Annotated in this window: 381 protein-coding genes, 3 tRNA genes, 3 rRNA genes, 10 pseudogenes and 1 riboswitch (2 of these 398 only partly in view); of the genes and pseudogenes, 159 read left to right on the top strand and 238 right to left on the bottom strand. The window is 66.6% G+C overall.

What is annotated here, in order from left to right; all coding sequences use genetic code 11:
• The 8 genes from JYG37_RS28320 to JYG37_RS28285 all read left to right on the top strand — a co-directional run.
• Nucleotides 1–850 carry the final stretch of an SDR family oxidoreductase gene (locus JYG37_RS28320; RefSeq protein ID WP_089489595.1) on the top strand. The gene continues 938 nt to the left of window position 1, outside the view, so only the last 850 of its 1,788 coding nucleotides appear in the window; the start codon falls outside the window, past its left edge; the stop codon is at nt 848–850.
• A gap of 35 nt (nt 851–885) precedes the next feature.
• The gene (locus JYG37_RS28315) at nt 886–1,791 is read left to right on the top strand and encodes a metal-dependent hydrolase (RefSeq protein WP_089489596.1); all 906 of its coding nucleotides are present in this window, start codon (nt 886–888) and stop codon (nt 1,789–1,791) included.
• A 78-nt stretch (nt 1,792–1,869) separates the two neighbouring features.
• Complete coding sequence (locus tag JYG37_RS28310) at nt 1,870–2,157, top strand: hypothetical protein (RefSeq protein ID WP_050012383.1); 288 nt, start codon at nt 1,870–1,872, stop codon at nt 2,155–2,157.
• 25 nt (nt 2,158–2,182) lie between these two features.
• The gene (locus tag JYG37_RS28305; RefSeq protein WP_050012382.1) at nt 2,183–2,419 is read left to right on the top strand and encodes a hypothetical protein; all 237 of its coding nucleotides are present in this window, start codon (nt 2,183–2,185) and stop codon (nt 2,417–2,419) included.
• Nucleotides 2,420–2,531: 112 nt separating this feature from the next.
• Entirely contained in the window at nt 2,532–2,681 is a 150-nt protein-coding gene (locus tag JYG37_RS28300; RefSeq protein ID WP_160300503.1) for a hypothetical protein, read from the top strand.
• Between the two features lie 146 nt (nt 2,682–2,827).
• Nucleotides 2,828–3,418, top strand: a complete 591-nt coding sequence (locus tag JYG37_RS28295; protein ID WP_080334175.1) for a DsbC family protein — start codon at nt 2,828–2,830, stop codon at nt 3,416–3,418.
• Between the two features lie 493 nt (nt 3,419–3,911).
• A complete protein-coding gene (locus JYG37_RS28290; RefSeq protein ID WP_050012380.1) occupies nt 3,912–4,280 on the top strand; it encodes a DUF2917 domain-containing protein in 369 nt (122 codons plus the stop codon).
• Between the two features lie 341 nt (nt 4,281–4,621).
• Complete coding sequence (locus JYG37_RS28285; protein WP_050012379.1) at nt 4,622–4,996, top strand: DUF2917 domain-containing protein; 375 nt, start codon at nt 4,622–4,624, stop codon at nt 4,994–4,996.
• 160 nt (nt 4,997–5,156) lie between these two features.
• On the opposite strand, the gene JYG37_RS28280 is transcribed toward JYG37_RS28285, so the two are convergent.
• Nucleotides 5,157–5,435 carry a hypothetical protein gene (locus JYG37_RS28280; protein ID WP_006480752.1) on the bottom strand — a complete coding sequence of 93 codons (279 nt, stop codon included), beginning with the start codon at nt 5,433–5,435 and terminating at the stop codon, nt 5,157–5,159.
• Nucleotides 5,436–6,179: 744 nt separating this feature from the next.
• On the opposite strand from JYG37_RS28280, the gene JYG37_RS28275 reads away from it, so the two are divergent.
• Nucleotides 6,180–7,481 carry an NCS2 family permease gene (locus JYG37_RS28275; RefSeq protein WP_050012378.1) on the top strand — a complete coding sequence of 434 codons (1,302 nt, stop codon included), beginning with the start codon at nt 6,180–6,182 and terminating at the stop codon, nt 7,479–7,481.
• 242 nt (nt 7,482–7,723) lie between these two features.
• Here JYG37_RS28275 and JYG37_RS28270 read toward each other — a convergent pair whose 3' ends face one another.
• Both JYG37_RS28270 and JYG37_RS35100 read right to left on the bottom strand, forming a co-directional pair.
• Entirely contained in the window at nt 7,724–8,011 is a 288-nt protein-coding gene (locus tag JYG37_RS28270) for a DUF1488 family protein (RefSeq protein ID WP_006486743.1), read from the bottom strand.
• Between the two features lie 240 nt (nt 8,012–8,251).
• Nucleotides 8,252–8,527 (bottom strand): DUF2964 family protein, encoded by a 276-nt coding sequence (locus JYG37_RS35100; protein ID WP_235356163.1) that lies wholly within the window; start codon nt 8,525–8,527, stop codon nt 8,252–8,254.
• Nucleotides 8,528–8,713: 186 nt separating this feature from the next.
• Here JYG37_RS35100 and JYG37_RS28260 point away from each other — a divergent pair, with 186 nt between their 5' ends.
• The 8 genes from JYG37_RS28260 (at nt 8,714) to JYG37_RS28225 (ending at nt 14,169) form a co-directional block, all read left to right on the top strand.
• Nucleotides 8,714–10,627 (top strand): sigma-54-dependent Fis family transcriptional regulator, encoded by a 1,914-nt coding sequence (locus JYG37_RS28260; RefSeq protein ID WP_213346256.1) that lies wholly within the window; start codon nt 8,714–8,716, stop codon nt 10,625–10,627.
• 82 nt (nt 10,628–10,709) lie between these two features.
• Nucleotides 10,710–11,012: a 2Fe-2S iron-sulfur cluster-binding protein gene (locus JYG37_RS28255; RefSeq protein WP_050012376.1), complete on the top strand. Its 303-nt coding sequence runs from the start codon at nt 10,710–10,712 to the stop codon at nt 11,010–11,012.
• Nucleotides 11,013–11,070: 58 nt separating this feature from the next.
• A complete protein-coding gene (locus JYG37_RS28250; RefSeq protein WP_213346255.1) occupies nt 11,071–11,565 on the top strand; it encodes an SRPBCC family protein in 495 nt (164 codons plus the stop codon).
• Nucleotides 11,566–11,658: 93 nt separating this feature from the next.
• Entirely contained in the window at nt 11,659–12,036 is a 378-nt protein-coding gene (locus JYG37_RS28245) for a DUF2946 domain-containing protein (RefSeq protein WP_050012451.1), read from the top strand.
• Nucleotides 12,037–12,327: 291 nt separating this feature from the next.
• Nucleotides 12,328–12,693, top strand: a complete 366-nt coding sequence (locus tag JYG37_RS28240; RefSeq protein ID WP_050012375.1) for a copper resistance CopC family protein — start codon at nt 12,328–12,330, stop codon at nt 12,691–12,693.
• 92 nt (nt 12,694–12,785) lie between these two features.
• Nucleotides 12,786–13,229, top strand: a complete 444-nt coding sequence (locus JYG37_RS28235) for a copper chaperone PCu(A)C (RefSeq protein ID WP_213346254.1) — start codon at nt 12,786–12,788, stop codon at nt 13,227–13,229.
• A gap of 32 nt (nt 13,230–13,261) precedes the next feature.
• Entirely contained in the window at nt 13,262–13,435 is a 174-nt protein-coding gene (locus tag JYG37_RS28230; RefSeq protein WP_165948044.1) for a hypothetical protein, read from the top strand.
• A gap of 101 nt (nt 13,436–13,536) precedes the next feature.
• Entirely contained in the window at nt 13,537–14,169 is a 633-nt protein-coding gene (locus JYG37_RS28225) for a LysE family translocator (protein WP_213346253.1), read from the top strand.
• Nucleotides 14,170–14,179: 10 nt separating this feature from the next.
• On the opposite strand, the gene JYG37_RS28220 is transcribed toward JYG37_RS28225, so the two are convergent.
• Entirely contained in the window at nt 14,180–15,493 is a 1,314-nt protein-coding gene (locus JYG37_RS28220) for a leucine-rich repeat-containing protein kinase family protein (RefSeq protein WP_213346252.1), read from the bottom strand.
• A gap of 143 nt (nt 15,494–15,636) precedes the next feature.
• On the opposite strand from JYG37_RS28220, the gene JYG37_RS28215 reads away from it, so the two are divergent.
• Nucleotides 15,637–15,721 (top strand) — tRNA-Leu (locus JYG37_RS28215).
• A gap of 74 nt (nt 15,722–15,795) precedes the next feature.
• Here JYG37_RS28215 and JYG37_RS28210 read toward each other — a convergent pair.
• Entirely contained in the window at nt 15,796–16,668 is an 873-nt protein-coding gene (locus JYG37_RS28210; RefSeq protein ID WP_050012372.1) for a LysR family transcriptional regulator, read from the bottom strand.
• Between the two features lie 141 nt (nt 16,669–16,809).
• On the opposite strand from JYG37_RS28210, the gene JYG37_RS28205 reads away from it, so the two are divergent.
• The gene (locus JYG37_RS28205) at nt 16,810–18,051 is read left to right on the top strand and encodes an MFS transporter (protein ID WP_089489601.1); all 1,242 of its coding nucleotides are present in this window, start codon (nt 16,810–16,812) and stop codon (nt 18,049–18,051) included.
• 84 nt (nt 18,052–18,135) lie between these two features.
• Here the strand turns inward: JYG37_RS28205 and JYG37_RS28200 are convergent, their stop codons facing one another.
• From JYG37_RS28200 to JYG37_RS28155, 10 genes are all read right to left on the bottom strand, one after another.
• On the bottom strand, nt 18,136–19,383 hold the full coding sequence (locus JYG37_RS28200) for a RhtX/FptX family siderophore transporter (protein WP_050012370.1): 1,248 nt from the start codon (nt 19,381–19,383) through the stop codon (nt 18,136–18,138).
• Nucleotides 19,384–19,405: 22 nt separating this feature from the next.
• A complete protein-coding gene (locus JYG37_RS28195) occupies nt 19,406–20,917 on the bottom strand; it encodes a PepSY-associated TM helix domain-containing protein (RefSeq protein WP_050012369.1) in 1,512 nt (503 codons plus the stop codon).
• A gap of 1 nt (nt 20,918) precedes the next feature.
• Nucleotides 20,919–21,182 carry a hypothetical protein gene (locus tag JYG37_RS28190; protein WP_050012368.1) on the bottom strand — a complete coding sequence of 88 codons (264 nt, stop codon included), beginning with the start codon at nt 21,180–21,182 and terminating at the stop codon, nt 20,919–20,921.
• Nucleotides 21,182–23,365, bottom strand: a complete 2,184-nt coding sequence (locus JYG37_RS28185) for a TonB-dependent siderophore receptor (protein WP_239468991.1) — start codon at nt 23,363–23,365, stop codon at nt 21,182–21,184. The genes JYG37_RS28190 and JYG37_RS28185 overlap by 1 nt, the downstream gene beginning before the upstream one ends.
• A 146-nt stretch (nt 23,366–23,511) precedes the next feature.
• Nucleotides 23,512–25,284 (bottom strand): ABC transporter ATP-binding protein, encoded by a 1,773-nt coding sequence (locus JYG37_RS28180; RefSeq protein WP_213346251.1) that lies wholly within the window; start codon nt 25,282–25,284, stop codon nt 23,512–23,514.
• On the bottom strand, nt 25,281–27,005 hold the full coding sequence (locus JYG37_RS28175; protein WP_213346250.1) for an ABC transporter ATP-binding protein: 1,725 nt from the start codon (nt 27,003–27,005) through the stop codon (nt 25,281–25,283). The genes JYG37_RS28180 and JYG37_RS28175 overlap by 4 nt, the downstream gene beginning before the upstream one ends.
• Nucleotides 27,002–28,054, bottom strand: coding sequence for a Gfo/Idh/MocA family oxidoreductase (locus tag JYG37_RS28170; RefSeq protein WP_050012364.1), 1,053 nt, complete (start codon nt 28,052–28,054; stop codon nt 27,002–27,004). Before JYG37_RS28170 ends, JYG37_RS28175 begins: the two co-directional genes overlap by 4 nt.
• Nucleotides 28,051–33,528: a non-ribosomal peptide synthetase gene (locus JYG37_RS28165; RefSeq protein ID WP_213346249.1), complete on the bottom strand. Its 5,478-nt coding sequence runs from the start codon at nt 33,526–33,528 to the stop codon at nt 28,051–28,053. Before JYG37_RS28165 ends, JYG37_RS28170 begins: the two co-directional genes overlap by 4 nt.
• Nucleotides 33,525–37,898 carry a non-ribosomal peptide synthetase gene (locus tag JYG37_RS28160; RefSeq protein ID WP_213346248.1) on the bottom strand — a complete coding sequence of 1,458 codons (4,374 nt, stop codon included), beginning with the start codon at nt 37,896–37,898 and terminating at the stop codon, nt 33,525–33,527. The genes JYG37_RS28165 and JYG37_RS28160 overlap by 4 nt, the downstream gene beginning before the upstream one ends.
• Before the next feature lie 123 nt (nt 37,899–38,021).
• The gene (locus tag JYG37_RS28155) at nt 38,022–38,963 is read right to left on the bottom strand and encodes a helix-turn-helix transcriptional regulator (RefSeq protein ID WP_204384418.1); all 942 of its coding nucleotides are present in this window, start codon (nt 38,961–38,963) and stop codon (nt 38,022–38,024) included.
• Between the two features lie 217 nt (nt 38,964–39,180).
• Here JYG37_RS28155 and JYG37_RS28150 point away from each other — a divergent pair, with 217 nt between their 5' ends.
• From JYG37_RS28150 to JYG37_RS28135, 4 genes are read left to right on the top strand one after another with little or no spacing between them, the layout of a single operon-like run.
• Nucleotides 39,181–40,833, top strand: coding sequence for a (2,3-dihydroxybenzoyl)adenylate synthase (locus JYG37_RS28150; protein WP_089489610.1), 1,653 nt, complete (start codon nt 39,181–39,183; stop codon nt 40,831–40,833).
• Nucleotides 40,830–41,603: a thioesterase II family protein gene (locus tag JYG37_RS28145; RefSeq protein ID WP_050012359.1), complete on the top strand. Its 774-nt coding sequence runs from the start codon at nt 40,830–40,832 to the stop codon at nt 41,601–41,603. Before JYG37_RS28150 ends, JYG37_RS28145 begins: the two co-directional genes overlap by 4 nt.
• Nucleotides 41,600–41,905, top strand: a complete 306-nt coding sequence (locus JYG37_RS28140) for an isochorismate lyase (RefSeq protein WP_050012358.1) — start codon at nt 41,600–41,602, stop codon at nt 41,903–41,905. The genes JYG37_RS28145 and JYG37_RS28140 overlap by 4 nt, the downstream gene beginning before the upstream one ends.
• Complete coding sequence (locus JYG37_RS28135; protein ID WP_213346247.1) at nt 41,902–43,335, top strand: isochorismate synthase; 1,434 nt, start codon at nt 41,902–41,904, stop codon at nt 43,333–43,335. The genes JYG37_RS28140 and JYG37_RS28135 overlap by 4 nt, the downstream gene beginning before the upstream one ends.
• Before the next feature lie 13 nt (nt 43,336–43,348).
• On the opposite strand, the gene JYG37_RS28130 is transcribed toward JYG37_RS28135, so the two are convergent.
• The gene (locus JYG37_RS28130) at nt 43,349–44,233 is read right to left on the bottom strand and encodes a LysR family transcriptional regulator (RefSeq protein ID WP_050012356.1); all 885 of its coding nucleotides are present in this window, start codon (nt 44,231–44,233) and stop codon (nt 43,349–43,351) included.
• Between the two features lie 78 nt (nt 44,234–44,311).
• On the opposite strand from JYG37_RS28130, the gene JYG37_RS28125 reads away from it, so the two are divergent.
• Nucleotides 44,312–45,613 (top strand): aspartate aminotransferase family protein, encoded by a 1,302-nt coding sequence (locus JYG37_RS28125; protein ID WP_050012355.1) that lies wholly within the window; start codon nt 44,312–44,314, stop codon nt 45,611–45,613.
• A 67-nt stretch (nt 45,614–45,680) separates the two neighbouring features.
• On the opposite strand, the gene JYG37_RS28120 is transcribed toward JYG37_RS28125, so the two are convergent.
• Complete coding sequence (locus JYG37_RS28120) at nt 45,681–46,430, bottom strand: SDR family oxidoreductase (RefSeq protein ID WP_213346246.1); 750 nt, start codon at nt 46,428–46,430, stop codon at nt 45,681–45,683.
• A 101-nt stretch (nt 46,431–46,531) separates the two neighbouring features.
• Between JYG37_RS28120 and JYG37_RS28115 the strand changes: the two genes are divergently transcribed.
• The 3 genes from JYG37_RS28115 to JYG37_RS28105 all read left to right on the top strand — a co-directional run bounded on the left by JYG37_RS28115 (nt 46,532) and on the right by JYG37_RS28105 (nt 48,832).
• Entirely contained in the window at nt 46,532–47,449 is a 918-nt protein-coding gene (locus JYG37_RS28115) for an AraC family transcriptional regulator (RefSeq protein WP_050012353.1), read from the top strand.
• Nucleotides 47,450–47,522: 73 nt separating this feature from the next.
• On the top strand, nt 47,523–48,380 hold the full coding sequence (locus JYG37_RS35040; RefSeq protein ID WP_213346245.1) for an AraC family transcriptional regulator: 858 nt from the start codon (nt 47,523–47,525) through the stop codon (nt 48,378–48,380).
• A gap of 44 nt (nt 48,381–48,424) precedes the next feature.
• A complete protein-coding gene (locus JYG37_RS28105) occupies nt 48,425–48,832 on the top strand; it encodes a DUF2000 domain-containing protein (RefSeq protein WP_050012351.1) in 408 nt (135 codons plus the stop codon).
• 149 nt (nt 48,833–48,981) lie between these two features.
• Here the strand turns inward: JYG37_RS28105 and JYG37_RS28100 are convergent, their stop codons facing one another.
• The 20 genes from JYG37_RS28100 to JYG37_RS28000 form a co-directional block, all read right to left on the bottom strand.
• Nucleotides 48,982–49,683: an ABC transporter ATP-binding protein gene (locus tag JYG37_RS28100; protein WP_006484776.1), complete on the bottom strand. Its 702-nt coding sequence runs from the start codon at nt 49,681–49,683 to the stop codon at nt 48,982–48,984.
• A complete protein-coding gene (gene livG / locus JYG37_RS28095) occupies nt 49,683–50,456 on the bottom strand; it encodes a high-affinity branched-chain amino acid ABC transporter ATP-binding protein LivG (protein ID WP_089489613.1) in 774 nt (257 codons plus the stop codon). Before livG ends, JYG37_RS28100 begins: the two co-directional genes overlap by 1 nt.
• On the bottom strand, nt 50,453–51,724 hold the full coding sequence (locus JYG37_RS28090; protein WP_213346244.1) for a high-affinity branched-chain amino acid ABC transporter permease LivM: 1,272 nt from the start codon (nt 51,722–51,724) through the stop codon (nt 50,453–50,455). Before JYG37_RS28090 ends, livG begins: the two co-directional genes overlap by 4 nt.
• A gap of 11 nt (nt 51,725–51,735) precedes the next feature.
• Nucleotides 51,736–52,662: a high-affinity branched-chain amino acid ABC transporter permease LivH gene (gene livH, locus JYG37_RS28085; protein ID WP_006749488.1), complete on the bottom strand. Its 927-nt coding sequence runs from the start codon at nt 52,660–52,662 to the stop codon at nt 51,736–51,738.
• A gap of 182 nt (nt 52,663–52,844) precedes the next feature.
• Nucleotides 52,845–53,963, bottom strand: a complete 1,119-nt coding sequence (locus JYG37_RS28080) for a branched-chain amino acid ABC transporter substrate-binding protein (RefSeq protein ID WP_050012348.1) — start codon at nt 53,961–53,963, stop codon at nt 52,845–52,847.
• A 620-nt stretch (nt 53,964–54,583) separates the two neighbouring features.
• Entirely contained in the window at nt 54,584–54,772 is a 189-nt protein-coding gene (locus tag JYG37_RS28075) for a hypothetical protein (RefSeq protein ID WP_124631614.1), read from the bottom strand.
• A gap of 718 nt (nt 54,773–55,490) precedes the next feature.
• A complete protein-coding gene (locus tag JYG37_RS28070; RefSeq protein ID WP_050012347.1) occupies nt 55,491–55,712 on the bottom strand; it encodes a SymE family type I addiction module toxin in 222 nt (73 codons plus the stop codon).
• Between the two features lie 977 nt (nt 55,713–56,689).
• Nucleotides 56,690–57,067: an immunity 22 family protein gene (locus JYG37_RS28060; protein WP_050012346.1), complete on the bottom strand. Its 378-nt coding sequence runs from the start codon at nt 57,065–57,067 to the stop codon at nt 56,690–56,692.
• Between the two features lie 94 nt (nt 57,068–57,161).
• Nucleotides 57,162–57,563, bottom strand: a complete 402-nt coding sequence (locus tag JYG37_RS28055) for a barstar family protein (RefSeq protein ID WP_080334173.1) — start codon at nt 57,561–57,563, stop codon at nt 57,162–57,164.
• Between the two features lie 6 nt (nt 57,564–57,569).
• Nucleotides 57,570–57,920 carry a hypothetical protein gene (locus tag JYG37_RS28050; RefSeq protein ID WP_200891620.1) on the bottom strand — a complete coding sequence of 117 codons (351 nt, stop codon included), beginning with the start codon at nt 57,918–57,920 and terminating at the stop codon, nt 57,570–57,572.
• A gap of 180 nt (nt 57,921–58,100) precedes the next feature.
• Nucleotides 58,101–58,688, bottom strand: coding sequence for a hypothetical protein (locus JYG37_RS28045; protein WP_124638853.1), 588 nt, complete (start codon nt 58,686–58,688; stop codon nt 58,101–58,103).
• Between the two features lie 190 nt (nt 58,689–58,878).
• Nucleotides 58,879–59,208, bottom strand: a complete 330-nt coding sequence (locus JYG37_RS28040; protein ID WP_080334172.1) for a hypothetical protein — start codon at nt 59,206–59,208, stop codon at nt 58,879–58,881.
• Nucleotides 59,209–59,219: 11 nt separating this feature from the next.
• Entirely contained in the window at nt 59,220–63,545 is a 4,326-nt protein-coding gene (locus JYG37_RS28035; protein WP_176016337.1) for an RHS repeat-associated core domain-containing protein, read from the bottom strand.
• Complete coding sequence (locus JYG37_RS28030; RefSeq protein WP_176016338.1) at nt 63,542–64,006, bottom strand: DcrB-related protein; 465 nt, start codon at nt 64,004–64,006, stop codon at nt 63,542–63,544. The genes JYG37_RS28035 and JYG37_RS28030 overlap by 4 nt, the downstream gene beginning before the upstream one ends.
• A 17-nt stretch (nt 64,007–64,023) precedes the next feature.
• Nucleotides 64,024–66,162: a type VI secretion system Vgr family protein gene (locus tag JYG37_RS28025; RefSeq protein ID WP_050012344.1), complete on the bottom strand. Its 2,139-nt coding sequence runs from the start codon at nt 66,160–66,162 to the stop codon at nt 64,024–64,026.
• 133 nt (nt 66,163–66,295) lie between these two features.
• Nucleotides 66,296–68,110 (bottom strand): type VI secretion system baseplate subunit TssF, encoded by a 1,815-nt coding sequence (gene tssF / locus JYG37_RS28020; RefSeq protein ID WP_249746085.1) that lies wholly within the window; start codon nt 68,108–68,110, stop codon nt 66,296–66,298.
• Between the two features lie 343 nt (nt 68,111–68,453).
• Entirely contained in the window at nt 68,454–68,963 is a 510-nt protein-coding gene (gene yfiB, locus JYG37_RS28015) for an outer membrane lipoprotein YfiB (RefSeq protein ID WP_050012342.1), read from the bottom strand.
• Between the two features lie 86 nt (nt 68,964–69,049).
• On the bottom strand, nt 69,050–70,318 hold the full coding sequence (dgcN, locus tag JYG37_RS28010) for a diguanylate cyclase DgcN/YfiN (RefSeq protein ID WP_050012341.1): 1,269 nt from the start codon (nt 70,316–70,318) through the stop codon (nt 69,050–69,052).
• Complete coding sequence (gene yfiR / locus JYG37_RS28005) at nt 70,315–71,022, bottom strand: regulatory sequestration protein YfiR (RefSeq protein WP_089489623.1); 708 nt, start codon at nt 71,020–71,022, stop codon at nt 70,315–70,317. The genes dgcN and yfiR overlap by 4 nt, the downstream gene beginning before the upstream one ends.
• A 91-nt stretch (nt 71,023–71,113) precedes the next feature.
• Nucleotides 71,114–71,275, bottom strand: a complete 162-nt coding sequence (locus tag JYG37_RS28000; RefSeq protein ID WP_213346242.1) for a hypothetical protein — start codon at nt 71,273–71,275, stop codon at nt 71,114–71,116.
• Between the two features lie 142 nt (nt 71,276–71,417).
• Between JYG37_RS28000 and JYG37_RS27995 the strand changes: the two genes are divergently transcribed.
• The gene (locus JYG37_RS27995; protein WP_124594778.1) at nt 71,418–72,659 is read left to right on the top strand and encodes an NAD(P)/FAD-dependent oxidoreductase; all 1,242 of its coding nucleotides are present in this window, start codon (nt 71,418–71,420) and stop codon (nt 72,657–72,659) included.
• Between the two features lie 52 nt (nt 72,660–72,711).
• Here JYG37_RS27995 and JYG37_RS27990 read toward each other — a convergent pair whose 3' ends face one another.
• From JYG37_RS27990 to JYG37_RS27945, 10 genes are all read right to left on the bottom strand, one after another.
• Nucleotides 72,712–73,857 carry an alpha-hydroxy acid oxidase gene (locus JYG37_RS27990; protein WP_050012338.1) on the bottom strand — a complete coding sequence of 382 codons (1,146 nt, stop codon included), beginning with the start codon at nt 73,855–73,857 and terminating at the stop codon, nt 72,712–72,714.
• A 171-nt stretch (nt 73,858–74,028) separates the two neighbouring features.
• Nucleotides 74,029–74,796, bottom strand: a complete 768-nt coding sequence (locus JYG37_RS27985; protein WP_050012337.1) for a FadR/GntR family transcriptional regulator — start codon at nt 74,794–74,796, stop codon at nt 74,029–74,031.
• 67 nt (nt 74,797–74,863) lie between these two features.
• Nucleotides 74,864–75,754: an L-fucono-1,5-lactonase gene (locus JYG37_RS27980; RefSeq protein WP_089489787.1), complete on the bottom strand. Its 891-nt coding sequence runs from the start codon at nt 75,752–75,754 to the stop codon at nt 74,864–74,866.
• A 64-nt stretch (nt 75,755–75,818) separates the two neighbouring features.
• Nucleotides 75,819–76,760: an ABC transporter substrate-binding protein gene (locus tag JYG37_RS27975; protein WP_050012448.1), complete on the bottom strand. Its 942-nt coding sequence runs from the start codon at nt 76,758–76,760 to the stop codon at nt 75,819–75,821.
• Between the two features lie 71 nt (nt 76,761–76,831).
• Nucleotides 76,832–77,869: an ABC transporter permease gene (locus tag JYG37_RS27970; RefSeq protein ID WP_050012336.1), complete on the bottom strand. Its 1,038-nt coding sequence runs from the start codon at nt 77,867–77,869 to the stop codon at nt 76,832–76,834.
• Nucleotides 77,870–77,896: 27 nt separating this feature from the next.
• Complete coding sequence (locus tag JYG37_RS27965) at nt 77,897–79,435, bottom strand: sugar ABC transporter ATP-binding protein (protein WP_176016341.1); 1,539 nt, start codon at nt 79,433–79,435, stop codon at nt 77,897–77,899.
• 12 nt (nt 79,436–79,447) lie between these two features.
• Entirely contained in the window at nt 79,448–80,224 is a 777-nt protein-coding gene (locus JYG37_RS27960) for an SDR family oxidoreductase (RefSeq protein WP_176016342.1), read from the bottom strand.
• 88 nt (nt 80,225–80,312) lie between these two features.
• A complete protein-coding gene (locus JYG37_RS27955; protein WP_050012333.1) occupies nt 80,313–81,590 on the bottom strand; it encodes an L-fuconate dehydratase in 1,278 nt (425 codons plus the stop codon).
• Between the two features lie 23 nt (nt 81,591–81,613).
• Complete coding sequence (locus tag JYG37_RS27950) at nt 81,614–82,456, bottom strand: ureidoglycolate lyase (RefSeq protein ID WP_050012332.1); 843 nt, start codon at nt 82,454–82,456, stop codon at nt 81,614–81,616.
• Nucleotides 82,457–82,513: 57 nt separating this feature from the next.
• Nucleotides 82,514–83,278, bottom strand: a complete 765-nt coding sequence (locus tag JYG37_RS27945; RefSeq protein ID WP_124652927.1) for an SDR family oxidoreductase — start codon at nt 83,276–83,278, stop codon at nt 82,514–82,516.
• Nucleotides 83,279–83,939: 661 nt separating this feature from the next.
• On the opposite strand from JYG37_RS27945, the gene JYG37_RS27940 reads away from it, so the two are divergent.
• From JYG37_RS27940 to JYG37_RS27930, 3 genes are all read left to right on the top strand, one after another.
• The gene (locus JYG37_RS27940; RefSeq protein WP_048243381.1) at nt 83,940–84,230 is read left to right on the top strand and encodes a DUF3331 domain-containing protein; all 291 of its coding nucleotides are present in this window, start codon (nt 83,940–83,942) and stop codon (nt 84,228–84,230) included.
• A gap of 170 nt (nt 84,231–84,400) precedes the next feature.
• Complete coding sequence (locus tag JYG37_RS27935; RefSeq protein ID WP_089489788.1) at nt 84,401–85,387, top strand: oxidoreductase; 987 nt, start codon at nt 84,401–84,403, stop codon at nt 85,385–85,387.
• Between the two features lie 214 nt (nt 85,388–85,601).
• On the top strand, nt 85,602–85,901 hold the full coding sequence (locus JYG37_RS27930; RefSeq protein WP_050012329.1) for a DUF4148 domain-containing protein: 300 nt from the start codon (nt 85,602–85,604) through the stop codon (nt 85,899–85,901).
• A 194-nt stretch (nt 85,902–86,095) separates the two neighbouring features.
• On the opposite strand, the gene JYG37_RS27925 is transcribed toward JYG37_RS27930, so the two are convergent.
• From JYG37_RS27925 to JYG37_RS27900, 6 genes are all read right to left on the bottom strand, one after another.
• Nucleotides 86,096–87,292, bottom strand: coding sequence for a TauD/TfdA family dioxygenase (locus JYG37_RS27925; protein ID WP_213346241.1), 1,197 nt, complete (start codon nt 87,290–87,292; stop codon nt 86,096–86,098).
• Between the two features lie 23 nt (nt 87,293–87,315).
• The gene (locus JYG37_RS27920; protein ID WP_213346240.1) at nt 87,316–88,272 is read right to left on the bottom strand and encodes an alpha/beta hydrolase; all 957 of its coding nucleotides are present in this window, start codon (nt 88,270–88,272) and stop codon (nt 87,316–87,318) included.
• A gap of 57 nt (nt 88,273–88,329) precedes the next feature.
• On the bottom strand, nt 88,330–88,818 hold the full coding sequence (locus JYG37_RS27915) for a thioesterase family protein (protein WP_213346239.1): 489 nt from the start codon (nt 88,816–88,818) through the stop codon (nt 88,330–88,332).
• A 10-nt stretch (nt 88,819–88,828) separates the two neighbouring features.
• Entirely contained in the window at nt 88,829–89,794 is a 966-nt protein-coding gene (locus JYG37_RS27910) for an L-carnitine dehydrogenase (protein WP_213346238.1), read from the bottom strand.
• Between the two features lie 89 nt (nt 89,795–89,883).
• A complete protein-coding gene (gene cdhC / locus JYG37_RS27905; protein WP_213346237.1) occupies nt 89,884–90,813 on the bottom strand; it encodes a 3-dehydrocarnitine:acetyl-CoA trimethylamine transferase CdhC in 930 nt (309 codons plus the stop codon).
• Nucleotides 90,814–90,874: 61 nt separating this feature from the next.
• Nucleotides 90,875–91,828 carry a choline ABC transporter substrate-binding protein gene (locus JYG37_RS27900; RefSeq protein WP_069617412.1) on the bottom strand — a complete coding sequence of 318 codons (954 nt, stop codon included), beginning with the start codon at nt 91,826–91,828 and terminating at the stop codon, nt 90,875–90,877.
• 447 nt (nt 91,829–92,275) lie between these two features.
• Here JYG37_RS27900 and JYG37_RS27895 point away from each other — a divergent pair, with 447 nt between their 5' ends.
• Nucleotides 92,276–92,443: a hypothetical protein gene (locus JYG37_RS27895; protein ID WP_160300498.1), complete on the top strand. Its 168-nt coding sequence runs from the start codon at nt 92,276–92,278 to the stop codon at nt 92,441–92,443.
• Nucleotides 92,444–92,478: 35 nt separating this feature from the next.
• Here JYG37_RS27895 and JYG37_RS27890 read toward each other — a convergent pair whose 3' ends face one another.
• The gene (locus JYG37_RS27890) at nt 92,479–93,360 is read right to left on the bottom strand and encodes a LysR family transcriptional regulator (protein ID WP_089489626.1); all 882 of its coding nucleotides are present in this window, start codon (nt 93,358–93,360) and stop codon (nt 92,479–92,481) included.
• Nucleotides 93,361–93,481: 121 nt separating this feature from the next.
• Between JYG37_RS27890 and JYG37_RS27885 the strand changes: the two genes are divergently transcribed.
• Nucleotides 93,482–93,925 carry a DMT family transporter gene (locus JYG37_RS27885; RefSeq protein WP_089489789.1) on the top strand — a complete coding sequence of 148 codons (444 nt, stop codon included), beginning with the start codon at nt 93,482–93,484 and terminating at the stop codon, nt 93,923–93,925.
• 53 nt (nt 93,926–93,978) lie between these two features.
• Here JYG37_RS27885 and JYG37_RS27880 read toward each other — a convergent pair whose 3' ends face one another.
• Genes JYG37_RS27880 through JYG37_RS27850 form a run of 7 tightly spaced genes read right to left on the bottom strand, consistent with a single transcriptional unit; the run spans nt 93,979 to nt 99,496 of the window.
• The gene (locus JYG37_RS27880) at nt 93,979–95,484 is read right to left on the bottom strand and encodes an aldehyde dehydrogenase family protein (protein ID WP_213346236.1); all 1,506 of its coding nucleotides are present in this window, start codon (nt 95,482–95,484) and stop codon (nt 93,979–93,981) included.
• 33 nt (nt 95,485–95,517) lie between these two features.
• On the bottom strand, nt 95,518–96,057 hold the full coding sequence (locus tag JYG37_RS27875) for a c-type cytochrome (RefSeq protein ID WP_213346235.1): 540 nt from the start codon (nt 96,055–96,057) through the stop codon (nt 95,518–95,520).
• Nucleotides 96,054–96,554 (bottom strand): c-type cytochrome, encoded by a 501-nt coding sequence (locus JYG37_RS27870; protein ID WP_213346234.1) that lies wholly within the window; start codon nt 96,552–96,554, stop codon nt 96,054–96,056. Before JYG37_RS27870 ends, JYG37_RS27875 begins: the two co-directional genes overlap by 4 nt.
• Entirely contained in the window at nt 96,551–97,105 is a 555-nt protein-coding gene (locus JYG37_RS27865) for a methylamine dehydrogenase light chain (protein ID WP_050012318.1), read from the bottom strand. Before JYG37_RS27865 ends, JYG37_RS27870 begins: the two co-directional genes overlap by 4 nt.
• A gap of 39 nt (nt 97,106–97,144) precedes the next feature.
• Nucleotides 97,145–97,780: a methylamine dehydrogenase accessory protein MauD gene (gene mauD / locus JYG37_RS27860; protein ID WP_213346233.1), complete on the bottom strand. Its 636-nt coding sequence runs from the start codon at nt 97,778–97,780 to the stop codon at nt 97,145–97,147.
• Entirely contained in the window at nt 97,777–98,331 is a 555-nt protein-coding gene (locus JYG37_RS27855) for a MauE/DoxX family redox-associated membrane protein (RefSeq protein ID WP_050012316.1), read from the bottom strand. The genes mauD and JYG37_RS27855 overlap by 4 nt, the downstream gene beginning before the upstream one ends.
• Before the next feature lie 7 nt (nt 98,332–98,338).
• Nucleotides 98,339–99,496: an amine dehydrogenase large subunit gene (locus tag JYG37_RS27850; RefSeq protein ID WP_089489629.1), complete on the bottom strand. Its 1,158-nt coding sequence runs from the start codon at nt 99,494–99,496 to the stop codon at nt 98,339–98,341.
• A gap of 241 nt (nt 99,497–99,737) precedes the next feature.
• Here JYG37_RS27850 and JYG37_RS27845 point away from each other — a divergent pair, with 241 nt between their 5' ends.
• The 5 genes from JYG37_RS27845 (at nt 99,738) to JYG37_RS27825 (ending at nt 105,767) form a co-directional block, all read left to right on the top strand.
• Nucleotides 99,738–100,700 carry a helix-turn-helix domain-containing protein gene (locus JYG37_RS27845; protein ID WP_050012314.1) on the top strand — a complete coding sequence of 321 codons (963 nt, stop codon included), beginning with the start codon at nt 99,738–99,740 and terminating at the stop codon, nt 100,698–100,700.
• A 102-nt stretch (nt 100,701–100,802) separates the two neighbouring features.
• Nucleotides 100,803–101,747, top strand: a complete 945-nt coding sequence (locus JYG37_RS27840; protein WP_050012313.1) for a GlxA family transcriptional regulator — start codon at nt 100,803–100,805, stop codon at nt 101,745–101,747.
• 477 nt (nt 101,748–102,224) lie between these two features.
• The gene (locus tag JYG37_RS27835; RefSeq protein WP_213346232.1) at nt 102,225–103,937 is read left to right on the top strand and encodes a M36 family metallopeptidase; all 1,713 of its coding nucleotides are present in this window, start codon (nt 102,225–102,227) and stop codon (nt 103,935–103,937) included.
• Between the two features lie 79 nt (nt 103,938–104,016).
• Nucleotides 104,017–105,270, top strand: a complete 1,254-nt coding sequence (locus JYG37_RS27830) for a M20/M25/M40 family metallo-hydrolase (RefSeq protein ID WP_213346231.1) — start codon at nt 104,017–104,019, stop codon at nt 105,268–105,270.
• Nucleotides 105,271–105,404: 134 nt separating this feature from the next.
• On the top strand, nt 105,405–105,767 hold the full coding sequence (locus tag JYG37_RS27825) for a YbjQ family protein (RefSeq protein WP_050012310.1): 363 nt from the start codon (nt 105,405–105,407) through the stop codon (nt 105,765–105,767).
• A 13-nt stretch (nt 105,768–105,780) separates the two neighbouring features.
• On the opposite strand, the gene JYG37_RS27820 is transcribed toward JYG37_RS27825, so the two are convergent.
• From JYG37_RS27820 to betC, 4 genes are all read right to left on the bottom strand, one after another.
• Entirely contained in the window at nt 105,781–107,031 is a 1,251-nt protein-coding gene (locus tag JYG37_RS27820; protein ID WP_089489632.1) for an MFS transporter, read from the bottom strand.
• A gap of 243 nt (nt 107,032–107,274) precedes the next feature.
• Nucleotides 107,275–108,414, bottom strand: coding sequence for a porin (locus tag JYG37_RS27815; protein ID WP_050012308.1), 1,140 nt, complete (start codon nt 108,412–108,414; stop codon nt 107,275–107,277).
• A 259-nt stretch (nt 108,415–108,673) separates the two neighbouring features.
• Entirely contained in the window at nt 108,674–109,642 is a 969-nt protein-coding gene (choX, locus tag JYG37_RS27810) for a choline ABC transporter substrate-binding protein (protein WP_213346230.1), read from the bottom strand.
• A gap of 43 nt (nt 109,643–109,685) precedes the next feature.
• Nucleotides 109,686–111,221 carry a choline-sulfatase gene (gene betC / locus JYG37_RS27805; protein ID WP_050012306.1) on the bottom strand — a complete coding sequence of 512 codons (1,536 nt, stop codon included), beginning with the start codon at nt 111,219–111,221 and terminating at the stop codon, nt 109,686–109,688.
• A gap of 240 nt (nt 111,222–111,461) precedes the next feature.
• On the opposite strand from betC, the gene JYG37_RS27800 reads away from it, so the two are divergent.
• Nucleotides 111,462–112,367: a choline sulfate utilization transcriptional regulator gene (locus JYG37_RS27800; protein ID WP_050012305.1), complete on the top strand. Its 906-nt coding sequence runs from the start codon at nt 111,462–111,464 to the stop codon at nt 112,365–112,367.
• A gap of 202 nt (nt 112,368–112,569) precedes the next feature.
• Nucleotides 112,570–113,454, top strand: a complete 885-nt coding sequence (gene purU / locus JYG37_RS27795; protein ID WP_050012304.1) for a formyltetrahydrofolate deformylase — start codon at nt 112,570–112,572, stop codon at nt 113,452–113,454.
• A gap of 163 nt (nt 113,455–113,617) precedes the next feature.
• Here the strand turns inward: purU and JYG37_RS27790 are convergent, their stop codons facing one another.
• The 11 genes from JYG37_RS27790 to JYG37_RS27740 all read right to left on the bottom strand — a co-directional run bounded on the left by JYG37_RS27790 (nt 113,618) and on the right by JYG37_RS27740 (nt 127,955).
• Complete coding sequence (locus tag JYG37_RS27790; protein WP_050012303.1) at nt 113,618–115,273, bottom strand: trimethylamine N-oxide permease; 1,656 nt, start codon at nt 115,271–115,273, stop codon at nt 113,618–113,620.
• 225 nt (nt 115,274–115,498) lie between these two features.
• Nucleotides 115,499–116,362: a glycine betaine ABC transporter substrate-binding protein gene (locus JYG37_RS27785; RefSeq protein ID WP_124594758.1), complete on the bottom strand. Its 864-nt coding sequence runs from the start codon at nt 116,360–116,362 to the stop codon at nt 115,499–115,501.
• Between the two features lie 134 nt (nt 116,363–116,496).
• Nucleotides 116,497–117,645, bottom strand: coding sequence for an FAD-binding oxidoreductase (locus JYG37_RS27780; RefSeq protein WP_050012301.1), 1,149 nt, complete (start codon nt 117,643–117,645; stop codon nt 116,497–116,499).
• Between the two features lie 29 nt (nt 117,646–117,674).
• Entirely contained in the window at nt 117,675–118,916 is a 1,242-nt protein-coding gene (locus JYG37_RS27775; RefSeq protein ID WP_050012300.1) for an aromatic ring-hydroxylating oxygenase subunit alpha, read from the bottom strand.
• Nucleotides 118,917–118,969: 53 nt separating this feature from the next.
• Complete coding sequence (locus JYG37_RS27770; protein WP_124555534.1) at nt 118,970–119,755, bottom strand: electron transfer flavoprotein subunit beta/FixA family protein; 786 nt, start codon at nt 119,753–119,755, stop codon at nt 118,970–118,972.
• Nucleotides 119,752–120,921, bottom strand: a complete 1,170-nt coding sequence (locus tag JYG37_RS27765; RefSeq protein ID WP_089489635.1) for an electron transfer flavoprotein subunit alpha/FixB family protein — start codon at nt 120,919–120,921, stop codon at nt 119,752–119,754. The genes JYG37_RS27770 and JYG37_RS27765 overlap by 4 nt, the downstream gene beginning before the upstream one ends.
• Before the next feature lie 4 nt (nt 120,922–120,925).
• Nucleotides 120,926–122,851: a (Fe-S)-binding protein gene (locus tag JYG37_RS27760; RefSeq protein WP_213346229.1), complete on the bottom strand. Its 1,926-nt coding sequence runs from the start codon at nt 122,849–122,851 to the stop codon at nt 120,926–120,928.
• Nucleotides 122,852–122,854: 3 nt separating this feature from the next.
• Nucleotides 122,855–124,918, bottom strand: a complete 2,064-nt coding sequence (locus JYG37_RS27755) for an NADH:flavin oxidoreductase (protein WP_006488987.1) — start codon at nt 124,916–124,918, stop codon at nt 122,855–122,857.
• A 76-nt stretch (nt 124,919–124,994) separates the two neighbouring features.
• Nucleotides 124,995–125,528, bottom strand: a complete 534-nt coding sequence (locus JYG37_RS27750) for a DUF5943 domain-containing protein (RefSeq protein ID WP_050012296.1) — start codon at nt 125,526–125,528, stop codon at nt 124,995–124,997.
• Nucleotides 125,529–125,666: 138 nt separating this feature from the next.
• Nucleotides 125,667–126,638, bottom strand: coding sequence for a dipeptidase (locus JYG37_RS27745; protein ID WP_050012295.1), 972 nt, complete (start codon nt 126,636–126,638; stop codon nt 125,667–125,669).
• A 42-nt stretch (nt 126,639–126,680) separates the two neighbouring features.
• Nucleotides 126,681–127,955, bottom strand: coding sequence for a serine hydroxymethyltransferase (locus tag JYG37_RS27740; protein ID WP_050012294.1), 1,275 nt, complete (start codon nt 127,953–127,955; stop codon nt 126,681–126,683).
• Nucleotides 127,956–128,310: 355 nt separating this feature from the next.
• On the opposite strand from JYG37_RS27740, the gene JYG37_RS27735 reads away from it, so the two are divergent.
• The 5 genes from JYG37_RS27735 (at nt 128,311) to JYG37_RS27715 (ending at nt 132,245) form a co-directional block, all read left to right on the top strand.
• On the top strand, nt 128,311–129,426 hold the full coding sequence (locus JYG37_RS27735; RefSeq protein ID WP_124594757.1) for a GlxA family transcriptional regulator: 1,116 nt from the start codon (nt 128,311–128,313) through the stop codon (nt 129,424–129,426).
• A gap of 680 nt (nt 129,427–130,106) precedes the next feature.
• On the top strand, nt 130,107–130,601 hold the full coding sequence (locus JYG37_RS27730; RefSeq protein WP_235356161.1) for a hypothetical protein: 495 nt from the start codon (nt 130,107–130,109) through the stop codon (nt 130,599–130,601).
• Between the two features lie 10 nt (nt 130,602–130,611).
• A complete protein-coding gene (locus JYG37_RS27725; protein WP_213346228.1) occupies nt 130,612–131,148 on the top strand; it encodes a PAAR domain-containing protein in 537 nt (178 codons plus the stop codon).
• 4 nt (nt 131,149–131,152) lie between these two features.
• Nucleotides 131,153–131,800, top strand: coding sequence for a M35 family metalloendopeptidase (locus tag JYG37_RS27720; RefSeq protein WP_060734308.1), 648 nt, complete (start codon nt 131,153–131,155; stop codon nt 131,798–131,800).
• On the top strand, nt 131,787–132,245 hold the full coding sequence (locus JYG37_RS27715) for an OmpA family protein (protein WP_235356160.1): 459 nt from the start codon (nt 131,787–131,789) through the stop codon (nt 132,243–132,245). The genes JYG37_RS27720 and JYG37_RS27715 overlap by 14 nt, the downstream gene beginning before the upstream one ends.
• A gap of 74 nt (nt 132,246–132,319) precedes the next feature.
• On the opposite strand, the gene JYG37_RS27710 is transcribed toward JYG37_RS27715, so the two are convergent.
• A complete protein-coding gene (locus JYG37_RS27710; protein ID WP_050012292.1) occupies nt 132,320–133,729 on the bottom strand; it encodes a discoidin domain-containing protein in 1,410 nt (469 codons plus the stop codon).
• A gap of 266 nt (nt 133,730–133,995) precedes the next feature.
• Between JYG37_RS27710 and JYG37_RS27705 the strand changes: the two genes are divergently transcribed.
• Entirely contained in the window at nt 133,996–135,432 is a 1,437-nt protein-coding gene (locus JYG37_RS27705; protein ID WP_089489640.1) for an aminotransferase-like domain-containing protein, read from the top strand.
• Nucleotides 135,433–135,620: 188 nt separating this feature from the next.
• Nucleotides 135,621–136,379, top strand: coding sequence for a hypothetical protein (locus tag JYG37_RS27700; RefSeq protein ID WP_213346227.1), 759 nt, complete (start codon nt 135,621–135,623; stop codon nt 136,377–136,379).
• Nucleotides 136,380–136,508: 129 nt separating this feature from the next.
• On the opposite strand, the gene fdhA is transcribed toward JYG37_RS27700, so the two are convergent.
• The 8 genes from fdhA to JYG37_RS27660 form a co-directional block, all read right to left on the bottom strand.
• A complete protein-coding gene (gene fdhA, locus JYG37_RS27695) occupies nt 136,509–137,705 on the bottom strand; it encodes a formaldehyde dehydrogenase, glutathione-independent (RefSeq protein WP_213346226.1) in 1,197 nt (398 codons plus the stop codon).
• Nucleotides 137,706–137,947: 242 nt separating this feature from the next.
• Nucleotides 137,948–139,138 carry an HlyD family secretion protein gene (locus JYG37_RS27690; RefSeq protein WP_050012289.1) on the bottom strand — a complete coding sequence of 397 codons (1,191 nt, stop codon included), beginning with the start codon at nt 139,136–139,138 and terminating at the stop codon, nt 137,948–137,950.
• Nucleotides 139,138–140,988 (bottom strand): efflux transporter outer membrane subunit, encoded by a 1,851-nt coding sequence (locus JYG37_RS27685; RefSeq protein ID WP_050012288.1) that lies wholly within the window; start codon nt 140,986–140,988, stop codon nt 139,138–139,140. The genes JYG37_RS27690 and JYG37_RS27685 overlap by 1 nt, the downstream gene beginning before the upstream one ends.
• Nucleotides 140,989–140,990: 2 nt before the next feature.
• Nucleotides 140,991–141,929: a glycosyltransferase family 2 protein gene (locus tag JYG37_RS27680; protein WP_124631567.1), complete on the bottom strand. Its 939-nt coding sequence runs from the start codon at nt 141,927–141,929 to the stop codon at nt 140,991–140,993.
• 10 nt (nt 141,930–141,939) lie between these two features.
• Nucleotides 141,940–143,535: a DHA2 family efflux MFS transporter permease subunit gene (locus tag JYG37_RS27675; protein ID WP_213346225.1), complete on the bottom strand. Its 1,596-nt coding sequence runs from the start codon at nt 143,533–143,535 to the stop codon at nt 141,940–141,942.
• Complete coding sequence (locus JYG37_RS27670) at nt 143,532–144,815, bottom strand: glycosyltransferase (RefSeq protein ID WP_050012285.1); 1,284 nt, start codon at nt 144,813–144,815, stop codon at nt 143,532–143,534. Before JYG37_RS27670 ends, JYG37_RS27675 begins: the two co-directional genes overlap by 4 nt.
• A gap of 17 nt (nt 144,816–144,832) precedes the next feature.
• Nucleotides 144,833–145,402 carry a methyltransferase family protein gene (locus JYG37_RS27665; RefSeq protein WP_050012284.1) on the bottom strand — a complete coding sequence of 190 codons (570 nt, stop codon included), beginning with the start codon at nt 145,400–145,402 and terminating at the stop codon, nt 144,833–144,835.
• Nucleotides 145,403–145,469: 67 nt separating this feature from the next.
• A complete protein-coding gene (locus tag JYG37_RS27660) occupies nt 145,470–146,372 on the bottom strand; it encodes an alpha/beta fold hydrolase (protein WP_050012283.1) in 903 nt (300 codons plus the stop codon).
• A gap of 720 nt (nt 146,373–147,092) precedes the next feature.
• Between JYG37_RS27660 and betI the strand changes: the two genes are divergently transcribed.
• From betI to betA, 3 genes are read left to right on the top strand one after another with little or no spacing between them, the layout of a single operon-like run.
• Nucleotides 147,093–147,677 (top strand): transcriptional regulator BetI, encoded by a 585-nt coding sequence (gene betI, locus JYG37_RS27655; protein ID WP_050012282.1) that lies wholly within the window; start codon nt 147,093–147,095, stop codon nt 147,675–147,677.
• A gap of 32 nt (nt 147,678–147,709) precedes the next feature.
• The gene (gene betB, locus JYG37_RS27650; RefSeq protein ID WP_050012281.1) at nt 147,710–149,179 is read left to right on the top strand and encodes a betaine-aldehyde dehydrogenase; all 1,470 of its coding nucleotides are present in this window, start codon (nt 147,710–147,712) and stop codon (nt 149,177–149,179) included.
• Between the two features lie 16 nt (nt 149,180–149,195).
• Nucleotides 149,196–150,896: a choline dehydrogenase gene (betA, locus tag JYG37_RS27645; protein WP_124680256.1), complete on the top strand. Its 1,701-nt coding sequence runs from the start codon at nt 149,196–149,198 to the stop codon at nt 150,894–150,896.
• 74 nt (nt 150,897–150,970) lie between these two features.
• Here betA and JYG37_RS27640 read toward each other — a convergent pair whose 3' ends face one another.
• From JYG37_RS27640 to JYG37_RS27615, 6 genes are all read right to left on the bottom strand, one after another.
• On the bottom strand, nt 150,971–152,074 hold the full coding sequence (locus JYG37_RS27640; RefSeq protein ID WP_050012279.1) for a hypothetical protein: 1,104 nt from the start codon (nt 152,072–152,074) through the stop codon (nt 150,971–150,973).
• Nucleotides 152,075–152,314: 240 nt separating this feature from the next.
• A complete protein-coding gene (locus JYG37_RS27635) occupies nt 152,315–152,818 on the bottom strand; it encodes a PraA/PraB family alkane oxidation protein activator (RefSeq protein WP_050012278.1) in 504 nt (167 codons plus the stop codon).
• A 121-nt stretch (nt 152,819–152,939) separates the two neighbouring features.
• The gene (locus JYG37_RS27630) at nt 152,940–153,764 is read right to left on the bottom strand and encodes an OmpW/AlkL family protein (protein ID WP_050012277.1); all 825 of its coding nucleotides are present in this window, start codon (nt 153,762–153,764) and stop codon (nt 152,940–152,942) included.
• A gap of 73 nt (nt 153,765–153,837) precedes the next feature.
• The gene (locus JYG37_RS27625; RefSeq protein WP_124555524.1) at nt 153,838–155,091 is read right to left on the bottom strand and encodes a DUF2957 domain-containing protein; all 1,254 of its coding nucleotides are present in this window, start codon (nt 155,089–155,091) and stop codon (nt 153,838–153,840) included.
• 71 nt (nt 155,092–155,162) lie between these two features.
• Nucleotides 155,163–156,767, bottom strand: coding sequence for a DUF2957 domain-containing protein (locus JYG37_RS27620; RefSeq protein WP_050012275.1), 1,605 nt, complete (start codon nt 156,765–156,767; stop codon nt 155,163–155,165).
• Between the two features lie 639 nt (nt 156,768–157,406).
• On the bottom strand, nt 157,407–157,703 hold the full coding sequence (locus tag JYG37_RS27615) for a cupin domain-containing protein (RefSeq protein WP_050012274.1): 297 nt from the start codon (nt 157,701–157,703) through the stop codon (nt 157,407–157,409).
• A gap of 424 nt (nt 157,704–158,127) precedes the next feature.
• Here JYG37_RS27615 and JYG37_RS27610 point away from each other — a divergent pair, with 424 nt between their 5' ends.
• From JYG37_RS27610 to JYG37_RS27600, 3 genes are all read left to right on the top strand, one after another.
• Nucleotides 158,128–159,072, top strand: a complete 945-nt coding sequence (locus tag JYG37_RS27610; RefSeq protein ID WP_050012273.1) for an ABC transporter ATP-binding protein — start codon at nt 158,128–158,130, stop codon at nt 159,070–159,072.
• 3 nt (nt 159,073–159,075) lie between these two features.
• Nucleotides 159,076–159,837, top strand: coding sequence for an ABC transporter permease (locus JYG37_RS27605; RefSeq protein ID WP_050012272.1), 762 nt, complete (start codon nt 159,076–159,078; stop codon nt 159,835–159,837).
• Nucleotides 159,838–159,998: 161 nt separating this feature from the next.
• The gene (locus tag JYG37_RS27600) at nt 159,999–161,423 is read left to right on the top strand and encodes an MFS transporter (protein WP_124631572.1); all 1,425 of its coding nucleotides are present in this window, start codon (nt 159,999–160,001) and stop codon (nt 161,421–161,423) included.
• A gap of 191 nt (nt 161,424–161,614) precedes the next feature.
• Here the strand turns inward: JYG37_RS27600 and JYG37_RS27595 are convergent, their stop codons facing one another.
• Nucleotides 161,615–161,845 (bottom strand): hypothetical protein, encoded by a 231-nt coding sequence (locus JYG37_RS27595; protein ID WP_050012270.1) that lies wholly within the window; start codon nt 161,843–161,845, stop codon nt 161,615–161,617.
• 215 nt (nt 161,846–162,060) lie between these two features.
• On the opposite strand from JYG37_RS27595, the gene JYG37_RS27590 reads away from it, so the two are divergent.
• The 4 genes and pseudogenes from JYG37_RS27590 (at nt 162,061) to JYG37_RS27580 (ending at nt 164,525) form a co-directional block, all read left to right on the top strand.
• Nucleotides 162,061–162,492, top strand: a complete 432-nt coding sequence (locus JYG37_RS27590) for a YciI family protein (protein WP_089489645.1) — start codon at nt 162,061–162,063, stop codon at nt 162,490–162,492.
• Nucleotides 162,493–162,603: 111 nt separating this feature from the next.
• Nucleotides 162,604–163,410: a DinB family protein gene (locus tag JYG37_RS27585; RefSeq protein WP_089489646.1), complete on the top strand. Its 807-nt coding sequence runs from the start codon at nt 162,604–162,606 to the stop codon at nt 163,408–163,410.
• Nucleotides 163,407–163,517 (top strand): annotated as a pseudogene (locus tag JYG37_RS35095) (alpha/beta fold hydrolase); the annotation flags it as partial. The gene JYG37_RS27585 and the pseudogene JYG37_RS35095, both read left to right, overlap by 4 nt.
• A 132-nt stretch (nt 163,518–163,649) precedes the next feature.
• A complete protein-coding gene (locus tag JYG37_RS27580) occupies nt 163,650–164,525 on the top strand; it encodes an alpha/beta hydrolase (RefSeq protein WP_176016393.1) in 876 nt (291 codons plus the stop codon).
• 28 nt (nt 164,526–164,553) lie between these two features.
• Here JYG37_RS27580 and JYG37_RS27575 read toward each other — a convergent pair whose 3' ends face one another.
• A complete protein-coding gene (locus JYG37_RS27575) occupies nt 164,554–164,784 on the bottom strand; it encodes a hypothetical protein (RefSeq protein ID WP_050012266.1) in 231 nt (76 codons plus the stop codon).
• A gap of 207 nt (nt 164,785–164,991) precedes the next feature.
• Complete coding sequence (locus JYG37_RS27570; protein ID WP_050012265.1) at nt 164,992–165,891, bottom strand: hypothetical protein; 900 nt, start codon at nt 165,889–165,891, stop codon at nt 164,992–164,994.
• Between the two features lie 79 nt (nt 165,892–165,970).
• On the opposite strand from JYG37_RS27570, the gene JYG37_RS27565 reads away from it, so the two are divergent.
• The gene (locus JYG37_RS27565; protein WP_050012264.1) at nt 165,971–166,309 is read left to right on the top strand and encodes a helix-turn-helix domain-containing protein; all 339 of its coding nucleotides are present in this window, start codon (nt 165,971–165,973) and stop codon (nt 166,307–166,309) included.
• A gap of 260 nt (nt 166,310–166,569) precedes the next feature.
• Here JYG37_RS27565 and pqqE read toward each other — a convergent pair whose 3' ends face one another.
• The 6 genes from pqqE to JYG37_RS27535 form a co-directional block, all read right to left on the bottom strand.
• A complete protein-coding gene (pqqE, locus tag JYG37_RS27560) occupies nt 166,570–167,709 on the bottom strand; it encodes a pyrroloquinoline quinone biosynthesis protein PqqE (RefSeq protein WP_124638880.1) in 1,140 nt (379 codons plus the stop codon).
• 1 nt (nt 167,710) lies between these two features.
• Entirely contained in the window at nt 167,711–167,992 is a 282-nt protein-coding gene (gene pqqD, locus JYG37_RS27555; protein ID WP_006480620.1) for a pyrroloquinoline quinone biosynthesis peptide chaperone PqqD, read from the bottom strand.
• The gene (gene pqqC, locus JYG37_RS27550; RefSeq protein ID WP_213346224.1) at nt 167,989–168,708 is read right to left on the bottom strand and encodes a pyrroloquinoline-quinone synthase PqqC; all 720 of its coding nucleotides are present in this window, start codon (nt 168,706–168,708) and stop codon (nt 167,989–167,991) included. Before pqqC ends, pqqD begins: the two co-directional genes overlap by 4 nt.
• Nucleotides 168,709–168,710: 2 nt before the next feature.
• Nucleotides 168,711–169,634: a pyrroloquinoline quinone biosynthesis protein PqqB gene (gene pqqB / locus JYG37_RS27545; protein WP_050012261.1), complete on the bottom strand. Its 924-nt coding sequence runs from the start codon at nt 169,632–169,634 to the stop codon at nt 168,711–168,713.
• A gap of 60 nt (nt 169,635–169,694) precedes the next feature.
• A complete protein-coding gene (pqqA, locus tag JYG37_RS27540; RefSeq protein WP_006485436.1) occupies nt 169,695–169,769 on the bottom strand; it encodes a pyrroloquinoline quinone precursor peptide PqqA in 75 nt (24 codons plus the stop codon).
• Between the two features lie 321 nt (nt 169,770–170,090).
• Entirely contained in the window at nt 170,091–172,139 is a 2,049-nt protein-coding gene (locus JYG37_RS27535) for a sigma-54-dependent Fis family transcriptional regulator (protein WP_050012260.1), read from the bottom strand.
• A gap of 351 nt (nt 172,140–172,490) precedes the next feature.
• Between JYG37_RS27535 and JYG37_RS27530 the strand changes: the two genes are divergently transcribed.
• Nucleotides 172,491–173,468: an alpha/beta fold hydrolase gene (locus tag JYG37_RS27530; protein ID WP_050012259.1), complete on the top strand. Its 978-nt coding sequence runs from the start codon at nt 172,491–172,493 to the stop codon at nt 173,466–173,468.
• A gap of 54 nt (nt 173,469–173,522) precedes the next feature.
• Here JYG37_RS27530 and JYG37_RS27525 read toward each other — a convergent pair whose 3' ends face one another.
• The gene (locus JYG37_RS27525) at nt 173,523–175,853 is read right to left on the bottom strand and encodes a TonB-dependent receptor (protein WP_213346223.1); all 2,331 of its coding nucleotides are present in this window, start codon (nt 175,851–175,853) and stop codon (nt 173,523–173,525) included.
• 432 nt (nt 175,854–176,285) lie between these two features.
• On the opposite strand from JYG37_RS27525, the gene JYG37_RS27520 reads away from it, so the two are divergent.
• From JYG37_RS27520 to JYG37_RS27490, 7 genes are all read left to right on the top strand, one after another.
• On the top strand, nt 176,286–178,007 hold the full coding sequence (locus tag JYG37_RS27520) for a methanol/ethanol family PQQ-dependent dehydrogenase (protein WP_050012257.1): 1,722 nt from the start codon (nt 176,286–176,288) through the stop codon (nt 178,005–178,007).
• Between the two features lie 80 nt (nt 178,008–178,087).
• Nucleotides 178,088–179,293 (top strand): c-type cytochrome, encoded by a 1,206-nt coding sequence (locus tag JYG37_RS27515; protein WP_089489651.1) that lies wholly within the window; start codon nt 178,088–178,090, stop codon nt 179,291–179,293.
• 103 nt (nt 179,294–179,396) lie between these two features.
• Nucleotides 179,397–179,711 carry a high-potential iron-sulfur protein gene (locus tag JYG37_RS27510; protein ID WP_089489652.1) on the top strand — a complete coding sequence of 105 codons (315 nt, stop codon included), beginning with the start codon at nt 179,397–179,399 and terminating at the stop codon, nt 179,709–179,711.
• Complete coding sequence (locus tag JYG37_RS27505; RefSeq protein WP_213346222.1) at nt 179,695–181,587, top strand: sigma-70 family RNA polymerase sigma factor; 1,893 nt, start codon at nt 179,695–179,697, stop codon at nt 181,585–181,587. Before JYG37_RS27510 ends, JYG37_RS27505 begins: the two co-directional genes overlap by 17 nt.
• Nucleotides 181,588–181,837: 250 nt before the next feature.
• Complete coding sequence (gene acs / locus JYG37_RS27500; RefSeq protein ID WP_213346221.1) at nt 181,838–183,820, top strand: acetate--CoA ligase; 1,983 nt, start codon at nt 181,838–181,840, stop codon at nt 183,818–183,820.
• Nucleotides 183,821–184,035: 215 nt separating this feature from the next.
• Nucleotides 184,036–185,106, top strand: coding sequence for a porin (locus tag JYG37_RS27495; RefSeq protein ID WP_089489655.1), 1,071 nt, complete (start codon nt 184,036–184,038; stop codon nt 185,104–185,106).
• A gap of 213 nt (nt 185,107–185,319) precedes the next feature.
• Nucleotides 185,320–186,726, top strand: coding sequence for a methyl-accepting chemotaxis protein (locus tag JYG37_RS27490; protein ID WP_050012251.1), 1,407 nt, complete (start codon nt 185,320–185,322; stop codon nt 186,724–186,726).
• 7 nt (nt 186,727–186,733) lie between these two features.
• Here JYG37_RS27490 and pbpC read toward each other — a convergent pair whose 3' ends face one another.
• On the bottom strand, nt 186,734–189,157 hold the full coding sequence (pbpC, locus tag JYG37_RS27485; protein ID WP_213346220.1) for a penicillin-binding protein 1C: 2,424 nt from the start codon (nt 189,155–189,157) through the stop codon (nt 186,734–186,736).
• 54 nt (nt 189,158–189,211) lie between these two features.
• Nucleotides 189,212–195,208 (bottom strand): alpha-2-macroglobulin family protein, encoded by a 5,997-nt coding sequence (locus tag JYG37_RS27480; protein ID WP_213346219.1) that lies wholly within the window; start codon nt 195,206–195,208, stop codon nt 189,212–189,214.
• A gap of 356 nt (nt 195,209–195,564) precedes the next feature.
• Here JYG37_RS27480 and JYG37_RS27475 point away from each other — a divergent pair.
• Nucleotides 195,565–196,152: pseudogene (locus tag JYG37_RS27475) on the top strand (FtsX-like permease family protein); the annotation flags it as partial.
• Nucleotides 196,153–196,169: 17 nt separating this feature from the next.
• Here the strand turns inward: JYG37_RS27475 and JYG37_RS27470 are convergent.
• Nucleotides 196,170–196,982, bottom strand: a complete 813-nt coding sequence (locus JYG37_RS27470; protein WP_050012248.1) for a hypothetical protein — start codon at nt 196,980–196,982, stop codon at nt 196,170–196,172.
• Between the two features lie 552 nt (nt 196,983–197,534).
• Here JYG37_RS27470 and JYG37_RS27465 point away from each other — a divergent pair.
• Complete coding sequence (locus JYG37_RS27465; RefSeq protein WP_213346218.1) at nt 197,535–199,511, top strand: Xaa-Pro dipeptidyl-peptidase; 1,977 nt, start codon at nt 197,535–197,537, stop codon at nt 199,509–199,511.
• A gap of 236 nt (nt 199,512–199,747) precedes the next feature.
• Here JYG37_RS27465 and JYG37_RS27455 read toward each other — a convergent pair whose 3' ends face one another.
• Nucleotides 199,748–200,677 (bottom strand): 2-hydroxyacid dehydrogenase, encoded by a 930-nt coding sequence (locus JYG37_RS27455; protein WP_050012245.1) that lies wholly within the window; start codon nt 200,675–200,677, stop codon nt 199,748–199,750.
• A 165-nt stretch (nt 200,678–200,842) separates the two neighbouring features.
• Here JYG37_RS27455 and osmF point away from each other — a divergent pair, with 165 nt between their 5' ends.
• From osmF to JYG37_RS27420, 7 genes are all read left to right on the top strand, one after another.
• A complete protein-coding gene (gene osmF / locus JYG37_RS27450) occupies nt 200,843–201,766 on the top strand; it encodes a glycine betaine ABC transporter substrate-binding protein OsmF (protein WP_089489659.1) in 924 nt (307 codons plus the stop codon).
• The gene (locus JYG37_RS27445; protein ID WP_050012243.1) at nt 201,763–202,941 is read left to right on the top strand and encodes an ABC transporter permease; all 1,179 of its coding nucleotides are present in this window, start codon (nt 201,763–201,765) and stop codon (nt 202,939–202,941) included. The genes osmF and JYG37_RS27445 overlap by 4 nt, the downstream gene beginning before the upstream one ends.
• Nucleotides 202,938–203,891 (top strand): ABC transporter ATP-binding protein, encoded by a 954-nt coding sequence (locus JYG37_RS27440; protein ID WP_124595462.1) that lies wholly within the window; start codon nt 202,938–202,940, stop codon nt 203,889–203,891. The genes JYG37_RS27445 and JYG37_RS27440 overlap by 4 nt, the downstream gene beginning before the upstream one ends.
• Nucleotides 203,888–204,655 carry an ABC transporter permease gene (locus tag JYG37_RS27435; RefSeq protein ID WP_050012241.1) on the top strand — a complete coding sequence of 256 codons (768 nt, stop codon included), beginning with the start codon at nt 203,888–203,890 and terminating at the stop codon, nt 204,653–204,655. Before JYG37_RS27440 ends, JYG37_RS27435 begins: the two co-directional genes overlap by 4 nt.
• A gap of 32 nt (nt 204,656–204,687) precedes the next feature.
• Entirely contained in the window at nt 204,688–205,083 is a 396-nt protein-coding gene (gene arr / locus JYG37_RS27430) for an NAD(+)--rifampin ADP-ribosyltransferase (RefSeq protein WP_050012240.1), read from the top strand.
• Between the two features lie 157 nt (nt 205,084–205,240).
• Nucleotides 205,241–205,933, top strand: a complete 693-nt coding sequence (locus JYG37_RS27425) for a lytic transglycosylase domain-containing protein (RefSeq protein WP_050012239.1) — start codon at nt 205,241–205,243, stop codon at nt 205,931–205,933.
• A 129-nt stretch (nt 205,934–206,062) separates the two neighbouring features.
• Nucleotides 206,063–206,353: a lysozyme inhibitor LprI family protein gene (locus tag JYG37_RS27420; protein WP_249746053.1), complete on the top strand. Its 291-nt coding sequence runs from the start codon at nt 206,063–206,065 to the stop codon at nt 206,351–206,353.
• Between the two features lie 181 nt (nt 206,354–206,534).
• Here JYG37_RS27420 and JYG37_RS27415 read toward each other — a convergent pair whose 3' ends face one another.
• The 6 genes from JYG37_RS27415 to JYG37_RS27390 are packed head-to-tail and all read right to left on the bottom strand — an operon-like array spanning nt 206,535 to nt 213,579.
• The gene (locus JYG37_RS27415) at nt 206,535–206,975 is read right to left on the bottom strand and encodes a dihydroneopterin aldolase (RefSeq protein WP_034186032.1); all 441 of its coding nucleotides are present in this window, start codon (nt 206,973–206,975) and stop codon (nt 206,535–206,537) included.
• On the bottom strand, nt 206,972–207,604 hold the full coding sequence (locus tag JYG37_RS27410; protein ID WP_050012237.1) for a sarcosine oxidase subunit gamma: 633 nt from the start codon (nt 207,602–207,604) through the stop codon (nt 206,972–206,974). Before JYG37_RS27410 ends, JYG37_RS27415 begins: the two co-directional genes overlap by 4 nt.
• Nucleotides 207,594–210,605 (bottom strand): sarcosine oxidase subunit alpha family protein, encoded by a 3,012-nt coding sequence (locus JYG37_RS27405; RefSeq protein ID WP_213346217.1) that lies wholly within the window; start codon nt 210,603–210,605, stop codon nt 207,594–207,596. The genes JYG37_RS27410 and JYG37_RS27405 overlap by 11 nt, the downstream gene beginning before the upstream one ends.
• Complete coding sequence (locus tag JYG37_RS27400) at nt 210,602–210,913, bottom strand: sarcosine oxidase subunit delta (protein ID WP_204384456.1); 312 nt, start codon at nt 210,911–210,913, stop codon at nt 210,602–210,604. The genes JYG37_RS27405 and JYG37_RS27400 overlap by 4 nt, the downstream gene beginning before the upstream one ends.
• 21 nt (nt 210,914–210,934) lie before the next feature.
• Nucleotides 210,935–212,179, bottom strand: coding sequence for a sarcosine oxidase subunit beta family protein (locus JYG37_RS27395; RefSeq protein ID WP_006480591.1), 1,245 nt, complete (start codon nt 212,177–212,179; stop codon nt 210,935–210,937).
• A gap of 14 nt (nt 212,180–212,193) precedes the next feature.
• Entirely contained in the window at nt 212,194–213,579 is a 1,386-nt protein-coding gene (locus JYG37_RS27390) for an L-serine ammonia-lyase (protein WP_124556351.1), read from the bottom strand.
• A gap of 286 nt (nt 213,580–213,865) precedes the next feature.
• Between JYG37_RS27390 and JYG37_RS27385 the strand changes: the two genes are divergently transcribed.
• From JYG37_RS27385 to denD, 8 genes and pseudogenes are all read left to right on the top strand, one after another.
• A complete protein-coding gene (locus tag JYG37_RS27385; protein ID WP_050012446.1) occupies nt 213,866–214,939 on the top strand; it encodes a GlxA family transcriptional regulator in 1,074 nt (357 codons plus the stop codon).
• A gap of 189 nt (nt 214,940–215,128) precedes the next feature.
• A pseudogene (locus JYG37_RS27380) lies at nt 215,129–215,731 on the top strand (FadR/GntR family transcriptional regulator); the annotation flags it as partial.
• Nucleotides 215,694–216,794: an L-threonate dehydrogenase gene (gene ltnD, locus JYG37_RS27375; protein WP_311767857.1), complete on the top strand. Its 1,101-nt coding sequence runs from the start codon at nt 215,694–215,696 to the stop codon at nt 216,792–216,794. The pseudogene JYG37_RS27380 and the gene ltnD, both read left to right, overlap by 38 nt.
• Nucleotides 216,795–216,813: 19 nt before the next feature.
• Nucleotides 216,814–218,112: a 3-oxo-tetronate kinase gene (gene otnK / locus JYG37_RS27370; RefSeq protein ID WP_050012233.1), complete on the top strand. Its 1,299-nt coding sequence runs from the start codon at nt 216,814–216,816 to the stop codon at nt 218,110–218,112.
• Nucleotides 218,109–218,747: a 3-oxo-tetronate 4-phosphate decarboxylase gene (gene otnC / locus JYG37_RS27365; RefSeq protein ID WP_050012232.1), complete on the top strand. Its 639-nt coding sequence runs from the start codon at nt 218,109–218,111 to the stop codon at nt 218,745–218,747. The genes otnK and otnC overlap by 4 nt, the downstream gene beginning before the upstream one ends.
• A 128-nt stretch (nt 218,748–218,875) precedes the next feature.
• A complete protein-coding gene (locus JYG37_RS27360) occupies nt 218,876–220,201 on the top strand; it encodes an MFS transporter (RefSeq protein WP_050012231.1) in 1,326 nt (441 codons plus the stop codon).
• A gap of 75 nt (nt 220,202–220,276) precedes the next feature.
• A complete protein-coding gene (gene otnI, locus JYG37_RS27355; RefSeq protein ID WP_050012230.1) occupies nt 220,277–221,053 on the top strand; it encodes a 2-oxo-tetronate isomerase in 777 nt (258 codons plus the stop codon).
• A gap of 28 nt (nt 221,054–221,081) precedes the next feature.
• On the top strand, nt 221,082–222,053 hold the full coding sequence (denD, locus tag JYG37_RS27350; RefSeq protein ID WP_050012229.1) for a D-erythronate dehydrogenase: 972 nt from the start codon (nt 221,082–221,084) through the stop codon (nt 222,051–222,053).
• Nucleotides 222,054–222,269: 216 nt separating this feature from the next.
• Here denD and JYG37_RS27345 read toward each other — a convergent pair whose 3' ends face one another.
• Both JYG37_RS27345 and JYG37_RS27340 read right to left on the bottom strand, forming a co-directional pair.
• Nucleotides 222,270–222,545: a DUF4148 domain-containing protein gene (locus JYG37_RS27345; RefSeq protein ID WP_050012228.1), complete on the bottom strand. Its 276-nt coding sequence runs from the start codon at nt 222,543–222,545 to the stop codon at nt 222,270–222,272.
• Nucleotides 222,546–222,616: 71 nt separating this feature from the next.
• Nucleotides 222,617–222,961: a DUF4148 domain-containing protein gene (locus JYG37_RS27340; protein WP_124654749.1), complete on the bottom strand. Its 345-nt coding sequence runs from the start codon at nt 222,959–222,961 to the stop codon at nt 222,617–222,619.
• 209 nt (nt 222,962–223,170) lie between these two features.
• Between JYG37_RS27340 and JYG37_RS27335 the strand changes: the two genes are divergently transcribed.
• The 3 genes from JYG37_RS27335 to JYG37_RS27325 all read left to right on the top strand — a co-directional run bounded on the left by JYG37_RS27335 (nt 223,171) and on the right by JYG37_RS27325 (nt 225,469).
• On the top strand, nt 223,171–223,860 hold the full coding sequence (locus JYG37_RS27335; RefSeq protein WP_050012226.1) for an aspartyl/asparaginyl beta-hydroxylase domain-containing protein: 690 nt from the start codon (nt 223,171–223,173) through the stop codon (nt 223,858–223,860).
• A gap of 109 nt (nt 223,861–223,969) precedes the next feature.
• Nucleotides 223,970–224,239 (top strand): ubiquitin family protein, encoded by a 270-nt coding sequence (locus JYG37_RS27330; protein WP_213346216.1) that lies wholly within the window; start codon nt 223,970–223,972, stop codon nt 224,237–224,239.
• A gap of 75 nt (nt 224,240–224,314) precedes the next feature.
• Nucleotides 224,315–225,469, top strand: a complete 1,155-nt coding sequence (locus tag JYG37_RS27325; RefSeq protein ID WP_213346215.1) for a WD40/YVTN/BNR-like repeat-containing protein — start codon at nt 224,315–224,317, stop codon at nt 225,467–225,469.
• Here the strand turns inward: JYG37_RS27325 and JYG37_RS27320 are convergent.
• Entirely contained in the window at nt 225,456–226,400 is a 945-nt protein-coding gene (locus JYG37_RS27320) for a LysR substrate-binding domain-containing protein (protein ID WP_124631782.1), read from the bottom strand. The two genes, JYG37_RS27325 and JYG37_RS27320, sit on opposite strands and share 14 nt — an antisense overlap.
• A gap of 147 nt (nt 226,401–226,547) precedes the next feature.
• Between JYG37_RS27320 and JYG37_RS27315 the strand changes: the two genes are divergently transcribed.
• Complete coding sequence (locus JYG37_RS27315) at nt 226,548–226,973, top strand: PACE efflux transporter (RefSeq protein ID WP_050012222.1); 426 nt, start codon at nt 226,548–226,550, stop codon at nt 226,971–226,973.
• A gap of 61 nt (nt 226,974–227,034) precedes the next feature.
• Here JYG37_RS27315 and JYG37_RS27310 read toward each other — a convergent pair whose 3' ends face one another.
• The 11 genes and pseudogenes from JYG37_RS27310 to JYG37_RS34885 form a co-directional block, all read right to left on the bottom strand.
• Nucleotides 227,035–227,487 (bottom strand): OmpA family protein, encoded by a 453-nt coding sequence (locus JYG37_RS27310; protein WP_176016370.1) that lies wholly within the window; start codon nt 227,485–227,487, stop codon nt 227,035–227,037.
• Entirely contained in the window at nt 227,447–227,737 is a 291-nt protein-coding gene (locus JYG37_RS35180) for a M35 family metallo-endopeptidase (protein ID WP_213346214.1), read from the bottom strand. Before JYG37_RS35180 ends, JYG37_RS27310 begins: the two co-directional genes overlap by 41 nt.
• 53 nt (nt 227,738–227,790) lie before the next feature.
• Complete coding sequence (locus JYG37_RS27300; protein WP_176017029.1) at nt 227,791–228,882, bottom strand: IS630 family transposase; 1,092 nt, start codon at nt 228,880–228,882, stop codon at nt 227,791–227,793.
• Nucleotides 228,883–228,915: 33 nt separating this feature from the next.
• Nucleotides 228,916–229,230: a M35 family metalloendopeptidase gene (locus tag JYG37_RS27295; protein ID WP_213346213.1), complete on the bottom strand. Its 315-nt coding sequence runs from the start codon at nt 229,228–229,230 to the stop codon at nt 228,916–228,918.
• A 28-nt stretch (nt 229,231–229,258) separates the two neighbouring features.
• Nucleotides 229,259–229,810 (bottom strand): PAAR domain-containing protein, encoded by a 552-nt coding sequence (locus tag JYG37_RS27290; RefSeq protein ID WP_080334163.1) that lies wholly within the window; start codon nt 229,808–229,810, stop codon nt 229,259–229,261.
• Between the two features lie 375 nt (nt 229,811–230,185).
• Complete coding sequence (locus JYG37_RS27285) at nt 230,186–230,812, bottom strand: trimeric intracellular cation channel family protein (RefSeq protein WP_124680894.1); 627 nt, start codon at nt 230,810–230,812, stop codon at nt 230,186–230,188.
• 294 nt (nt 230,813–231,106) lie between these two features.
• Nucleotides 231,107–232,054 carry a choline ABC transporter substrate-binding protein gene (locus JYG37_RS27280; protein WP_050012220.1) on the bottom strand — a complete coding sequence of 316 codons (948 nt, stop codon included), beginning with the start codon at nt 232,052–232,054 and terminating at the stop codon, nt 231,107–231,109.
• Nucleotides 232,055–232,157: 103 nt separating this feature from the next.
• Nucleotides 232,158–233,156, bottom strand: coding sequence for a GlxA family transcriptional regulator (locus tag JYG37_RS27275; RefSeq protein WP_050012219.1), 999 nt, complete (start codon nt 233,154–233,156; stop codon nt 232,158–232,160).
• Between the two features lie 108 nt (nt 233,157–233,264).
• Nucleotides 233,265–234,161, bottom strand: a complete 897-nt coding sequence (gene choW, locus JYG37_RS27270) for a choline ABC transporter permease subunit (RefSeq protein WP_021163994.1) — start codon at nt 234,159–234,161, stop codon at nt 233,265–233,267.
• A pseudogene (locus JYG37_RS27265) lies at nt 234,154–235,445 on the bottom strand (quaternary amine ABC transporter ATP-binding protein); the annotation flags it as partial. The pseudogene JYG37_RS27265 and the gene choW, both read right to left, overlap by 8 nt.
• 188 nt (nt 235,446–235,633) lie before the next feature.
• Nucleotides 235,634–235,960: a hypothetical protein gene (locus tag JYG37_RS34885; RefSeq protein ID WP_124654743.1), complete on the bottom strand. Its 327-nt coding sequence runs from the start codon at nt 235,958–235,960 to the stop codon at nt 235,634–235,636.
• Between JYG37_RS34885 and JYG37_RS27255 the strand changes: the two genes are divergently transcribed.
• Both JYG37_RS27255 and JYG37_RS27250 read left to right on the top strand, forming a co-directional pair.
• A complete protein-coding gene (locus JYG37_RS27255) occupies nt 235,929–239,315 on the top strand; it encodes a DUF2339 domain-containing protein (protein WP_213346212.1) in 3,387 nt (1,128 codons plus the stop codon). The genes JYG37_RS34885 and JYG37_RS27255 overlap by 32 nt on opposite strands.
• Nucleotides 239,312–240,664, top strand: a complete 1,353-nt coding sequence (locus tag JYG37_RS27250) for a DUF3999 domain-containing protein (protein WP_176016372.1) — start codon at nt 239,312–239,314, stop codon at nt 240,662–240,664. Before JYG37_RS27255 ends, JYG37_RS27250 begins: the two co-directional genes overlap by 4 nt.
• Nucleotides 240,665–240,785: 121 nt before the next feature.
• Here JYG37_RS27250 and JYG37_RS27245 read toward each other — a convergent pair whose 3' ends face one another.
• Entirely contained in the window at nt 240,786–241,604 is an 819-nt protein-coding gene (locus JYG37_RS27245; RefSeq protein ID WP_050012214.1) for a GNAT family N-acetyltransferase, read from the bottom strand.
• Between the two features lie 281 nt (nt 241,605–241,885).
• Between JYG37_RS27245 and JYG37_RS27240 the strand changes: the two genes are divergently transcribed.
• The 11 genes and pseudogenes from JYG37_RS27240 to JYG37_RS27195 all read left to right on the top strand — a co-directional run bounded on the left by JYG37_RS27240 (nt 241,886) and on the right by JYG37_RS27195 (nt 257,560).
• Nucleotides 241,886–242,191: an NIPSNAP family protein gene (locus JYG37_RS27240; RefSeq protein ID WP_050012213.1), complete on the top strand. Its 306-nt coding sequence runs from the start codon at nt 241,886–241,888 to the stop codon at nt 242,189–242,191.
• Nucleotides 242,192–242,508: 317 nt separating this feature from the next.
• Complete coding sequence (locus JYG37_RS27235) at nt 242,509–243,159, top strand: NADPH-dependent FMN reductase (RefSeq protein WP_050012212.1); 651 nt, start codon at nt 242,509–242,511, stop codon at nt 243,157–243,159.
• A 235-nt stretch (nt 243,160–243,394) separates the two neighbouring features.
• Nucleotides 243,395–243,613, top strand: coding sequence for a hypothetical protein (locus JYG37_RS27230; RefSeq protein WP_006480563.1), 219 nt, complete (start codon nt 243,395–243,397; stop codon nt 243,611–243,613).
• Between the two features lie 93 nt (nt 243,614–243,706).
• Entirely contained in the window at nt 243,707–244,609 is a 903-nt protein-coding gene (locus JYG37_RS27225) for a hypothetical protein (protein ID WP_050012211.1), read from the top strand.
• Nucleotides 244,610–245,569: 960 nt separating this feature from the next.
• Nucleotides 245,570–246,559 (top strand): annotated as a pseudogene (locus tag JYG37_RS35175) (ESPR-type extended signal peptide-containing protein); the annotation flags it as partial.
• Nucleotides 246,560–246,574: 15 nt separating this feature from the next.
• A pseudogene (locus tag JYG37_RS35170) lies at nt 246,575–246,868 on the top strand (hypothetical protein); the annotation flags it as partial.
• Between the two features lie 63 nt (nt 246,869–246,931).
• Nucleotides 246,932–252,925 carry a YadA-like family protein gene (locus JYG37_RS27220; protein ID WP_502776030.1) on the top strand — a complete coding sequence of 1,998 codons (5,994 nt, stop codon included), beginning with the start codon at nt 246,932–246,934 and terminating at the stop codon, nt 252,923–252,925.
• A gap of 102 nt (nt 252,926–253,027) precedes the next feature.
• Nucleotides 253,028–253,693 carry an OmpA family protein gene (locus tag JYG37_RS34880; RefSeq protein ID WP_249746052.1) on the top strand — a complete coding sequence of 222 codons (666 nt, stop codon included), beginning with the start codon at nt 253,028–253,030 and terminating at the stop codon, nt 253,691–253,693.
• A 387-nt stretch (nt 253,694–254,080) separates the two neighbouring features.
• Nucleotides 254,081–255,226, top strand: a complete 1,146-nt coding sequence (locus tag JYG37_RS27205) for a DUF2827 domain-containing protein (RefSeq protein WP_089489672.1) — start codon at nt 254,081–254,083, stop codon at nt 255,224–255,226.
• A gap of 14 nt (nt 255,227–255,240) precedes the next feature.
• Nucleotides 255,241–256,395, top strand: coding sequence for a DUF2827 domain-containing protein (locus JYG37_RS27200; RefSeq protein WP_124556315.1), 1,155 nt, complete (start codon nt 255,241–255,243; stop codon nt 256,393–256,395).
• Nucleotides 256,396–256,423: 28 nt separating this feature from the next.
• Nucleotides 256,424–257,560, top strand: a complete 1,137-nt coding sequence (locus JYG37_RS27195) for a DUF2827 family protein (protein WP_124654822.1) — start codon at nt 256,424–256,426, stop codon at nt 257,558–257,560.
• Between the two features lie 24 nt (nt 257,561–257,584).
• On the opposite strand, the gene JYG37_RS27190 is transcribed toward JYG37_RS27195, so the two are convergent.
• A complete protein-coding gene (locus JYG37_RS27190) occupies nt 257,585–258,001 on the bottom strand; it encodes a hypothetical protein (RefSeq protein WP_050016199.1) in 417 nt (138 codons plus the stop codon).
• 70 nt (nt 258,002–258,071) lie between these two features.
• Complete coding sequence (locus tag JYG37_RS27185; protein ID WP_050016204.1) at nt 258,072–258,875, bottom strand: EAL domain-containing protein; 804 nt, start codon at nt 258,873–258,875, stop codon at nt 258,072–258,074.
• On the opposite strand from JYG37_RS27185, the gene JYG37_RS27180 reads away from it, so the two are divergent.
• The gene (locus JYG37_RS27180) at nt 258,789–259,220 is read left to right on the top strand and encodes a hypothetical protein (protein WP_162484456.1); all 432 of its coding nucleotides are present in this window, start codon (nt 258,789–258,791) and stop codon (nt 259,218–259,220) included. The genes JYG37_RS27185 and JYG37_RS27180 overlap by 87 nt on opposite strands.
• A 442-nt stretch (nt 259,221–259,662) precedes the next feature.
• Here the strand turns inward: JYG37_RS27180 and JYG37_RS27175 are convergent, their stop codons facing one another.
• The 10 genes and pseudogenes from JYG37_RS27175 to JYG37_RS27130 all read right to left on the bottom strand — a co-directional run bounded on the left by JYG37_RS27175 (nt 259,663) and on the right by JYG37_RS27130 (nt 270,620).
• Nucleotides 259,663–260,805 carry a DUF2827 domain-containing protein gene (locus tag JYG37_RS27175; RefSeq protein ID WP_124631651.1) on the bottom strand — a complete coding sequence of 381 codons (1,143 nt, stop codon included), beginning with the start codon at nt 260,803–260,805 and terminating at the stop codon, nt 259,663–259,665.
• A gap of 310 nt (nt 260,806–261,115) precedes the next feature.
• Entirely contained in the window at nt 261,116–263,230 is a 2,115-nt protein-coding gene (locus JYG37_RS27170) for a phosphocholine-specific phospholipase C (RefSeq protein WP_050016208.1), read from the bottom strand.
• 42 nt (nt 263,231–263,272) lie between these two features.
• The gene (locus JYG37_RS27165) at nt 263,273–263,431 is read right to left on the bottom strand and encodes a hypothetical protein (protein ID WP_235356265.1); all 159 of its coding nucleotides are present in this window, start codon (nt 263,429–263,431) and stop codon (nt 263,273–263,275) included.
• Between the two features lie 230 nt (nt 263,432–263,661).
• On the bottom strand, nt 263,662–264,003 hold the full coding sequence (locus tag JYG37_RS27160; protein ID WP_213346211.1) for a DUF1493 family protein: 342 nt from the start codon (nt 264,001–264,003) through the stop codon (nt 263,662–263,664).
• Nucleotides 264,003–264,433: pseudogene (locus tag JYG37_RS27155) on the bottom strand (STM2901 family protein). Before JYG37_RS27155 ends, JYG37_RS27160 begins: the two are co-directional and overlap by 1 nt.
• A gap of 60 nt (nt 264,434–264,493) precedes the next feature.
• Complete coding sequence (locus tag JYG37_RS27150) at nt 264,494–264,730, bottom strand: hypothetical protein (RefSeq protein WP_213346210.1); 237 nt, start codon at nt 264,728–264,730, stop codon at nt 264,494–264,496.
• A gap of 227 nt (nt 264,731–264,957) precedes the next feature.
• Nucleotides 264,958–266,958, bottom strand: a complete 2,001-nt coding sequence (locus JYG37_RS27145; protein ID WP_089489793.1) for an acetyl/propionyl/methylcrotonyl-CoA carboxylase subunit alpha — start codon at nt 266,956–266,958, stop codon at nt 264,958–264,960.
• Nucleotides 266,959–266,994: 36 nt separating this feature from the next.
• Nucleotides 266,995–267,780: an enoyl-CoA hydratase/isomerase family protein gene (locus JYG37_RS27140; protein ID WP_050016219.1), complete on the bottom strand. Its 786-nt coding sequence runs from the start codon at nt 267,778–267,780 to the stop codon at nt 266,995–266,997.
• A 19-nt stretch (nt 267,781–267,799) separates the two neighbouring features.
• A complete protein-coding gene (locus JYG37_RS27135) occupies nt 267,800–269,407 on the bottom strand; it encodes a carboxyl transferase domain-containing protein (protein ID WP_050016221.1) in 1,608 nt (535 codons plus the stop codon).
• 31 nt (nt 269,408–269,438) lie between these two features.
• On the bottom strand, nt 269,439–270,620 hold the full coding sequence (locus tag JYG37_RS27130; protein ID WP_124556307.1) for an isovaleryl-CoA dehydrogenase: 1,182 nt from the start codon (nt 270,618–270,620) through the stop codon (nt 269,439–269,441).
• 171 nt (nt 270,621–270,791) lie between these two features.
• Here JYG37_RS27130 and JYG37_RS27125 point away from each other — a divergent pair, with 171 nt between their 5' ends.
• Nucleotides 270,792–271,538, top strand: coding sequence for a TetR/AcrR family transcriptional regulator (locus JYG37_RS27125; RefSeq protein ID WP_050016225.1), 747 nt, complete (start codon nt 270,792–270,794; stop codon nt 271,536–271,538).
• Between the two features lie 66 nt (nt 271,539–271,604).
• Here JYG37_RS27125 and JYG37_RS27120 read toward each other — a convergent pair whose 3' ends face one another.
• Nucleotides 271,605–272,093, bottom strand: a complete 489-nt coding sequence (locus JYG37_RS27120; RefSeq protein WP_050016226.1) for a MarR family winged helix-turn-helix transcriptional regulator — start codon at nt 272,091–272,093, stop codon at nt 271,605–271,607.
• A 202-nt stretch (nt 272,094–272,295) separates the two neighbouring features.
• Here JYG37_RS27120 and JYG37_RS27115 point away from each other — a divergent pair, with 202 nt between their 5' ends.
• Both JYG37_RS27115 and JYG37_RS27110 read left to right on the top strand, forming a co-directional pair.
• On the top strand, nt 272,296–273,375 hold the full coding sequence (locus tag JYG37_RS27115) for an aromatic ring-hydroxylating dioxygenase subunit alpha (protein WP_213346209.1): 1,080 nt from the start codon (nt 272,296–272,298) through the stop codon (nt 273,373–273,375).
• The gene (locus JYG37_RS27110; RefSeq protein ID WP_050016229.1) at nt 273,372–274,337 is read left to right on the top strand and encodes a PDR/VanB family oxidoreductase; all 966 of its coding nucleotides are present in this window, start codon (nt 273,372–273,374) and stop codon (nt 274,335–274,337) included. Before JYG37_RS27115 ends, JYG37_RS27110 begins: the two co-directional genes overlap by 4 nt.
• A 122-nt stretch (nt 274,338–274,459) precedes the next feature.
• On the opposite strand, the gene JYG37_RS27105 is transcribed toward JYG37_RS27110, so the two are convergent.
• The gene (locus tag JYG37_RS27105; RefSeq protein WP_050016231.1) at nt 274,460–274,906 is read right to left on the bottom strand and encodes a hypothetical protein; all 447 of its coding nucleotides are present in this window, start codon (nt 274,904–274,906) and stop codon (nt 274,460–274,462) included.
• Nucleotides 274,907–275,302: 396 nt separating this feature from the next.
• On the opposite strand from JYG37_RS27105, the gene JYG37_RS27100 reads away from it, so the two are divergent.
• The gene (locus JYG37_RS27100; protein ID WP_213346208.1) at nt 275,303–277,471 is read left to right on the top strand and encodes a TonB-dependent siderophore receptor; all 2,169 of its coding nucleotides are present in this window, start codon (nt 275,303–275,305) and stop codon (nt 277,469–277,471) included.
• A 13-nt stretch (nt 277,472–277,484) separates the two neighbouring features.
• Here the strand turns inward: JYG37_RS27100 and JYG37_RS27095 are convergent, their stop codons facing one another.
• The 4 genes from JYG37_RS27095 to JYG37_RS27080 all read right to left on the bottom strand — a co-directional run bounded on the left by JYG37_RS27095 (nt 277,485) and on the right by JYG37_RS27080 (nt 281,576).
• Complete coding sequence (locus JYG37_RS27095; RefSeq protein ID WP_050016234.1) at nt 277,485–279,410, bottom strand: NHL repeat-containing protein; 1,926 nt, start codon at nt 279,408–279,410, stop codon at nt 277,485–277,487.
• Nucleotides 279,411–279,510: 100 nt separating this feature from the next.
• Nucleotides 279,511–279,684 (bottom strand): hypothetical protein, encoded by a 174-nt coding sequence (locus tag JYG37_RS27090; RefSeq protein ID WP_162838126.1) that lies wholly within the window; start codon nt 279,682–279,684, stop codon nt 279,511–279,513.
• 170 nt (nt 279,685–279,854) lie between these two features.
• Nucleotides 279,855–280,286, bottom strand: a complete 432-nt coding sequence (locus JYG37_RS27085; protein ID WP_006490053.1) for a GFA family protein — start codon at nt 280,284–280,286, stop codon at nt 279,855–279,857.
• 96 nt (nt 280,287–280,382) lie between these two features.
• Nucleotides 280,383–281,576, bottom strand: a complete 1,194-nt coding sequence (locus tag JYG37_RS27080; RefSeq protein WP_050016236.1) for a porin — start codon at nt 281,574–281,576, stop codon at nt 280,383–280,385.
• A gap of 304 nt (nt 281,577–281,880) precedes the next feature.
• Here JYG37_RS27080 and JYG37_RS27075 point away from each other — a divergent pair, with 304 nt between their 5' ends.
• The 3 genes from JYG37_RS27075 to JYG37_RS27065 all read left to right on the top strand — a co-directional run bounded on the left by JYG37_RS27075 (nt 281,881) and on the right by JYG37_RS27065 (nt 283,897).
• On the top strand, nt 281,881–282,513 hold the full coding sequence (locus JYG37_RS27075; RefSeq protein WP_050016238.1) for a LysE family translocator: 633 nt from the start codon (nt 281,881–281,883) through the stop codon (nt 282,511–282,513).
• Between the two features lie 12 nt (nt 282,514–282,525).
• Nucleotides 282,526–283,062 carry a GNAT family N-acetyltransferase gene (locus JYG37_RS27070; RefSeq protein WP_050016240.1) on the top strand — a complete coding sequence of 179 codons (537 nt, stop codon included), beginning with the start codon at nt 282,526–282,528 and terminating at the stop codon, nt 283,060–283,062.
• Between the two features lie 100 nt (nt 283,063–283,162).
• Complete coding sequence (locus JYG37_RS27065; RefSeq protein ID WP_050016242.1) at nt 283,163–283,897, top strand: metallophosphoesterase family protein; 735 nt, start codon at nt 283,163–283,165, stop codon at nt 283,895–283,897.
• Between the two features lie 62 nt (nt 283,898–283,959).
• Here JYG37_RS27065 and JYG37_RS27060 read toward each other — a convergent pair whose 3' ends face one another.
• On the bottom strand, nt 283,960–285,282 hold the full coding sequence (locus JYG37_RS27060; protein ID WP_050016244.1) for an ATP-binding protein: 1,323 nt from the start codon (nt 285,280–285,282) through the stop codon (nt 283,960–283,962).
• The gene (locus JYG37_RS27055) at nt 285,279–286,019 is read right to left on the bottom strand and encodes a response regulator (RefSeq protein ID WP_050016245.1); all 741 of its coding nucleotides are present in this window, start codon (nt 286,017–286,019) and stop codon (nt 285,279–285,281) included. The genes JYG37_RS27060 and JYG37_RS27055 overlap by 4 nt, the downstream gene beginning before the upstream one ends.
• A gap of 226 nt (nt 286,020–286,245) precedes the next feature.
• On the opposite strand from JYG37_RS27055, the gene JYG37_RS27050 reads away from it, so the two are divergent.
• Nucleotides 286,246–286,827: a thioredoxin family protein gene (locus JYG37_RS27050; protein ID WP_050016247.1), complete on the top strand. Its 582-nt coding sequence runs from the start codon at nt 286,246–286,248 to the stop codon at nt 286,825–286,827.
• Between the two features lie 53 nt (nt 286,828–286,880).
• On the opposite strand, the gene JYG37_RS27045 is transcribed toward JYG37_RS27050, so the two are convergent.
• A complete protein-coding gene (locus JYG37_RS27045) occupies nt 286,881–287,519 on the bottom strand; it encodes an FMN-binding negative transcriptional regulator (RefSeq protein ID WP_050016249.1) in 639 nt (212 codons plus the stop codon).
• A gap of 123 nt (nt 287,520–287,642) precedes the next feature.
• Here JYG37_RS27045 and pdxR (JYG37_RS27040) point away from each other — a divergent pair, with 123 nt between their 5' ends.
• Both pdxR (JYG37_RS27040) and JYG37_RS27035 read left to right on the top strand, forming a co-directional pair.
• Nucleotides 287,643–289,133: a MocR-like pyridoxine biosynthesis transcription factor PdxR gene (gene pdxR, locus JYG37_RS27040; protein WP_124595045.1), complete on the top strand. Its 1,491-nt coding sequence runs from the start codon at nt 287,643–287,645 to the stop codon at nt 289,131–289,133.
• A 142-nt stretch (nt 289,134–289,275) separates the two neighbouring features.
• Entirely contained in the window at nt 289,276–291,507 is a 2,232-nt protein-coding gene (locus JYG37_RS27035) for a penicillin-binding protein 1A (protein WP_050016254.1), read from the top strand.
• Nucleotides 291,508–291,528: 21 nt separating this feature from the next.
• On the opposite strand, the gene JYG37_RS27030 is transcribed toward JYG37_RS27035, so the two are convergent.
• The 3 genes from JYG37_RS27030 to JYG37_RS27020 all read right to left on the bottom strand — a co-directional run bounded on the left by JYG37_RS27030 (nt 291,529) and on the right by JYG37_RS27020 (nt 296,160).
• Nucleotides 291,529–293,490 carry a WG repeat-containing protein gene (locus tag JYG37_RS27030; protein ID WP_249746051.1) on the bottom strand — a complete coding sequence of 654 codons (1,962 nt, stop codon included), beginning with the start codon at nt 293,488–293,490 and terminating at the stop codon, nt 291,529–291,531.
• Between the two features lie 173 nt (nt 293,491–293,663).
• A complete protein-coding gene (add, locus tag JYG37_RS27025; RefSeq protein ID WP_213346207.1) occupies nt 293,664–294,764 on the bottom strand; it encodes an adenosine deaminase in 1,101 nt (366 codons plus the stop codon).
• A gap of 46 nt (nt 294,765–294,810) precedes the next feature.
• Entirely contained in the window at nt 294,811–296,160 is a 1,350-nt protein-coding gene (locus tag JYG37_RS27020; RefSeq protein ID WP_089489677.1) for an NCS2 family permease, read from the bottom strand.
• A gap of 94 nt (nt 296,161–296,254) precedes the next feature.
• Here JYG37_RS27020 and JYG37_RS27015 point away from each other — a divergent pair, with 94 nt between their 5' ends.
• Entirely contained in the window at nt 296,255–297,163 is a 909-nt protein-coding gene (locus JYG37_RS27015; protein ID WP_213346206.1) for a LysR family transcriptional regulator, read from the top strand.
• A 29-nt stretch (nt 297,164–297,192) separates the two neighbouring features.
• Here JYG37_RS27015 and JYG37_RS27010 read toward each other — a convergent pair whose 3' ends face one another.
• From JYG37_RS27010 to JYG37_RS26965, 10 genes and pseudogenes are all read right to left on the bottom strand, one after another.
• Complete coding sequence (locus JYG37_RS27010) at nt 297,193–298,245, bottom strand: nucleoside hydrolase (RefSeq protein ID WP_089489678.1); 1,053 nt, start codon at nt 298,243–298,245, stop codon at nt 297,193–297,195.
• Between the two features lie 10 nt (nt 298,246–298,255).
• Nucleotides 298,256–299,368: a porin gene (locus JYG37_RS27005; RefSeq protein WP_089489679.1), complete on the bottom strand. Its 1,113-nt coding sequence runs from the start codon at nt 299,366–299,368 to the stop codon at nt 298,256–298,258.
• Between the two features lie 161 nt (nt 299,369–299,529).
• Nucleotides 299,530–300,816, bottom strand: a complete 1,287-nt coding sequence (locus tag JYG37_RS27000; protein ID WP_080334347.1) for a L,D-transpeptidase — start codon at nt 300,814–300,816, stop codon at nt 299,530–299,532.
• Nucleotides 300,817–301,190: 374 nt separating this feature from the next.
• Nucleotides 301,191–302,618 (bottom strand): MFS transporter, encoded by a 1,428-nt coding sequence (locus tag JYG37_RS26995; RefSeq protein ID WP_089489680.1) that lies wholly within the window; start codon nt 302,616–302,618, stop codon nt 301,191–301,193.
• Between the two features lie 442 nt (nt 302,619–303,060).
• On the bottom strand, nt 303,061–303,504 hold the full coding sequence (locus tag JYG37_RS26990; RefSeq protein ID WP_160300525.1) for an Imm30 family immunity protein: 444 nt from the start codon (nt 303,502–303,504) through the stop codon (nt 303,061–303,063).
• A 398-nt stretch (nt 303,505–303,902) separates the two neighbouring features.
• Nucleotides 303,903–304,097, bottom strand: a pseudogene (locus JYG37_RS35165) (RHS repeat-associated core domain-containing protein); the annotation flags it as partial.
• Between the two features lie 68 nt (nt 304,098–304,165).
• Nucleotides 304,166–304,696 carry an imm11 family protein gene (locus tag JYG37_RS26980; RefSeq protein ID WP_235356268.1) on the bottom strand — a complete coding sequence of 177 codons (531 nt, stop codon included), beginning with the start codon at nt 304,694–304,696 and terminating at the stop codon, nt 304,166–304,168.
• Between the two features lie 147 nt (nt 304,697–304,843).
• Complete coding sequence (locus JYG37_RS26975) at nt 304,844–305,620, bottom strand: SMI1/KNR4 family protein (RefSeq protein WP_176016379.1); 777 nt, start codon at nt 305,618–305,620, stop codon at nt 304,844–304,846.
• A 574-nt stretch (nt 305,621–306,194) separates the two neighbouring features.
• Complete coding sequence (locus tag JYG37_RS26970) at nt 306,195–306,788, bottom strand: DUF1963 domain-containing protein (RefSeq protein ID WP_176016380.1); 594 nt, start codon at nt 306,786–306,788, stop codon at nt 306,195–306,197.
• Between the two features lie 11 nt (nt 306,789–306,799).
• The gene (locus tag JYG37_RS26965; protein ID WP_213346205.1) at nt 306,800–311,443 is read right to left on the bottom strand and encodes an RHS repeat-associated core domain-containing protein; all 4,644 of its coding nucleotides are present in this window, start codon (nt 311,441–311,443) and stop codon (nt 306,800–306,802) included.
• 466 nt (nt 311,444–311,909) lie between these two features.
• On the opposite strand from JYG37_RS26965, the gene JYG37_RS26960 reads away from it, so the two are divergent.
• Nucleotides 311,910–314,354 (top strand): DUF3772 domain-containing protein, encoded by a 2,445-nt coding sequence (locus JYG37_RS26960; protein WP_213346204.1) that lies wholly within the window; start codon nt 311,910–311,912, stop codon nt 314,352–314,354.
• 51 nt (nt 314,355–314,405) lie between these two features.
• Here the strand turns inward: JYG37_RS26960 and JYG37_RS26955 are convergent, their stop codons facing one another.
• The 8 genes from JYG37_RS26955 to amaB all read right to left on the bottom strand — a co-directional run bounded on the left by JYG37_RS26955 (nt 314,406) and on the right by amaB (nt 328,124).
• Nucleotides 314,406–315,794 (bottom strand): TolC family protein, encoded by a 1,389-nt coding sequence (locus tag JYG37_RS26955; protein ID WP_502775678.1) that lies wholly within the window; start codon nt 315,792–315,794, stop codon nt 314,406–314,408.
• A 40-nt stretch (nt 315,795–315,834) separates the two neighbouring features.
• The gene (locus tag JYG37_RS26950; RefSeq protein WP_213346202.1) at nt 315,835–317,178 is read right to left on the bottom strand and encodes an HlyD family type I secretion periplasmic adaptor subunit; all 1,344 of its coding nucleotides are present in this window, start codon (nt 317,176–317,178) and stop codon (nt 315,835–315,837) included.
• Complete coding sequence (locus tag JYG37_RS26945) at nt 317,175–319,361, bottom strand: type I secretion system permease/ATPase (RefSeq protein ID WP_213346201.1); 2,187 nt, start codon at nt 319,359–319,361, stop codon at nt 317,175–317,177. The genes JYG37_RS26950 and JYG37_RS26945 overlap by 4 nt, the downstream gene beginning before the upstream one ends.
• 102 nt (nt 319,362–319,463) lie before the next feature.
• On the bottom strand, nt 319,464–324,062 hold the full coding sequence (locus JYG37_RS26940) for a calcium-binding protein (protein ID WP_213346200.1): 4,599 nt from the start codon (nt 324,060–324,062) through the stop codon (nt 319,464–319,466).
• A gap of 8 nt (nt 324,063–324,070) precedes the next feature.
• Nucleotides 324,071–324,622: a hypothetical protein gene (locus JYG37_RS26935; protein ID WP_213346199.1), complete on the bottom strand. Its 552-nt coding sequence runs from the start codon at nt 324,620–324,622 to the stop codon at nt 324,071–324,073.
• A gap of 251 nt (nt 324,623–324,873) precedes the next feature.
• A complete protein-coding gene (locus JYG37_RS26930; protein ID WP_249746050.1) occupies nt 324,874–325,404 on the bottom strand; it encodes a hypothetical protein in 531 nt (176 codons plus the stop codon).
• 162 nt (nt 325,405–325,566) lie between these two features.
• A complete protein-coding gene (locus tag JYG37_RS26925; RefSeq protein WP_213346198.1) occupies nt 325,567–326,085 on the bottom strand; it encodes a hypothetical protein in 519 nt (172 codons plus the stop codon).
• Nucleotides 326,086–326,612: 527 nt separating this feature from the next.
• Nucleotides 326,613–328,124, bottom strand: coding sequence for an L-piperidine-6-carboxylate dehydrogenase (gene amaB, locus JYG37_RS26920; RefSeq protein ID WP_124638506.1), 1,512 nt, complete (start codon nt 328,122–328,124; stop codon nt 326,613–326,615).
• A gap of 635 nt (nt 328,125–328,759) precedes the next feature.
• On the opposite strand from amaB, the gene JYG37_RS26915 reads away from it, so the two are divergent.
• The 3 genes from JYG37_RS26915 (at nt 328,760) to JYG37_RS26905 (ending at nt 332,524) form a co-directional block, all read left to right on the top strand.
• A complete protein-coding gene (locus tag JYG37_RS26915; RefSeq protein WP_213346197.1) occupies nt 328,760–330,340 on the top strand; it encodes an amino acid permease in 1,581 nt (526 codons plus the stop codon).
• A gap of 135 nt (nt 330,341–330,475) precedes the next feature.
• Nucleotides 330,476–331,744, top strand: a complete 1,269-nt coding sequence (locus JYG37_RS26910) for an NAD(P)/FAD-dependent oxidoreductase (protein ID WP_050016295.1) — start codon at nt 330,476–330,478, stop codon at nt 331,742–331,744.
• Between the two features lie 105 nt (nt 331,745–331,849).
• Nucleotides 331,850–332,524 (top strand): TetR/AcrR family transcriptional regulator, encoded by a 675-nt coding sequence (locus JYG37_RS26905; RefSeq protein WP_012339399.1) that lies wholly within the window; start codon nt 331,850–331,852, stop codon nt 332,522–332,524.
• 69 nt (nt 332,525–332,593) lie between these two features.
• On the opposite strand, the gene JYG37_RS26900 is transcribed toward JYG37_RS26905, so the two are convergent.
• Together JYG37_RS26900 and JYG37_RS26895 are read right to left on the bottom strand one after the other, a co-directional pair.
• Complete coding sequence (locus JYG37_RS26900) at nt 332,594–334,378, bottom strand: phospholipase D-like domain-containing protein (protein ID WP_213346196.1); 1,785 nt, start codon at nt 334,376–334,378, stop codon at nt 332,594–332,596.
• 105 nt (nt 334,379–334,483) lie between these two features.
• Nucleotides 334,484–335,242 carry a DeoR/GlpR family DNA-binding transcription regulator gene (locus tag JYG37_RS26895; RefSeq protein ID WP_050016302.1) on the bottom strand — a complete coding sequence of 253 codons (759 nt, stop codon included), beginning with the start codon at nt 335,240–335,242 and terminating at the stop codon, nt 334,484–334,486.
• Nucleotides 335,243–335,483: 241 nt separating this feature from the next.
• On the opposite strand from JYG37_RS26895, the gene JYG37_RS26890 reads away from it, so the two are divergent.
• From JYG37_RS26890 to nadE, 3 genes are all read left to right on the top strand, one after another.
• Nucleotides 335,484–335,669, top strand: coding sequence for a hypothetical protein (locus JYG37_RS26890; RefSeq protein WP_006480515.1), 186 nt, complete (start codon nt 335,484–335,486; stop codon nt 335,667–335,669).
• Between the two features lie 192 nt (nt 335,670–335,861).
• Entirely contained in the window at nt 335,862–336,731 is an 870-nt protein-coding gene (locus JYG37_RS26885; protein WP_050016305.1) for a DMT family transporter, read from the top strand.
• Nucleotides 336,732–336,980: 249 nt separating this feature from the next.
• Nucleotides 336,981–337,829, top strand: coding sequence for an NAD(+) synthase (gene nadE, locus JYG37_RS26880; protein WP_089489686.1), 849 nt, complete (start codon nt 336,981–336,983; stop codon nt 337,827–337,829).
• 75 nt (nt 337,830–337,904) lie between these two features.
• On the opposite strand, the gene JYG37_RS26875 is transcribed toward nadE, so the two are convergent.
• From JYG37_RS26875 to JYG37_RS26865, 3 genes are all read right to left on the bottom strand, one after another.
• Complete coding sequence (locus JYG37_RS26875; RefSeq protein ID WP_213346195.1) at nt 337,905–339,581, bottom strand: S10 family peptidase; 1,677 nt, start codon at nt 339,579–339,581, stop codon at nt 337,905–337,907.
• Nucleotides 339,582–339,654: 73 nt separating this feature from the next.
• A complete protein-coding gene (locus JYG37_RS26870; protein WP_089489688.1) occupies nt 339,655–341,244 on the bottom strand; it encodes a S53 family peptidase in 1,590 nt (529 codons plus the stop codon).
• A gap of 304 nt (nt 341,245–341,548) precedes the next feature.
• Nucleotides 341,549–342,169: a LysE family translocator gene (locus tag JYG37_RS26865; RefSeq protein ID WP_089489689.1), complete on the bottom strand. Its 621-nt coding sequence runs from the start codon at nt 342,167–342,169 to the stop codon at nt 341,549–341,551.
• A gap of 134 nt (nt 342,170–342,303) precedes the next feature.
• Between JYG37_RS26865 and JYG37_RS26860 the strand changes: the two genes are divergently transcribed.
• Complete coding sequence (locus tag JYG37_RS26860; protein ID WP_050016315.1) at nt 342,304–342,768, top strand: Lrp/AsnC family transcriptional regulator; 465 nt, start codon at nt 342,304–342,306, stop codon at nt 342,766–342,768.
• Nucleotides 342,769–342,829: 61 nt separating this feature from the next.
• Here the strand turns inward: JYG37_RS26860 and JYG37_RS26855 are convergent, their stop codons facing one another.
• Nucleotides 342,830–343,747, bottom strand: a complete 918-nt coding sequence (locus JYG37_RS26855; RefSeq protein WP_179233179.1) for a LysR family transcriptional regulator — start codon at nt 343,745–343,747, stop codon at nt 342,830–342,832.
• Nucleotides 343,748–343,881: 134 nt separating this feature from the next.
• On the opposite strand from JYG37_RS26855, the gene speB reads away from it, so the two are divergent.
• Together speB and JYG37_RS26845 are read left to right on the top strand one after the other, a co-directional pair.
• Complete coding sequence (speB, locus tag JYG37_RS26850; RefSeq protein ID WP_176016387.1) at nt 343,882–344,838, top strand: agmatinase; 957 nt, start codon at nt 343,882–343,884, stop codon at nt 344,836–344,838.
• 54 nt (nt 344,839–344,892) lie between these two features.
• Nucleotides 344,893–346,218: an MFS transporter gene (locus JYG37_RS26845; RefSeq protein WP_176016388.1), complete on the top strand. Its 1,326-nt coding sequence runs from the start codon at nt 344,893–344,895 to the stop codon at nt 346,216–346,218.
• 130 nt (nt 346,219–346,348) lie between these two features.
• Here JYG37_RS26845 and metE read toward each other — a convergent pair whose 3' ends face one another.
• Nucleotides 346,349–348,643, bottom strand: coding sequence for a 5-methyltetrahydropteroyltriglutamate--homocysteine S-methyltransferase (gene metE, locus JYG37_RS26840; RefSeq protein ID WP_213346194.1), 2,295 nt, complete (start codon nt 348,641–348,643; stop codon nt 346,349–346,351).
• 127 nt (nt 348,644–348,770) lie between these two features.
• Between metE and JYG37_RS26835 the strand changes: the two genes are divergently transcribed.
• Nucleotides 348,771–349,679: a LysR family transcriptional regulator gene (locus JYG37_RS26835; protein ID WP_213346193.1), complete on the top strand. Its 909-nt coding sequence runs from the start codon at nt 348,771–348,773 to the stop codon at nt 349,677–349,679.
• A 22-nt stretch (nt 349,680–349,701) separates the two neighbouring features.
• On the opposite strand, the gene JYG37_RS26830 is transcribed toward JYG37_RS26835, so the two are convergent.
• Nucleotides 349,702–350,424, bottom strand: a complete 723-nt coding sequence (locus JYG37_RS26830; protein WP_213346192.1) for a CbtA family protein — start codon at nt 350,422–350,424, stop codon at nt 349,702–349,704.
• 13 nt (nt 350,425–350,437) lie between these two features.
• A complete protein-coding gene (locus JYG37_RS26825) occupies nt 350,438–350,647 on the bottom strand; it encodes a CbtB domain-containing protein (RefSeq protein WP_006488502.1) in 210 nt (69 codons plus the stop codon).
• Nucleotides 350,648–350,680: 33 nt separating this feature from the next.
• A riboswitch (cobalamin riboswitch) is annotated at nt 350,681–350,819 on the bottom strand.
• Between the two features lie 50 nt (nt 350,820–350,869).
• On the opposite strand from JYG37_RS26825, the gene JYG37_RS26820 reads away from it, so the two are divergent.
• From JYG37_RS26820 to JYG37_RS26810, 3 genes are all read left to right on the top strand, one after another.
• On the top strand, nt 350,870–351,460 hold the full coding sequence (locus JYG37_RS26820) for a histidine phosphatase family protein (protein WP_050016327.1): 591 nt from the start codon (nt 350,870–350,872) through the stop codon (nt 351,458–351,460).
• Between the two features lie 165 nt (nt 351,461–351,625).
• Complete coding sequence (locus JYG37_RS26815) at nt 351,626–353,218, top strand: inorganic phosphate transporter (protein WP_050016329.1); 1,593 nt, start codon at nt 351,626–351,628, stop codon at nt 353,216–353,218.
• Nucleotides 353,219–353,485: 267 nt separating this feature from the next.
• Entirely contained in the window at nt 353,486–354,247 is a 762-nt protein-coding gene (locus JYG37_RS26810; RefSeq protein WP_060733620.1) for a 2OG-Fe(II) oxygenase, read from the top strand.
• A gap of 257 nt (nt 354,248–354,504) precedes the next feature.
• Here JYG37_RS26810 and JYG37_RS26805 read toward each other — a convergent pair whose 3' ends face one another.
• The 14 genes from JYG37_RS26805 to phnS all read right to left on the bottom strand — a co-directional run bounded on the left by JYG37_RS26805 (nt 354,505) and on the right by phnS (nt 369,648).
• Entirely contained in the window at nt 354,505–355,929 is a 1,425-nt protein-coding gene (locus JYG37_RS26805) for a DHA2 family efflux MFS transporter permease subunit (RefSeq protein WP_213346191.1), read from the bottom strand.
• A complete protein-coding gene (locus JYG37_RS26800; protein WP_213346190.1) occupies nt 355,922–356,197 on the bottom strand; it encodes a hypothetical protein in 276 nt (91 codons plus the stop codon). Before JYG37_RS26800 ends, JYG37_RS26805 begins: the two co-directional genes overlap by 8 nt.
• 294 nt (nt 356,198–356,491) lie before the next feature.
• Nucleotides 356,492–356,604 (bottom strand): 5S ribosomal RNA (gene rrf, locus JYG37_RS26795).
• A gap of 226 nt (nt 356,605–356,830) precedes the next feature.
• Nucleotides 356,831–359,711, bottom strand: a 23S ribosomal RNA gene (locus JYG37_RS26790).
• A 288-nt stretch (nt 359,712–359,999) separates the two neighbouring features.
• A tRNA-Ala gene (locus JYG37_RS26785) sits at nt 360,000–360,075 on the bottom strand.
• A gap of 91 nt (nt 360,076–360,166) precedes the next feature.
• Nucleotides 360,167–360,243, bottom strand: a tRNA-Ile gene (locus tag JYG37_RS26780).
• Between the two features lie 63 nt (nt 360,244–360,306).
• A 16S ribosomal RNA gene (locus tag JYG37_RS26775) occupies nt 360,307–361,839 on the bottom strand.
• Together the 16S, 23S and 5S rRNA genes with 2 tRNA genes alongside form the textbook arrangement of a ribosomal RNA operon.
• Before the next feature lie 514 nt (nt 361,840–362,353).
• Nucleotides 362,354–362,908: a phosphonate degradation HD-domain oxygenase gene (locus tag JYG37_RS26770; protein ID WP_089489797.1), complete on the bottom strand. Its 555-nt coding sequence runs from the start codon at nt 362,906–362,908 to the stop codon at nt 362,354–362,356.
• Nucleotides 362,909–362,912: 4 nt separating this feature from the next.
• Nucleotides 362,913–364,367, bottom strand: a complete 1,455-nt coding sequence (phnY, locus tag JYG37_RS26765) for a phosphonoacetaldehyde dehydrogenase (RefSeq protein ID WP_213346189.1) — start codon at nt 364,365–364,367, stop codon at nt 362,913–362,915.
• Complete coding sequence (gene phnA / locus JYG37_RS26760; protein WP_213346188.1) at nt 364,364–365,674, bottom strand: phosphonoacetate hydrolase; 1,311 nt, start codon at nt 365,672–365,674, stop codon at nt 364,364–364,366. Before phnA ends, phnY begins: the two co-directional genes overlap by 4 nt.
• The gene (gene phnV / locus JYG37_RS26755; protein WP_050017294.1) at nt 365,671–366,531 is read right to left on the bottom strand and encodes a 2-aminoethylphosphonate ABC transport system, membrane component PhnV; all 861 of its coding nucleotides are present in this window, start codon (nt 366,529–366,531) and stop codon (nt 365,671–365,673) included. The genes phnA and phnV overlap by 4 nt, the downstream gene beginning before the upstream one ends.
• Nucleotides 366,521–367,441 (bottom strand): 2-aminoethylphosphonate ABC transporter permease subunit, encoded by a 921-nt coding sequence (gene phnU, locus JYG37_RS26750; protein ID WP_027806028.1) that lies wholly within the window; start codon nt 367,439–367,441, stop codon nt 366,521–366,523. Before phnU ends, phnV begins: the two co-directional genes overlap by 11 nt.
• Nucleotides 367,419–368,522: a 2-aminoethylphosphonate ABC transport system ATP-binding subunit PhnT gene (gene phnT / locus JYG37_RS26745; RefSeq protein WP_050017295.1), complete on the bottom strand. Its 1,104-nt coding sequence runs from the start codon at nt 368,520–368,522 to the stop codon at nt 367,419–367,421. The genes phnU and phnT overlap by 23 nt, the downstream gene beginning before the upstream one ends.
• Nucleotides 368,523–368,556: 34 nt before the next feature.
• Entirely contained in the window at nt 368,557–369,648 is a 1,092-nt protein-coding gene (phnS, locus tag JYG37_RS26740) for a 2-aminoethylphosphonate ABC transporter substrate-binding protein (protein WP_050017296.1), read from the bottom strand.
• A 260-nt stretch (nt 369,649–369,908) separates the two neighbouring features.
• Between phnS and JYG37_RS26735 the strand changes: the two genes are divergently transcribed.
• Complete coding sequence (locus tag JYG37_RS26735) at nt 369,909–371,018, top strand: 2-aminoethylphosphonate--pyruvate transaminase (protein WP_050017297.1); 1,110 nt, start codon at nt 369,909–369,911, stop codon at nt 371,016–371,018.
• 102 nt (nt 371,019–371,120) lie between these two features.
• Here JYG37_RS26735 and JYG37_RS26730 read toward each other — a convergent pair whose 3' ends face one another.
• From JYG37_RS26730 to aroQ, 3 genes are read right to left on the bottom strand one after another with little or no spacing between them, the layout of a single operon-like run.
• Nucleotides 371,121–372,464 carry an MFS transporter gene (locus tag JYG37_RS26730; protein WP_050017298.1) on the bottom strand — a complete coding sequence of 448 codons (1,344 nt, stop codon included), beginning with the start codon at nt 372,462–372,464 and terminating at the stop codon, nt 371,121–371,123.
• Between the two features lie 37 nt (nt 372,465–372,501).
• Complete coding sequence (locus JYG37_RS26725) at nt 372,502–373,356, bottom strand: shikimate dehydrogenase (protein ID WP_050017299.1); 855 nt, start codon at nt 373,354–373,356, stop codon at nt 372,502–372,504.
• On the bottom strand, nt 373,353–373,808 hold the full coding sequence (gene aroQ, locus JYG37_RS26720) for a type II 3-dehydroquinate dehydratase (RefSeq protein WP_050017300.1): 456 nt from the start codon (nt 373,806–373,808) through the stop codon (nt 373,353–373,355). The genes JYG37_RS26725 and aroQ overlap by 4 nt, the downstream gene beginning before the upstream one ends.
• 286 nt (nt 373,809–374,094) lie before the next feature.
• Between aroQ and JYG37_RS26715 the strand changes: the two genes are divergently transcribed.
• Nucleotides 374,095–375,993: a bifunctional sugar phosphate isomerase/epimerase/4-hydroxyphenylpyruvate dioxygenase family protein gene (locus tag JYG37_RS26715; RefSeq protein WP_213346187.1), complete on the top strand. Its 1,899-nt coding sequence runs from the start codon at nt 374,095–374,097 to the stop codon at nt 375,991–375,993.
• A gap of 280 nt (nt 375,994–376,273) precedes the next feature.
• Nucleotides 376,274–376,537 carry a hypothetical protein gene (locus JYG37_RS26710; RefSeq protein WP_050017302.1) on the top strand — a complete coding sequence of 88 codons (264 nt, stop codon included), beginning with the start codon at nt 376,274–376,276 and terminating at the stop codon, nt 376,535–376,537.
• Nucleotides 376,538–376,623: 86 nt separating this feature from the next.
• Here the strand turns inward: JYG37_RS26710 and JYG37_RS26705 are convergent, their stop codons facing one another.
• Nucleotides 376,624–377,418, bottom strand: a complete 795-nt coding sequence (locus JYG37_RS26705) for an AraC family transcriptional regulator (protein ID WP_050017303.1) — start codon at nt 377,416–377,418, stop codon at nt 376,624–376,626.
• A 300-nt stretch (nt 377,419–377,718) separates the two neighbouring features.
• Between JYG37_RS26705 and JYG37_RS26700 the strand changes: the two genes are divergently transcribed.
• The 3 genes from JYG37_RS26700 (at nt 377,719) to JYG37_RS26690 (ending at nt 380,810) form a co-directional block, all read left to right on the top strand.
• Nucleotides 377,719–378,039 (top strand): hypothetical protein, encoded by a 321-nt coding sequence (locus tag JYG37_RS26700; RefSeq protein WP_160300529.1) that lies wholly within the window; start codon nt 377,719–377,721, stop codon nt 378,037–378,039.
• 2 nt (nt 378,040–378,041) lie between these two features.
• Entirely contained in the window at nt 378,042–379,178 is a 1,137-nt protein-coding gene (locus JYG37_RS26695) for a branched-chain amino acid ABC transporter substrate-binding protein (protein ID WP_050017345.1), read from the top strand.
• Nucleotides 379,179–379,499: 321 nt separating this feature from the next.
• Nucleotides 379,500–380,810 carry an MFS transporter gene (locus tag JYG37_RS26690; protein WP_050017304.1) on the top strand — a complete coding sequence of 437 codons (1,311 nt, stop codon included), beginning with the start codon at nt 379,500–379,502 and terminating at the stop codon, nt 380,808–380,810.
• A 113-nt stretch (nt 380,811–380,923) separates the two neighbouring features.
• Here JYG37_RS26690 and JYG37_RS26685 read toward each other — a convergent pair whose 3' ends face one another.
• The 4 genes from JYG37_RS26685 to garD form a co-directional block, all read right to left on the bottom strand.
• Nucleotides 380,924–381,361 (bottom strand): DoxX family protein, encoded by a 438-nt coding sequence (locus tag JYG37_RS26685; RefSeq protein WP_050017305.1) that lies wholly within the window; start codon nt 381,359–381,361, stop codon nt 380,924–380,926.
• A 192-nt stretch (nt 381,362–381,553) separates the two neighbouring features.
• Entirely contained in the window at nt 381,554–382,009 is a 456-nt protein-coding gene (locus JYG37_RS26680; protein ID WP_050017306.1) for an RbsD/FucU family protein, read from the bottom strand.
• 79 nt (nt 382,010–382,088) lie between these two features.
• Nucleotides 382,089–382,481, bottom strand: coding sequence for a nuclear transport factor 2 family protein (locus JYG37_RS26675; protein WP_213346186.1), 393 nt, complete (start codon nt 382,479–382,481; stop codon nt 382,089–382,091).
• A 225-nt stretch (nt 382,482–382,706) separates the two neighbouring features.
• Nucleotides 382,707–384,260, bottom strand: coding sequence for a galactarate dehydratase (gene garD, locus JYG37_RS26670; protein WP_050017308.1), 1,554 nt, complete (start codon nt 384,258–384,260; stop codon nt 382,707–382,709).
• Nucleotides 384,261–384,489: 229 nt separating this feature from the next.
• Between garD and kdgD the strand changes: the two genes are divergently transcribed.
• Nucleotides 384,490–385,404 carry a 5-dehydro-4-deoxyglucarate dehydratase gene (kdgD, locus tag JYG37_RS26665; protein WP_089489801.1) on the top strand — a complete coding sequence of 305 codons (915 nt, stop codon included), beginning with the start codon at nt 384,490–384,492 and terminating at the stop codon, nt 385,402–385,404.
• Nucleotides 385,405–385,520: 116 nt separating this feature from the next.
• Here the strand turns inward: kdgD and JYG37_RS26660 are convergent, their stop codons facing one another.
• Nucleotides 385,521–386,075, bottom strand: coding sequence for a hypothetical protein (locus tag JYG37_RS26660; protein WP_050017310.1), 555 nt, complete (start codon nt 386,073–386,075; stop codon nt 385,521–385,523).
• Nucleotides 386,076–386,260: 185 nt separating this feature from the next.
• On the opposite strand from JYG37_RS26660, the gene JYG37_RS26655 reads away from it, so the two are divergent.
• Nucleotides 386,261–386,458, top strand: coding sequence for a type II toxin-antitoxin system VapB family antitoxin (locus JYG37_RS26655; RefSeq protein WP_050017311.1), 198 nt, complete (start codon nt 386,261–386,263; stop codon nt 386,456–386,458).
• A complete protein-coding gene (locus JYG37_RS26650) occupies nt 386,455–386,826 on the top strand; it encodes a type II toxin-antitoxin system VapC family toxin (protein WP_050017312.1) in 372 nt (123 codons plus the stop codon). The genes JYG37_RS26655 and JYG37_RS26650 overlap by 4 nt, the downstream gene beginning before the upstream one ends.
• Before the next feature lie 127 nt (nt 386,827–386,953).
• On the opposite strand, the gene JYG37_RS26645 is transcribed toward JYG37_RS26650, so the two are convergent.
• Entirely contained in the window at nt 386,954–388,531 is a 1,578-nt protein-coding gene (locus JYG37_RS26645; RefSeq protein ID WP_050017313.1) for an aldehyde dehydrogenase (NADP(+)), read from the bottom strand.
• Nucleotides 388,532–388,777: 246 nt separating this feature from the next.
• On the opposite strand from JYG37_RS26645, the gene JYG37_RS26640 reads away from it, so the two are divergent.
• Nucleotides 388,778–390,163 carry an MFS transporter gene (locus JYG37_RS26640; protein WP_050017314.1) on the top strand — a complete coding sequence of 462 codons (1,386 nt, stop codon included), beginning with the start codon at nt 388,778–388,780 and terminating at the stop codon, nt 390,161–390,163.
• Nucleotides 390,164–390,229: 66 nt separating this feature from the next.
• Here JYG37_RS26640 and JYG37_RS26635 read toward each other — a convergent pair whose 3' ends face one another.
• On the bottom strand, nt 390,230–390,955 hold the full coding sequence (locus JYG37_RS26635) for a site-2 protease family protein (RefSeq protein WP_050017315.1): 726 nt from the start codon (nt 390,953–390,955) through the stop codon (nt 390,230–390,232).
• Nucleotides 390,952–391,905 carry a DUF2167 domain-containing protein gene (locus tag JYG37_RS26630; protein WP_213346185.1) on the bottom strand — a complete coding sequence of 318 codons (954 nt, stop codon included), beginning with the start codon at nt 391,903–391,905 and terminating at the stop codon, nt 390,952–390,954. Before JYG37_RS26630 ends, JYG37_RS26635 begins: the two co-directional genes overlap by 4 nt.
• A gap of 254 nt (nt 391,906–392,159) precedes the next feature.
• On the opposite strand from JYG37_RS26630, the gene JYG37_RS26625 reads away from it, so the two are divergent.
• Nucleotides 392,160–393,005 (top strand): helix-turn-helix domain-containing protein, encoded by an 846-nt coding sequence (locus tag JYG37_RS26625; protein WP_050017317.1) that lies wholly within the window; start codon nt 392,160–392,162, stop codon nt 393,003–393,005.
• A 533-nt stretch (nt 393,006–393,538) separates the two neighbouring features.
• Nucleotides 393,539–395,266, top strand: coding sequence for a YadA family autotransporter adhesin (locus tag JYG37_RS26620; RefSeq protein WP_213346184.1), 1,728 nt, complete (start codon nt 393,539–393,541; stop codon nt 395,264–395,266).
• Nucleotides 395,267–395,353: 87 nt separating this feature from the next.
• On the opposite strand, the gene JYG37_RS26615 is transcribed toward JYG37_RS26620, so the two are convergent.
• From JYG37_RS26615 to JYG37_RS26590, 6 genes are read right to left on the bottom strand one after another with little or no spacing between them, the layout of a single operon-like run.
• Nucleotides 395,354–396,565 (bottom strand): acyl-CoA dehydrogenase family protein, encoded by a 1,212-nt coding sequence (locus JYG37_RS26615; protein WP_213346183.1) that lies wholly within the window; start codon nt 396,563–396,565, stop codon nt 395,354–395,356.
• Nucleotides 396,562–397,404 (bottom strand): hypothetical protein, encoded by an 843-nt coding sequence (locus JYG37_RS26610; RefSeq protein WP_124631293.1) that lies wholly within the window; start codon nt 397,402–397,404, stop codon nt 396,562–396,564. The genes JYG37_RS26615 and JYG37_RS26610 overlap by 4 nt, the downstream gene beginning before the upstream one ends.
• 51 nt (nt 397,405–397,455) lie before the next feature.
• Nucleotides 397,456–398,112: a methionine ABC transporter permease gene (locus JYG37_RS26605; RefSeq protein ID WP_124654716.1), complete on the bottom strand. Its 657-nt coding sequence runs from the start codon at nt 398,110–398,112 to the stop codon at nt 397,456–397,458.
• Nucleotides 398,105–399,289, bottom strand: a complete 1,185-nt coding sequence (locus JYG37_RS26600; protein WP_050017322.1) for a methionine ABC transporter ATP-binding protein — start codon at nt 399,287–399,289, stop codon at nt 398,105–398,107. Before JYG37_RS26600 ends, JYG37_RS26605 begins: the two co-directional genes overlap by 8 nt.
• Before the next feature lie 18 nt (nt 399,290–399,307).
• Nucleotides 399,308–400,726: an LLM class flavin-dependent oxidoreductase gene (locus JYG37_RS26595; RefSeq protein ID WP_050017323.1), complete on the bottom strand. Its 1,419-nt coding sequence runs from the start codon at nt 400,724–400,726 to the stop codon at nt 399,308–399,310.
• A gap of 10 nt (nt 400,727–400,736) precedes the next feature.
• Nucleotides 400,737–401,576, bottom strand: coding sequence for a MetQ/NlpA family ABC transporter substrate-binding protein (locus JYG37_RS26590; RefSeq protein ID WP_050017324.1), 840 nt, complete (start codon nt 401,574–401,576; stop codon nt 400,737–400,739).
• Between the two features lie 434 nt (nt 401,577–402,010).
• Here JYG37_RS26590 and JYG37_RS26585 point away from each other — a divergent pair, with 434 nt between their 5' ends.
• The 5 genes from JYG37_RS26585 (at nt 402,011) to JYG37_RS26565 (ending at nt 408,204) form a co-directional block, all read left to right on the top strand.
• Nucleotides 402,011–403,375 (top strand): 2-hydroxycarboxylate transporter family protein, encoded by a 1,365-nt coding sequence (locus JYG37_RS26585; RefSeq protein WP_050017325.1) that lies wholly within the window; start codon nt 402,011–402,013, stop codon nt 403,373–403,375.
• Nucleotides 403,376–403,520: 145 nt separating this feature from the next.
• The gene (locus tag JYG37_RS26580) at nt 403,521–405,407 is read left to right on the top strand and encodes a sensor histidine kinase (RefSeq protein WP_050017326.1); all 1,887 of its coding nucleotides are present in this window, start codon (nt 403,521–403,523) and stop codon (nt 405,405–405,407) included.
• Entirely contained in the window at nt 405,397–406,758 is a 1,362-nt protein-coding gene (locus JYG37_RS26575; protein ID WP_050017327.1) for a sigma-54-dependent transcriptional regulator, read from the top strand. Before JYG37_RS26580 ends, JYG37_RS26575 begins: the two co-directional genes overlap by 11 nt.
• Before the next feature lie 25 nt (nt 406,759–406,783).
• Entirely contained in the window at nt 406,784–407,113 is a 330-nt protein-coding gene (locus tag JYG37_RS26570; protein WP_050017328.1) for a DUF3579 domain-containing protein, read from the top strand.
• Nucleotides 407,114–407,352: 239 nt separating this feature from the next.
• Entirely contained in the window at nt 407,353–408,204 is an 852-nt protein-coding gene (locus JYG37_RS26565; protein WP_176016261.1) for an alpha/beta fold hydrolase, read from the top strand.
• Nucleotides 408,205–408,297: 93 nt separating this feature from the next.
• Here the strand turns inward: JYG37_RS26565 and JYG37_RS26560 are convergent, their stop codons facing one another.
• Nucleotides 408,298–408,738, bottom strand: coding sequence for a PACE efflux transporter (locus JYG37_RS26560; RefSeq protein ID WP_176016262.1), 441 nt, complete (start codon nt 408,736–408,738; stop codon nt 408,298–408,300).
• A gap of 101 nt (nt 408,739–408,839) precedes the next feature.
• Here JYG37_RS26560 and JYG37_RS26555 point away from each other — a divergent pair, with 101 nt between their 5' ends.
• Nucleotides 408,840–409,730, top strand: coding sequence for a LysR family transcriptional regulator (locus JYG37_RS26555; protein WP_213346182.1), 891 nt, complete (start codon nt 408,840–408,842; stop codon nt 409,728–409,730).
• A gap of 192 nt (nt 409,731–409,922) precedes the next feature.
• Here JYG37_RS26555 and opcM read toward each other — a convergent pair whose 3' ends face one another.
• From opcM to JYG37_RS26535, 4 genes are read right to left on the bottom strand one after another with little or no spacing between them, the layout of a single operon-like run.
• Nucleotides 409,923–411,464, bottom strand: coding sequence for a multidrug efflux transporter outer membrane subunit OpcM (gene opcM, locus JYG37_RS26550; RefSeq protein WP_124555320.1), 1,542 nt, complete (start codon nt 411,462–411,464; stop codon nt 409,923–409,925).
• A gap of 10 nt (nt 411,465–411,474) precedes the next feature.
• Entirely contained in the window at nt 411,475–414,660 is a 3,186-nt protein-coding gene (gene ceoB / locus JYG37_RS26545) for a multidrug efflux RND transporter permease subunit CeoB (RefSeq protein ID WP_011546851.1), read from the bottom strand.
• 45 nt (nt 414,661–414,705) lie between these two features.
• Nucleotides 414,706–415,923 (bottom strand): multidrug efflux RND transporter periplasmic adaptor subunit CeoA, encoded by a 1,218-nt coding sequence (gene ceoA / locus JYG37_RS26540; protein WP_050017333.1) that lies wholly within the window; start codon nt 415,921–415,923, stop codon nt 414,706–414,708.
• A gap of 32 nt (nt 415,924–415,955) precedes the next feature.
• Nucleotides 415,956–416,816, bottom strand: a complete 861-nt coding sequence (locus JYG37_RS26535; protein ID WP_050017334.1) for an alpha/beta hydrolase — start codon at nt 416,814–416,816, stop codon at nt 415,956–415,958.
• A 174-nt stretch (nt 416,817–416,990) separates the two neighbouring features.
• Here JYG37_RS26535 and ceoR point away from each other — a divergent pair, with 174 nt between their 5' ends.
• Nucleotides 416,991–417,995: a putative multidrug efflux transcriptional regulator CeoR gene (gene ceoR, locus JYG37_RS26530; RefSeq protein ID WP_089489807.1), complete on the top strand. Its 1,005-nt coding sequence runs from the start codon at nt 416,991–416,993 to the stop codon at nt 417,993–417,995.
• Nucleotides 417,996–418,013: 18 nt separating this feature from the next.
• Here the strand turns inward: ceoR and JYG37_RS26525 are convergent, their stop codons facing one another.
• Together JYG37_RS26525 and JYG37_RS26520 are read right to left on the bottom strand one after the other, a co-directional pair.
• Nucleotides 418,014–418,616 carry a hypothetical protein gene (locus tag JYG37_RS26525; protein WP_124631301.1) on the bottom strand — a complete coding sequence of 201 codons (603 nt, stop codon included), beginning with the start codon at nt 418,614–418,616 and terminating at the stop codon, nt 418,014–418,016.
• Nucleotides 418,617–418,987: 371 nt separating this feature from the next.
• Nucleotides 418,988–419,305 (bottom strand): H-NS histone family protein, encoded by a 318-nt coding sequence (locus JYG37_RS26520; protein ID WP_124631302.1) that lies wholly within the window; start codon nt 419,303–419,305, stop codon nt 418,988–418,990.
• A gap of 327 nt (nt 419,306–419,632) precedes the next feature.
• On the opposite strand from JYG37_RS26520, the gene JYG37_RS26515 reads away from it, so the two are divergent.
• Nucleotides 419,633–420,319, top strand: a complete 687-nt coding sequence (locus JYG37_RS26515) for a response regulator transcription factor (protein ID WP_050017338.1) — start codon at nt 419,633–419,635, stop codon at nt 420,317–420,319.
• 385 nt (nt 420,320–420,704) lie between these two features.
• Nucleotides 420,705–420,998, top strand: a complete 294-nt coding sequence (locus JYG37_RS26510; protein ID WP_124595390.1) for a DUF4148 domain-containing protein — start codon at nt 420,705–420,707, stop codon at nt 420,996–420,998.
• Nucleotides 420,999–421,221: 223 nt separating this feature from the next.
• On the opposite strand, the gene JYG37_RS26505 is transcribed toward JYG37_RS26510, so the two are convergent.
• From JYG37_RS26505 to pdxR (JYG37_RS26490), 4 genes and pseudogenes are all read right to left on the bottom strand, one after another.
• Entirely contained in the window at nt 421,222–422,301 is a 1,080-nt protein-coding gene (locus JYG37_RS26505) for a purine-nucleoside phosphorylase (protein ID WP_089489811.1), read from the bottom strand.
• 231 nt (nt 422,302–422,532) lie between these two features.
• A pseudogene (locus tag JYG37_RS26500) lies at nt 422,533–422,721 on the bottom strand (LysE family translocator); the annotation flags it as partial.
• A gap of 149 nt (nt 422,722–422,870) precedes the next feature.
• Nucleotides 422,871–423,935, bottom strand: coding sequence for a selenide, water dikinase SelD (gene selD, locus JYG37_RS26495; RefSeq protein ID WP_124595387.1), 1,065 nt, complete (start codon nt 423,933–423,935; stop codon nt 422,871–422,873).
• Nucleotides 423,936–424,080: 145 nt separating this feature from the next.
• Entirely contained in the window at nt 424,081–425,589 is a 1,509-nt protein-coding gene (gene pdxR, locus JYG37_RS26490; RefSeq protein WP_050017342.1) for a MocR-like pyridoxine biosynthesis transcription factor PdxR, read from the bottom strand.
• A gap of 126 nt (nt 425,590–425,715) precedes the next feature.
• Here pdxR (JYG37_RS26490) and JYG37_RS26485 point away from each other — a divergent pair, with 126 nt between their 5' ends.
• On the top strand, nt 425,716–426,999 hold the full coding sequence (locus JYG37_RS26485; RefSeq protein WP_124681046.1) for a 4-aminobutyrate--2-oxoglutarate transaminase: 1,284 nt from the start codon (nt 425,716–425,718) through the stop codon (nt 426,997–426,999).
• A gap of 90 nt (nt 427,000–427,089) precedes the next feature.
• Complete coding sequence (gene gabD, locus JYG37_RS26480) at nt 427,090–428,559, top strand: NADP-dependent succinate-semialdehyde dehydrogenase (RefSeq protein WP_213346181.1); 1,470 nt, start codon at nt 427,090–427,092, stop codon at nt 428,557–428,559.
• Between the two features lie 115 nt (nt 428,560–428,674).
• On the opposite strand, the gene JYG37_RS26475 is transcribed toward gabD, so the two are convergent.
• Entirely contained in the window at nt 428,675–430,219 is a 1,545-nt protein-coding gene (locus tag JYG37_RS26475) for a methyl-accepting chemotaxis protein (protein WP_060733346.1), read from the bottom strand.
• A gap of 411 nt (nt 430,220–430,630) precedes the next feature.
• On the bottom strand, nt 430,631–432,175 hold the full coding sequence (locus tag JYG37_RS26470; RefSeq protein ID WP_060733345.1) for a methyl-accepting chemotaxis protein: 1,545 nt from the start codon (nt 432,173–432,175) through the stop codon (nt 430,631–430,633).
• A gap of 254 nt (nt 432,176–432,429) precedes the next feature.
• Here JYG37_RS26470 and JYG37_RS35160 point away from each other — a divergent pair, with 254 nt between their 5' ends.
• Together JYG37_RS35160 and JYG37_RS26460 are read left to right on the top strand one after the other, a co-directional pair.
• Nucleotides 432,430–432,705, top strand: coding sequence for a hypothetical protein (locus JYG37_RS35160; RefSeq protein WP_502775647.1), 276 nt, complete (start codon nt 432,430–432,432; stop codon nt 432,703–432,705).
• Nucleotides 432,702–433,262, top strand: a complete 561-nt coding sequence (locus JYG37_RS26460) for a GNAT family N-acetyltransferase (protein WP_089489814.1) — start codon at nt 432,702–432,704, stop codon at nt 433,260–433,262. Before JYG37_RS35160 ends, JYG37_RS26460 begins: the two co-directional genes overlap by 4 nt.
• Nucleotides 433,263–433,420: 158 nt before the next feature.
• Here JYG37_RS26460 and pcaF read toward each other — a convergent pair whose 3' ends face one another.
• Nucleotides 433,421–434,623 carry a 3-oxoadipyl-CoA thiolase gene (gene pcaF / locus JYG37_RS26455; RefSeq protein WP_124555307.1) on the bottom strand — a complete coding sequence of 401 codons (1,203 nt, stop codon included), beginning with the start codon at nt 434,621–434,623 and terminating at the stop codon, nt 433,421–433,423.
• A 227-nt stretch (nt 434,624–434,850) separates the two neighbouring features.
• Between pcaF and JYG37_RS26450 the strand changes: the two genes are divergently transcribed.
• The gene (locus JYG37_RS26450) at nt 434,851–435,636 is read left to right on the top strand and encodes an IclR family transcriptional regulator (RefSeq protein WP_050012439.1); all 786 of its coding nucleotides are present in this window, start codon (nt 434,851–434,853) and stop codon (nt 435,634–435,636) included.
• A gap of 229 nt (nt 435,637–435,865) precedes the next feature.
• Here JYG37_RS26450 and JYG37_RS26445 read toward each other — a convergent pair whose 3' ends face one another.
• Complete coding sequence (locus JYG37_RS26445; protein WP_050012110.1) at nt 435,866–436,981, bottom strand: succinylglutamate desuccinylase/aspartoacylase family protein; 1,116 nt, start codon at nt 436,979–436,981, stop codon at nt 435,866–435,868.
• Between the two features lie 60 nt (nt 436,982–437,041).
• Nucleotides 437,042–437,815, bottom strand: a complete 774-nt coding sequence (locus tag JYG37_RS26440) for a transporter substrate-binding domain-containing protein (RefSeq protein WP_089489818.1) — start codon at nt 437,813–437,815, stop codon at nt 437,042–437,044.
• Nucleotides 437,816–437,951: 136 nt separating this feature from the next.
• Between JYG37_RS26440 and JYG37_RS26435 the strand changes: the two genes are divergently transcribed.
• The gene (locus JYG37_RS26435) at nt 437,952–438,872 is read left to right on the top strand and encodes a LysR family transcriptional regulator (RefSeq protein ID WP_124555303.1); all 921 of its coding nucleotides are present in this window, start codon (nt 437,952–437,954) and stop codon (nt 438,870–438,872) included.
• Nucleotides 438,873–439,256: 384 nt separating this feature from the next.
• Entirely contained in the window at nt 439,257–440,336 is a 1,080-nt protein-coding gene (locus tag JYG37_RS26430; RefSeq protein ID WP_143328921.1) for a lipid II-degrading bacteriocin, read from the top strand.
• A gap of 724 nt (nt 440,337–441,060) precedes the next feature.
• Here JYG37_RS26430 and JYG37_RS26425 read toward each other — a convergent pair.
• The 6 genes and pseudogenes from JYG37_RS26425 to JYG37_RS26400 form a co-directional block, all read right to left on the bottom strand.
• Nucleotides 441,061–442,354, bottom strand: a pseudogene (locus JYG37_RS26425) (IS701 family transposase).
• 77 nt (nt 442,355–442,431) lie between these two features.
• On the bottom strand, nt 442,432–442,596 hold the full coding sequence (locus JYG37_RS26420; RefSeq protein ID WP_160300496.1) for a hypothetical protein: 165 nt from the start codon (nt 442,594–442,596) through the stop codon (nt 442,432–442,434).
• Between the two features lie 47 nt (nt 442,597–442,643).
• Entirely contained in the window at nt 442,644–443,966 is a 1,323-nt protein-coding gene (locus JYG37_RS26415; RefSeq protein WP_050012114.1) for an MFS transporter, read from the bottom strand.
• Nucleotides 443,967–444,022: 56 nt separating this feature from the next.
• Nucleotides 444,023–445,216: a M20 aminoacylase family protein gene (locus JYG37_RS26410; RefSeq protein ID WP_050012115.1), complete on the bottom strand. Its 1,194-nt coding sequence runs from the start codon at nt 445,214–445,216 to the stop codon at nt 444,023–444,025.
• Nucleotides 445,217–445,412: 196 nt separating this feature from the next.
• On the bottom strand, nt 445,413–446,744 hold the full coding sequence (locus JYG37_RS26405; RefSeq protein ID WP_050012116.1) for an MFS transporter: 1,332 nt from the start codon (nt 446,742–446,744) through the stop codon (nt 445,413–445,415).
• Between the two features lie 67 nt (nt 446,745–446,811).
• Complete coding sequence (locus JYG37_RS26400; RefSeq protein ID WP_050012117.1) at nt 446,812–449,160, bottom strand: cytochrome P450/oxidoreductase; 2,349 nt, start codon at nt 449,158–449,160, stop codon at nt 446,812–446,814.
• Between the two features lie 113 nt (nt 449,161–449,273).
• Here JYG37_RS26400 and JYG37_RS26395 point away from each other — a divergent pair, with 113 nt between their 5' ends.
• Nucleotides 449,274–450,104, top strand: coding sequence for an IclR family transcriptional regulator (locus tag JYG37_RS26395; RefSeq protein ID WP_124594371.1), 831 nt, complete (start codon nt 449,274–449,276; stop codon nt 450,102–450,104).
• A 54-nt stretch (nt 450,105–450,158) separates the two neighbouring features.
• Here JYG37_RS26395 and JYG37_RS26390 read toward each other — a convergent pair whose 3' ends face one another.
• Nucleotides 450,159–450,695: a carboxymuconolactone decarboxylase family protein gene (locus JYG37_RS26390; protein ID WP_050012119.1), complete on the bottom strand. Its 537-nt coding sequence runs from the start codon at nt 450,693–450,695 to the stop codon at nt 450,159–450,161.
• A 122-nt stretch (nt 450,696–450,817) separates the two neighbouring features.
• Between JYG37_RS26390 and JYG37_RS26385 the strand changes: the two genes are divergently transcribed.
• Together JYG37_RS26385 and JYG37_RS26380 are read left to right on the top strand one after the other, a co-directional pair.
• Complete coding sequence (locus JYG37_RS26385; RefSeq protein ID WP_249746049.1) at nt 450,818–451,798, top strand: cupin domain-containing protein; 981 nt, start codon at nt 450,818–450,820, stop codon at nt 451,796–451,798.
• Nucleotides 451,799–451,848: 50 nt separating this feature from the next.
• On the top strand, nt 451,849–452,754 hold the full coding sequence (locus JYG37_RS26380; RefSeq protein WP_050012121.1) for a LysR family transcriptional regulator: 906 nt from the start codon (nt 451,849–451,851) through the stop codon (nt 452,752–452,754).
• Between the two features lie 75 nt (nt 452,755–452,829).
• On the opposite strand, the gene JYG37_RS26375 is transcribed toward JYG37_RS26380, so the two are convergent.
• From JYG37_RS26375 to JYG37_RS26355, 5 genes are all read right to left on the bottom strand, one after another.
• Entirely contained in the window at nt 452,830–453,309 is a 480-nt protein-coding gene (locus JYG37_RS26375) for a nuclear transport factor 2 family protein (protein ID WP_176016273.1), read from the bottom strand.
• A gap of 50 nt (nt 453,310–453,359) precedes the next feature.
• A complete protein-coding gene (locus JYG37_RS26370; RefSeq protein ID WP_213346180.1) occupies nt 453,360–455,429 on the bottom strand; it encodes a 2Fe-2S iron-sulfur cluster-binding protein in 2,070 nt (689 codons plus the stop codon).
• A gap of 99 nt (nt 455,430–455,528) precedes the next feature.
• Nucleotides 455,529–456,146 carry a glutathione S-transferase family protein gene (locus JYG37_RS26365; RefSeq protein WP_124638892.1) on the bottom strand — a complete coding sequence of 206 codons (618 nt, stop codon included), beginning with the start codon at nt 456,144–456,146 and terminating at the stop codon, nt 455,529–455,531.
• Nucleotides 456,147–456,422: 276 nt separating this feature from the next.
• The gene (locus JYG37_RS26360; RefSeq protein WP_213346179.1) at nt 456,423–457,298 is read right to left on the bottom strand and encodes an SDR family NAD(P)-dependent oxidoreductase; all 876 of its coding nucleotides are present in this window, start codon (nt 457,296–457,298) and stop codon (nt 456,423–456,425) included.
• A 152-nt stretch (nt 457,299–457,450) separates the two neighbouring features.
• Entirely contained in the window at nt 457,451–458,029 is a 579-nt protein-coding gene (locus tag JYG37_RS26355) for a TetR/AcrR family transcriptional regulator (RefSeq protein ID WP_050012126.1), read from the bottom strand.
• A 201-nt stretch (nt 458,030–458,230) separates the two neighbouring features.
• Here JYG37_RS26355 and zwf point away from each other — a divergent pair, with 201 nt between their 5' ends.
• Nucleotides 458,231–459,706: a glucose-6-phosphate dehydrogenase gene (gene zwf, locus JYG37_RS26350; protein WP_050012127.1), complete on the top strand. Its 1,476-nt coding sequence runs from the start codon at nt 458,231–458,233 to the stop codon at nt 459,704–459,706.
• 61 nt (nt 459,707–459,767) lie between these two features.
• Here the strand turns inward: zwf and JYG37_RS26345 are convergent, their stop codons facing one another.
• A complete protein-coding gene (locus JYG37_RS26345; protein ID WP_050012128.1) occupies nt 459,768–460,709 on the bottom strand; it encodes a LysR family transcriptional regulator in 942 nt (313 codons plus the stop codon).
• 101 nt (nt 460,710–460,810) lie between these two features.
• Here JYG37_RS26345 and JYG37_RS26340 point away from each other — a divergent pair, with 101 nt between their 5' ends.
• Nucleotides 460,811–461,373, top strand: the 5' portion of a protein-coding gene (locus tag JYG37_RS26340) for an MFS transporter (protein WP_050012129.1). The gene runs 640 nt beyond the window's last position; the window shows 563 of its 1,203 coding nt (coding positions 1–563); it begins with the start codon at nt 460,811–460,813; the stop codon falls past the right edge of the window.

The following is a 461,373-nucleotide window of genomic DNA, read 5'->3' as shown; positions in this document are numbered from 1 at the left end:
CGCGAACGCGCGCCGCCGCGCCACCAGCGGGCGCTTCGGCGGCGAGGTCGCGGTCGTCACCGGCGCGGGCAGCGGGATCGGCCGCTGCGCGGCGCTGGCCTTCGCCCGCGAAGGCGCGACGGTCGTCGCATGCGACATCGATTTCGCGAGCGCCGAACGCACCGCGCTGCTCATCGGGCTGACCGGCGCGCACGCGCATGCGAAGCGCGTCGACGTCGGGTCCGCCGACGAAATGGAAACGCTCGCGGCATGGGTCGGCAGCGAACTCGGCGGCGCGGACGTCGTGATCAACAACGCGGGCATCGGCATGGCCGGCGGCATCCTCGACACGAGCACGCGGCACTGGGAGCGCATCCTGCACGTGAATCTGTGGGGCGTGATCCACGGCTCGCGGTTGTTCGCGCAGCAGATGGCCGCGCGCGGCACCGGCGGGCACATCGTCAATACCGCATCGGCCGCCGCGTTCGGGCCGTCGCGCGACCTGCCCGCGTATGCGACGACGAAGGCCGCGGTGCTGATGCTCAGCGAATGCATGCGCGCGGAGCTCGCGGACAAAGGCATCGGCGTGACGGCCGTGTGCCCCGGTTTCGCGGAGACGGGAATCATGGCGTCGACGCACTACGCGGGCGCCGACGCGCAGGACGAAGCACGGCTGCGCAAGCGCGCGACCAGGCTGTACCAGATGCGCGGCCTGAAACCCGAAACCGTCGCGCAGGCGATCGTCGACGGCGTGCTGCGCAACCGCCCCGTCGTCGCGGTCGGCGGCGAAGCGCACGCGCTGCGCTTCGTCGGCCGCTTCATGCCGTGGCTGGGCCGGATGATCGCGCGCATCAGCATGGCGTCGCATTGACGGCGCACGACGCCGCACAAGGACAGGGGGACAACATGACCGATACCGCCGACTATCACAAGATCAGGGCCCGGCACGTGAAGTTCGACTTCAGCGACACGCCGGTCACCTGGGTGCCGAACGATCCGGGCAGCACGCACATCATCAACACGCTGAACCTGCTGTTCCCGGAAGGCGAGCTGTGGTTCTGCCGCGTGTACAACAAGGCGCTGCCGCTGATCGCCGATGCACGCCTGCGCGACGAAGCCGAAGGCTTCCTGCGGCAGGAAGCCGTGCATTCGCGCTCGCACGGCGGCGTACTGAAGCACTACTACGACCGCCACGGCATCGACACGAAGCCGTTCACGCAGAAGCTCAACCGGCTGTTCACGCGCGTGCTCGGCGAAGCCCCGCTCGGGCTGAAGATCGGCCATACGCGCTTCTGGCTGCGGCAACAACTCGCGGTGATCGCGTCGCTCGAGCATTTCTTCGGCTATCTCGGCAACTGGGTGCTGAACGCGCACGGGCTCGACGAAGGCCGTGCGGACCCGACGATGGTCGACCTGCTGCGCTGGCACGGCGCCGAGGAAGTCGAGCACCGCACCGTCGCGTTCGACATCTACCGGCACCTGGGCGGCACCTATCCGGAGCGCTGCGTGCACATGGCGTTCGTGATCCTGCTGCTGCTCTACTACATCACGACCGGGGCGAAGTTCATGTACCGGCGCGACCCGGACGCCGGCCGCTACCCGGGCTTCGTGCTCGCGTGGTGGCAGGGTTCGCGGCGCGGGCACCTGCCGTCGTTCTGGAAGGTGATCGGCGCGGCGCTGCGCTATTTCAAGCCGGGCTATACGCCGCACCGCGAAGGCTCGACCGAGCAGGCGCTCGCGTACCTCGCGCGCTCGCCGGCCGCGCAGGCGGCCGCGCACGGCGGCAACTGGGGCACGACGAAAGGCGCATAAGCGGGCTTCCGGCCGGTTCGGGGGCGGCGCCCGCCGAAATGCGTACAATCGCGGCTTCAATTTCCCGGAGGTGCCGCGATGGCCATGAAGAAAACCGATCTCGAAAAGAACAAGGCGCTCAAGCTGACGCATGCGATGAAACAGTCGAGCTCCGCGCGTTTCGGCAAGGGCGCCGACGAAGCGGCCAAGCTGGACCGTCGCGCGCAGCGCAAGCTCGACCAGGAACAGGGCCTCGTGCCGTTCGCGTGCAAGCTCAACGCCGAGCTGGTCGAACAACTGAAGGCCCGCGCGGCCACGCACCCGGCAGGGATGACGGGCCTGCTGTCCGAGCTGCTCGTGAACGGCCTCGCGCAACGCGACGCGTAACCCGCGCCCGCATCGAAAACTGTCGTTGACGCCGCCGCTGCGCGGCGACGCGCTCGCTCGCGTGCCGGTGTTCGCGCTCATCGCCATCGCGCTCCATCGCCGGGCACATGCACGAATCGGCGCGTCATCGGTGGCGCTGGTGCGTGAGCGCGCCGATCAGTACCGCCGCCCCTCACACAAGGCCTCGCCGGAAACGGTCGAGGCCTTTTTTTCGAGCTTGCGCGCCAGCGGGAACAAGGGACCGAAAGCACTCGCGTATTGAGATTCTTTTCAGGAAGTTGGTCGCATCGATGCCGCGTGGACACAATACGAATCCCGAACGCCTTGTGTCACCCCAAAAGGCGTTCCCACCCATCGAAACCGGAGATTATCTGATGAACGCATCCCGAGTGATACTTGCTCTCGCCGCAGCATTCGCCGTCAGCGGCAACGCCGTGGCCTGCGACGATCCTGACCACGACGCGCCCGCTGCCCAGCAACAGACCAGCGACCAGGCGAGCACGGAGGAAGCAGCCAGCCGCTGAGCGCCGCGCGCGTTGCCCGAGCAAGCCGGCACGATGCCCGGTCGCCCGGGCATCGCCGACTCGTTCACGGCATGCACTGAACCGGGCTCGCACTCGTTTTTCATCTGGTGTGCGGACCTTCCACATTATTCGCATACCGTATCAATATGACCAAACGAACACTGCTCCAGTTGACCGTGCTTGCGAGCCTGCTCGCGAGCCTCCCCTCCATCCTGAACGCGGCGCCCGCACCGGCAAGTCACGGCGCGCCTGCGGCGTCTTCCGGCGCGATCGCGCTGCCCTCCGGCACCCGCATTGCGGAGCGCGACACCGGCCGGGTTCTCGCGTCGATGGCGCGCGACCACGCGATCAAGACGGTTCGCGGCAACGGCAAGCGCACGCTCTATGTCTTCTCCGATCCGGATTGTTCCCATTGCAAAAGACTGGAGCGCACGCTTGAACGGATCGACAACGTCACCATTCACACCTTCCTCTATCCGCTCGAGGGACTCCATCCGCAGGCCGCCGTGCATGCGCGTGGCGTCTGGTGCGCGAATGACCGGAATGCGGCGTGGAAAGCGTGGATGATCGACAACGCGCAACCTGCCGCCGGCACGTGTGCCGCACCGCTCGCGCAGATCCGCTCGCTCGGCCTTGCGTTGGGCCTGCGCGGCACGCCGACGCTGTTCAACGCGAACGGCCGCATGATGTCCGGTGCGGTTTCCGCACCCGCCATCGAAACGTTGCTGAACGACTGAACCTGCTCGAAGAAATGCGCGCATCAGGTGCTGGCGGCGAGACGCGGGCCCGTGCTCCGAGGAGTGGAATCGAGGTCGGGGCGTTGCGCCGCCTGCGAGATCGCCCACGGGTCGATGCCTTGCTTTTGCACCTCCTCGAGAAATGACACCCGTGTGCGCCAGTAATCCGCCTGTAATTTCGCATCGATGACGGGCCTGCTGTCCGAGCTGCTCGTGAACGGCCTTGCACAACGCGACGCGTAACCGCCACGTATCTCGAAATTGCCGTTGACAGCGCCGCGCTGCCACGACACACTCGTTCGCATGCCTATGCTCAAGCCCAACGCCATCGCGCATAAAACACGAGTGAACGCCCATGCGTGGCGATCACCGGGGGCGCTTGTGCGTTAGCATCGAGATTCAGTTGCGCATGTCACGAGGCCTCGCCGGAAACGGATGAGGCCTTTTGTTTTGGTGCGCGTCATCCCGCCCGGCTCAACGGATGGAGATGACGATGGACCAAGCAAGCCGGCTGGTTGTTTGTCGCGATCGGCGCCGCACCGACGCAATCGCATTGCCGAGCGTCGAGCTGCATTTCACGGTCGCGCCGCGCAGGACGCTGGCGTGGCGTGCCCGGCACGACGCCGAGATCCGTGTGCACGATGCGACGCTGTGGATCACGCGGCTGGGCAGCGTCGACGATTACTGGATTCGAACCGGCGACGTGCTGCGCGTGCAGCGCGGCGATCGCATCTGGATCAGCACCGACGACGAGCGGCCCGCCGCAGCCTCGATCACGACCGTGTACGTGACGAAGCGCGACGCGTGGCTTGCGCGCGCGCTCGCGCAGTTGCGCACCATGCTGGGCGAACGACGTCGATGATGTCCCGAGCGACGCATCGTGCATCGCTGCGCGCTCGATCCGCGCGCGCAGCGACCTCGTGAAACGCAGCACGCGCGCGGCAACGTATCGCCTGCGCCTCTCCCGAAAATAGTCGTTGACAACACTGCGGCCCGACAACAAAATCGATCGCATGCCTACGTTCAAGCTCATCGCCGTCGCGATTCATTGCTCGATGAACATTCGAAAGAATGATTCACGGGAGGCGCTTGTGCGTTAGCAATCGAGCAGTACCGCATGTCACACAAGGCCTCGCCGGAAACGGATGAGGCCTTTTTGTTCTGGTGCGCGTCATCCGTCCGGCTCACTGAATGGAGAAGACGATGGACCAGGCAAGCCAGCTGTTTGATCGTCCCGATCGGCGCCGCACCGGCACGATCGCACTACCGACTGTCGTGATCCGTTTCGCGATCGCGCCGCGCACGACGATGACCTGGCGCGCGCCGCAGGATGCGGAGCTCCGCGCGCATGGCGCGGCGCTGTGGGTCACGCGCCCGCCGAGCGTCGACGACGACTGGGTGCGGCCCGGCGACGTGCTGCGCATCGCGCGCGGCGAGCGCATCTGGATCGGCACCGACGCCGACCGATCGGCCGAAGCGACGATCACGACCGCGTACGTGCGCCGCGGCGAGCGCTTCAGGCGCGCGCTCGCGCAAGTGCAACGTTTGCTCGTCGGGATAGGGAGAAGCAGCGGATGAGCGACGTGCCGTCAAGCACGCGAGACGCGGAACGGCCGCGACCGGAAACGGACGCACCCGCGGCGCAGCACGCCGCAGGTGCGCATCGAATGCCGCGGCACACCAGTGCGTGCCGCGAGCGATCGCACGCCGTGCGCAACGACCGGATGCAGTGTGCGCATCAGGTGCTGGCGGCGAGGCGCGGGCCCGTGCTCCGTGGAGTGGAATCGAGGTCGGGACGTTGCGCTGCCTGCGAGGTCACCCACGGATCGATGCCCTGCTTCTGCACCTCTTCGAGGAATGACACTCGTGTACGCCAGTAATCCGCTTGTAATTTCGCATCGATGACGCGCTGTTCGGCTGCGAACAGTTCCATGCGCGCCGTCACGAGCATCGATGCAGCGGTTTTTTCCGGCGTGGGGGCGTGTCGCATCGCCCAACGGCTGATCCAGTTCAACATGCTGACCTCCGTGATTTACGGACGAACCCGCATCGGGCAATCGCAATCTGCCGCGCCTGACCGGCCGTGCCTGCCCAAACGCGCAACGGCCTTGACCGCCATTCACCGCCTGGCCTGCACGGACTGCGACTCCCCCGCGTCGGCAATTACCGGCCGGCGTGTGCATGCGCGGTGTATCTATCCTAGAAAGACTTGCCGGTTTATGCGATGGGGTCTTGCAATCTTTTACACAGAAACCACAGTCGCGCCCGCATCGCGAAATGACAGTTGCGGACGGGACGGCTTCGGCGCAGGATAGCCCGATATCTGCAGCCGCCTGGGCTGATGAATGGCAGCTGCCGGGCATTCGTACCGGCCGCGCGCACGTGCGGGCGCGCGGTTTCAGTCGCAAGCCGTCGCACACTCGCCATGCGCGACGCGGCCGCCGTGCCGTTGCGCACGCATCGGCCGGTTTTCCGCATTCCTCCTGCTTCCGCTTCCTTCGTTTCGCCCGTTTCCGCCATTTCTGCCGGTCCGCGCCGCGCGAACCGGTAAAATGCGCGCCTTCGTCGCGCGGCCGGGCTGCCAGGCCGTTCGCGCGCAGGCAACCGATCGTGCCCTCCAACTATATCGTCCGAGCTATCCGCGCTATTACAATCCGCCGATAGCCGCGCAATAGTGGCTGGTTACATTAAGCCCGCCGCGCGCTGCCTGTAGAACAATTCGGCACAACAATCAACACGATCCGACCGGAGAAACGCCTTCATGGAATCCATCAAGCGGTATTTCGGCTTCGCTGAAGCCGGCACCGACTTCCGCACCGAGATACTCGCGGGCGTCACCACGTTCCTGACGATGGCCTACATCATCTTCGTCAACCCCGCGATCCTCGGCGATGCCGGCATGCCGAAGGAATCCGTGTTCGTCGCGACCTGCCTCGTCGCGGCGCTGGCGTCGATCATCATGGGGCTGTACGCGAACTACCCGATCGCCTGCGCGCCCGGCATGGGCCTGAACGCGTATTTCGCGTACACGGTCGTCAAGGGGATGGGCTTCACGTGGCAGGCCGCGCTCGGCGCGGTGTTCATCTCCGGCTGCCTGTTCCTGCTCGTCACGCTGTTCCGCGTGCGCGAGGCGATCGTCAACGGCATTCCGAAATCGCTGCGGATCTCGATCACCGCCGGTATCGGCCTGTTCCTCGGCATCATCTCGCTGAAGACGTCGGGCGTGATCGTCGGCAACCCGGCCACGCTCGTCACGCTCGGCGACCTGCACAAGCCCACGACGATCCTCGCGATCGTCGGCTTCTTCACGATCGTCACGCTCGACCACCTGCGCGTGCGCGGCGCGATCCTGATCGGCATCATCGGCGTCACGGTGCTGTCGTTCTTCTTCGGCGACAACCAGTTCCACGGCGTGTTCTCCGCGCCGCCGTCGATCGATGCAACGCTGTTCAAGCTCGACATCGGCGCCGCGCTGTCGACCGGCATCATCAACGTGATCCTCGTGTTCTTCCTCGTCGAGCTGTTCGATGCGACGGGTACGCTGATGGGCGTCGCGAACCGCGCGGGCCTGCTCGTCGAGGGCAAGATGAACCGCCTGAACAAGGCGCTGCTCGCCGACAGCACGGCAATCGTCGCGGGCTCGGTGCTCGGCACGTCGTCGACCACTGCGTATATCGAAAGCGCGTCGGGCGTGCAGGCCGGCGGCCGCACGGGCGTGACGGCGATCACCGTCGCGGTGCTGTTCCTCGCGTGCCTGTTCATCGCCCCGCTCGCCGGCGTCGTGCCGGCCTACGCAACGGCGCCGGCGCTGCTGTACGTGTCGTGCCTGATGCTGCGCGAGATGGTCGAAGTACCGTGGGACGATGCGACGGAAGCCGTGCCGGCCGCGCTGACCGCGCTGCTGATGCCGTTCACGTACTCGATCGCGAACGGCGTCGCGTTCGGCTTCATCGCATACGGCGGCCTCAAGCTGCTGACGGGCCAGGCGCGCACGGTCAAGCCGATCGTGTGGATCATCGCGGCCGTGTTCCTGTTCCGCTTCTTCTATCTCGGCAGCGAGTAAGCGAAGCGCATCGCAGCGCGGCATGATGAAAAAACGCCACCTCCGGGTGGCGTTTCTGTTTCCTCGCGATTTTTTCTGCGATCCCGAGAATCGCCGCGCCGCGCTGCGTCGTGCGTGCGCCCGGTCGACCGGTGCCGCCCGCATACGAAAATGCCGCCCGGCCCCACCGAACGGCATTGCGTGAAAGGCGGCGTCTTCGCGTGCGCCGCGCCCGGGCGCGCCGCGAGACGGGCGTCGTGCCGTCAGCGCCAGTTCGCCTCGTAGAAACGCACGTAGCCGCTGCGCAGCGTCACGCATTGCGCGCGCGTTTCCGACAGCAGGCGCCGTGCGGCCGCCTCGATACGCTCGCGGTGCTGGTCGAATGCGCCGACCATGTCCTCGAAGCGCGGCGATGCCGCGCCGAAGTGGTCTTCCAGCGCCTCGGCGGTGATCTGGCATTGGACCCGCTCGCCATTGACCAGCGCCGTGAACCCCAGCATCAGGTCACGCCCCGAATACTCCGGCTTCTCGTTCGTGAAATGGATCTGCATGGGAGCCGCCTCGACCGGTAGAAAACGAATGACCGCGTCCGTCGTCCGCTACCGGCCGGACGAAATGTACGCGGGCTCGCCGGCGGAGGCCCCGACCGCGGAGTGTGGCGCGGTCGCTGCATGCCGGTTGAATTCCACTTTAGACGGTTTCGCGCGGGACACAAAAATTTCGGTGTGCGTCGTTCCGACGCGCATTTCGTCTGATCTGCGCGGCATCCGGCACCGTTTCGGAAAACGGCGTCAGTGCGGATCGGTCGGCCAGATGTTGAGCGCGATCGCGGCGGTCGTGACGCCCACCGCAATCGCGGCCGCCCCGTATCTCACCGCATCGGTCAGATCGAACAGCAATCCGTGGATCGCCACGGCAATGCCGCCCAGCATGATGAAGGTGGCGATGGCCGCCAGCACGACTCTCAGTTCCGTCCGAACCATGATGCGTCTCCCGAACGGATGCATGTCGCGTCGCATGCATGTTGCAGTGCGGAACACGGCGCGTGCGTGCTCCATTTCCATCATTGCAGGCGGGCGCTTGAAAGCAAGGGGATTTTATCGGCAGTCGCGCATCGCACGTGGCGCTTGTATGATGATGCGTACCCGGACGAACGGCTGTCGCGCCCCATGGTGCGCCGCGAGCGGAGACGCACTCCGCCGCCGCTTCCGATCCGGTCGGCCCCGGCGGCTCCGGGGAACAGGAGACACATCATGCCGCAACCCTTCGTGCTGCCCGCCACCGCGGGGCGTACCGACCTGCTCGCGCAGGCGCATGCGCGTTCGACCGCGGTCGGCCTGCGCGCGCACGAGCGTCCCGATTTCGCGCCGCTGTCGCGCGTCGCGCTGCGCGAACTGCTCGACACGAACCACACGCTGTTCTCGCACGCCCGCCCGGTGATGGAGGATCTCCATGCGCAGATCGCCGAGACCCAAAGCCTCGTGCTGCTGACCGACGCCGACGGCGTGATCCTGCACAGCATCGGCGATGCCGACTTCATCGAGAAAGCCAACCGCGTCGCGCTGTGCAACGGCGTGTCGTGGGCCGAAGGCGCACGCGGCACCAACGCGATCGGCACCGCGCTCGCGTCGGGCCAGGCCGTCGTCGTGCACGGTGCCGAACACTTCCTGCGCGCGAACCACATCCTCACCTGCGCGTGCGCGCCGATCGTCGATCCGTTCGGCCGCACGCTCGGCACGCTGGACGTGAGCGGCGACCCGCGCGGCTCCAGCCCGCATACGCTCGCGCTCGTGCGGATGTCCGCGCAGCTGATCGAGAACCACCTGTTCGCGAACCAGTGCGGCGAAGCGCTGCGGCTGCGCTTTCACGCCCACGAGGATTGCGTCGATTCGCTGTTCGCCGGGCTCGTCGCGTTCGGCCCCGACGGCGGGCTGATCGCCGCGAACCGCAGCGCCCAATTCCAGCTCGGCGCGTCGTTCGACGCGCTGCAGCATCAGGCCAGCGACGCGTTGTTCGGCATGCGCTTCGCCCAGCTCGCGCAGCAGGCCGCGCGCGCGCCGGGCGCCACGTTCCGTCTCACGCTGTCGACCGGCGTGCGCGTGCTCGCCCGCTGCGAATTCCCTGAAGCGCAGAAAACGACCGTCGCCGTCACCCCGCCGGCACCGGCCGCACGCGTGCGGGCGCCGGACCCCGATGCGATCACGTTCGCGACGCTCGACACCGGCGACGCGCGCATGGCCGCCGTGCTCGAACGCGTCGCGAAGATCCGCGGGCGCGACCTGCCGCTGCTGATCCTCGGCCAGACCGGCACCGGCAAGGAATGGCTCGCCCGCGCGCTGCACCAGGCGTCGCCGCGCGCGGACGGCCCGTTCGTCGCGGTCAACTGCGCGGCGCTGCCCGATTCGCTGATCGAGGCCGAACTGTTCGGCTATGAGGACGGCGCGTTCACCGGCGCGCGCAAGCGCGGCAGCCCCGGCAAGATCGCGCAGGCCGACGGCGGCACGCTGTTTCTCGACGAAATCGGCGACATGCCGCTCGCGCAGCAGGTTCGGCTGATGCGCGTGCTGCAGGAACGCGCGGTGATGCCGCTCGGCGGCGCACGCGCGGTGCCGGTCGACGTGCGCGTGGTATGCGCGACCCACCGCGACCTGCGCGCGATGATCGCGGACGGCACGTTCCGCGAGGATCTGTTCTACCGGATCAACGGGCTCGCGGTCACGCTGCCGGCGCTCGCCGCACGCACCGACCTGCCGGCGCTCGTCGAGCGGATCCTCGCGCGGCTCGCGCGCAGCGAGCCGATGCCGCGCCGCCTCGCGGCCGACGTGCTCGACGCGTTCACGCGCCACCGCTGGCCCGGCAACCTGCGGCAGATGACCAACGTGCTGCGCACGGCCGGCATGCTCGCCGAAGACGAAGCCGAGATCACGCTCGCGCATTTGCCCGACGATTTCTGGCTCGACTGCGACGATGCGGCCACTACGTCGGCGGCAGCCATACCGGCCGCATCGATCCCATCGGCCGGCAAACGCGAAGGCACGACGTTGCACAGCCACCAGGCCGCGATGATCGATGCGGTGCTCGCGCGGCATGGCGGCAACGTATCGGCGGCCGCGCGCGAGCTCGGCCTCGCCCGCAACACCGTGTACCGGTATCTGCGGCGGCACTGACGCACGCGGCTGGCGGCCGTCGGCCGCCGGCGGCTTCGGGTATGCTTGGCGCGTTGCCGCCGAACCGCCGCCCGCTTCACTCATGACCGATCCAGAACACCCGCCCGTCGTGCGCATCGAGCCGCTCGGCGCAAGCTTCGACGCACCCGATACGCTGACCGTGCTCGAAGCCGCCGCGTTCGCACGCGTATCGCTGCCGCGCTCGTGCCGCAACGGCACGTGCCGAAGCTGCCTTTGCCGGATCGTCAGCGGCAGCGTACGCTACACGATCGAATGGCCGGGGCTCTCCCGCGACGAAAAGGCCGACGGCTATACGCTGCCGTGCGTGGCCGTCGCGACGTCGGACCTCGTGCTCGACGTGCCCGACGCAGCCATGCTCGACTAGACGCGGCGCGCGGCCGCGCGCGTCGTTCTGCAACGCTCGATCCTGCATGGAGAACATGATGGTCCAGCAAACCGATCGCATCGAAAAACAGACGCTGCTCGCCGCGTCGCCCGACCGCGTGTGGGCAGCCGTCAGCAACTCCGGCGAATTCGGCCAGTGGTTCGGCGTGTCGTTCGACGGCCCGTTCGAGGCCGGCCAGTCGCTGTTCGGTCGCATCACGCCGACCCGCGTCGACGACGACGTCGCCAAGGCGCAGGAGCCCTATGCGGGCACCGTGTTCGAAATCGTCGTCGACCGTATCGAACCCAAGCAACTGTTCTCGTTTCGCTGGCATCCGTTCGCGATCGATCCGAATGTCGATTACGCGTCGGAACCGATGACGCTCGTCACGTTCACGCTCGCGGCACAGGCCGGCGGCACGCTGCTCACGGTCACCGAAACGGGTTTCGACCAGTTGATCGAAGCGCGTCGCGCGACGGCGCTCGACATGAACGACCAGGGCTGGGCCGCGCAGATGACACTGCTCGCGAAGTATCTGGCGCTGCACGCATAGCGCGCCGCGATGCCGCAGGTGGGTGCCGACCGGCGAACCGACGTGCGTGGCATAATCGCCCGCATCGTCAGTCCACCCGCCGCCGTGCATCGCATGCTGAGTCGTCGCCTCCGGAAGATCGGCAGTCTGATCGGGATGTTCGCCATCCTGATGACGGCGCTCGCGCCGACAATCTCTCAGGCGCTGACCACGCAGGGGCGCGTCGACGCGCTGCTGGCCGGCTACTGTTCGGCCGCGCCGGCCGCCGGCGACCGCTCCGCCGATGCGTCGACGAAAAGCCTGCAGGCCCATCTGCAGGCATGCGGCTACTGCAGCCTGCTTGCCCATACGCCCGCGCTACCCGCTCCCGAACTGACGTTCGCGGCCCGCGTGCACGCGATCGAGCATCGCGCGGCAACCCGCTTCGAAAGCCTGCGCCGCGCGCTGCCGCTCACGGCCGCGCAACCGCGCGCGCCGCCGTTCACGTCCTGATCCGTCGCCATTGCGCGTGATGCCGTCGTGCATCGCGTCGCCCGCGCACGCCGCCCGCGTGCGCGACATGTCACGTTTCGAAGGACGATCATGTCTCACCCTGCTGCGCGCGGCGTCGTGCCGGGTGCGCGGTTGGCCGCCACCGGTTCGGATTGCCGTGCCTGCATTCGCCCGCATGCGAATGCGCGCCCTCGCACGTCCGCGCTAAGCGTCGCCGACATCGATGCCGCTCGCGCAGCCGTCCGTCGAATCCGTCTTTTTCCATCCGATTCGTTACTCGCACACCCCGCCATGAAAACCGCTACTTTCGTTCGCGGCGCACTCGCCGCACTCGGCTTCGTCGCCCTCCACGCCGCGCATGCGCACGCGCTCCCGAAAATGCAGGACCCGGCGCCCAACGCCACGCTGTCGAGCGCGCCGCACGCGGTCACGATCGATTTCGGCGAAGCGCTCGAGCCCGCGTTCAGCTCGATCGCCGTGACCGACAGCCAAGGGCAATCGGTCGTCGACGGGAAGTCGGCCGTCGACGCCGGCAACCGGAAGCGGATGCACGTCGCACTGGCGAGCCTGAAGCCCGGCGCCTATACCGTCGCGTGGATCGCGGTGGCCAGCGACGGCCATCGCACGCACGGCCGCTATGCATTCACGCTGAAGTAACGCACGTCACGCCGGGAATGCGCATCGGCGCCCCGTGCCGACCGCATTCGCATCGATGCCGTCGGCATCGCACCCGATAAGGAGAACAAATGATGAAACGCCCTCTTCCGACTGCCCTGCTCATCGCGCTGGCGCTGCACGCGTCCGCCACCTTCGCCGCGCCGGCCATCCAGGCCGATGCGTGCTGGATCCGCACGATGCCGGCGACGGTGCCGTCGTCCGGCTACTTCACGCTGAAGAACGGCGGCGACGCGCCCGCGACGCTGACCGGTATCGACACGCCCGCCTACGGGATGGCGATGGTGCATGAAACGCAGACGAGCGGCAGCACCGCGAAGATGGTGCACGTCGACTCGGTCGCCGTGCCGGCGCACGGCACGCTGACGTTCAAGCCGAAGAGCTATCACGTGATGCTGGAGGAACCGCGCCAGGCCGTCGCGCCCGGCACGAAGGTGCCGCTCCGGCTGCACTTCGCGGACGGCTCGACCGTGTCCGTGACCTGCGACGCGAAGGCGCCGACCTACGCCGGCCAGTAATGCCGCCGACCTCACGACCGAAGGAGAGGCACATGAAAAACCGCCTGCCGCTGGCCGACCTGATCGTCCGCTACCGGACCCCGCTGAACGTCGCGGTACTGATCGCCTGCGGATTATGGGCCGCGTGGATCGCGTGGATGACGCGGCCTGCCGCCATCGATACGCCGCCGTCGATTCCCGCGTACTGCATGCGCGACGCGCGCTGACGCGCCGCTACCGCACGGTTCCGGCGGTAGCGGTCCGCGCCATTATTGGCGTGCGATCATCGCTTCATCCCGACCGCCGGAACCGCCTTTCGGAGCGCCGCATGTCCATTCAGACCTGGATGCTGTTTGCCGCAGCCTATCTCGCCACGACGCTGTCGCCGGGCCCCAACGTGCTGCTCGTGATTCGCAACACGGTGCGCTACGGCGCGCACGGCACCGCCGCGACGATCGCCGGCAACCTCGTCGCGCAGGGCGTGGTCGTGCTGCTGGTCGCGCTCGGCGTCGGCGCGGTGCTGGCGGCGATACCGCCGCTGTTCGTCGCGATGAAGGTGATCGGCGCAGCGTACCTGATGGTTCTGGGGGTCCGGCAGTTGCGCGGCGACCGCCAGGCCGGCGTCGCATCGAGCGGCGCGGCGGAACTCGCCGTGCCCGATCGCCGGAAGCTGTTCCGCGAAGCGCTGTTCGTGTCGGGCAGCAATCCGAAGACGATGATCTTCCTGTCCGCGTTCATGCCGCAGTTCGTCGTGCACGATCGCCCGCTCGCGCTGCAGTTCGTCGTGATGTACGCGACGATCGCGTGCACGGTCGTGGTCGTTCACAGCGTCTATTCGGCCGGCGTGCGCCGCCTGCATCGCGGCGTCGGCATGAGCCGCGCGGTGCGCGCGCTCAAGCGTGCGAGCGGGTTGCTGTTCGTCGGGCTCGGTATCAAGCTGCTGACCGCGCGGCAGGCGTAAGCCGCCCCCATCAGCCCATGCGAGCGGCCAGCGCGGCCGTGATCTCGTCGAACGACGGCCGCGCGTCGACGTCCTCGTTCATGCACGCCGCCGCCAGCGCATCGAGCGCGCCGGCGTGCGGTTCGCAGCGCTCGAGCAATTCGCCGAGCAGATAGCCGAACGCGCGCACTTCGAGCCGCTCGAACCTCGCGCCGCGCGTGCGCTCGTTCACGTCGTACAGCGACGCCGCCCCGAAATCGCCGAGCAACGCGCCGCCTGCGCCGTCGTGCAGGATGTTGTGCGCATACAGGTCGCCATGCATGATGCCGCGCGCATGCAGATGGGCGGCGACCGACGCGATGCCGTGCGCGATCCGCAACGCGTGCGCCGGATCGAATTTGGTATCGGCGACATAGACGTCGCGCGTGCAGGACGCGAAGCTCGGTGGCCCGGCGAGGTTCGTCAGCGCAGGATCGACCTGCTCCATCACGAGGCCGTGCGTGCCGTCCGGATGCCCGCGCACCTTGCCGATCACCGGGATCAGGTACGGGTGGCGGCCGGCATGCAGGCATGCGGCCATTTCGCAATCGGGCAGGCCGTCGCTCGTCACCGCGCCCTTGAACAGCTTGAGCGCGACCGTCCGCGGCGGATGGCCGTCCGCCCGCCATTGCGCGCGATAAATGACACCCGACGCGCCCTCGCCCAGTTTCCGTTCACATGACAGCGCGGCCCAGTCGATCTCCGCGACGTCCGACCCGGCGGACGCCGCGGCCTCCGGCGCCGCGCCGAACGGATTGCCGGCAACGGCGAGCCACGCGAGACGCGGCAGACGCAGCAGCCAGTCCGGCAACGCGGGCAGCCGGTTCGCCGACAGGCGCACCAGCTCCAGCGCGCGGCATGCGGCCATTTCCGCGGGCAGCGCCCGCAGCCGATTGCCGGCCAGCATGAGCTTCTGCAACCGCGCGCAGTCGCCGATGTCGGCCGGCAGTTCGTCGATCGCATTGTCGGTCAGGATCAGCCAGCGCAGCGCACGCGGCAGCGCGCCGCGCGGCACCGTGCGGATCCGGTTCGCCTTGAAGCCGATCATGTCGAGTCGTTCGCACGCGCCGAGCACGTCGGGGAACGCGGTGAAGCGGTTGCCCGACGCGAACAGAATGCGCAAGCGATGCAGCCGCGGCAGGTCGTCGGGCAACGCGGACAGCGCATTGCCGGTCAGGTCGAGCACTTCGAGCGTGTCGGCCAGATCGAAGATCTCGCGCGGAAATTCGGTCAGTCCGCACGCGAGCTTCAGTTGCCGCGCGCCCGACAGTTGGCCGGCCTGCAGTTGTTCGAGGGTGTGGGTCACGGGGAGAAAACGGGAGGCGGTTGCGGGGACCCGTCGGGTCGATCGGACGAATTCTACCGGGATCGACGAGGTGCCCGTACACGACCTTGTCATCCCCCCTTCACAAATGCGAAATGTGACGTTAGAATTGCGCCCCTTGCAGTGCCGACGTGGTGAAATTGGTAGACACGCTATCTTGAGGGGGTAGTGGCGAAAGCTGTGCGAGTTCGAGTCTCGCCGTCGGCACCAGATGCGCTTTCCTCGCATTCCCGCATTTCAGAAACCCGCGACAGCAGATGGCTTCGCGGGTTTTTTGTTGCCCGCTACGCGAGCAGCAGAAAATTCCGCACCACCGCGGACGGCTCGTCGCAGCGCGACGCAATGGCCAGCCTCGCGCGAAACCGGTTGCCCGCGAACGGCCGGTATACGACCCCGGGAACCTGCACCTGCGTAATTGCCTTCGGCACGACCGACACGCCGAGGCCCGCCGCCACCAGCGTCACCGCGGACGCGATCTGCGGCGCCGGTTGCGCCATGCGCGGCTCGAACCCGGCGGCCTTGCACGCGGCGACGATATCGTCGAACAGCGCGCCGCCGGCCGCGCGCGGCACCTGCACGAACGACTCGTCGGCCAGCTCCGCCAGCTCGATGCGCCGGCGCTGCGCCAGCCGATGCGCGACGGGCAGCGCGACGAACATCGGCTCCTCGTCCCAGTCGGCTACCCGCAGCGTCGCGGCCACGCGGCGCTCGGGCCGCACGATCGCGACGTCGAGGCGCCCGGCCTCCAGCGCCTCCAGCAGCACACCCGACGTCGCTTCCTGCAACGTCAGTTCCGCATCCGGAAACGCCTCGCGAAAGCGGCGAATCAGATCCGACACCTTCGGATTGAACGCGGCCGTCCCGGTGAAGCCAACCCGCAAATGGCCGGTTTCCCCGCGCGCGGCGCGTCTCGCCGCCCGTGCCGCGCGCTCGGCATCGTCGAGCACGCGTCGCGCCTCTTCCGCGAAAACCTCGCCCGCCAGCGTCAGCTCGGCGCCGCGCGCGGTCCGCTTGAACAGCTCCACGCCGAGCTCGTTCTCCAGCGCCTTGATCTGCTGGCTCAATGGCGGCTGGCCGATGCCGAGCGTTTCGGCGGCCTTCGTGAAATTCGATGCGGCCGCGACGGCCAGAAAGTAGCGGAGATGCCGGAGTTCCATGCGTGACGTGACCTCGCGGGGTGAGTCGGGTTGGCGCGTGAGCCAGTGTTAAAACATATTGCTGCGGTTCATTTCATATATTGGACATATACATGACCGTGCGCAAGAATTCGTGTATTCCGTCGCACATCGAGTGCCCTCATGTCCTCCGCTTCGATTTCCCGCTCCATGCCCGGTACGCAACCGTCCGCGCCCGATGCGCTGCCGGCCGGCGTGTCCCCGCGCTCGGCCGCGTACAAGCGCATCGCGTTCGCGCTGTTCCTCGCCGGCTTTTCTACCTTCTCGCTGCTGTACTGCGTGCAGCCGCTGCTTCCCGCGTTCGCCCGCGAATTCAACGTCGGCGCGGCGTCGAGTTCGCTGTCGCTATCGCTGTCGACGGGCATGCTCGCGGTGTCGATCCTGTGCGCCGGCGCGCTGTCCGAACGGGTCGGGCGGCGCGGGCTGATGTTCGTGTCGATGACGCTGGCCGCGCTGTTCAATCTGCTCGCCGCGCTGTCGCCGAACTGGCACCTGCTGCTCGTCTGCCGTGCGCTCGAAGGCTTCGCGCTGGGCGGCGTGCCGGCGGTGGCGATGGCCTATCTCGCGGAAGAAATCGCCGCGGACGGGCTCGGCTTCTCGATGGGGCTCTATGTCGGCGGCACCGCGTTCGGCGGCATGATCGGACGGATCGGGATGAGCGCGCTCGAGGAGCACTTCTCGTGGCGCACGGCGATGCTGTCGATCGGCGTCGTCGATCTGCTCGCGGCGCTCGCGTTCGTGATGCTGCTGCCGGCGTCGCGACGCTTCGTGAAGCGCACCGACCTGACGCTGCGTCACCACCTGCGGCTGTGGCACGCGCAATTGCGTCACGCACGCCTGCCGTTCGTGTTCGCGATCGGCTTCCTCGTGATGGGCGCGTTCGTGACGATCTACAACTACGCCGGGTTCCGGCTCATGGCGGCGCCGTTCAACCTGAGCCCGACCGCCTGCGGGCTGATCTTCGGGGCCTATCTGTTCGGGATGGTGTCGTCGTCGAGCGCCGGCGCGCTCGCCGATCGTCTCGGGCGGGCGCCGGTCCTCGTCAGCGGCATCGTCGTGTTCGCGGCGGGCCTCGCGCTGACGCTGTCGCACTCGCTCGTCGCGATCGTCGTCGGCATCGTGCTCGTGACGATCGGCTTCTTCGTCGCGCACTCGGTCGCGAGCGGCTGGGTCGGCGCGCTCGCGGGCGCCGCGAAAGGGCATGCGGCGTCGCTGTATCTGCTCGCCTACTATGTCGGGTCGAGCGTGCTCGGCTCGGTCGGCGGCACATTCTGGCAACGCGGCGCGTGGACGAGCGTCGCCGCGTATGTCGCGGTGCTGCTCGCCGTCGCATTGCTGGCCGCGCGGCGGTTGAGCCGTGCTTGAGCGGCGCGTGAACCGTGCATGATGCGACGCGGTTCGGCGCGACGCGCGGCCCGCACCACGCACCGCGCGCCGGCCGCGCAACCATCACGACACCAGCGCATCGTCCCCCTTCACCGCATACGCCGCCTCGCGCCGCCGCAGCGTCATCGCGATCAGCGCCGCCAGCACCGCGAGCGCGACGCCCGTGAGAAACCCGCCGGTATAACCCACCTTCGCGGTCAGCGACAGAATCGTCGACGACGCAATCAGCTCGCCGAGATCGCGCGTGCTCTGCACGGCCGTCACGTCGGTGCCGGCCTGATCGCTGCCGCCCGCGAAGCGCATGCCGGCCGTCATGATCGACACCGACGTGATGCCGGTCGCCAGCGAGCCGAGCACCGTGCACAGCCACGCCCACGACGGCGACACCGGCAGCCACCCGCTCGCCTGCGCGAACCACAGCAGCGCCGCCGCGCCCGCGCAGCTCACGCCGGCCGTAAACGCGCGCCACAGGCCGAGCGCCCTCACGAGCCACGCGCCGCCGCCGCACCCGAGCACGACCGTCACGACGCCGCCCGCCATCCCGAGCGTGCCGATCGCATCGAGCGACCAGCCCGCGTCGTTGAGGAACAGCTTCGACAGGCCGAAGCCCGATACGGCGGTCATCGCCGACAGCAGCGCGAGCGACAGCAGCGACCACGAACGCGGCCGCTTCGCGAAACGCACGAGGCTCGCCTCATGTTCGGGCCGGGCGCGCGCGCGATCCGCGTCGCGCGGCAACACCCCCAGCACGCAGACGAGGCTCGCGAGCGGCACGGCCGCCAGCGCAAGAAACGCGGTGGGCTGGCCGAACATGCCGATCAGCGTCAACGTGCCGGCGCCGCCGCCGAAGAAGCCGATCATCACGCCCGCGATCTGGATCGCGTTGATCTTCGCGAGCGTGTCGCCGCTGAAATGCTCGGCGGCCATCCCGTCGTTCGCGATGTCCTGCGTCGCGCTCGCGAGCGACGCGACGGCCAGCAGCCCGACCGCCCAGCTCGCCGTCGCGACCGTCATCCCGATCTGCGCGAGGCAGACGAGACACAGCACGACGATCGTCTGCATCGGCAGCATCCAGCTGCGCCGCCGGCCGATGCGGGGCGACCAGCGATTGTCGACGACGGGCGCCCACAGGAATTTCACGACCCACGGCAACCCGACGAGCGGCAGGAACGCGAGCGCATGAAGCGGCGCGCCGTCGTGGCGCAGCAGCGTCGGCATCGCGTCCATCGCGATGCCGATCGGGATGCCCTGTGACAGGTAAAGCAGCGTGATCGTGACGACCAGGCGGCGATGTTCGAACAGATCGCGCATCGAAGTCTCCAGTTGAATGAGGTTAAAAAGGTTCGGCGCAGGCCGGCACGCGCGCGGCCAGCATCGCGTCGCGCCGCGGACGGCGCGCTGCCCGCAGCAGCAACGCGCCGAAGGCGACGAGCGCCGCGTCGATCGGCCAGTACACGGGTCTGCCCGCGCCCAGCAGCGCGATCGCGCAATGGGTCGCGCCGGCCAGCGCGTACGCGACGCCGGCCGCACGCATCAGCACGCGCAGCCATGCCGCGCGATCGGCGACACAGGCGGCGAGCGCAATCGCGCCGCCCCACACGACCCAGAACAGCAGCGCGAGCGCATGGTCGACGTGCACGCCATCGGGCAACGCACGACCGGCGAACAGCAGCACGCCGCCCGCGAGCACGAGCCCGCCGCACACGCCGACCGCGGCGGCGGCCAGCAGGTCCGCCGCACGATCGCGCTGCGCGCGCCGCCGCTCGATCCACAGATGCAGCCCCGTCGCGCACAACGCACAGGCGGCGAGCCCCATCAGGAAATGCAGCACGCGCAGCACGCCGCCGGCCGCGCCAACCCAGCCGTATTGCGCGAAATGCAGCGGCTGCACCGCGATGAACGCGCGCAGCCAGAAGCCGCGGCCGCGCGACGTCGCATCGGCGAGCCATTGCCCGTCCGCCGCGCGATACAGGTGGCGTTCGAACACGGCCGTGCTCGGCAGGCCCGCGGTCGTGCCGGCAATCTCGACGCGCGCGTTCACGTCGCCCCAGCGCTGCAACGCGACGGCTTCGGGCCGGAAATCCGGCCTGCGCGCCGCATCGCGCCGCAGCAGTGCATCGAGATCGGGCGCATGCCGCCACGGACCGCCGGCCTCGACGGGCAGCGACCCGCCGAGCAGTTCGGCGAACGCACGCTGCGGTTGCCCCGGATACGCGACGCCCGCGAGCGCCACCGTGCCGAGCGCACCGAGCCCCGACAACGCGCCGGTGAACGCGAACAGCACGAGCCACGGCGTACCCCACAGGCCGATCCACGCGTGCAGGTCGAACAGCGCGATGCGCAAGCCGTGGCCGCGCCGGATGCGCGCTGCGTCGGGCCAGCGCTTGCGATGCACGACGACGCCCGCGACGATGAGCACGAGCAGCACGATGCCCCACAGGCTGACGAAGATGCGCCCGGGGAAGCCGGCGAACAACGTCTTGTGCAGCGTGACGATCGACGTCGCCCGCGCGGCATCGGGCAGCGGCGCGCCGGTCGCCGGATCGAGCGCGAGCGTGCAGGTCTGGCGCGCATCGCAGAAACGGATGGCCGGATCGTCCGGCCTCGGCAGCACGATGCGCGCATCGCGCAACGCGACCCCGAGCGACGCCGCACGCGCGACGAGCGCATCGAGCGGCAACGTCGGTCGCGCGACGGCGAGCGCCGGCGGCCGCCACCAGCCCTGCATCGAATCGAACGCGAGACTCCACGCGCCGCTGAACAGCACGACGAACAGCACCACGCCGAACAGCGCGCCGGCGCCGCGATGCAGCGCGCGCCAGCGCGAACGCGACGATGCGTCCATGTCAGCGCCCTCCCCACAACATCGCGCACGGCACGAGCACCGCGAGCCACGCACCCGCGCGCCAGGCGGCCTGCCGACGGCCGGGCGCGACGAGCACCCACAGCAGCGCGGCGACACTCGCCGCGAGCGTCAGCAGCACGGCCGCATAGAGCCGGTTCAGGCCGTCGGCCGGGTAATGACGGGCCAGCGTGATCGCGAGCGCGACCGCCCCCGGCAGCACGCCGCCGATCGCGATCGCCGCTCGCGCACCCCAGCCGGACGCCATCAGAATTGGCCGCGCACGGTCAGCATCACGTTGCGCGGTTCCCCGTAACGGTTGTTCCAGCCCGGCTGGCCCAGGCTCAGGTAGTAATGGCGGTCGAACAGGTTGTTGACGTTGAGCGCGGCGCTCCAGTGCTTGTCGTAGCGGTAGCCGAGCCGCACGCTCGCGAGCGCGTAGCCGCCCTGAGTCATCGTGACGCCGTTCGCCTGCGCCGAGTAGCTGCTCTGCACCTGCACGCCGCCGCCGATGCTCCAGCGCCGCGCCTGCCACGGCAGGTCGTAGTTGGTCCACAGCCGGAACAGGTGGCGCGGGTTCAGCAGCGGCGCGAACGTGCCCGCGTTCGCGAGATTGTCCGCATAACGCATCGTGTCGTACGTGTAGCTCGCCCACACGCTCCACCACGGCGTGATGCGGCCGTTCGCCTCGAACTCGAAGCCCTGGCTGCGCACGCTGCCGCCGTTCACGTAGTAGCAGTTCGGCCCCGCGCACGGATGCGCGAGATCGACCTGCGGGTTGTTGTCGAGATCGATGCGAAACGCCGCGAGCGACACGTTCAGCTTGCCGCCCGCCAGTTCGCCCTTCACGCCGGTTTCATAGGTGCGCCCCTTCACCGGCGTCAGGATGCCGCCGCCCCACATCGACTTGGTCTGCGGCTGGAACACCTCCGCATAGCTCGCGTACCACGACCAGTCGCGCGCGAAATCCCAGATCAGCCCGCCGTACGGCGTGAACTGGTGGCCGGTGTTGTAGTGCGCGCCGAGGCTGTCCTGGTTCCACCAGCTCATCCGGCCGCCGAGCACGAGCGTCAGCGGCTCCGCAAGCTTGATGCGGCCGAGCCCGTATACGCCCTTCTGCGAAATGTCGTTCTGCTGCGACTGCTGGTACGGCCCGACGCCGGGCTCGGGCACGCTGCTCGGGTTCCAGCGGTACACGTTCACCGGCGTGCCGGCCACGTCGCCGAGCAGCGGCGCGGTCAGCTGTCCGCTGCTGCTGTTCGCGTAGGTGAGACCGAACAGCAGGTCGTGCGTGAGCCCGAACGCATGCACCGGACCCTGCACGTTCGCATCGACGCTGCGGCTGTAGCTGCTGAACTGATACGCGGCGCCGGTCAGTCGGCCGCCGGCGCCCGTCGCCGGATCGATCGCGCCGAACGAACCCGCGTACTTCAGGTCCGAGCGCACGCTCTGGTATTCGCCGCTGACCTTCGCCTTCCAGCCGGCGCCGAGCTTCTGCTCGACCGATGCGAACGCGCGCGTCGTATCCCAGTTGAAACGGCCCCACGCGGTGTCGAGGAACGTCGAGCGCGACAGGCCGAGGCTCGATCCGTCGCGCGCCATCGGCACGCCGGACATGTCGGGCACCGACGACGTCGTCTGGTACTGCGCGCCGAACGTGAGCAGCGTGTCGCGCGTCACGTCGACTTCCGTGACGCCGTAGATCGAACGCGTGTCCTGCTTCGCATGGTCGTAGAAGAAGTGGCGATCCTCGTACGCGGCGACGAGCCGGCTGCGCACCGTGCCGGCCGCATTGAGCGGGCCGCCGATGTCGGCTTCCGCGCGATAGCGGTCCCAGCTGCCCACGCTTGCGGTCGCATGCGCGGAGAACTGGTATTGCGGACGCTTGCGCACGAGGTTGACGGTCGCGGCCGGATTGCCCGAGCCGTGCAGCAGCCCGTTCGCACCGCGCAGGATTTCCACGCGTTCGTACACCGAGATGTCCTGCGGCGCGCTCGCCATGTCGCCGATCACGACCGGCACGCCGTCGAACTCGAACGAATCGACCTTGAAGCCGCGCACGAAGTACGCGGTGGTGAGCAGCACGTAAGGCTGCACGGTCACGCCGGCCGACTGCTGCATCACCTCGTCGAGCGAGAACAGGTTCTGCTGGTCGATCCGCTCGCGCGTCGTCACGCTGACCGACTGCGGAATTTCGCGCAGCGCGAGCGGCATCTTGCCGACCGTCGCCACCGACGGATCGTCGGCCACACCCCGCGACGCATTCACCGCAATCGCCTTCAACTCGCCTTCGGCAGGCTGCGCGGCGGCCGCCTCTTCCTTCCGGACTTCCGCGCCGCCCGCCCGCGCCGCATCGGCGAACGCCGCCGCCGGATGCGCGGCAATCAGCAGGCCGAGATACAGCGACGGACGCCAGCGCCCGAAACGGACGACGCGTGCGCCCCTCATCATCGATCTCTCTGGTTCTCGTACCGCGTACCGCATTCCCGCCCCCGTATTTGATAATCATTCTCATTATCAATTGGAATCGGCGGGCGAATTTTCGATCGACGGGCTTTTCCTATCGATTCCGGGCACGGCGGCCCGCATTGTTCACGTCAGTACTCGGATTCGGCCGGCCGGGTTTCCGCGTCCCGGCCGGCGGGCAACGCCCCGTCGGGCGGCCGCCCGGCGCGAGCGAACGTCGCGTACCACGCATCGGTCTCGATCAGATGGGCATGCGTGCCGGTCGCCCGCACACGGCCCGCATCGAGTACGACGATCGTGTCGGCGACCGCCGCGAGCGCCGGCTGGTGCGTGACGACGATGCGCGTGCGCTGCCCGCGCAGCGCGACGAGGGCATCGCGCACGCGCCGCGCGCTCAGCTCGTCGAGGCTCGCGGTCGGTTCGTCGAACATCAGCACCGGCGCCCGCGCCAGCAGCGCACGCGCCAGGCACGCCCGCTGGCGCTGCCCGCCCGACAGCAACTGGCCGCCCGGCCCCACGTCGGTGTCGAGGCCGTCCGGCAGGCGCTCGGCGTCGTGCAGCAGACCAACGGCATCCAGCGCGGCGCGCAATTCGGCATCGGTCGCGTCGGGTCGCCCCATCCGCACGTTCCACGCGAGGCTGCCGCGAAACAGCCCGTTGTCCTGGAACACGAGGTTGCGCGTCGCGGCAAGCGTCGCCTCGCTCAGGTGCCGCGCGTCGGCACGGCCGAGCAGCACGCGCCCCGCGCACGGATCGTCGAGTCGCGCGAGCAGGCCGAGCAGCGTGCTCTTGCCCGCCCCCGTGGGGCCGACGATCGCGACGAAGCCGCCCGCCGGGCAATGCAGGTCGATCCCGTCGAGCAGCGTCGCGCCGCTGGCCGATCGATAGCCGACGCGTACCGCGTCGACGCTCGCATCGTGCACCGGCGTGCCGCGCTCGGGGCTGTCGAAACGCGGCGCGTGCAGCACGGCGAGCACCGTGTCGAGCGCGCGCCAGCCGCCGCGCAACGCCTGGTCGAGCTGCGTGAGTTGCGCGAGCGGCTCGATGAAGCGCACGAGCAGCACGAGTACCGCCACGGCCGTCGCCGCGTCGAGCCGGCCAGCCGCGACCGTCCATGCGCCGCCGAGCAGCATCGCGACGAACACGCCCTGCACCGCGCCCGCGAACCCGAGCGCGATCGGCAGCGAGCGCCGCATCAGCGCCCGCGTGCGACGATGCTGTTCGTCGAACGCGCGCTGCAGCGCCGCGCGCGCATCGCCTTCGCGGCCCGCGAAGCGCAGCAACCCCTGATGCGCGGCGAAGGTCTGAAGCTGCACGGCCATGTCGCGATCGCCGGCGGCGCGCGCCTGTTCGAACGTGAGCGTGCGCGCACCGCCGCGCTCCAGCAGCGCGAACAGCAGCACGGCCGCCGCCGCGAGACACAACGCGATGCGCCAGTCGATCCATGCGAGCCCCGCGACCACCGCGAGCGGCGTGACGACCGCGCCGATCAACGGGCCGAGCAGGTGCGCGGGAATGCCCATCGCCCGCATCACCGGCCCGCGCAGCAACCCGGCCGGATGACTGTCGCGCAAGGCCTGCCACGATGCGATGCGCGGCAGGTGTTGCACGAGGCGTTCGACGAGACCGACGGCCAGCGCACCGCCCGCGCGATAACCGCGAAGTTGCGCGACGTAAAGCACGAGCGCATGGCCCAGCGTCAGCGCGCCTAGCACGGCCGTCCAGTGCAGCGCGGCAGCCTGCGCGCCGGCGAACCAGGCGCGGATCAGCGGCACGAGCAGCAGCCCGCACGCGCCGTCAAGCAACGCGGCGGCCACGGCCCAACTCACGCCGCGCCATAGCGCGCGGCGCGTGTCGCGCGGCAGGCACTGCAAACGTTTGAGTTTGAGCGATTGCGTCATCATGCGGCCTCCCCGCCTGCTGCGTCGCGTTCGCGCCAGAGCCGCGCATACAGCCCGTGCGCGGCCAGCAGCGCCGCATGCGTGCCGCGCTCGACGATGCGGCCGCGTGCCATCACGAGAATCTGGTCCGCATGCCGGATCGCGTCGAGATCGTGACTGACGATCACGCGCGTTCGCGTGTCGGCGCGCAATGCGTTGCGCAATGCGCGCCCGGTTTGCGGATCGAGCGCCGACGCCGGTTCGTCGAGCAGCAGCACCGGCGCGCGCGACAGCAGCGCACGTGCAATCGACAGCCGCTGCAGTTCGCCGCCGGACAGCCGCACGTCGCGACCGCACACGCAGTCGTAGCCGCCCGGCAATGCGTCGATGCGTGCGTCGAGACAGGCCGCGCGCGCGGCGGCGCAAATCGCGTCGCGATCGGCATCGGGGCGGTACAGCGCGATGTTCGCGGCAATCGACACATCGTCGAGCGCGGTCGCCTGCTGGAACACCATCGCGATCTGTTCGCGGCGCGTTGCCGACGCGAGCAGCCGCAGATCGGCGCCGCCGAGCCGCACCGTGCCGCGATCCGGATCCATGAAGCGCGCGAGCAGCATCAGCAGCGTGCTCTTGCCCGCGCCCGACGGCCCGACGATCGCGGTGGTCGTGCCGGCCGCGATCGTCGCGTCGATGTCGCGCAGGATCGGCTCGCCGTCGATGTCGACCTGCACGCCGCGCAGTTCGATCGATGCATCGCGCGGCGCCTGTGCCGCGCCGTCGACGGGTTCCTGCAAGCCCGGCTGCGCGAGCAACGCATCGAGCCGCGCGGCGGCGGCGCGTGCCTCGCGCAACGCATCGGCGCCGTGACCGAGCGCGCGCACCGGCGCCGCGACCGCCCAGATCAGCAGCGCGAACGCGCACAGCGTGCCGACCGGCAACTGCCCGGCCGTCAGCCACGTCGCGCCGGACACGACCCACGCAAGCAGGAACGGCGTGCCGAGCAGCACCTGCGTGCAGGCGCCGAGGCCGCCGATGCGGCCGACCCACGCCGAGAACGCGTGCGAGAAATTCCCGGCCGACGCCAGCGCGGCCGCCTCGATGCCGGCGCCCGGATATTGCCGCACGAGCGCCGGATTCTGCGCGAGCTGCGCGTAGTCGCCCATCAGCCGTTCGAGCGCCGCGTTGCGCGCCGCGAAGGCCGGCGCGAATCGGGCCGACCGCATCCAGCGGAACAGCGCCGCACCGGCGACGAGCGGCACGAGCGCGAACGCGAGCAGCGCCGGATTCAGGTAAAGCAGGCACGCGAGCGCCGCGCACGGCACCACGACGAGCTGCGTGAGATCGACCGGTGCATGCGCGACGAGCTGGTGCAGCGCGCGCACGTCCTGGTCGACATGGCGCGCGACGCGGTCGCTGCCCGCGCGCGCGAACCAGCCGAGCGGCAAACGCTGCAGATGATCGGCGAGGCGCTTGCGCAAGCGGTCGCCGAGATCGGCGTCGACGCGGTGCGTCAGGTGCAGCGCGACCGTCTGGCCGCCCAGCCAGCACGCGCCGGCCGCCGCGGCCGCGACGAGCCAGCCGCGCGCCGCCGCGTCGAGCTGCGCCATCGCGCGCCATGCGTCGGCGAGATGCGCGAGCGCAAGCCAGGGCACGAGCGACGCGACGCCGGCCAACGCCTGCAACGCCACCGCCGTGACGAGCGGCACCGCGAACGGCCGCAACATTGCAAACAACGCCCCCTTCATGCGGCAAGCTCCAGCAGCATGCCGAGCGTCGCGGCGCGCGCATCGCCCGGCGGCTGCTCCGGAAAACCGAGCTGCGCGGTCAACTGCTGCCAGACGCGCGCCACGTCGATGCTGCGCTGGTTGCACGCGTGCAGCCCGTCGCCGGCCACGAGCCGGTCGACCGCGCGCACGGCCGCCTGCGGCCAGCAGCGCGCATGAATGTCGCCCCACGTGTCCTGTGCGTCGTCGCAGATCTGGATGCTCGGCATGGCATCGCCGGCCGGCTCGCCGAAAATCGGGAACAGGCCGTTTTCATCCATCGCCGGCTCGCGCAGCGCGGGCGCCCACCACAGCGGGCCGTGCGGCGACGCGAGCGTCCACGTGCCGGCGTCGGTCGTCAGCGTGATGCCGAACAGCAGGCTCATCCGGCCGTCGTCGGCCGCCGCCATCTCGTTGTGCACGCGCAGCGACACCGGCGTTTCGGCGAGCACCATCGCGCATTCGCGCATCGACGACAGCGCCGGCCCGATCGGTTCGACCGACCACGGCCCGACGCCCTGCAACGCGGCCGCGAGCACGTCGAGCGCCGCGTAGCTCGCCTGCACCGAACACACGACATCCGCATGCACCGGCGCGCTCGTCTCGCGCAGCCGTCGCGCGACCGCGATGAAGCGCGCGACGACCGGCAGGTTCGGATAGAAGCTGTTGAGCAGGCAACGGCGCCCCTCGCGCGACGCGGTGCGCAACACGCTGTCCCATTCGTCGGGCAGCAGCGGATGCTCGATCACGACGTCGATCCCGCGTTCGAGCAGCCGGCACGCGAGCGCTGCGCCCTGCTCGCCACGCGCCGCGCCGCCGACGGCGACGCAGGCGACGCGTACGTCGTCCGGCAACGCGTCGACGCAATCGAACACCGGCGCGCCGACGCGCGCGGCCAACGCCGCCGTGCGCGCGCTGCCCTGCCCGAGGATGCCGGCGACGCGATACGAACCGGACGCCGCGAGGCCCGCCGCATAGAACTGACCGAAACGGGAGCCGGCCACGACGACCGGCAGCGGATGGACCTTCATCGTGCCTCCTTCAGGCGGGTATCGACGAACGCGGCGTTCAGGCAGTCGAAATGACCGCCGGGGATATCGACGGCGGTGATGCCGCCGAGCGCCTGCGCCGTCCAGTAGTCGGTGAGCGCCGCGCGCTGCTGCGGAATCAGCGGGTTGCAGCGCTCCGGCACGAACAGCCGCAACGCGCCCGCATACGGCGCATCGCCGGCCCAATGGCACGCCTGCACCGAATGCATGAAGAGCCGGTAGAGCCGCTCGCGCTCGTCGAGCAGCGGATGTGCGAGCGCGTCCTGCATCGACAGGCCGGCCGCCGCGCGCAACACACGGTCGCGCAGCACGTCGAGCGGCTCGCAGCGATCGCCGAAGATTTCGAGCTGCGCCTGCAAGCTGCCGGGCGCGAGCCGCGCGGGGGCCGCCTTCAACGCGTCGGCGAGCGCGTCGGCCAGCACGTACGTCTCCGGAAAACCGAGCGCGTCGAGCGGCAGTCCGAGCGTCGCCGCGAAGTTGAACAGCACGAGCCGTTCGTCCTCGATCAGGTAAGGAATCCGGTAGCTCGACACGATGTCGAGCGTGCGCACCGCGACGCCGAGCTGCACCAGCGACTTCGCCATTTCCAGCGCGACCAGCCCGCCCGAGCAATAGCCGAGCACGTCGACCTCGCGCGCGCCGCTGCGCCACAGCGCCTCCGCATAACGCCGGCCGAGCGTCGCGTTCAGGTGCTGCGCCGGCAGGTCGAGATAGTCCTGCGCGTCGCGCACCGCGAAGCCGAGCACCGGGCCGAGCCGCGCGAGCGCGGGAAGCACCGGACGATACGCATGCACGGTGCCGAGCCCTTCGTGCACGATCACGCGCGGCACGCCGTCGCCCGGCGCGAGCGGAATCGGCCGCACGCCGGCGCGCACGCGCGGCGCCGGCGCGTGGACGACCGTCGATGCACGCGGTGTGCGCAACGCGGCCCGCGCGGCCGTCGGCGGCGCGCTCGCCGGCTGTTCGCCTGCGTCGCGCAGGCATTGCGCGAACGCGGCCGGCGTCGGCTGCGCGAGCACCCAGCGCAGCAGCCGGTCGAACGGATGCGCATGTGCGAGCGGTTCCTCGCCGCGCAGCCGCGACACGAGCTGCGCGATCAACAGCGAATCGCCGCCCGCGGCGAAGAAGTCCTGATCCGGCGAGACGTCGCGCGTATCGAGCACGGTTTCCCACAAGCCGATCAGTCGCGCCAGCAGCGGATCGGCGGCCGGCGTCGCCACCGGTCGGACCACCGGCGGCGCCGGCTCGCGGATATCGGCGATGCCGGCCAGCATACGGCGGTCGATCTTGCCGTTCGCGGTTACCGGCAAACGTTCGAGCACGCGCAGTTGCGACGGCACCATGTAGCCCGGCACGCGCTCGGCGACGAACGCCAGCAGCGCATCCGGCGCGATGCGCGCCGCGCCGCGCTTCACGTGGGCCAGCAGGATGTCGTAGCCGAGCGCGGCGAGCGGCGTGTCGGGCGCGACGCACCCGAGCGCGCGATCGCCCGCTTCCGCCTGCAGCCAGTCGAGCCACTGCGCGTGCGGCACGAACAACCGTGCCGATGCGGCCCGCGCGTCGTCCGGCGTCTCCATCATCAGCGCCTGGCTGATGCTGATTTCCGGATGCTCGGCCGTCAGCTCCTGGATCACCCACCACGCATCGGCGGCCGATAGCGCGCGCAATCCGGCGATCAGCGCGACCGTATCGCGCGCATTGTTCAGCGCGCCGGAGCTGATCGTCAGGTCGACCGAATGCGGCGCAATGCCCTGCGCGTCGCAGCGCGCGTTCATGTCGAAGCGCACGAAGCGCATCCACGGATACGCGGCGAAACGCTCGCGCGCGGCCGCGAGGAAGTAGCTCGACACGTCGCTGAACAGGTAATCGATGCGCGTCCCGGCTTCGACCAGCGGCGCGAGCGCGTCGACGATCGCCCGCGTCGCGGCGGCCGTGCCCGCACCGATCTCGAGGATGCGCCACGCGCGCTGCGGCTCGCGCTCGATCACCGCGCGCACGGCCTGCGCCATCCCGCGATGCAGCGCGCGGGCATGTTCGCCGTCGCTGTACATCGCTTCGGCGATATGCGGAGCACCTTCCGGGAACATCAGGCCGGCCGGCGATACGCTGCCGTCGATCTGCGCGTCGAGACATCCGGCGCTATCGCGGAAGTAGTCGACGAGCACGGCCGGCCACAGCTCGGGCGACGCGTGTTGCGCGAATGCGTCCCAGCAGGCAAGCGCGTCGACGATGTGCGCGTCAGGCCGCATGCGCCAACCGTCTTCGGCGTCCGCATCCAGCACGCGATGCGCGACCAGCATCGCGAGCCAGTGGCGCAGCAGATACCGTCGCGCCGCCGGCACGCGCAGCCGCTCGCACAGCGTCGCGAAACCGGTCGAGCCGTCCGTCGTCAAGCCGCCGGCCGGCACGATCCACGCGGCGAGCGACGCCACGCATGCCGTTTCGAGCTGCGCGACCGAACGCGACACGTCCGCCTGCGTGGGCCAATGCGCGGCGTCGAATGCCGCACGCACCTGCGTCGCTACGTCATGCAGCGCATCGTCCTGCGCCGACGGCGGCGCTTCCGCGCCCTGCAGCGACACGAAGCTCGCGAGCCGGCGCTCCGCGCCGTCGCCCAGCACGATCGTCGCGGCCGCGCCGACGAGCGGATGCGCGGTCAGCGCCGCGTCGATCTCGGCCAGTTCGATCCGGTAGCCGCGGATCTTCACCTGATCGTCCTGCCGCCCGAGGAATTCGAGCGAGCCGTCGGCGCGCACGCGCCCGAGATCGCCGGTGCGATAAAGCCTGCGCCCGTCCGGATGACGGATGAAGCGTTCGGCCGTCCGCACGGGATCGTTCGCATAGCCCGTTGCGAGCCCGACGCCGCCGATATGGATCTCGCCGCGCACGCCGGGCGGGCACGGCCGACCGAGTGCGTCGAGCACCTCCATCGTCTGCCCTGTCAGCGCGCGGCCGTACGGAATGCTCGCGAGCTGCGTGTCTTCGGGGCGGATCGGATGCTCGATCGACCAGATCGACGCTTCGGTCGCGCCGCCCAGGCTGAACAGCGCGCTGTCGGGCCAGCGGCGCCACCAGCGGGCCGGCAGCGTCACCGGAATCCAGTCGCCCGACCACAGCACGCGGCGCGGGCCCGGCACGTCGAGCGCCGGTTCGCCTTCGAGGTAGTCGATCAGCATTTGCCCCTGCGCGGGCACCGAGTTCCATAGCGTCACGCGGTGGCGCGCCATCAGTTCGGCCCAGTGCGACGGATCGTTGCCGCGCGCCGGATCGGGCAGCACGATGCATGCGCCGCGCGCGGTTGCACCGAAGCAGTCGTAGACGGACAGGTCGAAGCTCAGTTCGGCCAGGCCCAGCACCACGTCGCCCGCGCCGACCGCATGCCGCGCGCTGATGTCGGCGAGCGTGTTGCACACCGCCGCGTGGCTCAGCATCACGCCCTTCGGCTCGCCGGTGGAACCCGACGTGTAGATCACGTAGGCCAACGCATCGCGGGCGACGTCGCACGCGGCGCGCGGCGGCCATTGCGGATCGATCGGCAACGCATCGATATCGATGCGCACGCAACCATCGTGTTCGAATGCGAGCGCCTGCACGCTGACGACCGCACGTACCCGCGCATTGCGCAGAATGGCCTGCTGCCGCAGCGCCGGCTGGCGGCTGTCGACCGGCACGTACGCGGCGCCCGTCTGAACGATCGCGAGCACGGCCGCGAGCTGGTGCGCGCACTTCGGCATCAGCACCGCGACGGTGTCGCCCACGCCGACGCCTGCGTGCTCCAGCGCCGTACGCAGCGCCGCCGCGTGTTGCGCGACGTCGCGATACGTGCGCGCCCCCTGTGCGTCGATCACGACCGGCGCATCGGGCGTGCGCAACGCCTGCGCGGCGAAACCGGCCGCGATATGCGTATCCGCATCCGGATGCACGTCGGCGACCGGCGCAGCGGACGGCAGCACGATGTCGCCCGCACGCGACCACCATGCGGCATCGTCGGCCAGCCGGCCCAGCAGCGCGACATACGCATCGAACATCGCGGCCGGCATGCCGTCCGGAAACAGGTCGTCGCGTACGTCCCAGCCGATTTCCAGCCCGCCGAACTGGTCGGTCACCTGGCAGTCGAGCCATACCTGCGGCGTCTGGCTGATCATGTAGCGCGGCGGTTCGGCGCGAGTCGCCTGCTCGCCGAGCAGGCGCCCGACGCTGCCGATCCCGCTCGTGAACACCACCGGCATCAGCGCCGCCTCCTTGCCGCGCCGCCGCGCGAGTTCGCGCATCACGTCGACGCCGGTGAACGCGCGATGGTCGAGATCGTCGAACATCCGCGCGCCGATCGTGCGGGCGCGCTCGACGAAATCGCGCCCGTGCGTCGCATCGACGGCGAGCAGACTCAGTGCGGTGAAATCGCCGAGCACCGCATCGATGCGCGGATGCACGGGCGGACGGTTCAGCACCGTCAGGTTCAGGCAGAACGCCGGCGCCTGGCTCCAGCGGCCGATGACTTCGGCGAACGCGGCCAGCGCGACGCTCGCCGCGCTCAGCCCGAAACGGCTCGCATGGCCGCTCAGCGCGGCCCATTGCGTGCGATCGAGCTGCGCATGCCGATGCGTGAAGCGCGGCGGCGCGCCGGTGTGCAGCACGGGCACGACCGGCAAATCGGGCCGCGCGGGCAGCGCGTCGATGCGAGCGAGCCACCACGCCTTGTCGCGCGCATGGTCGGCCCGCGTGCCGGCCTGTGCTTCATGCATCACATAGTCGCGAAACGTCGCGTCGAGCGGCGCGGGCCGCCATTGCGGATCGTCGTAACGACGCCGCCATTCGGCGAGCAGCAATTGCAGGCTCGCGTAGTCGATCAGCGTGAAATCCACGGACAGGTGCAGCACCGCGACGTCCGGCCCGACGCTCACTTCCGGCTGCAGCACCGGCCAGCGGTCGAGTGCATGCACCGCATGATCGAGGCGCTCGCGCACGCGGTTCAGGTGTGCGTCGAATGCGTTCGCGTCGGCGTCGCGCAGGTCGTGCACGGTGAGCGGCTGCCACGGCACGTCGGGCAGCACGCGCTGCCATGCGTTGTCCTCGACGATCGCGCGCAGCATCGGATGGCGCGCGACGCATGCATTCCAAGCGGCTTCGAAGCGCACGCAGTCGAGATCCTTCGGTTCGTCGTATTCGACGTATAGATGGCATGCGCTGCCGCCGAACTCGAACGATGCGTGGCGGCCCAGCACATACGCGGCCTGCACCGGCGTCAGGGCGAACCGTTCGTACTGGCGCGCCGGATCGCTGCGCCATGCGCCGTCCTGAAGGAAGCGGACGAACGCGTCGCGTTCGGCCTTGATGCGCGCGGCGAGATCCGCATCGAGCGCGCCGGCCGGTGCGCGATAGCGCAACTGGCCGCCGTCGTCGCACCATAGTTCGATCTGCCGTTCGCGGCAGAGATCGAGCACGTCGTCGAAGCTCACAGCACGCCCTCCTCGATCGTCGCGACCGATGCGTCGCTGTCGGCGGGCACCGCCGACGTCAGTTCGTCGAGCTGCGCCGCGAGACCGGCCAGCGTCGGCTGCCGGTAGAACGCGGCCATCCCGATCCGCACGCCGAGCCGCTCGCGCAGTTGCGCAAGCAGGCGCGTCGCGAGCAGGCTGTCGCCGCCGAGCGCGAAGAACGTCGCGTCGCGCGCGTTCGCCGCGCGGCCGAGCGCCTGTTCCCAGCAGGCCAGCAATATCGCGTGCCGTTCGTCGGTCGGCACGAACGCGTCGTGCGCGGCCGGTGCGTCGCCGAGTGCGCGCGCGAGCGCATCCCCGACTGCGCGGCGGTCGATCTTGCCGTTCGCGTTGAGCGGCCAGCGAGGCACGCACCACAGCGCATCGGGGCGCATCGCGTCGGGCAACCGGTCGCGCAGCCAGTCGGCCAGGGCCGCCGGTGCGATCGGCTCGCCGACCCGGCGCGCCGCGATGCAGACGAACGCCGCCGAGCGCCAGCTCCGCGCATCGAGCGCGAAACCGCAGGCGTGGGCGGCTGCCGCGAGCGCATCGCCGGCGAACGGCCGCGGCGGCGACGCATCGCCCGCGACGCTCGCGACGAGTTCGCGCAGCGGCGAATCGCGCAGCACGTCGGCGAGCAGCAGGCGGCCGTCGGGCGCAAGCAGCGCAGCCGCGATCCGGAACGTGTCGCGCGGATCGTCGCGCAGATGCGCGGCCGCGAAACTGATCACGCAATCGAATGCGCCGAGATGGCGTGCGGGCAGCAAGCCGTCCTGCATCGGCTGAAGCGCCGGCATCGTTCGGGCGAAGCGGGCCCGGGCGGTGTGCAGCAGGCCCGGCGACACGTCGAACAGCGTCACGTCGAAGCGTGGATCGTCAAGCACGCCGAGCCCGGCATCGAGCGGCTGCCCAGCGCGGACGTCGAGCACCGCGACGCGCAATGCGCGTTCGTTTGCCGCGGCCTGTGCGTCCAGCGCGCCCGCAAATTCGTGCAGTGCGCGCGCGCCGTCGGGCAAACGCGTCGCGAACGCGAGCGGCGCCACGCACGGGTCCAGCGGCACGCGCTGCGCGGCGGTGTCGGGCTCGGCGGCGAGCGCGCGCAGCGCTGCCGTCAGGTCGTCGAGATCGGGGGCCTGCCAGTCGAGTCGATCGAGCGCATCGTCGATGGCAATCGATGCGTCGCCCTTCGCGCGCCAGTGCGCACGCAGCGACGGCGGCAAGCCCGCGTCGCCGTCGCGCAACCGGCCGGCAACGGCATGCGCGACGGCCGCTTCCGCCGGCATCGTGTCGGCCGTGCCGGCTTCCGCGAGCGACGACGGCGCGGGGTCCGATGCTGCGCAATCGGCCGGCACGAACGCCGCGACGATGCGCGCGGCCTCGCCGTGGACGACGCTCGCGCACGCGCCGTCGATCCGCGGATGCGCGGCCAGCGCCGCCTCGATCTCGCCGAGTTCGATCCGGTGCCCGCGCACCTTCACTTGCCGATCCTCGCGCCCGAGGAATTCGAGCGTCCCGTCCGGCCAGTAGCGGCCGCGGTCACCGGTGCGATACCAGCGGCCCGACGCGTGCTGCACGAAACGCTGCGCGGTCAGCTCGGGATCGTTCCGGTAGCCGCGCGCAAGACTGTCGCCGCCGATCAGCAATTCGCCCGGCACGTAATCGGGCGCATCGCGCCCGTCGGCATCGACGACGCGATACGCCTGCCCCGGCAACGGCCGCCCATACGGAATCGAACGCCAGTGCGGCGGCACGTCGCGCACCGTCTGCACGTTCGACCAGATGCCGGCCTCGGTCGCGCCGCCGAGCGCGTGGAACGCACACGCGTCGCCGCAGCGCTCGCGCAGGCGCGCCGGCAGGTCGAGCGCGATCCAGTCGCCGGACAGCAGCGCCGCGCGCACGCTGCGGCACGCGTCGCGCGGCGCCGGCACGGCGAGCGCCATTTCCAGCAGCGCGGGCGCCGAGTTCCACAGCGTCACGCGGTGCTGCGCGATCAGGTCGATCCAGCGCGCCGCATCGCGCGCTTCGTCCTGCGTCGGCAGCACGAGTTCCGCGCCGGCGCCCAGCGCGCCGAACAGGTCGTACACCGACAGATCGAAATCGAGCGCCGACACCGCGAGCAGCCGATCGTCCGCGCGCACGCCGAGCAGCGCATCGATCGCGTCGATCGTGTTGAGCGCCGCCGCGTGCGTCATCTCGACACCCTTCGGCACGCCCGTCGACCCGGACGTGTAGATCACGTAGGCCGTCGCCTGCGGCGCGACTGCAAGCGGCGCGGCCAGCGGCGCATGTCGCAGCAGCGCGGCGACGCCGACGTGCGGCAGCGGCCCGTCCGCGCACGCGGTGTCGCCGATCACGGCCTTCACGCCCGCCGCACGCTCGATCAACGCCTTGCGCGCGACCGGCTGCGCGATGTCGAGCGGCACGTAGCACGCGCCGGCCGCCAGCACGCCGAACACGGCCGCGACCTGCGCGGGCCCGCGCGGCAGGCTGATCTCGACCGCATCGCCGTGGCCGATCCCGGCCACCCGCAACCCGCCCGCGATCGCGAGCGCCTGCGCGGCCAGTTCGCCGCGCGTCATCGTGCGGTCGCCGCATCGCACTGCGACGGCAGCCGGCTCGCGTGCGGCCAGCGCGAAGAAATCGTGATGCAGCGTGCGCACGCGGCCAGGGGCCGGCAACGCGTTGAGCGCATCGCGCACGCGCCGCTGCGCGGACGGCAGCCCGACCGCGATCGGCAGCCGCCAGTCGCGATCGCACAGCGCCTGCACGAACGCCACATACGCGCCGAACATCGCGTCGATCATCCCGTCCGGGAACAGGCCGTCGACGCTGTCCCACGCGAGCAGCGCGCCGCCCGGCACGCGATAGAGCTGATGGTCGAGCCACACCTGCGGCGTCTGCGAAATCATGTCGTGCAGATCGCCGAACACCCGCGCGAACGCATCGGGCACGAACGATTCGTCGCCGAGATTGCACGAAAACACGATCGGCGCCGCGCGCGGCGTGCCGTGCCGACGCGCATCGCGCAGCACGTCGAGCGCCGGATACGCGGCGTGCGCGATCGCACCGTGCAGCCGCTGCTGGAACGCGCGCACCGCGTCGGCCGTGCTCGCATCGGCGTGCACGTCGCATTCGACGAGCAACAGCGTCGTGAAATCGGCGATCACGCGGCCCAGATCGGGCGCATCGCCGTGCCGGTCGAACAGCGGCACGTTGAGCAGGAATGCGTGCCGGCCGCTCCAGCGCGCGAGCACGGCCGCGAACGCCGCGCCGAACACCGACGACAGCGTGACGCCATGCTGCGCGGCGCGCGCCTGCAGACGCGCGAGCTCGTCCGTGCTCAGCGTATGCGCCACGCGGCTGAAACGCGGCGCGCGAATCGTGTCCGGCGCACGGGCGAGCGGCAGCGCCGGCCCTTCCGGCAGCGTCGCGAGCCGCGCGTGCCATGCGTCGCGCGCCGCGGCCCGCGCAGCGCGCGGTTGGGCCGCGCGACGCGCGAGCCAGGCCGGGAACCATGTCGACGGCGCATCCGGCAGCGCCGACGGCTCGGCATACGCGACGCCGATCTCGTGCATCAGCAGCCGCACGCTGTCGACATCGGCCGCGAGCAGGTCGACGCTGAGCCACACGCGATCCTCGCCGCCGGGCATCTGCACGAGCCCGATCATGAACACTTGCGCGTGCTCGACGTCCAGACATTCGTGCGAGCGGAACGCGCGCAGCGACGCCCATTCGGTTTCCGCATCGGCCGCCGTCCGGTCGCGCCAGTCGGCGTGCGCGAACACCGGTGCGTCCGACTCGGCGAGGATCTGCTGGCGGCCGCCGTCGAAACGCGCGCGCAGCATCGGATGACGCTCGCGCACGCGCCGGCACGCGATGTCGAGACGAACGGGATCGATCGCGCGGCTGCGGAATTCGAGGAACGCGTGGCAGCTCACGTTGCCGAGCACCTCGCCGTCGCCGCGGCCGAGCCAGTACGCCTGCTGCACCGCGGACAACTCGAACGGCGCATGCACGTCGACTGCTTCGGAAGCAGCGGCGGCTTCCGCCCGCGCGATACGCGGCGCGTTCGTAAGCAACGCAGTCCACGCACCGAGCGTCGGCGTGCGTGCGAGCGCGTCGAACGTCAGCGCGTGGCCGAGCCGGTTCACGCGCGTTTGCAGATACATCAGCCGGATCGAATCGAGGCCGCAACTCAGCAGGTCCTCGTCGTCGTCGAGCGACGCGATCTCGTCGACGGATTCGTCGAGCAGCTCGGCGATCAGTGCGACGAGCCGTGCGCGAAAGTCAGGGGGAGCACAACAGGAAGGATCGGAATGGTCGGTAATGGAATCGACAACGGTCTGGCTCATGGGCACGCCTTGTATGGGTCGTTCGACGGCGGGTCCGCGCGGCGGCGGCCACCCGTGAATGAGAATCTATCTCATTAACACCCATGAGCCCGGTCGATTCCTTTAGGCTGCCGGTCAGTTGTTTTAGATCGCCGCGCCCACCCGTTCGTGGTCGTCGATCGCGTTCGACGACACGCGGATATCGCTCGGCGAAATGCCGTAGCGCTTGCGGAACGCGATCGAAAAATGCGCGGGGCTGTAGCCGACGCGGTACGCGACGGTCGACACGTTCGCATCCTCCGCGCACAGCATCGCGTGCGCGGTCCGCAGCCGGTATTCCTGCAGATACGCGTACACGCTCGTGCCGAATACCTTGCGGAAGCCGGCCGTCAGCTTGCGCGAATTCATCCCGACGCGGCTCGCGAGCGCGTCGAGCGTCGGCGGATGCTGAAGCTCGCGCGTCAGGATGTCGCTCGCCGCGTACACGCGCTCGACATCCGACGACGTGACGCGCACGTCGGCCGGCGCCGATTGCCGCTGCGTGGCCAGCAACTGCGCGCTCAGCGCGGTCAGCTCGAACGCCTTCGCCTTCAGGTAGTACTCGCGCACCGCGCCATCGAACGGGCAGGTGGCGATCTGCACGGCGAGCGCCTGCAGCGCCTTCGACGCCGGGCAACTGACGATGCGCGGATCGCCGCCCGTCGGCGCGAGCATCTTCTCCGGCAGCAGGCTCAGGTTGCGATCGAGCGCGTCGAGGCCGAGCTGCACGATCGTGTAGCGCAGCGGCACGTCGCGATCGTAGATCTGGTGCGTCGTGAATTCGCCGTCGTTGGCGATCACGCACAGGCCCGGCCCCTTGATGCATTGCTCGGGCTGGCCCGGCACGCGGCAGCGTAACTGCCCGCTCTGCACGAGGACGAGCTTCAGCCCTTTTTCGAGCGGCTCCTCGTACCAGTCGCGGCTGTCCGAGCACAGCGTGCCGCTCATGAGTTTCATGCCCGCGTCGATGTGCACCACGCCCGGATGATTGCCGGGCACGAGCACCGGCGGGTGACGTCGTGACGAAGCGAAGGAAGTCGATCTCATCGGAGGTCCGTTGGTGAGGCGGCACGCGCGGGCCGGCGCACGCCGGCGGCAACCGGCCGATTGTCCGGCCGGACCGGGCGGGCGCCGCGCGATCGACGCCCGATCGAACGAAATTGCCGCGATATCAAAAGAAACGGCGCTATCGCAGCACCTGTTCTAAATGATAATACCTCTCATTTACAATTTTTGACAACTTGCCGGAGCTCGAGGTCAGCGCATGCAATCCTCCCCTTCTTCCGTGGCGGCGGCCGTGCCGGCCGACGCGCCCGACTGGCCCGACGCGTTCGTGCGCCGCTACCGCGACGTCGGCTACTGGCAGGACACGACGTTCTTCGACGCGCTCGATGCCTGCGCGCAGCGCCATCCCGACGCGCTCGCGATCGTCGACGGCACGCTCCGGCTGTGCTATCGCGATCTGCTGGCGCGCATTCGCCGCGTCGCGGGCGGCCTCGCGCGGCTCGGCCTGACGCGCGGCGATACGGTCGTCGTCCAGTTGCCGAACGGCGCGCGCTTCATCGAGACGTGCTTCGCGCTGTTCCAGCTCGGCGTGCGGCCGGTGCTCGCGCTGCCCGCGCACCGTCACTACGAGATCGGCGCGTTCTGCCGCTTCGCCGGCGCGCGTGCGTACCTCGGCGCGTCGCCACTCGGCGATTTCGACTGCCGGCCGCTCGCGGCCGCGTTGCAAGCCGACTGCCCGACGCTCGAGCACGTCGTGATGGCCGGCGACGATCACGCGTTCACGCCGTTCGATACGCTGTACGGCGCGCCGCCCGTGCACGCCTGCGCGGCAAGCGCCGACGACATCGCGTGCTTCCAGTTGTCGGGGGGCACAACCGGCACGCCGAAGCTGATTCCGCGCCGCCATCGCGAATATCTGTACAACGTGCGCGCGTGCAGCGCCGCGAGCGGGTTCGACGCCGACACCGTCTATCTCGCCGCGCTGCCGATGGCGCACAACTTCACGCTGTGCTGCCCCGGCACGATCGGCGCATTGCTCGCGGGCGGCCGGGTCGTGACGACCGTACGGCCCGAGCCCGATCAAAGCTTCGCGCTGATCGCGCAGGAACGCGTCACGCATACCGCGCTCGTGCCGCCGCTCGCGTTGCTGTGGCTCGACGAGCAGCCGCAACGACAGGCCGACCTGTCGAGCCTGCGCGTGCTGCAGGTCGGCGGCGCACGGCTGATGGACCACGCGGCCGCGCGCGTGACGCCTGTGCTCGGCTGCCGGCTGCAGCAGGTGTTCGGCATGGCCGAAGGGCTCATCTGCTGCACGCGGCTCGACGATGCGCCCGAGCGCATCGCGCACACGCAGGGCCGCCCCGTGTCGGACGGCGACGAAGTGCGCATCGTCGATGAAACCGGCGCACCGGTCGCGCCCGGCGAAATCGGCGAACTGCAGGTACGCGGCCCGTACACGATCCGCGGCTACTACCGGCTCGCGGAGCACGACGCGACGGCATTCACGGCCGACGGCTTCTATCGCAGCGGCGACCGCGTGCGGCGCACCGCCGACGGCGACCTCGTCGTCGAAGGTCGCGACAAGGATCAGATCAACCGCGGCGGCGAGAAGATCTCCGCCGAGGAAGTGGAAAACCTGTTGCTCGCGCATCCGCAGGTGCACGACGCGGCGGTCGTCGCGATGCCCGACCCGATGCTCGGCGAACGGACCTGCGCGTTCGTCGTCGCACGCACGCCGGCCCCGTCCAGACTGGTGCTGAAACGTTATCTGCGCGACTGCGGGCTCGCGGCGTTCAAGATCCCCGACCGCATCGAATTCATGCCGCGTTTTCCGGAAACCGGCATCGGCAAGACCAGCAAGAAATCGCTGCGCGACCTGTTGCGCCGCCAGTTGCAGCCGGCGGCCGCATGAGCACGCGCGCGACCGATTCGCACTGGATTCGCGAGCTGCGGCTGTCGCCGTGCCCGCGCGCGCAACTCGTCTGCTTTCCGCATGCAGGCGGCACCGCGAATTTCTTTCGCGGCTGGCGCCGTGCGCTGCCGTGGGACGTCGATCTGCTCGCGCTGCAGTATCCGGGCCGCGAGGAACGCTTCGGCGAGCCGTGCCTGCACTCGATCGACGCGCTCGCCGGCCCGGCCGCCGACGCGCTGCAACGCTATGCGCACGCGCCGCTCGTGCTGTTCGGGCACAGCCTCGGCGCGGCGCTCGCGTACGAGGTCGCGGTGCGGCTCGAAGCGCGCGGCGCCGCGCCGCTTTACGTGGCCGTTTCCGCGCTGCCGCCGCCGCATCGCCAGCGCCCGTCGGATCTGCACCTGCAATCCGACGACGCGCTCGTCGGCGATGTCGCCCGGCTGTCCGGCGAGCACGCCGCGCTCCTCGCCGATCCTGAAATGCGCGCGATCTACCTGCCGATGATCCGCCACGACTACCGCGCGATCGAAACGTATCGGCGCGACCGCCCGCCGCGCATCGATGCGCCGCTCGGCGTGATGCTGCCGCTCGCCGATCCCGAGCTGGACAACGACGAGGCGCAGGCGTGGCAGGACGTCGCGACGCGGCCGATCCGCGTCCAGACGTTCAACGGCGACCACTTCTATCTGCGGCACCAATACCCGGCGGTGATCGCCCATCTGGTCGAACGGATCGACCAGTCCCTTCGTTACGGAAAGGAGTACACATGAAAACACCGGACGCCTGCATGGGGCTTCCCGACATTCGCGAAGCGATCGATCGCCTGGACGCCGACATCATCGACGCGCTCGGCCGGCGCATGCAGTACGTGTTGGCCGCGTCGCGCTTCAAGCCGGACGAAGCGAGCATCGCCGCGCCGGAGCGGGTGGCCGCGATGCTGCCCGACCGGCGCCGCTGGGCCGAACAGGCTGGCCTCGACGCCGACTACGTCGAGACGCTGTTCGTCCAGCTCATCGCGTGGTACATCGCGCAGCAGACGCAATACTGGCGACAACAGCGGGGGCTCGCATGAACGCCGGCCTTCCGCTGCTGCACGACACGTTCGCGCGGGCGGCCCGCCGCGCCGCCGCCACCGGCACGGCGACGCTCGCGTCGGTCTCGGTGCCGCTGCGCCCGCTCGACTTCTTCGACCTGATCGCCGCGTGGGACGACGGCGTCACGCCGTGGTGCTTCCACGAAGCCGGCGATGCGTCCGTCACGCTGTTCGGCTGGGACTGCGCCGTCGAACTGCGCGCCACCGGCGACACGCGCTTCGCGCAGATCGACGCGCGCTGGCGCACGCTCGTGCGCGACGCGGTCACGGCCGGCCCGCAGCCGCCGCGGCTGGTCGGCGGCTTCCGGTTCGATTCGCAGGGCCCGCGCAGCGCGCACTGGGCGCCGTTTCCCGATGCGAGCATGACGCTGGCGCGGCTGCTGATCGTGCGCGAAGGCGACGCGTACTGGGCCGTCTGCCAGCAGGTCGTCGCCGCCCACGACGATCCGGCCGCGCTCGCGCATGCGTGTCTCGCGCGGATCGAGTCGCTCGGTGCGCTTGCCGAGGCCGCGGAGGACGATCCGCCGCAACTGCTGCACACGCAGGCGCTGCGGGCGAGCGAATGGCAGCACGAAGTCCGTCGCGCAGTGGACGCGATCCGCGACGGCGCGTTCGGCAAGGTCGTGCTCGCCCGCGACGTGCTCGAACGGTACGCGCGGCCCGTCGCGATCGCGCCGCTGCTGCGCCGTCTGCGGCGGCGCGATGCGCATGCGCACCTGTTCGCCGTCCGTCGCGACGGGGCGTGCTTCGTCGGCGCCACGCCGGAACGGCTCGCGCGTGTCGCGGCCGGCGACGTGCGCACGCATGCGCTGGCCGGCACGATCCGGCGCGGCGCGACGCCCGACGACGATCGCGCGCTCGGCGCCGCGCTGATGGCTTCGGCGAAGGAACGGCTCGAACACGCGCTCGTCGTCGACGCGATCCGTGCCGCGCTCGCGCCGCTGTCGCGCACGCTCGACGTGCCCGATCAACCGTCGCTGCACCGGCTGCCGAAGCTGCAGCACCTGAGCACGCCGATCCGCGCGGCGCTGAATGCGGATGCGTCGCTGTTGCAGGTCGTCGCCGCGCTGCATCCGACGCCCGCGGTGGCCGGCCATCCGCGCGCACCGGCGCTCGACCACATCCGTGCGCACGAAGGCTTCGATCGCGGCTGGTATGCGGCGCCGATCGGCTGGATCGACGCGCACGGCAACGGCGATTTCATCGTCGCGCTGCGCTCGGCGCTGGTCGCGGGCGGCGCGTGCCGGCTGTTCGCGGGCTGCGGCATCGTCGCCGAGTCCGAGCCGGGCAACGAATATCAGGAAACCGAACTGAAGCTATCGGGCATGCAGGCGGCAATCCGCGTGCGCGATGCGGCCGCGCAGACGCGTGGCCGCACGCAGATGTCGGCCTCGTCGATGGTCGACTGATCCGCGTCGACCGTCAAAGCAATGGCAGCGTTTGCCGGATATGGTCGGCGAATGCGGCGGTCAGGTGCGACGGTCGCTTCCGGTCGAACCGCAGCGTAATGCCCACCGCCGGCAACGGCGGCAAATGCGGATCGCCGTTGACGATCGCGACGTCGGCCGGCACGGCCGTCTGCGTCATCACCGCGAACGCCTGCCCCGAACGCACCAGCGCGATCAGCCCGGCGAGGCTGCTGCTCGCATACGCGACGCGATAGTCGCGGCCGGCGCGGTTCAACGCGTCGCACGCGGCAACGTGATCGAGCGTATCGCGATCGGACAGCGCCAGCGGCAGCGGATCGAAATGCGCGGGATCGAGCCCCGGATAGCCGATCCAGACCAGTTGCTCGCGGCGAATGATGTCGCCGGTCGCACCGTCGTCCGGCACGGAAATCATCGCCAGATCGACCGCGCGCTTCTCCAGCTGTTCGACGAGCCGCGGCGTCGGCCCGCAGACCACTTCGACGATCGCCTGCGGATGCTGGCTCGAAAACTGCCGCAGCAGCGACGGCAGCCACACTTGCGCGTAATCGTCCGGGCAGCCGAACCGGATCGTCCCCGACAGCCCCGTGCCGCACAGATCGGCCATCGCCTCGTCGTGCAGCCGCAGGATGCGCTGCGCATGCACGAGCAGCCGCTCGCCCGGATGCGTGAGCACGACGCCGCGGCCGGTGCGCTGGAACAGCGGCTGGTCGACCGCCTCCTCGAGCCGCTTCATCTGCTGGCTGAGCGCGGATTGCGTGCGGCCGACGCGCGCGGCCGCGCGGCTCAACGCGCGCACCTCGGCGATCACGACGAACGAGCGCAGCAGGTCGATTTCGAGCGAAAGCGCCAAGGTATTAGCCCCTTTTCTAGCTTGCATTAGAACTATTCGTTTCCATCAAACCAGACGCGCGCCTAGACTGCAAGCGATCCCTGCCCCTTTTGCCCGGAGACGCCCATGTCCCTGAACGACGACGCAACCTTCTGGCGCAACGCCAGGCAGCATCTGGTCCGCTACGGCGGCACGTTCGAGCCGATGATCGTCGAGCGCGCGAAAGGCAGCTTCGTGTACGACGCCGACGGCCGCGCGATCCTCGATTTCACGTCGGGCCAGATGAGCGCGGTACTCGGCCACAGCCATCCGGAGATCGTGTCCGTGATCGGCGAATACGCGGGCAAGCTCGATCACCTGTTCAGCGGGATGCTGTCGCGGCCGGTCGTCGATCTCGCGACGCGCCTCGCCGATATCACGCCCGCCGGACTCGACCGCGCACTGCTGCTCAGCACCGGCGCGGAATCGAACGAGGCGGCGATCCGGATGGCGAAGCTCGTCACCGGCAAGTACGAGATCGTCGGCTTCGCGCAGTCGTGGCACGGGATGACGGGCGCCGCCGCGTCGGCCACGTACAGCGCCGGCCGCAAGGGCGTCGGACCGGCGTCGGTCGGCTCGTTCGCGATTCCGGCGCCGTTCGCGTACCGGCCGCGCTTCGAGCGCAACGGCGCGTACGACCCGCTCGCCGAACTCGACTACGCGTTCGACCTGATCGACCGTCAGTCGAGCGGCAACCTCGCCGCGTTCATCGCGGAGCCGATTCTCAGTTCGGGCGGGATCATCGAGTTGCCGGAAGGCTATATGGCCGCGCTCAAGCGCAAGTGCGACGCACGCGGGATGCTGCTGATCCTCGACGAAGCACAAACGGGCGTCGGCCGCACCGGCACGATGTTCGCGTGCCAGCGCGACGGCGTGACACCCGACATCCTGACGCTGTCGAAGACGCTCGGCGCCGGGCTGCCGCTCGCGGCGATGGTCACGTCCGCGGCCATCGAGGAACGCGCGCACGAGCTCGGCTACCTGTTCTACACGACGCACGTGTCCGACCCGCTGCCGGCCGCCGTCGGCCTGCGCGTGCTCGACGTCGTGCAGCGCGACGGTCTCGTCGCGCGCGCGAACACGATGGGCGAGCGGCTGCGGCGCGGGCTGCTCGACCTGATGGAGCGCTTCGACTGCATCGGCGACGTGCGCGGGCGCGGCCTGCTGCTCGGCGTCGAGATCGTCAAGGATCGCCGCACGAAGGAGCCGGCGGACGGCCTCGGCGCGAAGATCACGCGCGAGTGCATGAAGCTCGGGCTCAGCATGAACATCGTGCAGTTGCCCGGCATGGGCGGCGTGTTCCGGATCGCACCGCCGCTGACCGTCAGCGAAGACGAGATCGACCTCGGCCTGTCGCTGCTGGAGCAGGCGATCACGCGCGCGCTTTAACGTTCTTCACCGCCTCACTCGGTCCGTCGCACCGGCCCAACCTGCCGGTGCGACGGGTTCCGATCGTTCAACCCGCTTCCGCCGCCCACGCTTGTGCGTCGGCGCCAGCCGGAATGCGCATCGGGCTCGACGGATCGGTCGCCGCGCGCCACACGGCTTCGGCGACGTCCTGCGCATGGGTGATCGGCCCCGACGCATCGAGCATTCGCGCGACGGCCTTGCCGACGAAGTCCGCATACGCTTCGTGCTCGAAGCCGTGCATGTTGCCCCGTGCGTTGTCCGCGAAACGCGTATCGGGCGCGCGGCCCGGCAGCACGAGATGCGTGCGCACGCCGAATGGCTCGAGTTCGACCGCCATCGATTCGGTATAGGCGTTGACCGCCGCCTTGCTCGCCCGGTACGCGCTGACCAGCGGCAGCGCCTTCAGCGTCACGCTCGACGTGACGTTCACGACCACGCCGGCGCCGCGCGCGCGAAACTGCGGCAGCACGGCCTGCGTCACCGCGATCGTGCCGATCGTGTTGGTGTCGAACAGCGCGCGCACCGTATCGAGCGGCAAGAGTTCGGCCGGCGCGGCCGCGCCGAAGCCCGCGTTGTTGACGAGCACGTCGATCGGGCCGGCGGCGTCGACCGCGGCGCGAATGCTGTCCGCGTTCGTCACGTCGAGCGGCAGCACGCGCAGGCGCTCCGCCGGCGGCAGCACGTCGTCGCTCGGCGTGCGCATCGTCGCGACGACCTGCCAGTCGCGCGCGAGAAAATAGCGGGCGATTTCGAGGCCGAAGCCGGAAGAACAGCCGGTAATCAATACAGTTTTCATGCGAACTCCTCGGGTGTGTTGAGCATGTGTTCGTACGATAGAGGGCCGGCGCCGTATTCGCTACAATCGACAATCCGCTTTTCTTTTGCGAGAGTCCGGCGATGATCGACCCGCTGACCGAAGTCGTGACGCTGCTGCAACCGGGCGCGCGGTACGCGAAGTACGTGCGCGGCGCGAGCCCGTGGGCGATCAACCGCACGGTCGCCGGCGAGCCGTTCTATTGCGCGGTCCTCGACGGCGGCTGCCGGATCGCGATCGACGGGCACGCGCCGATCGAGTTGCTGGCCGGCGATTTCATGCTGATTCCGGCCGCCTACGGCGTCGCGATGTCGAGCCTCGAACCGCCGCCGCCGGGTGTCGAGACCGCGCCGCCCGTCATGATCGAGCCCGGCGAATACCGGATCGGCGACCCCGCGAACCCGGTCGACACGCGGATGATGGCCGGCAACTGCAGCTTCGGTTCGCCCGATGCGGCACTGCTGGTGTCGCTGCTGCCGCGCTTCGTGCACGTACGCGGCGAGCCGCGGCTGACTACCCTCGTGCAACTGGTGCGCGACGAATCGCGCGCGCAACGGCCGGCCCGCGAGATCGTGCTGGCGCGTCTGCTGGAAGTGCTGCTGATCGAGGCGATGCGGTTCACGACCGGCACGCACGCGTCGCCCGGGCTCGTGCGCGGGCTCGCCGACAGTCGCCTCGCCGCCGCGCTCCGGCGGATGCACGAATGCCCCGCGCACCCGTGGACGATCGTCGAACTCGCGAAGGAAGCCGCGCTGTCGCGCTCCACGTTCTTCGAACGCTTCAGCCGCGCGGTCGGCGTCGCGCCGATGGAATACCTGCTGACGTGGCGCATGGCGCTCGCGAAGGATCTGCTCCGCCGCAACGAAGGCCGCATCGCCGAAATCGCGGCGCGCGTCGGCTACAGCTCGGCAAGCACCTTCAGCGTCGCGTTCGCGCGGCACGTCGGCCGGCCGCCCGCGCAATATGCGCGCGACGAACAGGCGACGGTGAGCGAATCATGAACCGCACCCGCCCTCTCTGTTCCGCCACCTGCAACCCCGTTGCGTCACGCCGCGACGACGGTCGAGGCCCCCGATGACGACAGACGCCAAGGCCGCCGGCACGACCGACCACTGGCTCGTCGCGCGTCGCGACGCGGAGACCGGCATCGAAAACCTGCACGCGCATTTCAACGGCCATGCGTACGATGCGCACGATCACGACGACATGCTCGTCGGCTTCACCGAACAGGGCGTGCAGCGCTTCCAGTGCCATCGTTCGCTGCATACGAGCGTGCCGGGCCGCGCGATCCTGATCGAGCCGGGCGCGATGCACGACGGCCACGCGCCCGAAGCCGGCGGCTTCACGTACGGGATGCTGTACCTGCCGCAAGCGTGGGTCGAGCGCGCCGCGCGCCGGCTCGACCTGCCGGGCCTGGGCAGCGTCGAAGCCACGTTCGGCCATACGCTCGTCGACGATCGCGGCCTCGTCGACGCGATCCGGAATGCGTTCTTCGCGCTCCACGACAACGAAGGCCGGCTCGCGCGCGACCAGACGCTCGACCGCCTGCTGATGCGGCTCGGCAGCCAGCTAGGCCGCCCGCCCGCGCTGGAAAGCGGCGTCGTGCCGCCCGCGATCGTCCGCGTGCGCGACCTGCTGCACGAACACATGGACGACAACATCGGCCTCGACGAACTCGCGAGCGTCGCCGGCGTCGACCGGTTCCGGCTCACGCGGATGTTCCAGCGCGCGTTCGGCACGTCGCCGCACGCGTACCTCGTGCGCTTGCGGCTGCGCGCCGCGCGCAGGCTGCTGGCCGCCGGCCGCACGCCCGCGCAGGCGGCCGCCGACGTCGGTTTCGCGGACCAGAGCCACCTCGGCCGCTGGTTCCGCCGCGCGTACCGGATCACGCCGGCCGCATACCGGCAACTCTGCACAAACGTTCCAGACTGATCGCGCACGACGTCCGATCATGAGCGCTCCAACCAGGAGCAAGCATGTTCGATACCAAAGTAGCGCTGATCGTGCGCGACGATCTCGCCGCGTGGCAGAAACTCAACGTGGTCGCGTTTCTCGCGACGGGTGTCGCGGCCGGTGCGCCGGACGCACTCGGCGAGCCTTACGAGGATGCCGCGGGGCGCCGCTATGGCCGGATGCTCGGCCAGCCGATGATGGTGTTCGCGGCGGACCTGAACGGGTTGCAGGCCGCGCACCGGCAGGCGCTGTCGCGCGAGCTAATGATCGTGCCCTACGTGCGCGCGATGTTCTCGACCGGGCACGATACGGCCAACCGCGAAGCGTTTCGCGCCGAGGATGCGGACAATCCCGATCTGGTCGGCCTGGCGTTGCACGGGCCGAAGAAGGCCGTCGACAAGGCGGTGAAAGGGCTGGCGTTGCATGCGTAAGCGGGTCGGGCAACCCCGCCGCTTTCGTTCGATCCGCGTTTGGGCCCATGTAGCCGAATTTGCAGCGAACGAAGCCAATCCGGCCACATGTTCCCTGCAAGACGACGGCTGCGCCGCCGGCCCGTTGCAGGCCGGCGGCGTCCCGTCGATCAACCGCCGAGATACGCCTGCTTGATCCGGTCGTTCGCGAGCAGGTTCGCGCCCGTGTCGGCCAGCACCACGCGCCCCGTTTCGAGCACGTAGCCGCGATCGGCCACGCCGAGCGCCTTGTTCGCGTTCTGTTCGACGAGGAACACCGTGACGCCTTCGTCGCGGATCGTCCGGATGATGTCGAAGATCTGTGCGATCACGAGCGGCGCGAGGCCGAGCGTGGGTTCGTCGAGCAGCAGCAAGCGCGGCTTGCTCATCAGCGCACGGCCGATCGCCAGCATCTGCTGCTCGCCGCCCGACATCGTGCCGGCGCGCTGCGCCGCGCGTTCCTTCAGGCGCGGAAACAGCTTGAACACGTGCTCGATGCCGTCGTCGATCTCGTGACGGCTCGCGAAGAAGCCGCCCATCTTCAGGTTCTCGAGCACCGTGAGGCTCGGAAACACGCGCCGCCCTTCCGGCGAGATCGCCATCCCCTGCCGCATGATCTGGTGCGTCGACATCGCGGTGATGTCGTTGCCCTCGAACAGCACGCGGCCCGACGACGCGCGCGGCGTGCCGCATACCGTCATCATCAGCGTCGTCTTGCCCGCGCCGTTGCTTCCGATCAGCGTGACGATCTCGCCCTTGTTCACCTCGATCGACACGCCCGCGAGCGCCTCGACCGCGCCGTAGTGCGTATGGACCTGTTCCAGCTTCAGCATCACTCTTCCCCCAGATAGGCCTTGATCACGCGCGGGTCGTTGCGGACCGCCTCCGGTGTGCCGATCACGATCGGCCGGCCGTGCTCCATCACGAGGATGCGGTCGGACACGCCCATCACGAGGCTCATGTCGTGTTCGATCAGCAGCACCGATACGCCGAACTCGCGGCGAAGCGTGTCGATCAGGTGCTGCAGCTCGATCTTTTCCTGCGGGTTGAGGCCGGCCGCCGGCTCGTCGAGCATCAGCAGGCGCGGCTCGGTGATCATGCAGCGCGCGATCTCCAGACGCCGCTGATGCCCGTACGACAGCGTGCCGGCCGGCCGGTTGGCAACCGCCGTCAGCCCCATCCGGTCGAGCCACACGGCCGCGCGTTCGAGCGCTTCCTTCTCGGCATGACGATACGCAGGCGTCGCGAACAGGCCGTGCAGCAACCCGGCCTTCACCTTGCGATGCTGTGCGACGAGCAGGTTCTCGACGACGGTCAGCGACTTGAACAGGCGGATGTTCTGGAACGTGCGCACCAGGCCCTTCAACGCGATCTGATGGCTCGGCAGGCCCGCGATCGCGTGACCGTCGAGCACGACGTCGCCGCCGGTCGGCTTGTAGAAGCCGCCGACGCAGTTGAACACCGTGGTCTTGCCCGCGCCGTTCGGCCCGATGATCGCGAACACCTCGTCGCGGCGCACGTCGAAATCGATGCCGTCCACCGCGAGCAACCCGCCGAAGCGCATCTGCAGCCCGGCGACCTTCAACAGTTCCGTATTCGCGCTCATTGCGGCAGCTCCACGTGGGGACGGCTCGCGGGCAAGAGGCCCTGCGGACGCCACATCATCATCAACACCATCACGAGACCGAAGATCAGCATCCGGTATTCGGCGAACCCGCGCGCGACTTCCGGCAGCACGGTCAGCAGGATCGCCGCGAGAATCACGCCGAGCTGCGAGCCCATCCCGCCGAGCACGACGATCGCGAGGATCAGCGCCGATTCGATGAAGGTGAACGATTCGGGATTCACGAGGCCCTGACGCGCCGCGAAGAACGCGCCGCCGATCCCCGCGAACGCCGCGCCGAGCGTGAACGCCGACAGCTTGATCCGCGTCGGGTTCAGTCCCAGCGACCGGCATGCGATCTCGTCGTCGCGCAGCGCTTCCCACGCGCGGCCCATCGGCATGCGGATCAGGCGGCTCGTCACGAACAGCGTGAAGCCGACCAGCACCAGCGCGATCAGGTACAGGAAGATCACCATGTGCTCGCCGCTGTATTCCAGCCCGATCAGTTCATGGAAGGTCTTCGCGCCTTCGACGCTCGCCGAGCGCGCCATCTCGAAGCCGAACACCGTCGGCTTCGGAATGCTCGAGATGCCGTCCGGGCCGCCCGTGAGGCTCGTCAGGTTGTTCGCGAGCAGGCGGATGATTTCGCCGAAGCCGAGCGTGACGATCGCGAGATAGTCGCCGCGCAGGCGCAGCACCGGGAAGCCGAGCAGGAAGCCGAACGTCGCCGCGGCGATCGCCGCGATCGGCAGGCACGCCCAGAACGACAATCCGAAATACTGGTTCAGCATCGCGTACGTATAGCCACCGACCGCATAGAAGCCGACATAGCCGAGATCCAGCAGCCCCGCGAACCCGACCACGATGTTCAGCCCGAGGCCGAGGATCACGTAGATCAGCGCGAGCGTCGCGACGTCCACCGCGCCGCGCGAGCCGAAGAACGGCCACACGAGGCCAACGGCGAGCAGCACCCAGATGATCGCGCGCTGCTGCCGCGCGCCCATCGCGGGCATCGCCGGCAGCTTCACCGCCGATTTCGCGCGCACGAGCCACGGCTTGAACAACTGGAACAGGAACACGGCCGCGACCGCGATCCATACCGGGCGCCAGTGCGGCGTCAGCACCACCTGGTAACCATCGAGCTTCAGTTGCAGCCCGAGCACCGGAATCGTGAGGATCGCCGTCAGGGTCGCGGCGGCCACCGCATTTTTCAACGCCTGGCCGATCGATGCGTCGGCGGCCGGGCGGCGAACGGAAATGACTTGACTCATCTGCGTCTCCCTCAAACCTTTTCGATGTCCGACTTGCCGAGCAGGCCGGTCGGGCGGAAGAGCAGGATCAGCACGAGCAGGCCGAACGCAACCACGTCCTTGTACTCGGCCGGCATGTAGCCTGCGGCAAAGGTTTCGGCGAGGCCCAGCAGCACGCCGCCGAGCATCGCGCCCGGGATGCTGCCGATCCCGCCGAGCACCGCGGCGGTGAACGCCTTGATGCCCGCGACGAAGCCGATATACGGATTCAGCTTGCCGATCGTCAGCCCGATCAGCACGCCGCCGACGGCCGCCAGCATCGCGCCGAGCACGAACGTGAACGAGATCACGCGGTTCGTGTCGATGCCGAGCAGGTTCGCCATCTTCATGTCCTCGGCGCACGCGCGGCACGCCCGGCCCATCCGGGAATGCGAGATGAACAGCGTGAGCGCGATCATCAGCACCAGCGTCACGCAGACGATCAACAGGCGCGCATACGGAATCGTCACGTCGAAGTCGCCGCCAAGATGGATCTCGAACGCGCCGGAGATCAGCACGGGCACGGACACGTCGCGCGCGCCCTGGCCGATCTGCACGTAGTTCTGCAGGAAGATCGACATGCCGATCGCGGAGATCAGCGGCACGAGGCGCGGGCCGCCGCGCAGCGGACGATACGCGACGCGCTCGACCGCGAAGCCGTACAGGCCGGTGACGATCACCGACACGATCAGCGCGGCGCCGAGCACGAGCGGCAGCGGATAGCCGGCGGAGATGCCGATCGCCGTGAGGGTCACGAGGCCCACGTACGCGCCGATCATGTAGATCTCGCCGTGGGCGAAGTTGATCATGCCGATGATGCCGTAGACCATCGAATAGCCGATGGCGATCAACGCATAGATCGCACCCAGCGTCAGGCCGTTGACCAGCTGCTGGGCGAATTGAGGAAAGAAGTCAGTCATGTGCGGGAAGCTCCCGTTGGCATTGCGTCGCGTGCCGCCGCCGGATCACGGCGGTCGGCCGCGCGCAACGCACGGTGTCGTCTCGGGCCGCCCTTTGGCGCGCACGGGTCAGAGGCGCGACCAATACGCACCCGCCCCGTCCGGGTTTCGGACAGGGCGGGTGCGCGGGCGGGTACTCCGTATTACTTGGCGGCGGTCTTCGTCGCGTCCTTGTGCCACGTGTAGACGACGAACTTGAACGCCTTCAGGTCGCCCTGTGCGTCATACGCGACCTTGCCGATCGGCGTGTCGAACGTCGTCTTGTGCATGTACGCGGCGACCTTCGTCGGGTCGGTCGTCTTCGCGCCCGCGATCGAGTCGGCGATGATCTTCACCGCTGCGTACGCCGGCATCTGGAACGGGCCGTTCGCGTCGCGCTTCTTGTCCGCGAACGCCTTCACGAGCGCCGCGTTGGCCGGATCGGCCGAGAAGTCGGCCGGCAGCGTCACGAGCATGCCTTCCGAAGCCGGGCCGGCGATGGCCGTCACGTCCTTGTTGCCCACGCCTTCAGGCCCCATGAACGTCGCCTTCACGCCCTGCTCGCGCGCCTGGCGCATCAGCAGGCCCATTTCCGGGTGGTAGCCGCCGAAATAGACGAAATCGACGCCTTGCGACTTCAGCTTCGTGATGATCGCCGAGTAGTCCGAATCGCCGGCGTTGACGCCTTCGAACAGCACGACCGGGATCTTCGCGGCTTCGAGGTCCTTCTTCACCGACGACGCGATGCCCTGGCCGTACGACTGCTTGTCGTGCAGGACCGCGACCTTCTTCGGCTTCACGTTGTTGATGATGTAGTGCGCGGCGGCCGGGCCTTGCTGGTCGTCGCGGCCGATCGTGCGGAAGATGAAGTGACGCTTCTTGCCTTCCGTCAGCTGCGGCGCGGTGGCCGACGGCGTGACCATCACGATGCCTTCGTTCTCGTAGATGTCCGACGCCGGAATCGTCGAACCCGAGCACACGTGGCCGATCACGTACTTGATCTTCTGGCTGACGATCTTGTTGGCGACGGCGACGGCTTGCTTCGGTTCGCACGCGTCGTCCATCAGCACGACTTCGAACTTGTTGCCGCCCGCACCGCCGGCTGCATTGATCTGTTCGATCGCGGTCAGCGCGCCGGCCTTCACCATGTCGCCGTATTGGGCGACCGAGCCGCTCATCGGACCGGCGATGGCGATCTTCACGGTTTCCGCTTGCGCGGCGGCGGCGCCGGCGGCGAACAGCACGGCGGCGACGGAAATGGACGTAAGACGGGACAGCGTCATCTGGGAGCTCCTCGATGTTGTTTAGTCATACGGGCAAAGGCGGCATGACTTGCGCAATCGAACAGCACCCGGGGCGAGGACAGGGGACACGCCCGAGACACATAGAAGACGGAACTCCAGCGGAATGTTGCGTAGCGGGGCCCGGCTCTTGCAGTCCCCGAAGGGGACGTCTGGTTCGGAAAGACATCGTGATGCGTCTTGCATTGCGCAAGCGTTTCGCCTGCCCCGCTTGCCAAATCGCTGGTTCGGAGGGATGGTCCGACAGCCATTGGCAAGGCAGCCGAAATTATATGGGCGTTTTTCAATCGTCTGTCAAAAATGCCTGTCGATTGAGGGAAAACACGTAGGTTTTTGAGATGGGCGGGTGGCGATGGGGGTGCAACTTCCGGGAGGCTGGGGCGGTTGTTTTGGGTGCAATCGGGTTGCTATTCGGTAGGGGATCGGGGTTGGTTCCTTGCTGGGCTTGGGTTTTGCGATGGGCGGTTCTCGGTTTCGTATTTTTCGGGCTATCGAGGGCTCGGTCGCTGGAAATCAATCGTCTGATGATCGCGGGGGCGAGCACCAAGATGGGGCGGTCGGTGAGGCGGTAAATCTTTCTGTTTGCCAACAGAACCAACAAATCAGAAAGGTTTTTGATATTTTCGTGAAATAATGCGGGCTCGCTTCTGCAATCCAGCCAGCCTCCCCTGCCAGTCGCGCCCGCCGCGCCACGCAGTCCTCAGGGCCGCTTCGACGCCCCCTCGTCGCCCACCCGCCAGCCAGTGATCTGCCGTTTGTTCAATGCACATCACCTGCTTCTGATCGCCCATGAATTGCCCTATCCGCCTGTCTTCCGCCGCCGCGATCGCATGCGCGCTTTCTGTTTCTGCCTCCCATGCTTCGGGACGCGATGCGCTGACCGATCGGTCGGCCGGTGCCAATGTGTTTCGCTCAGAGCGGCATGCGGCCACTCGGGATAATGGACATGCGGCGCGGATGAGTCGCCGACGCGTGCAATTCGCTGCGCCTGGCGAACGGAGCCCGTTCGATACGCCGGATACGCGGCCGGTGCGGGTGACAAGCGATGCGCTCGTGGCATCGCCGCCTTCTTTTAAACACGAACCCGATTTCGTCTCGGCTCCGAACCGTGTCGCGCTTGGCGCGGGCGGGAGCGATAGTTTTGGGCGCGCAGTGCCCGGGTATGAGCAGCGCGAGCAGAACTGGAACGAATACCTGCGCGCGAACGGTTCCCGGCCGGCTGGAAGTGGCGGCTCGTATGCGCCGCAACGGCCGTACGATGCGCCGCGCGGTCCGCACGGGGCGCCGAATCCGTTCGATCCTTCGGTGCCGCAACCAGAGACGCGGACGTTCTACGACAACGGATCGGGGACGAAATGCACGGCTACCGGTGGTGCGGGGACGTCGCGGTCGTCTTGCGATATCGCTTGGTGATGTGCGGTTTTGGGCGGCTGCCGCTTGCGGCTGCTCTACCCTGTCCGGCGCGCTGCGCGGCGTCGCGCAGCGCGGCCGCATCCCGCGGCGTTGCGCTTACAGCTGCGTGATGATCAGCCTCCCCGGCTCAATCTCGATCCGCGCCTTGCGGCCCGGAACAAAATACGCATCGTTGATCAGCCACATTCCACCAATCTTCATGTACGGATAAAACGTCTCCGGCCTCGGATCCATGGTCTTCGGGGTACCCCACATTTCCTGGATCGTGACGAAACGTTCCGTCTTCGGTGGTCGTGCTTTATGATTCGGCTTAGCCATGGGCAACTCCTGTTCAGTTGGCTGTGGTTAGCGGGTCGTGAGTGTTGGTAGCACTTGCGGCCCGCGCTCGTTTACCGCGGCGTTTTTATGGTTCGGATTCCTCCTTTGTTGGTGAATCAATGGGAGCGATGCTTCGATAGAGGATCAGTGCGTGTGGCACTTCCGTTCGCGTGCGCTGCGGGCACACGATCACCATCGGTTGAACATCACCCATTAAACCATCATTGGTGTGCATTTGAGCGCACGTTAGCCATCGGGTATAGGTACGCGACTTGGTCAGCTTTCTGGTTATTGCGCGTGTTGACACCAACGGTAGGCAATTCGACGCCGGCCAGATTGCCTCGAAATACGATTGATCGGAACGTGACAATTTGAAACGATTCGACCGCGATTGTGCGTCGCGCATAGCCGCCGCGTGCGTGCGACAAGCCCGAACCCCTCTATCGCGAGACCAACGGAGCCATTGCCGTCATCTTTAAGATGGCATGCGTATTAGGAATTCGCGCAGACGCTTAATCAGCTCCGGGTTGCCAGCACAATCAATGGGGCGAAGATTGTCGAGTGCCGGAACATTCGAATTTATCCACTTTCTGGCAGAATTTGGGCCAGCGACCCAGTAAATTGCATAAGCAAGATCAAGTTGATAATTTAGATCTCTGGCAAGATCATGAACCTCTGGAAAATCCCTATATTTCCCAAATAGATCAGAGAAATTTTCCCAAACATCGCCACCAGAACAATACTGTTCGAGCCGGATCAACTTAGACCCCATCAAAAATTAGACCAGCATCGTCCGGGATACATGCCAGCGAAACAAGAAAACCATCATTGCCATTATATTTCCCTGCTTGTGAGTAGCAAAAAGACAATCACATAGCTCACCGAGCTCGAGCCGTTTTATCCACTATGCTGACGTCGAGATTCTTGCCAGCGGCAAGCTTACTTCGACCTCTCCGCTTTGAACTACACCACTAAGTCTACTTCTGAAAATCAAACGTCCCGACGAAGCGCATGCGGGAGGCAAGACGGGCATTTTCTGCGTCCTCGTACTCGAAGTTATAAAGTAGGATCAGACCATTATCATCAACACTGCGCATAGCTTCGAGCTCGGGAATCAGAACGTCCGCAAAACTATCGATCCAAGAAAATCCTACAAGATTATTTCGGAGGCTTAGATCCGGTTGCAGCATGCCCGCCTCACGGAAGTCATCGTCAATCCAATCAATTCCGGTATCGTCTCGAAACTGATTGGAAGAGTCACCGTTCTCGTCGTAGGCGTTCTCGATGTAGTCTGTAAGATCATCGTCGTCAGTGAACTTCCCGACCCAGACTGATACTTTATTAGCTTTTTCCATTCTCCCGTACTCCGTCGGCGGCCGAAGACCCACGGGCGGGTCGTCGACGCCATTAATGAGCTGATAATTTCCCCAGCTCCGCAAACGCCGCAAGTTAGTCTTTAATTTTAAAAATCAACAAAGTCTTCGCCCCAGATGCCGCCACATTCGAATCAGCCAACGAAACGCACAAATCTTCGAATATATCTGTCGCGATAACATAAGCATCTGGTTCCGCCGCGGCCATTCGATCCGAATCAGGCCAGAATATTACAATTCGTTCGTTATCCACCTCATCCAAACCAGACCAAAGTGAGTCAGCCAATGCGTCCCAGCTTCGATTACTCTGCAACGACGGATCTAGTGGGCAGTTGTCACGAATCGCATCGAAAAACTGATTTTTAGATGCTATTTTTTCGAGTAAAACAATAACCAACCAACCCCTGCGACGGCATTCTTCCGCAATGCCCCTCGCTTCGATCGCGTCGATCACGTAAATTCCAAGTTTATCGGGCATCACGAATCACTCAAAACTTCTCAACAAAGTTACACCAACACTAGCCCCTAGGGTTTTCCCAAACCTTAACCTTCTCCACCGCCCTCTCAATGTCGTCCATATCACCATCACCCAGCGAGGAGTCGAACTTTCCGATATCATTTTCCTCAATTTCGCAATCTTTTTGGTTACTTTATTTTCATCAATAAATTTCGTTGTTTCCGCACGGCATTCTAAATTCCTATCATCGAATTCCCTACCAGGTTCGTGATAATATGCCCCAATATTTCTTAAAGAAATTAGCAAATACTCAAGGTCACAAAGAATCGAGAGGGCTTCACTTTCTGAAAATTCAATTTTTTCGTTGCTTTCCAACATAGCAGCCTCCGCTGAACGATCTCTGGATTTTTGAGGGAGATAACTGCCACTGAGCTTCCGGATCCGCCGGCCGAATGCGTCGTACTCGAAATGCGTTGGTACGACCTCGACCGAACTACGATTTGACTACGGGAAATCAACACGCCAACCGTTTTTATGATTGCCCCTTGAATTTATGATTCAGGGAGAACCAAGATTGAATAACCACTCGTGATATTTCATCTTGTCACGATCTGTCAAGGTACCTGCAACGAGTTCACGAGCAAAATCCTTCTGCACGTTCATTTCATGATCGACTGGATTCGCAACATGTCCTCCAATCAACTCAAAACTCTCCAAGTAGTCGATTCGGTTTATCAGAATCTCGGCACATGCAACCAACCGTTCCACATTGTGTTCAGCACACCATTTCGCCAAAAAAGACAACCCTGCTAGCAAATCAGTCGCACCCTGGACAGCAGCATCGTCATCCATTTCGACTGCGTCAGGGTCCCAGTCAACTTGCTCTAGATCGGCTAGCGGATTGGAGCTTTCGTTTCCGTTCCACACTTGATCCAAGGAGTCATCCACGCGTTGCCGAATCTGCACATTTGTAGCCTCCGCGTGCTTTGCGAGGAACTCAAAAACCGACTCATCATGTGCAAGACCAACACAGCACCAAACGCCAAAGCGAGCAAGGCGATCCTGGCGCCCGACAGCAACGAGAGACGACCTGAGATCTTGTTTATGCGCCTCAACATTCGGCGTTTCGGATAGAACTCTACTCATTAGCAAATACCTCTTTGCAGCGTGGAAAATATCTACGACGCATCCTCCGACATGTGATAGCCAGCAACACCTCGCGCGCAGCCGATTAAGTTACGTTCCAGGCCGCAGCTCAATCAAAGTCTGGATATATTTCACGCAGATCATCGCAAAGACCATTACCCAACTGACTTCGAATTAAAGCATAGCCGCATCATTTTCCGGTCGCACCCGCCTCAAGCAAATACCTCCTCCACCCTTCCAAGTATGATCGAAAGGTTTTTATACCAATTATTCTCAACGACTCTTCAGTATATTCATTGAATATCTCCACCCCCCCCTTCTCAATGATCACTGTATGAGCATTCCCCGTACCCTCCCATTTTTCAACCTCTCCATTTTCAACAGACAAACAAGCATTTATGTATTCATCGGCTGCATAAACGCTCCCCTGAACATCGCCAGACAAAAAATCACCTACGATTTTCTGCCCCTCAGCCATCTCCGCATGTAAAAATCCACGCTCATCAACATAAATTTTCATTCGCACCCCTATCAATATATCGGATATGCAGTATTAATATCCCCACCACCATTCAACCAACCTTCAATCTTCACACCACTTCTTGAAACACCTTCCCATTTTCCGTTGGGGGTGACCACTCCGTTATCAAACGCACTTCTAATCTCAGACATGACTTGTTGACGATTCCACGATTTCGGGAAGAACGACGATTCTGGCCCCTTCGCCACCCATGTACCCGTACTCGGATCGAATATCTCAACCTTACCTCTATAAACCCCTTGGGCATTTGCTGGCGAGGTGACCCCAACCACTCGAGCTTTTCCAACATGACCGATGCTGCCTTCGTGGTGGAAGCCAACAGCACGTCCACGGCTGTTTATTTCCCCGTGGAAAACATGTTCAGAATTTATTTTCGGACTGGTCCTGCACAATCCCCACGGATCGATCCATGTGTTCGGATTGGGTGCGTACTGGTAGAGGTTCACTCCTCCGATTAATCCGATCGGGTCCGGGCTGATGAAACACCCGATATCCGGATCGTAGAACCGGAACGTGTTGTAGTGCAGCCCCGTCTCACGGTCCAGATACTGCCCTTGAAAGCGCAAGTTCTGCGGTCGCGGTGCGTGAGCCGGCACGGGCGCAGCCGCTTGAACGTTTCCCCACACCGCTGCCGGCCGATCCGGCACCGGCGCAACCCACTCCTCCTGCACCGCATTGCCCCACACCTTGTAGCGGGCCTGCCAAACCAGCTCGCCACCCGCGTCAGTCAGTTCCTCCGGCAATCCCGATACATCGTTGTGGAAGTAATAAACCGCATCCCGCACATCCGCATCATTGGCCGCCGCCTTCCCCTGATCGATCCGGGCAAGCGGCACATAACTATTGGACTCGTACAAGTACGTCAGCGCTTCCTCGCCCTGACGGTCGTGATACGTCTCCTGCACCAACCGCATGCCGTCCCACAGGAAATCCGTACTCGCATAACTGCCATTGAGCTTCCGGATCCGGCGGCCGAACGCGTCGTATTCGAAATGCGTCGTCGCAACCCCGAGCCGGTCCTTCGTCACCACGGTCTTGAGCTGGTTCCAGTCGTCGTATTCAAGCGTGAGCTCTTTAGCCGGCCCATGCCCGCTCACCTTACGAACGAGCCGCCCATACGTGTCGTACTCGAAGCGCTTGTCCTCGAACATCTTGAGCCGGTTGTGCTCGACATACCCGCCCGGGTGATCGCTCGACACCAGGTTCGCCGCCGCATCCCAGCGAAACACTTCCGACGGCAACCCCGGCCCCGCCGCCTGTTCGATGCGCCCCGTCGGGTCATACCGATAGCTCGTCGTGCCATAACGCTGATCGCGCTTCTGGATCACGTCGCCTGCGGCATCGTATTGCCACTGCTTCGCAAGCAACTCCCCGCCCGCCGTCCCTCGCTGCACAATTTGCCGCGCACGGCGCCCCACCGCGTCATATCCGAAGTGACTCGTCAGCTTGCCCTGCGTCCGTAGCACCTCGCGATGCAGATCGTCCCGTTCGATGTCAGCAACCGCCGCACCATCGAAACGAATCTGGTGCACATGCCCCGAGCCGTAATGCAGCCAATCGATCGTGCGCTCGCCGGAAATCGTCGTGCTGACGCGATTGCCAAGCTCGTCGTAGGTGTGTGCGAGCCAGCCGGTCGGCGTGTATTCCTCGACGACCTCACCACGCTTGTCGTACTTCAGGCCAACCCGATTCTTCAGCGATGGCCCACGAGCGGCGAGCGTGTACAACTCGGCCGATGTGATCCGGCCTGCCTCGTCATACAGGTATTCGCAACGCTCTTGCGCGGTTTGCTTCGCAGTCAACCGCCCGATCGCATCGCGCTCGTATCGCGTCTCGATCTGCCCATCACGTACCATCGTTCCTTGACCGCACACGTCGTACTCATACGTACGCTTGTGACCATCGAGACCGACCTGTACGGAAACGAGATCGCGACGGTCATACTGAAAGCGATACGTCTCACGGTTCTCGTTGGTCAAGCTCGCCAACCGGAACGCTTCGTCATAACCGAATCGCACGACACGATCAGCCGCATCCGTGCGTGCCAGCAACAACCCACGCGGATTGACTTCGTAACGCGTGCTGCGCTGATTCGCATCAATGACCTCGACGAGACGTCCCGCCGCGTCGTACCGAAACGTCTGACGCGCACCATCCGCCGTCCCGATTCCCGTGACCCGCCCCATCGCGTCCGTTTCGTACACGGTGGCATGGCCGGCGGCATCCGTCACCCGCGCGAGCGCACCGCGTGCGTCATACGCAAACCGCGTGACCTTGCCGGAACAATCGGTATACGCGATCAACTGCGCCCGGCCATTCCATTCGAGGAACTTGTACCCGCCACGCGCATCGCGAATCGTATGCACAAGGCCGCGATCGTCGCGGTAATACTCGGTCGCGAAGCCCGCCGGATCGCGCGTCATCGTCAGGTTGCCGCGCGCGTCGTAACGATAGGTCCATCGCGCGTTGGTCGGATCGATTTCCGCAACAGGCAGATCGTAGTGCCCGTTCCACTCGGTGCGCTCGACCTGGTCAAGCGCGTCGATGCGCTGCGTCTGCCGCCCGCGCTCGTCATATTCGAAGCGAGTGACATGGCCGGCCGGATCGGTCGTACTGACCAGTTGCCGCATCGCGTTCCATTCGAGCCGCCACACGTTGCCTTCGGCATCCGTATGGCTCGTCGGCTGCTGATCCTCGTTCCACTTCCATTGCGTCACCCGCCCGATCTGATCGGTGATCGTCACCGAACGCTGCACAAGGTCTGCGTCGAACGTGTACGCTTCGCCGTCGTCGGTCCAGTGGCGCACGACACGCGCGTCGCGGCCAACGCCGTTCCACGCGTAAAAGCACTGTAGTCCGCCGGGCAGCGTATGCCGTGTCATCAGGCCATGTTCGTAACCGAAATGCCGCCCGGTATGGCCGCTGCGATCGGTGACCGATGCGAGTTCGCCGGCGCGCGTATAGCCGTAGCGAACCAGGATCTCGGGCAACTCACCATCGACGCCACGTACCAGTTCGATCGATGCGACGCGTCGCGGATGCTCCGGATCGTAATGCAGCGTCAGCAAACGGCCGGCGCTATCGTGAAGCCGAACCGGCCGCACCCGTTCGCCGACACTCGCACGCTCGACCTCGATCCAGTTGCCATTTCGGTCCTCGAGCCGCCGAAGATCCAGTGTTTCAGCATCCGACGCCGGCGCCCCGGCCGGGCCGAAATCGCGATACAAACCATCGACCGTTTCGACCACATAGTGCCCGCCGGCGGTACAAATCAGGTAAATGCCTTCAGGCACGCTGAAATGACTCTCACCCGGCGGCACCGCCGGAAACTCGATGTCGCGCCCCTGTTCGTCCCAGTACGTGATCGACGTGACGACGCCGTTCTCCCGCGCCAACCGCAACTCGACACTGATCGGCACGCTCCAGCCGACCCCAAACAGGCCATCGGCGCGGTCGTCGTGGCTGCTGTAAAAACGCCGCCAGACGATCGGCAGCGGCCCAGGCAACACGAAGTCGGTGTCGTCGCTGCCGTCTAGAACCTTGCCGCCGGTGATCACGTTGACGGGATGGCCGGCCGACGGCTGCATCTTGCTGCCGAGCCATGTGCCGAATATGCCGGCCGCGAAGTTCATCGCGAGACACGGCAGCTTGCCCTTGACGAAATCGCCCCAGTTCCCCTTGCCTCGACCACATAACGCAAGCGCGATACCGATCGCCGCGCCGAGTCCGGCGACCCACGGCCGTGCCGCACTGATGTCGCGCACGGTCTTCGTGCCGCCGCCGAAGAAAACGTCCGGCGAGCCCTTCGAGATCGCGCCGTCACAGGTGGTCTTGTCGTCGACCCGTGCCGCAGGCAGGTCGTTGATGAACACCACGTCGGACCCTTGCGCAACGAATTGCGGACCAGGATGATCGCTGCAAAGAACCGGATCCATGTCCGCGCCGTCGGCCGCGCGCGCGGCCGGCTTCCCGTTGACGAACACATCGGGCGAACCGTTCTGGATCGTGCCTTTCTCCTCGGGCGGAGAAATGGCATTGCCGAGCCCCTTCGCGGCCTCGTCGATCTTGTCGTTGAGGCCGGAGCCCTGCATGTAGGCGGCCACGCCGACGCCGATCGCCAGCACGATCGGCGTCGCCAGCCCGCCGGTGCCAATTTCGAGCGCACCCAATGCACCGAACACGAGGCCTTCCGCTATCGTGGTCAGCGCCCATCCGATCCCCAAGCCGCCCAGCAGCGACCCGCCCATGCCGAGCAGGTCGCCCGCGAGCGTCGTGTGGGTAAAGGGATCGTCCTTGCGAGCGGCCGGCTGACTCATGGGCGGCCGGCATCCGAAACCAGCGTGGGCGCAACCGGGCGCGGCTGGAAGCTCTCCAGCATGCGCGCGGCCAGCGCACGTTGTTCGTCGTTAAGCGGCGCGGCATTGGTCAACGTCATCACGATGACCTGCCCGCCGGCATCGAGCCGAAACGCCGTCTGCATCTGATGAAAGATGCGGCCGTCCTGTTCATGCGTCGATTCCGTTTGCACGCCGGGACATTCCGCCCGCCCAACCGTCACCGGCCGTCGCGACTGCACGTTCAAATTCTGCGCGGTGCGCGACGCCTGCGCCCATTCACGCTCGACGAACGCATCGATCGACTCCTGCTCGCGCAACCGGCCGCGGGACACGACAAGACTCAGCCCGCCCGGGCCGACGGGAAGAATCAGCATGTTGACGGTGCGGTCAAGCGCCGCGTCCGGCAATTCGAAGGTGCCTTCATGGATTGCGTAGTGCATGGCTGGTGTCGTTCGAGTTATTTGTTGAGATCGATGCGCTTGCCGTTGACCGTCACGCCGTCGTCGGTCATCAGGATTACGGAGCCGTTGTGCTCCAGCCGAATACCTTCCGGCGCGAGCGAGATCGAGCTGTTTTGCACCTTCAGCAGGATGCCGCGCTCGGCCACGTACACCTGCGTACCGCCGCCGCCATCCTTGGCCGGCGTCGTGACCTCGACGGTCGTCGCCGTGGTGCTGCGCTTCTCGGCGATCGTCTCGGTCAGGTTACCCTGCGGAATCTGCTTTTCTTCGCTGCCCGTCGCCACGAGGACGGTGCGCATCGGCCCGAACACCTTGTGCGTCTCGTTGTTCTCGACGACGGTGTTCATATCCTTCTGCGCGTGCATGAAGAATTCCTGCATGCCGTTCGTGTCGGTCATGCGAATTTCGTTCGACCCCTGCCCCTTGTGCGTCTGACTCTTGATCCCCATCGTCTGCCCGGCCGCGCCGTGATACGGGTTGCCCTGCTCGCCGTTGAACACGCGGCCGACGATCACCGGGTTATCCGGATCGCCCTGATTGAACGCCACCAGCACTTCCTGCTTGATCCGCGGAATCGCGGCCGCGCCCCAGCCGTCGCCCGCCCACGGTTGCGACACGCGCACCCACATCGAATCGGAGCCGTCCTTCTTGCCGCGCCGGTCCCACGGGAAATGCACTTTCACCGCGCTGCCGTTCGTATAGATTTCCTCGCCCTTCGGCCCGACGACGATCGCCGACTGCGTGCCGTGAATCACCGGCTTCGGCGTCGCGCGCGGCGCACGGTACGGAACCTTCTTCGGCAGCAGCGCGAAGCTGTTGCGGTACGGCAGCTTCGCGCTGTGCTGCGTGTAGTCGTTCACGGCCTCGTGCCGCACGTGCAGGATCACGTATTCCTGGTTGTTTTCGAGGACGGGATGATTCGCGACGGCCACGGCGCCGGCCGTGGTCATGCGCCACGCGTAGCCGCCGCCGGTATAGCGATGGGCTTGCGCCTCCTCGGCCTCCATCGCGAAACGGGCGTAGCGGTTGCCGTCGTCGCCGTGGTCGTACAGCGACTGATGCTCGAACCGCTCGGTCGCATCGAGCCGCGCATGCTTGAGATTCTGCGGCCCGACCTCCACCAGCATCAGCGGCGACGACGGATTCTGGTGATTGAAGTCGCGGAACGTGACCTTGCCGACGCCGAAGCGCCGGCCTTCGTGCAACTGGTCGATGCCGCTGTCCTCGCTCGCCTCGGTCGCGGCGAACGGCACGGTGGCGAGCCCGTCGATCGGGCGGAACAGCAGGTTCGTGTCGCCGATCACGAGAAGGTGCTTGTCCTTCTCGTACCGATGCGTCCACACGAGCCCCTCCTGCTCCATCAGCCGCGCGCAGAAGTTGTAGTAGCTCTCCTGGTACATCACGACGTACTCGAGCGGCTTCTGGCTGGTCCGGATGTCGAACACGAAATCGGAAAAACCGTGTTCCTGGAAAATCTCGGTGAGGATGTCCTGCGCGGTCTTGTTCTGGAAGATCCGGCAGTCGGTCGAGCGCGTGAGGAACCAGAACCACGGCACGGCCGTCAGGTGATATTGCGTGACGTTCCCGGGGTTGCCGGCGCGGTCGAACGACGCGACGTAGCCGTCGAAATAGCGGTCGTTGTCGCCGGTGCCCGACGCCACCACGCGTTCGAGCGTAGACAGGCGCGCCTGCTGGTCGAAGCGGATCTTGACCTGCTGGCCGATCAGGTCCTCGGGCCTCAGGTCGTGGCGATGCGACAGCAGGTCGAGATGGATTTCCGGCAAGCGGTTCACGTGCTCGTCGACGACGGCCGCGCTGACCAGCAGCACATCCGGGCCGAGCGGCGTATCGAGCGTGACGTAACGGTTGAGCTGCGTCAGGCGCGCGGGGTTCGCGGCGCCGTTGATCGCTTCGGCGATGGCGCCGGGCGTCTTCTCCATTAGCGAGAAGCCGGTCTGCGCGAGTTGCAGCGCGCGCTGGACGGTGTCGACGTGCCCCGCGAGGCCGGCAAGCGGCCCGAGGCTGCCGGCCACACTCGACGCCACCGGGCCGGCGAGGCCCCCGAGCGCGCTCAACGAGCCGAGCGCACTGCCGCCCAATCCACTGGGAATACCCCCGTTCGGAGCGAAACTCATTCTTGTTCCTTGCGTGTGATCTCAGGTTCCATCGGCCGGCTCGCCGGTCCGCGGCTTCGATAATGTAGGGTAAAACCCGAGCGCTTGAAAGACGCCCGCAAACGTTTTCGTTCGAGCCCTGAAAAGCGAGAAACTAAACCAGCGGCTGGGTACCCGGACGCGGCGTCCCACGCCGAAGCAGCGCGCCGGTAGCGGCCGAAAACAGCACGACCTGCACGAAGCTCGTGACCGGCACGTATGGTGCGAACAACCGGTCCATCACCTGCGCGAATCCGCTCAGGCTGAACGCGGCGAAACGCTGCTCGTCGACGACCAGCCGCACCTCCAGCCCGTGCACGAACGCCGACGCCGGCTTGCCGGGCAGCCAGCACCGCACGCGCGCCGTCGACAGCGACACGAGCGCATCGAAGCGCCGGCCGGCGTCGACGGAGTCCTCCGCCCAGCGTGCGCAAAGCCGCCTGAGCTGGGTCAGGCCGCCCTTGTCCAGCCGGATCGCCTGCGGCACGAGGAGCGACAGCAGATCCCACAGCTCCCCGTAACGGAAAGCGGGCGGCTGGCTCCGTGTCGGCCGGTTCAGCAGCGAAATCGTTCCCACCGGGTCGCCGCTGGGCAACGCCAGCTCGCGCCCCCGCATCCCGGACAGATCGCCCTGCGTGCAGGACAGCCGTATCTCCAGCTTGCGATGACCGGGATCGGCAGGTCGTCCGTCCTGGTCGACCAGTTCCAGTTCGACGCCGCGGCGCGACTCGGCAGTGTCTGCCGGGACTGGCGGCGGAGTCGCCTCCGTCTCCTTGGACCGGGAATCGACAGGCTCCTTAGGCGCCCGCCGTGCCTCGTCGCGCAACGTCATCCAGAACAATCCGGGACGCATGCCCGCGCCATGTTGCAGCGACCGGAACGGCGCCAGCATCGACGCGCCCGAGTCGGAAACATGGCGAACGGTGTCGATCGACCAGATAGCCGTACGCGACGCGCCGGCCTGCGCAAGCGCCTTCACCGCGTAATGGGCGCAACCGGCGCGCGTCTCGATCGGCTGGGCGTCGTCCGGAAACAGGTTGATGACCGGCGCACAAAACAGCCGGACGTGGTCGGCGGTGGCGGCGGCCAGGCGTTGCGCGCGATGCGAATCCGGATGCACGCCCGCGATCGCGAGGTGGAGCGCGACGCGACGGTTGACGCTGGCGATTCGCTTGATCGCCCGCATGTCCAGGTCGACAAAGTCGAAACGCTCTGGCACCGCGCAATACGTCATCAGCAAGTGGAGCGGCCAGAGCGCATCGTCGGGCCGCACGTCCAGCAACGCATCGGCGGGATCGAAGCCGACGGCCGTGAACGTCGCGTCCGGCAGACGCTTCCAGCGCGTTGCATCGCCTGCTTCGACGAAGCTTCGGCCGGCAAGAAGCAACACGGCATCGGCGAGCGCCGCGACGATTTCCCGCGCACCGGTGAAATGCATGCGCAATGTGTCCGGCACGATGGCGAACGTCGCCTTCGGCGTCGTGAGTTCGAACGTGAAGGTCAGCAAACCGGTCGTTTCCGGGGGCAACGCGACGTCGCGCGGCGCGATCGACGAGGTCGTGTAGCGCACCGACGATACCGTCAGCGGCACGATCTCGACATCGTCGGCGATGCGGAATACTTCCTTGCCGACCGGTGCGATCAGCCGCTCGCCGCGACGAACGACGCGCGGCGCAGTCAGTTCGCTGCTGCCGTCGCCATGGAATTGCGCAATCGCGCACGATGGAAACGGGCGCAGAAAAGCGCCGTCGAGCGTATCGAGAAAACTGCCCGTGAACGCAGGCACGTCATCTTCGAGACGAATGTCGTGACACGCCGCCATCAACGCGAACGACTGCAACAGGCGTTCGACGTGCGGATCGTCCGAATGCTCGCCGGTGATCGCCAGCCGAGCGGCTATTTTGGGAAAGCGCTGAGCAAACGTCTGCATCGAATGGCGCAGCAGCGTCATCTCGCGTTCGAAGTGCGGCAGCAGATCCTTGGGTTCGATGGCCATACTCGTTCCGTCCGTCGCTGCATTCGCCTACGACGATGCAGCATTCATGAAAGCGGAACGATCTTATTCGGATAGGTCGCTTTTTATTTCCAATGAATTGAACGGCCACCATGTTGGCGGCGGCGAATTCGGTCGATGGCCATCCTGCCTTCGGCGAATATCAGGGCTCGCCGCGTGTGAATGGCCGCTCGCAAATTTTCGCGCCAATGGTGGCAAACCGTTAAAACAGACAGCACAGCGTGCTCGTCGACGCGGCGGCCACGCGCCATGCATCGCGTCACCGCGGCGAAACCACGATCGCCGCTCGCCGATTCTGCGCCCGCCCGCCCGGCGTCTTGTTATCCCCTACCGGATCGCGCTTCCCTTTCCCGACGATCGCGATCCGCTTCGCATCGAGTCCCGCGTCGACCAACTCGACAGCCACGACTTCAGCCCGCCGCCTCGACAGCTCGACGTCGTACTTCTCCGTCCCCTCGTTATCCGAATACCCGTACACCCGCACCCCGTTGATCCCCGCCGACTGCAACGTCCGCCCGATCCGCTCGACGATCCGCCGGACATCCGGCTTGAGGTTGTACCGGTCGAAATCGAACAGGATCGGCCCGGCCGCCCCGAACTCGAACCCCTGCCCAGTCTCCTGGAACCCGGCCGACTTCAGCGCCGTGACCTGCGTCTGCGTCAGCCCGCGATGAAGCGGCGGCGTCTGGCAGCCCCCCAGCAGCATGCCCAGCAGCAGCGCACTCCCGACGCACGTCCGCCTCATGCTCACAGGAAACGAGTGGTTCATTTCGCATCCCCTTCCATCGCGCCCGCTCCGCAAGCGCTTCTTTTAACCGCCGCCGCGGCCTCGTCCGCGGCGCGAGTCGATCGACATCACACCGGCCCTGCCACGCTCTCCGCCAACTGCCACGATCCCGGCCGCGCGCGCTTGGCGCGGTACATCGCGATATCCGCCGCGCGCAGCAGGCCGCTCGCGTCCGACGCGTGATCGGGATACAGCGCAACGCCGGCACTCATCATGGTGGCCACCACGCGGCCGTCGGACAGCTCGATCGACGGCGCCATGCCGGACAAAATCTCGTCGGCGATCCGGCACACGCTGCCCGCTTCGGGCACCGCCGCCAGCATCACCGCAAATTCGTCGCCGCCCAAGCGCGCGACGAGATCGGTCTCGCGCACCCGCGTGCGCAACCGCGATGCGATGCCGATCAGCACCGCGTCCCCGGCGTCGTGACCGAGACAATCGTTGATCTCCTTGAAGCGGTCGCAGTCGAGATAGAGCACCGCGACCCGATGACCCGTCAACGTGGCATCGCACAGCGCAAGCGCCAGGCGCGATTCGAACTGCATGCGGTTGGGCAACCCGGTGAGCGCATCGTGCGTCGCCTTGTGCTCGAGCGACGCGTTCTCGTCGCGCAGCGTGTTCTGCCAGTCTTCGAATTCGTCGAGCAACGCGTTGAAGTCGTCGCCGAGCTGATTCAGTTCGGCGATCGCCGTCGGCTCGACGCGCCGCGCGAACGCCCGCTCGCGCCGCACCGCGTGCGCGACGCCCGCCAGCGCGCGCAGCGGCGAAACGATGTTGCGCAGCAGGCGCTTCGAGCTCACATACGCGCCGAACACGCTGACGGCGAGGCAGCCGAGAATGCCGCCGACGCCGCCGAGCAGGAAGCCGAAGAACTGATGCCCGCGCCCGCGCACGACGACGTGGCCGACGATGATGCCGTCATGCATCACCGGCGCGGTGACCGGCCCGGGCAGCGCCACGTCGGCGACGGCGCGCTCGAGCCGGGCGACCCCGTTTCCGGCCGGCAACTGCCACGTCGCGAACAGTTGTCCCTTGCTGTCGGTGACGACCACCTGCGCGACGTCCTCGTCGCCGGCGATCATCCCAATCGCCTCGTTCGCCGCGACGCGATCGCCGAACACGAGCGCCGCCTCGACCGTATAACCGAGCGAGCGCGCCAGCAGATTCAGGTTGTTGCCGGCATACGCGCGCAACGCGATCACGGCGACGACGATCAACGACACGGCGGCCATCGTCACGGCGACGAACGCGAGGCGCAGATGCGCGCGGCGCAGCACGCTTTGCAGCGTCGGGCGCGGCGGGCGCGAAGCGGGAACGGGGGGCGCGGATCGTGTCATGGCGCCACCGGCCGTCGTGCAAGGTTGAGGACGTTCGGATGCACGCGCACGCCGCTGCGCGCGACGGCATCGAGATTGATGTCGAAGGTGACGCGTTCACCTTCGACCGTGACGCAGAACATCGCGCCCGCGGTGCAGGACATATCGTGTTCGGCAATGGTCAGCACCGGGCGGCCGGACAACACGGCCCTGACCCGTGCGCGCTCGTCGTTGCCGAGGGCGCCGAGATAGACGACGTCGCACGCGACGCCGAGCGCGGGGTCGTCGAAGCGGACGCGCTGCACGTCGAGCACGGTCGAGCCGGCCTGCAGCGTGTCGGTCAGGCCGCCCGCGTAGTCGGGCCTGCCGGTCACGCACAGATGCAGACGGACGGGCGTCGTCGGCCAGCGCGTGAAGCTGATGATGCCGAGCACCACCTGACGCACGGCGGAGTCGTGTGACGAAAAGGCGGGACCCGTTGGGCTGGCCGGCGTGGTGGTGGCGGCAACTTGCACCGCATCGATCGGATGCTCGTCCATCACGGCAGGCGCGCCGGCGACGACCGGTACGGCGCTCAGAACGCAAACGATTGCGGCAAACGCCTGGCGGACCGTGGCGACTCGGCCCCGCCGGCCGGACGCCTTTCGCGCGGCGATGGCCGCCGCGCACGCTGGCGTCGATGCGACTGCGAGACTCGCAGCCGCCGCGCACACACTTGCATCCATGATGGAAACATCTGCCGCAGTCGTTCCCGGCCCTGCCTCCTGCCTGCCATGCGCGTGCAGGCACCGTATCACGCGCACGATTCCTTCCATCTTAGGTAAAAATTCGGATGACCAAGCAGTGGGAAACACCCGCGAAAGCATCGGAAAGCAGGCGGATTCCGTGTGGCTGCCCGATGAGACGGACGGCCGCGTCGACCGATGTCGATTCGATCTCGGCGTCGGCGAATTGATCGGCGGATTGATCGTCGCGCACGGGCCAGCCGCCACGTATCGACCGCGTGCCCCCTCTTGGCCCCCCACGCCGGCGCGAGTATGCTTGCGGTTCGAACGATTCCCAACCCGGGCGCGCACACCGTACCGCGGCCACGCGCCCCGCCAACCGTCACTCACCATCGATGGATTTCGACGTCATCGTTCTCGGCGCCGGCATCGTCGGCGTTTCCGCCGCGCTGCACCTGCAGGATCGCGGCCGCAAGGTTGCCCTCGTCGATCGCGGCGCGCCCGGCGAAGGCACGAGCTTCGGCAATGCCGGGCTGATCGAGCGCTCGTCGGTCGAACCGTACCCGTTCCCGCGCAGCCCGTTCACACTGATGCGCTATGCGCTGAACCGCTCGACCGACCTCTACTGGCACAGCGCGTCGCTGCCCGCGTTCGCGCCGTGGCTCGCACGGTTCTGGTGGGAATCGGCGCCGCTGCGTCACGCGGCGGCGTCGCGCGACATGCTGCCGCTGATCGAACGCTGCATCGTCGAACACGATGCGCTGATCGCGCGGGCCGGCGCCGGCGAACTGATCCGCGCGAGCGGCTGGCTCGAAGCGTTCCGCACGCCGGCCGCCTTCGAACGGGGCGTGGCCGACGCCAGCCTCACCGCGCGCCGCCACGGGCTCGGCATCACGCCGCTCGACGCGGCCGCGCTGCGCGCGCACGAACCGAGCCTCGCCCCGGGCTTCTGCGGCGCGCTACACTGGCTCGACCCCAAAAGCGTCGTCGATCCGGCCGCGCTCGTCAAAGCGTATGCGCACCTGTTCGTGCGGGGCGGCGGCACGCTGCTGACCGGCGACGCCGCGAGCCTCGACGCGCTGTCGCCCGGCTGGCAGGTCCGGACCGACGACGGCCCGGCGGCCGCGCCGGCCGTCGTGGTCGCGCTCGGCCCGTGGTCCGACACGGTGTTCGGCAAGTTCGGCTACAAGATCCCGCTGCGCGAGAAACGCGGCTATCACATGCACTACGCGCCGTCCGCGCGCGGCGTGCCGTCGGCGCCGATCGTCGATCGCGAATACGGCTACGTGATCGCGCCGATGCGGCGCGGGCTGCGGCTGACGACCGGCGTCGAGATCGCGCGCCGCGGCCTTCCGCCAACGGGTGTGCAGCTCGAACGCGCGGAACGCGTCGCGCGGCCGGTGTTCGGGTTCGGCGAGCGGCTCGACCCGCATCCGTGGCTCGGCTTCCGCCCGTGCACGCCCGACATGCGCCCGGTGATCGGCCCCGCGCCCGCGCATCGCGGGCTGTGGTTCGCGTTCGGACACAACCATCACGGGCTGACGCTCGGCCCCGTCACCGGCCGCCTGCTGGCCGAGATGATGACCGGCGAAGCGCCGTTCACCGATCCGGCGCCGTATCGCGCGGATCGCTTCTGAGCGCGCGATACCGGCGCCGGCACGAAGGCTCGGCTGGCGCCGAAACCCGTCGTCAGCGAAAGCGCAGCTGATTCCGCCCGAGCTGCGCAACGGACGCGCAGCCCATTAGCCGCATGTCCCGTTCGATCTCCGTGCGCATCAGTTGCAGCGCACGTTCGACGCCGGGCTGCCCGGCGGCGGCGAGCGGAAACAGGTAATAACGCCCCAGGCCGACCGCCTTCGCACCGAGCGCCAGCGCCTTGAGCACGTGCGAACCCCGTTGCACGCCGCCGTCCATCATCACGTCGATCCGGTCGCCCACCGCGTCGACCACCTCGGCAAGCTGGTCGAACGCGGCGCGCGAACCGTCCAGTTGCCGTCCGCCGTGATTCGACAACACGATGCCGGTGCAACCGATGTCCACCGCCCGGCGCGCGTCGTCGACCGACATCACGCCTTTCAGGCAAAACTGCCCGTTCCACTCCCGCACCATCGCGGCGACGTCGTCCCATGTCATCGACGGATCCAGCATGTCCGTGAAGTAGCGGCTGATCGACATCGCGCCGCCGCCCATGTCGACATGCCGGTCGAGTTGCGGCAAACGGAATCGCTCGTGAGTCAGGTAGTTGATCGCCCAGGCCGGCTTCAACGCGAACTCGGTCATCCCCGCGAGCGTCAGCCGGAACGGAATCGAGAAACCGGTGCGCTTGTCGCGCTCGCGATTGCCGCCGGTGATGCTGTCCACCGTCAGCATCATCACGTTCACGCCGGCTTCCCGCGAGCGGTTCATCATCTCGCGGTTGAGACCGCGGTCCTTGTGGAAATAGAACTGGTACACCTGCGGGCCCGCGCTGATCGCACGGGCCTCTTCGAGGCTCACGGTGCCGAGCGACGACACGCCGAACATCGTGTCGAATTTCGCGGCCGCGGCGGCGACGGCGCGCTCGCCGTCGTGATGAAACAGGCGTTGCAGCGCGGTCGGCGAACAGTAAACCGGCATGCCGAGCCTTTGCCCCATGACCGTCACCGACAGATCGACATCGCGCACGCCACGCAACACGTTCGGCACCAGATCGCAGCTTTCGAACGCGCTCGTGTTGCGCCGATACGTGGTTTCATCGTCGGCCGCACCGTCGATGTAATTGAAGATCGGTCCCGGTAATCGCCGTCGCGCCAGCTCGCGGAAATCGTGGAAATTGTGGCAATCGTTCACGCGCATTCGTCACACTCCATTCCGCGCACGAGCGGCATGCCGGTGGGCCGGCACGCATCGCGGCGTTCGTTCTATGGCGACGGCCGGGTCATCACCCCGTACGAGGCCGCGTCGGCACCGGGGTGGGTGCGCATCGCGGACACCGCTGCCGACCATACAGGAAATCGATTCACACGCTCAATCGAGCGCGCGGCCGAAAATGCGGATCACTTCGTCGAGATGCTCGGCCATCGCACGGCGCGCGGCGTCCGGGTCGCGCGCGCGGATCGCATCGAGGATCGCGCGATGCTCGCGCTCCGACCGGTGCGGCATGTCGTTCGGCATGTACAGCGACTGCAGCCGCTGGAACATCAGGTCGTACTTGTGCGCAAGCAGCTGCTTGATCATCAGCGCATACGCGGCGTTGTCGCTCGCCTCCGCGATGCGGATATGGAACAGCCGGTCGCCCGGGTGCGTGAGCGAGCCGCTGCGGTTATCGTCCTGATTGCGCAGAAATGCTTCGTGAATCCCTTCGATCTGCGCATCCGAGCCATGCTTCGCGGCCAGCGACGCGGCCTCCGGCTCGATCAGCCGCCTCGCCTGCAGCAGCGCGAACGGCGGGATTTCGGTGTCGAGGTCGAGCGCGATGCCGAGCTCCGGATCGATCTCGACGATCGAGAACGGCGCGACCGTCGCGTCGGGTGCCGTCACGGGTTCGGGCGCGGCGGCCGTTTCGGGATGGCGCACCTTCACGCCGTCGCCGACGCGCACGCTGACGAGCCCGTTCACTTCGAGCGCGATCAGCGCCTCGCGCACCGACGTGCGCGACACGCCGAACCGTTCGGCAAGTTCGCGCTCGGGCGGCAGATAGCTGCCCGGCGGGAAATCGCCGGACTCGATCATCGCACTGAGCTTGTCGGCGATCTGCTGGTAGAGGCGGCGGTTCTGAATCGGCTGGATGGACATACGTTGACGCTGGTAATCGGTTTCGTTCCGGACGGCCCGAGCATCGCATGGACCGTTCGCGCCTATTTTATATGCCGCGCTTCACATCGCCCGGCACCGCGTAGCAGCGCGCGGCCGTGCCGCCCCACAACGCGGCGCGTTCGGCCGCCGACAGCCGCGCTTCGGCCCAGCGTTCGACGAGCGACGCGACCTCGTCATACGACGCCGCGAGCAGGCACACGGGCCAGTCCGACCCGAACATCAGCCGCCGCGGGCCGAACGCGTCGAGCGCCGCGTCGAGACACTGCTCGATATGCCGGATGTCCTGCGCGCGCAGGCCGCGCCGCCAGTCGGCTTCGGTCACGAGCCCCGACAGCTTGCACGCGACGTGCGGCAGCGCGCCGAGTTCACGCAGCGACGCGCGCCAGCGCGCGAGCGCCGTGTCGTCGCGTGCGAACTCGGCGAGCGCGGGCTTGCCGACGTGATCGAGCACGAGCCAGTGCGCATCGTGCCGCGCGCAGAACGCACGCACGTCGGGCAACTGGCGCTCGTACACGAGCACGTCGTACACATAGCCGTTCGCCTGCAGCCATGCGACGCCGCGATTGAAGCCGGGATCCGCGACGAACGCGCCGACGTCGGCTTCGTCCTGCACCTGATGACGGAAACCGCGCAGCTTCGGGCTGCGCCACTCGGCAACGTGGTCGGCCAGCGCCGGCGCACCGAGATCCTCCCAGCCGACCACGGCCGCGATGCGTGCGTCGTCGCGCGCCAGATCGAGCAGGAACGCCGTCTCGTCGCGCCCGGCGCGCGCCTGCACCGCGATCGACGCGCCGAGCGCCTGCGCATGCATTTGCGGCCACAGTGCGTCGGGCAGGTAGTCGCGCGCGAGCACGCCCATCCCGGGGCCGATCCACGGATAGTCGGCCGCGCGATAACGCCAGAAGTGCTGATGCGAATCGATACGCACTGCGCCCATGATGCCCTCGTGTTCGATCATCGCGGCGGCGACGGTCATCGCCGCCGCCGCACGTCCGCCACGTTCAGTCGTACAACACCGCCGCGATCTTCGGATCGTCGATATTGGTCTTGTCGTACCAGTAGAACCCGGTATCGATCACCTTCGGCAGCTTCTCGCCCTTGATCGCCTTCACGGCCGCCTCAACCGTCTTGTAGCCGATGCCGATCGGGTTCTGCGTGATCGCGCCGGCCATCAGCCCGCTGCGGATCGCGTCCTTCTGCTGCTTGCCGGAATCGTAGCCGACGATCACGACCTTGCGCTTCATCTCGCGCACGCCGTTGACCACGCCGATCGCCGACCCCTCGTTGGTGCCGAACAGCCCCTTGAGCTTCGGATATGCCTGCAGGATCGACTTCGTCACTTCGGTCGACTTCAGCTGATCGCCTTCGCCGTACTGCACGGTCACGACCTGCACCTTCGGGTGCGCCGACTTCATCCGGTCGAGGAAGCCGTCGCGGCGGTCGATGCCGGTGCGGCTCGTCTGGTCGTGCGCGACCACGGCCACCTGCCCTTCGTCGCCGATCAGCGCGGCGAGCTTGTCGGCGGCGAGCGCGGCGGCCGCCTTGTTGTTGGTCGCGGCCGTCGTCACCGGAATGTCGCTGTCCACGCCCGAGTCGAACGCGATCACCGGGATCTTCTCGGCCTGCGCCTTCTTCAGCAGCGGCAGCGCGGCCTTGCTGTCGAGCGCCGCGAAGCCGAGCGCGGCCGGCTTCTTCGCGATCGCGGCCGACAGCATGTCGATCTGCTTGTCGACCATCGCCTCGGTTTCGGGCCCTTCGAACGTCACCTTCACCTTGTAGTCCTTCGCGGCCTGCGTCGCGCCCGATTTCACGGCCTGCCAGAACTGATGCTGGAAGCCCTTCGAGATCAGCGGGATGTAGGTTTCCTGCGCGTGCGCGCCGGCCGTGACGCCGACGGCGAACGTCAGCCCGACGATCGCGTTCAACACCTTGCTCCTGATCACTTCGCGTCTCCTTTTTTCGTATCGAATGAAATGCCGGCCGAAACCGGCGGTGAAGCGCATGCCTGCGTGTGTCAACGGCGGCGCCGGCGCAGGATGTCCACGTAGACGGCGAGGATGATGATCACGCCCGTCACGACCGTCTGCCATTCCTGCGCGACCGACATGATGCGCAGGCCGTTGGTCAGCACGCTCATGATGAACGCGCCGATGATGGTGCCGACGATGCTGCCCGCGCCGCCCGACAGCGACGTGCCGCCGATCACGACGGCCGCGATCGCATCGAGCTCGTAGCCCTGCCCGAGCGCCGGCTGCGCGGAGTTCAGCCGCGACGCGATCAGCAGCCCGGCGATCCCGCACACCGCGCCGCTGAACGTGTAGACCGCGATCTTCCACGCATCGACGTTCACGCCGGATAGCCTGAGCGCCTCCTCGTTGCTGCCGAGCGCGAACGTGTAGCGGCCGAAGATCGTCCGGTTCAGCACGATCGACGCGCCGATCGCCACGAGGAACAGGATCAGCACCGCGTTCGGAATCGGCAGCGCGGGAATCAGGTTGCCGATCAGCGAATCCTGCGCGATCGACGTGAAGCCCGGCGTGTCGTTGAAGTAGATCGGCCGCGTGCCCGAGATCACGAGCGACAGCCCCTTGAGCAGCATCATCATGCCGAGCGTCGCGATGAACGGCGGCACCTTCATCTTCGCGATCACGAAGCCCGACACGCAGCCGGACAGCGCACCGAAGCACAACGCGGCCAGGATGCCGAGCGGCAGCGGCATCCCCCATTTCGTCAGCACGACGCCGGCCATCACCGCGCAGAACGTCATCAGCGTGCCGACCGACAGATCGATGCCGGACGTGATGATCACGTACGTGCAGGCGACGGCCAGCACGCCGTTCACGGCAGTCGCCTGCAGGATCGACACGAGGTTGTCGACGTCGAGGAAGTTCGACGACGCGAAGCTGAAGAACGCGATCAGCAGCACGAGGCTCGCGAACGCGAGCAGCTTCTGCCGCGCGGCCGGGTTGAAAAAGCGCGCTTTCAGGCTCGATGCGGCCGCCGGCGTGTCGCCGGTGGCAAGGGGCGGAACGGGATGCGTATCGTTGGACATGATCGTTAGGCGTCTGAATCGGGACAATCAGGACAACACGGTCGACTCGCGCTGCGTCGCGAGCTGCATGATCTTTTCCTGCGTGGCGTCGGCCGCGCGCAACTCGCCGGTCACGCGGCCTTCGCACATCACGAGAATCCGGTGGCTCATGCGCAGCACCTCGGGCAATTCCGACGAGATCATCACGATCGCCTTGCCGTCGGCGGCGAGCGCATCGAGCAGCTTGTAGATCTCGCTTTTCGCGCCGATGTCGATGCCGCGCGTCGGCTCGTCGAAGAACAGGATGTCGCAGTCGCGCAGCAGCCACTTCGCGATCACGATCTTCTGCTGGTTGCCGCCCGACAAGAGCCGCGCGGGCTGCGCGACCGACGGCGTGCGGATCGCGAGCTGGCGCACGTACGACTGCGCGGCGTCGCGCATCGCGCGCGCGTCGAGGAACAGGCCGCGGCGCACGAAGCGGCGCATGCTCGACAGCGCGATGTTGTTCTGCACGTCCATCCCGACCGCGAGCCCGAAGTGCTTGCGATCCTCGGACAGGTAGCCGATCCCGTATTTCACTGCGTCGGCCGGCGTGCGGATCGTCACGGCCCGGCCGTGCACGCGGATCTCGCCCGCATCGACCGGATCCGCGCCGAACACCGCGCGCGCGACCTCGGTGCGGCCCGCGCCCATCAGCCCGGCGAAGCCGAGGATCTCGCCGCGCCGCAGCGTGAAGCCGACGTCGCGGATCGCGCGGCCGCGCGACAGCCCGCGCACTTCGAGCGCAATCTCGTTCGCGGACGTATCGGGCGGCGTGCGGGTGTCCGCATCGAGCTGGCGGCCGACCATCATCGCGATGATCGTGTCCATCGACGTGCCCGCCATCGGCACGGTCGCGACGTACTTGCCGTCGCGCATCACGGTCACGCGATCGGCGATCTGGCGCAGCTCGTCCATCTTGTGCGAGATGTAGACGATGCCGACGCCGTGCGCGCGCAGGTCGCCGATGATGCGGAACAGCTCGGCGATCTCCGCGTTGTTCAGCGCGGCGGTCGGCTCGTCCATGATCAGCACGCGCGAGTCGAACGACAGCGCCTTCGCGATCTCGACCATCTGCTGCTTCGCGACCGTCAGCCGGCCCACGAGCGTGCGCGGGTCGAGATCGAGCCGCATCCGCTGGAAGATCGCGGCAGCGTCCCGATTCAGCCGGTCTTCGTCGACGAACACGCCGAAGCGGCCGCGCGGCTCGCGACCGATGAAGATGTTCTGCGCGACGCTCAGGTGGTTCATCAGGTTCAGCTCCTGATGGATGATGCCGATGCCGAGCGCCTGCGCGGCACGCGGGTCGACGATCTCCACCGGGCGGCCGTCCATCCGGATCTCGCCCGCGTCGCGCGGGTAGACGCCCGCGAGAATCTTCATCAGCGTCGACTTGCCGGCGCCGTTCTCGCCCATCAGCGCATGCACTTCGCCCGCACGCAGGTCGAAACGGCAATCGTCGAGCGCCTGCACGCCCGGAAAGCGCTTGCCGATGCCGGTCAGCGCGATCAACGGCGGCGCGGTGTTCGGGTTCAGGTCGGGTTGCATGGAACGCGGCCCTCAGCTGATCGCACGATCGAGATGCGTATATCCGCCGTCGACGAACAGCCACTGGCCCGTCGTGTGCGATGCGCGATCCGACAGCAGGAACACGGTCGTATCGGCGATCTCGCCGGCCGTGGTGAAACGCTGGCCGAGCGGCACCTTGCCGGCGATTGCCGCGACTTTCGCTTGCGGATCGTCGAAGCCGGCGATCCAGTTCTGGTAGAGCGGCGTCATCACCTCCGCGGGAATCACCGCGTTCACGCGCACGCCGTCGTTACGCAACGCGACCGCCCATTCGCGCGTCAGCGCGAGCTGCGCACCCTTCGACGCGCAATAGCCGCTCGTGTTGCCCTGCCCGGTCACGGCCGTCTTCGACGAGATGTTGACGATCGCGCCGCGCGTCGCCTTCAGGTGCGGCACGCAGTAATGCGCCATCACGTAGTAATGGATCAGGTTGCGTTCGAGCGACGCAACGAACGCGTCGCGCCCCGCGTCGAGCCCGATGCTGTCGTTGATGCCCGCGTTGTTGACGAGGCCGTCGATGCGGCCGAAGCGCGCGACGGTCTGCGCGACCGCGTCGCGGCACTGCGCGTCGTCCTGCAGTTCGACAGTGACGCACGCGGCGCGCGGCTGTTTCTGTGCAAGTGCACGCCAGAACGCATCGTCGGGCGCGTGGCGCGCGAACACCACGGGAATCGCGCCTTCGCCGGCCAGCCGCATCGAGATCGCGGCGCCGATGCCCGACGCGCCGCCGGTCACGATCACGACCTTGTCTTGCAGGTTCAAATCCACTTCGCGTCTCCGTCGTTCATGTTGTCGCCGCGCACGGTGCGCACCACGCGCACCACGCAAATGGCGCGCCGTCGTGCGTTGCCGTGCGTCAGCCGCGGAACCGGTACTGCTCCAGCGATTCGGGCTTCATCTCGATCGAGAAACCGGGCGCCGTCGGCGGCATGTACGCCGCGCCGCGCACCACGCACGGTTCGACGAAATGCTCGTGCAGGTGATCGACGTATTCGGTCACGCGCCCTTCCTTCGTGCCGGAAATGCACACGTAGTCGATCATCGACAGGTGCTGCACGTATTCGCACAGCCCGACGCCGCCCGCATGCGGGCACACCGGCAGCCCGTACTTCGCGGCCATCAGCATCACCGCGAGAATCTCGTTCACGCCGCCGAGCCGGCACGCGTCGATCTGCACGACGTCGATCGCGCCGCGCGCGATGAACTGCTTGAACAGCACGCGGTTCTGGCACATCTCGCCGGTCGCGACCTGCACCGGCGCGATCGCCTCGCGGATCTTGCGATGCCCTTCGACGTCGTCGGGGCTCGTCGGCTCCTCGATGAACCACGGCCGCGCGAACGCGAGCGCGCGCACCCAGTCGATCGCCTCGTCGACTTCCCACACCTGGTTCGCGTCGATCATCAGCTTGCGGTCGGGGCCGATCACCTCGCGCGCGATCGTCACGCGGCGGATGTCGTCGGCGAGGTTCGCGCCGACTTTCAGCTTCACGTACTCGAAACCTGCTTCCACCGCCTCGCGGCACAGCCGGCGCAGCTTGTCGTCGCTGTAGCCGAGCCAGCCGGCCGACGTCGTGTAGCACGGATAGCCGTCACGCTCCAGCGCGGCGATCCGCGCGGCCTTGCCGGGCGCCTGCCGGCGCAGCAGGTCGAGCGCTTCGTCCGGGCTCAGGCAGTCGGTCAGGTAGCGGAAGTCGATCGCCCGCACCAGCTCCTCCGGGCTCATGTCGGCAACGAGCCGCCACAGTGGCTTGCCGACGGCCTTCGCCCACAAATCCCACACCGCGTTGACGACGGCGCCCGTCGCCAGGTGGATCGCGCCCTTGTCGGGGCCGATCCAGCGCAACTGGCTGTCCGACGTGACGTGCCGCCAGAAACGGCCCATGTCCTCGCGAATCCAGTCGAGGTCGAGGCCGACGACGAGGTGGCGCATCGCGTCGATCGCCGCGCAGCAGATTTCGTTGCCGCGCCCGATGGTGAACGTGAGCCCGTGACCTGCGAGCCCGTCGCGATCGGTTTCGAGGATGACGTAGGCCGCCGAATAATCGGGGTCCGGATTCATCGCGTCGGAACCGTCGAGCTGGCGCGAGGTCGGAAAGCGCACGTCGAGGACGCGCATCGATCGAATGATAGGCATGACGAACCGTCCGTTGAAGGGAATCAGGCCTGCACGGTGCGCTGGCGCTGCTCGCCGAGCCCGTCGATGCCGAGCGTGATCACCTGTCCGGCGCGCAGGTAGACGGGCGGTTTCTGCCCGAGGCCGACGCCCGGCGGCGTGCCGGTCGAGATCACGTCGCCCGGCTGCAGGCTCATGAAGCGGCTCAGGTAGCTGATCAGGTGGGGCACGCGGAACACCATCGTCGCGGTCGTGCCGTTCTGGTAGCGGTGGCCGTCCACTTCCAGCCACAGTCGCAGCGCGTGCGGATCGGGCACTTCGTCGGCCGTCACGAGCCACGGGCCGATCGGGCCGAACGTGTCGTTGCCCTTGCCCTTGTCCCACGTACCGCCGCGTTCGAGCTGGTATTCGCGCTCCGACACGTCGTTCACCACGCAGTAGCCGGCGACGTGCGACAGCGCATCGGCTTCGTCGATATAGCGGCCGCCCTGGCCGATCACCACGCCGAGTTCGACTTCCCAGTCGGTCTTTTCCGAGCCGCGCGGAATTTCGACGTCGTCGTTCGGGCCCGAGATCGCGCTCGTCCACTTGCCGAACACGACGGGCTCCTTCGGCACCTCCATCCCGGATTCGGCTGCGTGATCCGAATAATTGAGCCCGATGCAGATGAACTTGCCGACGCGGCCGACGCACGCGCCGAGCCGCGGCATGCCTTCGACGAGCGGCAGCGACGACGGCGGAATGTCGCGCAGCCGCGCGAGCGATGCAGGGGTCAGCGCGTCGCCGGCGATATCGTCGATCACGCCGGACAGGTCGCGAATCTGGCCGTGCGCATCGAGCAGGCCCGGCTTTTCATGGTGTTTGTCGCCAAATCTCAGCAGTTTCATAGCGTTGTCTGAATGGAATCGGAAGGTAAATAGGAAGGCGCGGTCAGTTCGACACGGTCAGTTTGACCAGCCGCCATCGATCAGGTGAATCGTGCCGGTGGTAAACGACGCTTCGTCGGACGCCAGATAGAGCGCGAGCGCGGCCACTTCGTCCGCGCTGCCGATGCGGCCGATCGGCTGGCGCGCGACGAACGCCTGGCGCACCTCGTCGGCGGACACGTGGCGCGTGCGCGCCTGGTCGGCGATCCGCTGCGCCAGCGACGGCGATTCGATCGTGCCCGGGCAGATCGCATTGCAGCGGATACCGCGCTCGACGAAATCGGCGGCCACCGCCTTGGTCAGCCCGATCACGGCCGCCTTGGTGGTGCCGTACACGAAGCGGTTCGGCACGCCCTTCACGCTCGACGCGGCCGACGCCATGTTGACGATCGACGCGCCGCCGGCTTCGAGCATCGCCGGCAGCAGCGCGCGGATCAGCCGGTACATCGACGTGACGTTCAGGTTCAGCGAGAACGCCCACGCATCTTCGTCGCACTCGAGGATCGAGCCGTGATGCACGTAGCCCGCGCAGTTGAACAGCACGTCGAACGCGCGTTCGCTCGCGGCGAGCGCGGCCACCTCGTTCGCGTCGGTCACGTCGAGCCGCCGCGTGGCCAGCCGGCCGCCAGCGCGCTCGGCGTCGGCTTCGAGCCGCACCAGCGCGGCTTCGTTGATGTCGGTCGCCAGCACGTCGGCGCCCTCGCTCGCGAACCGCAGCGCGGTCGCGCGGCCGATGCCCTGCCCGGCCGCCGTCACCAGCGCGCGTTTGCCCTGCAATCTCATGAGCTTCTCTCCGAAAAAGCCGGCCGCCAGTCGGCCGATTGGCACAAAGGACTAAAGGTCCAACCAATCATAGGAACGGATCGCGCGTTTGTCACGAAATTGGGATTCAGTATTTACCCGGGGCGGGTCAATCCGTGCGGCGCACGAGAATGCGGCGCGCGACCGGCGTTGAAGTGCTGCCCCACTATCCGTTCAAACCCAATACCGGCGTTCCAGCCGATTCTTCAGGCGCGTCCCGTACCGCGCACGGGCGAAACTGACAAAAAAGTCATGTTCGCGTCAGGGTGCCAACGGGTGCCGCACGCCATCATGGCGTTGCCGGACCGCGCTTCCGGTACATCGCCCCCGCCCGCTCCGGATCCCGAGCGGGCACCTCCGTCCCCCGGCGATGTATCCCGTGACTGGGCGAGCAGACACGGTGTGCGGGCCGATTTTCCGCCCCGGGCTTCTTGTCCGGGGCTTTTTGTCTTTGGTTTTCCAAGAAAATAAGCGTCGATTGTTTCTAAATCGGCAAAAGGTAATTCGAGCCGGACAGGATGTTTTTTCCGGTCACAGACGCTTACATTTAGCGCACCACTCATGGAAACCCCTACGGATTCCCCCTTGGGTAGTGACACCCACTGCCATGGCCGAACCCGCACGGGCTTTAGGAAACGGCAAAATGAAGGCCTCCCAATCCCTGCCTGCGCTCGATCCCGCCGACGTCCACGTCGAAATCCTCGAACGTTCCGATACGCTGCTCGTCGTCCGCTGGGTCGAACCCGGCCGCTGTCATTACGGCGAACAACGCTGGCGCCGCCGCTTCGCGCAACGCACCGGCACCTGCGCGCTGTCGCGCCAGGTCATCCACCGCGGCGACGAAGTGTTCCGCCCGGCCGAGCGCCCGGCCCCCGCGAACGCCGCCGCCATGATCTCCGCCGCCGAGGTGCTCGCGCTGGCCGGCGGCAGGTAACACCCGCCGGTCCTGCGCCGGACTCGCGGCGCCACACCCTGAGCCCCGAATCCCTAGAAGCGCCGGTCTAATTCCTCCGCTTGTCTGCTCCGTCCGCCCGCACTATCGTTACACCATTCAATGTAACGATTAAGTGCCGCGGCCGACCGGCCGCGCCGATGGAGGCAGACATGCATGCATGGAGCGCGCGCCACGTCCCGGCGCAAGGCGGCAAGGTCGCGGTCGTAACCGGCGCCAACAGCGGCCTCGGCTGGCATCTCGCGGAAACGCTGGCCGCGAAAGGCGCGACGGTCGTGATGGGGTGCCGCGACGGCGCACGCGGCGCGCAGGCCGCCAACGCGATCCGCCGGCTTCATCCTCATGCACGCGTCGAAGTCGATCCGCTCGACCTCGCCGATCTCGCATCGATTGCACGCTTCGCGGCCGACGTCGGCGAACGCCACGGCCGCGTCGACATCCTCTGCAACAACGCCGGCGTGATGTTCCTGCCGCTGCGGCACACGCGCGACGGCTTCGAGATGCAGTTCGGCACCAACCACCTCGGCCATTTCGCGCTGACCGGCCATCTGCTGCCGGCGCTGCGCGCCGCGCACCGGGCGCGCGTCGTCACGATGTCGAGCGGCTTCAACCGCGGTGGCCGGATTCGCGTGGACGACCTGCGCGCCGCGCAGCGCTACAACCGTTATCTCGCCTATTGCGACAGCAAGCTCGCGAACCTCGTGTTCGCGATCGAGTTGCAGCGCCGCTTCGCGCGCGCGGCATTCGCGGGCATCAGCGTCGCCGCGCATCCCGGCTATGCGGCGACCAACCTGCAGTTCGCGGGCCCGGCGATGGACCGCTCGCCCGCCCGCGCCGCGTTGATGCGCGCCGCGAACCGTTATCTCGCGCAACCGGCCGACCAGGGCGCGCTGCCGGCGATTCATGCGGCCACGTCGCCCGATCTGGCCGGCGGCGCGTACATCGGCCCGTCCGGCTGGTTCGAATCGCGCGGGCTGCCGGCGCCGGCGAGCGTGCCGCGCGCGGCGCGCAGCGTGGCGGCGGCGGCGCTGCTGTGGGAAGCATCGGAAGCCGCGACCGGCGTGCGCTTCCTCAGCGCCGGGGCACCCGCCGGCCGCTCGCCGGGTCGGCCGCTCGATACGGCGGCCGAAGCGCGCTGAGTCGTGCGCCGGGGATCGCAACATTCCCCATACTTATTACGCTGACCGAAAAGACAGCCTGTTGAAAGACTGATGCGCCGCCGCACTGTTACCGGCCAGGAAACAATTTATCGTCAAAATCAGCGTTTACCCTGAACCCGCCGGTGACTAAGATTTGATCACTCGCTCAAGACATGGTGTCGGGAGCGAACCCAATAAAACACCGGAGGTCACCATGAAATCGCTCGTTTCCGCAGTCGTTGCCGCTGCCGCCCTGTCCGCTTCGTTCGGCGCATTCGCTCAAAGCACCGTGACGCGCGCTCAAGTGCGCAACGAACTGGTCCAGCTCGAACAAGCCGGCTACAAGCCGGGCGTGTCGAGCCCGTACTACCCGAACGACATCCAGAGCGCCGAAGCGCGCGTTCATGGCGCCGACACCAGCGGCTACGGCGCACAACCGGCTCCGCTCGTCCATTCGGGCGCGCCGGCAGCCGCTTCGTCGAACGCACGCGACTCGATCTTCTTCGGCCAGTAAGCCGATGCGCCCCCGGCGGGCGCCGCGCGTCGCGCGATGAAGTCACGCAGTCCGGACGAGCCCCCTTCGCGGGGCTCGTCTGTTTTGTGAAACGCATACCTCCGCCGCCCGGCAGCGGGTGGCTTCGCCCGGACGCTTGGCGTCCGGGTGCTTTTTCCCCAAGAGGTCGTGCGTGAAGACGCCGTGTGTGTCGATCAGCGCGCAGCGTCGGCCGGCACCGCCCGCGACAACACGCGCCACCGCGACAGCAATTCGTCGCGATCGACGTAACAGCCCTGCAAATGCCGGCGGCCCGTCGACGGATCGAACTCCGTGCGCGCATGCAGCACGCGCCGGTTGTCGAACGCCCACATGTCGCCGGCCCGCAGCCGGCGCTGCACGCGAAAGCGCGGCTCGCGCGCCAACGCGAGGAACCGCCGGTACGCGCGATAGACGGCCGCGACCGAGCCGGTCGGCGCATCGAGCGGCCCGCGCAGGAAGTTCGCGACGCGCACTTCCGTCACGTTGCCGCGCGCATCGCGCCCGATCACCGGCGCCGAACAGCGGTAGTCGCTGTTCGCGCTCTTGTTCCAGAACTCGAACGGCGTCGATGCGAGCTGCTCGAAATCGTCCGGATGTTCGCGCCGCAGCGCATCCGCGAGCGCGAAGCCGTCGAGGAAGATGCTGTCGCCGCCCGTCGCGTCGTTCGCGAGGCAATGCAGGAATTGCACGCCCGGCTGCAATTCGCGCGTCGGCAGGTCGGTGTGCGGCGGAAGATTCAGCGACGTATACGCATTGCTGTCCGGGCGCGGCTTCGATTCGACGTCGAACAGCACGCCGAAATTGCTTTCGCGGATCAGGCCGACGCGGCGCGCGACCTCGTCGACGCGGCCCCGCTCGGCCGGCACGCCTTCGACGAGCGTCAGCCCCGTGCGCTGCAATGCGCCGAGCCATGCGAGCAACGCGTGATCGTCCTCCATCACGTCGCGCCACGCGAACACGCCGATCGCCGTCGCATCGTCGCCGGTCCATATGTGCCGCCCGTGCGCGGCCGCGCGCTCCGCGCGCGACGCGTCGTCATATGCATGCGCACGCAACCAGCCCGGCGACCACGCGCTGCGGTGTCCGTCGTTCCATTCGACATGCAGCGCGCCGTCGGTTTCGACGTGCACGGTAAGCGCGGACAGATCCGCGCGCGCATCGGCGATCTCGAAGACCTGTTCGCGCGTGATCGCATGCACGCACGCGGAACACGCGCAATTGTCGCGCAGCCAGTCGAAATGGAACGGCGATCGTCGCGCGTCGCTCCATTCGACGTCCACCTTGCCGTCGCCAATCGTCGCCGCCGCGATCGCCGCGTCGGCCGAAAATGTCCGCCAGTCCTCGATACGGTGTTGCGCTGCCGCCTGCATCGTTGCCTCCCGGAAAACGCCCGCTACGCGTGTGGTGCGAGCAAGAACCTGCCGACCATCCGGTGCATCCGTGCGGCCTGCGGGCTCGTCCCGAGCGCGCGCCAGCAGCCGTGCACCAGCCCCTCTCCCATCCAGTAGTTCGCGACGCCGCCCGCCGCGCGAACCCGTTCGACGTACACGCGCGCATCGTCGCGCAGCGGATCGTGCTCCGCGCCGATCGCGAGCACCGGCGGCAAGCCGTCGAACCGCCCGGCTTCGAGCGGCACCGACGCGCGCAGCAACGGGTTGCCGTTTCGCAGCACGTCGGACAAGTCACCGCCCCAGTACAGCGCGCGATAGCGATGCACGTCGTCGAGCGTCAGCATCGGCGCGTGCGCTTCTGTTTCGCGCGCGGGCGACTGCGGTTCGAAACCGAGCATCGGATAAACGAGCGCGATGCCGTCCACGCTGCCTTCGCCCGCATCGCGCAGCGCGGTCGCCACCGCCGCCGCGAGCATCCCGCCCGCGCTGTCGCCCGCGAGCGTCAACGGATGCACGCACGGCCCGAACGACCAGCGTGCATTGCGCGCGGCACGCGTGACTGCCACGCAATCCTCGAGCGCGGCCGGCGCGCGGTGTTCGGGCGCGAGGCGATAGTCGACGGCAATCACGTCGAGGCCCGTATCGGCCGCCAGTTGCGCGGTGATCAGCGCATGGCTGTCGAGCGAGCCGACGACGAAACCGCCGCCATGAAAAAACAGCACCGTGCCGCGCGGCGTGCCGTGCGCGGACGTATAGCGCCGCAGCGCGATCGCGCGACCGTCCGGCGCGCGCCACACGGCGTCCTGCTGCACGATGCCGGCGGGCAGCGCGGCCGGCGTCCATTCTGCCGCGAAGCGGTCGTACAGGCGGCGCTGCTCGTCGGGCGAACGCGCCGCCGCATCGGCCGGATACCACGCGTCGACGGCCGCGACGAACGCCGCGATTTCCGGTTCGAGCATCGTGTGCGCTCCGCGGTCGAAGACCGAAGGTAGAAGATCGTGAAATGAAGCGCGCCGCTAGCGGCGCGGCGGCAGCCCGATCACGCGGCCCGCATAAGCGGGCGCCGCGCAATCGCGCTGCAACGCATGCAGTTCGGCCACGCGCGCGGCCACGTCGTCGTCGAACGGCGCCGATTTCGCACCGTCGCGCGTATCGACGTGCAACAGCATCTGCTCGCTCGCCGATACCGCGTCGTCATGCCCGTCGGCGAACAGTTCGAGATACAGGTGCATGCGCTTCGCGTCGTGCGCGAGCACACGCGCATCGACGCGCACCGGCGTACCCTCCTTGATCTCGCGCAGGTAGTTCACGTGCGCTTCGAGCGTGTAGACCGAGCGCCCTCGTTCGCGACGCGCGGCGTCGTCGAGGCCGATGCGATCCAGCAACGCATCGGTCGCGAAGCTGAAGATCAGCAGGTAGAACGCATCGCGCAGGTGGCCGTTGTAGTCGACCCATTCGGGCCGCACCACGTCGCGGTAAATCGTCAGCGGGGTATCGCCCGTCATCGCCTGTCCTTTATTCGTCGAATCGCATCCCGTGCCGCGCCTTCACCGCGGCGATCGATTTCAGCACCTCGGTGATGCACTCGTCGCGATAGCGTTCGAGCTCCTTGATGCTGCGCGTGCCCTGCTGTTCGGTCGTGCCTTCGACGACGCGGTCGATCAGTGCGTCGGTCAGCGTCGGCGCGACCAGCTTCGTCCACGGCAGTTCGAGCGCAGGGCCGAATTGCTGCATGAAGTGTCGCATGCCCGCATCGCCGCCGGCCAGCGTGTAGGTCAGGAACGTACCCATGAACGACCAGCGGATGCCCGCGCCGAAGCGGATCGCATCGTCGATCTCGCCGGTCGTCGCGACGCCTTCGTCGACCAGATGCAGCGCCTCGCGCCACAACGCTTCGAGCAGACGGTCCGCGATGAAGCCCGGCACTTCCTTGCGCACGTGCAGCGGCCGCATGCCGAGGGTGCGATAGACCTCCATCGCGCCTTCGACCGCTTCCGGCGACGTGCGCGCGCCGCCGAGCACCTCGACGAGCGGCAGCAGGTAGACGGGGTTGAACGGGTGGCCGACCACGCAGCGCTCCGGATGCGTCGCCCGCGCGTAGAAATCGGTCGGCAGCAGCCCCGACGTCGACGACGCGATGATCGCGTCGGGCTTCGCCGCGCGGCTGATCTGCTCGTGCAGCTCGAGCTTTAGCGCCTCGCGCTCGGGCGCGCTTTCCTGGATGAAATCGGCATCGGCGACGCATGCTTCGATCGTCGGCACGAACCGCAGCCGCGCGGGATCGGCGCCCGGCGCGAGGCCGACGCGTTCGAGCGCGGGCCACGCGTTCGCGACGCTCGCGCGCAACCGCGCTTCGGCGCCCGGCGCCGGGTCCCACACAACCACGTCGAGACCGTGTGCGAGCGCGCGGGCAATCCATCCGCTGCCGATCACGCCGGTGCCGATCGCGGCAAACGTGTTGATGTCGGTCTTCAATGCCATGTCAACGCATCCTTCGAATCAGGGGAAATCGGTGGGTGGTCTCGCGTGCGCGCAGGCCACCCTGTCATGTCAGTCAGTCGGCGAAAAACTCACGCGAATTCGGCGAGCGCGCGACGTTCGAGCGGACGTTCGCCGCGCGCCGGCAGGCCGAGCTTGCGGCGGCCTTCGGCCGGCGTCAGCACGCGGCCGCCGAGCCGTTCGACGATCTCGCGGGCGCGCTCGACGAGCGTGCCGTTGGTCGCATGCACGCCGCGGTCGAGCCAGATGTTGTCCTCGAGACCGACCCGCACGTGGCCGCCGAGCAGCATCGCCTGCGCGACCATTGGCATTTGCATGCGGCCGATCCCGAAGCCGGCCCAGTGCGCGCCCGGCGGCAGGTTGTCGACCATCGCCTTCATCGTGCCCGTGTCGGCCGGCGCGCCCCACGGAATGCCGAGGCACAGCTGGAACAGCGGCGGATCGTCGAGCAGCCCTTCCTTCAGCAACTGCTTCGCGAACCACAGATGGCCCGTATCGAAGATCTCCAGCTCCGGCTTCACGCCGAGTTCCTGGATGCGTTTCGCGCCGGCGCGCAACTGCGCGGGCGTCGACACGTAGATGTAGTCGCCGTCGCCGAAATTCAGCGTGCCGCAGTCGAGCGTGCAGATCTCGGGCAACAGCGCCTCGACGTGCGCGAGGCGCGTGAGGCCGCCGACGAGGTCGGTGCCCTTGCCGAAGCGCATCGGGTCCTCGCCCGGGCCGATCTCGAGATCGCCGCCCATGCCGGCCGTGAGGTTGATGATCACGTCGACGTCGGCCGAGCGGATGCGGTCGACCACTTCGCGATACAGGTTCGGGTCGCGGCTGCCGCGCCCCGTCTGCGGATCGCGCACGTGGCAGTGGGCGACCGTCGCGCCGGCCTTCGCGGCTTCGATCGCGGCGGCCGCGATCTCCTTCGGCGTGACCGGAATCGCTGGATGCTTGCCGACCGTATCGCCCGCGCCGGTGACCGCGCAGGTGATGATGACTTCGTGATTCATGATGGGTGCCTCGCTTGATTCGGGTTGTGTCGCATTGCTAATGGCATAGGGGCGCGGGCCGTTACAGCCCGAGATACGCCTTCACCGCAGGCAGGCCGTCCTTGCCGTCGAACGTCTTGACGCCCGCGAGCCACGGATCGAGCACCTGCGGGTTCTTCTTCAGGTACGCCTTCGCGGCATCGGCCGGCTTGGTCTTGTTCATCACCGTCTGCATCAGCTGGTTCTCGAGCTGCGTCGAGAAGCGCAGGTTCGTCACGAGCTTGCCTGCGTTCGGGCAGCGCGCGATGAAGTCGGGCGCGGTGAGCGTGTACACGCGCGCTTCGCCGTAGTTCGGGCCGAACGCCGCGTCGCCGCCGGATAGGTAGTTCATGCTGAGCTGGATGTTCATCGGATGCGGCTCCCAGCCAAGGAACACGACCCACTTCTTCTCGCGGGCCGCGCGCTCGACCGTCACGAGCATCCCGGCCTCGCTCGATTCGACGAGCTTGAAGCCGCCCAGCCCGTACTGGTTCGTGTCGATCATTTTCTGGATCGTCGCGTTCGCGCTGCTGCCCGGCTCGATCCCGTAGATCTTGCCGTCGAGTTCCGCACGGTGTTTCGCGATGTCGTCGAAGGTCTTCAGGCCGGCCTGGTACGCGTAGCTCGGCACCGCGAGCGTCGCCTTCGCACCGGACAGGTTCGGCGGCTCGACGACGTTGATCGACTTGCTGTCGAGGAACGGCTGCAGCTGCTTCTGCTGCACGGGCCACCAGTAGCCGAGCGACACGTCGAGCTGCTTGCTCTTGAGACCGGCGAACGAGATCGGCACCGACGCGATCGTCGTGGTCGGCTTGTAGCCGAGCGCCTCGAACACGGTCGACGCGAGCGCCGTGGTCGACGTGATGTCGGTCCAGCCGATATCCGCGAAGCGCACGGTGCGGCAGGTCGCGGCCTCCGTCTCGGCCAGCGCGGCTTGCGTGAACGCGCCGGTCGCCAGCACGGCCGCGGCAAGCGCGGCGATCTTCGTCGACTTCATGGTTCGGTTCCTCCCGATTGGTCTCGCGGCAGCCGGCACGCGGAGTGTGCGCCGGCCTGCATCGTGGGAGTAAAAGTAACGAGCCATATTCGCCGCGAGAAGACCGGCGGCGACCTGTTCTTGCCTGTTTGCGACTATGAGTGGAAACCACTATGTTTCGTCTGAGGCTTGACTGACGGGGGTTTCGGGTTTCTCCGGGGAGCGGCGGGATTGCCCGGATGCGGCGCGCACCTTTCGATTCTTCCATGGCCATGCTGACGGATTTCCGACAGGTCGCCGGAGGCCGTGGGCCGGCCCTATGCTGGCAGTCGCCGAGCGATCGCGCGCGGCCTGCCCGTTGCCGTGCCGACTCGTATCGTCCGGCCGTTGCGCGTCGCTCGAACGGATGCGGACGGACACGGCCGGCCGTCGCGATGTCCGTCTCCGGTCTTTCCGCCAAGGAACACCATGATGCTTGCCGCTTTCTTCGTCGTCGCCCTCGTCGCCCTCGTCGTGCCCATGCGCCGCCGCGTGATGCGCAGCGCCGATGCGAAACTTCGTGCGCAATTCGATGCGGAAGGCCCGCGCGGAGACGCGTCGCGCCGGTTGATGCACGATGCGGGGTACCGCGTCTGAATATCGACGTCGGGCCCGGTGGCGATGCGGCGCGTTCAGCCCGCCGTCACCACCCGCACGAACGCGTCCGCGAGCACCGTAGGCTCGATCGGCAACACCAGCGCGCACACCGATCTCGCATCCTCGTCCGAAATCGGCACGAACACGACGCCGTCGATCCCGATGCTCGCCATCCGCGCCGGCACGATCGCCACGCCGTGGCCGGCCGCGACGAGATTCAGCATCGACGTCTTCGGCGACACGATCCGCGCGGCCGACGGCACGAAGCCGCGCTTCAGGCACAGATCGATCACGACGCGCGCGAGGCCGCCCCGCTCCCGATACACGGCCGAGACGAACGGCTCGCGCCGCAACCGCGCGATCGCGACGCGCTTGCGGTGCGCGAGCGGATGATCGGCCGGCACCGCCACGCACAGGCGTTCGGCCGCCAGCTCGACGAAACGCACGCGTGCATCGCGCCGCAGCACCGGCAACCGAACGATCCCGACATCGGCCTGGCCGTTCGCGATGTCCGTCACCTGATCCTCGGACGACGCGCGGTCGAGATCGATGCGCGCGCCCGGACAATCGCGCATGAGGCGGTCGAGATCCGGCATCAGGCTGCTGACGGGCACGGTACTGGAATGCAGCAGCCGCAGCACGCCGGCCTCCCCGCGCGAGAACTGCGCGCCTTCGTCGGCGGCCGCCGTCAGCGTGGCCGGGATCGACGCCACGCGTTCGCGGTAGAGCGCGCCGGCCGGCGTGAGCCGCACGCCTCTCGGTTCGCGGTCGAACAGCAGGAACCCGAGTTCGTCCTCGAGCTGGCCGATCTGCCGGCTGAGCGCCGACTGCGCGACATGGAGCGCACCCGCGGCCGGCGTGAAGCCGCCGAGGTCCGCCACGGTCAGGAAATACTGGATTTGCCGGAGTGATGGCATGCCGAAACGAGATGGATGAGCGCCAGATTCGATATTTGTGTTATACCGGCGCGCTGCGCAGAATGAAAGCCTTCCGTGCCCGCACCACCGTGGCGGCCACGCTTTCGGCGCGTTCATCTTCGTGACTACCGTCCTCTCTTATTTGCTGGTCGCGGCGGCCGGCATCAGTGTTGCGTTGCAGCAGGTGCTCAACGCGAACCTGCGCACGCAGATCGGTTCACCGTGGTGGGCCGGGTCGGTCAGCTACGTCGTCGGCCTCGCCGCGATGCTGGCGGTCGCGCTGCTGTCGCCTCACCCGCGCGTGAGCGGCACGTTGTCCGGCGCCGGGTCGTGGTTCAGCTGGACGGGCGGATTCTTCGGCGCGGTATTCGTCGGCGTCGCGATCCTGATGGTGCCGCGATTGGGCGCGGCGACGACGCTCGCGCTGATCGTCGTCGGGCAGATGACCGGCGCGCTCGTGTTCGACCACTTCGGCGTGCTCGGCATCCCGCAGCATTCGGCGAGCGCGATCCGCATCGCCGGCGCGGCGTGCCTCATCGTCGGGGTCGTGCTGATCCGCGCGTGACGGCGGCGCGTGCGTGGCCTATATGCCGGCCGCGCACGCACGCGCCGCGACGCTCACGCGTAGTTCATCATCACCGACTTGCTCTCCGTGTACTGGTCGATCACCGCGCGGCCGAGTTCGCGGCCGAAGCCCGACTGCTTCATCCCGCCGAACGGCAACGCGTTGTCGAGCAGCGAATGGCAGTTGACCCACACGGTGCCCGCGGCAATACGCGGAATCAGCTTGTGGATCGCCGCAAGATCGTTCGACCAGATGCTTGCGCCGAGCCCGTACGGCGTGTCGTTCGCGAGCTGCACGGCCGTATCGACGTCGTCGAACGGCATCGCGACGAGCACCGGCCCGAAGATTTCCTCGCGCACCACGCGCATCGCCTGCGTCGTATCGACCAGCACCGTCGGTTCGACGAAGAAGCCGGGGCCGTCGAGCGCGCGGCCTCCCGCCGCCGCGCGCGCGCCCTCGCCGAACCCCGAGTCGATGTAACCGCACACGCGCTCGCGCTGCTTCGCCGACACGAGCGGGCCGATCTGCGTCGCCGGGTCCATCCCCGGGCCGATCTTCAGGCTCGCGGCGAGCTTCGCGACGCGCTCGATCACGCCGTCGAACACTTTCGCGTGGATGTACGCGCGCGAGCCGGCCGTGCACACCTGCCCCTGGTTGAAGAAGATCGCGTTCGCCACGCCCTGCGCGGCCTTGTCGAGATCGACGTCGGGCAGCACGATCACCGGCGACTTGCCGCCGAGTTCCAGCGACATCCGCGTCATGTTGTCGAGCGCCGCGTGGCCGATCGTCTTGCCCGTCTGCGTCGACCCGGTAAACGCGATCTTGTCGATGCGCGGATCGCGCGACAACGCCGCGCCGGCCGTGTGACCGTAGCCGGTGACGATATTGACGACGCCGTCCGGGAAGCCGGCCGCCTGGATCAGCTCGCCCAGCCGCAAGGCGCTCAGCGGCGTGTCTTCGGCAGGCTTCAGCACGACGGTACAGCCCGTCGCGAGCGCCGGCGCGATTTTCCACGCAGCCATCAGCAACGGAAAATTCCACGGGATGATCGCGCCGACCACGCCGACGGGTTCCTTGCGCGTATAAGCGAAAATTTCGCTGTCCGGCAGGTACGGCATGCCGGCGTCGATCACGCTGCCTTCGATCTTCGTCGCCCAGCCGGCCATGTAGCGGAAGCACTGCGCGGCCATCGCGACGTCGAGCCCCTGCGCGACCGTCACCGGCTTGCCGTTGTCGAGCGATTCGATCTCGGCCAGCTCGCGCGCGTTCGCTTCGATCAGGTCGGCGAGCACGAGCATCAGGCGCTCGCGGTCGGTGGTCTTCGCGGTGCGCCACGGGCCAGCATCGAATGCACGGCGCGCGGCGGCGACCGCCTGCTGCACGTCGCGCTCGTCGGCTTCGGGCACGTGCGCGATCACGGTGCCGTCGGCCGGGTTCACGACATCGAGCTGGCGGCCCGACGCGGCGTCGCTCCATTCGGCGCCGATCAGCATCTTCTTCGGCTTCGCGAGAAACGCACGCGTCGCGTCGAGCAGCGCAAAGGTTTCGTTCGTCTCCATGTTCCTGTTTCCCTGATTCGTTGAGTGAGTCGGTCAGTAGCGCTCCGTGACGCCGTCGATCCCGCGCGCCTGCAACGCGCGGACGAGCCCGGTGCGCACGGTCGCGACGTCGGACAGCGCGGGGCGGCGATGCGCGGCGACTTCGGCGGCCGTATACGGCTTGAAGTCGCGCGGCAGCGCGTCGCGGTTCATCGTCGTGAGCACCCAGTTCAGCACGTCGGCCAGCTCCCGATCCGACAGCGCCGAGTTAGACGCACCGGGCACGCGCATCACGTATTCGCGCCCGGCCGGCAGATGCGTGAAATAGCCGAGCGAATTCGCGAGCGGCGGCACCTTGCCGGGAATGCCGCCGCCCGTCGCCGTGTGGCAACCCATGCAGTTGAGGACCCAGTGCTGCCGTGCGAGCGCGGCATCGGCCGCGCCGTCGGCCTGTGCGGGTGCGGACACGATGAACGCGCAGGCCGCGGCGCCCGACAGCAGCAGCCAGCACGACAGGCGACGCGGCAGGCCGCCGAACCGCGATGACGACGACGCGCACCGCGTGCCGTGCACGGACGCGCGCACGCCGTTCACAGGCCGAGCCCCTTGATCACCACCGCGCGCTGCGCGTGCACGGCCGTGCCGTCCATCTGCTTCGCGCGCGCCGCGCGGATATCGGCCGCGGTGAACGGCTTCGCGTCGCCGTGCTGCGCGTTGAGGTCGAACACGACGTAGTTCAGCACGTGCGCGATGTCGTCGTCGCTCGCGCTCGCGAACGACGGCATCTTGAAGTTGTAGCGCTTGTCGTGCACCTCGATCTCGCCGAACATGCCGTGCAGCAGCGTCGCGATCAGCTGCGCCCGGCCGGCTTCCGCCGCCGCGTACTTGCCCGGGTACTCGGTCAGCGGCGGCGCCAGCCCGTCCTGCCCTTTTCCGCCCGCCTGGTGACACACCGCGCACTGTGCGTCGAACAGGCTTTTTCCGGCCGGGTGATGCACGGCTTCCTGTGCGCCGGCCGCGCCGGGTAATGCGAAGGTCCCCACGGCCGCCATGCATGCAACGACGGTCCTTCCTGCCTGCTTCACTTTCATTGCTTAGCCGCCCCTAGCAGAACCGAAACCGAACAGTGGTAATTCGAATTACCGTTCGCCATGCACCAGTTGATGTCGTTGTTCAGCGACAGCTTGTACAGCGGCTTCTCGCGCTCGTTGCGGTTGCAGAAGCACTTGCCGCACGAGGTCTTGCCGCAGCAGTCGTTGTACGACACGATGTAGTCCGAACCGTCGTGCGGATTGCGGCAGGTGCCGATCCACGTGATCGGCGACGGCGTCGTGCCCGGCGGGCAACTGCTCGACGTGCCGCCGCAGCAGCTGCAAAGCCAGCCGTCGATCGCGCAGTATTTCCAGTAGTCGCAGCTCGTCGGGTCGTCGCTCGCGCCCGCCGCGGCGGCACCGGATGCACCCGGCGCCGCCGATGCCCCGGATGCCGCATCGGCCGCATACGCGGTGCGATCGACGGGCAGCAGCGGCAGCAGCGCCGACCCCACCAGCACCTTGCCGAGCTTCGCCATCGCGCTGCGCCGCGAACTGTGCTGCGCGACGCCGCGCGCCGACCGCTCGAACCATGAATCAAACACGCCCATGTCGTCGTTCTCCAATGACGTTGAAAAAGGTCCGGCCGGTCATGCGTGTTGCGCGTGCGCGTCGTGCGCATCGTGGCTGTGATCGCCGTGCACGAACTGCTGCAGCGACGCGACGCCGCGCTCCTTCGCCTCGAACAGGCTCTCGAGGTGCTCGCGCGTGTTGACGAGCCCCTTCGCGCGCACGGCGCCCGTTTCGTCGAGCAGCACCGCATACGGCAGCTTGCCGATCTGGTACGCAAGGCCGAGCTCCTGCGACAGCACGTACGGGAAGCGCCCGAGGTCGTGCTTTCGCGCGAAGCGCGCATGTTCGTCGGCATCGCCGTCGCTCGCGAGCACGATGTTCGCCGGCGTCGCCTCGCTGGCCTGCAGCGACGGCAGCAGCGGCAGCAGCTTCTTGCAGACCGGGCACGTCGGCGACAGGAAGAACAGCAGCGTCGCCTTGCCCGCTGCATCGATGCCGCCGACTTTCACGTGCGAGCCGCGAAGGTCGGTCAGTTCGAACGTCGGCGCGATCGTGCCGACCGCCGGCCCCTTGTCGATCATCAGCGCGCCGGCCGGCATGATGCGTTCGTACAGGATGCCGATCTGGCGCACCAGCGCGAGGCAGATCGCGCCGAGCGCGAGGACGGCCACCCACAACAGGGCGGTGGAAGCGGTAAGAGCGGTTTGCATCATGAATTCCTCAGATGAGAAAGGCGCGGGACGTTGGCGAGCAGCACGTCGACGGTAAGCAGCGCGCAGACGATCAGCAGCACGGAGAAGAACAGCGTCAGGTAGTCGAACCACACGACGGCGCGCGTGCCCGGCTCGACGAACGCGGTCGCGGCCAGCGCGACGAGCAGCAGCACGCGGCCGACATGGAGCCAGCCGATGCCGCGCGGCGCGTCCGCACGGGCGGCGGTGAAGCCGGAACAGCCGCAGTCGATGTCGGTGTGGCCGCGCAGCAGGTTGATCGCGAGGCCGGCCGCGAACGCCAGGAGCAACGCGATCAGGCCGGTCGCGCCGGCCGCGCGCGTGTCGGGAAACAGCAGCGCCACGGCGGCGACGACTTCCGCGAGCGGAATCGCGAACGCGACGGGCGCGGTCAGCGCATCGGACAGCAGCCGGTAGCCGGCGAGCGCGTGGCGAAACGCGGCGGGGCGGCGCATCTTCGCGAAGGCGCCGAGCAGCACGACGGCGGCCGCGCCGGCCTGCGCGCTGGTGGCGAGTACGGGATCGACGGTCATCGCGGCCTCACGGGTTGACGAGCAGCGACGACGTATTGCCGATCTGCTTCTCGACGTGCCGCAGCGTGCCGGTACGCGCGTCCATCACGACGAGATCGGAGGTCGCCGTCAGCCCGTAGAACAGCGGCTTGTCGTCCTCGCTGATCTGGATCGACACGAGCGGCTCGACCTTCAGTTGCGCGAGATCCCAGCGCGCGACGCGCTGCTTCGTCTTCAGGTCGTACACCCACACCTGCGTGCCGGGATCCTTGTGCGAACCGTCGGCGCCCTTGTGCATCAGCACGTAGTAACGGTGCTGCTTCGCGTGCACGGCCGTCTGCTGCAGGCCGCCCGGACGCCAGCCTTCGGCGCGCTCGGCGTCCGTCAGCAGTGGCCACGGCGTGCCGAACGCCGGCTTGTCGCCGCTGAAATCGGCGCTGCGCACGGTGCCGCCGTACGTGGTGAACAGATAGCCGCCGTTGTACCGCGACGCGTTCACGAACGCCGGATCCTTGTCGACGTCGATGAACGCGTCCGACATCGTGCGCTTCGTTTCCTTGCCGTTCGCGTCGAGCGTGACGGTCAGCGCCTTGCCGCTTTCGCACAGCGCGGTGAAGCGGTCGTTGCCCGACGGATACGCGAGCACGCACGCAGCCATGTCGATCTCCGACAGCACCTGCTTCGAGACGGCGTCGATCACCGTCACCGACGCGGCCGGCGTGATGTTCGCGACGTACAGCCGCTTGCCGTCGGCGCTGAACGCGGTGTTGTACGGCGACGGCACATGCTGCCCGTGCTTCGCCGGAATCACGATCTCGCCCGCGTGATCGAGCGTCGTGTTGTCGATCATCTCGACGACGTCGGTGCGCGTGCCGTGCGAGCCGCGCGAGAAATAGGTCGTCGCGACGAAGCTCGTCTTGCGGTCGGGCGAGATCGCGAAGCCGGGGGCGAAGCCGCCGTCGATCTGGCCGAGCAGCTTCTTCGCATCCGCGTCGTACACGTGGATGCGCCCGTCGGTCATCGACGGCATCGAGATGTCGACGACATAGACCTCGTGCGGATGCCACGGCGGCATCTTCTGCACGACCAGCTCTTCGGGTTTTTCCGTCGCGTTCGCGCTGCCGGCCGATGCCGCCGCCAACGCCAGCGTCGCCGCGAGCGCCGCGGTTCGTCGCCTTGTCCTCATGCCGCCTCCAGTGGGGAATTCACGTTATGTGGGGCGACTGTAGTTCGACAATAAATCCCGTCAGCACCCGGACCGGCAACGCGTACGTGCCGATTCGGGATATTGGAAATGCGCGTGAAAGCCTCGCTGTACCGCCCCTTCCGACCCTCTGAAACATGCACACGGAATAGCGCTGCCCCGTATTGCGCCGACTATTCGGTCGGTTTAATCTTGCGCGGTTCGAACGATCGCCGGAGGGGCCGTGCTCGCGTTTCATCAGAGGTTCGACGACGCAGACCGACATGCCGAGGCGCTGCGCGGCTGGAATCAGCGTTACGACCAGATCGGGTCCGGCGCGTATCGCAGCGCGGTCAAAAACGCGGTGTTCGACGGCGCGCAACTGTTCCAGGAAGCGGCGAACGTGCGCATCATCCAGCGCGGATGTTTGCCGCACGGCCATACGGTGTTCGGCATGCCGCTCACCGGCTCGGGCACCTTCGCGTTCGGCGATGCGCGCCTCGAGCGCGGCACGATCGTGATGGCGCGCGGCGGCGCGCCGTTCGAACTCCATTCACCCGACGACATGTCGCTGATCGGCGTGGTTGTCGAACCCGAATTGATGCAGCAGATCGAGGATGCGGCCGACGTGCGGCTGGACGCACGCGCGCTGCGGCGCGGCGTCGTCGAGGTGCCGGTCGCCGCGCGCGACCGTGCGAGCATGCAGCTCGCGACGCTGCTCGAACGCGTGCTGTCGGCGCCCGATGCGTTCGACGCGGCGCCCGCGCAACACGCGCTGCGCGCCGACGTCGGCAACGTGCTCGTCGATCTCCTCACGTACCGGATGCCCGAGCCGTCGAACCGGCTCACGCATGCCTGTCACGCCGACATCGTGCGCCGCGTGCACGACTACGTGATCGAGCACCCGGAAGCGCCCGTCGACATCCTGAGCCTGTGCACGCAACTGCGCGTGAGCCGGCGCACGATGCAGAACAGCTTTCAGTCGGTCGTCCAGACGAGCCCGCTCAACTACACGCGCGCGCTGCGCCTCGCGCAGGTCCGACGCCTGCTGCTCGACACGCGGCAATCGGACCTGCCGATCAGCGAAGCGGCCGCACGCTGGGGCTTCATGCATCTCGGGCATTTCGCGAACGCGTACAAGGCGCAATTCGGCGAATTGCCGTCGACGACGGCGCGCCGGACGGTGCGTGGTGCAAAAACGCGCTGAGCGCCGGCAAAAAACCGCGATAATCCCGGCTTGAACGTTCGGCGCACTGCGCGCCGGCCCGCGCGGTGCGCGGCGCCCCCCCTGCTTCCACCCCACGCCCCGATGCCCGAGGATTTCCACTTCCTGCTGCTGCCCGGCTTCTCCGCGCTCGGCTTCATGTCCGCGGTCGAGCCGCTGCGCGTCGCGAACCGCTTTCGCACCGAGCTGTATCGCTGGCACGTCATCAGCGCGGACGGCGCGCCCGTCGCCGCGAGCAACGGCATTCCGGTCGCCGCCGAAGCCGCGTGCGCGGACGTCCCGCAGGTCGATACGGTGTTCGTCGTCGCCGGCTTCGATCCGCTCGTGTGCTACACGCGCACGCTCGGCGACTGGCTGCGCCGCCAGCACCGGCACGGCGCCACGCTCGGCGGCATCGATACGGGCAGCTTCGTGCTCGCGGAGGCCGGGCTGTTCGACGCGTCGCAATCGCTCACGCTGCACTGGGAAGCGCTGGCCGCGTTCCGCGAGCGCTATCCCGGCCTGAACGCGACGCAGGAGCTGTTCGAGATCGACGACCGGCGCATCACGTGCGCGGGCGGCACCGCGTCGATCGACATGATGCTCGACCTGATCGGCCGCCGGCACGGCGCCGATCTCGCGGCCGCAATCTCCGAGCAGTTCGTCGTCAGCCGCATCCGGCAGCGCTCGGACAGCCAGCGGCTCGAGATCGCCGCGCGCTACGGCGTGCACAACCGCAAGCTGATCCAGGTGATCGGCACGATGCAGCGGCACATGGAGAACCCGCTCGGCTCCGACGCGCTCGCGCAGGAGGTGTCGATCACGCGGCGCCAGCTCGAACGGCTGTTCAGCGCGACGCTGAACGACACGCCGACGCACTTCTACCTGAACCTGCGCCTCGATCGCGCACGCGAACTGCTGCAGCAGACCGACATGAGCATCACGTCGGTGTGCGTCGCGTGCGGCTTCGAATCGCCGTCGCATTTCTCGCGCACCTATCGCGCACGATTCGGAATGAGCCCGCGCAGCGACCGGCGGGCGACGCGCTGATCGTCTCGGCTTTTGATCACAATCCGGCGCGGTATTGCGCGTTCCGGCGGCGTTTCCGTCCGTTCGCTGAACAATGTCGGCAACTGGTCGACGAACCGAAGCGGTCGTCGAAAATAATCTGGAATGTCGTTGAAAATATTCTGTAACATACCAAAAAAAGTTAGATAGGCAGCCTAACGATACGCCTGCTTCATCTCGCGCGCGTCGTGCCACGCAGGCTGCCCACCGATATCACGATCGATCCGAGGGGTATGACATGACGATGCTCGATTCGCCGTCGCCGCACCTGCCTGCCGTTCGCTTCTTCTCCGCTTCGCCTGCCCGCTTCTTTTCGACCTGACATTTAGAGCTCCTTAGTCAGTCGACATTCCCACACCGCTTCGCCGCACCGGTCCCATCGAACCGGCGCGCGGGCCGTGTCGTGCCTGCTCGCCACGAGCGCGCGGGCGTGTCCAACCGTTGAGATGAGGATCACGTATGCAGACATCACGCAAAGCATTGCCGCTCGCCCTGGGTCTCGTGCTCGGTTTCGGCATCGTCGGCGGCACCCAGGCCGATACGAAAGTGTCGAATCCGCAGGCCGCGAGCCTGCGCGAAAGCCTGACGCGCGGCGTCGCGCCGCCGGCCGCGAAGGCCGACACGGCCGCCGGGCAATTCCGCGCGGACGGCGTCGCCGTCACGCTGTACAACCCGGCCTATCGCGTCAAGAAAGCTGCCGCGACGCCCGCCGCCACCGCGCGCGACTTCGTCGCGTCGCAGGCGGCGCAGCTCGGGCTCGACGCGGCCGCGCTCGCGAGCCTCGTCGTCACGTCGGAGCGCAACGACGCCGACTTCACCGTCGTGCGCCTGCAGCAGCAGGCCGCCGGGCTGCCCGTGTACGGCAGCGACATCGCGGTGACCGTCGCGAAGGACGGCCGCATCCTGTACGTCGCGAGCAACACGATCAACGGCGTGGTCGCGACGACGCGCAAGTCGCAGGCCGTCGACCAGCAGCAGGCGCTCGACCGCGCCCGCGCGTATCTCGGCGTGAGCGGCTTCACGCATCTCGACGCGCAGCTCGTCGCGTTCGTCGACAAGGCCGGCACGCACACCGCGTGGAAGGTGCGCGGCCGTCCGCAGGACGGCCCGAAAGGCGACTGGGAACTGCTGATCGACTCGGCAAGCGGCGAAGTGCTGCGCGCGGAGGACAAGGCGTTCTACGCGACCGACGGCACCGGCTTCGTGTTCCGCCCCGATCCGCTGTCGCCGACGAAAAGCAGCTACGGCAGCACCGGCTACAAGGACAGCAACGACGCCGATTCGACGCAGCTCGCGGCCGCGCGCGTGCGCGTGACGCTGAAGGATCTCGCGCAGTCGGGCACGCGCTACACGCTGACGGGCCCGTACGCGTCGTGCATCGATTTCGATGCGCCGCTCGACAAGGCCTGCCCGTCGCAGTCCACGCCCGCGTTCGAGTTCACGCGCGGCAACCTGTATTTCGAGGCCGTGAACGTGTACTACCACATCGACACGTTCCTGCGCTACGTGAACCAGACGCTCGGCATCAAGGCGCTGCCGTACCAGTACACGGGCGGCGTGCAGTACGACCCGCACGGCGAATCGGGCGACGACAACTCGTCGTATTCGTCGAGCAGCGGCCGGCTGACGTTCGGGCAAGGCGGCGTCGACGACGCGGAAGACGCGGACGTCGTGATCCACGAACTCGGCCACGGCATCCACGACTGGGTCACCAACGGCGGCCTGTCGCAACAGGAAGGCTTGTCGGAAGGCACCGGCGACTATCTCGCCGCCGCGTACAGCCGCGACTTCAACCAGTGGAGCCCGTCGGATGCGCAGTATCACTGGGTCTACAACTGGGACGGTCACAACGAGTTCTGGGGCGGCCGCGTGACCAACTGGAACGTCGGGCGCACCTACGCGCAGGCGCGCGGCGCGGAGATCCACACGGCCGGCCAGTACTGGGCGTCGTGCAACCTCGTCGCGCGCGACGCGATCGGCGCGCAGGCGATGGACAAGGCGTTCCTGAAGGGGCTGTCGATGACCAACAGCTCGACCAACCAGAAGGCCGCCGCGCAGGCCGTGCTGACGGCTGCCTCCGCGCTCGGCTACAGCAGCGCGCAGCTCACCGCGATCGGCAACGCGTACAACAAGAGCTGCACGTACGGCGTGACCGTTCCGCAGAAGTCGTAATACCGCAGCAGGCGGGAGCGCATCGCACGACCTGCGGCGCGCTCCCTTCATCGACATCGCCATCCTCACGAGATCGAACATGCCCACTCTGACACCAACCTGCCTGAGCGCCGCGCTGGGCGGCATGCTGCTGAGCGCCGCCGCGCACGCGACACCCGTCTGGATCACGCTCGGCGACACCGCGTTCCGCCAGCTTCAACGCATCGATGCGACCGCAACCGCGCAGTACAGCACGACCGTCGATGCCGGCAAGGCGGCCGACGGCGCCGCGCGCCGCGAAACCGTTCACGTCGTCGAGATCGACGATGCCCGGCTCGGCGAGCTGGCCCACGCCGTCCACCACACGCGCGGCCACGGGCCCGGCTACGTCGTGCACGATTCGTTCGACGACGCGCGGCAGGCGCTGCAGCCGTTACCGGCGACGCTCGCGAAACAGGCCGCCGCCCCCGCGTACACGGTGTCCAACGTGCCGCAGATCGGCACGTGGGTCCAGCAACTGCAAGCGAGCAACATCGTCGGCACGATCACGTCGCTGTCCGGCTTCACGAACCGCTACTACACGACGTCGCACGGCGTCGCCGCGTCCGACTGGCTCGCGCTGCAGTGGAAGCAGCTGGCGGGCTCACGCGCCGACATCACCGTCGAACAGTTCGCGCACACGGGCTTTCCGCAGAAATCCGTGATCCTGACGATCCGCGGCAGCGATCCGGCCGCGGGCACGGTCGTGCTCGGCGGCCACCTCGATTCGACCGTCGGCCGCACGACGGAGAACTCGCGCTCGCCCGGCGCCGACGACGACGCGTCGGGCATCGCCAGCCTGACCGAGGCGCTGCGCGTGCTGCTCGCGAACAACTACAGGCCGAAACGGACCATCAAGTTCGTCGGGTATGCGGCCGAGGAAGCCGGCCTGCTCGGCTCGAAGGCGATCGCGAAGCAGTTCCGCACGCAGAATGCGAACGTGGTCGGCGTGCTGCAGCTCGACATGACGAACTACAAGGGCGATCCGAAGGACATCTACCTGATCACCGACTACACGAACGCCGCGCAGAACACCTATGTGAAGAACCTGGCGGCGACCTACCTGCCGGAGCTCGCGATCGGCACGTCGCAGTGCGGCTATGCGTGCTCGGATCATGCGTCGTGGAATGCGCAGGGGTACCCGGCATCGTTCCCGTTCGAAGCCGACCAGAACGACAGCCCATACATCCACACGGTGAACGACACGCTGGAAAACTCGGATCGACAGGCGAACCATGCGCTGAAGTTCGGCAAGCTCGCGCTCGCCTATGCGGTCGATCTCGGCGGCATTGCCGGCGCGACGATCAAGCGCTGAGCGTGCGTTGCCGAGCGGCTCTCGCGTTCGGCAACGACACGGGCGCCCGTCTGCTTCTGGGGGCGCCCGTTCGAATGCGTTGTCTCGGTCCGGCTAGAATCGTCGTTCGACCACTCGCCACACGCTTGCCCACCATGACCGAACCCATCCGCTCCATCGACGACCTGTCGCCCGCCCGCGTCACGACCGCCTTCGACCTGCCTGGCCATACGACCGTCCGCTCGCTCGGCGTCGCCCAAGGCATCGTCGTGCGCTCGCGCTCGATCGTCGGCTCGTTCGGCGCGTCGCTGCAGACGATCTTCGGCGGCAACATCACACTCTATACGTCGCTGTGCGAGAAGGCGCGCGAGCAGGCGTTCGACAAGATGCTCGCCGACGCGCGCAAGCTCGGCGCGAACGCGATCGTCGCGATGCGCTACGACTCGACCGAGATCGGCGCGGGCGTGACCGAAGTCATCTGCTACGGCACGGCCGTGCGCGTGACGCAGGATGCATGACGCGTGATGCGCGTCATGCGTCGCGTTCGAGCGACTTCATGCTCGTGAGCTGCGGAAAGAGCCGCATCCATGCGAGCGCGACGGCGATCGTCGCCGCGCCGCCGACGACGATCGCGGCCGGCGCGCCCCACCACGCAGCCGTCACGCCCGATTCGAATTCGCCGAGCTGGTTCGACGTGCCGATGAACAGCGAGTTGACCGCGCTCACGCGGCCGAGCATGTCGTCCGGCGTGCGCAGTTGCACGAGCGACAGTCGCACGACGACGCTGATCACGTCCGATGCGCCGAGCGCGGCCAGCGCCACGAGCGACAACGCGAAGTGCCGCGACAATCCGAACACGATCGTCGCGATGCCGAACGCGATCACGCCGCCGAACATCGCGCGGCCCGGCCGCCCCTTCAACGGGAAACGCGTGAGCCACAGCGTGCCCGCGAGCGCGCCGACCGCCGGCGCCGCGCGCAATGCGCCGAGCCCCCACGGGCCGACCTGCAGGATGTCGCGCGCGTAGATCGGCAGCAGCGCGGTCGCGCCGCCGAACAGCACCGCGAACAGGTCGAGCGACAGCGCGCCGAGGATCGCCGGCTCGCGCCGGATGAACGCGATGCCCGAAAACACCGAGCGCAGCGTGACCGGCTCGCGCGCCGGCGGCGCGGTACGCAGCGGAATCGTGCCGCTCAGCATCGCCGCGATCGCGAAGGCCGCGACGCTCGTGCCGAACGCGACGGGCGCGCCGACACCGTAGAGCAGCCCGCCGAACGCGGGCCCGAGAATCTGCGCGGCCTGGTTCGCGGACGTCGACAGCGCGGTCGCGCGCGGCAGGTCGGTGCGCGGCACGACGGCCGGCAACAAAGACGACACCGACGGCGACTCGAACGCGCGCGCCGTGCCGACGATCGCCGCGAGCGCATACACGGCCGGCGCGGCCAGCCACCCTTGCACCCCGCCGATCAGGAACACGCCGGCGGCCAGCGCCTCGACGCTCTGGCAGATCGTCGCGATGCGCCGGCGGTCGTAGCGGTCGGCCACCTGCCCGACGACGAGCGTCAGCGCGAACATCGGCACGAACTGCGCGAGGCCGACGAGACCGAGCGCGAACGCGCTGTGCGTGAGCGCGTACACATACCAGCCGATTGCGACCGACAGGATCTGGAAAGCCAGGGAAGACATCACGCGCGTGCCCCAGAAACGCTGGAACGGTGCGTGGCGGAACAGATTGGCGGGTAACGGGGATAAAGGACGGGAATCGGGCACGGGGGTGGTCATCGGGATCTCGGCGGTTGGCGCTGCGCACCGCAACCGTTCGGGAAACGACGACACACGCGAGTGCGTGCGCGCGGCGACGGTGCGGACGCGGCCAAACCGCGATGATATGCCAACCACGAAAAACCGGCCGGCAGTCGGCCGCGCGCCCGATGAAGCCGGCGCATCGCACAAAAAAAAGCGCGAACCGTGGTTCGCGCCAAAGAGAGACCTCGCTGAAGACGTCACATCATCCTGCCACGCCGCTTAGAACGAATGCCGCATCCCGATCCGCACGTCGGCCTGCGTCTGCGTCGTCGACGGCGTGAAGCTGTAGCCGATCACCGCATCGACGCCCTGCGACGCACGCAGGTAATCGCCGGAGATGTAGATGTCGGTGCGCTTCGACAGCAGGTAGTGCAGGCCGGCCGTGCCCTGGTTCCAGTGATGGCCTTCGAAGCGCGTGTGCTGGTAGCCCGCGATGAAGCTCAGCGCCGGCGTGAACTGGTACAGGCCGCCGCCTTCGTACACCTGCATGTGCGACGACTGGCCGAAGCCCTTGATCGTCGTGTACGAGTAGTTCGCGTCGAGCGTCAGCTTGCCGATCGTGTAGCTGGTGCCGATGCCGAACGTGCCCTGGCTGTCGACGTCCATCGCGGTGTTCGAGAACAGGTCGGTGCGGGCGCCGGTCGCCGGATCGACGGTGACGGTCTGCTGGCCGAGGAACGTATGCGTGCCGATCATCGCGTACGGGTCGAACGCGTAGATGCCGTTCGGGTTGTTCAGGCGCGTGTACGCGGCGCCGATCGAGAAGTCGCCCTTCGTGAAGCTCGCGCCCGCGCTCCAGGCGCTGTTGCGATGGAAGTTGCCCGCGACGTTGCCGAACGAATACATCGCGCCGAACTTGAAGCCGCTCAGGTCGTTCGACAGGAACTTCACCGAGTTCGGCAGGCGGTCGCCGTTGAAGCGGTCGAAGTCGCCCTGGTGGATCGCATAGCCGCTGCCCCACGCCGAGATGTTGTAGATCGACACGAGTTCGTTCGTGATGTCGAGCTGGTTGCCGAACGACAGCGTGCCCCAGTCGTTCTGCAGGCCGACATACGCCTGCCGGCCGAATTCCGCGCCGCCGAAGCCGAGTTGCCCGTTGCCGAGGTGGAAGCCGCTCTCGAGCGTGAACACGGCCTTCAGGCCGCCGCCCAGGTCTTCGGTGCCCTTGAGGCCGAAGCGGTTTCCGTAGGCGATGCCGTCGTCGAACTTGACCACGTGCGAGCCGCCCGTGTTGTTCACGTACGTGATGCCCGCGTCGAGAATCCCGTACAGCGTCACGCTGCTCTGCGCATGCCCGATGGCGGGAATACAGGCCGCGCATGCAAGCGCGGCGGCTACGGCGACTTTCTTTTGCTTCATTGTCGACCACCCTCCCTGAACCGTTCGATGGAAAGAACCGTGGCCTGGCGCGTGCCGCAATACGCCGGCTGATTCGAATTCGGTACGTCTGCTGGCTCCGCTATTTCGTTTTCCGCAATAACGCAGCCATTGGCGAAAAATACAAACCCATATTTCCGGTCACCCGTCTGAAGGCGACACTAAATGGTCACGATGCGACGGGTCGGGAAAACACGTAGACGGGCGGCACGGCAAAAACCGGCCGCCAGGAGGAAGGCAATCAGCGGCCGTCGAGGGCCGCGCGCACGGCCGGCAGGCCCGGTGCGCCGGTCGCCGTCGTCACGCCGTCGAGCCAGCCGGCGAGCAGCGCGGGCTCGGCCTTCAGCGCATGCTGCGCCGCGAGCGCGGGAGACGTCTTGTGGTCGAGCATGTCGGCGATCATCCGGTTCTCGACGTCGACGGAGAACGTCATCTGCCGGAACAGCCGCGCGAGGTTCGTGCACTGGCCGGCGAACCCGGCACGCGTGACCGTGTTGACCGTCGCACCGCCGTAGTTCGGTCCAAAGTACGCATCGCCGCCCGACAGATACGTCAGATGAAACTTCGTGTTCATCAGATGCGGTTCCCACGCGAGAAACACGATCCAGCGCTTGTCGCGCACCGCGCGCTCGACCTGCGTGAGCATGCCCGTCTCGCTCGATTCGACGAGCGACCAGTTCGCGGACCCCAGCGCGTGGTCGGACAGCATCCGCTTGATGTTCTGGTTCGCGGGCGCGCCGGGCTCGATCCCGTAGATCTTGCCGCCGAGGCGGTCCGCGTAGCGCGCGAGATCGGCGAACGTGTGCACGCCGGCCGCGGCCACATAGTCGGGCACCGCGAGCGTGAACTTCGCGCCGCTCAGGTTCGCGTGCAGCACGTCGATCGATTTCTCGTCGACGAAGGGCTTCACGAGCGGCGCCTGCGCGGGCATCCAGTTGCCGAGGAACACGTCGACCTGCCCTTTCTTCAACCCCTGGTACGTGATCGGCACCGACAGGTTCGCGACGTCCTGCCGGTAGCCGAGCGCCTTCAGCACGACGCCCGCCATCGCGTTCGTCGCGTCGATGTCGGTCCAGCCGGGCGCCGCCATCTTCACGTCGCCGCAGGTCTGCGGATCGGCGGCGGACGCAGGCTGCGTCGCCGCCACGCACGCGGCGGCGGCGAACGCCGCGCCGATCCTTCGGAATGCTGCATTGCGTTGCCGTTTCATGGTTCGCTTCCTCCGTCGTTCTTCAATGATCGCTGCGGGACGTTCAACGCCCGACGCGCGGAAAACGCGCCATCGCTTCGAGCGTATCGAGTTCGATGTGATTGCGCATGTAGCGCTGGCTCGCGTCGGTGAACGGCTGCCAGTCCCACGCGTGGATGCGGCCCTGCGTCGTCGCCGCGTAATGGAAGCGCCGGCGTCGCTGGCTCGCGCGCACCTGCCGGTCCAGCTCGGGCAGGTTCCAGCGCTGCGCGGCCTCCGCGCGGAACGCGGCGAGCACGTCGGCGGCTTCCGGCTGCCCGGCCAGGTTCGTCAGCTCGCGCGGGTCGTCCGACAGGTGGTAGAGCTGGTCGGGATCGGCCGGGCAATGCACATATTTCCAGTCGCCGCGCCGAATCATCACCACCGGCGCGAGCGCGCCTTCCGCGAGGTATTCGCCGAGCGCGACGTCGTGCGCGGGCGTGCCCTGCAGGTGCGGCACGAGGCTCGCGCCATCGACCGGGTCCGGCCAGCCGCCGGCCGGCGCCGCGCCGGCCAGATCGACGAGCGTCGGCAGCAGGTCGACGTGCGACACGGGCCCGCGCACGCGCGCGGCGCCGAAGCGGCCCGGCGCATGCACGATCAGCGGCACGCGGCAGCCGCCCTCGAAAAACGTCATCTTGTACCAGAGCCCGCGCTCGCCGAGCATGTCGCCGTGGTCGGACGTGACGATCACGATCGTGTCGTCGGCGAACCCGCATTGCTCGAGCGCGGCCAGCACGCTGCCGAACTGCGTGTCCACGTACGACGTCGCGCCGTAATATGCGCGGCGCGCGGCGCGGATCTGCGCGTCGGTCGGCGGCGTGCGGTCGTTTTCGCAGACGAAGCGCAGCCGCTGCGAATGCGGATCGCTTTCGGCCGCATCGAGCCGCACGGCCGGCATGTCGATTTCTTCGTCGCCGTACAGATCCCAGTATTCGCGCGTGATCGCATACGGGTCGTGCGGATGGGTCAACGACACGACCATGCAGAACGGCCGCGCATCGTGCCCGGCCGCGCGTTCGCGCGCGACGTCGTACAGCTTCTGCTTCGCGGCGAACGTCACTTCGTCGTCGAAGTCGAGCTGATTCGTGCGCACGCAGGGGCCCGCATCGAGCACCGAGCTCATGTTGTGATACCAGCTCGGCCGCTCCGTCGGGCTGTCCCAGTTCGGCACCCAGCCGAAATCGGCCGGATAGATGTCGGTCGTGAGTCGCTCCTCGAAGCCGTGCAACTGATCGGGCCCGCAGAAATGCATCTTGCCGGACAGCATCGTCCGGTAGCCGCCCGCGCGCAGGTAATGCGCGAACGTCAGCGTTTGCGCCGGCAATTCGGCGGCGTTATCGTAGGCGCCGATGCCCGACGGCAGCTTGCCGGTCAGCAGCGAGAAGCGCGACGGCGCGCACAGCGGGCTCGCGCAGTACGCGGCGTCGAACACCACGCCTTCGGCGGCGAGCCGGTCGAGCGTCGGCGTGCGGGCGACGCGGTTGCCGTACGCGGGCAGCGCGAACGGCGTGAGCTGGTCGGCCATCAGGATCAGGATGTTGGGTGTCGGGTTCGTCATCGGCGATCGTGGGGAAAGCGGTGTTCGAATGGAACGGCGCGCCGCTTTGGCAGCGAGACGTCCGGCATGACGGAGGCGATCCGCAGAAACCGCCGCGCGCGGGGGCCGCGCTGGCTAGAATCGCGGAATGCGTGGCGCGCTGGCGCATGAAGCGCATCTGCCGCACCGTCCGCTGCACTATCGCCCGCCCGAATTCGCGCGGGTAGGCGTCCGGCCCTTATGGGGCCATTAGAGGGACTTATGTCGAAATCCGAACCGTTACCGTCGATGCAGGCGCTGCGCGCGTTCGAATCGGCCGCCCGGCTCGCGAGCTTCACGGCCGCCGCGCGCGAGCTCGGCTCGACGCAGCCGGCCGTGAGCCAGCAGGTGTTCCAGCTCGAAGCCGAACTCGGCGTGCCGCTGTTCGAACGCAGCCCGCGCGGCGTCACGCTGACGGCCGACGGCCAGTGCCTGTACGAAGCCGTGCGGCTGAGCCTCGACACGCTGCGCGGCGCGACCGCGACGCTGCGTGCGCGCCGCGAGCACGGCGCGCTCACGATCGTCACCGATTTCGGTTTCGCGACCTACTGGCTGATGCCGCGCCTGGCCGGGCTGAAGCACGTGATGCCGGACGTCGACGTGCGCGTCGTCACGTCACAGGATTACGACGCGCAGCGCGACCATGGCGACATCGCGATCCTGTTCGGCGACGGCCACTGGCCGTCGTGCACGGCCGCGCGGCTGTTTCCGGAATCCGTCACGCCGGTCTGCTCGCCCGCGTTCCGCGACGCGCACCCGGACGTCGCGCGGGCCGACCATTTGCTTGCGCTGCCGCTGCTGCACGTGCAGCCGACGCGCCCCGAGCGCTGGCTGTCGTGGTCGGGCTGGTTCGACGCGCACGGGCTCGAACCGCCGGCCGCCGCGCGCGGCGTGACCTTCAACAGCTATGCGCTCGTGATCCATGCGGCACTGCTCGGCGAAGGCGTCGCGCTCGGCTGGGCGCCGCTCGTCGACGAACTCGTCGCGTCCGGCCAGCTCGTGAAGCTGGTCGACGCGCCCGTCGTCACGTCGCGCGGCTACTTCCTGGTGCGCCCGCCGCAGCGGCCCGAGCCGGACGCGACCCACGTGTTCCGGCGCTGGCTGCTCGACGCGTGCGCGGCGGCCTGACGCGGCGCGCCCGCCCCGTTTCCGTCCCCCTTCCCCGCTCCCGGGCCCGCGCCCGCTGGCGCGCCGATACCAGCCACACGGCGCGTTGGTTCTATCCGCCCCGGAATCGTCCTGATTTACTTGAGCCTCCCGCTACCCGCGCGGCGCGGCGCTGTCGTGCGCCGTCGCGCGGCCGTGCGCCCCACGCCATCCGAGGAGTCTCATGACCGCCGAGCACCGCCCCGATCAATTCGTCCTGACACTGTCGTGCCCGAGCGCGGCCGGTCAGGTCGCCGCCGTCGTCGGCTTTCTCGATCGCCATCGCTGCTACGTCGATGCGCTGAACGTGTTCGACGACGATCTCAGCAACCGCTTCTTCGTGCGCTGCGTCTTTCATCCGACGGATGAGACGTTGCAGATCGACGCGCTGCGTCAGGAATTCGGGCCGATCGCGGCCGGACTCGGCGGCCGCGACGGCGACATCCAGTGGGCGATCCACGACGTCAATGCGCGGCCGAAGGTGCTGATCATGGTGTCGAAGCTCGAGCACTGCCTCGCGGATCTGCTGTTCCGCTGGCGGATGGGCGAGCTGAAGATGGACATCGTCGGCATCGTGTCGAACCACCCCGACTTCGAGCCGCTCGCCGTGCAGCACGGGCTGCCGTTCCGGCACTTCCCGATCACGGCCGACACCAAGGCGCAGCAGGAAGCGCAATGGCTCGACTTCTTCGAATCGAGCGGCGCCGAGCTCGTGATCCTCGCACGCTACATGCAGGTGCTGTCGCAGGAGACGAGCGCGAAGCTCGCGAACCGCGCGATCAACATCCATCACTCGTTCCTGCCCGGCTTCAAGGGCGCGAAGCCGTATCACCAGGCCCATGCGCGCGGCGTGAAGCTGATCGGCGCGACCGCGCACTTCGTCACCGACGATCTCGACGAAGGCCCGATCATCGAGCAGGTCGTCGAGCGCGTCGATCATGCGCTGCGACCGGAGCAACTGCTCGCGGTGGGGCGCGACGTCGAAAGCCTCACGCTCGCGCGCGCGGTGAAGGCGTTCATCGAGCGGCGGGTGTTTTTGAATGGCGACCGGACGGTGGTATTTCCGTAAGCGGATCGCAGCTGCGCTCGAACGCGGCGTCAACGAACAAGGCCCGACCGGCGTGTAACCGGTCGGGCCTTTTTTGTCGTCGCGCTGCGCCGGCGCTTCGCGCGATGGCCCCGTGTGCGGTTTCCGAAGCCATCGCGTGCCCCGACACGCACGCATTACCGCGTCACTTCACCCACGCGAAGTAATACGACAACCCGATCGTCAACCCCGCACCGATCAGCGCCGCATACGGCATCAGGCTCAGCCACAGCGCGCGCTTCGGCACTTCCAGCTCCATGTCGCGCTGCATCTGCGCGGGGAAGCGGCCGCGATCCTGCCAGTAGTGGCGATAGAGGAACACCGGCACGATCAGCAGCATCGCGATCAGCCCGTTGCGCAGCGTGCCTTCGCCTTGCAGGTTCGCACCCGCGCCGACGTAGACGAGGTTCGCGTACCCGCAAATCGCGCCGCCGACGAGCAGCCAGGTCGGACAACGGAACGGCCGATCCCAGTTGCCGCGATCCATCCGGTGGATCCAGCCGGACTGAAGATTCAGGAATACGAACAGCATGTAGCAGACGTTCGAAATCGACAGCACCGTCATGTAGTCCGACATCATCAGCAACACGAGGTTGAAGCCGAGGTCGGTCCACATCGCGCGCGTGGGCGAGCCGTGCTCGTTCACGTGCGACAGGTACTTCGGCAGCCAGCCGTCGACCGATGCCTGGTACAGCGTGCGCGACGAGCCCATCATCGACGTCATCACGATCAGCAGGATCGACAGCATCAGCATCACGACGACCGCATTCGCGACCCACGCGCCGCCGCCGACGATCTTCGCCATCGCGGCCGCGACGCCGGTGCCGTCGCCGATCGCCGGATCGAGCATCGCCTGCGTGCCGAGCGCGCCCTGGAACGCGAGCGGGACGAGCGTCATCACGACCAGACACAGCGCACCCGACCAGAAGATCGCCTTGGCCGTATCGCGCCGCGGATCGCGGAATTCACGCGTGTAGCAGACGGCCGTCTCGAAACCGTACGACGCCCAGCCGGCCATGAACATCGCGCCGAGCGCCATCGTCACGCCCTGCCCGTTCCACGAGCCGAACGTCGCGGCCGTGAGGTTGCCCTGCGCGTCGTGACCGAGCGGCAAGAGCGGCAGCAGGTTCGACATCGGCACGTCGCCGGTGACGAACGGCACGATGCCGACGATCAAGAGCGGCGTGAGCGACGCAATGCCGAGAATGCGCTGCGTACGTGCAGCCTTTGACGCACCGCTGTGCTGAAGCTTGAACGTGATGAGAAGCAGAATCGTCGCGATGATGAACGTCGCGTTGATTCGCAGGGAGAGACCGGGCTTGATGAACCCGAGATCCGCCACCTTGAGCTGCCAGTGCAGCACCGCCGCATTGGCGGGAAAGAGACTCGTGAGCGCATAGCTCGCCGCGAGGCCGCAGCCGAGCGCAAGCATCGGCGACCACGCGAGCCAGTTGCACCACACGGAAACCGGGGCAATCAGCTTGCTGTAACGGACCCAGCCAATCGCGCCGTACACCGACGCGCCGCCCGATTTATGGGGAAATAGCCCCGATATTTCCGCATAAGTCGCGCTTTGAATCAGCCCCATCGTGATCGCGGCGATCCAGATCGCCCACGCGGGCTGGCCGATCGTCGCGCATACGCCGCCGATCGTGAACAGCACGCCTGCCGGCACGCCGCTCGTCACCCAAAAAGCGTCTTTCCAGGTCAGGCCACGATGCAGCGTGTGGCCCGTCGAATCATGTGAGATCGTTGCCTCAACATCACTGGTGCGATTCGCACGCAGTCCTGCTTGACTCATCCAATTCCTCCTCTCGATCAGAGTTGGCGCTTCAGCGCTTACTCTGGTCCGATGCAAAGCAGATGATTCCGCACAAGGGCCGTAGTGTAACAATTTACGGGCTTTTTTGCAGAATCCGCAAAATAAAACCGGGATATGGCCGCATTGCATCCTGATTATTTCGGATTCCTGCGTGCCATTCCCGGCGTGTTTTTATAATGACTCGTACGACGTATGTCGCGATGCTTACTGCGCGCCTTCCGTCCACGAATTCACGCGGTCGGCATGCGCTGCAATCCACGCATCCGCAGCGGCTTCCGGCTTCGAGCCGTTCTGGATCGCCAGCATCACGCTGTCGATTTCACCGGGCTTCCACTGGAATTTCTTCAGGAACGCGACGACCGGCTTCGCCTTGGTTTCGAGCCCCGGATTCACGACGCTGTCGACATGCTCGGCGCCGCCGAACACCTTCTTCGGATCCTCGAGGAAGCGCAGCTTCCACTTCGCGAACATCCAGTGCGGCGCCCAGCCGGTCACGATCACCGGCTTGTTCGCGCCGACCGAACGCGACAACTCGGCCGTCATCGCGCTGCCCGAGCTCGGCATCAGCGTGTAGCTCAGCCCGTAGTTCTTGATCGCTTCGTCGGTCTTGCGCATCACGCCCGCACCGGCATCGATGCCGACGATGCGGCCGCCGAAGCTGGCCTTCTCCGCATTCAGGTCGTCGATGCTCTTCGCCTTCACGTAATCCGGGACGATCAGGCCGATCTTCGCGTCGGGGAAGTTCGCGCCGACGTCGACGACCTTGCTCTTGTATTCGCTCCAGTACGAACCGTGCGTGACCGGCAGCCACGCGGACAGCGTCGCATCGAGGTCGCCGCGCGCGACACCCTGCCACATGATCCCGGCAGCGACCGGCACGAGCTTCACCTCGTAGCCGAGCTTCTTCTCGATCACGCGGGCCGCGACGTTCGACGTCGCGACGCTGTCGTCCCAGCCTTCGACGTAGCCGATTTTCAGCGTCGGCTTCGTATCGGCGAGCGCCGATGCGCTCAATGCCACCATCGCCGACAGGGTGCCGGTCCAAAACAGTTTTCCGAACAATTTCATGGTCGATCTCCTTGGTCTGCGCACCGTGCGCGTTGTCTCTCTAGGTTCTTCAACCACAAATCCGCGGTATCGTTGTTTTCCGACAGATGCTTGTCCGGACGCGACGCGCCCGGACAGCCGATGACGCGTTTCGACTACTTGTCGATCACGAGATCCGACAGCGGCTTGCTGCAGCACAGCAGCACCATTCCCTGATCGATTTCGCGCTGGCGGATACCGCCGTTGTGTTTCATCTCGACCTGCCCCGACACGAGCTTCACCTTGCAGGTGCCGCACATGCCCTGCGTGCACGATGCGGGCAGCCGCACGCCCGACTGGCGCGCCGCGTCGAGCACGTGCTGCTCCGAGCCGCACGAAATCTCGCGGTTGCTCTTCGCGAAGCTGACCGTGTACTGCTTCGTCGCGGCGTCGCCGCCTTCCGCCGGCGGCACGAGTTCGGCGAGCACTTCATCGCTCGCGGTCTGCGCGAGCGTTTCGAACGAGAAGCTTTCCTCGTGATACTGCTTGCGATCGAAACCGGCTTCGTCGAGCAGGTCGCGCACGGCCTTCATGTACGGCGCGGGGCCGCACGTGAAGATCTCGCGTTCCATGAAATCCGGCGCAATCAGCTTCAGCAGCGGCAGCGTCAGGAAGCCCGTGACGCCCGGCCAGTTGGTGCGTGCGCCGACGCGCTCGACGACGAACGACGTGCGGAAATTCGTGTGGTTCGACGCGATCAGGTCGAGCTCGCGCGCGAAGATGATGTCGTCCGGCGTGCGTGCGCTGTGCACGAACAGGATGTCGCGGTCTTCCGCGAGATCATGGTGCGCGCGGCTCATCGACATCAGCGGCGTGATGCCCGAGCCGGCCGACAGGAACAGGTACTTGCGTGCCGGATGCCGCGCGCACGTGAATTCGCCGGCCGGGCCGAGCACGCGCACCGATGCGCCCGGCTGCAGGTTGTCGTGCAGCCAGTTCGACACCTTGCCGCCCGGCACGCGCTTCACCGTGATCGAGATCGTGTGCGGCCGCGCCGGCGACGACGAAATCGTGTAGCAGCGGTTGATCGTCTCGCCGTCGATGTCGAGCTCGAGCGTGATGAACTGCCCGGGCTCGAACGAGAACGTGCGGCCCTGCGGTGAACGGAAGAAGAAGCTCTTCACGTCGTGGGTTTCCTGCCGCACGTGGCAGCACACCAGCGTTTCCTCGACGTCGCTCGTCCAGCGCTCGGGCAGCGCGTTCCAGAAGGCCGGGTGCGTCACCCGGCTGTCCGCCGGCTCGAAATTGGCCGCATCTCGCATCATGTCTTGCTCCGCTTATACGCTGCTGGGTGCTACGCGCCGGTTTTTTCGGCGAGCCGGCCGATGTACCAGGCCGAGAATTTTTCGACGAGACCTTCCGTGTACGGCGAATACGGGCCCGGCTCGTACGCGCTGCTGGTCGCGCCGCGCTGCGAGAATTCGACGAGCGCGCGATCCTGGTCGTTGGTCGCGTTCCACACGGCCGTCAGGTTCTTCACGTCGTAGTCGATGCCTTCCTTCGCGTCCTTGTGCACGAGCCACTTCGTACGCACGAGCGTCTTGCCGGCCGACAGCGGAATCACCGAGAACGTCACGATGTGATCGCTCATGAAGTGGTGCCACGAGTTCGGCTGGGTCCAGAACGACAGCCCGCCGAGGTCGGCCTTGTCGAAGCCGCCGAGCAGCTTCTTCGACGCGATCTTCGCATCGAGCGTCTGCGATTCGCCGTGACGGTCGAGCGGCAGGCGCTGCGTGCGGAAACCCGTCACGTCGAGCAGCTTTTCGATTTCGGCGGACGGCAGGCCCATCTCGGCCCACTCCTTGCCGCGCCGCACGCACGTTTCAGCGAATGCGTCCATGCCTTCGGCGTTCGCGTCGGAGCGCTGGTAGCCGAAGCCGTATTCGTACAGCGAGATCGTCAGCTCCGGATGGTTCGCGACGCAGTGATAGCACTCGCGGTTGTTCTCCATCGTGAGCTTCCAGTTGCCTTCCTCGATGATGTCGATCTGCGCGGCGATCTTCGTGCTCGGCAGATCGTGCGGCAGCAGGTACGGCTCCATCTCCGCGCGCATCTGCGCGAAATCGACCGGCGGCTCGTCGGCGAGGCAGATGAAGATCAGGCCCGCGAGGTTCTCGACGTGCACCGACTTCAGGCTGTGCTTGCAACGGTCGAACTTCTCGCCCATGTGCTCGGCGAACATCAGTTGGCCCGTCAGGTTGTACGTCCAGCTGTGGTACGGGCACACGATGTTGCCGACCGAGCCCTTGTCTTCGTTGCACAGGCGCGCGCCGCGGTGACGGCACACGTTGTGGAACGCGCGGATCGCCATGTCGTCGTCACGCACGATCAGGATCGAATCGCTGCCCAGCTCCACGGTCACGTAATCGCCCGGCTCGGGAATGTCCGGTTCGATCGCCACCTGGATCCAGTGCTGGCGGAAAATCGCCTCCATGTCGAGCGCGAAGATGTCCTCGCTCGTGTAGAACGGCGCTTCGAGGCTGTGGCCTTCCTTGCGGCGTTCGATCAGTGCACGAATGTCTGCCGATACTTTCATCGTTTGCTCCGGATTCCTTGCATCCCTGGGTTGCTTGCCGACAGGCATCAAAATCAGTAGTCGATGAGCTGATGCTCGCGCAAATACGCGAGGATCACTTGTGCTTTTTCGACCGAACTCCCTTCATTTACGACGTTGCCGCCACGGCTTTCGGTCGTCGTCGCGGACAGCATCCGGGCATGCCCGGAGCGCTTCTCGGCGGCGACCAGTTTTACGGGTTTACGCTCGATCGGGCCGACCGTCCACGCGGCCGCATCGGCGTCCGCGCCGCTCGCCGCGAGCGCCGGACGGATCGCGCCCGCGCGCAGCCGCGCATACGCATAGCGCGGCTCGACACCGGCGAGCGGGTGGACGGCGACGACGGCCGGCAGCGCCGCGTCGACCCGCCGTCGCAGCCCTTTCGGCAAAAATTGCCGGACCGCCGCGCGGCCGCCTTCGACCGTCACGTCGACGGCCGAGCCGACGAGCGGATAGCCGAGCGCCGCGGCGACGCGGTACGGCAGCATCCCGGTGTCGTACGCGCCCTCGGCGCGCGTGCCGGTCAGCACGAGGTCGTAGCCTTCGACACGCGCGGCGAGCGCGTGCACGGCATCGTCGCCGTCGCGGCAGGCCAGCACCTCGACCTCCCGCGCGCCGAGCGCGAGATACTCGGCCAGCGCCGCGTTCGCGGGGTCGCCCGCGTGGATCACGTCGAGCGTCGCGCGATGCTTCTCGGCGAGCTGGCGGCCGGTTTCGAGCGCGGCCGCATCGTTGCGGCTGTAGCGCGCGATGCCGCTGACCGGATGCCGGCCGACGGACACGAGCACCGCGATGCGTTGCAAGGGGCGGGGGGCATTCATGCGGCGACTCCTTCGGGTTCACGGGTGCCGACCGCGGCCGGCGATTCGCCGCGCGCGGCCCGCGCGGCCTGGACCTGTTCGATCAGCGCGGCGATCGTCGCCTGCGCGTCGCCGACCACCGTCAGGTTCGCGCGCTTCGCGATCGGCGCGCTGCCGTCGAGGTTCACCGCGATCACGTGGCGGCAGTCCTTGATCCCCTGCAAATGCTGCACCGCGCCCGAGATGCCGAACGCGATGTACACGCTCGCCTCGACCGTCTTGCCGGTCGCGCCAACCTGCTTGTCGCGCGTGAAGTGGCCGTTGTCGACCGCGACGCGGCTCGCGCCGATCGCCGCGCCGAATACGCCGGCCAGCCGCTCGAACGCGCCGATGTCGGACACGCCGTTGCCGGCCGACACGATGAAATCGGCTTCCTCGAGCGCGACCTGGGCCGCGTCGATTTCGTCGAGACCGAGATCGCGGTACGGCTGCGCGGCGTCATGCGCCGGGCGGATGAAATCGGACGCCACGCGCTCGCCCGCGCCGACGAACGGCAGCTTCGCGTCCACCGCGTTCTGCGCGAGCAGGATCACGTCGGGCAGCGCGCGGGTCGCGAACGCCCGCCCGGCCTGCGCATACGTCCCCACGTGCTTCGCGTCGATTTCGACGACGTGCGTCGCGACGCTCGCGCCGGCGGCCGCCGCGTAACGCCGGCCGAGATCGCCGTCGCCCGTCGCGTTGTCGGGCACGAACACGTGTTTCGGGGCGAGCGCGGCAACACACGCCTGCAATGCTTGCAGCTCGCTTTCGGGATCGAACGCACGGCGATCGAAGCCGGTCAGCTCCAGCAGCTTGTCGACGCCGAGTTCGGCCACGTCGTCCTTCAATTCGCCGAACGCGAGCAGCGCGACTTCCGTCTGCGCATCGGCAAGCACCGCGGCGGCGGCGATCGCCTGACGCGAATGGTCGTCGAGCGCGCCGCGTTCGCTGTGAGCGACCACCAGCATCACGTGCTTCGGGTCCTGCAGCGCACGGCGCGGCTTCGCGGTCGCAGCGCCATGGCCGTGGGCGGACCACTGCGCGGCGTTCGCATCGGCGCTGCCTTCCTCGCCGAGCGTGATGCGCTTCAGGCCGGCGGCCGTGATGATGAACGGCCGGCGCGGATCGATTCGTTTGATCGTATTCATCGATTCACTCCAGCGAGGCGGCGACGAGTTCGGCGACGTCGAGCACGTCGGGGCGTGGGCCCACGACGCCTTCGAGCATGGCCGTGCAGTTCGGGCACGCAACCGCGACCACGTCCGCGCCGATCGTGCGCGCGTCGGCAATGCGGATGTCCGGGATGCGCTGCTTGCCGGGGATGTCGGTCAGCGGCGCACCGCCGCCACCGCCGCAGCAGCGGCCGCGCATACCGTTGCGCTCCATCTCGACGACCTGGATGCCGATCGTCTTCAACAGCTTGCGCGGCGCTTCGATCTCGCCGTTGTAGCGGCCGAGGTAGCACGGATCGTGATAGGTCGTGCGCTTCTCCTGCAGCGCCTCGACCGCCTTCGGCGCGATCTTGCCGCTGTCGGCCAGTTCGGCCAGATAGGTCGTGTGATGCTTGACCGTCACGCGCAGCCCCAGCGCGCGGTATTCGTTGCGCAGGCTGTGCATCACGTGCGGGTCGGCCGTCACGATCTGCTTGTACGACAGCGTGCCGAGCGTGCCGATCAGACGCTTCGCCATCTGCTGGAACGTCGCTTCGTCGCCGAGCCGGCGGGCAACGTCGCCTGTGTCGGTTTCCGTCGGGCCGAGCACCGCGTAGTCGACGCCCGCCTTGGTCAGCACCTTCACGAACGCGCGCAGCGTGCGCTGGTAGCGCATGTCGAACGCGCCTTCGCCCGCGACGAACAGCACGTCGACCGGCTTGCCGGGTTGCGCGACCGGCGCGCTCAGGTCGACCGACCAGTCGTAGCGCGCGGCCGTGTCGTAGCCGCCCATCGTGCCTGTCTCGCGCAGGTTCGCGAGCACTTCCTGGCCCTTGCCCGGCACCGTGCCGTGCACGAGCGTGCGGTTGCGGCGCATGTCGACGATCGCGTCGACGTGTTCGATCAGCATCGGGCATTCCTGCACGCACGCGCGGCAGGTCGTGCACGACCACAGCGTCTGTTCCTCGATCAGGCCCGACACGATCGGGCCGTTCGGCTCGCCGCGATGCTGGCCGACCGGGATGCCCGGCGACGGGCTGCCCGCGTACGCCGCATCGGTGCCGCCGGCCATCCCGACGACGAGATCCTGGATCAGCTTCTTCGGGTTCAGCGGCTGGCCCGACGCGAACGCGGGACACGCGGCTTCGCACTTGCCGCACTGCACGCACGCGTCGAAGCTCAGCAGCTGGTTCCAGCGGAATTCGACCGGCTTCGCGACGCCGTACTCCTGATGCTCGATGTCCGGCAGCTTCAGCGCGGTCGGCGGCGTGGCCGTGCCGTTGCCGGTGAACGATTCGCGCGTGGCCGCGAAACGCTCCTGGCGCGGGTGGAACGCGAGGTGCAGCAGGCCGGCGATCGCATGCTTCATCGGGCCGCCCTTCGCGGCGCCGACCGTCATCGTGAACGCACCGACGCCGATCAGCAGCGCGCAGAGCACCGCGAACGCACCTGACATCGCGCCGGTCGGCACCAGCATGAACAGCACGAGGCCGAGCGCGAACGAACCGAGCAGCCAGGGCAGCGTATTCCACGGGCCGCGCGACAGGCGCGCCGGCACGTCCTTCGCCGCGCGTCGGCGCCACACGAACACCGCGCCGACCAGCATCGCGAGCGCCGCGAGGAAGATCAGCTTGTCGAGCCACGGCGAGTAGATCGCGAGGCCGTAGTTGACGAACACCAGCGCGAGCGCGCCGATCGCGCCGCCAGCGGTCGCGACGTGGGTTTTCGCGATGTACGGATCGCGGGCGACCACGTGGTGCAGGTCGACGAAATAACGCTTCGGAATCGCGAACAGGTTCGCGACGCCGAACGAGCCGGGCGCCGTCGCGCGGCCCAGACGCCAGTAGGACGAGCGCTTCGCGACCGCGAACGCGAGCCCCGCCACCGACAGCCACAGCAGGGCGGTAATGAGGAAGGACGGGTTCATCTTTTAGAAATCCTTCACGAGACGCAGCGAGTCGTAGATCGCGCCGTGGACGTTGTGCATCGAGATGCAGTCGCCGACACGGAACAGCAGGAAACGGCCGTTGCCGAGTTCTTCCGACAGGCACGGCTGCGGCTCGGCCGCGAACAGCGTGTGCGGATCGATCTGGCCGCGGTTCACCGATTCCGGCTTGAGCTTCCAGTACAGCTCGTCGTTCGGCGACGAGCCGTTCTCGATCACCACCTGGTCGACCGCGCGCTCTTCCAGTTCTTCCGTGTACTCGTTGCGCAGCACGGCGATCATCTTGCCGTTCTCTTCATAGACGCGATCGAGCATCGTGTTCGGCGTCGGGATCACGCCGAATGCGTACAGGCGTCGATAGAAGATCGGGAACGTGGTGCCGCCGCAGTCGTCGGCGACCTTCACGTCCGGCGTGACGACCTCGACCTTCGAGCCGCGGCTCGCCATGAAATCGGCCACGCCGGCGCCCGCATGCGTGCTCACGCCGTCGAACAGCAGCACGTTCTGCTTTGGCTCGACCTTGCCGGTCAGGATGTCCCACGAGCTGACGGCGAGGCCTTCGGCCACACCCCACGCCGGCACCTGCCACGTGAAGCTCGAACCGCCGGTGGCGAGCACGACGATGTCCGGCTTCTCGGCCATGATCATCTTCTCGTCGGCGGCCACGCCGAGACGCCGGTCGACGCCCAGGCGCTTCGTTTCCATGTCGAACCAGCGGATGATCCCCGACATCTGCTCGCGCTGCGGCGCCTTCGCGGCAATCATCACCTGGCCGCCGACTTCCGCGTTCTTCTCGAACAGCACGACGTCGTGGCCGCGCAGCTTCGCGACACGCGCCGCCTCGAGGCCCGCGGGGCCGGCGCCGACCACCACGACCTTGCGCTTCGGGCCGCGCGACTTCTCGATGATGTGCGGCATCGTCGCTTCGCGCGACGTCGCCGCGTTCTGGATGCACAGCACGTCGAGGCCGTTGTACTGGCGGTCGATGCAGTAGTTCGCGCCGACGCACTGCTTGATTTCGTCCTCGCGGCCGTCGCGGATCTTGATCACCATGTGCGGATCGGCGATCTGCGCGCGCGTCATGCCGACCAGGTCGATCATGCCGTTCGCGAGCAGGCGCTCGGCCTGGCCCGCATCGCGGATGCTCTGCGCATGCATCACCGGAATCTTCACGACCGACTTGATGCCGGCTGCGAGGTGCACGAACGGCTCCGGCGGCAACGCCATCGGCGGCATGCAGTTGGCGATCGTGTTGTGCGTATCGCCCCCCGAGCCGACCACGCTCAGGTAGTCGATCAGGCCCGTCTCCGACATCGCCTGCGCGATTTCCTTCAACGCTTCGTGATCGAGGCCGTCCTCGTGGAATTCGTCGCCGCACATGCGCAGGCCGACGCAGAAATCCTTGCCGACCGCCTCGCGCACGGCCGTCAGCACTTCGATGCCGAAGCGCAGGCGGTTTTCGAGGCTGCCGCCCCATTCGTCGGTGCGGTGGTTCGAACGCTTGCTCCAGAACTGGTCGATCAGGTGCTGGTGCGCGGCGGAGATTTCGATGCCGTCCATGCCGGCCGCCTTCACGCGCTTCGCGGCCGCCGCGAAATCGCCGATGATGCGGCGGATTTCCTCGATCTCGATGATCTTCGCGTTGCCGCGGTGCACGGGTTCGCGCACGCCGGACGGCGACATCAGGTGCGGCCAGTGCTCGCCGTGGAACGACGAGCGGCGGCCCATGTGCGTCGCCTGGATCATGATCTTCGCGCCGTGCTTGTGCATCGTGTCGGCCAGGCGCGTGAGCGGATCGATGATCTTGTCGGTCGACAGGTTCACCGATTTCCACCAGCCTTGCGGGCTGTCGATCGATACCGGGCTCGACCCGCCGCAGATGGCCAGGCCGACGCCCCCCTTCGCCTTTTCTTCGTAGTAGCGGATATAGCGGTCGCCCGGCAGGCCGCCCGGCTCGGCATACACCTCCGCGTGCGCGGTGCTGACGATCCGGTTGCGCAGCGTCAGCTGGTTCAGCTGCATGGGTTTGAACAGGTGGGGATAACGCATCGCTGGCGACCTCTGGCGTTCGAATGTCTCGTGTTGCGGGTGTTGTTCTGCTTCAGTGAATCAATGCGTCAGTGCATCAGTGCGCGATCGGCGACACTTCGAAGATGCAGTGATCGTGATGCTCGGCCGCACATTGCACTTCCTTCGAGTATGCGCGCGGCGCGCCCTTGCCTTCCGGCGTCGTGTCGTTGACCCAGTCCATCGCGCCCGCGAACCAGCCCGCGAACATGTAGCAGAGCTTGCCTTCCTTGCCCGGCTGCTGGAGCACGAACGACGAGTGGCGCAGTTCGATCTTCGCGCGGGCGCTCGCCGGGTCGGCCTCGATGATCGAGAACAGGCCCCAGCCGCGTTGCGACAGGCGCTTCAGGTAGTGCTCGAACACGGCCATGCCGGTCAGGCCGTGCAGCTTGGCTTCCTTGTCGCACCAGTGGTAGGCGGATTTGTAGCCGGCCTTGTAGAGGATCTCGGCATACGCATCGACGCCGAGCGCTTCCTCGACGGCGACGTGGTTGTTCGTGAAGAAATGGCGCGGCACGTACAGCATCGGCAGCGCGTCGGTGGTCCAGACGCCGGTATCGGGATCGACGTTGATCGGCAGTTGCGGTTGCATCGTGGTGACTCCGTGAGGAAAGTGGCCGCGCGGCTCAGTGCGCAGGCGCGACATCGTCCGCGTGCCCGCGCGTCTTGCGCTGGCACGTCCCGATTTTTTTATGTTGAAACGACGAGTGCGGTTCGGCTCGGCGGGCGCTTACGCGCCCCACACGTCCTTGAACACGCGCACCCAGTTCTCGCCCATGATCTTGCGGATCCGCGACTCCTTCCAGCCGTGGCGTTCCATCGCAGCGGTCAGGTTCGGGAATTCGCCGATCGTGCGGATGCCGTCCGGGTTGATCACCTTGCCGAAGTTCGTCAGTTGGCGATAGCGGCCCTTGTCGTGCGTCAGCATGTCGAAGAATTCCTTCGCGAAATCCTGCGTGAAGTCCGTGCCGATGCCGACCGCGTCTTCGCCGATCAGGTTCACGACGTAGTCGATCGCCTCGATGTAGTCGTCGATGTTCGCCTCGATGCCGCGCTTCAGGAACGGCGCGAACATCGTCACGCCGACGAAGCCGCCCGCATCGGCGATCTCCTTCAACTGCGCGTCGCTCTTGTTGCGCGGATGTTCCTTCAGGCCCGACGGCAGGCAGTGCGAATAGCACACCGGCTTCTTCGAGAACGCGATCGCTTCCGACGACGTGTTGCCGCCCACGTGCGACAGGTCGACCATGATGCCGACGCGGTTCATCTCGGTGATCACTTCGCGGCCGAAGTCCGACAGGCCGCCGTCGCGTTCGTAGCAGCCGGTGCCGACCAGGTTCTGCGTGTTGTAGCAAAGCTGCACGACGCGCACGCCCATGTCGGCGAACGCCTCGATGTAGCCGAGGTTGTCCTCGAACGCATGCGCGTTCTGGAAGCCGAGGATGATCCCGGTCTTGCCTTCCTGCTTCGCGCGGAAGATGTCGTCCGTCGTGCGCACGAGCGTCAGCAGCTCGCCGTTGTCGCGGATCTTCTTCTTCATCACGCCGATGTTGTCGACGGTCTTCGTGAAGTTCTCCCACACCGACACCGTGCAGTTCGCGGCCGTGATGCCGCCCTTGCGCATGTCCTCGAACACCGGCTTCTCGAACTTCGAGATGTTCAGTCCGTCGATGATGATGCTGTCCTGATGCAGCGTGCTCATATCTGCTCTCGCTCGTGTGACTGTTCTTGTGGGGTGGGTCGATCAGTAGATCGGGAAGCGCTCGCAGAGCGCGAAGATCTCGCGGCGCACGCGCTGTTCGGTTGCCGGGTCGCCTTCCGGGTTCGCACGCAGCGCGTCGAACACTTCGAGGATCAGGCGGCCGATCTCGCGGAACTCCGCGACGCCGAAGCCGCGCGTCGTGCCGGCCGGCGTGCCGAGGCGAATGCCCGACGTGACCGTCGGCTTCTCGGTGTCGAACGGAATGCCATTCTTGTTGCAGGTGATGCCCGCGCGTTCCAGCGCCTGCTCGACCGGCGCGCCCTTCAGGCCCTTCGGGCGCAGGTCGACCAGCAGCAGGTGGTTGTCGGTGCCGCCCGTGACGAGATCGACGCCGCCGGCCTTCAGCACTTCGCCGAGCGCCTGCGCGTTCGCGAGCACGCTGTCGATGTAGGTCTTGAAGTCCGCATGCAGTACTTCGCCGAACGCGACGGCCTTGCCGGCGATCACGTGCATCAGCGGGCCGCCCTGCAGGCCGGGGAACACGGCCGAGTTGATCTTCTTTGCAATGTCCTCGTCGTTGGTCAGCACGAAGCCGCCGCGCGGGCCGCGCAGCGTCTTGTGCGTGGTCGACGTGACGACGTGCGCGTGCTCGACCGGGTTCGCGTGGCGACCCGCGGCGATCACGCCGGCGATGTGCGCCATGTCGACCATCAGCTTCGCGCCGACACTGTCGGCGATCGCGCGAAAGCGTGCGAAGTCGAGCGCGCGCGGGTACGCCGAGAAGCCGGCGATGATGAGATTCGGCTTGTGCTCGTGGGCGAGCGCCTCGACCTGGTCGTAGTCGATGCGCAGCGTGTCGCGGTTCACGCCGTACTGGACCGCGTTGAACCACTTGCCCGACAGCGCCGGCTTCGCGCCGTGCGTCAGGTGGCCGCCCGCGTCGAGCGACATGCCGAGCACCGTGTCGCCCGGCTTGGCGAGCGCGAGCATCACCGAGCCGTTCGCCTGCGCGCCCGAGTGCGGCTGCACGTTCGCATAGCCGGCGTTGAAGATCTGCTTCACGCGTTCGATCGCGAGCGCCTCGACTTCATCGGCGAATTCGCAGCCGCCGTAGTAGCGCTTGCCGGGATAGCCTTCCGCGTATTTGTTGGTCAGTACCGAGCCCTGCGCCTCGAGCACGGCGCGCGACACGATGTTTTCCGACGCGATCAGCTCGACTTGCGACTGCTGACGCTCGAGTTCCTTCAGGATGGCGCTGCGCACCGGCGCGTCGCGCTCGGCAAGGGGCTGCGAGAAGAAAGGCTGAGTGTTCGACATAGTGCGTCCGTGACGAAGAATAAAGGGCTGCAACCGAAGCTCAAGGCCCGCCATCACTGGGTTTCCCGCTCGTCCAGTGCAAGGCTGCCGACGGCTCTATTCTTGTCGTTCGGATTTTCGGCGGATTGATGAATTTAGACGCGTTCTTTGCCTTTTCCGCCATGCGCGTCCGTTTTGTACAAGTGACCGGTCGTGCTTTTCGGGACGAGCGCCCGAAACGGTATCGATGGTTCACCTATGGACACGCACACCGGCAGTGCGTTTGCCGCACGTTCGCGTGCGGCTTCTCCCGGATACGGTGCAGTGCAGCAACGGCCCGATGCCCAGACAACGCTTGGAGCTAGGGTTTAGCCGTATGGCACGCTTGTTGCACTCGCTCACACAATACCGCAGCCCGATTCGTGCCCCGGGCCAAAAGCTATTAGAGATTCAAGGAACGCTCCCCATGTCGCCCGACCGCACAGCGTCGCTGTCCCACTTCGCGTTCATGCCGTTACCGAACTTCACGATGATCGCGTTCACCAATGCGATCGAGGTGCTTCGGATGGCGAACTACCTGAGCGGCCAGCCGCTCTACCGCTGGTCGGTGATCAGCCCGGACGGCGGTCCGGTCACGGCGAGCAACGGCCTCACGGTCGACACGGGGCCGGCGGAATGCGTGGGGCAACCCGACATCGTATTCGTGTGCGGCGGCGTCGACGTGCAGCGCGCGACGACGTCCGCCCACCTGTCGACGCTGCGTCGCTTCGCACGCATGGGGCTCCCGCTCGGCAGCCTGTGCACGGGCACCTATGCACTCGCGAAGTCGGGGCTGCTCGCGGGCTACGCGTGCGCGATCCACTGGGAGAACATGTCGGCGCTGAAGGAAGAGTTTCCGGACACGCGCTTCCTGAAAGAACTGTTCGTGATCGACCGCGACCGCATCACGTGCACGGGCGGCGTCGCGCCGCTCGACATGATGCTGAACCTGATCGCCGCGCGCGTCGGCACCGCGCGCGTCACGCAGATCGCCGAGCAGTTCATCGTCGAACATGTGCGCGACACGAGCGCGCAGCAACGCATGCCGCTCGTCGCCCGCCTCGGCTCGGCGAACAAGTCGCTGTTCGAAGTGATCTCGCTGATGGAGAACAACATCGAGGAGCCGCTGTCGCGCGAGGAACTCGCGCGGCTCGCGAACATGTCGCAGCGGCAGTTGCAGCGCCTGTTCCGCGAGCATCTCGGGATGACGCCGACGCATTACTACCTGACGCTGCGGCTGCGCCGTGCGCGCGAGCTGCTGCTGCAGACCGACATGTCGATCATGCACATCACGATGGCGTGCGGTTTCCAGTCGGCATGCCACTTCAGCAAGAGCTATCGCGACGCGTTCGGCGTCGCGCCGACGCGTGAGCGACGCAAGCAGGTGGCGCCGCTCGCGCAGGGTGCGGCGAGTGCCGGGCCGGCGTTTCCGGCGCATGTGCTGCATGCGTGAGGCGGGCGCTGTGCGGCAGGAAACATGCCGAGCGACTGCGAAGGCATGATCAAAAAAGCCAGACGGACGTTTCAGCCTTTCGGCGCGATGCTTTCGCGCCGCTTCAACTGACGGCATTACCGTTGTAATCGCCGACTTTCCTCTTCCCGGTGCGCTCCTGCCACAAGAAGACGTTCGCCGGAAATCGGCGGAGGGCGCACTGAACACGCCGCCCGTCCGCGCTTGGGAATTCCCGCTAGCGGACATTCCGATTCCATCGCGCAATCGCGCCCGCTGTCGTCCGGCGCGACGATAAGCGCGATCACGCGTTCGAAGTTGGCGGGAAGCTTTCGCGAGTCGCTTATTCAAAGCACAGCACGCTTCGGAATCGAGTAATTGACGCCTACTCAATATTGCCGATTGTCACGGCGTCTCTTTTCAGTCGGAATCCAAACTAAAATCATACTTGTCCGATAGACACGGCAACAATTCCCGGCGAACGTTCATAGCTCGTTCATGCATGAGATATCCGAGCCCATGACAGAAAAAGAACAAGCCGATTGTCCATATTTTCTTCACTCGTCGATCCAACTTTACGCGATGGTTCAGCACCTGAGCACCACGCGGCCCTGCGCACCCGGCACGATCGATTCAGCATATAGCGGCAATATGCAAATGGTCTGCACGAGTGATCCGTTCATTTGCACCTACCTTTCACCGTTGATGCAGTCATAGGTTCGCGGACGCTTGCGCACGACGACGACTTCTGGCCAATCGATTTCCGGCAGGTCGATACCCGTCATTTCATGGAGCAGCATGGCCGGCTTTTGATCGCCGTGAACTATGCGTATGCGGCGACCGGAGGCCGTCTGGTGGTTTCCGATGCAGGCTATCCGCTGATGACCTACACGTTTGCATCCTTCGACGTGCCGGTCGAGCATCGCGACCACTTCACCATCCGCTTCCCTGACAGCGTGGTCGATCGGATTGAAACCGCCTATTCACGAGCCGGACTATCCGAGTTCGTCAAGACGCTCGACATGATGGATACATGGACCGCCGAGCAAATCGCCGATGCAGAGGCCGAAGCATTGGCACATATGCCACCGACCGTCGTCATTGAAGGCGCGGAGATCGATCAATACGCGATTTACGATCCCGATTCGGTCGACTGGATCTTTACCAACTTCGATTGAGGAAACGACCATGAGTCGACGAGCAGCAAGAAATGGGGATCCGACGACAACGGGCGGTGTCGTCATCGCGGTGACGTCCACGATGTTCAATCACGGCAAACAGGTAGCCTTGGATGGCGACAAGGCGACATGCGGAAATTGCGAAGGGGCGTTCCCGATAGTGGGCGGCGCACAGCGCATGATTCACCACGGGCGATGTGTTGCGCTGGAGGGTGACGCCGTATTGTGCCCATGCGGTCGAAACCGACTGATCGCGGGGAGCGACAGCACGATTTTCTATAGCGACAGCGGTAGCGGAAATGCAGCGAACCGGTTCGCTGCGGGTTCGGCAGTGGCGCCCACGCGGCACATGGCGGCACCCGGTATCCACGACGACCGATTCGTGATCCGCGACGTGCGGACAAAGCAGCGATTAAGCAACGTGCGCTATTGGATCAAGGATCGAGCCGGAAACGTACTTGCAACGGGCGTGAGCGATCGGCATGGTTGTACCGCACGCGTGCAAACCGAAGACGCGCAAATTTTGAAGCTGGTCATCGAGGACTGAGAAGATGGGAAACCAAACTACCGTTGCCGAGACAACGACAAACACCATTGAGGGCTCACAGCGATTCGCAGACGTCGACTTGCGTCCGATCTGCGAAAACATGACGAACTCGGAATTTCGCAAGATGTTTGCGGTAGCACAGGGGCGCGCAGTCGATCGATTGACGATTCGCATCGCCGACTTGAAAAAGTGGTCAAAGCAAGACAAAGATCGCGTGTTCAAGTGGTTCGGTCGAGACGACGACAAAACTCGAATGCATTTGCTCACGGGTTTAACGAAGGTACTTGGCGTAGTTCGGGCATTCAATGAAAACAACGTCGTTCGGAGCGGTAGCGCCGGCGATCTAGCGACGGGTTGCACTCCTCATCCGCGCGGAACGATTAACGAGGCCGCTCACGTGTGTGCGCCTGACACAACGACGCATACGATCGCGATTGGCGAGCGATTCTGCACGATGCGCCCGTGGACCGCGAATGCCGATTCGCACGTATCAACTATCATTCACGAAGCGACTCATTTCCACGACACTATGTCGTCAACCGATGACCAATACACGATTACCCCGTTGCTCCCTGGGTGGGGACGATCACATCCCAAGTTATCAATCAACAACGCCGACAGCATCGCGGGGTACGTCGTTGACATTGACTAAATTCCTTACAGCGCTCGCGTTGAGCTGCACACAATCGGTATTGGCATGTGAAGGTCCGTCGAACTTGCCGGGTTGGGATTTTGATGTTCGATTCAGCAAGGATTCGAGCGACCTATCCATCGCCGAACTGGCGAAACTGTCAGTATGGTCGACCGACATGCGCAACCGCTTTTCGATTATCGATGCGGTGTCGATTGTCGGACTGGCGGAATCGACGGAGCAAGATCCGAAGGCTCTAGCTCAACGACGTGCCGCGAACGTCAAGGCAGCATTGGATCAATTTTCGATTTATGGCGAACGAAATTCCATCATCGCGCGGATCTATAAGTTGCCGTTTCCCGCGAGCGAGTTCGACGATACGGGGCGTCGCGTCGAGATCACGTTCGGCCCGGGATGCCCTGACCACTGCTGCCCGAACCTGAACCCGATACCCAAGACACACTGACACGGCACGGTCCATTTACCGGCCCGCACAACGCGGGCCGTCCTCCCCTGCCTTTCACACCTTCCCGCTAGCGCTTACGATCCCCACACCTGCATTTCATCGAGCGAATACCCCCACTGCGTCGCCCGCTTCGTGCCAACCATCCGTACGTAACGGCCCTGCCCGTTCAGGTTCGGCAACGTCACGTGCCCATACGACACGCCATTGCTCGTCGAATAGATCGTCGTCCAGTTCGCGTTGTCGTTCGACGTCTGGATCTGGTAGACGAGTGCGCCCGCATCCCAATACAGATCGATGCTGCTGATGGTCTTCGTCGCGCCGAGATCGACGGAGATCCATTGCGGATCGACGCCAGTGCCTTCCGGCGAATCCCAGCGCGTGCTCGTCGTGTTGCCGTCGAATGCCTTGTCCGGCGTGAGCGAGGCGTTGTAGCTTGCCGACGCCGCGGCCGGCCGCCCCTGCGACAGCAGCGTGCGTGCCGCGGCCGCGCCGCCGTAGTAGTTCGCGCCGAGCTTCGCCTTCGTCGCATCGGCATTCACGCCGAACTGCGACAGGCTCCAGCGCTGGCCGGTCGTCACGTCGCCGACGTAGAGCTGATAACCACCGGCCGTCGTCGACGAGAAGAACAGGTAGTTCGTACCACTGACGGGCGCCGGGTCCGAGTTGTTGCTCATGCAGTCGTTGAGCGCCAGCGCGCTCGGCGTCGAGGCCGGGTCCGCCGTCTTCGCATAGATCTGGTCGGCCCCGCCGCTGTCCTTCCAGCGCGCGTAGTACACCATGCCGTCCGCGCGCACGGTCGGGTAGTACGTCTGCAGCCCGGCCGGACGATCGAACACGGCGGTCGCGCCGGTCGCGATCGTGCGCTTCATCAGCCCCATGTTCGAGCCGGTGCCGGTCGCGTAGTACACGGCGCTCGCGTCCGGCGCGAGGAACGGCATCGAGTATTCGGCGCCGGCCGGCGCGTTCGTCAGGCTCACGACCGACGTGAACACCGGGCCCGCGCTCGTGTACGACAGCGTCGCCTGCTTGACGTCGCCGTTCTGCTTGAACACGAGCGTCTTGCCGTCCGTGCTGAACTTCGGGTCTTCGTTGCGCGTGGCGCCCGTGCTGTTCGTCATGTTGACGGGCGGCGTGCCGGCGCCGAGCTGCAGCATGAACACGTTCCATGCGCCGTTGCGGATGCCCATGAACGCGAGCCACTTGCCGTCGGGGCTGAACACGCCGTTCATCGGATCGGTGATGCCCCACGCGCTCTTGCTGAGTTGCGTCAGCGTACGGGCCGAGAAATCGTAGAGGAACAACTGGCTCGTGCCGTCGCCGTACTTGACGTAGCTGTGATAGACGAGTTTGCCGGTCAGCGCGGCGGGGAACGTCGCGTTCGGCTGGGCGGCGGGATTGTTGACGCAGGCTGCGGCGGCCACGCCGCTGAACAGATTGAGGGCGATGCCGGCCGCGAGGCCCGCGACGAGGGTCTTCAATGTCACGCTGGATACTTCCGGGTAAGGTAAGGACGCCGCAGAAAATGACTCGCGCGACACGCGCGGGCGTCACGGATTCGCGGTCGGGCAGCGTGAATTCCGTATCGGTCGGACAGCGGGAACAAAGCTTGCGAGAGGATGCCCGTTTGTCAGACGAAAGAACAGGATCAGAGCGCCGATAAAACATACGGATCAGCGATGTGGGGCGCGCTTGCACGTGACGGCTGCCGTACTACTCTTTGTCATCGAGGTCGATGGCCGGGAGAACGCGCATGAAGCGCTATGCGGTGCTGGCACAGACGATCGCCGACGCGATCCGGCGCGGCGATCTGGTGCCCGGCGCGCGCATCCCCACCGTGCGAGCCGCATGCCGCGCGCATCGCGTGAGTCCTTCCACGGTGTTTCGTGCGTACTACGCGCTCGAAAGCGAGGGCCTGATCGTCGCGCGGGCGCGCTCCGGCTATTTCGTTGCGAACGTCGCGGACAAGCACGTGCGGTTCGCGCGCGATCCGCCGCGCAAGCCGGGCGCCGCGCAAAACGACGCCGCGCAACCCGGCGACGACGATGCGCTGTTCCGTCTGCTCGACTCGCTCAAATGCGACGACATCGTGCCGCTCGGCTCGGCATTCGCGAGCTATTCGCTGTTCCCGATGAGCAGCCTGTGGCGCCAGGTCGCGTCGGCCGCGCGCCACATGGACCGCACGAAACTGCTCGAAGGCTTGCCGCCCGGCAACGAAGCGCTGCGCCGTCAGATCGCGTTGCGCTACCTGAACGCGGGCGCGTCGCTGCCGCTCGAGGAAATCGTCATCACGACGGGCGCGACCGAAGCGCTGATGCTCAGCCTGCAGGCGCTGACGCGCCCGGGCGACATCGTCGCGATCGAACGGCCGGCCTTCCACGCGGTGCTGCAAGCCGTTCAGAGCCTGCATCTGAAAGCGGTCGAGATTCCGGTCGACCCGCGCACGGGCCTCGACCTCGACGCGCTCGCCGAGGCGCTCGACACGCATCCGGTGCGCGCGTGCTGGTTCATGACGTCGTTCCACAACCCGACCGGCGCGACGCTGACCGACGAGCGCAAGCGCGCGCTGATCGACCTGCTCGCGTCCCGCGGCGTGCCGCTGATCGAGGACGACGTGTATGGCGAATTGCAGTTCGGCACGGCGCCCACGCGCCCCGCGAAACTGTATGACGACAGCGGGCTCGTCCTGCATTGCGGGTCGTTCTCGAAATGTCTCGCGCCCGGATTCCGGATCGGCTGGGTCGCGGCCGGCCGCTTCGTCCGGCAGATCCGCAAGGCCAAAGGCGCGAGCGCGCCGGCCGCCGACGTACCCGCGCAGATGGCGATTTCGAGTTACCTGCGCGACGGCGCATACGACCGCTTCCTGCGCAAGCTGCGCCGCAATCTCGCCGCGCACCAGGCGCAGATGCTGTCGGCCGTACGCGCGTACTTTCCGGCTGACACCGAAGTGTTCGCGCCACGCGGCGGATATTTTCTATGGATTGAACTGCCACCGCACATGGATGCGATGCACCTGTTCGACGATGCGATGGAGAACGGCGTGAGCATTGCACCCGGACCGATCTTCTCCACGACCGGCGGCTTCCGCCGCTATTTGCGACTCAATTACGGGCGGCCGTGGACACCGGCGGTCGAGCGCGCGCTGGAGACGCTCGGCACGCTCGCGGCCCGACAGCGGCACGGCAGCTAGGACGAAACGTACGGAGCGGAATGCGCGACATGCGCCTTGCGTTTCGTGCGCGAACGACCAAGAATGAAGCAGCAGGCAGACGTGGACGAACGGGTTCCACCCGTCCGATGTTATGGAGAATCCCATGAGCACCGCATGCGAACGACCGCCGATCTCTAGCCCGACGATCGCGCCCGTCGGTCGCTGACATGCGTGTCCTGCCTAGCCGCAGCGTCCGCGCGCGCGATGCCTGGCGTGCCGTGCTGAATGCGCGCGCCGAATCGCGGCACGCGACGTGCTGCCGCTGCCGCGAATGCGGCTTCGTGGCGTTCCGTGCGCTCGAGCACTGCCCCGTCTGCGGTCAATGGAACGGGCCGTTCGAACCGATCCGACACACGTCGGCCGATGCGCACGCCGCCCATGCGCCGCGATCGTTTCACACGTGGTCGTCACGCATCGCCCGCGCGATGCGCAACGCGGCTTTCCAGCGGCCGCGCGCGTCGAGCGCGCCGATCCTGAGCATCCTTACGCTCGTGCTGCTGGTCGGCGGCTACGTGGCGGTCGACCAGACCTGCAAGGCCGATCCCGTTTGTCGCGGATCCGGTGCGCCGGCCGCCGTCGCGACCGAAACCATGCTGCCCGCGTCGAACGATCCGTTGCTGCCGGTCGTGCCGGCACCCGTCTACCCGTTTCATTCGCCCGATGAAACGCAAGTGGCGGCCAGTCTGCCACCAGGCGCCCGACTCGCAGCCCAACCTGCTCGCAAGATGGCCATTGCACAAGCCGCGCCATCGTTGCGCCCGCCTGACCGGACGCGCGCCGGCGCGGTCCGCGTGGCCGACTGGAAAGGCAGCCGCGACACCGCCCATCGCACGCGTGCGATCCGCCGCGTCAGCGTGCACACCGGGCGCACACGTCGCGCTGCGGCCAGCAACGCCGAACTCGCGAAGCTCTATCGCGGCCACTGAGCGTGACCCGGGCTCGGGCTCAGCGGTCGTCGCGTTGCACTGCCGTCACCGTCGCTCCCGCAACGAAAAAACGGGCGGCCCGTTTCCGGAACCGCCCGCTTCGTGTGGTGCGCGTCGAACGCTAGCGCATCACGTCGCCAGCAACCCGTGCGGGTCGATGACGAATTTGCGCGGCGCGCCGCCGTCGAACTTCTTGTAGCCTTCCGGCGCCTGGTCGAGCGAGATCACTTCGACGTTGACGATCTTCGCGATCGGCAGCCGGTCGAACAGGATCGCCTGCATCAGGTTGCGGTTGTACTTCAGCACCGGCGTCTGGCCCGTGAAGAACGAATGCGACTTCGCCCAGCCGAGGCCGAAGCGGATGCTCAGGCTGCCGTGCTGCGCGGCCTTGTCCTTCGCGCCCGGATCGTCCGTCACGTACAGGCCCGGGATGCCGATCGCGCCGGCCGGGCGCGTGATTTCCATCAGCGAGTTCAGTACCGTCGCGGGCGCTTCCTCCGAATGGCCCGACGAGCCGTGGCCGTGCGCCTCGAAGCCGACGCAGTCGACCGCGCAATCGATCTCGGGCACGCCGAGAATCTGCTCGATCTGCTCGCCGAGCGACGCGTCCTTCGACAGGTCGACCGTCTCGAAGCCCATCGCCCGCGCATGCGCGAGGCGTTCCGCGTTCATGTCGCCGACGATCGTCACGGCCGCGCCGAGCAGGCGCGCCGAGGCGGCCGCCGCCATCCCGACCGGGCCCGCGCCCGCGATGTAGACCGTCGAGCCGGGCTTCACGCCCGCGCTCACCGCACCGTGATAACCGGTCGGCAGAATGTCGGACAGGCAGGTCAGGTCGCGGATCTTCGCCATCGCCTGGTCGCGATCCGGGAATTTCAGCAGGTTGAAATCGGCATACGGCACGAGCACGTACTCGGCCTGGCCGCCGATCCAGCCGCCCATGTCGACATAGCCGTACGCGCCGCCCGCACGCGACGGATTCACGTTCAGGCACACGCCCGTATGCGTGTCCTTGCACATCGCGCAGCGGCCGCACGCAACGTTGAACGGCACCGACACGAGATCGCCGAGCTTCAGCGTCTCGACGTCGCGGCCCACTTCGACCACTTCGCCGGTGATCTCGTGACCGAGCACGAGGCCGACCGGCGCGGTCGTCCGGCCGCGCACCATGTGCTGGTCGGAGCCGCAGATGTTCGTGCTGACCACTTTCAGGATTACGCCGTGGCCGATCGCGCGGCCGCTCGGGTCGACCATCTTCGGATAATCGATTTTCTGGACTTCGACCTGGCCCGGCCCAAGATAGACGACACCTCGATTGCTGCTCATCGTATTGTCTCCATGTCTCGTTGGATGGCGCCGCGGCGCGCCGGCGCCATGCGGCGCACGCGCAACGTGCTGTTCGAGAGTAGTCCGGGAGGCAGGGGCGCCGATGTCTCAAACGCGACATGCGTTTGATCGGCGCCGACATCGATGGCGGAAATACGAAAGTCGGGCGGGAATCTACCGGGCGCGAGACACACAGGGGCCGGACCGGCCGTTGCTGCCGGCCGCGCCCCGACCGGCAGCCGCTACCCGCCCTGATTCTCGCGGATGATCGCGGCGGCGGCCGCTTCCGCGTCGCCCGCGACGCCGTCGTGCACGCGCGTGCTGACGGCGGGCGTCGGCGGCTCGCTGTCGAGCGCGTGGCCGTTGCGGTCGTGCGTGTCGACCGTCGCGCGCATCGACAGCCCGACGCGCAGCGGATGCGCGGCGAGATCGCGCGGATCGAGCGCGATCACGACCGGCACGCGCTGCACGACCTTGATCCAGTTGCCGGCCGCGTTCTGCGACGGCAGCATCGAGAACGCGCTGCCCGTGCCGGCCGAGAAGCCCTGCACGCGGCCGCGATAGGCGATGCGCGAGCCGTAGAGATCCGACACGACCTCGACCGGCTGCCCGACGCGCATGTGGCGGATCTGCCCTTCCTTGAAATTCGCGTCGACCCACAGCCGGTTGAGCTGCACGATCGACATCAGCGGCACGCCTGGCCCGACCTGCTGGCCGACCTGCACCGAGCGCTGCCCGATCGTGCCGTCGACGGGCGCGACGATCGTCGTGCGTTTCAGGTTCCGGTACGCAAGCTTGAACTGCGCGGCCGCCTGCATGACGGCCGGGCTTTCGTCGACAGGCAGCTTGCTGCCGAGCGCGCGCGCCGCGTCGAGCTGTGCCTGCGCGGCCGCGAGGTTCGCCTGCGCGCCGGCCACCGCCGCGCGCGCCCGCGCCAGTTCTTCCGGCGCGACGATCTCGACCGATGCGCCCGAACGCGCGGCGAGCGCGCGCTGCGCGAGCGACAGGTCGGCTCGCCGCGCATTCACGGCCTCGACGTACATCGTGTTCGAAATCCTCGCGTTCGCGACCTGGCGCACGGCCTGCGCGAGCTGCGCCTTCGCCTGCGCGAACGCGACGGACGCCTCGGTGTCGTCGAGCTTCACGAGCGTCTGCCCCGCGCGCACGGCCTGCGTGTCGGCAACCACCACGTCGGTCACCGCGCCCGGGATCTGCGCGGCGACCTGAACGATGCTGCCCGCGACGTATGCGTCGTCGGTGTCTTCGTAGTACCGGTCGCTCAACAGCCAGTACGCGATCCACGCAATCGCGGCCAGCAGCACGATCGCGAAGAACACGGTGAAGCGCTTGCGGCGCGTCGCGCGGCGCGCGTCGAGGGCCGGATCGTTCAGCGCGGCCGGCGGCGCGGCGGAATGAAGGTTGTCGTGGTGCATCAGTCGCTTTGCGTAACGATCAGACGATCGTGCTGGAAGACGGGAATCGCGGGCGTCGACGCCGAGCCCGGCATCGGGCTCGCCGAGGCCGTGCGCGCGAGAACGGGCGTGCTGCGCGGCATCGCGTCGGGGCGGGAGGCACCGACCGTGGACGGGCGCGCGGGGTCGTCGCGTCGGACGGATTCGGGCGCGGACGCGGCCCGCGTCGTGGCAGCGGCCGGCGACATTGCCGTGCGCCCCGCTTGCGAGTCGTTCGACGGGCCCGCCACCGCAGCCCGGTTCGCGGCCATGGCAACGGCCGCCCCGCGCCGGGCCGCCCCGCTACGCGCCCGCTGCACGGCCGACGCCTGCGCCTGCGCGACCGTTGCGCCCGCATCGAACCCGCCGCCCAGCGCGCCGATCAACCCGACGCGCAATGTCCGCTGCTTGCCGAGCAGCGCGATCATCTGCGCGCGCTCGTCGATCAGCGTGAGATCCGCGACATCGACGTCCTTCTGCATCAGCACGCCGCGTCGATGCCGATCGGTCGCGATCTGCACGATCTTCTGCGCGGCCGCGACCGCATCCTGCTGCTGCGCGACGAGCGTCTGCGACGTCTGCAGCGACGTGACGAGCTGCGCGACCTGCCCGAGCGCGTCGTCGACGGTCTTGTTGTACAGCCCGATCGCGACGTCGGCCTGCGCGACGTCCGCGCCGAGCTTCGCCTTCAGCCGGCCGCGGTCGAAGATCGGCAGCGAGATCGCGGGGCCGACGGAGCCCGCGAGCGAATCGCGCGAGAACAGCGACGCGGGCGTCAACGCGAACACGCCGCCGAGCGCGACGAGGTTCACGTCCGGATAGAACTGCGCACGCGTCGAGTCGGCATTCGCGAACGCGGCTTCGACCCGCAGCCGCGCGGCGACGATATCGGGCCGGCGGCCCAGCAGGTCGGCCGGCAGCCGGGCGGGCACCGCGCCGCCCGCGAACGCGCCGACGCGCGGCCGCTGCAGCGCGAGCCCGCGCTCCGGGCCACGGCCCGACAGCACGCCGAGTTGCAGTTGCGCGAGCTTGATCTGCTCGTCGTTCAACGCGATCTGCTCGAGCAGTCGACTGCGCTTGATCGACGCGTCGCTCGCATCGTACGCGTTGTCGAGGCCGCGCGCGGTACGCTCGCGCAGCACCGCCGTCACGCGCTGGCTGATCTTCAGCTTCTGCTGCAACAGGTCGCGCACCGCGTACGCCTGGTCGAGCTGGCAATACACGGTGACGATCGCGACGGCGAGCGTGAGCCGTACCTGTTCGGCCTCGACGCCGGCCGCGTCGCGCAGCGACATCAGGCTCTTCGTCGCCGCGCGGTTCTTGCCCCACAGGTCGAGCTGGTAGTTCAGCCCGACGAAGATCGACGACGGCGATACGTTCGGATCGCCGAAGATCTGCACCGGCACGCGATAGCCGCCGGCCGTGACGTCGGCGATGTCACCGGGTTTCGGCATCCGTGCCCGGCTGATCGTCGCGCCGGCCGTGCCGGTCAAACCGGTCAGCGAATCGAACTGCTGAAGCTGCGCCTGCGCGATCCGCAGCCGCGCCTGTGCGACCTGCAGATCGGGGCTGTGCTGCGACGCCTCCGCGACCAGGTCGTCGAGCTGCGGGTCCTGCAGCTGCTTCACCCAGTCGGGCGCCGGCCACGCGCCGTTCGCGCCGGGGCCGGCCGTCCGTGCGAGCGCATCGTCGGCCGGCGCGCGCAGCGACAGCGACGGCAGGAAGCCCGACGGCACACATCCGCCCAACGCGAACAGCATGGCCGCCGCCGCGACCATCGAGCCGCCCTTCGCGCCACGCGCCGAACCTGCCGCTTTCGTCGAACGCCGCATCGTCACCCCTGCCGAACGCGCTGCGCCCGCGCAGCCAGACGCGGCCGCGTGCGCTCGAGCGGGCCGAGCCGGCCGAACAGGCCGTCCGCGACGCCGAACAGGATGCCGGCCAGCTTCGCGCGCTTGTCGCGCTCGACCAGCGCGATCTGCACGACCTGCCACAGGGTCAGCAGGTTCGGCACGAGCGCCACCGGAAAACGCAGCCCGTACTGCATCCCGAGCTGCACCGCATTGCGCGCGCTGTAGTAGCGCCGTTGCCACGAGTGATTCATCGACGTCATTTCAAAAGGGCCGATCGCGTGCCGCTGCTTTGCGCCGATCCGATGCGTCAGCACCAGCGACGGCACGACATAGAGCGGCACGTTGCGCGACAGCGCGCGGAAGCTGTATTCGGTATCGACGTGATCGATGAACAACGTTTCGTCGAAACGGCCGAGCACGTCGAACGCGTCGCGCGACACGACGCAGCCCGACGAAATCAGGAACGCGCAGCGCTGCATCGGCGTGCCCGGGTCGATGTGCAGGCGGCGCACGCCGATGCCGTTCGTCGCGAGTTCGGGCAGGAAGCTGCGTGCGTTCTCGTCGAAGATGCGCGGGCCGGCCAGGAACGCACGCCCGGCAAGCCCCGCGCAGACGTCGCGCATCGTCGGAAAATAGGCAGCCGGCACCGACGAATCCTGGTCGAACAGCGCGACCGCGTCGATGCGGTCGCGAAACAGCGCCGCGAGCCCCGCGTTGTACGCGCCCGCGATGCCGCCGCGATTGCCGTGATGCAGCAGCGCGATGCCTTCGCGTGTGCACAGTTCACGGGCCCGCGCATCGGGCTGCGGCGTGTTGTCGACGACGAGCAGCACGTCGCACGCGTGCCGCCATCCGCGCAACGCGTCGAGCTGCGCGTCGCTCGGGTGATACAGGATCACGAGTGCGCCGAGTGTCGTCATGGTCTGCTCCTCAATGTCCGAACGATGCGGCCGCGCCGCGTTTCGGCCGCGTCAGCCACATCATCGCGGCGAGTGCGACACACGTCATGCTCGCCATCCAGAACATGTCGTTGGTCGCCATCATGTAGGCCTGCTGCATCACGACGTGATGCAGCGTCGTCAGCTCGCGCACGCCGTCCACGCCCATCGCGTTCAGCGCATGCACGAAGCGTTGCGTGTTCGCCGACGCGTGCGTGACCGATTGCGACACGACGTCGTAGTGATAGGTCGCGCGGTTGTCCCACAGCGTCACGCTCATCGCGGTGCCGAACGCGGCCGACAGCGTGCGCAGGAAATTCGACAGACTCGACGCGGCGGCGAGCCGGTCGTCCGGAATGCGCGACAGCGTCGCGGCGGTCAGCGGAATGAAGAAGCACGGCAGCCCGATCCCCTGGATCAGCCCGGGTGCGGCGATCTGCGCGAACGTCATCTTCAGCGTGAAATGGGCGTCCCAGGCGAGCACGGCCGCGAACACGAGGAAGCCGAACGTCGCGAGCACGCGCGCGTCGAAGCGGTGCGCATGCAGCCCGACGAGGATCGAGAACACGAGCGCGAGCACGCCGAGCGACGCGGTCGCGAGCCCCGCATGAAACGCGTTGTAGCCCATCACGGCCTGCATCCACAGCGGGAACACCACGCCGACCACGGAGAAGCTCATCATCCCGAGCGAGATGATCAGCACGCAGAACGAGAACGTGCGGTCGCGAAACAGGCTCAGATCGACCACCGGATGCGCTTCGCCTGCTTCCCAGATCAGCAGCGACACGATCGCGAGCGCCGCGACCACCGCGAGCGTGACGATCAGCGGCGAATCGAACCAGCCGCGGTCGTGGCCGAGATCGAGCATCGCCTGCAGCGAGCCGACGCCGATCACGAGCAGCACGATGCCCGGCACGTCGATCGGACCGGCCGCGCCGCGCTGCGCGTCGGGGCGCAGCATCGCGGTGCACACCGCGAACGAGAACAGCCCGATCGGCAAATTGATCAGGAAGATCCACGGCCACGAGAAGTTGTCGACGATCCACCCGCCGACCACCGGCCCGAAGATCGGCGCGAGCAGCACCGTCATCGCCCACAGCGCGAGCGCGATCGTGCGTTGGGTTGGAGGAAAGGTGCGCAGCAGGATCGTCTGCGACAGCGGCACCATCGGCCCCGAGCACAACCCCTGCAGCGCGCGGCAGATCACGAGCACGTGCAGGTCGCGCGCGAGCCCGCACAGCAGCGACGTCAGCGTAAACAGCAGCACCGCGCCGACGAACAGCCGCAACTCGCCGACGCGGCGCGCAAGCCAGCCGGTGAGCGGCACCGCGATCGCGGCCGCGACCGAATACGAGCTGATCACCCACGTGCCCTGGCTGTTCGACACGCCGAGACTGCCGGAGATCGCCGGCACCGCGACGTTGGTCACGGTCGAGTCGAGCACTTCGATGAAGGTCGCGAGCGACAGCGCGAACGTCAGCAGCGCGAGCCGGATGCCGCGCATCGGCTGCGCGGCGGGCACCGGCGCCGACACGTCGAGCGCGGACGGCGCGACGGGCCCGTCGTGCAGCGGCGATGCGGTGCTCATGTGCCGGCCACCGCGACATCGGCCCGCGCGGCCACCCGCCCGCGCTTCGGCACGAAGCGTTCGATGAAATCGGCGGCCGCGCCGCAGCCGTCCGGCGCGGCCGCGAGCAGCGCACGCGTACGCGCCGCATGCACCGCGAACGCGGGTTCGTCGAGCACGCGCGCGAGCGCCGCGCCGAGCCGCGCGCCGTCGAGCGGCCCGTCGACCCGCACGCCGCAACCGTTCGCGACGACGCGTTGCGCGTTGTCGAACTGATCGTGCGCGAACGGCGTGACGACCTGCACGATCCCGGCTTCGCACGCGAGCGCCGCCGTGCCGATGCCGCCGTGATGCACGAGCGCGCGGCAACGCGGCAGCAGCGTGCGCATCGGCACGAAGCGGCGCACGAGCAGCCGGTCGCCATCCTGCGCCGCATCGTGCGGCGTCAGCAGGATGCCGCGCGCGCCGGTCGCGCGCAGCGCGTCCGCCACCGCACGCGCATACGCCGCGTGATCGACGAGGGTCGAACCGGCCGTGAACACGACCGGGGCTTCGCCTGCCGCGAGAAACGCATCGAGTGCCCCATCATCGTCGGAGGTCGAAATATCGTTGAACAGCGGAAAACCGCTTTGCAGATGGTTCGACGGCCAGTCCGGCTGCGGCGGCGCGAACCACTGGGGAAACAGGCACAGCACGCCGTCGGTCGAATGCAGCCAGCGGCCGAGCACGCGCCGCGCGGGCGCGAGCCCGAGTTCGCGGCGCACCGCGTCGAGCGCCGGGCCGCACACGCGGTCAAGCACCTGCCGCTCGATCAGCGTCATCAGCGCCGACTTCACCGGCAACGGCCAGCGCGCCGGAATCGTCAGGCGCGGATGAGTCGGCGGCGCATGCGCGGACAGCAGCGTCGACGGCGATACCTGCACCGACACGTACGGCGTGCCGTGCAATTCCTGCATGAAGCGCGCGGAGAACGCCCATAGCGTGCCGACCAGCACCGTGTCGGCATCGGTCAGCGCGCGCAGCGCGTCGTAATGCGGGCGCAGCGTCGGCGCGATCACCTGCCACAGCGTGCGGAACGACGTACGCGGATCCCACAGCGCGGGGTTCGCCATCGCCGCGTCGTAGTCGGCCGCGGTGCCGACCGGCACGAACGCGAACCCGCAGCGGCGCACGGCCGCCTCGAACGGCGCGTGCGTGCAGAACACGACGTCGTGACCGCGCGCGGCGAGCGTGCGCGCGACGCCGAGCAACGGATGCACGTCGCCCGCCGAACCGATCGCGGTCACGATCATCTTCGCCATCGCGCGCCTCGCGGGGGTCAGTAGAAGCCGGGGATCAGCGCCGCGACCTCGCGGCGGTACTGCGCATAGGCCGGCCCGAAATACCCGGTCAGCCAGCTCTCCTCGACGCGCACCTTGTACGCGAGCGACGCGAACACGAGCAGCACGCCGAGCGCGCCGCGCCATTCGCCGCCGATCAGCGCGGCGCCGACCAGCGCGATCAGGCAGCCGGTGTAGATCGGGTGACGTACGAACGCATACGGCCCCGTGCGCACGAGTTCGTGGTCTTCCTTCAGCGTGACCGACACGCTCCAGTTCGTGCCGAGATGCAGCCGCGCCCATACCGAGAACAGCAGGCCGGCCACCAGCACCGCGAGCCCGCACTGCGCCTGCAGGCCGAAGCGCTGCCAGTCGGGCGCGAGCGCCTGCCACGACGGATCGGGCAGGATGATCAGCGCGCCGCCGACGATCAGCGGAATCGACTGGAGCGTGCGCGAGCGCGATGCCTCCTTGCGTACGGTCGTCTTGACGCGCTGCGACGTGGCGATCCAGTAAGCGAGCCACGCGGCCCACGGAACGACGATGGCGATGGTCTGAACGATATTCACGGCTGGCCTGCCTCGTTGGGATGGGAATTCGGATGCGCGGGACGTGCCCGCTGCTCGACGGACGGCGTCACGACGACAGCGCGTGCATCGGCGCGGGCACGCATGCGTGCGCGGCGGCACGTGCGATGCCGGCCGCGGCGGGCGCTTCGCCGCAGAAGAAATCGAGCAGCGCGGTACGGGTGGCTTCGCGCTGCGCGCGGCCTTCGATGTCGAGGAAATGGCCTGCGTCGGGCACCGTCGCGAACCGTGCGCGCGCCACATGCGCGCCAAGCTGCCGCACGTCGGCCGGCGTCGTGTATTCATCGCGCTCGCCGTTCAGGAACAGCAGTTCGCAGCCGATGTTCGAGAACTCGCTGAAGTAGCGCTCGGGCTGCAGCGACAGGATCTGGTCGACGTGGAACGCGACCTGGTCCTGCTCGTCGCGCGGCAGGCGCGTGAGATAGCGGTAGTTGTACAGCTTCATGATGCGCGGCAGATAGCGGCCGACCGTGTCGTTCAGCAGCTGCGCGGCCTTCAGGTTCTCGCCGGCCGCGATGTGGTCGCGGGCCCGCGTCACGTAGTCGATCATCGCGTCGTTCAGGAACGGCGAGAACGAACAGATCGCCGCGCGCCGCACGCTCGGGCAGCCGCGCGCGAGCGCGAACAGCGACGCGACGCCGCCCCACGACACCGACACGAGGAACGCCGGCGCGAAGTGTTCGACCAGGTACTGGAGGATCGCGGCTTCGTCGTCCTTGGTCAGGATCGAGCAGCCGGGGTTGTGCTGGCGCGACTGCCCCGCATACGGCAGGTCGAAGCAGATCGTGTTGATCCGCTCGCCGAGATACTGGACGGTCTGGCCGAACGACGCGGTCGTCGCGAGCGCGCCGTTGACGAGCATCGCCGTGTCGAAGGCCGGATCGAACACGTTCCGTTCGACATAAACCTTCAGACCATTCGGCAGCGGGACCACGTGTTTTTCGGTCGGCATCGTCGTTCTCCGGTGAATGCGGCGTCTCGACGTCGCGGCATGCTGCAGCTGCGCAATGGCTGACGTCGGGCCCGTGCGCGATCGATGGACGCGCCGATTGCCGACGCACCGCGGCAATTGCCGGCGGCGCCATTCATTCCTCGTGGTGCGGCGCCATACTAATACGGTCGATATTGCTCACTCAAGTCATTCCAAAAATCCCTCTACTCGGCCCGGAAATCCGCCAGATTCAAATTTATTTGTCGATTTCTATGGTATGCAGAATCTCAAAAAAGACGATGGCAATCGTTTGCGAGCAATCCTCCTCAGCGTTAAAAAAAAACATACTTATTCATTAATATCAATGAGTTATGAAGTTTAAATCGGCGGATTAAAACGGTTTCCGCAAAACCACCCACCTTCACCATCCGATTTTACGATTTCATATCGTGAATAATTTTTCAGATTTCGACATTCTTTCCATTTGTAATGAAATCGAGCATGGAAACGGTCCTCCGAATTGCATCATGTTTTCACGAATCGTTTTAAACAGATTCAAACTTAATTAACCTTCTTTCAACTCGTTTTTCCGCACCTGCACACGGCTCCGGCGGCGGCGATCCTTCCCGTTTGGAACGCAGCCCGCCGTTCGGCCCCGATTTTTTGTTGATTGAACGATCAATAAAAAACCGCTAAGCTCTCGACTTCCATGGACGGCCCGCCCGGGCGAAGGGAGTCGCGATGCCAAAAGTCGGAATGCGGGAGATACGCCGCGCGCAGTTGATCGACGCCACGCTGCGCTCGATCGACGAAGCGGGCCTGCCCGGCACGACGCTCGCATCGGTCGCGCAACGCGCGAACATCTCGACGGGCATCGTCAGCCATTACTTCGGCGACAAGGACGGCCTGCTCGAAGCGACGATGCGGCACGTACTGCGCGACCTGTGGTCGGCCACCACGCGCCGCCGCGTCGCCGCACGAAAAGACCCGCGTTCGCGGTTGCGCGCGGTCGTCGCCGCGAACTTCGACGTCACGCAGGTCAGCGCGCCCGTGATGAAGACGTGGCTCGCGTTCTGGTCGCAGAGCATGCACGACCCGATGCTCAAGCGCCTGCAGCACGTGAACACGCGGCGCCTGCATTCGAACCTGTGCGCCGAATTCGCGAAGGCGTTGCCGCTCGCGAAGGCGCGCGAAGCCGCCAGCGGCCTCGCCGCGCTGATCGACGGCCTGTGGCTGCGCGGCGCACTCGCCGGCGGCCCGATCGACACCCGAGCTGCTTTGAAGCTCGCCCACGATTACATCGACCTGCTGCTCGCGTCCGACTGACGCGCGATGCAGTCGCCCTCAAGGAGATCCTCATGTCCGTATACGGTTTGCAGCGCCTCTACATCGGCGGCGGTTACGTCGACGCCACCAGCGGCAAGACTTTCGACACCTTCGATCCGGCCACCGGCGAACTGCTTGCGCAGGTGCAGCAGGCGAGCGCGGCCGACGTCGACCGCGCCGTTGCGTCCGCGCAGGAAGGCCAGCGCGAATGGGCCGCGATGACCGCGATGCAGCGCTCGCGCATCCTGCGTCGCGCGGTCGACCTGCTGCGCGAGCGCAACGACGAACTCGCAGCGATCGAAACGCGCGACACCGGCAAGCCGATCGGCGAGACGCTCGCGGTCGACATCGTCACCGGCGCGGACGTGATCGAGTACTACGCGGGCCTCGCGACTGCGATCGAAGGGCTGCAGGTGCCGCTGCGTGCCGAGTCGTTCGTCTACACGCGCCGCGAGCCGCTCGGCGTGTGCGCGGGCATCGGCGCGTGGAACTACCCGATCCAGATCGCGTGCTGGAAGACCGCGCCCGCACTCGCGGCCGGCAACGCGATGGTGTTCAAGCCGAGCGAAGTCACGCCGCTGACCGCGCTCAAGCTCGCGGAAATCTATACGGAAGCCGGCGTGCCGGCCGGCGTGTTCAACGTCGTGCAGGGCGACGGCTCGGTCGGCGCGCTGCTCACCGGCCATCCGGACATCGCGAAGGTGTCGTTCACCGGCGGCGTCGAAACCGGCAAGAAGGTGATGTCGCTCGCCGGCGCGTCGTCGCTGAAGGAAGTGACGATGGAACTCGGCGGCAAGTCGCCGCTGATCGTGTTCGACGATGCGGATCTCGATCGCGCGGCCGACATCGCGGTCACCGCCAACTTCTTCAGCTCGGGCCAGGTCTGCACGAACGGCACGCGCGTGTTCGTGCACCGCTCGATCAAGGACATGTTCACGCAGAAGGTGCTCGAACGCGTGAAGCGCATCCGCGTCGGCAAGCCGACCGATGCCGACACCAACTTCGGCCCGCTCGTCTCCGCCGCGCAACTCGACAAGGTGCTCGGCTTCATCGAGAGCGGCAAGGCCGAAGGCGCGAAGCTGCTCGCGGGCGGCACGCGCCTGACCGACGGCCACTTCGCGAACGGTCAGTACGTCGCGCCGACCGTGTTCGGCGATTGCCGCGACGACATGAAGATCGTGCGCGAGGAAATCTTCGGGCCGGTGATGAGCATCCTCGATTTCGAATCGGAGGACGAAGTGATCGCGCGTGCGAACGACACGCACTACGGGCTCGCGGCCGGCGTCGTGACCGAGAACCTGTCGCGCGCGCACCGCACGATCCATCGCCTCGAAGCCGGCATCTGCTGGATCAACACGTGGGGCGAATCGCCGGCCGAAATGCCGGTTGGCGGATACAAGCAATCCGGTGTCGGGCGCGAGAACGGCATCACGACGCTCGAGCACTACACTCGAATCAAGTCGGTGCAGGTCGAGCTCGGCCGCTACAACCCGGTGTTCTAAGACAAGGAGATCCGTCATGACGACACGCGAATACGATTACATCATCTGCGGCGCGGGTTCCGCGGGCAACGTGCTCGCAACACGCCTGACGGAAGATCCGGACGTCACGGTGCTGCTGCTCGAAGCGGGCGGTCCCGACTACCGCTTCGACTTCCGCACGCAGATGCCGGCCGCCCTCGCCTATCCGCTGCAGGGCCGCCGCTACAACTGGGCGTACGAAACCGATCCCGAGCCGCACATGGACAACCGCCGGATGGAGTGCGGGCGCGGCAAGGGGCTCGGCGGCTCGTCGCTGATCAACGGGATGTGCTACATCCGCGGCAACGCGCTCGACTACGACAACTGGTCGACGCACAAGGGCCTCGAGAACTGGACGTATCTCGACTGCCTGCCGTACTTCAAGAAAGCCGAGACGCGCGACGTCGGCCCGAACGACTATCACGGCGGCAGCGGCCCCGTGTCGGTCACGACCAGCAAGCCGGGCGCGAACCCGCTGTTCGAGGCGATGGTCGACGCGGGCGTGCAGGCCGGCTATCCGCGCACCGACGACCTGAACGGCTATCAGCAGGAAGGCTTCGGCCCGATGGATCGCACCGTCACGCCGAAGGGCCGCCGTGCGAGCACCGCGCGCGGCTACCTCGACCAGGCGAAGGTGCGGCCGAACCTCGAGATCGTCACGCACGCGCTCGCCGATCGCATCCTGTTCGACGGCAAGCGCGCGTCGGGCGTCACGTACCTGCGCGGCAGCGAGCGCGCGACCGCGCATGCGCGCCGCGAAGTGCTCGTGTGCAGCGGCGCGATCGCGTCGCCGCAACTGCTGCAGCGCTCGGGCGTCGGCCCCGGCGCATGGCTGAAGACACTCGACATTCCGGTCGTGCTAGACCTGCCCGGCGTCGGCCAGAACCTGCAGGACCACCTGGAGATGTACATCCAGTACGAGTGCAAGGAGCCGGTGTCGCTGTACCCGGCGCTCAAGTGGTGGAACCAGCCGAAGATCGGCCTCGAATGGATGCTGAACGGCACGGGCCTCGGCGCGAGCAACCACTTCGAAGCGGGCGGCTTCATCCGCACGCGCGACGACGACCTGTGGCCGAACATCCAGTATCACTTCCTGCCGGTGGCGATCAACTACAACGGCTCGAACGCGATCGAGATGCACGGCTTCCAGGCGCACGTCGGCTCGATGCGCTCGCCGAGCCGCGGCCGCGTGAAGCTGCGCTCGCGCGACCCGAACGACCATCCGAGCATCCTGTTCAACTACATGGCCGAAGCGCTCGACTGGCGCGAGTTCCGCGATGCGATCCGCGCGACGCGCGAGATCATGCGGCAGCCGGCGCTCGATCGCTATCGCGGCCGCGAGCTGAATCCGGGCGCCGATTGCAAGAGCGACAAGGAACTCGACGCGTTCGTGCGCGCCCGCGCGGAAACCGCGTTCCATCCGTCGTGCTCGTGCAAGATGGGTTACGACGACATGGCGGTGGTCGACGAGGAAGGCCGCGTGCACGGGCTCGACGGGCTGCGTGTCGTCGATGCGTCGATCATGCCGATCATCACGACCGGCAACCTGAACGCGCCGACGATCATGATCGCCGAGAAGATCGCCGACAAGATCCGCGGCCGCACGCCGCTCGCGCGTGTCGACGTGCCGTACTTCGTCGCGAACGGCGCACCGGCGCGCAACGTCGCGAAGGCCGTGCGGCAGCCCGAGACGGTCTGACGAAGGCGGCCGCCCGCACCGGGCGCCGCGATACCACTCCTGCGGCGCGCGGCGTTCTCGCCGCGAGCCGCGTTTCATTGGGCCGGCTCGTTTGCGCTGCGCGGCCGGGCAGCCGACACGCTCCGCGTCCGCATCCGCTTGGCGCGGACGATCGGGTTCCAGCGCGACGTCAGGCTCATCGCGTCACGCAGGCGCTCGAACGCGGCATCCTCCGTCGGCCCGAAGCGGCTGACCGCCGGCCACGCGAGCACGTGGTCGACACACGTCTGCCAGATGTCGCCATGAAACCTGCGGCCGATTTCCCGCACCGTATCCGGTGCGGCGATCGCGATGCCCGCCAACAGGTAATAGGCCCAGAAGCTGCCCGCACCGACGAGCCGATCGAGCCGGCACACGGCGAGCGCGGCAAGCAGCCCGTCCGTCGATGCGAGATCGGCGCGATGCGCGCGGATCGCGCGCGCGACGAGATTGTGCTGACCGCCGTACGCCTGAACGGAAACGCCGTGGCCAGCCGCAAGCTCCGCGGAGAACGTCGCGAGCGCAGCCATCTCGTCGATACGCGCGGCGTCGTCGCGCGGGCCACAGGCGCGCAGCACGATCGCGTCGATCACGGCGCCGGGACGGGCCGGCGTTTCCGTGTCCGTTGTCGCGACCGCCGTCGGATTTTCTCTCAGGTTCTTCGCAGGCGGCGTCTCGCGCGGCCCGTCGTGTTCGTTCGCGATGCATGCGCCCGCGTCGTCGCCGCTGCGTTCGACGCCGCCGGCAATCCGTTCGAGCGCGGCCCAGCCGAGTTCGGGATCATCGAATGCGCACGCATCGATCACGCCGTGCGCGGTGTCGAATACGGCACGCGAGCCCGGACAGCAACGTTCGGCCTGCGCGAGTTGCTGCGCGGAAGGCACGTGCGAGCATGCGCCGGGCGAATCGGCCGGATCGCACGCGCAGCCGCTGCCGTCCGTCGCGATCCACGGGACCAGCCGGTGAAGCACGGCCCTCGCTTCGCGGGACAGGCTCGCGCCAGCGCCCACATGTATCGCGTGCGACGGGACGACAACCGGGTCGCCGGCGCAAGCCGCCCCGTCGAGATGTTCGATCAGGTACTGCAGCCACGCGGCCGTGCGCAGCCGGTCGGGCGTCGCGCCACGGGCGTCGCCATACTTTGCTGGATCGGTAAGCATGGGGCGTCCGGGATGGTTCTGGCTAATTGACCTGGTTTTGTTTCAATCGAATCGGGCGGCGCAGTACGCGACGCCGCCCTGCCACGCCGCCCGTGCCGGATCGCGACACGGGCGGTCAACCGGCCGCCGCGCCGATACGCGCGACGGCTCGACCCCGTCGAAGCATCGAAGCCGCGAAAACCCGCCGCGCTTGCCGCACGGCCCTCGCGCGCGGCGGGTTCCGCTTCGATCGCGCGACGCTTACTGCACGTGGAACTTCGGCGACGTCAGCACCGTGCCGCCCACCGTGCAGTCCGGCGTCAGCGTCGCGTTGTTGAATGTCAGCGACGAGTTCGCATCGCTCCACGCCGTCACGACCTTGCTTGGCCCGCACGCGCCGAGCAGCGTAACGTTCACCTTCACGTTGTTGATCGACAGCTGCGTCGTGCTGTCGGCCTGCCCGGTCCACGGCGACGTGCTGCTCGCGCTGCCGCTGATCAGCGAGCACGTCGCGCCGCCCGTGAACGTCGTCGACGTGATGTTGACGATGCCGGTCGACGTGATCGTGCCGTTGAAGGTCGCGGTACAGGCCGCCGTGATCGACCCCTTGCTCAGGTTCGTGAGACCCGATGCGGAGAACGGCTCGCCGTTCGGGTTCATCGGCTGACCGTCCGCGCGCGAAACGGTGACCGCGAAAGCAGGCGCGGCCGAAACCGCGGTGAAAGCCACTGCAGCAACAAGCGATACGATTTTGCGAATGCTCATTTGAACTGCCCCCTCTCTTCACAAATGGCGGCACGCCGCCAGGAACGCGATCTTCCGGCCGGAACCCTCCGGCCAGCCGGTCGCAGGAAGCCGCCGGCACGCGTCATGCGCGCCGGTCGGCTCAGAACTTGTAGGAAATCCCGACGAACGTGATCAACGGGTCGGCCTTCAGTCGCGTGCGCGTGGTCGCGAGCGTCGAACCGTCGGCCGCCTTGATCACCAGCGACGAGTAGGTCTTCAGCGGCATGTACGTCAGCGTCGCCGTGAGCCCCCAGTGCTTGTCGATCGCATAGCTCGCGCCGACGTTGTAGACCGGCGTGAACGACGACGACGCCTTGCCCTCGACCGACGTCGCGCCCGGCTTGCCGGCGCCCGCCGCGAGCACGCTGCCGAGGTTCTCGTTGATGTCCTTCGCGAAGTTGCCGTTCAGTTCGATGTTGCTGAACCAGCTGTAGGCCACGCCGATCCCGACGAACGGACGGAACTTCGCCGTCGGCGAATTGAAGTAGTACTGCAGAATGACCGTCGGGCTCCACTGCCGCGCGTTCTTCACGGCCGGCTGGTTCGCCGACTTGTCCATGTCGACGTTGCCGAGCGCGCCGGCCGGGCCGGGCGGCCTGATCACGCCGTGTCCGGTCAGCGTGAATTCCGGCGGCACGCCGAGCACCGACGTCACCGCGATGTGATCGGTGAAGAAGTGCGTGAGTGTGAGGCCGACCGTGTCGGCGTTGTTGACCGTCAGGCTCGTGCCCGGCGACGTGAACGAACCGGGCAGGCGCAGCGGCCCGTTGATCGGCATGCTTGCAAGATTCGTCGTCAGCCCGTTGGTCGAATCCTGCGGCATGATGTGCAGCCAGCCCAGCGTCGCGACGTTGTCGCCCGCCTGCTGGGCCGATGCGAGCGTCGACACGCCTGCGACGACACCCGCGACAATCAGCTTCTTCATGAAGTCTCCCCCTCATTCTGTCGGGGCGCCGCGCATTCGCGCGCGGCGCCGCCGTGTCTCCATCCACACGCGGTCACTGCACGAACGCGCCGACCGTGAAGTACGGATTGCTCGTATCGGCCATGTCGAGGAACCCGAACACGCCGCCGGTGAACACGAACTTGCCGGTCGCCGGCCCCGACGCCGCGTCCGCGTGCACGGTCGTCACGACGCCCGGCACTGTCTGCGTGTAGTCGAGGTTCAGCGCGCGCGTGAGCGCGGCCTGCGACGCATTGAACGGATCGAGCAGCGTGGCCTGCGCGCCGACGAGCGCGGTCGCGCGGTAGTTGAACGCGCTGTCGACGCCCGTGTACTCGCCGTTCTGCGAGCCCTGGGAGACCGCCGTCTGCGGGCTCAGGAACGAGATGCCCGATTCGTCGTCCGCGCTCGGCGCCCCTTGCGTGAGGTCCGCATTCGCGGCGCCGGTGCGGATGAAGATCGGCACGAGCTGGTTGCGCAGCTTGCCGACGATCAGGATCCCCTTGCCGGCCTTCGCCGGATCGAGCGCCGCGAGCGTCGGCGGAATCTGCGGCTGGTAGTTGAGCGACTGGAATGCCGGCGCATCCGGGCGCAGCGTGAACGGCTGGTTCACGGTCGCGCTCGACGCCAGCGGCTGCCCGCCGTTCTTCTTGCCGAAGTTGTCGGTTTCCGTATAGCTGCCGTCCGCGTTGATCGTCACCTTCTGGTCGAGCGCCACCGGCTGGAAGTTCTGCGACGGCACCTGGTGATAGCCGAGCTGGTTGTACGTGCCGGCGATCTTCGTCAGGTCGGTTTCGAGCGACGAGAAGCTGATGAACGGGTAGTACGGGAATGTCGTCTTCGGGATCTTGCCGACGCCGATCACGCCGTCGAACTGGATCGTCGCGCCGGGGATCGCGCCGCCCAGCACGCCTTCGCCGAGAAACAGCCGCGCGGGCCGGCTCGGGTCGAGGCTCGCGTTCTGCATCCGGAACGTGCACTGGTTCAGCTTCACCGTGGGCAGCCCCGTTTCGTCGGCCAGCGTGCCGTCGACCACGTTCGCGGGCGCGGTGTCGCGCGTCGGCTGCACGGTGCCCGCGGTGGTCGGCACCGGCGACGCGAGGTAGGTCATCCGGTACGTCATCTTCGTCGTGTCGAGCTGCACCTTCACGAGCTCGCCCGACCCGGAGCCTCCGACGAACACCGTGTTGTAGTCGATCGTCTGCGGGCACAGCCGGACCACCGGCGCGGGCGGCGGGTCGCCGTCGCCGCCGCATGCGGCCAGCACGGGTGCGACCGATGCCGCGGCCATCCAATGCTTAAAATTCATAGGAATCCTCTTGAAATTCGATTCACCGGCGGCAGCGCATGCGCCGCCGGTGTGACGTGTTCGATGCCGGGTTACTGGACGAACGCGCCGACTGTGAAGAACGGGTTGACCTGGCTGTTGTTGACGACCATCGCGTAGACATTCCCGGCCGTCACGATCCACCCCGTATCGCCCTTCTTGAAGATCGCCACGTTGCCGGCCGCGCCCTTCGCGTTGAAGTCGCTGTTGGCCGTGACCTTGACCTTGCCGGGCGATGCCTGCGTGTAGTCGAGCCCGAACTGCGCGGTCGGCGACGACGTTTGCGGATCGATGAACGCCGCGGTATTGCCCTGGAACAGCGTCGACGTGTAGTTCGCCGCGATGGTCGACACGGCGGTGCCGTCGCTGCAGTTGCCGGCAGACGGCGTGAAGTAATTGAAAGTCGTGTTGAACGTGCCGGGCAGGTCCGGATGCGGAACGAACGGATTGAAGCTCGGGCCCTGGCCTGCCGCGCTGCCCGACGGCCCGTTGTTGGTCACCACGCCGCATGCGGATGCGCTCGTCGCCCCGATGAACCCGCCCTTCAGCACGTTGGGCGCGACGGCTTTGGCGGGCGCGAGCATCGAGATGCCGACCTCCGCATCGGCCACCGAGCCCAGCGGATTGCCCGGTGCGGCAAACGCATACCCGACGCGGATCACGACCGGCACCAGCGCACCGTTCAGCTTGCCGACGATCATCACGCCGTGCGCCTGGCTCGGTACGAGGATCACGAGCGGCTGTCCCTGGCCTGCCGACGGATAGGCCTGCCCCGATTGCGCATGGCTGACGAATACGTTGTCAGGCGTACCGTCCGCATTCTTGCGCAAGGTCCACGGCGAACCGGTCGTCTGACACGAGTAGTCGCTGCCTTGCGTGATCGTGCAGGAGCCGTCCGCATTGAGCGTCTGGTTCCAGTTCACGACGTCCGGCTGCCAGCCTTGCGGCGTGGTGGTCTGATAGGTGGTGCCGGTCGGCGACAGATGAATGCCGACTTCGTTGTACACGCCGGCCACCTTCGTGAAGTCCGTTTCGGTGTCGGTAAAGCCGATGAACGGATAGAAGTCGAACGTGCGCGACGGCACCGAGCCGAGGAAGAAGCCCGGCGCGAGTTCGATGCCCTGGAACGCGATCGTCGCGCCCGGAATGCCGCCGCCGACCACGCCGTTGCCGACGAACAGCATCGGCGGATCGGCGCGATTGATCGTCACCGAATATGCGCCGTCGCTCGTCGCGCCGCTGTCGAGCACGAACGCGCAACGATTCTGCTCGGCCGTCGGGAGGTTGGTCGGATGATGGAACGCGCCGCTGATCGTCAGGCCCGCGCGCGTGTCGTTGATCTGCCCTGCCGAGGTCGGCACCGACGAGTCGATGAATTGCATCTGGTAAGTCAGCTTCGTCGTGTCGAACTTCACCTTCACGTATTCGCCGCTGCCGGCGCCGCCCGTATACGTCGTCGTGTAATCGAGCGCGTCCGGACACAGCTTCGTCACGACGGGCGGCGTCGTTTCGGCGCCGCTCGGCCCGCATGCGCTGCCCGAGCACTGCGGCACGGTGATCGGCCCCGGATCGTCGCCGCCGCCGCAACCGGCGACGAACGGCAGCACCAGCACCGCGCACGACAGGATCGCCTTCCGCCATTCAGGAATGCAAATCATCAACCCCTCCTTTTCAGGTACGACAAGTCTCGTCCGGCCGGGCTGCATGGCCTGCCGGTTGGTATCGCGCCGCCGCACGAATGCGCGGCGCATGACGCTGCACGCGGGACCGCCGCGAACCGGTCGGGCATAGGCGGCACACGCGGCGGCGGACAAACGCGCTCCCGCGGCGCCGTCATGCGGCACGGCGCCGTCGGAACGATCGAAACGGAAAGTGGCTTGCCTCTACGGCTCGCCGCTACGGCCTGCCGCTACACGGCGAGGTGACGGCGCAGGCATGCGACCTGCGTCGCGCCTGCATTCAGCGAAAAATCGGGAAGCGGCAGTCCCGCCGGCCCGGCGGATAGGCGTCTCATGATGTTGGTCTCCATACGTACGCTTGATTCGTTTTCGTGATGCGTCGTGTGTCGAGACTATGATCGGACCATTCCCGCAAGTAAATGGATGCAGAGTTCCAAACGACGGACGCCGCGCGATCCTAGCGTTTATACGGTATTTAACAGATTTTCAAACGGCCTTCATTTTATTTGCTCAGACAAATAAACGCCGCGTGGAACACGCGTTTGAACGGCCCTGCGAATCCGTGCCGGGCCAAGCCGGCCGGCCTTCCGCGGCCAGCACGCATGCTGCGGCGCACCCTCACACGTCGATGATCGCGAGCGTGCCGTGGCTGCCGGGCAGCACCGCGTGGCGCGTGCCGGCGCGCGCGAGATACATCTGCCCGGCGCCGACCACGACCGTTTCCGCTTCGACCTCGAGCATCAACGTGCCGTCGAGCACCAGCAGCCCCTCGTTGTAGTCGTGCACTTCCGCTTCGTAAGGCTGGGCATCCATGCGCAGCACCTTGATCCGGGCCGGACCCACTTCGCCGACGATCGTGGATTGCCATGCGCAGGCCTGCGCGTTTGCCACGGATTTCAAATCGATCAAAGACATGCGCGCCGCTCCGTATCGCCGGGAAAGGAACGCATTATCGCGAGCGCCACGCGTGTCGTCCCGGTACGGCGCGAGGGCCGGCGGGCGGCACAGTCGGCCAGCCGGCCGGGTGGCCACGCGAGCGCGGGCCGATTGACGGAAAACGACCGGAATTGTTCGCGCCACTCAAATAAAACACCGAATCATTGAGCAATATCACCGCAATCCACCCAAATTCGGCACCGGCACGACCCGGCCTTTCCATCAGAATGCATTTCGATCTGCCGATTGCTAATATGGCGGTCCCGCGATCCCGCACTACCCTGCCGTTCGACATGACGCCCGTTCGCCATGCCGTCCCCGGTCCCGGCCGCTTCGCAGCGGCGGCGGCGCCGGGCACGCGCGGCGCCGGCCGTCGCGCCGGCCGGCCGTGCCATCCGTGAGCATGCAACCGATCCTTTCCGTCTCCGACCTCTCCAAGACTTACGCGTCCGGCTTCCAGGCGCTGAAGCACGTGACCCTCGACATCCGCCCCGGCGAGATCTTCGCGCTGCTCGGGCCGAACGGCGCCGGCAAGACGACGCTGATCGGCTCGATCTGCGGCATCGTCACGCCGACCGAAGGCCGCGTGACGGTCGGCGGCCACGACATCCGCGATCAATACCGCGCGGCCCGCGAAATGATCGGCCTCGTGCCGCAGGAGCTGACCACCGACGCGTTCGAATCCGTCTGGGCCACCGTGTCGTTCAGCCGCGGCCTGTTCGGCAAGGCGCCCGATCCCGCGTACATCGAGAAGACGCTGAAGGCGCTGTCGCTGTGGGACAAGCGCGACAACAAGCTGATGACGCTGTCGGGTGGCATGAAGCGCCGCGTGATGATCGCGAAGGCGCTGTCGCACGAGCCGCGCATCCTGTTCCTCGACGAACCGACGGCCGGCGTCGACGTCGAGCTGCGCCGCGACATGTGGAAGCTCGTCGATTCGCTGCGCGAAAGCGGCGTGACGATCCTGCTGACCACGCACTACATCGAGGAAGCGGAGGAAATGGCCGACCGGATCGGCATCATCCTCGGCGGCGAGCTCGTGCTCGTCGAGGAAAAGCGCGAACTGATGCGCAAGCTCGGCAAGAAACAGCTCACCGTGCAGCTCGAGCAGCCGCTCGCGGACGTGCCGCCCGCGCTCGCGCCGTTCGGGCTCGAACGCGCGGAAGACGGCGCCGCGCTCGTCTATACGTACGACTCGCAGCGCGACGACGCGAGCATCGCGAAGCTGATCAACGCGCTCGGCTCGGCCGGCATCGGCTTTCGCGACCTGCACACGACGCAGAGCTCGCTCGAGGACATTTTCGTCAGCCTGATCGACAACCGCCGCAACGGCGTGCAAGGAGCCTGACGTATGAACTGGCATGGAATCCGCGCGATCTACCGCGCAGAAATGGCTCGCACGCGCCGCACGCTGATGCAGAGCATCATCGCGCCGGTGATCTCGACGTCGCTGTATTTCGTCGTGTTCGGCTCCGCGATCGGCTCACGCATCAGCGACGTGAACGGCATCGGCTACGGGTCGTTCATCGTGCCGGGCCTCGTGATGCTGTCGCTGCTGTCGCAGAGCATCTCGAATGCGTCGTTCGGCATCTACTTCCCGCGCTTCACCGGCACGATCTACGAGATCCTGTCCGCGCCCGTGTCGTATTGGGAGATCGTGATCGCGTACGTCGGCGCGGCCGCGTCGAAGTCGATCCTGCTCGGCGTGATCATCCTCGCCACGGCCGGCCTGTTCGTGCCGCTGCACATCCTGCATCCGGTCTGGATGGTGCTGTTCCTGGTGCTGACGGCTGTCACGTTCAGCCTGTTCGGCTTCGTGATCGGCATCTGGGCCGACAGCTTCGAGAAGCTGCAGCTCGTGCCGCTGCTGATCATCACGCCGCTCACGTTCCTCGGCGGCAGCTTCTACTCGGTCGACATGCTGCCGCCCGCATGGCGCGTCGTCACACTGTTCAATCCGATCGTCTACCTGATCAGCGGCTTTCGCTGGTCGTTCTACGGGATCGCCGACGTGCACGTGTGGATCAGCCTCGCCGCGACCGCGCTGTTCCTCGTGATCCTGCTCGCGATCGTCGCGTGGATGTTCCGCACCGGCTACAAACTGAAGAATTGACGCCGGCGAGCGTCGCGCGCGCCGCCCGACGATGACGCATTTGGGCAAGCAGGCGGCGCTTTTCCTCCGATGCGGCAGTTTGTGGTCGCGTCTACTGAATACGAAGCATCGGGGCCGTCGAGCATGCGCTGCGCGGCCCCTTTTTCATTTCAGAGGACGCCATGCCCACCGCCACCGCTCCCGCCTCCGCCGCCGCCCGGCTCGAACGCCTGCCGTTCTCCGGCTATCACAAGCGCATCTTCTTCATCATCGCGATCGCGTTCTTCTTCGACTCGGTCGATCTCGGCACGATGACGTTCGTGCTCGGCTCGATCCGCAAGGAGTTCGGGCTGTCGACGGCCGCCGCCGGCCTCGTCGCGAGCGCGAGCTTCTTCGGGATGGTGCTTGGCGCGGCCGTGGCCGGCCTGCTCGCCGACCGCTTCGGCCGCCGGCCCGTGTTCCAGTGGAGCATGGTGCTGTGGGGCGCCGCGTCGTACCTGTGCTCGACCGCGCAGAGCGTCGACGCGCTGATCGTCTACCGCGTGCTGCTCGGCATCGGGATGGGGATGGAGTTTCCGGTCGCGCAGACGCTGCTGTCCGAATTCGTGCCGACCGAGAAGCGCGGCCGCCTGATCGCGCTGATGGACGGCTTCTGGCCGCTCGGCTTCATCACGGCCGGCATCGTCGCGTATTTCGTGCTGCCGCAATTCGGCTGGCGCACCGTGTTCGCGCTGCTCGCGATTCCGGCCGTGTTCGTGCTGGTCGTGCGCCGCATCGTGCCGGAATCGCCGCGCTGGCTCGAACATGCGGGCCGGCACGCGCAAGCCGACACGGTGATGCAGACGATCGAGGCGAAGGTGATGCGCTCTGCCGGCGTCACGACGCTGCCGCCGCCGTCGCGGCTCGCCGAGCCGGCCGCCGCGCGCGGCCACGGCGCGCTGCGCGAGATCTGGAGCGGCGTGTACCGCCGCCGCACGGTGATGGTGTGGCTGCTGTGGTTCTTCGCGCTGCTCGGCTTCTACGGCCTCACGTCGTGGCTCGGCGCGCTGCTGCAGCAGGCCGGCTTCGAAGTCACGAAATCGGTGTTCTACACGGTGCTGATCTCGCTCGGCGGCGTGCCGGGCTTCCTGTGCGCCGCGTGGCTCGTCGAGCGTTGGGGCCGCAAGCCGACCTGCATCGCGTCGCTGATCGGCGGCGGCGCGATGGCGTACGCGTACGGCCAGAGCGCGCTGTACGGCGGCAGCACGACGCTGCTGATCGTCACGGGCCTCGCGATGCAGTTCTTCCTGTTCGGGATGTGGGCGGCGCTGTACACGTACACGCCCGAGCTGTACGGCACCGGCGCCCGCGCGACGGGTTCGGGCTTCGCGTCGGCGATCGGCCGGATCGGCTCGCTGATCGGGCCTTACGTGGTCGGCGTGGTGTTGCCGGTGTTCGGCCAGGGCGGCGTGTTCACGCTTGGCGCGCTGTCGTTCATCGCGGCGGCCATCGCCGTGTGGACGCTCGGGATCGAGACGAAGGGGCTCGCGCTGGAGCAACTGGCGGCAGGCGACGACGCGGGCGGCAGCGGCCGGTATCCGGCACCGGCGGCGGACGAGGCGTCCTGATCGCCGGGTGGGTTTTCAGGCCGTTTCGAGCCGAATCCAGGTGCTCCTCGATCTCGACCTCATCCTGCCGATGCACGGCGCGGCGATCGCGCATGACATTCCGCGCGTGCTCGCCGCGCGATCGTCCAGTGCGAGGCCGCCGCCGCGTAAGCCGCGGCGGCGGTCATCCGGCACGCGTACAGCGGCGCCCGTCAGGCGTCGGCGACGACGAACTCTTCGGCCGCCTTGCGCTGGACCGCGGCCATCACGGCCAACTCGCGCTTGCTGCGCGTGTCGCCGGACACGACGCCCGTCGCGTGCTTCGCCTTCGCGCCCAGCGGGAAAAAGACGAACGACGCGCCGGCCGGGGCCGCCGGCTCCGCGCGCAGGCGTTTGTTCAGGATTTTCAGATACTTCTTCTTCGAGACTTCCTTAGCAGCCATGGCGCCCTCCGCGTACACGTGATGCGGACCAGCATACCAGTTTTGCCGATGCGCTCCGTGACAGCGGCCGCGCGGCGCACCGACTCCATCGCGCGTGAAAATTTCTCGCCCGCGATGTCGATTCGCGTCGCCGTCGCGCGTCGTGTTGTCGTAACCGATCGTTTTGCCGTCGCACCGTCGGCAAGCGCCCTGTTCCTTTTCAAGGAGAGACGACAATGCGCGTCATGGTCATCGTCAAAGCCACCGCCGATTCCGAATCCGGTCGGCTGCCCGACACCGACATGCTGGCCGCGATGGGCCAGTTCAACGAGGCACTCGTGAAAGCCGGCATCCTGCTCGCCGCCGACGGGTTGCACCCGAGCAGCCGCGGCAAGCGCGTGCACTTTTCCGGCAAGAACCGCACGGTCGTCGACGGCCCGTTCTCCGAAACGAAGGAGCTCGTCGCCGGCTACTGGCTGTGGCAGGTGAAATCGATGGAGGAAGCCGTCGAATGGGTGAAGCGCTGCCCGAACCCGATGCCCGGCGACTCGGACATCGAGATCCGCCCGCTGTACGAACTCGAGGAATTCGGCGACGCGTTTACGCCCGAGCTTCAGGAGCAGGAAGCGCGCATCGTCGCGGAAATGGACGCGCGGCAGAAGCGCTGAGCGGGGCAAGCGGGCGGTGTGGGCGCAGCCCGCCTGTACCCAAATGAGCCGGTTGACGAAGCCCCGGTCATTAACGTATCGTTTTGACACGTTACTGACCGGGGCTTCGTCATGCATTCCCGTTTCGACCGTTTCCGCTTGACCGCGCTCGGCGCCCAGCTCGAAGCGCTGATCGAACAGCCCGAGCGCTATCTCGAGTTCGCGGCGCTGTCGCGCGTCGGCGTCGCCGCGATCGGCGCGATCCAGGACGAGATCGCGCACAAATTCCCCGAAATCGAAGCCGACACGACGGCCCGCCAATTCTGCGGCGCGATGGTCGCCGACGTCATGCGCCGCCACGGCCACGAGGTCGTGCAGGCGCGCGGGCGGCTCGGCGGTGCGCTGTTCAGCTATGGCGCGGTGTTCAGCGCATCCCCGCACCGGCTGCCGTTCGCCGACATCGTCGCCGCGCTGGCGCGCATGCCGGCCCGGCTCGCCGCTTACGCCGCGCACGTACCGGCCGCGCTGGCCACGCGCCGCCCGGCCGGCACCGGCTTCTCGCTGGTCGAACATGCGTGCCACCTGCGCGATCTCGATGCGGTGTTCGCCGCGCGCATCGACGCCGTGCGCACGGCCGAGCTTCCCGCGATCGAATCCGTCGACGGCACCGCGCTCGCCGCGCAACGCGACTATCTCGCGCAGCCGCTCGATCTCGCCGTCGCGGCATTCGGCAGTGGCCGCGCCGCGCTGTGCGCCACCGCGGCCGCGCTGGAGCCAGCGCAACTCCAACGGTGCGGGCTGCGCGACGGCATCCGCCGCATGTCGCTCGACGAACTCGTGCGCGAACTGCTCGATCACGACCGCACGCACGTGCTCGAACTCGACGAACTGCTCGCGGAACTCGAATTGCCGCCCCTGCCTGCAGCGGCGGCCGCATGATCGCGCCCGCGCCCGTCGTCTCCATTCACGGTTTCATCGGCACGTTCGACGTGCACGGCTGGCACGGCCCGCATCTTTGCTCCGACCTGCTCGGCTACGGCGCGCATCCTATGCAAATCGTCCGCCTGACAACCCGTAGGGTTCGCCGAAATATGGTTGAAAGGCGCGATTGCTAAAGTCGTCGCAACAGGGTTTTCCCGGCCTCCCGCCCCGGACTGGAACGACACATGCAAGGATCGATGAACCTGGCACGTACTTTCTGGCTGCTACTGCTGCTCGCCGTCACGAGCCCTGCGTTCGCCTTTCATGCGCGGGTCGTCGCGATTCCAAGCGCCGCGATGAGCGAAACGCTGAAGGCCACCATCGTGCTGCCCGACGATTACGCACGCGACAACCACGGCGAGCGCTACCCCGTCGTCTATCTGCTGCACGGCTCGGGCGGCGACCATACCGACTGGACGTCGAACACGCACATCGCCGCGCTGGCCGACCGCTATCGCGTGATCCTCGTGATGCCCGACGGCGGACATGAAAGCTGGTACATCGACAGCCCGTTCGATTCGGGCAGCCGCTACGAGACCTTCGTCGGCGATGAAGTCGTGTCCTATGTCGACCTGCATTTCCGCACGATCGCCGCCCAGCACGCGCGCGCGATCACCGGGCTCAGCATGGGCGGCTTCGGCGCCCTGCGCATCGCGCTCGACCGGCCCGACACGTTCGGCGCGGTGGGCAGCATCAGCGGCGCGGTCGATCCGCGCTGCTGCACGGACGAGCCGGGGATCGCACACGTGTTCGGCGATCCCGATCGCCATCCGTCGTTCTGGAACCGAAACGTGATCGTCGAAAACGCGCGGGCATTCGTGCGCGCCCATCTCGACCTGACGATCGATTGCGGCCGCGACGACGCATTCGTCGACTCGAACCGCACGCTGCACGAACGGCTCGTCGCGCTCGGCGTGCCGCACGACTATGCGGAGCGGCCGGGCGGCCATACGTGGGACTACTGGGCGAATGCGATCCGCTACCAGATGCGGTTCTTCGCGACGTCGTTCCAGCATCGCGGCTATGCGTACCGTGCCGCGCCGCCTGCACCGGGTATGACGCGCGCGGGCTGACGCACGAAAAAGAGAAACGACGAAGCCGTCAGTTGCCGTGCGTGGTGTCCGCGCCGACGACGCGATCGAAGAATTCCTGCGCACGCGCCAGCTCGTCGAGCGCGCGATCGAGACGCGACATCGCGCGTGCGTATTCGGCCGACGAGCCGTCGTCGTCGCTTTCGCCGCGCACCGCGCGAAACGCCTGATCGACGTTGCGCGTCGCTTCGACGAAGCGTTGTGCGGCCCGGGCTTCCGGCGAACAGATGTGGGTCGACATCGACACTCCTCCGTCAGGATTGCAGTGTGAAGCACGCCGACGCCCAGTGTGCGTGGTACGCATGTCGGCGACGTGAACCACGACCCGTCGCGTGTCGACGCATCGGCCGCCGCACCGCGCGCTTCGTGCCGATTGTCGCTCCGCGCTCGTCGATCCGCTACGGCGAGATTGCAACAAATTCTTGCGCGAACGGCGTCGCGCCCGGCGTCACGCGCGCCCGATGCGCGGATGCGCGAGCCCGGCGAACGCGGCCGCCTCGCCCGGCGACAGGTCGAACAGATCGCCGGTGAGATCGCGCGGATGCTCGGCCGCCGGCCGGTTGCGCAGGCGCGCGACATGCGTGGGCGCCACGTACGCGGCCGCCGTTTCGAGCGGCGGCACGTCGAACAGATCGCGCGTGACGCCGCGCACGGCGTCGGTCGGCGAACGGCCGCGCAAGCGCGCGACCAGCTCGACGAAGCGATCGAAATCGCCCGCGCGCGTGGCCTTGTTCACTTCCGCGAGATCGCGCGCCTTCAGCACGCATGGCTGCGCGAGCCGCACGAAATACGGTGCCTCGAGCTCGACCGACAGCGCGAGCGGATAGCTCTTGCCCGTCTGCTCCTTCGCACGCCCGATGCAGTCAACCACGGCCGCGCCCTGCGCGGCGCCCAGCGGCCTGCCCGTGCTCACGCTGCGCAGATGGTCGGGAAACACGCGCAACTGCGTACCGACCGTCAGCGCGGTGGACGACGCGCACACGAGCGCGTAATGCTGCTCGCGACGCCGGCCCGACGGCAACGTCGAGCGGCTGGCGATGAACGTGTGCGGCGGCAACGGCCGCACCTGACCGCTTGCGTCGACCCACGCATTCCACAGCAGCGCGTCCTTGCGCTCGCCCGCGCGCGGACGCGACGCGACCGGCGAAAACAATGCGAGCAGCGAACCCGTGCGATGCGCGGCGACTTGCGCGCTGCTGCCGAGCGGCTGGTTGATGCCCCACAGAAAACGCCCGCCGCCGAGCCGGCGCTCCCATTCCTTGCGGAGCACGACGGTCGGCAATTCCTCGCCGGACTCGGCGCCGATCTTGGTCCAGCAGAACGTGGGTGGGAGGTGTTTCAGTGTCATCAACTTTCTCGGGGATACAGCCTCGCTGCTGACAGCAAGCCCATTCAACAGCCGTAACTGTATAGGTATAATGCATCGCATGGAAGCCCCGGACCAAGATTTTCCCGTTCAAGACCTGTTGCGCCGCTTGATGGCAGACACACGCTCGTCCAGCGAAATTGCGCGACTTTCCGGGGTCAGCCAGCCAACCGTGTCGCGCCTTCGGCTGTCGAACGGGCGCCGGCTGCGCCGCAGCGCGCCATTCAACAAGCTATGCAGTTTCTATGGCGTCGATACCGAGCCGTCACGGCGCCGGTACAACGACCTGCTGCGCGACGCGATCGTCGACGCGTGGGACGGGTCGGACGAGCACGGGCGCGCGCTGCTGGTCGTGATTCAGGGGCTGAAGGGTTTGCAGGCGAAGGCGGACGACGGGTGATGTCGCCAACGTGCCCGGTCATTCATCGGGATTGAACGGGATCGGCGCGCGCGCCCGCATCGGCGCAGGCGCGCCGTTTTCTCCATGCGCAGCGCAGCGGCTCGCGAGCATCACATCGCGCGCCGCGGCATCGAGGCGCGGATAGCCGGTGCCAGTCATGACATGCGCGGCGACGATTCGGCCCGCGCATCGGTTTCCAGTTCGACGAGCGCGGTGCCGTGTTCGCCCCTGCCGTCGTCCTGGCGGCGCCGCGTCAGCCGTCAGCCGTCGCACGCCGCGCTGCATTGCGCGAGCGAATTCTCCTTGCTGCGAAAAACCAGCGGCTGCTCGTCACGCGGCGCGCGACGTCGCGCGAACTGCACGGCCTGTTCGATCTGACCGTGATGAGCCGACTTCGCACACACCGGATCGGCTTCCTTCGGATCGCCGGCCAGCAGGTACGCCTGACACCGGCAACCGCCGTGATCCGCATGCCGCTCGTCGCACGTGCGACACGGCTCGCGCATCCAGTCGTCGCCGCGAAATGCATTGAACGCATCGCTGTCGTACCAGATGTCCCGCAGCGAGCGATCGCGCACGTTCGGCAGCGCAAGCCCCGGCAGCGACCGCGCGGCATGGCACGGCAGCGCGGTGCCGTCCGGCGCGACGCCGAGGAACACCGAGCCCCAGCCGTTCATGCACGCCTTCGGGCGGCGCTCGAAATAGTCGGGCACGACGAACAGGATCTTGCAGCGCTCGCCGATCAGCTTCCGATAGCGGTTGACCGTGTCCTCGGCCTCGCGCACCTGCTCGACGGTCGGCATCAACTGGTCGCGATTGAGCATCGCCCAGCCGTAGTACTGCGTGTTCGCGAGTTCCAGGTAATCGGCGCCGAGATCGAGCGCCATCTCGATGATCTGCCCCACGTGCGGCAGGTTGTAGCGATGCAGCACGCAGTTGAGCACCATCGGGTAGCCGTGCGCCTTGATCAGCCGCGCGACGTCGCGCTTCAGTCCGAACGTGCGCGTGCTGGTCAGGAAATCGTTCAGCTCGCGCGTCGAATCCTGCAGCGACAACTGGATGTGGTCGAGCCCGGCGGCCTTGAGCCGCTCGATGCGCGCGACGTTCAGCCCGATGCCCGACGTGATCAGGTTCGTATAGAAGCCGAGCCCGCGCGCATGCGCGACGAGCGTCTCGAGGTCGCCGCGCTGCAGCGGCTCGCCGCCCGAGAAGCCGATTTGCGCGGCGCCGAGCGCGCGCGCATCGCTGATGACCGTGCGCCACGCGTCGGTGTCGAGTTCCGCGCCGTGCGTCGCGAAGTCGACCGGGTTGTAGCAGAACGCGCAGTGCAGCGGGCAGCGGTACGTGAGTTCCGCGAGCAGCCACAGCGGCGCGGACGGATGGGGCGTGTCGGGTGTCATGTCAGTCCAGCCAGCCGCGCAGTCGCGCATGATCGAGGAAACGGTAGACGTCGGTCGCGAGATCCGATTGCATGAACAGGCGCTCGAGCTCGCCGATGATGTCGTCCAGTTCGCGCGTGCCGTCGCAGCGCGCGAGAATCTCGCCGGCGCTCGGGTTGAGCTTGACCATACCCTCCGGATAGAGCAGCACGTACGCATCCTGGGCCGCCTCCCATTGCAGGCGGTACATGCCCCTGAGGCAGGGGCGCAGCGGCACGCCGCTGGCGGCTTCGATCGCGTTCATAGGGGGTAGGCCTTTTCGACGGCGTCGAGCATCGACCACAGGATGTCGAGCTTGAATTGCAGAATGCCGAGCGCGCGCTGCTGCGCGTCCGGTGTCGTGAAATGCTGCAGCGTGACCGCGAGCCCATGCTCGACGTCGCGCTGCGCGAGCGGCACGCGGCTGCGAAAGTAATGCAGCCCGGCCGGCTCGATCCACGGGTAATGCGACGGCCAGCCCGCGAGCCGGTCGAGATGGATCTGCGGCGCGAACATCTCGGTCAGCGACGAGCACACCGCTTCCTGCCACGGCGCGCGCCGCGCGAAGTTCACGTACGCGTCCACCGCGAAACGCACGCCGGGCAGCACGTGTTCGAGCGACCACAGCTCGTCACGCGTCAGACCGCATGCCTCGCCGAGCCGCACCCACGCCTCGATGCCGCCTTCGTTGTCGCCCTGCCCGTCGTGGTCGATCAGCCGCTGGATCCAGCGGCGCCGCGTTTCGCGGTCGGGGCAGTTCGACAGGATCGCCGCATCCTTGAGCGGGATGCAGATCTGGTAATAGAAGCGGTTCGCGACCCAGCCGCGGATCTGCGTGGGCGAACAGGCGCCGCTGTTGAGCCGCCGGTTGAACGGATGATGGATGTGATAGCGCGATTCGAGCGCACGCAGGCGCGCCTCGAATTCGGTCGAGGTCCAGGGCGTCGCGTGCAACGCCGTAGCGGGGATCGGTGCGTTCATCGTCAGACCTGGAATTGCATGCCGTCGTGCGCGACGTCGATGCCGTGCGCGCGCAGGTGCGCGTGCTCGACGGAATGCGGATCGAGAATCGGGTTCGTGTTGTTGATGTGCGTGAGCACCTTGCGCGTGCGCGCGGGCAGCGTATCGAGCCAGTCGATCATGCCGGGCCGCCCGGGTTCCGCGCACTGCGCGAGATGTCCCATGTCGGCCGCGTGCTTGCCCGACAGGCCGAGATCGATCATCTCGGTGCCGGTCCAGAACGTGCCGTCCACCAGCACGAGATCGACGCCGTCCATGGCCGCACGTACCTCGTCGGTGACCGACGCGAGCCCCGGCGCATAGAACGCGCGCCGCCCGCTCGCGACGTCTTCGATCGACAGCGCGATGTTGTCGCCGGGCGCGGCCGACGCGCGTCGCGGCGAATAAGGCGGCGGCTTGCTGTCGACGGCGAGCGCGGTGAAACGGATCCCGCTCGCGGCCGGCACCGCGAACGGCTCGCCGGGCACGATCGTGTGCGCGGCCACGCCGCAGTAATGGCCGAGCAGCGGCACGAGCGGCAAGCCGGTCGACAGGTCGTCGAGCACCGGCGCGCTCGCGTAAAGCGGCAGCGGCGTCGAACGCTCGCGCAGCATCAGCAGGCCCGTCACGTGATCGATCTGCGCGTCGCACAGCACCACGGCGGCAATGCCGCTGTCGCGAATCGCGCGCGCCGGTTGCAGGTCCGGATCCGCGCGCAACTGGGAAAGGATGTCGGGCGACGCGTTGACGAGGACCCAGTCGACGCCGTCGTCGCTGACCGCGATCGACGACTGCGTGCGCGGCAGCACATGGCCGCTTCCGCTGCGCGCACGGCGGCAGTTCGCGCAATTGCAGTTCCATTGCGGCAGCCCGCCGCCGGCTCCCGAGCCGAGTATCTTGATCTTCATGGCGTCAGCTCCCGAGGCCGCCCGCGCCGATCACGGCGAAACGGGCGGCACGCACGGCGATCAGCGGTTGGCGATGTACATCGTGATTTCGAAGCCGAAACGCAGGTCGGTGTAAGACGGTGTCGTCCACTGCATGGTGTGTCTCCTGTCTGAATTGATGAGTCGATGAGTCGATGCGTTGCTGGATGAATCGAACGACCGCGGCAATCGAGCGGTCGGTTTCTATTCAGCAAGGAGCGTGCCGAAGCCGCTTTTCGGCGGCCCGGCGGCGGTAGACGGCCATCATCCGGGCATCGCGGCGGAATCCTTACGAATAGCCGACACGATTCGCGCGAATGCGTTCCGCCACCCCGGCGGAACGCTGTCCGCGCGTGGTCACAGGTGTTGAATCGTTGAACACCGGTGTTGCAACTTGACACACCGGCTGTGACAGGTCGCGCGCAGCGCGACGGCGCGTCAGCTTTCGTCGGACGGCTGGCGCCCCGCGTCGGCGGCGGGCATCTTCCGGTAGATCGTGTTGCGCGAGACGCCGAGCGCGCGCGCCGCGGCGGACACGTTGCCGCCGTGACGGGCCAGCGCGGCGGCGATCGCGGACGCGGCGACGTCCTGCAGGCGCGCATCGACGGAAGGCAACGCGTCCGCGGCGCCCGGCCCGGCCGCGGTGCTCGCCGCGGCGGGCGAATCGGGCGTGGCCGGCACGGCCTGCCCGGTCTGCACGGCATCGCCGCGCCGCAGGTCATCGAAGAAGTCGTCCGGCAGGTGCTCGCGCCGGATTTCGCCATCGTCGTCGACCATGGCCGCCGCCGTACGCAGCAGGTTGCCGAGCTGGCGGAAGTTACCCGGCCACGTGCAGCGCACGAACAACTCCATGACGTCCGGCGCGACGGACAGCGGCGGCCCGCCCGGCCCCGCGAACGCCTCGCGTTGCAGCATCTTCTGCACGACGACCGCGAGATCCGTGCGGTCGCGCAACGGCGGCAGGCGCACCACGAGGCCGTTCAGCCGGTAGTAGAGATCCTCGCGGAAACGGTTCTGCGCGATCATCTCGCGCAAGTCGCGGTGCGTCGCGCAGATGATCGCGATGTCCACGGCAATCGTCTTCGTCGACCCGAGCGGGTTCACGAGGCGCTCCTGCAGCACGCGCAGCAGCCGCACCTGCAGCGGATACGGCATGTCGCCGATCTCGTCGAGGAACAGCGTGCCGCCGTTCGCCTGCAGCAGCTTGCCGATCGCCCCCTTGCGGCGCGCGCCGGTAAATGCGCCCTCCTCGTAGCCGAACAGCTCGGACTCGATCAGCGTCTCCGGAATCGACGCGCAGTTGACCGCGACGAACGGCGCGTCGCGCCGCGGCGAGTCGTTGTGGATCGCCTGCGCGAGCAGTTCCTTGCCGGTGCCGGTCTCGCCGGTGATCAGGATCGGGATGTCCTTGCCGATCACCTTGCGCACCTTCGCGATCACGCACGCGACCTGCGCATCGCCGGTGTCGAGATAGTTGAGCCGCGACAGGCCGGCCGACGTGCCGGCCGCCGGCGCGGGCGCCGCGTTCGCGCGTGCGGCCGGCGCGCCCGCGTCGTGGACGTCCGTCGGCCGGCTGCCTTCGGCGAGCGTCGCGCGGCGGAAGTGCACGCGCGCGCAGACCACCGCGCCGTTGCCGAGATTGAGCATCAGGTGCCGGTCGGTGCTCGCGCGCATGCGGTCGATCAGCTGCGCACTGGTGACGTCGAACAGCGACGACAGCGTGTGCGCGCGCAGCGCCGAGAGCGGCATGCCGAGCTGGAACTGCGCGCTGCGATTGGCCGACAGGAAGCGCCCGTCGGCGGTGAACGCGACGATCCCCTCCATCAGCGTGCCGAGGAACTCGGGGCGGCCATGAAACGACACCTGCAGCGTTTCCTGAAAGGTCGTCGTAAACAGGTGATTCTCGATCATCTGCACCGACATCTTCGCGAGCGCCATCGTATGCTGGTGATAGCTGCGGTGGTCGCCCGTCACGTCGAGCACGCCGATCGCGTCGCCGTACGGATCGAGGATCGGCACGCTCGAACAGGTCAGGAAGCGGTTCGCGGCCAGGAAGTGCTGGTCGCCGTGGACGACCATCGGGCACAGCTCTGCCAGCGCCGTGCCGATCGCGTTGGTGCCCTGCCGGCTCTCCGCCCAGTTCGCGCCCGGGCGCAGCGCGACCTTCTCCGCGCGGCGCAGGAAATCGTCGTCGCCGATCGAATGGAGGATCAGCCCTTCCGCATCGGTCAGCACGATCATGCTCTGCGTGTTGACGATCTGCTCGTGCAGCGTCTCCATCACCGGCATCGCGTGCACGCACAGCACCCGGCTCTGCTCGCGCTTGAGCACCAGCGCCGCGTTCGACAGCACGTCGTAGTCGGGTCGTGCCGATACCTGGAGGCCGAACGTCTCCGAGCGCTCGTGGGCCTTCTGGATCGACGGCGCGGGCCAGCCAGCGGGATGCGCGGCCCGTGACCCGGCCGCCTGCTCTACGTCATCGCGCATTGTCTCCTCCGGGGGATCCTTCCGGTCAACTGCCGGACTCTTTGCCGTCATTGCAAGCAAGCATCGGGCCACGCGAGCGCCGCGCGATAAATTGAAAGGACGATGTAATGAATCATCCGGGCGCGGCCGGGCGTGTCGTGTCGCGTCGCGCGACGGGCAGGCCTTCGTGATACCGCGAATTCCCGACGCGTGACTACCCGTGCGAATCCGGATCCTCGCGGCTGGCGCGTTTCTGGCTTCATCGCAGAACCCATCCGGCCGCTGCCCGGCCGCGTGACGGTTGCCTTCCGATTCCGCCCGAACCCTATCGACATGACGCGTCGCCCGATTCGATCCACGCCATCGCCTGCCATGCGGGCCTTGCCCGACGCATCGACGTCACCGCCCACGCCCGTTCGCCGACACCTGCACCGGGACGCGCAATCGATCGCGTTCGCCGTGGCCGGCGCCGCGCAAGGCCATCCGGTCGTCGTACTGCACGGCGGGCCCGGCAGCGGCAGCCAGGCCGGCATCCTGCGGCTGTTCGACCTTGCCCGCGTGCGCGTCGTGCTCGTCGACCAGCGCGGTGCGGGCGCGTCGACACCGCGCGGCGGCACGCGTCACAACGACACCGCGCGGCTGATCGCGGATCTCGAAGCGGTGCGCGATCAGCTCGGCATCGCACGCTGGGGCGTCGTCGGCGGATCGTGGGGCGCCGCGCTCGCGCTCGCATATGCAGGCACGCATCCGGAGCGGGTGACGGGCGTCGTGCTGCGCGGCCTGTTCCTGACGTCGCCACGCGAAGTCCGTGGACTCTTCGTGACGTCCCGCACGCGCGCGCCGCGCGAATGGCGGCGCCTGCATGCCGCGGCCGGCGGCGGCCGGCCGGAGCGACTGCTGTCGCGCTGCGCTGCGGGGCTGCGCCGCGGCGCGAGCACAACCCGGCAGCGCATAGTCGCGCTCGCGTGGCACGCATACGAAAACGCGATCCTCGCGTCAGTACGCACACGCCGCTCGCCCGTGCGCCCGATTCGGTCCCAGAAGACCGTCGGCCGGCTGATCGACAAATACCGGATCCAGGCGCACTACCTGCAACACGATTGCTGGCTCGGCGAGCGCCGCGTACTCGCGCTCGCGCGACGGGCCGCACTGGCCCACGTGCCGCTGTTCGCCGCGCACGGGATGGACGATCCCGTTTGCCCGGTCGGCAACGTCGAGCGCCTCGCGCGCGCCGTGCCCGACGCGACAATCGAACGCGTGAAGGCCGGGCATCTGGCAAGCGATCCCGCATTGGCGCGCAGCGTCGCCCGCGCCGTGAATGCGATGTTCGCGACGGTGCCGTTCACGTGACGACCCGGCGCTCGTTCGTGTCGCGACGGGACCGCACACGCAGCCGCATCACGCTCAATCCCACGCATAGCGCATGCCGACCCACGCGCCGCGCGGCGCGCCCGGCCCGACGAACTGCTCGTTCACCGGATTGGCGCCGTCGAACGTATGGTTCGCCCCGTTGAAGAAATTCTGGCCCAGTGCGCCGAAGCTCGCGTAGCGCTTGTCGAACAGGTTCGTCACGCTCGCGAACACCTCGAACCGCTTCGTGACCCGGTAACGCATGTCGAGATCGACCAGCACGTAGCCGGCGATCCGGCCGTTCACGTCGCCGTTGTTCTCGTCGCCGCGCGCGTACACGCCGCTACGCCACACGACGTTCGCGCCGATGTCCCACGCGGACGTCGCCGCATAGTCGAGCCGCAGTTTCACCGTATGCGCGGGAATGCCGGGGATGCGGTCGCCCGGCTTGACCGTCACGTTGCCGTTCGCGTCGGCCGCCGAATTGGCGGGGCTGTGTTCGGTCCACGACGATCGGTAGGTCGCATCGACATGGCTGTACGACAGCCCGACACCGAGCGGGCCGAACCGCGTGCGGCCGGCGAGCTCGATCCCCTGCCGCCGCGTATCGCCGACGTTGCGGAAGTAGCCCTGCGCGCTGGCCGGGCTGCTGATGAACTGGATGTCGCCGGTCAGCGTCGTGCGGTAGGCCGCGGCGCTCCAGGTCGTCGCCGCGCCGATGCGGCCGCGCACGCCGGCTTCGAACGTCTTCGAGATCACCGGCTTGAGCGCCGGGTCGGCGATGAAGTCGTTCGGCAGCGAACACGGCGCGGCCGGGTCCGCGCACGCGAGTTCGATCGCGGTCGGCGAACGCATGCCTTCGTTGTAGGCCGCATACGCGGTGAAGCCCGCGACCGGGTTCCAGTTGAGCCCGACCGCCGGGTTGAAGCGCGAGAACACGTGGGTGCCGTCGAGTAGCGGCTGCACGCCGCTCTCGTCGCCGATCTGCGCTTTCGACCAGTCGTAGCGGCCCGACAGCGTCAGCGTCCAGTGCGGCGTCAGCGACAGCGCGTCGCTCAAGTACACGCCGACATTCGCGTTGCGCGTCTTCGCGCTGGTCCGCGGGACGAAATCGCCGATGCCGATCGCCGCGCGCGCGTCGGTGAAAGACGCGTCCTGCGATGAGGCAACGTAGCTCGAGTTCGCGACATCGGCCGAGACGCCCGCGACCAGCCGGTTCGCCATCCCGCCGAGCTTGCCGAGCAGCGTGAGCTGCACGCTGCCGCCGTAGCTGTCGGTGACGATCGTCGATTGCGCGTTACTGCCCTGCATCGTGTCGACCGTGCCATCGTCGTCCACCGATCCGTAATCCGTATTGTTGTTGCTGCTCGTGTTGACGTTGCGCAGGTGCCGGTAGTACGCATTGCCGCTCAGCTCGACGTCTTCGCCGAAAAAGCGCTCGCCCGACAGCGTCAGGTAGCCCGCGCTGTTGCGGTTCCGGTCCGGATACGTATATGCCTGCTTCCGGTTGTCGAGGAACGAGCGCGGGATCGTCTGGGTGCCGGACAGCGTGTTGTCCGCGCCGCCTGCGGCGATCGACAGCGTCGTGTCCGCATCGGTGTAGCGCAGCTTGCCGAACGCCTGCCGCACGCGGCTCGCGTTATGGTCGGCCCAGCCACCGTCGTTCGCGACGTTTGCAGTCGCGTAATAGTCCAGATTCGAGCCGATCGTCCCGCCCTGCTCGACGCTGGCGGTCTTGCGGCCCCATGAGCCGCCCGACACCTCCGCTTCGCCGCCCGGGCTCGACCTGCCGTTCTTCGTCGTGATCGCGAGCGCACCGCCGAGCGTGTTGAGCCCGTACACCGGGTTGGAGCCCGGAATCAGCTGCACGCGGTCGATCGCCTGCGTGGGCAGGATGTCCCAGTTCACGACGTCGCCGAACGGCTCGTTCACGCGCACGCCGTCGACGAACACCGACAGCCCCTGCGGCGTGCCGAGCAGCGGCGACGCGGTGAAGCCGCGATAGTTGACGTCCGTCTGGTACGGGTTGCCCTGCGCATCCGAGATCGTCACGCTCTGCAGGTTCGCCGCGAAGAAATCGGCGAGCGTCGCGCGGTGCTGCGCGTCGAGTTCCGCCGCACGCACCGTCTGCACGTTCGCCGGCACCTCCGACAACGGCGTGCCGATCCCGAGCAGCGGCGTCGTGCCGACGACGACCACCGCGGGCAGCACGATGGCCGGCTCGGGCGGCGCGATCGCGCTGCCGTCGGCCTGCTGCTGCGCGCGCACGCTGCCGGGCGGCAGGCCGAACAGCGCCAGCGCGCCGACGGTCGTGCCGATGCATCGCGCACGCCGGCCGCGCCGCGTCGCGCCGGCGCGCACGGCGCCATTTGGTCTCCTGATCATTCCATTGTCTCCGCACTTGTTTTCCGCCGGGCCGCGCGATGCACCGCGCGGCGCCGGGTTGTCGCGAAACCCGCGTGCGAGAACCGTGCCAGCGCCGCGAGCGCAAGCGGTGCGCGCCGCGTCGCCCCTCGCTTTGCGAAACGCATGCGTTCGGCCGATGTCCCGCTGTTCTACGGACTGCGCCACCTGTCATGTTTGGCAACACTTCCCGCGCGACGGTGTACCTGAATGCAACACCTGCGCCGACGCCACGGCGCGGGTCGTCGATCGGCCCATCGCAAGCGATACGCCGGTGTGCCGCGCCACACCGGCTTCCTGCCGCGATGGCATGCGATTTGCGTGACGGGCAGTGCACTCGGCCCGGAAACCCCAACCGTGCCGGCGCGACGAATCGTTCGCGGCGGTGCGACCACAATGACCCAGGAGACAACCATGAAGAAACTCTCGGCTTCAGCGAGCCGGCTGGCGACGATCGGCATCGCGGTGGCAGCCGCCGTCGCGCTGAACCCCGGCCTCGTCGAAGCGGCCGCGGACTACCCGGCCGTGACCTACCAGCGCCTGACCGATGCACACGGCGATCCGGGCTGGCTGACCTACTACCGCACCTACGACGGCCGCTCGCATTCGCCGCTCAAGCAGATCGACCCGTCGAACGCGAAGGATCTCAAGCAGGTGTGGGCGTACAAGTTCCCCGCCGACCTGAAGCAGGGCTTCGAGGCCACGCCGATCGTCAACGGCAACTACCTGTTCGTGACGACGCCGAAGGACAACGTCTACGCATTCGATGCGAAGACCGGCAAGCAGCTGTGGAAATACGAGCCGAAACTCGGCGCGGCCTCGTTCAAGACCGCGTGCTGCGACGTCGTCAACCGCGGCGTCGCGCTGTACGGCAAGAACGTCTACATCGCGATGCTGAACGGCGAAATCGCGGCGCTCGACGCGCAGACCGGCAATCTCGTGTGGAAGAAGCAGATGTTCGAGCCGGGCCTCGGCTACGCGTTCTCGCTCGCGCCGCTCGCGATCGACGGCGCGATCGTCGTCGGCACGTCCGGCGGCGAATACGGGATTCGCGGCTACATCGCCGCGCTGAATCCGGAAGACGGCTCGCAGGTCTGGAAACGTTACACGATCCCCGCCGCCGGCGAAAAGGGCGCGGAAACCTGGCCCGACGGCATGCAGAGCCACGGCGGCGGCGCCGCGTGGCTGACCGGCACGTACGACGCCGCGTCGCGCACGCTGTACTGGGGCGTCGGCAACCCCGGCCCGTGGCTCGCGGCGCTGCGCCCCGGCGACAACCTGTATTCCGACTCGCTGCTCGCGCTCGATGCGAAGAGCGGCAACCTGAAGTGGCACTACCAGTACACGAACAACGACACGTGGGACTACGACGGCGTGAACGCGGCCGTCCTCGCGGACATCAAGTACAAGGGCAAGGACTACGACGCGATCATTCACGCGGATCGCAACGGCTTCTTCCATGCGATCGACCGCACGACCGGCAAGCTGATCTACGCGACGCCGTTCGTGAAAGCGTTGTCGGTCACCGGCTACACGGAAGACGGCAAGCCGATCCAGGACGCATCGAAGTTCCCGAAGGCCGGCACGACGATCGAGACGTGCCCGAGCTTCCTCGGCGGCAAGAACTGGTGGTCGATCTCGTACGACCAGGAACGCAACATCGCGGTCGTGCCCGCGCTGCATGCGTGCATGAGCCTGACCGGCAAGTCGGTCAGCTACATGGAAGGGCTGCCGTATCTCGGCGAAGGCTTCGAGATCAAGCCCGAACCGGGCAGCGAAGGCTACGGCGAACTGACGGCCATCGACGTGAACACCGGCAAGAAGCTGTGGAGCCACTGGTCGAAGAAGCCGTGGAACGGCGGCGTCGCGACCACGGCGAGCGGCCTCGCGTTCAGCGGCTCGCTCGACGGCCACCTGTACGCGTTCGATACGGCGACCGGCAAGGTTCTGTGGGAAAGCCCGCAACTGGCGAGCGGCATCATTTCGCAGCCGTCGGTGTACGAGGTCGACGGCAAGGAATATGTCGCCGTGCTCGCCGGCTATGGCGGCGCGAACCCGATCTGGGGTGGCCCGATGGCGGACATCGCGAAGGACGTTCCGCGCGGCGGCACGCTCTACGTGTTCGCGCTGAACTGACCCGGCGCCACGCCCGAGTCGCGCCCGCATGCGCCCGATGCGGGCGCGACGCCCCACCCGCTTCAACCGGACACACCACCATGAATACTCGCCTCACTTCCGTTACCGTCGCCAGTCTGCTCGCCGTGGGCGTGGCGCTGACACCGGCAGCCGCGTCGGCCGGCGTGCGCGTCTGCACGCTGCCCGGTAGCCCGACCACTGCGCTCGACCGCTCCGTTGCGCGCGAAGTGTTCCGCGCCGCGGGCATCGCCGCGACCTTCAACACACGCGGCGTAGACGACAACGGCGACGACGACGGCATCTCCGCCAGCGAGCTGACGAAATCGCTCGAACGCGACTGCGACGTGATCGCCGGTTTCCCGCGTTCGGCGATCGCCGATGCGTCGGGATCGAAAATGACGTTCTCGCAGGGCTATCTGCGCTCAGGCTACGTCAGCGTGTCGCTGCCCGATGCGCCAGCGCCGTCCGGCGCCAAGGAAACGATCGCGGCCACGTACGGCAGCCCGTCGCAACTGATCGCCGCGCAGCAGGCGAACGCACGCTTCGACCTCGAGAACACGAGCGAGAAAACGATCGGCGCGCTCGCCGCGGGCCGCGCGCAGCGCGCGATCGTCTGGTACCCGAGCGTCGTCGCGTACGAGCGTGCCCATCCGAAACAGCGGTTCAAGGTGGCGGCGACGTCGTCGCCGTACTCGGACTGGCAACTGTCGTTCGCATTCGGGCCGGGCAAGGACGCGCTGCAAAAGCGCATCGACGCGACGCTGTCGCAGATGAGCGGCAACGGCCGTCTCGCGTCGCTCACGCGCGGCTGGACGCTTCCCGCCGACATCGCGCAAGCCGCCGCCACGCACGCGCCCGGCCGGTTTCTCGACGGCGCGATCGCGTCCGCGCAGCGGCCGGCAAGGAGCGGCTTCATCAAGGTGTCGACGAGCGAAGGCAGCGGCGTCCCGTCGTTCGACCAGGCGCAGGTGCAGCACGGCAAGAAGCTCTACGGCGACGCGTGCGCGAAATGCCACGGCGACCAGCTCGAGGGCAATACCGCGCCCGCGCTGAGCGGGGAATCGTTCGCGCCCGAGGGCAAGTCGCACATCACGGTCGGCGGCATCTTCCTGTACATGTCGAGCAACATGCCGGCCGATCGCCCCGGCAAGATGAGCGCACAGGAATACGAGGACCTGATGGCGTTCCTGCTCTACTCGAACGGCTACGACGCGTCGCAGAGCAAGCTGACCGCCGATATCGCCAACGCGTCGAAGGCGCCGCTCATCGCCGGGCCGCGCAAGTAACTTTCCCGCCCGCTTTCGTTTCGGTCGACCGCCGCGCCGGGCAGCCTGCCCGGCGCGCGGGCCCGGCTTTTTCTTTTCATTTCATTTCGTTCAGGACGACATCATGATCTCCCGCCATCGCAGAACCTTCATCGTGCAGGCCGCCGGCCTGTGCGCCGCGCTCGCGGCCGGCACGCGCGCCTTCGCGGCCGCCCCGCCCGTCGACGAAAACGACGCGACAGCGAAGACGCTCGGCTACCGCGCAAAGGCGACGACCGTCGACGCAGGCAAGTTCCCGAAGTATCAGGCCGGCCAGACGTGTTCGAACTGCCGCTTCTACAAGGCTGCCGCGGGCGAAGCCGTCGGCACGTGCCCGATGTTCGCGGGCAAGACGGTTGCCGCCGAAGGCTGGTGCAACGTCTATGCGAAGCTCGCCTGATGCCGGGCCCGCCCGCGAGCGCGACGACGCGTCGCGTCGCGGCGCGGACGCCGAACGCGCGGTGCATCTGCATGCGCTGATCGCGCTGGGCATCGACCGCGGATACGTGACGCACGGCGAAATCGCCGATGCGTTGCCCGATGCGTTGCCGGATAACGCGACCGAACGCGCGGATGTCGACGCAGCCGCGTCGATGCTGCGCGAGTTCGGCATCGACGTACGCGAGCATGCCGGCGAGCACACTGGGTGGACGCTCGACCGTCATTTTGCGCAGGTGTCGGAGGTGGCGTCGCCGCTCGCCGACGCATCGACGCCGCTCGCGGCCGACGACCTGCTCGCGGGCCGGACCAACGATCCGGTCCGGCTCTATCTGCGGGAAATGAGCGCGACGCCGCTGCTCGAACGCGACGAAGAGATCGCGCTCGCGCTCCGTCTGGAAAGCGGACGCACCGCCTGCATGGACGCATTGAGCCGCGATCCGGCGGCGCTCGCGACCGTCGCGGCGATCGCGGACGACATCCGTGCCGGCAAGGCGGCGGCGTCGGTTTACGTGACGGGGCTTACCGGTGAGATCGAATCGCCTGCAAGTACGCCGTCGATGTTGCCCCACGATCCGGCCATGGCGTCGCCGGCGCCGGACGATGCGGCCGGCCCTTCCGTCGACAGCGACGCGTGGCGCGATACGGTCGTCGAAGCGCTCGAGCGCGCCGGTGCGCTGGCGCCGGCCATGCAGCATGCATCGCACACGGACGGTTTCGCGTCGGCCGCCAGCCGGGCGCTGCTGCGCGAAGCGGCCGCGTTGACCGGCGCCATCCGCTTCACGTCACGCGCGATCGAACGCATCGGACAGGCGAACCGCGAGCGCGCGACCCGAGCGCGCACGTTCGAAAAGCGGCTCGTCGACACGCTGGCCGCTGCGGGCATACATGCCGAATCCGCGCGCCACGACCTCTTCGCGCCGTGCGACGACGTATACGCATGGCTGCACGCATGCGGCACCGCGCATCCCGACTGCGCCGGCGCCCTCGCCCGCCATGCGCCGGCGCTAATCGACGCGCGCGGCGCGCTCGCGCGCGTCGCCGCTCAGTCGCCGTTGCCGCTCGACATCGCGATCGCGCTCGACGCGCGGTGCTCGCGTATCGAGCGGGCGATGCAACCCGCGAGAACGAAGCTGTTCCAGAGCAACCTGCGGCTCGTCGTATCGGTCGCCAAACGCTATGCCGATCGCGGCCTGCCGTTCTCCGACCTGATCCAGGAAGGCAATATCGGGCTGATGAAGGCCGTCGATCGCTACGATCACCGGCGCGGCTTCAAATTCTCGACCTATGCGACCTGGTGGATCCGGCAGGCGATCACCCATGCGCTCGCCGATCTGGGCCGCACGATACGCGTGCCCGCGCATACGGTCGATACGCTCAACAAGCTGTCGCGGCTCGCACGCATCCATCGGCAACGAACCGGCGACGTCGCCGACGCGCGCGCGCTTTCCGCGCAGATGCGGCTGCCGGTCGACAAGGTGCGCGAGCTGATGGGCATCGTGCGCGAACCGATCTCGGCCGACCTGCCGGTTTCGCCCGATCACGACCTCACGCTGTGCGACGTCACGATCGACCCCGACGCGCCGACGCCGGAAGAAGCCGCGAGCGCCGGCCAGTTGCGCACGGCGGTCGCGGCGCTGATCGATTGCCTCCCCGCGCGCGAAGCATGGATTCTTCGCCTGCGCTACGGGATCGACGTCGACAACGAGTATTCGCTGCGCGAGATCGGCCGGCAACTGAACCTGTCGGCCGAACGCGTTCGTCAGCTCGAGGTGGCGGCGCTCGAACGCATCCGGCAATTCCGGCACGCACCAGCGCTGCGCTCGCTGCTCGCCTGACGCGCCCGCGCCGGGCGAGCACGCGACGGCTCGCACACCGAACTGCTCAGGACTGCAACACGCCTGCTGCATTTGTGAACGCCGCACCGCATCGCGCGACCGTCCGCAAACCCGACGGTTTGGCTGGATCGGGCGTCACGCGCCCGGCTGTCGCGGCTTTCGCCGCAGCCGCGCACCGGTCGCGCAACTGGCACGCATGTTGCGTTTTCCCAGGCACCGTCAGGAATTACACGAACGCAGGGAGACTCGCTTGTCCAAGATCGAATCGGTTCTTCACGAAACCCGTCAGTTCGCGCCGCCCGCGGCGCTCGAGCAGACGGCGACCATTTCCGGCATGCCGGCCTATCGCGCGCTCGTCGCCGAGGCCGAGCAGGATTACGAAGGCTTCTGGGCGCGTCTCGCGCGCGAGGGCCTCACGTGGCACAAGCCGTTCACGACCGTGCTCGACGAGCGCAACGCGCCGTTCTACAAGTGGTTCGACGACGGCGAGCTGAACGCGTCGTACAACTGCCTCGACCGCCACGTCGAAGCCGGCCACGGCGAACGCGTCGCGGTGATCTTCGAGGCCGACGACGGCACCGTCACCCGCGTCACCTATGCGGATCTCCTCGCGCGCGTGTCGCGCTTCGCGAATGCGCTGAAGCAACGCGGCATCGGCAAGGGCGATCGGGTCGTCATCTATATTCCGATGTCGATCGAAGGCATCGTCGCGATGCAGGCCTGCGCGCGCATCGGCGCGACCCACTCGGTCGTGTTCGGCGGCTTCTCCGCGAAATCGCTGAACGAGCGGCTCGTCGACGTCGGCGCGGTCGCGCTGATCACCGCCGACGAGCAGGCGCGCGGCGGCAAGACGCTGCCGCTCAAGAGCATCGCCGACGAGGCGATCGCGATGGGCGGCTGCGAAGCGGTCAAGAGCGTGATCGTCTATCGCCGCACCGGCGGCCAGATCGACTGGCATGCGGATCGCGACCTGTGGATGCACGAGCTGACCGACGGCGAGTCCGACCGCTGCGAACCGACCTGGGTCGGCGCCGAGCATCCGCTGTTCATCCTGTACACGTCGGGCTCGACCGGCAAGCCGAAGGGCGTGCAGCACAGCACGGGCGGCTACCTGCTGTGGGCCGCGCAGACGATGAAGTGGACCTTCGACTGGAAACCCGACGACGTGTTCTGGTGCACGGCCGACATCGGCTGGGTCACGGGCCACACGTACATCACGTACGGGCCGCTCGCATGCGGCGGCACGCAGGTCGTGTTCGAGGGCGTGCCGACGTATCCGGACGCCGGCCGCTTCTGGAAGATGATCGACGATCACAAGGTCACCGTGTTCTACACCGCGCCGACCGCGATCCGTTCGCTGATCAAGGCGGCCGAAGCCGACGACAAGGTGCATCCGAAGAGCTATGACCTGTCGAGCCTGCGCATCATCGGCACGGTCGGCGAGCCGATCAATCCGGAAGCGTGGATGTGGTACCACAAGCACGTCGGCCACGAGCGCTGCCCGATCGTCGACACGTGGTGGCAGACCGAAACCGGCGGCCACATGATCACGCCGCTGCCGGGCGCCACGCCGACCGTGCCGGGCTCGTGCACGCTGCCGCTGCCGGGCATCATGGCCGCGGTGGTCGACGAGACGGGCCAGGACGTGCCGAACGGGCAAGGCGGGATTCTCGTCGTCAAGCGGCCGTGGCCCGCGATGATCCGCACGATCTGGGGCGACCCGGAGCGTTTCAAGAAGAGCTATTACCCGGAAGAGCTCGGCGGCACGCTCTATCTGGCCGGCGACGGCACCGTGCGCGACAAGGAGACCGGCTACTTCACGATCATGGGCCGGATCGACGACGTGCTGAACGTGTCGGGCCATCGGCTCGGCACGATGGAGATCGAGTCGGCGCTGGTATCGCATGAACTGGTTGCCGAAGCGGCGGTGGTCGGCCGTCCGGACGATACGACGGGCGAGGCGGTGGTCGCATTCGTCGTGCTGAAGCGTTCGCGCCCGGAAGGCGACGAAGCGGCGGCGCTCGCGAAGACGCTGCGCGACTGGGTCGGCAAGCAGATCGGGCCGATCGCGAAGCCGAAGGACATCCGCTTCGGCGACAACCTGCCGAAGACGCGCTCGGGCAAGATCATGCGGCGCCTGCTGCGCTCGCTCGCGAAGGGCGAGGCGATCACGCAGGATACGTCCACGCTCGAGAATCCGGCCATCCTCGAGCAGTTGAACCACGCGATGTGACATCGCCCGCCACGGCGGGCCTATCGCGTCACCGCGGCGCCGGAGCACGACCGCTTGCCCGTTCATCACGCCGGGCGCGCGGCCGCGCTCGCGCCGGCGACGAGCATCGCCGTGCGTTCCCCGACGGCACGGCATGCAGGCGGATCGCAGCACTTTCGCCACTGCATTTTTAATTAGTCGTACGTATTACAACACTCACAAAACGGAGACAGACGATGAAGGGAATGACACGGACGATGTGCGCGGCGCTGCTTGGCGCGGCCGCAAGCACCAGCAGCTTCGCGCAGAGCAGCGTCACGCTGTACGGCGATCTCGACGCCGCGTTGCTCTATACGAGCCGATCGCTCGATTCGGCAACCGGCGGCAACGCCGGGCGCCAGTTCGCGCTGACCGACACGGGCATGACGCCGACCAACTTCGGCATCACGGGCACCGAGGATCTCGGCGGCGGGCTGCACGCGCGATTCAAGCTGGAAAGCGGCTTCAACATCACGGACGGCGCGTTCGGCCATTCGAACGGCAACTTCTTCGGCCGTCAGGCGTGGGTCGGGATCGACGGCGGCTTCGGCGAGACGAAGGTCGGCCTGCAGTTCTCGCCGTTCGTGCTCGCGATCCTCGGATCGGATCCGCGCAACGTCTCGCACTTCGGGGCCGCGCTGGTGCCGTACGTCGACAACGTGCTCGTCACGGGCCTCTTCAACCCGAACGCGATTTCGTACACGAGCCCGACGATCGCCGGGCTGACGGCCAGCGCGATGTTCGGCTTCGGCGGCAAGGCCGGCGACTTCCAGGCGGGACGCCAGTATTCCGGCAGCCTTACCTATACGAACGGCGGCTTCATGCTCAACGCGGCGCTCTACGACGGCAACGGCGGCACGACGCCGACGCCGGTGCCGAGCACGGTCGCGTTCGTCGGCCGCACGATCGGCGCCGCCTATACGTTCGGGCCGGTAACCGGCAAGGCGTCGTTCACGAGCTACAAGGTCGCCGGCTCGTTCAGCAACAACGTGTATAGCGCCGGCCTCGACTATCGCGTCACGCCGGCCCTCGACCTGAACACGGGCGCGTGGTACACGACCGACCGCAACGATTCGCACAACCATTCGCTGCTCGCCGCGATCGGCGCCGACTACAGCCTGTCGAAACGAACGGGCCTGTATGCGCAGGTCGGCGTGGTCAACAACCACGGCGCGATGAATACGGGCCTCGGCATCACGGGCGGTGCGTTGTACGGGTTGCCGGGCACGACGGTCGGCGTCAACGCCGGCATCCATCACGTGTTCTGATATCCCCCGAGGACGGGCGGCCACCACGCGCTGCCCGTCCCGCCACGGAAACGTCGCGCAAACGCCCCGCCCGGCGCGGACCCGGTCATCCTGCGCACCGATCTCGATGTTTACCCGACCTCAAGTCCTCGGCCGCGCGGCCGTCAAGTCAGGAACGCATGCGCAACATCCGCCGGGAACCCGGCGCGCGTGCCCTCAAGGAGACCCACCAACGTGAACTTCTTCGGAATCGGCCGCGGCCGCCGTTCGTCGCGCGCGCTCGTCGGCGACATCGCCGAACAGGCCGGCAGGCTCGGCATCGAGATCTGCGACGTATCGGGCCACGTCGAGGAAGTCGCGGCACGCGTCGCCCGGCAGGCGGAGGTCTGCCATACGCTGCGCGAATCGGCCGCCGTCACGCTGCGCGGCAACCACCGGATCGCCGAAGCCGCGCAGCAGGTGCGCGACGTCAGCGCCAATGCGTCGAACGCGGTCCGGCAGTCGCAGCAGACGATCGAGGCGTCGCTCGCCGACATTCACGGCCTCGTCGAGGGCGTCACCACGATCAGCGACCAGATGGGCGCGCTGCGCGACGCGCTCGGTCACGTGCGGGCGGTGTCCGAGGAAATCTCCGTCATCGCGAGACAAACCCACCTGCTCGCGCTGAACGCCGCGATCGAGGCCGCGCGCGCCGGCGAGTCGGGCCGCAGCTTCGCGGTCGTCGCGGCCGAGGTCAAGAACCTGTCCGCGAAAACCGGGCAGGCGACGGCCCAGATCGAGACGACGCTCGCGCGGCTCGCCGAGCAGACCGAACACCTGCTCGCGGAAGGCACCGACAACGCCGCCCGCGCGCATCGCGTGCGCGAGGGCACGCGCACGATCGGCGAGGTCGTGCACGCGACCGGGCACGCGATCACCGAGCTCGCGGGCGAAGCCGAACAGATCGCGTCGTTGACGGACGAGATCGAGGCGCAGTGCCACCGTCTCGACGAGCAGGTGGGCGAGATGGCGTCCGGCGTCGAGAATTCGGCCGACAACTTCTCGCAGGCCAAGGACCGCCTCGGCAATCTGCTCTCCGTCTCCGAGACGCTGATCGAGCTCACCGCCGCGACCGGCATCGAATCGCCGGACACGCGCCTGATCGACACCGCACGGAGCACGGCCGCCAAGATCGGCAAGCTCTTCGAGGACGCGGTCGCCCGCGGCGATATCGCACTCGACGCGCTCTTCGACGCGCACTACGAACCGATTCCGGGCACCGACCCGCAACAGTTCATGACGCGCTTCACGGCGTTCACCGATCGCGTGCTGCCGGCGATCCAGGAGCCAGTGCTCGACGTCGACCCACGCGTCGTCTATTGCGCGAGCTTCGACCGGCAGTGCTACCTGCCGACCCACAACCGCAAGTTTTCCCTGCCGCAGCGTGCGGACGCCGCGTGGAATGCGGCAAATTGCCGAAACCGCCGGATCTACACGGACCGGACGGCGCGCATGTCCGTCGCGCATGACAAGCCGTTCCTGTTGCAGACCTATCGGCGCGACATGGGCAACGGCCAGTTCGTGCTGATGAAGGACGTGTCCGCGCCGATCGTCGTCGGCGGACGGCCGTGGGGTGTGCTGCGCATCGGCTACACGGTCTGAACCGGCGCTACTGCTCCAGTCCCACGCCCAGCGGCCGCTGGTCGCTGCGCCCGTGATCGTCGACCACCCGCACCGTATAGCTGCCGGCCGTGCGCGGCTGCCAGAACAGCGCGTCGCCCGGCCCGCTGCGGCCGACATACGCGTCGTTGACGAACCAGTACAGCGCATGCGCGCTCGCATCGGCGGTCGCGTTGAACGCGATGCGCGTGTCGTCGGTGCTTTTCACGCGCATCGCATACGTACTGCCGCGCAGCGGCGACGTGATGCGCGGCGGGTCGCCTTCGACCTGCCCGGCATCGCGACAATCCGCATTCTGCGGCGGCCGCCGGCGCGGAATGCCGGCCTGCGCGAACACCTGCTGCAAGTCCGACGGCCAGAACTCGAAGACCTCCGTATGCGTGCGCTTGCCGTCGTACGGCGGGCACGCGGCCTTCCCCGTCGCGTCGTCGATCACGACGGGCCGGTGCACGGTGCTCACCCGGATCGGCGACGTGCCGGGGATGAACCACGTCCAGCCTTGCTGCGGACACCACTCGTTCGGCAGATCGCCGCTCGCGAGGCAGATGCGCACGCGCTTCAGTTTCGGCGGCACCGCGCGCGGCGGCTCGACGACGGCCCGCTCGGCATTCAGCGCATCGACGACCTGAAAGAACAGCGGCGCGGCCGCATCGACACCGACGAACGCGGTATTGGTCGAATTGTCGAAATTGCCGACCCACACGACCAGCACGTACGGGCCGAACACGCCGGCCGTCCACGCGTCGCGGAACGACCATGACGTGCCGGTCTTCCAGTACACGGGCACGCTCGACGGCTGCGCGCCGCTCGTCTCGTCGGGGCGCAGGTGCTGGCGCAGCATGTCCATCGTCATGTAGCTCGCTTCGGCGCTGAGCAGGCGCCGGCCGGGCAATGCCGGCTCGTCCGCGCGCAGCCGCAGCGGCCGGAACTCGCCGCGGTTCGCGAGCATCGCGTACAGCGCCGCGAGATCCTGCATCGTCACTTCACCGCCGCCGAGCACGAGCGCGAGCCCGTAGTGCTGCGCGCTTGCGAGCCGGCGCACGCCGGCGTCCTGCAGGAACCGGTACAGGTCGGGCGACTTGAGCTGCGACGCGACCCATACGGCCGGCACGTTGCGGCTGCGGTTCAGCGCGTCGGTCGCCGTGATCGGCCCGAGGAAATGACCGTCGAAGTTCTCCGGCGCATACGGGCCGAACGACGTCGGCACGTCGCGCAGCACGGTCTGCGGATGCAGCACGCCCTGGTCGAAGCCGAGCGCATAGATGAACGGCTTGAGCGTCGAGCCCGGCGAGCGCCGCGCGAGCGTGCCGTTCACCTGCCCGTCGATCGTCCGGTCGAAGAAGTTCGCGGAGCCGACCAGCGCCTTCACGCCCATGTCGCGCGTATCGACGAGGATGGCCGCCGCGTTGCGCACGCCGCGCGTATCGTTGCGCGCGACGTAGCGTGAAATCTGCCGTTCGAGCGTGCGTTGCAGGTCGAGATCGAGCGTCATCGCAAGACGGGCGCCGCCATCGCCGTCGCGGTTGCCATCGTCCGCCGCGCCGCTCGACGTCGTACGCCACGCGCTGCGCGCGGCCAGCGCCTGGTCGACCGCATGCGGCGCGTCGAACGGCAACGCGGACAGCGGCCGCATCGCGAGCGGCAACGCGAACAACGGCTTGAGCGACGCATCGCCCGGGTGCTTCGTCAGCCAGCGCGCATAGAGTCGATTGCGCGACGCGGCCAGCGCACGGTTGATCTCGTCCTGCCCGCCGCGCACGCGTCGCGCCGGGTCCTGCGGAATCACCGCGAGCGCGAGCGCTTCGGGCAACGTCAGCGCGTCCGGCATCCGGTCGAAATAGACGACGCTCGCGGTGCCCGCGCCTTCGACGTTGCGGCCGTACGGCGCGTCGTTCAGATACGCTTCGAGAATCTGCCGCTTCGAGTAGAACAGTTCGAGCTGCACCGCGCGGGCAACCTGCTCGAGCTTGCCGGCCGGCGTGCGCGTGTTCAGCTTCCACAGCGAGCGCGCGAGCTGCATCGTCAGCGTGGAGCCGCCCTGCGGATTGCCGCCGCGCACGTACGTGATCCACGCACCGCGCGCGAGCCCGTACGGATTGAAACCCGGATGCCACCGGAACCAGCGGTCCTCGTGCAGCATCACCGCTTCGACGAGTTGCGGCGACATCCGGTCGAGCGGCACCCACAGCCGGTAGCGGTCGTCCTTCGCGAGCGTCAGGCGCAGCAGCCGGCCTTGAGCGTCCGTCACCGCGACCGACGACGGTTTCCAGTCGCGCAGCGGCGGATGCGGCCACAGCCGGCACGCGGCCAGCACGCCGAATCCGAGCAGCGCGCCGACGAGCCAGTTCTGCCAGCGATGCAGCCAGCGGCCGGCGCCGTGCAGCGCGCGCCGGAGCACGGATGCGTCAGCCACGCGCGGCCGCTCCTGGCGACGTGCGCGACCTGCAACGCGGATGAAACCGCCCCGTCATCGCACGCGCTCCACCGTCAGCGCCGTGCCGCCCGGCGCCTGCGCCTGCACGCGGCGGTCGTACATCGATTCGCCGTAAGCGGGCGGTGCAATGAAGCGGCCCGCGTTGCTCGCCTTGATCCGGTAGACGAACTCGCGCACGTCGGTCGTCGCGGTGCCGTAGATCACCACGCGATCCTCGCGGATATCGGCGAACTGCGGCTGCCACGTCGAGCCCTTCACGCCGATCGGCGAATGCCACGGTGCATCGGCCACCGGCGCCGACGCACTGCCGTCGCCGTTGCCGTCCTGCGTATCGGTCACCGGCGGCGGCGCGATCACCGGATCGAAGCCGCCCGGCAGCAGGTCGACGATCGCGACGTTGCCGACGTTCGCCGAACCGGTCGCGCGAATCTTCAGGTGTACGTCGATCTCCTGGCCGAGCGCGATCCTCGCGAGCGGCTTGCCATCGGTATCCGTGTAGTCGCGCACGATCTCCAGCCCGTTCCTGATCGCCTTCGTCGACGTGCCGCGGTCGTAGCCCGACTGGCTCGCGACCCACCACGCCGGCAGCGCGCTGCCGTTCACGAAGTCGACGCGCGACGCGCCGGCCGCCCACGTGCCCGAGCGCACGAGGTTCGCCTGAATCGACGACACGTCCTTCGGCGCTGCGCCCGCGCGCACCTCGTTGATCGCGAGCCGGTCGAGCTGGCCCGCGTTCGACGCCGCATACGCGTCGAGCGCGAGAATCGTCATCGCCGACGACAGCGTGTTGTAGCGGTTGTCGACGAGCGGCGCGGCGAGGTTGTCCATCGCGCGCGGCGACAGCTTGCGCACGCGCTCCGGGAAGTGCTTCGCGAGCAGGTACAGCACGCTCGCATCGCGCGTCAGCGGGTCGATGTAGTAGCCGGCCGCGTCACCGCCGTCGGACGCGCGCTTGCGTTCGAGCAACGCCTGCGGGCCGGCAATCAGCGCGGCGGCCTCCTTGTCCTGCTTCAGCAACTGATACGACGCGGCGAGCCACGCGGCCGCGAGATCGTTGTTCCAGTCGTTCGGATAGGCCGCCTGCAGCCGCTTCTGCACGGCCGCGAGGCTGTTGGTCGTCACGTTGCCCTGGCGCGTCAGCAGGTACACCGCGTACGCGCGCTGCCGCAACAGGTCGAGCGAGCCAAGCGAATCGTTCGCGGCGAGCCGCTGCAAATACGCGTTGCCCGCGTCGAGCATGTCCTTCGGCACCGCGATGCCGCGCTCGCGCGCATCCAGCAGCACGTGCATCGCATACGCGGACACGAACGGATCGGCATCGGGCGTCGCGCTCCACAAGCCGAAGCCGCCCTGCGCGTTCTGCCGGCCGCGCAACACGCCGAGGAACTGCGCGATCGCGCTCGCGTTCGCCGTGTCGGCGCCGGCTTCCGGCGCATGCATCGCGCTCGTCAGCGCGCGCACCGACAGCCATTTCGCCGCGAACACGCGCGGCACGGCCGCGCTCACCATCTGCTCGCTGCAGGAATGCTCGAAGTTGACGAGATACGACGACAACCCTTCGGTCAGCACCAGCGGCGCGGTGGAAATACTCGCGTCGCGCGACGCATACGCGTCGTACATCGACCGCAGGTTCGGCACGCCCGTCTTCTTGCCCGGGTCGAGCCGCGCGATGTCGAGCTGCGTGCGGAACGCGGCGGCCGGCCGCACCGACACGTCGACACGCTGCTGCGCACCCTTCGCGCCGTAGCGCGCGCCGAACGACAGTGCGCCGGAGCCGAGCGTATCGGTCGCCTTCACGCGGAACAGCGCGACGCCTTCGTGCTGTGGCGCGAGCGCGACGTTCTGCGTCGCCGGCCCGATCACCTGCAACTGCGGGCCCGTCTTCAGCGTGACCGCGACCGGCACCGGCTGGTTGCCGACGCCCGTCAGGTTGTTCGCGACACCGACGCTGACGTCGGCCTCGTCGCCCGGCGCGAGCGTCGTCGGCACGTTCGGCGACAGCACGAAATCGCCGCGCACCGTCGTCGCGCCTTCGAACGTGCCGACGAGATCCGGCGACACCGACACGGCCATCACGCGCAGCTTTCCGTTGAAGTAGTCGGGCACCGTGTAGCTCAGGCGCGTGTCGCCGTTCACGTCGACGATCCCCGACCAGTAGACCACCGGCTTGTCGCGCTTGCGCTTGAACGGGTTCAACTGGCGGCCGATCGCATCGTCGGCGTCGCCGCCGGGCGCGGCCATCGCCATCAGCTTCTCGAAGTCCGGCAGGATCAGGTCGAGGATCTGCGACGTGCCGACTTCGAGCATCCGCTTGCGGAAGAAGAACTTCAGCGGATCGCCGAGCTTGTAGCGCGCGACCTGCAGGATGCCCTCGTCGACCGCGAACACCACGACCTTCGCGGGCTTCGCCGAATGCACGGTGAAGTTGACGGTATCGCCCGGCTTCACGAGCGCCGGCGCATCGACGCTCACCGCGTTGCGGCGCGCATCGAGGTTCACCGAGAACGGCACGACGCCGTAGCTCAGCGGGCTCATGAAGATCTCGTCCGACGACGGATCGCGAATGTATTGGACGTTGATGTAGCCGTTGCCTTCGAAGCCGGCCGGCACCGTGATGTGCTGAATCGAGCTCGTCGTGTCCGCATGGAACCACGCATGTGCATACACCTTGTCGCGCTCGATCGTGATCAGGCCACTGCCCGCGTAAGGCGCGCGGATCGCGATTTCCACCTGTTCGCCCGGCTTGAAGTCGTGCTTCGCGAGGCTTACCTGAAGCTCCGCGTTGCGGTCGAGCGAACGCGTGACGTTCGCGGCACCCGTGACCGAATACTCGATCCGGTTCACCGCGGCGCCATCGACGCGGCGGATCACGAGCGCATAGCTGCCCGGCTTGTCGGTGCGCAGCGCGTAGTCGAGCCCGGCTGCCGGAATCGACAGCGGCTTCTCGTCGACCGGCACTTCCTTCAGCCGCGAATCGTATTTGTACGCGCCGGAATCCTGCTTCGTCAGCACCGACACGTAACGCTGCTCGACGAGCTGCGCGCGCAGGTCCTTCACGTCGATCGCCTTCGCGCCCGGATCGATCGCGACGAGCCGCACCGTGCGCGGGCTGCCGCGCTTCACGTAGCCGAGATCGTCGACCGACTTGTAGCCGACGAGCCAGTCGTTGTTCGACACGAGCGTCTGCGCGTTCGCGGCGACGTTGCGGCCGCCTTCCGCTTCATACGCCTTCGCCTGGAAGTAGAGCTGGTAGGTCGCGTCCGCGTACTTGTCGAGATCGAGATCGAATTCGGCATGGCCCTTGTCGTCGGTCGTGCCGTCCTGCAGCGCGGTCGTGTAGCCCTCCTTCGCGCGGCGTGCGTCGAAGAAGTGATACCCCTGCCAGCTGCGGAACGACGGCCACACGGGGCGCAGCGTCAGCGTCGCCGCGACGCGGCGTTTCTCGGCCGGCGTGCCGAACAGGTTCTGCGCATCGACGATGCCCTTCAGCCCCTTCGGCTTCACCCACCCTTCGACGACCTGCTGCGACAGCTTCGCGTCGACCTTCATCCGGTCGGGCAGGAATTCCTTCACCTGCACCGTCGTGCTGCCGATCGGCTCGGCGCCCGGCTGGCCGTCCTTCACGATGTACAGATTGACCGTCCACGTACCGGTCGGCGCCGTTTCGGCGGTCGTGTAGCCGATCTCGGTAAAACCGGTCGCGTCGACGGTCACCGGCTTGCGCTCGACGGTCATCCCGCGCGGGTCGACGATCTCCGCCTGCAGCGGCACGCCGGCCGGGCTGCGCGCCCAGTTGGCCGCACGCACGATCAGGCCGATATGGAATGGATCGCCGGGCCGGTACAGCCCGCGATCCGAGAACAGGTACGCGGACAATTGCCCCTGGCCCGTCGCGTTGCGTTCGCCGTCGACGTCGAAGCGCGAGAAGTCGAGCTGGCGGTCGCGGCCGGCCACCGGCAGGAACGACAGGTCGGTGTCCTTCTTCACGACGTAGAGCTGCGGACGCTTCTCGCGGTCGAGCCCCTTGAATGCCGGGAAATGCACGACGCCGTCGGCGCTGGTGGTCTGCGTGAACAGCGCCTGGCCGTTCACCGCGAGTACCGATACGGTTGCGCCCGCAACCGGCTTGCCCGAGCGGATCGACTGGATGAACACGTCCTGGCTGCCATCCAGCGCCTTCTTGACCAGCATCCCGAGATCGGTCACGACGATCAGCCGCGTGTCGCCGAGTGCGTTGTCGCCGTCGTCGCCGTTGCCGCTGCTGTCGCCCGAATCGGCGTTGTCGGACTGATCGTGGCTGCCGTCATCGGACGCCGCGTCGCCATCCTTCGCATCGTCGGCCTTCTTCTTCTCGGCCGCCGGATCGTACTTCGACAGGTGCAGCAGGAACACGCCGCGCTTGCCGTCCTTCAGATACTGGCCGAGGTCGACGCCTTCGTAATGGGCGCGGCCCGGGTCGCCGGCCGGGAACGCGCGAGTCTGCACGAAACGCTCGACGATGTGATCCTCGCTGAACGAATACGACAGTTCGGGCCGCGCGTACGTGCCGTTGTTGAAGCTCACGAGATGCTGGATCTGGTCGGGCAGCACGCGGCCGATCTCGACCTTCATCCCCGGCAGGTTGCGCGACACGACCGACAGCCGCTTGCTGCCGCTCATCGACAGCAGCGAGCCATCAGCCATGAAGCGCAGCAGCTTCGGATAGTCGGGCACCGTGAACGCGGTCGTCGCCGCCTCGGCGAGCAGGTAACCGCCGGCCGATTTAAGGTTGCCCTCGATTCGCACGACGATACGATCGCCCGGCGTCGCGTGATACTTGAAGCTTTGCAGCGTCGCGTAGTCGTTCTCGGTGGGCACCGCTTCGAGCGGCAGCGGCTTCGACTGCTTCAGCACCGCGTCGCTGACGTCGGCCAGGTTCCATTCGTACGGCGGATCGTCGGCCGACTGATCGACACCCGGCTTGCGCTTCGGCAACACCCACGCCTTCGCGCGCGCGGCCAGCTCCGCGCTGCGCACGCCGTCGGACGCTTCGGCGACGAGCACCTGCTCCGGCTCGTAACGCTCGTTGTCGACCAGCGTCGGCGCGATATTGCCGATCGACAGGCTGTACAGCCCCGGCACGTCGACCGACGCGTGCAGCACATCCGGCGTGCCGTTGCCGCCTCGCGCGCTCTTCACGCCCTTGTCGACGTCGAGCCGCACTGCCAGCGGATCGCGCGGAATGTCGAGCGGCTGCGAGTAGACCCACGCGCTCGTCTTCATCTTGTCGTAGTTGACCGTATAGCGCAGCGGCGACACGGTCTTGCCGTCGCGGCCGACCAGCGCGAGGCCGATGCGCTTCTCGAACTCGGCCGGATCGACCGGGTAGTTGAAGCGCAACTGCAGCAGCGCCTGCTTCTCCGCCGGATTGTCGGGGTTCTGGTAGAACTGGTTGTCGCCGAACGTCGCGGCGAACGCCGGCACGTCGAACGCGAAACGATCGTCGCGCATCGTCGCCTGCGGCGCGAACACGCGATGCACGGCGAAGCGCACCTCGACGTGCGCGCCGACCGGCCAGTCGGCCGCCGGCGTGAAGCGCAGCGTCTTGTCGTCGGCCCACTCCCACGCGCCCTTCAGCGCGGGTGTCATCTCGACGCCGTCGCCGGCCGGCTTGCCGACCTGTTCGATCGGCGCGGCCGATCGCGAGAACGCCACTTCCAGCGGATGCACGGTGATCTTCGGCTTGTCGGTGTCGTCGACCTCGTAGGTCGTGATCGCCGGCGCCTTCACGGTGAAGCCGACGGTTTCGGGCTCCGGCGGCTTCGGGCGATGCTTGAACCAGTAGCCGCCGTAACCGAGCGCGGCCGCGAGCAGCACGATGCCGCCGGCATGCCACGGGCGGCGGCGCACGGCCGCGGCGGTGACGCCCATCCATGCGGGCGCCGTCCACGACACGTCGCCGACCAGCGGCCGCAGCGCGCAGCCGAGCAGCCACCAGACGAAGCCCGCCGCGCGAATCGGCAGGAGCAGCAGGAAACGCAGCAAATCCATTTTGTTATTTCCTTGTCAAGGACATGCTGCCCAAGCGGCAACCTTCCCCGAATCGTTATGGGTCTGTGACGGCGCGGCCCGGTTGCGCCGTGATGATTGGGTATCTTCGACCGGATGCTGGGCGCCATTATCGATCAGACCCGAAACGATGGAAACAGCGGTGTGCCGGCGCGCAACGCCCGCCGGTGACCGGCCGGTCGGGCGGGTATCGGGCGGATGGCGGGCCGCCGATGTCCAGCCTCCGCACGCGGCCACGCCGCGTTCGCTAGAATGCGCGGCTCGGCAGGATCGAATCGAAACGAAAGGAAACCGCTTGAAACTCCCGTTCGAATGGCAGATCGGGCTGCGCTACGCGCGCGCCGACCGGCATCCGGCTGCGCGTCGACGATCTGCAGCGCGCGCCGGAGATCGCGCTGGCGCTGTCGCGCACGCTGTCGGGCAACCTGTATATCCGCGACTGGACGCGGCAGAACCGCACGTGGTTCGAAGCCGAGCGGCTGCAGAAGCGGATGCTGTCGCTGATCCTGATGCTGATCGTCGCGGTCGCCGCGTTCAACCTCGTGTCGTCGCTCGTGATGACGGTCACGCAGAAGCAGGGCGACATCGCGATCCTGCGCACGCTCGGCGCGCCGCCCCGCGCGATCATGAAGATCTTCGCGATCCAGGGAATGACGATCGGCCTCGCCGGCACGCTGGCGGGCGTCGCGCTCGGCTGCGCGATCGCGGTGAGCATCCCGGTGGTGCTGCCGGCGGTCGAACAGTTGCTCGACATCCGCTTCCTGACGCCGTCCGTGTATTTCCTCAGCGCGCTGCCGTCGAAGCTGTCGGCGCTCGACGTGATCGAGATTGCGTCGGCCGCGTTCCTGATGTCGTGCGTCGCGACGCTGTACCCGAGCTGGCGCGCCGCGCGGGTGCGGCCGGCCGAGGCGCTGCGCGACGAGTAGAGGCCATTGGCGCGGCGTTACGCGGTCTCGTGGAAACCGACGCTGCTGCCGCCGTCGGGCGTGTAGCCGGCGAGCACGTCGAAGCCGACGTTGACGAGTTCCATACGCATGCCGTAGGACGTGTTGCCGGATGCGTCGACGAAAATCGCCGCACCCGACGACAACTGGCGCGCGGTGCTCAGCAGCGCGAGCGTGCCGCGCGCCGTGCCGGCCGACGGCTCGATCGTCAGCGTCGTGCCGTCCTGCGTGGTGAAGTGCCCGCCGGGCGGCACGGGCGGCGGGTTGTCCGCGACCGACCGGTTGAGCAGGCTCATGAAGTGAAAGCGTGCGTCGGCGCCCTGGCTCGCCGCCGCGCGATCGCTGTCCGTGAACGCGTCGCCGCGCACGGCCGCACCTTGCGCGGCGATATCGACGGCCTGCTCGTGAAAATCGCGCGTCGCGAGCACGAGGCCGGCGTTCGAATTCAGCGTCGACTCGATCCACGCGCGATCGCTGTCCGTCATCGTCTTCGACACGACCTTGATCCGGCCGTCGTCGGTCATGAAGTCGAACGGCGCATCGGCCAAGTCCGGCCGCTTCGCGACGATGTCCTGCAGGCTCGTCGCGAGCATATCGGTCACGCCGCGCAGCTTCATCGTCAAATCGCCCACCATCGACAACTGTTTCGTCATCGCCGCCTGCAGCGCGTCCGGATCGATTGCCCGGACGCTGATCGGCGTGTCTTGCTGCGCGCCGGACGCCGTCGTGTCCGGCGTCTCGCGCCCGGCGAGCGCCGCCTGCGCCATTTGCGCGAGCGTAAGGCCGCCCGCCGCCGTAACCGGTATCGTCATTGCCCTCTTTCTCTCTCGTTTTCAGCCTGTTTTTCCCTGTTTACGGACGGATTGCCGGGAAGTTGAGCACACATGCGCACCCATATCGAAACTTTGTTTGATTCAAGCTAAAAAAGTTTGACACGAACATTTCACTGAGATAACTTTTGCGCAAGCTTCCGGAAAGCAATCCGGCCAGCGTGCCGACTCGCGTCGCGCTTTCCTGCCGTTGCAGCACCGTCGTTCGCAACACTCCCGCCTCATCGCATCGTGCCGTTCCGTTTCATCCGAAACCTGAAGGAAGCCAGGGCATGCCCGCATTTGATTCGCACTCCTGTATTCGTAGCGAACCGCCGCACTGACGATTCCCGTTCGGGGCGATGCGCTCGCCTCGACGCCGGCCGGATGCGCGCCGCCCGACGCACGCCGGCACCGGGCGAGATCCTTATCCATCTCGTCCGCCGTTTTTGATGGTGCAGTTCCGCTTCATCCGACGCAGCACCCGGCCAGGCCGCAGGGGGCGTATCGCGAGCCGGCCGGTTCCAGACAAACACAAGAGACGAGGTCGATTCCATGAACATTCATCGAACCGGAGTACGGCGCGCATGGCTGCCCGCGCTCGTGGCGGCCGCGACGCTCGCCGCGTGCGGCGGCGGCGGCGACGACGGCGGCAGCGTGGCGGGCGTGTCAGCGCTCGCGCAGGGCCAACAGGCGGGGGCCGCCGCCGCGGCCGATCAGTCCAATACGCAATCGCTCGCGTCGCGCTTTTCGCCGTCCGGCGTGCCTTACGCGAATCCGGCGAGCGGCGGCCGCTACAAGCCGGTGATCAGCAACGGCCAGGTGCAGCCGTCGCTGTCCGGCGGCACGATCGAAGAGAACGCGTGGGTCGACACGCCGGTCGATTCCGACGGCGACGGCACGCGCGACCGCATCCACGTGCGCATCGTGCGGCCGTCCGAAACGGCGAACGGCGCGCGCACGCCCGTCATCGTGCTCGCGAGCCCGTATTACGCGGGGCTCGCCGACAGCCCGAACCACGACGTCGACGTCGAACTCGACGGCACGCCGCATCCGGCCTCGACCGCCGGCGCCGCGGCATCGGCATCCACGCGCATCCTCGCCGCCGCACCGCAAACCCGGATGCTGCAGCAGCTCGAGGCGGCCGCCGCCGGCCGTTCATGGATCGAGAGCTACTTCGTGCCGCGCGGCTTCACGATCGTCTATGCGGATTCGCTCGGCACCGCCGGCTCGGATGGCTGCCCGACGATCCTGACGCGCGACGAATCGGTCGCGATGGCGTCGGTGATCCGCTGGCTCGGCCGCGACGCGACCGCGAAGGACGCGAACGGCAAGACGGTCGTCGCGAACTGGTCGACCGGCCACGTCGGCATGTACGGCGTGTCGTACGACGGCACGCTGCCGAAGATGGTCGCGAGCCTGCGCACGCGCGGGCTCGACGCGATCGTGCCGATCGCGGGGCTGTCGAACATGTACGGCTACTACCGCTCGGGCGGCCTCGTGCGCGCGCCGGAAGGCTATCAGGGCGAGGATGTCGACGTGTACATCAAGGCGCTGCTGACGAACGCGCATCCGGAGCGTTGCACGCACCTGATCGACGAAGCGCTGCAGCAGGAAGACCGCAAGACCGGCGACTATTCGCCGTTCTGGGCCGCGCGCGACATTCCGACCGCGTTCGCGGTCGCGCCGGCGCTCGTCGCGCAAGGGCTGACCGACGACAACGTGCGCGTCGACCAGTCGACGTCGTGGTATCTGGCGATGCGACGTCAGGGCGTGCCGACCCAGCTGTGGCTGCATCGCCTGAAGCACACCGATCCGACCCGCGTGCCGGCGATGGCCGACGCGTGGACGGCGGAGGTGAACCGGTGGTTCACGCGCTACCTGATCGGCTATGACAACGGCGTCGAGCAGGATCCGCGCGCGGTGGTCGCGCAAGCGGACGGCACGCTGCTGAAGGAAGCCGACTGGGCCGCGCGCCACGCGACGCCGGTCACGTACTTCGCCGGTGGCGACGGCGCGAGCACCGGCACGCTGCTGCGACTGCCGAGCGGCGGCCCGCTCGCGCGCTTCACCGACGATGCGCGCATTCCCGCGCTCACGCTGGCGAACACGCCGACCGGCGAAAACCGCAGCCGCTTCGAGACCGCACCGCTGACGGCCGCGGCACGCCTGTCCGGCACCGCGACCGCACGCGTCAGGCTGACGTTCACCGGCGTCGCGAACGTGACGGCGCTGCTGGTCGACCGTGCGCCGGACGGCACGGCGACGATCGTCACGCGCGCATGGACGGACCCGCGCAACCGGTTGTCCGAGTGGGTGTCGCAACCGGTGCTGCCCGGCATGCCGTACGACCTGAAGCTGACGTTCATGCCGCGCGACTACAAGCTGGAGGCCGGCCACCGGCTGGGGCTCGTCGTGCTCTCCAGCGACTATGAGGCGACGTTGCGGCCGACGCCGGGCACCGGGCTGACGCTCGATCCGGCCGGCACGTCGGTGACGGTGCCGCTGGCGTCGCCGTCGACGGGCGCGTAATCGTGCGCCGTCTGCCGGCGTAACGGCGCCGCGTCCCCCGCCCGCATGCCCGTCGATGCGGGCGGGGGATCGCTAGATGAAAGGAGTGTCAGGCCGATCGTCACGAAATCGTGCTGAGCGACGAGCACAACCAGTTCGGCTGGATCGATCTCGATGCCGACAAGCCGGCGAATCTGCCGGATTTCTACTGGGAATTCTGCAGGCAGGCGAACTGAGTAGACGCCGCCGCCCGGCGCTCACACCGGCGTCAACACCGGCTGCCCCGCGAAGTGCCGCGCCGCGTTGTCGAGAAACTGCCGCACCGAACGATCGAGCGCCTCGGGCGACCAGCCGCCCATGTGCGGTGTCAGCACGACGCTGTCGAGATCCGTCAGCGCGCGCGGCGGCTCGGGTTCGCCTTCGTACACGTCGAGCCCCGCGCCCGCGATGCGCCGCTCGCGCAGCGCGTCCGCCAAAGCAGCGGTATCGACAACGCTGCCGCGCGATACGTTGACGAGAAAACCGCCGGGGCCGAGTGCGTCGAGCACGGTCCGATCGATCAGATGCCGCGTGCCCGCGCCGCCCGGCGTCGCGACGATCAGGAAATCGGCCCACTGCGCGAGCGCGTCGACCCGGTCGAAATAGCGGTACGGCACGGGCTTCTCCGACCGGTTGTGATAACCGATCTCGATGTCGAAGCCGACCGCGCGACGCGCGCACTTCTCGCCGATCTTGCCGAGCCCGACGATGCCGAGCTTCTTGCCCGACACGTTCGGCGGCATCGACAGCCCGTCGCGCCACACGCCCGCGCGGGTCTTCGCATCGAGCTGCACGACGTTGCGCACCGCCGCGAGCAGCAGCGCGAACGCGTGATCGGCGACGCAATCGTCGTTGGTGCCGGCGCCCGTGACTACGACAATGCCGCGCGCCTTCGCGTGCGCGACGTCGATGTGCTCGTAGCCCGCGCCGAGCGCGCTGACGAACGTGAGCTGCGGCAGCCGGTCGATCTCGGCGGCGGTCAGCCCCGTGCTGCCGTTGGTCAGCACCGCGCGAATCGTGCTGCCGTGTTCGGCGATCGCGCGTTCGCGCGCGTCGGGGGTCGGGGCATAACGCACGTCGAACGACGCGACGATCTCGCGATGCGCGTCGCCGCGCAATGCGATGAGGACCAGCAGCTCGGGCTTCATGTCAGCAAGTGTCCGCAGGCGGGAGTGAATTCCAGTGTAACAAGCCCGTACGGCGGTTGCGGGTTATCCTCACATCGGCTGTGGACACGCCGCCGCACGCGGTTTGCCAAAGCCCGCTCAGTCAAGTAACTTTCGGCGTACGCCCCCTCCTGGAGATTGGCCCCGATGAAGCTCGCCCTGCCCGCCCGGATCCTGGGCCTCGCGTTCGCCGCCGCGATCGTGGCGCCCGGCGCGCACGCCGACACGCCCGTCGTGGTGTCGTCGAAGATCGACACCGAAGGCAACCTGCTCGGCAACCTCATTTCACAGGTGCTGAAGGCCCACGGCATTCCCGTCACCGAGAAGATCGCGCTCGGCACGACGCCGATCGTGCGCAAGGCGCTCACGAGCGGCGAGATCGACGTCTACCCCGAATACACGGGCAACGCCGCGTTCTTCTTCAACAAGGCCGACGATCCGGTGTGGAAGAACGCGAGCCAAGGCTACGACACCGCGAAGCAACTCGACTACGCGGCGAACCATCTCGTGTGGCTCGCACCGGCGCCCGCGAACAACACGTGGGGCGTCGCGCTGCTCGCGCCCGTGGCGCAGTCGCAGCACCTGAAGACCTTCTCCGACTTCGGCAAGTGGGTGGCCAGCGGCGGCAAGGTGAAGCTCGCGGCCTCGGCCGAATTCGTGAACAGCGCGTCCGCGCTGCCGTCGTTCGAGAAAGCGTACGGCTTCAAGCTGAAGCCCGAGCAGCTCGTCGTGCTGTCCGGCGGCGACACGGCCGCGACGATCAAGGCCGCCGCGAACCAGACCGACGGCGTGAACGCGGCGATGGTCTACGGCACCGACGGCGGCATCGCGTCGAGCGGCCTCGCGGTGCTCGACGACGACAAGCACGTGCAGCCCGTCTACGCGCCGGCGCCGGTGATCCGCGAAGCCGCGCTGAAAGCGCATCCGCAGATCGCCGACTTGCTGAAGCCCGTGTTCGCGAGCCTCGACCTGAAAACGCTGCAATCGCTGAACGCCCGCATCCAGCTCAACGGCGAGCCGGCGGCCGGCGTCGCGAAAAGCTACCTGAAAGCGAAGGGTTTCGTGAAATGACGGCGCGCGCGGCAGCGTCCGCGCGGCGCGTCACGCTCGACAAGGTCGGCATCCTGATCGGCATGCTGACGATCGTCGCGGTGTTCGGGCTGTCGTTCGCGGTGCTGCGGCCGAACCGGATCGCGGCCGGCACCGGGCTGTCGGTGTTCGCCGCGTTGCCGCCGATGCAGGGCGCCGTGCTCGCCGCGCTGTGGACCGTCGGCGCGCTGTGGGTGATGACGGCGAGCCGTCCCGCGTGGCGGCTCGCGGCCGGCTGTACGGGGCTCGCGACGCTCGCGTATGCGGTCGGCGCGGCCGCGGCGCATGTCGTCGCACCCGACGACATGCTGGCCCGCGTGTCGCCCGACGCCGGCGTCTGGCTGCTGCTGTTCGCATGGGCCGTGCTGATCGCCGACGCGCTCGCGCGCCTCGCGTTCGGCCCGTGGCGGCGCCTCGCCGCGCTCGCCGTCGCGATAGCAGCGGTTTCGGTGCCGCTTGCGAGCGGCTGGTGGGACGGCCTCTCCGTGATGCGCGAATACGCGGTGCGCAGCGACGATTTCTGGCGCGAAGCGATCCGTCACATGTCGCTCGCGGGCGGCTCGGTCGCCGCCGCGCTCGTCGCGGGCGTGCCGCTCGGCATCGCCTGCGCGCGCATCGCGACGGTGCGCACCGTCGCGATGCCTGCGCTCAATATCGTGCAGACGATCCCCAGCATCGCGATGTACGGGCTGATGATGGCGCCGCTCGGCCTGCTCGCCACGCACGTGCCGCTCGCGGCCGCGCTCGGCATCCGCGGCATCGGGGTCGCGCCGGCCGTGCTTGCGCTGTTCCTCTACTCGCTGCTGCCGATCGCATCGAGCGTCGTGGTCGGGCTCGAACAGGTGCCGCCGCACGTGACCGAAGCCGCGCGCGCGATGGGCATGACGCGTGCGCAGCGGCTGCTGCGCGTCGATCTCGTGCTCGCGCTGCCGGTGATCCTGAGCGGCGTGCGCATCGTGCTCGTGCAGAACATCGGGCTGACCGCGGTGGCCGCGCTGATCGGCGGCGGCGGGTTCGGCACCTTCATCTTCCAGGGGATCGGGCAATCGGCCGCCGATCTCGTGCTGCTCGGCGCGATCCCGACGATCGCGCTCGCACTGGCGGCCGCGGTCGTGTTCGAAGCCGCGACGTCGCTCGCGAAGGGGCGTGCAGGATGATCGAGATCGAACGAGTCGGCAAACGCTTCGGCGACGCGGTCGCCGTCGACGACGTATCGCTGACGATGCAACGCGGCACGATCACCGCGCTCGTCGGCGCATCGGGCAGCGGCAAGTCGACGCTCTTGCGCATGATCAACCGGCTGATCGCGCCGACCAGCGGCACGATTCGCATCGACGGCGTCGATACGGCGACCGTCGCACCCGAGCAACTACGCCGCGGCATCGGCTATGCGATCCAGGGGCACGGGCTGTTTCCGCACTGGAGCGTCGCGCGCAACATCGCGACCGTGCCGCGCCTGCTCGGCTGGCCGGCGGAGCGCATCGACGCCCGCGTGAACGAACTGCTCGACCTGTTCCATCTCGCGCCGGCCGAATTCGCGGGCAAGCTCCCGCACGAACTGTCGGGCGGCCAGCAGCAGCGCGTCGGCGTTGCGCGCGCCCTTGCGGCCGAGCCTGCGATGCTGCTGATGGACGAACCATTCGGCGCGCTCGATCCGATCATCCGCAACAAGGCGCAGGACGATCTGTTCGCGCTGCAGCGCCGCCTCGGCATCACGGTCGTGATCGTCACGCACGATATCGAGGAAGCGCTGAAGCTCGGCGACACGATCGCGGTGATGGACGGCGGCCGGCTGCTGCAGGTCGCGTCGCCGGCCGAGATTCTCGGCAAGCCGGCGGCGGGTGTCGTCGAACAGCTCGTCGCGGGCGTCGATCGGCCGCTGCGCCTGCTCGCGCTCACGCCGATCGACGCCGTGGCCGAAGCCGGCCACGCCGACGGCGAACCGATCGCGGCGACGCGCACGCTGCGCGATGCGGTGTCCGAATTGTTGTGGCGCGGCGTCGATGCGCTACCCGTCGACGATACGGCCGACGGCTACCGCCACGCACACGGCCCCCGCCGCATCACGCTCGACGCGATCCGTTCACACGCGAGGCAGCCCGCATGACGACGCGCGGCAGCATGGGCCCCAAGCGGTCGTCGCTTCCCGCGTACGTCGCCCGCGCGGCCGCGCTCGCGCTGCTGCTCGTGCTGCTGTTGCGCCCCGTGTGGCTGCAGGGTCTGTTCGCGCCGTTCGCGGACAACGGCGCGCCGGTGATCTACGATCGCGCGAGCCTGCTCGATCTCACGCTCGCGCATCTCGGCACGGTCGCGCTGTCGAGCCTGATCGGCACGATCGTCGCGGTCGCGGCCGGCATCGCGGTCACGCGACCGTTCGGTGCGGATTTCCTGCCGGTCGCGCGCAGCGTCGTCGATATCGGCCAGACCTTCCCGCCGGTCGCCGTGCTCGCGCTGGCCGTGCCGGCAGTCGGCTTCGGCCTGAAACCCGTGCTGATCGCGCTCGTTTTGTACGGGCTCCTGCCGGTTTTCGAAAGCACGATCGCGGGGATCGAGGACGTGCCGCGCGACGTCGTCGACGCCGCGCGCGGGATGGGGATGAGCGGCTGGCAGCAGCTGGTGTCCGTCGAGCTGCCGCTCGCGTTCCCGGTGATCGTCAACGGCATCCGCCTCGCGGTCGTGATCAATCTCGGCACCGCGACGATCGGCTCGACGGTCGCCGCGCGCGGGCTCGGCGACGTGATCATCGCGGGCCTGCAGACGTCGAACACCGCGTTCGTGCTGCAAGGCGGCGTGATCGTCGGCTTGCTCGCGGTGCTCGTCAGCGATGCGATCGGCGCGATCGCGCGGGTGGCGAGCGCGCGGCGCGCGTAGCAGCCGTCGCAAAATTTTTCGAAGGAGAAACCATGGCTGCCCTGGACACCGGCCCGTTTTTTCATGGCACGAAAGCGGATCTGCGGACCGGCGACTTGCTGACGGCAGGCTTCAGATCGAATTATCGGGATGACGTCGTGATGAATCACATTTATTTCACGGCCCTGCCCAAAGGCGCCGGCCTGGCTGCGGACATGGCCAAAGGCGATGGCCGGCCGCGGGTCTACATCGTCGAACCCACCGGCGAATTCGAAAACGACCCGAACGTCACGGACAAGAAATTCCCGGGCAATCCGACGCGATCGTATCGAAGCACATCGCCTTTGAAGATCGTTGGCGAACTCGATAGCTGGGAACCGTACGATCCGGCGTTCATCCAGCAGCTCAGAATCCGCATCGAAACCGGCATCGGCGAGATCATCAACTAGCGCGCGTCCGGACTCCGATGCGTGTCCGCGCAACGATCGGCACGTCGATGATCGCGAACGTGACAAGCCTACACGTCGCTTTCATTCGAGCCGGCGCTCGACCACGCGCCGCGATTGGTCGATATACTATGCGCCTCCCATTTCCCCGCACTCGACCATGCGACGACGGTTCTTCTGGCTGATCGTGCTTTCGCTCGGCATTGCGCAACAGGCCGCGGCGCAGCAGGCGCCCGCTTTGCCTGCTTCCGCGCCCGATGCACTGGCATCGGCGCCGGCTGCCGCGCCCGCGCCGCTCGCGAGCACCAACGATCAGCCTAACGAAGCAAACCGCCGCATCACGTCCTACCTGACGAAGAAATTCGGCGTCGCAAGAGAAAAGGCCGCGAAGCTCGCCGATATCGTGAGCGTCACTGCGACGAAATATTCGCTGCCGCCGGCACTCGTTTACGCGATTATTTCGATCGAATCGCGCTTCCAGGAAAAGGCGCGCGGCCAGCATGGCGCGACCGGATTGATGCAGGTCGTGCCGTCCGCGCACCGCGGCATGCTGCGCGACGTGAAGGACCTGACCGAGCCGAATGCGAACGTCGAGGTCGGCTCGCGCATTCTGTCGGGCTATGTGAAAGCGGCCGGCGGCAACGTGCAGGCCGGGTTGAGGAGCTACAGCGGCGGATCCAGTGCGTATGCGGCGAAAGTGATGCAGCGGGTCGATTCGTTCCGGTTCGTGCTCGAACCCGATGACGATGCGAAAAGTGCGAATACCGCGAACGATGCGAACAACGCGAAGGCGCACATGGTGCCGGTCAGCGATCCGTCAGCGGCGCCGGCCGCGAACCGCAACGCGAAGTAAGCAATGGGCCCCCCCGTTCGCACGGCCCCGGCCCGACGCCGCGCGGTCCGGCTGTTCGCCATTGTCGCGCTGTCGGCCGGCCCTGTATCGGCTTTCGCTGCCGTCGACTGCGAACAGGCAGGGCCGACGATGGAAGCCGTGCGGCGCTGCGCGCTCGATCAGCAGCAGCAGCAAGTGGACAGCGCGTACCGGTCGCTCGCTCGCAAGCTGCGCCAACGCAACCCCGACGCTGCCGCCCGACTCGCGAAATCGCAGACGAGTTGGGCCGCCTTTGCCGGCGATACTTGTGACTACGTGAAGACCGCCAATCCGCAGCAGACGATTCCGAGTGACGCCTGGCTCAACTGTTGGGTGGATTTCAGTCAGGCACGCGTGCGCATCCTGAAGAAGTGGGAAGCGCAACTGACGCAGCCGAACTGACCGCCGGCCGTGCCATATCGCCAATTGTTCCGATATTTCAGGAACAAAAACGCCAAAGGCCAGCGGTAGCCCATTCTTCTCATATTTCAGGAACTGTAAACGAGTACGGCGGCGCATTCGCGCCGCCGCCCCATGGCGTCACCGGATCACCTCCCTCGTGCCTTGATCCGGCCCCCTCTGATCAAAGCTGCCCCGCCGCCCCCGTCCACCGCAGGTAATCCCCGCGCGTCCAGTCCAGCGACACACCCACGCGCTTCGTCCCCGGCCGGATCTTCGGCTTGTACACCGACAGCGTCAGCGACTCCAGCGCCGGCCATTCGCGAAACGACAGCACCGCGATATCTGCAACGAGCGTCTCCAGCAACCGCGTATGCGGCTTGTGCGACAGAAACGACGCGACGCGCGCGCAGTAGCCGTCGTAATCGATCCACTCGCCCTGCTCGCTCGGCTCGCAGCGATACCCGAGCCGCGCATCGATCACGATCGGCTGCGGCGCCTCGTGTTCGTGCGCATGGATGCCGATCCGCGCGGGCACCTTCAGTTCGTCGACGAACACGCTCCAGCCGCGCCCGCGCAGGCGCGGCGCGTCGATCGCCACGAACGGTTCGTCGAACGGCTTCATGATGCGAGCGGCGCCGCGGCGTCGAGCATGATGCGCACGAAATAGTCGGCGAAGCTGCGGCGCAGGACGATCTCGAACGTGTCGTCGCCGGTCGGGATCAGCGTGATCGGCGACTTGAAGTAGTGCGACTGCGCGCACTGGCCCGGCTTGAACACGCGCGGATGCAGATCGAGCGGACAGCCGCGCGCGATCACGTCGCGCACGCGTTCGCCGGTGATCTCGACGACCGTGTAGCCGCTGCCGACGTCGACGGCCGCCGCGTACAAGCCCTGCACGGCCTCGGCCAGCTTCGCCTCGAGCACGCCGGCCTGCACCGGCCCGTTCGACCGCACGAGCCATTCGTCGGGGCCGAGCCACAGCACGTCGTACTCGGCGCCGCGCGCCACCGTGTTCGGCTCCGCGGGCGGCCGGCAGCCGACCACGCGCTCGAACGCGGCGACGAATGCCGGATCGCCCAACTCGCCGCGCACGTTGACGAGATCGAGGAACGGCCGCTCGCGCAGCGTGAACTTCTTCGAAGCGCGCGCCTGGTGCGGCTTCAGCACGTCGGCCGCGCCGACGAACGGCGATTCAAGCGTCACGCCGCCCGCGCCCGCCACCTGCGTCTGGTTTCTCGTTTCATTCCACATGCTGACGCACCCCTTCGGTATCGTAGAAAACCGGGCTCGAGATCTTCGCGGTGATGCGCTTGCCGTTGGCCAGCGGAATCACGACGCTCTCGCCCATCTTGTTCAGGCCGCCCTTCACCACCGCGAGCGCGATCGAGCGCTTCAGGATCGGGCTGTAGTAGCTCGACGTCACGTGGCCGATCATCGGCGTCGGATCGGTGGCCGACACCTGCGTGTCCTTCGCGATGATCTGCGCGCCTTCCGGCAGCACGAACTGTTCGTCTTCGGTCAGCAGGCCGACGAACTGCTTGCGGCCTTCCTTCGCGGTATCCGAACGCGACAGCGAGCGCTTGCCGAGGAAGTCCTTCGACTTCGCGACGACCCCGCCCATCCCGAGGTCGAACGGCGTGATCGAGCCGTCGGTATCCTGGCCGACGATGATGTAGCCCTTCTCCGCGCGCAGCACGTGCATCGTTTCGGTGCCGTACGGCGTGATGTCGAACTCGGCGCCGGCCGCCATCAGCGCTTCCCACACCGCGCGGCCCGCATTCGCCGGCACGTTCACTTCGTAGGCCAACTCGCCCGAGAAGCTGATCCGCATCACGCGCGCCTTCGCGCCGGCGACGGTGCCGTTGCGATAGCTCATGAACGGGAACGCTTCATTGCCGAAGTCGATGTCCTGGCACACCTTCTGCACGACCTTGCGGCTCTTCGGGCCGACCACCGCGAACGTCGCCCAGTGATCGGTGACGGACGCGAGCCGCACCTTCATGTCGGGCCATTCGGTCTGCAGCCAGCGCTCGAGCCACGTCAGCACGCGCGCCGCGCCGCCGGTGGTGGTCGTCATCATGAAATGCTGGTCGGCGAGGCGCACGGTCACACCGTCGTCGAACACCATCCCGTTTTCGTCGAGCATCAGCCCGTAGCGGCACTTGCCCACTTCGAGCTTGTTCCACGGGTTCGTGTACATCCAGTTCAGCAGCTTCACCGCGTCCGGGCCCTGGATGTCGATCTTGCCGAGCGTCGACGCGTCGAGGATGCCGACGCTGTTGCGCACCGCGAGACATTCGCGCTTCACGGCCGCATGGAGATCCTCGCCGTTCTTCGGGAAATACCACGGCCGCTTCCAGTTGCCGACGTCCTCGAACATCGCGCCGTGCTCGACGTGCCATTCGTGCACGGCCGTCTTGCGGATCGGGTCGAGGAAATCGCCCGTCTCGCGGCCCGCGAACGTACCGAACGACACGGGCGTGTAGTTCGGGCGGAACGTCGTCGTACCCGTTTCCGGAATCGTCTTGCCGAGCGCGCCCGCGAGAATCGCCATCCCGTTGATGTTGCCGAGCTTGCCCTGGTCGGTGCCGAAGCCCATCGCCGTGTAGCGCTTCACGTGCTCGACCGACTCGAAGCCTTCGCGCGCGGCGAGCAGGATGTCGGCGGCTGCGACGTCGTTCTGGAAGTCGACGAACTGCTTCGGCCCGCGCGCCGCCGCCTCGCGGCTACCGACGAGCCACAACGGCTGCAATGCGCCTTCGACGGCTTCGGCGACCTGCGGCGCGGCCGGGCGCTGCGCGGCCGTGAAGCCCGCGGCCTTCGCCGCTTCCACGCCCGCATCGACCGCGAGCCGCAGCGCACGGGCCAGCCCGAATTCGCCGGCCGCCGCACCGATGCTCGCTTCCGCCTGCACGGGCTTGCCCGGCAGGAAACACGCCTTGTCGTCGTTCCAGCACGCCTTGCCGCCCGACTGCGCGAACAGGTGCAGCACCGGGCTGAAGCCGCCCGACATCGCGACGAGGTCGCACGGCAGCGACTGCATCTTGCCGCCGGTCTGGCCGTTCGAGTAGGACGCGACGTCGACCGACGATACGCGCCACTTGCCCGAAGCGGCCGTGACGACCGCACCGCTCATCACCGTCACGCCCTGCCGCTTGGCCGCCGCCGGCAGCGCGCCGTTCGACGATGCGCGGGAATCGACGACCGTCACCTTCGCGCCGCACGCCTTCAGGTCGAGCGCGGTCTGGTATGCACGGTCGTTGTTCGTGAACACGACCACGTTGCGGCCCGGCATCACGCCGAAGCGATGCACGTAGGTCGACACCGCGCCCGCGAGCATCACGCCCGGCAGGTCGTTGTTGCCGAATACGATCGGCCGCTCGTGCGCGCCGGTCGCGAGAATCACGCGCTTCGCACGGACCTTCCACAGCAGTTCGCGCGTGCCCTTGCGCATCGACACCGGCAGGTGATCGGTCAGGCGCTGCGTGACCGTCACGAGGTTGTGGTCCTGATAGCCGAACGCGGTGCTGCGCGACAGGATCGTCACGTCGGGCAGCTTGCGCAGCTCGGCCTCGATCTTCTCGACCCATTGCAGCGCGGGCTTCGCGTCGATCTCCGCGCGGCACGACAGCAGGCTGCCGCCGAGCTCACGCTGGTCGTCGACGAGGATCACGCGTGCGCCGGCCGTGGCGGCCGCATGCGCGGCGGCGAGGCCCGACGGGCCACCGCCGACCACGAGCACGTCGCAGTGCGCGTAGCACTTGTCGTAGCGATCGGCGTCGAGCACCTCGGGCGCCTTGCCGAGGCCGGCCGCTTCGCGGATCTTCTCTTCGTACTTCGGCCACATGTTGCGCGGCCACATGAAGGTCTTGTAGTAGAACCCGGCCGGCATGAAGCGCGAGAACTTCTGGTTGATCGCGTACTTGTCGTTCTCGAGCGTCGGCTCCGCGTTCACGCTCGTCGCGACGAGCCCCTGGTACAGCTCGATCTCGGTCGCGCGCGCGTTAGGCACGGTGTACGGGCCGGTTTCGAGCTGCACGACGGCATTCGGTTCCGCGACGTCCGCCGTCACGATTCCGCGCGGACGGTGGTACTTGAAGCTGCGCGCGACGAAGTGCACGCCGTTCGCGAGCAGCGCGGACGCGAGCGTGTCGCCCTGGAAGCCCTGATACGTGCGGCCGTTGAACGTGAACGTCAACGGAATCGCGCGATTGATGCGGCCACCGGTGCCGAGGCGGTCTTTCTGGCTCATTTGCTGGTGCCCTCTTCGTGTGCGTTGCCGGCAGCGGCGCCATTGGCAGCCCCGCCGAACTTTTCGTAGCCCTTGATATCGTAGGTCACCGTGTCGCGCGTGACCTTGAACCAGCGGCGGCAGCCCTGCGCATGCAGCCATTGCTCCTTGTGCAGCCCGCGCTTGTTCTCGCGCATGAACACGTATTCGCCCCATTCGCGGTCGGTCATGGTCTCGTTCGCCACCGGGCGCACGATGTCGGCTTCACCGCCGCACGTAAACTCGGATTCGGCGCGCGGCCCGCACCACGGACATTCGATCAGCAACATGTTTCTTTCTCCTCAGTGCGGTTAGTGCGCGACGGCGGCAGCGCCGTGCTCGTCGATCAGGTGGCCCGTGTAGAAGCGGTCGAGCGCGAACGGCGCGTTCAGCGGATGCGGTTCGTCGCGGGCGATCGTGTGAGCGAACACCCAGCCCGAGCCCGGCGTCGCCTTGAAGCCGCCGGTACCCCAGCCGCAGTTGAAATACAGGCCCTTCACGTCGGTCTTGGTGATGATCGGGCACGCGTCCGGCGACACGTCGACGATGCCGCCCCACTGGCGGTTCATCCGCACGCGCGAGAACACCGGGAACATCTCGACGATCGCCTGCAGCGTACTTTCGATGATGTGGAAGCTGCCGCGCTGGCCGAAGCCCGTGTACTGGTCGATACCGGCGCCGATCACGAGGTCGCCCTTGTCGGACTGGCTGATGTATGCGTGCACCGCGTTCGACATGATCACCGAGTTGACGACCGGCTTGATCGGCTCGGACACCAGCGCCTGCAGCGGATGGCTTTCGATCGGCAGACGCACGCCGGCCATGTCGGCGAGCGTCGTCGTGTTGCCGGCCGCGACCACCGCGACCTTCTTCGCCTTGATGAAACCCTTCACCGTATCGACGCCGACCACCGCGCCGCCTTCGCGGCGAATGCCCGTCACCTGGCAGTTCTGGATGATGTCGACGCCGGCGCGATCCGCGCCGCGCGCGAAGCCCCAGGCCACCGCGTCGTGGCGTGCGACGCCCGCACGGCGCTGGATCGATGCGCCGAGCACCGGGTAGCGGCTGTTCAGGTTGATCGTCGGCTCGATTTCCTTGATCTGCGCGGGCGTCAGGAATTCGGCGTCGACGCCGTTCAGCCGGTTCGCGTTCACGCGGCGCTCGGTGTCGCGCACGTCCTGCAGCGTGTGCGCGAGGTTCATCACGCCGCGCTGGCTGAACATCACGTTGTAGTTGAGATCCTGCGACAGCCCTTCCCACAGCTTCATCGCCTTCTCGTACAGCGCGGCCGATTCGTCCCACAGATAGTTCGAGCGCACGATCGTCGTGTTGCGCGCGGTGTTGCCGCCGCCGATCCAGCCCTTCTCGAGGATCGCGACGTTCGTGATCCCGTGCTCCTTCGCGAGGTAGTACGCGGTCGCGAGGCCGTGGCCGCCGCCGCCGACGATCACGACGTCGTATTCCTTCTTCGGCTCCGGGCTCTTCCACTGCTTTTCCCAGTTCTCGTGATACGAGAGGCCGTTGCGGAACAGGCTGAATATCGAGTAGCGGCTCATGTTTGGATCCTTCGTTAGCATTCGATGACGTTCACGGCGAGGCCGCCGCGCGACGTTTCCTTGTATTTCGTCTTCATGTCGGCGCCGGTTTCGCGCATCGTCTTGATCACGGAATCGAGCGATACGTAGTGCTGGCCGTTGCCCTTGAGCGCCATGCGCGACGCGTTCAGCGCCTTGATCGCGCCCATCGCGTTGCGCTCGATGCACGGGATCTGCACGAGCCCGCCGACGGGGTCACAGGTCATCCCGAGGTTGTGCTCCATGCCGATCTCGGCCGCGTTCTCGACCTGGTCGGGCGTGCCGCCCATCACCGCGGCGAGCGCGGCGGCGGCCATCGAGCACGCGACGCCCACTTCGCCCTGGCAGCCGACTTCCGCGCCGGAGATCGACGCGGTTTCCTTGTAGATGATCCCGATCGCCGCGGCCGTCAGCAGGAATTCGACGATGCCGGCTTCGTTCGAGCCCGGCACGAACTTCACGTAGTAGTGCAGCACCGCGGGAATCACGCCGGCCGCGCCGTTGGTCGGCGCGGTGACGACACGGCCGCCGGCCGCGTTTTCCTCGTTCACGGCCATCGCATACAGGTTGACCCAGTCGAGCATCGACAGCGGGTCGCGCAGCGACTCTTCGGAACGCGAACGCAGGCGGCCGTTCAGTTCGGCCGCGCGGCGCTTCACGCGCATCGGTCCCGGCAGGTCGCCCTCGACCTTGCAGCCGCGCTCGACGCAGGCGGCCATCGTGCGCCAGATCGCGAGCAGCCCGGCGCGCACTTCGTCGGCGGGGCGCAGCGCGCTTTCGTTGCGCAGCATCAGTTCGGCGATCGACAGCCCGTGCTCGCGGCACTGGCGCATCAGGTCGTCGCCGGTGCGGAACGGATACGGCACCTCGACCGCCGCGCGCACGCCGTTCACGCGATCGCCGTCGCGGTTCACGACGAAGCCGCCGCCGACCGAGTAATACTCTTTCTCGACCAGCAGCTGGCCGTGCTCGTCGAATGCCTGGAAGCGCATCCCGTTCGGATGCACGATGCTCGTGCCGCTCATCAGCTTGCGATAAAAGCCGATGTGTTCCTTCTCGTCGAAGCGCACCGTCTGCTTGCCGAGCAGCGACAGCGACTTCTCCGCGCGGATCGCGGCCAGCCGCGGCTCGATCAGGTCCGGATCGATCGTGTCGGGCAGGTGGCCCTCGAGGCCGAGCAGCACGGCCTTGTCGGTGCCGTGGCCCTTGCCGGTCGCGCCGAGCGAGCCGTACAGCTCGACCCGCACGCGGCGCACGAAGCCGAGCAGGTTCGCGTCCTCGACGTGCGACGCGAAGCGGCACGCGGCGATCATCGGGCCGACCGTATGCGAACTGGACGGGCCGATGCCGATCTTGAACAGGTCGAACGCGCTGACGTTCATCTGGCTTCCTTTGGGTTGCATGCGTGAAATGTCGTTGGGCACCAGTACATCAAAGCGTAAAATCGGCCGATAGAACAAAAACGGCATCGGCGTGGGATACCGCCGCCAAGCGCCGTGCCGGCCGGCCCGAAAGTGCGTTTTGGCGATGGTTCGCGACGAAAAACCACAAGTCCGGCCGCGGCCGATCGGCGACGCTGGCTGCATCCGCGCCGCCTCCGGCAGCCGCAACCCGCAAACAGTGTGAAACGAGTGAGACCGCCTGCCCGGCGTGACGAGATTGGCCGCGATGACCCCCGACGTACCCGCTTCCCCCCTCGCAGAACCCGCGCCGCGGCGCATCCGCTTCGGCATCGTGCTGCTGCCGAACTTCACGCTGACGGCCTTCTCCGGCTTCGTCGACATGCTGCGGCTGTCGGCCGACGACGGCGACTACAGCAAGCCCGTGCGCTGCGCGTGGAGCGTGATCGGCGAGACGCTCGCGCCGGTGCGCGCGAGCTGCGGGATCCAGATCACGCCGTGGGAGACGTTCGACGCGGCCGAGCCGTTCGACTATGTGGTGGTGGTCGGCGGGCTGCTGCATTCGGGGCCGCAGGCCGGCCCTGAAACGCTCGAGTTCATCCGCCGCGCGGCGGCGGGCGGCGCGACGGTCGTCGGCATCTGCACCGGCGTGTTCACGCTGATGCGCGCCGGCGTGCTCGACGGCTACCGCACCTGCGTGAGCTGGTTCCATTACTGGGATTTCATCGAGCGCTTTCCGTCCGCCGATCCCGACCTGCTGATCGCAGACCGGCTGTTCGTGATCGACCGGCGCCGGATCACGTGCTCGGGCGGCCGCGCGTCGATCGACGTCGCCGCCGCGATCCTGCTGCGCCATTTCGATCACGCGACCGTGCAGAAGGCGCTGCGCATCCTGCTCGTCGGCGAGATGCAGAAAGGCAATGCGCCGCAGCCGCATCCGCCGGGGCTCGAGCCGGCGACGCACCCGAAGGTCAAGCGCGCGATTCTTCTGATGGAACAGCACGTCGGGCGTGCGCTGCCGCTCGAGGAACTCGCGTGCAAGCTCGACCTGTCGACGCGGCAGCTCGAACGGCTGTTCAAGGCCGAGACCGGCAGGAGCCCGCAGGCCTTCGCGAAGCAGGTGCGGCTGCGCACGGCCGCGTGGCTGCTGACGAGTTCGGACCGCACGGTCGCCGATATCGCGTCGAGCTGCGGATTCGCCGATGCGTCGCACCTGGGGCGCGAATTCCGCAAGCAGTTCGGCGTGCCGCCGGCGACCTATCGCGAGCGCGGCGGCGACGTGGCCGAAGTGGCCGCGATGCCCGACGCGTCGGCCGACCCCGTCGAGGACATCGCCGAGTGACGGGGCCGGGCAGCCAGCCCCTTCCCTGATCGATTGCAGAACGACGCATGTTCGCGTCGGTTTCCGTTCTTTTGGAACCGGTTCCAATCAATTTAGCCGACGTTACCTCTCTTGAACGAGGGTTATCCCGGATGCTGATGCTCGCTCAAATTTGTATGATGACCACATCACCTTACAAACCTGAGCATCATGTTCGAGAAAATTCCCGCCCGTGCGATGAGCGACCACGTCGCGCAGCAACTGCTCAAGCAGATCGAAGTGGGCAGCTTCTCGGCCACCGGCAAGCTGCCGACTGAAGCCGTGCTCGCGCAGGAATTCGGCGTGAGCCGCACCGTGATCCGCGAGGCGATCTCGCGGCTGAAGAACGAAGGCGTGGTCGAGCCGCGCCAGGGCAGCGGCGTATTCGTGAACCAGCACGGCGCGATCCGGCCGTTGCGGATCGACTACGCGGAAGCCGTCGAGGCGAGCTCGCTGCCGCATCTGCTCGCGGTGCGCCGCGCGATCGAGGCGGAAGTCGCGGCCGAGGCCGCGCTGCACCACACCGCCGACGACATGGCCGACATCGACGACGCGCTGCGCAAGATCGACGCAGCCGTTGCCGAAGGGCGCGACGGCGTCGCGGAAGACGTCGCATTCCACCGCACGATCGCGGCCGTCACCGGCAACCCGTATTTCCTGAAGACGCTGCAATTCCTGAACCAGTATCTCGAAGCCGGCGTGAAGGTCACGCGCAGCAACGAAGCGACGCGCGAGGATTTCTCGCGTCAGGTGCGCGAAGAGCACGCGGCGATCGCCGACGCGATCCGCGCGCGCGACCCGATGGCCGCCCGCAACGCGGCGCGCACGCACATGTACAACGCCGCCCGCCGTCTCGCGGAAGCCGGCATCTGCTGAAGCCGGCGGTCGCGGCCGTTCCTGGCAGCGCCGCCGTCACGAACCTCTCCCGAATCGATCAAGGTTGACCATGTCACGAAATGTTGGAGTCATCGGCCTCGGCGCGATGGGCCTCGGCGTCGCACGCTCGCTGCTGCGCGCCGGCCTGCGCGTCCACGCATGCGACGTGCGCGACACCGTGCTGCAGGCGTTCGCCGCCGAAGGCGGCATCGCGTGCGCGACGCCGGCCGAACTCGGCGCGCAGTGCGACGTCGTCGTCACGCTCGTCGTCAATGCCGCGCAAACGGAAACGGTGCTGTTCGGCGAACACGGTGCGGTCGCCGCGATGAAGCCGGGCGGCGTCGTGATCGCGAGCGCGACCGTCGCGCCCGAATTCGCGGTCGCGCTCGGCGCGCGCATCGAAGCGGCCGGCCTGCAGATGCTCGACGCGCCGGTATCCGGCGGCGCCGCGCGCGCGGCCTCCGGCGAGATGACGATGATGACGTCGGGCCCGGCCGCCGCCTATGCGGGCTGCGAGGACGTGCTCGCCGCGATCGCCGGCAAGGTGTACCGTCTCGGCGACGCGCACGGCATCGGCTCGAAAGTGAAGATCATCAACCAGTTGCTGGCCGGCGTGCATATCGCGGCCGCCGCCGAGGCGATGGCGCTCGGCCTGCGCGAAGGCGTCGACGCCGACGCGCTGTACGACGTGATCACGCACAGCGCGGGCAATTCGTGGATGTTCGAGAACCGCGTGCCGCACATCCTGAACGGCGACTACACGCCGCTGTCGGCCGTCGACATCTTCGTGAAGGATCTCGGCCTCGTGCTCGATACCGCGCGCCGCAGCAAATTCCCGCTGCCGCTCTCCGCCACCGCGCACCAGATGTTCATGAGCGCGTCGAGCGCCGGCCACGGCGGCGAGGACGATTCCGCCGTGATCAAGACTTTCCCCGGCATCACGCTGCCGCCCGCCCGCTGATTCGAACGACGTGCCTGCCATGACCGCTTCCGCTTCCCGTCCCCTGCTCGGCTGCATCGCCGACGATTTCACTGGCGCGACCGATCTCGCGAACATGCTCGTCAAGAGCGGCATGCGCACCGTGCAGACGATCGGCGTGCCCGCCGACGGCGCGACCGACACGATCGCCGACGCCGACGCGATCGTCGTCGCGCTGAAGTCGCGCACGATCCCCGCCGCCGACGCCGTCGCGCAATCGCTCGCCGCGTACGCATGGTTGCGCACGCAAGGATGCCGCCAGTTCTTCTTCAAGTACTGCTCGACGTTCGACTCGACCGACGCGGGCAACATCGGGCCGGTGGCCGACGCGCTGCTCGATGCGGCCGGCGGCGACTTCACGATCGCGTGCCCGGCGTTCCCCGAGAACGGCCGCACGATCTATCGCGGCCACCTGTTCGTCGGCGACGTGCTGCTGAACGAATCGGGGATGGAGCATCATCCGCTCACGCCGATGCAGGACGCGAACCTCGTACGCGTGCTGCAACGGCAGACGAAGTCGCCGGTCGGCCTGATCCGCTACGACACGATCGCGCTCGGCGCGGCCGCCGTGCGTGCGCGGATCGACCAGTTGCGCGCGGAAGGCGTGCGCTTCGCGATTGCCGACGCGCTGTCGGACCGCGACCTCTACGTCCTCGGCGAAGCATGCGCGGGCCTGCCGCTCGTCACCGGCGGCTCCGGCATCGCGCTCGGCCTGCCCGCGAATTTCCGCCGCGCGGAGCAATTGCCCGAGCGCGACAACGCGGCATCGCTGCCGCGCATCGACGGCCCGTCGGCCGTGCTCGCCGGCAGTGCATCGAAGGCCACCAACGCGCAGGTCGCCGCGTGGCGCGCGACGCGGCCGAGCTTCCGCATCGATCCGCTCGCGGCGTCGCGCGGCGAGTCCGTCGTCGAGCAAGCGCTCGCCTTTGCGCGCTCGCACCTGCCGCAGCCCGTGCTGATCTACGCAACCGCCACGCCCGACGAAGTGAAGGCCGTGCAGCAGGCGCTCGGCGTCGACGCGGCCGGCCGTCTCGTCGAAAGCACGCTCGCGGCGATCGCCCGCGGGCTGCGCGAGCTCGGCGTGCGCAAGTTCGTCGTCGCGGGCGGCGAGACGTCCGGCGCCGTCGTGCAGGCGCTCGACGTGAAGTCGCTGCAGATCGGCGCGCAAATCGATCCGGGCGTGCCGGCCACGGCCACCATCGACACGCAGCCGCTCGGCCTCGCGCTGAAATCCGGCAACTTCGGCACCACGGACTTTTTCGACAAGGCGCTGCGCGCGCTGGATGGAGCCGCACGATGAGCGACGAAGCAAAACTGCGCGAAGAGATCTGCGTGGTCGGCGCGAGCCTGTATGCGCGCGGCCATGCGGTCGGCAGCGCCGGCAACATCAGCGCGCGTCTGAACGACGGCTGGCTGATCACGCCGACCGACGCGTGCCTCGGCCGGCTCGACCCGAACGACATCGCGAAGGTCGGCGCCGACGGCCAGCCCGTATCGGGCGGCAAGCCGTCGAAGACGCTCGCGCTGCATCGCGGCATCTACGCACGCAACGCGGAGGCGCACGGCGTCGTCCACACGCATTCGACGCATCTCGTCGCGTTGACGCTCGCGGGCGTGTGGCGCGATACCGACGTGCTGCCGCCGATCACGCCGTACTACGTGATGAAGGTCGGCCACATTCCGCTGATCCGTTACCGCCGCCCCGGCGACCCGGCCGTCGCGGCCGAAGTCGCGGCGCTGGCCGACCGGGTGCGCGGCGTGCTGCTCGATCGCCTCGGCCCGGTGATGTGGGGGCCTTCGGTATCGCACGCGTCGTATGCACTCGAGGAACTCGAGGAAACCGCGCGGCTGTGGCTGATGACGAACCCGAAGCCCGAACCGCTGTCCGACGCCGCGCTCGACGAACTGCGCCAGAGCTTCGGCGCGCGCTGGTAACGCACCGCGACCCGATCATGCAGTAGTCCGTATCGATTTATCTACCCGCCGTGTGCGCGGGCCTTTCCGTCAGCACACACGACTGGCGGCGTACGCGCCGCCGGCACATAACATCATTGGAGACGACGATGACTGCTCTCGACGCGGCCGCAAGCCGCTCGCCCGCCGCGGCCGCCCAATCGGGCGAACTCGACCGCACCTACAAGAAAGTGTTCTGGCGCATCGTGCCGTTCCTGATGCTCTGCTACGTGGTCGCGTATCTCGACCGCGTGAACGTCGGCTTCGCCAAACTGCAGATGTCGCAGGATCTCGCGTTCAGCGAAACCGTATTCGGCCTCGGCGCGGGGATTTTCTTTCTTGGCTACTTTCTGTTCGAACTGCCAAGCAACCTGCTGATGCACCGCCTCGGCGCGCGCATCTGGATCGCACGGATCATGATCACGTGGGGGCTGCTGTCCGCGCTGTTCGCGTTCGTGCAGACGCCGACGCAGTTCTACGTGCTGCGGTTCCTGCTCGGGCTCGCGGAAGCCGGTTTCTATCCGGGCGTGATCCTGTACCTCACGTACTGGTTCCCGTCGCATCGCCGCGCGAAGATCATCGCGGTGTTCATGTCCGCGATTCCGGTGTCGGGCATCTTCGGCAACCCGCTGTCGGGCTGGATCATGGAGCGCTTCCACGGCGGCTCGGGCTTCCACGGCTGGCAATGGATGTTCATGATCGAGGCCGTGCCGGCCGTGCTTATCGGCATCGCGACGATCCTGTATCTCGACAACAGCATCCGCGGCGCGAAGTGGCTCGACGAGCGCGAGAAGCAGTTGCTCGAGGACGAAATCGCCGCGCAGCCGCAGGAACAGCAGCAGCACGGCCATTCGCTGAAGGCCGTGTTCTCGGACCCGCGCATGTGGTGGATGTCGCTGATCTACTTCGCATTCGTCACCGGCCAGTACGGGCTCACGTTCTGGATGCCGACGCTCGTCAAATCGACCGGCATCACCGATACGCTGCAGATCGGCCTGCTGTCGGCGATTCCGTTCGTCGTCGCGATCGTCGTGATGAACCTGTTCGGCCACAGCGCGGACAAGCGCCGCGAACGCCGCTGGCACCTGATCGTGCCGGCGCTGATGGGCGCGGTCGGGTTTGCGGTCGCCGCGTCGTACTCGCACAATACGGCAGTGTCGATCGTGTTCCTGTCGCTCGCGGCAGGCGGCGTGCTGACCTGCGCGCCGCTGTTCTGGTCGCTGCCGACCGCGTTCCTCGCGGGCTCCGCGGCTGCCGCCGGGATCGCGATCATCAACTCGGTCGGCAATCTCGCCGGTTTCGCGAGCCCGTATGTGATCGGCTACCTGAAGGACGCCACGCACAGCACTGCGTCCGGCATGTACGTGCTCGCGGCGATGCTCGTGATCGGCGCGATCGCCGTGTGGCTCACGCCGCCCAAGCTCGTGAACCGCTGATCCGCCGCCGGCCGATTCATCATTCGACGCGGGGCGCGCGGCGCCCCGCCCCATTCATTCACAGGACCCGCTGCCATGCCACGCTTCGCCGCCAACCTCTCGATGATGTACACCGAGCATGCGTTTCTCGACCGCTTCGGCGCTGCCGCCCGCGACGGCTTCAAGGCCGTCGAGTACCTGTTCCCGTACGACTTCGCCGCCGAGGACATCCGCGCGCGCCTCGACGCGCACGGCCTCGAACAGGCGCTGTTCAACGCGCCGCCGGGCGACTGGGCCGCGGGCGAACGCGGCATTGCATCGCTGCCGGGCCGCGAGGACGAATTTCGCCGCGGCATCGACCAAGCGCTCGACTATGCGCGCGTGATCGGCAACAAGAAGCTGCACGTGATGGCCGGCATGGTGCCGCCGGGCGCCGACCGCGCACGCCATCGCGATACGTATCTGACGAACCTGCGTCATGCGGCGCAGGCCGCCGCCGCGCACGGCGTCACGATCCTGATCGAGCCGATCAACCCGCGCGACATGCCCGGCTATTTCCTGAGCCGCCAGGACGACGCGCAGGCGATCCGCGCGGAAGTCGGCGCGCCGAACCTGAAGGTGCAGTTCGACTGCTACCACTGCCAGATCGTCGAAGGCGATCTCGCGATGAAGCTCAAGCGCGATTTCGCGGGCATCGGCCATATCCAGATCGCGGGCGTGCCCGAACGCCACGAGCCGGACGTCGGCGAACTCAACTACCCGTATCTGTTCGCGCTGATCGACGCGCTCGGCTACGACGGCTGGATCGGTTGCGAGTATCGGCCGAAGGCCGGCACGTCGGAAGGTCTCGGTTGGCTCGAGACATACCTGTAATTCCCGTATTTCCCAGAGGGTCAAGAACATGAAAGTACTGATCACCGGCGGCGCCGGCTTTCTCGGCCAGCGTCTCGCACGCAAGCTGCTCGAGCGCGGCGACCTCACCGGCCCCGACGGTCGCATCGAGAAGATCGACGAACTGGTGCTGCTCGACGTCGTCCAGGGCAGCGATTTCGGCGATGCGCGCGTGACGTCGATCGTCGGCAACATCGCCGATCGCGCGGTGCTCGAAAGCGCGATCGACACGCGGACGGGCGCAATCTTCCACCTCGCGGCGATCGTCAGCGGGCAGGCCGAAGCCGATTTCGATCTCGGCATGCGGATCAATCTCGATGCATCACGCACGTTGCTCGAAGTGTGCCGCGCGCGCGGCCACCAGCCGCGCGTCGTGTTCACGAGCTCCGTCGCGGTGTACGGCGGCGCGCTGCCCGACGTCGTGCAGGACGACACCGCGCTGAATCCGCAATCGTCGTACGGCGCCGAGAAGGCGATCGCAGAACTGCTGCTGTGCGACTACGCACGACGCGGCTTCGTCGACGGCCGCGTGCTGCGGCTGCCGACCATCAGCGTGCGGCCCGGCCGCCCGAACGCGGCCGCGTCGTCGTTCGCGAGCGGCATCATCCGCGAGCCGCTGAATGGCGAGGAAAGCGTGTGCCCGGTGCCCGGCTCGACGCGGCTGTGGCTGCTGTCGCCGCGCGGCGCGATCGAAGCGCTGGTCGCCGGGTGCGAGATCGACGGCGCGACGCTCGGCACCAAGCGCGTGATCAACCTGCCGGGGCTGTCGGTGTCGGTCGACGAGATGATCGCGGCGCTGCGCGACGTCGCGGGCGACGAGGTCGTGAAGCTGATCCGCCATGTGCCCGACGAACGCGTCGAGAAGATCGTCGGGAGCTGGCCGGGCCGTTGGGATACGTCGCGCGCGGAAGCGCTCGGGCTGAAGGGCGACACGTCGTTCGCGGACGTGATCCGCAGTCATATCGCGGACGAACGGCGCTGATTGACGCCGGGTCGGGCCGCATCGACGCGGCCTGACCGATTCCCCGACGCGCAACGACGCGCGTTGCATCCCCGCCCGCCTGCATGAAAGGCGCATCGGCGCCGCGTCGACACCGCACACCCCTCTCCACGATTCGTCTCCGCACGACACGCTGCGCACGTGCCGCGTTCCGCCGCGACGCCGACGGTCTCGCGCAACACGGGTACATGCCGGCACCTAGTTGGCGACCTGCGCCGGCATGCCGGGTCCGGCCTCCCGCGTGGCCGACACCGCCAGCCGCGCGCGGTCCTGTTCCGCGAGCTTCGCTTCCGCGGCCTGGATATCGGCCGGATACGCGCCGTCCTCGCCCTTCGCCGGGTCGTACCCGGCCGCTTCGACGCGGATCAGTTCGTCGCGAACCTGCGCACGCGTCAGCGGCGCGGCCGATTGCGCGAATGCCGACTGACCGACGATCGCTCCGATCATCATCAGTAGTGCGATATATGTTTTCATCATGGACTCCTTCAATGTGACGTATCGATCAACCACGGGACAGGCGTGACCTGCGGATGCAGGCGGGTGGATCAGCTTCCGAAATAGATCGTGCAGAAACTCGCGGGGCCGACGCATGCGGCGGCGCTTCGACGCGGCGACATCGTCGCCGGCTTGCCCGCTTCGGACGACATGGCCGGATCGCCGCCGACCGCCGTGCTCGCCTGCCGCTGCGGCATCCGATCGGCCTGGTGCTGGAACAGCGGGCTCACGTCCGGATACGACGTATCGGTCACGAAGCGCAGCCCGTTGTTTTCCGCGTCGACGAGTTCCTGCCGGACCTGTTCGCGCGTGAGCGCCTGTGCCGACGCTTGCGTCGCGACACCTGCGAGAGAAATCGCCGCTACCGTGGCGGCCACCAGCCAGTGCGTGTTCATGTTCACTCCTTCATCAGTCAACGAAACGATGTGCTACACCCGTATGACGACGGAGAGGCGCGGTTTATTCCCGGCTTTCCATTCGCGCCGACCCAACATTCATGAAACTGTCATTCATTCGTCAGCCGGCGTAACCTGACGTAACGCAGTGCCCGTCGTGCTTCGGGCAGACTGACCACCACTTCATCCGGACCGCCCCTCGATCGACCATGTCCGCCGCTTACGACCATGCAGCCGCCCTGCTGCGCAGGCTGTACGACCGCCATATCGACAGCGGCGCGGTGCTCGACGCGGCCGCGTTCCCGGATGCCGAGCGCTTCGTGCGCGCGTGGCCCTCGATCCGTGCGGAGGCGCTCGACGTCGCACGCGACATGCCGCGCATCCCGCGCTTTCACGAAATCATGCGCGAGCAGTACGACATCTCGGCCAACGACGCGCGCGACTGGCGCATGTTCATCATGCAGGCGTACGGCCAACCGTTTGCACGCAACCTGTCGCGCTGCCCGACCGTCGCGTCGCTCGTCGCGGCGTCGCCGGACGTGCTGTCCGCGTCGCTGTCGTTCCTCGCGCCCGGCAAGCACATCCCGCCGCATCGCGGGCCGTTTCGCGGCATCCTGCGCGGGTATCTCGTGCTGTCGATGCCGACCCGCGCGGACGGCACGCCGGCCGCCGTGCTGAAGGTCGACGGGCGCGAATACCGGCTCGACGAAGGCCGCTTCCTGCTGTGGGACGACACGTTCACGCATGAGGTGTGGAACGACAGCGACGCGGTGCGGATCGTGCTGCTGCTCGATATCCGCCGGCGCGGGATGCCGCGCTGGCTCATGTGGCTGTCGAATGCGGTGATCGGCGTCGTGCGGCTCGGGATCCGGATCAGGGGGCGGTCGATTCCGGTTTAGCGAGGACGCCACCCACGCCGCGCACGGCGGCTGCGTTCCGCCTTTCGGCGCCCGCCGGATCGCCTAAACTACAAGCCGTCCCCTCGTGCGGCTCCTGCCAGCTACCGCCATGGCGCACCTCTTCTTCGCCGCGTCGATCCAGCGGCATGTCGAAACGCCCGAGCGCGACATCGACGCGCATACGGTCGGCGAAGCATTCGACACCATTTTCAGCGAGCAGCCGCGGCTGCGCGGCTACATCGTCGACGACCAGGGCGCGCTGCGAAAGCACCTGTCGGTATTCATCGACGGCCAGCCGATCCGCGACCGGCAATACCTGTCCGATGCGCTCGGTGCCGCCAGCCGCGTGTATGTCGTGCAGGCGCTGACCGGCGGATAAAGGGACGGATGCACGGGCGCATTCCCCGATACCAAGCGCCGTCGCGCCAAGGCTGACCATCCGGAGACATCCGACATGAACGATCGACTGCTCGTCGCCACCCGCAAGGGCCTGTTCGTCTTGCAACCGGACGGTCATGACGGCTGGACGCCCGGCGAACCGCATTTCATCGGCGAGCCCGTCAGCATGGCGCTTGCCGACCCGCGCGACGGCACGCTGTATGCGGCGCTCAATCTCGGCCATTTCGGCGTGAAGGTGCATCGGCTGCGCGCAGGCGCCCGCGATTGGGAGGAATGTGCAGCCCCGGTTTATCCGCCGCAGCCCGCCGACGCGTCGCCTACCCGTGCCGATCCGCACGCAGGCAGCGGCGATTCCGACGATGAAGCCGCCGCTGCCGGGTCGCCGCAGCCAACGTGGACGCTTCAGCAAATCTGGTCGCTCGAAGCCGGCGGCACGGACGAACCCGGCGTGCTGTGGGCCGGCACGATTCCCGGCGGCCTGTTCCGCTCCGACGACCATGGCGATTCGTGGGCACTCAACCGCCCGCTGTGGGATCGCCCCGAACGCGCCGAATGGGGCGGCGGCGGGTACGACGCGCCGGGCATCCATTCGGTGATGGTCGATCCGCGCGACAGCCGGCACGTCATCGTCGGCATCTCGTGCGGCGGCGTCTGGCAAACCGCGGACGGCGGCGCGACATGGCGCGTGACCGCCGAAGGCATGGAAGCCGACTACATGCCGCCCGAGCGGCGCGGCGAGCCGAACATGCAGGACCCGCACCGCGTCGTGCAGTGCGCGGCCAATCCGGACGTGCTGTGGACGCAGCATCACTGCGCGATCTTCCGCTCGACCGACGGCGGCGAACGCTGGCGCCGGATCGAAGCGCAGCCGTCGAGCTTCGGTTTCGCGGTGGCCGTGCATCCGCACGAACCGGATACCGCGTGGTTCGTGCCGGCCGTGAAGGACGCGTGCCGGATTCCGGTGAATGGCCGGCTCGTCGTCACGCGGACGCGCGACGGCGGCCGCAGTTTCGAGAGCCTGTCGAACGGGTTGCCGGCCGCACCAGCGTACGACCTCGTGTATCGGCACGGGCTCGCGGTGGACGATTCCGGCACGCGCCTCGCGATGGCGTCGACGACCGGCGGGTTATGGACGTCCGATGATGGCGGCGAGCACTGGCAACAGGTATCGGCGCATTTGCCGCCGGTGTATTGCGTCAGGTTCGGGTAGCGGCGCGAGCATCATCCGGCGCCATCCGAGCCACCGCCTCGCGCGTCGTTGCGATTTCCGTTTCGAGCCAGTCGAGAAACCGCCTGACCTGCGGCTCGCGCTCGCGCCCCGGCCGGCACAGTGCGACGAAGCGCGCACCGTCGAGCCGCACCGTGGGCTCGATCGGCATCAACGCGCCGCGCTCGACATGCTCGGCGGCCAGCACCGAGCTGAGCAGCGCGATACCCTGCCCGTGCAGCACGGCCTGCAACGCGTAATGCTCGTCGTCGTAATGGCGAAACACCGCGCGTTCGAGCCATGCTTCGCGGCCCGCCGCACGACACCACGACGCCCAGTCGACCGACACCGGTAGCGGCGTATCCCACACGGTTTCGATCAGGTCGAGCGGCGCGTCGGCGCGATGCGCGTCGAACCCGGCGGCCGCATACGCGCCGAAATACTCGTCGATCAACGCAATCTCGTGCAGTGCGGGAAACCTGCGCGACGTCGCGCGAATCGCGAGATCGACGCGTGCATCGCGTTCGAGATCGACGAGCGTGTTCCCCGTTTCGACCTTGATGTGCAGGTGCGGATCGACGCGGCGAAACGCACCGAGCCGCGGAATCAGCCACATCGCCGCAAACGCGGGCGTGGTGGTCAGCACGAGCGGGCGCGCATCGGCCGCGTCCGGACGCAGCGCGTCGAGCCCGCGGCTCAGTGCCAGCAACGCATCGTGACTCGCACGAAACAGTTGCTCGCCTTCCTCCGTCAGCCGCACGCCGCCCGCGCCGCGCTCGAACAGCAGCACGCCGACGCGGCTTTCGAGCGACTTGATCTGGTGCGACACGGCGGCCGGCGTCACGGACAGTTCTTCCGCGGCGGCCTTGAACGTGCCGAGCCGCGCCGACGATTCGAACACACGCAATGCGGTCAGGGGAATTTTCGAGAACACGGGGCCTCGCGGGCCGGATGCGGCCGGGTTGAATTCGATTCAATCCGGGTGAGATTAGGTGAATTGAAGCGGCTGCGCAACGCGGCTAGCCTTCCGGAACGTCGCGGCACGTCGCCGCGGCGGTTGCCGTCGAACCGGAGGAACCCCGTGCAAGGCCTATCGCGCAGGATCACGCAGGCGGTGCTCTACGAAGCGATCGCCATTTCCTGCATCTCGCCCGCGATCGCGGCGATCTTCAAGCAGGACCTCGTCTACTCGGGCGCGCTGTCGGCGACGATGTCGGCGATCGCGATGCTGTGGAACATGATCTTCAATGCGCTGTTCGAGCGCTGGGAAGCATCGCGCCGGCAGCCGGCGCGTACGCTCGGGCGGCGGATCCTCCACGCGACCGGATTCGAGGGCGGGCTGATCTTCATCCTCGTGCCGGTCGTGTCGTGGTGGCTCGACATCTCGTGGTTCGATGCGTTCGTCGTCGATATCGCGCTGTTCGCGTTCTTCTTCTGCTACGCGTTCGTGTTCCAGTGGGCGTTCGATCGCGTGTTCGACGTGCCGGCGGCGACGAAGGGGAAATGAGCGACGCGGCTCATATTGCAAGGAAAAGACCTGGATATGCGCCGTCGCGCCACGAAATGCATTACCTATTGATACAACAGTGGTCGGAACAGCCGGGGAGCAATGTTATCTCCGCACGTTTTGCGTTCTCATTGTCCTGAATACTCATGCGTTGATAGACATAACTGTGAACAGCGTAGCGCTCCTGTTTCAGCCCGAAATGCATCAACAACCGTTGAGCGGACTCGGCTCTTCTGACAGACAGTTCATCGGGTTCGATTTCTGCAGACTCGGCTACACCACTCACGGCTACACCTTCTCGAACAGGAAACTGCGACAGCATTTTCGATACCCAGGCTTCCAGTCTCTTCGCTTGCTCCACACTCACCGCTGCAGAATTCTGCGCGAACATAAGATCGAAATTTTGTCCTGGCAAGCTCTCGACACTGTCGCAAGCATACAAAGGTCCAGTCACAAACAATAAGACTACGCCGCTAATCAAGCCAGATAACATATGCCGAAATGCTGTCTGCATTTTTAATAGCCATATCTGGGTTATTTTGGCCCCACTCGGGCAGAAAGCGTGTGATTCCATACTTTGGATCGCCGGCTCCGAACGTATCTGTGAAGTGAGTACACTCGTGGATGATTGTCGACAACTTGGAAGTCGCTGCCCGGCTTCTGTCACGAATCGTGCAAAATTCTTCGTGGATGCTGATTGTGCGCGTTGCAGTGTCTGGACCACATACGTGCGCAACAGTGCCAACATTTTTGTTGGTCGGCAAGCATCCAAGCGATCGATCCAGATCGGGGTGAGCTCTCAGAAAGTTCGCCGGACCTAGTGTCCTGTTCCGCTGATTCGCGAGCAAAGTCGATGCAGCTTTTCGAGGATCGAATCGGCTGACGCGGTCCAGACGAAGGGTTTGCAGTTTTCGTTGTAGTGGGAGACGAATTGATCGATTCGCTTGACCAGTTGTTTGACCGAGCCGAACGAGCCTCTACGGATCGCTTTGTCGGTGATCAGCGCAAAGAAGCGTTCGACCTGGTTGAGCCACGAACTGTAGGTGGGAATGAAATGCATATGCCAGCGGGGGCGTGCCGCCAGCCACGCCTTGACCTTCGGATGCTTGTGACTGCCGTAGTTGTCGACGATGCAGTGCACGTCGAGTTCGGCTGGCACGGCCTTGTCGATTTCGCGCAGAAACGACAGGAATTCCTGATGTCGATGACGCGGCTTGCAGGTAGCGAGCACGGCGCCATTGAGCACATTCAGGGCGGCAAACAGCGTCGTGGTGCCATGACGGACGTAATCGTGAGTGACGCCTTCAACGTAGCCGAAACCCATCGGCAGCATGGGTTGCGTGCGCTCGAGCGCCTGACATTGGCTCTTCTCGTCCACGCACAGCACCAGAGCGTTCTCCGGCGGACTGAGGTACAAGCCGACCACATCGCGCAGTTTCTCGATGAAGAACTGATCGGTCGAGAGCTTGAAGCTTTCACTTCGGTGCGGCTGCAGACCCAGCAGTTTGAAGTAGCGGTGCACGCTCGTCGGCGAGATGGCGGTTTCGGCGGCAATCGTGCGCACGCTCCAGTGAGTGGATCCATCTGCCGGCTTCGTGTGCAGGGTCTTGTGAATCAGTTGGGCCAGCCGTTCGTCGTCGATGGTGCGTGGCTTGCCGGGACGTACTTCGTCGTAGAGTCCGTTGATTCGCTGCTCCAGAAACCGCAGACGCCACTTGCCCACCGTGGTACGTGTGAGTTGCAGGCGTTGCGCGATCGCGCTGTTGGGCTCGCCGTCAGCCGCCGCCAGCACGATGCGCGCCCGCGAGACCAGCGCAGCCGAAATCGAGCGAGAACGCGCTATCGATGTCAGTTGCGAACGCTCGTCTTCGCTCAGCACCAGTTCCGCCTTCGGTCGTCCCATCGCCATGCTGACGTCTCCCGTTCCGTTGACGTCAACATGCTACGTGAACATAGACCGGTTAACAACGGAACAGGACACTAGCGACCGCATAACTGCAAGGGTGGCCGTCAACCCCGTGACAAGACGGTGGCGAATCTCGTGGTCGCTCGCGCCGAACCACGTCCAGACACGCCTACGCTCTTCTGGCGACCACTCGGCCAATCTCTCAAGCCGCTCCTTCACCAGGTCGGCGCCCTCATCGCGTAGTTGCATCATCAGCTTTCTGAATTCCGCGTCGGTCATGGCCGGGCAGATTGGCGGACCGTTGAGTGTCAGGAATACCTTAAGCTTCGAACCCTGCACGGTGTTCGTCACGGCAGAATCGTGAACGCAAACGTATTCGTTACAGGGCATTGTCATCATTCTCCATGATCTCGAGCCTCAGTTTTTCGGCGCCACGTGTGGCTACACGCTGGGTGTTTCCTTCGAAATCCGTGACACCGCTGAAGACCCGCCCCGAAGTTGTGTATATGCGGTACTGAACATGTACAAGCGGCCTACCGCTTCGCTCATCACACAAGACATATTGCTCGTCGTTGGCCGCGAACGCTGATTCAGGGTGATTTCGGATCGGTTCAGTCAATGCAGCTGCTTGCTCGGTCGTGAATATCATCTTCATGCCACGCTCGGCATAAAAGACGGGCGGCGGATTGCATCCACAAACGTTGACGTCACCGCTCAACGCCCAGGGTTTGCCGTTCGGCCCGGTTCCGGGCCATCGCGGCCCTTTCGGCGCGATAAATCCGTTCTTCCCGCAAGCAGTACAGTAGGTTTTCATGCCGAGCGTAGCGATATGCACGCGCGGCGGCGGGTTGGAACAAGTGACGGTCGGCAGGCCTTCCGTGATCGTCGCACTGCCGCCTCGGTCACCTTCGGCGAGGAAGTAGCGGATCATGCGCCATCCTCCCGTTCAACGCATGCGATTGCAGGCACTACGACCGTCTGGCAGTTGACGGTCTCGTTGCCCCGCCCGCCGCGCTGGGCAGATGAGCCGACGACAGTCGATGAATACGCAAGTATTCTCTGCTTGTGCTGCATCCGAATTCTCCTTCGTGAAATTGATGCAATTGACTCCCACCAAAATTCACGATCCGGAAGCAGCTTTCAATCATACGAGTTCGAAATTCGTATAACTAACTTTTATGTACTTCTATTACTCAAATTCTGGATCGTTCGAACAGAGCACGATCCAGCACACGAATAGCCCTGAACACGAGAAAAAGGCGTGTTCGACGTGCCGGCGGCGACGAAGGGGTCGTGAGCCGGAGGCCTACGCCCCGCCGGCAATTTTCGGCAACTGCCAGCCGAACCGCACCGCCGCCATCCGCAGCGCAAAACAGGCGATGCCGCCGAGCACGGCCGCGACGACCGACGGGCAACCGAGTCGCCGGCACAGCACGACGACGACCGCGCCGAGCAGCGCCGCGCTCGCATAGATGTCGGTGACCAGTACGACCGGTATCCGCGCGAGCAGCAGATCGCGCACGACGCCGCCGCCGCAGCCGGTCACGGCGCCCATCAGCGTTGCAATGAACGGGTGGACGCGGAATTCGAGCGCCTTCACCGCGCCCGCGACCGCGAACAGCGCGAGGCCGGCCGCATCGAGCGTCGTGAGCAGCGACGGCGAAAACGACGCGACCCGCGCATGAAACACGAAGGCGAACAGCCCGGCGGCGAACGCGAGCGCCGGATAACGCCAGTCGCTCACGGCGCTCGGCGGCCGCGCGCCGATCAGCAGGTCGCGAATCACGCCGCCACCGAGCGCGACGACGAGCGACAGCACCATCACCCCGAACAGGTCGAGGCCGGCGCCGATCGCCGCATTGGCGCCCTCGATCGCGAACACCCCCGTGCCCGCGAGATCGGCGGCCAGCACGACTTGCTCGATGCGCCTCATGCGAATGAATGGTCGAAGCACCGGACGGTCCGGTTGCAGCCTGCGTCGACCGAAGCGGTCGCGTGATTCGGCCACGTGCCGGCTGCGTGTTGCCGTCCGGATGCATCCAGCGGGTTGCGGGCCATGGCCGTCTCCTCGATCGGGGATCGAGCAGTCTAGCGCATCGCCCGCCCGCCGTCGGCGCGAGCACGAAGTACGTAGCAAGAAACCGGCGCAAGCAGGTCACCCCGCTTACCCCGGCTCAACATTCACGTCAGGCTTCGGGCCGCAGCCGCAAAGCCCGACGCGTCATGCTCAATGCGCGCCGAGATACGCCTTCACTGCCGGCAGGCCCGGCTTGCCGTCGATCGTCGTCACGCCGGCCAGCCACTTGTCGAGTGCGTCCGGGTTCGCCTTCAGCCACGCGGCGGCAGCCTTGTTCGGGTCCTGCTTGTTCATGATCGGCACCATCACGTGGTTCTCGATCGCCGTCGTGAACTGCAGGTTCGACACGAACTTCGCGACGTTCGGGCAGCGCTGCGCGTAGTCGGGCGGCGTCGCCGTCAGCACCTTCGCTTCGCCGTAGTTCGGGCCGAACACGTCGTCGCCGCCGGTCAGGTAGTCGATCTTCATCTGCACGTTCATCGGATGCGGCTCCCAGCCGAGGAACACGATCCACTGCTTGTCGCGGATCGCGCGATTCACCTCGACCAGCATCCCGGCCTCGCTCGACTCGACCAGCTTGAACTTGCCGAGGCCGAACTGGTTGCCGTCGATCATCTTCTTGATCAGCGCGTTGCCATCGTTGCCGGGCTCGATCCCGTAGATCTTGCCGTTGAGCTTGTCCGCGTATTTCTGGATGTCCGCGAACGACTTCAGGCCGCCCTGGTACACGTAGTCGGGCACCGCGAGCGTGTATTTCGCGCCGGTCAGGTTCGGCGTCGCGAGCACCTTGATCGTGCCGGCCTTCGTGAACGGCTGGATGATCGGGTCCATCGTCGGCGACCAGTAGCCGAGGAACACGTCGATCTGCTTGCTCTTGATCCCCGCGAACGTGATCGGCACCGACGCGATCGTCTTCGTCGGGTTGTAGCCGAGCCCCTGCAGCATCGTCGATGCGAGGCCCGTGGTCGCCGCGATGTCGGACCAGCCGACATCGGCGAAGCGCACGTTCTTGCACACGGGCGGATCGGCCGCATAGACGGCCGACATCGGTGCGGTCATCCCGATCCCGCACACCGCTGCGATCAATAGGCGCTTCATCTTGCTTCTCCTCAAAGTGATGTCGTTTGCTTGAATCCGGGATCGTTTATTGAAGCCGCGCGCCGCGATCCCGGCGACGTCGCGGACCGAATGATTGCCCCGTTCAGCGCCCCGGCAGCCGGCGCTCGTAGCTCGGCGCATGGCCGAACTGCGCGCGGTATGCCTTGCTGAAATGACACGGCGAATGAAAGCCGCAGACCGTCGTCACGCGCGCGATCGATGCGTCGGTCGTGCGCAGCAGGTCGCGTGCGCGTTTCAGGCGCAGCGTCAGGTAATAGTGGGTCGGCGATACGTTCAGGTACACCTTGAACATGCGCTGCAGATGCCGCTGCGACAGCCGCACGAGCCGCGCGAGTTCCTCGAGCGACAGCGGCTCCTCGATGTTCGCCTCCATCAGCCGCACGACCTCGATCAGCTCCGCGCGCGAGAAGCCGACGCGCGCGTCGACCGGAATCGGCTGCGTATCGGTCGAACTGCGGATGCGCTCCAGGATGAACTGCTCGGAGACCTGCGCGGCGAGCTGCTGGCCGAACCGCATGCCGACGAGGTTCAGCATCAGGTCGAGCGGCGCGGTGCCGCCCGTGCAGGTCAGCCGGTCGCGATCGACGACGAACAGCTCGTCGGCGAAGCCCACCTGCGGAAATTCGGAATGCAGCGCGGACAGGTTCTCCCAGTGCACGGTGCAGCGATAGCCGTCGAGCAGGCCGCTCGACATCAGCGCGTACGCGCCCGTGCAGATGCCGCCGAGCGGCAGCCCGCGTTCGGCGAGCGCCGCGAGCGTATCGCGCGCGCCCGCGTCGACCACGTCGCGGATGCGGATGCCGCCGCACACGATCATCACGTCGGGCAGGTTGTCGTAGTCGAGCGCCTGCGTGGGCCGCACCGCGATGCCGTTGCTGGCATGCGCGGGCGCGCCGTCGAGCGAGTAGATCGACCACTTGTAGTGATCCGCCCGCCCGACGTAGTTCGCCATCCGAAGCACTTCGACCGCGCTCGAGAACGCGATCATCGAGAAATTCGGCAGCGTGAGGAAGCCGAAATGGGCGAGGGACGAAACCGGTGAAACGCAGGCGGCGGGCGCGACGGCGACGGCGGACGTCACATCGGTCTCCTGGCGAGGAGGTTGTAGAGGGCCAGCCCCGCGGCCGAAGCCGCGGGAGCCGTTATCCATTCAGGGTGAGCGGCAGGAGCGTGGTCCGGCCGCCGGAGATCAGGCCTGCGCGGGCGAAGCCTTCACGCGAAAGAGCTGCTTGAGGCCCGAGAACAGCGGCGCCTTCACGGTGCCCGGCGCGCGGCCGAAGCTCTCGGTGATGCGGTCGAGAATGATCGCGAGCAGCACGACCGACAGGCCGCTTTCGAAGCCGAGGCCGATGTCGAGACGCTGGATACTCGCGAGCACGTCGTTGCCGAGGCCGCCGGCGCCGACCATCGACGCGATGATCACCATCGACAGCGCCATCATGATCGTCTGGTTCACGCCCTGCATGATCGACGGCAGCGCGTTCGGGAACTGCACCTTGTACAGCAGTTGCCACGGCGTGCAGCCGAACGCCTGGCCGGCTTCGACGATCTCGCGGTTCACGTGGCGGATGCCGAGGCTCGTGAGACGCACCGCGGGCGGCATCGCAAAGATCACCGTCGACAGGATCCCCGGCACGCGGCCGAGACCGAACAGCATCGCGGCCGGAATCAGGTAGACGAAGGCCGGCATCGTCTGCATCAGGTCGAGGATCGGGCGAACGATCGCGGCGACCCACTTGCTCTTCGCGGCCCAGATGCCGAGCGGGATGCCGAGCACGAGGCTGATGATCGTCGACGACAGCGTGAGGCCGAGCGTGATGACCGTCTGGTCCCAGAAGCCGGTCGCGAAGATCAGCAGCAGCGATGCGGTGGTGAACAGCGCGAAGCGCCAGCCCACCCGCCACAGCCCGACGCCGATGAAGATCGCCATCATCAGCCACATCGGGATCGCCTGCAGGCCATGCTCGACGAATGCCGCGAGCCCCTCGATCGCTTGACCGATCGCGTCGAACGTCTTCGCGTCGTGGTCGAGCAGGTAGTGAACGGACTGGTCGACCCAGGTACCGAGCGGAATCATTTCAGACATGGGAACCTCGCGAACGCGTGATGGCCTTCAGGATGAGCGCACGATCGACCGAGCCGCAGTAGCAGCCGTCGTCGTCGACGACAGGCAGTGCATTCGGGCTCGCGACCACGCGCGCGACGACATGTTCGAGCGACGCATCGCGCCGGATGCTTTCGATCGGCCGCACGGACGGCGTGTCCTGACCGAGCGCCTCGCGCGTGACGAAGCCGCGAATCTTGCGTGCGGCATCGAGTACGAACGCGTAGTCGGCGCTGCCGTTCAGCGAAGCGGCGACGTTCGCGGCATCGCACTTCGACATGGTCGGCACGGCGCCCGTCTGCATCAGGTCGCCCGCCGTCAGATAGCGGCTCGTGTCGATGCCGTCGAAGAACGCGCGCACGTAATCGTCGGCCGGGTTCGCGATGATGTCCTGCGGCGTGCCGACCTGCACGAGGCGGCCGCCTTCCATGATCGCGATGCGGTTGCCGATGCGCAGCGCTTCCTCGAGATCGTGCGACACGAACATGATCGTGCGGCGCTGCTCCTTCTGCAGTTGCAGCAGCACGTCCTGCATTTCGCGGCGCTTGAGCGGATCGAGCGCGGAGAACGCCTCGTCCATGATCATCAGCGACGGGTTCACGGCCAGCGCGCGGGCGAGGCCGACGCGCTGCTGCATGCCGCCCGACAGCTCGGACGGCAGCTTGTGCGAGAACGGCGCGAGACCCACTTGCTCGAGCACTTCCATCGCCCGGCGCTCGCGCTCCTTCTTGCCCATGCCGCCCACTTCGAGCCCGAACGCGGCATTCGACACGACGGTGCGATGCGGCATCAGCGCGAACGACTGGAACACCATGCTCATGTCCTTGCGGCGCAGCGCGGTCAGCGCCGAGCGGCGCGCCGACGCGACGTCGAGCCCGTCGATCAGCACCTTGCCGGCGCTCGGATCGACCAGCCGGTTCACGAGGCGGATCAGCGTGGACTTGCCGGAGCCGGACAGGCCCATCAGCACGAAAATTTCGCCTTCCTGCACATCGAAGGAGACGTTGTGCACGCCGACGACCTGGCCGGTGCGCTTGAGCACATCGTCCTTCGTCGCGCCGGCGGCGAGCATGTCGAGCGCCTGCTGCGGGTTACTTCCAAATACCTTGCACAGACCTTCGACCACAACCTTGGGGGCATCCATCGAAACCTTCTCCTCGTGTAGCGGGGACTCGCGCTTGTCATAGCGTGCCTACATAGTTGCCAGAAAAAACCCCGGCCTGCCGACGAATTACGACAAACGCTTGCGCAAATACGACACACCCGCCAGCCCCGCCCGGCGGGCCGCGCCGCCGATTGCGGCGGCGCAATACGCGCACGGCCAGCAATGACGGGCATCCCCCGCCGGACTTGTGCGCAGCAGCGCGGCGAATGGCGCATGAGGTTTTGCGCCAGACCGTATCGGGCACGCGTCGCTTTGCGACAAGTTGACGTCCGTTCCGGCGTCGATCTATTCAGACGAAAGCGACCACCGCATGCGTCAGTAAAAAGCATGACCGTGCAAAAAGCCGGATGGCGACACCGGACGGCGCACGCCGCGATACCGCGCCAACCCCGGAAATAGGAGCATGCGCGCTGTGATACATTCCCGCAAACACGCCGATCGCGACGTTGCCGCGGGCCTTGCGCACGAGGGCCCGGCCGCACGGCGCGCGCATGCCGGTTCGCCTGCCGGCCGTGCTGAAACTGCCTCGATCCGGTGTGATCCGCGATCGAAGGACGATAACGATAGTGAGAGGGAGCAAGGCGTTGAACTGGGCATTCGCCGTAATCGGCTTCATCGTGGGCGGCATCGCCGCGTTGATCGGGGATTTCTCTGCCGCGAGCGGCTCGCTGCTCGGGGCCGCCGGCGGGTTCTGGCTTGGACACGCGCTGCGGCAACGCAAGCTGCAGAAGCCGCGCGCCGCACCCGACGCATTCGCGATCGCCGCGACGACGTCGCCTACTCCGTTACCGCTCGCCGAGCGTGTCGCGCGCCTCGAAGCAACCGTCGACACACTCACACGCGAACTCGACGCGCTGCGCGCTCAACTGGCGGGCGCGAAGGCCGGTGGGGCGACCTCCGGCGGCATCGCGCAAACGGCTTCGGCCGACGCTGCGTCCGCGCCGCTGCCGGGACACTTCCCGACACCGCCCGCGCAACAACCTGTCGCCGTGCGCGCCGACACACCGGCATCCATTTCGACGACGACGCCCGCGACACCGCCCGCACCGGCCACCGCAGCATGCACCTCGGCTGCGTCCGCTCACGCTAACGCTCACGCCGCAGCCACCGCACAAGCCACCCCGATCCGCCCTGCCCCACCGCAACCGCCCGCGCCGCGCGAACCCGGCCTCGCCGAACGCGCGTTCGGCGCCGCGCGCGACTGGCTGCTCGGCGGCAACACGGTCGTGCGTGTCGGGATCATCGTGCTGTTCTTCGGCGTCGCGTTCCTGCTCAAGTACGCGGCCGACAACGCGATGCTGCCGATCGAATTCCGCCTCGCGGGCACGGCGCTCGCCGCGGCCGCGCTGCTCGCGATCGGCTGGCGCGTGCGGCCGCGCCGCGCCGCATACGGCCTCGTGCTGCAAGGCGGCGGCGTCGGCATCCTGTACCTGACCATCTTCGCCGCGACCAAGCTTTACGCACTACTGCCCATCGGCGCCGCGTTCCCGCTGATGGTCGCGGTCTGCGCGCTGAGCGCGTTCCTCGCGGTGCGGCAGAACGCGCTGCCGCTCGCGTTCATGGGCAGTGCGGGCGGCTTTCTCGCGCCGATCCTGCTGTCGACCGGCCAGGGCAACCACGTCGCGCTGTTCAGCTATTACGCACTGCTGAACGCGGGCATCTTCGCGATCGCGTGGTTCAAGGCCTGGCGCCCGCTGAACCTGCTCGGCTTCGTGTTCACGTTCACGATCGGCTCCGCGTGGGGCGTGACCGCCTATCGCCCCGCGCTGTTCGCGAGCACCGAGCCGTTCCTGATCCTGTTCTTCCTGATGTACGTCGGCATCGCGCTGCTGTATGCGGTGAAACGCGAACTCGCGCTGCGACACTACGTGGACGGCACGCTCGTGTTCGGCACGCCGATCGTCGCGACCGCGCTGCAGGCGGCGCTCGTGAAAGGCATGCCGTTCGCGCTCGCGTGGAGTGCGGTCGCGCTGTCGGCGTTCTACGTCGCGATCGCCGCATGGCTCGCGCGGCGCCGCGACCGCCTCGGGCTGCTGTTCGAATCGATGCTCGCGCTCGCGGTCATCTTCGCGACGCTCGCGGTGCCGCTCGCGTTCTCGGGGCCGACGACCAGCGCCGCGTGGGCCATCGAAGGCGCGGCCGTCGTATGGCTCGGCGTGCGCCAGAAACGCCTGCTCGCGTTCGGCTTCGGGCTGCTGATGCAGGTCGCCGCGGCCGGCGCGTTCTTCACGAGCCTGCTGAGTCCGGCCGACGCGACCGCGCTGCCCGTGCTCAACGGCCCGACCATCGCGATGCTGCTGATCGCGCTCGCCGGCCTGTTCACCGGCTGGTGGCTGCACGGGCGCGGCGAAGCGCGCGCATGGCACGCGTGGATGCCCGAGATCGGCGTCGCGGCTGCCGCGTGGGGGCTGCTGTGGTGGGTCAGCGGCGGGCTGCACGAGATCCTCGTCCATGCGAGCCGTCACGTCGATCTGCATGCCGATCGCTTCGTCGTCGATACGACCGCGCTGTTCGCGGCCGGTACCGCGTGGCTCGCGCACGTCGCACGCCGCGGGCTCGCGTGGCCGCTCGCCGAATGGCCCGCACTCGCGCTCACGCCGGTGCTGGCGCTGCTCGCGCTGCGCGCGTTCGATGCGCACGAAGCGCCACTGTCGGGCATGGGCGCGTTCGCGTGGCCGGTGGCCGTCGGCGCGGGGCTTGGGCTGCTGTGGCGCCAGTCGCGCGGCACGACCGGCGCCGCTGCCGCGAACGGCGCGACGCCGTCCGTTGCAACGCGCATCCTCGCGCCGCTGCATACGCTGACGTTCTGGACCGTGTGCGGGCTGCTGTCGCTCGAAGGTTTCTGGCGCCTGCGCGCGTTCGTCCCGGAAGGCGCATGGAGCTGGAGCGCATGGGCGTATGGCTTCGGCACACTGCTCCTGCTCGTGTCGGGCCCCGGCTCCCGGCTGCGCTGGCCGGTCGCGGCGTTCCCGCGCGCATACCAGGTGTGGGGTGCGGCGCCGCTCGCCGCGCTGCTGTGGCTGTGGAGCCTCGCCAGCACGGTCAGCGACGGCGACGCAGCGCCGCTCTTCTGGCTGCCGCTGCTCAATCCGCTCGACATCGCGCAAGGTCTCGTGTTCGTCGCCTTCGCCGCGTGGCTACGTCGCCTCAAGACGCTCGGCATCGCGTGGCATCCGCGCGTCGTCGACTATCTCGCGATCGCGACCGTGTTCCTGTGGTTCAACGCGCTGATGCTGCGCACGCTGCATCACCGCTTCCACTTCGGCTACGACGTCGACACCGTGCTGTCGTCGTTCGGCATCCAGCAGGTGTTCATGGTCGGCTGGAGCCTGTTCGCATTCGCCGGGATGTGGCTCACGCGCCGCGACGGCATCGCCCGCCTCTGCGCGCTCGCGTCGCTGCCGCTGATCGTCGTGATGTGGGCGTGGACCTTCTACGCGAACTTCACGCAGGACGGCGGAAGCTGGGCGCGCGTGCCGCTGTTCAACCCGCTCGATCTCGTGCTCGCGGTCGTCTATGCGCTCGCCGCGTCGTGGTTCGTGCGCGCGCGCAAGCTCGGCTGGTCGTTCGGCGCGTATCGCGTCGAGCTGCTCAGTGCGGCCGGCGCGACCGGCTTCCTGTGGCTGAACGCGATCCTGCTGCGCACGCTGCATCACTGGGCCGGCGTGCCGTACGCATTCGGCGCGATGGCCGAATCGACGCTCGTGCAGGCATCGGTGTCCGTGTACTGGACGGTCTGCGCGCTCGCGATCACGATCTGGGCCACGCGCCGCGGGCTGCGCCCGCTGTGGTTCGTCGGCGCCGCGCTGCTCGCGCTGACGGTCGTCAAGCTGTTCCTGTTCGACCTGTCGCACGTCACCGGCATCGAGCGCATCGTGTCGTTCATCGGCATCGGCGTGCTGCTGCTGTTGATCGGCTATTTCTCGCCGCTGCCGCCGAAGGCCGCCGCGCAACAGGACGGCCAGCCATGAAACGACTCGCCGCCCTGCTCGGGCTGAGCCTGCTCGCGTCGTTCGCGGCGGCCGACGGCGCATCGAACGCCGGGCGCGTCACGCAGCGCTTCGCGCTCGACCTCGACGGCAGCGCCGCGTATTACCAGCTCACCGTGCCGCAGCCTGTGTATGCGGCGAGCCGGCGCGACGATCTCGGCGACGTGCGGATCTTCAACGGCGCGGGCGAGCCGGTGCCGTATTCGCTCGACGCGCCGGCCGCGCCCGCCGTGCCGCCGTCGCGCACGCCGGTGCACTGGTTCCCGCTGCCGCCCGCGCGCGCCGAGAACGGCAACGCGCCGCTCGGCGTGACGGTCGGCCCGGACGGCGCGCTGCGCGCGGCCGTCGCCCCCCCTTCGCGCACTCGGCACGGCGCAGACGTCGTCGACCTGTCGCATACCGACGGCAGCATCGATGCGCTGCTCGTGCACGTGAACGACGACAGCTACCAGGGGCGCGTGTCCGTCGAAGCCAGCGACGACCTGCGCAACTGGCGGCCGCTCGGCAGCACGCAGTTGCTGAAAGTCGGCCGCGGCAACGACCTGCTGGTGCAGGAGCGCATCGCACTCGACGGTGCGACGCCGCGCTACCTGCGGCTGGACTGGCTCGACGGCGCGCCGGCGATCGCGTCGATCGACGCCGACACGCATCCGCGCGACGCACGCGGCGCCGACACGGCGTCCGTGCCGCGCCAGTGGCGCGACGCCGTACGGATACGCGCCGGCGCTGCGCCGGGCGAGTATCTGTTCGACACCGACGGCGCGTATCCGGTCGACCGCGTGCGCATCGACCTGCCGCAGCCGAACACCGTCGCGCGCGCGACGCTGCAAAGCCGCGCCGATGCGCAGGCGCCGTGGCGCGACGTCGCGGCCGCGGTGCTGTTCCGGCTGCAGGGCAAGGGCGGCGAGCAGCGCAATCCACCGTTCGAGTTCGCGGCGAATACGGATCGCGCGTGGCGGATCGTCGTCGACATGCGCAACGGCGGGCTCGGCGGCGGCCGGCCAGCGGTCGCGATCGGCTGGCATCCGGCCGCGCTGATCTTCGTCGCGCGCGGCACGCCGCCATTTACGCTCGGCGTGGGCGATGCATCGCTCATGTCGTCGGCCGTGAGCCGCGACGCGCTGCTGGTCGGTATGGCGCCCGAAATACGGCCGGCCCGCGTCGGCGCGGCGCTACCCGTGTCGGCGGTCGCGCCGGCGGCAGCCGCCGATGCGGACGCCGGGCGTCGCTACGTGCTGTGGGGCGCGCTGATCGTTGCGGTCGGCGTGCTCGGCGCGATCGCGTGGCGCGTCGCGAAAGGCGGCGGCGACACGCGCAGCCGCGACGAGTGACGTCCACACGCATTTGCGAGCCGCTTGACGCGCCGGCCGGTTCCTTGGGCCATCGCCATGCGCGGTCGCACCGATTCATCGAGTGCCCGCGCCCGTCTTTACGTGAAGGCGATGCGACGCGTCAGCGGCGCGAATCGGAACCCGCCCGCCGCTCTCTGGCCACGAAGCGGCCGTGCTGACGCGGTCGCCACGGCGACGACCGGCAACTGGCCGCCCCGGCCGCGCGGCGCGCCGCGAAACCTCCGCCGCGACGCAGGCCCGACTCGCGCCGGCCCGTCGCGACGACGCGCGGCGCCCACGCATGCATGATCCACCGCACGGCCGCCACACGCGCCGCCAGCCGCGACGCCGGCGACACGCGCCGCGCGGCACGTGCAACGGGCCGCTTGCACAGGATCGCGCTGTCGTAGCGCTTGCCGGCAAAGCGCATCACGTCGACCACCTCGAAGCCCTGCGCGCCGTAGAACGCCAGCAGGTGCGAAGCCGGATGCGGCGTATCCAGCGCGAGCAACGCATAGCCGCGCAACGCGGCCCACTGCTCGGCGAACGACAGCAGCAACGCGCCGATCCCGCGACTCTGGCAAGTCGGGTCCACCGCCACCTGGCGCACGCTCGCGACGCCTTCGCGCCGATACAGCGAGCAGGCCGACGACGGATCGGTCGCATACAGCGTGGCCGTGCCGACGACACGCCCGCCGCATACGGCGACATAACACTCGCCCGCTTCCGCGCGACGGCGCGTGACGTCTTCGTCCTGATCGACGCACGTGCAGTTGAGCCCCATCGCACCGAGCCGCGCGAACGCACGATGCAGCATCGGCGTGAGTTGCGCATAGCTGTCGATTGCCGGATCGAAACGCCGGACGATCACCCGATCGGCGCACGCGGAAGGCGGCGCGGCAGGGGTGCGTTCGGCGATCGCGTTCCAGGGTATCGACATGGCCATGCTCCGTGGTGAAGATGCCCGAAGTCTAGGAGCGCGCCGGTCGCCGTCGCAAGAAAAAATGTCGTAAAAATCCGGGGTAACGCGGCTGGTGGACACGGCGAGTACGGTGCGTTTCGAAGCTGTGCGGACGTCATGCGCGAACGCATCGAAGCGCCGATCGTTGCTCGCGCAAGCAACGCACCAAGCGTTGAAATCGACGCCCGGCGCGCACGCGCGTTGACACGTACCGCCCCACGCTCCAGACTCGCTGCTCCGTCACCGCATCGCGAGCGCCCATGATCACCTGCTTCCTTCGCTACGTCGTCGATCCGTACAAACTCGTCGAATTCGAAACCTACGGGAAGATGTGGATTCCGCTCGTCGAGCAGTTCGGCGGCACGCATCATGGCTACTTCCTGCCGTCCGAAGGCGCGAACAACATCGCGCTCGCGATGTTCTCGTTCCCGAGCCTCGCCGACTACGCGCGCTACCGCGAACGCTCGAAGGACGATCCGGCCTGCCAGGCCGCATTCCGCTACGCGGAGGAAACACGGTGCATCGTCAGCTACGAGCGCAGCTTCTTCCGGCCGGTGTTCGAGTAACGGACGAAACAGGCCCATCGCCGCACATCGCGCCCCGTTTTCCGGCCGAGGACGAAAAAAAGCCCCGCCAGCATCCGCGCGGCGGGGCCAACCCATGTCAGTAGAGACATCATGGAGGAGACGAGCCCATCTTATCGACCGCGGCGCACCGTCCCAACCAAGCATTTCTGCTATCGATCTGCGCGGCCGCGCACACGATTGCCCCGCCGCGCGGCATATCGATAGAACGAAAAGTCGTTTTCAGAGTGGCGGCGGGGTCGTTACCATCTGGTTTTAAGCCTGTGCTTAGCCGGGCAAGCCACTCCCAGGAGCGCCCCTTGACTGCATTCGATCAACACCGCCGCCCGTTCGTCGTCGGCATCGGCGGGACCACCCGGGCCGCATCGTCCACCGAACGCGCACTGTCGTTCGCGCTGCGCGGCGCGCAAGCCGCCGGCGCGCGCACGCGCCTGTTCGACGGCCCGTTCCTGCATACGCTGCCGCACTACGCACCCGAACACAAAACGCTGACCGACGCGCAACGCGAGCTGATCGACGCCGTGCGCGAGGCCGACGCGATCATCATCGCGACGCCCGGCTATCACGGCGGCGTGTCCGGCCTCGTGAAGAACGCGCTCGACACGCTCGAGGAACTGCGCGCGGACAGCCGCCCGTATCTCGACGGCCGCGCGGTCGGCCTGATCGTCACCGCGTACGGCTGGCAGGCGGCCGGCACCGTGCTGACGTCGCTGCGCTCGATCGTCCACGCACTGCGCGGCTGGCCGACACCGTTCGGCGCAACCGTCAACACGCTGGAAACGCGCTTCGAAAGCGCCGATAGCTGCTCGGATCCGAAGGTCGTCGCGCAACTCGAGACGGTCGGCGCGCAAGCCGCCGAATTCGCGCTCGCGTTCGCGTCGCATCGTGCGGCCTCGCATGCGGCCTCGGTCGATGCGCTCGCGCCCGTGCTGAAGGTCGCCAACCAGTAAGCTCCGCATTCCGCCGCGCCCCTTCGGTCGACACGGTTCGACGCAGGTGCGCGGCGCGTCTTCCGACGCACGGCGATGTGCCGGGCGCGTCCGTCTCGCCGCTCGAACACATCGTTCCCGCGCACCGCCCCGATAACGATTCAGCCCACCGCATGATTTGCATTGGCCGAAAGATTGGTTCACGCGGCCGGCAGGTTTTCGTACGCTGAAAGTCCGAACTTTTTATGCGCACGCCATGAACCGTACGATCCGCTACAAGGGCTATGAAGTCGCTCCCGCTGCCGCCCGGTTGCCGAACGGGCTGTTCGCCGCCAACCTGACGATCGAACGCGCGAGCGGCGGGCCGTCGCCGCGCTCCGTGTCGTTCGACGCCATCGATTTCTTCTTCGAGGAAGAGCACGCCCTCGCGTACGCATCGCGCTGGGGCCGCCTCTGGGTCGACACGAACGCGTGACCCGCGCGGGCCGCGTGCACATGGCCGCCCGAAAATACGCGATGACGGAAGCTGTGCCAGAATCTTTCGATCCGTAATCGCATAACAATAGCCATGACCGACACGCTGCAGGAAGAGCATGCAGCCGCAGATCACGCGATGCGCAACTGGACCTTCGAGAGGCAGGGTCCGGTCCGGATCGGTTCCGATGCGCACAAGCAGATGTTCTGTCGGATGCTGCTCGACACACACAATCCGTACAAGCCGGCGGTAATCGACTGGCCGGCGCTCCAGCCGGCCGAACTCAGGCGGCTCACGTCGCTGCCGATCTGGGACATCGCGGTGCAAACGGAAGGCCGCGCGTCGATTCGCGTCGCGACCTACGCCGCGACGGTCGACGATCCGCTGTTGCGCCGCGCGCTCGAGATGGACGGCGGCGAGGAAGCCCGCCACAAGGTCGTACTGTCGAAGCTCGTCGAGGCGTACGGTATCCGGCTCGCGCCCGAGCCGGCCTATCCGGCGCCCGCCGATCCCGAATGGTCGTGGATGATGACGGGCTTCAGCGAATGCATCGACAGCTTTTTCGCATTCGGCCTGTTCCGCTCCGCGCAGCGCTCCGGCTATTTCCCGCCCGAGCTCGTCGAGACCTTCGAGCCCGTGATCCAGGAAGAAGGCCGCCATATCCTGTTCTTCGTGAACTGGTACGCATGGTACTGGCGCACGATGCCGTGGTGGCGCCGGCCGTGGTTCTTCGCACGCGTCGCGGCCGTGTGGGTGCAACTGATTCGTGACCGCATGAATATCGCGCGCGGCATCGATGCCGACGGCGCCGCGCGTGACGCGAATTTTCCGGCGACCGGCACCGCCGATATCGGCGATGCGCTGAACCCGCGCGAACTGATCGAGCTGTGTCTCGTGGAGAACGACCGGCGGATGGCCGGTTACGACAAGCGTCTGCTGCGTCCGATGTTCGTGCCGCGGATGGCGCGGCTCGCGCTGCGGTTTCTGAAGAAGTGAAGTCGGGCGCTTGCCGCGGATCATGCGGCAAGCGCCCGGATCGGCCCCCGCCCGTGGTTCGAGTGTGGCGCGCCCGATACATTCGCTTCCTCCCCTCTTTTTCCTCGACACATCGAGCGCCAGCGGCACGGCAGACACATTGCCGCACGCCGGATCTGACATTTCAGACACCGCCGCTCCCGCCAACGCTCGATCTTCGACGGCCTGTCGACGCCGCGCGGAACACCCGCCGCGTGCGCGCCCGCTCGACTTCCGGCACGCGCGCCGATTCCGCCTTAACACCGACGCCAACGCGATCGTCAATAGGACAAAACCGATAAATTGACGCGAATTGTTTCGTCTGCGTGTCTGTAGCACTTTTTTACAACTTCCACGGCCCGGGCAGCCCGCAACGCCCGTCCCTCGGGCTCCGGCGCCGCGCGAAATGCGCAGATCAGCACAAACCAATGCACCCGACATCAGACAAATTCAATTACCAGATAACCAGTAAATACAAACACAAATTCAACACAAACCAAAATATTAATAAGTTAATAAAATATCAATAACATTATCCACGACCCCACCCTCAAACATTACAAACATGAAAGTATTCGATGGCGCGCAAACGTTTGCGCTCCGTTTCGTCTTACTTTTAGGTGGATCGATCGTGTTTCCTATCGCACACAACCATCATAAGCCATTGATTTATATGGATAATTTTCGCCAAGCCAACAGTAAAACGAACCCTGCCCGACCCATCCTCATATCTTTGACATTCGTTTCTCCGCAGCACGTCAAAACGTGATGCATTAACCATTCTTTAACTTTAAAAACACTTCATTTATCACTTTTTGTCAATCTACAAAATCCACCTCCAATAAAATCCGCCCATCAATTTTGAGATTCGCGCGAGCGCACGGAGCAATCCTCTAACAAAAGAGACCGGTGTGTGGCGTGCACATTTGGAGGTAGCAGGACATGAACCGCACATACCGCTCGATCTGGAACGAAGCGCTCGGCGCCTGGGTTGCAGCATCGGAAATCGATTCGGCACGGGGCAAGCCGAACAAGTCGGCCGTCGTGGTGGCAGCAGTCGCGGCTCTGGCGATCAGCCTGCCGTCGCTTGCAAGCGCGTCGACTTACATTCCCGGAACAGTGAACGGATTCGGGCAGTTCACGGTATCAAGCTGTACGTCCAGCAGCGGCAACACGGCCGCCGGGCGCACGACAATGGGCGACACCAACGCGTATCCCACCGACGGTTCGGGCACGTGGTCGACCGTGACCGGCTGTAACGCATCCGGCAACGGCAATCTCGCAGCAACGGTCTACGGCACCTACTCGCAAGTCACCGGCAAGGGCGGCACCGCGATGGGCTTCCTCAGCTCGGCCGGCCTCTGGGGCGTCGCGGCCGGCCTCGAAACCACCGCCAGCGGTGCCGGCGCGACCGCACTCGGCTTCGGCTCGACTGCGAACGCGCTGAACTCCGTCGCGATCGGCGGCGCGGGCGGCAATGGAACAACGCCGCTGTCGCAGGCGAACTCGACCATCGCTTCGGGCGCAGGCGCAATCGCCATCGGCAGCAACGCAACGAAGGGCGCCCAATCGGCCGCGGCGGACGGTATCGCGATCGGCGGGCAGTCATCCGTCGCGTCGGCCGCCACGTCGGGCATTGCAGTCGGCCGCGGCGCAACCGTCAACGGTGCGTACGGCATCGCGCAGGGCGACGGCGTCGTCTCCGGCGCAACGGGCCGGAACGTGGCGATCGGTTCGTCCGGCACTACCGCAAACAGCGCCACCGCTGCCGGCGGTGCAGTGGCGATCGGCCGAGGCCAGAGCGCAAACGGCGACGGCGCCGTTGCAATCGGCGATCCGAACAGCGCGACCGGCACGGGCGCGCTGGCAATCGGCGCGAACGACACGTCGAACGGCTCCGGCGCCATCGCGCTCGGCAACAACAACTCGGCGAACGGCACGGGCGCCGTGGCGCTCGGCAACAACAGCACGGCGATCAACAGCTCCGTCGCGATCGGCAGCTCGGCCTCGGCGACGGGCACCAACGGCGCGGTCGCCATCGGTAATGCGGCCACCGCGAACGGCACCGGCGCGATCGCGCTCGGTAACGTCGGCAGCTTTGCCGCCACCTCGATCGCGAGCGGCACGGACGCACTCGCGCTCGGTAACGGCTCGACGGCCAGCGGCAGCGCCGGCGCGGTCGCCGTCGGTGCGGCAGCCGTGGCGTCGAACTCCTACGCAACGGCCTTCGGTTCGAACTCGACTGCGTCGGGTGCCGGTTCGGTCGCGTTCGCGCAAAATGCCAATGCTTCGGCGTCGAACGCCATCGCCATCGGCGTCGGTTCGACCGCGAACGTCGCGAACTCGATCGCACTCGGCAGCAGTTCCATCACGAACAGTGCACTGACGACGACGTCCGGCGGCACCACCGCCGTCAATAGCACCACGATCGGCGGCCAGTCGTTCGGCACGTATCAGGCCGGGACGCCTACGGGCGGCATCGTCAGCGTCGGTCAGCCGAACGCGGAACGCCGCATCCAGAACGTCGCCGCGGGCCTCGTCAGCGCGACCAGCACGGATGCGATCAACGGCAGCCAGCTCTTCGCAGTGGCAAGCACGACGACGTCGAGCATCACGAGCCTGTCGTCCTCCACGTCGACGGGCCTCTCGTCGGCTAATAGCTCGATCGCTTCGCTGTCGACCTCGACTTCGACCGGCATCAATTCGCTGTCCACCGGCCTGAGCTCGGCAAACAGCTCGGTTACGTCGCTTTCGACTTCCACGTCGACGGGTCTCTCGTCGGCGAATAGCTCTATCACTTCGCTGTCGACGTCGACTTCGACTGGTATCAACTCGCTGTCCACCGGCCTCAGCTCGACTAACAGCTCGGTCACGTCGCTTTCGTCGTCCACGTCGACGGGGCTCTCGTCGGCTAACAGCTCGATCGCTTCGCTGTCGACGTCGACTTCGACTGGTATCAACTCGCTGTCCACCGGCCTCAGCTCGGCAAACAGCTCGGTCACGTCGCTTTCGTCCTCCACGTCGACGGGGCTCTCGTCGGCGAATAGCTCGATCACTTCGCTGTCGACGTCGACCTCGACTGGCATCAACTCGCTGTCCACTGGCCTCAGCTCGGCAAACAGTTCGGTTACGTCGCTTTCGTCGTCCACGTCGACGGGGCTCTCGTCGGCGAATAGCTCGATCACTTCGCTGTCGACGTCGACCTCGACTGGCATCAACTCGCTGTCCACTGGCCTCAGCTCGGCTAACAGCTCGGTCACGTCGCTTTCGTCTTCCACGTCGACGGGCCTGTCGTCGGCCAACAGCTCGATCGCTTCGCTGTCGACGTCGACTTCGACTGGTATCAACTCGCTGTCCACCGGCCTCAGCTCGGCAAACAGTTCGGTTACGTCGCTTTCGTCGTCCACGTCGACGGGGCTCTCGTCGGCGAATAGTTCGATCGCTTCGCTGTCGACGTCGACTTCGACTGGCATCAACTCGCTCTCCACGGGCCTCAGCTCGGCTAACAGCTCGATCACTTCGCTGTCGACCTCAACCTCGACCGGCATCAACTCGCTCTCCACTGGCCTCAGCTCGGTCTCGACGAAGACAGACAACCTGGGTAACAGCACCGCGTCCGCACTTGGCGGTGGTTCGACGTACGACCCGACGACGGGCACGGTCTCGGCTCCGGCGTACACCACGTACAACGCGAACGGCACGACGTCGACGGCCAACAGCGTGGGCTCGGCGATCAACAACATCAACAGCCAGGGCATCAAGTACTTCCACGCGAACTCGACCGGCGCCGACAGCACCGCGACGGGCACCGACGCCGTCGCCATCGGCACCGGTGCTGTCGCGGGCACGAACAACTCCGTCGCGCTCGGCGCGAACTCGGTGACTGCCCCGGCCAGCCCGACGAGCAGCGCGACCGTCAACGGCGTAACGTTCGGCGGATTCGCTGGCGCCACGCCGGTCGGCACCGTCAGCGTCGGCGACTTCAACAAAGAACGGCAGATCACCAACGTCGCCGCCGGCCAAGTAACCGAGACCAGTACGGACGCGATCAACGGCAGCCAGCTTTATTCCGTCGCCCAACAAGTCGGTACCGCGACCAGCGCCATTTCGTCGCTGTCGACGTCGACTTCGACGGGTCTGTCGTCGGCCAATAGCTCGATCACCTCGCTGTCCACTTCGACTTCGACCGGCCTGTCGTCGGCTAATAGCTCGATCACCTCGCTGTCCACGTCGACCTCGACCGGCCTGTCGTCGGCCAATAGCTCGATCACGTCGCTCTCGACTTCGACCTCGACCGGCCTGTCGTCGGCCAATAGCTCGATCACGTCGCTCTCGACTTCGACCTCGACGGGCCTCTCGTCGGCGAATAGCTCGATTACGTCGCTCTCGACTTCGACTTCGACCGGCCTCTCGTCGGCTAACAGCTCCATCACATCGCTCTCGACTTCGACTTCGACGGGTCTGTCGTCCGCCAACAGCTCGATCACCTCACTGTCGACTTCGACCTCGACGGGTATCAATTCGCTGTCGACCGGCCTCAGCTCGACCAACAGCTCGGTGACGTCGCTGTCGACTTCCACGTCCACCGGCTTGTCGTCGGCTAACAGCTCGATCACCTCTTTGTCCACGTCGACCTCGACCGGCATCAGCTCGCTGTCGACGGGCCTTAGCTCGACCGATAGCTCGGTGACGTCGCTGTCGACTTCCACGTCCACCGGCTTGTCGTCGGCGAATAGCTCGATCACGTCGCTGTCCACTTCGACTTCGACCGGCATCAACTCGTTGTCGACCGGCCTCAGCTCGACCAATAGCTCGGTGACGTCGCTGTCGACCTCCACGTCGACCGGCCTGTCGTCGGCTAACAGCTCGATCACCTCTCTGTCCACGTCGACCTCGACCGGCATCAACTCGCTTTCGACGGGCCTTAGCTCGACCGATAGCTCGGTGACGTCGCTGTCGACTTCCACGTCCACCGGCTTGTCGTCGGCGAATAGCTCCATCACGTCGCTCTCGACCTCGACCTCGACGGGTATCAATTCGCTGTCGACGGGCCTCAGCTCGACCGATAGCTCGGTGACGTCGTTGTCGACCTCCACGTCGACCGGCCTGTCGTCGGCGAATAGCTCCATCACGTCGCTGTCGACTTCGACCTCGACCGGCCTGTCGTCGGCCAACAGCTCCATCACGTCGCTGTCCACATCGACCTCGACCGGCATCAATTCGCTGTCGACGGGCCTCAGCTCGACCGATAGCTCGGTGACGTCGCTGTCGACTTCCACGTCCACCGGCTTGTCGTCGGCGAATAGCTCGATCACGTCGCTGTCCACTTCGACTTCGACAGGTCTGTCGTCCGCGAACAGCTCCATCACGTCGCTCTCGACCTCGACCTCGACAGGTCTCTCGTCGGCGAATAGCTCGATCACGTCGCTCTCCACTTCGACTTCGACCGGCCTCTCGTCAGCTAACAGCTCTATCACGTCGCTCTCGACTTCGACCTCGACTGGCCTGTCGTCGGCCAACAGCTCGATCACGTCGCTCTCGACCTCGACCTCGACCGGCATCAATTCGCTGTCGACGGGCCTCAGCTCGACCAACAGCTCGGTAACGTCGCTGTCGACTTCCACGTCCACCGGCTTGTCGTCGGCGAATAGCTCGATCACGTCGCTGTCCACTTCGACTTCGACAGGTCTGTCGTCCGCGAACAGCTCCATCACGTCGCTCTCGACCTCGACCTCGACAGGTCTCTCGTCGGCGAATAGCTCCATCACGTCGCTGTCGACTTCGACCTCGACCGGCCTGTCGTCGGCCAACAGCTCCATCACGTCGCTGTCCACGTCGACCTCGACGGGCATCAATTCGCTGTCGACGGGCCTCAGCTCGACCGATAGCTCGGTGACGTCGTTGTCGACCTCCACGTCGACCGGCCTGTCGTCGGCGAACAGCTCCATCACGTCGCTGTCCACCTCGACTTCGACGGGCCTCTCGTCGGCCAATAGTTCGATCACGTCGCTGTCGACTTCGACTTCGACGGGTCTGTCTTCGGCTAACAGCTCGATCGATTCCCTGTCGACTTCGACCTCGACGGGTCTGTCGTCCGCCAACAGCTCGATCACCTCGCTGTCGACCTCGACCTCGACCGGTATCAGCTCGCTGTCCACGGGCCTGAGCAGCACGAACAGCTCGGTGACGTCGCTGTCGACCTCCACGTCGACCGGCTTGTCGTCGGCTAACAGCTCCATCACGTCGCTGTCGACGTCGACTTCGACCGGCCTGTCGTCGGCCAACAGCTCGATCACCTCGCTGTCGACCTCGACCTCGACCGGCATCAACTCGCTGTCCACCGGCCTGAGCTCGACCAACAGCTCGGTGACGTCGCTGTCGACCTCCACGTCGACCGGCCTGTCGTCGGCGAATAGCTCGATCAGCTCCCTGTCGACTTCGACCTCGACCGGCCTCTCCTCGGCGACCAGCTCGATCACGTCCCTGTCGACCTCGACTTCGACCGGCATCAGCTCGCTGTCCACCGGCCTGAGCAGCACGGACAGCACGATCCTGTCGCTGTCCACGTCGACCTCGACCGGCATCGGCTCGCTGTCCACCGGCTTGAGCAGCACGAACAGCTCGGTGGCGTCGCTGTCCACGTCCACCTCGACCGCGATCAACGCCGCGAAGACGCACTACTACAGCGTCAACGACAACGGCGTGCAGCAAGCCAACTACGACAACACGGGCGCCACCGGCACCAACGCCCTCGCCGCCGGCGTGAACGCCAGCGCGGCGGGCGCCAGCAGCGTCGCGGTCGGCGACGGTTCGAACGCGCAGACGGCGGGTGCGGTCGCGATCGGCCAGAGCGCATCGGCAACGGGCGGCAAGGCGGTATCGATCGGCTCCGGCAACACGGCGTCCGGCGACGGCGCGGTCGCGATCGGCGATCCGAACGTGGCGACGGGCACCGGCGCGGTGGCGATGGGCGCCAACAACACGGCAACCGGCGACGGCGCGGTGTCCCTCGGCAACCAGAACACGGCAACCGGCGCCAGCGCGCTCGCCCTCGGCAGCGCGAACCAGGCCACCGCGGACAACACGATCGCGCTGGGCAGCCAGGCCACGGCCAGCGCCACCGGCGCCCAGGCCTACGGCTCGGCCGCCAAGGCCACGGCCGCCGACGCCCTCGCCTTCGGCACGAACGCGCAAGCGAACGTCGCGAACTCGATCGCACTCGGCGCGAACTCGGTCACGGCCGCGGCGGTCGGCACCTCGAGCGCCACGATCGGCGGCGTCACCTACCCGTTCGCGGGCGGCTCGCCGGTCGGCGTGGTGAGCGTCGGCGCACCGGGTCAGGAACGCCAGATCACGAACGTCGCCGCGGGCCGGATCTCGGCCACGAGCACGGACGCGATCAACGGCAGCCAGCTGAACGCGACGAACAACGCGCTCAACACGCTGTCGACGTCCACCGCGTCGAACGTCGCGTCGCTGTCCACCGGCATCAATTCGCTGTCGACCGGCCTGAGCACGACGAACAGCAACGTAGCGTCGCTGTCCACGTCCACGTCGACCGCGATCAACTCGCTGTCGACGGGGCTCAGTTCCACGAACAGCAACCTGACGTCGCTGTCCACGTCCACGTCGACCGGCATCGGTTCGCTGTCCACCGGCCTGAGTTCGACCAACAGCACGGTGGCCTCGCTGTCGACCGGCGTGACGAACCTCGGCGATCAAGTGAGCCAGCTGTCGACGACGATCAACAACAACACGGCGCGTACGGCGAACAACAACGGCGTCGCCGCCGACCTGAACGGCAAGGGCAACGACCTTCCGGTCGTCACGGCCGGTTCGAACTCCGTGGCGATCGGCGCGGCGTCGAACGACGGCGGTCGCTCGAACGTGGTGTCGGTCGGCAACGACCAGCAGCAGCGCCAGATCACGAACGTCGCGCCCGGTACGCAGGGCACCGACGCGGTGAACGTGAACCAGTTGACGCAAGTGCAGACGACGCTGTCGACGGCACTGTCGGGCCAGCAGGCGCAGATCAACTCGCTGGGTTCGCAACTGCAGCAGACCGACCAGATGGCGAAGCAGGGTATCGCGGCCGTCGGCGCGATGGCGTCGATCCCGCAGCTCGATCGCGACGCCAACTTCGGGATGGGCGTGGGCACGTCGACCTTCCTCGGCCAGAAGGCGATGGCGGTCAGCATGCAGGCGCGTATCACGGAGAACCTGAAGGCGTCGGTCAACGGCGGTTTCAGCGGCGGTCAGAAGGTGATCGGCGCCGGCATGCTGTATCAGTGGAAGTAACGCGTCGCGCCGCCCGGGCGCAGCCTCGCCGATCTCGCCGCCGATGCCGCGCTCGACCTGCGCGACCAGCTCGGCTCCGGCGCGCTGGCCCGCACGACGCATGTGATCGTCGCCAGTTGCGCGCTCAACGAAGGCATCGGCGACTCGGTCGTCGGCCGCATGCAGTACGAACTCGGGCTGCAGCGCGTGACGCCGTTCGCGCTCGGCCAGAACGGCACGCTCGGCTGGTATTCGGCGCTGATGCTGCTCGACGGGCTGCTGCGCGACGAAGGCGACCAGGCGCTCGTGATCCTCAGCGACAAGTGGCTCTACCCGTTCTTCCGCCAGTTCGGCGACCTGGTCGGCTACGGCGACGCGGCCGCCGCGCTGCTCGTGTCGCGCGCAGGCCCGTCGCCCGAGCCGGCCGCGTGGGGCGGCGTGCGGTCCGTCGCGCTCGAATTCGGGCCGTCGATCGCCGATCCGTGGGCCGATGCGCCGGCCACGCTGCGCGACACGCTCGCGCCGGTCGCCGCGGGGGGGGGGCCCCCCCCGCGGGGGGGGGGCGGGCCGGGGGGGGGCCCCCGGGGGGGGGGGGGGGGCAGCGACGACTACAACCTCGCGCTGTCGAAGCACCGCGCCGAATCGGTCGCTGCCTATCTGAAGGCGCATGGACTGAAGACCGATTCGATGACGGTCTCGGGCCGCGGCAAGGCCGATCCGGTCGCCTCGAACGCGACGCCGGAAGGCCGCGCCAGCAACCGTCGCGTCGAAATCCGGCTGCAGCACTGAGCCGCCCGCGGCCGCGCATGCGGCCGCGCGATCCGGCAGGCCGCACGCGCCGCGCCGGAATTCCGCCGGACCACCGGGCGCCGCAACGCCTGCGCCCGCTCCCGTTGGCCGTCGGCTATGTCAAAGTTCGTCACGCGCTGCCAAAACCGGCGGTTTCCATGCCACAATCGCCGCAAACAGTCGCCGGGGCAGCCCGCCCGACGCGCGCCGTGCCAGGCGTGCCCGACGACACGCCGGAATCCGGCCGCCGCCTTCGCGAATCTCGTCGACCGATTCGCGCACCGCGGCGCACCGGCGCGAATCCAACCATGACAATCCACGGCGCGCCGCTGCCGGCCAGACGCTCGACGCGATGCCGGACGCACGACGCTGCAGAGGAAACAACCGGTGACGGACATCAATGAAGCCGCCGCGGGCGGCACCCGCAAGCACCGGCCGGCGGTCGGCATCTCGCTGTTCGCGCGCGATGGCCAGGCGATCTGGGAAAACGGCATTCACCAGAACATCGCGTTCCTCGCGATGATGCTCAAGCGCTCGGATCGCGTCGGCCCCGTCTATTTCCTGAACGGCGGCGACGCCAATGCGCTGCCGGCCGGCCTCGAACTCGACGGCCTCGACATCCCGCTCGTGAAACCCGCCGACGTCACGCACGAACTCGACGTCGCGATCGAAATGGGCGCGCAGTTGCCCGTCGAATGGCTCCGGCACATGAAAGCGCTCGGCAAGAAGACCGCTGCGTTCTTCTGCGGGCACGTGTATGCGGGGCTGGGCGAAACGCCGATCTTCGGGAAACCGTCGGGGCACGTGTTCAACGGCGCGCCGTTCGACGAAGTGTGGCTGCTGCCGCAATACGACAAGACCGCCGCGCCGATGCTGCGGACGATCCTGCGCGCGCCCGTCCACCTGATGCCGCACATCTGGTCGCCGTACTTCCTCGAGCGCCGCGTGGCCGCGCTCGCCGACGAAGGCGCGACGTTCGGCTATCGGCCCGGCCAGCGGCCATGGAAGCTCGCGATGCTCGAGCCGAACATCTCGGTCGCGAAGTCCTGCCACTACCCGATGCTCGCTTGCGACGAGCTCTACCGCGCGCGGCCTGATGCGGTGCAACACATGTTCGTGGTCAACTCGATGCACATGAAAGAACATCCGACCTTCGTGCACTTCGCGAACAGCCTCGATCTCGTGCGCCAGCACAAGGCGACGTTCGAGCCGCGCATCGACCTGCCGGGCTTCATGGCGCGCCACGCGGATGCGGTCGTGTCGCACCACTGGGAAAACGGGCAGAACTATCTGTATTACGACGTGCTGTACGGCGGCTATCCGCTGATCCACAACTCGACGCTGATCGGCGACGCCGGCTATTACTACCCGGACTTCGACTCGGCCGCCGGCGGTCGCGCGCTGCTCGAAGCGTGGCTGCATCACGACGAACGCCTCGACGACTACCGTGCGAAAGCCGACCGGCTGCTGCACTCGGTCTCGATCGACAACCCCGCGAACCTCGACGCGTTCGTCTCGCGTCTGGTCGCCTGAACCGGAGCATACGCATGTCGGACTCCAATGCCCGTCAAGCGCCCGGCGAGGGCAAGCGTCTCGTCGTCGGCGTGTCGCTGTTCGTGCGCGGCGCCGGCCAGTCGCTGTGGGAAAACGGCATTTTCCAGAACTGCCTGCTGCTGATCCTGCTGCTGCGCCAGTCGCCGCTCGTCGCGGATGCCGTGATGGTCAACGGCGGCGAACAGGTCGCCGATCCGCAGATGATGCTCGGCGAGTGGAACGTGCCGCTGCTGTCGATGGACGAAGCGCTCGAGCGCTGCGACGTGCTGATCGAAATGAGCGCGCAATTCGGCGCGGATTACCTGCGCGCGTTCCGCGAGCGCGGCGGCAAGGTCGTCACGATGCGGGTCGGCAACGACTACGTGATCGACATCGAGCGCGCGATGTTCGACAAGCCGTCAGGCTTCCTGTTCTCGGGCGCGCCGTACGACGCGGTGTGGACGATTCCCGAATTCGAGCGCTCGTGCCTGCACTACTACCAGACGGGCTTGCGCGCGCCGGTCACGATCGTCCCGCACATCTGGCATCCGATGTTGTTCGACAAGGCGCGCGCGACGCTCGGCGCCGGTTTGTCGTTCGGCTATCGGCCCGGCAAGCCGCGCTGGCGCGTGACGATGTTCGAGCCGAACATCTGCATGGTGAAGACGAGCATCATTCCGATGCTCGTGACCGAGGAAGCGTATCGCGCGAATCCGGCATTCCTCGAATTCGTGCGCGTGTGCAACACGATCCACCTGAAGGATCACGCGACGTTCATCCACTTCGCGAAGAGCCTCGACATCGTGAACCACGGCATCACGACGTTCGAAAGCCGCTATGCGGTGTACGAGTTCATGGCCGCGTACGGCGATGCGGTGGTGTCGCACACGTGGGAGAACGCACAGAATTACCTGTATTACGAGCTGCTGTACGGCGACTATCCGCTGATCCACAACTCGCCGTTCCTCGGCAAGGCCGGGTATTTCTATCCGGACTTCGACTGCCAGGCGGGCGGCCGCGCGCTATTGCAGGCGTTCGCCGAGCACGACGCGAATCTCGACGCATACCGCGAGCAGTCGAAGCACGTGCTCGACTCGGTCAGCATCTACAACCCCGAGAACGTCGCGGCCTATACGGACGCGATCGCCACGCTCTATCGCGACGCATGACCGATCCTCGTCCCACGGAGCCGAGCCGATGAAACTCAATGTCGCGATAACGATCAACGTGCAGCGCGACGCGACGCAGTCGATCTGGTACAACGGCGCGAACCAGCACTGCGTATACCTGTACATGCTGCTGAAGCAATCGCCGTTGATCGGCGAGGTCTGGCTCGCGCACGACGACGGCATCGCCGCGTATCCGCAGGCGCTGATGATGGACGCATTCGGCGACGCGCTGCGGCCGCTGTCGGCCGTCGTTCACCAGACCGACCTGCTGATCGAGATGAACGCGTTCGTCGACCCGTCGCACACGGAGGTCGTGCGCCAGCGCGGCGGCAAGTGCGTGTCGTATCGCTTCGGCAACGACTACGTGATCGCGGTCGAGACGATCAACTTCGAGAAGAACGACTGGCGGCCAAACCCGCACCGCGTGCAGTTCGACGAGATCTGGACCAATCCGCAGCACATGCATACGTGCGCCGCGTATTTCCAGGCCGTGTACCGCGCGCCGGTGATCGAGCTGCCGCATATCTGGTCGCCGTATTTCATCGAACGCAGCCTCGACGCGGACCCTGAACTGAAGGCGCGCTTCGGCTATCGCAACCGCGGCCCGGCCAAGCGCATCGCGTTCTTCGAGCCGAACCTGAACGTCGTGAAGAGCGCGATCGTGCCGATGCTCGCCGCGAACGCGTGCTACGTCGAGCATCCGGAGCTCGTCGAGCACGTGTACATGACCAACACGTTCGACAAGAAGGAAAACGTCGCCTTCAAGCATCTCGCGCTCGGGCTCGAGATGGTGCGCGACGGCAAGGCCACCGCCGACGTGCGCGCGCCGTTCGTCGCGTGGGCCGCGCATCACACCGACATCGTCGTGTCGCACCACTGGGAAAACGGCCTGAACTACCTGCTGTACGACGCGCTGTACGGCAACTACCCGCTCGTGCACAACTCGCCGTTCCTGCGCGACGTCGGCTACTACTATCCGGACTTCGAGATCTTCGATGCGGCGCGCGCGATCGCGACCGCCGCGCAAACGCACGACGCACGGCTCGACGACTACGCGGCGGCCGCCCGCCGCTGCCTGCACCGGGTCGACACGCTCGCCGAGCACAACGTTCGCGCCTATTCCACGCAGATCCAGCACCTGTTCGCCGGCCGCCCGCTCGGCTGATTGCCTGCGCACGCGCCGGTTGCGTTACGCCAGTACCCGATCGCCGCTTTGCGCGGCGAACGCGCGGCCATGCCGCCGCCCGATGCGCGCGAGCACCGCGAAACAACGGGCGGCCGACCGGCCTGCGTCGGCCGATTGCCGGACGAGGCTGTCGGATACGCCGCGCGCGATCGCCGACTCGTCGCCGCACGCGCCGGCGATGACGCCCGCGTAGTAGTGCCGGGCCGCCAGTTCGCGGCCGCCCGCGTCGAGCGGCATCATTCGCCGAATACGGCGTGCGACGCGTGTCAGACCGTCCAGATACGGCGCGACGTCGATCGGCGCATCGGCCGATTCGGCGCCCAGTTGCCGCAGCATGTCGGCCAGCTCGGCGATCGCGACCAGCTCGCGCGCATCGATCGCCTGCGTGCCCGTTCCGCCTCCGGCTTTCGTCTCCGTCATGCCCACGCCCCTTTGCGATTCGTCCCGCCCCCGACGCGCACCGCGCGCGCCGCCCTGCCCGTTTCCGCTATCACGCGGCGGCCGGCGATCGCCATGAAAAGCGAATGCCCTGCGCCCACGTGACGCCGGCATCCACGATGATCTGCCGGTCGGTCTCGCTTTCCACGCCTTCGACGACGACGTGCCGCGCCCCTTCATGCGCAAACGCGATCAGCCGCCGGAACTGGTAGCGCCCGATCGCGTTGCGCTTGATCATCGACAGGATCGAGCGGTCGAGCTTCACGATGTCGGGATTGCCGACCACCAGATTGTTCAATGCACTGAAGCCGACACCGAAATCGTCGATCGCGATCCGGCACCCGGCCCGCCGGAAGCGGTACACGAACGACCGGCCCGCGACGGGGTTCAGCGGCCCCGTCTCCGTGATCTCGACGACCAGCCGCGCGGCCACCGACGGCTCGCGCTCGAGCCGCCTGAAAATCGCCAGCCACGCGTCGTCCACCACCGCACTCGCCGCCGCGACGTTGCAACCGTACACGGCGCCCGGATCGGCGCGCAGCGCATCGATCGTACGGCCGACCACCAGCCGGTCGAACCAGCGCATCAGGCCGAGCGCTTCGAGGCGCGGCAAGAAGACGAGCGGCGGCAGCGCATCGCGCTCGCCCCACCGCAACCGCGCCAGGCGTTCCTCGTACAGCACGCCGCCCGACAGGTCGGCGCGGCAGACGGGTTCGTGCGCGAATCCGAGCCGGCTTTCGACGAAACTGCGTACCGACGCAAGGTCGGGATGATCGTCGCGCGCGCCGAACACGAGATCGATTTCATCGCGATTCGCTTTCCGATTCGCCTCCTGGCGAGCTTCGACCGCATTCATCCGGCGCTCCGGCAAATGGCGAGCCGCCGATCGCGGCTCGACCTCAACACCCAGACGGAACGCGCCCACCTCGACGCGCTCCGCCGCCTACCCGGCCCATCCTGTATGTCGATTTTTTCCGGGGAGCGTACTGGTCGCTTCGGCACCGTCAAATTCGATATTTTTACGATATTCGATTACCTGAAATACACCACGCGCGCGCGATACCAACAGTGCGACAGGTTACACAACGCGAATTACAAGAACCTCAAATCCGAATCGCTTATATTTTTCATCCAGACCGTTTTATCCGAATCTTCTTTTCCCGGATTCGCTCGTCGCTCGAATCGGGGCACCGTCAATTGATCAGATAAATACTATGCGACGAAGTACCGCCCGCGCTCGATATGTCGGGGAGAAATGCCGCTCTCCGCACGTGCCGCCTCACTCTTGATACCTGCCGCCGCGCGCCATTCGATCACTGCGGCATGCAATTTCCGCGTTCCCAACGATATTGTTAAATTTCCAACAGGAATCAGTCTCGCTTAATCCATAATACCAATTTCAATTATATGAAGATTATAGATTGAAACATATTTAACAATCTTTCCAACTTGTTAACCTATAAACTTGTTTTTGACGGACTTCCCTCGGAGCCGTCAATTTCGTGCCTTCGAAAACCGTCGAACCCATCCGGTTCGTCGGTTTCTTTTTTTAACGGCATCATTTCGTCAGACATGAGGGCGGGACAAACCCGACGGCGGGAGGCGAGCGGAGCGCAACGACCGTGCGCCGCGGAACACCGGCCTCAGGCGGCCGGCGCGCCGATCAGGTTCGCGAGCAGCGCGTCGTACTCGGCGACGAGCGCCGGATTCGCCGACGTGTAACGGCGAAGGATCTCGCGCTGGCGTCGCGCATACGCTTGCCAGTCGTCGTCGTGCGTATGCAGCGCGCGCAGCAGCGCATCGGCGCCCTGCTGCACGTCGTTGTCCGGATAGTAGTAGCCGAGATCGGGCGCGAGACTCGCGTTGTGCACGAGCGGATAACCCTGCCAGCACACGTCGAAATAGAAATAGTTCAGCGGGTTCGACCATTGATGCGACACGACGATATCGGTCAGGTCGGCCAGGAACAGCGGCGTATCGAAGCGCCCGACGAAGCTCGCCTTGCCCGCGCGCACGATATCCAGGTAGTTCATCAGCATCACGAACTCGGGGCTGTCGTGCGCGAGGCGATCGGCGTTCGTCACGTGCGTGAAGCAGATCGCGTCGGGGTCGCGACGATACGCCTCGTCGATGATCAGCATCGGATACACGCAGAACTTCACGACGTTGTGGTTCGGCTCCATCACCGTGAGCCGCTTGCCGGGCTCGCTGCGCGGCCGGTATTCGCCGTGCTCGGGCAGCGACTGTGCGCGTTCGGTCAGGAACATCGGATCCCACACGAACGGCACCACGCGCCCCGGACAGCGGCGCAGCGACTGCAGGAACGGCAGCGACGACGGCGCGATCTGCGGAATCGCCCACACCTCGTCGTAGCCGCGGTTGATGAACAGCGAATCCCACAGCCGGCGGCCGAACAGCATCGACTCCATCGCGTTGATGTACTCGACGCCGCAGCAATAGCTGACGAGCTTCGCGCCGCGCGCTTTCAGGTAGGCCGTCTGCTCGCCGTCGATCTGCCCGCCGAGCTCGATCACCACGTCGAGCGCGTCCTTCATGTCGGCGAACGCGCGCGTGTCGTACACGCTGCGATCCCACGGCAGCGCGTCGGTCAGCGGCACGTCGGTCGTGTTGACCAGCGTCACGCGGTAGCCGTGCGGCGACGCCATCAGCAGTTTCGCGAGGAACAGCGCGTTCTGCTTGATGCCGTTGATCCACAGGCTTTCGTCGGGGGCACGCAATCCGATCGTGATACCGATGCGCAGGCCGGTCAGGACAGGAGACGTCATCGTCGGCGGGATGGAAGGTTGAACGGGGATGGCTAGGCGCAGTGTAGCGCGCGACGCGCCGCCCGCGTCAAGCGGCGGCAATCCGGCATTCTAGCGGAGCGCCGGCCGCACACTGTCAGGGATGGTCAGCGCCGCCACCGGCAGCGCCAATCCGTCCGACCGTCATGCGACACTCGTGCCGCCCGGCGGCCGGTTTTCTCGCGGCATTCGAGCGGGCAGCGTGCGACTTCGTCGCACCGCCATCGATCGGTCAACGCGACGCGCCGGGCGGATGCCACCGGCCGGCCCGTCGTCGCTTCGGTTGCCGTCGTCAGATCGCCGCGATCGTCGGCGCCACGGCCGCCGGATCGGTGATGCTCGGCTTGCCGGTTTCGACGTGACCCGCGATGCGGCGCGTCCAGCCGGCATTGCCCGCCACGGTGAACTGCAGGTCGTACCAGTGGCTGCTGCACGACAGGTCCCAGTGCGCTTCGACGCGCTGCCCGGCCGGGACCGTCAGCGTGCGCGCCGCGCCGCCGTATGCGACATCGGTTGCCGTGACCGTGAGCGGGCCGGTGCCGGCATTGGCGATCGTCACGTAGACATCGCCGTTCGCGGTGTCGTAGCACGGCGTGATTTCAGGCTTGGCAGCGCCATCCGCGGCGGCCGAACCCGCGAAGCGCCGGAAATAGCCGTTCGGCCCCCACACGCTCGCCAGGTAGTTGCCGTTCGCATCGAGCGCCCACGTATCGGTCAACTGCTTGCCCGCTTCAACCGTATAGCGGCGCGGCATCGCGGTGGGGTCGCCCGTATAGACCCAGAAGTGCGCGCCTTGCGTGCCGGTATTCGCGAACGTCAGCGCATAGCCCTGCGCCTGGAGCTGGCCGGTGACATGCAATTCGTACGGCAGCGCGCGCGCCGGCCGCGTGCCGGGTTCCTGCGCGGTCACGACCTGCTGCGCGGTGCTGGCCGGCGCGGTCTGCGACGACGCGCGCGAGCATTGCAGGTCGGCCTGCGCGACATACGCCTGCGTGCTCGGCAGGGTCGGCAGCGTCGCATCCGACTTCGAGAAGTCGAGCGCCGAAGTCAGGTCGCCGCAGATCGCGCGACGCCACGGCGAGATGTTGGTCTCCATCACGCCGAAGCGCTTCTCGATGAATTGCAGCACCGACGTGTGATCGAACACCTGCGAGCACACGAAGCCGCCCTTCGACCACGGCGACACGACGAACATCGGCACGCGCGGGCCGAGGCCGTACGGCAGGTTGTCGGCCGTATAGGTGCCGGCTTGCGTCGCAGTCACGACGTTGTGCCGCTCGAGCGATACGTCCACGGTGCTCATGCCCGAGCCCGGCAGCGTCGGCGCCGACGGCGGCACGACATGGTCGAAGAAGCCGTCGTTCTCGTCGTACATGATCAGCAGGACGGTCTTGCTCCACACGTCCGGATTGGACGTCAGCGCATCGAGGATCGTCGACAGGTAGTACGCGCCGTACAGCGGCGTGAACTTCGGATGCTCGGAATACGCAGCCGGCGGCAGCAGCCACGACACCTGCGGCAGCGCGTTCGCCTGCACGTCGGCCTTCAGCTGCGTGATCGGACGCGTGCTCATCCCGCGCGTCTGCAACGACGAACCGGCCGGCGCGTTCACGAAGTTGTCGAAGCACGCCAGCATGTTCGTGCCGTAGTTGCCGGTGAAATTGTCGAACCCGGTGCCCTGCTGATAGATCTGCCACGAGATGCCGGCTTTTTCGAGCCGCTCCGGGTAGGTCGTCCAGTTGAAGGGCGGTAGCTGGACCTTGTCGAACGGGTTGTCGATGTAGTCGGTGTTGTCGAGCAGCGGGCCGCCGCCCGTGCCGAGCGGATCGACCATGCCCGTCATCAGGTACATGCGGTTCGGGTGCGTGTTGCCCGGGATCGAGCAGAAGTAGTTGTCGCACACCGTGAACGCATCCGCGAGCGCGTAGTGGAACGGGATGTCGTCGCGAACGTGATAGCCCATCGTCATGTTCGACTTCTGCACGGCCCACTGGTCCGCGCGACCGTTGTCGATCGCGCCGTGCGTCGTCGCCCACGTATGCGGCAGGCCGCCGATACATTGCGCGTTGACGCCCGGATTGGTCGTATCGTAGCGAAACGGTGCGATCACGCTCGACTTGTCTTCCTGGCGCGGCTGGAACCACACCGGCTTGCCGTTCGGCAGCGTGACCGGGAAGCGGTCGTTGTAGCCGCGCACGCCGCTCAGATGTCCGAGGTAGTGGTCGAACGAGCGGTTCTCCTGCATGAACACGACGATGTGCTGCACATCCTGGATCGTGCCTGTCACGGTGTTCGGCTCGATCGCCAGCGCCTTGCGGATCGATTCCGGCAGCAGTGCGGTGGCGGCGGTCGCGCCGGCGAGGCCGGCCGAGAACTTCAGAAAATCGCGTCGCGAATGGATGGCCATGCTGGTTGCTCTTGATGGGATTTCTGGTGGAAACGGCCGGTATCAGGAAGCGGGCGACGAAGCAGGCGCGGTGAAACCCGGCGGGCAGCGCATCTGCGCGGTGGCGACCACGGCGCCGCCGCACGCGGCCTTCTGCTGCGCGACGGGCGCGGCGGGTGCGGTCAGGTCGTCGTTGCAGGCGCCGAGGACGGCGGTCAGCATGACCAGGCCGACGACCGCGAAAGGCCGTAGGGCCGACGTTCGCATAACGGTTCTCCGTGAGGATGATGACGTGACGCGGACGCGAAGCCGCGCCGGTCATATCGACGCCGAGATGCTATGTTCGACTTGTGACACGACGGTGTCGCGCGACAGGGGCCGACGCGCATGCAGATCACCGCGTTGATGCAGAAATGACAGGTGCGCCATCGCGCTGGCCCTTTTTCGAACCGTTACATCGTCCACCGTCCGGTTTCAATCGCCGCCTCCATCATTTTGATGGTGAGTGGACGCTCCAGTATTTTGTCCCTGGCGTCGGCGCCAAATGGCGACCTGAATACCGCCATCAAGAATCGACTCATTCCCAGTTTCCGCGCAGGATAATAATAATAATCAATGTCGAAACCGGAAATATCGACACCAAACGTTTCCGAAAATCTCCGCATCAATCTCAACATGGCCCTGTCGGAAATTTCAAGATCGATGCAGAGATCCGTGTCCTCGGTAATCTCGAGTTCGCCCCATAGTGGCGAATCGGCCTCATCCCGCACCATCTCCATCAGACGACCGTCCATTAAAAGCGATCCTCCTGCTTGACCAAGCCATTGTACGTGACTGTCGAGCGATACATGATGACTGATATATCGATAGCGGTAATGATCCAGCCGACCACCGGCACGGCCCGACCGACAAAGGCGCCGAGCTCCCGGGTAAATTTGATCTTGAGCAGCAGGAGGCTCCTGAATGACGTTACCGTCGGCAGAATTTTGTACTTGATTTCATAGGGCAACACTTTTCTCGATACCCTGGATGCGATCGAAGTCCCCTTAACCGCTCCGCCGAATTTCCCTCGGGTCGGCACGAACCTCTGACCTAACAAAATCATTGCGATCCCGACAGCATCATCGATACCCAATTCATCACAGGCCACGTCGATGACAATCAGGCAGAAAAGTTCTGGCGGGTAAGGTCGATATGAATTCCGTATTTATATTTGTTCGCCATCTCAGTCTTTCTCTCGGCTACATTGCGCAGGACACTGGCCCGCACATCCCGGCGATTACGCTAACGCAACCATGTCGCGCACGGGCGGAAACGCGCAGCCGTTTCTCCAATCGAGCCGAACTTTCCGGGCACTCCGGAAAGCAGTCGCGATCGCGTGCGGCCTTTCTTCACAAGAGGAAGCAGGCAGCGCGTTTTGGCGAAGAAGTTGGACAGCCCGGTTTCGATCTTTGAACAACTGTTGCAATGGGCAAGCAAACCGGCCGGGGCAAAGTAGCGCGGGTCGAGCGCGCCGGTCACCGGCGAGAATCCGGGATTATTCAAAAATCTTGAAGATGCGACACGCAAATTATTTGTTTTTTTCTATGCGCGACGAGAGCGACGATCACTGCACAAGAATGCGATGTCGTCCTGATGAAAGGCACATCAGGTATTCGCAGCCGGATCGCGTCGGGGACGCCCGGATAATGCGGGGCACGACGGCCCGTGCGTGAGAGCCGGCAACGGCCCTCACGTGTATGCAACGCTCAGCCTTCCGCCATCATCAGCAACTGCGCACCGTCCGCGACCTGATCGCCGACGCCGTACAGCACTTCCGCGACGACACCCGCGCTCGGCGCGCCGATCGTATGCTCCATCTTCATCGCTTCCATCACGATCAGCGGCGTACCGGCTTCGACCTTCTGGCCCGGCTCGACCAGCACCGCGATCACCTTGCCGGGCATCGGCGCGGTCAGGCGGCCGCCGCCCTGCTCCGCGTCGCCCGCATGCGCAAGCAGGTTGCGCCATTCGAACGTCTCGGCCGCGCCCTGCGTGAACACGTGGAACGTGTCGCCGTCCGCATACACGCGGCCGCTGCTGCGCACGCCGCCCAGCGTCACGTCGAAATCGAGCGGCGTGGCGCCGCGCGTCCATGCGAACGGTTGCGCCGCCGCGTCGCCGATCGCGATGCGCGTGCCGGCGCCGTCGTCCTCGTACGTGACCGTCACGTCCGCTTCGCGCTCGGTCGCGTGCCATTCGAGCGTGCGGCGATAGCCGCCGTTCAGCCGCCAGTCCGGCAGCGAACACCACGGCGACGCACCTTCCTGCGCGGCGGCGCCACGCTCGCGTGCGAGCAGCGCGGCACATGCGAGTGCGAGCGTCGCACGCGGCGGCTGTTGCGGCGCGAACAGCGCCTCGTGGTTGCGCTCGATCAGACCCGTGTCGAGATCGGGGATCGCGAACGGCTCGCACGCAACGATCCGCTGCAGGAACGCGGCGTTGGTGTGCAGGCCGACCACTTCGCACGCGCGCAGCGCACGCTGCATCAGGCTCAGCGCTTCCGCGCGATCCGCGCCGTGCACGATCAGCTTCGCGATCATCGGATCGTAGAACGGTGTGATCGCATCGCCTTCGCGCACGCCGCTGTCGACGCGCACCGCCGCCCCGATGTCGAATTCGACGCCTGCCGGCAGCCGCAGATGCTTCAGCGTACCCGTCGACGGCAGGAAGCCGCGCGCGGGGTTCTCCGCGTACAGGCGCGCCTCGAGCGCATGACCGTGCACGCGCAGTTCCTCCTGCTTCAGCGGTAGCGGTTCGCCCGACGCGACGCGCAATTGCCATTCGACGAGATCGAGCCCCGTGACCATCTCGGTCACCGGATGCTCGACCTGCAGGCGCGTGTTCATCTCCATGAAGTAGAACGCTTCGCCCGTCATGATGAACTCGACGGTGCCCGCACCGACGTAGCCCACCGCGCGCGCGGCCGCGACGGCCGCCTCGCCCATCGCCTGGCGCACGTCCGCATGCAAACCCGGTGCCGGCGCTTCCTCGAGCACCTTCTGGTGACGACGCTGCACCGAGCAGTCGCGATCGAACAGGTAGACGGTATTGCCGTGCGTGTCGCCGAACACCTGCACTTCGACGTGGCGCGGGCGCATCAGGTATTTCTCGATCAGCACGCGGTCGTTGCCGAAGCTGCTCGCGGCTTCGCGCTGGCACGACGCGAGCGCCGCCGGGAAATCGTCGGAGCGTTCGACCACGCGCATCCCCTTGCCGCCGCCGCCTGCGCTCGCCTTCAGCAGCACCGGGTAGCCGATCCGATCGGCTTCGCCATGCAGGTTGGCCGCGTCCTGGTCGTCGCCGTGATAGCCGGGCACGAGCGGCACGGCGGCCGCGTGCATCAGCGCCTTCGCGGCAGCCTTCGAGCCCATCGCCGCGATCGCGTCGACCGGCGGCCCGATGAACACGATGCCGGCCTCTTCGCACGCGTGCGCGAAATCTTCGTTCTCCGACAGAAAGCCGTAGCCGGGGTGAATCGCCTGCGCACCGGTCGCGCGCGCGGCGTCGATGATGCGCTCGATGCGCAGGTAGCTGTCTGCCGCGGCCGAGCCGCCGATATGCACGGCCTCGTCGCACGCGGCCACGTGTTTCGCGTTCGCATCCGCGTCGGAATAGACGGCGACGCTCGCGATCCCGAGACGTTTGCACGTCGCAGCGACGCGGCACGCGATTTCGCCGCGGTTGGCGATCAGAATCTTGTCGAACATGGCTTCGATGTCGTCCGGAAGGTTGAGGTCACGCAATCATTCACGCCACGACGGCGTGCGCTTTTCGAGGAAGGACGCGATCCCTTCGCGCGCTTCCGCGCCGGCGCGGGTCTTCGCGATCCAGTCGGCGGTCTGCTCGATCAGCGTCGCGTCGAGCGCGCGCCCGGCCACGTCGGCGACGAGCCGCTTGCACGCCTTCACGGCGTCGGGGCCGTTCGCGACGAGCGTCGCAGCCAGCTTCGCGACCGTTTCGTCGAGCGCGTCGGCCGGCACCGCGTCGTGAATGAAGCCGAGCGATGCGGCGCGCACGCTGTCGAACACTTCGGCCGTCGTGAAGTAGCGGCGCGCCGCGCGCTCGCCCATCGCACGGATGACGTACGGCGCGATCGTCGCGGGAATCAGCCCGAGCCGCGCTTCCGACAGGCAGAACTTCGCGCCGTCCGCGGCGATCGCGATGTCGGCCGCCGCGACGAGGCCCACGCCGCCCGCATACGCGTCGCCATGCACGCGCGCGATCACCGGCTTGCCGCAGCGATGAATCGCTTCGAGCATCCGCGCGAGCTTGCGCGCATCGGCGCGGTTCTCGTCGTCCGAGTAACCGGCCATCTTCTTCATCCAGTTCAGGTCCGCGCCCGCGCAGAACGCGGCGCCTTCCGCGGCGAGCACGATCGCGCGCACGCCTTCGTGCGCATCGAGCCATTCGAACGCGGTGGTCAGCTCGGCGATCGTCGTCTCGTTGAACGCATTGCGCACGTCGGGACGCGCGAGCGTGACGGTCGCCACGCGGCCGGCTTCGCTGACCTTGATCGTTTCGTATCGCATCGGTCGGTCCTCCCGGGCGTTACATGCGGAACACGCCGAAGCGCGTGTCGTCGATCGGCGCGTTCATCGACGCGGCGAGGCCGAGCCCGAGCACGTCGCGCGTCTGTGCGGGGTCGATCACGCCGTCGTCCCACAGCCGGGCGCTCGCGTAATACGGATGGCCCTGGCGCTCGTACTGGTCGCGAATCGGCTGCTTGAACGCATCTTCTTCCTCGGGCGACCACGAACCACCCTTCGCTTCGATGCCGTCGCGGCGCACGGTCGCGAGCACCGACGCGGCCTGTTCGCCGCCCATCACCGAGATCCGGGCATTCGGCCACATCCACAGGAAACGCGGGCCGAACGCGCGGCCGCACATTCCGTAGTTGCCGGCGCCGAACGAGCCGCCGATGATCACCGTGAACTTCGGCACCTTCGCGTTCGACACGGCCGTCACCATCTTCGCGCCATGCCGTGCGATGCCTTCGTTCTCGTACTTGCGGCCGACCATGAAGCCCGTGATGTTCTGCAGGAACACGAGCGGGATCTTGCGCTGGCAGCACAGCTCGATGAAATGCGCGCCCTTCACGGCCGATTCGGAAAACAGGATGCCGTTGTTCGCGACGATCCCCACCGGATGGCCCCAGATGTGCGCGAAGCCGGTGACGAGCGTCGTGCCGAAGCGCGCCTTGAATTCGTCGAATTCGGAATCGTCGACGATGCGCGCGATCACCTCGCGCACGTCGAACGGCTTGCGCGTATCGACCGGAATCACGCCGTACAGGCTCTTCGCGTCGTAGCGCGGCGGCTTCGGCTCGCGCAGCGCGACCGGCGGCGCGATCTTCGGCGCGAGGTGGCCGACGATGTTGCGCGCGATCGACAGCGCGTGCGCGTCGTTCTGCGCGAGATGGTCGGCCACGCCCGACAGGCGCGTATGCACGTCGCCGCCGCCGAGATCCTCGGCGCTGACTTCCTCGCCGGTCGCGGCCTTCACGAGCGGCGGCCCACCGAGGAAAATCGTGCCCTGGTCCTTCACGATGATCGACTCGTCGCTCATCGCCGGCACGTAGGCGCCGCCGGCCGTGCACGAACCCATCACGACGGCGATCTGCGCGATCCCCGCCGCCGACATCGTCGCCTGGTTGAAGAAGATGCGGCCGAAGTGATCGCGATCGGGAAACACGTCGTCCTGGTTCGGCAGGTTCGCGCCGCCCGAATCGACGAGGTACACGCACGGCAGCCGGTTTTCCGCGGCGATTTCCTGCGCGCGCACGTGCTTCTTCACGGTGATCGGGTAGTAGGTGCCGCCCTTGACCGTCGCGTCGTTGCACACGATCACGCATTCGCGGCCGGCAATGCGGCCGATGCCGGTGATGACGCCCGCGCCCGGCGCGTCGTCGTTGTACATGCCGTTCGCGGCGAGTTGCGAGAACTCGAGGAACGGCGCGCCCGGATCGAGCAGTTGCGCGATGCGATCGCGCGGCAGCAGCTTGCCGCGCGACAGGTGCTTGTCGCGCGCGGCCTGGCCGCCGCCTTGCGCGAGCTGTTCGATCTTCGCGCGCAGGTCGGCGACGACCGCCTCGAGCGCGGCGGCATTCGCGCGGAAGTCTTCCGAACGCGGGTTCAGTTTCGATTCGATGATCGGCATCGACGGGGCTCCGTTCGCGTGACGTAGGGCGTTACATCGTTTCCGCGAACAGCTCGCGGCCGATCAGCATCCGGCGGATCTCGCTCGTGCCGGCGCCGATCTCGTACAGCTTCGCATCGCGCCACAGGCGGCCGACCGGGTATTCGTTGATGTAGCCGTTGCCGCCGAGGATCTGGATCGCCTCGCCGGCCATCCACGTCGCCTTCTCGGCCGTGTAGAGGATCACGCCCGCGCAGTCCTTGCGCACCTGGCGAATGTGGTCGCTGCCCGCCGAGTCGAGATGGCGGCCGACTGCGTACAGATACGCGCGGCACGCCTGGAACGTGGTGTACATGTCGGCGACCTTGCCCTGGATCAGCTGGAATTCGCCGATCGACTGGCCGAACTGCTTGCGATCGTGGATATACGGCACCACCGCGTCGAGACACGCGGCCATGATGCCCGTCGGGCCGCCCGACAGCACCGCGCGCTCGTAGTCGAGGCCGCTCATCAGCACCTTCACGCCGCCGTTCAACTGGCCGAGGATGTTCTCTTCCGGCACCTCGACGTCCTGGAACACGAGCTCGCCCGTGTGCGAACCGCGCATGCCGAGCTTGTCGAGCTTCTGCGCGACCGAGAAGCCCTTCATCCCCTTCTCGACGATGAATGCGGTGATGCCGCGCGAATTCGCTTCGACGTCCGTCTTCGCGTAGACGACGAGCGTGTCGCAGTCGGGGCCGTTGGTGATCCACATCTTCGTGCCGTTGAGCACGTAGCGATCGCCGCGCTTGTCCGCGCGCAGCTTCATGCTGACGACGTCGGAGCCGGCGTTCGGCTCGCTCATCGCGAGCGCGCCGATGTGTTCGCCGGACACGAGCTTCGGCAGGTATTTCTGCTTTTGCGCTTCGGTGCCGTTGCGGTGGATCTGGTTCACGCACAGGTTCGAGTGCGCGCCGTACGATAGGCCGATCGACGCCGATGCGCGCGAGATCTCCTCCATCGCGACCATGTGCGCGGTGTAGCCCAGGTTCGCGCCGCCGTATTCCTCGGAGACGGTCATGCCGAGCACGCCGAGATCGCCGAACTTCTTCCACAGATCCATCGGGAACTGGTCGGTGCGGTCGACCTCCGCCGCGCGCGGCGTGATTTCCTTCGCCGCAAACGTCGCGACGGCGTCGCGCAGCATCTCGATGTCTTCACCGAGCATGAATTGCACGCCGGGCAGGTTGATCATGTCTCCTCCGTCTTCCAGAAAGTGTGTCGCACTCACCGATTTCTGAGTTTCGCTCAAATCGAATGAATACGGGTATTCATTGACCAATAAAGCGGAAATTTTGCACAGTTTCGCGCCTCGCCGGGTTCGGCGTCAATAGTTTTCTGAGTGATACTCAGATATGATGCGAGCATGACAGCCGCTCCCGCCGACACCATGACCGCCACCGCCAAAGCCGACCGCGCCGACACGCCGCGCGCACCCGCCGGGCGCAAATCCCAGCAGCGCGTGCAGGACATTCTGCGCGCCGGCCGTGAAGTGTTCGCCGAAAAGGGTTACGAGCATGCGACGGCCGCCGAGATCGCGCAGCGCGTGGGCGTATCGGAGGCGACGGTGTTCAGCTATTTCCGCGGCAAGCGCGAGCTGTGCGCGCGAGTGATCGCCGACTGGTACGACGAAATCATCGCCGCGTTCGAACACGGGATGCCGCGGGACGCATCGGTGCAGCAGCAGTTCGCGTTCATCGTGCGCACGCACCTGCGGCTGATGCTCGTGAACGGGACGGGGCTGTGCGCGCTGGTGCTGTCGGAAGGCCGCGCGAAGCAGCATGCGCTGAGCGACGAACTCACCGCGCTGCAGCGCCGCTACACGGCGCCGCTGATGGACGTGCTCGCGCGCGGCCAGGCGGCCGGGCAGGTTCGCGCGGATCTGCCGCTGAGCCTGCTGCGCTCGATGGTGTTCGGCCCGATGGAGCATGTGCTGTGGGATGCGATCCTCGGGCACCGCAAGCTCGATACGGAAACGACGGCCACGCAGTTGATCGACATGCTGTGGGCCGCGATGCAGCCGCCGGCGCCGGAGCAGGCGGCGTTGGTGCGCTTCAGGAATGAAGTGGCGGAAGCGGTGCGGCGGCTGGAAGGGGAAGCGTCACGCGCGTGACGCGGATGAGCAGCGCGGCGACCGCCTCGCCGCAGCCTCTGCGCCGTCGCTCACGGCGCGGCGCCACTACGAATCCTCGCTGACGCGCAGCGGCGCGCGACTCTGCTCGTTGTTCAAATGCACGAACTTGCGCAACAGCCGCATCAATTCCTGCGAATCATCTTCGCCCATCCCGTCGAACAGCCCGGCACGCAGTTCCTGCACCGACGGAATCAGGTGGGTGAGCAGCTCGACGCCCGCCGGCGTCAACAACAGACGCCGCTGACGCCGCGGCAGCACTTCGCGGACGATCAATCCTTTCGCTTCGAGCCGGACCGCGAGATCCGCGGTGGTCGACGTGTCGAGCGCCACCCGCTGCGCGAGCGTCACCTGGTCGAGCCCCGGATTCTCGTAGAGCATCCGCAGCACCGCGTACTGCACGGGCGTCACGTCCCGGCCCAGCTTCTCGTAGAACATCGCGACCGCGATCTGGTGCGCGCGCCGGATCAGGTGCCCCGGTTCGTCGTACAGGTCGATCGGGAAAGCCGGCAGGTCGGCGGGATTCGTTTTTTCCATGAATGAGTCGATGACATAGGCGGCACACGCCGGTTGCGCGCGCCGTCGGCATGGCGCTGCGTCGCGCCATTTCCCGGGAAAACCAGTATACCGCTCGCCTTGTTTCCGCCAATCTCAATGCGTACACTGAATCTCATTCAGTACACGGAATGAAGATCGGGCCGCATCCCCGGCGGCACCGTCCCCGAAGGAGACAAAGAACATGTTTCTCAAGAACGCTTGGTACGTGGCGTGCACGCCCGATGAAATCGACGGCAAGCCGCTGGGCCGCAAGATCTGCAACGAGTCGATGGTGCTCTACCGCGCGGCGGACGGCCGGGTCGCCGCGCTCGAGGATTTCTGCCCGCATCGCGGCGCGCCGCTGTCACTGGGATTCGTGCGCGACGGCGTGCTCGTGTGCGGCTATCACGGGCTCGAAATGGGGTGCAACGGCAAGACGGCCGGCATGCCGGGCCAGCGGGTCGGCGGTTTCCCGCCGATTCGCAGCTTCCCGGCGGTCGAGCGGTACGGCTTCGTGTGGGTCTGGCCGGGCGACGCGTCCGAAGCCGATCCCGCCAAACTGCCCGCGCTGGCGTGGGCCGAGGATCCGGCCTGGGCGCACGGCGGCGGCCTGTATCACATCCGCTGCGACTACCGGCTGATGGTCGACAACCTGATGGACCTCACGCACGAGACCTACGTGCATGCGTCGAGCATCGGCCAGAAGGAAATCGACGAAGCGCCGCCGAAGACGGTGAGCCATGGCGACGAGGTCGTCACGAGCCGCTTCATGGAGAACGTGATGCCGCCGCCGTTCTGGCGGATGGCGCTGCGCGGCAACGGGCTCGCCGACGACGTGCCGGTCGACCGCTGGCAGATCTGCCGCTTCACGCCGCCGAGCCACGTGATGATCGAAGTGGGCGTCGCGCATGCGGGCCACGGCGGCTACGACGCGCCGGCGCACAAGAAGGCGTCGTCGATCGTGGTCGACTTCATCACACCGGAGACCGACACGTCGATCTGGTACTTCTGGGGGATGGCGCGCAACTTCCGGCCCGACGATCGCGCACTGACCGCCGAGATCCGCGAAGGCCAGGGCAAGATCTTCTCGGAAGATCTCGAGATGCTCGAGCGACAGCAGCGCAATCTCGAGCAGTGGCCCGAGCGCACGCTGCTCAAGCTCAACATCGACGCCGGCGGCGTGCTGTCGCGCAAGGTGATCGACCGGCTGCTCGCCGCCGAAAACGCGGCGAGCCCGCAGCGGCCCGCGATTCCAGTCGCGCAGGTCAGGGAAGCGTCATGAGCGGCGCGACATTGACGGTCCGCGTAGCCCGCAAGTGGCAGGAAGCGCGCGACATCTGCGGCTTCGAATTCGTCAGCGACGACGGCTCGCCGTTGCCGCACTTCGACGCTGGCGCGCATATCGACGTGCATCTGCCGGGCGGGCTCGTGCGCCAGTACTCGCTGTGCAACCACCCGGCGCAACGCGATCGCTATCAGATCGCGGTGCTGCGCGAGGCCGACGGCCGCGGCGGGTCGCGCGCGATTCACGACGAAGTCCGGCAAGGCGATACCGTGCGGATCGGCCTGCCGCGCAATCAATTCCCGCTCGCGCCCGACGCGCCGCACCATCTGTTGCTCGCCGGCGGGATCGGCGTCACGCCGATCCTGAGCATGGCGGAACGGCTGTGCTCGGCCGGCATCCCGTTCGACATGCATTACTGCGCGCGTTCGGCCGATCGCATGGCCTTCGTCGAGCGGATCAATGCGGCCGGGTTTCGCGATCACGTCCGCTTCCACGTCGACGACGGCGCTCCTGCGCAACGCTTCGATCTGGCTGCCGTGCTGGCCGGCGCGCCCGACGGCACGCATCTGTACGTATGCGGCCCGCGCGGCTTCATGGATGCGGTGCTGAACGCCGCGCGCGAGCGCGACTGGCCCGACGCACGGCTGCACTATGAGTTCTTCGGCGGCGCGGTCGCATCGTCCGGCGCGGATCGTGCATTCCAGGTCAGGATCGCGAGCAGCGGCAAGGTGATCGACGTGCCGGCCGAATGCACGGTGATCGCGGCGCTGGCGGCGAACGGCGTCGACGTGCTGACGTCGTGCGAGCAAGGCGTGTGCGGCACCTGCCTGACCCGCGTGCTCGAAGGCGAGCCCGATCATCGCGATGCGTATCTGACCGACGACGAAAAAGCGGCCGGCGACCAGTTCATGCCGTGCTGCTCGCGATCGCGCACCAACCTGCTGGTGCTCGATCTGTAGATCGGTAGTCGGACCGCCCGACACGCGGCGGCCGACCCCACGATAACGAAGACGATCGATGGTGCTGCAATCCGAACCCGCCCAACCATCGCACGCCGCCCCGCGCCCATCGCTCAGTCAGCTCAATCGGCGAGCCGGCAATGCGACAGCTTCAACCCCGGCAGCACCGGCGCATCGACATAGCCTTCGTTCACGCAACTGAACCGGAACGCCGCCGACGTAACGAACGGCTTGATCTCGCCGCCGGGGAATTTCGGCTTCAGCGCGTCCTGGTCGGCCACGTCGAAATGCGTGTCGAATTGCTCGCCGTCGGCCGTCAGCGCGCCGAAGTACGTGCCGCCCGGGTCGCTGCCCATCCGGATCACGGCGCCGACGAACGTGACGCGCTTGCCGTCGTATTTCGCCTTCGCGGCGGCCATGTCCTGCGTATAAGCCTCGATCATCGCGCCGTAGTGCGCGTCGATCGCAGGTTCGGCGTTCGAAGCCGCACACGCGGCCTGGTGAACGCCCGTCAGCAGCGCGCAGGCCGCAAGGGCAGCCGCCGCGAACGGCGCGGAAATCTTCTTCAAGGGTGGTCTCCCGTCTAGCGTGGTGGTTGAAATGATCGAAGCCCGGCGCAACGCCGGCGGAATGCGCTTGCGTCGCTTTAATCGTTCGAATGGCGGGACACGGCTGCGATCACTTCGTCGCCCGCGCGGTCGTGCGCGGTGCGTGGCGTCGCGCCGAGCGCGACGTGACAGGAAGATGACATGGTGCGGCCCCCGGCTCTCTCGTTGAATTTCACTGCGTCTGATTTTGGCCGCTACGGTAGCAGACGGCCGACAGGCCGGCAACCCAGGGCCAAGCGTTGCCCGGTCGCCCCATTACAATTGCAAATGGTTCTCATTACATATATCATGCGCGTCCTGTACGCAACGCCGCGGCCCGCGCCACCATCCTCAGCACGCCTCTTCCCGCCTCGATTCATGCCATCCCGTCGAACGCCCTGCCGTGTCCGGACCCCGCGTCCGTGGCACACGCGCCTGCCTGCCCTGCTCACCCTGTGCGCCGCGACCGGCGCGCATGCGGCCGGCGCCGAACCCGTTGCCCCCGCACCGGCTCCGGCGACCGCCGCCGAACACGAACTCCCGGCGATCAGCGTCAATGCATCGGCCACCGTCGATCCGACGATCGGCTATCAGCCGCGCACGACGAGCATCGCGGGCGACGACGACCGTCCACTGAAGGAGATTCCGCAATCGGTCGCGGTGGTCAGCAGCAGCGTGATGCAGGACCAGCAGGCGCGCTCGCTCGACGACGTGCTCGGCAACATCAGCGGCGTCACGCAGACGAACACGCTCGGCGGCACGCGCGACGCGTTCATCAAGCGCGGCTTCGGGTCCAACAACGACGGCTCGGTGCTGGTCGACGGCGTGCGCACGCCGGTGCTGCACAGCTATCTCGCGACGATCGATCGCGTCGAAGTGCTGAAGGGCCCCGCTTCGCTGCTGTACGGGATGCAGGACCCGGGCGGCGTGATCAATCTCGTCACGCGCAAGCCGGAAGACACGTTCGGCGGTTCGATCTCCGCGTCGCGCACGAACCACGGCGGCAGCACCGCCCAGTTCGATCTCACGGGGCCGCTCGGCAAACCCGGCCAGATCGCAGGCGGCACGCTCGCATTCCGGCTGACCGGCGAATACGACACCAGCCGCTACTGGCGCAGCTTCGGCCGCGAACGCAATGCGCTGATCGCGCCCGCGCTGTCGTGGCACGACGCGAACACGTCGATCGACGTCAGCTACCAGTACGTCGACTACACGATGCCGTTCGACCGCGGCACCGTGCTCGTCAACGGCCAGCTCGACGATGCGCTGCGCTATCGCCGCTACGAGGAAGCGTGGTCGCAAAGCAGCGGCATCCAGGAAACGCTGCGTACGCGCATCGAGCACCGCTTCTCCGATGCATGGCGCGTACGCGCGACCTACGGCTGGGGCCGCGACCGTTACGACCAATACATCACCCGCGCCACCGCGTTCAACAGCAGGACCGGCGCGCTCACGCGCTCGTCCGATGCGAACCTCGGGCGCAACGATTCGGACCAGATCGCGACGCTCGGCCTGCTCGGCAACGTGACGCTCGCGGGCATGCAACACGCGATCTACGTCGGCGGCGAATACGAGCGGCAGCGCAGCTTCCGCGGCGACACAATCCGCGGCAAGGCGACGACGGGCTTCAATCTCTACGATCCCGCGTACGACCTGCTCGCGCCGGGCGGCGTGCCGAATCCGAAGCAGAGCGATTCGCGCTCGGTCGTGCATGCGTATTCGACGATCGTGCAGGACTCGGTGAAGATCACCGATCGCCTCACTGCGGTCGGCGGGCTGCGCTGGGAAAACTGGCAGCAGGAATCGGGGATGGGCCGGCCGTTCGTGTTCGCCGACCGCTCGCGCGGCAGCGTCTGGCTGCCGCAGTTCGGGCTCGCGTATGCGTTGACGCCGGCGCTGACCGCCTACGCGAACGTGAGCCGCTCGTTCAAGCCGAACGTCGCGTCGAACGTCGCGGCGCCGCTCGCGCCGGAATACGGCCGCGTGCTCGAGGCCGGGCTGAAGTTCAGCCTGAAGCCCGCGATCACGGGCACGCTCGCCGTCTACCAGATCGACAAGCGCAACGTCGCGGTCACGGTTGGCGACATCACGTCGACGATCGGCACCGCGCGCTCGCGCGGGATCGAGCTGGACGTCGCCGGGCAGATCACGCGCCACCTGAGCGTGATCGGCAGCTATGCGTATACGAACGCGAACGATCGCGACAGCAACACGCCGCTCGTCAACGTCGCGCGCCACACGGGCAGCTTGTTCGCGGTGTACGACACGGCCATCGCGAACCTGCCCGGGCGCTGGCGCTTCGGCGGCGGCGCGCGGCTCGTCGGCGCGCGGCCCGGCGACACCGCGAACAGCTTCTCGCTGCCCGGCTACGTGACCGTCGACGCGTTCGCGGCGTACGAAACGACGATCGGCAAGTTCCCGACCCGCTTCCAGCTCAACGTGAAGAACCTGCTCGACAAGACCTACTATCCGTCGAGCAACAGCAACCTGATCGTCGCGGTCGGCGAGCCGCGGCTCGTCACGCTGACGACGACGGTATCGTTCTGACGGCCTGACGCGCTCACGGACGCCAGCGATACACGACGATGCTCGAGCCGTTGTAGTTGTCCTTCGTGATCACGTATTCGCCGGTCGAGCGCAGGTACGCCTGCACGCCGTACATCGAGTCGACGTCGTTGCCGACGTCCATCGCCGACGCGTTCGAGTTCGTCAGCGTCGTGACGAGCGCGCCGGTGTTCAGGTCGAATACGTCGATGTTCGGCACCGTGTGCACATAGCCGACGAACAGGTAGTGGCCGGCCGCCGCGATCGATTTCGGGTTCGCGCTCGTCAGGTTGATCACCGGGTTCGGGGTGCTCGTGTTGCCGTTCTTCCAGCCGCGATAGACCTCGATGTGCCCGTTCATCGCGGTCCAGTCCCAGTTGCCCGCGAGGCCCTGCGCGAGGATCATCGTGTCGCTGTCGGCCTGGTAGAGGATGCGCGTCACGGGCGCCACGCTGCTCGGCACGGCCGTCGTCACCGGCTTGCCCCATGACGGCTTGCCGGTCGCGTCGAAGCCCGTCATCGGGTAGCGCGTGATCACGTTGGAGCCGTTCAGTCCGGCCCACACGTCGCCGTTGCCGTCGATGTCGAAGCCGGCCGTCACCTGAAGCGTCGTGTTGAACGGCTTGCCGGGCAGCGAGCCGGCCGGAATCGCGATATAGCCGCTCGCGGTGTTGAAGTAATAGAAGTTGAAGTTGCCCGGGTTCTGGCCCGACGCGACGAGAATCCGGTTGCCACCGACCGTCACGAGCTGGCCGAAGTGCTGGCCGCGCTGATAGTCGTTCATGTCGAGGCGCGGGTCCTTCGGATAGGTGAACGGGTCGATCGTGTTCGCGACGAACGTGCCGCCCGCGGTGCCCGTATACACATTGTTGCCGCTGAAGAACAACGCGCCGTCGGTCGCGGGATCGGGCGCGGCGATGCCCTCGAAGTTCAGCGCCTGCAGCTTCCATTGCAGCGTGCCGACCGGGCTGTACGAATGCAGATCGGTGCTGCCGTTGCGGCCGAGATCCCAGCCGCCGCCCCACGCGTTGTTCAGCACGTACAGGTTGCCGGCCGCATCCTTGCCGAGCGCCGCGACGCGCGTGAAGCGCTTGTCGCCGACCTGCCCCTTGATGCCCGTCGTCGTGTCGAGATAGCCGCCCTGCACGCCGAACGTACCGACCTGCACCGGCATCCCGGGCAGCCCGCCGTACACCTTGATGTTCATGTCGGGCCCTTCGTCGCCCACCATCAACCGGCCCATCGGCGCATCGAAGTACAGCGACGCCGGCCGCGCGCCGGCCGCCATCTGGAGCGTGTTCATCGCCGCACCGGTCGCACTGAACTGCGCGACGACGCCCGCGCTCTTGCGCGCGACCCACAGGTTGCCGGCCGCATCGAGCGCCAGCGCGCCGGGGCCCGTGACGCCGATGTCGCGCTGCCACACGCCGTCGGTCGTATAGACGCGCACGCGGTTGCCGTAGAAGTCGCTCACGTACAGCAGGTTGCCGCCCGTCGCGAGGCCCGTGATCACGTCCGCATACTGGATGCCCGTCCACGTGCTGACCGGGATGCGCAGGTCGCGCTGGTTCGTGCTGCGGTTGTAGCGACCCACCGAGCCGCTGCCGAACGTGCGGTTGTAGCCGAGCGCGACGAACAGCGACGTCGAATTGCCGGTGATCGCGCCGCCGTGGAATTCGTCGTGGATGCCGATCGTGCCGAGCGGCTGGCCGTTCTGGTAGATCGCGACGCCGCCCGCGTTCTCGTCCCAGCGCGACGCCGTGTAGATCACGCCTTCGGGCGCGACCCACATCGAGCGCGCGCCGTTGCCGACGTGCGAGGCCAGCGTGCCGTACGTGTTCGCGAGCCAGTCGGTCGAGTACTGCGCCTGCGCGTGGCTTGCCGGCGCCAGCAGCGCGATGCACATTCCGAGCAACGCCGCGCGGATTTGTTTCATTGACATGAATAATGCTCCCAGACGAACAATGGTCGACACTGTAAATCGCGGCGCATGAAATATTGGTGATTCCGGCAAATGCGCATTCGCCGTCCCCCCGAATTATTCACTCCACGCCTTTTGGCGTCCGGCGCTTTTTCGTCAACGATCGAAAAATCTTCGAAACCGCGCCGCGACGGCCTGCCAGCCGCACGATTCCGGCGCATTCCCCGGCATTTTCTTCCGGGTCATCCAATACAAATCCGTCATTTTTTCTGACATTGCCGTATTGCCTTTTCATCCCGGAATTCTTTTCGATTATTACAAATCGAAATTAAAATGAAAGAGAAAAATTATTGTGCGGCGCGATCGGCTTTTCGCGATTTCGGGCACGGAAGGGAAAACAGGAAGGAAAGAGGAATGCGGAGGGGAAGGCCGCGCGCCGGCCGTACCGGCACGCGGCGGCGATGTTCAGTTCGCCGGATCGAGCGTCGGGCCGTCCCAGCCGTCGACGTATTTCGGCAGCGCATCGACGACGTCGAGCACGCGTTGCCGGTAAAACAGGTGCATCGTCGGCTGCAGGTCGCCCGGCAATGGCCCGCCGTGCGCCCGCGCAGTCAGGCTGTTCGGCACGACACGCATGCCGAGCCGGTTCGTCCCGAACACGATCTCGCCGCACGCTGCGCACCACGTGCGCGCCATCGACTTCGACGGGTGCGGAAACGTCGCGTGGCCGCCGTCGATCGTCACCTGCTCCGGCGGCCATGCGGTCGCGGACAGCATCGGCGTGCCGTAGAAATCGCGGCAGGTCGCGCAATGACAGTTCGCCCGCGCGGCCGGCTCGCCGCGCAGCGTGACGGTCACGGCACCGCACAGGCAGCGCGCGGAAAGCGTTCGGGTCATGTCGTCTCCTCGAAAAGGGAGGCAACAGTATAGGAGCATGCATGCAACGGGGCTCGCCTCGGCCGCGGGCTCCGTTGCACGCGCAACGACCGTGCGTCAGAACTTCTGGCGCAGCCCGAGGCTCACGATCGCCTGCGAGCGCGAATCGGACGAGTGACCGTTCGCCTTGTCGGACACCGATGCGGTCGCGGCCACCGGTCGGCCGAGCGCGTCGAGCGTCGTGCCGGACGCATGCTGGTACGCGCCGAGCAGATACACGCTGGTGCGCTTCGACAGGTCGTAGACCGCGCCGAGCGTGACGTTGTGATACTGCGCGCGGTTGTCGATGCCGTCGACGTCGCTGCCGCGCGTGTAGCTGTAGCCGGCGAACAGTTGCGTCTGCGGCTGCACGTTCCAGCGCGTGAACACGCCCGCGACGTTGAACGTCGCATGGCCGGAGAACAGCGACTGCGCGCCGCTGCGGTACTGCACGTTGCTGTAGTTCACCCCGACGACGGCCGGGCCGAAGTCGTACGTCGCACCGGTCGCGATCACCTGCTGCGACTGCGCGCTCGCATAGCCTTCGTTGATCGACGAATTGAACAGGCCGTCGTCGGTGCTCTGCCACTTGCCCGCCGTCGGATCGGTCGCGCCCGTCTTGCTGTTGTCCGAGCGCTCGTAGCCAACGCCCACGCGCAGCGGCCCGGCCGCGTACGCGGCGCCGACGCTCCACGTGTTGCGCTGCTTCATGCTGCCCGGCTGGCCGCCGAAGCCGTACAGTGCGCCGAACGTGAAGCCCGCGTAGTTCGCGCTCGTGTACTTGATCGAACTGTCGACGCGCGCGGTCTGGTCGAGATCGTCGATGTCGCCCGGGTGCGCGCCGAAGCCGCCGATGAACGACGACGGGCCGACCGGGCTCACGAAGTCGTCGAGCGACGTGTATTGGCGGCCGAGCGTGATCGTGCCGTAGCGGTCGCTGCCGACGCCGACGAACGCCTGCCGGCCGAACTGGCGGCCGCCCTGGCCCGACGTGCCGTTGGTGATGTCGAAGCCGTTCTCGAGGACGAACAGCGCGCGCATCCCGCCGCCGAGATCCTCGGAACCCTTGATGCCCCAGCGGCTGCCGGACAGGTTGCCGGTCGTGAGCCCAACGCTCGAATGCCCGGTGTACGCGCCGGCCGAGCCGACCCGTTCGTTGCTGCGATAGGTCACGCCCGCGTCGACGATGCCGTACAGCGTGACGGAGCTTTGCGCGGCGGCGACACCGGCGAGCGAGAGCAGCAGCGGGGCTGCGATCAGTTGCTTGTTCATGGTTGGTTGTCTCCGGGCGGTGAACCCGTTGTTCTGGCTGGCTGTTTGCGAATATCACGCGCGGGCGCCGACATCCGCCGGCGGTGCGAGACCGGCGACGTCCGCGCGCGACGACGGGCGGGCATGCCCGCTGCGGCCGGTATGGTAGTTGGAACCGGTTCCTTTCCAAAGCGGAATAATGGCAACAGTTTCTTGTCAAAATTGAGATAGTCGGCGACCGGCCGGGAGCGCGGTCGCCGCGCCTGTACAGCGCGTCGCGACGCAGACGATAATCGGCTGCGCGCCTTCCATCGGGAGCTCCTTCATGCATGAAACGACCCTGCTGATCTTCGCCGCCGTCGCGTTCGTCGGCATCGCGACGCCCGGCCCGACCGTGCTGCTCGCGCTGACCAACGGCTCGCGCTACGGCGTGCGCCGCGCGGCCTACGGTTTCGCGGGCGCGATGCTGTCCGACTTCGTGCTGGTCGTCGCGGTCGCGCTCGGCCTCGGCGCGCTGCTGCTGGCGTCGGCGTTCTGGTTCTCGGTCGTGAAGTGGCTTGGCGCCGCCTACCTCGCCTATGTCGGCATCCGGCTGCTCACGTCGAAGGGGGCGCTCGACGTCGGGGCCGCGCAACCCGGTGCGGCAACCGAACGCAACGCGTCGATCTTCGCGAAAAGCTTCCTGACCGCGGTGACGAACCCGAAGGGTTATCTGTTCTTCTCCGCGTTCCTGCCGCAGTTCCTCGATCCGCTGGCGCCGCTCGCGCCGCAGTACGTCGCGCTCGCCCTCACGTTCGCGCTGCTCGACGGCGTCGTGATGTTCGGCTACGCGCTGCTCGGCGCACGCGCGGTGCGGCTGCTGAAGCGCTCGGGCGCGCTGTGGCTCGAACGCACGTGCGGCGCGATGCTGCTCGCGCTCGCCGGTTCGCTCGCGCTGTACCGGCGCCATGCCGCGTAGGCGCCCGGTTCGATGAGAGTCGCCGCGCCGCCGGGCGCCGGATTCCCCGGCCTGTCGCTCCGGCAACTCGAACGCGCGGACCTCGACGCGTGGTACGCGTACCTGTCGAACCCCGACGTTTTCCGTCACACGAGCTGGAACCTGCGCTCGCCCGACGGTCTGCTGCCGCTGTTCGACAACATCGAATCGACCGATCCCGATTCGATCCGGCGCCTCGCGATTGTCGACACCGCATCGGGCGCACTTGCCGGGACGGTCGGGTTGCATACGGTGTCCACCGTGAACCGTTCGGCGGAGATCGCGTACGACCTCGCGCCGTCGCACTGGGGGCGCGGCATCGCGAGCGCGGTGTGCGACGCCGTCACCGCGTGGGCATTCGACGAAGGCGGCTTCAACCGCATGCAGGCCGTCGTGCTAACCCGCAACGCGGGCTCCGCGCGCGTGCTGCAGAAGTGCGGCTACCGCTACGAAGGGCTGCTGCGCGCCTACAAGATGGTGCGCGGCACGCCCGGCGATTTCGCGATGTACGCGCGGCTCGCGACCGACTGACGCGCCACTGCGCCGCGCGTCACGCGCCGATGCCGCGACGCAATTAGACGCCCCGCGCCGAATTGGCGACAATCGCCGTTCCCCACATCGCCTTGCCGCCATGAAAATCGCCGCGCTGTCCGACATCCACGGCAACCTCGCCGCGCTCGACGCGGTGCTCGACGACGTCCGCCGCCGCGGCGCCGACGTGATCGTCAACCTCGGCGACATCCTGTCGGGCGCGCTCCATCCGGTCGAGACGGCCGATCGCCTGATCGCGCTCGACCTGCCGACCATCAAGGGCAATCACGAACGGCAACTGCTGACGCACGAGCGCGACGCGATGGGGCTGTCGGATCGCTGGGCGCATGACACGCTGCGCGCCGACCACCGCACGTGGATCGCCGCGCTGCCCGAACGCCTGACGCTCGACGAGGACGTGCTGATGGTGCATGGCACGCCGGCCAGCGATCTCGTCTATTTCCTCGAAACCGTCACGCCCGACGGCTGCCGCGCGGCCACGCCCGACGAAGTCGAGCAACGCGCGGGCGACACGGCGGCCTCGCTGATCCTGTGCGGCCACACGCACGTGCCGCGCACCGCGAAGCTCGACGACGGCCGGCTGATCGTCAATCCGGGCAGCGTCGGGCTGCAGGCGTACGCGGACGACCTGCCGCATCCGCACCGAATCGAGACGGGCTCGCCGCATGCGCGCTACGCGACGGTGTCGCGCACGGCGGCCGGCTGGAACGTCGAATTCCATGCGGTCGAATACGACTGGCACACGGCCGCCGCGATCGCGGCGTCGCGCGGACGCGACGACTGGGCGGTCGCGCTGCGCACCGGCCGCTGCTGACGCGCGCGTCCCGGCTCGTCATCCGCCCCTCGCGCGGCTTCGACGCCTGCAACACCAGCGCATCACCCCGCGTTCCTCAGCGTCAGCCGCGCTTCGAGCCCGCCGCCGTCCGTCCGGTTGTTCAGCGTGAGCGTGCCGCCCATCGCAAGCGCGAGTTGCCGCGCGATCGCGAGGCCGAGCCCCGTGCCGCCCGTATCGCGATTGCGCGACGTCTCCACGCGCCTGAACGGCTCGAACACCGCGTCGAGCTGATCGTCCGGAATGCCGGGCCCGCGGTCGAGCACCGCGATCACCGCGCCGCCGTCCGGCGCCGCCCGCACGTCGATCTCGGCCGTGCCCGCGAACTTCAGTGCGTTGTCGACGAGGTTGCCGACGATGCGGCGCAGCGCCTTCGGCCGCGTGACGAGCGCGAGCGGCGCATGGCTGTGCAGCGCGACGTCCTGCCCCGCATCCGTGTAGTCGTACACGATGCTGTCGAGCAGCGCATCGAGATCGATGCGGCGCGCGGCTTCCTCGGTGCCGTGCAGCGTGCGCGCATACGCGACGCCCTCCTTCACCAGATGCTCCATCTCCAGCAGGTCCTGGCGCAGCTTCGCGCCCTGCGTGTCGTCGTCCATCACGTCGACGCGCAGCCGCATCCGCGTGATCGGCGTCTGCAGATCGTGCGAGATCGACGCGAGGATCTGCATGCGTTCGGCCATGTACTGCGCGATGCGGTCCTGCATCGCGTTGAACGCCCGCGCGGCGCGCGCGACTTCCGACGGCCCGTCTTCGTTCAGCCGCTCGCCCTTCAGGTCCGGCCCGAGCGCGTCGGCGGCCTGCGCGAGCTGCTTGAGCGGCCGCGTCGCGAGCCGCACCGCGAGCCAGCAGCACGCGGCCAGCACCGCGAGCTGCACCACGAGCACGGCCGGCAGCCAGCCCGACAGCGGCACCGTCGACATCGGATGGATGTCGATCGTCAGCGGCGAGCCGTCGGTCAGCCGCAGATGCACCTGCAGATGTTCGCTGTCGCCGGGGATCGAATTCGCGGTCAGCGGATAGTCGCCGCCGATGCCGTCCGAGATCGAGCGCTCGACGCGCGCCGACAGCCGCGCTTCCGGCGGCGTGCCGGTTTGGCCGGGCCCGAGGATGAACGCATAGCTGCGCCGCGCGAGGCGCGGCAGCCACGCAGCGCGCTCGGCGGGCGGCAGATGGTCGAGCAGTGCGACCGAGCTGGCGACCTCGCGCTCGATGTAGCCCATCATCAGGTTCGTGGTCGCCTGGTCGCGCTCGGTCACGGTGAGCCAGAACGACAGCGTCTGCGCGAGCGCGAGGCCCACGCACAGGATCAGCGCGAGCCGCGCGAACAGCGAACGCGGCCAATGCCACGGCGTGCGCGCGCTCATGGCGTACCGTCGACGGCGGTGACGGTCGACGAGAACACGTAGCCCTCGTTGCGCAGCGTCTTGATGTAGCGCGGTTCGCGCGCGCCGTCGCGCAGACGCTGGCGCAACCGGCTCACGAGCAGGTCGATCGAGCGGTCGAACGGGTCGGACTGCCGCCCTTGCGTGAGATTCAGCAACTGGTCGCGCGTCAGCACGCGTTGCGGGTTGTCGAGAAACACGCGCAGCAGCCGGTATTCGGCGCCGCTCAGCGCGACCAGCGTCCCTTCGGCGTCGAGCAGGTGGCGCCCGGTCGTGTCGAGTTGCCATTCGCCGAACGCGAGCAGCGCGGCCGTTTCCGTCACCTGCATGCCGGGCGGCAGCATGCGCGCGCGGCGCAGCACCGAGCGGATCCGCGCGAGCAGCTCGCGCACCGCGAACGGCTTGGCCAGGTAGTCGTCGGCGCCCATCTCGAGGCCGATGATGCGGTCGGTTTCCTCGCCGCGTGCGGTCAGCATCAGCACCGGCACCGTGCGGAACTTGCCGGCGCGCAGGTCGCGGCACAGCGTCAGGCCGTCCTCGCCGGGCAGCATCAGGTCGAGCACGATCAGGTCGGGCGCGCCGTCGTCCAGCACGTTGCGCATCTCTCGGCCGTTCGCGGCGAGCGACACGCGCATGCCGTTCTTCTCGAGGTAGTCCGCGATCAGTTCGCGGATCGCGCGATCGTCGTCGACGATCAGCACGTGGTCGATCTTGTCCATGAGTCGGGGGCGGTATCGGGGTTCGGGCGGGCGATGTCCGCTTTTATACCGCACGGCGGGCACGCGTTTGTATCCCAATGTATCGCGCAACCGCGACGACACACAACATTGCACACGCGCGACGGGCCGGACACATCGCAGATACGTCGGCGCCGCCTAATGGGGCCTGTCGAAACACGTCGGGCCGCCGCCCTCGCGCCGCGGCCCCAAAGATCAGGAGAACGCCATGCTGCCCCGACTCAAGACCGCCGCCCTCGTCCTCGCCCTCGCCGCCACGGCCGGGCTCGCCGCGTTCGCCGGCACCCGCGACGACGCAGGCATCCAGGCGTCGCCGGCCGGCATGGCGGCGCCCGCTTTCACCGGCATCGACCGCTGGCACAACAGCCCGCCGCTGACGCTCGACCAGTTGCGCGGCAAGGTCGTGCTCGTCGATTTCTGGACGTACTCGTGCATCAACTGCATTCATACGATCCCGTACGTGAACGACTGGTATCGGAAATATCGCGACCAGGGGCTCGTCGTGGTCGGCGTGCATACGCCGGAATATCCGTTCGAACGCGACGCGAAGAACGTCGCCGATGCGATCAAGCGCTTCGACATCCGCTATCCGGTCGCGCAGGACAACCACTACGACACGTGGCGCGCGTACGGCAACCAGTACTGGCCCGCGCTGTACCTGATCGATGCGAACGGCAAGATCGTCTATACGCGGTATGGCGAGGGCGGATACGACAAGACGGAGGCGGCGATTCGGAGCGCCCTCGCGCAGGCGGGCGAAGAGGCGAAGGGTTCGACGCGCACGCAGTGACCGGTGCGGCGTGCGGGCGCGATGCTCGCCCGCACGCCGTGGCTCTCATACGCTCAAGTGCGCTTCGCGTCGGCTTCGGCCAGCATCGCTTCCCCGATCGCGCGCTTCCCGTCCGCGACCAGCGCTTCGCCGGCGCCGCGGATATCGGCCTCGGCCTTGTTCTGCCCGAGCTTGCGCTTGCCGACGAACCGCGTGATCTCGATCTGCAGCCCGACGATCGATTGCAGCATCGTGTCGATATAGTCCTTCGGCGCGTCGCCCATCTTCCACGGCACCGGCTGCGACGCCTCGTGCGTGCGCGTCAGCCGTGCGACCACGCCGCGCACGAACTTCTCGTCGTCGCGCACCGTGATGCGGCCGTACGCATGCACGACGCGGTAGTTCCACGTCGGCACCTGCCGGTGCGCGACGTGCTTGCTCGGATACCCGTTCGGCGAAATGTACGCGTCGCCGGCGCGGAAGATCACGAGCACCTCGTCGCCGTCCGCGACGTCCTGCCAGACCGGATTCGCGCGCGCGACGTGCGCATGCAGTTCGCCGAGCCCGCCGTCGTCGGGCATCAGCTCGAACGGAAGGTGGTTCGCGTCGAGCCCGCTCCTGCCGTGCGTGATCAGGCTGCCGAACGGGTGCTGCACGATCAGTTCGCGCAGCACGTCGGGATTGGGTTCGTTGAAATCGGCGGGGACGTACATGTCGGCTCCACGGTCGTGCGGGGTGGGAAATGGCGCGGGTGCTGGCCCGTCATGCGCCGATTGTGTGCCGAAACTGGTTTATGCTGTAGAGCCGGTTTGAAACAATTTCAGCAGACCAGAATCATGGCAAGAACGGCCCGGATCGTCGAAATCCCGTCGCTCGGCGCGCTCGACCGCGCGGCCGGCGACCTGAGCCGCCAGCTCGCGCAGGCGCTGCGCGACGCGGTGCGCCGCGGCGACGTCCGGCCCGGCGACGCGCTGCCGTCCACGCGGTTGCTGGCGGCATCGCTGCAGGTCGCCCGCGGTACCGTCGTCGACGCGTATGCGCAACTCATCGCCGAAGGCTTTCTCGAATCGCGCGGCGGCGCGGGCACGCGGGTCGCGAACGCACTCGCGGAACCGCCGCCCGTCGACGAACCCGCTCCCGCTGACAGCCGCCAGCACCCGGCGCGCGACGGCCTGCCCGAGCCGGCCGCCACCTTCGCGCGGATCGCCCGCGAATTCAGTCCGCTGCCGGCCATGCCGTTCGCGATCTCGGTGCCGGTCGGCCTCACCGCGCCCGACGACATCTGGCGCCGGCTCGGCAATCGCCTGCGCGCCCGCGGCGCCGGCGCGCCGTCCGGCTATGCCGACCCGCAAGGCGCGCTGCCGCTGCGCGAAGCGATCGCCGATTACGTGCGCCGGTCGCGCTCGGTGCGCTGCGATGCGAGCCAGGTCGTGATCACGAGCGGCACGCAGCAAGGGCTACATCTCGCGAGCCAGGTGCTGCTCGGCGCACACGACCGCGCGTGGGTCGAGAATCCGGCCTATCGCGGCATCACCGCGCTGCTCGACAGCACCGGGCGGCGCGATGCGATGGTGCGCGTGCCGGTCGACGCGGACGGCCTCGACGTCGACGCCGGCATCCGCGTCGCCCCCGATGCACGCGCCGCATTCGTCACGCCGTCGCACCAGTACCCGCTCGGCATGCCGTTGAGCATGGCGCGGCGCAATGCGCTGCTGGCATGGGCGCGCGCGCATCGCGCCTGGGTCGTCGAAGACGACTACGACAGCGAATTGCGCTACGAAGGCTACCCGTTCCCGTCGCTGCAAGGTCTCGCGCCCGACCGCGTGATCTATCTCGGCACCTTCAGCAAGATCCTGTTTCCGTCGCTGCGACTCGGCTACGTGATCGCCCCCGACGATCTCGTACCCGCGTTCTGCGGCGCGCGCGTGCTGATGGACCGCCATGCGCCCACCGCCGACCAGCACGTGCTCGCCGCGTTCATCGCCGAAGGTCATCTCGATCGCCACATCCGTCGCGTGCGCGGCGTCTATGCGGAACAGCGCGCGCTGCTGATCGACACGCTCGGCGCGCGCCTGCCGCGCGAACGCGCGTGGGTACAGCCGGGCGACCAGGGGATGCACGTCGTCCTGTGGCTCGCGCAAGGGATCGACGATCTCGACGTGGTCGCACGCGCCGCCCGGGCCGGTGTCGCGGTGCGTGCGGTGTCGCCGATGTTCGCGCCCGGCACGGCGCGCGCCGGGCTCGTGCTCGGCTTCGGCGGGTTCGACCGTGCGCAGATGGAAGCGGCCGCGCAGCGGCTCGCGGACGTCGTTTCGTCGGCGGAATAGCGGCCCCGCGCGCGGTAAAAGGTTCGCGGGGGGCAACAAACGTAATCGTCTGTAAATCCTGCAAGCAAACGGCCGTTTCGGGCACCGGCGCCCGGGTTCCGTTTGCTAGGATCGCGCGTCTTCCCTCCGCGCTCCTGCCGCCTTGAATCGCTTCGTGCCGTTTCTCCGAGATGCGTGGCTTCGTTGCCGCGCCCGTGTCGCGCCGCTCGCCGCCGCGTGCCGCACGCGCGTCCGCGCGCTGGGCGCGGGCGCGCTGCATCGCCTGCGCCATCCGACCCGGCGCGGCGTCGCGCTGACGCTCGCCGCGATCCCGGTGCTCGGCCTGCTGGTGCTGCTCGCGTTCGTTCCGTTCACGCCGAGCATCGGCGACATCCGCAAGGCGCGCATCGACCGCCCCGCGCGCGTGCTGTCGGCCGACGGCCAGCTGATCGCCGAATTCCGGCCCGTGAACCGTGAATGGGTGCCGCTCAAGCAGATCTCGCCGCATATGGTCGATGCGCTGATCGCGACCGAGGATCACCGCTTCTACGCGCATCACGGCATCGACTGGCGCCGCACGCTCGCGGCCGGACTGCATACGTTCTCGGGCGACCGCCAGGGCGGCTCGACGATCACGCAGCAGCTCGCGCGCAATCTGTATCCCGACGAAGTCGGCCGCGCGCCGACGCTCACGCGCAAGCTGAAGGAGCTGATCACCGCGTTCAAGATCGAAGCGGTGTACAGCAAGGACGAGATCCTCGAAACCTACCTGAACACCGTGCCGTTCCTGTACAACGCGTACGGCGTCGAAATGGCCGCGCGCACGTACTTCGGCAAATCGGCCGATCAGCTCGACATTACGGAAAGCGCGACGCTCGTCGGGATGCTGAAGGGCAACAGCTACTACAACCCGGTGCTGAATCCGGACCGCGCGGTCCAGCGGCGCAACATCGTGCTCGGCCGGATGGCGCAGATGGGCATGCTGTCGCCGCAGCAGCTCGCGAAACTGCAGCGCCGGCCGCTGCACGTCGACTTCGAACCGCAGACCGCGCAGCCGGGCCTCGCGCCGCATTTCGCGGTGCAACTGCGCAAGTGGCTGATCGCATGGGCCGACCGCAACAACTACGATCTGTACGCGGACGGCCTCGTCGTGCGCACGACGCTCGATGCACGGCTGCAGGACATGGCCACGCAGGCGCTGACGCGGCAGACCGAACGACTGCAGGCGATCGCCGACGGCGCATGGCGCGGGCCGTCCGGTTGCGGGCTGCGCAACGACCTGTTCGTCGGCTTCATGCGGCAGACGCCCGAGTATCGCCAGGCGCGCGACACGGGGCTCACCGATGTGCTCGCGCTGAAGCAGCTCGGCGCGAATCGCGAATTCATGCGCACGCTGTGCGAGCGCAAGACGCAGGTGCAGGCCGGCTTCGTCGCGATCGATCCGCGCAACGGTGCGATCCGCGCGTGGGTCGGCAGCCCGGATTTCGGCAGCGAGCCATTCGATCACGTGGTACAGGCGCGGCGCCAGCCGGGTTCGACGTTCAAGCCGTTCGTCTATGGCGCCGCGTTCGCGGACGGGATGCGGCCGGGCGATACCTTCGTCGACCGCCCCGTCGCGATCCCGATCGACGGCCGCGCCGTGTGGCATCCGACCGATGCGGAACCGCCGACCGGCGAGCCGATGACGCTGCGCGACGCGCTCGCGCTGTCGCGCAACCGCATCACGGCGCAGGTCATGCAGCACGAAGGCGCCGCGAAGGTCGCTCAGCTCGCCCGCGCGATGGGCGTACGCGACAGCCCGCTCGATGCGGTGCCGTCGCTCGCGCTCGGCACGAGCCCCGTCACGCTGAAAGAGATGGTGTCCGCGTACGGCACGATCGCGAACCGCGGCGTGTACGTCGCGCCGCAGATGATCACGCGCATCGAGGATCGCAACGGCCGGGTGCTCGCCGCGTTCGGCAGCGCGCCGCCGGAACGCGCGTTGCCCGCGCCTGCCGCGCAGACGCTGGTCGACGCAATGCGCGGCGTCGTCGATTACGGGACCGGCGCGGACATCCGCTCGCGCTACGGGATCCGGATCGACGTCGCGGGCAAGACCGGCACGACGCAGGACAACACGGACGGCTGGTTCATCCTGATGCATCCGCAACTGGTGGCCGGCGCATGGGTCGGCTTCGACGACGGCAGCGTGACGCTGCGCAGCGACTACTGGGGCGCGGGCGCGCACAGCGCGCTGCCGATCGTCGGGTCGTTCTACGATGCGGCGCTGCGCGCGCGGGCGATCGATCCGCACGTGCAGTTCTCGCCCGACTTCCGGCCGCGCAGCGCGCCGGCGCCGAAGCGACGCGCACCGCCGCATTCGGGCCTGTTCGACTGGTTGAGGTTCTTTCGCTAAACGTGCCGGCGGCGCTCCGGGCTACCGCAGCGTCGTCGTCGCGTGCCCATCCGCGTACAGCCACACGGGAACGCCGTCATCGCGCAATGCGGCGACCGGTTCATCCATGCGCCAGCGCTGCGCGATCTCGACACGGCGAACGAACCACGGCATCAACGTCGCATGCCGTGCATCGTCGTCACGATCGTCGTCGAACAGCGCATCGTCGCCGATTCGCGTGTAACGCGCCGGATGCAGCACGGTGCCGTCCGCGCGCAATACCGTCGCGCGCACGTCGTGGCCGTCGTCGTCCTGCACGCTGGCGAGCCAGCCATGATCGGCGCCCCAGAACAGGCCGGCCACGTCGTCGTAGCGCCCCTGCGCGATCGTCGCGCCCGTCTCGAGATCGCAGATCGCCAGTTGCACCGGCTCGCCCGGCAGGACGCCGATCGCGTAACGCGTGAACAGCTCGCCCGGCACCGCTTCGTCGTCGGGCAGCCACGACAGCGCGCCCATGTTGACGAAGTCGAACGGCGTGAGCACGCGGCCCTGCCCGTCGACGATCGCGCAACGGCCGTCGTCGCGCCGCACGATATGGCGGATCGTGCCGAGCTCATCGAACATTTCCGCGTGTTCGCCGCCGGTCAGCGGTGCAACTTCCGCGTAATGCGGTTCGACGATCACCCGGCCTTTCGCATCGACGAGACCGACGTGACCGTTACGCCGCGCGACGAACGCGCCGCACTCGGACGACCATTCGAGCGACGCCCACTCGGGCTGTGCGCGCCATTGCCCGTCGCGCCCGATCAGCCCCCATCGCTCGCCTTCGGCTGCCGCCGCGACGGCGCCGTTCACGAATTCGTGCGCGTCGTCGAAACGCGGCGGAATCGTCCACGCGCCATGCGTATCGACGAAGCCCCAGCGGCCATTCAGGCTCGCCGACGCGACACCGCCGGTGAACTCGCCGAAATCGTCGAGCGTCGGTTCGAGTACCCACGCCCCGTCCGTGCGCACGAGCCCGAACCGCTCGCCCACGCGCACGCAGGCGACGTCGCCGCTGAAATCCCACACCGCGTCGAACGCCGGTTCGCGCACGATCCTGACACCGTCGCCCTCGACGTCCCCATCGGCAAGCAGCAGGCCGACCTTGCCGTCGCGCGCGGCCCACAACAACCGGTCGTCACGCGCGCCACTGGCCCACAGGTTCGTCCACTCGGGCGGCACGATCACGTCCCACGCGTCGTCGGTTTCACGCCGCACGCCCCACAGGCCGTTGCTTCCGCGAAAGCTGAACGTGTCGTGATCGAGCCAGTTGCCGTGCAGCTCACCGGCGTCGAACATCTCGGCGAACGTCACGCGGCGCGGCGGATTCTGCCGCCGGAAATAATGATGCGACACGCCGCCGAATCCGAAGCCCCACGCCCAGTCGCCCCAGTCAGCGGGCGTATCGATCTCGAGTGCATCGCGCACGCCGCGCACGTCGCGGAAGTCCATGCAGTTCGCGACCTGCCACCACAGGCGCGTGCACGCATCGCGTTCCTCGTCGATGTAGTCGTTCGGATCGCCGTCGTCGAGCCATGACAGTTCGTCGAGGTTCGCGGATAGCCGGGCCGCGCCGTGCGCGTCGCCGAGCGCATCGATCGACTCGCCGAGATGACGCACGACCGCATCGAACTGGCGCGCGAGCGCCGGATCGTCGCCCGGCAGTGGATACGCGGTGACGAACGCCGCGAGCCGGCTGAGGCGCGCAAGCGCGGCGCGTGCATCGCTCATGAGATTCGGCGTGCCGGCATCGCCGCACACGCGTTGATCGGTAATCGCGTCGCCCGCGCCGCCGTCGGCCAACAGCACGCGCCACAGCAGCGGAAAGTGATTATTGGATTCCGCGAACTCGATCGTTCGCGCGTCGTCGCCATTACCTGGCTGGAGATAAAGCCATGCTCGATTGCCCATCGGAAGGGTCGCCCTCGTTATTATTGTTGCCGTGATCGTGTCGGCGCCCATTATAGAAGCACGCGATGACGCCGGCGGTGGCCGCCTGCGCCGCGCACCATCACCGTCATCGTTCGACCATGACGGCGCGCAATACGCTATCCGATTTCGACCGCGACTATCTTCCCGATTCGAATGAATCGCCGGCCCGGCGACGTACCGGCCGGCGAGGCACTCGACCGCGTTCAGCCGGCCGCGAGCGTGGCGGCCAGCGCGTCGTATTCAGGCACCCACGCTGCACGCCACGCCGCCTTCGTCGCGTCATCGACCCACGCGCCGTCGATCCCGTTCAGCATGAACTGCTTCAACTCGGCCACGGTGAAGCCGAAATGGCTGAACATCAGCTCCCACGCTTCCGAAGGGTTCACCTTGTGCAACGTCGGATCGTCAGTGTTCGGATGGATCTTCAACCCGAGCCCCGGCATCTTGCGCATCGGATGCAGTTCGGCCCATTGCGCCGGCGGCAGCGTGCGCAGGTAATACGAATTCGTCGGCACGACGGTAAACACGATGCCGCGCTCCGCATAGCGGGCGCACAGCTCGGGGTTGTCGACGATCGTATAGCCGTGATCAATGCGGTCCACCTGCAGCAGATCGACGGCCGTCTCGACGTTGCGCCACGGCATCCCGAACTCGCCCGCATGCGCAGTCGTGCGGAAGCCGACCGCACGCGCGCTGCGGTACGCCTTCCAGAACAACTCGGGCGGCCGGTCGTTCTCGCGATAATCGATACCGAGTCCCGCGACTTCGTCCGCGCGATGCGCGCTCATCCACTCGACGATCGCAACCGCTTCGTCGGGGTCCTGCTCGCGGTCGATGCTCGGAATCACGCGCGCGCCGATTCCGAAATCGCGCGCGGCATCGCGAATTCCCGTCACGATCGCGGCCTGCGCATCCGCATACGCGATGCCCGACACGCGCACCGTTCCCGTCGGATTCCAGAAGAATTCCGCGTGCCGCACGTTGTGGGCGGCTGCGTCTTCCAGATACTCATAGGTAATACGCCGCAGGTCGTCGGGTTGCGTCAGCAGATATTTATCGAGCGCGCGCAGCACGTGCAGCACGCCGACCGGTTTCTCGCCGCGTGCGTAGAACGCGTTGATCTCCGCGCGTTCAATCGGCGCGCCGCTGCGTTCGGCCAGCGCGACGAACGTGTCGTGCCGCACCGCGCCGAGCAGGTGGCAATGCAGCTCGACTTTCGGCAGCGCGCGGAAGAAGGCCCGATGGGCCGGCGTGATCTCGATGCCCGTGCGCGCGGCCGGGACGTTGCCTGGTGTTCCCTTCATGTCAGTCTCTTTTTTCGGTAGTGCCATTGCGTCGCGAAGCCGTCTCTCAGTGCGGCTTCACGACGGTCCAGAAGTAATAACCGAGCGGCAGCGCGAGCACGACGAGCCCCCACGACACGTCGCGCCAGCGCCCAGCCAGCAGCTTGACGAGCACGTAGCACAGCAGCCCGCCCGCGATGCCGGTGCCGAAGCTGTTCGACATCAGCGTGAGCAGCACCATCGACATCACGGGCAGCGCATCGGTGAAGTCGTCGAAATGCGTATGGCGGATCGTCGCGAACATCGACAGCCCGATCAGGATCAGCGCCGGCGCCGTCGCCTCCTTCGGAATCGCGAGCGCGACCGGCACGAACAGCAGCATCGCGGCGAACAGCACGGCCGCCGCCACCGACGACAGCCCGCTGCGGCCGCCCGACTCGACGCCCGCGGCCGATTCGATCAGCGCGGTCAGCGCGGGAATGCCGAACACCGGCCCGAGCGTCGCGGCGAGCGAGTCGACGAGAAACGGCCGGTTGATGTTCGGCAGGTTGCCGTGCTCGTCGAGCAGGTTCGCCTTCGCGCCGACCGCAAGCGCGGTGCCGAGCGTCGAGAAGAATTCCGCCGCGAAGAATGCGAACAGGTACGGCGCGGCGGCCAGGCTCAACGCGCTGCCGATATCGAGCTTGAACGCGATCGGCGCAATGCCGTGCGGCAGCGACATGAACGACGCGGGCAGGTGCGTGACGCCGAGCGGCACACCGGCCGCGGCGGCGACGAGGATCGCGATCAGGATCGCGCCGGGCACCTTGCGCGCCTGCAGCACGATCGCGACCGCGAGGCCGATCAGCGCAACCAACGCGCCCGGCCGTGAGAAGTCGCCGAGCGCGAACGCGTTGGTCTTCGCGTTCGCGACGACCATCCCCGCATTGCGCAGCCCGAGCATCGTGACGAACAGCCCGATCGACGCACCGAGCCCGAGTTTGATCTGCACCGGAATCAGCCGCACCACGACGCCGCGCGCGCCGAGTATCGTCAGCAGGAAGAACAGCACGCCCGACACGCATGCGATGCCCAGGCCCGTCTGCCAGCCGACGTGCTCGGTCGTCGCGAGCGTCACGCCGATGATCACCGAGCCGCCGATACCGGGGCCGACGAGGAACGGCAGGTTCGCGTAGAACCCCATCAGCGTGGTGAACAGCACGAACACGATGATCGTCGCGGTCGTCGCCGCGCCGCGGTCCATGCCGCCCGTCGCGAGCAGCGACGGGATCACGACGAGCAGATACGCGGCCGCGAGAAACGACGTGACGCCCGCGATCGTCTCGGTGCGCACGCTCGTGCCGCGCGCGGCGAGCGCGAAGCGGCGTTCGAGCCAGTTGGCCGGCACGCGCGCCGGCATCGTGTCAGTCGCTGACATGGTGGTTCTCCTGTGATTCCGAATATTGTCCTGTGTCGGGTCGTGCAGCGCGGTCTTATACTGCCGCGTACCGCATCCCGACCGTCATTGCCCGATGTCCGACCGCTCGTCGCTGCTTCCCGCGCTCACGCTGCGGCAGGTCCAGCACTTCGTCGTCCTTGCACACGCACGCAGCTTCACGCAGGCCGCGCAGGCGCTGTCGCTCACGCAGCCCGCGCTCACCGCGTCGATCCGCCAGATCGAGTTCCTGCTCGGCGGCCGCCTGTTCGCACGCACCGCGCACCGGCTCACGCTGACCGCCGCGGGCGAAGCCGTGCTGCCGCTCGCCGAGCGCCTGCTCAATCAGGCGCGCGGCACCTTCGACGACATGACGCGGCTCATCGGCGAACGCATCCAGACCGTGCGCATCGCGTTCATCCCGTCGGTCGCGGGCCGCCTGCTGCCCGCGCTCAACGCGCTGCGCGCCACGCACCCGACGTTGCGCTTCACGCTCACCGATTTGCCGAACAGCGCGCTCGTCGAAGCGGTGCGCGACGGCGTCGCGGATCTCGGCATCGGCGTGCGCGAACCCGACGGCGACGACGGCACGCTGCGCTACCGGCAGCTGTTCGAGGACGAGATCGTGATCGTCGTGCGGCACGACGATCCGCTCGCCCGCGCGAAGAGCGTCACGTGGGCGAAGCTCGCCGATCGCGATCTCGCGGTGTTCGTGCGCGGCAGCGTCAGCGAATCGCTGCATCGCACCGGCGGCGCCGGAAAGCTGCGCCTGAACGTCACGTACCGGATGGAATACACGGAGCCGCTCTACGCGCTCGCGCGCAACGGCCTCGCGACCGCCGTGCTGCCGAGCCTCTACACGATGCATCTGCACGATCCCGAACTCGTCGCGCTGCGCGTCGACAAGCCGCGCGTCACGCGCGCGATCTCGCTGATCTCGCTCGCCGCCGACGATCGCGGCCCGCACGTGCGCGCGTGCCGCGAGTGGATCGAGCAACGCATCTGATTCCGTTCGCCGCGCACGGCCGCCCGCACTCAGGGCAATTTCGCGATGCGCTCGACGAGCGTCGCGTAGAAGCGATCCGCGTCGACCTCGTTGATCCATGTCGCATTCGCTGCACGGCCGCTGCGCCCGTTCCAGTCGACGATCGTCTCGCCGAGCGTCCACTGCCCGGTCGTCTCGACCACCACGTTCACCTTGCGGCCGCCGAACAGCGTCGGATCGACGAGATAGCCGACGGCCGTCGGGTCGTACATCGGCGCGTCTTCAACGCCGCGCCGCTTCTTGTTGTAGGCGAGCTCGGCCTCCATGATGTCGGCGACGATCGCGCCGCAGCGGTTGCCGAGCGCACGGAACGGCGCGACGCGCGCCGGTGTGATCGACGCCTTCACCGCGACGTCGCGCGGCAGCACGACGATCGGCACACCGCTGCCGAACACCACGTCGGCCGCGTGCGGATCGACGTAGATGTTGAACTCGGCGGCCGGCGTGATGTTGCCGCGCTCGAAAAACGCGCCGCCCATCAGCACGATGTCGCGCAACGCGGCGCGAATCTGCGGTGCTTCGACCAGCGCGGTCGCGAGGTTCGTCAACGGGCCGAGCGCACACAGCGTCACGCTGTTCGGCTCCGCGCGGCTCAGCGTATCGACGAGGTACGACACCGCGTGACCGGCGGCGAGCGGCGCGCGCGGCGCATGCAGTTCGACGCCTTCGAGCCCGGTCTTGCCGTGCACGTTCGCGGCCGTCACGAGATCGCGCACGAGTGGCCGCGGGCAGCCCGCATACACCGGCAGCGCGTTCGTGCGGCCGGCCCAGTCGCGGATGATCCGCGCATTGCGTTCGGTCAGCTCGAGCGGCACGTTGCCGGCCACGGCCGTCAGCGCGCGCACGTCGAGCCGGTCCTGCGCGCCGAGCGCGAACAGGATCGCGATGGCGTCGTCCTGCCCCGGATCGGTGTCGATGATCACCGTGCGGCGCGCGGCGTCGCCGCCGGCCGCGAATGCGCCCGTTTCGGGCAGCAACGCGGTGCCGGCCAGCGCGGCGGACAGTTTCAGGAAGGTGCGGCGGGAGGCGATCGGATGGGTCATGGTCGGGCGCTCAGAACACGTGCCGGACGCCGAGCGTCGCCATCATCTGGCGCGTGCCGGTCGAACGCGCATACGCGAAGATCTGCGCATGGTCCGCGTCGCCGGCCGCCTGCTGCGCGATCACCGTCAGCGCGACGTCGGTGCGTTTGGACAGGAAGTAATCGGCCTGCAGGTTCACCTGATGCCATTTCGGACGCTTGTCGATCACGTCGTACTTGCCGTTCGTGAACGCATACGCGGCGCCGAGAAAGAGTTGCGGCGTCATCGTGTAGACGACGTTCACGCCCAGGTTCTGCAGGTGCAGGTGCGAATTGTCGAGGTAATCGTAGCGCACGTCGGTGAACATCGCCGCGAACTGCGCACGGCCGATCGTGTAGAAGCCGCCCGTGCCCGCGATCCGCTGCCGGCTTGCGTATGCGGCCGGCGACATCGCGCTCTTGCTGAAGATCAGCAGCGGCGACGCATAGTCGTTCGCGATCGCGCCGTTCTGGTTCGTCGCGCTGTACGGATGGTTGTACTGCGCATAGACCACGCTCCAGCGCAGCGGGCCGCGCTCATACCCGAGCCCGAAGCTGTACGCGCTATTGTTCGCGAAACCGGTCGTATTGCTGAAGCCGTACAGCGCGGTGAACTTCAGCCCGTAGTAGACGGGGCTCACGTACTTCACCGAGTTCTGCACGCGGATGTCGTTGTAGCCGTTGTCGTTGTCGCCGATGTTCACGCCGTTGCTCGCGATGATCACGGGCCCGATGTAGTCGTGGATCGCATCGTACTGGCGACCGAACGTCAGCGAACCGTAGGTGCGGTCGGCGAGCCCCACGTACGCCATGCGCCCGAACTCGCGACCGTTCTGCGCGGCCGTGCCCGTCATCACGTTGAAGCCGTTCTCGAGCTGGAAGACGGCGGACAGCCCCTGCCCGAGATCCTCCTTGCCCTTCAGCCCCCAGCGCGGGTTCTGGTTCGTGCCGGACAACGCCTGCCACGCGTTCTTGCCGCCCTGGTTCGTCGCGAACCCGACACCGGCCGAGATGAGACCGTACAGCGTGATGCTGCTTTGCGCACCGGCATGGGTCGCGAAGGCGCCGAGCATCGCGAGCGGAGCGAGCTTGTAGAGAGTTTTCATGCGGGTCGTGTGGTCGGTGGTAGTCCAGGCGCGGCAGGGTTCCGCGAAACTGGACTCGACTATACGAACCCGGATCGGATAATAAAAGTTTGCTTTCCTTATATGTCAATAAAACGGATTTATTCTCATCCTCGCGCATTCCGCTGTCGGTGAACCGGCGCTCAGTCCGCCGTGTCGCCGCCCTTCGGCAGCTTCGACCACGCGCCGCGCCCCGGCATCGGTGACCAGGCCGGGCGAGTCTTGCGGGCGCTATCGATCACGACCAGGTAGCGGCCCGCGATCGGCGTGACGTCGCGATCGCGACGCAGCACCCACAACGACTTGCCGGCCTCGACGCGTGCCTGATAGTCGTCGTCGAGCAGGCCGTGCTGGTCGAGGAATGTGTTCAGCGACGCGGGAATCCGCACGCAGCCTTTCGAATGCCGGATGCCGAGCAGCGCTTCGAGCCGGTCGGGGTCGGTCGCATGCATCTGGAAGCGCATCGGCGACACGCCACCCTTGCCCCAGCCGCGCTCGCCATCCACCCAGCCGAAGTCGTAGATGCGCATGTCGCGGTGGCCGTAGCCGCGAATACCGTTCTCGTTCGTCGTGCCTTCCGCGCGGAAATCCATCGTGTCGGGCGAGTGATGAAACACGCCGAGCGGTGTCAGGAAATGGTCGTACTGGCCCGGCAGCCCGGTGCCGACCGGCGATGCGCCGATCATCAACCACGCATTGGCCGGCGTCGCGCGGAAATAGATGAACAGCGCCTGCACGTTCGGCGCGCGATCGACCATTACGACGTATTCGCCGGCGAGATCGCCGAGATCCGCATCGGCGAGCGCTTTCTGAAGGCGGTCCCCGTACGCGCGCTGTTCGTTCGCTGGCACGTTCAGACGTCGCGTGACTTCCTGCGTGAAGCGCTTGCGCATGTCGAGCGCACGGGTCGTCGCGTTTTGCGCCTCCTCGACCGACAGCGGCGGATGCCGGCGCGGCGGAGTGGGTGGAGGCGGCTCGGCCTCGCTGGCGGGCGTGCCGGATGCGGCCGATGCGGGCGCGGCGGCCGACGCGGCGGAAGCCGCGGATGCCCCCGATGTTGCGCTCGCGGATTCCGCGTGATTCGCGTGTGACGCGGCGGATGTTGGCGCGGCAGCCGATGCGCCCGACACTGCATGCGCAGATGAAGCCGGCGGCGTGCGGGACGCCGCTGAAGCCGGCAACGCAGTGGACGAAGACGGCGCAGCGTCGGACGCGGCAAAGGCAGGCTGCTCGGCGAGAACGGAAATCGACATCGCGACAGCGAGCCACACGTATGCGGCGGCTGCACGTTCGAGGCAACGCGGCTTCGCAAAGCGCCGCGCCAGAGGGGCAAGAATCATACGTTCGAAGCCATCGGCCGATCCGGCCGCCGCATGCTGCTGGTGCGAGCGGCGCATCTTCCGCGCAAGCCATCGACACGTCCGGCGCATCGTGCGCGCCCGGCGCCGACGCCTCTTCGCGGCGGAGCCGTCGCTGTGCAACGCGGGCGCTCCGATGGCGGCTAATGAGTCGTCAGGCCCTTCATTCTACTCGTCGATACGCGAATCGGCAGCGACCGGAAGCGCGCTTTTACGTGTAATTGCGCTTCGTCACGCTTTGTTTCAACTCGCTGCCGCTTGAGCTTTCGTTGCGTGGCAGGCTGGCGTGTTGGATGTTTTCGGCGCGCTTGCGTGTTTCATGCGGTTCCGATATCGCCTCGCAGTTGATTTGCATCCCAAATCATTTCGACGATGGCGAACACCGGAACGCAACCGCACCGCACGCATGCCGCACGAACCGTGCGACACGCATGCGCAGATGCCGACTACTTCGAGATGGTTTCGAGTGCGATGCCCTTCGTGCGCGGCCCCATCCCCCCGATCGCGGCCATCACGATCACCATCGCGCCCGCGATGAACGCGAACACGCCGAACGTGCCGAAACCGCGCAGTACGGCGGCGATCACGAACGACGAGAAGATCGCCGAGAAGCGGCTCCACGAATAGACGAAGCCGACGGCCCGCGCGCGAATCGACGTCGGGAACAGCTCGGCCTGGTATGCGTGGAAGCTGTACGACATGATGTTGCTCGCGAGCGTGAGGCCGATGCCGAGCACGATCAGGAACGCGCCCACCGTGGTCTGGCTGAACAGCAGCCCGCAGACGACGATCGCCGCCGCCATCGCGACGATCACCGACTTGCGCTCGAAGCGGTCGGCGATCACGAGGCCGATCAGCGGGCCGATCGGCGCCGCGAGCGCGATCACGCTCGAATACATCAGGCTCGACGTGATCGTGATGCCCTGCTTGATCAGCAGCGTCGGCACCCAGTTCGCGAAGCCGTAGAAGCCGACCGTCTGGAACACGTTGAAGATCGTCATCATGATCGTGCGGCTGCGATACGGCGGCACCCACATGTCGCGGAAGCTGCCGCGCGGCGGCACGGGTTCGGCCGGCGCGGGCGGCGGCAGCGGCCGCCCGTATTCGGCCTCGACCTTCGCCTCGAGCGCGCGCATGATGCGGTCGGCTTCGTCGACCCGGCCCTGCTGCGCGAGCCAGCGCGGGCTTTCCGGCAATTCGCGGCGAATCCACCACACGAACAATGCGCCATGCGCGCCGATCAGCACGACCCAGCGCCAGCCGTCGAGGCCGAACGGCGCGTGCGGCACGAGCAGATAAGCGAGGAACGCGACCACCGGCACCGCGACGAACCCCACTGCCTGCTCGCACGCGAACGCACGGCCGCGTATCTGCTTCGGCACGAGTTCGGAGATGTACGTGCCGATCGTGACCATCTCGACGCCGAGGCCGAGACCGACGACGAAGCGCCAGAAGTTCAGACCTGTGGCCGTGTCCTGGAACGCCATCACGACGTTGGCGGCCGTGTACCACAGCAGCGACCACGTGAAGATCGCGCGGCGGCCGAAGCGGTCGGCGAGGAAGCCGCACGCGATCGTGCCGATGAAGAGCCCGGAGAACAGCGCGGCGATGAAGCTCGCGACGCCCGTGGTGCCGAACAGGCCGTGCGTCGTCGCGGACAGGATGCCGCTTTTCACGAGGCCGGGCGCGACATAGCCGCTGTAGAGCAGGTCGTAGAGCTCGAAGAAGAAGCCGAGGCTCAGCAGCACGACGAGCTTCCAGACGCTACGCGTCGGCGGCAGGCGGTCGAGACGGGCCGAGATGGAGCCGGGGTCGATCGCGGCGGGGCGCGCGGCGCCTGCTGCCGTGAGCGGGTCGGGCTGGGTGGATGCCATGGTGGCGAGTCTCCGGATTCTTGATTGTCGTTGGCGCCAGCAGAGGAAACTGGCGAGCGGCTTCGCGCATTTTAGCGAGGCGCGTGCGGGAGCACATCAATCGGGTGATGGCGGGGTGGGCCGAATGTCTTCGGAGCGGTTCAACGGGCGGTTTCGCGATGAATGTCTGAACGAGCACGGGTTCATCTCGCCCTTGCCCTCACGGCTACACCACTTACATCCGGGCCAAATATTTCGAAACTCCCCGATACTCAGACAAGAACTCTTCCGAGTTGATAAACGCAATAACCGCACGCCTTTCACATAATTCAGCAGCAGCCGGGAATCCCCATAATCAACCTCGATTCCAGGCAGAGTGACCATCCATTGATTTTGCGCATTTTTTTAGCAGGTAACTGCCACACTGCCCGCCAACCAGCAAATCAACACGCCATCAATATATTTAATTTAATTTAGACAGAACGAATGATGCCCTCTCTCTGATTTTCTCGGAGGCATCCTGCTCCATCGCGGCAAGCCGATAAACAATTTCTGCGCCGCCGGGTGTATGCTTGCTCTGCTTTAGATGATCAATCAATACACCCCGAGAATGATCACCATTCAGTAGTCGATAGATGAACGTATCCAGCCAATCAGACGCAGTTGCTCTCATATCCGGGGCTACCTGCATTAAAGCATCGACAACTAAATTTATATCACCACCCTCTATTAAATGAAGAAGACCATACATGACTTCTTCATTTCTAGTTCGGTCAATAAATACAGAAAGGAGATCCACAAGGTCCCCCTTCGATAAAACGTCAGAACTAAGAGTCTCAAGCACCCCATCGAATACGGCAACTTCATCCGGGGATTCAAGTTGACGAACACGCAGCAGATCTTCCAAGCAATCTTTTTTCATAATCCCTTCCCAAATGTCGACGGATACTGAGCCTTGTTTTGAGCAATAACTTTCTGCAGCCCAGCACGAACTTTAGACGTATAACAATTTTGTCGCTGGTAAATTCGTCTAGCATCTCGAATATCCTGCGCCAACATATCCCTAGGCGCCATCGTTAGATCAGGGGTTGTCCCATAAGAACTAGTTTGACGATGACGTCCTCCGGTCGGAGGCATTTCCATGTTAATAGACACACCGTCGCCGCGCGTATAACCTGGCACAGCAATTCCCTCCATATACGCATCAGATGGAATGTGATGCGGAGTGAGATTGTCACCCGTTGATCCGGCTCTCTTCAAATCCCTGTACTTTCCGACGTCTCCTTCGCCGGGAAGCAACGACGGGCAACAGCATCGTGTAAGCCCTGTGGGATCGGTCCACTGAACGGGGTTAGGCGCATATTGATACGCATTTAACCCGCCAACCAGACCAATCGGATCCCTGCTGACAAAGCGCCCAAGAACAGGATCATAGTACCGATACCGGTTATACCTCAGCCCCGTCTCCGCATCCTCCTGCTGCCCCTGGAACGAGAGGGGCGCCTTTCCGTGCTGCATCAGGTTGTGGCTCAGGTGGAACCGTCCGGGCACTGCCGGTCAGTTCGGCATCAACTGACCGGTGGGATACCAGTAGTGAATCTCACTCCTTTCTTCGTGGCACGCAAAACAGCATCGGCCAATTGATCGCCGACGACAATGTATGTCGGGGAGTCGTATTGCCGGCCAATGCCATTGGCTGGGAAATCGGGGCGCAAGACCATCTTTTTGAAACCGACCTTAGCGTCAGGAAATCCCGAGACTTTCACCATTATCGGCTCTGAAGCATCGTGATCAACCACGTCAACTTTCCTAGTCGGGTTGAGAAGAAAGTACGGGCCATCAATCGCCTCTCCGTTCGATCTAACGACAGCCGGGATGAACTGAACATCATCGTCATTCGCCAGTTCTTCAATCGCAACACGCACCGCTTCACTTACGAGCGGAATCAAGATGTCTGACCAGATGACGCCGTAGTCTCGAATCTTTGACAGCCCTTTCTTGGGAAGCTCGAATAATAAGGGATCGAGTCTTGCGAGGCGCTTTGCCTCCTGCAACTCGAAGCGATCCACCCCATTTTTTGCCTCGTCGTAGAGTGCCATCCGACTTTCCGGATAGTCCGCCTCCGTGGTCCAGATTTTCGTCATACTTCCCCGCTCAGGTCGGACACGCCCATGGTCGATGGTTCTGCCTTCAGTAGCCTTATCGGATCTTGACTGATCAACGACTTCAAGCAGGCGGCCTAGAGTTCATCTTTCGCCAAGCGTCAAGCCTTTGAGATTCACCAACAAATCGGTCAGTGAGTCGGCCGATCTCTCCAGAAATTTCGGGTTCATCACCCCCATTCCTACTTCAAATACCTCTCCGCTGGAATTGATCAAAATTGCTTGACCACCACCATCATCCCCGATCATGAAATATCCAGGGAGGCACTTCTGGACTTCATAATCGACATTCCGCTCCGGCAAAATTTCTATCTCATGCAGAGCCAAGCAGCCCATCGAATTTAGCCCGTTGGTGATTTGGAGAAGGTCAACGTACTCTTTAGGAAAAGACAACCCGACCTTCGCCTCCGCAACATGAATCTGACTAGTGGTCGCTGGAATTCTCAGTTCGAAATGTTGACTAAGATACGCTTTATTTAGCATTGAAAGCCCCCCCAAACAGTCTAAATACGTCAAATTTTTCCGTATCGCTCGTCTCACGACACTTTCTGGAACACCGGCCGCCCCCATCTGCCGGGCGGCCTCGTTAAACTCAGTCTGTACATCCGTATTGAAGCCGTTTTGATTTCGGAATGCCCGCTGCATACCGGAGATTTGGGCATGGATGGAGCCCGAAGTGCTCGACAGCAAAACCGCCGGCGCAGCTCGTGAACTATAGTCCCCGTTAGGAAACATCTGTTGCTTCGCCCATTCCTGCTGAATCGGATGATGTGACTGCACCACCCCCGTCGGCAACCGTATTCGTGTTACTTGGCGCGCGATTCGCTTTGCGGCTAAGGTTGCCGTGTTGATCTGCGTCATTCACGCGATAGCCGCCGGGGCCGGCGGCACGCCAAACCAAGCGGGTCAATCCAGGCGATCGGGTCCTCGACGACCGAGGCCAAGGAACCTAGTCGACTCACGTTGATCTGCCGCCTAAAAAACAAAGGCCGCTTACTCGGCCTCGCACTAAAAATCTCTCTAAATATTCAATCAAGACGTGGCAATAAATGCATCAGATTCGCTCGCCAGAGGCCCAGCAACGACTGCCTCGACGGCCATCTCTTTCGCGAAGCTATCGATAATAATCAACTTTACCTTCTATATAATGGGTAAATACAGAAATCATCATTTTTGATATTTAGGCCAAACCATATTCCTGGAAGATTCATCAGCTGAACCAGCGGCTAGCCACTGATAGACATCGGCCAGCGGACATCGGTCGGAAGATAAGCTCTCCAACCGACATATACGTTGTCTTGGCCGCCGCTCTGGGGGGAACTAATTCCTGACACATCAGCCCCCCCTTCCGTCCCGACTGATCACAATGTGGATCAGATCCTTACAGACGAATCGACCACCACAATATCAAACCTCCCTGTAATGCGAGCCCGCTCTACGACGTCTGGATAATGAACACTCCCGCGTCTGGTCCCTCATGATCAAGATCACTTTTCAGAAGCAAGTAGCCGACCCCACCCACCAGAATGCTCTTGTGCGTGGGCGCGGCTTTGTTTAGACGTGAGTTGTTGAGTTGTAGGACATAAATCATCCCGTCTCTTTCTTCCTCATCCTGCACCCACGCGGGAATACCTGCGATTTTTGCAATGCCATTTTCTTCGCTGTCGTCAGCGGGGTTCTGCACGACGTCAATCCGCTTGGGCGGCAGAATAGGGCTTCCGTACCGGTCCACCGAAATATTGCTAGGACGATAGGCCAATGCGACCCCACCTTCGCTCATCGCGCTATCGATGTATCCGTCGTCTGTTAGCGAGTATGGGGAAAAGATGGACACCACCAAGTCGCTCTTCACACGGAGCCCAGACACATATTTGCAGAGAAACTCGGCAGGAAAGGTAGCCAGATGAAGCAACGGAGCACCGTTTGAATCAGCCGGCCAATTGAACGCTCCGGGCAAAAAGGGGCTCCCTCCGAAATAGGCCACGGATGGGGTTGGCTCCCCGTCAACAAAGATCAATTCATTGAACATCTACGATCCTCCTAATTACATGGACATGGGCACCGAGACAGGAAGCGTCCCGCTTGCCTTCGAAGTTCGCGCGCACGTGCCGCAGGAACACCTGCCTGGCGCAAGGCCCCTTGCCAAACATCCATCTGGCGCTTCGTAGGCAGCCCGTTCTCGCCGAATTGAAACTCATCTCGACCAACCCCCAGATGGAGGGCCGCTAACGCGTTCTCATTCTTGTGAACTTCCGTGTGCATCGGACGCGGAAGTGCAATCGACGGATTCGCTTTATTGCGTACCCCCTCAGGGGTAAGTCCCATCTGCTCCAAAGCCTCATTCCGAACAAACTCGTGTGCGTCCAGCTCGTCTCGAGCGTTTGCCTTTCCAGTCAAGCCTCCATAGCTGCCAAGTTGGCACTTTCTTGCCAGCCCGAGCGGATCAATCCACTGCCCCGGATTGGGTGCATATTGATAGGCATTTAACCCGCCAACCAGACCAATCGGATCCCTGCTGACAAAGCGCCCAAGAACAGGATCATAGTACCGATACCGGTTATACCTCAGCCCCGTCTCCGCATCCTCCTGCTGCCCCTGGAACCGAATCGGGTTCCTCGGCTCCACGCCCGCCGCCTTCGACACCCGCGCGATCACTTCCCGCGCCTCGCCCCAGGCCCGATACGACGCCTCCCACACCACCTCCCCGACCTCATCCGTCATCAACAACGGCGTCCCAATCTGGTCACAGTGGTAATAGAACAAATGCGCGTCCGACTGTCTTTCCGGCACACGTTGCAGCGGATCCTTCTCCGGCACATACGGCTCGCCCTCCTGCCACACCGGCGTATGGATCCCCGCGACTGGTTGCGCCGTCACATATTGGGCAAGCGGAACGAACGTTTCCGGCTCATACACGTACTGCGTCGCACCGGCTTCATTACTTTCGTACGCCAGCTGATCCCCATCCCAGCCGAAAACGGTCCGCACGCCATCCACGTCCTTGCCGATCCGGCGTCCGAAGGAATCGTAGAAATACCGCGCCTCATGCTGCCGCCCGGTCTCCTCGACACGCGCCACTCGCAACCGGTTGAATCCGTCCCACTCGTATTCCTGCCGCCCCACCGGCGATCGCTTGCCGATCAGGTTCCCGCGCGCGTCGTATTCGAAGTGGGTACCTGCATATTCCTTCAACAGATTCCCTAGCACGCGCGGCACTTCCGCAGGCAATGTGCTGTCCACGCTGTCCGGCACAACCGGGCTTGCTTTCACCGCCCCCGGCGTACGAGCGTGCCGGGGACTACCGGGGTCAATGATGTTGCTTGCCGGGTCGAAGGCGAAAGTCTCGGTACCGAGCGGCCCGATCGCCGCGATGAGGCGGCCAACCGGGTCATAACGATAGTTGATCAACCCCTTGCGGCTGTCCTCGATATGCTCGAGCTGCCCCACGGCATCGTACCGATACCGGCGCTCGGCCAATGCGGCAGGCGCATTCGCTCGCCGAATGGCCTGCCGGGTGATTCGTCCGGCCGGATCGTACTGCGTCTGCTGCCCGACCTTGCTCGACAGCATCCGCCCGGTTTCTCGATGCAAATCGTCGCGCTCGAACTGGATTCGCTCCTCACCATCGAGCACGAGCCCGTGCACGTGACCCGACCCGTAGATCAACCAGTCCAGCACATGACCATCGGGGCGGACGGTCTTGATCCGCGTGCCGATTTCGTCGTATTCGTGATGCCACACATAGCTGCGCGATTCACCGAACAGCCGATAAGCATGATGTTCGCGCACCAGATTGCCGACCGAATCGAAAAACATCTGCGTCCGGCTGTGGCTGTTAAGCGCCTCGATGAGTCGCCCGCTGGCGTCGTATGCGAATCGCTCCTTGCTCGCACCCGAGGTCCGGCATACGATGCGGCCGGCCTGATCGAATTCGAGTTCGGTCACCTGCCCGCCCTCGTCGATCTTCACCGGCTGCAGCGTGCCCTCGCTGTATCCGTATGTGGTCCGCTTGCCGTCGAACCCGATCTCTTCCAGCAATCGCCCCGCTGGATCATAGTGAAATTGGTAGGTCGCGCGATTCGCATCGGTCAACACCGTCAAGCGACCGAGGCGATCATAACGATAGGCGAGCGTGTAGCCGAGCGCATCGACGCGGCTGGCCACACGCCCCGCGACGTCGTATGAAAAACGCGTCATGCGCTCGAGCGGATCGGTATGGGACAGCAGACGGCCTTCGGCATCGTGCGTATATCGATAGGTGCCTGCCGGAGACGAGATCTCGCTGACCGCCCCATTCGGGCCGTACCGGTAAACCGTGGCATTGCCAGCCGCATCGATCGACTGCGCCAGTCGCCCGTCGGCATCGTAGCGCCACTTCGTCACCTTGCCCGAGCAGTCGGTGTACTGAAGCAGTTGTGCCGCGTCATCGTAGACAAGTACCTTCGTACCGCCCTTCGCATCGACCATCTTGACCGGCATCCCGGCGGCGTTGTACGCATACTTCGTCTCGTGCCCGAGCGGGTCCTTCTGCGCGACCAGATTACCCGCGTCATCGTACGAGCGCTCCCACTCATATCCTTCGGGATCCTTGAGACGAACGAGTTGATCGCGGTCGTCGTAACCTATCTCGACCACAGCCCCGTCGACGCGGTAATGCTTCGTCATGTTCCCGCGTGCGTCGTAGTCCATCTCCTCGATGCCGCCGTCGCGATGAACATGCATGACCAGGTTGTTGTCCTGGTCGCGCCGCATCCACTCCTCGGTGCCATCCGGATACGCGATCCGGTACATGTATCCGCGGATGTTGTAGTAGTACCGCGTGACGTTGCCCAGTGCATCGGTGACATAGGTCAGGCGGATGTTCGGGTGCCACATGAGACGAATGTCGTGGCTGCCGTCGTCGGCATATTCGCGCACGCACCGAGCATTCGTGTTGTCGTCGCGCTCCGCCCCTTCCCACTCGAGGTTCATGCCGCGGCCGGTGCGATCGGTATAGCGCGTGACCAGATGACGGTCGTAAGCATACTGGCGCACGTTGCCGTAACGATCCGCCGCACGCACGAGATCGCCGTTCTCGTCGTACTGGTATTGGGCAAGCGTGGTGCGCGTGTTCGCGTCGACGATCTGCTCGATCGTTGCGATACGTCCGCGGCTGTCGTGGCGAAACGCGAGCGTATGGCCGGCCGAACTGACGAGCCGTGCCAGACGATTCGCGTCATCGTAATCGAGCGCGATCGTATTTCCCGCGCGATCCTTCTGCAACGCGAGACGGAACGAATCGCCGCGCTTCTCGTACACGTGCAGCAAATCGTGACCGTACGCGACCGTCGTCCACGTGTCGTCGAGCCGGCTCAGTGTCACACCTTCCACGCGGTCGTCGTGAACCGCACCTGCCGCGAGCGCCGGATATTCGATGTTGCGGCCGGTCGAATCGCTGTAGATCCATTTGCCGTCCCGAACATCGATGCGCGTCATGTACGGCGAGAGCCAGCGCGCGCCCAGTTCGCCGGCATCGTATCCGGCCAGCCGGGACCGATAGACGCGTATCCAGACGACGGGCATCGCACCCGGCAATTCGAAATCGGCATGAGAAAACGTCTCGTCGCCGAACGCGTAGCTGATCGAACCGCCCGACGCGCCGACCCCGCACTCTTCGCAGTGGTCGACACCGGAGCCCTTCGCTCTCGCCTCCTTCTTCGTCGCGGCAACGGGCACCTGCGGCCGCCGGGCCGTCGCTTCCGTCGTGCCCTGCGATTTGATCGATGCGGCCCGCATCGCGTCGCGCTTGTGCCGCAACGCATTGACCAGCTTCAGCAGCAGCCACATCAGCTTGCCTTCGTCGCTGCCCTTCAGCTCGTTGATCTTGCCGACCACCACCGGAGCGAGCGTGCGCAAGGACACGGCAATCTGGCGAATCGGTGCGACGTATTCCTCCGAAATAAGCCCGGTCGCCGTGCTGGTCGCCGCGTTGGCGCCGCGCTTGACGAGCGCCGTCCTGGACTCGGCCAGATACCCCCACGCCCCCGTTACCAGATCCTTGCTGAACCATCCGCTCTTCTTCATCTGCTGACGATACTCGGCGGCCCGCCGCTCGTTCTCCGCAGGATCGAACAGTTGCCCCGCCAACACTGCATCGATGCCGTCCGCGAGACTTGTCAGGATCTCCCGTGCTTTCGCCGCGCAGTGATCGATCACATCGTTGAGCACGGCCTGCAGCTTCGTCAGGAAATCCTCGATCTCGGTCGCGCATGACGCCTGGACATGCGTGACGACGATCGATATGAGCGCGGCGCCGATGTCGCGCTTGTGAATCAGGATTTCATTGCGAATCAGCGCCAGAAGCGGCCGCGCCGTGAGGCGCATGGGCGCCAGTACCGGCGGAAATGGAATCACGCCGATCAGGTTGATCGCGAGTCCGAGATAGTCGAGCAGTTCGCCGCCGCGCTTGCGGATGATCGAGACGATGTCGGTGAGCGCATCGGCCAGCGCCATCAGGTTGTTGAGCACCGGAATCATGCTCGCGACCGTTTTCAGTCGATCGACGTCCACGTAGCCATGCGTCACGCTGATCAGCCACGCGTTGAAGCCTTCGCCGGATGCGACGACGTCGTCCGGATGAACATCGGTCAACCACGGGGTGGCCTGCTCATACTCCGCGCCCGGAGGGAGTTTTTGATCTGCCATGCTCTCAGGATTCTTCTGGTTGTTCGGTTTTCGACGTGCGGCGACGGCCTCGCCTTCTCGTGTCCCGGATGATCGGCCAACGGCTCGCGGCATTGTACCGACGATTGGGCGACGGGAAAATGAAAGGTCCGGTTTCCCCGTAGCCGCCCAATTCTTCGCGCCCCATTTATCGCGGCTCGCGGTCGCACCGACTTTATGTAAATTTCGTAACCGTCTGTCGCGGTGACAACGGCCGCCCGACGCTGAAAATGGCGCCCTTCCGGGGCGTGGCTCGATCGACACGGCCCCGATGCGACGGGATAAACAGGACTTCCGCCGGTCCGTCGCCCATGCCCGCGTCGCAGACACCGCGGAAGCAGATTCGAAAGTCGTTCATCTCCGCGCCCCGGTAACATGCTACCGGGCCAACTACCGGCTTCCGGCTGCCTTTCGGCAACCGGCATTGTCGGCAAATCGTAAGTATTCCATGTCTATACAACGACTATCCACGTACGCCCGCCGGATCGCGCTGATCGCGCTGCTGCAGTTCGCGGCGATCGCGACGGCGTCGGCGTTTCCGGCCGCCGCTTCCGCTCCCGTCGCGAGCGGCGTCGGCGCAACCGTGCCGGCCATCTCGCTGCCCGACGCCGTCGCACAGCTCAAGCAGATGCAGGCCGAGCTGGACCGCATCAAGCAGCAGACGTCGACCGCGTCCAACAGCAAGGAGCTGGACGGGCTCGACGACTCGGCGCAGGAGCTGAGCACCGATGTCGCGAAACTGCAGAGCGATCTCACGCCGCAACGCGCGCAGGTTCAGGCGCAACTCGACGTGCTCGGCCCGCCGCCGGCCGAGGGCGCCGCGCCGGAAACGCCCGCCGTCGCGAAGCAGCGGGCCGCGCTGGACGCACGCAAGACGCAGATCGATGCCGCGCTGAAGCAGGCCGCCGACCAGAAGACGAGCCTCACGAACCTGACCGAGCAGTTCGCGAAACTGCACCGCAGCCTGCTGAAGAACCAGCTCGCGTTCCGTTCGGGCAGCATCTTCAGCGCGCAGTTCTGGCTGCCGCTGTTCCACCTGTCGCCGGACGACCGTCAGCGGCTCGACGATTTCAACGGCGAACTGTTCGACATGCTGCGCTCGTCGTGGGTCCCCGGACAACGGGCGATCACCACGCTGCTGCTGATCGCCGCGTTCGCCGCATGGCTCGGCGGCCGCCGGCTCATCGAGCGCGGGCTCGCGTGGATCGCGCTGAACCGCCTGCCGCCCACCCGCTTGCGCCGCAGTGCGCTGGCGCTGTCGACCGCGCTGTCGACCTTCCTGGCGACGGCCATCGCGATTCAGATCCTCTACCTCGCCGTCGCGCGCCACTACGAACTCACGCCGTCGCTGACCGATCTGTGGGACCAGTTCGCGAAACTCGCCGCGACCTGCGCATTGATCGCCGGGCTCGGCCGCGCACTGCTCTGCACGAAGCATCCGTCGTGGCGCCTGCCCGCGCTCGCCGATCCCGTCGCGCTCGCGATGAAGCCGTTCCCCGCCGTCCTGGCCGGGCTGCTGCTGGTGTCGGGCACGCTCGAATCGATCAACCGGATCGTCGACACCAGCCTGTCGGTCACGCTGTTCGGCCGCGGCATCGTGTCGCTCGTCGTCGCGCTGACGGTCGGCGCGTCGCTGTTGCGCGCGAACCGTGCGCGCAGCGCCCTCGCGGCGGCAGGCGAGGCGCCCGAGCAGCGCTCGACGCTTGCCGGGCTAATCCATGCCGGCGTCACGCTCGCGATCGTCGCGTCATTGATCGCACTCCTGATCGGTTACATCACGGTCGCGCGCTTCATCACGTACGAGCTCGTGTGGTTCGAGATCGTGCTGTGTGCGACCTACATCCTGATCCAGCTGACGCGCGACGCGAGCGAAAGCCTGTTCTCGTCGAGCCTGTCGACGGGCCAGCAGATCAAGCATCTGTTCGCGCTCGAAGATCGCCACCTCGACCAGGCGCGCACGGTCCTGTCCGGCTTCGGCACGAGCCTGCTGATGCTGATCGCGGCGATCGCGCTGCTGACGGGCGGCTTCGGCACGACGCCGGGCGACCTGCTCGACAGTGCGGTCGCGATGATCGGCAGCCAGCGGCTGCAGAGCCTGAACATCATGCCCGACCGGATCTTCAACGCCGTGATCGGCTTCGCGATCGGCTTCTACCTGCTGCGCTCGCTGCGCCGCTGGCTCGACGGCGAGTTCATGCCCGCGCTCGGCATGGATACGGGCATGCGCGTGTCGCTGATCACGCTGTTCACCAACGTCGGTTACGTGCTGCTCGTGCTGATGACGCTCGGGCTGCTCGGCGTCCGGTGGAGCAATCTCGCGTGGATCGTCAGCGCGTTGTCGGTGGGTATCGGTTTCGGCCTGCAGGAAATCGTGAAGAACTTCGTGTCGGGGCTGATCCTGCTGACCGAGCGCCCGGTGAAGGTGGGCGACATGATCAGCATCGCGGGCGTCGAAGGCGACATTCGCCGCATCAACGTGCGCGCGACCGAGATCCAGCTCAGCGACCGCTCGACCGTGATCGTGCCGAACTCGCAATTGATCTCGCAGAACCTGCGCAACGTGACGATGGGCAACAGCACGCAGGGCGTCGCGACGCTGGTGCTGACGTTCCCGCTGAACACCGATCCCGAGCAGGTGCGCGACCTGCTGCTCGAAGCTTATCGTTCGCATGAGGCGATTCTCGAGAAGCCGGCGCCGTCGGTCACGTTCAGCCAGCTCACGCCGGACGGCATCACGCTGAGCGTGACGGGCTACGTGTCGAGCCCGCGGATCGCCGGTTCGACGAAGAGCGATTTGCTGTTCGAGATCCTGAAGCAGTTGCGCGCGGCGGGAATCACGCTGTCGAGCCCGCAGATGCTGGTCGTGCAGAACATGCCGGCGCAAGAGAAGTGAATAAGGACGGCCGGTCGCGGACTGCGGCTGTCGCGACGGCCGCCTCCCGTACTACCGAAATGCCCATCGTCCGATGATGCCGGCGGTGGCAAACAGTCGAAGCCGCGCCGCCTCCCATTCGGCAAGCGTTCGCACCCGTTCCTGGCGGGCATCGGCAAGCGCCGCTTGCGCCGACAGCAGTTCCAGAATATCGCCTGCGCCGAACGCGTAACGATTGCGCGCCGACGTTAGCGCCGCTTCCGCGGCAGCCAGCAAGCGTGCAGAAGCATCCAGACTGTCCACCGTCGTCTCCGCATCGGCATGGGCCTTCAGCACGTCACGCAGAATCTGGTGCTGCGTATCGTGAAGCTGTGCCTGTGCCAGTTCGGCCTGAGCCTGCGCGCCACGAATCCGATACGTGCGAGAAAAGCCGTCAAAGAACGGAATCGTCAAAGTCAGGCCTATGCTGGTTTGCGTCGCCCGCACTGACTGCAGCCCCTGATTTGGGTAGCCGTTCCGGGACAACGTGCCGCTTAGATCGAGCGTCGGCATTCCGTCGGACCGCACGGCCGTGACCTTCGCGCGCGCGGCTTCCCATTTGGCTCGCGCTGCCCGGATCTCAGGGTGAGAACCTTCGGCCGCAAGAAGCCAGTCGCTTAGCTGGCGCTCCGCGTCCAGTGCAACCGGCACGACTGCCTCCTCGACCTCGACCCGCGTGCCAACCGGCAGACCGGTCGCAAAGACCAGATCGGCGCGGGCCCGAGCCACCTCTCCGCCCGCTCGCCGCGCAGCGAGCAATGCCTTGGCCAACGCCGTTTCCGCCTGCAATACGTCTGCTCGGGATGCGACGCCCATGGCCAGCCGCTTACGCGACGCACGCAGCGTCGACTCCGCCAAAGTCGCGGACTCGTTACGCGCGGCAAACGCCGCTTGCGCATTCTGAACATCGAAATAGCTCCCGATGACATCCACGACCGCCTTTTGCATCGTTGCGTCGTGGCCCGCCAGCGCTGCCGTCAGCAGCTGTTGTGCCGCCACGCGGTTTGCAGCTCGCCCGCCAAAGTCGAGTAGCCTCCAGTTCAACGTCGCGTTCGAGGTTCGACCGACGCCGCGCGTATTCATCGATGGGGCATCGGAATAACGGTTATAAGTCGTCAGTTGGCTGATCGACCCGTTGACGATGGGGAGCCATGCCGATCTGGCTTCACCCACCGAAGCGGCCTGGATCTTGATCGATGCCCACGCGGCTCGAATACGGGGGTTGTGGCATAGCGCAAGGTCAACCGCATCACCGATCGTCAGCGGCTTCGCCAGGTCAGTCGACGAAGCGCATGCAACTGGCGTGTCGTCGCCCGGTAATCGCTGCCCCGCATTCAGCACCGGCGGACGGGTCAGCAACGGATCGGTCAGGACATCCGGAATCCCGCGGGTTTCGGCATTGCATGCAACTGAAACCAACATCAGGCCGCATATCCACGGACACACGCCGTCCTTCAAGCTCCTAGCGCTCACGCAAGCTCTCCCGTGCATGCTGCAGTAAAGGCGACAGCACATACTCGATCACCCGCCGCGTTCCGGTCCTGATCTCGGCACTACCCGACATACCTGGCGACAGTGCGATCTCGCGGCCGTCTACCACCAGCGCCGAACGATCGAGCATGATCCTGACCGAATAGACGAGTCCCTTCTTGTCGTCGTCTATCGCATCGCGCGAGACATGACTCACGGTCGCCGACAACGTGCCGTATTTCGTGTACTCGAATGCGTCGATCTTCACGCTGGCGACCTGCCCCTCCTTGACGAAGCCGATATCCCGGTTGTCGACGAATGCTTCCATTTCTACCGCCCCCTCTCGCGGCACGATCTGCATCAGCGGCTGCGCGGCCGGCACCGCCGTCCCGATGGTATGGACGGCAAGCTGCTGGACGGTTCCGTCGATCGGCGCGGTCAGGCGCAGCAGTTCCCCGTGCGCCTCCGCACGCCGCATGTCGCCCGACGACGCATCGACGATACGCTGCGCATCGTTCAGCGCATCCTGGGTATTCCTTCGCGTCTCTGCCACGAGCGCCGCGCGTTGGTGACGAGCATCCGCAAGCTGTCCCGCCGTCTCGATGCGCTGCTGCTCGGCCTCGATCCACGCGTGCTCCGCAACGTCGCGGGTCTTCATCAACTTGGCGTAATCGTCCGCACGACGCGCTGCAAGCGGAGCGACCTGGCCGTACCTGTGGATTTCGCTGTCGAGACGGTCCCGTCGCGCGACGAAATCGCGCCATTGATCCAGCAGGTGCCGCTCGACCTCGCGCCGGCGCTCGGGCGGCACACCTTCCACATCCGCCAGTCGAGGTTGTCGGCCGGTATCGATCGCGTCGATCAACGCCCGTGCACGCTCGGCTTGCAGTACCGCATTCAGCCGGTCGCCGTCCGCCCGTTGACGTTCGGCGTCGATTACGCGCGTATCGAGATCGATCAGTGCGTCGCCAGCCGTCACGGCCTGCCCGTCGCGCACGTGCAGCGCGCGCACGCTGGCCACTTCGACCGCCGCCAGCGTCTTGGTCCGGGAGGATGGAATGATCTTGCCGCCGCCGTCGACGACAATATCGATTTTCCCGAAGTAAGACCAGACGATCGCCGTCATCACGAGCAGGATGAGAATGCGCGCGACCCACCGGCCCGCAGGCGAAACCGGTGCCGCCTGGACAGACAGCGCCGCCGGCAGAAATTCAGCCTCGTTCGCATTGAATGCCGGTAGCGTCGTCCGATGGCGCTGCTTCCAGCAGTGACGCCAGACATCGCGGTAGCGCCCGACCAGTTCACGCCAGGCCCCTGCCTGCTGTCGCATGCTCATATCCGTGCCTCTGCTACGTCACGACCGCCCTGTTGCAGCGAATACAGGTGTGCGTAGATCCCATCCTGTATGCGCAGCAGTGTGTCGTGCGTGCCGCTTTCCACGATCTGCCCGCGATCCATCACGAGAATCCGGTCGGCATCGCGCACCGCCGAGAGCCGATGCGCAATGATCAGCACCGTGCGCCGCGCGCAGATGTCCCGCATGTTGGCCTGTATGACGGCTTCTGATTCGTAGTCGAGCGCGCTGGTCGCCTCGTCGAATATCAGGATGCGTGGATCGGTCATCAATGCGCGAGCAATGGCGATGCGCTGCCGCTGGCCGCCCGATAGCCCGGTGCCATGCTCGCCGACGAGCGTGTCGTAACCCTCCGGAAGCTCGCAGATGAACTCGTGTGCGCCGGCCAGCCGCGCTGCATCGATCACCGCATCGATGGACGCAGTGGGTCGTGCCAGCGCGATGTTGTCCCGTACCGAACGATTGAACAGTGTGTTTTCCTGCAGAACAACACCAATCTGCTGGCGGAGGCTCGCCGTATCGATCACGGCAATATCCTGCCCGTCGACCAGCACGCGCCCGCGATCCGGCACGTAGAGCCGCTGCGCGAGCTTGGTCAGCGTGCTTTTTCCCGACCCGGAGCGGCCGACGATTCCGATGACCTCCCCCGCCGCGATCCTGACAGAGATTTGCCGGATGACATCGCTCGCATCCGGCCGATAGCGAAACGATACCTGGTCGAATTCGATCGCGCCGTCGAGACGTGGCACTCGCGTCTTTTTGGCGGCGGTTTCGGGCACCGTGTTCAGGATATCCCCAAGACGCCCCATCGAAATCCCGACCTGTTGAAAGTCGTTCCATAGCTGCGCGAGACGCAGTATCGGACTGGACACCTGCCCGGCCAGCATGTTGAACGCGACGAGTTCGCCGACGGTCAACTTGCCGTCGATCACCAGCGTGGCGCCCAGCCACATGATCGCCGCGGTCACCAGCTTGCTGATCAACGTCGCGCCGCCGCTTGCAATCGTGGCAACATTGGTGGCCGACAGGCCCGCACTCACATAAGCGGCCAGTTGACGGTCCCATCGATCCGTCCAGCGCGGTTCCAGTGCCATCGCCTTGACCGTATCGATTCCGCTGATGGTTTCAACGAGGAACGACTGATTCTCGGCGCCCTTATTGAATTTCTCGTTCAGCCGCCGCCGAATGATCGGCGTAAACACGACCGACAACAGCATGTAGAGCGGAATCGAGACAACGACGATCAACGTAAGCCATGCGCTGTACCAGAGCATCACCCCGAGGAAAACGAACGAAAACGCGAGGTCCATCACCAGCGTCACGGCATTGCCGGTGAGGAACGCGCGAATGTTCTCCAGCTCGCGAATACGGGCGACAGAATCGCCGACACGGCGCGCCTGAAACCATGCCAGCGGCAATGCCAGAAGATGACGGAAAAGCCGCGCGCCGAGCTCGACGTCGATCTTGCTGCTCGTATGCGCAAAAACCCATGTTCGTATCCCCGAAAGCGCCGCCTCGAACAGCGTCGCGCAAATCAGCCCCACGGCAATCACGTTCAACGTCTTCATCGCGTGGTTGACCAGCACCTTGTCCATTACCACCTGGAAGAAGAGCGGCGTGGCGAGCGCAATCAACTGCAATACCAGAGAGATCGCGAGGACTTCGCCCAGCAGCTTCCGGTACGTGACGATTGCCGGAATGAACCAGCTGAAATCGAAACGCGCCAGGGTACCCGCAATGCTGCTCTTGCTCGTGAAATAGATGAGCTCACCCGTCCAGATTTCCAGAAGACGCTCACGCATCAGCACGGTAGGCGCCTCACCCGGAAACTGGACAAGCGTTCGAGGCGCGCGCGTTTCATCCCCGGCCTGATACTGCGCGACCACGAAATAGCCACCTTCGCCTTTCGTCCGTGCGACCGCGGGCAAAGGCGCCCGATCCAGTCGTTCGAACTTCTGTTGAACGGCCCGGGCCGTCATGCCGAGTGAGCGCGCGGCTCGCAGGATTGTTTGAGTATCGAAACGGCCGAAGCCGAATTCATGTCGCAACGCGGCTTCGTCGGCTGCGATGCCGTGCAGGCTGGCCATCGTCAGAACGACGGCGAGACCGGAGTCGACATCCTGCGTCGCAAACGACGCCGGAGGCCGGAGAATGGAACTGTCCATGAAGGGAACACGAGACGAGGAAGGAAATGCGATACGGCCGGCAGCAGGCCGTCCGGTCGCACGTAATGTGCAACCGGACGGATTGACCTTCGGGAACGGGAATTAACGCCAGCTCGTCGCCAGCGTCGGCGCAAGCGCGGCCTGATGCTCAGGGGACAGCGTGACCGCCCCCGCGGCCGGCGGCGACCATACCGCCATGGCCTGTACCAGCTTCTCGACATCGGTGTTGACGAGCGTCCGACCGTCGTCTACCCGGATCTGCTCGATCTGATACCTTGAACCCAGGTACCAGTCCCGAACCGTCGCGGTATCGCTGGTGCCGAGGATACTGATCTCCAGATCGTTGCCGACGTGACGGAACCACAATTGATCCGCCGATACGCCCGCCCCGATGCTGATCACATCGCTGTTGCCGAGCGTTTCGTCGTCGTCCCGGATCGTGTCACGACCGGACCCGCGACCGAATCGATAGGTATCGTTGCCCAGGCCGCCGACCAGGATGTCATTGCCAGCGCCGCCATCCAGCACATTGTTGCCGCGGTTGCCGATGATCGTGTTGTCGAGTGCGTTGCCCGTGCCGTCGATGTCCTCGTTCCACAGTTTCAGCGCCTCGGCCGTGTAGATCGCGTAGGCATTCGGGACGTTGGCGGCCGTCCGGAATTCCTGAAGGCTGATGTAGCGCGTCATGTCGCTGACGCGCTGGCGGCCCGAGTCGGCAATATAGAAGCCTTTGAGCTGGCCATCGGCGTCTCCATAAACCGCGCCCGTCACGGTTACGACGTGATTCACGCCGCCGCCGTCGAGATAAGCGCTGTCATCCCAAAGCCGACCCGAGTTCAGCGCCAGTATCACGCCACGACCACTGCGGATGAGATTCGCGACCGCATGCTCGTCGTATCCGGCAAGCAGATTGTTTGCAATGCCGTAACTCTTGAGCAGTGCCTGTTGCTGAACGTAATTCGATCCGCCTCGCTGGTAGTCCGTTGCAGCCGGGTTGGTGACTGCCCATTGGTTGTCGATTGCGCGGCGGACGACGTCTCCCTCGGTAGTCGGCGTCCCGGTCTGCGTCAGCAAATTCGCGATCGACGTCAGCGCACACGTTCCCTGGAACCTCGGAACCGCATCGCCTTGCATGTAATCCAGCTCGTTGGCTTTCGGGTACCCGTACACGTGAACGGCCACGCCATCGACGAGCCCTTTTTCCGGCTTGCCGAAATCCAGCAGGTTCAGGTTCTCGACGTGTTCGCCCAACGTATAGCTGATCTTGCTCTGAACCGTATCGATGCCCTCGTCGGCGAATTCGATGACGCGGTCGCCGACATTGTCGACGTAGTAGGTATCGTTGCCCTTTCCGCCGATCATCGTGTCGGCACCGGTAACGCCATCGAGGATGTTGTCTGCGCTGTTGCCGACGATCCGGTTATCGAGCGCATTGCCCGTGCCATTGATGTTGAATCCCTCGACGAGTCTCAATTCTTCGAGGTTGGCGTTGAGAATGTAGTTTGAGCTGCTGATTACCGTGTCGTAACCCTCGTTTGCGTATTCGAGAATCACGTCATTGACGCTGTTCACGATATAAGTATCGTTGCCCTCGCCGCCTTCCATGTGATCGGCGCCGGCCCCGCCGTCGAGATAGTCGTCGCCCAGGCCGCCGAGGAGCGTGTCATTGCCTTCTCCACCGTAGAGATAGTCATTGTCGGTCTCGCCGGGACCGAGCGTCCGTTTCGCCTCGTTGTTGCCGGTAAAGCCCACCAGCAAATCGTCGCCTGCGCCGCCGTACAGAATGTCGTTCCCGACCTGGCCGAACAGTCGGTCGTTGCCATCGCCGCCATAAAGCTTGTCGTGGCCGTCCCCACCCTGAATTTCATCGTCGCCGGCGTCGCCGTGGAGCAGATCGTTGCCAAGACCGCCCAGGATCAGATCGTTTCCGGCTCCGCCGTAGATCGTATCGTCATCGGTTTCCCACGCAGCCAGCGACTGTTTTGCGTCGTTGCTGGCCGTGAAGCCGACCAGAATATCGTCACCGTCACCACCCCAGATCGTGTCGTTGCCTGCGCCGCCAAAAATCTTGTCGTTACCGGTTTCACCCGAAAGCGCGTCGTGGCCGTTGCCGCCGTTCAGTTCGTCGTCGCCCGCGCCGCCAAAGAGCCGATCGTCGCCATCACCACCGTCGAGAAAATCGTTGTCGTTGCCGCCATCGAGGTAGTCGTTGCCGAGACCTCCATATAGCGCGTCGTTGCCGTTGCCGCCATACAGCATGTCGTTGTCGGATTCACCCCACGACAACGTTTGCTTCGCATCGTTGCTGGCAGTGAAGCCGACCAGCACGTCATCGCCATCGCCGCCCCAGAGCACATCGTCCCCGGCCTCGCCGAAAATGCGATCGTTGCCGGCGTCTCCAAGAAGCCGGTCGTTGCCTGCGTCACCATGCAGTTCATCGTTCCCGGCGCCGCCGAACACCGTATCGTTTCCGTCCCCGCCACTCACGAAGTCCGCCCCGTCGCCACCGTCCATGTAGTCGTGACCGACACCGCCCCACATCCGGTCGTTGCCTGCGCCGCCGTACATGATGTCGTCATCCGTTTCGCCCCACGCCAGGGTTTGCTTGCTTTCGTTCGATGCGGTAAAGCCCATCATGATGTCGTCGCCGTCGCCGCCATTCATGATGTCGTTACCGACCTGGCCAAACAGCCTGTCGTTGCCGATACCGCCGTCGAGCACGTCGTTGCCGGCACCGCCATTGAGTTCGTCGTCACCCTCCTCGCCGTACAGCCTGTCGTCGCCGTCATAGCCGAACAGCGTGTCGTTGCCGGTGCCGCCCCACAGATTATCGTTGCGGCTGCTGCCGCCCATCATGTCGTTGCCATCGCCCGCGAGGAAGTTGACGAGCAGATTGCTGTCGATCCAGTGACCATAAGCAGCGTAGTAATTCGCATCGAATACGTCGTTCCCGTCGGTACCGATCAGGTAGCTCCGGTTGGAAGGACTGACCTTGATCTGCGTCGGGCCGAACATGATGAAGTCTCTGGAGTTGATCCAGTAGATCTTGTCGTTATCGCGCAGCGTTCGGTAGTTCGACAGCGGAACGGCCGGCGCCAAGTACATGCGGCCGGGTTGCGATGCTTCCCAGGGTTTCCATGGCGCGGCGACCGGTGCCGATGCGTAGTGGCCGTTACCGCGCGTGATGACGTCATAGTCAACCGCGCGAATCTCGCTGATCCCAGCTTGCGCCAGCGACCTGAATTCACCGGCGTCGCCGATGCCGTCCTCGTTCGCATCGATCCAGACTTGTAGCCCGTTCAGTTCCGCGCCGGACAGCTTGCCATCGCGGTTCGCGTCGCGCGACTGGAGCGCGCTAACGCCTACTCCCCATCGGTTCGCGTCGAGCAGGACAGGCGTCTTGTCGGCAATGGAGGCGGCTTTGTCGAATGCGGCGCTTTTGGCTTCGTAGAATGCACCGATCGGGTTGTACCAGCCGGACGGCATCGTGAAACCGTAGTCGTTTCGACCGCCGTAGGTCAGCGTGCGGGAAATAATCTGGCTCAGGTCGAGGAAGCTCGTGCCGCTCAGTAGTCCGGTCGCGCGGTATCGCGACAGCAGGCTGTCGGCGAAGGCTGCATCGCGGACATTGGACAGGTCGTAGCGCTGGCCGCCGTTCACGACGAAATTGTGGTCGGTAACGCCGTCTCCGTTGGTGTCTTCGCGGATTACGCTGGCGCCGTCGGCGAGGCGGGTTTCTGTTTTGATGCTATCGACGATGCCGTCGCCGTTGATGTCGGTCCGCGTGGTGGCAATTCGGCCGTCGTCTGTATAGCAAGTTTCCTGAAGCTTGATGCCATTCGTTGCGTACTTCACATACGCCGTCATCTGGCCGTTCGGGCCGTACAACGTTGCGGCACCCAACACCCCGCTGTTGTACTCGTTGACTTGCACTATACCCGTTGAGAAAGTCAACTTCGTGGATTTGATAAAACCTGTTGCCAGATTTAACGCATAACTCACTCCAATGACCGGCGCTTGAGACAATCGCTTTTCGGACGCCCCATAGGCGGCACCATTTTGCTCATAGTACGTCGTGTCCAGATCTGCCCCGGGACGTGCTCGTGCCAGATAGTTTCCTCCGACCTCAAGCATGACCTGCTTTAGCACATCGGCAGGCATTTTCCCGACATTCGCCTCGTAGACTCTAGTGAACGCACCATTGATATCAAACCCCGGCGCCGCGATTTGATCCCGACGATCTCCAAGCACAGGAATCACGCCACCACCATTTTTCGCGACTTCTCGCGCTACTAGCCAGTTGTTATAGGCCGCCTCAGCCTCCTTCATCACTCCAACCATCGCCGCCAAATGATAATCGTTTCGCATTTCATTCGCGTGATGCTGCTCCCGAGCTTGAGCGTGTGCGTCATAGATATAGTGACCAATTTCGTGACTCAAAATACCGACCAATACACGTGGATCGAGCTTGTCGAACGTCAAGCCATCGTAATTCCCAAATACAATTCCAGGCCGTCCACGATCCCAGAATATTCCCCGCTCGCCTGTGCCAACCTCAATTGGATTCAAACTCTTAATCAATACGCCTTCATTGTATTGAATTATTTGATCCACGAGCAACGGACTCTTATTTATCAGATCAATAGCCTCTTGCCCCAAAATCATCCCTTTGAACAACTCTTCACGACCAGTTATCTTCATCACTCGCCTCACTCTCTCTCTCGATTCATAGAAATATAAATGCCACCAACACAGCCATCCCTGTCAATCGAAAAAACCACCCTTGAATTTACATCACCTCTTTTATACATATACGACCACGAACTCCAATGAGAAACAGGATATTTCTCAACATCACCAAACACCTCACGAAGATCGTATGGAGTAATGCATATCGCCCTATCATTAATCGGAAGTGACAATCCAGCCCTATAGAAATCCATCCCGGCAGGCCAAAACAATCCATAATAGAAACCCCTTTCCCTCTCGTATTCTCTAGAGGATGCAATACATTTCATGTCCACTCCATATCCCTTAATCGCCCCTTCTCTATCGCGAACGGCTTCCCGTGGGCCAGAATCACAATCAATCTCTAGACGATTTCTTACAAATTCAACGTTTCCAAGATCACCAGAATCCACAACAATCTTGACATCCCTCAAAAAGCTCGTCGGCGATCTGACAGGGCGACCTCTCGTGGGATTGATGATGCAGGCAGACAAAACAAATGAAAGCATCAATAAAACAAAGACTCCCCTCATACCCTCTCCACCGCCCCCGCGACTGGAAATATCGAATTATTTTTATTCATTCTCAAATTTCATATAGATAACCAATAAATATAGCCATGGGGCAGCAGCTTTTCGTAGTGCGATTTTCCCGCCTTCCCATCTAATCAAGCACATCCCATTTTTGAAATTCATAACCAGCCATGACCTACTCCTCTTTACAAGCAAAGACGCGGCGCAATGCAATGAAAATTGCAACCACGCCAGCCGCGATAGCGACAACCTCAACTCCACCCGCAAAAAACGGTCCGATCAAGCCAAGCAATATGCTGCGACTGGCTTATTTCCATAAAATTCCACTCATAAAAATATCCATCAACCAAAATCGAAGAAAATCCCATGCACATAAACGTCAAGACAACTACAATCGAGTAAATTTTCTTCGAAATGGAAATTTTCGAATATCCATCCTCGATCCGAGACCGATACGAATAACAAAAACGAATCGCTACCGAAAGCCTCATCGGAATCGCGACCAACATCAGCAAAAAATACAGCGCCGTCACGTCAGGAAACTTGGATTTCCTCACCGCCTCTGGTAGCAAAGGAAATATTTCTCCGACGCCGGCTACCGCTATCTTTAGAAGTGGCCAACGCGTCAACGCGTCATCCGGCGCAAACCAAGCGATCACCACACCAGACAAATGCAACGTCAAGAGCGCGGGACTCATGCGATAGAGCCTGATCATCAGGCTAAAGATATTCGTGGGCTCGACGTCACTCCCCGCCTCTTCCTTCGTCGACCCATAGCCCACTCTGCCCTCTCGTCCTTTAGAACGAGCACACCACCTTGTCCCTTGACGTCCTTCCATATCGATACCTAATAAATTCTATAAATGCTATCGACCTCATTCCACCTTCGCCCCGTACTTACGCCCAACTCACACACCGAAATAACTAAGTCCATCAGGGTCAAATCACGCCTCGCAGCATCTCTTTTCAACAAAATACATACAACACAACAAAGAAATAATCGCAACGCCAGCCGCAACAAAGCAAATAATCAGATATCCACCAGCAAACAATGGCCCGACCGCTCCAAGCCAGAATCTCGACTTTCCGACAGACATGAAATTCCAGTCAAAATATTGACCATGAAAAATCAGAAGAAACACGCTGCCAGACAAAAACAAGATCGCAACCAGAAATGCAAAAATCTTTCTTTTCCACGAGTAGCCAAAGTACCCAGCAACTATTTCCTTCCTCTCCGCATAGCAAAGGCGGAAACCTTCAAATATTCTGATAGGTACCGCGGCCAGCACCAGTGCGAAATAGACCGCGGTGACGTCCGGAAACAGAGATTTCTCGATTGCCTTAGGCAGTAGTGGAAATACTTCTCCGATTGCGGTCACCGCTGGCTTCAGCACAGGCCAACGCTTTAGCGTGTCATCAGGTGCGAACCACGCGATCAGTGCGCCAGCGAAATGCAAAGCCATGAGTACAGGACTTCGACGATAAAACTCGATCAAGAAGGAAAGGACATTTCGAGGTCCTGCACCGCCCCCCGTTGCCGTCAATAGTGGCCGACGGTGTGCTCCCCCTTCGCGCCTGTTAGCACATGCACGACCTCTCAATTCCCGCCACCATTTCATATGTATACCTAATCAATGCATCGAAATGTTACCAAGCAAAATCCATAAATCACATTAACCGCCAGCGATATGCAACGCCATAAAGATATAGAAAGAATTGAAAGAAAACAAGAAATCGCCTTATTTTCATACACATACGAAACATCAAAAATAATTCGAAAATTCCGTACTTGTACGATTCCTTATCTCCGACACGCTATCAACGAATCCACTCGCGCGAAAACGTCCCAAAACCACCCATCCCAATCAATCACCACATCAGAAAACAAAAAAGCCGGCCCATGGCCGGCTTTCCCGCTTGAAGCGATAACAACGCGACATCAGTCGCCCGATGAAATCAGCGCCAACAACACGCCAATCCCACCCCGACATCAAACATCAAACTTCACGCCCTGCGCCAGCGGCAGCTGACGGCTGTAGTTGATCGTGTTCGTCGCGCGGCGCATGTAGGCCTTCCACGCATCCGAACCCGACTCGCGGCCGCCGCCCGTTTCCTTCTCGCCGCCGAACGCGCCGCCGATCTCCGCGCCGCTCGTGCCGATGTTCACGTTGACGATCCCGCAGTCGCTGCCCGCTGCCGACATGAACTGCTCGGCCTCGCGCATGTCGTTCGTGAAGATCGCCGACGACAGGCCTTGCGGCACCGCGTTGTGCAGTTCGATCGCGTCGTCGAAGTTGTCGTAGACCATCACGTACAGGATCGGTGCGAACGTTTCGCGCTCGACCACCGCCGATTGCTTCGGCATCCGCACGATGGCCGGACGCACGTAGTACGCATCCGCGTGACCGACGTCGACGCGCTCGCCGCCCTTCACTTCGCCGCCCTGCTCGCGTGCATCGCCCAGCGCCTTCTGCATCGCATCGAACGACGCGCGATCGACCAGCGGACCGACCAGCGTGCCTTCTTCAAGCGGGTTGCCGACCTTCACCGACGCGTAGGCCTTCTCGATGCGCGGCAGCAGTTGCTCGACGAGGCTGCGATGCACGATCAGGCGGCGCAGCGTCGTGCAGCGCTGGCCGGCCGTGCCGACCGCCGCGAACGTGACCGCGCGCACGACGAGGTCGAGATCGGCGCTCGGCGCGACGATCATCCCGTTGTTGCCGCCGAGTTCGAGGATGCCGCGCGCCAGGCGCTGGCTCAGCACCTTCGCGACTTCCTGGCCCATCCGCACGCTGCCCGTCGCGCTGACGACCGGCACCTTCTTCGACGCCGTCAGCACCTCGCCGACATCGCGCATGCCGAGCACCAGCTGGCTCAGCTCAGCCGGCGCGACGCCCGGATGCGTCTTCTCGAACTCACGGAGCGCCTTCTGGAGCAGCACGTGACACGCGATCGCGGTAAGCGGCGTCTTCTCGGACGGCTTCCACACGACCGAATCGCCGCACACGAACGCGAGCGCCGCATTCCAGGCCCACACCGCGACCGGGAAATTGAACGCCGAAATCACGCCGCACACGCCGATCGGGTGCCACGTTTCCATCATCCGGTGGCCCGGGCGCTCGGACGCGATCGTGAGGCCGTAAAGCTGGCGCGACAGACCGACCGCGAAATCGCAGATGTCGATCATTTCCTGCACTTCGCCGAGCCCTTCCGACGTGATCTTGCCTGCTTCGAGCGTGACGAGGCGGCCCAGCTCGGCCTTGTGCTCGCGCAGCACGTTGCCGAACACGCGCACGAGTTCGCCGCGCACCGGCGCCGGCACCGTGCGCCACTTGAGGAACGCGTCGTGCGCGGCGTCGATCTTGCGCTCGGCGTCGGCGGGCGTGTCGACGGCCAGCGTCGCGAGCGTCGCGCCGTCGAGCGGCGAACGCGCGGTCAGCGCGTTGCCTTTCCACTGGGCGAGATCGATGTCGAGCGCGGCAAGAATGTCGTTGAATTGCATCACTTCCTCTTCAGGGACAGATTGATCGGTGCGGCGGCAGCGCCGCCCGCGTGATTCGATTGGAGCGCGTTCGAGCGCCTCGTGCAAGCGGATGCGCCGCGCGGCGGGCCCGGTGCGCCATCCGGCGCATCGCGCGGCGCCGCCGCCGGCAAGCCCGGCCGGACGGCGCGCCCCAGCCTCGCGAGGCACGATCCATGAAACACATTGTCGATGGCCACAAGTCGGGCCGCTATTGATATTAACTCACGACTTCATTCCCAAAACGCAAGAAGTCAGCCGCACAGCCGCGCCTTTGCCTACGCTGATATCAGACGGTTCCAAAGCCCGCAGACGGGCACGCGGACGCGTCCCGGCCCGACGCAAGTTGATGACGATCCCGCATCACCCTGTGCGGAAATATCGTTTGCCGCCCGTGCATCGGACCCCACACAATCGGTGCGACGTCGAGGTGCAACGCACCCGGCGCGCCGCCGGCCGCCACGACCGCCGCCGGACGACCGACGAACGCGACACGCACCACGGCCCGGGTCAGCGGGCCCGCTTCGCACCGCATCACCGCTGCCCGGCCCACGGCCGGCAACGCGTCGCGCTTCGTCACCGAAAAACAATCCCGGAGACAGCGCCCAGCGCCCGCCATGCATTCAGACGCCCGCCCCGATTCGTCCCGCCCGTCCGGCTCGCCGCCCGCGAAGCCGTCCCTCCACCGTGCGCTGCAGGCGCGCCATCTGCGAATGATCGCGATCGGCGGCTCGATCGGCACGGGCCTGTTCGTCGCGTCCGGCGCGTCGATCTCGCAGGCCGGGCCCGGCGGCGCGATGCTCGCGTACATGATGATCGGCCTGATGGTCTATTTCCTGATGACGAGCCTCGGCGAAATGGCCGCGTTCATGCCGGTGTCGGGCTCGTTCGCGACCTACGGCGCGAAGTTCGTCGACGAAGGCTTCGGCTTCGCGCTCGGGTGGAACTACTGGTACAGCTGGGCCGTGACGCTGGCGGTGGAGCTCGTTGCCGCGCAGCTCGTGATGCACTACTGGCTCCCGCACGTGCCGGGCGTCTGGTGGAGCGCGCTGTTCCTCACGCTGATCTTCGCGCTCAACGCGCTGTCGGTGCGCGGCTTCGGCGAGGCCGAATACTGGTTCGCGCTGATCAAGGTGCTGACGGTGCTCGCATTCGTCGGCGTCGGCCTGCTGATGATCTTCGGGATCATGCAGGGCGGCCCGAGCGCCGGCTGGGGCAACCTCACGATCGGCGACGCGCCGTTCGTCGGCGGCTGGGCGACGATGCTCGGCGTCGCGATGATCGCGGGCTTCTCGTTCCAGGGCACCGAGATGATCGGCGTCGCGGCCGGCGAATCGGAGAATCCGCGCACGACGATTCCGCGCGCGGTGAGCCAGATCTTCTGGCGCATCCTGCTGTTCTACGTGTTCGCGATCTTCGTGATCGGCGTGCTGGTTCCGTACACCGATCCGAGCCTGCTGAAGAGCGACGTGACCGATATCGGCGTGAGCCCGTTCACGCTCGTGTTCCGCCACGCTGGGCTGGCCTTCGCCGCAGGCGTGATGAACGCGGTGATCCTGACGGCCGTGCTGTCGGCCGGCAACTCGGGCATGTACGCGTCGACGCGCATGCTCTACAACCTCGCGGTCGAAGGCCGCGCGCCGAAGCTGTTCGCGAAGCTGTCGCCGGGCGGCGTGCCGCGCAACGCGCTGTATGCGACCACCGCGATCGGCGCACTGTGCTTCCTCACGTCGCTGTACGGCGACAAGACCGTCTACCTGTGGCTGCTGAACACGTCGGGCATGGCCGGCTTCATCACGTGGCTCGGCATCGCGGTCAGTCACTACCGGTTCCGCAAAGGCTTCCTGAAACAAGGCTACCGGCTCGACCAGTTGCCGTACCGGTCGAAGTGGTTCCCGTTCGGCCCGCTGTTTGCGTTCGCGCTGTGCGCGGCCGTCGCGCTCGGCCAGGACTATCAGGCGTTCCTCGCCGACAAGATCGACTGGACCGGCGTCGCCGCGACCTACGTCGGCCTGCCGTTCTTCCTCGCGATCTGGCTCGGCTACGCGCTCGTGCGCAAACGCCGGCTGGTGCGCTACGAGGACATGGACATCGCGCCGTGGATCGAACGCAACGCGACGCATGAAGCGACCGAAAAGGCCGACGCCGGCTATCCGGCCTATGTCGCCCGTCCGGCCAACCCGACGCCGGGCGCCTGACGCCCGGTCACGCGCCGGCAGCCGCCCCTTCGCGGCGGCCGCTGCGCTGAAATCCCCATTCGACGCGGCGCGCGCGTTCAGGCAAGATCGACGCGCGCCGTCCGCCTTTCCGCCGTCACGAGTCACCGAACACGCATGCAGAACTTCTACGAAGCCACCGTTAGCCGCCAGCCCTACCCGCAACTGACCGACACGATCGATACGCAGGTCTGCATCGTCGGCGGCGGCCTCGCCGGGCTGTGCACGGCGCTCGGCCTCGTCGAGCGCGGCGTGCACGACGTCGTCGTGCTCGACGGCGAACGGGTCGGCTTCGGCGCGTCGGGCCGCAACGGCGGCTTCGTGTTCGGCGGCTACAGCCTCGACAACGCCGACCTGCTGCGCACGCTCGGCCGCGACGAAGGGCGCCGGCTGTACCGGCTCACCGTCGACGCGGTCGACCTGATCCGCGCGCGCATCGCCCGCTACGGGATCGACTGCGACATCGTCGACGAAGGCGTGATGCTCGCGAACTGGTTCGACGATCCGTCGCGGCTCGACGGCGTGCGCACGCTGATGAAGCAGGAATTCAACGTCGACTGGGAACCGGTCGCGACCGACGCGCTGCGTGCGCGGCTGAAGACGCAGCGCTATTACGGCGGCCTGTTCGAGCCGAACGCATTCCACTTTCATCCGCTGAAGTACGTGCTCGGCGTCGCGGCGGCCGCGTCGCGCGGCGGCGCACGCGTGTACGAACGCTCGGCCGCGCTCGGCATCGCGCGCGACGGCGCCGGCTACGTCGTGCGCACGGCGCAGGGCGCGGTGCGTGCGAAGGACGTCGTATTCGCCGGCGGCGGCTACGCGCGCGGCGTGTCGCCGCGCATCGAGCGCGCGGTGCTGCCGATCGCGACCTACGTGATCGCGACCGAACCGCTCGGCACGCGCCTGCCCGACGCGATCGACGCGCCGTACGCGATCTACGACACGCGTTTCGCGTTCGACTACTACCGTCCGCTGAAGGACACGCGGATTCTGTGGGGCGGCCGGATCTCCGTGCTCGATCGCGGCCCCGACGCGATCGCGCGCCTGCTGCGGCGCGACCTGCTGCGCGTGTATCCGCAACTGGACGGCGTGAAGGTCGACTACGCGTGGGGTGGGCTGATGAGCTATGCGCGGCACAAGATGCCGCAGATCGGCCGCGACACGGACGGCGTGTGGCACGCGATCGCATTCGGCGGTCACGGGATGGCGCCGACCACCGTCGCCGGCGAGGTGCTCGCCGCCGCGCTGGCGGGAGAGCGTCCGGTGCCGGACGGCTTCGCCGCGTTCGGGCTCACGCGCACGTTCGGGCTGGCCGGCCTCGCCGCCGCGCAGCTCACGTATACGGCGTACCAGGCCCGCGACGCGCTCGCGTCCTGCCGCCGCTGAGCGCCCGCCGCAGCCTTGCCGATTAGAGCGGAAGGTCGGCCGGGCGGGCATTTCCCACATGCTAGAATGCCTTTTCCAAGCCGCCGCGAACCAGAACAAAGTCACATGAAAGCAGGAAGCAAGGCCGCCACGTCCGACCCCCGCGCGCTTGCGTCCGACGCGCGGCGCAAATACGATCCCGAGCAAACCAAGCGCAACATCCTCGACGTCGCCACGCAGGAATTCTCCGCGATGGGCCTCGCCGGTGCGCGCGTCGACGCGATCGCCGAGCGCACGAACACGACGAAGCGGATGCTCTATTACTACTTCGAAAGCAAGGAAGGCCTGTACGAGGCCGTGCTGGAGAAAGTATACGGCGACATCCGCGCGCTCGAGCAGGAACTGCACGTCGGCGACATGGAGCCGCGCGAAGGCATGCGCCGTCTCGTCGAATTCACGTTCGACTATCACGACAAGCATCGCGATTTCGTCCGCCTCGTGTCGATCGAGAACATCCACGGCGCGAAGTATGTCGAACAGCTGAAGTCGTTCAAGAACCGCAACGTCAGCATCATCAAGACGCTCGAGGAACTGGTCGAGCGCGGCGCGGCCAGCGGCGTGTTCCGCAAGGACATCGACGCATTCGACCTGCACCTGCTGATCAGCTCGTTCTGCTTCCACCGCGTGGCGAACCGCTACACGTTCGGCGCTGCATTCGGTCGCGACCCGTCGGCACCGCGCCTGCGCGCGCGACATCGCGACACGATCGCCGACGCGGTGCTCCGCTACGTCGCCGCGTAAGCGGCGGTAGTCGCCGGCCGGGGCACGCGACATCCGCGCCCCGCGAACTTCATTCAGCACTTCAGCGCATCAGTCCGTCGGCGCGGTCGACGCCAGCGCGATCCGCGCCTTCTGTTCCGGGCTCCCCGCCACGTAATACTTCTTCGCCCAGCTCGAATCGGGCGCGAGCGCGAGCCGCGCATGCGTACCCGTGCCGTGCTGCTGCTTCGCATGGATCGCCAGCGCGCGGGCGCGGTAGTGCTCGTACAGCCGCAGGAATTCCGCGAGATAGATCGCCGCGATCCGCTTGTCGCGGATCTCGAGCAGGTTCTCGTCGTTGTACTGCTCGGAATTGCGGCTCATGTTCGCCGAACCCGTATAGACGACCGGATTCGCGCCTTCCGCATCGATCACGATGAACTTGTGATGGATCACGACGGGCGGGAAAACCGGCGCCGGTTCGCCCGGGAAAAGCCGCAACTCCGGCTCGAAACCCTGCGGCACCGTGGCCGGCGAGAAATACGACGCGTCGATCACGTCGTGGTTGTCGCGGCTGCGGTGGTACAGCTCGAGGTTCGCGAGCGTCGCCGCATCGAGCGTCTGGCCGTCGTGCTGCGCGGTATCGGCCTTCGTCGCGCTGCCGACGCTGATCTTGTTCACGAGGCCGAACATCATCAGCCCGCGGTCGCCAGCCGCGAAACACGCGTCGCGCAGCGCCGCGTCGGTCGGCATGAACAGGCAGAACGACACCGAATGCCTCGCGGCCGCGATCGCGGCGACGATCGTATCGATCTCGGTACGCTGCCCCGCGGGCTCCGGCGAGTACGCGACGCGCACCTGCGCGCTGCCGATCGTCATCGGCGCCGACCAGCCCGGCGACAGCCGCGCGGTCTCCGCAATCGACGGATTCCCGGCCAGCGCATGCGCGCGCTCGTTGTACAGCGCGGCGAGCGCAGGCGAGTCGAACGCATGCAGCACGTTGGCCTGCTCGGTCAGCCCCTCGGTCGTGAAGTTCGCGGAGCCGGTCAGCACGCGCGCGGGCGCCGGGTTCGACGGCGCATCGGTCACGATGAACTTGTCGTGCATGATGTGCGTCTTGTCGCGCGGCGCGAGCGGCGCGAGGCCCTGCAGCGCATCGACGGCCGGCTGGTTCGGCGACGGCAGCGGCGGCTTGCCCTTGCGCGCCGTCGTGTGCGCGTCGTAGACGATCGCGAGCGACGCTTCGCCGTGCTGGCGGCCGAACGCGTCGAACGCGGGCAGCGCCCACAGCGTGTCGGTCAGGTGATAGACGGCCGACACCGCGCGCGATGCCGGATCGAGCATCTGCGCGAACACCTGCTCCATGTCGTTCGCGAGCCACGTGCGCAGCTTCAGCGCCTGCGCGGCGCTCGGCGCCTCGTTCGGCGCGAGGCCGAGCGCCGCGACCTGCTTCGCGAACGCCTGCGAGCTGACCACCGCACGGTTGAACCACGTGCCGATGCCGTCCTCGACGTGCGCGGGCAGCACGACGTCGCACACGCCGGCTTGCGCGTCGAGCACCTGCAGGTTCGCCGGCGTGCCGACGACCGGATAGACGTCGTAGCGGAACGACGCACCGCGGTCCTGCGGATCGATGCGCGCGTCCCACCACATGAATTTCTGGATCGGCGCCTGATCGGTCGGCGCATCGCCCTGCGTGTCGGCGGCCGGGCCGTCGAACGTCAGGCGGTTGGGCAGCCAGCTGTCCGGCGCACGCGTCTTGCCGTCGGCCGACCAGAAACCCGGCGTGCGCCGGATCGCGAAGCCGAGGAAATCGGACCGCGACGCCGCATCGGGCCAGTCGAAAGCCAGCAGGACCAGGGTGGGGGAAAGATAGCTGCGCACGCTGACGGTCATTCGTTGCTCCCTGGCCCGGCGGCCGGTCGAGATGAATGCGTCAGTCTTGATGGCGGTTCTTCCCGCGCGATGACCGTTCGATGAACCTTGTATGTCGGACGCGCGTCAGTCGCACACGAGCAGTTCGATCCCGCGCGCCGTCAGCGCGCGGCGCACGGCCTTGTCGGGTGCGCGTTCGGTCACCAGATAGCGGGCGGCGGACGTGCCGTTGATCCGCACCGGCGTCACGCGGCCGAATTTCGAATGGTCGGCGACGATGATCGCCGTGCCCGCCGCCGCGATCATCCGGCTGCGCACTTCGGCCGCGAGCCGCGAGTAGTCGGTGCACTCGCCGTCGGGCGTGATGCCGCCGGCGCCGACGAACGCGAAATCGACGTGGTATTGCGCGAGCTGGTGGATCGTGTCGAGCCCGAACGTGGCGTCCTCGTCGTCGGACAGCTCGCCGCCGAGCAACGTCACGCGGTTGCCGTTGCGCCGCGCGAGCACGAACGCGGTACGCCAGTCGTTCGTGTAGATCGACAGCCGGTGCCGGTCGGCGAGCGCCAGCGCGACCGCATGCGGCGTGCTGCCCGAATCGATCAGCACCGATGCATCGTCGGGCACGAATTCGGCCGCGCGCCGCCCGATCGTGCGCTTCGCGTCGGCGTTCGCGGCTTCGCGCTCGGACAGGCTCGGCTCGCGGCGATCAGCGGCCAGCGCGCCGCCATGTGTCATCACGAGCAGGCCGCGCGCGGCCAGCGCGTTCAGGTCGCGCCGCACCGTTTCGCGCGACACGTCGAGCGAACGCACGAGTTCCGCGACCGTCAGCGCGCCCGAGCGTCCGAGCGCCGACAGGATGTATTGATGACGTTGTTCCGCCAGCATCGCGTGTGCGCCCGAGGCGACTGGTAATGGGTAAGCCGGCCATTGTATTACGGACGTTTGACGACCATTTGACCGGGCCGGGAAACACGGCCCGGTAACACGGCCGGGCGGCGGCCGCGCGCGTTGCCCGAAAGCGAAATTCTGTATTGCCCGGCGCGCGCGAATCCGCGCGGCGCCGGTTGCTACACTTTGCGCTTCGCCGAACGACCGACCAAGACCGACCAATAAAGGGGCTCGCGCCATGTATCGCAAAGGCAGTGTGATAGAAATCCAGTTTCCGCCGGAACGCCTCAACGACGCGGCAGGCGATCCGTACTGGATCGACCTGACGCTCGACGAAGCGCGTCGGCTCTACGAACAGCTCGCCGCGCGCTTCGCGACCGACGCACGCGCCAACCAGCCGCTCGATACGTTCTCGATCGACTGAGCGTCGCTGCTGCGCGCCCGCCCCGCGCGACGGGCGCTCGCTCCCACCACACCGCCCCCTGGCGCGCGATGATCGCCCGCACCGTCACGCACCGCGCGGCGTGAGTGCAGGATTCGACAAGACGCCAGCGTCGCTTCGCCCGATACTGGCCGACTTTCCGGATCTGTCCGGCCGCGTCGCGGCCCGTCACGCATGCTCAACTCGATCGTCGCCGCCGTTTTCGTCGCGCTGTGGTCCACCGGCTTCATCGTTGCACGGGCAATCAAGCCCTACGCCGATCCGAACCTGTTCCTGCTCGCGCGCTTCGCGGGCACGGCCGCGCTGTTCGGCGTGGTCGCGCTCGCCGCGCGCGCCCCGTGGCCGGCCCGCCGCGAATGGCCGCGCCACCTGATCGCCGGCGCGCTGTTGCAAGGCGTCTATCTCGGCGCGAGCTACTGGGCCGTCGCGCAAGGGTTGAATGCGGGCGTGATGGCGCTGCTCGGCGCGCTGCAGCCGCTTGCCACCGCCGTGCTCGCGGTTCCGCTGTTCAACGAACGTCTGCCCGCGCGCGGCTGGCTCGGGATGGCGCTCGGGCTGGCCGGCGTCGCGCTCGTGCTCGCGCCGAAAGTCACCGGCGGCGTCGCGCCGCCGCCGGGCGCCGCGCCTGCGTGGCTCGTCGTCACCGTGTCGGTGCTGGCGGTCGGGTCGATCACCGCCGGCTCGCTGTACCAGAAAGGCAAGCTCGCGCAGAGCGACCTGCGCACGGCGGTCGCCGTGCAGAACTTCGGCGCGGCGCTCGTCGCGGCCGTCTTCGTCGTGCTGCTCCATGAAACCCGCTGGATCGACGCGCCGGCGCTGTGGGTGTCGCTCGTGTGGGGCGTCGTGTTCCTGTCCGGCGGCGCGGTCACGATGCTGATGTGGATGCTGCGGCACGGCAATGCGGCGCGCGCGACGTCGCTGCTGTTCCTCGCGCCGCCGCTGGCCGCGCTGCAGGGCTACGCGCTGTTCGGCGAAACGCTCGCGACGATCCAGCTCGCCGGTTTCGCGCTCGCGCTGGTGGGCGTCGTGCTCGCGCGGCGCTGACGGGCGAAGACGCACGCGGGATCGAGCGGCCACGCCATCATCGGGCCTCCATCCCTCCTCGCTGAAGCCGCGCGCACGGCCGCCCTTCGCGCAGCATCTCCTGCACCCGCCCGGCGCACCGCGCACCACGGCAATGCGGCGCGTCTCGCCGATGCAACGCGAAACCGCCGGAAACGCCTGTCCGGCGCGGCGGCGCGCCGCGATTGCGCTTATGATGAGCGCCTTGCATTTCGTCCCGGAACTTTCCTCATGACATCCGCCGATTACGCCAGCCGCCAACGCGCGATCATTGCCGAACTGAACGTCGCCCCGCACTTCGACGCCGAGGCCGAAATCGACCGCCGCGTCGATTTCCTCGCGCAATACCTTCGTTCGACCGGCCTGCGGACCTACGTGCTCGGCATCAGCGGCGGCGTCGATTCGTCGACGGCCGGCCGGCTGGCGCAGCTCGCGGTCGAAAAGCTGCGCGCCGGTGGCTACGACGCGCGCTTCATCGCGATGCGCTTGCCGAACGGCGTGCAGAACGACGAAGACGATGCGCAGCGCGCGCTCGCGTTCGTGCGCGCGGACGAGGTATTGACGGTCGACGTGAAGCCGGCCGCCGATGCGATGCTCCGTTCGCTGGTCGCGTCGGGCCACGCGTTCGAAAACCCCGCGCAACAGGATTTCGTGCACGGCAACATCAAGGCGCGCGAGCGCATGATCGCGCAGTACGCGGTGGCCGGCGCGCGGCGCGGCATCGTGATCGGCACCGACCACGCGGCCGAATCGCTGATGGGTTTCTTCACGAAGTTCGGCGACGGCGGCGCGGACATCCTGCCGCTCGCGGGCCTGAGCAAGCGTCGTGTGCGCGGGGTCGCACGCGCGCTCGGCGGCGACGAGCTGATCGTGATGAAGGTGCCGACGGCCGACCTCGAGGAACTGCGCCCGCTGCGCCCCGACGAGCACGCGTATGGCGTGACCTACGACGAGATCGACGATTTCCTCGAAGGCAAGCCGGTCGCCGACCGCGTCTACGAAACGGTGCTGCGCTTCTACGACGGGTCGCGCCACAAGCGCGCGCTGCCGTACACGATGTTCGACTGGCCGACCGCCTAAGCCGGCCGCCCGGCTACCGACATACCGCCGCGCGCACCGTCACGGCTGCGCGCGGCACATCGGCGCCGGGCAACGCTATGCGTTCCCGCCCGTCTTCTTCGCCTGCAGCGCACGAATCCGCAGCCGCGCGCCCGTATCGCTGACCGTCGCGTCGTACATCGTCGCGAGGTCGCGCTTGAGCGCGGTGCGCGAGCCGCCGTCGAGATACACCATGTGCCCCGACGGGTAGAACCGCGCGGACAGGTTCTGCCGCACCTTCTGGTCCTCCAGCGGCATCTGCTGCAGATCGATCACGGTCTGGTAGAACGGCGTGACGAAATCGTAGAGTCCGTTCGCCGACAGCACCTTCAGGTCGACGTTCAGCGCCATCACCGCGGCGAGGTCGCCGGCCGTGTAGAGGATCACGTTCCCCTGCGCATCGATGCCCTGCTGCGCGCCGGTCGGGTCGATGTGGCTGAAATCCCAGTTCTTGAAGGCCTGGTCGTTCAGGTCCGTGAACGCCGAGTTCGACGTGAACTTCAACTGCTCGTTCAGGTAGCTGTTCCACATCGCCGTATAGACGCCCGTCACGGCCGTCATCGTCGGGTCGTTGCCGCCCGAATTCGGGTCGATCTTGCCGGCGATGCCCGACGAGATCCCGGTCACGCGGCCGTCGTACGAACCGAGCGCGAGCCCCTGCGCATGCAGCAGCGTCGTCAGGAACAGCGAATTGCCGCGCGTGTCGTAGCCGGCGATGTCGAGCCCCCACGATTGCAGCGTCGCCGTATCGATACCCGTGTATGCCGACAGCTTCTGCACGGTGGCCGGGTTCGCATGCGGCATCGCGCGCAGCGCGCTCAGGTAGTCGGTGCGCGCGAACTGCGCGACTTCCTCGACGAACGCGCCGAGATCGCTCGGCGCCGACTTGATGCCGAGCTTCTTGTGATACCACGCATCGGCCGCGGCGGTCGGCAGCGCGCCGACCGGGTTGCCGGCCTGCCGGTAATCGAGGATCGACGATTGCAGCGTGACGCCGTTCAGGTCGACGCCGTCCTCGTGCAGCTTGTACGCGAGCACGCAGCTGCGCGCGGTGCCGTACGATTCGCCGAACAGGTATTTCGGCGAATTCCACCGGTTGTTCTTCGTCAGGTAGCGCTTGATGAACTGCTTCAGCGAATCCGCATCCTGGTCGACGCCCCAGAAGTCGCGGTTCTTGTTCGGCGCGACGGCCGCCGAATAGCCGGTGCCGACCGGGTTGATGAACACCAGGTCGCTGTGGTCGATCATGCTGTCCGGGTTGTCTTCGAGCTGGTACGGCGCGGGCGGCGTGAAACCGGGCATCGACGTCTTGATGCGCTTCGGCGCGAACGAGCCGAGCAGCACGAACACCGACGACGAACCGGGCCCGCCGTTATAGAAGAACGTCACGGGCCGCGTTTCCTCTTTCGCGCCGTCGGCCGTGAACGCGACGTAGAAAATCTTCGCGGCCGGCTGCGAACTGCTCGGATCGACCGTCACCAGGTGGCCGACCGTCGCCGTGTACGCGATCCGCTTGCCATCGATCAGGATCGTGTGGTGCGTGATCGCGGCCGCCTCGGTCGTGTCCGTCACCGAGTCGTCGGGGCCGTTGCCGTACGCGACCGGATCGAAGAACGGCTGGTCGCGGCCGTGGCTCAGCGCGACCGGGTTGATGGTCGGCGGCACGCCATGCGAATTGTGGTCGCCGTGATGCAGCGGATACACGCCGCCGGAAGATGCGGAATCGATGCCCATCGTGCTGCTCCTGGAGGTGAAAAAAGACGCGGGCAGACCACCCGCGTCGAACGGAAAGGCGTGCGCCGGCGCGTCAGCTCGACGGCTTGCGCGCGAGGATCGTGGCGAGTTGCGCGCCGTTCGGGCTGCCGAGGCCCGTGCACGCGTCCCAGCCGGACGCGGCCGCATACGTGCCGTTCGATCCCTTCGTGATGTCGCGCAGCGCGCCCGGATGCTTGTACAGCACCGGATTGATCCAGCCGGCCGGCGCGCCGGCCGTCGCATTGATCCGCGCGATCAGCGCGGCCCACAGCGGCGCGACCGCGCTCGTGCCGCCCATCACCGACGGCGTGCCGGCGACCGACACTTCGTAACCCGTCTGCGGCGACGCGTCGCCGGCCACGTCCGGCACGCCGCGCTTCGCGAGCGGCGTGGTGGTGCCGTCGGCGCGCGCGACCTTCAGCCCCTGCTGCCATGCCGGCAGGTCGAACAGCGAACTGACGCCGCCGCCGCCCGCCCCGCCGCCGGCCGCCTCGTCGTTCCACGTGACCTCGCTGCGGATGCCCTGCCCGGGCAGCGCGTCGAGTTGCGTACCACCGCAGCCGAGCACGTACGGGCTCGACGCGGGGAAATCGACGTGATCGGCGCCATCCTGCAGCCCGTCGCCCGAGCCGCTATCGCCCGACGCCGCGCAGACGGTGATGCCCTGTGCGGCGGCCGCCTGCAGCACGCGGTTGAACGCATGGGCGGACTGCGCCTGCCAGATCGCCTCCGGGCCGCCCCAGCTGATCGAGATCACGGAAGGCCGATTGGTCTTGTCGGTGACGGCCGCGTTGACGGCCTGGATGAAGCCCGCGTCGCTGTTCGGCGCGAAGTAGACGGCGATCTTCGCGGCCGGTGCGATCGCGCCGGCGATCTCGATGTCGAGCGCGACTTCGCCGTCCGGGCCGTTCGGCTCGCCGGTCGGTGCGTTGCGGCCGGTGCCGACGTTCACGTCGACGAGCGTCGGCGGCGTCGTGATCCCGAGCCCGCGGAAATACTGCTGGATGTCGGCCGCGCGATAGCCGCCGCCGAGTTCGACGATCGCGATGCATTGCCCGGCGCCGTCGCCGGCCGGAAAATCGTACAGCGACGCAAGCTGGATCGGCGTGAACGTGACGGCCGCCGCGCCGCGCGCCGGCTTGAACGGCGGACGGAAGCGAAAGTGCGGCCGCGCCTGCGGCCGGCTGTCGAGGCCCAGCACGGCCGTCACCGCATCGCCGAGCTCGTCGGGCAGCGTGATCGGGCCCGAACGGCCGCGATACTGGCCGATCGACCGATGCTCGAAACGCTCGAGCTTCACGCTGAACGCGGCTTCGAACTGCGCGATCGTGCCGGACACCACGACGACGCTTTCGACCGGGTCGACACGATCGACCGCCAGTTGATGACGGTGCGCGAAGTCCTCGGTCTTGCGGATGTCGTCGGGATTGGCGGAGAAACGCTGCGCGAATGCGTCGCGCGACAGCGGTTTTGCACCGGCGTCGCCGCTGGCGAGCTGGTGGACCAATGCATCGAGTTGCCCTTCTTCCTGCCGCCGCAACATGATCGTGACGTGGATGCGTTCTGCCGGATCGCACTGGCCGAGACACTTGGACTCGGCGACGATACGGGGTTCACGGTCGGCTTGAAGATGCCTTGCCATGTTCAGACCCTCCTTGGTACCGCGTTGCACGGAACAGCCAGGAAATCGGACATAGCCCGCGGAAGACGGTTCCGTTCGGTCAGTCGATTCGCGACGGCGCGTCTGCGACGGCGCGTTTGCGACGGCGCGTTTGCGACGGCGCGAAGGTAGAGGAAGTTTAGAACAGTCAGACGATTTGCGCGCACGCCCTTCTGCGGCAAGCGTGCGCGCGAAGGCCGGCATCGCGCGCGGCCTGTGTCGATTCGCGCATGGCGCGCCCGCGCGGCCTGCCTACCCGCCGGCGACCATGCGGCGGCGCTCGGTCTCAGTCCATCGACAACCGCAGCGCAAAACCGATCAACGCAGCGGAAAAGGTCCAGCGCTGCACCGTCTGCGCGAGCGGATGCGCGCGCATCCACGCCGCGATGCGCGACGCGCCGAACACGCACGCGAGGTCGAAGCACACGCCGGCCGCCACCAGCAGCGCGCCGAGCGCGAACATCTGCCAGACGACCGGCCCGGCCTCGGGCCGCACGAACTGCGGCAGCAGCACCGAGCAGAACAGCAGCGCCTTCGGGTTCAGCAGGTTGGTCAGCAGCCCCTTCACGAACGATTGCCGCAACTCGCCCGCCGCCGCGTCGCCGTCGCCGAGCGCGAACACCGGCGAGCGGAACACCTGGATCGCGACGTACGCGAGATAGAACGCGCCGCCGTAGCGGATCACCTCGTACAACCAGGGCGCGCTGCGGATCAGCGTCGCGACACCGCACGCCGACAGCGTCACGTGCGCGGTGCGCGCGAGCGACAGGCCGGCCGCCGCGGCCATCCCCGGCCGCACGCCGCGGCCGATGCTGGTCTGCAGCACGAGCGCCATGTCGGGCCCGGGCACCGCGTAAATGGCCGCCAGCGCGGCGAGATAAATCAACAGCAAATGCGTGGAAATCATGGTCTGCCCCCGTCCTTCAATGACGATATGTTGCCGCTGAAGGCGGAGGGATTATTGGCCAACTTTGGCTCAGGAATGGCGATTCATAGGGGAATCCGCCACAATCACGAAACTGTAAAAAGGATTCCACCAACATGACCGAGCTCGACAAAACCGACCGCGCGATACTCGCCGCGGTGCAACGCGACGGCCGCCTGCCGATCGCGCGGCTCGCCGAATCCGTCGGCCTGTCCGAGACGCCGTGCGCGCGGCGCCTGAAACGTCTGGAAAACGACGGCTACATCGAGCGCTATCGCGCGCAGCTGTCACGCCAGGCGCTGGGCTTCGGCGTGGTTGCGTTCGTGCTCGTGCGGTTCGCGACGCACGACCGCAAGGTCGCCGACCGGTTCGAACGGGAAGTGCTCGGCATCGAGCGGATCCTCGCGTGCCACAACGTAGCAGGCACGGCCGATTACCTGCTGCAGGTGGTCGCGCGCGACCTCGACGACTACGGCACGTTCCTGCGCGATTCGCTGCGGATGCTGCCGGGCGTGACGTCGATCGAATCGGCGCTGTCGTTGCGCGAGGTGAAGCACGACGCGGGGTTGCCGGTGCCGTGACGCACGCCGGGCCGACAAGCCGCGCGCGCAACGCTTGTTCACATTGTCGGCCGCGCCGGCGTCACACCGCGTCGAGCGACTGATGCGCGCGTTCGAGATCCTCGAGAAACGCTTCGACGACCGGATCGCCGCGCCCGTCGCGCGCCACGACCATGTGGAACGTGACTTCATAGTGCAGCTGCTCGGGATTGAGCGGCGCGAGCAGCCCCTGCGCGACATACGGCGCCGCGAAGTGCTGCGGCAGGTAGCCGAGGTGATGACCGGACAGGATCAGCAGCGCGACGGCCTCCATGTTGTCGGCGGTCGCGGTCACGCGATCGGGCGTCGTCGACATCTGCGCCTCCGGCAGCGGATACGAGCGCCAGGCCCACTCGAAGCCGGCGACGTCGGCCGGCGTCAGCGTGCCGGCGCGTTCGAACAGCGGATGGCCGCGGCCGCAGTACGCGACCTGCCGCTCGATGAACAGCGGCGTGTAGTGCAGCGTCGGCACGCGATGCCAGAAATAGCCGACCGCGATCTGGATCTCGTTGCTCAGCAGCTTTTCCTCGAGATCGCCCGGCGCGCGCACCGAAATCGAGAAGCGCACGGCCTCGTCGCGCGTGCGGAACGCGGCGATCGCCTCGGCGATCCGCGCATTCTGGCTGACCGGCGTATGACCGATCAGGCCGATGTTCAGCGTGCCGACCAGTTGGCGGTCCATGTGCCGCGCGGCCATCCCGAACTCGTCGAGCGCCGCGAGCAGCCTGCGGCTCATCGCGTGGAACCGCTCGCCCTTCGGCGTCAGCCGGAAGCCGCTGCGGCCGCGCTCGCAGAGCCGGTAGCCGAGCCGCGTCTCGAGCGACGACAGCTGCGCGCTGATCGTCGACTGGCCGACGTTCAGCATCGCCTGCGCGGCCGACACGCCGCCCGCGTCCGTGACCGCGAGAAACACGCGGATCAACCGCAGATCGAGGGTCGACAGATTCCCCAGCACGTTCATCCCCTTCCATACATCGATGAAGATCGATGTTTACGTCGATATCTTCGCATTCTTCTTTCCCGGCCGAGCGCGTAAAACTGTGCGCCAGGCCGCGTCGCATGATACGGCAGCCCCACACCGGAAGAGACGACCCCATGAACGACCCCATCCATTTCCAGCCGCTCGGCGGCAATGAAATGCCGCGCTCCGGCGGCATCGCGACGATGATGCGCCTGCCGCACGTGTCGAGCGCCGAAGGCCTCGACGCCTGTTTCGTCGGCGTGCCGTTCGATCTCGGCACGTCGAACCGCACCGGCGCGCGCTTCGGCCCGCGCCAGATCCGCACCGAATCCGTGCTGCTGCGCCCGTACAACATGGCCACGCGCGCAGCACCGTTCGATTCGCTGCAGATCGCCGACATCGGCGACGTCGCGATCAACCCGTACAACCTGCACGATTCGATCGCCCGCATCGAAGCCGCGTACGACGCGATTCTCGAGCACGACTGCAAGCCGATCACGCTCGGCGGCGACCACACGATCGCACTGCCGATCCTGCGCGCGATCCACCGCAAGCACGGCAAGGTTGCATTGATCCACGTCGATGCACATGCCGACGTGAACGACACGATGATGGGCGAAAAGATCGCGCACGGCACGCCGTTCCGCCGCGCGGTCGAGGAAGGACTGCTGCACGGCGACAAGGTCACGCAGATCGGCCTGCGCGGCACCGGCTACGCGGCCGAGGATTTCGACTGGTGCCGCGAGCAGGGCTTCCGCGTGGTCCAGGCCGAGGAATGCTGGAACAAGTCGCTCGCGCCGCTGATGGAAGAAGTGCGCGCGCGCATCGGCGACACGCCCGTCTACATCACGTTCGACATCGACGGCATCGATCCGGCCTACGCGCCGGGCACCGGCACGCCGGAAATCGCGGGCCTCACGGTGCCGCAGGCGCTCGAGATCATCCGCGGCGCGAAGGGGCTGAACATCGTCGGCTGCGATCTCGTCGAAGTCGCGCCGCCGTACGACCCGTTCGGCACCACCGCGCTGCTCGGCGCGAACCTCGCGTACGAGCTGCTGTGCGTGCTGCCGGGCGTCAAGTACCGCGATTGATCCCGGCGCCGCCACTATTCCAAATCAGAGGATTCCAGAGGAGCACACAGAAAGATGGGGACTTCCGTCAAGCAACCGAAGCGGGCGGCGCTCGCGTCGTTCGTCGGCACCACGATCGAGTGGTACGACTTCTATAGTTATGCGACCGCCGCCGCCATCGTGTTCGGGCCGCTGTTCTTTCCCGGCGAAAACCGTTTCATCAGCCTGCTTGCATCGTTCGGCTCGTTCGCGGTCGGCTTCTTCGCGCGGCCGCTCGGCGGCGTGATGTTCGGCTATCTCGGCGACCGCTTCGGCCGCAAGCGGTCGCTGCTCGCGACGCTGATGCTGATGGCCGTGTCGACGGTCGCGATCGGCCTGCTTCCCACGCATGCGCAAGCCGGCGTGATCGCACCGATCCTGCTCGTGCTGATGCGCGTGCTGCAAGGCATCGCAGTGGGCGGCGAATGGGGCGGCGCGGTGCTGCTGGCCGGCGAGCATGCGCCCGAAGGCAAGCGCACGTTCTTCGCGTCGTTCGCGCAACTGGGCAGCGCGAGCGGCCTGATCCTGTCGATGCTCGCGTTCGGCGCGATCAGCACGCTGTCGAAGGACGACATGATGAGCTGGGGCTGGCGCGTGCCGTTCCTCGCGAGTTCCGTGCTGCTGGTCGTCGGCTTCGTGATCCGTGCGAGCGTGTCGGAATCGCCCGAGTTCGAGGAAGTCAGGAAGAGCGGCAACATCGCGCAAAAACCGCTGCGCGAGGCGCTCAAGGCCTGGCCGCTGCTGTTGCTCGCGATCGGCGCGAACGTGTACGGGATCGCCGGCGTGTATTTCAGCAACATCTTCATGATCAGCTACGCGACCCAGTTCCTGTCGCTCGACCGGTCGATGGTGCTGCATTGCATGACGATCGTCGCGGTGCTGCAGTTCGTCGTGCAGCTCGCGGCCGCGTTCCTCGCGCAGCGCTTCGGCACCACGCGCGTGCTGCTGATCACGGGCGCGTGGGCAATGATCGTCCCGTTCGTGATGCTGCCGCTCGTGCATATGGGCACGCCGGTGTCGATCACGGTCGGCGTCGGCCTCGCGACGCTCGCGGAATCGGGCTACTACTCGGTCGTCGCGGGCTTCGTCAGCGGCATCTTCATCGCACGGATCCGCTATACGGCAATTTCGATCGCGTACCAGGTGTGCGGCGCGCTCGCCGGCGGCCTCACGCCGCTCGTCGCGACGCTGATCGCGCAGAACGCGGCCCCGCAATGGTGGCCGCTCGCGCTCCAGTACACGAGCGCCGCCGTGCTGTCGTCGCTGTGCGTGTGGTTGATCTCGCGCCGCGTCAGCATCGACGATGCGGGCGCGCCCGGCAAGACGCGCGAAGCGCTGCCGCGCGGCGCACGCGCCGCGTAGCGCCGACGCGTAGCGCCTGTCGCACATGCATGCATGACGTAAAACGACCCGCTTTCGCGGGTCGTTTTCTTTGCCGCCCGATCGATGATCGACGATCGGCGACCGCTACCGCCCTGCATTCGCTGCGTGGTTACCGCACCTGGCTACGCAGCGTCTTCGCCGCGGCGACCATGTTCGTCAGCGCCGGAATCACTTCCTCCCACTGACGCGTCTTCAGCCCGCAGTCCGGGTTCACCCACAGACGTTCCGCCGGAATCCGCTCGGCCGCCTTCCTCATCAGCCCGACGATATGATCCTGCGTCGGGATGTTCGGCGAGTGAATGTCGTACACGCCCGGCCCGATTTCATTCGGATACTTGAAGGTGTCGAACGCATCGAGCAACTCCATGTCGGAGCGCGACGTCTCGATCGTGATCACGTCCGCGTCCATGTCGGCGATCGACGCGATGATGTCGTTGAACTCCGAATAGCACATGTGCGTGTGGATCTGCGTATCGTCCTGCACGCCGTTCGCGGTGATGCGGAACGACTCGACCGCCCACTTCAGGTAGTCGCTCCATTGCGCGCGGCGCAGCGGCAGCCCTTCGCGCAGCGCGGCTTCGTCGATCTGGATCACGCGCACGCCGGCCTTCTCGAGATCGAGCACTTCGTCGCGGATCGCCAGCGCAAGCTGGTAGCACGACACCGAGCGCGGCTGGTCGTCGCGCACGAACGACCAGTTCAGGATCGTCACGGGGCCGGTCAGCATGCCCTTCATCGGCTTGTCCGTCAGCGACTGCGCATAGGCGATCCATTCGACCGTCATCGCCTTCGGGCGGCTGATGTCGCCGAACAGGATCGGCGGCTTCACGCAGCGCGAACCGTACGACTGCACCCAGCCGAACTGGCTGAACGCATAGCCGTCGAGTTGCTCGCCGAAGTATTCGACCATGTCGTTGCGCTCGGCTTCGCCATGCACGAGCACGTCGAGTTCGAGCGATTCCTGTTCGCGCACGCTGCGTTCGATCTCGGCCTGCATCGCCGCGCGATAGCCGGCTTCGTCCAGCGCGCCGGCCTTGAACCGGCTGCGCGCCTGGCGGATGTCGGCGGTCTGCGGGAACGAGCCGATCGTCGTCGTCGGGAACGCCGGCAGGTTCAGGCGCGCCGACTGCTTCGATGCACGCTGCGTATACGGGCTCGCGCGGTTGCCGAGCGGCGCGTCGATGCGCGCGAGCGCGGCCTTCACCGCCGGGTTGTTCACGCGCGGCGAGCGGCGCCGCGAATCGATCGCGGCGGCATTCGCGGCGAGCGCGTCGGCCACCTTGTCGCGGCCTTCGTTCAGTGCGGTCGCGAGCACCTTCAGCTCGTCGAGCTTCTGCAGCGCGAACGCGAGCCACGAGCGGATTTCCGCGTCGAGCTTCTCTTCGCTCGCGAGATCGACCGGCACGTGCAACAGCGAGCATGACGGCGCGAGCCACAGCCGGTCGCCCAGTTGCTTCGCGAGCGGCTCGAGCCAGTCGAGCGCGGCGTTCAGGTCGGTCTTCCAGATGTTGCGGCCGTTGATCGCGCCGACCGACAGCACGCGCTCCGGCGGCAGTTCGCGCACCAGCGCGTCGGCTTCGTCGCGTGCGTTGATCGCGTCGATATGCAGGCCGTCGACCGGCAGCGACGCCGCGAGCGTCAGATTGTCCTGAAGCTGGCCGAAGTACGTGGCGAGCAGCAGCTTGATGCGGCGCGTTTCCAGCGCCTCATACGCGATGCGGAATGCCTGGCGCCATTCGGCATCGAGCTCGGTCACGAGAATCGGTTCGTCGATCTGCACCCATTCGACACCCTGCGCGGTCAGCGTGTCGAGCAGCGCGCCGTACACCGGCAGCAGCTTCGGCAGCAGCGCGAGGCGGTCGGAATCGTCCTTCGCCTTGCCGAGCCACAGGTACGTGACGGGGCCGAGAATCACCGGTTTCGCATTCACGCCCTGCTCGGTCGCTTCGGCGAGTTGCTGGAGCAGACGCGACGGATCGAGCGAGAAATTCGTGTCCGCATGGAACTCCGGCACGATGTAGTGGTAGTTCGTATCGAACCACTTCGTCATTTCACCGGCCGCGACCCCGCCGCAGCACGCGGCGTGCTCCTCCGTCGACTGCGCCGAACGGCCGCGTGCGACGCGGAAATAATTGTCGAGCGCATCGCCGTGGAAATCCTGCACGCGCTTCGGCAGGTTGCCGAGCGTGAAGCTCATGTCGAGCACCTGGTCGTAGAACGCGAAGTCGCCGATCGGCGCGAGATCGAGATCGCGCTGGTCGTGCCAATGACGCCGGCGCAACTCGGCGCCAAGCGCCTTCAGTTCGTCGCGCGACGATTCGCCCTTCCAGTAGCGTTCGAGACCGAACTTGAGTTCGCGCTTCGCGCCGATGCGCGGAAAACCGAGGTTGTGTGTCGTGACCATGAAGCTGCCGTCCAGAAGAAAGTGTAGATCCGGCAGCCATCATAGGGATTTCAAACCATGAAATAAAATGGCATTATTTCATTCATCCATTAACATTTTTCATGCATCTGCCCGATGCACGCAATCCATGCTGGAACGATTCCATCTCGTCGTCATACGTGAAGTCGAGCGCCAGGGCTCGCTGACCGCGGCGGCCAATGCGCTGCACCTCACGCAATCGGCGCTCAGCCACACCGTCAGGAAAGTCGAGCAGCAGCTCGGCACGGCGATCTGGGACCGCGAAGGCCGCGGCCTGCGGCTCACGCAGGGCGGGCACTATCTGCTGAAGCTGGCGAACCGGCTGCTGCCGCAGTTCGAGCTCGCCGAGGAGCGGATGAAGCAGTACGCGAAGGGCGAGCGCGGCACGCTGCGCATCGGGATGGAGTGCCACCCGTGCTATCAGTGGCTGCTGAAGGTCGTGTCGCCGTACCTGTCGCGCTGGCCCGACGTCGACGTGGACGTGAAGCAGCGCTTCCAGTTCGGCGGCATCGGCGCGCTGTTCGGTTACGACATCGACGTGCTCGTGACGCCCGATCCGCTGAACAAGCCGGGGCTGCGCTTCGACCCGGTGTTCGACTACGAACAGGTGCTGGTGGTCGCGGATTCGCACCGGTTCGCGAACGTCGACTACGTGACGCCCGAACAACTGACCGACGAGATCCTGATCACGTACCCGGTCGAGACCGACCGGCTCGACATCTACAACCAGTTCCTGACGCCGGCCGGCATCGTGCCGAGGCGGCACAAGTCGATCGAGACGACCGACATCATGTTGCAGATGGTCGCGAGCGGGCGCGGCGTGGCCGCGCTGCCGCGGTGGCTTGCCGACGAGTATGCGGACCGGATGCCGGTCGTGCCGGTCAAGCTCGGCAAGAACGGCATCGCGAAGCAGATCTTCCTCGGCATCCGCGAAGCGGACGCAGCGATCGACTATCTGGCCGCGTTCGTCGCGCTGGCGCGCGAATCGACGTGGAGAGCGCCGCGCATGCTGCGCTAGGCGCGCCCGGTTGCCCCGCGCGTCAGGCGGCGCACAGGCCGGCGCGTTCGCCGCGCTCGACCCACGCGCCGAACAGCAGGCCGATCGTCGTCCACATGATCACCTGCATGCCGATGGCCGCCACGCGGAACTTCCACAGCAAGGTCGCCGGGAAATCGGCGGGCAGTTCGCTGACCGATGGCAGCCCGATCTGCACGGCCGCGATGATCGCGACGAACACGAGCCCGGCGACGATCGATGCGTTCCACGGGCCGAGCTTCGCCAGCAGATGGCGGCGCACGCCGACCGAGAACACCATCGTCGCGACCGAGATCGCGATCATCAGGAAGAACAGGCCGGTGCGATAGCCGATCGTGTCGGGGTCGCCGACCGACGGCGGATTGGCCGGGTACTTGAGGTTCGGCACGACCACGAGCGCAACGAACGCCGCCAGCGCGAGCCATGCGGCCAGCGGCCGTGCCGGCAGGCGGCTGCCGCGTCCGTACGCATACGCGAAGACCAGCGAGAATAGTCCGCCGAATGCCGCGCCGTACGTCACGACGCCCGTCAGCAGCCCAAGGCCGGCCTGCGTGTGGCGGCTGACCAGCTCGGGTTCCGGCGCCTCGCCTTGGGCGGCGGCGGTTTTCTCTTCGACGGCGATCGCCTGATCGACTTGCGGTTCGCCGACGATCCTGGCGAAACCGAACGTGAGGAGGCCCGCGGCGATGCCTGTGAGCATCCCGCGCATGAGCAGCTTTCCGACCATCGCAGGCTCCGCGTCAGTGGCAGGGAAAGCCGAGCAGATGGCGGCCGTCGTGGACGAATTCGTGGACATACATGCCCGGCACGAGCGACGTCGCGCCCTGTTCCGCACCGACGAAATACAGCGCGAGCAGCAGGATCAGGCCGACGAACACGGCCCAGGGCAACAGCTCGCGGACGGGGATGGGTGCCGGCACGACCGCCGGCTTCAGCACTGCTTCGCTCATGGATGCACCTCAGGGGAATCGCGCCCCGACAAATGATGGATGGGTACGAAGGCAGGTCTGGCTTCCGGGATCGTCGATTCCCCGGTTACAGTGGCGCGACCGCGCCGGAATTGCACCGGCTTCCGCGCTTCGTATCGGGCGAATTGTACGCGCGAACGTTCGCGTATTGAAGCGATGACACACGGGTAAGCGCGTCCCGCTCCGGATCATCCGACAACCGACATGACCAAACCTGCCTCGCTCTGCCTGATCGCACACGCATCGACCCGCGCGATGCGCACCGGCACGTTTCCCGACGACGACCTGCTCGACGCGCACGGGCTCGCCGAAGCCGCTGCGCTGCGCGGCCGGCTGACGGGTGCTGCCGGCTCGCTCGTGCTGTGCAGCCCGGCACGCTGCGCAACGCAGACCGCCGATGCGCTCGGGTTGCACGCCGACATCGACGACGCGCTGCGCGACATCGACTACGGCAACTGGCGCGGCAAGCGGCTGCACGATCTCGCGCGCGACCTGCCCGACGAACTGGCCGCGTGGATCGGCACGCCGTCCGCGTCGCCGCATCGCGGCGAATCGTTCGACGCCGCCGCGCATCGGGTCGGCACATGGTTGAGCACGCTGCCGACGGATCGCGATGTCGTCGCGATCACGCATGCGCCGATCGTCCGCGCAACCCTCGCGCACGTGCGGCGGATGAGCCTCGAGGCCGCCGCGCGTCTCGACGTCGCGCCGCTGTCGTGCACGACATTCGTCGCGTCGCCGAGCGGCTGGACGTTGGCCGCGACGGCCGCCAACGTGCGCGACACCGGCGCGTAAACTCACTGTCCTGCTCACTATGTGAGCGAACGATGCGCGCCGACGCGTCGCATGTCGCCGCTCGCCTTACATCCCGTAAGACACACCGTTCGTCATCCCGACTGTCATCAAACTGACTGCTAGCCGCAGCTAGGATCGGACGCGGTTCCCTCACGAGATGCCGTCATGAATCAACCTGCTTCATCCGCCCCGAACAATCCGGGCTCCGTCGCACGCACCCGGCAGATCGGCTATGCCGCGTTCCTGCTGGTGCTCGTGCTCGGCGCCGTCTATATCGCCACGCACCTGATCGACGATCTGGCGCCGGTCCGCGAAGGGACGTTGTTCCCGTACCTGCTGCTCGGCGCCGCGCTGCTGATCGCGCTCGGCTTCGAATTCGTCAACGGCTTCCACGACACCGCGAATGCGGTCGCGACCGTGATCTATACGCACTCGCTGACGCCGAACGTCGCGGTGATCTGGTCGGGCATGTGGAACTTCCTCGGCGTAATGGTTTCGAGCGGCGCCGTCGCGTTCGGGATCCTGCAGTTGCTGCCGGTCGAGCTGATCCTGCAGGTCGGCAGCGGCTCGGGCTTCGCGATGGTGTTCGCGCTGCTGATCGCCGCGATCGTCTGGAACCTCGCGACCTGGTATTTCGGGTTGCCGTCGTCGAGCTCGCACACGCTGATCGGGTCGATCATCGGCGTCGGGCTGATGAACCAGTTGCTGCACGGGCCGTCCGGCACGAGCGGTGTCGACTGGGGCCAGGCGCTCGGCGTCGGCAAGTCGCTGCTGCTGTCGCCGATCGTCGGCTTCCTGTGTGCGTCGCTGCTGCTGCTCGTGCTGAAGGCCGCCGTGCGGATTCCTGAGTTGTACAAGGAGCCGCCGAAGGATCAGCCGCCGCCGTTCTGGATTCGCTGCCTGCTGATCCTCACCTGCACCGGCGTGTCGTTCGCGCACGGGTCGAACGACGGACAGAAAGGGATGGGCCTCATCATGCTGATCCTGATCGGCACGGTGCCCACCGCGTATGCGCTGAACAAGGCCGTCACGCCCGCCGAATCGCAGACCTTCGTGGCGGTCGCGAACCAGGCGGCCGCGACGTTCGGGAAATACACGAACGGCGTCGCGCCGTCCGCGAACCCGCGCGCCGATGTCGAACACTACGTGCAGCATCGCGAACTGACGCCCGCCGTGCTGCCGGCCGTCGCGCAGCTGTCCACGTCGCTTGCGACCGCCGTCGGCGCGTCGGGCTCGATGGCGGCCGTGCCGCAGCGCGACGTCGACAACGTGCGCAACACGATGTATCTGGTGTCCGAAGCCATTCGTCTGATGGAGAAGTCGGGCCAGCCCGCGTTCGCCGCCGACGACAAGCTCGCGATCGACAACTATCGCAAGCAGCTCGACCACGCGACGAAGTTCATTCCGACGTGGGTGAAGGTCGCCGTCGCGATCGCGCTGGGTCTCGGCACGATGGTCGGATGGAAGCGGATCGTCGTGACCGTCGGCGAAAAAATCGGCAAGCAGCATCTGACGTACGGACAGGGCGCATCGGCCGAACTGGTCGCGATGCTGACGATCGGCGCCGCCGACATGTACGGGCTGCCCGTGTCGACGACTCACGTGCTGTCGTCGGGTGTCGCGGGCACGATGGCGGCGAACGGCTCCGGGCTGCAATGGAGCACGGTGCGCAGCCTCGTCCTCGCATGGGTGCTGACGCTGCCGGCGTCGATTGCGCTGGCGGCTGGGCTTTACTGGTTGTTCCGGTCGCTGGCGTGATCGTGTACGCGGCGGGGGGCGGGCGATAGCCGGCTACCTGCTGCGGTAGGTTGGATGTGGCGCTTCTCCGCCTTTCCGCTTCCCTCGCCGCTCCGGCCCGTCGCCACATTCAGTGTGCCGATACCGCGCCTTCAACGTTTCCCCGTTTCCTGGCCGGAATTAAAGCGCAAGATCTGGAGCGTGCCGGCGCCCGGACGCCGCTAGACTGGGTTCGTCAACTTTCGTCGTGGATTCGACCGTGCGCGACCGCCCGGCGCGACACCGCCGATGCCCCGAGGTACGCCCGTGAACATTCTCGATCTGCCCCCTGCCGTCGAACCGCCGGACATCGCGCAACGCGTCGACTCCCTCGACTGGCCGAGCGTCGATGCCGAGCTCGATCGCTACGGATGCGCGCGCGTGCCGGGCCTGATGTCGGCAAGCGAGTGCGATGCGCTCGCGTCGCTCTATCCCCGCGATGCGCTCTATCGTTCACGTGTCGTGATGGCGCGACACGGCTTCGGCCGCGGTGAGTACAAATATTTCGCGTATCCGCTGCCTGCGATCATCGCCGAGCTGCGCACGACGATCTACCCGCATCTCGCACCGATCGCGAATCGCTGGAACCAGGCACTCGGGATCGACGTCCGTTATCCGAAAAACCATGCGACGTTCCTCGATCGCTGCCACGCGGCAGGACAGACGCGATCGACGCCGCTGATCCTGCAATACGGCGCCGACGACTACAACTGCCTCCATCAGGACCTGTATGGCGAGCACGTGTTTCCGCTGCAGGTCGCGATCCTGCTGTCGGCGCCGGGCCGCGATTTCAGTGGCGGGGAGTTCGTGTTGACGGAACAGCGGCCACGCATGCAGTCGCGTGCGGAAGTGGTGCCGCTGACGCAAGGCGACGCAGTGATCTTCGCGGTACACGGCCGGCCCGTGCAGGGAACCCGCGGCGTCTATCGCGTCAACCTGCGCCACGGCGTGAGCCGGATCCGAAGCGGCCATCGCCACACGGTCGGCATCATCTTCCATGACGCGCAGTAGCGGGAGCGGGGACAGCTGCGCTGCTGCCGCGCCACTTATTGCGCATTGCATTCATGCTCGTCTCGGCACCGCATGCCACCGTGAGGAAAGCGGTCCAACCGAGCATGGCCGGCCAGAACACCGCTCGCCCGCGGCAGCCGAAGACCGATTGCGCTGACCGTCAAGCAATCGCGGTCGCAATGAATCAGCGCTTCCAGTGAGCACGACGAAACACGCTTACTCACCTGTCGCCCCGCCAACATGATTTGCAGTCCAGCCTATCCTCGCGCCACGCTGGCCCGCAGCCGGTCGCCGGCATCGAGCGCCAGCCGCGCGTAGCCCGGCAACGTCAGCAGCGCGAGCACGCCCGCCGCGACGAACGCCCAGCGGAAATCGTCGAGCACGTAATGCATGCCGGCCGCGTCGCCGCGCCCCCATGCCGCGAGCCGCAGCGACAACGCACCGAACGCGATCCCCATCCCGATCGTCATCTGCTGCGCGGCGCTCCACAGCGTGCTGGCCGCACTCGTCTGCTGAGCCGGGATGTCCGCATAAGCCAGCGTCGCGAGCGTCGTGAACTGCATCGACCGCGTGAGCCCGTAGACGAATACGACGAGCAGCGTGATCGCCAGCGGCGTCGACGCGGTCAGCCAGCCGCATGCGATCGTGAAGATGCCGACGATCGTCACGTCGACGAGCGCAACGCGCCGAAAGCCGTAACGGTCGAGGATCCACGACGTGCCCGCCTTCATCCCGAGATTGCCGAGCGCGCTCGCGAGCAGCAGCAGCCCTGACTGGAACGGCGACAGCCCGAAACCGATCTGGAACAGCAGCGGCAGCAGGTACGGGACGGCGTTGATCGCCATCCGCGTGATCGAGCCGGTGATGACCGTCACCGAGAACGTCGGCACCTTCAGCGTCGTGAAATCGAGCAGCGGATGCGCGCAGCGTCGCGCATGCAACCATGCGGCGATGCCGAACAGCACGCTCGCGCCCATCAGGACAACCGCGCGCGTGAAGTCGACATCCTGCTGACCGGCCGCTTCGGTGCCGATCAGCAGGCAGGTCAAGGCGCCGCCGGCCAGCACGAAGCCGACCCAGTCGAGCGGCCGTTGCTCGTCGGTCCGCGTATTCCGGACGATCAGCCAGGTACAAACGAGCGCGGCCAGGCCGAACGGGACGTTCAACAGGAAGATCCATCGCCACGATGCATAGGTCGTGATGAAGCCGCCGATCGGCGGCCCGACGACGGGCGCGACGATGCCCGGCCACGTGATCGTCGCGATCGCACGCATCAGCTTCGCCTTCTCGGTACTGCGCACGACGATCATCCGCCCGACCGGCACCATCATCGCCCCGCCGACACCTTGCAGCAGCCGGGCAGCCGTGAACGACATCACGCCTTCGGACAGCCCGCACAGCACCGACGCACCGGTAAAGACGACGATCGCGCTCGCGAAGACGGTGCGCGAACCATAGCGATCCGCGATCCAGCCGCTGATCGGAATGAACACCGCCAGCGCCAGCATGTAGGCCGTCATCCCGAGGCTCAGTGCGTTCGGCCCCACACCGAACGAGCGCGCCATTTGCGGTAGCGCGGTCGCGATCACGGTCGTGTCGAGATACTCCATGAAGAACGTCGCGGCGACGAGATACGGCAAGAAGTCGGTCGTCCGACCACCTTGGGCAGGGTTGTCAGTCATGAACGATGCGGGAGACGAAATGCAAAAAGCGCCGATCGCGGGCGGATGCAGGCAAGCACCCGGGAATCGGGACGAACGGTGATGTTACCCCGAAGGGTTGGCTCCCCGCTCTGCCGCGCATGTCGCGCACGTCGCGCGAATGAACTTTATGCGCATAGATTTTTGTGAGGATTTCGCGCTGCGTTCGCCGAGTGATGCGCATGACGTGGTGCCTCGAGGAACGCGCAGATGCGGAGATTTTCGCCAGAAAGCGGTATTTATCATTCATTGTCGCTCAATATCGCGCATCACCGGCCATCACAACATCGTCACCCGAAGTATGGCGTGGGACGGAATCGATCTGAAGATGGATGGGTCCGGCTGGCGGGAGGGGTGAGAGATTCAGACGGCACAACCGCGGAGTGCTCGAGAACGGCAGAGCGCTGAATGAGGGGCTCGCTCGCTGCGATGGATTGCGTAAGCGGAAAGCGGAGTCGCCTCGGTCACGCTTCGCCACATGCTTTTGGGGACGCCGAAATGCAAAAACCCCCGCCTTGTCGGGCGGGGGTTCTTGGCTAAGGGAGCCTGACGATTACCTACTTTCACACGGGAATCCGCACTATCATCGGCGTAGAGTCGTTTCACGGTCCTGTTCGGGATGGGAAGGGGTGGGACCGACTCGCTATGGTCATCAGGCAAAGGGGGTTGTTGCGTTGCTTCGCAGCGCAACCAATCTTGGAAGAAGCAGTAATTTTGAGTTGTGTGTATCACACACGAGAATCCAACTTGTCTCATCTTGCTACGCAGGTCGCCGGTACTTCAACCGGCGCGCCGCATCGATCAGCTTCGCTGCTCGATGCTCCGCGTGGGATGCTCGTAAGTGCTGAAGCACTAACGATCATCGACAAGGCAGACTTGTTATAGGATCAAGCCTTACGGGCAATTAGTATCAGTTAGCTGAACGCATTACTGCGCTTACACACCTGACCTATCAACGTCCTGGTCTCGAACGACCCTTCAAGGGGATCTAGTCCCCAGGGATATCTCATCTTAAGGCGAGTTTCCCGCTTAGATGCTTTCAGCGGTTATCTCTTCCGAACATAGCTACCCGGCGATGCCACTGGCGTGACAACCGGTACACCAGAGGTTCGTCCACTCCGGTCCTCTCGTACTAGGAGCAGCCCCCTTCAAATATCCAACGCCCACGGCAGATAGGGACCAAACTGTCTCACGACGTTTTAAACCCAGCTCACGTACCTCTTTAAATGGCGAACAGCCATACCCTTGGGACCGGCTACAGCCCCAGGATGAGATGAGCCGACATCGAGGTGCCAAACACCGCCGTCGATATGAACTCTTGGGCGGTATCAGCCTGTTATCCCCAGAGTACCTTTTATCCGTTGAGCGATGGCCCTTCCATACAGAACCACCGGATCACTATGACCTGCTTTCGCACCTGCTCGACTTGTCGGTCTCGCAGTTAAGCACGCTTATGCCATTGCACTATCAGCACGATTTCCGACCGTACCTAGCGTACCTTCGTACTCCTCCGTTACGCTTTGGGAGGAGACCGCCCCAGTCAAACTGCCTACCATGCACTGTCCCCGACCCGGATCACGGGCCAAGGTTAGAACCTCAAACAAACCAGGGTGGTATTTCAAGGACGGCTCCACCGAAACTAGCGTTCCGGTTTCATAGCCTCCCACCTATCCTACACAGATCGGTTCAAAGTCCAATGCAAAGCTACAGTAAAGGTTCATGGGGTCTTTCCGTCTAGCCGCGGGTAGATTGCATCATCACAAACACTTCAACTTCGCTGAGTCTCGGGAGGAGACAGTGTGGCCATCGTTACGCCATTCGTGCAGGTCGGAACTTACCCGACAAGGAATTTCGCTACCTTAGGACCGTTATAGTTACGGCCGCCGTTTACCGGGACTTCAATCAAGAGCTTGCACCCCATCATTTAATCTTCCGGCACCGGGCAGGCGTCACACCCTATACGTCCACTTTCGTGTTTGCAGAGTGCTGTGTTTTTATTAAACAGTCGCAGCCACCAGTTTATTGCAACCCCTTCACCCTCCTGGCGCAGGCCAGTCAAGCTACAAGGGCGTACCTTATCCCGAAGTTACGGTACCAATTTGCCGAGTTCCTTCTCCCGAGTTCTCTCAAGCGCCTTAGAATACTCATCTCGCCCACCTGTGTCGGTTTGCGGTACGGTCATCGTTAGACTGAAGCTTAGAGGCTTTTCTTGGAACCACTTCCAATTGCTTCGCTCCCTAAGGAGCTCGCGCCACACCCTTGAATTGCGCGCCCGGATTTGCCTAAGCGCCTTCTCCAATGCAGCGACCGGGACTTCCAACACCCGGACAACCTTCCGCGATCCGTCCCCCCATCGCATCTAACAATGGTGCAGGAATATTGACCTGCTTCCCATCAGCTACGCATTTCTGCCTCGCCTTAGGGGCCGACTCACCCTACGCCGATGAACGTTGCGTAGGAAACCTTGGGCTTACGGCGAGGGGGCCTTTCACCCCCTTTATCGCTACTCATGTCAGCATTCGCACTTCCGATACCTCCAGCACCCTTTACAAGGCACCTTCGCAGGCTTACGGAACGCTCTCCTACCATGCGAGCAAGCTCGCATCCGCAGCTTCGGTATATAGCTTAGCCCCGTTACATCTTCCGCGCAGGACGACTCGATCAGTGAGCTATTACGCTTTCTTTAAAGGGTGGCTGCTTCTAAGCCAACCTCCTGACTGTTTTAGCCTTCCCACTTCGTTTCCCACTTAGCTATATTTGGGGACCTTAGCTGGCGGTCTGGGTTGTTTCCCTCTTGACACCGGACGTTAGCACCCGATGTCTGTCTCCCGTGATTGCACTCTTCGGTATTCGGAGTTTGCTATGGCGGGGTAATCTGCAATAGACCCCCCAACCATGACAGTGCTCTACCCCCGAAGGTGAGACACGAGGCACTACCTAAATAGTTTTCGGAGAGAACCAGCTATTTCCAGGTTTGTTTAGCCTTTCACCCCTATCCACAGCTCATCCCCTAACTTTTCAACGTTAGTGGGTTCGGACCTCCAGTACGTGTTACCGCACCTTCATCCTGGCCATGGATAGATCACCTGGTTTCGGGTCTACGCCCAGCAACTGAACGCCCTATTCGGACTCGCTTTCGCTACGCCTGCCCTATACGGTTAAGCTTGCTACTGAACGTAAGTCGCTGACCCATTATACAAAAGGTACGCCGTCACCCCTTGCGAGGCTCCGACTGTTTGTATGCATGCGGTTTCAGGATCTATTTCACTCCCCTCCCGGGGTTCTTTTCGCCTTTCCCTCACGGTACTGGTTCACTATCGGTCGATCACGAGTATTTAGCCTTGGAGGATGGTCCCCCCATCTTCAGACAGGATTTCACGTGTCCCGCCCTACTTGTCGCACACCTAGTTCTTTCATACTGTTTTCGCCTACAGGGCTATCACCTGCTATGGCCGCACTTTCCAGAGCGTTCGGCTAACAATACAAATAAAGAGTGCAAGGCTCATCCCATTTCGCTCGCCACTACTTTGGGAATCTCGGTTGATTTCTTTTCCTGCGGTTACTTAGATGTTTCAGTTCACCGCGTTCGCTTCACTGGACCTATGTATTCAGTCCAGGATGACCCAAAAGGGCCGGGTTTCCCCATTCGGACATCTACGGATCAAAGCTCGTTTGCCAGCTCCCCGTAGCTTTTCGCAGGCTACCGCGTCCTTCATCGCCTGTGATCGCCAAGGCATCCACCACATGCACTTGTTCGCTTGACCCTATAACGAGTCTGTCTCTCGACAGCCGCTACAGGTTGAGTTCTCGCGTTGTGCCGTATTCCAATTGAGTCGAACATAGAGTTCGAATCATCTTGAGATACATCGATACAATCACAACCCGGATAACTTCCACGTCCATCTCGAGACGCTTCCGCTATCCAAATTACTTACTTCTTCCAGATTGTTAAAGAACGACAGCCGATACATACTACGTATCACTCTGACTGGCTCAATCGCCAATGACAAAGACTCGAACAACGCTTCGTTCGAACGCTTGTCATTGAAGATTGGTGGAGGCAGACGGGATCGAACCGACGACCCCCTGCTTGCAAAGCAGGTGCTCTCCCAGCTGAGCTATGCCCCCATTGAGTACAGATGACCTCAGGTACTACAGCCTATCGGCATGGGCTGCTCGTAAGCGCTAAAGCGCTAACGATCACCGACACGTCAGACAATGGTGGGTCTGGTTGGATTCGAACCAACGACCCCCGCCTTATCAAGACGGTGCTCTAACCGACTGAGCTACAGACCCCTGAGTCTGTCTTTGATTTACAGCCGATAAGCGTGAGCGCTCAACTTCGCGAGATAGCTCTGGAAAGGAGGTGATCCAGCCGCACCTTCCGATACGGCTACCTTGTTACGACTTCACCCCAGTCATGAATCCTACCGTGGTGACCGTCCTCCTTGCGGTTAGACTAGCCACTTCTGGTAAAACCCACTCCCATGGTGTGACGGGCGGTGTGTACAAGACCCGGGAACGTATTCACCGCGGCATGCTGATCCGCGATTACTAGCGATTCCAGCTTCATGCACTCGAGTTGCAGAGTGCAATCCGGACTACGATCGGTTTTCTGGGATTAGCTCCCCCTCGCGGGTTGGCAACCCTCTGTTCCGACCATTGTATGACGTGTGAAGCCCTACCCATAAGGGCCATGAGGACTTGACGTCATCCCCACCTTCCTCCGGTTTGTCACCGGCAGTCTCCTTAGAGTGCTCTTGCGTAGCAACTAAGGACAAGGGTTGCGCTCGTTGCGGGACTTAACCCAACATCTCACGACACGAGCTGACGACAGCCATGCAGCACCTGTGCGCCGGTTCTCTTTCGAGCACTCCCACCTCTCGGCAGGATTCCGACCATGTCAAGGGTAGGTAAGGTTTTTCGCGTTGCATCGAATTAATCCACATCATCCACCGCTTGTGCGGGTCCCCGTCAATTCCTTTGAGTTTTAATCTTGCGACCGTACTCCCCAGGCGGTCAACTTCACGCGTTAGCTACGTTACTAAGGAAATGAATCCCCAACAACTAGTTGACATCGTTTAGGGCGTGGACTACCAGGGTATCTAATCCTGTTTGCTCCCCACGCTTTCGTGCATGAGCGTCAGTATTGGCCCAGGGGGCTGCCTTCGCCATCGGTATTCCTCCACATCTCTACGCATTTCACTGCTACACGTGGAATTCTACCCCCCTCTGCCATACTCTAGCCTGCCAGTCACCAATGCAGTTCCCAGGTTGAGCCCGGGGATTTCACATCGGTCTTAGCAAACCGCCTGCGCACGCTTTACGCCCAGTAATTCCGATTAACGCTCGCACCCTACGTATTACCGCGGCTGCTGGCACGTAGTTAGCCGGTGCTTATTCTTCCGGTACCGTCATCCCCCGACTGTATTAGAGCCAAGGATTTCTTTCCGGACAAAAGTGCTTTACAACCCGAAGGCCTTCTTCACACACGCGGCATTGCTGGATCAGGCTTTCGCCCATTGTCCAAAATTCCCCACTGCTGCCTCCCGTAGGAGTCTGGGCCGTGTCTCAGTCCCAGTGTGGCTGGTCGTCCTCTCAGACCAGCTACTGATCGTCGCCTTGGTAGGCCTTTACCCCACCAACTAGCTAATCAGCCATCGGCCAACCCTATAGCGCGAGGCCCGAAGGTCCCCCGCTTTCATCCGTAGATCGTATGCGGTATTAATCCGGCTTTCGCCGGGCTATCCCCCACTACAGGACATGTTCCGATGTATTACTCACCCGTTCGCCACTCGCCACCAGGTGCAAGCACCCGTGCTGCCGTTCGACTTGCATGTGTAAGGCATGCCGCCAGCGTTCAATCTGAGCCAGGATCAAACTCTTCAGTTCAAACCTGTTACTGTTTTCGGTTCCGTAGAACCGGTCGCTCACTCAAAGCTGACAGGAATATGAATCACTTCATAAACCTGACTTACTTTAGTGTGAGACTCTTGATACTTTCGCTATCTGATCCGAGGATCAGCTCGCTTCCATCAAGCGCCCACACTTATCGGCTGTTAATTTTTAAAGAGCATTCTGCGAGGAACTTCGTGTTTCCCGGCAGCGCTGCGTTTTCAGCAGCAGAGAAGCGAGATTATGAACCGTGTTTCGCAGCTCGTCAACAACTTTTTACACTACATCGTTGCGACTGCGGGGCTCAACTTCCTGTACCGCCAAGGCTCGCTACGACCGAACCCCAACAGCACCGCTTCCCTTCCTTCCGCGCCGCGTTTCCGTTAGCGCGAAAGAGGCGTGATTCTATGCATCGCCCGGCAATCGCGCAAGGGGTTTCGCGAAAAATATAAGGCGCCGCACGCTGCCGCGTGCGGCGCCTTATATAGAAATAGAAGCAGCCGAACCGTCGTCAGGGGGCCGCGCGCACTTGGCGCGCGACGATCTCCATATAGTGAGCGAGATCCGGTGTCACCTTGCCTTCCTCCTTCGCCATGTCGTCCCAGCGACGCAGTCGCAGCGCGTCCTCCGCGAACGGGCGCTGCAGGAACGCTGCCGTCTCCTCTTCACTGAAAATGCCGCCCTGCAACGCCAGACTGCGCACCGAGTCCGGCGACAGGCTCTCGAAGTAGCCGGCGTCCGTGCGGCACAGGCAGCGCTTCGCGTCGACGTGCAGCCGAATCGGCTCCAGTACTGCGTCGGCAAACAGCGGCCGCAGGAACGGCAGCACGTAATACTGATGCAGATCGTCGATCCCGCGCACGCTCGGCGTGTCGCCCTGACGATTCAGCAGATGGCCGAGGTCGTGCAGGAACGCAGCCGCGACCAGCGCTTCGTCCGCCCCGGATTGCTCCGCCAGCAATCCACTCTGCAGTGCATGTTCGAGCTGCGTGACCGGTTCGCCGCTATAGGCCACATGGCCATGCTCGCGATACAGCCCGTGAATCTCTTCCACCGTCAACGCCATCCGTTTACTCCCAAGGCAGCGAAAACGTCTTCAGGTTCGTGAAGCTCTTCATCGCCTCCTGGACACCTTCCTTGTAACCGAGCCCCGAATCCTTGACTCCGCCGAACGGCGACAGCTCGATCCGGTAACCGGGCACTTCCCACACGTTCACCGTGCCAACGTTCAGTTCGTTCACGAACCGCACGACCGCCGCCGTGCTGTCCGTACAGACGCCCGACGACAACCCGAATGCCGTGCCGTTGCTGATCCGGATCGCATCGTCGATCGTGTCGAACGCGATGACGGGCGACACCGGCCCGAAGGTCTCCTCGCGCACGATCGTCATCGACGGATCGACGTTGTCGATTACGGTCGGCGCATACAGCGCGCCGCGCCGCACATTGCCGGTCAGCAGACGCGCGCCCCGCGCAACCGCCTCGTTCACGCGCGTCTCGAACAGTCGCGCCGCCGCCTCGTCGATCACCGTGCCCATTTCGTTCGCGGAATCGAACGGATCGCCGTATCTCCATGCGCGCGTCTTCTCGACGAGCAATTCGGTGAATGCGGGCGCGATCGAGCGCTGCACCAGCATCCGCTTGACGGCCGTGCAGCGCTGGCCCGAATTCCGGTACGAGCCGAGCACCGCCAGCGATGCCGCGCGGTCGAGATCGGCATCGGCGAGGACGATCAGCGGATCGTTGCCGCCCAGCTCCAGCACAATGCGCCGGTAACCGGCCCGCGCGGCAATCGCCTTGCCGATCGCGACGCCGCCCGTGAACGTGATCAGCGACGCATGCGGATGTGTGACGAGTTCGTCCGCGATCTCGGCCGGCGCGCCGGTCAGCACCTGCAGCATCGGCTCGGGCAGACCGGCCTCGTAGAGCAGGTCGGCCAGATAGAACGCCGACAGCGGCACCTTCTCCGACGGCTTCACGATCACGCGGTTGTTGGTCGCGATCGCCGGCGCGATCTTGTGCGCGACCTGGTTCATCGGATGATTGAACGGCGTGATCGCGACGATCACGCCGCCGAGCGGCTGGCGCTGCGAGAACACGCGCCGTATCTTGCCGTGGGGCGTCAGGTCGCACGAGAAACTCTGCGCGTCGTCGCGCAGCGCCTCGGCCGCCGCGAACTTCAGCACGTCGGCCACCCGGCCGATCTCGTAGCGCGAATCCTGTTTCGACAACCCCGACTCGAGCGTGATCAGGTCGGAGGCTTCCTCGGTGCGCTCGCGCAGCAACGCAGCCGCCCGTTCGAGAATCTGCGAACGCGCGTAGCGCGTGAGCGTCGGCTGGTAGGCCATCGCGTAATCGAACGCCGCGCGCACGTCGTCGACGCTGGCGAGCGGCGCGGTGCCGACGCGTGTGCCCGTGTACGGATCCGTGACGTCGAGCGTGCGCTCGCGCATCGCGCGCGTGCCGCACCAGCGCAACGCTTCGGCACGAAACGACGGATGATCCTGCCGCGGATGCGCCATCATGTCGCGATCCGGTTCAGCACGAAATCGAACACGTCGAAGTTGCGCGGGCGACGGGCGGGATCGTCCCGCTCGATACGGCGATTGAACAGCAGCGGCACTTCCTGCTCGGACACGCCGCCATGCGAACGCAACGGCACCGTGAGGCCCGACAGGTCGTGTTCGCGCTCGCGGGTGCCGAGCGTCATGTCGCGGCGGCCGATCACGACGAGATCGCCGATCCGGTCGGGCGGCAGTTCGAAACGTGCGGCGGCTTCCGCGTTGTCGAGCACGAGCTCGACGCCGTCGAGGCCGCCGACGCGCCACATCGCGTCGGCCCGGTCGACGCCCGGCGCCAGGTAGATCGTCGCGAACGAACCGAGCGCACCGTGATGCACGACGTACGGATCGGTAATCGGCAGGATCACGCGCGCAGCCTGCGCGCCGTACCAGCCATCGAACGCATCCTGCAGATAGATCACGTTCGGCCGGCCCGTCGCCGGATCGTGCTTCGCGTTCATCCCGTGGTCCGCCGTGAGGCCGATCGCCCAGCCGAGCGCGTCGAGCAGCGCGAGGTAGCCGTCCATCATCGCGTAGAACGCGTTCGCGCCGGCACTGCCCGGCTCGCATTTGTGCTGCACGTAGTCGGTGGTCGACAGGTACATCAGGTCGACCTGCCGCGTCTGCGCGAGCCGTACGCCGGCCGCGAACACGAATTCCGACAACGCCGCGCTGTATACGTCCGGCGACGGCAGGCCGACCCAGTCGAGCACGTCGACGATCCCGTTTTCCGCGAGATTGGCCTGCGCGGCCTTCTCGGCCGAAAAGCAGATGCCCTTCAACTGCCAGCCGAGCAGCCGGCGCAGCTTGTCCTTCGCGGTGACGACGGCCACTCGCGCACCGGCATCGGACGCCGCCGCGAGCAGCGTGCCGGCGCGCAGGTAGGCCGGGTCGTTCATCATGACTTCGGCGCCGCGCCCGCCGTCAGCAGCAGGATCCCAGAAATAGTTGCCGCAGATCCCGTGGACCGACGGCGGCACGCCGCAAACGATCGACAGGTTGTTCGGGTTGGTGAAGGTCGGCACGACGCAATCGGCACGCCACGCGGTGCCTTGCTCGATCATCCGGCCGATGAACGGCGCGACGCCCGCTTCCACCGCGCGTTCGAGATAGTCGTACTCGCAGCCATCGACACAGGCGACGACGGTCGGCTCGACCGGCAACCGGTAGCGTCGGCCGTTGACGTCGATCGAGCGTCCCGCGAGGTTCGTCGACCCGTTGCCGGCGGCTGCTTGCTCGCCGGGGCGCCGCAACGCGAACGCGGCGTTCATGATGCGGCCTGCTTGCCGCGCGGCACACGCGCGGCGATCAGCAGCAGCGCCGCGAGCGACGCGCCGAGCATCAGCAGCGACAGCGCCGACGCCGGCAGGTAATAGCCGCGCTCCACCTGGCCGATCACGACGATCGGCACGGTCGCGAAGCCGGGCGGATACACCGTCAGCGTCGCGCCAAGCTCGCCGAGCGACAGCGCGAAGCCGAGCGCGAGGCTCGCGCGCAACGCCGGCACGAGCTGCGGCAGCAGCACGCGGCGCAGCACCATCGCGGGTGGCGCACCGAGGCTCGCGGCGGCTTCGCGCAGCACGGTCAATTCGGGGCGCAGCGCGGCGGCCGCGCAGCGATAGCAGAATGGCAGAATCAGCGCGAGCTGCACCAGCACGACGATCGCCGCCGAGCTCGACAGGTCGAGCGGCTTCTGGTGATACGCGATCAGCACCGCGAGCCCGAGCACGACGCTCGGCACGCCGTTCGGCACCATCACGAGCGCGTCGACGAGCGCGCCGAGGCCGCGCCGGTCGCGCCCTTCGAGCGCGAGCGCCAGCCACAGCCCGAGGATCGTGCCGAGAACCGACACGCCGAAGCCGATTTCGAGGCTCGTCAGCAGCGCGTCGTATTCCGGCGACCCGAGCCGCTCGAACCAGCGCAGGCTGTAGCCGGCCGGCAAAATCGTGCCCGACCACTGCGTCGACACGCTCGACAGCGCGACGACGATCACCGGCAGCACGAACAGCCAGAAGCACGCGAACGCGGCCAGCGCGAGCGCGGTGCGCGACGCATGCTTGAGCAGCGTGTCGGTCCAGCCGATCGGGTGACGGGGCACGGCGTGCCCGATACGGAATTCAGCGGACATCGTTCCCTCCCGTCGCGCGCCGGTTCACCCGGCGATAAACCGCATACAGCGCCAGCGACAGCGACAACATCACGACCGCGCCGGCCGACGCGGTCGGCAGGTCGAGATCGACGGTCGCGCTGCTGTAAATCGCGACCGGCAGCGTGACGAGCCGCGCACTGCCGAGCACGAGCAGGATGCCAAACTCGTTCAGCGTCAGCAGGAAGCACAGCACGGTGCCGGCGGCGATGCCCGGCCATGCGATCGGCAGCACGACGCGGCGAGCGAGCATCCAGCCGGGCGCGCCGAGGCTGCGCGCGGCTTCGATCAGCCGCAGGTCGAGCGTCGCGAACGACGCGAGCGTCGGCCGCACGACGAACGGCGTGTAGAACACGGTCTGCGCGAGGATCACGCCGCCGATGCCGAACAGGAAGTCGAGCGGCGGATTCTCGAGATGGAACAGGTGCTGCAGCGCGATGCTGATCGAGCCTTGCGAGCCGTACAGGAAGATCAGCGTGAACGCGACGAGGAACGACGGAAACGCGACGTACAGTTCCAGGAAGCGCGTGACGAGCGACGCGCCCGGGAACGGCCTGAAGAACAGCAGTGCGGCCAGCAGCACGCCGAGCACCGACGCGGTGCCGGCGCTCGCGAACAGCACGCCGAGCGTCGTCAGCAGCACGTTGCGCGTGTCGGGATTGCCGAAGAAGGTCCGGTACGCGGCGAAACTCAGCCCGTGATCGCCCGACACGCTCAGCAGCACGAGCCGCACCAGCGGATAGACGACGAGCGGGCCGAGCACGACGATCGCGAGCGCGGCCAGGTGCAGGTCGCCCATTCGCCTGCGGCGCCGCGCGGCGGCGGCGTGTGCCGCAGCCGACGCGAGCACGTGCGGCGGCAGGCCGGCTTCAGGGCTCGATAAGGACGACATCGTCTGCCTCGCAATGCAGGGACACGCGCGCACCGCGCTCGGGCGCCGCGCCGCGGCCGCGTTGCATCGTCACGCGCACGGGCTCGTCGGGCGCCGCGTCGATCACGACCGCGATCGAGAAGTCCGCGCCCTGCCATTCGACCGACGACACCGTGCCGTGCAGGCCGCCGGCCGCGGGCGGCATCACGGTCAGGCGCTCGGGGCGCACGCACGCGACCTTGCCGCGTATCTCGTGACGCGGATCGCCGAGCGGGAAGATCACGTGCGGCGGCAGCAGGTTCGCCGGGCCGAGATAGCGCGCGACGTAGCCGTCGCGCGGTGCGTCGTACAGCTGCTGCGGCGTGCCGAGCTGCGCGATGCGGCCGTCGCGCATCAGCAGCGCGCGGTCGGACAGCACGAGCGCGTCGTCGCGGTCGTGCGTCACGCAGACGACGGTCAGGTTCGGGAGGCGCTCGTGCAGCGCCTTCAGTTCGCTGCGCACCGACGCGCGCAGGTTCGCGTCGAGCGCCGACAGCGGCTCGTCGAGCAGCAGCACGTCGGGCTCGATCACGAGCGCGCGCGCCAGCGCGACGCGCTGCTGCATCCCGCCGGACAACTGCGCGGGCAGATGGTGGCCCGCATCGCCGAGTTGCACGAGCTTCAGCGCATCGGCGACGCGGCGCGTCACTTCCGACGACGCCATCCCGCGTGCGCGCAGCCCGAATGCGACGTTCTCGAACACCGACAGGTGCGGGAACAACGCGTAATTCTGGAACAGCAGACCGAGGTTGCGCTTGTGCGGCGGCGCATAGGTCAGGTCGCGGCCGGCCACGGTCAGCGTGCCGGTCAGGCCGTCGGCCTTCACGAATCCGGCGATGAAGCGCAGCAGCGTGGTCTTGCCGCAGCCGCTCTTGCCGAGTACGGTCAGAAATTCGCCGGCGCCGATCGACAGCGACAGATCTTCGAGCACCGTGCGTGCGCCGTAGCGCACGCTCAGGTGTTGGATCTGCACGCCGCCCGGCACGCCGGACCGCAGCGTCGCGTGCGGTTCGGCGGCGCCGAATGCGCCGGGATGGGTCAGGGCGGTATCCACCGGGTTCATCCTCTTGCTCGCTGATACAGGCGGCGTGCGCCGGTCACTTCGGCTTGACGACGTCGAGCTGCTTGCCCGAGCTGCCGATCACGTCCTTCTTCCAGCGCTCGATCCATTCCGGCTTCTTCGCCATCACGTGAGTCCAGTCGACCGGGATCAGATTCACGCCCGCGATCGCCTTCTTGACCGCTTCGCCGTTCTTGCCGGCCAGCGGCACGTCGGTGCGGCCCGGGATGCCGTACATGTCCGGTACCTTCGACTGCACGTCCGTCGACATCAGGTAGTCGATCAGCTTCCTGCCGGCGTCCTGGTTCGGGCCGCTCTTGATCAGGCCGATGCCGTACGGCAGCTGGAACGTGGTCGGCCGGTCGCCGTCCTTCGCGGCCAGGAAGATCGGCTTGACGGACAGCGCGCCGTGTTCGGCGTCGTCGAGATCCATCTGCAGATCGCCGTTCGCGACGCTGATCTCGTTGCGCGACAGCAGCACGTTCAGGTAGCCCGTGCCCTTCGTGTGGAACTTCACGCTCTGCGACAGCTTCGCGAGGTAGTCGAATGCCTTGTCCTCGCCCATCAGCGACGTCGTCAGGATCAGCACGGCCATCCCGTCACCGGCCGTGGCCGGGTTCGAGTACGCGACCTTGCCGGCGTAGGCCGGCGCGAGCAGGTCGGCGAACGTCTTCGGCTGGTTCTTCACGACGTCCGGATTGATCGCGAACGAGAAGTAGTTGTTGACGAAGGTCGCCCACGTGCCGTCCTCGGCCTTCGCGATGGCCGGCACGTTCTTGTAGTTCACGCTCTGGTACGGCTGCAGCAGGCCCATCTGGCCGGCTTGCTGGATGAACGGCGGCAGCGTGACGATCACGTCGGCCTTCGGGGAATTCTTCTCGATGTTCGCGCGGTTCACCACCTCGCCGCTGCCCGCCGTCACGATGTTGACCTTCACGCCTTCCTTCTTCTCGAAAGCCGGCAGCACATCGCGATAGAGGTTCTCGAGGCCGTCCGCCGTGTACAGCACGACCGCATTCGCCGCCTGCGCCGGCATCGCGGCGCCTTGCAGCAGACCGGCGGCGCAGGCGGCCAGCGCGAGCTTGCGGAATGCGCCGGCGGCGGCGCGCGAGGGTTTCTGCAGTGTCATCTCACTTCTCCGTAGGCGGAACACCAAACGGCCGGGGCACGATCCGGCTCTCCTGTTGTCTTCGGGCAGGCCGCTGAACGGCCGCCGCGCTACCGCGCTCGGGCTGGGTGTCGCGCGGCAACCGAAGGATCACAGCGTTCGATGACAAAGCCGTGACGAATGCCACAATTTCCAAAAAATGACACATTTTGCCACTATCATGCAAGTCATCGAGAAATGCCGCCCGGCGTTCCGTTCGCCCTTTGCTGGAGACAAAAGCCATGCCCGACCCGATTCTGCTTACGCCCGGCCCGCTCACCACGTCCGCCACAACACGCCACGCAATGCAACATGACTGGGGGTCGTGGGACGCCGCTTTCAATCAACTGACGGCCAGCGTCTGCGCGGATCTCGTCGCCATCGCGCAGGGCGGCGACGCGTACGTGTGCGTGCCGATGCAGGGCAGCGGCACGTTCTCGGTCGAAGCCGCGCTCGGCACGCTGGTGCCGCGCGACGGCGTCGTGCTGGTGCCCGACAACGGCGCGTATTGCGCGCGCATCCTGAAGATCCTCGGCCGGCTCGGCATCGAAGCGATCGCGTTGCCGTTCGGCGAGGACGCGGCCGTCGACACGGCGGCCGTCGAGGCCGCGTTCGCGCGCGAGCCGCGCATCACGCACGTCGCGCTCGTGCACCTGGAAACGAGCGCCGGGATCCTGAATCCGCTCGATGCGATCGCGGCCGCATGCCGGCGGCACGGCAAGCGGCTGATCGTCGATGCGATGAGTTCGTTCGGCGCGCTGCCGATCGCGCTGGCGGGCAGCGACATCGACGCGCTGATCTCGGCCAGCGGCAAATGCCTGGAAGGCGTGCCGGGGATGGGATTCGCGATCGTGCGGCGCGACGCGCTCGACGCGAGCGAAGGCAACGCGCGGTCGCTCGCGCTCGATCTCCACGATCAGTACGCGTATCTGCGCAAGACGGGGCAATGGCGCTTCACGCCGCCGACGCACGTGATTGCCGCGCTACGTGCCGCGCTCGACCAGTACCTCGCCGAAGGCGGCCAGCCGGCGCGCGGTGCGCGCTATGCGGAGAACTGCCGGACGCTCGTCGAATCGATGCGCGCGCTCGGCTTCGTGCCGTTCCTCGACGCGAGCGTGCAGGCGCCGGTGATCGTCACGTTTCACGCGCCCGACCATCCGGCCTACGATTTCCGCCGCTTCTACGACGCGGTGAGGGATGCGGGCTTCATCCTGTATCCGGGCAAGCTCACGCGGCTCGAGACGTTCCGCGTCGGCTGCATCGGCGCGATCGATGCGGGCGATATCCGGCGTGCGGTCGCGGCGATCGCCGCTGCGGTCGAATCGCTCGCCATCGCGATGCAGCACGCATGAAGTGACGTACATGCCGGCCCGCCCGCCGGCGCCCGCAAACAAAAAAGCCCGGCGGCCGATTGGCCGCCGGGCGAACGCACCGTGTGTGCGGGGAACGGGTGCTTACAGCTCGATCCGCTTGATGTCGCCGACGACGAAGATGTACGACAGCGCACCAACCAGCGCGATCACGCCGATGAACACGAGCGCGCCGACGAACGAGCCGGTCGATGCGACGATGAAGCCGACGACGAGCGGCGTGATGATGCCCGCGAGGTTCGCCGCGAAGTTGAAGATGCCGCCCGTCACGCCGAGCAGGCCGTCCGGTGCGATATCCGACACGAGCGTCCAGCCGAGCGCGGCCATGCCCTGCGCGAAGAATGCGACCGACATGATCGCGATCACCGCTTCGTTGCTCTGCACGTAGTTCGCGAGAATGATCGTCGACGCGAGCAGCAGGCCCGCGATGATCGGCAGCTTGCGTGCGAGGTTCGCAGACTTGCCGCGGCGCAGCAGCCAGTCGGAGAAGATCCCGCCGAACATCACGCCGACCGACGCGGCGATGAACGGCATCACCGCGAAGAAGCCGATCTTCAGCCAGCCCATGTGGCGCTCGGTTGCCAGATAGGTCGGGAACCAGGTCAGGAAGAACACGAGCGTCGAGTTGCCGGCGAACTGGCCGAGGCAGATGCCCGCGAGCTGGCGCTTCTTCACCAGTTGGCCGACCATCGACCAGCTGAACTTCGGCTGCTCGGCCTTGCCGCTCTTGGCGTCGGTCTTGCGCACGCCGTGCACGAGGCCGCCGCCCGCTTCGATGTACGCGAGTTCCTCCGAGTTCGCGCCCGGATGGTTGCGCGGCTCGTGATAGAACTTCCACCAGACGAGGCCGAACGCGATGCCGACCGCGCCCACGACCCAGAACAGCGAGCGCCAGCCGAACGCGCCCATCAGCGCGAACAGCACGGGGCTGAAGAACGCGAGGCCGATGTATTCGCCGACGGTATAGGTGCCGGTCGCCATCGCGCGTTCGTTCTGCGGGAACCACGTCGCGACGACGCGGCTGTTGGTCGGGAAGCATGGCGCTTCCGTCACGCCGAGGCCCAGCCGGCACGCGAGCAACGTCGCGACGCCCGGCACGAAACCTTGCAGGAACGTGCACAGCGACCACAGCGTCATCGACCAGTAATAGGTGACCTTGCTGCCGAAGCGGTCGAGGAACAGGCCGCCGGGCACCTGCATCGCCACGTACGTCCACGAAAACGCGGAGAACATGATGCCCATCACGGCCGCGTTGATGCCGAGCTCCTTGGTAAGCTGCGGCGCAGCCACGCCCAGCACGGTGCGGTCGAGATAATTGATCATCGTGCCGATCGCGAGCAGCGCGAGGATCTTGTAGCGCGCCGACGTGCGCCGGACCGTGCCGGCCGCCTGCGCCGGCGCGGCGCTCGTGTGGGTAGTGTGCTGCATGGTCGTCTCCTGGTCTCTTTCTGTGTCTGTAAGGGGGTCAGCGCGCGACGAGCGACTGAAAGTGATCGAACATCCGCTCGGCGTCGGGCGTGCGCCCGGTGAAGAGCTCGAACGCGTCGACGGCCTGGTACACGGCCATCCCGCCGCCCGGCAGCGTCGCGCAGCCGGCCGCGCGCGCGGCGTGGATCAGTTCGGTTTCGAGCGGGAAATACACGATGTCGGCCACCCACATGCCCGCATGCAGCAGCTCGGCCGGCAGCGGCAGGCCCGGATGCTTGGCCATGCCGGTCGGCGTGCAGTGGATCAGGCCGGTCGCCGCGCGCATCGCGGCGGCGAGATCGCTGCCCGGCGTGACGCGGGCGGCGGGGAAGCGCTGCTGCAATTCGCCCGCCAGCGCGGTGGCGCGCGTGCCGTCGACGTCGAAAATCGTCAGTTCGGCCGCGCCCATCTGCAGCGCCGCGTGCGCGACGGCCGCGCCCGCGCCGCCCGCGCCGAGTTGGACGACGCGTTCGAGCGACGCGCCGGGCAGCCCACGGCTAAACGATTTCGCGAAGCCCGACCAGTCGGTGTTGTGGCCGATCCGCTTGCCGTCCTTGAACAGCACGGTATTCACCGCGCCGAGCGCACGCGCGTCGTCCGACAGCGCGTCGAGGTGCTCGATCACGCGCTGCTTGCACGGGTGCGTGATGTTCAGCCCGTTGTAGCCCATCCGCTGCGCGGCATCGAGCAGTTGCGGCAGCGCGTCGGCGGTCACGCCGAGCACGTCGAGATCGAGGCGCCGGTACACGTAGCCGAAGCCCTGGCGGAACCCCTCTTCCTCGTGCATCGCGGGCGACAGCGAACCGCCGATGCCCTGGCCGATCAGGCCGATCAGGAACGACGGGCGGCTCATCGTGCGGCTCCCTTCGCGAACACCGTCGCCAGGCGCTGCAGCGCGAACACGTAGCCTTCGGTACCGCAGCCGCAGATCACGGCTTCGGCGAGCGCCGACACATACGAATGGTGACGGAACGCCTCGCGGCGATGGACGTTCGAGATATGCACTTCGATCACCGGCTTCGCGATCGCGGAAAGCGCGTCGGCCAGCGCCACCGACGTATGCGTATACGCGGCCGGGTTGATCACGATGCCGTGCGTGTCGTGACGCGCGGCGTGCAGCCAGTCGATCAGCTGATGCTCGGCATTCGACTGGCGAAAGTCGATTTCCAGCCCGAGCCCTTCCCCCGCCGTGCGGCAGCGCTGCTCGAGATCGGCGAGCGTTTCCGCGCCGTAGATATGGGGCTCGCGCGTGCCCAACAGATTCAGGTTCGGGCCGTTCAGCACCAGTACCTTGTGCTTGCTCATCGTGTTTCTGCTCCTGAAACAGGGGCGGACCACGATCGGCGCCGCCCCGAAGACATCGGAATTTGGCGCTAGTGTGCGCCCGTGCAAGCGGGCTGTCTTTCCGGGTTTTCGCTAATTTGTACCATCTAGTTAGTTTGTACAATACGGATGACTAGCCCAGTAAATTCGGGATATGGCGCCCGCGCCGAACTCAACGACTGGTTCATTCAGGGTCGGTTCGGCACGGTCGGTTAGACACGGTCGGTTAGACCGGCGTCATGCCCCGCTCATCCGCAGGAATCGCCCCATGCAGCGCTCGATCGCCACCGTGTCACTGTCCGGCACGCTCGCCGAGAAGCTCGCCGCCGTCCAGGCCGCGGGCTTCGACGGCGTCGAAATCTTCGAAAACGACCTCGTCTACTTCGACGGATCGCCGGCCGACGTCCGGCGCATGGCCGCCGATCTCGGCCTCGACATCGTGCTGTTCCAGCCGTTTCGCGACTTCGAGGGCGTGAGCGCGGCCCAGCTCGCGCGCAATCTCGACCGGATCAAGCGCAAGTTCGACGTGATGCATGCGCTCGGCACCGATCGCATCCTCGTCTGCAGCAGCGTGGCGGCCGATACGATCGCCGACGACGGGTTGCTCGTCGACCAGCTCGGCGTGCTCGCCGAAGCCGCGCGGCAGGCCGGCGTGGTGGCCGCGTACGAAGCGCTCGCGTGGGGCCGCGTCGTGAAGCGGTACGGCCACGCGTGGAAGCTCGTGAACGCGGTGAACAGCCCGCACCTCGGCCTCGCGCTCGACAGCTTCCACACGCTGTCGCTCGACGATTCGCCGGACGGGATCGCCGACATCCCCGGCGACCGGATCGCCTTCGTGCAGATCGCCGACGCGCCGAAGCTCGTGATGGACGTGATCGAATGGAGTCGCCACTACCGCTCGTTCCCCGGCCAGGGCGACTTCGACCTGGCGCGCTTCACTGCGCGCGTGATCGAGTCGGGCTATACGGGGCCGCTATCGCTGGAGATCTTCAACGATGGCTTCCGCGCGGCGCCGACCGCGCTCACGGCCGCCGACGGCCATCGCTCGCTGCTCTATCTGGAAGACCTGACGCGTGCGCGGCTCGCCCAGGAGGGCCGCGCGCCGGCCGCCAGCCAGCCGCTGTTCGCACCGCCCGCGCCGCCCGCGCACGTCGGGTTCCAGTTCATCGAATTCGCGGTCGACGCGCAGGCGGCGGCGACCGTCGGCGAATGGCTCGGCCGGATGCGCTTCCGGCTCGCCGGCCGGCATCGCTCGAAGGACGTGACGCTGTTCCAGCACGGCGCTGCATCGATCGTGCTGAACGCCGAGCGCGACTCGTTCGCCGATGCGTTCTTCCAGCAGCACGGGCTGTCGCTGTGCGCGTCGGCGTTCCGCGTCGACGACGCGAAAGTGGCGTTCGAACGCGCGGCAGGCTTCGGCTACGCGCCGTTTTCCGGCCGGGTCGGGCCGAACGAGCGCGTGCTGCCGAGCGTGAAGGCGCCGGACGGCAGCCTCGAATATTTCGTCGACGAAGCGCCGGATGCGCCGACGCTGTATGAATCGGACTTCGTGCTGACCGACATCGACGGCCCCACCGAAGTCGGCCCGCTGACGGGTATCGACCATGTGTGCCTCGCGCTGCCGGCCGACGCGCTCGACACGTGGATCCTGTTCTTCAAGACTGCGTTCGGCTTCGACGCCGAGCGCAGCTGGCTCGTGCCCGACCCGTACGGGCTGATGCGCAGCCGCGCGGTACGCAGCGCCGACGGCTCGGTGCGGATCGCGCTGAACGCGTCGGTCGACCGTCATACGGCCGTCGCCGAATCGCTCGACCGCTACCACGGCACCGGGCTGAACCACGTCGCGTTCCGCACGGACGACATCGTGAAGACGGTCGCCGCGTTCGCGGCCGACGGCGTCCCGTTCCTGCGCATTCCGGCCAACTACTACGACGATCTCGCCGCGCGCTATGCGCTACCGGACGAACTGATCGACACGCTGAGCGCGCATCACCTGCTCTACGACCGCGACGAGGATGGCGGCGAATTCCTGCATGCGTATACGGAACTGGTCGACAACCGCTTCTCGCTCGAGATCGTCGAGCGGCGCGGCGGGTATGACGGCTACGGCGCGGCGAACGCGGCCGTGCGGCTTGCGGCGCAGGCGCAGGCGCAGCGGCGGAAATAAGGATGAGAGAAGTTCGGGGCCGGAGCGCGCTCGCGATTCGGCGATCGATTGGACCGCGCGATCTCGCCGCGCGCCATCGTCGCACATCGGGCAGCCAGGTACCGGCCTGCGCGGTCGGCCGCGGCCATGCCGGAACCCGCGCGCCGGCCGCCGTTACATCCCGTAACCCGTACCGCGGTGCAGCATTGCGCCGCTCGCCCCGGTTTTAAGAATCGCTTAAGTCTTCGACGGCACCATCCGCAACCAGTACCCGATGGTTATCTCGAAAAGGAGGAAAGCGATGAGCGCCGTAGAAGCACCCGCGGGCCGCCCGGCCGCGCCCCCTGCAAAGAAGACGATGCTGCGCCGCCTGCTCAGTCATCATGAAATCGCGACGTTGCTCGTGCTGCTGCATGCACCGATCGGCGCGAACGCCAAACCCGAATTGCCCGCGCTGCAGGAAGCCGGCCTCGTCGAAATGGTCAAGCTCGACCCCGATACGAGCCCGAGCTTCCGGCTGACCGAAGACGGCACGGCCGTCCTGAAAGGGCTCGGCTACCGCTGAGCCAGCGCTTCACCCTTTCCCGTTTCCCCGCCTTACCCCGCCTTACCCCGATCCCTGTGACGCGCCGGCCGCCCCGGCGAGTCGCGTCACCCTGCCCGCTCCTGCAGCATCAACCGGTATTCCGTCGGCGTCACGCCGACCGTCGCCTTGAACTGGCGCGTGAACGCGCTGTGATCCGTATAGCCGCATAGCGCGGCGACGTCGGTCACCTTGTCGTGCGTGACGAGCAGCGCGGTGGCCGCGTCGAGCCTCGTCTTCAGCAGCACCTGGCGCGGCGTCAGGTGGAACACCTTGTGGAAGTAGCGTTCGAGCTGCGCGACCGACATCCCGGCCATCTGCGCGAGCTGCTTCAGGTTCAGCGGCTGCACGTAATGATCCTGGATGTGCTGGACCACGTCGGCGAGCCGGCTGTACGCCGGGTGCGATCCCTCGTGCGCCTTCAGGTCGCGCGAGATGCCGGCGAGGCCGACCACCCGGCCCGCGGCGTCGCGCAGCGGCTCCTTGCAGGTCAGGCACCAGCCCGGCTGGCGGCCCGGATACAGGTGCAGCTCGAGCTGATCCATCAACTGCTGGCCGGCGTTGATCGTCGCCATGTCCTGCTCGAAATAGCTGCGGCCGAAGCGGCGCGGAAACACCTCGTCGGCCGTCTTGCCGAGCAGGTCGCGCTTGTCCTTGTAGCCGCAGCGCATCGCCAGCGTGCGATTGACGATCGCATAGCGGCCGCTCGCATCCTTCACGAAAAACGCGACGTCCGGCAGCGCATCGAACACCGGTTCAAGCAGGCGAAAATGCGCGAGCATCGCGCCGAAATCGGCGTTGTCGGGCTGGTAGCACAACGTATCGGACAGGCTCATGGGCGGTACGGCAAGCAAGGTCGTCATCCCGGCAACCGCGAAGCGAGTGGCAGATGGCGTCGATTATAGGAGCGCCCCTTCGATCGCGTCGCATCGAATGCGGGGCGGACAAGACTGTGGCCGGCGGCATCGCACGCCGCCGATCGGCTCCATCGGTGGGCGCCGCTGGTTGTGCACGCAACTAATGCGCATATGGTGTGCGGGCTAGCGACCGTTCCGCCCTCTCCGTAGCCGGCGCAGCGCACCGACACGCCGGCACCACGCACCCCAATCCCGTCATCGTAAAAATGCCGACGACCCGCGTCTTGGCGGGTTTGCGCACTCGTCATGACGATTTCGGCATATATCAGGGTAATCGACGATATGCCGATATCGTCGCCGGCCGCGCATCGAATGCGCAAGACGCACGCATTTTCGCTAACTAGACTTCGCTTCACGGTCACGAGACGACCTCCCGGTGCTGCCGCAATCGGCACGCACGGGTCACCGCATCCGCTGTCGCGTACGACGATTCCGGCACAACGCGCGTGGCACGCGGCGAGCACGCATGGCCTGCGCATCGGCCTGCCGACCGAACCGTCTCGCCCGGTTTACCGGCGCCGCCCGCATGCGCGCGGCGCCCCCAACCACGCCATCAAGGGGAAGTGAAAGTGAAGCTGAAGGTATCGCACGTCGCGCTGGCCGCCGCCTGCGCACTGTCGGGCGCGCACGCCGTCGCCGCCGACGTCGTCAAGATCGGTTTCGCCGCACCGCTGACCGGCCCGCAGTCGAATTACGGCACGGACATGCAGAAGGGCGTGCAGCTCGCGATCGCCGATTTCAACGCGACGCATCCGACGATCGGCGGCAAGCCCGTCACGTTCCAGCTCGACGCGCAGGACGACCAGGCCGACCCGCGCACCGGCACGACCGTCGCGCAGCGGCTGATCGACGACAACGTGCGCGGGATCATCGGCCACTTCAACTCGGGCACCAGCATTCCCGCGTCCGACCTGTACGATCGCGCGGGGCTGCCGCAGATCTCGATGGCGACGTCGCCGCAATACACGGCGCGCGGCTACAAGACGACCTACCGGTTGCTGACGAGCGACGCGCAGGCGGGCCGCATCGTCGGCACGTACGCGGTGAAGACGCTGCGCTTCAAGCGCATCGCGATCATCGACGACCGCACGGCCTACGGCCAGGGCATCGCCGACGAATTCGCGAAGGCCGTCGAAGCGGCCGGCGGCACGATCGTCAAGCGCGACTTCACGAACGACAAGGCGCTCGATTTCTCCGCGATCCTGACCAACCTGAAGGGCGTGAATCCGGACGCGGTCTTCTACGGCGGCGGCGACGCGCAATCGTCGCCGATGATCCGCAAGATGCGCCAACTCGGGATGAAGTCGGCGTTCGTGACGGGCGAGATGTCGCGCTCGCCGACGTTCCTGAAGGTCGGCGGCGACGCGGCCGAAGGCGCGATCGTCTACATGGGCGGGCTGCCGAAGGAAAAGATGCCGGGCTTCTCCGGCTACGCCGCACGCTACAAGGCGCGCTTCAACGAAGACGTGATCACGTACTCGCCGTATTCGTACGACGGCACGATCGCGCTGCTCAGCGCGATGAAGGACGCGAACTCGACCGATCCGAAGGTGTACACGCCGTATCTCGGCAAGGTGTCGATCAAGGGCGTGTCGGCGCCCAGCATCGCGTACGACGCGAAGGGCGACCTGAAGGATGCGCCGGTGACGATCTACAAGGTCGAGCGCGGCGCGTTCAAGCCGGTCGACACGATCGCCGGCAACTGATAACCGATACGCGGCCCCTGCCCCGCGCGGCGCGCCCGCGGCTCACCGGCCGCCCGCGCCGCGCGCTTCGGCTGCATGGTCCGAAGCCGCTCACGGCGCGCGCCCGCGCGCGGGCATTTCGCGCTCCTGTAGAATCCCCCCACCCGCTTTGACGCTTCGTCTCCGCCGTGCCCCATCCCGGTGCGGCGGCGCGTGTTGCGTGCCTCACCCGGCACGCGGCGCGCTTCGACGACGCAAGCCGCGCCTTGTCAGTCCATGCCGAAAAGCGGGCCCTGGAGACGCAGCACCGACAACACCATTCGAAAAACGATCGTCCTGACCATGCAAGCTTCCGAATTGAGCGGCGTGCCTCGCGCCGCCGAACGCGCGCTCACGCGCAGCGACTACAAGACCCTTGGCCTCGCCGCACTCGGCGGCGCCCTCGAGTTCTACGACTTCATCATCTTCGTGTTCTTCGCGCCGGCGATAGGGCAGCTCTTCTTCCCGCACGACATTCCGGACTGGCTGCGCCAGCTGCAGACGTTCGGCATCTTCGCGGCCGGCTATCTCGCGCGCCCGCTCGGCGGCGTGATCATGGCGCACTTCGGCGACCTGTTCGGCCGCAAGCGGATGTTCACGCTGAGCGTGCTGATGATGTCGGTGCCGACGCTGCTGATGGGCCTGCTGCCGACCTACGACACGATCGGCATCCTCGCGCCGGTGTTGCTGCTGCTGTTCCGCGTGCTGCAAGGCGCGGCGGTCGGCGGCGAAGTGCCGGGCGCGTGGGTGTTCGTGTCCGAGCACGTGCCGTCGCGCCACATCGGCTATGCGTGCGGCACGCTGACCGCGGGCCTCACGGCCGGCATCCTGCTCGGCTCGCTCGTCGCGGCCGGCATCAACAGCCGTTACTCCGCGGCCGAAGTCGGCGCGTTCGCATGGCGCATCCCGTTCCTGCTCGGCGGCGTGTTCGGGCTGTTCTCCGTGTACCTGCGCCGCTGGCTGCATGAAACGCCGGTGTTCGCCGAAATGAAGGCGAAAAAGGCGCTCGCGGCCGAGATTCCGCTGAAGGCGGTGCTGCGCGACCACGGCCGCGCGGTGATCGTGTCGATGCTGCTCACGTGGATGCTGTCGGCCGCGATCGTCGTCGTGATCCTGATGACGCCCGCGCTGCTGCAGAAGCAGTTCCACCTGGCGCCCGCGACCACGCTGTTCGCGAACAGCATCGCGACGCTGTGCCTGACGGCCGGCTGCATCACCGCCGGTTCGCTCGCGGGCCGGATCGGTGCGAAGCGCGTGCTGGGCATCGGCGGCATCGGGCTGGCCGCGTGCTACTACCTGCTGTTCGTGCAGGTCGCGGCCGATGCGTCGACGCTGCCGCTCTACTACGGGATCGCGGGCTTCATGGTCGGCACGATCGGCGCGGTGCCGTTCGTGATGGTCAGGAGCTTCCCGGCCGTCGTGCGCTTCTCGGGCATCTCGTTCTCGTACAACGTCGCGTACGCGATCTTCGGCGGGCTCACGCCGGTGATCGTGTCGCTGATGATGAAGTCGAATCCGCTCGCGCCGGTCGTATACGTCGCGGCGATCTGCGTGCTCGGCGCGATCGCCGTGCAGTTCTCGAAGGATGCGAAGGACGTGAAGGACGCACGCTGAACGTCGGCGCGCACGCGCCGGCCGGATGAACGAAGGGCCGAACCCCGCGGCGGGGGGGATTCGGCCCTTTTGTGTTGCGTCGGCGTCGCGACGACTACCCAAGTGTGCTCAGTTCAACGCAGCACGCCGTACGACGAATTCGGCCGGCGCAGCGCGTCGATGCTCGCGCCGCCGGCGCCGGTGACGAACAGCAGCAGGAACCCGCCGGCGATCGCGACGTTCTTCCAGAAGTGAATCACCATGTCGTGCTGGACGGCGGCGTTCGTCGCGTCCCAGAAATTGTGCCCGACCATCGCGGTCGCGATCGTGTAGACCGCCATCAGCAATGCGAGCGGCCGGACCTTGTAGCCGACGATCAGCAGCAGGCCGCCGAGCCCCTCGATCGCGACGACGATCGGCGCAACGACCTGTTGATAGGGCACGTTCATCCCGTGCAGATACGCGACGAAATCGCTGTAGCCGAGCAGCTTCATGATGCCGCCCCACAAGAACAACGCCGCCAGCGCCAGGCGTGCGAAAAAAATGACGCCGGAATCGACGGTACGCGTCATGCCTCTCTCCTCGTATGCAATTCGGCCGCCCGCGCCGGGCGCGCCCGGGCGGTTCGGCGCCGCGCGGCCCGGGAGGGCGCGCGGCAAATGGGCCAGCATAGAGGGTCTTTCCGCGGTGTCCAAGAAAAAGGTTGTAGCAAATCTTTACACTGCGGCGGCCGCGCCGGCGGCCCGGCGCGCTGAAAAACGCGTTTAGCCCGCGTCGCTCAACAGCACGCCTTTCTTGAAGATGAAGCAGCCGTAGCCGCGCGTTTCGCCGGTGACGATCACCGCATACGTCTGCTGCGCGCGCTCGTAGAACGCGAAACGCTCGACGCCGGTCAGCGGCACCGAGCGCCCTTCCGCGCGGTCGATTTCGGCCTGGACTTCGCGCTGCACGGGCGGCACCGCGGCCGCGTCGCCGACGACTTCCATCCGCCACGCGGGCGTGTCGACGAACGTGTCGAGCGGCAGCACCGACAGCACCGCGCGCACGACGCGCGCCGAATCGGCGCCGTCGACGCGCAGCGCGCGGCCGACCACCGTGTGCTCGGCGACGGATTCCGCCGGGAAGTTCGCGTCACAGATCGCGATTTCGTCACCGTGGCCCATCGCGCGCAGCGTGTGCAGGATGTCGGCGTGCAGCAGCGGGTCGAGATTCTTCAGCATGTCGGTGGGTCTCCGGGGTGGGGAACGAATCGCATAACGTTACCCGATCCCGGCGGCCGTGGTGCATGCATCGTTCACGTCACGACGCCCCGGCCGGCATTTCGTCGATGAAACCCGTGACCGACGCGAGGCGGCCCGACGCGTCGACGATGCCGAAGTCCGAGCCCTTCACGATCGCCGCGCCGTCGGGCGACACGAGCGCCCACGAGAACCGCAGATGCTGGCCCAACGCGTCCACGTCGGTCGTGCGGCGAAAGCGGTACGCGGGGAAGCGTTGCTGCACGGCGGCGATCATCGTGTCGATGCCCGCGTGGCCGTCGCCGGCCATCAGCGAATCGCGATAGGCCGCGTCGCTTGCGTACGTCGCGTCGATCAGTTCGCGGCGGCGCGCGGCGTCGGATTCGTTCCACGCGTCGAAGTAGCGGTCGATCAGGTCGGCGTGAACGGACGAAGCGGATTGAGCGGTGTTCATGGCGAGGCTCCTTGTGTCGGTAGACGATGTCGCGGACGTTTCGGGTCCGCGTGCCGCTATCGTCGCCGGGGCCGCGCAAGCGGTCGATTACGCGCGAGGTAAGGAAATCGCGCCGACCATGCGCGGCACGCCTGCGCCGCCGAATCGGGAATACGCCGCCGCAAAGAAAACGGGCGCCCGAAGGCGCCCGCATCGTCTTGCCGCCACCACCGCGCGCGTCAGGCGTCAGGTCACCGGCGCCGGATTGAACAGCGTCAGCGCATTCGCGAGCTTCCATTGCTCGGCCCACGTGCGGCGCTTGCCGCTGGCGACGTCGAGCATCAGCCGGAACAGTTCCCAGCCCATGTCCTCGATCGTTGCCGCGCCGGTCGCGATCTGCCCCGCGTCGAGATCCATCAGGTCGTGCCAGCGGCGCGCGAGATCGCTGCGCGTCGCGACCTTGATCACCGGCACCTGCGCGAGCCCGTACGGCGTGCCGCGGCCGGTCGTGAAAATATGCAGGTTCATCCCCGCCGCGAGCTGCAGCGTGCCGCAGATGAAATCGCTCGCGGGCGTCGCCGCGTACAGCAGCCCCTTCTGCCGCGCGCGATCGCCGGGGCGCACGACGCCGGCGATCGGCGCGCTGCCCGACTTCACGATCGACCCCATCGCCTTCTCGACGATGTTCGACAGGCCGCCCTTCTTGTTGCCCGGCGTCGTGTTCGCGCTGCGGTCGACGCGGCCACGCTCCAGATAGCGGTCGTACCAGTCCATCTCGCGGATGATCTCGCGGGCCACCGCTTCGTTCGCCGCACGCGACGTGAGCTGCGCGACGCCGTCGCGCACTTCGGTCACTTCCGAGAACATGATCGTCGCGCCCGCGCGCACGAGCAGGTCGGCCGCGAAGCCGACGGCCGGGTTCGCGGTGAGCCCCGAGAACGCGTCGCTGCCGCCGCACTGCACGCCGACGACGAGGTCCGATGCCGGGCAAGTTTCGCGGCGCCGACGGTTCAACCGCTCGAGATGCGATTCGGCCATCTTCATGATCGAATCGATCATCGAATGGAAGCCGACGTGCGCGGCGTCCTGCAGGCACACGACGCCGCCGTTGTCGGTCGCGCCGTCGGCGGCCACCGGAATCGCGCCCGGCGGCAGCAGGCGCTCGGGCTGCAGCTTCTCGCAGCCGAGGCTCACGGTCATCACTTCGCCGCCGAAGTTCGGGTTCAGGCTGATGTTGCGCAGCGTGCGGATCGGGATGTCGGCGTCGGGCGCATCGATCGCGACGCCGCAGCCGTACGTATGTTCGAGCCCGACCACGTCGTCGACGTTCGGGTAGCGCGGCAGCAGCTCGTCCTTGATCCGCTTCACCGCGTGCTCGACGACGCCCGACACGCACTGCACGGTCGTCGTGATCGCGAGGATGTTGCGCGTGCCGACCGAGCCGTCCGCATTGCGAAAGCCCTCGAACGTATAGCCTTCGAGCGGCTCGAGCGGCGGCGCGGCACGCGTCGCGAGCGGCAGGTCGTCGAGCCCCGGCGGCTCGGGCATGCGCATCGTGCGCTCGTTGACCCAGCTGCCGCGCCGCAGGTCGGTCAGCGCATAGCCGATCACCACGTTGTAGCGAATGACCGGATCGCCGGTCGCGAGGTCGACGAGCGCGACCTTGTGCCCCTGCGGCACGCCTTCGCACAGCGTCAGCCCGTCGGCGAAGGTCGCGCCTTCGGACAAACCGCCGTCATTGACGACGATCGCGACGTTGTCGTCCGGATGCACGCGGATGTAGAGAGGGGAAGCAGTCATCGGAATTCCTGGAAGCCTATCTGCGATATCGTTAGTCATCATACGACATTCAACCTCACTTGATGATGCTGCGTAAACCCTTATCCGGAAAGACCCTACCCCCGACCCGCCAGCAAACCGCTTGCGTCGCTCATTCATGCGTTGTACGATGACATACAACGACATCGCCAATTCGGCTCGTATGCCGTTTCCGACGAACCAGCACTCGCGCTAGACGGACGACCCAACCATGACTTCACCGCAAGAACTCAAACAAATCATCTCCCACGGCCTGCTGTCGTTTCCGCTGACGGATTTCGACGCCGACGGCAGCTTCCGTCCGACCACCTACGCCGAGCGCCTCGAATGGCTGGCGCCGTATGGCGCGAGCGCATTGTTCGCGGCCGGCGGCACCGGCGAATTCTTCTCGCTCACGCAGCGCGAGTATTCGGACGTGATCCGCGTCGCGACGGAAACCTGCAAGGGCAAGGTGCCGATCCTGGCCGGCGCGGGCGGCGCGACGCGCGTCGCGATCGAATATGCGCAGGAAGCCGAGCGCCTCGGCGCGAGCGGCGTGCTGCTGATGCCGCACTACCTGACCGAAGCGAGCCAGGAAGGGATCGCCGACCACGTCGAGCAGGTGTGCCGCGCGCTGAAGATCGGCGTCGTGGTGTACAACCGCGCGAATTCGAAGCTGAATGCGGACATGCTCGAGCGCCTCGCCGACCGTTGCCCGAACCTGATCGGCTTCAAGGACGGCGTCGGCGAAATCGAGAGCATGGTCACGATCCGCCGCCGTCTCGGCGATCGTTTCGCATACCTCGGCGGGCTGCCGACGGCTGAAGTCTATGCGGCCGCGTACAAGGCGCTCGGCGTGCCGGTGTACTCGTCGGCCGTGTTCAACTTCATCCCGAAGACGGCGATGGCATTCTACGAAGCGATCGCGAACGACGACCACGCGACGGTCGGCCGCCTGATCGACGAGTTCTTCCTGCCGTACCTGAAGATCCGCAATCGCCGCGCCGGCTACGCGGTCAGCATCGTGAAGGCGGGCGCGAAGCTCGTCGGCCACGACGCGGGCCCGGTGCGCGCGCCGCTCGTCGACCTGACCGACGAAGAAGCAGCCGAACTCGACGTGCTGATCAAGAAGATGGGCCCGCAGTAAGCCGGGTTCGCCGGCGGCGCAGGGCCTTCATCGGCACGGCGCGCCGGCTCCCGCAGTCCTCCCTATCCGTATCGCGCAATGGCCGCGTGGCTCGACGAGCCGGCGCGGCCATTGCATTACATCTGCGCGATCGCGCCGATGATCCGCTGCCGCACGCTCGCGAGCGTACGCTGCGTCTCGTCGATCCCCTTGCGGGCCGCGAGCGGCCGGCCGCGCGCCGGCGACTCGGCGCCCACGATCTGTTCCAGCACGTCGCGATCGACGACCGCATCGAAGAAGCGCCCGACGGTAAACATCGCGTACTGCTTCGCGGTCGCGAGATGCGTGTTGGCCTGCGTGAGCGCGTCGGCGCGCTCCGCGCCGTTCGGCCCGTCGATGCTGCGGCGATGCTTCAGCGCGAACACCACGGCCTCCATGTCGTACTTGAAGCGCTCGACGGCCCTGCCGAAGATCAACGAATGCGGATCGGAGCCCGCGACGGGCCGCCCCTGGTTGATCGTCACGTCGAATTCGCTGCCGCCCAGTTCGCGCTGCAGCGCGAACAGCGCGTCGGCCAGCACGCGCCCTTCGCTGGTTTCGCCGATCTGGGTACGGACCGATTTCGCGACGTCGCCGATCGTTTTCCACAACCCTGCCGCGAACAGGTGGTCGCCACGCTTGCTGATAGTCATCGGATGGTTCCTTGTTGGTCTTGTGATCTCTCAGGCTCGCCTGCGGGCCGGACGGCCCGAGGCTTCGCTACTGTAGGAGAAACGCGGGCAACAGGAAAGCCGACCTCTCGCCGCCCCGTCCGCGCATCAATATGATCACCACTTGATGTCATAATTGATGCATCGACTTTTCCCGGGAGCCGCCCATGCGCACCACCTTGTCCCTCGACGACGCACTGCTCGCAAAAGCGCAGCAATTGACCGGCCTCACCGAAAAGTCGGCGCTCGTGAGAGAAGCGCTGCGCGCATTGATCGCCCGCGAAAGCGCGCGACGACTCGCCCGCCTCGGCGGCACCGAGCCCGACCTTGAATCGGTTCCACGCCGCCCGTCGGAGCCCGCATGATCCTTGTCGACACTTCGGTCTGGATCGATCACTTGCGGGCCGGCGACGCGACGCTCACCGCATTGCTGGAAGCGGAGCGCGTGTTGATCCATCCGTTCATCGTCGGCGAGCTTGCCCTCCGTAGCATGCGCAATCGCGAGACCGTGCTGGATGCGCTGCGCGACCTTCCGGCCGCAACCGTTGCAACCGACGACGAGGTGCAGCGCATGATCGATGCCGTCCCGCTTCACGGGCTCGGCATCGGTTACGTCGATGCCCACCTGCTTGCGTCGGCCAGACTGACCAGCGACAGCAAGCTATGGACGCGCGACCGGCGCCTGCTGGCTGCAGCGGAACGCTTGCAACTCGTCGCCCGCCCCGCTCACTGACCGAGCGAAACCTGCACCAAAGCCCGCGCGGAATAAAAAAGCGGCGGGGCCCGGGGGCCCCGCCGCCGTGTTCCAACGTGCCGGGACGCATCCCTCCCGGGACAGTGCGTTCACCGGTTATGCCACGTCACTCCGCCTTGCCGTCCCGCAGCCGCGGAATCGCGAGCGGATTGCCTTCCCGCAGCCCTTCGGGCAGCAGGTCGTCCGGGAAGTCCTGATAACACACCGGCCGCAGGAAGCGCTCGATCGCGGTCGCGCCGACCGACGTGACGGCCGGGTTCGACGTCGCGGGGAACGGCCCGCCGTGCACCATCGCATCGCACACCTCGACGCCGGTCGGGTAACCGTTGACGAGCAGGCGGCCGGCCTTGCGCTCGAGGATCGGCAGCAGCCGGCGCGCGAGCGGCTTGTCGTCGGCGTCGATTTGCAGCGTGGCCGTCAACTGGCCTTCGAGCGCGTCGAGCACACGCGCGACTTCGTCGAGATCGCGGCAGCGCACGATCAGCGACGCCGGCCCGAACACCTCGTGGCTGAACGCCGGCTCGGCCAGGAACGCCTGCGCGCCCACTTCATACAGCGCGCCGCCCGCCTGGCAGTCGGTCTGCGCGGCCTCGCCCGCGCCGATTTCGCGCACGCCCGGCAATTCGGCCAGCTTGCCGCGGCCATTGCGGTACGCATCCGCGATGCCGTGCGTCAGCATTACGCCGGCGGGCTTCTTCGCGAGCGCCTGCGCGGCGACGGATTCGAAACGGTCGAGATCGGGGCCGTCGATCGCGAGCACGAGGCCCGGATTCGTACAGAACTGACCGACGCCGAGCGTCAGCGAATCGACGAAGCCCGTCGCGATCGCGTCGCCGCGCGCGGCCAGCGCGGCCGGGAACAGCACGACCGGGTTGATGCTGCTCATTTCCGCATAGACGGGAATCGGCTGCGGGCGCGCGTTCGCGTGCTGCACGAGCGCCATCCCGCCCTGCCGCGACCCGGTGAAACCGACCGCCTGGACCGCCGGATGGCTGACCAGCGCCGCGCCGATCACGCGGCCGGGGCCGACCAGCAGCGAGAACACGCCGGCCGGCATGCCGGTTTTCTCGACCGCGGCGCGGATCGCGCGGCCAACCAGTTCGGACGTGCCGAGGTGCGCTTCGTGCGCCTTCACGATCACCGGGCAGCCGGCCGCGAGCGCCGACGCGGTATCGCCGCCGGCCACCGAGAACGCGAGCGGGAAATTGCTCGCGCCAAATACGACGACGGGCCCGAGCGCGACTTTCTGCAGCCGCAGGTCCGAGCGCGGCAGCGGCGTGCGTGCCGGCTGCGCGGGATCGATCGACGCGGCGAGGAAGCGCCCGTCGCGCACGACGCGCGCGAACAACCGGAGCTGGCCGACGGTGCGGCCGCGCTCGCCCTGCAGCCGCGCGACGGGCAGGCCCGTTTCGGCGTGCGCGCGCTCGATCAGCGCGTCGCCGAGCGCGACGATCTCATCGGCGATCGCTTCGAGAAACGCCGCGCGGGCCGCGAGCGACTGCGTACGGTACGCATCGAACGCGTCGCGTGCGAGTTCGCACGCGCGGTCGACGTCGGCCTGCGTCGCGACGCCGAACGCCGGGGCCTCGATCGGCGCGCCCTTCGTCGGGTCGAACGCGTGCAAGGTGCCTGCCGAGCCGGCCACCGCTTCGGCGCCGATCAGCATCTCTCCTGTCAGTTGCATGGGTGTGCTCCGTGGTTCGGGAATGGATGGCTCATTGTAACGCAACAGATACGATGTCTGCCGACGGCATTGCGTCATTCTCGCCGCCTGCGAGGGCGCGGACGATACACCGGTGCGCGTTGTCCGGCCAGTAAATCGCGAAATTCCCATATTGTGACGCGGACTTCAAAGGGAAAACCCGAGGTTTCTGAATTCGTGTATTGCCAATACACTTTCGGCTATGTCATACGACGACGTACGTTTAAAATGCGCAATCCGTCCTCCCCTCGCGATCTTCCACTCGACCTCGCGCGCACCGCGCGCCGCACCGCGGTGCGTTACTGGATCCTGGCGATGCTGTTCGTCGTCACGACGCTCAACTATGCGGACCGCGCGACGCTGTCGATCACCGGCACGCCGATCCGCAAGGCGTTCGGCATCGACCCGGTGACGATGGGCTACATCTTCTCGGCGTTCAGCTGGGCGTACGTGCTCGCGCAACTGCCAAGCGGCTGGCTGCTCGACCGCTTCGGCGCGCGGCGCGTGTATGCGGCGAGCATCTTCCTGTGGTCGGCGTTCACGCTGCTGCAGAGCACGATCGGCCTCGGCGGCAGCGCCGCGTTCGCGGTCGCCGCGCTGTTCGCGATGCGCTTCGCGGTCGGCATCGCGGAGGCGCCCGCGTTCCCGGCGAACGCGAAGGTCGTCGCGAGCTGGTTTCCGACCGCCGAGCGCGGCACCGCGTCGGCGATCTTCAACGCCGCGCAGTACTTCGCGGCCGTGGTGTTCTCGCCGCTGATGGCCTGGCTCACGCATGCGTACGGCTGGCACCATGTGTACCTGTGGCTGGGCCTGGCCGGCATCGCGCTCGCGTTCCTGTGGCTGCGCGTCGTGAAGGACCCGGCCGACCATCCGGCCGTGAACCGCGCGGAACTCGATCATATCGAGCAGGGTGGCGGCCTCGTGCGGTCGACGGGCGGCGCGCGCGGCAGCGGCGGCGGCGCTTCCGAGGGCAGCCGCGTGGCCGGCTGGTACTACGTGCGCCAGTTGCTGTCGAACCGGATGCTGATTGGCGTGTACCTCGGCCAGTACTGCGTGAACGTGCTCACGTACTTCTTCCTCACGTGGTTCCCGATCTACCTCGTCCAGGCGCGCGGGATGTCGCTGCTGAAGGCCGGCTTCATGACGTCGCTGCCGGCGATCTGCGGGTTCCTCGGCGGCGTGCTCGGCGGGATGCTGTCGGACGCGCTGATCCGCCGCGGCGTATCGCTGACGCTCGCGCGCAAGATTCCGATCGTCGGCGGGATGCTGCTGTCGATGACGATCATCGGCTGCAACTACGTCGACAGCGAAGCGCTGGTCATCATGCTGATGGCCGTGTCGTTCTTCGGCAAGGGGATCGGCTCGCTCGGCTGGGCCGTCGTCGCGGATACCGCGCCGAAGGAAGCGATCGGCCTGTCGGGCAGCCTGTTCAACATGTTCGGCAACACGGCGGGCATCGTCGCGCCGATCGCGATCGGCTATCTCGTCGGCGCGAGCGGCTCGTTCAACGGCGCACTGGTGTTCGTCGGGCTGAACGCGCTCGTCACCGTGTTCAGCTATCTCGTGATCGTGAAGGACATCAAGCGCGTCGAACTGCGTCATCGCGACGCGTGAGGTTCGGCCTTTGAAAAACGGCGGCCGCCTTTTACGCGGCCGCCGCTTTTTTGCATCGGATCGGCGTCAGGTCGACCCATGCACGACGCTCAGCATGTCGTGCACGCCGGACGTCATCAGCGCGAGGAACGCGAGCAGGCCGACGTAGCAGAGCGCGTAGGTCGTTTTCGTCTCGATCGACGTCGCGTAATACATGCGGTTCTCCGGCGCGTCGGGATCGTAGCGCCACGCGCGCTTCAACTGCGGCAGCGCGAGGATCGCCATCACGATCAGCAGCGGGCTCGGCCGATACGCGAACAGCGCGATCAGCACCGGCACGCCCGCGAACCAGATGCGCGGCGACAGCACCGCGGTGATCCGCCCGCCGTCGAACGGCGACAGCGGAATCATGTTGAACAGGTTGAGAAAGAACCCCGTGTACGACAGCGCAAGCAGCAGGTTGCTGTCGGTGTGGCGCGCGGCCGCGTAGCAGGCCAGCGCGCCGAGCGTGCCGACGAACGGCCCGGCGAGCCCGACGTACGCTTCCGTTTCCGCGTCGTGCGGCATTTCCTTCAACTGGATCCATGCGCCGACGAACGGGATGAAGGTCGGCAGCCCGACGTCGAGCCCGCGCCGCTGCGCGGCGACGTAGTGGCCGGCTTCGTGCACCAGCAGCAACGCGACGAAGCCGGCCGCGAAACGCCAGCCGTAGAACAGCGCATAGACCGCGATCGACGCGAGCATCGTGCCCGCCGATACGAGCACCTTGCCGAGCTTCAGGCCGCCGAAGATCAGCAGCAGCAGCTTCGTCATTCCTTGCGCTCCGTGGCGGCTGTGGCGGATGCGTCGGCGACGGCCGGCACCGCGGCCGCCTTCGGCTTGCGCCCGAAGAAGCGCTTGAGCGCCGCGCCGCCGGCCAGCAGCGCAACCGCGCCGATCTTGAAGAACTTCACCGCGAACGCGCCGATCAGCGCGAGCAGGCCGAGCTTTTTCGCGCCGACGCCGACGATCAGCGCCGCGAGCCCGTACTCGGCGACGTGGTCGGTCGATTGGTTGAAGTCGGCATAGCGCTTGCCATCGTTGAAACGAATGTTCGACAGCAACTCGTCGGCCGACGCCTTGTACTTCGGCAGGTCGGCGAGCGTCGACGCCATCGTCAGCGACAGGTAGCCGTCGCGGCCGAGCACGAGCGTCCGGTAGTTCACGCCGTCGTTCGCGGCATTCGGCGCCGCGCCCTTGTCGCGAATGATCGCCGACCACACGAGCCGGTGCGTGGCCGCGTCGTAGGCGGGCGCCTTCGCCCAGCCGACCACCTCGGTTTCGGGCAGGCCGCGCTCCTTGCGCGCCGGGTTGCTTTCCTCGGTGCCGGCCTGCAGGCTTTTCAGCAGCTCGTCGGGTTTCCAGTCCTTCGCGTCGTCGTCGCGGATGTAGCCGCTCGGCTCGAACGACACGACCGAGATCCAGTCGGCGTCCGGATCGTCGGGCAGCACGAGGCCGACCAGTTTCGATTCGTCGATCGCGTTGCCCATCGAGCGCAGATAGCGGCCGGCTTCGGCGGCCGGCACGAACGATTCGCCGGCCTTCAGCTTCAGCACGGCTTCGTGTTTGACGTCGATGTCGGTCGGCCCCTTCACGACCGCTTCGTTGGCGGCCGCGGCGGCGGCCCTCATTTCGACCTGCGCAGCTTCGGTCTGCGCCTGGCCGCTGGTCGCGGCGAGTGCGAGCGTCGCCACGCAGGCGAGCCGGACGGCACGTTTTTTCATTGTTGGATTCCCCTGGAATGCCTTGTTGTCGATGTGCGCGGACCGGCCCATGCGTTGTGGTCGCGGGTCCGGCACCGCCTCTCAGGTGGCACGGGCGCTATGGTAACGCAGCTTCCAGCGGCTTCCGGCAACGGAATGCGGCTGTGAGACGGCGCCGCGCGTGCCGGCTGGCGGACCCGGCGACGCGCGCCGATCCGGAATGCTTACCTCGCAGGTAATGCCCGGCGTGCGCGGGATTGCCTATCATCTTCCCCATGAACTCTACCGCCGCCCTCCCATCGCCCCCTCCGTCCGCCGGCCGCGCGTCCGGCATCGGCCCGCTGCTGCGCACGTGGCGGCAACGCCGGCGCCTGAGCCAGATGGCGCTCGCGCTCGATGCGGAAGTCTCCGCGCGCCACCTGAGCTTCGTCGAATCGGGCCGCGCGCAGCCGAGCCGCGAGATGGTGCTGCATCTCGCCGAACGCCTCGACGTGCCGCTGCGCGAACGCAATGCGCTGCTCGTCGCGGCCGGCTTCGCGCCGCTGTTTCGCGAACGGCCGTTTTCGGACCCGCAACTGGATGCCGCGCGTCATGCGGTCGAAGCCGTGCTGCGCGGACACGAGCCTTATCCGGCGCTCGCGGTGGACCGCCACTGGACGCTGCTCGCGGCGAACCGGATGCTCGGCGCGCTGGTCGCGCAGGCCGATCCGGCGCTGCTGCAGCCGCCCGTCAACGTGCTGCGGCTGAGCCTGCATCCGGACGGTCTCGCGTCGCAGATCGTCAACTGGCACGAATGGCGCGCGCATATCCTGCATCGGCTGCAACGGCAAATCGACGCGAGCGGCGACCGCACGCTGCATGCGCTGCGCGACGAGCTCTCCGCGTATCCGGCGCCGGCCGGGCAGCCCGACGATTCGCACGCGCGCACCGATTTCGCGGATATCGCCGTGCCGCTGCGGCTACGCACAACGAGCGGCGAGCTGACGTTCTTCAGTACGACGACGGTGTTCGGCACGCCGGTCGACGTGACGCTGTCGGAACTCGCGATCGAGGCGTTCTTTCCGGCGAACCCGGAAACGGTGGAGGCGATGCGGGCGCTGGCGGACGCGTTGCCGGCGTAGTGACACGCCGACAACGCAGCGCGGCGCACGAATCCCGTCTTCAGGTGGACGACCGGCAAGCGAAGGCCGGTGCCGCCTTCGCGTGAGCACATGCAATCAGGCAGCGTCGCCGTCTCCTCTTCCTCGCCAGCGAGCGCGTGATCGTCGGCAACCCGGCTGCCCGGCGCCGGTGATCGCTCACTGCCTCATCACGCCCCACTCAACGAATGTCTGCCGAAGCATAGCGTTCAGCCGCCGCGGCAAACATGCGCACGACCCGAACCCATCAAAATGCGTCGTCGCGATCCGGACTTCGGATTCGCGAAGTTTTGACACAGCCGTAACGGAAACAAGCAAGTCGCCGTAATCCGCGCCCTGCTCCCGTCGCGTCGAGACCGGCGAACGTTAAATTTCGTTAGTAGACCTTTCATTTTTACAGATCGAAAAACCGATACCTGTCACGAAAGAGACACGAACGAATCGATGCAACCGGGACGGCGAGCGGGGGCCATGCAAGCCACAACACGATTTTTACATCGAGCTCAGGAAAACAAATGAACACGCATCATCAAGGGTTGGGAAATTCCGTACAACGCGCACCGCGCAAATCGAAGGTCGCGCTTGCCGTCACGGTTAGCGCAGCCGTGGCAGCCTTCGCCGCTTCCGCGCCCGCGCGAGCCGACTATGTGCAGAACGGCACGTCGACCGAAACGGCCGCGGGCTGCGTCGGCAACATCGCCATTTCGGGCAGCAGCACGTATCCGGCCGCGGCAACCGGCTGCGACAACATCGCGATCGGCACGGCGGCCGTCGCGAATTCGGGCTCGTCGACCGGCGCCTATAGCGAGACCGTCGCGATCGGCCGCATGGTGGCCGCGACCGGTACGTTCGCGACGGCCGTCGGCGGAAACGCCGTGGCGACCGGCGACCAGGCGACGGCGATCGGAACGGCTTCGAGCGCAGTCGGCGGCCAGGCAACGGCGGTCGGTAACGGCGCGATCGCGACCGGCGGCACGGCGTCCGCCTTCGGCCAGGGTGCATTCGCAGTCGATCAGTCGATAGCCGTCGGGCAAGACGCGAGTGCCACCGCGACGTTCTCGACGGCCGTCGGCAAGGGCAGCATTGCAGCAGGCGGTACGGCTCTCGGCTTCCAGGCCAATGCCGGCGCGGCCGATGCGGTCGCGCTCGGTGTCGACAGCTCGGCATCCGCGACCGGCAGCGTCGCCATTGCCCGTGCGACGGCCTCCGCCGTGAACGCGGTCGCCATCGGCGAGGGGGCGAACGCCGCCGACGCGAACGCCGTCGCGCTGGGCTCGAACGCGACCACGCGCGCCTATACGACCGTCAACAGCGTGGCGCTCAACGGCGTGACCTACAGCGGCTTCGCGGGCACGCCGGTCGGTGTGGTCAGCGTCGGCAGCGCGGGTGCCGAGCGTCAGATCGTCAACGTCGCGGCTGGCGCCATCAGCGCGACCAGCACCGATGCGGTGAACGGCTCGCAGCTCTTCTCGATCGCCAATCAGGTGTCGACGCTGACGGCGGACCTGGCCAATCTCACGACGACCGTCGGCAAGATCTCGTCGAGCGTCCCGGGCGGCACGGTGACGAACCCGACCGACACCGCGATCGGCACGAATACGTCGGTCACCGCGACGAACGGCACCGCGGTCGGCAACGGCTCGAACGTCTCGGGCGACAACGGTACGGCTGTCGGCGTCAACTCCACGGTCACCGCAACGAACGGAACGGCCATTGGCACGAATTCGAAAGTCACGACGGCGAACGGAACGGCGATCGGCACGGGCTCGAACGTGTCCGGCACGGATTCGACCGCGATCGGCACGAACAGCCGGGCCACCGCGAACAATGCTGTGGCGCTGGGCGCGAATTCGGTTGCCGATCGGGACAACACGGTGTCGATCGGCTCGCCCGGGGCCGAGCGCCAGTTGACCAACGTGGCGGACGGCACCGCACCGACGGACGGCGTGAACGTGCGCCAGTTGAACGGTGCGATCAACTCCGTGCGCGAGGAAATGTCGAAGTACCGCAAGGACGCGAATGCGGGCACGGCGAGCGCGATCGCCATGGCGAACCTGCCGCAAGCCGTGCTGCCGGGCGAGAAGGTCGTCGCGCTCGGCGGCGGCACGTACGGCGGTCAAAGCGCGATGGCGGTCGGCTTGTCCGTCGCGACGGCGAAATGGCTCGTCAAGGGCTCGGTCACGACGGCGGTGTCGGGGCACGGCTCGTTCGGCGCGGGGGCGGGCGTCGGCTACCGCTGGTAATCGGCTTGCGACAGCGACGCGTCAGGGCGCGGCTCCTGACGTCGGGCGGCCCGCCATCGGCGCCACGGCGCAGGGGGCGGGCCGCCTTCACGTATAGAGCGACGCCTGCGGCAACGCCGCGGTCAGCGCGAACCGGCCCACGTCGCGCAGCCGGTAGTCGAGCGGATCGTGCAGCGTATGCGTGCGCGCATTCCGCCAGAAGCGGTCGAGGCCGAGCGACGCAGCCGTCGCGCGCGCGCCGCATGCGTCGAACAGCGCCTCGCCGTTGTCGAGCGCCGCGCGCTGCGCGACGATCTTCGCTTCCGATACCGCGAGCGCGACTTCGGCGCGTTCGTCCGCCGTCAGCGCATCCTGCCGCGCCCACGCGTGCTGCAACGCGTGGGCCGCGCGATCGGCCAGCGCCGCCGCGGCAACCGCGCGCACGCGCATGTCGCCGAAGCGCTGCAGCGTGTACGGATCGTCCTCGGCCCGCTCGACGCCCGAGTGAATCCAGGGGCGGCCATGCTGCCGCACGTAGTCGCGCGCCTCGGCCAGCGCGCCTTCCGCGAGGCCGACGAACAGGTTCGTCAGCACGAGCTGCGACACGAGCGTGCGCAGCGTCGCGCGCGGCGTCGGCGGCGCTTCCGAGCGGTGCAGCACGTCGTCCGGCGCGAGCGTCACGCCGTCGAAGCGCACGCTGCCGCTATCGGTCTGACGCTGGCCGACCGGATCCCAGTCTTCGTTGACCGTGATGCCGGCCCGATCGGTCGGCACCACGCCGAACACCGTGCGGCCGATCGCCGGATCGTGCGCGGACACCGTCATCCGCTGCGAGCCGCGCGTGCCGGAACAGAAGCCCTTCACGCCGTCGAGCCGGTAGCCGCCGTCGGGCGTCGCCGTGGCGACGAGCCGCGTGTCGAGCGGATTGACCGCGTTGCCCCACCACCAGCGCCCGTCGACCGTGCCGCGCAGGTAGCGCTCGCGCTGCGCGGCGCTGCCCCACACGTCGACGCTCACGACCTGCAGGCACTGGAAGCCGACCAGATGCGCGAGCGCGCTGTCGACCCGCGCGACCTGCCGGATCACGTCGTAGATCGCGGGCCACGCCGCTTCCTGCCCGCCGAACGCACGCGGGACCGCGAGCGTCAGCAGGCCCGCGTCGGCGAGCCACTGCTTCTCCTGCGCCGCATGACCGCCGGCGCGGTCGCGCTCGGCGGCGCTCACGCGCAGCGCATCGATCGCGCGTGCCAGCGCGGCGCGGTCGACGGCCGGTGTATCGGTATCCGGCGCCAGCGTCGCCGGGCCGCGTGGATCGTTCATGCGACAGCTTCCTGTTCAACGGTTTCGCCCGACAGCGGGACGAGGGCGCCAAGCCGGCGGCCGGTCAGCCGCGACAGGATCTCGCGCCGCCAGTCGTCGTAGATCGCACGATAGTCGGCGATATCCGCGCCGAACACCAGTGCGGTATGCGCGTATTCGTCGTGCAGATAGCCGTCGAGCCGCGCCTGGGTTTCCTCGTCGGCCGCGATCACGCGATCGATCAGCGCGTCGCGCTCGGCCACCGGCAGCGCCTGCAGCGTGTCGAACCACCACTGGACGATCTGCACGCGATGCCATTCCTCGTCCGGGCGAATCCGGTTCTCGCCGTGCTCGCGCATCGCGCTGTCGCCGATGCGGCCGGTCTTGCGCTGGATCCACAGCTTCGCGAGGATGTGCAGCTCGTAATGCCATTCGAACGCGAGAAAGCCCGCGGCGTCGCGCACCGCGATATCGCCGATGCGCGCCCAGTGCGCGGCGACGAGGCGGTCGACTTCCGGCAGCGGGTCGCGCCCCGTGAGTTCGGTCACGCGCTCACGGCCAATCACCGCGTGCGCGCCGTCGTCGCCCAATTGGCGCGACAAGATCAACTGGAAATGCGGATCGTCGCGGAACAGCGTGTCGATCGCCTTCGCGACGACCTGCACGATGAACAGGTCGTGCGACGCCATCTTCGTGTAGTAGTCCGCGACGGCAGCCAGCTCGTCGCCGTTGCGCGGCTCGCGCGGCGGCGTCGCCACCTTGTCGGGGAAGTCCGGGCGATGGCGTCGCGCCACCTGCAGAAACAGCGCTTCCTCGAATTGTCCGTTCCATTCGCGCGGCGCGCCGATGGGCAAGGTCATGGTTTTTCTCTCAGGATCAGGAATAAAGCGAGCGGACGCTTGTGGCGTCGCTCAGGTTCGCCGGGTCACGCGTCGGACCAGGCGGTCGCCCGTGATTTGCACGGCCGAGACGAGCGCGATCAGGATCACGATCACGGTCGCCATGACGGTGGTGTCGAAACGTTGATAGCCGTAGCGGATCGCGAGATCGCCAAGGCCGCCCGCACCGACGGCGCCCGCCATCGCGGTCGAACCGATCAGCGCGACGACGGTGATCGTGAAGCCGCCGAGCATGCCGGGCAGCGCTTCGGGCAGCAGCACGTACCACACGATGTGGCGGCGCTTCGCGCCCATCGCGAGCGCGGCCTCGATCAGCCCGCGATCGACTTCGCGCAGGCTCACTTCGGCGATCCGCGCGAAGAACGGGATCGCGGCGATCGACAGCGGCACGACGGCCGCCCACACGCCGATCGTCGTGCCGATCAGGATGCGCGTGAACGGCAGCAGCGCGACCAGCAGGATGATGAACGGCGTCGAGCGGAACACGTTGACGAGCGCGCCGAGCACCGCGTTCGCGCCGCGCCGCGCGTAGATGCCGCCGGGCGCGGTGGTCACGAGGATCACCGCGAGCGGGATGCCGATCAGCGCGGCGATCGCGGCCGACGCGGCGACCATCGACAGCGTGTCGCGGATCGCGTCGAGCAGTTCGGGCCACCAGAGCTCAAACATAGCCGAGCACCTCCGCATGATTCGCATGACGGCGCGCACGTTCGAGCAGCGCGGCGACCGCGCCGCCGCGCGCGGCCGACGGGCCGGCGTCATCCGCACGCGGTGTCGCGGCGATCACGAGCCGCCCCTGCGCGTGTCCCTGGATGCTTTCGATGCCGCCGTGCAGGAACCGCACGGAGCCGCCGAGCGCCGCCGCGAGCGCGCCGACGTCCGGCTCGCCGCCGCTTTCGCCCGTATAGCGGACGTCGAGCACGATCTGCGCGCCGTCGGGCAGCGCGGCCTGCTCGGGCAGCGGCCGCACGCGCGCGGCCAGTTCGGCCGGCAGGTCGTGCTGCAGCGTGCTCAGCAGCGCGCGCGTCGCGCCATGGCGCGGATCGCCGAACACGCGCCACACCGGGCCCGTTTCGACGACTTCGCCCTGTTCGATCACCGCGACCGTGTCGCATACCGCGCGGATCACCTCCATCTCGTGCGTGATCAGCACGATCGTCAGCCCGAGACGACGGTTGATGTCCGCGAGCAGCGCGAGGATCGATTGCGTGGTTTCCGGATCGAGCGCCGACGTCGCTTCGTCGCACAGCAGCACCTCCGGATCGTGCACGAGCGCCCGCGCGATGCCGACGCGCTGCTTCTGCCCGCCCGACAGGCTCGCCGGGTACGCGTCGCGCTTCGCGGCGAGCCCGACGAGGTCGAGCAGCGCGTCGACCTTGCGCACGCGCTCGGCCTTCGGCACGCCGGCGATCTTCAGCGGCAGCGCGACGTTCTCGAACACCGTCTTCGCGGACAGCAGGTTGAAATGCTGGAACACCATGCCGGTGCGGCGCCGCAACGCGACGAGGCCATCCTCGTCGAGCGCGCCGACGTCGACGCCCTGCACGCGCACGCGGCCCGAGCTCGGCCGTTCGAGGCCGTTCAGGAGGCGCAGCAGCGTCGACTTGCCGGCGCCGCTGCGGCCGATGATGCCGAACACCTCGCCGCGCCGCACGTCGAGCGTCACGTCGCGCAGCGCGGCGGCCTGGCCGCGCGGCGTCGCGAACACCTTGCCGACCTGCTCCAGCGACACGGCCGCGCCGTCGGCCGGCACGGCCGTTTCGTCATGCGCGGTCGCACCGACGCCCGCGCCGGCGCGCACGGCCGATGCCTCGATGAAACCCAGCGTATCGAACAATTGCGTCATCGCTTCGCTCCGTCACGTTCAGGCATGCGCGGGATGCGCGGGTTCGGGTTCGGCTGCGGCCGCCGGCCGGTGCTGCGCGCCGGTGTGCCAGGCGGGCAGGCGCGGGCCGGCGCCGAACAGCTTCTCGCGCAGCGTCGACGCGGGATCGTAGTCTTCCTTGTAGACGCCGCGGTTCTGCAGCTCGGGCACGACCCAGTCGACGAAATCCTCGAACGACTCGGGCATCACGGTGCGCGTCAGGTTGAAGCCGTCGATGCCGGTCTCGTCGATCCACGCCTGCAGTTCGTCCGCGACCTGCGACGGCGAACCGACGATCGGCGCATAGCGGCCGCCGAGCGACATCTGTTCGAGCATCCGCCGCACGGTCCACGTGCCGGTCGTGCTCTTGCGCGAGATCGCATCGACGGCCGACTGGATCGAATCGGTCTTCACGTACGAGATCGGCTCGTCGAGGCCGTACTTCGCGAAATCGATGCCGGTCGAGCTCGCGAAATGCGCGAGGCCGGCTTCAGGGCTTGCGTAGCGCCGGTACTCGTCGAACTTCTCGCGGGCGAGCAATTCGGTCTCGGCCGTCACGACGCTCACGCCGGCGAAGATCTTGATCGACGCCGGGTCGCGCCCCTGCCGCGCGGCCGCCGCGCGGATGTCGAGCGCCGCCGCGCGCGCCGCGGCCTTGCTCTGCCCGTTCACGAACACGCATTCCGCGTGACGGCCCGCGAACTCGACGCCGCGCGCGGACGAGCCGGCCTGGTACAGCACCGGCGTGCGTTGCAGCGACGGTTCGCTCAGATGGATCGCATCGATCGAATAGAACGGCCCGTCGTGCTTCACGCGCCGCACCTTGCCCGGCTGCGCGAACACGCGCGCCTGTGCGTCGCGGATCACCGCATCGTCGTCCCAGCTCTGTTCCCACAGCTTGTAGACGACGTCCATATAGTCGTCGGCGCGCTCGTAGCGATCGTCGTGGCCGATCTGCTGCGCGAGGCCCATCCCGCGCGCGGCGCTGTCGAGGTAGCCGGTGACGATGTTCCAGCCCACGCGCCCTTTCGTCAGATGATCGAGCGTCGACATGCGGCGCGCGAACAGGTACGGCGGCTCGTAGGTCAGGTTCGCGGTCACGCCGAAGCCGAGATGCCGCGTGACCTGCGCCATCGCGGGCACGAGCAGCAGCGGATCGTTGACGGGCACCTGCACCGATTCGCGCAGCGCGGCGTCGGGGCCGCCGCCGAACACGTCGTACACGCCGACGATGTCCGCGAGAAAGATCCCGTCGAACTTGCCGCGTTCGAGCGTCTTCGCGAGATCGGCCCAGTAGTCGAGATCGGTGTAATGCGCGGAGCGGTCGCGCGGATGCGTCCACAGCCCGTGGTTGATGTGCCCGACGCAGTTCATGTTGAACGCGTTGAGCAGGATCTTCTTGCGGTTCGCCGTCGTCATGCCGCCTCCGTCACCACGCGATCGCGTACAGCGAGCCGAACGCGTTGTCGAGCGCTTTGCGCACCGCCGGCGAGTGCTGGTAGATCGAGATGAACTTGCGGATGCGCGGATCGTTCGCGCTCTCGGGCCGCACGACCCACTGGATCGCGAAGTTCTTGTTCTCGGTGCCGTCGAACAGCAGCGCGCTGTTCGGGTCGGTCGTGCCGGCGAGCTTGATGAAGCTCGGGTAGCCCTGCGCGAGGTCGACGTCGTCGAGCGAACGCGCGAGTTGCGACGCTTCGAGCGGGATGATCTTCAGGTGCTTCGGATTGGCGACGATGTCGTGCGTCGTCGCGCGGTAGTCGGCGCCCGGCTTCAGCGTGATGAGCCCCGCGCGCTGCAGCAGCAACAGCCCGCGCCCGCCGTTGACCGGATCGTTCGCGATCGCGACGCGCGCGCCATCCTTCAGCTCGGCAAAGCTTTTCACCTTCTTCGAATAGAGGCCGATCTTCATGATCGTGCCGGGCGCGATCGAGATGAAGTTGTAGCCGCCCTGCTTCTTCGCGTTCTCGAGAAACGGGATGTGCTGGAAGTAGTTGACGTCGATGTCCTTGTTCGCGAGCGCCGCGTTCGGCGTATTCCAGTCGGTGAATTCGACGATCTTCACGTCGAGGCCCTGCTCCTTCGCCTCCTTCGCGGCGATCTTCAGCGCCTCGATCTGCGGGCTGGTCGAGATGCCGACCTTCAGCGGCGCGGTGTCGGCGCGCGCGCCGTTCAGCAGCACGACGCCGAGCAGCGCGGCCGTCAGCAGGCGGGCCAGGCGGGCCACACGGCCGGCGGAAAAGCGGGCGGAAAACACGGGATGCAGCATGGGAACCACTCTCCTGTCCAAAGACGGTATCGACGGATGAGCGAAGCCGCGGCGAACGCGCGGGCGTTCTCCGGACAGTCGTCGTCACGTCGGAAAAAGATCAGCCGATGATAGAGAGCGGCGGGAAAGCGGTCTACGAAGCGATTGTGCGAAGAAAATCGCGCGCGGCGATATGGCGGGCGGTACGGCGGGCGGCTGGCAGGGCCGGGCGCCCGGGCCGCCGTCAGGCCGAAATCTCGGCCTCGCCGCCGCGGGAATTCCGAAATCTCGGCCAGCCCTTACGGAAAACTCTTTCCGCAGACGAAATAAATCCCTTATGAATCAATGGACTAAAAATATTCCGGCGCTTCGGAATTCTGGCATGGGGGTTGCGTAATAGACGGCACACGATGCCGCGAAGCAATGCAGGCATTCCAAACATCAGGAGACACGTCTTGCAGACCTCTATCCATACCCCGTCCCATCCCGAGCCGATTGCGGCAGCCGGTCCCGCCACGCGCGAACGCTTCTGGCCGGAAGGCTGGTGGAAGCTGATGGAGATTCGCATCGGCATCATTCCGCTACCGGTCTACGTGATCCTGTTCGGGCTGATCGTCGGCTTCGCGGTGACGGGCAAGGTGCCCGGCGAAATCTCGATGGCGATCGCCGTGCTCGCGTTCTTCGGCTTCACCTGCGCGGAACTCGGCAAGCGCCTGCCGCTCTTGCGCAACATCGGCGCGGCCGCGATCTTCGCGACCTTCGTGCCGTCGGCGCTCACGTACTACCACGTGCTGCCGAAGCCGGTGCTGAACCTGACGGTCGAATTCACGAAATCGACCAACTTCCTGTACCTGTTCATCGCGTCGATCATCGTCGGCAGCATCCTGAGCATGGATCGCCGCGTGCTGATCCAGGGCTTCGTGAAGATCTTCATTCCGCTCGCGGCCGGCTCGGTCGCGGCCGCGATCGTCGGCACGGCGGTCGGCACCGCGCTCGGCCTCGGCGCGCGCCACACGCTGCTGTACATCGTCGTGCCGATCATGGCGGGCGGCGTCGGCGAAGGCGCGATTCCGCTGTCGATCGGCTATTCGGAACTGATGCACCTGCCGCAGGGCGAGATGTTCGCGATGGTGCTGCCGCCGGTGATGCTCGGCAGCCTGACCGCGATCATCCTGTCGGGTGCGCTCGACATGCTCGGCAAGCGCCTGCCGCATCTGACCGGCAACGGCCGCCTGCAAGTCGGCGAAAGCGGCGACATGGCGCCGCAAAGCGAAGAGATCCGCGGCCACGTCGACGTCACGCACATCGCGGGCGCCGGCATCACCGCGATCACGCTGTACCTCGTCGGCCTGATGGCGCACAAGCTGTTCGGCCTGCCCGCGCCGGTCGCGATGCTGTTCCTCGCGGTGCTGGTGAAGCTCGCGCGCGCGGTGTCGCCGCCGCTGCAGGAAGGCGCGTTCGTCGTCTACAAGTTCTTCTCGACCGCCGTCACGTATCCGCTGCTGTTCGCGATCGGCGTCGCGATGACGCCGTGGGACAAGCTGACCGCCGCGTTCACGATCGTCAACGTGGTCACGATCGTGTCGACCGTCGCGACGCTGATGGGCACCGGTTTCGTGGTCGGCCGCCTGCTGAAGATGTACCCTATCGACACCGCAATCGTGAACGCCTGCCACAGCGGGCAAGGCGGCACCGGCGACGTCGCGATCCTGACCGCCGCGAACCGGATGCAGTTGATGCCGTTCGCGCAGATCGCCACCCGCATCGGCGGCGCGATCGTCGTCACGGTGACGCTGATCCTGGTCGCGCACTTCGGATAACGCGCGGCCGCGCGCACCGTCGCGCCGGCTGCCTCGCACGCGCCGCCGCCGGCCTTGAGCCGGCGCGCGGCGCGCGTCGTTCCGGGCGGGCGATTGGGACGGCCGGTAGCGGACGGCCGGTGGCGGACGGCCGGTGGCGGCTTCGATGAGGGCGAACGTGCAGAAAAGCTTCAAGGGAATCCCGTGGTGGGGCTGGGCATCGGCCGCGGTGCTGTACGTCGGCGTGGCCGGCGCGGCCGTCGATTTCGCATGGGAACGCGCGATCGACGCGCTCGAGGAAGCCGGCGCGCACCGGCTCGACCTGTACGCGTCGAGCCTGAAAAGCGAGCTCGGCCGCTTCGAGATCCTGCCCGGCCTGGTCGCGCGGCAGGACGGCGTGCGCGCGATGCTGAAAGCCGCGCCGAACGACGCACCCGCGCTCGTGCATGCGGTGAACACCTACCTCGAAGCCGTGAATCGCGACGCGGGCAGCGGCGCGGTCGACGTGATCGATCTGCAAGGCGACGTGATCGCCGCGAGCAACTGGAACGAGACGATCAGCTTCGTCGGCACCAACGTGTCGTACCGGCCGTACTTCAAGGACGCGCTCGCGCGCGGCAGCGGCCGCTTCTTCGGCATCGGCACCAACACCGGCGTGCCGGGCGTCTACTTCGCGAGCGCGGTGCGCAGCGACGGCGCGCCGATCGGCGTGGCCGCCGTGAAGATCAGCGTCGACCCGCTCGAATCGGCGTGGCGTGCGCCGGGCGTCGCCGCGCTGGTCGTCGACAGCAACGGCGTGGTCGTGATCTCGACCGAGCCCGCGTGGAAATTCGCCGCGCTGCGCCCGATCACCGCGCAGCAGCAGCGCGACATCCAGGCGTCGCGCCAGTACGCGGGCCGCACCGTCGACGCGCTGCCCTATCGCCGCATCGGCGACCGCAGCTCGGCCGCGTGGTTCGGCACCTTCCCCGATCCGCGCCACGCCGGCCGCACCACGCGCTATCTCGTGATGTCGCGCCCCGCGCCGCAGGGCGGCGATTCGTTGATGGTGCTGCTCGACATCGCGGGCGCGCGGCGCCAGCAGCAGACGGCTTTCGTGTTCGTCACCGGCGCGTTCCTGATCGTCGCGCTGCTGGTCGGCTATGCGATCCAGCGCCGCCGGGCGATCCTCGCGCGGCTGAGCGCGCAGGACGCGCTGCGTCGCGCGAACGACCGGCTCGAACTGACCGTCGCGCAGCGCACGGCCGCGCTGACGGCCGCGAACGAGCGGATGCAGCGCGAGATCGACGAACGCGAGCGCACCGAGCAGCGGCTACGCGATTCGCAGCAGGAAGTCGTGCACGCGGGCAAGCTCGCGGTGCTCGGGCAGATGGCCGCCGGCCTCACGCACGAGCTGAACCAGCCGCTCGTCGCGATCCGCACGCTCTGCGACAACGCGCGCACATTCTTCGAACGCGGCCAGCCGGCGCCGGCGCTCGCGAATCTCGAACGGGTCGGCAAGCTGGTCGACGGCATGGCCGTGCTCACCGGCGAACTGAAGACCTTCGCGCGCAAGCCCGACGTCGAGCGCGTCGCGGTGTCGCTGAACGAGGCCGTCGCGCATGCGCGGCTCATCTACGATGCGCGGATTCGCGACGAAGGCGTGCGGCTCGACGTGAACATCGCGCCCGGCACGACGGTCTCGGCCGAATCGAGCCAGTTGCAGCAGGTGATCGTGAACCTGCTCGGCAACGCGCTCGACGCGGTGCACGACGCGCCGGTGCGCCGCATCGTCATCGACGCGGCCGGCCCGGACGAGGATGGCCGCGTGCGCTTCACGGTGGCCGACAGCGGCGCCGGCATCGCGCCCGACGTGCTGCCGCACCTGTTCGAGCCATTCGTCACGACCAAACCGCGCGGCCAGGGCCTCGGGCTGGGCCTCGCGATCACGTCGCGCATCGTCGAGGCGTTCGGCGCGAAGATCGCCGCGACGAACCGCGACGAAGGCGGCGCGCAGTTCACCATCGAATTCGCGGCGGCGACGCCGCAACAAAGGACAGAGCATGGAAGATGAGATTCGCGTGCTGGTCGTCGAGGACGACGAGAACGTCCGGATCGGCGTCGAGCAGGCCGTCGCGCTCGCCGGGTTCCCGGTCGACGCGTTCGCGTCGGCCGCCGACGCGCTCGCGCACGTCGCGCCCGGCGCGCCGGTGGTGATCGTGTCGGACGTGCGAATGCCGGGCATCGACGGGCTGCAGCTGCTCGACCGCGTGATGGCCATCGATGCCCAGATTCCGGTCGTGCTGATCAGCGGCCATGCGGACATCTCGACGGCCGTCGGCGCGATGCAGGTCGGCGCGTACGACTTCATCGAGAAACCGTTTTCGTCGGACGTGATCGCCGGCCGCGTCGCGCGCGCAATCGAGAAGCGCCGGCTGACGCTCGAGGTCCAAGGCTTGCGCGCCGCGTTGAACAACTGGCAGGGCATCGAGGCGTTCGTGCTCGGCAAGTCGCCCGCGATGGCCGACGTGCGCAAGAAGATCCTGCGCCTCGCCGATACGTCGGTGTCGGTGCTGATCACCGGCGAGACGGGCACCGGCAAGGAGCTGATCGCGCGCAGCCTGCACGACTTCGGCGGCCGGCGCGACGCGCACTTCGTCGCGCTGAATTGCGGCGGCCTGCCCGAGCAGGTGTTCGAGAGCGAGCTGTTCGGCCACGAGGCCGGCGCGTTTACCGGCGCGATCAAGAAGCGCATCGGCAAGATCGAATGGGCCGATGGCGGCACGCTGTTCCTCGACGAGATCGAGACGATGCCGATCGCGCTGCAGATCAAGATGCTGCGCGTGCTGCAGGAGCGCGTGGTCGAGCGGCTCGGCGCGAACGACCTGATTCCGGTCGACTGCCGCGTGGTGGCCGCGTCGAAGGCCGATCTCGCCGAACTCGCGGCCGACGGGCGTTTCCGTGCGGACTTGCTGTATCGCCTCAACGTCGCGCAGATCGAGCTGCCGCCGCTGCGCGAACGGCGCGAGGACGTGCCGCTGCTGTTCGAGCATTTCGTGCTCGCGGCCGCGCGGCGCTTCGGGCAGCCGGCGCCGGTCGTCACCGCCGCGCAGGTGTCCGAACTGATGACGCACGCGTGGCCCGGCAACGTGCGCGAGCTGCAGAACGTGGCCGACCGCTTCGTGCTCGGGCTGACCGGCGACAGCCTGCTGTCGTCCGGCGGCACGCCGACGGCCGGCAGCACGCTCGCGGAGCAGCTCGCGTATTTCGAGCGGATGCTGATCGAGGACATGCTGCGGCGTCACAACGGCAACGTCGCGGACGCGAGCGAGGCGCTCGGCATGCCGAAGAAAACGCTCTATCACAAGCTGCGCAACCTGCGGATTCCCGCGCGCGGCGACGCGGCGGCCGACGGCGGCGAATGACGCGCACGAGGACACGCACAACAGCATGGATCGCATCGACATCACCGAGCACGGCCGCATCGCCGGCCACCTGATCCGCGGCGTCACGCGCGCGCAGAAAACCTTCCGCCCGAGCGACTGGCCCGAGCGGCTCGCGGGCGTCATCACGCTGTTCGTCGGCGAACGGCGGCCCGGCTATCCGTGCGCGCTGTCGCGGCTCGCGATGCCGGTCGTCGATGGAGGCGTCAAATGCCTGTTCGTGTCCGACGAATTGCGCGCCGTGTGTGCGGATGCGTTCGAGTTCGCGATGCAGTTCGCGGCCGATAATGATTTGCCGGTCGAGCTTCAGCGCGTGCCGGCGTTGACGGTGCGCTGACGCGCCACCCTCCCTTTCTCAATGCAAAGGCGCGTGCGCGCAGGCGGCCGCACGCCCCTTTCGGTGCAGCAATCAATCGTCAGATGATTGAAGGTTTCGATGCATGACCACGCTGCGACAGGGGTTTCCGGCGCAGTCATCAATAAAATTGATCGTGACGATGAAAATTATGCGTTTTCCTTGCAGGTCGCCGTGATGCATAGTTGCGTCGTGTTGACGCACCCTTGAGTCTTTCAGTCATGAACATGCGAATCGAGCCGTCCGTGCTCGCGAACCCCGACCTGCAATTTGCGACGCTTTCGTCAGGCATCAGCCTGCCGTATGTCGAGCGGGGCGGCGGTGCGCCGATGGTATTCGTGCACGGCTCGCTGTGCGACTACCGCTACTGGGATCCGCAACTCGCGGCGCTGTCGGCCCATTACCGCTGCATCGCGCCGAGCCTGAGCCACTACTGGCCGGCCGTCGAAGCGGGCATCCAGGACGAGTTCGGCTGGCAGAACCACGTCGACGAACTCGCCGAATTCATCGACGCGCTCGATCTCGGCCCCGTGCATCTGGTCGGCCATTCGCGCGGCGGCAGCGTCGCGTTCAACGTTGCGCGCCAGCATCCGCACCTCGTCGAATCGCTGACGCTCGCCGATCCGGGCGGCCCGCTCCAGCAGCCGGGCGTGCACGAAGCCGCGATGCCGGCCACCGCGATCGCACTGCGCACGAAGGCCGTGAACCTGATCGATCAAGGCGAAGTCGAAGCCGGCCTCGAGATGTTCGTCGATTCCGTGAGCCTGCCCGGTGCATGGAAGAAGAGCACGTCGCGCTTTCGTACGATGGCCATCGACAACGCGAGCACGCTGCCGAAGCAGCTGCGCGACCCGCTGCCCGCGTATTCGCAGCACACGGCCGGCGATATCGCATGCCGCACGCTGCTGATCGACGGCCAGCGCAGCCCGAAAATGTTCCGCCACAACGTCGACACGTTGTCGCAGTGGATCGGCCATGCGCAACGGCAGACGGTTGCCGGCGCATCGCACGGGATGAATGCGGCGAGCCCCGCGGTGTTCAACCGTTACGTGCACGAGTTCGTCGCCGCGTAACGCGAACGGGCGGCATGCGCGCCGCCCCGTCTTCCTCTCTCTTGCAGAAGCGAAACGACGCGGGCAGTCCGCCTCGTTCCGCATCCGTCTGCATCACGCACCCGACGCTGCCTTGCGCGTCACCGCATCTGGTAACCCGAACACGCTGTCGAACGCCCAGTTGTACGCGAACGTGAAGATCGGGAAGAACACGATCAGCACCGCGTCGTACAGGAACGCCTGCCATAACGACACGTCGAGCCACCACGCGATCAGCGGAATCAGGAACGTCACGAGCGCGACCTGGAACCCGATCGCATGCACGACACGCCGCCCGACGGTGCGCGTCGTTTCCGCACGCCGCCGCTCCCACGCCTCGAACCCGAGGTTGTACAGAAAATTGACGGTGACGCCCGTCGTCGAGATCATCACGCCGAGCAGCCCGCTCGTCGCCGCGCTCGCGCCGCTCAGCATGCCGAGCACCGACGACGCGACGAGGATGCCGAGCACCTCGAACATCACGACGTAAACTATGCGTCTCTTCCATCCTTGCATGACCGACCACCTTCGTTTCGAACCAGGTGGCGAGACTACAGCGGGCACTGCGTCCGCAAAAGTCAGGTCGTTTCAATTTTTCTGACAGGAGGCGGCCGACCATGCTGACCAGCGATCACATCGACATGCTGCTGACCGTCATCGACAAAGGCTCGTTCTCGGCGGCCGCGCGTGCGCTCGGCCGCACGCCGTCGGCGGTCAGCATGGCGATCGCGAACCTCGAGGCCGAACTCGACCTCGTGCTGTTCGATCGCGGCACGCGCGAGCCGACGCCGACCGCCGCGATGGCCGCGCTGCTGCCCGACGCGCGCTCGATCGCCGAACGGCTGCAAGCGCTGCGCGCGCATGCGCAGCATCTGTCGGAAGGCGTCGAGGACACGCTGCGGCTCGGTCTCGCGGCCGAGCTCGACGGCGCGCCCGTTGCGCGCGCGCTGACGTCCGCGGCCGCGAAGTATCCGGCGCTCGCGATCAGCATCGTCACCGCGCCGCAGGACGCGATCGTCGACGCCCTGCATCGCGGCGCCGTCGATCTCTGCGTCGCGTACGGCGGGCTCGATCTTCATCCGCAGGAACAGATCCACGCGCTGTGGACCGAGACGCTGATCGCGGTCGCCGCGCCCGATCATCCGGCGATTGCCGAAGCCGCGCATCCGGAGGCAATCGAGCGACTGTCGGGGTTCCGGCAGATCGTGATCGCCGATCCCGGGCGACCGCTCACCGACGTGCGCCCGGTGATCGGCAACCGCACGTGGAAGGTGACCGACATGGCGACCGCGATCGCGCTCGTGAAGGCCGGGCATGGCTGGGCGAATTTTCCCGAATCGCTGATCGGCCGGCATGTCGCCGCCGGCGAGCTCGCGCCGCTCGTGTTCGCGAACATCCGCAACGGGCTGCCGCTGCCCGTGTATCTGCGCCGGCCGAAGCACTCGGGGCTCGGCAAGGCGGCCGGCGGACTGGTGCGGGCGCTGCGGGCTGAAGGCCACCTAGCTTGATCGGGCGTGCGGCGGGACACGGCCGCACGCTCCGCCCGCCGGTGCCGGGCGAGTTTGACCGTTAGTTGCGATATCAGCTCGACGCACCATGAAAAAACCCCGGTCACGCAGGCCTGAGCCTGCATGCCGGGGTTCTTCGATTCGCGGCCGACGGCCGGGCAACGAATTGCCCGAATCGCCCGCCGCTCACGCTCAGCGCGCAGCCACCTCCGCCTTGCCGGTCGCCGCGTCGCCAACCGCAGCCGGCGCCGGCGCCGGCCCCCACCCGCCGCCCAGCGCCCGGATCAGGTTGACCGTCGATACGGCCTGCGCGCCGGTCAGCTGGTTCGCCTGCAATTGCGACTGCAGCACCGACCGCTCGCTGTCGATCACGTCGAGATAGGCCACTTCGCCTTCCTGATACTGCGTACGCGACAACGTCGCCGCCCGACGCGACGCGTTGACGGCCGCATCCTGCGCGCGGATCTGATCATCGAGCAGACGCAGGTCCGCAAGATTGTCCTCGACCTCGCGGAACGCGACGAGCACCTGCTGCCGGTAGTTCGCGACCTGCTCGTCGTACTGCGCGCGCGCCTGCTGCACACCGGCAGCCCGCCGTCCGCCGTCGAACAGCGGCAACGTCAGCGCGGTGCCGGCGAACGGCCCGAGCAGGAACGTGCGGCTCGACCACAGGAACAGGTTGCCGAGCGTCGATGCTTCATACCCGAACGCCCCGGTGATATCGAGCTTCGGGAAGTACGCCGACTTCGCGAGCCCGATCCGCGCGTTCGCGGCCGCCATCGCGCGCTCGGCCGCCGACACGTCCGGACGCCGTTCGAGCAGCGCGGACGGCAGGCCCGGCGGAATCTTCACCGCGACCGGCACGATCGGCGTTTCCTTGAACGCGAAATCCGCCGGCGCCTTGCCGAGCAGAATGGCCAGCGCATGCTCGGACGCGGCACGCCGACGCGCGACGCCGACCGCATCGGCCTGCGCACTCGCCAACTCGTTCTTCGCGCGCGACACGTCGAGCTCGCTGATGTCGCCTTCGTTGAAGCGACGCTGCACGAGCTTCAGCGCCTGCTCGCGCAACTCCACCGTGCGGCGGTACAGATCCTGATCGGAATCGAGCTGGCGCAGTTCGAAGTAGTTCTGCGCGACGTCGGCCTGCAGCGCGAGCTGCACCGAGCGGAACAGTGCTTCGCTCTGCGCCTGGTCGGCGCGCGACGCCTCGACGTTGCGGCCGACGCGGCCGAACAGGTCGGCTTCGTACGACACCGTGCCCTGCGCGCGCCACAGCGTCGCGTTGGTCGGGCCGGTGCCCTGCGGCTGGAACTGCGACGCCGACGACAGCCCTTCGCGCGTCGGCCCGAACCCGGCGCCGATCTGCGGGAACCATTGCGAGCGCGCGGAACGGGTCGCCGCACGCGCTTCCTCGACCCGCGCGGCCGCGGCCTTCAGGTTCTGGTTCGCGGCGAGCGCCTGCGTCTCGAGCGAATCGAGCACCGGGTCGCCGAACACCTTCCACCATTCGCCGCGATGTTCGTTGTCCGACGGCTCGGCCGTCTTCCACGTGCCGGCCTGCTCGCCCGCGGCGAGGGTCGGCGCTTCCTTGAACGCGGCCGGCGCCGCCGCGTCCGGACGCTTGTAGTCGGGGCCCACCGCGCACGCGGCGAGCAGCGTCGCGAGCAGGGTGCTCGCGGCCGCCACCTTCGCGAAGCGCATCAGGCCGTTCGTGTTGTGCAAGTTATTCATTTTCTGGTCCTCAAGCATCGGGCGCCGGCACGCCGTACCCCGTCGAATCCTTGCCGGCGACGTGGATCTTGCCGCCCGCGAGCGTACGCAGCACGACGTAGAACACCGGCGTCAGCATCAGCCCGAACAGCGTCACGCCGAGCATCCCGAAGAACACCGCGACACCCATCGCATGGCGCATTTCCGAACCGGCGCCGGTCGACGTGACGAGCGGCACCACGCCCATGATGAAGGCGATCGACGTCATCAGGATCGGGCGCAGCCGCAGCCGGCTCGCCTCGATCGCGGCCTCGAGCGGCGTCCTGCCGTCGTGTTCGAGCTCGCGCGCGAATTCGACGATCAGGATCGCGTTCTTCGCGGACAGCCCCACCAGCACCATCAGGCCGATCTGCGTGAAGATGTTGTTGTCGCCCTGCGTGAGCCACACGCCCGTCAGCGCCGACAGAATGCTCATCGGCACGATCAGGATCACCGCGAGCGGCAGCGTCAGGCTTTCATACAGCGCGGCGAGCACGAGGAACACGAGCAGCACGCTGATCGGGAACACATACATCGCCGAATCGCCCGCGAGGATCTGCTGGTACGTGAGGTCGGTCCATTCGAACCGCACGCCGCGCGGCAGCGTCTCGTGCGCGATGCGCTCGACCGCGGCCTGTGCCTGCCCCGACGAGAAGCCGGGCGCCGGGCCGCCGTTGATGTCGGCCGCCGTGTAGCCGTTGTAGCGCACGACCATTTCCGGGCCGAACGTCGGCGTCACCGTGACGAGCGACGACAGCGGCACCATCTCGCCCTTGTCGTTGCGCGTCTTCAGTTGCAGGATGTCGTCCGCGCGCTGGCGGAACGGCGCATCGGCCTGCACACGCACCTGGTACACGCGACCGAAGCGGTTGAAGTCGTTCACGTACAGCGAACCGAGATACACCTGCATCGTGTTGAACACGTCGGTCACCGGCACGCCGAGCTGCTTCGCCTTCACGCGGTCGAGATCGACGTTGAGCTGCGGCACGTTGATCTGGTAGCTCGTGAACAGCGGGCCGAGTTCGGGCGCCTGCTGCGCGCGCTTGATGAAGTCGTTGGTCGCATCCGACAGCTTCGCGTAACCGACCGCGCCGCGATCCTCGATCTGCATCTTGAACCCGCCGAGCGTACCGAGGCCGAGCACCGGCGGCGGCGGGAACACCGCGACGAACGAATCCTTCATCGCGCTGTACTTCTGGTTCAGCGCCCCGGCGATCGCGCCGGCCGACAGCGCCTTGCCGTGCCGTTCCGAGAACGGCTTCAGCGTGACGAACACGATGCCCGCGCTCGAGCTGTTCGTGAAGCCGTTCACCGACAACCCCGGGAACGCGACCGCGCTCTCGACGCCCGGCTGCTTCAGCGCGATCGAGCCCATGTCGCGGATCACCTTCTCGGTGCGGTCGAGCGATGCACCGTTCGGCAGCTGCGCGAACGCGATCAGGTATTCCTTGTCCTGCGCGGGCACGAAGCCGCCCGGCACGACCTTCGACACGAGCACGGTCGCGCCCACCAGCACGAGGTACACGCCGAGCATCAGCGTCTTGCGCGACAGCACGCCGCGCACGCCGCGGCCGTAGTTCTCCGCGCCGCGATGGAACACCTTGTTGAAGCCGCGGAAGAAGCCGCCGAGCACGCGGTTCATCACGCGCGTGAGCCAGTCCTCCTTGTCGCCGTGCCCCTTCAGCAGGATCGCGGACAGCGCCGGCGACAGCGTCAGCGAGTTGAACGCCGAGATCACCGTCGAGATCGCGATAGTCATCGCGAACTGCTTGTAGAACTGGCCGGTCAGGCCCGACATGAACGCGAGCGGCACGAACACGGCGACGAGCGTCAGCGCGATCGCGATGATCGGCCCGCTCACTTCCTGCATCGCCTTGTAGGTCGCCTGCCGCGCGTTCATCCCGCCTTCGATGTTGCGCTCGACGTTCTCGACGACGACGATCGCATCGTCGACCACGATCCCGATCGCGAGCACCATCCCGAACAGCGACAACGCGTTGATCGAATACCCGAACGCAAGCAGCAGCGAGAACGTGCCGATGATCGACACCGGCACCGCGATCAGCGGAATCAGCGACGCGCGCCAGGTCTGCAGGAACACGATCACGACGATCACGACCAGCGCGATCGCTTCGAGCAGCGTGTGCACGACGGCTTTGATCGACGAGCGCACGAACTGCGTCGGGTCATAGACGATCTTGTAGTCGACGCCCGCCGGCATGTCCTGCTTCAGCTCGGCCATCGTCTTGCGTACTTCGTCCGAGATCTGCAGCGAGTTCGCGCCCGGCGACTGGTTGATCGCCATCGCGACGGCCGGCTTGTTGTCGAGCAGCGAGCGCAGCCCGTATTCGGATGCGTCGAGCTCGATCCGCGCGATGTCGCGCAGGTGCGTGACGCCGCCGTCCGGCGTCGTCTTCACGACGATGTCGCCGAATTCGTCTTCCGTCTGCAGACGGCCGCGCGCGTTCACCGACAGCTGCAGCGGCGTGCCGGGCAGCGACGGCGATGCGCCGATCACGCCGGCCGCGACCTGCACGTTCTGCTCGCGGATCGACTGCACGACGTCCTCGGCCGACAGCCCGCGCTGCGCGACCTTCTGCGGATCGAGCCACACGCGCATCGCGTAGTCGCCCGAACCCCACAGCTGCACCTGGCCGACGCCCTGGATCCGCGACAGGCGATCCTTCACGTTGATCAGCGCGTAGTTGCGCAGGTAGGTCATGTCGTAGCGGTTGTCCGGCGAGATCAGGTGGACCACCATCGTCAGCGTCGGCGAGCTCTTCACCGTCGTGATGCCGAGCCGCTGCACGTCTTCCGGCAAACGCGGCAGCGCCTGGTTCACGCGGTTCTGCACGAGCTGCGTGGCCTTGTCCGGATCGGTGCCGAGCTTGAACGTGACGGTGATCGTCATGTTGCCGTCGCTGTTCGCCTGCGACTGCATGTAGAGCATGTCCTCGACGCCGTTGATCTGTTCTTCCAGCGGCGACGCGACCGTCTCGGCGATCACTTTCGGGTTCGCGCCCGGGTACTGCGCCTTCACGATCACGGAAGGCGGCACGACTTCCGGATATTCCGAAATCGGCAGCAGGAACATCGCGATCACCCCGCCGAGCAGGATGATCACTGATAGGACTCCTGCGAAGATCGGCCGGTCGATAAAGAATTTGGAAATGTTCATGGGTTGCTCTGTCTGGTTGAACGCGGATGCGAAGCGGCGCGCCGCTTACGAATCCGCCTTCGCCGGTGCGGCCGGCTTCGCGTTATCCGCGAGCGGCGCGGACGGCTCGTCGCCGCCCGTCATCGGGACCATGTGCGGCTTCACCTGCGCGCCGGGGCGCACGCGCTGCGTGCCGTTCACGACCACGCGATCGCCGGCGGCAAGGCCGCTCACGATCACGCGCCGGTTGCCGTGCTGCATCCCCGGCTGCACTTCGCGGTACGACACGCGGCCCTGCTGATCGACGACGAACACGAACTTCTTGTCCTGGTCGGTGTTGATCGCCGCGTCGTCGACGAGCAGCGCCTCGTGCGGCGCGCTGCCGCCCACCTTCACGCGTGCGTAGAGGCCCGGGACGAGCGTGCCGTCCGCGTTGTCGAAGCGTGCGCGCACGCGGATCGTGCCGGACGACGTGTCGAGCCGGTTGTCGACCGAATCGATCTCGCCGCTGCGCGAGTAGCCGGTTTCGTTCGCGAGGCCGAGCTCGACCGGCACCTTGCGGCCGCTGCGCGCGCCGTTGATGTATTGCAGATAGGTCTGCTCGTCCGCGTCGAACGACGCGTAGATCGGCGACACCGACACCAGCGTCGTCAGCGGCGCGGCCGATGCGCCGGCCGATACGACGTTGCCGAGCGTGATTTCCGCGCGCGACACGCGGCCCGATACCGGCGCCGTGATGCGCGTATAGCCGAGGTTGATGCGCGCCGTTTCCAGCGCGGCTTCGGCGGCCTTCAGGTTCGCGTTCGCTTCGCGCGCCGCGTTCTGCTTCTCGTCGTAGTCGCGCTTCGCGATCGCGTTGTCGCCGATCAGCCGCTGCGCGCGCTGCCAGTCGGTCTGCGCATAGCCGTTGCGCGCCTGCGCGGCCGCGAGTTGCGCGGCCGCGCGGTCGACTTCCGCCTGGTACGGGCGCGGGTCGATCACGAACAGCACGTCGCCCTTCTTCACGAGCGCGCCGTCCTTGAAGTTCACCGCGACGATCGTGCCCGACACCTGCGGGCGCACGTCGACTTTCTCGACCGCCTCGAGGCGGCCCGAATAGCTTTGCCAGTCGGTGACGGTCTGCGGCACGACGGTCGCGACGTCGACTTCGGGCAGCGGCGCCGCCGCTTTCTCGGGGGCGTTCGCGTTCACGCGCATCGCGCCGAACGTGCCGAGGCCGACGACGGCGAGCGTGACGATCGCCGCGGTCGCGATTCGGGAGCGGGAGGTGCGTAGGATGGCCATGTGGATCTCCGGTAAGCGTGGATTGGTTCTGGTTATTCGGAACGGTTCGGCTGGCGCGCCTGGAAGCGGCACTGAAAGAAGCGCACGGCTTCCTCGAATGCGGCTTCGTGCGTGGCGAGCGCGGCGTGCGTGATGTCCGGATAGCGGATCACCTGCGTGAGCACGCCCGACGAGATCAGGCAGCCCGCATATTTCTCCGCCTCGACGTGCAGCACGTCGTTCTGCGCGGTGACGACGAGCGTCGGCGGCAGCCCCGCGAGGCGCACCGACTCGATCGGCGCCGCGTACGGGTGCATGCGCTGCGCCGCCTGCGGCAGATATGCGCGATAACAGGCCGCGCATTCGCGCGCGGTGATGTCGGACGCGAGGCGCTCGGCGTCGCCGATGCGCGTCATGCTCGGATCGAGCATCGGCCCGAACAGCGCCTGCGCAGCGATCGACACTTCGCCGCGGTCGCGGGCGATGAAGGCCAGGCAGTTCGCGAGCTGGCCGCCCGCGTCGTGCCCGGCCACGCCGATCTTTTTCGGGTTGCCGCCGAACGCGCGGGCGCGCGTCGCGGCCCACACGGCGGCGCGATACGCATCCTCCGGCGCGGCCGGAAAAGGAAAGGCCGGCGCGAGCGAATAATCGACCGACACTACGAGAGCTGGTAAGCGTTCTGCTAAAAAGCGCGCGGCGAAATCCGCGTCTTCGAGCGAACCGCGGACGAAGCCGCCGCCGTGAAAATAAAGCACTACCGGCAGCCCGGTCTTGTCCGGACGGCGGTAGAGGCGCAGCACGATGTCCTGCGCGTAGCCGGGAATTTCCACTTCGGCAACCGTCAGCGCCGCGCCCGCTATGGCTTGAGCGGGCAGTGCGGCTTTCAGGAATTTGCTGAATTCAGAAGCGTCCATGACGATGCAGCGTCCATTTCGAGATGGAACGAATTCTGAGTCCGGCAGACATTGGGATAAATGCCTATAATCCGGCAACACAATTCAACGCCCCCGAACAATCCGAGGCTGCGTTTACCCACGAGGTAGCGCAGCCTTCTTGTTCCGGCGGCAAATTAAATTGCGGAGGTTGTGATGGACCGGCTTCAGGCCATGCAGGTGTTTACTCGCGTCGTCGATACAAGCAGCTTCACCAAGGCAGCAGAAACGCTCGGCTTGCCGCGGGCGTCCGTCACGACGATCATCCAGAATCTCGAAGCCTTCCTCGGCGTGCGGCTGATGCACCGGACCACGCGCCGGCTGTCGCTCACGCCGGACGGCGCCGCGTACTACGAACGATGCGTGCGAATCCTCGCGGACGTCGAGGAAACCGAAGCAAGCTTCCAGGCCAACAACCGGAAGCCGCACGGAAAGTTGCGTATCGACATGCCGGGCTCGATCGGGCGGCTGCTCGTGATTCCGTCGCTGTGCGAATTCCATACGCGCTATCCGGACATCGACCTGCAACTCGGCCTGTCCGACCGGCCGGTCGACCTGCTGCAGGAAGGCGTCGACTGCGTGATCCGCGTCGGCGCGCTGCAGGACTCGTCGCTCGTTGCGCGCCGCGTCGGCCTGTTCGAATGCGTGACGGTCGCGTCGCCCGACTATCTCGAGCACCACGGCGAGCCGCAGACGATCGACGACCTCAGCCAGCACAAGGCCGTCAACTACTTCTCGAGCCGCACGGGCCGCACGATCGACTGGACGTTCCTGATCGACGGCAAGGAAGTCGAGATGAAGATGGAGGGCATCGTGTCGGTGAACGACGCCGACGCGTACGTGACGTGCGGAATCGAGGGCTTCGGGCTGATCCAGCCGCCGCTGTTCATGGTGCTGCCGCACCTGCGCGAAGGCCGGCTCAAGGAAGTGCTGCCCGGCGTCAAGCCGCTGCCGATGCCGATCTCGGTCGTGTATCCGCACAGCCGCCATCTGTCGCCGAAGGTGCGCGTGTTCGTCGACTGGATTGCCGAAGTGTTCGACCGCTGCCCGCTGCTGAGCGGCAAGGGCAGCCTCGACGCGACGTGCAGCAAGCGGACGTTCGAGGAAGCCGAACGCGCGCCGGTGCTCGATACGCCGGTCATCAACGAGTGGGTTGCCTGAACGCGGCGCACCGCCGCGTCACTTCGCCCGCCAGTTGCGGATGAACGCGCCCACCTGCACGTGACGCGCGACGCGGCCGGGTCGCACCTCGTGCGCCAGCAACCGCGCGAACGCGTCGCGCTGCGTGTTCACATGCCGCGCGCAATGGCGATCGACCACCGCGATCTGGTGTTTCAGGAACGCGATCGTCTGCACGATGCCGTTGCGCACGCTCCCGTGACACAACGTCAGCAGTTGATATTCCGCGATCTGCATGCGCGCCAGTTGACGTCGGCGCTGAACCAGCGCCTGCACGTGCCCCAGTTGCGGATCGGACAGCGGCTCGACGAGGCGCCCGCCCGACGGATGCCGGTTCAGCGCATCGGCGAGCGCCGCCAGCAGGCTTGCCCGCGCCCCTTTTCCGTCGAGCGGTAGCGTCGCCGAATCCGGGAGCCAGTCCCGCGCCTGTTGCGGCTTGACGATGGCGAGCGGCAATCGCAGCGCCTGAAGCGCACACGCCACTTCATGCTCGGCCCCGCCGGCCGACTCCAGCACGATGAGCGCCGGCGCCCACGCGACGATCCCATCGGCCAGCGACTCGATGCCGAACGTCTCGTTCCGGTAACCGAAAATCACGCTCATCGACGAAATGCACATCTCTAGCGTGTCGTGCGTCACGCCGATACCCACGCAGACGGGTGCGGGTGCCAGCCCCCGTCGATGCCGACCGGCCGTTCCATTGTTCATACGCATTTCCCCTCGCTACCGACCCGTATCCCGCCCGCTTGCCGGCAGGACCTTGGTCAGTTCCACGAAATGTCACACTACGGATGTAATATATTTGTATTGGAAACCGGTCCCATTCATGATGGTAATCGGGCCATAGCAAGTCAACCCACCGACCGGCGATCGCGCTGTCGGTGACCGGCCTGCGAGGCGGGCGGGACGCACGGGGAAACATCAGCGTTACCGCACCGCCGGAACCCACATGCCGATTCATCGTTCATACGAGATCAGGAGTACTCAGGTTGATTCGAATCGACAGGCGGCGCATCGATCGCGAACCGGCTTCGATCCTGACCGCGTATCCATGCCGGTTCACGGCCGACGCCGGACCACGTCTGTCCGGTCTCCGGATTGAAGTATTTCGCGCGACGCTTTCTTCCGGGCGTACCGCCGTTGTCCGAAAAAATCTCCTGCGGCGTGAAACCGAACTCTTCGATGCAACGTCGCACTTCGGTCAATACCGTCGCTGCAATGGCAAGACGCTCCCGCTCCAGCTGGGCCTCGAGCAGCGCCTTCTTTTCCACAAACGACTTGTAAATCAACATGCGTGCCCCCTGGATCGCTCATTCCTGTCGTGCGCCGGCCTGCTACCGGCACGACCAAGCGTAATCGAGCCATTCACGGACATTGACAACCTTTGTCAACAAAGAGACCAAACCTCGCGCCTTCCATAAACCGAAAAATGATCAATAGCACTAACTTAACGAATTCCACACGTTCAAAATCGTTGACAATTTTTCCGACGCATCGAGACGAATATCGCGGCAAATTACGTGCTGTCGATCGTCGCGTGCGTGAGCCGGATCTCCCTTTCCCGCCCGGACGCTCGACACGGCCCGATCGTTACGATCAACATCGAAGGAGTACGTAACATGAACGTTCTCTATCTCGAGGACGATCCCGCCTATGTGGAGTTGATCACGTCGACACTGGAAACGGCAGGCTATCGCGTGCATGCAGTCAGCAACGGAAATCAGGCGATTCGCCATCTGGAGAGTTCGGTGGTCGATCTACTGATTCTCGACTGGCGGGTGCCCGGCATGTCCGGATTCGAAGTGCTCCAATGGACACGCGAGCGCATTGGGGGCCGTCTGCCGATCCTGTTCCTGACACAACGCGCGCGCGACGATGAAGTCTTCTCCGCGATCAACGCGGGCGCCGACGACTACATGGTCAAGCCGATCAATCAGTTCGAGCTGCTGGCGCGCGCCAACGCGCTGCTCAGGCGCGCGTATCACGGCGGCGCCGGCCGGCACGACACGCTCAGGCTCGGCAGCTATCTGATCGACACGCGAACGCGAACCGTGCTGCTGCATGGCGCGCCGGTCAAGCTGACGCCGCGGGAATTCGATCTCGCCGTGCTGCTGTTTCGCAATCCCGGGCGGATCATGCCGCGCGACGCGCTGATTCGCTCGCTCTGGGGCCGCGACATGGCTGGCGTGTCGCGCAGCCTCGACACGCATATCTACCGGCTGCGGATGAAGCTCGCGCTGCAGCCGTCGAACGGCGTGCGCCTCAGCGCGGTCTATACGCTGGGCTACCGGCTCGAAGCGATCTGATTCGCCGTCCCATCATCGCGTACCGCAGCCGGCCGTTCCCGTCGACACGATGCGCGATGAACGGCGCGCGCCGCGGCATCCTGACACCGTACGCAATGGACTGTTGCTGAACACGCGCCGATCGTCGCGGCGCGTTCCGGCGGACCTGCCGTATCTCGCTGTCGGCGCCGCCGGGCAAGGCTGCGCGCATGTCCTCACTGCGTGTGCGGATTCCAATTGTTCCTGTACAGCGACAATTCAATTCGCGTCTGCCGCATTTATCGCGACGGAACGGACACCTAGAGTAAACCCTGTCGCGCACCTCGTTGCGCATCGAACAGATCCCGCCTGGCGGGACCGGAGTCAGCGCTCGGGCGCCAGCTCCGACATCTCTAGGAGTTACGCCATGAACCGCCGCCATCTTCTCTCGGCCCTCGCTCTCACACTTGCCGTGTCCGCACCGGCCTTTGCCGACTCGGGCACCCCGCATGCCGGCGACTACGCCAACACGTCGTGGTACTCGCAACACAACGGCCCGCGTACGCGCGCCGAAGTCAGCGCGGAAGTCGAGCAGGCGCGCAAGGACGGCACGCTCGCGTACCTGCGCAAGGCGACCTCGTATCCGCAAGGGCTCGAACTCGCCCAAGGCCCGTATCGCCCGATGCCGGAAGGCAACCAGCTCGCCGGCGGGGGCCGGTAAACGCGCGACGCCGCGCAGCGGGTTGCCCCGTGCGCGGCGTCTCGAACGACCTTATCGACGACTTTGCTGAATCAGTGAGTTACAGGAGCACATGATGAACGATCAACTTCCTTCGCCGCTCGATCACTGGGACGACACCACGCCGGTGTGGACGCCGTTCCGTTCCGGGCCGCAATCGCATTAAGGCTCGCGTCGACGCGTCGCTGATACCGCCCTGCGGCGATCAACGACGCGGCACCCCATCACGCCATTCGCCCCAGTGCGTGACGATGTCCTGCACCAGCGGATTGCCGGCGCGATACAGGTTTTCGGTCGCGGGCGCGAAGCCGCCTTGATCCGCGTAGTTCAGCAGGTTGTCGGCGCTCGTCTGCCCCGCATACGGCCGGTCGAAGTCGGACCCCGTGCGCAGCACCGCCACGCGCGACAGGTCGACCCGCTTCACGCTCGCCGCGCGCTTGAGCGCTTCGAACGTCGCGTTGTCTTCCTGCGCGGTCATGCAGTAGGTGCCCTTGCCGTCCGTCAGGATCTTGGTCCACTGGCGCGCGCGCTCGCCGATCAGCGTGCCCGAGAACCACGTGTTGCCCGATGACGTGTCGCACTGGATCACCGTCGGCGGCCGGTTCGCCGGCGCATACGTGAACTTCGCGCGCGCGGCCTGCGCCTGTGCGCTGTCGGCGAGCACGACGTTGCGCGACAACGCATACGCGGCATCGGTCAACTGCGGGTTGAGCTGGAACACTTCGGTGCGATAGTCGAGCGGCGGCTTGTCGCTCGGGCTCTTCGTGTTGATGCCGAGGAAGCCGGTGTTCCACCCGGCCGGAATCTCGCGCGCATCGAGCTCCCACTGCAGGCTGAAATCGACGAGGTATTTCGACCACGCGGCCGATCCGACCGTGCCCTGTGCAGGGTCGACGCCCGCGATGCCCGAGACCAGGAAATACGTGCGGCGCAGATCGAAGCGTTGCGAGAACGTGAGCGCCATGATCGTCGCCGACGCGTTCGCATAGCCCATGCCGGTCGTCACCACGCACACGTCCTGCTTGTTGCAGTGGACGGCCGGATAGTCGGGCGACAGGCCGGGCACGGCGATGTCGCGCCACGGGCCGAGCCGGTCGAGCCACGCCTGGCCTTCCGGGCCGAACATCGTGATGATCATGACCTTGACCGGGCGGCCATGCGAGCCGGTCTCGGCGAATGCGGCGTTGCCTGCGTCGTTGCCCTGATTGTCCTGCGCGATCGATGGCGCGGTCGCACAGGCGGCGAGCGAGAATGCAGCGGCGGAAAGAATGGAGCGAGTCAGCATCGGCGTTCCTTGTTTCGATGGTGTTGGGTGAGAACGGCTGTCGGAGACTGCGCGAGGGAGTATAGAACGGGCGTGCGCGATGCGGAACCCGACTACGAAACGACGGGTGCTGTTTCGTGCGAACGAACGCATGTTGCGTGATCGAAAATCGTACGTTCGCCGCGGCCTTTCAAACATCAGGAATGCTATCGGGTTCTTCGCCACGCGCGACGTCGGCCGTCTCTCGCCGCACTACACGCGCATCAACCCCGCGACGCCGTAACCCAGCACGACGAATGCGGCGACCACGTGGCTCGCCGCGAGCCACCCCGGCGATTTCACGAAGCGCCCGATCGCGCTGCCGCCGAACGCGAACACGAGCTGCCCCGCGAGGCTGCCCGCAAACACGCACGCTGCGCCGAGCAGCCAGTGCCGGCGCGCATGCCGTAGTTCGCGATCATCAGTGCGACGGGCTCGACCGACAGCGCGATCATCAGCCCGAACAGGAAGTCGTTCATCGGTCGTCGATACCTTCAACGGAAGGCATCGATTCTATCGACCGACGGCACGCCACCGTGAGAAAAACCGCGTCAAGCGACGTCGACGCGCGACGGCCCGTCCACCATCTCGCCGATCACGGCCGCGCGCTCGAAACCGTCGGCGCGGAAGCACGCGAGCACGTCATCGACGGCCTGGGGTGCGCACGCGACCAGCAGCCCGCCGGACGTCTGCGGATCGGTCAGCAGTGCCTGCGCGACGGGCGGCAGCCCGTCGGCGAGCCGCACGTCCGTGCCGTACGCGGCCCAGTTGCGGCCCGACGCGCCGGTGAACACGCCGTCGGCAACGAACGTCTCGACGCCCGCGAGCCACGGCAGCGACGCGTAGTGCACGCGCGCGGTGAGCTGCGCGCCGCGCGCCAGTTCGAGCGTATGGCCGAGCAGCCCGAAGCCGGTGACGTCGGTCAGCGCATGCACGCCCGGCAACGCGGCGAGTTCGGCGCCCGGCCGGTTGAGCTTCGTTGTAGTCGCGACCATTTGCGCGTAGCCGTCGGCATCGAGCTGGTTCTTCTTCAGCGCGGCCGACAGCACGCCGACGCCGAGCGGCTTGCCGAGCACGAGCACGTCGCCCGCGCGCGCGGCCGCGTTGCGCTTCACGCGCGACGGATGCACGACGCCGATCGCCGCGAGCCCGTAGATCGGCTCGACCGAATCGATCGAATGGCCGCCGGCGACCGGAATGCCGGCCTCCGCGCACACCGATTCGCCGCCGCGCAGCACGGCCGCGATCGTCTCGTGCGGCAGTACGTTGATCGGCATGCCGACCAGCGCGAGCGCGAGAATTGGCTTGCCGCCCATCGCATAGACGTCGGACAGCGCATTGGTGGCCGCGATACGGCCGAAGTCGAACGGATCGTCGACGATCGGCATGAAGAAATCGGTGGTGGCGACGATCGCCTGCTCGTCGTTGAGCCGGTAGACGGCCGCGTCGTCGGACGTCTCGGTGCCGACCAGCAGATCGGGGAACAGCGCGGGCGGCGTCGCGCGCTTGAGCAGCTCGGACAGCACGCCCGGCGCGATCTTGCAGCCGCAGCCGCCCCCGTGCGACAGGCTCGTGAGGCGCGGAACGGCAGGCTGGGCTTGGGTGGCTTCGGTCATCGTCGGCATCCGGTGAATAACAACGTTCTATTATCGACAATTCGGCGCGAGCGCGCCCGATACGCACTCCACGTTGCGGAGAGAATCGCGCTTCGACCGGCCTTTGACGGAATCGCAACGCGTCGATATCGCTTGTGCTCACCCGTCAAGCCAGCGCAACGGCCCCGCCGAACGCCCGCTCGTCGATCGCCTCGGCAAGCGTCGCGAACGCGGTCGCGATCTCGTCTTCCGGCACGCACGCATAGCCGAGCAGCAATCCCGATGCAGCGCGCGAGCGATCCGCGTAATACCCGGACAGCGGCCGCACGACGATGTTGCGCTCGAGCGCCGCCTGCGCGACCGCGCGATCGTCGACGCCATCGGGCAATTGCGTGACCAGATGCAGCCCCGCGTCGCTGCCGAGCGCGTGCAGCGTATCGCCGTAGCGGCGCGCGACCGCGTCGAGCAGCACCTCGCGGCGTTGCCCGTACAGCGTGCGCATCTTGCGGATATGCGACACGAAATGCCCTTCCGCGATGAATTCGGCGAGCACCGCCTGCTGCAGCAACTGCCCTTCGCGATACAGCTCGGCGCTCGCGGTCGCGAAACTCTCCGCGAGCGGCTCCGGCGCGACCAGATAACCGACCCGCAGCCCCGGGAACAGCGTCTTGCCGAAACTGCCGACGTAGATCACCTGCCCGGCCGTGTCGAGGCCCTGCAGCGACGCGAGCGGCCGGCTCCCATAGCGGAATTCGCTGTCGTAGTCGTCCTCGATGATCCAGCAGCCGTGCTGGCGCGCGTATTCGAGCAGCATCCGCCGCCGCGCGAGGCTCATCACCATCCCGAGCGGATACTGGTGCGACGGCGTGACGAGCATCAGCTTCGGCGGCTCGGCCAGATCGGCCGCCGACGGCGCGATGCCTTCGTCGTCGACCGGAATCGGCCGCGTGGTCAGCCCCGACACGTTCAGCACGCTGCGCACGCCCCAGTAGCACGGATCTTCGGTCCAGATCGCGTCGCCCGGGTCGGTCAGCAAGCGCACCGCGAGGTCGATCGACTGGTGGATGCCGGTCGTGATCACGATCTGCTCGGGCGTGCAGCGCACCGAGCGCGACGTGCGCAGGTAGTCGGCCAGCGCCTCGCGCAGCAGCGCGAGCCCGCCGCCGGGCGCGTAGGTCAGCAGGTCCGGGCGCAGGCGGCGCCAGTACTTGTTGTGCAGCCGCGTCCACACGCGCGCCGGAAAGCGCGACACATCGGGCACGCCCGGCATGAACGCGCCGCCCTGGCGCTTCGACACGCCGGCGCCTTCGACGAGCCGCGTGCCGCGCGCGGACAGCCGCCGCGCGGACGGCGTCGCGACGGCCGGGCCGGCCGCCGCGTCGGACGGCGCGCCGACGATCTCGTCCGGCGCGCTGTCGGCGACGAAGGTGCCGCGGCCCGTCGCCGAGTTCACATAGCCTTCAAGCGCAAGCTGTTCGTAAACCTGCGTGACCGTGTTGCGCGCGATCCCGAGCTCGGCGGCCAGCAGTCGCGACGACGGCACGCGCGTGCCGGCCGGCAGTTCGCGCGACAGGATCGCCTGTTGCAGCAGGCGATGCAGCTGCCGGTAGATCGGCTGTTCGCCGCCGCGCACGAGGCGCTGCGCCAGCCAGTCCGACAACACGCTTGCGCGCATGATTGGCTCCTGAATATTTATTGAAATGGCTCTGATTGCCAGAGCCAAATGTGATTATAGTCGCCTCCATGGGCTGCCCAGGCGCCCGATTTCCTACCCACCGGACAGAACATCAAGGAGATGACCGTGAAGAATGCCGACCTGCAGGCCCGCAAGAACGCCGCCACCCCGCGCGGCGTCGGCGTGATGTGCGATTTCTACGCAGCCCGCGCCGAGAACGCGGAGCTGTGGGACGTCGAAGGCCGCCGCTTCATCGATTTCGCCGCCGGCATCGCGGTGCTGAACACGGGCCACCGCCACCCGAAGATCGTCAAGGCGATCGCCGATCAGCTGAACCACTTCACGCACACCGCCTACCAGATCGTCCCGTACGCGTCGTACGTCGAGCTGGCCGAGAAGATCAACGAGCGCGCGCCGGGCGACTTCCCGAAGAAGACCGCGTTCTTCACGACCGGCGCCGAAGCCGTCGAGAACGCGATCAAGATCGCGCGTGCGGCCACCGGCCGTCCGGGCGTGATCGCGTTCTCGGGCGGTTTCCACGGCCGCACGATGATGGGCATGGCGCTGACCGGCAAGGTCGCGCCGTACAAGCTGAACTTCGGCCCGTTCCCGGGCGACGTGTTCCACGCGCCGTACCCGAACGCCGTGCACGGCGTGACGACGGCCGACTCGATCAAGGCGATCGAGATGCTGTTCAAGGCCGACATCGATCCGAAGCGCGTCGCCGCGATCATCTTCGAACCGGTCCAGGGCGAAGGCGGCTTCAACCCGGCGCCGGCCGAATTCGTGCGCGCGCTGCGCAAGATCTGTAACGAACACGGCATCCTGCTGATCGCCGACGAAGTGCAGACGGGCTTCGCGCGTACCGGCAAGCTGTTCGCGATGCAGCACTACGACGTGCTGGCCGACCTGATCACGATGGCGAAGAGCCTCGCGGGCGGCATGCCGCTGTCGGGCGTCGTCGGCCGTGCGGACGTGATGGACGCAGCGGCTCCCGGCGGCCTCGGCGGCACCTACGCGGGCAACCCGCTGGCCGTCGCATCGGCGCACGCGGTGCTCGAGATCATCGACGAAGAGAAGCTGTGCGAGCGCGCGACGCAGCTCGGCGACGTGCTGAAGGCGAAGCTGAACGCGCTGCAGGCCGACGTGCCGCAGATCGCCGACGTGCGCGGCCCGGGCGCGATGATCGCGGTCGAATTCCTGAAGCCGGGTTCGGGCGAGCCGGATGCCGAATTCACGAAGCGCGTGCAGACGCGTGCGCTCGAGCGCGGGCTGCTGCTGCTCGTGTGCGGCGTGTACTCGAACGTCGTGCGCTTCCTGTTCCCGCTGACGATCCCGCAAGCCGTGTTCGACGAAGCGCTCGTGATCCTCGAGGAAGTGCTGAAGGAAACGGTCGGCGTGCCGGCCTGAGTGCCCGTCCGCTTCCACTGAATGCGCCGCCGCCGTCGTGAAGACGGCGGCGGCCGTTTTCATCCGTCCTTTTCATAGCAGGCGATTCATATGAGCACCGTTCAGGAAACCCTGGCACTGAAAGATCCGTCGCTGTTCCGCCAGCAGGCGTACATCAACGGCGAATGGCAAGGCGCAACGAACGGCGAGTCGTTCGAGGTCCGCAACCCGGCGACCGGCGGCCTGCTCGGCACCGTGCCGGCGATGGGCACGGCCGAGACGCGTCACGCGATCGAGGCCGCGAACGCCGCCTGGCCCGCGTGGCGCAAGAAGACCGCGAAGGAGCGCGCGACGATCCTGCGCAAGTGGCACGACCTGATGATGGAGAACGCCGACGACCTCGCGCTGATCCTGACGACCGAGCAAGGCAAGTCGCTCGCCGAAGCGAAGGGCGAGATCGGCTACGCGGCGTCGTTCCTCGAGTGGTTCGCGGAAGAAGGCAAGCGCGTGTACGGCGACACGATCCCGACGCCGGCGAGCGACAAGCGCATCGTCGTGACGAAGGAAGCGATCGGCGTGTGCGCGGCGATCACACCGTGGAATTTCCCGGCGGCGATGATCACGCGCAAGGTCGGCCCGGCGCTCGCCGCAGGCTGCCCGATCGTCGTGAAGCCGGCCGAAGCGACGCCGTTCTCGGCGCTCGCGATGGCCGTGCTGGCCGAGCGCGCGGGCGTGCCGGCCGGCGTGTTCAGCGTCGTCACGGGCGACCCGAAGGCGATCGGCGGCGAACTGACGTCGAACCCGATCGTGCGCAAGCTGTCGTTCACCGGCTCGACGCCGGTCGGCCGCCTGCTGATGTCGCAATGCGCGGCGACGGTCAAGAAGGTGTCGCTGGAGCTCGGCGGCAACGCGCCGTTCATCGTGTTCGACGACGCCGATCTCGATGCGGCCGTGCAGGGCGCGATCGCGTCGAAGTACCGCAACAGCGGCCAGACGTGCGTGTGCACGAACCGCTTCTACGTGCACGAAGCCGTGTACGACCCGTTCGCGCAGAAGCTCGCGACGGCCGTCGGCCAGCTGAAGGTCGGCCGCGGCACGGAGCCGGGCGTCACGCAGGGCCCGCTGATCAACGAAGCGGCCGTGCTGAAGGTCGAGGCGCACATCGAGGACGCGCTCGCGAAGGGTGCGACCGTCGTGACGGGCGGCAAGCGCCATGCGCTCGGCCACGGCTTCTTCGAGCCGACCGTGCTGACGGGCGTCACGCCGGCGATGAAGGTCGCGAAGGAAGAGACGTTCGGGCCGCTCGCGCCGCTGTTCAAGTTCGGCAGCGACGACGAGGTGATCCGCCTCGCGAACGACACCGAGTTCGGCTTGGCCGCGTACTTCTACAGCCGCGACATCGGCCGCGTGTGGAAGGTGGCCGAAGCGCTCGAATACGGGATGGTCGGCGTGAACACGGGCCTGATTTCGAACGAAGTCGCGCCGTTCGGCGGCGTCAAGCAGTCGGGCCTCGGCCGCGAAGGCTCGCACTACGGCATCGACGACTACGTCGTGATCAAGTACCTCTGCCTCGCCGTCTGACGGTTCGGGGCCTGCCGCCTCGGCGACAGGCCCTGGCCGCCCGGCCGGAACCGGGCGGCCCGACGCGGGCCGGTATCCCTCTCCGCCGTGCCCGCGTCACCTTCCCCTCCCGCGATCAGCGGAACACGTTCACCGCCTCGACCAACCGCGTCGCCTGCTGCTTCAGGCTTTCCGACGCCGCCGTGCTCTGCTCGACGAGCGCCGCGTTCTGCTGCGTGATGTTGTCCAGATGCACGACTGCCTGGTCGACCTGCGCGACGCCCGTGCTCTGCTCGGCCGTCGACGAGCTGATCTCCGCAATGAGGTCCGACACGCGCTTCACCTGCGTGACGATGTCCTCCATCGTCTTGCCCGCGCCATCGACGATCCGCGCGCCCGACTCGACCCGCTCGACGCTCGCGCCGATCAGCGTCTTGATCTCCTTCGCCGCGTTCGCGCTGCGCTGCGCGAGCGCGCGCACTTCGCCGGCCACCACCGCGAAGCCTCGCCCCTGATCGCCCGCGCGCGCCGCCTCGACGGCCGCGTTCAACGCGAGAATGTTGGTCTGGAACGCGATGCCGTCGATCACGCCGATGATGTCCGCGATCCTGCGCGAGCTGTCGGTGATCTCGCTCATCGTCGCGACGACCTCGCTCACCGCCTGCCCGCCGCGCTCGGCCGCGCCGCTCGCGGAAACGGACAGCTGATTCGCCTGCAGCGCCGTCTCCGCGTTGCTCGATACGGTCGCCGTCATCTCGGCCATCGACGCGGCCGTCTGCTGCACGCTCGACGCGGCCTGTTCGGTGCGCGCGCTCAGGTCGCTGTTGCCTTGCGCGATCTCGTTGCTCGCGCGCTGCACGTTCAACACCTGTTCGCTGACGTCGTCGACGAGCCAGCGGAACATCAACCCGAGCTGGTTGATCGTGCGCAGCGTCATGCCGATCTCGTCGACCCGGTTCATCCGCACGCCGCTGCGGCTCTCGCCGGTCGCCACGCGCAACGCCTCGTCGCGCAGTTGCCCCAGCGGCCGCACGATCTGCGCATCGAGCCACAGCCCGGCCGCCGCCGTCACGCCGACCGCCGCACCGGCAAACGCCGCGAACGCGCCGCCGGTCAACCCGGCCGCCCAGCCGGCGCCGACGACAGCCGGCGCGAGGACGCACAGCGTCGACACTAGCCGGGCCCGCACCGACATCGTCTGGAACAGCGACGCGACGCGCATCGCGCCCGTGCGCACGATCAATCCCTTGTGGAACCGGCGGCTGCCGGCCTTGCCTTCGCGGAAATCGCGATACAGCGCCTCGGCGGCCGCGATCTCGTCGCGTGTCGCCTTCGTGCGCACCGACATGTAGCCCTTCGGCTGCCCGTTGCGCATCACCGGAATCGCGTTCGCGCGCACCCAGTAGTGATCGCCGTTCTTGCGGCGGTTCTTCACGAGCGCGGTCCACGGCTCGCCGCCCTTGAGCGTCGCCCACATGTCGGCGAACGCTTCCTTCGGCATGTCCGGATGCCGTACCACGTTGTGCGGCTGGCCCTCGATCTCCTCGGGAGAAAAACCGCTGACCTGGATGAACGCCGCGTTCGCGTACGTGATGTGGCTGTCGACGTCGGTCGTCGACATCAGCGTCGCATCATCGGCAAATTCGAATTCGCGTTGCGTGACAGGCTGGTTGTTGCGCATGGTGTGGAGCTCCGGGTGACGGATCTTGCGTCCGTTCGTCGATTGATTCGAGACTCCACGCATGGCGATCGATTCGCCCGCGTGTGAGTCGACTCCTGCGCTTTCGGCAAATTCCGCCAAAACATGATGCCGTACTCGGGTAAATATGCATTAAAGATGCATGATCGTGTTTTTGCCGAATGATTTGTTTATGGATAAACCAGAATGCGTGGCCGGACAACGGCCTGACGGCCATTCGCCCGATCGTTCGACGTGATGCGTTCGGCCCGATTTAGCGCGTAACGATAAAGTCGTAAATACGAATATTTCGCGTTTGGCGTCATTCGATCGAATTCGCCAATCCGAACATGTATCGTGCGCGACATGCCGGATTCATTGATCGAATCCGCACGTCGCGCACGCTTGCAACCCTCACCTGAACACGTTCACCGCATCGACGAGCCGCGTCGCCTGCTGCTTCAGGCTTTCCGACGCCGCCGTGCTCTGCTCGACGAGCGCCGCGTTCTGCTGCGTGATGTTGTCCAGGTGGACGACTGCCTGGTCGACCTGCGCGACGCCGGTGCTCTGCTCGGCCGTCGACGAGCTGATCTCCGCGATCAGGTCCGACACGCGCTTCACCTGCGTGACGATGTCCTCCATCGTCTTGCCCGCGCCGTCGACGATCCGCGCACCCGACTCGACGCGCTCGACGCTCGCGCCGATCAGCGTCTTGATTTCCTTCGCCGCGTTCGCGCTGCGCTGCGCGAGCGCGCGCACTTCGCCGGCCACCACCGCGAAACCGCGCCCCTGTTCGCCGGCCCGCGCGGCCTCGACCGCCGCGTTCAGCGCGAGGATGTTGGTCTGGAACGCGATGCCGTCGATCACGCCGATGATGTCCGCGATCCTGCGCGAGCTGTCGGTGATCTCGCTCATCGTCGCGACGACCTCGCTCACCGCCTGCCCGCCGCGCTCGGCCGCGCCGCTCGCGGAAACGGACAGCTGATTCGCCTGCAGCGCCGTCTCCGCGTTGCTCGATACGGTCGCCGTCATCTCGGCCATCGACGCGGCCGTCTGCTGCACGCTCGACGCGGCCTGTTCGGTGCGCGCGCTCAGGTCGCTGTTGCCTTGCGCGATCTCGTTGCTCGCGCGCTGCACGTTGTGCACCTGCTCGCTGACGTCGTCGACGAGCCAGCGGAACATCAGCCCGAGCTGGTTGATCGTGCGCAGCGTCATGCCGATCTCGTCGACGCGGTTCATCCGTACGCCGCGCCGGCTCTCGCCGGTCGCGACGTTCAGCGCCTGCTCGTGCAGCCGCTTCAGCGGTTGCACGATCTGCGCGTCGAGCCACCAGCCTGCCGCGACCGCCACGCCGGCCGTCACGCCGGCAAACGCCGCGAGCCCGCCGCCGGTGAGCCCGCAGGCCCATCCCGCGCCGACGACGGCCGGCGCCAGCACGCACAGTGCCGCATGAACGCGCGCACGCACCGACATCGTCTGCGGCAGCGACGCGACTCGCAGCAGCCCGGTGCGGATCACGAGCCCCTTGTGGAACCGGCGCCGGCCGGCCTTGCCGTCGCGAAACGCGCGATACAGCGCGTCCGCGGCAGTACTCTCGTCGTGCGGCGCCTTCGTGCGCACCGACATATAGCCCTGCGGCGCGCCGTTGCGCATCACCGGAATCGCGTTCGCGCGCACCCAGTAGTGGTCGCCGTTCTTGCGGCGGTTCTTCACGAGCGCGGTCCACGGCTCGCCGCGCCGCAGCGTCGCCCACATGTCGGCGAACGCCTCCTTCGGCATGTCCGGGTGACGGACCACGTTGTGCGGCTGGCCGACGAGCTCCTCGGTCGAGAAGCCGCTCACTTGCGCGAACGTCGTGTTGGCGTAGGTGATGATGCTGTCGGCATCGGTCGTCGACATCAGCGTGACGTCGTCGGGAAAATCGAATTCCTGTTGGGTAACGGGCTGGTTGTTGCGCATGCAAGGCTCCGAAAGGCGGATCTGTCGTCCGCGCCGCGCTGAAATCGCGCTCAGTAGCCGAAAAACGGTTGTTCGCTTTACGACACTCTCGTCCTTACTGTCGGCAATTCACCGGCAAACCTTAATTTCGATGCGAATAAAACGGGCAATCCGGCCATTACCATGATTCAGATCAAATAATCCGCCGATAATCCCCGCGCACGTTTATCTGTCGGTCACGAAGCGCCGAACGACATTGGCAATGCCGGCCGCTGTTGCGTGCAGCGAAACGATTGGCCTATCCTGCTCCATTCCACTGGAATTCGAATTCGATGAAAAAGGCATTGCATGAGCTGAATCGGCTGTCCTGGAATACCGCGACGGCCGCGCATGAGCGCCATCAACGCGATCAGGCCGCGTTTTTCCGGAATGGCGACGCCACGCGGTTTCCGGGACAACGCGAACCGGACGGCTATCGGATGGCGCCGCCCGACCGCATGCCGCGCCTGCCGCCGACGGGTACGATCGCCGCGCACCGGAGGGCCGCATGACGCGCCGCACCGCCGCCGAACGCGACGCGCTGTCGGCCCGCCCGCTTGCGCGCGACGACGTACCGCTCGTATGGACCATCGACCGGCGCGAAATCATCGAACACCTGTACGTGCTGCGCGACGGCACGCTGCATCTCGTGCCCGAGTTCTACGACGTGGCCGGCTGGCCCGACGGCGAAGCCGATCACTACACGCCGATCCTGCTCGACTGCCACGACCGCGGCGGCTGGTTTCTCGGCAGGTTCGACGGCGCGCGGCTCGTCGCGGCGGCGGTCGTCGACAGCCGGCGGCTCGGCCCGCAACGCGACATGCTGCAGCTGAAGTTCCTGCACGTGAGCCACGACTGGCGCGGCTGCGGGCTCGGCGAACAGCTCTACCGCACGGCCCGCGCGCAGGCGCGTGCAATGGGCGCCGAGCGGCTGTACGTATCGGCCACGCCGTCGCAGCGCACGATCGACTTCTACCTGCGGCTCGGCTTCACGGTCAGCGCGTCGCCCGATCCCGAGCTTTATGCGCTCGAGCCCGACGACATTCATCTGGAAGGGCCGACGGCCTGACGGCTGGCGCGCGGATGGCGGCGCGCGCTTCAAGCAACTGTCGCGGGCCGGTGGTTAACGACGAAGGGCGGCGCGAGATGTCTCGTGCCGCCCTTCGTAGGGGAAACAGCGCAGCAGCAAAGCGGCGCGTATCCGGCCGCTTCACCGCATCACGCCGCTCACACGCGTTCGATCGCGATCGCGATGCCCTGGCCGACGCCGATGCACATCGTGCACAGCGCAAAGCGGCCGTTCGTACGATGCAACTGGTACATCGCGGTCGTCACGAGGCGCGCACCCGATGCGCCGAGCGGGTGGCCGAGCGCGATCGCGCCGCCGTTCGGGTTCACGCGCGGATCGTCGTCGGCGACGCCGAGCATGCGCAGCACCGCAAGACCTTGCGACGCAAATGCCTCGTTCAGCTCGATCACGTCGAACTGGTCGATCGTCATCCCGAGTCGGGCGAGCAGCTTCTGCGTGGCCGGCGCGGGGCCGATACCCATCACGCGCGGCGCGACGCCGGCCGTCGCGATCCCCAGCACGCGGGCGCGCGGCGTCAGGCCGAAGCGCTTCGCGGTTGCCTCGTTCGCGAGCAGCAGCGCGGCGGCGCCGTCGTTCACGCCCGACGCGTTGCCGGCCGTGACCGAGCCGTCCGGGCGCACGACGCCCTTCAGCTTCGCGAGCGTCTCGAGCGACGTTTCGCGCGGATGCTCGTCGCGCGACACGACCAGCGGATCGCCCTTCTTCTGCGCAATCGTGACCGACACGATTTCTTCGGCGAGCGTGCCGTCCTGCTGCGCGCGTGCGGCCTTCTGCTGGCTGCGCAGCGCGAACAGGTCCTGATCCGCGCGGCTGACGTTGTAGTCGACCGCGACGTTCTCGGCGGTCTCCGGCATCGAATCGACGCCATGCAGCTGTTTCATCAGCGGATTGACGAAGCGCCAGCCGATCGTCGTGTCGTAGATGTCGGCCTGGCGCGCGAACGCGCTCGCGGCCTTGCCCATCACGAACGGCGCGCGCGTCATGCTCTCGACGCCGCCCGCGACCATCAGCGCGGCTTCGCCCGACTTGATCGCGCGCGCGGCCACGCCGACCGCATCCATCCCCGACCCGCACAGGCGATTGATCGTCGAACCCGGCACGCCTTCCGGCAAGCCCGCGAGCAGCGCCGACATGCGCGCGACGTTGCGATTGTCCTCGCCGGCCTGGTTCGCGCAGCCGTAGATCACGTCGTCGATCGCCGTCCAGTCGACGTCGCGGTTGCGCTCGACGAGCGCCTTGAGCGGCACCGCGCCCAGATCGTCGGCGCGCACGCCGGACAGTGCACCGCCGTAACGCCCGATCGGCGTACGGATCGCATCACACAGAAAAGCTTCGGTCATCAGTGTCTCCGGTCCCACGGAAGGCTGGGAAATGAACAGGGCGCGCCCCTTGCATTGCCCGCCGGGATGCGCTTAAATGTTCTATATACGAACATAAGATCGTGTATCGAACGTTCAACGCATCATAGGGAGTGCGGGGACGACCTGTCAAGCGCGCGGTCTGCCGGGCGGTTGGCGTGTCAGGCCCCATGCGCTATCTTCTCGGCTGCACGACAAACCAACCGTTCATGACAACCGAAGACATCCAGAAACCCGGCGACTCCTATGTGCAGTCGTTCGCGCGCGGCCTCGCGGTGATCCGCGCGTTCGACGCGACGCGCCCGGAGCAGACGCTCACCGAGGTCGCATCGGCCACCGGCCTCACGCGCGCGGGCGCACGCCGGATCCTGCTCACGCTGCAGACGCTCGGCTACGTCGAGGCCGACGGCCGGCTGTTCCGGCTCACGCCGAAGATCCTCGAGCTCGGCTTCGCGTATCTCACGTCGATGCCGTTCTGGAATCTCGCCGATCCGGTAATGGAGCAGTTGTCCGCGCAGATCCACGAAAGCTGCTCGGCCGCGGTGCTCGATCGCACCGAGATCGTCTACGTGCTGCGCGTGCCGACCCGCAAGATCATGACGATCAACCTGTCGATCGGCAGCCGGCTGCCCGCGTACTGCACGTCGATGGGCCGCGTGCTGCTGTCCGCGCTCGACGACGCGGCGCTCGACGAAACGCTCGCGCAGAGCGGCATCCGCGCGCACACGCCGCGCACGATCACCGACCTCGGCGAGCTGAAGGCGGCGATCGCTCAGGCGCGCCAGCAGGGCTGGGCCGTGGTCGACCAGGAACTCGAAGTGGGGCTGATGTCGCTGTCCGCGCCGATCCGCAACCGGCGCGGGCAGATCATCGCCGCGATGAACATCAGCGGCAACGCGCAGCGGCATACCGCGAAGCAGATGGTGAAGGAGTTTCTCGGGCCGCTGCAGCAGGCCGCGCAGACGGTGTCGGAACTGGTCGCGCGGCGCGGGTGAGCGGTTACTTCGCTCGCGGGACCGGCACGACGGTCATTCGCGGATCGCGCGGATAAAAAGACGGGCGGCATGGGCCGCCCGCTCAACTCTCTGACTCTGCTTGCAACGTCCTTCTCACGGAACACGGAGCGCGCTCCGCATCAACCAATTTAGGGATGCGGCCACGCCCGGTCAATTTGACGAGAACGAAATTGCGGGGCACCACTCGGACACGCGCCCGTCCCGCCGCTCACGCGCCCAGCAGCATCCCCTTGCGCACCGGCACCGTGCCCGTCACGCGGCCGAGCGGCGCGCCGGCCGTCACGAAGCGGATCGCGCGGCGCATGTAGAACACGCCGTCGGTCGCGCTCGAGATCGTCGTGACCGCATCCGTCAGCGGATCGACGATGTCGAACAGCGGATCGCCCGCACGGATCGTCGCGCCGATCGCCGCACGGTGCACGAGGATCCCGCTCACCGGCGCGTAGAACTGCTCGCTGCCCGCGAGCGGCGTGGCCGGCGCGGCCAGCGGCGGCAGCGGCGCGGGTTCGCCGCGCACCGCGCCGCGCCACACCAGATAGTCGACGAGCGCGTCGGCGTCGCGTTGCGCATATTCGTACGTCACGTCGCGCTGGCCGCGGCACTCGACCGTCACGGCCACCGTGCCGGCCGCCATCGGCGTACCGGCCGGCAAAAGCGCGCTCAACCGCGACCACAGCAGGTGATGCGCATCGTCGAACGCGTGCCCGCCCGAGTCCTCGGCGAGCAGCGACACCTGTGCACCGAGATAACGCGCGAGCGGCTCGACGTCCGGCCACGCGCTATCGCTCGTGTACACGTGCATCACCGCTTCAAGCGAGCAATGCAGGTCGATCACGACGTCGGCGTCGTGCGACAGCTTCAGCAGCGCAAGCTGCAGCGCATCGAATTCGGTGCGCGGCGCGATTTCCGCGAGCGCCGCCCCGACGCATTCGCGCACGATCGCGCGATTGTGCGCGCCGTCGTCGCCGAGCCGGTCACGCGCGCTCGCGGCGATCTCCGCGAGCGGCAGGAAGCCGCGATTGAAGTTGCGGCCGCTCGCGAGGTCGAAACGGCCGATGAACTGCCCGAGCAGATGATGATTGAGGCCGATCGGGTTCGATACCGGCACGAGCACGATTTCGGCCGCGAGCCGGCCTTCGGCGTCGAGCTGCGCGAGGCGCTGCTTGAGCACGAACGCCGCGAGCATCGCGGGCGTCTCGTCCGCGTGCAGCGCGGCCTGCAGATAGATCTTGCGGCCGCTGTCGGCCGGCCCGAAATGAAAGCTCGTCAGCGTGCGCTGCGTGCCGATCGACGGCGACAGGAGCGGCGTAGTGCGAATCTGCATCGATGGTCTCGAACGAAATGAAAACGAAGAAGCGGGTGAAACGTCGAGGTCGCCCGGCGTTCAGTCGCCGTACGGGTTGAAATCGAAATACTGCTTCGCGATCCGCTCGTACGTACCGTCCTTCAGCATCGACGCGATCGCGCCGTCGATCGACGCCTTCAGCGCGGTATCCGACTGCCGCATGCCGATGCCGACACCGCGATCGCCCATGTCGAGCGGCGCGCCGACGAACGCGAAACCCTTGCCGCGCGGCTGGCGCAGGAACCCGTAGTCGGCTTCCACGGTACCGAGCAGCGCCGCGTCGAGGCGGCCGTTGACGAGATCGGCGAACACGTCGTCCTGGCTCTTGTACGGCACCACGCCGACGCCGGCCGGCGCCCAGTGCGCGAGCGCCCACGATTCGAACTGCGTGCCCGACTGCACGCCGACGCGCTTGCCGGCCAGCGACGCCGCCGTGCCGTCGAGCCCGCTGCCGGGCCGCGCGACGAGCCGCGACTTGAAACGGAACAGCTTCGACGAGAACAGGATCTGCTTCTCGCGCTTCGCGGTGATCGCCATCGACGACAGGATCGCGTCGATCTTGCGCGCCTGCAGCGCGGGAATCATCCCGGAGAATTCGAGCTCGACCCACTGGCAGCGCAACTGCGCGCGGCGGCAGATTTCGTTGCCGAGATCGACGTCGAAGCCCTTCAGGCTGCCGTCGGGCGCTTTCGCATCCATCGGCGGATAGGTCGGGTCGATGCCGAGCCGCACCACGTGCGCGTCGAGCGCGTACGCGGACGTGGCGGCCAGGCCAAGGCACAGGGAAACGAGCGGGACGAGGAAACGTTTCATGGTCGACGATGGGCAGGAAGCGAGGCAAACGGCATGAGCCGGACTGCCTGCGATCGTAGAAGCGCGGGGCCCACGCCGGAACCATCGGCTGACTTATCATGATCGGTATTTCCGATCACCGGCTTCGCTGCTTCCCATGGCGTTCACGCTGTCCCAGCTCCGCATCTTCCAGGCCGTCGTCGAGCACGGCAGCCTGCGCGCGGCCGCCCGCGCGCTCGACCTCGCGCAAAGCGGCGTCACGCAGCAACTGCAGGGCCTCGAGGCGACGCTCGGCGCGACGCTGTTCACGCGGACCAATCGCGGAATCGTGCCGACGGCGGTCGGCCGGCGGCTGCTCGCGCGCTCCGGTTCGATCCTCGGCGAATGCGAGCAGGTCGAGCGGGAAATCCGTCAGTTGAGCGGCGCCTACGAAGGCACCGTCACGCTCGGCCTCGTGACCGAGCCGCTGATCGACGCGTTCGCGCCCGTGCTGACCGCGTTCCGCGCGCGCTTCGACAAGGTGGACGTGCACCTGCGCACCGGCACGTCGCGGATGATGATCGGCTGGCTGCGCGAAAGCGCGGTCGATTTCGCGATCGCGCTGGTCGCGAAGCAGACCGACACGACCGATCTCGCGGTCACGCCGCTGCGCACGTCGGCGCCGGTGGTCGTGTGCCGCAACGGGCACCCGGCGATGCACGCGCAATCGCTCGCCGAGCTGGCCGACTATGGATGGGTGTCGACGCGCTCGCCGAACCTGAGCGCCGATCCGGTCGTCAATCGGCTGCTCGCGTACTTCGACGCGCACGGCCAGCCGCCGCCGAGGATTCTCGCGACCGTCGAAGGGATGTTCGAGACGCTGCAGATCGTCACGCAGACCGATTCCCTCGCGCTCGAAACCGAGGCGATCACGCGGCACGGGCCGTTCGCCGGCGCGCTTGCGAAAGTACCCGTATGCGAACGGGCCGACGCGCAGGACGTCTGCCTGCTGCAACGCGCGGCCGTGCCGCTGACGCCGGCCGCGCAGGAACTTGCGACGATGCTCGCGTCGTATCTGAGGGTGGTGCGCGGGCGGTAAGCACACGGGGTCACTGCGCCGCGCGCGCTGCTTGCGATCCATGGCGTATGGCAAGCCGAGGGTAACGTGCGGCATCTGATCGCGCGCAAGCTCGTCGACCGGGACCGGCTGCTCGGGGCACTGCCGCCGACGTCATGGGAGTTTTGTTGACGACATCGTACGAGTTCGATTGGACGCCTATCTCACTCTGGTTGCAACATCATACGAATTGGTTAGATACTAGTAATGTTGATGAAGTCACATTGAAAGAATGGCCGAGTGGCAACAATCTCAGTCACGCGTGTCATGCCTGCTGCAACTCCGAGGGCAAAGCGTTTTGACTTCGTCAACTCTAAAATCGATGTAACTTTTTCACAGAAAACCAAACGCTACTGGGACCATTAGATGAAAAGACGAAACTTTCTTGGCGCCTCCACTGCTTTTTTAGTAAGCAATCCTGTTCGATCACTCGCGCAAGGACACGGTCCAGCCGACGATCTTTTGCCACCAATCAGCGTTACGGCACCCACCGAACTTGCACTCCCCATAGCAACACCCAATGGCCCCGCTGGAGGTTATCATTGGGCAATAAATGGAGATAATATTCGCGGTGGCATATTTCAAATTGGCAAATTCAGATTAGTCAATGGGAAAAAGATTCTCGAAGCTGCCGCCGCCGGACGTTCCCGGGACGTGCTTTCTGAATTTGGGTATGGGATGGAACTTGCAAGCAAGCAAGTTGTGCAAGCGCAAATTTCAACCTATGCCCTTTTCACTTCGTGGATTGCAGACATGGGCTGGCAAGGCATCACTGGCGCGACCCAGTATGGCCTCTCCGATACGACGTTTAGTGGTCTCACAACAGCATTCGGGTTGTTCAGCGACTATTATTTCAGTCACCTCCCAGCTCCACCCATTGAGAGCTTCAAATTCTACGCCACTCCATTCTTCACCCTTTCAGCTTACTATAACTGGATCAGAGGAAACGGAGACCCGAAATCGGTCGACCTAAAATCTTTGAAACTCGGAATCGGTGTTCAGCAGATCTCCCCAATAAGAGACATTATTGTCAACGATGCCATGGGCCCAGGAACCTATCGGATCGACGCCCAGTTCAGCACGAATTTATTGAGCAACCAAGAATTAATTGTCGGATCGGCACTCGGACGAGTGAGCGGCCACATCCAGGGTGAGCTATTTTTAGGAAGTGATGATAGTTTCTATTTCAGAGGCGAATACACACTCAACCCAGACAAATTCGACTTTGATGCATCGCGGTCTCGTCCGTCGATACAAGAGGCCTTGACTACTTTCGTCCGTAAGATTGGAGAATTTACTGATCACAAAGATTTCATGATCTATTTTACTGGATCGCAGCCACTCAACGTCAATGGAACCAGAGCCAGCATCAAAGCAACGAATCCAGACGGAACGCCAGCGGCGATCCATACGGCAAGGCCTGGTGGTTTCGGGCGCAGACCATGAGTCAATTTTGCTGATCCGTGAACCGGCATGAGGAAAGCTCAAAAGCTTTCCTCACATCGACAAACTGGATTTTTTGATTGCGGAGAGAATTTTGATTAAAAAAATACTCAAATACACGATAGCCGCCGGCGGCGCATTACTAGCCTGCGCATTAGTTTTATTTGCAATTTTAGCTTACGTAAGGAATTGGGACGGCGGCGATGGTACGTGCCCCAAAATGACTCGCCACGAAATAACGGAATTCGTTGAAAAATACGCCAAACAGAATGGCTTATCTCAAGTAATTTTTGACGAGAATTTCGAATACGTCACTGATCTCCACCAATGGAAGGTTCCGTATCGATCCGATGGCCATCGATATATCGCAAAGATGACGTGCCTTGGAATCGTTCTTGACAATGTGGGCCCGTATAATTGACCCCTGATTTCACTCCTGATAGCGGGTTAGTAGCGGCAAAACGATAGGCCCGCTCGGACAAGCATGGTTCGCGGACTCGAGAAAGTGGAACAACTGCTGCCGCTACCAATGGCAACCTACAACCTGACGCTATTGAGATCGCTGGCCGCATTGCCCCGCACCTCGCGCTCGATCGACTGTCGCCAGCCGACCGGCATCTAATCTTACTGTGTCAATAAATCAGCATTGGATGCTGAACAAAACGGACATCGCTCAAGCCGGCGCGCGATGTATGCAGCGATACGCCAGCGCAGCGTGGTGATGGAATCAGCCACGTGGCGCTGTGCGCGCTGGGGACCCGCGTGGCACGTAATCCGAGGGTAAGGCAAACGGGTCGCCGATCGCGGAGTTTTTTTTACTGTCGCCTTGAATGAGGCGTTGAGCAACAAGAAATCCATAGGCAGCAATACACAACGATGCATGGTGATGGAAGCCACGCCAGCCACGTCCTTCGAAGTGTCCCAGGCCAAACTCCCGCTTGAGATCCTGATAGTCCCGCTCGATACGCCAGCGCATCTTGGCGACATGAACCAGTCGTTCGAGCGTCGTGTCTGGGGCAAAGTCGAAAGCCAGTACTTGAGTGGCTCCGCATCATCTTCGGGCCATTCGATCAACAGCCATTCCTCATCGCGCAGTGTGGAGCGCCAGTAATCTCGGTGTGAAGCACGCACGCGCACGGCAGCAAAGCGCGAACTGAGCGCGGCGCACGTGCCTTCGCGCCATATAACGTTACGATAGCACGAGGCATCGAGCGTAGAGGCCAGATCCTTGACTCCGGTCGGCTCATGTCCCGGTGCGCGCCGTAACAAGCTGCGTGGCCGACCCGACTTCCCCGTGGAGGGCTCGGGAGGGAGAGGAGCCGTGCCCGGCGCCCATACGCGCGTGTTCGAGCGAATGCCCACCGTATATTGCAGCCCGAGCTCGCTGACGGCCTCGCGAAACGAGGTGTCGTCTCCATAGCCCGCATCGGCCAACACGATACCGTCGGGCGCACCGCTTTGCCGTGCTTCGTGCAACTGCCCGGTCGCAATCCCTGGTTTGGTTGCAAACTCGATTTCCTCGGGCACGCCGGCTTTCTGTCGTCGCACGGGATCGTCGCTCCATTCACGCGGCAGATACAGTCGATACGACACGGGTAGGCTCGCGCCTTCCGTCGCCACCGACAGGCTCACCGCGACCTGGCAGTTGTCCTGCTTGCCCAGTTGACCGCAGTATTGCCGTGCCACGCCGACCGAATGCTTAACCTTCTTGGGAAATCCCGTGTCGTCAATGATCCAGTACAACCCGCCAGCCGGGTCCATGTGCGGCAGCACCCAGCGCCGCACCTGCTCGAGCAGCGCCGTATCGGACCATTCCGACTTCGCCACGAAATGATGCAGTGACTGGTGCCGCGCGCTCACATGCTCCGGTTCCAGATGTGCCGCCAGCGGCTCGACGCTCTTGCGCCGAATTGGCAGCATCAGCCCTTGGCAATGCCCTTCAATCCTGATTCACGATCGTTATGCCCAAGCGCTTCACACAAATGTTCCAGATACGCATCGAATGATCTTTCCCAGTCCATCATTCCTCACGTCATGGATGAAGAAGTTCCTATAATGGCATGAATTTATTGACACAGTAAGATTAGGGCCGATAGTGTTACTGCCCACCGTCGATCTTTTGAGTGACCACATAAACGTCCACACCGCTCATCGAGCATTCGCTGGACGACGCTTCGCTACTCGTGATGCCCTGGAACGTCGCGCCCGACTTATCGACGAACGTGATGTCGTAGATCTGGCGATACAGATCCTTGCCGGTCATGCCGACCAGTCTGCCCGGTCACGTCAGGCTGCCGCCCGCCTCGCGCGTCAGTCCAGCGATTCCCGCGCCGTCTCGCGCAGCATCGCGACCGCGATCAGCGACAGCACCACGCATGCGGCCACGTAGCCGGCCGGCGCGAGTTTGCTGCCGGTCGTCTTCACGAGCCAGGTCGCGATCAACTGCGCGGTGCCGCCGAAGATCGTCACCGCGAGCGCATACGCGATCGAGATGCCCGTCGCGCGCACGTGGCGCGGCAGCGACTCGCACATCAACGCCATTTCCGATGCCGAGCCGAGCGAATAGAACAGCAGCATCAGCGCGGTCAGCGGCAGGATCACCGACAGCGTCGGATGATGGTTCATCAGCCAGAACGCCGGGAACAGCAGCGCGACCAGCACGCCGCGGCCGACGAAGATCGGCAGGCGGCGGCTGCCGAGTTTGTCCGACAGCCAGCCGAACAGCGGGCACGTGACCAGCATCACGCAGCCCGACGCGACGCCGACGAACATCGACAGCTTCATCGGCAGGCCGAGCGTATGGATCGCGTAGGTCGGCATGTAGAACGTCAGGATGTAGGTCGACACCGTGCCGCCCATCACCGTGAGCATCAGCAGCACCACCGTGCGCGTGTGCTTCGAGAACAGCTCGTGCAGCACGCCGCGCTCGATCCCGTGATGGCGGTCGCCGGGCGAGTCGTCCGCGAGCCGGCGACGCAGAACCATTCCGACCGGCGCGATCAGCACGCCGACGAGGAACGGCAGCCGCCAGCCCCAGCCTTCGAGCGCGTCCTTCGTCATCGTGTTCGACAGCAGCGCCGCGAAGCCCGAGCCCATCAGCGCGGCGCCGCCCTGCGTCGCGAGCTGCCAGCTCGCGCGGAATCCGCGGCGCGACGTGCCGCCCTGTTCGAGCAGCGTCGACGTCGCCGCGCCGAATTCGCCGCCCTGCGAGAAGCCCTGCAGCAACCGCGCGAACACGACGAGCAACGGCGCGGCCACGCCGACCTGCGCATAGGTCGGCGCGATCGCGATCAGGCCGGTGCCGAGCGCCATCAGCATGATCGTCAGGTTCAGCGCGGCCTTGCGCCCCTTGCGGTCCGCGTACACGCCGAGCACGACGCTGCCGAGCGGCCGCGTGAAGAAGCCGGCGGCGAACGTCGCGACCGACAGCAGCAGCGACGTGGTCGGGTCGCTCGACGGGAAGAACAGCTTGCCGATCAGCACCGCGAAGAAGCCGTACACGGTGAAATCGAAGAATTCCAGCCAGTTGCCGATCACGGCCGCTGCGATCGCGCCGCGCTTCGTGACGGCAGGCGTGTCGGCTTCGGCCACGCCCGCCGACGCCGGGTGCAGCGCGAGATGGTCTTTCTGCATCGCTATCCTCTCCTGTCAATGCGGCCGGAAGCGCCGACCGCGCGCCGCCGCCGCGATCACTGCCCGAGGTAACGCTCGACGAGGCGCGTCCAGAACGCCGCGCCGATCGGCAGGTTGCGATCGTTGAAGTCGTATTTCGGGTTGTGCACCATGCAGCCGTCCTCGCCTTCGCCGTTGCCGAGCCGCACGAACGAGCCCGGCCGCTGCTGCAGCATGAACGCGAAATCCTCGCTGCCCATCAGCAGGTCGGTCTGCTCGACCACGTGCGCATCGCCGACGAGTTCGCGCGCGACCTGCGCGGCGAAATCCGTTTCGGCATCCGTATTGACGACGACCGGATAACCTTCGATGTACTCGACGTTCGCGCTCGCGCCGTAGCTCGCGGCCTGCGTTTGCGCCAGCTCGGTGATGCGGCGCTTGAGCAGCGCGCGCACTTCCGGGCTGAACGAACGCACGCTGAGTTCGAGGCGCGCGCCGTTCGGGATCACGTTGTTCGCGGTGCCGGCGTGCATCGAGCCGACCGTGACGACCGCCGGCTGCGACGGGTCGACGTTGCGCGCGACGATCGTCTGCAGCGCCATCACGATGCTCGCGGCGACGACGACCGGATCGACCGTCAGGTGCGGCCGCGCCGCGTGGCCGCCGACGCCTTCGATCGTGATGATCGCCTTGTCGCCCGCCGACATGAACGGGCCGCGCCGCGTGAGGAACACGCCGGGCGCCGCGCCCGGATGGTTGTGCATGCCGAACACCGCATCGCACGGGAAGCGCTCGAACAGGCCGTCGTCGATCATCTTCTTCGCGCCGCTGTCGACGCCGTGCTCTTCCGCCGGCTGGAAATACAGGTGCACGGTGCCCGAAAAGTGACGCGTTTTCGCGAGATGCTGTGCGGCGCCGAGCAGCATCGTCGTGTGGCCGTCGTGGCCGCACGCGTGCATCTTGCCGTGCGTGCCGCTCGCATACGGCAGGCCGGTCGCCTCGACGATCGGCAACGCATCCATGTCGGCGCGAATGCCGATGCTGCGCGTGCCGTCGCCCACCCGCAGCGTGCCGACCACACCCGTCTTGCCGACCCCGCGCGTCACCTGCCAGCCCCATTGCTCGAGCTTGTCGGCGACGAGCGCGGCCGTGTCGTGCTCTTCGTACGCGAGTTCGGGGTGGTGATGGATGTGGTGACGGATCTCGCGTAGCCCGCCGGCGGCGGGCATCAGATCCTCGACTTCGGTGAAGCGGGTATCGGTGGTGGTCATCAAGGGGCTCCTGCGTTTGTCTGCGCACGCCGGTGGCGCGTGCGGGAAAGCGAGCCACTATAGCCAGCCGATATCGGTTCAATAAGATGCGGAATTTTTCACCGTGATAAGGGTTTTTAATCAGGGTTAATACGGACGGATCGGACCCGCAGCCGCGCAACCCGCTTCTTCGCCCGCATGACGCGGCCGCCGTTCTTTACGCATGCGTCGAACGCGGCCGGTCGTTCGTCCGCATCGCATGTCCGGCGAACATCGACTGTGAATCGATGTCCTCACCGCGCGATTCGCGCGACGCGATCACCGCGACGAACGCGGGAAGCGCCATCAGCATCGCGTAACCCGCGACGAAGATCGCCGAGCCCGTATAGCTGACGAGCAGCGTGCCGACGATCGGGGCGATCGACCCGCCGAGCACCGATGCGAGCTGATAGCTGGTCGACAGTGCGGTAAAGCGCACCCGCGTCGGAAACAGTTCGGCCATGTACGCGGCCATCGGTCCGAGAATGATGCCGTGGCAGGCCAGGCACGCGATCAACGCGAGTTGCAGATGCGCATAATCGCTGCCCGGCGACAACGTGAACAACGAACAACCGGCGACCGCCGCGCCGAGCAAGCCGGCGATCAGCACCGGGCGCCGTCCGACCCGGTCCGACACGTGCGCGGCGATCAGGATGACGACGACCTCGATCGCCGACGCCCACATCAGCGCGGACAGCGCCTGCGGCCGGCTGAAGTGCAGATAGCCGGTCGCGAGTCCGAGCGCGAACGTCGAGAACAGATACAGGAACGTGTTTTCCGCGGCCTTCACGAAGAACGCACGCGCCATCTGCCGCCAGTTGCCCGCACACGTTTCGCGCAGCGACGCGCGCTCGACCGTCCGATGCGCGGCGGCCAGCTCGGCGAATGCCGCCGATTCCTCGACGCGCCGGCGCGTCCAGAAACCGACGATCACGAGCAGCGCGGAGATGAAGAACGGAATCCGCCACGCCCAGTCGACGAATGCGGCATCGCCGTAGAACCGCTGCACCAGCCCGATCACGAACGCGGTCAGCACGTTCGCGAGCGGGCCGGCGAACATCGTGAAGCTGGTCCAGAAGCCGCGCTGCGCGGCGGGCATCGATTCGGCGATCATCAGGATCGCCCCGGTCGCTTCGCCGCCGACCGCGATCCCCTGCACGATCCGCAGCAGCACGAGCAGCAGCGGCGCCGCGATGCCGATCGACGCATAGGTCGGCAACAGGCCGACGCAGAACGTGCTGATGCCCATCATCAGCAGACTGACGACGAGCGTCTTGCGGCGGCCGATGCGGTCGCCGATCATCCCGAACACGATGCCGCCGAGCGGCCGCGCGACGAAGCCGACCGCGAACGTCGCGAGCGCGAGCAGCGTGGCCGCGAGCGGATTGCCGACGACGAAGAACTGCTTGTCGAACACGAGCACCGCGCACGCGGCGAACGCGAAGAAGTCGTACCACTCGAGCGTGGTGCCGACGGTGCAGGCGAACATCAGGTTGGCACGCTTTTTCATCGCGCATGTCTCCGGTCTTTTTTGTGGTTTATGGGGGGCGAGCGGCGCTCGCGGCGCCACCGCGCGTTCAAAGTTCGAGAACGAGCCGCTCGCCACCGCACGCGCGCGAACAGCAGGTCATCATGCGGTCGTGCGCGTCGCGCTCCGCGCGCGTGAGCACGCTGTCGCGATGATCGACTCGACCGGCCAGCACGCGGACTTCGCACGAGCCGCACAGCCCTTCTCGGCAGTCGCTCTGCACGTCGATGTTCGCGTGCTGCAACGCGTCGAGCACGGTCTGGTTCGCCGAGACCGTCAGCGTGATGCCCGAATCCTTCAGTTCGACTTCGAACGGCCGCTCCTTCGACGGATCCAGCGCCGCCTTCGTCGACACGAAATGCTCGACTCGCAGCGCATCGCGCGGCCAGTGCGCGCAGCTCGCTTCGAGTGCGTCGAGCATCCGCGCGGGGCCGCACGCGTAGATGTGCGTGTCGTCGGCCGGCTGCGCGAACAGCGCGCGAAAGTCGTTACGCGAGCCTTCTTCCGACACGTATACGTGCAGACGCTCCCCATGCAGCGCGGCGAGCGTGCCGAGCATCGCCATCGACGCACGTCGCGAGCCGCTGTAGTGGATTTCGTAATCGATGCCGCGCGCCTTCGCTTCGCGCGCCATCGCACTGATCGGCGTAATGCCGATGCCGCCCGCGACGAAGATGGCCTTGTCGACGTCGGCTGCGAAGCGGAAGTGATTGCGCGCGCCGCGAATCTTCAGCCCATCGCCGGCGCGCAGGTTCGCATGCACCCACGCCGATCCGCCGCGGCTCTGCGCTTCGTGCAGTACCGCGATCTCGTACACGTCGCGCTCGTCCGGGTCGCCGCACAGCGAATACTGGCGCGTGATGCCGGTATCGCCGCAGATCACGTCGATGTGCGAGCCGGGCGTCCAGCGCGGCAGCGGGCGGCCGTCGGCGGACACGAGCCGGATGTGGGCGATGCGATCCGCGCACATCGACACGCGTTCGACCGTGACCGCGCGGCTCACCGCGTGCGACGGCGGCTCGCCGATGCGCACCGCCGCGCGCGGGTGCAGCACCGACGGGTCGCGGCGCTCGGGATTCAGCGCAGGATCCCATTCGACGTACAGATGCTCGGGGCCTCGGAACGACGTGTTCGGCACATACGTGAAGCGCTGCTCGGCGAGCTTCATGTGCGGCAGACGGCGCGTGAACTCGTCGAGGAAGACCTGCATCTCCATGCGCGCGAGATTCTTGCCCATGCACTGATGCGATCCATAGCCGAACGTCAGCTGATCGTTCGCGTTCTCGCGGCGGATGTCGAACAGGTCGGCGTCCGCGAAGCGCGCTTCGTCGTGATTCGCGGACGACGTGACGATCAGCAGCTTCGAGCCCGCCGGAATGTCGATGCCGCCGATCGTCACGTCCTTCGTCGCGAGCCGTCGCCATGCGGCGACCGAGCCGTTGTGGCGCAGGCACTCCTCGACTGCGTTCGGAATCAGCGACGGATCCTCGCAGATGTCGCGCCACGCGTCCGGATGCTGCAGCAGCAGTTTCATCGCGTTCGCCGTCGCGTTCGCGGTCGTCTCGTGCGCCGCGACGATGCCCGCCATCATCATCGAATGCAGATACGAATCGGTGATCACGTCCGGCAGTTCCTTCTGCTTGCGGATCCCGTACTGCATCCAGCCGGGCCCGGACGGATTCTCGCGCATCTTGTCGAGCACCTTGCCCGCGAACTGCCAGAACTTGCCGACCGCATGCGCGACCGCGACCTGCTCCTCCGGTTTCGGGCGCCCCCACGTGTTGATCGTGTGCGCGATCGAGTATTCGCGCAGCGTGTCCATGTCCTCCTCTGGCACGCCGAGAAAGTGCAGCGCGACGGTGAGCGGCACTTCCCACAGCATCTGGTCGACCAGATCCGCTCGACCGTCGTCGATGAAGCGGTCCACGTATTCGCGTGCGAGCCGGCGCACCATCGGTTCGTGATGCTTCAGCGCGTCGGGCGTGAACGGGTCGAGCAGCGCGCGGCGGCGCGGCATGTGCGCGGGCTCGTCCTCGTTGACGAGCGTGCGGTTCAGCGCAAAGCCGTATGACGCGAGCACCGCGTTCGCCTCGGGGCCGGTGGGCGTGATCTTCTCCAATGCGATCGACGGGCTGAACGTGAGGTTGTCGCGAAAGATCGCCTTGATGTCGTCGTAGCGCGTGACGACCCAGTAGCCGAGTCTGGGGCTGTAGAACACCGGCTCCTGCTCGCGCGCCCAGCGCACGTACTCGGGCGGGTCCTGCTGGTAGCCGTCGTCGAACGGATCGAACGCGGCTGCGGCGGCGCTCACCGGACAGCCGTTCGGTGCGCTCGCCGCGGCCGGCGCAGGATGAAACGGACATTTCGACGATGACGCGTGGCGGTCCGTGACGGACATGATTCGCTCCCGTGCTATGATTTTGCGTAAATCTAATACGCAATGCGTAATCAAGCGACTGGGGTAAACCTTGGCGGCCGGGCACCGCCGGTCGTCCGGCTAGAATCCGGCTTATGGAAAAGATCGCCAGAACGAAGAAGACCGCGGCCGCCGAGCGCGACCGCAGGCAACGCGTCCAGTCCGCGTCGACCGGCCTGCTCGTGCTGAAGGAACTCGCCGCGTGCGGCGGCCGCGCCACGCTGACCGCGCTCGCCGCGCGGCTCGACGAGAATCCCGCGAAGGTTCACCGCTATCTGGCGAGCCTGATGGAGGAAGCGTTCGTCACGCAGGAGCGCGCGACCCAGCAATACGTGCTCGGGCCCCAGTGCATCTCGATCGGGCTCGCGGCGATCCGGATGGCCGACCCGATACGGCTCGCCGAACCGTCGCTCGTGCGCGTGCGCGAGCGCCTGGAGGTAACGTGCTTCGTCGCGATCATGGGCAACCGCGGGCCGACGATCATGCGCTTCGAAGAGCCCGGCTTGCCGGTCACGGTCAATGTTCGCGCCGGCTCGGTGATGTCGTTGCTATGGTCCGCAACCGGGCGGCTGTTCCTCGCGCTGCTCGACGAGCCGCGTGTGCGGCAGCTGGCGGAAGACGAACTCGCGTCGGCGCCGGCCGAGCTGCGCGCGCAGCTCGATCGACGCGATCCGGTCGGTCAATTGCAGCGCGAGATTCGCGCGGCCGGCCTCGCGACCGTCCGCGACACGAACCTGAAGGGCATCAGCGCCGTGTCGGCGCCGCTATTCGATGCGAACGGACATATGTGTGCGGCGATCACCGCGTTGGGCGCGACCGGCGGCTTCGACGCATCGATCGACGGGCCAGTCGCGACGGCACTGCGCCACGAGGCCGGGCTGATCAGCGGCGAGCTCGGGTACCGGGCCGATCCCGACAGCCGGTAGTGCATCCGCGTATCGGCGCGGACGCGGGCTTCCTGCCCGCGATCCACCGCGCCGTTACGCCACGGCCGGAAAATCGAGCGTCGTATCGTTCACGCGATTGACGAGGTTCGTGAACGTGATCGATGCGATGGCGAGATTGATCTCGATGAGCTGGCGTTCCGTATAGCCCGCTGCGCGCACCGCATCGACGACCGCAACGGGGACCGTGCCGTGCGTGCCGACGAGCGTACGAACATACGCGACCAGCGCGTCCCGCGCGGCGTCGCCGGTTGCCGCGCCCGCGCGCACCTGCTTCATCTGATCGCTTGTCAGGCCTGCCAGCTTGCCCATCAGCGTGTGAGCGGCGACGCAGTAATCACATCCCGCGTATTCGCTGACCGCCAGCTTGATCGCTTCGATATCGGCCTTGCCGAGCGTGCTCGCCGCGACCGCCGCATCGAACGCCAGCGCCGCGCCGAGCGCTTCGGGGCTTTGCGTGCCGATGGTGGCGTATGCGTTGGGCACCTTGCCGACGGCCTTCTTGATCTTCGCGAACACTTCAGCGGCCGCGCCGGTTGCCTCTTCAGGGCGAATGGTGGTGAGACGGGACATGATCGACTCCTTGCTTCGTGGTTGAACGGTTAGCCATGTCGTATGGCATGGGAGTCAGTGTAGGGATGCGTGACGTTTTCTTTAATGCCATACTGCCGCAACTCCATGCTCAAACGTCTCATATGGAAATGCTCGACCGATTGCTGTCCATGATGCCGGTCACCGGGCGGCTTGACGTGCGGTGCCACTTCGGGTCGCCGTGGCGCATCGACCATCCCGAGTCGAGCGAGTGGGAACTCCCCTATCACATCCTGTTGCGCGGCGAGGCCGTCGTCGAGTGCGAGACGGACGGAGAAGACGAACCGACGCTGCGGATGAAGGCCGGCGACATCGTCGTGTTTCCGTCCGGCAGCGCCCATCGGCTGCACGACGGCAGCGGCGAGGCGCCGCGCGCGGCGCGCGAGCGGCACCGAAACGGCCTGACCGTTGCGACGAACGGCAGCACCAATGCGAACACCGATGTGCTGTGCGGGCGCTTCGTGCTGCCTGCCGTCCCGCAGCAGTTGCTGCGCGACCATCTGCCGCGACGTCTGATCGTGAGCAGCGTAACCGCGGGCGACGAACAGACGCGCGACGCCGCGTTTGCAGCCACGCGGCTCGCGCGGCTCATCGACTTGATGCGCGAGGAAGCGCTGGAGCAACGCGCCGGCAGTACCGCGGTCGTGGATCATCTGTCCGGCGCGCTGTTCGCGTTGACCCTGCGCAGTGCGTCCGAGGCAGGCCACGCGCCGCGCGGGCTGCTTGCACTGGCACAACGTCATCGGCTGCAGCCGGCGCTCGCAGCGATGTTCGACGAGCCCGAAAAGCCCTGGACGCTGGCCCAGCTGGCCGAGCGCTGCCACATGTCGCGCGCGACGTTCGCACGCCACTTCGACGAGGCGATCAGCCGCTCGGCAACCGATGTCCTGACTGAAATCCGCATGGCGCTTGCCGGGCGCAAGCTCGCGCAAACGACGATGTCCGTCGCCGAAATCGGCGAATCGGTCGGCTATCGATCCGAGGCCGCGTTCCAACGGGTGTTCAAACGGCAGGTAGGCATGACGCCGGCGAAGTGGCGCATCCGATCGTCGAGCATCGCGGAGCCGGACACGCGTTCATCCTGACACGCGATGCGCGTGAGGCCACGTTCACTTCACCCGGATATCTTTCATACATGGACAGGCTCCAGGCCATGACCACCTTCGTCACGGTGGTCGAGACGGAAGGGTTCGCATCGGCGGCGCGCAAGCTGAACGTCTCGCCGTCGGTGATCAGCCGCGTGATGACGGAACTCGAGGAATATCTCGGCGTGCGGCTGTTGACGCGGACGACGCGCGTGGTCCGCATCACCGATGCGGGCGCGTCGTTTTACGAGGACTGCCGGCGCATTCTGGCGGACATCGACGCGGCCGAGCTTTCCGCCACCGGCACCGGCAATACGCCACGCGGCCAGCTCACCGTCACGGCGCCTGTACTGTTCGGCAAGAGCTACGTGACGCCGATCGCGCTCGAGTATCTGCAGCAGCATCCTTCCGTCAATCTCAACTGCTGGTTTCTGGACCGCGTCGTCAATCTCGTCGATGAAGGCGCCGACGTGGCCGTGCGCATCGGCGAGTTGCCGAACTCGTCGCTGCAGGCGATCTCGGTCGGCAAGGTACGCCGCGTGCTGTGCGCGTCTCCCGCTTATCTGGACGCGCACGGCACGCCGCAGCGTCCGGACGATCTCGCGGCTCACGTCACGATTCAGGCGACGGGCATCACGCCGGCGCCCGAATGGCGCTTCCGCGCGCGGGACAAGACGCTCACCGTCCCCATCCAGCCGCGCCTGCTGACCACGACGAACGATTCCGCGATCGCCGCGGCAACGGCCGGCCTCGGCATCGTGCGCCTGCTGTCCTATCAGGTGGTCGACGAACTCGCGCAAGGCACGCTGTGCGTGCTGCTGGCCGAGCACGAACTTGCGCCGCTCCCGGTTCACGTCGTGCATCGGGAGGGCCGGCACGCGAACCGGAAAGCGCGCGCGTTCATCGATCTCTGCGTCGAAAGGCTGAGGGCCCAAGCGCCGATGTGGTCTGCCTAGGGCGTGTTCACGCCCTAGCAGGCACCGGCGAGTCGGCACGCGTAGCGAGCATCGCGCGCCGTAGGCAAGCAGGCCTTACGGACCGAGATCGCTGAGGCCCGGATGATCGTCGGGCCTGCGCCCGAGCGGCCAGAAGAACTTGCGATCGGCCTCGGCGATCGGCAGATCGTTGATGCACGCATGGCGGTGGTGCATGAGGCTATCGTCGCCGAATTCCCAGTTCTCGTTGCCGTACGAGCGATACCCGTTCTGCGCGTCGTCATGCCACTCGTAGGCGAAGCGCACGGCGATCCGGTTGCCGCCGTACGCCCACAGCTCCTTCATGAGCCGGTAGTCGAGTTCGCGCTGCCATTTGCGTGTGAGCAGCGCAACGATCGCCGGACGGCCCGTCACGAATTCGGCGCGGTTGCGCCACACGCTGTCGACGCTGTACGCGAGCGAAACCTGCTCCGGATTGCGCGTGTTCCACCCGTCTTCCGCAAGCCGCACTTTCTCGATCGCCGTGTCCAGCGAGAACGGTGGAACCGGCGGGCGGGCAACGTTGACGTCTTTCATGGTCAAACTCCTTTCGTCGGGAATCGTCGCCGTGCGACGAGGGTTCTGAATCACACGTCGAGCAGCAGACGATCGCCGCCGCCCGATTCGCGATGCGCGGGCACCGCGCAGCAGATCAGCGCTTCGTCGTCCGGTACCTTGAATTCCGGCGCGACCGGATACGTCACCGCGCCTTCGACGATCCGCGTGCGGCAAGTGCCGCAACTGCCTCCGCGACACCCGTATTCCGGCGTCAGTCCGCGCGCCTCGGCCAGGTCCAGCAGCGAGCCGCTGCCCGGCTGCCAGCGCGCTTCCTTGCCCGACTTGACGAACGCGACGGGTGTCGGCGTATCCGCCGGCGCACGCAGTGGGGCACTCGCGTCCGAATCGGCTCGACGCTTGAGCCCGGAAGGGCCGAACGACTCCGCGTGGATTCGATGGTCCGCCACGTTCAGGTCGCGGAGCGCGTCATAGACCGCTTGCATGAAGCCCGACGGTCCGCACAGGTAAAAGTCGTAGTCGTCGAACGGCAGCGTCGCGCGCAGCAGGTTCGCATCGATGCGGCCGACGACGTCGAATTCGTCGCCCTCGCGCGCGCCGGTCGCGTCCGACAGCACGCGCACCACGTTCACCGCGCCGTTCGCCGCCGACGCGAGCTGGCCGATCTCGTCGCCGAACGCGCGCTCCTTCACGGAGCGTGCCGCGTGAAAGAACCAGGTCTTGCGCGTGCCGCGCTTGCGCGCGCCTTCGTAGACGATGTGACGCAACATCGCCAGCATCGGCGTCACGCCGACACCGGCCGCCAGCAATACGGCGGGACGGCGCTCGAGCGCATCGATCGTGAATTGCCCGGCGGGCGCTCGCACTTCGATGCGGTCACCGACCTGCACCCCGTCATGCAGATGCGACGACACGCGCCCTTCCCGCTTCACGCTGATGCGATACACACCGTCCGACGGCGCGCTCGACAACGTATAGGTGCGGATGAGCGGATCGCCGCCCTCCGACAGATTCACGCGAATCGGCACGTGCTGGCCCGCCAGGTGCGGCACCAAGCCGGCGCCGTCCGCAGGGTCGAGCTGGAACGAGCGAATCAGCGTGCTCTCGTCGGTGATTTTCGCGACCCTGAACGGACGCCACGCCCGTGCCAGTTCGGCGGCGCTCAGGCGGCGCGCGGCCTCGTCCCAGCTCCCCGTCATCAGCGAGTTGGGCGACCAGCCTTCCGCCCGGAACGTCCAGCGCAACGGCAATGCGCCGGCGCGATAAACGACGCGGCGCGGCTTGAAGCGCCACAGTCGCTCCGCGCCCTGAAATGCGGCGATCTCCGGTGAATCGAGGTCGACTTCGGCTTCGCCGGTCATCTGCAACACGTCGCCGGTTTCGAAGTCGGCGAACACGATGCCCGCGCGCGGATTGACCCGAAAATTGCCCAGTGTCGCGAAGAACAGGTTGCCGGCGAAATCCGGGATCGTCAGCACGCCGTCGTCGCCGATGCGCACGAACCCCGCCTTGCCGCCGCGATGCGAAACGTCGACCTGACGCTCGGCGCCGTCGCCGACGTAGGACGCAACGAACAGCGTGTCGGCAGCCGCGATGATCGCGCGGGCGCGATCGTCGAGACGATCGCTTTCCTCCGGTGCGATTTCCGAGAACGTATCGGGTTCGCGTACGAACGCGAAATCGCGCAACTGGATGTATTGCGGGCAGTTGCCGAAGCTCTGCACGACATCGAGATCGAATGCGCGCGTCTCGCCGCGACGGATCATGCCGTTCAGGCGATTGCGACGCCGCGTATGCAGTTCGATGCCGAGCAGGCCGATCGCCGCGCCGTCGTGCGTGCCACTGCCAGCCGGATCGTTCGGATCGAACACGGTGTCGATGCGCAGGCGCTTGTCGTTCGGCGACTGCATGAAGCCGGGCTGGCCGAATGCGAAGGTCGCCCATACGTCTGCGTCGTCGGCCACCGCACCGACGACGACGAAAGGCAACTGTGCGAAGAACGCGCGATGCTGGTCGGGCATGTGATCCCTGACGAAGCGCCGTCCCACGCTGTCCATCTTCTGCATCACGCCTGCTTTTTCCTGCAGCTCGAGTTCGCCCCGATGCCACGGCGAGTTCGCTTCATTCGATACCGTGCTCACGATGTGTCTCCTCGACGGAACCTGCACATGACGCTTTCAGCGCGCGTTGACGCGCCCGGCGTCGCCTCCGTCACCGCACGGGCGACGGGTCGACCTCGATCACGCAGCGGCCGCGAGCCCGACCGGCGTCTTCACGAACTCGACGAAACCCGGCAACGCTTCGATGCGGCGCAGCCACGCCGAGACGTTCGAATAGCCGGACAGGTCCACATTGCCTTCGGGTGCACGCGCAACGTAGCCGTACAACGCGACGTCGGCGATGGTCGGCTTCGACCCGACGATGAAGTCGCGCCCCGCGAGTTCGGCGTCGATGAGCGCGAGGATGCGATGCGCGCGGGCGATCACTTCGTCGGCATTGAACTTCGCACCGAAGACCGTGATGAGCCGCGCGGCGGCCGGCCCGAATGCGATCTCGCCGGCCGCGACCGACAACCAGCGCTGCACGGCGGCTTCCTGCACGGGCGATTGCGGGAGGAAGTCGCTGTTGCCCGACGTGCGGGCGAGATACACGAGGATGGCATTCGAATCGGCGATCACGGTGTCCCCGTCGACCAGCACCGGCACCTGACCGAAGCGGTTCAGCGCCAGAAATTCAGGCGACTTGTGCGCGCCGGCGGCCAGGTCGACTTCGACCAGTTCATGCTCGATGCCGAGCAGCGAGATGAGCAGGCGGGCGCGGTGCGAGTGACCGGAAAGCGGATGAACGTAGAGCTTCATGACTGTATCCTTTTGGAGGTGCGACGAGCAGGTCTCATCGCTTGAGGCAAGTCTAGAAACTCGGCGGTTGCGACAGAATCCCCGCTGAGGAGAATTGATCGTTCTCGTTTCGCGAATGGTCGGGCGAAAGCCGGCGTTGCGATGCGGACCCACACGGCGTTTTGCGCGCCGGGCCGCCGGCGAAATCGATCGCGCCGGCACGCGACCCGGCTTGCGGGAGCGACGCGGTCGACGCGATCGACGCGATCGACGCGCCGCCCGCGACAGCGGCCGCCCTTACTCGATCGCCTTGAGCGCCTCCAGTCCGTCCGGCAGCTTCGCGTCCGGAAACTGCGTGGACAGCGTGGCGTCCCGCCAGCGCGCCGCCTCTTCCGCGCGCTGCCGTTCCGCCTGCTCGCAGACGAACAGCGCATCGCCGCCGAGCAGCAGGCGCAGCGGCACGTCGTCGCGGCGCGACAGGTCGACGATCAACGCCGCGATCCGCGCGGGATCGCCGACCTCGTGGCCGCCATACGCACCGAGCAACTCGAGAATCTTGCCGACCGACGGCTGATAGTCGGGCAGCAGATCGTCGACGTCGCGCTTCGCCTGCGCGGCCCATTCGGTCCGCATCCCGCCCGGTTCGAGCGTGCACACGCGCACGCCGAACGGCGCGACTTCCTTCGCGAGCACGTCGCTGAATCCGCCGACCGCCCACTTCGCGGCCTGATACGCGGACAACCCGGGCGTCGACGTGCGCCCGCCGACCGACGATACCTGGAAGATGCGCCCCGCGCGTTGTGCGCGCATCGTCGGCAGCACCGCGCGCGTGAGATTGATCACGCCGAACAGGTTCGTTTCGATCTGGTCGCGGAACACGTCGGCGCCCATCTGCTCGAACGGCGCCGTATGGCCGTAGCCCGCGTTGTTCACCAGCACGTCGATGCGGCCGAATGCGGCGCGTGCCGCCGAGACGGCCTGCTCTGCCGCCGCTTCGTCGGTGACGTCGAGCGCGACCGGCAGCAACCGGTCGCCATACCGTTCGGCCAGATCGGCCAGTTGCGCCGGGTCGCGTGCGCCGGCCACCAGTCGGTCGCCCACCGCCAGCACGGCTTCCGAAATCGCGCGTCCCAGGCCGCGTGCGGCCCCTGTTACCAACCAGACTTTCGACATTTTCCACTCCTTGATCGTGGTGAAACGATGAAAATGAATGATTACTCACTCATTAATATGGACGATAAACCGATCCTTCATGACCCGCATCGCCCTGCCTGAAACTCCGTGCCGGCCATCGCGGCACGCGCCGCCCGACGGCCGTGCCTGACTCACACCGCGTGCAACACGGCCCACAACGCGCGAAAGCCGGCTTCCTGGTACGCATCGGCGCGCACCGGATCGCGTGCGATCGATTCCATCGCCGTTTCCGCGATCGACGTAAACAACGCCGAGCAGAACGCATGCGCTTCGTCGCGGTTCAGCGCGCCCGACGCGGCGACCTGTTCGCGCAGCAGCGCACGGATCGCGCCGAAGCCTTCGGCGCCGGCCGCGCGATGCGGGTCGTCGATGCGCCCGCTCACGCCGAGCTGCTGCAGCGCGCGCCGGCCGTCCGGATTCGCGACGCCCCACGACACATAGCCGTTCCACGCATGCCGTACCGCCTGCTCGGCCGGCGCGTGTTCCGGAAACCCGGTCATCATCGCTTCGCGCATGTCGGCCTTCAGGCTCACGTACAGCGCGTTCAGCAACGCATCCTTGGTGTCGAAATAGGTGAACACCGTGCCTTCCGCCACGCCGGCCAGCCGCGCGATGCGCGCGGTCGTCGCGGTCGCGCCGTCCTCGGCGAGCGCGCGCGCGGCTGCGGCGAGGATGGCTTCGTGCTTGTCGGGACTGCGCGGTCGGGCCACGTTCGATTCCTTTAATGAGTGAGCACTCAATCATAATCGAGCCATCAACGAGAACGCAAGCCCTGTTACATCCGGGGGAACGCACACGCAAACCATCAAAACGGTGCACTATTGCGTTTTGCCGTACCGGCGCCGGCCATCCGGCGCCCGATTGCCCTCGACGTTCGTTTCACGTTCACCGTTTCAAACCGCGAACCTCCCATGACGAATCAGCCTTCCCAGACGGCGGCCGACCGGCCCGTCGACATGATCATCTTCGGCGGCGGCGGCGACCTGGCCGCCCGCAAGCTGTTGCCCGCGCTGTACATGGCGCACCTGCACTGCAATCTTCCGCCCGAGACGCGCATCATCGCCGTCGGCCGCCGCGACTGGGGCATCGACGGCTATCGCAAGTTCATGGACGAGCAGTCGCGCCCGTTCATCGACGAGAAGGCGTTCGACGCCGACGCGTGGAGCCGCTTCCTCGACCTGTTCAAGTACGTGCTGATCGACGTGAACGCGCCGGACGACTACCTGCGGCTCGCCGAAGCGGCGCGTGGCGACGCGATCCGCGTGTTCTACCTGTCGACGTCGCCGGAGCTGTTCACGACGATCTGCGACAACCTGTCGGCCGCGCACCTCGTCGACGCGCACTCGCGCGTCGTCCTCGAAAAGCCGCTGGGCCACGATCTCGCGTCCGCGAAGGCGATCAATAACGCGGTCGGCAAGCACTTCGAAGAATCGCAGATCTACCGGATCGACCACTATCTCGGCAAGGAAACCGTGCAGAACCTGATGGTGCTGCGCTTCGGCAACCCGATCTTCGGGCCGCTGTGGCAGGCGCCGAACATCCGCAGCGTGCAGATCACGGTCGCGGAAACGGTCGGCGTCGGCAGCCGTGCGGGCTTCTACGACCATACCGGCGCGCTGCGCGACATGGTGCAGAACCACCTGCTGCAGTTGCTGTGCATCGTCGCGATGGAGCCGCCCGTGTCGCTCGACCCGGACGCGGTGCGCGACGAGAAGCTGAAGGTGCTGCGCTCGCTGCGGCCGATGTCGCTGTCGGACGTCGCGCGCGACACGGTGCGCGGCCAGTACACGGCCGGCGCGGTCGACGGGCAGCCGGTCAAGGGCTATCTCGAGGAAGACAACGTGCCGGCGGACAGCCGTGCGGAAACCTTCGTCGCGCTGCGCGCGCACATCAACAACTGGCGCTGGGCGAACGTGCCGTTCTTCCTGCGCACCGGCAAGCGGCTGCAGCGCCGCCAGTCGGAAATCGTGATCGAGTTCGCGGACATGCCGTTCTCGATCATCCCGACCGGCCCGCGCAATTACGGCAACCGTCTCGTGATCCAGCTTCAGCCGGAAGAGTCGATCCAGTTGCAGATGCTCGCGAAAGAGCCGGGCAGCGGAATGAACATGGTGCCGGTGAGCCTGAACCTCGACCTGCAGCAGGCGATTCCGGAACGGCGCGCGGAAGCGTACGAACGGCTGCTGATCGACGTGATCCGCGGCCGCCTCACGCACTTCATGCGCCGCGACGAACTCGAAGCCGCCTGGTCGTGGGTCGAGCCGATCCTCGACGGCTGGAAGCAGCTCGGCGACCGGCCGCGCCTGTACACGGCCGGCACGTTCGGGCCCGCGGCTTCGTCGGCGCTGCTCGCGCGCGACGGAATGTCCTGGGCCGAAGAGGCGTAATCGCCGCACGACGGCGTGCCGCCGCGCGGCACGCCGAACTTGGAAAGGCAGCGCCGCGTCGCTACTGCGACTCCATCCACGCGGCCTTGCGCCGCGCCGGCGCATCGCCGCCGCTGCCACCGCCCAGCACCTCGATCAGGTAGTCGACGAACGACGCGATCCGCGACGAGATCGCGGTATTGCGGTAGTACACCGCGTGAATCGGCTGCCTGACGTCGAGCGTCTGGCGCGCAAGCACCTGCACCAGCCGCCCCGCTTCGCGATCCTGCGCGGTCACGAAATCCGACAGGCACACGACCCCCGTGCCCGCCAGCGCGAGCTGCCGCAGCGTCTCGCCGCTCGACGACCAGACGTCGGGCTCGATGCGGCAGGGCTCGCCGTCCGCGCCAAGGATCGGCCATACGTTCAACGATTCGGGCTGCGTGAAGCCGAGCAGCGTGTGCTTCGGCAGATCCTCGACCTTGCGCGGCTGCCCGTGCGCTTCGATGTAGTCGGGGCTGGCGAGGATGCGCACCCGGCTGTTGCCGATCCGCCGGCTGTGCAGCGTCGAATCCTTCAGCCGGCCGATCCGGATCGCGACGTCGGTGCGCCGCTCCAGCAGGTCGATGATGCCCTCGTTGCTGTTCAGCTCCAGCTCGACCTTCGGGAAGCGCTCGCGGTAGCCGCGCACGAGCGGCACGATCACGTGCAGCATGAACGGCGTCGCGGCGTCGACGCGCAGGCGCCCGGACGGCATCTCGCGCCGCGCGAGCATCTGCTCTTCCGCGTTCTCGACCGATTCGATGATCGCGCGCGCATCCTGCAGGAACGCGCGCCCTTCCTCGGTCAGTTCGAGCCGGCGCGTGGTCCGGCGCAGCAGCGTGGTCTTCAGCTTTTCCTCGAGCCGCGCGAGCGTGCGGCTCGTCGCCGACACGGTGAGGTCGAGCTGCTGGGCGGCGGCCGTGATCGAACCGGTGTCGACCACGGCGGCAAAGGCCTGGAGTTCGTCGAGAGTGATCTTCATTGTTGATCTGAAATCAAAACAATTTGGTTTATAGACCAGTTTTTCCGCAAAAGTAAAGCCGGCACACTGCGATCCATTCCTACTGAAACCCGGATCCCGTCATGCCACTCGCGTTGCTTGCGCTGACCATCAGCGCCTTTGCCATCGGCACCACCGAATTCGTGATCGTCGGGCTGATCCCGACGATCGGCGCCGACCTCGGCGTCAGCCTGCCGTCCGCCGGCCTGCTCGTCAGCCTGTACGCGCTGAGCGTGGCCATCGGCGCGCCGCTCCTCACCGCGCTCACCGGCCGCGTGCCGCGCAAGGCGCTGCTCGCCGGGCTGATGGCGCTCTTCACCGTCGGCAACCTCGTCGCGTGGCAGGCGCCGGGCTACGAATCGCTGATCGTCGCGCGCGTGCTCACCGGCCTCGCGCACGGCGTGTTCTTCTCGGTCGGCTCGATCATCGCGACCACGCTCGTGCCGAAGGACAAGGCCGCCAGCGCGATCGCGACGATGTTCAGCGGGATGACCGTCGCGTTCGTCGCCGGCATTCCGCTCGGCACCTTCATCGGCCAGCACTTCGGCTGGCGCGCGACGTTCCTGATCGTCGCGCTGTTCGGCCTCGTCGCGTTCCTCGGCGCGGTCGCGTTCGTGCCGCGCGGGCTGCCGCAGACGCCGCCCGC

The sequence above is a fragment of the Burkholderia sp. LAS2 genome (assembly GCF_018417615.1).
In the GTDB taxonomy this organism is placed as follows: Bacteria; Pseudomonadota; Gammaproteobacteria; order Burkholderiales; family Burkholderiaceae; genus Burkholderia; species Burkholderia sola.
This window is presented reverse-complemented; position numbering and strand designations above follow the sequence as displayed.

What these genes read in the sequence shown, in the direction of transcription:
- JYG37_RS28315 (WP_089489596.1), top strand. Translation starts at nt 886, where the DNA reads ATGACCGATACCGCCGACTATCACAAGATCAGGGCCCGGCACGTGAAG.
- JYG37_RS28310 (WP_050012383.1), top strand. Translation starts at nt 1,870, where the DNA reads ATGGCCATGAAGAAAACCGATCTCGAAAAGAACAAGGCGCTCAAGCTG.
- JYG37_RS28300 (WP_160300503.1), top strand. Translation starts at nt 2,532, where the DNA reads ATGAACGCATCCCGAGTGATACTTGCTCTCGCCGCAGCATTCGCCGTC.
- JYG37_RS28295 (WP_080334175.1), top strand. Translation starts at nt 2,828, where the DNA reads ATGACCAAACGAACACTGCTCCAGTTGACCGTGCTTGCGAGCCTGCTC.
- JYG37_RS28290 (WP_050012380.1), top strand. Translation starts at nt 3,912, where the DNA reads ATGGACCAAGCAAGCCGGCTGGTTGTTTGTCGCGATCGGCGCCGCACC.
- JYG37_RS28285 (WP_050012379.1), top strand. Translation starts at nt 4,622, where the DNA reads ATGGACCAGGCAAGCCAGCTGTTTGATCGTCCCGATCGGCGCCGCACC.
- JYG37_RS28280 (WP_006480752.1), bottom strand. Translation starts at nt 5,435, where the DNA reads ATGTTGAACTGGATCAGCCGTTGGGCGATGCGACACGCCCCCACGCCG.
- JYG37_RS28275 (WP_050012378.1), top strand. Translation starts at nt 6,180, where the DNA reads ATGGAATCCATCAAGCGGTATTTCGGCTTCGCTGAAGCCGGCACCGAC.
- JYG37_RS28270 (WP_006486743.1), bottom strand. Translation starts at nt 8,011, where the DNA reads ATGCAGATCCATTTCACGAACGAGAAGCCGGAGTATTCGGGGCGTGAC.
- JYG37_RS35100 (WP_235356163.1), bottom strand. Translation starts at nt 8,527, where the DNA reads ATGATGGAAATGGAGCACGCACGCGCCGTGTTCCGCACTGCAACATGC.
- JYG37_RS28260 (WP_213346256.1), top strand. Translation starts at nt 8,714, where the DNA reads ATGCCGCAACCCTTCGTGCTGCCCGCCACCGCGGGGCGTACCGACCTG.
- JYG37_RS28255 (WP_050012376.1), top strand. Translation starts at nt 10,710, where the DNA reads ATGACCGATCCAGAACACCCGCCCGTCGTGCGCATCGAGCCGCTCGGC.
- JYG37_RS28250 (WP_213346255.1), top strand. Translation starts at nt 11,071, where the DNA reads ATGGTCCAGCAAACCGATCGCATCGAAAAACAGACGCTGCTCGCCGCG.
- JYG37_RS28245 (WP_050012451.1), top strand. Translation starts at nt 11,659, where the DNA reads ATGCTGAGTCGTCGCCTCCGGAAGATCGGCAGTCTGATCGGGATGTTC.
- JYG37_RS28240 (WP_050012375.1), top strand. Translation starts at nt 12,328, where the DNA reads ATGAAAACCGCTACTTTCGTTCGCGGCGCACTCGCCGCACTCGGCTTC.
- JYG37_RS28235 (WP_213346254.1), top strand. Translation starts at nt 12,786, where the DNA reads ATGAAACGCCCTCTTCCGACTGCCCTGCTCATCGCGCTGGCGCTGCAC.
- JYG37_RS28230 (WP_165948044.1), top strand. Translation starts at nt 13,262, where the DNA reads ATGAAAAACCGCCTGCCGCTGGCCGACCTGATCGTCCGCTACCGGACC.
- JYG37_RS28225 (WP_213346253.1), top strand. Translation starts at nt 13,537, where the DNA reads ATGTCCATTCAGACCTGGATGCTGTTTGCCGCAGCCTATCTCGCCACG.
- JYG37_RS28210 (WP_050012372.1), bottom strand. Translation starts at nt 16,668, where the DNA reads ATGGAACTCCGGCATCTCCGCTACTTTCTGGCCGTCGCGGCCGCATCG.
- JYG37_RS28205 (WP_089489601.1), top strand. Translation starts at nt 16,810, where the DNA reads ATGTCCTCCGCTTCGATTTCCCGCTCCATGCCCGGTACGCAACCGTCC.
- JYG37_RS28200 (WP_050012370.1), bottom strand. Translation starts at nt 19,383, where the DNA reads ATGCGCGATCTGTTCGAACATCGCCGCCTGGTCGTCACGATCACGCTG.
- JYG37_RS28195 (WP_050012369.1), bottom strand. Translation starts at nt 20,917, where the DNA reads ATGGACGCATCGTCGCGTTCGCGCTGGCGCGCGCTGCATCGCGGCGCC.
- JYG37_RS28190 (WP_050012368.1), bottom strand. Translation starts at nt 21,182, where the DNA reads ATGGCGTCCGGCTGGGGTGCGCGAGCGGCGATCGCGATCGGCGGCGTG.
- JYG37_RS28185 (WP_239468991.1), bottom strand. Translation starts at nt 23,365, where the DNA reads ATGATGAGGGGCGCACGCGTCGTCCGTTTCGGGCGCTGGCGTCCGTCG.
- JYG37_RS28180 (WP_213346251.1), bottom strand. Translation starts at nt 25,284, where the DNA reads ATGATGACGCAATCGCTCAAACTCAAACGTTTGCAGTGCCTGCCGCGC.
- JYG37_RS28175 (WP_213346250.1), bottom strand. Translation starts at nt 27,005, where the DNA reads ATGAAGGGGGCGTTGTTTGCAATGTTGCGGCCGTTCGCGGTGCCGCTC.
- JYG37_RS28170 (WP_050012364.1), bottom strand. Translation starts at nt 28,054, where the DNA reads ATGAAGGTCCATCCGCTGCCGGTCGTCGTGGCCGGCTCCCGTTTCGGT.
- JYG37_RS28160 (WP_213346248.1), bottom strand. Translation starts at nt 37,898, where the DNA reads ATGAGCCAGACCGTTGTCGATTCCATTACCGACCATTCCGATCCTTCC.
- JYG37_RS28155 (WP_204384418.1), bottom strand. Translation starts at nt 38,963, where the DNA reads ATGAGATCGACTTCCTTCGCTTCGTCACGACGTCACCCGCCGGTGCTC.
- JYG37_RS28150 (WP_089489610.1), top strand. Translation starts at nt 39,181, where the DNA reads ATGCAATCCTCCCCTTCTTCCGTGGCGGCGGCCGTGCCGGCCGACGCG.
- JYG37_RS28145 (WP_050012359.1), top strand. Translation starts at nt 40,830, where the DNA reads ATGAGCACGCGCGCGACCGATTCGCACTGGATTCGCGAGCTGCGGCTG.
- JYG37_RS28140 (WP_050012358.1), top strand. Translation starts at nt 41,600, where the DNA reads ATGAAAACACCGGACGCCTGCATGGGGCTTCCCGACATTCGCGAAGCG.
- JYG37_RS28135 (WP_213346247.1), top strand. Translation starts at nt 41,902, where the DNA reads ATGAACGCCGGCCTTCCGCTGCTGCACGACACGTTCGCGCGGGCGGCC.
- JYG37_RS28130 (WP_050012356.1), bottom strand. Translation starts at nt 44,233, where the DNA reads ATGCAAGCTAGAAAAGGGGCTAATACCTTGGCGCTTTCGCTCGAAATC.
- JYG37_RS28125 (WP_050012355.1), top strand. Translation starts at nt 44,312, where the DNA reads ATGTCCCTGAACGACGACGCAACCTTCTGGCGCAACGCCAGGCAGCAT.
- JYG37_RS28120 (WP_213346246.1), bottom strand. Translation starts at nt 46,430, where the DNA reads ATGAAAACTGTATTGATTACCGGCTGTTCTTCCGGCTTCGGCCTCGAA.
- JYG37_RS28115 (WP_050012353.1), top strand. Translation starts at nt 46,532, where the DNA reads ATGATCGACCCGCTGACCGAAGTCGTGACGCTGCTGCAACCGGGCGCG.
- JYG37_RS35040 (WP_213346245.1), top strand. Translation starts at nt 47,523, where the DNA reads ATGACGACAGACGCCAAGGCCGCCGGCACGACCGACCACTGGCTCGTC.
- JYG37_RS28105 (WP_050012351.1), top strand. Translation starts at nt 48,425, where the DNA reads ATGTTCGATACCAAAGTAGCGCTGATCGTGCGCGACGATCTCGCCGCG.
- JYG37_RS28100 (WP_006484776.1), bottom strand. Translation starts at nt 49,683, where the DNA reads ATGCTGAAGCTGGAACAGGTCCATACGCACTACGGCGCGGTCGAGGCG.
- livG (WP_089489613.1), bottom strand. Translation starts at nt 50,456, where the DNA reads ATGAGCGCGAATACGGAACTGTTGAAGGTCGCCGGGCTGCAGATGCGC.
- JYG37_RS28090 (WP_213346244.1), bottom strand. Translation starts at nt 51,724, where the DNA reads ATGAGTCAAGTCATTTCCGTTCGCCGCCCGGCCGCCGACGCATCGATC.
- livH (WP_006749488.1), bottom strand. Translation starts at nt 52,662, where the DNA reads ATGACTGACTTCTTTCCTCAATTCGCCCAGCAGCTGGTCAACGGCCTG.
- JYG37_RS28080 (WP_050012348.1), bottom strand. Translation starts at nt 53,963, where the DNA reads ATGACGCTGTCCCGTCTTACGTCCATTTCCGTCGCCGCCGTGCTGTTC.
- JYG37_RS28075 (WP_124631614.1), bottom strand. Translation starts at nt 54,772, where the DNA reads ATGGGCGATCAGAAGCAGGTGATGTGCATTGAACAAACGGCAGATCAC.
- JYG37_RS28070 (WP_050012347.1), bottom strand. Translation starts at nt 55,712, where the DNA reads ATGGCTAAGCCGAATCATAAAGCACGACCACCGAAGACGGAACGTTTC.
- JYG37_RS28060 (WP_050012346.1), bottom strand. Translation starts at nt 57,067, where the DNA reads ATGGAAAAAGCTAATAAAGTATCAGTCTGGGTCGGGAAGTTCACTGAC.
- JYG37_RS28055 (WP_080334173.1), bottom strand. Translation starts at nt 57,563, where the DNA reads ATGCCCGATAAACTTGGAATTTACGTGATCGACGCGATCGAAGCGAGG.
- JYG37_RS28050 (WP_200891620.1), bottom strand. Translation starts at nt 57,920, where the DNA reads ATGTTGGAAAGCAACGAAAAAATTGAATTTTCAGAAAGTGAAGCCCTC.
- JYG37_RS28045 (WP_124638853.1), bottom strand. Translation starts at nt 58,688, where the DNA reads ATGAGTAGAGTTCTATCCGAAACGCCGAATGTTGAGGCGCATAAACAA.
- JYG37_RS28040 (WP_080334172.1), bottom strand. Translation starts at nt 59,208, where the DNA reads ATGAAAATTTATGTTGATGAGCGTGGATTTTTACATGCGGAGATGGCT.
- JYG37_RS28035 (WP_176016337.1), bottom strand. Translation starts at nt 63,545, where the DNA reads ATGAGTCAGCCGGCCGCTCGCAAGGACGATCCCTTTACCCACACGACG.
- JYG37_RS28030 (WP_176016338.1), bottom strand. Translation starts at nt 64,006, where the DNA reads ATGCACTACGCAATCCATGAAGGCACCTTCGAATTGCCGGACGCGGCG.
- JYG37_RS28025 (WP_050012344.1), bottom strand. Translation starts at nt 66,162, where the DNA reads ATGAGTTTCGCTCCGAACGGGGGTATTCCCAGTGGATTGGGCGGCAGT.
- tssF (WP_249746085.1), bottom strand. Translation starts at nt 68,110, where the DNA reads ATGCAGACGTTTGCTCAGCGCTTTCCCAAAATAGCCGCTCGGCTGGCG.
- yfiB (WP_050012342.1), bottom strand. Translation starts at nt 68,963, where the DNA reads ATGAACCACTCGTTTCCTGTGAGCATGAGGCGGACGTGCGTCGGGAGT.
- dgcN (WP_050012341.1), bottom strand. Translation starts at nt 70,318, where the DNA reads ATGACACGATCCGCGCCCCCCGTTCCCGCTTCGCGCCCGCCGCGCCCG.
- yfiR (WP_089489623.1), bottom strand. Translation starts at nt 71,022, where the DNA reads ATGGATGCAAGTGTGTGCGCGGCGGCTGCGAGTCTCGCAGTCGCATCG.
- JYG37_RS27995 (WP_124594778.1), top strand. Translation starts at nt 71,418, where the DNA reads ATGGATTTCGACGTCATCGTTCTCGGCGCCGGCATCGTCGGCGTTTCC.
- JYG37_RS27990 (WP_050012338.1), bottom strand. Translation starts at nt 73,857, where the DNA reads ATGCGCGTGAACGATTGCCACAATTTCCACGATTTCCGCGAGCTGGCG.
- JYG37_RS27985 (WP_050012337.1), bottom strand. Translation starts at nt 74,796, where the DNA reads ATGTCCATCCAGCCGATTCAGAACCGCCGCCTCTACCAGCAGATCGCC.
- JYG37_RS27980 (WP_089489787.1), bottom strand. Translation starts at nt 75,754, where the DNA reads ATGGGCGCAGTGCGTATCGATTCGCATCAGCACTTCTGGCGTTATCGC.
- JYG37_RS27970 (WP_050012336.1), bottom strand. Translation starts at nt 77,869, where the DNA reads ATGTCCAACGATACGCATCCCGTTCCGCCCCTTGCCACCGGCGACACG.
- JYG37_RS27965 (WP_176016341.1), bottom strand. Translation starts at nt 79,435, where the DNA reads ATGCAACCCGACCTGAACCCGAACACCGCGCCGCCGTTGATCGCGCTG.
- JYG37_RS27955 (WP_050012333.1), bottom strand. Translation starts at nt 81,590, where the DNA reads ATGCCTATCATTCGATCGATGCGCGTCCTCGACGTGCGCTTTCCGACC.
- JYG37_RS27950 (WP_050012332.1), bottom strand. Translation starts at nt 82,456, where the DNA reads ATGAAACTGCTGAGATTTGGCGACAAACACCATGAAAAGCCGGGCCTG.
- JYG37_RS27945 (WP_124652927.1), bottom strand. Translation starts at nt 83,278, where the DNA reads ATGAGATTGCAGGGCAAACGCGCGCTGGTGACGGCGGCCGGGCAGGGC.
- JYG37_RS27940 (WP_048243381.1), top strand. Translation starts at nt 83,940, where the DNA reads ATGAAGGCCTCCCAATCCCTGCCTGCGCTCGATCCCGCCGACGTCCAC.
- JYG37_RS27935 (WP_089489788.1), top strand. Translation starts at nt 84,401, where the DNA reads ATGCATGCATGGAGCGCGCGCCACGTCCCGGCGCAAGGCGGCAAGGTC.
- JYG37_RS27930 (WP_050012329.1), top strand. Translation starts at nt 85,602, where the DNA reads ATGAAATCGCTCGTTTCCGCAGTCGTTGCCGCTGCCGCCCTGTCCGCT.
- JYG37_RS27925 (WP_213346241.1), bottom strand. Translation starts at nt 87,292, where the DNA reads ATGCAGGCGGCAGCGCAACACCGTATCGAGGACTGGCGGACATTTTCG.
- JYG37_RS27920 (WP_213346240.1), bottom strand. Translation starts at nt 88,272, where the DNA reads ATGCTCGAACCGGAAATCGCGGCGTTCGTCGCGGCCGTCGACGCGTGG.
- JYG37_RS27915 (WP_213346239.1), bottom strand. Translation starts at nt 88,818, where the DNA reads ATGACGGGCGATACCCCGCTGACGATTTACCGCGACGTGGTGCGGCCC.
- JYG37_RS27910 (WP_213346238.1), bottom strand. Translation starts at nt 89,794, where the DNA reads ATGGCATTGAAGACCGACATCAACACGTTTGCCGCGATCGGCACCGGC.
- cdhC (WP_213346237.1), bottom strand. Translation starts at nt 90,813, where the DNA reads ATGAATCACGAAGTCATCATCACCTGCGCGGTCACCGGCGCGGGCGAT.
- JYG37_RS27900 (WP_069617412.1), bottom strand. Translation starts at nt 91,828, where the DNA reads ATGAAGTCGACGAAGATCGCCGCGCTTGCCGCGGCCGTGCTGGCGACC.
- JYG37_RS27895 (WP_160300498.1), top strand. Translation starts at nt 92,276, where the DNA reads ATGATGCTTGCCGCTTTCTTCGTCGTCGCCCTCGTCGCCCTCGTCGTG.
- JYG37_RS27890 (WP_089489626.1), bottom strand. Translation starts at nt 93,360, where the DNA reads ATGCCATCACTCCGGCAAATCCAGTATTTCCTGACCGTGGCGGACCTC.
- JYG37_RS27880 (WP_213346236.1), bottom strand. Translation starts at nt 95,484, where the DNA reads ATGGAGACGAACGAAACCTTTGCGCTGCTCGACGCGACGCGTGCGTTT.
- JYG37_RS27870 (WP_213346234.1), bottom strand. Translation starts at nt 96,554, where the DNA reads ATGAAAGTGAAGCAGGCAGGAAGGACCGTCGTTGCATGCATGGCGGCC.
- JYG37_RS27865 (WP_050012318.1), bottom strand. Translation starts at nt 97,105, where the DNA reads ATGGGCGTGTTTGATTCATGGTTCGAGCGGTCGGCGCGCGGCGTCGCG.
- mauD (WP_213346233.1), bottom strand. Translation starts at nt 97,780, where the DNA reads ATGATGCAAACCGCTCTTACCGCTTCCACCGCCCTGTTGTGGGTGGCC.
- JYG37_RS27855 (WP_050012316.1), bottom strand. Translation starts at nt 98,331, where the DNA reads ATGACCGTCGATCCCGTACTCGCCACCAGCGCGCAGGCCGGCGCGGCC.
- JYG37_RS27850 (WP_089489629.1), bottom strand. Translation starts at nt 99,496, where the DNA reads ATGAGGACAAGGCGACGAACCGCGGCGCTCGCGGCGACGCTGGCGTTG.
- JYG37_RS27840 (WP_050012313.1), top strand. Translation starts at nt 100,803, where the DNA reads ATGCCCGAGGATTTCCACTTCCTGCTGCTGCCCGGCTTCTCCGCGCTC.
- JYG37_RS27835 (WP_213346232.1), top strand. Translation starts at nt 102,225, where the DNA reads ATGCAGACATCACGCAAAGCATTGCCGCTCGCCCTGGGTCTCGTGCTC.
- JYG37_RS27830 (WP_213346231.1), top strand. Translation starts at nt 104,017, where the DNA reads ATGCCCACTCTGACACCAACCTGCCTGAGCGCCGCGCTGGGCGGCATG.
- JYG37_RS27825 (WP_050012310.1), top strand. Translation starts at nt 105,405, where the DNA reads ATGACCGAACCCATCCGCTCCATCGACGACCTGTCGCCCGCCCGCGTC.
- JYG37_RS27820 (WP_089489632.1), bottom strand. Translation starts at nt 107,031, where the DNA reads ATGACCACCCCCGTGCCCGATTCCCGTCCTTTATCCCCGTTACCCGCC.
- JYG37_RS27815 (WP_050012308.1), bottom strand. Translation starts at nt 108,414, where the DNA reads ATGAAGCAAAAGAAAGTCGCCGTAGCCGCCGCGCTTGCATGCGCGGCC.
- choX (WP_213346230.1), bottom strand. Translation starts at nt 109,642, where the DNA reads ATGAAACGGCAACGCAATGCAGCATTCCGAAGGATCGGCGCGGCGTTC.
- betC (WP_050012306.1), bottom strand. Translation starts at nt 111,221, where the DNA reads ATGACGAACCCGACACCCAACATCCTGATCCTGATGGCCGACCAGCTC.
- JYG37_RS27800 (WP_050012305.1), top strand. Translation starts at nt 111,462, where the DNA reads ATGTCGAAATCCGAACCGTTACCGTCGATGCAGGCGCTGCGCGCGTTC.
- purU (WP_050012304.1), top strand. Translation starts at nt 112,570, where the DNA reads ATGACCGCCGAGCACCGCCCCGATCAATTCGTCCTGACACTGTCGTGC.
- JYG37_RS27790 (WP_050012303.1), bottom strand. Translation starts at nt 115,273, where the DNA reads ATGAGTCAAGCAGGACTGCGTGCGAATCGCACCAGTGATGTTGAGGCA.
- JYG37_RS27785 (WP_124594758.1), bottom strand. Translation starts at nt 116,362, where the DNA reads ATGAAATTGTTCGGAAAACTGTTTTGGACCGGCACCCTGTCGGCGATG.
- JYG37_RS27780 (WP_050012301.1), bottom strand. Translation starts at nt 117,645, where the DNA reads ATGATGCGAGATGCGGCCAATTTCGAGCCGGCGGACAGCCGGGTGACG.
- JYG37_RS27775 (WP_050012300.1), bottom strand. Translation starts at nt 118,916, where the DNA reads ATGAAAGTATCGGCAGACATTCGTGCACTGATCGAACGCCGCAAGGAA.
- JYG37_RS27770 (WP_124555534.1), bottom strand. Translation starts at nt 119,755, where the DNA reads ATGAATGCCCCCCGCCCCTTGCAACGCATCGCGGTGCTCGTGTCCGTC.
- JYG37_RS27765 (WP_089489635.1), bottom strand. Translation starts at nt 120,921, where the DNA reads ATGAATACGATCAAACGAATCGATCCGCGCCGGCCGTTCATCATCACG.
- JYG37_RS27760 (WP_213346229.1), bottom strand. Translation starts at nt 122,851, where the DNA reads ATGAACCCGTCCTTCCTCATTACCGCCCTGCTGTGGCTGTCGGTGGCG.
- JYG37_RS27755 (WP_006488987.1), bottom strand. Translation starts at nt 124,918, where the DNA reads ATGCGTTATCCCCACCTGTTCAAACCCATGCAGCTGAACCAGCTGACG.
- JYG37_RS27750 (WP_050012296.1), bottom strand. Translation starts at nt 125,528, where the DNA reads ATGCAACCGCAACTGCCGATCAACGTCGATCCCGATACCGGCGTCTGG.
- JYG37_RS27745 (WP_050012295.1), bottom strand. Translation starts at nt 126,638, where the DNA reads ATGAGCACGCTGCATCAGGACAGCATCATCATCGACGGACTGAACATC.
- JYG37_RS27740 (WP_050012294.1), bottom strand. Translation starts at nt 127,955, where the DNA reads ATGTCGAACACTCAGCCTTTCTTCTCGCAGCCCCTTGCCGAGCGCGAC.
- JYG37_RS27735 (WP_124594757.1), top strand. Translation starts at nt 128,311, where the DNA reads ATGGCACGCTTGTTGCACTCGCTCACACAATACCGCAGCCCGATTCGT.
- JYG37_RS27725 (WP_213346228.1), top strand. Translation starts at nt 130,612, where the DNA reads ATGAGTCGACGAGCAGCAAGAAATGGGGATCCGACGACAACGGGCGGT.
- JYG37_RS27720 (WP_060734308.1), top strand. Translation starts at nt 131,153, where the DNA reads ATGGGAAACCAAACTACCGTTGCCGAGACAACGACAAACACCATTGAG.
- JYG37_RS27705 (WP_089489640.1), top strand. Translation starts at nt 133,996, where the DNA reads ATGAAGCGCTATGCGGTGCTGGCACAGACGATCGCCGACGCGATCCGG.
- JYG37_RS27700 (WP_213346227.1), top strand. Translation starts at nt 135,621, where the DNA reads ATGCGTGTCCTGCCTAGCCGCAGCGTCCGCGCGCGCGATGCCTGGCGT.
- fdhA (WP_213346226.1), bottom strand. Translation starts at nt 137,705, where the DNA reads ATGAGCAGCAATCGAGGTGTCGTCTATCTTGGGCCGGGCCAGGTCGAA.
- JYG37_RS27690 (WP_050012289.1), bottom strand. Translation starts at nt 139,138, where the DNA reads ATGCACCACGACAACCTTCATTCCGCCGCGCCGCCGGCCGCGCTGAAC.
- JYG37_RS27685 (WP_050012288.1), bottom strand. Translation starts at nt 140,988, where the DNA reads ATGCGGCGTTCGACGAAAGCGGCAGGTTCGGCGCGTGGCGCGAAGGGC.
- JYG37_RS27680 (WP_124631567.1), bottom strand. Translation starts at nt 141,929, where the DNA reads ATGACGACACTCGGCGCACTCGTGATCCTGTATCACCCGAGCGACGCG.
- JYG37_RS27675 (WP_213346225.1), bottom strand. Translation starts at nt 143,535, where the DNA reads ATGAGCACCGCATCGCCGCTGCACGACGGGCCCGTCGCGCCGTCCGCG.
- JYG37_RS27670 (WP_050012285.1), bottom strand. Translation starts at nt 144,815, where the DNA reads ATGGCGAAGATGATCGTGACCGCGATCGGTTCGGCGGGCGACGTGCAT.
- JYG37_RS27660 (WP_050012283.1), bottom strand. Translation starts at nt 146,372, where the DNA reads ATGCCGACCGAAAAACACGTGGTCCCGCTGCCGAATGGTCTGAAGGTT.
- betI (WP_050012282.1), top strand. Translation starts at nt 147,093, where the DNA reads ATGCCAAAAGTCGGAATGCGGGAGATACGCCGCGCGCAGTTGATCGAC.
- betB (WP_050012281.1), top strand. Translation starts at nt 147,710, where the DNA reads ATGTCCGTATACGGTTTGCAGCGCCTCTACATCGGCGGCGGTTACGTC.
- betA (WP_124680256.1), top strand. Translation starts at nt 149,196, where the DNA reads ATGACGACACGCGAATACGATTACATCATCTGCGGCGCGGGTTCCGCG.
- JYG37_RS27640 (WP_050012279.1), bottom strand. Translation starts at nt 152,074, where the DNA reads ATGCTTACCGATCCAGCAAAGTATGGCGACGCCCGTGGCGCGACGCCC.
- JYG37_RS27635 (WP_050012278.1), bottom strand. Translation starts at nt 152,818, where the DNA reads ATGAGCATTCGCAAAATCGTATCGCTTGTTGCTGCAGTGGCTTTCACC.
- JYG37_RS27630 (WP_050012277.1), bottom strand. Translation starts at nt 153,764, where the DNA reads ATGAAGAAGCTGATTGTCGCGGGTGTCGTCGCAGGCGTGTCGACGCTC.
- JYG37_RS27625 (WP_124555524.1), bottom strand. Translation starts at nt 155,091, where the DNA reads ATGAATTTTAAGCATTGGATGGCCGCGGCATCGGTCGCACCCGTGCTG.
- JYG37_RS27620 (WP_050012275.1), bottom strand. Translation starts at nt 156,767, where the DNA reads ATGATTTGCATTCCTGAATGGCGGAAGGCGATCCTGTCGTGCGCGGTG.
- JYG37_RS27615 (WP_050012274.1), bottom strand. Translation starts at nt 157,703, where the DNA reads ATGTCTTTGATCGATTTGAAATCCGTGGCAAACGCGCAGGCCTGCGCA.
- JYG37_RS27610 (WP_050012273.1), top strand. Translation starts at nt 158,128, where the DNA reads ATGCAACCGATCCTTTCCGTCTCCGACCTCTCCAAGACTTACGCGTCC.
- JYG37_RS27605 (WP_050012272.1), top strand. Translation starts at nt 159,076, where the DNA reads ATGAACTGGCATGGAATCCGCGCGATCTACCGCGCAGAAATGGCTCGC.
- JYG37_RS27600 (WP_124631572.1), top strand. Translation starts at nt 159,999, where the DNA reads ATGCCCACCGCCACCGCTCCCGCCTCCGCCGCCGCCCGGCTCGAACGC.
- JYG37_RS27595 (WP_050012270.1), bottom strand. Translation starts at nt 161,845, where the DNA reads ATGGCTGCTAAGGAAGTCTCGAAGAAGAAGTATCTGAAAATCCTGAAC.
- JYG37_RS27590 (WP_089489645.1), top strand. Translation starts at nt 162,061, where the DNA reads ATGCGCGTCATGGTCATCGTCAAAGCCACCGCCGATTCCGAATCCGGT.
- JYG37_RS27585 (WP_089489646.1), top strand. Translation starts at nt 162,604, where the DNA reads ATGCATTCCCGTTTCGACCGTTTCCGCTTGACCGCGCTCGGCGCCCAG.
- JYG37_RS27580 (WP_176016393.1), top strand. Translation starts at nt 163,650, where the DNA reads ATGAACCTGGCACGTACTTTCTGGCTGCTACTGCTGCTCGCCGTCACG.
- JYG37_RS27575 (WP_050012266.1), bottom strand. Translation starts at nt 164,784, where the DNA reads ATGTCGACCCACATCTGTTCGCCGGAAGCCCGGGCCGCACAACGCTTC.
- JYG37_RS27570 (WP_050012265.1), bottom strand. Translation starts at nt 165,891, where the DNA reads ATGACACTGAAACACCTCCCACCCACGTTCTGCTGGACCAAGATCGGC.
- JYG37_RS27565 (WP_050012264.1), top strand. Translation starts at nt 165,971, where the DNA reads ATGGAAGCCCCGGACCAAGATTTTCCCGTTCAAGACCTGTTGCGCCGC.
- pqqE (WP_124638880.1), bottom strand. Translation starts at nt 167,709, where the DNA reads ATGACACCCGACACGCCCCATCCGTCCGCGCCGCTGTGGCTGCTCGCG.
- pqqD (WP_006480620.1), bottom strand. Translation starts at nt 167,992, where the DNA reads ATGAACGCGATCGAAGCCGCCAGCGGCGTGCCGCTGCGCCCCTGCCTC.
- pqqC (WP_213346224.1), bottom strand. Translation starts at nt 168,708, where the DNA reads ATGAACGCACCGATCCCCGCTACGGCGTTGCACGCGACGCCCTGGACC.
- pqqB (WP_050012261.1), bottom strand. Translation starts at nt 169,634, where the DNA reads ATGAAGATCAAGATACTCGGCTCGGGAGCCGGCGGCGGGCTGCCGCAA.
- JYG37_RS27535 (WP_050012260.1), bottom strand. Translation starts at nt 172,139, where the DNA reads ATGCGCGATGACGTAGAGCAGGCGGCCGGGTCACGGGCCGCGCATCCC.
- JYG37_RS27530 (WP_050012259.1), top strand. Translation starts at nt 172,491, where the DNA reads ATGCGGGCCTTGCCCGACGCATCGACGTCACCGCCCACGCCCGTTCGC.
- JYG37_RS27525 (WP_213346223.1), bottom strand. Translation starts at nt 175,853, where the DNA reads ATGATCAGGAGACCAAATGGCGCCGTGCGCGCCGGCGCGACGCGGCGC.
- JYG37_RS27520 (WP_050012257.1), top strand. Translation starts at nt 176,286, where the DNA reads ATGAAGAAACTCTCGGCTTCAGCGAGCCGGCTGGCGACGATCGGCATC.
- JYG37_RS27515 (WP_089489651.1), top strand. Translation starts at nt 178,088, where the DNA reads ATGAATACTCGCCTCACTTCCGTTACCGTCGCCAGTCTGCTCGCCGTG.
- JYG37_RS27510 (WP_089489652.1), top strand. Translation starts at nt 179,397, where the DNA reads ATGATCTCCCGCCATCGCAGAACCTTCATCGTGCAGGCCGCCGGCCTG.
- JYG37_RS27505 (WP_213346222.1), top strand. Translation starts at nt 179,695, where the DNA reads ATGCGAAGCTCGCCTGATGCCGGGCCCGCCCGCGAGCGCGACGACGCG.
- JYG37_RS27495 (WP_089489655.1), top strand. Translation starts at nt 184,036, where the DNA reads ATGAAGGGAATGACACGGACGATGTGCGCGGCGCTGCTTGGCGCGGCC.
- JYG37_RS27480 (WP_213346219.1), bottom strand. Translation starts at nt 195,208, where the DNA reads ATGGATTTGCTGCGTTTCCTGCTGCTCCTGCCGATTCGCGCGGCGGGC.
- JYG37_RS27470 (WP_050012248.1), bottom strand. Translation starts at nt 196,982, where the DNA reads ATGACGATACCGGTTACGGCGGCGGGCGGCCTTACGCTCGCGCAAATG.
- JYG37_RS27465 (WP_213346218.1), top strand. Translation starts at nt 197,535, where the DNA reads ATGAACATTCATCGAACCGGAGTACGGCGCGCATGGCTGCCCGCGCTC.
- JYG37_RS27455 (WP_050012245.1), bottom strand. Translation starts at nt 200,677, where the DNA reads ATGAAGCCCGAGCTGCTGGTCCTCATCGCATTGCGCGGCGACGCGCAT.
- osmF (WP_089489659.1), top strand. Translation starts at nt 200,843, where the DNA reads ATGAAGCTCGCCCTGCCCGCCCGGATCCTGGGCCTCGCGTTCGCCGCC.
- JYG37_RS27445 (WP_050012243.1), top strand. Translation starts at nt 201,763, where the DNA reads ATGACGGCGCGCGCGGCAGCGTCCGCGCGGCGCGTCACGCTCGACAAG.
- JYG37_RS27440 (WP_124595462.1), top strand. Translation starts at nt 202,938, where the DNA reads ATGATCGAGATCGAACGAGTCGGCAAACGCTTCGGCGACGCGGTCGCC.
- JYG37_RS27435 (WP_050012241.1), top strand. Translation starts at nt 203,888, where the DNA reads ATGACGACGCGCGGCAGCATGGGCCCCAAGCGGTCGTCGCTTCCCGCG.
- arr (WP_050012240.1), top strand. Translation starts at nt 204,688, where the DNA reads ATGGCTGCCCTGGACACCGGCCCGTTTTTTCATGGCACGAAAGCGGAT.
- JYG37_RS27425 (WP_050012239.1), top strand. Translation starts at nt 205,241, where the DNA reads ATGCGACGACGGTTCTTCTGGCTGATCGTGCTTTCGCTCGGCATTGCG.
- JYG37_RS27420 (WP_249746053.1), top strand. Translation starts at nt 206,063, where the DNA reads ATGGAAGCCGTGCGGCGCTGCGCGCTCGATCAGCAGCAGCAGCAAGTG.
- JYG37_RS27415 (WP_034186032.1), bottom strand. Translation starts at nt 206,975, where the DNA reads ATGAAGCCGTTCGACGAACCGTTCGTGGCGATCGACGCGCCGCGCCTG.
- JYG37_RS27410 (WP_050012237.1), bottom strand. Translation starts at nt 207,604, where the DNA reads ATGTGGAATGAAACGAGAAACCAGACGCAGGTGGCGGGCGCGGGCGGC.
- JYG37_RS27405 (WP_213346217.1), bottom strand. Translation starts at nt 210,605, where the DNA reads ATGAGCCAGAAAGACCGCCTCGGCACCGGTGGCCGCATCAATCGCGCG.
- JYG37_RS27400 (WP_204384456.1), bottom strand. Translation starts at nt 210,913, where the DNA reads ATGTTGCTGATCGAATGTCCGTGGTGCGGGCCGCGCGCCGAATCCGAG.
- JYG37_RS27395 (WP_006480591.1), bottom strand. Translation starts at nt 212,179, where the DNA reads ATGAGCCGCTACTCGATATTCAGCCTGTTCCGCAACGGCCTCTCGTAT.
- JYG37_RS27390 (WP_124556351.1), bottom strand. Translation starts at nt 213,579, where the DNA reads ATGAACGTCAGCGCGTTCGACCTGTTCAAGATCGGCATCGGCCCGTCC.
- JYG37_RS27385 (WP_050012446.1), top strand. Translation starts at nt 213,866, where the DNA reads ATGACCCCCGACGTACCCGCTTCCCCCCTCGCAGAACCCGCGCCGCGG.
- otnK (WP_050012233.1), top strand. Translation starts at nt 216,814, where the DNA reads ATGACCGCTTCCGCTTCCCGTCCCCTGCTCGGCTGCATCGCCGACGAT.
- otnC (WP_050012232.1), top strand. Translation starts at nt 218,109, where the DNA reads ATGAGCGACGAAGCAAAACTGCGCGAAGAGATCTGCGTGGTCGGCGCG.
- JYG37_RS27360 (WP_050012231.1), top strand. Translation starts at nt 218,876, where the DNA reads ATGACTGCTCTCGACGCGGCCGCAAGCCGCTCGCCCGCCGCGGCCGCC.
- otnI (WP_050012230.1), top strand. Translation starts at nt 220,277, where the DNA reads ATGCCACGCTTCGCCGCCAACCTCTCGATGATGTACACCGAGCATGCG.
- denD (WP_050012229.1), top strand. Translation starts at nt 221,082, where the DNA reads ATGAAAGTACTGATCACCGGCGGCGCCGGCTTTCTCGGCCAGCGTCTC.
- JYG37_RS27345 (WP_050012228.1), bottom strand. Translation starts at nt 222,545, where the DNA reads ATGAAAACATATATCGCACTACTGATGATGATCGGAGCGATCGTCGGT.
- JYG37_RS27340 (WP_124654749.1), bottom strand. Translation starts at nt 222,961, where the DNA reads ATGAACACGCACTGGCTGGTGGCCGCCACGGTAGCGGCGATTTCTCTC.
- JYG37_RS27335 (WP_050012226.1), top strand. Translation starts at nt 223,171, where the DNA reads ATGTCCGCCGCTTACGACCATGCAGCCGCCCTGCTGCGCAGGCTGTAC.
- JYG37_RS27330 (WP_213346216.1), top strand. Translation starts at nt 223,970, where the DNA reads ATGGCGCACCTCTTCTTCGCCGCGTCGATCCAGCGGCATGTCGAAACG.
- JYG37_RS27325 (WP_213346215.1), top strand. Translation starts at nt 224,315, where the DNA reads ATGAACGATCGACTGCTCGTCGCCACCCGCAAGGGCCTGTTCGTCTTG.
- JYG37_RS27310 (WP_176016370.1), bottom strand. Translation starts at nt 227,487, where the DNA reads ATGCAGACAGCATTTCGGCATATGTTATCTGGCTTGATTAGCGGCGTA.
- JYG37_RS27300 (WP_176017029.1), bottom strand. Translation starts at nt 228,882, where the DNA reads ATGGCGATGGGACGACCGAAGGCGGAACTGGTGCTGAGCGAAGACGAG.
- JYG37_RS27290 (WP_080334163.1), bottom strand. Translation starts at nt 229,810, where the DNA reads ATGATCCGCTACTTCCTCGCCGAAGGTGACCGAGGCGGCAGTGCGACG.
- JYG37_RS27285 (WP_124680894.1), bottom strand. Translation starts at nt 230,812, where the DNA reads ATGAGGCGCATCGAGCAAGTCGTGCTGGCCGCCGATCTCGCGGGCACG.
- JYG37_RS27280 (WP_050012220.1), bottom strand. Translation starts at nt 232,054, where the DNA reads ATGAAGCGCCTATTGATCGCAGCGGTGTGCGGGATCGGGATGACCGCA.
- choW (WP_021163994.1), bottom strand. Translation starts at nt 234,161, where the DNA reads ATGTCTGAAATGATTCCGCTCGGTACCTGGGTCGACCAGTCCGTTCAC.
- JYG37_RS34885 (WP_124654743.1), bottom strand. Translation starts at nt 235,960, where the DNA reads ATGAAGCCGATTACGGCGAATGCCCAGTTCAACGCCTTGCTCCCTCTC.
- JYG37_RS27250 (WP_176016372.1), top strand. Translation starts at nt 239,312, where the DNA reads ATGAAACGACTCGCCGCCCTGCTCGGGCTGAGCCTGCTCGCGTCGTTC.
- JYG37_RS27245 (WP_050012214.1), bottom strand. Translation starts at nt 241,604, where the DNA reads ATGTCGATACCCTGGAACGCGATCGCCGAACGCACCCCTGCCGCGCCG.
- JYG37_RS27240 (WP_050012213.1), top strand. Translation starts at nt 241,886, where the DNA reads ATGATCACCTGCTTCCTTCGCTACGTCGTCGATCCGTACAAACTCGTC.
- JYG37_RS27230 (WP_006480563.1), top strand. Translation starts at nt 243,395, where the DNA reads ATGAACCGTACGATCCGCTACAAGGGCTATGAAGTCGCTCCCGCTGCC.
- JYG37_RS27225 (WP_050012211.1), top strand. Translation starts at nt 243,707, where the DNA reads ATGACCGACACGCTGCAGGAAGAGCATGCAGCCGCAGATCACGCGATG.
- JYG37_RS27200 (WP_124556315.1), top strand. Translation starts at nt 255,241, where the DNA reads ATGTCGGACTCCAATGCCCGTCAAGCGCCCGGCGAGGGCAAGCGTCTC.
- JYG37_RS27195 (WP_124654822.1), top strand. Translation starts at nt 256,424, where the DNA reads ATGAAACTCAATGTCGCGATAACGATCAACGTGCAGCGCGACGCGACG.
- JYG37_RS27190 (WP_050016199.1), bottom strand. Translation starts at nt 258,001, where the DNA reads ATGACGGAGACGAAAGCCGGAGGCGGAACGGGCACGCAGGCGATCGAT.
- JYG37_RS27180 (WP_162484456.1), top strand. Translation starts at nt 258,789, where the DNA reads ATGATCGTCGCGCGCGCCGAACACGAGATCGATTTCATCGCGATTCGC.
- JYG37_RS27185 (WP_050016204.1), bottom strand. Translation starts at nt 258,875, where the DNA reads ATGAATGCGGTCGAAGCTCGCCAGGAGGCGAATCGGAAAGCGAATCGC.
- JYG37_RS27175 (WP_124631651.1), bottom strand. Translation starts at nt 260,805, where the DNA reads ATGACGTCTCCTGTCCTGACCGGCCTGCGCATCGGTATCACGATCGGA.
- JYG37_RS27170 (WP_050016208.1), bottom strand. Translation starts at nt 263,230, where the DNA reads ATGGCCATCCATTCGCGACGCGATTTTCTGAAGTTCTCGGCCGGCCTC.
- JYG37_RS27165 (WP_235356265.1), bottom strand. Translation starts at nt 263,431, where the DNA reads ATGCTGACCGCCGTCCTCGGCGCCTGCAACGACGACCTGACCGCACCC.
- JYG37_RS27160 (WP_213346211.1), bottom strand. Translation starts at nt 264,003, where the DNA reads ATGGACGGTCGTCTGATGGAGATGGTGCGGGATGAGGCCGATTCGCCA.
- JYG37_RS27145 (WP_089489793.1), bottom strand. Translation starts at nt 266,958, where the DNA reads ATGTTCGACAAGATTCTGATCGCCAACCGCGGCGAAATCGCGTGCCGC.
- JYG37_RS27140 (WP_050016219.1), bottom strand. Translation starts at nt 267,780, where the DNA reads ATGCGATACGAAACGATCAAGGTCAGCGAAGCCGGCCGCGTGGCGACC.
- JYG37_RS27135 (WP_050016221.1), bottom strand. Translation starts at nt 269,407, where the DNA reads ATGCCGATCATCGAATCGAAACTGAACCCGCGTTCGGAAGACTTCCGC.
- JYG37_RS27130 (WP_124556307.1), bottom strand. Translation starts at nt 270,620, where the DNA reads ATGATCAACCTGCCCGGCGTGCAATTCATGCTCGGTGAAGACATCGAG.
- JYG37_RS27125 (WP_050016225.1), top strand. Translation starts at nt 270,792, where the DNA reads ATGACAGCCGCTCCCGCCGACACCATGACCGCCACCGCCAAAGCCGAC.
- JYG37_RS27120 (WP_050016226.1), bottom strand. Translation starts at nt 272,093, where the DNA reads ATGGAAAAAACGAATCCCGCCGACCTGCCGGCTTTCCCGATCGACCTG.
- JYG37_RS27115 (WP_213346209.1), top strand. Translation starts at nt 272,296, where the DNA reads ATGTTTCTCAAGAACGCTTGGTACGTGGCGTGCACGCCCGATGAAATC.
- JYG37_RS27110 (WP_050016229.1), top strand. Translation starts at nt 273,372, where the DNA reads ATGAGCGGCGCGACATTGACGGTCCGCGTAGCCCGCAAGTGGCAGGAA.
- JYG37_RS27100 (WP_213346208.1), top strand. Translation starts at nt 275,303, where the DNA reads ATGCCATCCCGTCGAACGCCCTGCCGTGTCCGGACCCCGCGTCCGTGG.
- JYG37_RS27095 (WP_050016234.1), bottom strand. Translation starts at nt 279,410, where the DNA reads ATGTCAATGAAACAAATCCGCGCGGCGTTGCTCGGAATGTGCATCGCG.
- JYG37_RS27090 (WP_162838126.1), bottom strand. Translation starts at nt 279,684, where the DNA reads ATGAAAAGGCAATACGGCAATGTCAGAAAAAATGACGGATTTGTATTG.
- JYG37_RS27085 (WP_006490053.1), bottom strand. Translation starts at nt 280,286, where the DNA reads ATGACCCGAACGCTTTCCGCGCGCTGCCTGTGCGGTGCCGTGACCGTC.
- JYG37_RS27080 (WP_050016236.1), bottom strand. Translation starts at nt 281,576, where the DNA reads ATGAACAAGCAACTGATCGCAGCCCCGCTGCTGCTCTCGCTCGCCGGT.
- JYG37_RS27075 (WP_050016238.1), top strand. Translation starts at nt 281,881, where the DNA reads ATGCATGAAACGACCCTGCTGATCTTCGCCGCCGTCGCGTTCGTCGGC.
- JYG37_RS27070 (WP_050016240.1), top strand. Translation starts at nt 282,526, where the DNA reads ATGAGAGTCGCCGCGCCGCCGGGCGCCGGATTCCCCGGCCTGTCGCTC.
- JYG37_RS27065 (WP_050016242.1), top strand. Translation starts at nt 283,163, where the DNA reads ATGAAAATCGCCGCGCTGTCCGACATCCACGGCAACCTCGCCGCGCTC.
- JYG37_RS27060 (WP_050016244.1), bottom strand. Translation starts at nt 285,282, where the DNA reads ATGAGCGCGCGCACGCCGTGGCATTGGCCGCGTTCGCTGTTCGCGCGG.
- JYG37_RS27055 (WP_050016245.1), bottom strand. Translation starts at nt 286,019, where the DNA reads ATGGACAAGATCGACCACGTGCTGATCGTCGACGACGATCGCGCGATC.
- JYG37_RS27050 (WP_050016247.1), top strand. Translation starts at nt 286,246, where the DNA reads ATGCTGCCCCGACTCAAGACCGCCGCCCTCGTCCTCGCCCTCGCCGCC.
- JYG37_RS27045 (WP_050016249.1), bottom strand. Translation starts at nt 287,519, where the DNA reads ATGTACGTCCCCGCCGATTTCAACGAACCCAATCCCGACGTGCTGCGC.
- pdxR (WP_124595045.1), top strand. Translation starts at nt 287,643, where the DNA reads ATGGCAAGAACGGCCCGGATCGTCGAAATCCCGTCGCTCGGCGCGCTC.
- JYG37_RS27030 (WP_249746051.1), bottom strand. Translation starts at nt 293,490, where the DNA reads ATGGGCGCCGACACGATCACGGCAACAATAATAACGAGGGCGACCCTT.
- add (WP_213346207.1), bottom strand. Translation starts at nt 294,764, where the DNA reads ATGAAGGGAACACCAGGCAACGTCCCGGCCGCGCGCACGGGCATCGAG.
- JYG37_RS27020 (WP_089489677.1), bottom strand. Translation starts at nt 296,160, where the DNA reads ATGTCAGCGACTGACACGATGCCGGCGCGCGTGCCGGCCAACTGGCTC.
- JYG37_RS27015 (WP_213346206.1), top strand. Translation starts at nt 296,255, where the DNA reads ATGTCCGACCGCTCGTCGCTGCTTCCCGCGCTCACGCTGCGGCAGGTC.
- JYG37_RS27010 (WP_089489678.1), bottom strand. Translation starts at nt 298,245, where the DNA reads ATGACCCATCCGATCGCCTCCCGCCGCACCTTCCTGAAACTGTCCGCC.
- JYG37_RS27005 (WP_089489679.1), bottom strand. Translation starts at nt 299,368, where the DNA reads ATGAAAACTCTCTACAAGCTCGCTCCGCTCGCGATGCTCGGCGCCTTC.
- JYG37_RS27000 (WP_080334347.1), bottom strand. Translation starts at nt 300,816, where the DNA reads ATGCGCCGGACGTGTCGATGGCTTGCGCGGAAGATGCGCCGCTCGCAC.
- JYG37_RS26995 (WP_089489680.1), bottom strand. Translation starts at nt 302,618, where the DNA reads ATGGCATCCACCCAGCCCGACCCGCTCACGGCAGCAGGCGCCGCGCGC.
- JYG37_RS26980 (WP_235356268.1), bottom strand. Translation starts at nt 304,696, where the DNA reads ATGGCACTCTACGACGAGGCAAAAAATGGGGTGGATCGCTTCGAGTTG.
- JYG37_RS26975 (WP_176016379.1), bottom strand. Translation starts at nt 305,620, where the DNA reads ATGACGCAGATCAACACGGCAACCTTAGCCGCAAAGCGAATCGCGCGC.
- JYG37_RS26970 (WP_176016380.1), bottom strand. Translation starts at nt 306,788, where the DNA reads ATGTTCAATGAATTGATCTTTGTTGACGGGGAGCCAACCCCATCCGTG.
- JYG37_RS26965 (WP_213346205.1), bottom strand. Translation starts at nt 311,443, where the DNA reads ATGGCAGATCAAAAACTCCCTCCGGGCGCGGAGTATGAGCAGGCCACC.
- JYG37_RS26960 (WP_213346204.1), top strand. Translation starts at nt 311,910, where the DNA reads ATGTCTATACAACGACTATCCACGTACGCCCGCCGGATCGCGCTGATC.
- JYG37_RS26955 (WP_502775678.1), bottom strand. Translation starts at nt 315,794, where the DNA reads ATGTTGGTTTCAGTTGCATGCAATGCCGAAACCCGCGGGATTCCGGAT.
- JYG37_RS26950 (WP_213346202.1), bottom strand. Translation starts at nt 317,178, where the DNA reads ATGAGCATGCGACAGCAGGCAGGGGCCTGGCGTGAACTGGTCGGGCGC.
- JYG37_RS26945 (WP_213346201.1), bottom strand. Translation starts at nt 319,361, where the DNA reads ATGGACAGTTCCATTCTCCGGCCTCCGGCGTCGTTTGCGACGCAGGAT.
- JYG37_RS26940 (WP_213346200.1), bottom strand. Translation starts at nt 324,062, where the DNA reads ATGAAGATAACTGGTCGTGAAGAGTTGTTCAAAGGGATGATTTTGGGG.
- JYG37_RS26935 (WP_213346199.1), bottom strand. Translation starts at nt 324,622, where the DNA reads ATGAGGGGAGTCTTTGTTTTATTGATGCTTTCATTTGTTTTGTCTGCC.
- JYG37_RS26925 (WP_213346198.1), bottom strand. Translation starts at nt 326,085, where the DNA reads ATGGCTTTGCATTTCGCTGGCGCACTGATCGCGTGGTTCGCACCTGAT.
- amaB (WP_124638506.1), bottom strand. Translation starts at nt 328,124, where the DNA reads ATGCAATTCAACGACATTCTTGCCGCGCTCGACATCGATCTCGCCCAG.
- JYG37_RS26915 (WP_213346197.1), top strand. Translation starts at nt 328,760, where the DNA reads ATGCATTCAGACGCCCGCCCCGATTCGTCCCGCCCGTCCGGCTCGCCG.
- JYG37_RS26910 (WP_050016295.1), top strand. Translation starts at nt 330,476, where the DNA reads ATGCAGAACTTCTACGAAGCCACCGTTAGCCGCCAGCCCTACCCGCAA.
- JYG37_RS26905 (WP_012339399.1), top strand. Translation starts at nt 331,850, where the DNA reads ATGAAAGCAGGAAGCAAGGCCGCCACGTCCGACCCCCGCGCGCTTGCG.
- JYG37_RS26900 (WP_213346196.1), bottom strand. Translation starts at nt 334,378, where the DNA reads ATGACCGTCAGCGTGCGCAGCTATCTTTCCCCCACCCTGGTCCTGCTG.
- JYG37_RS26895 (WP_050016302.1), bottom strand. Translation starts at nt 335,242, where the DNA reads ATGCTGGCGGAACAACGTCATCAATACATCCTGTCGGCGCTCGGACGC.
- JYG37_RS26890 (WP_006480515.1), top strand. Translation starts at nt 335,484, where the DNA reads ATGTATCGCAAAGGCAGTGTGATAGAAATCCAGTTTCCGCCGGAACGC.
- JYG37_RS26885 (WP_050016305.1), top strand. Translation starts at nt 335,862, where the DNA reads ATGCTCAACTCGATCGTCGCCGCCGTTTTCGTCGCGCTGTGGTCCACC.
- nadE (WP_089489686.1), top strand. Translation starts at nt 336,981, where the DNA reads ATGACATCCGCCGATTACGCCAGCCGCCAACGCGCGATCATTGCCGAA.
- JYG37_RS26875 (WP_213346195.1), bottom strand. Translation starts at nt 339,581, where the DNA reads ATGGGCATCGATTCCGCATCTTCCGGCGGCGTGTATCCGCTGCATCAC.
- JYG37_RS26870 (WP_089489688.1), bottom strand. Translation starts at nt 341,244, where the DNA reads ATGGCAAGGCATCTTCAAGCCGACCGTGAACCCCGTATCGTCGCCGAG.
- JYG37_RS26865 (WP_089489689.1), bottom strand. Translation starts at nt 342,169, where the DNA reads ATGATTTCCACGCATTTGCTGTTGATTTATCTCGCCGCGCTGGCGGCC.
- JYG37_RS26860 (WP_050016315.1), top strand. Translation starts at nt 342,304, where the DNA reads ATGACCGAGCTCGACAAAACCGACCGCGCGATACTCGCCGCGGTGCAA.
- JYG37_RS26855 (WP_179233179.1), bottom strand. Translation starts at nt 343,747, where the DNA reads ATGAACGTGCTGGGGAATCTGTCGACCCTCGATCTGCGGTTGATCCGC.
- speB (WP_176016387.1), top strand. Translation starts at nt 343,882, where the DNA reads ATGAACGACCCCATCCATTTCCAGCCGCTCGGCGGCAATGAAATGCCG.
- JYG37_RS26845 (WP_176016388.1), top strand. Translation starts at nt 344,893, where the DNA reads ATGGGGACTTCCGTCAAGCAACCGAAGCGGGCGGCGCTCGCGTCGTTC.
- metE (WP_213346194.1), bottom strand. Translation starts at nt 348,643, where the DNA reads ATGGTCACGACACACAACCTCGGTTTTCCGCGCATCGGCGCGAAGCGC.
- JYG37_RS26835 (WP_213346193.1), top strand. Translation starts at nt 348,771, where the DNA reads ATGCTGGAACGATTCCATCTCGTCGTCATACGTGAAGTCGAGCGCCAG.
- JYG37_RS26830 (WP_213346192.1), bottom strand. Translation starts at nt 350,424, where the DNA reads ATGGTCGGAAAGCTGCTCATGCGCGGGATGCTCACAGGCATCGCCGCG.
- JYG37_RS26825 (WP_006488502.1), bottom strand. Translation starts at nt 350,647, where the DNA reads ATGAGCGAAGCAGTGCTGAAGCCGGCGGTCGTGCCGGCACCCATCCCC.
- JYG37_RS26820 (WP_050016327.1), top strand. Translation starts at nt 350,870, where the DNA reads ATGACCAAACCTGCCTCGCTCTGCCTGATCGCACACGCATCGACCCGC.
- JYG37_RS26815 (WP_050016329.1), top strand. Translation starts at nt 351,626, where the DNA reads ATGAATCAACCTGCTTCATCCGCCCCGAACAATCCGGGCTCCGTCGCA.
- JYG37_RS26810 (WP_060733620.1), top strand. Translation starts at nt 353,486, where the DNA reads ATGCCCCGAGGTACGCCCGTGAACATTCTCGATCTGCCCCCTGCCGTC.
- JYG37_RS26805 (WP_213346191.1), bottom strand. Translation starts at nt 355,929, where the DNA reads ATGACTGACAACCCTGCCCAAGGTGGTCGGACGACCGACTTCTTGCCG.
- JYG37_RS26800 (WP_213346190.1), bottom strand. Translation starts at nt 356,197, where the DNA reads ATGAATGATAAATACCGCTTTCTGGCGAAAATCTCCGCATCTGCGCGT.
- JYG37_RS26770 (WP_089489797.1), bottom strand. Translation starts at nt 362,908, where the DNA reads ATGGCGTTGACGGTGGAAGAGATTCACGGGCTGTATCGCGAGCATGGC.
- phnY (WP_213346189.1), bottom strand. Translation starts at nt 364,367, where the DNA reads ATGATGGCGCATCCGCGGCAGGATCATCCGTCGTTTCGTGCCGAAGCG.
- phnA (WP_213346188.1), bottom strand. Translation starts at nt 365,674, where the DNA reads ATGAACGCCGCGTTCGCGTTGCGGCGCCCCGGCGAGCAAGCAGCCGCC.
- phnV (WP_050017294.1), bottom strand. Translation starts at nt 366,531, where the DNA reads ATGTCCGCTGAATTCCGTATCGGGCACGCCGTGCCCCGTCACCCGATC.
- phnU (WP_027806028.1), bottom strand. Translation starts at nt 367,441, where the DNA reads ATGTCGTCCTTATCGAGCCCTGAAGCCGGCCTGCCGCCGCACGTGCTC.
- phnT (WP_050017295.1), bottom strand. Translation starts at nt 368,522, where the DNA reads ATGAACCCGGTGGATACCGCCCTGACCCATCCCGGCGCATTCGGCGCC.
- phnS (WP_050017296.1), bottom strand. Translation starts at nt 369,648, where the DNA reads ATGACACTGCAGAAACCCTCGCGCGCCGCCGCCGGCGCATTCCGCAAG.
- JYG37_RS26735 (WP_050017297.1), top strand. Translation starts at nt 369,909, where the DNA reads ATGCCCGACCCGATTCTGCTTACGCCCGGCCCGCTCACCACGTCCGCC.
- JYG37_RS26730 (WP_050017298.1), bottom strand. Translation starts at nt 372,464, where the DNA reads ATGCAGCACACTACCCACACGAGCGCCGCGCCGGCGCAGGCGGCCGGC.
- JYG37_RS26725 (WP_050017299.1), bottom strand. Translation starts at nt 373,356, where the DNA reads ATGAGCCGCCCGTCGTTCCTGATCGGCCTGATCGGCCAGGGCATCGGC.
- aroQ (WP_050017300.1), bottom strand. Translation starts at nt 373,808, where the DNA reads ATGAGCAAGCACAAGGTACTGGTGCTGAACGGCCCGAACCTGAATCTG.
- JYG37_RS26715 (WP_213346187.1), top strand. Translation starts at nt 374,095, where the DNA reads ATGCAGCGCTCGATCGCCACCGTGTCACTGTCCGGCACGCTCGCCGAG.
- JYG37_RS26710 (WP_050017302.1), top strand. Translation starts at nt 376,274, where the DNA reads ATGAGCGCCGTAGAAGCACCCGCGGGCCGCCCGGCCGCGCCCCCTGCA.
- JYG37_RS26705 (WP_050017303.1), bottom strand. Translation starts at nt 377,418, where the DNA reads ATGACGACCTTGCTTGCCGTACCGCCCATGAGCCTGTCCGATACGTTG.
- JYG37_RS26700 (WP_160300529.1), top strand. Translation starts at nt 377,719, where the DNA reads ATGACGATTTCGGCATATATCAGGGTAATCGACGATATGCCGATATCG.
- JYG37_RS26690 (WP_050017304.1), top strand. Translation starts at nt 379,500, where the DNA reads ATGCAAGCTTCCGAATTGAGCGGCGTGCCTCGCGCCGCCGAACGCGCG.
- JYG37_RS26685 (WP_050017305.1), bottom strand. Translation starts at nt 381,361, where the DNA reads ATGACGCGTACCGTCGATTCCGGCGTCATTTTTTTCGCACGCCTGGCG.
- JYG37_RS26680 (WP_050017306.1), bottom strand. Translation starts at nt 382,009, where the DNA reads ATGCTGAAGAATCTCGACCCGCTGCTGCACGCCGACATCCTGCACACG.
- JYG37_RS26675 (WP_213346186.1), bottom strand. Translation starts at nt 382,481, where the DNA reads ATGAACACCGCTCAATCCGCTTCGTCCGTTCACGCCGACCTGATCGAC.
- garD (WP_050017308.1), bottom strand. Translation starts at nt 384,260, where the DNA reads ATGACTGCTTCCCCTCTCTACATCCGCGTGCATCCGGACGACAACGTC.
- kdgD (WP_089489801.1), top strand. Translation starts at nt 384,490, where the DNA reads ATGACTTCACCGCAAGAACTCAAACAAATCATCTCCCACGGCCTGCTG.
- JYG37_RS26660 (WP_050017310.1), bottom strand. Translation starts at nt 386,075, where the DNA reads ATGACTATCAGCAAGCGTGGCGACCACCTGTTCGCGGCAGGGTTGTGG.
- JYG37_RS26655 (WP_050017311.1), top strand. Translation starts at nt 386,261, where the DNA reads ATGCGCACCACCTTGTCCCTCGACGACGCACTGCTCGCAAAAGCGCAG.
- JYG37_RS26650 (WP_050017312.1), top strand. Translation starts at nt 386,455, where the DNA reads ATGATCCTTGTCGACACTTCGGTCTGGATCGATCACTTGCGGGCCGGC.
- JYG37_RS26645 (WP_050017313.1), bottom strand. Translation starts at nt 388,531, where the DNA reads ATGCAACTGACAGGAGAGATGCTGATCGGCGCCGAAGCGGTGGCCGGC.
- JYG37_RS26640 (WP_050017314.1), top strand. Translation starts at nt 388,778, where the DNA reads ATGCGCAATCCGTCCTCCCCTCGCGATCTTCCACTCGACCTCGCGCGC.
- JYG37_RS26635 (WP_050017315.1), bottom strand. Translation starts at nt 390,955, where the DNA reads ATGACGAAGCTGCTGCTGCTGATCTTCGGCGGCCTGAAGCTCGGCAAG.
- JYG37_RS26630 (WP_213346185.1), bottom strand. Translation starts at nt 391,905, where the DNA reads ATGAAAAAACGTGCCGTCCGGCTCGCCTGCGTGGCGACGCTCGCACTC.
- JYG37_RS26625 (WP_050017317.1), top strand. Translation starts at nt 392,160, where the DNA reads ATGAACTCTACCGCCGCCCTCCCATCGCCCCCTCCGTCCGCCGGCCGC.
- JYG37_RS26620 (WP_213346184.1), top strand. Translation starts at nt 393,539, where the DNA reads ATGAACACGCATCATCAAGGGTTGGGAAATTCCGTACAACGCGCACCG.
- JYG37_RS26615 (WP_213346183.1), bottom strand. Translation starts at nt 396,565, where the DNA reads ATGAACGATCCACGCGGCCCGGCGACGCTGGCGCCGGATACCGATACA.
- JYG37_RS26610 (WP_124631293.1), bottom strand. Translation starts at nt 397,404, where the DNA reads ATGACCTTGCCCATCGGCGCGCCGCGCGAATGGAACGGACAATTCGAG.
- JYG37_RS26605 (WP_124654716.1), bottom strand. Translation starts at nt 398,112, where the DNA reads ATGTTTGAGCTCTGGTGGCCCGAACTGCTCGACGCGATCCGCGACACG.
- JYG37_RS26600 (WP_050017322.1), bottom strand. Translation starts at nt 399,289, where the DNA reads ATGACGCAATTGTTCGATACGCTGGGTTTCATCGAGGCATCGGCCGTG.
- JYG37_RS26595 (WP_050017323.1), bottom strand. Translation starts at nt 400,726, where the DNA reads ATGACGACGGCGAACCGCAAGAAGATCCTGCTCAACGCGTTCAACATG.
- JYG37_RS26590 (WP_050017324.1), bottom strand. Translation starts at nt 401,576, where the DNA reads ATGCTGCATCCCGTGTTTTCCGCCCGCTTTTCCGCCGGCCGTGTGGCC.
- JYG37_RS26580 (WP_050017326.1), top strand. Translation starts at nt 403,521, where the DNA reads ATGAGGGCGAACGTGCAGAAAAGCTTCAAGGGAATCCCGTGGTGGGGC.
- JYG37_RS26575 (WP_050017327.1), top strand. Translation starts at nt 405,397, where the DNA reads ATGGAAGATGAGATTCGCGTGCTGGTCGTCGAGGACGACGAGAACGTC.
- JYG37_RS26570 (WP_050017328.1), top strand. Translation starts at nt 406,784, where the DNA reads ATGGATCGCATCGACATCACCGAGCACGGCCGCATCGCCGGCCACCTG.
- JYG37_RS26565 (WP_176016261.1), top strand. Translation starts at nt 407,353, where the DNA reads ATGAACATGCGAATCGAGCCGTCCGTGCTCGCGAACCCCGACCTGCAA.
- JYG37_RS26560 (WP_176016262.1), bottom strand. Translation starts at nt 408,738, where the DNA reads ATGCAAGGATGGAAGAGACGCATAGTTTACGTCGTGATGTTCGAGGTG.
- JYG37_RS26555 (WP_213346182.1), top strand. Translation starts at nt 408,840, where the DNA reads ATGCTGACCAGCGATCACATCGACATGCTGCTGACCGTCATCGACAAA.
- opcM (WP_124555320.1), bottom strand. Translation starts at nt 411,464, where the DNA reads ATGAATAACTTGCACAACACGAACGGCCTGATGCGCTTCGCGAAGGTG.
- ceoB (WP_011546851.1), bottom strand. Translation starts at nt 414,660, where the DNA reads ATGAACATTTCCAAATTCTTTATCGACCGGCCGATCTTCGCAGGAGTC.
- ceoA (WP_050017333.1), bottom strand. Translation starts at nt 415,923, where the DNA reads ATGGCCATCCTACGCACCTCCCGCTCCCGAATCGCGACCGCGGCGATC.
- JYG37_RS26535 (WP_050017334.1), bottom strand. Translation starts at nt 416,816, where the DNA reads ATGGACGCTTCTGAATTCAGCAAATTCCTGAAAGCCGCACTGCCCGCT.
- ceoR (WP_089489807.1), top strand. Translation starts at nt 416,991, where the DNA reads ATGGACCGGCTTCAGGCCATGCAGGTGTTTACTCGCGTCGTCGATACA.
- JYG37_RS26525 (WP_124631301.1), bottom strand. Translation starts at nt 418,616, where the DNA reads ATGAGCGTGATTTTCGGTTACCGGAACGAGACGTTCGGCATCGAGTCG.
- JYG37_RS26520 (WP_124631302.1), bottom strand. Translation starts at nt 419,305, where the DNA reads ATGTTGATTTACAAGTCGTTTGTGGAAAAGAAGGCGCTGCTCGAGGCC.
- JYG37_RS26515 (WP_050017338.1), top strand. Translation starts at nt 419,633, where the DNA reads ATGAACGTTCTCTATCTCGAGGACGATCCCGCCTATGTGGAGTTGATC.
- JYG37_RS26510 (WP_124595390.1), top strand. Translation starts at nt 420,705, where the DNA reads ATGAACCGCCGCCATCTTCTCTCGGCCCTCGCTCTCACACTTGCCGTG.
- JYG37_RS26505 (WP_089489811.1), bottom strand. Translation starts at nt 422,301, where the DNA reads ATGCTGACTCGCTCCATTCTTTCCGCCGCTGCATTCTCGCTCGCCGCC.
- selD (WP_124595387.1), bottom strand. Translation starts at nt 423,935, where the DNA reads ATGACCGAAGCCACCCAAGCCCAGCCTGCCGTTCCGCGCCTCACGAGC.
- pdxR (WP_050017342.1), bottom strand. Translation starts at nt 425,589, where the DNA reads ATGCGCGCAAGCGTGTTGTCGGACTGGCTGGCGCAGCGCCTCGTGCGC.
- gabD (WP_213346181.1), top strand. Translation starts at nt 427,090, where the DNA reads ATGAGCACCGTTCAGGAAACCCTGGCACTGAAAGATCCGTCGCTGTTC.
- JYG37_RS26475 (WP_060733346.1), bottom strand. Translation starts at nt 430,219, where the DNA reads ATGCGCAACAACCAGCCTGTCACGCAACGCGAATTCGAATTTGCCGAT.
- JYG37_RS26470 (WP_060733345.1), bottom strand. Translation starts at nt 432,175, where the DNA reads ATGCGCAACAACCAGCCCGTTACCCAACAGGAATTCGATTTTCCCGAC.
- JYG37_RS26460 (WP_089489814.1), top strand. Translation starts at nt 432,702, where the DNA reads ATGACGCGCCGCACCGCCGCCGAACGCGACGCGCTGTCGGCCCGCCCG.
- pcaF (WP_124555307.1), bottom strand. Translation starts at nt 434,623, where the DNA reads ATGACCGAAGCTTTTCTGTGTGATGCGATCCGTACGCCGATCGGGCGT.
- JYG37_RS26450 (WP_050012439.1), top strand. Translation starts at nt 434,851, where the DNA reads ATGACAACCGAAGACATCCAGAAACCCGGCGACTCCTATGTGCAGTCG.
- JYG37_RS26445 (WP_050012110.1), bottom strand. Translation starts at nt 436,981, where the DNA reads ATGCAGATTCGCACTACGCCGCTCCTGTCGCCGTCGATCGGCACGCAG.
- JYG37_RS26440 (WP_089489818.1), bottom strand. Translation starts at nt 437,815, where the DNA reads ATGAAACGTTTCCTCGTCCCGCTCGTTTCCCTGTGCCTTGGCCTGGCC.
- JYG37_RS26435 (WP_124555303.1), top strand. Translation starts at nt 437,952, where the DNA reads ATGGCGTTCACGCTGTCCCAGCTCCGCATCTTCCAGGCCGTCGTCGAG.
- JYG37_RS26430 (WP_143328921.1), top strand. Translation starts at nt 439,257, where the DNA reads ATGAAAAGACGAAACTTTCTTGGCGCCTCCACTGCTTTTTTAGTAAGC.
- JYG37_RS26420 (WP_160300496.1), bottom strand. Translation starts at nt 442,596, where the DNA reads ATGACCGGCAAGGATCTGTATCGCCAGATCTACGACATCACGTTCGTC.
- JYG37_RS26415 (WP_050012114.1), bottom strand. Translation starts at nt 443,966, where the DNA reads ATGCAGAAAGACCATCTCGCGCTGCACCCGGCGTCGGCGGGCGTGGCC.
- JYG37_RS26410 (WP_050012115.1), bottom strand. Translation starts at nt 445,216, where the DNA reads ATGACCACCACCGATACCCGCTTCACCGAAGTCGAGGATCTGATGCCC.
- JYG37_RS26405 (WP_050012116.1), bottom strand. Translation starts at nt 446,744, where the DNA reads ATGAAAAAGCGTGCCAACCTGATGTTCGCCTGCACCGTCGGCACCACG.
- JYG37_RS26400 (WP_050012117.1), bottom strand. Translation starts at nt 449,160, where the DNA reads ATGTCCGTCACGGACCGCCACGCGTCATCGTCGAAATGTCCGTTTCAT.
- JYG37_RS26395 (WP_124594371.1), top strand. Translation starts at nt 449,274, where the DNA reads ATGGAAAAGATCGCCAGAACGAAGAAGACCGCGGCCGCCGAGCGCGAC.
- JYG37_RS26390 (WP_050012119.1), bottom strand. Translation starts at nt 450,695, where the DNA reads ATGTCCCGTCTCACCACCATTCGCCCTGAAGAGGCAACCGGCGCGGCC.
- JYG37_RS26385 (WP_249746049.1), top strand. Translation starts at nt 450,818, where the DNA reads ATGGAAATGCTCGACCGATTGCTGTCCATGATGCCGGTCACCGGGCGG.
- JYG37_RS26380 (WP_050012121.1), top strand. Translation starts at nt 451,849, where the DNA reads ATGGACAGGCTCCAGGCCATGACCACCTTCGTCACGGTGGTCGAGACG.
- JYG37_RS26375 (WP_176016273.1), bottom strand. Translation starts at nt 453,309, where the DNA reads ATGAAAGACGTCAACGTTGCCCGCCCGCCGGTTCCACCGTTCTCGCTG.
- JYG37_RS26365 (WP_124638892.1), bottom strand. Translation starts at nt 456,146, where the DNA reads ATGAAGCTCTACGTTCATCCGCTTTCCGGTCACTCGCACCGCGCCCGC.
- JYG37_RS26360 (WP_213346179.1), bottom strand. Translation starts at nt 457,298, where the DNA reads ATGTCGAAAGTCTGGTTGGTAACAGGGGCCGCACGCGGCCTGGGACGC.
- zwf (WP_050012127.1), top strand. Translation starts at nt 458,231, where the DNA reads ATGACGAATCAGCCTTCCCAGACGGCGGCCGACCGGCCCGTCGACATG.
- JYG37_RS26345 (WP_050012128.1), bottom strand. Translation starts at nt 460,709, where the DNA reads ATGAAGATCACTCTCGACGAACTCCAGGCCTTTGCCGCCGTGGTCGAC.